The 448,938-nt window shown below is 65.7% G+C and carries 428 protein-coding genes, 13 tRNA genes, 1 pseudogene and 1 riboswitch (1 of these 443 cut by a window edge); of the genes and pseudogenes, 269 read left to right on the top strand and 173 right to left on the bottom strand.

The annotated features are described in order from the left end of the window. Positions 1–1,148, bottom strand: partial view of an MFS transporter gene (locus tag HTY51_RS10320; RefSeq protein ID WP_174252658.1) — the 5' portion only. It extends 73 nt beyond the left edge of the window; only the first 1,148 of its 1,221 coding nucleotides appear in the window; it begins with the start codon at positions 1,146–1,148; its stop codon lies beyond the left edge, outside the window. A 102-nt stretch (positions 1,149–1,250) separates the two neighbouring features. Between HTY51_RS10320 and HTY51_RS10315 the strand changes: the two genes are divergently transcribed. Genes HTY51_RS10315 through HTY51_RS10300 form a run of 4 tightly spaced genes read left to right on the top strand, consistent with a single transcriptional unit; the run spans position 1,251 to position 7,555 of the window. After that, positions 1,251–3,218 carry a DNA topoisomerase IV subunit B gene (locus HTY51_RS10315; protein ID WP_174252657.1) on the top strand — a complete coding sequence of 656 codons (1,968 nt, stop codon included), beginning with the start codon at positions 1,251–1,253 and terminating at the stop codon, positions 3,216–3,218. Further along, positions 3,218–3,994: a lytic transglycosylase domain-containing protein gene (locus HTY51_RS10310; RefSeq protein WP_174252656.1), complete on the top strand. Its 777-nt coding sequence runs from the start codon at positions 3,218–3,220 to the stop codon at positions 3,992–3,994. The genes HTY51_RS10315 and HTY51_RS10310 overlap by 1 nt, the downstream gene beginning before the upstream one ends. An 8-nt stretch (positions 3,995–4,002) precedes the next feature. After that, positions 4,003–6,342, top strand: a complete 2,340-nt coding sequence (gene parC, locus HTY51_RS10305; protein WP_174252655.1) for a DNA topoisomerase IV subunit A — start codon at positions 4,003–4,005, stop codon at positions 6,340–6,342. A 31-nt stretch (positions 6,343–6,373) separates the two neighbouring features. Beyond that, on the top strand, positions 6,374–7,555 hold the full coding sequence (locus HTY51_RS10300) for an FAD-dependent monooxygenase (RefSeq protein WP_174252654.1): 1,182 nt from the start codon (positions 6,374–6,376) through the stop codon (positions 7,553–7,555). Between the two features lie 3 nt (positions 7,556–7,558). Here HTY51_RS10300 and HTY51_RS10295 read toward each other — a convergent pair whose 3' ends face one another. The 3 genes from HTY51_RS10295 to HTY51_RS10285 form a co-directional block, all read right to left on the bottom strand. Then, positions 7,559–7,870 carry a YkgJ family cysteine cluster protein gene (locus tag HTY51_RS10295; RefSeq protein WP_174252653.1) on the bottom strand — a complete coding sequence of 104 codons (312 nt, stop codon included), beginning with the start codon at positions 7,868–7,870 and terminating at the stop codon, positions 7,559–7,561. Positions 7,871–7,958: 88 nt separating this feature from the next. Further along, entirely contained in the window at positions 7,959–8,873 is a 915-nt protein-coding gene (gene argF / locus HTY51_RS10290; RefSeq protein ID WP_174252652.1) for an ornithine carbamoyltransferase, read from the bottom strand. A 19-nt stretch (positions 8,874–8,892) separates the two neighbouring features. Beyond that, a complete protein-coding gene (locus HTY51_RS10285) occupies positions 8,893–10,104 on the bottom strand; it encodes an aspartate aminotransferase family protein (protein ID WP_174252651.1) in 1,212 nt (403 codons plus the stop codon). Positions 10,105–10,326: 222 nt separating this feature from the next. Between HTY51_RS10285 and HTY51_RS10280 the strand changes: the two genes are divergently transcribed. After that, complete coding sequence (locus tag HTY51_RS10280; protein ID WP_174252650.1) at positions 10,327–10,641, top strand: DUF3579 domain-containing protein; 315 nt, start codon at positions 10,327–10,329, stop codon at positions 10,639–10,641. Between the two features lie 113 nt (positions 10,642–10,754). On the opposite strand, the gene rpsT is transcribed toward HTY51_RS10280, so the two are convergent. Then, positions 10,755–11,051 (bottom strand): 30S ribosomal protein S20, encoded by a 297-nt coding sequence (gene rpsT / locus HTY51_RS10275; protein ID WP_174252649.1) that lies wholly within the window; start codon positions 11,049–11,051, stop codon positions 10,755–10,757. Between the two features lie 117 nt (positions 11,052–11,168). Between rpsT and murJ the strand changes: the two genes are divergently transcribed. Together murJ and HTY51_RS10265 are read left to right on the top strand one after the other, a co-directional pair. After that, positions 11,169–12,740, top strand: coding sequence for a murein biosynthesis integral membrane protein MurJ (gene murJ / locus HTY51_RS10270; protein WP_174252648.1), 1,572 nt, complete (start codon positions 11,169–11,171; stop codon positions 12,738–12,740). Between the two features lie 11 nt (positions 12,741–12,751). Further along, positions 12,752–13,603 (top strand): SirB1 family protein, encoded by an 852-nt coding sequence (locus HTY51_RS10265; protein ID WP_174252647.1) that lies wholly within the window; start codon positions 12,752–12,754, stop codon positions 13,601–13,603. A gap of 12 nt (positions 13,604–13,615) precedes the next feature. On the opposite strand, the gene HTY51_RS10260 is transcribed toward HTY51_RS10265, so the two are convergent. From HTY51_RS10260 to purM, 3 genes are all read right to left on the bottom strand, one after another. Beyond that, positions 13,616–14,656 (bottom strand): ParA family protein, encoded by a 1,041-nt coding sequence (locus tag HTY51_RS10260; RefSeq protein WP_174252646.1) that lies wholly within the window; start codon positions 14,654–14,656, stop codon positions 13,616–13,618. Between the two features lie 128 nt (positions 14,657–14,784). After that, on the bottom strand, positions 14,785–15,957 hold the full coding sequence (locus HTY51_RS10255) for an MFS transporter (protein WP_174254239.1): 1,173 nt from the start codon (positions 15,955–15,957) through the stop codon (positions 14,785–14,787). A 54-nt stretch (positions 15,958–16,011) separates the two neighbouring features. Continuing rightward, on the bottom strand, positions 16,012–17,085 hold the full coding sequence (gene purM, locus HTY51_RS10250; RefSeq protein ID WP_174252645.1) for a phosphoribosylformylglycinamidine cyclo-ligase: 1,074 nt from the start codon (positions 17,083–17,085) through the stop codon (positions 16,012–16,014). A 115-nt stretch (positions 17,086–17,200) separates the two neighbouring features. Here purM and HTY51_RS10245 point away from each other — a divergent pair, with 115 nt between their 5' ends. Genes HTY51_RS10245 through HTY51_RS10220 form a run of 6 tightly spaced genes read left to right on the top strand, consistent with a single transcriptional unit; the run spans position 17,201 to position 23,521 of the window. Further along, on the top strand, positions 17,201–18,271 hold the full coding sequence (locus tag HTY51_RS10245; RefSeq protein ID WP_174252644.1) for an AI-2E family transporter: 1,071 nt from the start codon (positions 17,201–17,203) through the stop codon (positions 18,269–18,271). A 16-nt stretch (positions 18,272–18,287) separates the two neighbouring features. Next, positions 18,288–18,974 (top strand): DnaA regulatory inactivator Hda, encoded by a 687-nt coding sequence (gene hda, locus HTY51_RS10240; RefSeq protein ID WP_174252643.1) that lies wholly within the window; start codon positions 18,288–18,290, stop codon positions 18,972–18,974. A 1-nt stretch (position 18,975) separates the two neighbouring features. Beyond that, a complete protein-coding gene (locus HTY51_RS10235) occupies positions 18,976–19,650 on the top strand; it encodes an HAD family phosphatase (RefSeq protein ID WP_174252642.1) in 675 nt (224 codons plus the stop codon). Between the two features lie 43 nt (positions 19,651–19,693). Continuing rightward, positions 19,694–21,235, top strand: coding sequence for a polynucleotide adenylyltransferase PcnB (gene pcnB / locus HTY51_RS10230; RefSeq protein ID WP_174252641.1), 1,542 nt, complete (start codon positions 19,694–19,696; stop codon positions 21,233–21,235). Positions 21,236–21,237: 2 nt separating this feature from the next. After that, complete coding sequence (gene folK, locus HTY51_RS10225; protein ID WP_174254238.1) at positions 21,238–21,717, top strand: 2-amino-4-hydroxy-6-hydroxymethyldihydropteridine diphosphokinase; 480 nt, start codon at positions 21,238–21,240, stop codon at positions 21,715–21,717. 52 nt (positions 21,718–21,769) lie between these two features. Further along, a complete protein-coding gene (locus tag HTY51_RS10220) occupies positions 21,770–23,521 on the top strand; it encodes a methyl-accepting chemotaxis protein (protein ID WP_174252640.1) in 1,752 nt (583 codons plus the stop codon). Between the two features lie 52 nt (positions 23,522–23,573). On the opposite strand, the gene HTY51_RS10215 is transcribed toward HTY51_RS10220, so the two are convergent. Continuing rightward, the gene (locus tag HTY51_RS10215; protein WP_174252639.1) at positions 23,574–24,029 is read right to left on the bottom strand and encodes a RidA family protein; all 456 of its coding nucleotides are present in this window, start codon (positions 24,027–24,029) and stop codon (positions 23,574–23,576) included. Positions 24,030–24,112: 83 nt separating this feature from the next. Here HTY51_RS10215 and HTY51_RS10210 point away from each other — a divergent pair, with 83 nt between their 5' ends. Next, positions 24,113–26,131 carry a DUF3488 and transglutaminase-like domain-containing protein gene (locus HTY51_RS10210; RefSeq protein ID WP_174252638.1) on the top strand — a complete coding sequence of 673 codons (2,019 nt, stop codon included), beginning with the start codon at positions 24,113–24,115 and terminating at the stop codon, positions 26,129–26,131. 14 nt (positions 26,132–26,145) lie between these two features. Further along, positions 26,146–27,333, top strand: coding sequence for a lytic murein transglycosylase B (gene mltB / locus HTY51_RS10205; RefSeq protein WP_254607061.1), 1,188 nt, complete (start codon positions 26,146–26,148; stop codon positions 27,331–27,333). On the opposite strand, the gene HTY51_RS10200 is transcribed toward mltB, so the two are convergent. The 4 genes from HTY51_RS10200 to HTY51_RS10185 all read right to left on the bottom strand — a co-directional run bounded on the left by HTY51_RS10200 (position 27,252) and on the right by HTY51_RS10185 (position 33,202). Next, positions 27,252–28,127 (bottom strand): HDOD domain-containing protein, encoded by an 876-nt coding sequence (locus HTY51_RS10200; protein WP_174252637.1) that lies wholly within the window; start codon positions 28,125–28,127, stop codon positions 27,252–27,254. The genes mltB and HTY51_RS10200 overlap by 82 nt on opposite strands. A gap of 72 nt (positions 28,128–28,199) precedes the next feature. After that, complete coding sequence (locus HTY51_RS10195; protein ID WP_174252636.1) at positions 28,200–30,647, bottom strand: DNA internalization-related competence protein ComEC/Rec2; 2,448 nt, start codon at positions 30,645–30,647, stop codon at positions 28,200–28,202. 624 nt (positions 30,648–31,271) lie between these two features. Continuing rightward, complete coding sequence (locus HTY51_RS10190) at positions 31,272–32,279, bottom strand: DUF58 domain-containing protein (RefSeq protein WP_254606853.1); 1,008 nt, start codon at positions 32,277–32,279, stop codon at positions 31,272–31,274. A gap of 2 nt (positions 32,280–32,281) precedes the next feature. After that, positions 32,282–33,202, bottom strand: a complete 921-nt coding sequence (locus HTY51_RS10185) for a MoxR family ATPase (RefSeq protein WP_174252635.1) — start codon at positions 33,200–33,202, stop codon at positions 32,282–32,284. Positions 33,203–33,243: 41 nt separating this feature from the next. Between HTY51_RS10185 and HTY51_RS10180 the strand changes: the two genes are divergently transcribed. Continuing rightward, positions 33,244–34,197 carry a histone deacetylase family protein gene (locus tag HTY51_RS10180; protein WP_174252634.1) on the top strand — a complete coding sequence of 318 codons (954 nt, stop codon included), beginning with the start codon at positions 33,244–33,246 and terminating at the stop codon, positions 34,195–34,197. Positions 34,198–34,283: 86 nt separating this feature from the next. Here the strand turns inward: HTY51_RS10180 and HTY51_RS10175 are convergent, their stop codons facing one another. Then, positions 34,284–34,769, bottom strand: coding sequence for a DsrE family protein (locus tag HTY51_RS10175; protein ID WP_174252633.1), 486 nt, complete (start codon positions 34,767–34,769; stop codon positions 34,284–34,286). An 83-nt stretch (positions 34,770–34,852) separates the two neighbouring features. On the opposite strand from HTY51_RS10175, the gene HTY51_RS10170 reads away from it, so the two are divergent. From HTY51_RS10170 to HTY51_RS10150, 5 genes are all read left to right on the top strand, one after another. Further along, complete coding sequence (locus tag HTY51_RS10170) at positions 34,853–36,088, top strand: mechanosensitive ion channel family protein (RefSeq protein ID WP_174252632.1); 1,236 nt, start codon at positions 34,853–34,855, stop codon at positions 36,086–36,088. Positions 36,089–36,248: 160 nt separating this feature from the next. Beyond that, positions 36,249–36,998, top strand: coding sequence for an electron transfer flavoprotein subunit beta/FixA family protein (locus HTY51_RS10165; RefSeq protein ID WP_174252631.1), 750 nt, complete (start codon positions 36,249–36,251; stop codon positions 36,996–36,998). Continuing rightward, the gene (locus HTY51_RS10160) at positions 36,999–37,931 is read left to right on the top strand and encodes an electron transfer flavoprotein subunit alpha/FixB family protein (RefSeq protein ID WP_174252630.1); all 933 of its coding nucleotides are present in this window, start codon (positions 36,999–37,001) and stop codon (positions 37,929–37,931) included. Positions 37,932–37,999: 68 nt separating this feature from the next. Next, positions 38,000–39,784, top strand: a complete 1,785-nt coding sequence (locus tag HTY51_RS10155) for an acyl-CoA dehydrogenase (RefSeq protein WP_174252629.1) — start codon at positions 38,000–38,002, stop codon at positions 39,782–39,784. 96 nt (positions 39,785–39,880) lie between these two features. Further along, positions 39,881–40,849: a nitronate monooxygenase family protein gene (locus tag HTY51_RS10150; RefSeq protein ID WP_174252628.1), complete on the top strand. Its 969-nt coding sequence runs from the start codon at positions 39,881–39,883 to the stop codon at positions 40,847–40,849. 15 nt (positions 40,850–40,864) lie between these two features. Here HTY51_RS10150 and HTY51_RS10145 read toward each other — a convergent pair whose 3' ends face one another. From HTY51_RS10145 to HTY51_RS10060, 18 genes and pseudogenes are all read right to left on the bottom strand, one after another. After that, the gene (locus HTY51_RS10145) at positions 40,865–41,821 is read right to left on the bottom strand and encodes a sensor domain-containing diguanylate cyclase (protein WP_174252627.1); all 957 of its coding nucleotides are present in this window, start codon (positions 41,819–41,821) and stop codon (positions 40,865–40,867) included. Between the two features lie 99 nt (positions 41,822–41,920). Then, positions 41,921–42,571: a phosphoethanolamine transferase domain-containing protein gene (locus HTY51_RS10140; RefSeq protein WP_174252626.1), complete on the bottom strand. Its 651-nt coding sequence runs from the start codon at positions 42,569–42,571 to the stop codon at positions 41,921–41,923. A gap of 149 nt (positions 42,572–42,720) precedes the next feature. Continuing rightward, the gene (locus tag HTY51_RS10135; RefSeq protein WP_174252625.1) at positions 42,721–44,085 is read right to left on the bottom strand and encodes an MBL fold metallo-hydrolase; all 1,365 of its coding nucleotides are present in this window, start codon (positions 44,083–44,085) and stop codon (positions 42,721–42,723) included. 102 nt (positions 44,086–44,187) lie between these two features. Then, on the bottom strand, positions 44,188–45,327 hold the full coding sequence (gene dnaJ / locus HTY51_RS10130) for a molecular chaperone DnaJ (protein ID WP_174252624.1): 1,140 nt from the start codon (positions 45,325–45,327) through the stop codon (positions 44,188–44,190). A gap of 93 nt (positions 45,328–45,420) precedes the next feature. Then, positions 45,421–47,355: a molecular chaperone DnaK gene (gene dnaK / locus HTY51_RS10125; protein WP_174252623.1), complete on the bottom strand. Its 1,935-nt coding sequence runs from the start codon at positions 47,353–47,355 to the stop codon at positions 45,421–45,423. 75 nt (positions 47,356–47,430) lie between these two features. Then, the gene (grpE, locus tag HTY51_RS10120; RefSeq protein WP_174252622.1) at positions 47,431–47,961 is read right to left on the bottom strand and encodes a nucleotide exchange factor GrpE; all 531 of its coding nucleotides are present in this window, start codon (positions 47,959–47,961) and stop codon (positions 47,431–47,433) included. Between the two features lie 109 nt (positions 47,962–48,070). Beyond that, positions 48,071–48,429, bottom strand: a pseudogene (locus HTY51_RS10115) (FKBP-type peptidyl-prolyl cis-trans isomerase). Positions 48,430–48,556: 127 nt separating this feature from the next. Then, positions 48,557–48,868, bottom strand: coding sequence for a helix-turn-helix domain-containing protein (locus HTY51_RS10110; protein WP_174252621.1), 312 nt, complete (start codon positions 48,866–48,868; stop codon positions 48,557–48,559). A 199-nt stretch (positions 48,869–49,067) separates the two neighbouring features. Further along, entirely contained in the window at positions 49,068–49,529 is a 462-nt protein-coding gene (locus tag HTY51_RS10105) for a MarR family winged helix-turn-helix transcriptional regulator (RefSeq protein ID WP_174252620.1), read from the bottom strand. A 5-nt stretch (positions 49,530–49,534) separates the two neighbouring features. Further along, on the bottom strand, positions 49,535–51,229 hold the full coding sequence (locus tag HTY51_RS10100) for an acyl-CoA dehydrogenase family protein (RefSeq protein WP_174252619.1): 1,695 nt from the start codon (positions 51,227–51,229) through the stop codon (positions 49,535–49,537). A gap of 5 nt (positions 51,230–51,234) precedes the next feature. Next, positions 51,235–52,956, bottom strand: coding sequence for a tannase/feruloyl esterase family alpha/beta hydrolase (locus HTY51_RS10095; RefSeq protein ID WP_371733771.1), 1,722 nt, complete (start codon positions 52,954–52,956; stop codon positions 51,235–51,237). 50 nt (positions 52,957–53,006) lie between these two features. After that, complete coding sequence (locus HTY51_RS10090; protein ID WP_174254234.1) at positions 53,007–53,741, bottom strand: ABC transporter ATP-binding protein; 735 nt, start codon at positions 53,739–53,741, stop codon at positions 53,007–53,009. A gap of 11 nt (positions 53,742–53,752) precedes the next feature. Next, positions 53,753–55,522, bottom strand: a complete 1,770-nt coding sequence (locus HTY51_RS10085; RefSeq protein ID WP_174252618.1) for an ATP-binding cassette domain-containing protein — start codon at positions 55,520–55,522, stop codon at positions 53,753–53,755. Between the two features lie 3 nt (positions 55,523–55,525). Then, on the bottom strand, positions 55,526–56,566 hold the full coding sequence (locus tag HTY51_RS10080; protein WP_174252617.1) for a branched-chain amino acid ABC transporter permease: 1,041 nt from the start codon (positions 56,564–56,566) through the stop codon (positions 55,526–55,528). Between the two features lie 109 nt (positions 56,567–56,675). Further along, complete coding sequence (locus HTY51_RS10075; RefSeq protein WP_174252616.1) at positions 56,676–57,809, bottom strand: ABC transporter substrate-binding protein; 1,134 nt, start codon at positions 57,807–57,809, stop codon at positions 56,676–56,678. A gap of 91 nt (positions 57,810–57,900) precedes the next feature. Further along, positions 57,901–58,665, bottom strand: coding sequence for an SDR family NAD(P)-dependent oxidoreductase (locus tag HTY51_RS10070; protein ID WP_174252615.1), 765 nt, complete (start codon positions 58,663–58,665; stop codon positions 57,901–57,903). Positions 58,666–58,675: 10 nt separating this feature from the next. After that, positions 58,676–60,541, bottom strand: a complete 1,866-nt coding sequence (locus tag HTY51_RS10065; protein WP_174252614.1) for a feruloyl-CoA synthase — start codon at positions 60,539–60,541, stop codon at positions 58,676–58,678. Between the two features lie 25 nt (positions 60,542–60,566). After that, the gene (locus HTY51_RS10060; RefSeq protein ID WP_174252613.1) at positions 60,567–61,349 is read right to left on the bottom strand and encodes a crotonase/enoyl-CoA hydratase family protein; all 783 of its coding nucleotides are present in this window, start codon (positions 61,347–61,349) and stop codon (positions 60,567–60,569) included. Between the two features lie 102 nt (positions 61,350–61,451). Between HTY51_RS10060 and HTY51_RS10055 the strand changes: the two genes are divergently transcribed. Continuing rightward, complete coding sequence (locus HTY51_RS10055) at positions 61,452–62,315, top strand: amidohydrolase family protein (RefSeq protein WP_174252612.1); 864 nt, start codon at positions 61,452–61,454, stop codon at positions 62,313–62,315. Between the two features lie 77 nt (positions 62,316–62,392). Beyond that, the gene (locus HTY51_RS10050) at positions 62,393–62,674 is read left to right on the top strand and encodes a late competence development ComFB family protein (protein ID WP_174252611.1); all 282 of its coding nucleotides are present in this window, start codon (positions 62,393–62,395) and stop codon (positions 62,672–62,674) included. A gap of 46 nt (positions 62,675–62,720) precedes the next feature. On the opposite strand, the gene HTY51_RS10045 is transcribed toward HTY51_RS10050, so the two are convergent. Next, complete coding sequence (locus HTY51_RS10045; RefSeq protein ID WP_174252610.1) at positions 62,721–63,848, bottom strand: 5-methyltetrahydropteroyltriglutamate--homocysteine S-methyltransferase; 1,128 nt, start codon at positions 63,846–63,848, stop codon at positions 62,721–62,723. 193 nt (positions 63,849–64,041) lie between these two features. Between HTY51_RS10045 and HTY51_RS10040 the strand changes: the two genes are divergently transcribed. The 7 genes from HTY51_RS10040 (at position 64,042) to HTY51_RS10010 (ending at position 71,207) form a co-directional block, all read left to right on the top strand. After that, positions 64,042–65,193 (top strand): ABC transporter substrate-binding protein, encoded by a 1,152-nt coding sequence (locus HTY51_RS10040; protein WP_174252609.1) that lies wholly within the window; start codon positions 64,042–64,044, stop codon positions 65,191–65,193. Positions 65,194–65,387: 194 nt separating this feature from the next. Next, entirely contained in the window at positions 65,388–66,563 is a 1,176-nt protein-coding gene (locus HTY51_RS10035) for an ABC transporter substrate-binding protein (RefSeq protein ID WP_174252608.1), read from the top strand. 339 nt (positions 66,564–66,902) lie between these two features. Then, complete coding sequence (locus HTY51_RS10030; RefSeq protein WP_174252607.1) at positions 66,903–67,778, top strand: branched-chain amino acid ABC transporter permease; 876 nt, start codon at positions 66,903–66,905, stop codon at positions 67,776–67,778. Beyond that, positions 67,775–68,737 carry a branched-chain amino acid ABC transporter permease gene (locus HTY51_RS10025; protein ID WP_174252606.1) on the top strand — a complete coding sequence of 321 codons (963 nt, stop codon included), beginning with the start codon at positions 67,775–67,777 and terminating at the stop codon, positions 68,735–68,737. The genes HTY51_RS10030 and HTY51_RS10025 overlap by 4 nt, the downstream gene beginning before the upstream one ends. Next, positions 68,734–69,504, top strand: coding sequence for an ABC transporter ATP-binding protein (locus HTY51_RS10020; protein ID WP_174252605.1), 771 nt, complete (start codon positions 68,734–68,736; stop codon positions 69,502–69,504). Before HTY51_RS10025 ends, HTY51_RS10020 begins: the two co-directional genes overlap by 4 nt. Beyond that, positions 69,497–70,201, top strand: coding sequence for an ABC transporter ATP-binding protein (locus HTY51_RS10015; RefSeq protein ID WP_174252604.1), 705 nt, complete (start codon positions 69,497–69,499; stop codon positions 70,199–70,201). Before HTY51_RS10020 ends, HTY51_RS10015 begins: the two co-directional genes overlap by 8 nt. A 37-nt stretch (positions 70,202–70,238) precedes the next feature. Continuing rightward, positions 70,239–71,207 (top strand): tripartite tricarboxylate transporter substrate binding protein, encoded by a 969-nt coding sequence (locus HTY51_RS10010; protein ID WP_174252603.1) that lies wholly within the window; start codon positions 70,239–70,241, stop codon positions 71,205–71,207. Positions 71,208–71,362: 155 nt separating this feature from the next. On the opposite strand, the gene HTY51_RS10005 is transcribed toward HTY51_RS10010, so the two are convergent. The 3 genes from HTY51_RS10005 to HTY51_RS09995 form a co-directional block, all read right to left on the bottom strand. Next, a complete protein-coding gene (locus tag HTY51_RS10005; RefSeq protein ID WP_174252602.1) occupies positions 71,363–72,217 on the bottom strand; it encodes a metal-dependent hydrolase in 855 nt (284 codons plus the stop codon). A gap of 141 nt (positions 72,218–72,358) precedes the next feature. Continuing rightward, on the bottom strand, positions 72,359–73,201 hold the full coding sequence (locus tag HTY51_RS10000; protein ID WP_174252601.1) for a shikimate dehydrogenase: 843 nt from the start codon (positions 73,199–73,201) through the stop codon (positions 72,359–72,361). 12 nt (positions 73,202–73,213) lie between these two features. After that, positions 73,214–74,131 (bottom strand): LysR substrate-binding domain-containing protein, encoded by a 918-nt coding sequence (locus HTY51_RS09995; protein WP_174252600.1) that lies wholly within the window; start codon positions 74,129–74,131, stop codon positions 73,214–73,216. 129 nt (positions 74,132–74,260) lie between these two features. Here HTY51_RS09995 and HTY51_RS09990 point away from each other — a divergent pair, with 129 nt between their 5' ends. The 16 genes from HTY51_RS09990 (at position 74,261) to HTY51_RS09915 (ending at position 89,536) form a co-directional block, all read left to right on the top strand. Further along, the gene (locus HTY51_RS09990; RefSeq protein ID WP_174252599.1) at positions 74,261–74,950 is read left to right on the top strand and encodes a substrate-binding domain-containing protein; all 690 of its coding nucleotides are present in this window, start codon (positions 74,261–74,263) and stop codon (positions 74,948–74,950) included. Positions 74,951–74,988: 38 nt separating this feature from the next. After that, positions 74,989–76,017: an amidohydrolase family protein gene (locus HTY51_RS09985; RefSeq protein WP_174254233.1), complete on the top strand. Its 1,029-nt coding sequence runs from the start codon at positions 74,989–74,991 to the stop codon at positions 76,015–76,017. A 48-nt stretch (positions 76,018–76,065) separates the two neighbouring features. Continuing rightward, positions 76,066–76,758 carry a 4-carboxy-4-hydroxy-2-oxoadipate aldolase/oxaloacetate decarboxylase gene (gene ligK / locus HTY51_RS09980; RefSeq protein ID WP_057675426.1) on the top strand — a complete coding sequence of 231 codons (693 nt, stop codon included), beginning with the start codon at positions 76,066–76,068 and terminating at the stop codon, positions 76,756–76,758. Positions 76,759–76,795: 37 nt separating this feature from the next. Then, positions 76,796–77,611 carry a transporter substrate-binding domain-containing protein gene (locus HTY51_RS09975; RefSeq protein WP_174252598.1) on the top strand — a complete coding sequence of 272 codons (816 nt, stop codon included), beginning with the start codon at positions 76,796–76,798 and terminating at the stop codon, positions 77,609–77,611. Between the two features lie 25 nt (positions 77,612–77,636). Next, entirely contained in the window at positions 77,637–78,569 is a 933-nt protein-coding gene (locus HTY51_RS09970) for an amidohydrolase family protein (RefSeq protein WP_174252597.1), read from the top strand. After that, positions 78,570–79,010, top strand: coding sequence for a protocatechuate 4,5-dioxygenase subunit alpha (ligA, locus tag HTY51_RS09965; RefSeq protein ID WP_174252596.1), 441 nt, complete (start codon positions 78,570–78,572; stop codon positions 79,008–79,010). A gap of 13 nt (positions 79,011–79,023) precedes the next feature. Next, positions 79,024–79,893 carry a class III extradiol dioxygenase subunit beta gene (locus HTY51_RS09960; protein WP_174252595.1) on the top strand — a complete coding sequence of 290 codons (870 nt, stop codon included), beginning with the start codon at positions 79,024–79,026 and terminating at the stop codon, positions 79,891–79,893. A 9-nt stretch (positions 79,894–79,902) separates the two neighbouring features. Continuing rightward, entirely contained in the window at positions 79,903–80,850 is a 948-nt protein-coding gene (locus HTY51_RS09955; RefSeq protein WP_174252594.1) for a Gfo/Idh/MocA family oxidoreductase, read from the top strand. 153 nt (positions 80,851–81,003) lie between these two features. After that, positions 81,004–82,008, top strand: coding sequence for an aldo/keto reductase (locus tag HTY51_RS09950; protein WP_174252593.1), 1,005 nt, complete (start codon positions 81,004–81,006; stop codon positions 82,006–82,008). Between the two features lies 1 nt (position 82,009). Next, positions 82,010–82,720: an alpha/beta fold hydrolase gene (locus tag HTY51_RS09945; protein ID WP_174252592.1), complete on the top strand. Its 711-nt coding sequence runs from the start codon at positions 82,010–82,012 to the stop codon at positions 82,718–82,720. A gap of 75 nt (positions 82,721–82,795) precedes the next feature. Next, entirely contained in the window at positions 82,796–85,591 is a 2,796-nt protein-coding gene (locus HTY51_RS09940) for a class I SAM-dependent DNA methyltransferase (RefSeq protein WP_174252591.1), read from the top strand. 114 nt (positions 85,592–85,705) lie between these two features. Continuing rightward, a complete protein-coding gene (locus HTY51_RS09935) occupies positions 85,706–86,593 on the top strand; it encodes a diguanylate cyclase (RefSeq protein WP_174252590.1) in 888 nt (295 codons plus the stop codon). Between the two features lie 155 nt (positions 86,594–86,748). Then, the gene (locus HTY51_RS09930; protein WP_174252589.1) at positions 86,749–87,219 is read left to right on the top strand and encodes a Spy/CpxP family protein refolding chaperone; all 471 of its coding nucleotides are present in this window, start codon (positions 86,749–86,751) and stop codon (positions 87,217–87,219) included. After that, entirely contained in the window at positions 87,212–87,502 is a 291-nt protein-coding gene (locus HTY51_RS09925; protein ID WP_254606852.1) for a hypothetical protein, read from the top strand. The genes HTY51_RS09930 and HTY51_RS09925 overlap by 8 nt, the downstream gene beginning before the upstream one ends. A gap of 4 nt (positions 87,503–87,506) precedes the next feature. Next, positions 87,507–88,208, top strand: a complete 702-nt coding sequence (locus HTY51_RS09920; RefSeq protein ID WP_174252587.1) for a response regulator transcription factor — start codon at positions 87,507–87,509, stop codon at positions 88,206–88,208. Then, entirely contained in the window at positions 88,205–89,536 is a 1,332-nt protein-coding gene (locus HTY51_RS09915) for a HAMP domain-containing sensor histidine kinase (RefSeq protein WP_174252586.1), read from the top strand. The genes HTY51_RS09920 and HTY51_RS09915 overlap by 4 nt, the downstream gene beginning before the upstream one ends. 8 nt (positions 89,537–89,544) lie before the next feature. Here HTY51_RS09915 and HTY51_RS09910 read toward each other — a convergent pair whose 3' ends face one another. Together HTY51_RS09910 and HTY51_RS09905 are read right to left on the bottom strand one after the other, a co-directional pair. Next, positions 89,545–90,780, bottom strand: coding sequence for an NAD(P)/FAD-dependent oxidoreductase (locus tag HTY51_RS09910; RefSeq protein WP_174252585.1), 1,236 nt, complete (start codon positions 90,778–90,780; stop codon positions 89,545–89,547). Between the two features lie 10 nt (positions 90,781–90,790). Further along, positions 90,791–91,696, bottom strand: a complete 906-nt coding sequence (locus HTY51_RS09905) for a LysR family transcriptional regulator (protein WP_174252584.1) — start codon at positions 91,694–91,696, stop codon at positions 90,791–90,793. Positions 91,697–91,789: 93 nt separating this feature from the next. Between HTY51_RS09905 and HTY51_RS09900 the strand changes: the two genes are divergently transcribed. Further along, on the top strand, positions 91,790–92,143 hold the full coding sequence (locus tag HTY51_RS09900; RefSeq protein WP_174252583.1) for a protocatechuate 4,5-dioxygenase subunit alpha: 354 nt from the start codon (positions 91,790–91,792) through the stop codon (positions 92,141–92,143). Positions 92,144–92,164: 21 nt separating this feature from the next. Continuing rightward, on the top strand, positions 92,165–93,016 hold the full coding sequence (locus HTY51_RS09895; RefSeq protein WP_174252582.1) for a class III extradiol dioxygenase family protein: 852 nt from the start codon (positions 92,165–92,167) through the stop codon (positions 93,014–93,016). 84 nt (positions 93,017–93,100) lie between these two features. On the opposite strand, the gene HTY51_RS09890 is transcribed toward HTY51_RS09895, so the two are convergent. Genes HTY51_RS09890 through ribD form a run of 11 tightly spaced genes read right to left on the bottom strand, consistent with a single transcriptional unit; the run spans position 93,101 to position 101,451 of the window. Then, entirely contained in the window at positions 93,101–93,952 is an 852-nt protein-coding gene (locus tag HTY51_RS09890; RefSeq protein ID WP_174252581.1) for a cell envelope integrity protein TolA, read from the bottom strand. A gap of 10 nt (positions 93,953–93,962) precedes the next feature. Continuing rightward, positions 93,963–94,391 (bottom strand): ExbD/TolR family protein, encoded by a 429-nt coding sequence (locus HTY51_RS09885; RefSeq protein ID WP_174252580.1) that lies wholly within the window; start codon positions 94,389–94,391, stop codon positions 93,963–93,965. A 10-nt stretch (positions 94,392–94,401) separates the two neighbouring features. Continuing rightward, a complete protein-coding gene (gene tolQ / locus HTY51_RS09880; protein WP_174252579.1) occupies positions 94,402–95,106 on the bottom strand; it encodes a protein TolQ in 705 nt (234 codons plus the stop codon). Beyond that, a complete protein-coding gene (ybgC, locus tag HTY51_RS09875; protein WP_174252578.1) occupies positions 95,103–95,507 on the bottom strand; it encodes a tol-pal system-associated acyl-CoA thioesterase in 405 nt (134 codons plus the stop codon). The genes tolQ and ybgC overlap by 4 nt, the downstream gene beginning before the upstream one ends. A 7-nt stretch (positions 95,508–95,514) precedes the next feature. After that, positions 95,515–96,699 carry a pyridoxal phosphate-dependent aminotransferase gene (locus HTY51_RS09870; protein WP_174252577.1) on the bottom strand — a complete coding sequence of 395 codons (1,185 nt, stop codon included), beginning with the start codon at positions 96,697–96,699 and terminating at the stop codon, positions 95,515–95,517. A 10-nt stretch (positions 96,700–96,709) separates the two neighbouring features. After that, positions 96,710–97,192 (bottom strand): transcription antitermination factor NusB, encoded by a 483-nt coding sequence (nusB, locus tag HTY51_RS09865; protein ID WP_174252576.1) that lies wholly within the window; start codon positions 97,190–97,192, stop codon positions 96,710–96,712. After that, positions 97,189–97,665 (bottom strand): 6,7-dimethyl-8-ribityllumazine synthase, encoded by a 477-nt coding sequence (gene ribH, locus HTY51_RS09860; RefSeq protein ID WP_174252575.1) that lies wholly within the window; start codon positions 97,663–97,665, stop codon positions 97,189–97,191. The genes nusB and ribH overlap by 4 nt, the downstream gene beginning before the upstream one ends. A 15-nt stretch (positions 97,666–97,680) precedes the next feature. Then, positions 97,681–98,811, bottom strand: a complete 1,131-nt coding sequence (gene ribBA / locus HTY51_RS09855) for a bifunctional 3,4-dihydroxy-2-butanone-4-phosphate synthase/GTP cyclohydrolase II (RefSeq protein WP_174252574.1) — start codon at positions 98,809–98,811, stop codon at positions 97,681–97,683. Positions 98,812–98,869: 58 nt separating this feature from the next. Next, positions 98,870–99,661 carry a transporter gene (locus tag HTY51_RS09850; RefSeq protein ID WP_174252573.1) on the bottom strand — a complete coding sequence of 264 codons (792 nt, stop codon included), beginning with the start codon at positions 99,659–99,661 and terminating at the stop codon, positions 98,870–98,872. Between the two features lie 23 nt (positions 99,662–99,684). Then, positions 99,685–100,326 (bottom strand): riboflavin synthase, encoded by a 642-nt coding sequence (locus HTY51_RS09845; RefSeq protein ID WP_174252572.1) that lies wholly within the window; start codon positions 100,324–100,326, stop codon positions 99,685–99,687. Between the two features lie 24 nt (positions 100,327–100,350). Further along, positions 100,351–101,451, bottom strand: coding sequence for a bifunctional diaminohydroxyphosphoribosylaminopyrimidine deaminase/5-amino-6-(5-phosphoribosylamino)uracil reductase RibD (gene ribD, locus HTY51_RS09840; RefSeq protein ID WP_174252571.1), 1,101 nt, complete (start codon positions 101,449–101,451; stop codon positions 100,351–100,353). A 121-nt stretch (positions 101,452–101,572) separates the two neighbouring features. On the opposite strand from ribD, the gene HTY51_RS09835 reads away from it, so the two are divergent. The 6 genes from HTY51_RS09835 (at position 101,573) to HTY51_RS09810 (ending at position 108,157) form a co-directional block, all read left to right on the top strand. Further along, entirely contained in the window at positions 101,573–102,091 is a 519-nt protein-coding gene (locus tag HTY51_RS09835; RefSeq protein WP_174254232.1) for a GspH/FimT family pseudopilin, read from the top strand. Continuing rightward, a complete protein-coding gene (gene pilV, locus HTY51_RS09830; RefSeq protein ID WP_174252570.1) occupies positions 102,082–102,492 on the top strand; it encodes a type IV pilus modification protein PilV in 411 nt (136 codons plus the stop codon). The genes HTY51_RS09835 and pilV overlap by 10 nt, the downstream gene beginning before the upstream one ends. A gap of 173 nt (positions 102,493–102,665) precedes the next feature. After that, positions 102,666–103,529 (top strand): PilW family protein, encoded by an 864-nt coding sequence (locus HTY51_RS09825; protein WP_174254231.1) that lies wholly within the window; start codon positions 102,666–102,668, stop codon positions 103,527–103,529. A 6-nt stretch (positions 103,530–103,535) separates the two neighbouring features. Next, positions 103,536–104,108, top strand: coding sequence for a hypothetical protein (locus HTY51_RS09820; protein ID WP_174252569.1), 573 nt, complete (start codon positions 103,536–103,538; stop codon positions 104,106–104,108). An 11-nt stretch (positions 104,109–104,119) separates the two neighbouring features. Further along, a complete protein-coding gene (locus HTY51_RS09815) occupies positions 104,120–107,680 on the top strand; it encodes a pilus assembly protein (protein ID WP_174252568.1) in 3,561 nt (1,186 codons plus the stop codon). Positions 107,681–107,707: 27 nt separating this feature from the next. Then, positions 107,708–108,157: a type IV pilin protein gene (locus HTY51_RS09810; RefSeq protein WP_305791367.1), complete on the top strand. Its 450-nt coding sequence runs from the start codon at positions 107,708–107,710 to the stop codon at positions 108,155–108,157. A 17-nt stretch (positions 108,158–108,174) separates the two neighbouring features. Here the strand turns inward: HTY51_RS09810 and nrdR are convergent, their stop codons facing one another. The 3 genes from nrdR to HTY51_RS09795 form a co-directional block, all read right to left on the bottom strand. Continuing rightward, positions 108,175–108,624, bottom strand: coding sequence for a transcriptional regulator NrdR (nrdR, locus tag HTY51_RS09805; protein WP_174252567.1), 450 nt, complete (start codon positions 108,622–108,624; stop codon positions 108,175–108,177). Between the two features lie 9 nt (positions 108,625–108,633). Further along, complete coding sequence (glyA, locus tag HTY51_RS09800) at positions 108,634–109,878, bottom strand: serine hydroxymethyltransferase (RefSeq protein WP_174252566.1); 1,245 nt, start codon at positions 109,876–109,878, stop codon at positions 108,634–108,636. Positions 109,879–109,912: 34 nt separating this feature from the next. Then, positions 109,913–110,057, bottom strand: a riboswitch (ZMP/ZTP riboswitch). 45 nt (positions 110,058–110,102) lie between these two features. After that, positions 110,103–110,906 carry a lytic transglycosylase domain-containing protein gene (locus HTY51_RS09795; RefSeq protein ID WP_174252565.1) on the bottom strand — a complete coding sequence of 268 codons (804 nt, stop codon included), beginning with the start codon at positions 110,904–110,906 and terminating at the stop codon, positions 110,103–110,105. A 744-nt stretch (positions 110,907–111,650) separates the two neighbouring features. Here HTY51_RS09795 and HTY51_RS09790 point away from each other — a divergent pair. After that, on the top strand, positions 111,651–114,263 hold the full coding sequence (locus HTY51_RS09790; protein ID WP_174252564.1) for a DUF349 domain-containing protein: 2,613 nt from the start codon (positions 111,651–111,653) through the stop codon (positions 114,261–114,263). Between the two features lie 21 nt (positions 114,264–114,284). Here the strand turns inward: HTY51_RS09790 and HTY51_RS09785 are convergent, their stop codons facing one another. The 8 genes from HTY51_RS09785 to HTY51_RS09755 form a co-directional block, all read right to left on the bottom strand. Then, the gene (locus tag HTY51_RS09785) at positions 114,285–115,091 is read right to left on the bottom strand and encodes a zinc-dependent peptidase (protein WP_174252563.1); all 807 of its coding nucleotides are present in this window, start codon (positions 115,089–115,091) and stop codon (positions 114,285–114,287) included. A gap of 2 nt (positions 115,092–115,093) precedes the next feature. Next, entirely contained in the window at positions 115,094–115,903 is an 810-nt protein-coding gene (locus HTY51_RS09780) for a UDP-2,3-diacylglucosamine diphosphatase (protein ID WP_174252562.1), read from the bottom strand. An 11-nt stretch (positions 115,904–115,914) separates the two neighbouring features. Then, positions 115,915–116,421, bottom strand: a complete 507-nt coding sequence (locus tag HTY51_RS09775) for a peptidylprolyl isomerase (RefSeq protein WP_174252561.1) — start codon at positions 116,419–116,421, stop codon at positions 115,915–115,917. Positions 116,422–116,431: 10 nt separating this feature from the next. Then, entirely contained in the window at positions 116,432–117,025 is a 594-nt protein-coding gene (locus HTY51_RS09770) for a peptidylprolyl isomerase (protein ID WP_174252560.1), read from the bottom strand. Continuing rightward, complete coding sequence (locus HTY51_RS09765; protein WP_371733871.1) at positions 117,022–118,188, bottom strand: L,D-transpeptidase family protein; 1,167 nt, start codon at positions 118,186–118,188, stop codon at positions 117,022–117,024. The genes HTY51_RS09770 and HTY51_RS09765 overlap by 4 nt, the downstream gene beginning before the upstream one ends. Before the next feature lie 178 nt (positions 118,189–118,366). Continuing rightward, positions 118,367–118,813, bottom strand: coding sequence for a nuclear transport factor 2 family protein (locus HTY51_RS18620; RefSeq protein WP_254606850.1), 447 nt, complete (start codon positions 118,811–118,813; stop codon positions 118,367–118,369). Next, entirely contained in the window at positions 118,735–119,415 is a 681-nt protein-coding gene (locus tag HTY51_RS18615) for a M48 family metallopeptidase (RefSeq protein ID WP_254606849.1), read from the bottom strand. Before HTY51_RS18615 ends, HTY51_RS18620 begins: the two co-directional genes overlap by 79 nt. A 79-nt stretch (positions 119,416–119,494) precedes the next feature. After that, positions 119,495–120,013 (bottom strand): tetratricopeptide repeat protein, encoded by a 519-nt coding sequence (locus HTY51_RS09755; protein ID WP_174252559.1) that lies wholly within the window; start codon positions 120,011–120,013, stop codon positions 119,495–119,497. A gap of 133 nt (positions 120,014–120,146) precedes the next feature. Here HTY51_RS09755 and cysS point away from each other — a divergent pair, with 133 nt between their 5' ends. The 6 genes from cysS (at position 120,147) to HTY51_RS09725 (ending at position 125,686) form a co-directional block, all read left to right on the top strand. Next, a complete protein-coding gene (gene cysS / locus HTY51_RS09750; RefSeq protein WP_174252558.1) occupies positions 120,147–121,523 on the top strand; it encodes a cysteine--tRNA ligase in 1,377 nt (458 codons plus the stop codon). After that, positions 121,520–122,164, top strand: coding sequence for a DNA-3-methyladenine glycosylase (locus tag HTY51_RS09745; RefSeq protein ID WP_254606848.1), 645 nt, complete (start codon positions 121,520–121,522; stop codon positions 122,162–122,164). The genes cysS and HTY51_RS09745 overlap by 4 nt, the downstream gene beginning before the upstream one ends. Before the next feature lie 51 nt (positions 122,165–122,215). Then, positions 122,216–123,193: an acetyl-CoA carboxylase carboxyltransferase subunit alpha gene (locus tag HTY51_RS09740; RefSeq protein WP_174252557.1), complete on the top strand. Its 978-nt coding sequence runs from the start codon at positions 122,216–122,218 to the stop codon at positions 123,191–123,193. Between the two features lie 36 nt (positions 123,194–123,229). After that, on the top strand, positions 123,230–124,174 hold the full coding sequence (gene tilS, locus HTY51_RS09735) for a tRNA lysidine(34) synthetase TilS (RefSeq protein ID WP_174252556.1): 945 nt from the start codon (positions 123,230–123,232) through the stop codon (positions 124,172–124,174). A gap of 100 nt (positions 124,175–124,274) precedes the next feature. Beyond that, positions 124,275–125,543, top strand: a complete 1,269-nt coding sequence (locus HTY51_RS09730; protein WP_174252555.1) for an aspartate kinase — start codon at positions 124,275–124,277, stop codon at positions 125,541–125,543. Between the two features lie 50 nt (positions 125,544–125,593). Continuing rightward, positions 125,594–125,686, top strand: a tRNA-Ser gene (locus HTY51_RS09725). A 198-nt stretch (positions 125,687–125,884) separates the two neighbouring features. Here HTY51_RS09725 and HTY51_RS09720 read toward each other — a convergent pair. Next, a complete protein-coding gene (locus HTY51_RS09720) occupies positions 125,885–126,292 on the bottom strand; it encodes an RNA-binding S4 domain-containing protein (RefSeq protein WP_174252554.1) in 408 nt (135 codons plus the stop codon). Positions 126,293–126,341: 49 nt separating this feature from the next. Here HTY51_RS09720 and HTY51_RS09715 point away from each other — a divergent pair, with 49 nt between their 5' ends. The 9 genes from HTY51_RS09715 (at position 126,342) to HTY51_RS09675 (ending at position 135,685) form a co-directional block, all read left to right on the top strand. After that, positions 126,342–127,817 (top strand): sigma-54-dependent Fis family transcriptional regulator, encoded by a 1,476-nt coding sequence (locus tag HTY51_RS09715; protein WP_174252553.1) that lies wholly within the window; start codon positions 126,342–126,344, stop codon positions 127,815–127,817. A gap of 148 nt (positions 127,818–127,965) precedes the next feature. Next, a complete protein-coding gene (locus HTY51_RS09710; RefSeq protein ID WP_174252552.1) occupies positions 127,966–129,162 on the top strand; it encodes a substrate-binding domain-containing protein in 1,197 nt (398 codons plus the stop codon). A 165-nt stretch (positions 129,163–129,327) separates the two neighbouring features. Next, a complete protein-coding gene (locus HTY51_RS09705) occupies positions 129,328–130,092 on the top strand; it encodes an ABC transporter ATP-binding protein (RefSeq protein WP_174252551.1) in 765 nt (254 codons plus the stop codon). Continuing rightward, positions 130,089–130,814: an ABC transporter ATP-binding protein gene (locus HTY51_RS09700; protein WP_174252550.1), complete on the top strand. Its 726-nt coding sequence runs from the start codon at positions 130,089–130,091 to the stop codon at positions 130,812–130,814. Before HTY51_RS09705 ends, HTY51_RS09700 begins: the two co-directional genes overlap by 4 nt. Then, positions 130,811–131,797: a branched-chain amino acid ABC transporter permease gene (locus HTY51_RS09695; protein ID WP_371733756.1), complete on the top strand. Its 987-nt coding sequence runs from the start codon at positions 130,811–130,813 to the stop codon at positions 131,795–131,797. The genes HTY51_RS09700 and HTY51_RS09695 overlap by 4 nt, the downstream gene beginning before the upstream one ends. A 12-nt stretch (positions 131,798–131,809) precedes the next feature. After that, positions 131,810–132,901, top strand: a complete 1,092-nt coding sequence (locus tag HTY51_RS09690; protein WP_174252548.1) for a branched-chain amino acid ABC transporter permease — start codon at positions 131,810–131,812, stop codon at positions 132,899–132,901. Between the two features lie 23 nt (positions 132,902–132,924). After that, positions 132,925–134,067, top strand: coding sequence for an ABC transporter substrate-binding protein (locus tag HTY51_RS09685; RefSeq protein WP_174254227.1), 1,143 nt, complete (start codon positions 132,925–132,927; stop codon positions 134,065–134,067). Between the two features lie 28 nt (positions 134,068–134,095). Continuing rightward, positions 134,096–134,965 (top strand): alpha/beta fold hydrolase, encoded by an 870-nt coding sequence (locus HTY51_RS09680; protein ID WP_174252547.1) that lies wholly within the window; start codon positions 134,096–134,098, stop codon positions 134,963–134,965. A gap of 63 nt (positions 134,966–135,028) precedes the next feature. Further along, positions 135,029–135,685: a glutathione S-transferase family protein gene (locus HTY51_RS09675; protein WP_174252546.1), complete on the top strand. Its 657-nt coding sequence runs from the start codon at positions 135,029–135,031 to the stop codon at positions 135,683–135,685. Positions 135,686–135,697: 12 nt separating this feature from the next. Here HTY51_RS09675 and hemH read toward each other — a convergent pair whose 3' ends face one another. Then, entirely contained in the window at positions 135,698–136,789 is a 1,092-nt protein-coding gene (gene hemH / locus HTY51_RS09670; RefSeq protein WP_174252545.1) for a ferrochelatase, read from the bottom strand. A gap of 19 nt (positions 136,790–136,808) precedes the next feature. Here hemH and HTY51_RS09665 point away from each other — a divergent pair, with 19 nt between their 5' ends. After that, positions 136,809–137,522 carry an HAD family hydrolase gene (locus HTY51_RS09665; RefSeq protein ID WP_174252544.1) on the top strand — a complete coding sequence of 238 codons (714 nt, stop codon included), beginning with the start codon at positions 136,809–136,811 and terminating at the stop codon, positions 137,520–137,522. Here the strand turns inward: HTY51_RS09665 and HTY51_RS09660 are convergent. Genes HTY51_RS09660 through hpnC form a run of 4 tightly spaced genes read right to left on the bottom strand, consistent with a single transcriptional unit; the run spans position 137,519 to position 142,997 of the window. Next, complete coding sequence (locus HTY51_RS09660; protein ID WP_305791366.1) at positions 137,519–139,945, bottom strand: penicillin acylase family protein; 2,427 nt, start codon at positions 139,943–139,945, stop codon at positions 137,519–137,521. The genes HTY51_RS09665 and HTY51_RS09660 overlap by 4 nt on opposite strands. 46 nt (positions 139,946–139,991) lie before the next feature. Continuing rightward, positions 139,992–141,248 carry a hydroxysqualene dehydroxylase HpnE gene (gene hpnE / locus HTY51_RS09655; RefSeq protein ID WP_174252543.1) on the bottom strand — a complete coding sequence of 419 codons (1,257 nt, stop codon included), beginning with the start codon at positions 141,246–141,248 and terminating at the stop codon, positions 139,992–139,994. After that, positions 141,245–142,084, bottom strand: a complete 840-nt coding sequence (hpnD, locus tag HTY51_RS09650; protein WP_174252542.1) for a presqualene diphosphate synthase HpnD — start codon at positions 142,082–142,084, stop codon at positions 141,245–141,247. Before hpnD ends, hpnE begins: the two co-directional genes overlap by 4 nt. Before the next feature lie 34 nt (positions 142,085–142,118). Next, positions 142,119–142,997, bottom strand: a complete 879-nt coding sequence (gene hpnC, locus HTY51_RS09645) for a squalene synthase HpnC (protein ID WP_174252541.1) — start codon at positions 142,995–142,997, stop codon at positions 142,119–142,121. Between the two features lie 68 nt (positions 142,998–143,065). Between hpnC and HTY51_RS09640 the strand changes: the two genes are divergently transcribed. The 23 genes from HTY51_RS09640 (at position 143,066) to HTY51_RS09530 (ending at position 166,927) form a co-directional block, all read left to right on the top strand. After that, positions 143,066–144,253, top strand: a complete 1,188-nt coding sequence (locus HTY51_RS09640) for an efflux RND transporter periplasmic adaptor subunit (protein ID WP_174252540.1) — start codon at positions 143,066–143,068, stop codon at positions 144,251–144,253. A gap of 7 nt (positions 144,254–144,260) precedes the next feature. Then, positions 144,261–147,419: an efflux RND transporter permease subunit gene (locus HTY51_RS09635; RefSeq protein ID WP_174252539.1), complete on the top strand. Its 3,159-nt coding sequence runs from the start codon at positions 144,261–144,263 to the stop codon at positions 147,417–147,419. A 247-nt stretch (positions 147,420–147,666) separates the two neighbouring features. Continuing rightward, positions 147,667–147,753: transfer RNA gene (locus tag HTY51_RS09630), tRNA-Leu, on the top strand. Positions 147,754–147,814: 61 nt separating this feature from the next. Further along, positions 147,815–149,125, top strand: a complete 1,311-nt coding sequence (tig, locus tag HTY51_RS09625) for a trigger factor (protein WP_174252538.1) — start codon at positions 147,815–147,817, stop codon at positions 149,123–149,125. A gap of 114 nt (positions 149,126–149,239) precedes the next feature. Further along, positions 149,240–149,872 (top strand): ATP-dependent Clp endopeptidase proteolytic subunit ClpP, encoded by a 633-nt coding sequence (clpP, locus tag HTY51_RS09620; protein ID WP_305791365.1) that lies wholly within the window; start codon positions 149,240–149,242, stop codon positions 149,870–149,872. A gap of 100 nt (positions 149,873–149,972) precedes the next feature. After that, the gene (gene clpX / locus HTY51_RS09615) at positions 149,973–151,238 is read left to right on the top strand and encodes an ATP-dependent Clp protease ATP-binding subunit ClpX (RefSeq protein WP_174252537.1); all 1,266 of its coding nucleotides are present in this window, start codon (positions 149,973–149,975) and stop codon (positions 151,236–151,238) included. 121 nt (positions 151,239–151,359) lie between these two features. Beyond that, the gene (lon, locus tag HTY51_RS09610) at positions 151,360–153,795 is read left to right on the top strand and encodes an endopeptidase La (protein ID WP_174252536.1); all 2,436 of its coding nucleotides are present in this window, start codon (positions 151,360–151,362) and stop codon (positions 153,793–153,795) included. A gap of 63 nt (positions 153,796–153,858) precedes the next feature. Continuing rightward, positions 153,859–153,934, top strand: a tRNA-Gly gene (locus HTY51_RS09605). Between the two features lie 78 nt (positions 153,935–154,012). Further along, a tRNA-Cys gene (locus HTY51_RS09600) sits at positions 154,013–154,086 on the top strand. Between the two features lie 8 nt (positions 154,087–154,094). Further along, positions 154,095–154,170 (top strand) — tRNA-Gly (locus tag HTY51_RS09595). Between the two features lie 91 nt (positions 154,171–154,261). Next, positions 154,262–154,353, top strand: a tRNA-Leu gene (locus HTY51_RS09590). 134 nt (positions 154,354–154,487) lie between these two features. After that, positions 154,488–155,120, top strand: coding sequence for a DUF6806 family protein (locus tag HTY51_RS09585; RefSeq protein ID WP_174252535.1), 633 nt, complete (start codon positions 154,488–154,490; stop codon positions 155,118–155,120). 89 nt (positions 155,121–155,209) lie between these two features. Then, positions 155,210–156,958, top strand: coding sequence for a GspE/PulE family protein (locus tag HTY51_RS09580; RefSeq protein ID WP_174252534.1), 1,749 nt, complete (start codon positions 155,210–155,212; stop codon positions 156,956–156,958). An 8-nt stretch (positions 156,959–156,966) separates the two neighbouring features. Further along, the gene (locus tag HTY51_RS09575) at positions 156,967–158,199 is read left to right on the top strand and encodes a type II secretion system F family protein (protein WP_174252533.1); all 1,233 of its coding nucleotides are present in this window, start codon (positions 156,967–156,969) and stop codon (positions 158,197–158,199) included. A gap of 154 nt (positions 158,200–158,353) precedes the next feature. Next, positions 158,354–158,728, top strand: a complete 375-nt coding sequence (locus tag HTY51_RS18790) for a type II secretion system protein (RefSeq protein WP_174252532.1) — start codon at positions 158,354–158,356, stop codon at positions 158,726–158,728. Between the two features lie 378 nt (positions 158,729–159,106). Continuing rightward, positions 159,107–160,132, top strand: a complete 1,026-nt coding sequence (locus tag HTY51_RS09565) for a hypothetical protein (protein WP_174252531.1) — start codon at positions 159,107–159,109, stop codon at positions 160,130–160,132. Positions 160,133–160,152: 20 nt separating this feature from the next. Then, a complete protein-coding gene (locus tag HTY51_RS09560; protein WP_174252530.1) occupies positions 160,153–160,818 on the top strand; it encodes a PilN domain-containing protein in 666 nt (221 codons plus the stop codon). Continuing rightward, on the top strand, positions 160,815–161,432 hold the full coding sequence (locus tag HTY51_RS09555) for a hypothetical protein (protein WP_174252529.1): 618 nt from the start codon (positions 160,815–160,817) through the stop codon (positions 161,430–161,432). Before HTY51_RS09560 ends, HTY51_RS09555 begins: the two co-directional genes overlap by 4 nt. Next, entirely contained in the window at positions 161,429–161,770 is a 342-nt protein-coding gene (locus HTY51_RS09550; RefSeq protein WP_174252528.1) for a hypothetical protein, read from the top strand. Before HTY51_RS09555 ends, HTY51_RS09550 begins: the two co-directional genes overlap by 4 nt. A 32-nt stretch (positions 161,771–161,802) precedes the next feature. Then, complete coding sequence (locus HTY51_RS09545; protein ID WP_174252527.1) at positions 161,803–163,608, top strand: secretin N-terminal domain-containing protein; 1,806 nt, start codon at positions 161,803–161,805, stop codon at positions 163,606–163,608. A gap of 3 nt (positions 163,609–163,611) precedes the next feature. After that, the gene (locus tag HTY51_RS09540; RefSeq protein ID WP_174252526.1) at positions 163,612–164,511 is read left to right on the top strand and encodes an ExeA family protein; all 900 of its coding nucleotides are present in this window, start codon (positions 163,612–163,614) and stop codon (positions 164,509–164,511) included. Next, positions 164,508–165,605, top strand: coding sequence for a tetratricopeptide repeat protein (locus tag HTY51_RS09535; protein ID WP_174252525.1), 1,098 nt, complete (start codon positions 164,508–164,510; stop codon positions 165,603–165,605). Before HTY51_RS09540 ends, HTY51_RS09535 begins: the two co-directional genes overlap by 4 nt. 83 nt (positions 165,606–165,688) lie before the next feature. Next, on the top strand, positions 165,689–166,927 hold the full coding sequence (locus HTY51_RS09530) for an HD-GYP domain-containing protein (RefSeq protein WP_174252524.1): 1,239 nt from the start codon (positions 165,689–165,691) through the stop codon (positions 166,925–166,927). A gap of 16 nt (positions 166,928–166,943) precedes the next feature. Here the strand turns inward: HTY51_RS09530 and HTY51_RS09525 are convergent, their stop codons facing one another. The 6 genes from HTY51_RS09525 to HTY51_RS09500 all read right to left on the bottom strand — a co-directional run bounded on the left by HTY51_RS09525 (position 166,944) and on the right by HTY51_RS09500 (position 173,289). Further along, positions 166,944–167,636 (bottom strand): glutathione S-transferase N-terminal domain-containing protein, encoded by a 693-nt coding sequence (locus HTY51_RS09525; RefSeq protein ID WP_174252523.1) that lies wholly within the window; start codon positions 167,634–167,636, stop codon positions 166,944–166,946. A 64-nt stretch (positions 167,637–167,700) separates the two neighbouring features. Next, complete coding sequence (locus tag HTY51_RS09520; RefSeq protein WP_174252522.1) at positions 167,701–168,975, bottom strand: acyl-CoA dehydrogenase family protein; 1,275 nt, start codon at positions 168,973–168,975, stop codon at positions 167,701–167,703. 36 nt (positions 168,976–169,011) lie between these two features. Next, positions 169,012–170,118 (bottom strand): phosphotransferase, encoded by a 1,107-nt coding sequence (locus tag HTY51_RS09515; protein ID WP_174252521.1) that lies wholly within the window; start codon positions 170,116–170,118, stop codon positions 169,012–169,014. A gap of 22 nt (positions 170,119–170,140) precedes the next feature. Further along, positions 170,141–170,860, bottom strand: coding sequence for a Crp/Fnr family transcriptional regulator (locus HTY51_RS09510; protein ID WP_174252520.1), 720 nt, complete (start codon positions 170,858–170,860; stop codon positions 170,141–170,143). A gap of 104 nt (positions 170,861–170,964) precedes the next feature. Next, the gene (locus HTY51_RS09505) at positions 170,965–171,744 is read right to left on the bottom strand and encodes an oxepin-CoA hydrolase, alternative type (protein ID WP_174252519.1); all 780 of its coding nucleotides are present in this window, start codon (positions 171,742–171,744) and stop codon (positions 170,965–170,967) included. 24 nt (positions 171,745–171,768) lie between these two features. Further along, on the bottom strand, positions 171,769–173,289 hold the full coding sequence (locus tag HTY51_RS09500; protein ID WP_174252518.1) for a 3-hydroxyacyl-CoA dehydrogenase: 1,521 nt from the start codon (positions 173,287–173,289) through the stop codon (positions 171,769–171,771). Positions 173,290–173,407: 118 nt separating this feature from the next. On the opposite strand from HTY51_RS09500, the gene HTY51_RS09495 reads away from it, so the two are divergent. Next, positions 173,408–174,073, top strand: coding sequence for a glutathione S-transferase (locus tag HTY51_RS09495; RefSeq protein ID WP_174252517.1), 666 nt, complete (start codon positions 173,408–173,410; stop codon positions 174,071–174,073). Between the two features lie 12 nt (positions 174,074–174,085). Here HTY51_RS09495 and HTY51_RS09490 read toward each other — a convergent pair whose 3' ends face one another. From HTY51_RS09490 to lexA, 3 genes are all read right to left on the bottom strand, one after another. After that, complete coding sequence (locus tag HTY51_RS09490) at positions 174,086–175,093, bottom strand: D-2-hydroxyacid dehydrogenase family protein (RefSeq protein ID WP_174252516.1); 1,008 nt, start codon at positions 175,091–175,093, stop codon at positions 174,086–174,088. Positions 175,094–175,162: 69 nt separating this feature from the next. Next, positions 175,163–175,468: a hypothetical protein gene (locus HTY51_RS09485; protein WP_174252515.1), complete on the bottom strand. Its 306-nt coding sequence runs from the start codon at positions 175,466–175,468 to the stop codon at positions 175,163–175,165. 31 nt (positions 175,469–175,499) lie between these two features. After that, positions 175,500–176,183 (bottom strand): transcriptional repressor LexA, encoded by a 684-nt coding sequence (lexA, locus tag HTY51_RS09480; RefSeq protein WP_174252514.1) that lies wholly within the window; start codon positions 176,181–176,183, stop codon positions 175,500–175,502. Between the two features lie 88 nt (positions 176,184–176,271). Between lexA and HTY51_RS09475 the strand changes: the two genes are divergently transcribed. Genes HTY51_RS09475 through HTY51_RS09465 form a run of 3 tightly spaced genes read left to right on the top strand, consistent with a single transcriptional unit; the run spans position 176,272 to position 178,161 of the window. Then, positions 176,272–177,237 carry an asparaginase gene (locus HTY51_RS09475; RefSeq protein ID WP_254606846.1) on the top strand — a complete coding sequence of 322 codons (966 nt, stop codon included), beginning with the start codon at positions 176,272–176,274 and terminating at the stop codon, positions 177,235–177,237. Between the two features lie 16 nt (positions 177,238–177,253). Further along, a complete protein-coding gene (locus tag HTY51_RS09470) occupies positions 177,254–177,673 on the top strand; it encodes a hypothetical protein (protein WP_174252512.1) in 420 nt (139 codons plus the stop codon). Positions 177,674–177,690: 17 nt separating this feature from the next. Continuing rightward, positions 177,691–178,161, top strand: a complete 471-nt coding sequence (locus HTY51_RS09465) for a DUF6152 family protein (RefSeq protein ID WP_174252511.1) — start codon at positions 177,691–177,693, stop codon at positions 178,159–178,161. Between the two features lie 54 nt (positions 178,162–178,215). On the opposite strand, the gene adk is transcribed toward HTY51_RS09465, so the two are convergent. The 6 genes from adk to HTY51_RS09435 all read right to left on the bottom strand — a co-directional run bounded on the left by adk (position 178,216) and on the right by HTY51_RS09435 (position 182,042). Beyond that, positions 178,216–178,872, bottom strand: coding sequence for an adenylate kinase (gene adk, locus HTY51_RS09460; protein ID WP_174252510.1), 657 nt, complete (start codon positions 178,870–178,872; stop codon positions 178,216–178,218). 138 nt (positions 178,873–179,010) lie between these two features. After that, the gene (gene kdsB, locus HTY51_RS09455; protein ID WP_174252509.1) at positions 179,011–179,772 is read right to left on the bottom strand and encodes a 3-deoxy-manno-octulosonate cytidylyltransferase; all 762 of its coding nucleotides are present in this window, start codon (positions 179,770–179,772) and stop codon (positions 179,011–179,013) included. A 4-nt stretch (positions 179,773–179,776) separates the two neighbouring features. Further along, positions 179,777–179,959: a Trm112 family protein gene (locus HTY51_RS09450; protein ID WP_174252508.1), complete on the bottom strand. Its 183-nt coding sequence runs from the start codon at positions 179,957–179,959 to the stop codon at positions 179,777–179,779. Continuing rightward, positions 179,940–180,971, bottom strand: coding sequence for a tetraacyldisaccharide 4'-kinase (lpxK, locus tag HTY51_RS09445; RefSeq protein WP_174252507.1), 1,032 nt, complete (start codon positions 180,969–180,971; stop codon positions 179,940–179,942). The genes HTY51_RS09450 and lpxK overlap by 20 nt, the downstream gene beginning before the upstream one ends. A 4-nt stretch (positions 180,972–180,975) precedes the next feature. Then, a complete protein-coding gene (locus tag HTY51_RS09440; RefSeq protein ID WP_174252506.1) occupies positions 180,976–181,410 on the bottom strand; it encodes a biopolymer transporter ExbD in 435 nt (144 codons plus the stop codon). Continuing rightward, positions 181,407–182,042 (bottom strand): MotA/TolQ/ExbB proton channel family protein, encoded by a 636-nt coding sequence (locus HTY51_RS09435; protein WP_174252505.1) that lies wholly within the window; start codon positions 182,040–182,042, stop codon positions 181,407–181,409. Before HTY51_RS09435 ends, HTY51_RS09440 begins: the two co-directional genes overlap by 4 nt. A 349-nt stretch (positions 182,043–182,391) precedes the next feature. On the opposite strand from HTY51_RS09435, the gene xseA reads away from it, so the two are divergent. The 3 genes from xseA (at position 182,392) to HTY51_RS09420 (ending at position 186,865) form a co-directional block, all read left to right on the top strand. Continuing rightward, positions 182,392–183,690 carry an exodeoxyribonuclease VII large subunit gene (xseA, locus tag HTY51_RS09430; RefSeq protein WP_174252504.1) on the top strand — a complete coding sequence of 433 codons (1,299 nt, stop codon included), beginning with the start codon at positions 182,392–182,394 and terminating at the stop codon, positions 183,688–183,690. A gap of 49 nt (positions 183,691–183,739) precedes the next feature. Beyond that, entirely contained in the window at positions 183,740–184,321 is a 582-nt protein-coding gene (locus HTY51_RS09425; RefSeq protein WP_174252503.1) for a superoxide dismutase, read from the top strand. Positions 184,322–184,627: 306 nt separating this feature from the next. Next, a complete protein-coding gene (locus HTY51_RS09420; protein ID WP_174252502.1) occupies positions 184,628–186,865 on the top strand; it encodes an NADP-dependent isocitrate dehydrogenase in 2,238 nt (745 codons plus the stop codon). Between the two features lie 80 nt (positions 186,866–186,945). Here the strand turns inward: HTY51_RS09420 and HTY51_RS09415 are convergent, their stop codons facing one another. Next, positions 186,946–187,401 (bottom strand): DUF192 domain-containing protein, encoded by a 456-nt coding sequence (locus HTY51_RS09415; protein ID WP_174252501.1) that lies wholly within the window; start codon positions 187,399–187,401, stop codon positions 186,946–186,948. Between the two features lie 238 nt (positions 187,402–187,639). Between HTY51_RS09415 and clpS the strand changes: the two genes are divergently transcribed. Together clpS and clpA are read left to right on the top strand one after the other, a co-directional pair. Continuing rightward, on the top strand, positions 187,640–187,999 hold the full coding sequence (gene clpS, locus HTY51_RS09410) for an ATP-dependent Clp protease adapter ClpS (protein WP_174252500.1): 360 nt from the start codon (positions 187,640–187,642) through the stop codon (positions 187,997–187,999). Between the two features lie 109 nt (positions 188,000–188,108). After that, positions 188,109–190,436: an ATP-dependent Clp protease ATP-binding subunit ClpA gene (gene clpA / locus HTY51_RS09405; protein WP_174252499.1), complete on the top strand. Its 2,328-nt coding sequence runs from the start codon at positions 188,109–188,111 to the stop codon at positions 190,434–190,436. A 63-nt stretch (positions 190,437–190,499) separates the two neighbouring features. On the opposite strand, the gene HTY51_RS09400 is transcribed toward clpA, so the two are convergent. Continuing rightward, positions 190,500–191,543: an extracellular solute-binding protein gene (locus tag HTY51_RS09400; RefSeq protein ID WP_174252498.1), complete on the bottom strand. Its 1,044-nt coding sequence runs from the start codon at positions 191,541–191,543 to the stop codon at positions 190,500–190,502. Between the two features lie 47 nt (positions 191,544–191,590). Between HTY51_RS09400 and HTY51_RS09395 the strand changes: the two genes are divergently transcribed. Then, positions 191,591–192,532 carry a patatin-like phospholipase family protein gene (locus HTY51_RS09395; RefSeq protein WP_254606845.1) on the top strand — a complete coding sequence of 314 codons (942 nt, stop codon included), beginning with the start codon at positions 191,591–191,593 and terminating at the stop codon, positions 192,530–192,532. A 194-nt stretch (positions 192,533–192,726) separates the two neighbouring features. Here HTY51_RS09395 and HTY51_RS09390 read toward each other — a convergent pair whose 3' ends face one another. After that, a complete protein-coding gene (locus HTY51_RS09390) occupies positions 192,727–193,269 on the bottom strand; it encodes a phasin family protein (protein ID WP_174252497.1) in 543 nt (180 codons plus the stop codon). Positions 193,270–193,486: 217 nt separating this feature from the next. On the opposite strand from HTY51_RS09390, the gene HTY51_RS09385 reads away from it, so the two are divergent. From HTY51_RS09385 to HTY51_RS09370, 4 genes are read left to right on the top strand one after another with little or no spacing between them, the layout of a single operon-like run. After that, a complete protein-coding gene (locus tag HTY51_RS09385; RefSeq protein ID WP_174252496.1) occupies positions 193,487–193,930 on the top strand; it encodes a thioesterase family protein in 444 nt (147 codons plus the stop codon). 5 nt (positions 193,931–193,935) lie between these two features. Then, positions 193,936–194,622: a nitroreductase gene (locus HTY51_RS09380; RefSeq protein WP_174252495.1), complete on the top strand. Its 687-nt coding sequence runs from the start codon at positions 193,936–193,938 to the stop codon at positions 194,620–194,622. A 14-nt stretch (positions 194,623–194,636) separates the two neighbouring features. Continuing rightward, positions 194,637–196,049, top strand: a complete 1,413-nt coding sequence (locus HTY51_RS09375) for a sodium:proton antiporter (RefSeq protein ID WP_174252494.1) — start codon at positions 194,637–194,639, stop codon at positions 196,047–196,049. A gap of 15 nt (positions 196,050–196,064) precedes the next feature. After that, complete coding sequence (locus HTY51_RS09370) at positions 196,065–197,048, top strand: D-glycerate dehydrogenase (RefSeq protein WP_174252493.1); 984 nt, start codon at positions 196,065–196,067, stop codon at positions 197,046–197,048. A 1-nt stretch (position 197,049) separates the two neighbouring features. On the opposite strand, the gene HTY51_RS09365 is transcribed toward HTY51_RS09370, so the two are convergent. The 3 genes from HTY51_RS09365 to HTY51_RS09355 form a co-directional block, all read right to left on the bottom strand. Then, positions 197,050–198,183, bottom strand: a complete 1,134-nt coding sequence (locus HTY51_RS09365) for a YbdK family carboxylate-amine ligase (protein WP_174252492.1) — start codon at positions 198,181–198,183, stop codon at positions 197,050–197,052. Further along, positions 198,173–199,432 carry a cation:proton antiporter gene (locus tag HTY51_RS09360; RefSeq protein WP_174252491.1) on the bottom strand — a complete coding sequence of 420 codons (1,260 nt, stop codon included), beginning with the start codon at positions 199,430–199,432 and terminating at the stop codon, positions 198,173–198,175. Before HTY51_RS09360 ends, HTY51_RS09365 begins: the two co-directional genes overlap by 11 nt. A gap of 61 nt (positions 199,433–199,493) precedes the next feature. Next, positions 199,494–200,030, bottom strand: a complete 537-nt coding sequence (locus tag HTY51_RS09355) for a MarR family winged helix-turn-helix transcriptional regulator (RefSeq protein WP_174252490.1) — start codon at positions 200,028–200,030, stop codon at positions 199,494–199,496. A 75-nt stretch (positions 200,031–200,105) separates the two neighbouring features. Between HTY51_RS09355 and rmuC the strand changes: the two genes are divergently transcribed. Both rmuC and HTY51_RS09345 read left to right on the top strand, forming a co-directional pair. Beyond that, positions 200,106–201,494 (top strand): DNA recombination protein RmuC, encoded by a 1,389-nt coding sequence (gene rmuC / locus HTY51_RS09350; RefSeq protein WP_174252489.1) that lies wholly within the window; start codon positions 200,106–200,108, stop codon positions 201,492–201,494. 71 nt (positions 201,495–201,565) lie between these two features. After that, positions 201,566–202,714: an MFS transporter gene (locus HTY51_RS09345; RefSeq protein ID WP_174254223.1), complete on the top strand. Its 1,149-nt coding sequence runs from the start codon at positions 201,566–201,568 to the stop codon at positions 202,712–202,714. Here HTY51_RS09345 and HTY51_RS09340 read toward each other — a convergent pair. The 5 genes from HTY51_RS09340 to earP all read right to left on the bottom strand — a co-directional run bounded on the left by HTY51_RS09340 (position 202,674) and on the right by earP (position 207,883). Beyond that, the gene (locus HTY51_RS09340; RefSeq protein ID WP_174252488.1) at positions 202,674–203,552 is read right to left on the bottom strand and encodes a TIGR00730 family Rossman fold protein; all 879 of its coding nucleotides are present in this window, start codon (positions 203,550–203,552) and stop codon (positions 202,674–202,676) included. The two genes, HTY51_RS09345 and HTY51_RS09340, sit on opposite strands and share 41 nt — an antisense overlap. 7 nt (positions 203,553–203,559) lie before the next feature. Continuing rightward, positions 203,560–204,435 carry a ribose-phosphate diphosphokinase gene (locus HTY51_RS09335; protein ID WP_174252487.1) on the bottom strand — a complete coding sequence of 292 codons (876 nt, stop codon included), beginning with the start codon at positions 204,433–204,435 and terminating at the stop codon, positions 203,560–203,562. Positions 204,436–204,437: 2 nt separating this feature from the next. Then, positions 204,438–206,030 carry a thymidine phosphorylase family protein gene (locus HTY51_RS09330; RefSeq protein WP_174252486.1) on the bottom strand — a complete coding sequence of 531 codons (1,593 nt, stop codon included), beginning with the start codon at positions 206,028–206,030 and terminating at the stop codon, positions 204,438–204,440. Positions 206,031–206,108: 78 nt separating this feature from the next. Continuing rightward, entirely contained in the window at positions 206,109–206,663 is a 555-nt protein-coding gene (gene efp, locus HTY51_RS09325) for an elongation factor P (protein ID WP_057675603.1), read from the bottom strand. A gap of 146 nt (positions 206,664–206,809) precedes the next feature. Continuing rightward, on the bottom strand, positions 206,810–207,883 hold the full coding sequence (earP, locus tag HTY51_RS09320; RefSeq protein WP_174252485.1) for an elongation factor P maturation arginine rhamnosyltransferase EarP: 1,074 nt from the start codon (positions 207,881–207,883) through the stop codon (positions 206,810–206,812). A 51-nt stretch (positions 207,884–207,934) separates the two neighbouring features. Between earP and sbcB the strand changes: the two genes are divergently transcribed. The 8 genes from sbcB to HTY51_RS09280 all read left to right on the top strand — a co-directional run bounded on the left by sbcB (position 207,935) and on the right by HTY51_RS09280 (position 215,667). Further along, positions 207,935–209,383 carry an exodeoxyribonuclease I gene (gene sbcB / locus HTY51_RS09315; RefSeq protein ID WP_174252484.1) on the top strand — a complete coding sequence of 483 codons (1,449 nt, stop codon included), beginning with the start codon at positions 207,935–207,937 and terminating at the stop codon, positions 209,381–209,383. Positions 209,384–209,390: 7 nt separating this feature from the next. Then, the gene (gene uvrC / locus HTY51_RS09310) at positions 209,391–211,337 is read left to right on the top strand and encodes an excinuclease ABC subunit UvrC (protein ID WP_174252483.1); all 1,947 of its coding nucleotides are present in this window, start codon (positions 209,391–209,393) and stop codon (positions 211,335–211,337) included. A gap of 50 nt (positions 211,338–211,387) precedes the next feature. Next, positions 211,388–211,954, top strand: coding sequence for a CDP-diacylglycerol--glycerol-3-phosphate 3-phosphatidyltransferase (gene pgsA, locus HTY51_RS09305; RefSeq protein ID WP_174252482.1), 567 nt, complete (start codon positions 211,388–211,390; stop codon positions 211,952–211,954). Positions 211,955–211,966: 12 nt separating this feature from the next. Continuing rightward, positions 211,967–212,869, top strand: a complete 903-nt coding sequence (locus tag HTY51_RS09300) for a DMT family transporter (RefSeq protein WP_174252481.1) — start codon at positions 211,967–211,969, stop codon at positions 212,867–212,869. Between the two features lie 332 nt (positions 212,870–213,201). Next, entirely contained in the window at positions 213,202–213,474 is a 273-nt protein-coding gene (locus HTY51_RS09295) for an HU family DNA-binding protein (RefSeq protein ID WP_057675617.1), read from the top strand. A 17-nt stretch (positions 213,475–213,491) separates the two neighbouring features. Then, a tRNA-Val gene (locus HTY51_RS09290) sits at positions 213,492–213,567 on the top strand. A 60-nt stretch (positions 213,568–213,627) separates the two neighbouring features. Further along, positions 213,628–215,559, top strand: coding sequence for a SurA N-terminal domain-containing protein (locus HTY51_RS09285; protein WP_174252480.1), 1,932 nt, complete (start codon positions 213,628–213,630; stop codon positions 215,557–215,559). Positions 215,560–215,591: 32 nt separating this feature from the next. Next, a tRNA-His gene (locus tag HTY51_RS09280) sits at positions 215,592–215,667 on the top strand. 55 nt (positions 215,668–215,722) lie between these two features. Here the strand turns inward: HTY51_RS09280 and HTY51_RS09275 are convergent. Then, positions 215,723–216,697: an NADPH:quinone oxidoreductase family protein gene (locus HTY51_RS09275; protein ID WP_174252479.1), complete on the bottom strand. Its 975-nt coding sequence runs from the start codon at positions 216,695–216,697 to the stop codon at positions 215,723–215,725. Between the two features lie 132 nt (positions 216,698–216,829). On the opposite strand from HTY51_RS09275, the gene surE reads away from it, so the two are divergent. Genes surE through HTY51_RS09255 form a run of 4 tightly spaced genes read left to right on the top strand, consistent with a single transcriptional unit; the run spans position 216,830 to position 220,313 of the window. Next, positions 216,830–217,600 (top strand): 5'/3'-nucleotidase SurE, encoded by a 771-nt coding sequence (gene surE, locus HTY51_RS09270; RefSeq protein WP_174252478.1) that lies wholly within the window; start codon positions 216,830–216,832, stop codon positions 217,598–217,600. Then, positions 217,597–218,418: a protein-L-isoaspartate(D-aspartate) O-methyltransferase gene (locus HTY51_RS09265; protein WP_174252477.1), complete on the top strand. Its 822-nt coding sequence runs from the start codon at positions 217,597–217,599 to the stop codon at positions 218,416–218,418. Before surE ends, HTY51_RS09265 begins: the two co-directional genes overlap by 4 nt. A gap of 11 nt (positions 218,419–218,429) precedes the next feature. Continuing rightward, positions 218,430–219,305, top strand: coding sequence for a peptidoglycan DD-metalloendopeptidase family protein (locus HTY51_RS09260; protein WP_174252476.1), 876 nt, complete (start codon positions 218,430–218,432; stop codon positions 219,303–219,305). A 27-nt stretch (positions 219,306–219,332) separates the two neighbouring features. After that, positions 219,333–220,313: a sigma-70 family RNA polymerase sigma factor gene (locus HTY51_RS09255; RefSeq protein ID WP_174252475.1), complete on the top strand. Its 981-nt coding sequence runs from the start codon at positions 219,333–219,335 to the stop codon at positions 220,311–220,313. A 53-nt stretch (positions 220,314–220,366) separates the two neighbouring features. Here HTY51_RS09255 and HTY51_RS09250 read toward each other — a convergent pair whose 3' ends face one another. From HTY51_RS09250 to HTY51_RS09215, 8 genes are all read right to left on the bottom strand, one after another. After that, the gene (locus HTY51_RS09250) at positions 220,367–221,662 is read right to left on the bottom strand and encodes an HD-GYP domain-containing protein (protein WP_174252474.1); all 1,296 of its coding nucleotides are present in this window, start codon (positions 221,660–221,662) and stop codon (positions 220,367–220,369) included. Positions 221,663–221,795: 133 nt separating this feature from the next. After that, complete coding sequence (locus HTY51_RS09245) at positions 221,796–223,568, bottom strand: methyl-accepting chemotaxis protein (RefSeq protein WP_174252473.1); 1,773 nt, start codon at positions 223,566–223,568, stop codon at positions 221,796–221,798. Beyond that, positions 223,565–224,236, bottom strand: a complete 672-nt coding sequence (locus HTY51_RS09240) for an EAL domain-containing protein (protein WP_174252472.1) — start codon at positions 224,234–224,236, stop codon at positions 223,565–223,567. The genes HTY51_RS09245 and HTY51_RS09240 overlap by 4 nt, the downstream gene beginning before the upstream one ends. A gap of 9 nt (positions 224,237–224,245) precedes the next feature. Continuing rightward, on the bottom strand, positions 224,246–226,105 hold the full coding sequence (locus HTY51_RS09235) for a diguanylate cyclase domain-containing protein (protein ID WP_174252471.1): 1,860 nt from the start codon (positions 226,103–226,105) through the stop codon (positions 224,246–224,248). Positions 226,106–226,127: 22 nt separating this feature from the next. Continuing rightward, on the bottom strand, positions 226,128–226,316 hold the full coding sequence (locus HTY51_RS09230) for a hypothetical protein (RefSeq protein WP_174252470.1): 189 nt from the start codon (positions 226,314–226,316) through the stop codon (positions 226,128–226,130). Between the two features lie 10 nt (positions 226,317–226,326). After that, positions 226,327–227,859: a PAS domain-containing methyl-accepting chemotaxis protein gene (locus HTY51_RS09225; protein ID WP_174252469.1), complete on the bottom strand. Its 1,533-nt coding sequence runs from the start codon at positions 227,857–227,859 to the stop codon at positions 226,327–226,329. A 191-nt stretch (positions 227,860–228,050) separates the two neighbouring features. Further along, positions 228,051–228,635, bottom strand: coding sequence for an ANTAR domain-containing response regulator (locus HTY51_RS09220; protein ID WP_174252468.1), 585 nt, complete (start codon positions 228,633–228,635; stop codon positions 228,051–228,053). Beyond that, positions 228,589–230,505, bottom strand: coding sequence for an MASE1 domain-containing protein (locus HTY51_RS09215; protein ID WP_174252467.1), 1,917 nt, complete (start codon positions 230,503–230,505; stop codon positions 228,589–228,591). Before HTY51_RS09215 ends, HTY51_RS09220 begins: the two co-directional genes overlap by 47 nt. A gap of 112 nt (positions 230,506–230,617) precedes the next feature. Here HTY51_RS09215 and rlmD point away from each other — a divergent pair, with 112 nt between their 5' ends. Further along, positions 230,618–232,054, top strand: coding sequence for a 23S rRNA (uracil(1939)-C(5))-methyltransferase RlmD (rlmD, locus tag HTY51_RS09210; protein ID WP_174252466.1), 1,437 nt, complete (start codon positions 230,618–230,620; stop codon positions 232,052–232,054). 14 nt (positions 232,055–232,068) lie between these two features. Here the strand turns inward: rlmD and HTY51_RS09205 are convergent, their stop codons facing one another. Beyond that, complete coding sequence (locus HTY51_RS09205; RefSeq protein WP_174252465.1) at positions 232,069–232,428, bottom strand: hypothetical protein; 360 nt, start codon at positions 232,426–232,428, stop codon at positions 232,069–232,071. A gap of 118 nt (positions 232,429–232,546) precedes the next feature. Beyond that, on the bottom strand, positions 232,547–233,245 hold the full coding sequence (locus HTY51_RS09200) for a Bax inhibitor-1/YccA family protein (protein ID WP_174252464.1): 699 nt from the start codon (positions 233,243–233,245) through the stop codon (positions 232,547–232,549). A gap of 192 nt (positions 233,246–233,437) precedes the next feature. Between HTY51_RS09200 and HTY51_RS09195 the strand changes: the two genes are divergently transcribed. Further along, positions 233,438–233,845, top strand: a complete 408-nt coding sequence (locus tag HTY51_RS09195; protein ID WP_174252463.1) for a heme-binding protein — start codon at positions 233,438–233,440, stop codon at positions 233,843–233,845. 44 nt (positions 233,846–233,889) lie between these two features. Here the strand turns inward: HTY51_RS09195 and HTY51_RS09190 are convergent, their stop codons facing one another. From HTY51_RS09190 to HTY51_RS09155, 8 genes are all read right to left on the bottom strand, one after another. Then, positions 233,890–234,108, bottom strand: a complete 219-nt coding sequence (locus HTY51_RS09190) for a hemin uptake protein HemP (RefSeq protein WP_174252462.1) — start codon at positions 234,106–234,108, stop codon at positions 233,890–233,892. A gap of 14 nt (positions 234,109–234,122) precedes the next feature. Then, positions 234,123–234,533, bottom strand: a complete 411-nt coding sequence (locus tag HTY51_RS09185; RefSeq protein WP_174252461.1) for a biopolymer transporter ExbD — start codon at positions 234,531–234,533, stop codon at positions 234,123–234,125. A 4-nt stretch (positions 234,534–234,537) separates the two neighbouring features. Then, positions 234,538–235,248 carry a MotA/TolQ/ExbB proton channel family protein gene (locus tag HTY51_RS09180; protein WP_174252460.1) on the bottom strand — a complete coding sequence of 237 codons (711 nt, stop codon included), beginning with the start codon at positions 235,246–235,248 and terminating at the stop codon, positions 234,538–234,540. Between the two features lie 21 nt (positions 235,249–235,269). Next, positions 235,270–235,953 carry an energy transducer TonB gene (locus tag HTY51_RS09175; protein ID WP_254606844.1) on the bottom strand — a complete coding sequence of 228 codons (684 nt, stop codon included), beginning with the start codon at positions 235,951–235,953 and terminating at the stop codon, positions 235,270–235,272. Positions 235,954–236,083: 130 nt separating this feature from the next. Further along, positions 236,084–237,241, bottom strand: a complete 1,158-nt coding sequence (locus HTY51_RS09170) for an alpha-hydroxy acid oxidase (RefSeq protein ID WP_174252459.1) — start codon at positions 237,239–237,241, stop codon at positions 236,084–236,086. Beyond that, positions 237,238–237,921 carry a Fe2+-dependent dioxygenase gene (locus tag HTY51_RS09165; RefSeq protein ID WP_174252458.1) on the bottom strand — a complete coding sequence of 228 codons (684 nt, stop codon included), beginning with the start codon at positions 237,919–237,921 and terminating at the stop codon, positions 237,238–237,240. The genes HTY51_RS09170 and HTY51_RS09165 overlap by 4 nt, the downstream gene beginning before the upstream one ends. Positions 237,922–237,971: 50 nt before the next feature. Further along, entirely contained in the window at positions 237,972–240,281 is a 2,310-nt protein-coding gene (locus HTY51_RS09160; RefSeq protein WP_174252457.1) for a TonB-dependent siderophore receptor, read from the bottom strand. Positions 240,282–240,471: 190 nt separating this feature from the next. Further along, positions 240,472–241,293, bottom strand: a complete 822-nt coding sequence (locus tag HTY51_RS09155; protein ID WP_174252456.1) for a pyruvate, water dikinase regulatory protein — start codon at positions 241,291–241,293, stop codon at positions 240,472–240,474. 223 nt (positions 241,294–241,516) lie between these two features. Here HTY51_RS09155 and ppsA point away from each other — a divergent pair, with 223 nt between their 5' ends. The 12 genes from ppsA (at position 241,517) to dnaB (ending at position 253,358) form a co-directional block, all read left to right on the top strand. Continuing rightward, the gene (gene ppsA, locus HTY51_RS09150) at positions 241,517–243,907 is read left to right on the top strand and encodes a phosphoenolpyruvate synthase (RefSeq protein ID WP_174252455.1); all 2,391 of its coding nucleotides are present in this window, start codon (positions 241,517–241,519) and stop codon (positions 243,905–243,907) included. 198 nt (positions 243,908–244,105) lie between these two features. Continuing rightward, positions 244,106–244,402 (top strand): hypothetical protein, encoded by a 297-nt coding sequence (locus HTY51_RS09145; RefSeq protein WP_174252454.1) that lies wholly within the window; start codon positions 244,106–244,108, stop codon positions 244,400–244,402. Then, positions 244,399–244,986 carry a tetratricopeptide repeat protein gene (locus HTY51_RS09140; protein WP_174252453.1) on the top strand — a complete coding sequence of 196 codons (588 nt, stop codon included), beginning with the start codon at positions 244,399–244,401 and terminating at the stop codon, positions 244,984–244,986. The genes HTY51_RS09145 and HTY51_RS09140 overlap by 4 nt, the downstream gene beginning before the upstream one ends. Positions 244,987–245,126: 140 nt before the next feature. Beyond that, positions 245,127–245,387 carry a DUF4212 domain-containing protein gene (locus HTY51_RS09135; protein ID WP_174252452.1) on the top strand — a complete coding sequence of 87 codons (261 nt, stop codon included), beginning with the start codon at positions 245,127–245,129 and terminating at the stop codon, positions 245,385–245,387. Positions 245,388–245,390: 3 nt separating this feature from the next. Then, entirely contained in the window at positions 245,391–247,508 is a 2,118-nt protein-coding gene (locus tag HTY51_RS09130) for a sodium:solute symporter family protein (protein ID WP_174252451.1), read from the top strand. 140 nt (positions 247,509–247,648) lie between these two features. Next, entirely contained in the window at positions 247,649–249,562 is a 1,914-nt protein-coding gene (locus tag HTY51_RS09125; RefSeq protein WP_174252450.1) for a DUF294 nucleotidyltransferase-like domain-containing protein, read from the top strand. Between the two features lies 1 nt (position 249,563). Further along, entirely contained in the window at positions 249,564–250,211 is a 648-nt protein-coding gene (locus tag HTY51_RS09120; protein ID WP_174252449.1) for a PolC-type DNA polymerase III, read from the top strand. Positions 250,212–250,326: 115 nt separating this feature from the next. Further along, on the top strand, positions 250,327–250,692 hold the full coding sequence (gene rpsF, locus HTY51_RS09115; protein ID WP_174252448.1) for a 30S ribosomal protein S6: 366 nt from the start codon (positions 250,327–250,329) through the stop codon (positions 250,690–250,692). A gap of 13 nt (positions 250,693–250,705) precedes the next feature. Next, a complete protein-coding gene (gene priB / locus HTY51_RS09110; protein WP_174252447.1) occupies positions 250,706–251,005 on the top strand; it encodes a primosomal replication protein N in 300 nt (99 codons plus the stop codon). Positions 251,006–251,017: 12 nt separating this feature from the next. Beyond that, positions 251,018–251,299, top strand: coding sequence for a 30S ribosomal protein S18 (gene rpsR, locus HTY51_RS09105; protein WP_174252446.1), 282 nt, complete (start codon positions 251,018–251,020; stop codon positions 251,297–251,299). Between the two features lie 11 nt (positions 251,300–251,310). After that, the gene (rplI, locus tag HTY51_RS09100) at positions 251,311–251,763 is read left to right on the top strand and encodes a 50S ribosomal protein L9 (protein ID WP_174252445.1); all 453 of its coding nucleotides are present in this window, start codon (positions 251,311–251,313) and stop codon (positions 251,761–251,763) included. Positions 251,764–251,948: 185 nt separating this feature from the next. Further along, positions 251,949–253,358, top strand: a complete 1,410-nt coding sequence (gene dnaB / locus HTY51_RS09095; RefSeq protein WP_174252444.1) for a replicative DNA helicase — start codon at positions 251,949–251,951, stop codon at positions 253,356–253,358. Between the two features lie 66 nt (positions 253,359–253,424). Here dnaB and HTY51_RS09090 read toward each other — a convergent pair whose 3' ends face one another. The 3 genes from HTY51_RS09090 to HTY51_RS09080 all read right to left on the bottom strand — a co-directional run bounded on the left by HTY51_RS09090 (position 253,425) and on the right by HTY51_RS09080 (position 256,285). After that, the gene (locus HTY51_RS09090) at positions 253,425–255,107 is read right to left on the bottom strand and encodes a PhoH family protein (protein WP_174252443.1); all 1,683 of its coding nucleotides are present in this window, start codon (positions 255,105–255,107) and stop codon (positions 253,425–253,427) included. 183 nt (positions 255,108–255,290) lie between these two features. Beyond that, entirely contained in the window at positions 255,291–255,782 is a 492-nt protein-coding gene (locus tag HTY51_RS09085) for a peroxiredoxin (RefSeq protein ID WP_174252442.1), read from the bottom strand. 128 nt (positions 255,783–255,910) lie between these two features. Continuing rightward, a complete protein-coding gene (locus HTY51_RS09080) occupies positions 255,911–256,285 on the bottom strand; it encodes an Mth938-like domain-containing protein (RefSeq protein ID WP_174252441.1) in 375 nt (124 codons plus the stop codon). 91 nt (positions 256,286–256,376) lie between these two features. Here HTY51_RS09080 and HTY51_RS09075 point away from each other — a divergent pair, with 91 nt between their 5' ends. From HTY51_RS09075 to moaE, 7 genes are all read left to right on the top strand, one after another. Then, on the top strand, positions 256,377–257,606 hold the full coding sequence (locus tag HTY51_RS09075) for a pyridoxal phosphate-dependent aminotransferase (protein WP_174252440.1): 1,230 nt from the start codon (positions 256,377–256,379) through the stop codon (positions 257,604–257,606). A gap of 42 nt (positions 257,607–257,648) precedes the next feature. Continuing rightward, positions 257,649–258,974, top strand: a complete 1,326-nt coding sequence (locus tag HTY51_RS09070) for a homoserine dehydrogenase (RefSeq protein ID WP_174252439.1) — start codon at positions 257,649–257,651, stop codon at positions 258,972–258,974. Beyond that, positions 258,971–260,386, top strand: a complete 1,416-nt coding sequence (thrC, locus tag HTY51_RS09065) for a threonine synthase (RefSeq protein ID WP_174252438.1) — start codon at positions 258,971–258,973, stop codon at positions 260,384–260,386. The genes HTY51_RS09070 and thrC overlap by 4 nt, the downstream gene beginning before the upstream one ends. A 66-nt stretch (positions 260,387–260,452) precedes the next feature. After that, positions 260,453–260,989, top strand: coding sequence for a molybdopterin-guanine dinucleotide biosynthesis protein B (mobB, locus tag HTY51_RS09060; protein WP_174252437.1), 537 nt, complete (start codon positions 260,453–260,455; stop codon positions 260,987–260,989). Further along, a complete protein-coding gene (gene glp, locus HTY51_RS09055; RefSeq protein WP_174252436.1) occupies positions 260,986–262,248 on the top strand; it encodes a gephyrin-like molybdotransferase Glp in 1,263 nt (420 codons plus the stop codon). Before mobB ends, glp begins: the two co-directional genes overlap by 4 nt. Further along, entirely contained in the window at positions 262,245–262,496 is a 252-nt protein-coding gene (gene moaD / locus HTY51_RS09050) for a molybdopterin converting factor subunit 1 (RefSeq protein ID WP_174252435.1), read from the top strand. Before glp ends, moaD begins: the two co-directional genes overlap by 4 nt. A gap of 4 nt (positions 262,497–262,500) precedes the next feature. Beyond that, entirely contained in the window at positions 262,501–262,980 is a 480-nt protein-coding gene (moaE, locus tag HTY51_RS09045) for a molybdopterin synthase catalytic subunit MoaE (RefSeq protein WP_174252434.1), read from the top strand. A 13-nt stretch (positions 262,981–262,993) separates the two neighbouring features. Here the strand turns inward: moaE and HTY51_RS09040 are convergent, their stop codons facing one another. Then, the gene (locus HTY51_RS09040; protein WP_174252433.1) at positions 262,994–263,914 is read right to left on the bottom strand and encodes a LysR family transcriptional regulator; all 921 of its coding nucleotides are present in this window, start codon (positions 263,912–263,914) and stop codon (positions 262,994–262,996) included. A gap of 109 nt (positions 263,915–264,023) precedes the next feature. Here HTY51_RS09040 and HTY51_RS09035 point away from each other — a divergent pair, with 109 nt between their 5' ends. From HTY51_RS09035 to clpB, 4 genes are all read left to right on the top strand, one after another. Next, a complete protein-coding gene (locus HTY51_RS09035) occupies positions 264,024–265,097 on the top strand; it encodes an amidohydrolase family protein (protein WP_174252432.1) in 1,074 nt (357 codons plus the stop codon). A gap of 33 nt (positions 265,098–265,130) precedes the next feature. Next, the gene (locus tag HTY51_RS09030) at positions 265,131–266,090 is read left to right on the top strand and encodes a tripartite tricarboxylate transporter substrate binding protein (protein ID WP_174252431.1); all 960 of its coding nucleotides are present in this window, start codon (positions 265,131–265,133) and stop codon (positions 266,088–266,090) included. Positions 266,091–266,094: 4 nt separating this feature from the next. Beyond that, complete coding sequence (locus HTY51_RS09025; protein ID WP_174252430.1) at positions 266,095–267,348, top strand: flavin-dependent oxidoreductase; 1,254 nt, start codon at positions 266,095–266,097, stop codon at positions 267,346–267,348. 372 nt (positions 267,349–267,720) lie between these two features. After that, the gene (gene clpB, locus HTY51_RS09020; RefSeq protein ID WP_174252429.1) at positions 267,721–270,315 is read left to right on the top strand and encodes an ATP-dependent chaperone ClpB; all 2,595 of its coding nucleotides are present in this window, start codon (positions 267,721–267,723) and stop codon (positions 270,313–270,315) included. Positions 270,316–270,393: 78 nt separating this feature from the next. On the opposite strand, the gene HTY51_RS09015 is transcribed toward clpB, so the two are convergent. Genes HTY51_RS09015 through HTY51_RS09005 form a run of 3 tightly spaced genes read right to left on the bottom strand, consistent with a single transcriptional unit; the run spans position 270,394 to position 272,102 of the window. Beyond that, entirely contained in the window at positions 270,394–271,143 is a 750-nt protein-coding gene (locus HTY51_RS09015) for a cytochrome b/b6 domain-containing protein (RefSeq protein ID WP_174252428.1), read from the bottom strand. A gap of 23 nt (positions 271,144–271,166) precedes the next feature. Continuing rightward, the gene (locus tag HTY51_RS09010; protein WP_174252427.1) at positions 271,167–271,691 is read right to left on the bottom strand and encodes a diheme cytochrome c; all 525 of its coding nucleotides are present in this window, start codon (positions 271,689–271,691) and stop codon (positions 271,167–271,169) included. An 18-nt stretch (positions 271,692–271,709) separates the two neighbouring features. Beyond that, positions 271,710–272,102, bottom strand: a complete 393-nt coding sequence (locus HTY51_RS09005) for a DUF1924 domain-containing protein (RefSeq protein ID WP_174254221.1) — start codon at positions 272,100–272,102, stop codon at positions 271,710–271,712. A gap of 166 nt (positions 272,103–272,268) precedes the next feature. Here HTY51_RS09005 and HTY51_RS09000 point away from each other — a divergent pair, with 166 nt between their 5' ends. The 4 genes from HTY51_RS09000 to HTY51_RS08985 all read left to right on the top strand — a co-directional run bounded on the left by HTY51_RS09000 (position 272,269) and on the right by HTY51_RS08985 (position 275,215). Beyond that, positions 272,269–272,577 (top strand): PepSY domain-containing protein, encoded by a 309-nt coding sequence (locus HTY51_RS09000; protein WP_174252426.1) that lies wholly within the window; start codon positions 272,269–272,271, stop codon positions 272,575–272,577. Next, positions 272,577–273,257, top strand: coding sequence for a response regulator transcription factor (locus HTY51_RS08995; protein ID WP_174252425.1), 681 nt, complete (start codon positions 272,577–272,579; stop codon positions 273,255–273,257). The genes HTY51_RS09000 and HTY51_RS08995 overlap by 1 nt, the downstream gene beginning before the upstream one ends. After that, complete coding sequence (locus tag HTY51_RS08990) at positions 273,254–274,690, top strand: sensor histidine kinase (RefSeq protein ID WP_174252424.1); 1,437 nt, start codon at positions 273,254–273,256, stop codon at positions 274,688–274,690. The genes HTY51_RS08995 and HTY51_RS08990 overlap by 4 nt, the downstream gene beginning before the upstream one ends. A gap of 165 nt (positions 274,691–274,855) precedes the next feature. Next, positions 274,856–275,215 (top strand): hypothetical protein, encoded by a 360-nt coding sequence (locus tag HTY51_RS08985; RefSeq protein WP_174252423.1) that lies wholly within the window; start codon positions 274,856–274,858, stop codon positions 275,213–275,215. A gap of 102 nt (positions 275,216–275,317) precedes the next feature. Here HTY51_RS08985 and HTY51_RS08980 read toward each other — a convergent pair whose 3' ends face one another. Then, positions 275,318–275,548 (bottom strand): hypothetical protein, encoded by a 231-nt coding sequence (locus tag HTY51_RS08980; protein WP_174252422.1) that lies wholly within the window; start codon positions 275,546–275,548, stop codon positions 275,318–275,320. A 270-nt stretch (positions 275,549–275,818) separates the two neighbouring features. On the opposite strand from HTY51_RS08980, the gene HTY51_RS08975 reads away from it, so the two are divergent. The 5 genes from HTY51_RS08975 (at position 275,819) to HTY51_RS08955 (ending at position 279,162) form a co-directional block, all read left to right on the top strand. Continuing rightward, positions 275,819–276,043: a hypothetical protein gene (locus tag HTY51_RS08975; protein ID WP_174252421.1), complete on the top strand. Its 225-nt coding sequence runs from the start codon at positions 275,819–275,821 to the stop codon at positions 276,041–276,043. 375 nt (positions 276,044–276,418) lie between these two features. After that, positions 276,419–276,718 (top strand): type II toxin-antitoxin system RelE/ParE family toxin, encoded by a 300-nt coding sequence (locus tag HTY51_RS08970; protein WP_174252420.1) that lies wholly within the window; start codon positions 276,419–276,421, stop codon positions 276,716–276,718. Positions 276,719–276,721: 3 nt separating this feature from the next. Beyond that, complete coding sequence (locus HTY51_RS08965) at positions 276,722–277,009, top strand: addiction module antidote protein (protein ID WP_174252419.1); 288 nt, start codon at positions 276,722–276,724, stop codon at positions 277,007–277,009. 23 nt (positions 277,010–277,032) lie between these two features. Then, positions 277,033–277,965, top strand: coding sequence for a histone deacetylase family protein (locus tag HTY51_RS08960; RefSeq protein WP_174252418.1), 933 nt, complete (start codon positions 277,033–277,035; stop codon positions 277,963–277,965). A 72-nt stretch (positions 277,966–278,037) separates the two neighbouring features. Beyond that, positions 278,038–279,162, top strand: coding sequence for an SMP-30/gluconolactonase/LRE family protein (locus HTY51_RS08955; protein ID WP_174252417.1), 1,125 nt, complete (start codon positions 278,038–278,040; stop codon positions 279,160–279,162). Positions 279,163–279,195: 33 nt separating this feature from the next. On the opposite strand, the gene HTY51_RS08950 is transcribed toward HTY51_RS08955, so the two are convergent. The 7 genes from HTY51_RS08950 to HTY51_RS08920 all read right to left on the bottom strand — a co-directional run bounded on the left by HTY51_RS08950 (position 279,196) and on the right by HTY51_RS08920 (position 284,985). Beyond that, the gene (locus HTY51_RS08950; protein ID WP_174252416.1) at positions 279,196–279,666 is read right to left on the bottom strand and encodes a RidA family protein; all 471 of its coding nucleotides are present in this window, start codon (positions 279,664–279,666) and stop codon (positions 279,196–279,198) included. Between the two features lie 13 nt (positions 279,667–279,679). Then, positions 279,680–280,384 (bottom strand): glutathione binding-like protein, encoded by a 705-nt coding sequence (locus HTY51_RS08945; RefSeq protein ID WP_174252415.1) that lies wholly within the window; start codon positions 280,382–280,384, stop codon positions 279,680–279,682. 111 nt (positions 280,385–280,495) lie between these two features. Next, positions 280,496–280,993 (bottom strand): CDP-archaeol synthase, encoded by a 498-nt coding sequence (locus tag HTY51_RS08940; protein WP_174252414.1) that lies wholly within the window; start codon positions 280,991–280,993, stop codon positions 280,496–280,498. Further along, a complete protein-coding gene (locus HTY51_RS08935) occupies positions 280,990–281,559 on the bottom strand; it encodes a CDP-alcohol phosphatidyltransferase family protein (protein ID WP_174252413.1) in 570 nt (189 codons plus the stop codon). The genes HTY51_RS08940 and HTY51_RS08935 overlap by 4 nt, the downstream gene beginning before the upstream one ends. Positions 281,560–281,601: 42 nt before the next feature. Next, positions 281,602–282,438 (bottom strand): hypothetical protein, encoded by an 837-nt coding sequence (locus HTY51_RS08930; protein ID WP_174252412.1) that lies wholly within the window; start codon positions 282,436–282,438, stop codon positions 281,602–281,604. Positions 282,439–282,568: 130 nt separating this feature from the next. Beyond that, a complete protein-coding gene (locus tag HTY51_RS08925; protein WP_174252411.1) occupies positions 282,569–284,242 on the bottom strand; it encodes a phosphoethanolamine transferase in 1,674 nt (557 codons plus the stop codon). A 56-nt stretch (positions 284,243–284,298) separates the two neighbouring features. Next, positions 284,299–284,985 (bottom strand): hypothetical protein, encoded by a 687-nt coding sequence (locus HTY51_RS08920; RefSeq protein ID WP_174252410.1) that lies wholly within the window; start codon positions 284,983–284,985, stop codon positions 284,299–284,301. 262 nt (positions 284,986–285,247) lie between these two features. On the opposite strand from HTY51_RS08920, the gene HTY51_RS08915 reads away from it, so the two are divergent. The 9 genes from HTY51_RS08915 to HTY51_RS08875 all read left to right on the top strand — a co-directional run bounded on the left by HTY51_RS08915 (position 285,248) and on the right by HTY51_RS08875 (position 294,371). Continuing rightward, positions 285,248–286,063 (top strand): LytTR family DNA-binding domain-containing protein, encoded by an 816-nt coding sequence (locus tag HTY51_RS08915; RefSeq protein WP_174252409.1) that lies wholly within the window; start codon positions 285,248–285,250, stop codon positions 286,061–286,063. A 204-nt stretch (positions 286,064–286,267) separates the two neighbouring features. Further along, entirely contained in the window at positions 286,268–287,131 is an 864-nt protein-coding gene (locus HTY51_RS08910) for a xanthine dehydrogenase family protein subunit M (RefSeq protein ID WP_174252408.1), read from the top strand. A gap of 21 nt (positions 287,132–287,152) precedes the next feature. After that, entirely contained in the window at positions 287,153–287,644 is a 492-nt protein-coding gene (locus tag HTY51_RS08905; protein WP_174252407.1) for a (2Fe-2S)-binding protein, read from the top strand. Positions 287,645–287,670: 26 nt separating this feature from the next. Further along, the gene (locus tag HTY51_RS08900; RefSeq protein ID WP_174252406.1) at positions 287,671–290,076 is read left to right on the top strand and encodes an aerobic carbon-monoxide dehydrogenase large subunit; all 2,406 of its coding nucleotides are present in this window, start codon (positions 287,671–287,673) and stop codon (positions 290,074–290,076) included. Positions 290,077–290,139: 63 nt separating this feature from the next. Beyond that, positions 290,140–290,739: a CoxG family protein gene (locus HTY51_RS08895; RefSeq protein WP_174252405.1), complete on the top strand. Its 600-nt coding sequence runs from the start codon at positions 290,140–290,142 to the stop codon at positions 290,737–290,739. A 12-nt stretch (positions 290,740–290,751) separates the two neighbouring features. Continuing rightward, positions 290,752–291,681 (top strand): MoxR family ATPase, encoded by a 930-nt coding sequence (locus tag HTY51_RS08890; protein ID WP_174252404.1) that lies wholly within the window; start codon positions 290,752–290,754, stop codon positions 291,679–291,681. Between the two features lie 135 nt (positions 291,682–291,816). Further along, positions 291,817–292,983 (top strand): VWA domain-containing protein, encoded by a 1,167-nt coding sequence (locus HTY51_RS08885; protein ID WP_174252403.1) that lies wholly within the window; start codon positions 291,817–291,819, stop codon positions 292,981–292,983. 27 nt (positions 292,984–293,010) lie between these two features. Next, entirely contained in the window at positions 293,011–293,685 is a 675-nt protein-coding gene (locus tag HTY51_RS08880) for an NTP transferase domain-containing protein (protein ID WP_174252402.1), read from the top strand. Continuing rightward, positions 293,682–294,371: a TIGR02466 family protein gene (locus tag HTY51_RS08875; protein ID WP_174252401.1), complete on the top strand. Its 690-nt coding sequence runs from the start codon at positions 293,682–293,684 to the stop codon at positions 294,369–294,371. Before HTY51_RS08880 ends, HTY51_RS08875 begins: the two co-directional genes overlap by 4 nt. 21 nt (positions 294,372–294,392) lie before the next feature. On the opposite strand, the gene HTY51_RS08870 is transcribed toward HTY51_RS08875, so the two are convergent. Both HTY51_RS08870 and HTY51_RS08865 read right to left on the bottom strand, forming a co-directional pair. Further along, positions 294,393–295,355: a cation diffusion facilitator family transporter gene (locus HTY51_RS08870; RefSeq protein ID WP_174252400.1), complete on the bottom strand. Its 963-nt coding sequence runs from the start codon at positions 295,353–295,355 to the stop codon at positions 294,393–294,395. A 61-nt stretch (positions 295,356–295,416) separates the two neighbouring features. Further along, positions 295,417–295,848, bottom strand: coding sequence for a hypothetical protein (locus HTY51_RS08865; RefSeq protein ID WP_174252399.1), 432 nt, complete (start codon positions 295,846–295,848; stop codon positions 295,417–295,419). Between the two features lie 217 nt (positions 295,849–296,065). On the opposite strand from HTY51_RS08865, the gene HTY51_RS08860 reads away from it, so the two are divergent. Beyond that, a complete protein-coding gene (locus HTY51_RS08860) occupies positions 296,066–297,283 on the top strand; it encodes an MFS transporter (protein WP_174252398.1) in 1,218 nt (405 codons plus the stop codon). 31 nt (positions 297,284–297,314) lie between these two features. Continuing rightward, complete coding sequence (locus HTY51_RS08855; RefSeq protein ID WP_174252397.1) at positions 297,315–299,012, top strand: thiamine pyrophosphate-binding protein; 1,698 nt, start codon at positions 297,315–297,317, stop codon at positions 299,010–299,012. Between the two features lie 87 nt (positions 299,013–299,099). On the opposite strand, the gene HTY51_RS08850 is transcribed toward HTY51_RS08855, so the two are convergent. Further along, the gene (locus HTY51_RS08850; RefSeq protein ID WP_174252396.1) at positions 299,100–299,582 is read right to left on the bottom strand and encodes an SWIB/MDM2 domain-containing protein; all 483 of its coding nucleotides are present in this window, start codon (positions 299,580–299,582) and stop codon (positions 299,100–299,102) included. Between the two features lie 428 nt (positions 299,583–300,010). Here HTY51_RS08850 and HTY51_RS08845 point away from each other — a divergent pair, with 428 nt between their 5' ends. From HTY51_RS08845 to HTY51_RS08750, 20 genes are all read left to right on the top strand, one after another. After that, complete coding sequence (locus HTY51_RS08845) at positions 300,011–300,436, top strand: gamma-glutamylcyclotransferase (protein WP_254607034.1); 426 nt, start codon at positions 300,011–300,013, stop codon at positions 300,434–300,436. Between the two features lie 336 nt (positions 300,437–300,772). Continuing rightward, complete coding sequence (aceA, locus tag HTY51_RS08840) at positions 300,773–302,092, top strand: isocitrate lyase (RefSeq protein ID WP_174252395.1); 1,320 nt, start codon at positions 300,773–300,775, stop codon at positions 302,090–302,092. 282 nt (positions 302,093–302,374) lie between these two features. After that, complete coding sequence (locus tag HTY51_RS08835; protein ID WP_174252394.1) at positions 302,375–303,475, top strand: ketopantoate reductase family protein; 1,101 nt, start codon at positions 302,375–302,377, stop codon at positions 303,473–303,475. Between the two features lie 269 nt (positions 303,476–303,744). Beyond that, the gene (thrS, locus tag HTY51_RS08830) at positions 303,745–305,679 is read left to right on the top strand and encodes a threonine--tRNA ligase (RefSeq protein ID WP_174252393.1); all 1,935 of its coding nucleotides are present in this window, start codon (positions 303,745–303,747) and stop codon (positions 305,677–305,679) included. Between the two features lie 145 nt (positions 305,680–305,824). Then, a complete protein-coding gene (gene infC, locus HTY51_RS08825) occupies positions 305,825–306,358 on the top strand; it encodes a translation initiation factor IF-3 (protein WP_254607033.1) in 534 nt (177 codons plus the stop codon). Between the two features lie 215 nt (positions 306,359–306,573). After that, positions 306,574–306,777 carry a 50S ribosomal protein L35 gene (gene rpmI, locus HTY51_RS08820; protein WP_057675808.1) on the top strand — a complete coding sequence of 68 codons (204 nt, stop codon included), beginning with the start codon at positions 306,574–306,576 and terminating at the stop codon, positions 306,775–306,777. 25 nt (positions 306,778–306,802) lie between these two features. Next, positions 306,803–307,162: a 50S ribosomal protein L20 gene (rplT, locus tag HTY51_RS08815; protein ID WP_174252392.1), complete on the top strand. Its 360-nt coding sequence runs from the start codon at positions 306,803–306,805 to the stop codon at positions 307,160–307,162. A 163-nt stretch (positions 307,163–307,325) separates the two neighbouring features. Next, the gene (locus HTY51_RS08810; RefSeq protein ID WP_174252391.1) at positions 307,326–308,462 is read left to right on the top strand and encodes a phenylalanine--tRNA ligase subunit alpha; all 1,137 of its coding nucleotides are present in this window, start codon (positions 307,326–307,328) and stop codon (positions 308,460–308,462) included. 42 nt (positions 308,463–308,504) lie between these two features. Beyond that, positions 308,505–310,937: a phenylalanine--tRNA ligase subunit beta gene (gene pheT / locus HTY51_RS08805; protein ID WP_174252390.1), complete on the top strand. Its 2,433-nt coding sequence runs from the start codon at positions 308,505–308,507 to the stop codon at positions 310,935–310,937. Between the two features lie 42 nt (positions 310,938–310,979). Further along, positions 310,980–311,324 (top strand): integration host factor subunit alpha, encoded by a 345-nt coding sequence (locus tag HTY51_RS08800; protein ID WP_174252389.1) that lies wholly within the window; start codon positions 310,980–310,982, stop codon positions 311,322–311,324. Between the two features lie 246 nt (positions 311,325–311,570). Next, positions 311,571–312,023: a MerR family transcriptional regulator gene (locus HTY51_RS08795; RefSeq protein ID WP_057675817.1), complete on the top strand. Its 453-nt coding sequence runs from the start codon at positions 311,571–311,573 to the stop codon at positions 312,021–312,023. Between the two features lie 55 nt (positions 312,024–312,078). Continuing rightward, a tRNA-Pro gene (locus HTY51_RS08790) sits at positions 312,079–312,155 on the top strand. A gap of 417 nt (positions 312,156–312,572) precedes the next feature. Next, a complete protein-coding gene (locus HTY51_RS08785; RefSeq protein ID WP_174252388.1) occupies positions 312,573–312,797 on the top strand; it encodes a hypothetical protein in 225 nt (74 codons plus the stop codon). A gap of 16 nt (positions 312,798–312,813) precedes the next feature. Next, positions 312,814–313,827 (top strand): DNA cytosine methyltransferase, encoded by a 1,014-nt coding sequence (locus HTY51_RS08780; RefSeq protein WP_174252387.1) that lies wholly within the window; start codon positions 312,814–312,816, stop codon positions 313,825–313,827. Then, positions 313,824–315,737 (top strand): hypothetical protein, encoded by a 1,914-nt coding sequence (locus HTY51_RS08775; protein ID WP_174252386.1) that lies wholly within the window; start codon positions 313,824–313,826, stop codon positions 315,735–315,737. Before HTY51_RS08780 ends, HTY51_RS08775 begins: the two co-directional genes overlap by 4 nt. After that, positions 315,727–316,557, top strand: coding sequence for a hypothetical protein (locus tag HTY51_RS08770; RefSeq protein ID WP_174252385.1), 831 nt, complete (start codon positions 315,727–315,729; stop codon positions 316,555–316,557). Before HTY51_RS08775 ends, HTY51_RS08770 begins: the two co-directional genes overlap by 11 nt. Then, on the top strand, positions 316,558–317,283 hold the full coding sequence (locus HTY51_RS08765; RefSeq protein WP_174252384.1) for a DUF6339 family protein: 726 nt from the start codon (positions 316,558–316,560) through the stop codon (positions 317,281–317,283). A gap of 549 nt (positions 317,284–317,832) precedes the next feature. Continuing rightward, positions 317,833–319,749: an FAD-dependent monooxygenase gene (locus HTY51_RS08760; RefSeq protein ID WP_174252383.1), complete on the top strand. Its 1,917-nt coding sequence runs from the start codon at positions 317,833–317,835 to the stop codon at positions 319,747–319,749. Positions 319,750–319,909: 160 nt separating this feature from the next. Further along, complete coding sequence (locus HTY51_RS08755; RefSeq protein ID WP_217448258.1) at positions 319,910–320,539, top strand: AbiEi antitoxin N-terminal domain-containing protein; 630 nt, start codon at positions 319,910–319,912, stop codon at positions 320,537–320,539. Further along, positions 320,536–321,411, top strand: coding sequence for a nucleotidyl transferase AbiEii/AbiGii toxin family protein (locus HTY51_RS08750; RefSeq protein ID WP_174252382.1), 876 nt, complete (start codon positions 320,536–320,538; stop codon positions 321,409–321,411). The genes HTY51_RS08755 and HTY51_RS08750 overlap by 4 nt, the downstream gene beginning before the upstream one ends. A gap of 6 nt (positions 321,412–321,417) precedes the next feature. On the opposite strand, the gene HTY51_RS08745 is transcribed toward HTY51_RS08750, so the two are convergent. After that, positions 321,418–321,588 (bottom strand): hypothetical protein, encoded by a 171-nt coding sequence (locus HTY51_RS08745; RefSeq protein WP_174252381.1) that lies wholly within the window; start codon positions 321,586–321,588, stop codon positions 321,418–321,420. A gap of 223 nt (positions 321,589–321,811) precedes the next feature. On the opposite strand from HTY51_RS08745, the gene HTY51_RS08740 reads away from it, so the two are divergent. Beyond that, a tRNA-Arg gene (locus tag HTY51_RS08740) sits at positions 321,812–321,888 on the top strand. A gap of 61 nt (positions 321,889–321,949) precedes the next feature. Here the strand turns inward: HTY51_RS08740 and HTY51_RS08735 are convergent. The 3 genes from HTY51_RS08735 to HTY51_RS08725 form a co-directional block, all read right to left on the bottom strand. Then, a complete protein-coding gene (locus HTY51_RS08735; RefSeq protein WP_174252380.1) occupies positions 321,950–322,216 on the bottom strand; it encodes a hypothetical protein in 267 nt (88 codons plus the stop codon). Between the two features lie 69 nt (positions 322,217–322,285). Beyond that, on the bottom strand, positions 322,286–322,462 hold the full coding sequence (locus HTY51_RS08730; RefSeq protein ID WP_156404540.1) for a hypothetical protein: 177 nt from the start codon (positions 322,460–322,462) through the stop codon (positions 322,286–322,288). Positions 322,463–322,598: 136 nt separating this feature from the next. Next, on the bottom strand, positions 322,599–323,144 hold the full coding sequence (locus HTY51_RS08725; protein WP_174252379.1) for an NUDIX hydrolase: 546 nt from the start codon (positions 323,142–323,144) through the stop codon (positions 322,599–322,601). Positions 323,145–323,209: 65 nt separating this feature from the next. Between HTY51_RS08725 and HTY51_RS08720 the strand changes: the two genes are divergently transcribed. The 8 genes from HTY51_RS08720 to HTY51_RS08685 all read left to right on the top strand — a co-directional run bounded on the left by HTY51_RS08720 (position 323,210) and on the right by HTY51_RS08685 (position 333,576). Further along, on the top strand, positions 323,210–323,632 hold the full coding sequence (locus tag HTY51_RS08720) for a DUF2784 domain-containing protein (protein WP_174252378.1): 423 nt from the start codon (positions 323,210–323,212) through the stop codon (positions 323,630–323,632). Between the two features lie 119 nt (positions 323,633–323,751). Then, entirely contained in the window at positions 323,752–325,659 is a 1,908-nt protein-coding gene (locus HTY51_RS08715) for a propionate--CoA ligase (RefSeq protein ID WP_254607032.1), read from the top strand. Positions 325,660–325,836: 177 nt separating this feature from the next. After that, entirely contained in the window at positions 325,837–328,731 is a 2,895-nt protein-coding gene (locus HTY51_RS08710; protein ID WP_174252377.1) for a 2-oxoglutarate dehydrogenase E1 component, read from the top strand. A gap of 82 nt (positions 328,732–328,813) precedes the next feature. Beyond that, entirely contained in the window at positions 328,814–330,067 is a 1,254-nt protein-coding gene (gene odhB / locus HTY51_RS08705) for a 2-oxoglutarate dehydrogenase complex dihydrolipoyllysine-residue succinyltransferase (RefSeq protein ID WP_174252376.1), read from the top strand. Positions 330,068–330,071: 4 nt separating this feature from the next. Next, positions 330,072–330,389, top strand: coding sequence for a multidrug efflux SMR transporter (locus HTY51_RS08700; RefSeq protein WP_174252375.1), 318 nt, complete (start codon positions 330,072–330,074; stop codon positions 330,387–330,389). A 25-nt stretch (positions 330,390–330,414) separates the two neighbouring features. Continuing rightward, on the top strand, positions 330,415–331,842 hold the full coding sequence (gene lpdA / locus HTY51_RS08695; protein ID WP_174252374.1) for a dihydrolipoyl dehydrogenase: 1,428 nt from the start codon (positions 330,415–330,417) through the stop codon (positions 331,840–331,842). Between the two features lie 19 nt (positions 331,843–331,861). Continuing rightward, positions 331,862–332,962 carry a cell division protein ZapE gene (gene zapE, locus HTY51_RS08690; RefSeq protein WP_174252373.1) on the top strand — a complete coding sequence of 367 codons (1,101 nt, stop codon included), beginning with the start codon at positions 331,862–331,864 and terminating at the stop codon, positions 332,960–332,962. Further along, positions 332,959–333,576, top strand: coding sequence for a hypothetical protein (locus HTY51_RS08685; RefSeq protein ID WP_174252372.1), 618 nt, complete (start codon positions 332,959–332,961; stop codon positions 333,574–333,576). The genes zapE and HTY51_RS08685 overlap by 4 nt, the downstream gene beginning before the upstream one ends. A gap of 153 nt (positions 333,577–333,729) precedes the next feature. Here HTY51_RS08685 and HTY51_RS08680 read toward each other — a convergent pair whose 3' ends face one another. After that, on the bottom strand, positions 333,730–334,497 hold the full coding sequence (locus HTY51_RS08680) for a PP2C family serine/threonine-protein phosphatase (protein WP_174252371.1): 768 nt from the start codon (positions 334,495–334,497) through the stop codon (positions 333,730–333,732). Between the two features lie 130 nt (positions 334,498–334,627). On the opposite strand from HTY51_RS08680, the gene HTY51_RS08675 reads away from it, so the two are divergent. Next, on the top strand, positions 334,628–334,831 hold the full coding sequence (locus HTY51_RS08675) for a YdcH family protein (protein ID WP_174252370.1): 204 nt from the start codon (positions 334,628–334,630) through the stop codon (positions 334,829–334,831). Continuing rightward, complete coding sequence (locus HTY51_RS08670; RefSeq protein WP_174252369.1) at positions 334,818–336,827, top strand: ATP-dependent DNA helicase; 2,010 nt, start codon at positions 334,818–334,820, stop codon at positions 336,825–336,827. Before HTY51_RS08675 ends, HTY51_RS08670 begins: the two co-directional genes overlap by 14 nt. Here the strand turns inward: HTY51_RS08670 and HTY51_RS08665 are convergent. After that, the gene (locus HTY51_RS08665; protein ID WP_174252368.1) at positions 336,796–337,611 is read right to left on the bottom strand and encodes an outer membrane protein assembly factor BamD; all 816 of its coding nucleotides are present in this window, start codon (positions 337,609–337,611) and stop codon (positions 336,796–336,798) included. The two genes, HTY51_RS08670 and HTY51_RS08665, sit on opposite strands and share 32 nt — an antisense overlap. A gap of 14 nt (positions 337,612–337,625) precedes the next feature. Between HTY51_RS08665 and HTY51_RS08660 the strand changes: the two genes are divergently transcribed. The 29 genes from HTY51_RS08660 to HTY51_RS08520 all read left to right on the top strand — a co-directional run bounded on the left by HTY51_RS08660 (position 337,626) and on the right by HTY51_RS08520 (position 363,940). Further along, entirely contained in the window at positions 337,626–338,648 is a 1,023-nt protein-coding gene (locus HTY51_RS08660; RefSeq protein ID WP_254607031.1) for an RluA family pseudouridine synthase, read from the top strand. 129 nt (positions 338,649–338,777) lie between these two features. Further along, the gene (gene scpB, locus HTY51_RS08655; RefSeq protein WP_174252366.1) at positions 338,778–339,428 is read left to right on the top strand and encodes an SMC-Scp complex subunit ScpB; all 651 of its coding nucleotides are present in this window, start codon (positions 338,778–338,780) and stop codon (positions 339,426–339,428) included. Beyond that, complete coding sequence (locus HTY51_RS08650) at positions 339,425–340,828, top strand: pseudouridine synthase (RefSeq protein ID WP_174252365.1); 1,404 nt, start codon at positions 339,425–339,427, stop codon at positions 340,826–340,828. The genes scpB and HTY51_RS08650 overlap by 4 nt, the downstream gene beginning before the upstream one ends. A gap of 125 nt (positions 340,829–340,953) precedes the next feature. Further along, positions 340,954–341,379: a nucleoside-diphosphate kinase gene (gene ndk / locus HTY51_RS08645; RefSeq protein WP_174252364.1), complete on the top strand. Its 426-nt coding sequence runs from the start codon at positions 340,954–340,956 to the stop codon at positions 341,377–341,379. Between the two features lie 19 nt (positions 341,380–341,398). Further along, positions 341,399–342,544, top strand: coding sequence for a 23S rRNA (adenine(2503)-C(2))-methyltransferase RlmN (gene rlmN, locus HTY51_RS08640; protein ID WP_174252363.1), 1,146 nt, complete (start codon positions 341,399–341,401; stop codon positions 342,542–342,544). Positions 342,545–342,547: 3 nt separating this feature from the next. Continuing rightward, positions 342,548–343,369 carry a type IV pilus biogenesis/stability protein PilW gene (pilW, locus tag HTY51_RS08635; RefSeq protein WP_254607030.1) on the top strand — a complete coding sequence of 274 codons (822 nt, stop codon included), beginning with the start codon at positions 342,548–342,550 and terminating at the stop codon, positions 343,367–343,369. Next, complete coding sequence (locus HTY51_RS08630) at positions 343,362–344,366, top strand: helix-turn-helix domain-containing protein (protein ID WP_174252362.1); 1,005 nt, start codon at positions 343,362–343,364, stop codon at positions 344,364–344,366. The genes pilW and HTY51_RS08630 overlap by 8 nt, the downstream gene beginning before the upstream one ends. After that, complete coding sequence (gene ispG / locus HTY51_RS08625; RefSeq protein WP_174252361.1) at positions 344,366–345,649, top strand: flavodoxin-dependent (E)-4-hydroxy-3-methylbut-2-enyl-diphosphate synthase; 1,284 nt, start codon at positions 344,366–344,368, stop codon at positions 345,647–345,649. The genes HTY51_RS08630 and ispG overlap by 1 nt, the downstream gene beginning before the upstream one ends. 24 nt (positions 345,650–345,673) lie before the next feature. Then, positions 345,674–346,972, top strand: coding sequence for a histidine--tRNA ligase (gene hisS, locus HTY51_RS08620; RefSeq protein WP_174254215.1), 1,299 nt, complete (start codon positions 345,674–345,676; stop codon positions 346,970–346,972). A gap of 14 nt (positions 346,973–346,986) precedes the next feature. Next, complete coding sequence (locus HTY51_RS08615) at positions 346,987–347,649, top strand: tetratricopeptide repeat protein (RefSeq protein ID WP_174252360.1); 663 nt, start codon at positions 346,987–346,989, stop codon at positions 347,647–347,649. Further along, positions 347,646–348,788, top strand: coding sequence for an outer membrane protein assembly factor BamB (gene bamB, locus HTY51_RS08610; protein WP_174252359.1), 1,143 nt, complete (start codon positions 347,646–347,648; stop codon positions 348,786–348,788). Before HTY51_RS08615 ends, bamB begins: the two co-directional genes overlap by 4 nt. An 18-nt stretch (positions 348,789–348,806) precedes the next feature. Next, positions 348,807–350,150: a ribosome biogenesis GTPase Der gene (gene der / locus HTY51_RS08605; protein ID WP_174252358.1), complete on the top strand. Its 1,344-nt coding sequence runs from the start codon at positions 348,807–348,809 to the stop codon at positions 350,148–350,150. 83 nt (positions 350,151–350,233) lie between these two features. Continuing rightward, positions 350,234–350,503, top strand: a complete 270-nt coding sequence (gene hfq, locus HTY51_RS08600) for an RNA chaperone Hfq (protein WP_174252357.1) — start codon at positions 350,234–350,236, stop codon at positions 350,501–350,503. A gap of 70 nt (positions 350,504–350,573) precedes the next feature. Continuing rightward, a complete protein-coding gene (gene hflX / locus HTY51_RS08595; RefSeq protein WP_254607029.1) occupies positions 350,574–351,758 on the top strand; it encodes a GTPase HflX in 1,185 nt (394 codons plus the stop codon). Positions 351,759–351,815: 57 nt separating this feature from the next. Beyond that, complete coding sequence (hflK, locus tag HTY51_RS08590) at positions 351,816–353,177, top strand: FtsH protease activity modulator HflK (RefSeq protein WP_174252356.1); 1,362 nt, start codon at positions 351,816–351,818, stop codon at positions 353,175–353,177. 10 nt (positions 353,178–353,187) lie between these two features. Then, a complete protein-coding gene (gene hflC, locus HTY51_RS08585) occupies positions 353,188–354,081 on the top strand; it encodes a protease modulator HflC (protein WP_174252355.1) in 894 nt (297 codons plus the stop codon). Between the two features lie 6 nt (positions 354,082–354,087). After that, a complete protein-coding gene (locus HTY51_RS08580) occupies positions 354,088–354,279 on the top strand; it encodes a DUF2065 family protein (RefSeq protein ID WP_174252354.1) in 192 nt (63 codons plus the stop codon). A gap of 68 nt (positions 354,280–354,347) precedes the next feature. Continuing rightward, the gene (locus HTY51_RS08575) at positions 354,348–355,496 is read left to right on the top strand and encodes an ATP phosphoribosyltransferase regulatory subunit (RefSeq protein WP_174252353.1); all 1,149 of its coding nucleotides are present in this window, start codon (positions 354,348–354,350) and stop codon (positions 355,494–355,496) included. Between the two features lie 42 nt (positions 355,497–355,538). Further along, entirely contained in the window at positions 355,539–356,912 is a 1,374-nt protein-coding gene (locus HTY51_RS08570; RefSeq protein WP_174252352.1) for an adenylosuccinate synthase, read from the top strand. A gap of 37 nt (positions 356,913–356,949) precedes the next feature. Next, positions 356,950–357,474, top strand: coding sequence for a phosphoribosyltransferase (locus HTY51_RS08565; RefSeq protein WP_174252351.1), 525 nt, complete (start codon positions 356,950–356,952; stop codon positions 357,472–357,474). Between the two features lie 27 nt (positions 357,475–357,501). Beyond that, a complete protein-coding gene (locus HTY51_RS08560; RefSeq protein WP_174252350.1) occupies positions 357,502–358,695 on the top strand; it encodes a PLP-dependent transferase in 1,194 nt (397 codons plus the stop codon). A 67-nt stretch (positions 358,696–358,762) separates the two neighbouring features. Beyond that, positions 358,763–359,584: a DUF2189 domain-containing protein gene (locus HTY51_RS08555; protein ID WP_174252349.1), complete on the top strand. Its 822-nt coding sequence runs from the start codon at positions 358,763–358,765 to the stop codon at positions 359,582–359,584. A 17-nt stretch (positions 359,585–359,601) separates the two neighbouring features. Beyond that, positions 359,602–360,525: an ATP-binding cassette domain-containing protein gene (locus HTY51_RS08550; RefSeq protein WP_174252348.1), complete on the top strand. Its 924-nt coding sequence runs from the start codon at positions 359,602–359,604 to the stop codon at positions 360,523–360,525. A gap of 160 nt (positions 360,526–360,685) precedes the next feature. Continuing rightward, complete coding sequence (locus tag HTY51_RS08545) at positions 360,686–361,459, top strand: ABC transporter permease (protein WP_174252347.1); 774 nt, start codon at positions 360,686–360,688, stop codon at positions 361,457–361,459. Positions 361,460–361,537: 78 nt separating this feature from the next. Beyond that, the gene (locus HTY51_RS08540) at positions 361,538–361,729 is read left to right on the top strand and encodes a hypothetical protein (protein WP_174252346.1); all 192 of its coding nucleotides are present in this window, start codon (positions 361,538–361,540) and stop codon (positions 361,727–361,729) included. A gap of 46 nt (positions 361,730–361,775) precedes the next feature. Then, positions 361,776–362,126 (top strand): DUF3147 family protein, encoded by a 351-nt coding sequence (locus HTY51_RS08535; RefSeq protein ID WP_174252345.1) that lies wholly within the window; start codon positions 361,776–361,778, stop codon positions 362,124–362,126. Between the two features lie 68 nt (positions 362,127–362,194). Then, a complete protein-coding gene (locus HTY51_RS08530; RefSeq protein WP_254607057.1) occupies positions 362,195–363,010 on the top strand; it encodes a DUF817 domain-containing protein in 816 nt (271 codons plus the stop codon). Continuing rightward, entirely contained in the window at positions 362,997–363,692 is a 696-nt protein-coding gene (locus tag HTY51_RS08525; RefSeq protein ID WP_174252343.1) for a hypothetical protein, read from the top strand. The genes HTY51_RS08530 and HTY51_RS08525 overlap by 14 nt, the downstream gene beginning before the upstream one ends. Then, positions 363,689–363,940, top strand: a complete 252-nt coding sequence (locus HTY51_RS08520; RefSeq protein ID WP_174252342.1) for a hypothetical protein — start codon at positions 363,689–363,691, stop codon at positions 363,938–363,940. The genes HTY51_RS08525 and HTY51_RS08520 overlap by 4 nt, the downstream gene beginning before the upstream one ends. Before the next feature lie 11 nt (positions 363,941–363,951). Here HTY51_RS08520 and mnmH read toward each other — a convergent pair whose 3' ends face one another. Together mnmH and HTY51_RS08510 are read right to left on the bottom strand one after the other, a co-directional pair. Next, a complete protein-coding gene (mnmH, locus tag HTY51_RS08515; protein WP_174252341.1) occupies positions 363,952–365,013 on the bottom strand; it encodes a tRNA 2-selenouridine(34) synthase MnmH in 1,062 nt (353 codons plus the stop codon). Continuing rightward, on the bottom strand, positions 365,013–365,648 hold the full coding sequence (locus tag HTY51_RS08510) for an arylesterase (RefSeq protein WP_174252340.1): 636 nt from the start codon (positions 365,646–365,648) through the stop codon (positions 365,013–365,015). Before HTY51_RS08510 ends, mnmH begins: the two co-directional genes overlap by 1 nt. Here HTY51_RS08510 and HTY51_RS08505 point away from each other — a divergent pair. Continuing rightward, complete coding sequence (locus HTY51_RS08505; RefSeq protein ID WP_174252339.1) at positions 365,647–366,318, top strand: ABC transporter ATP-binding protein; 672 nt, start codon at positions 365,647–365,649, stop codon at positions 366,316–366,318. The genes HTY51_RS08510 and HTY51_RS08505 overlap by 2 nt on opposite strands. 121 nt (positions 366,319–366,439) lie before the next feature. Here the strand turns inward: HTY51_RS08505 and HTY51_RS08500 are convergent, their stop codons facing one another. Further along, entirely contained in the window at positions 366,440–367,312 is an 873-nt protein-coding gene (locus tag HTY51_RS08500; protein ID WP_174252338.1) for a hypothetical protein, read from the bottom strand. Between the two features lie 136 nt (positions 367,313–367,448). On the opposite strand from HTY51_RS08500, the gene rlmB reads away from it, so the two are divergent. Next, entirely contained in the window at positions 367,449–368,183 is a 735-nt protein-coding gene (rlmB, locus tag HTY51_RS08495) for a 23S rRNA (guanosine(2251)-2'-O)-methyltransferase RlmB (RefSeq protein ID WP_174252337.1), read from the top strand. A 62-nt stretch (positions 368,184–368,245) separates the two neighbouring features. On the opposite strand, the gene HTY51_RS08490 is transcribed toward rlmB, so the two are convergent. After that, positions 368,246–368,539, bottom strand: a complete 294-nt coding sequence (locus tag HTY51_RS08490; protein ID WP_174252336.1) for a hypothetical protein — start codon at positions 368,537–368,539, stop codon at positions 368,246–368,248. Between the two features lie 10 nt (positions 368,540–368,549). Next, complete coding sequence (locus tag HTY51_RS08485; RefSeq protein ID WP_174252335.1) at positions 368,550–368,777, bottom strand: hypothetical protein; 228 nt, start codon at positions 368,775–368,777, stop codon at positions 368,550–368,552. A 140-nt stretch (positions 368,778–368,917) separates the two neighbouring features. Between HTY51_RS08485 and HTY51_RS08480 the strand changes: the two genes are divergently transcribed. Both HTY51_RS08480 and HTY51_RS08475 read left to right on the top strand, forming a co-directional pair. Further along, the gene (locus HTY51_RS08480) at positions 368,918–370,498 is read left to right on the top strand and encodes an alkaline phosphatase (protein ID WP_174252334.1); all 1,581 of its coding nucleotides are present in this window, start codon (positions 368,918–368,920) and stop codon (positions 370,496–370,498) included. 55 nt (positions 370,499–370,553) lie between these two features. Next, positions 370,554–371,531 (top strand): YdiY family protein, encoded by a 978-nt coding sequence (locus HTY51_RS08475; protein ID WP_174252333.1) that lies wholly within the window; start codon positions 370,554–370,556, stop codon positions 371,529–371,531. A gap of 13 nt (positions 371,532–371,544) precedes the next feature. Here HTY51_RS08475 and HTY51_RS08470 read toward each other — a convergent pair whose 3' ends face one another. Genes HTY51_RS08470 through mfd form a run of 4 tightly spaced genes read right to left on the bottom strand, consistent with a single transcriptional unit; the run spans position 371,545 to position 376,948 of the window. Continuing rightward, positions 371,545–372,102 carry a redoxin family protein gene (locus tag HTY51_RS08470; protein ID WP_174252332.1) on the bottom strand — a complete coding sequence of 186 codons (558 nt, stop codon included), beginning with the start codon at positions 372,100–372,102 and terminating at the stop codon, positions 371,545–371,547. Beyond that, positions 372,099–372,815, bottom strand: coding sequence for a phosphoserine phosphatase SerB (serB, locus tag HTY51_RS08465; protein WP_174252331.1), 717 nt, complete (start codon positions 372,813–372,815; stop codon positions 372,099–372,101). Before serB ends, HTY51_RS08470 begins: the two co-directional genes overlap by 4 nt. Before the next feature lie 9 nt (positions 372,816–372,824). After that, the gene (locus HTY51_RS08460; RefSeq protein ID WP_174252330.1) at positions 372,825–373,445 is read right to left on the bottom strand and encodes a hypothetical protein; all 621 of its coding nucleotides are present in this window, start codon (positions 373,443–373,445) and stop codon (positions 372,825–372,827) included. 2 nt (positions 373,446–373,447) lie between these two features. Next, on the bottom strand, positions 373,448–376,948 hold the full coding sequence (mfd, locus tag HTY51_RS08455) for a transcription-repair coupling factor (RefSeq protein WP_174252329.1): 3,501 nt from the start codon (positions 376,946–376,948) through the stop codon (positions 373,448–373,450). Positions 376,949–377,045: 97 nt separating this feature from the next. Between mfd and ispD the strand changes: the two genes are divergently transcribed. Beyond that, entirely contained in the window at positions 377,046–377,753 is a 708-nt protein-coding gene (gene ispD / locus HTY51_RS08450; RefSeq protein ID WP_174252328.1) for a 2-C-methyl-D-erythritol 4-phosphate cytidylyltransferase, read from the top strand. A 10-nt stretch (positions 377,754–377,763) separates the two neighbouring features. Next, positions 377,764–378,252 carry a 2-C-methyl-D-erythritol 2,4-cyclodiphosphate synthase gene (gene ispF, locus HTY51_RS08445; RefSeq protein ID WP_174252327.1) on the top strand — a complete coding sequence of 163 codons (489 nt, stop codon included), beginning with the start codon at positions 377,764–377,766 and terminating at the stop codon, positions 378,250–378,252. Between the two features lie 12 nt (positions 378,253–378,264). Here the strand turns inward: ispF and HTY51_RS08440 are convergent, their stop codons facing one another. Continuing rightward, on the bottom strand, positions 378,265–379,659 hold the full coding sequence (locus HTY51_RS08440; RefSeq protein WP_174254213.1) for a sensor histidine kinase: 1,395 nt from the start codon (positions 379,657–379,659) through the stop codon (positions 378,265–378,267). 71 nt (positions 379,660–379,730) lie between these two features. Then, positions 379,731–380,462, bottom strand: a complete 732-nt coding sequence (gene ompR / locus HTY51_RS08435) for a two-component system response regulator OmpR (protein ID WP_174252326.1) — start codon at positions 380,460–380,462, stop codon at positions 379,731–379,733. A 156-nt stretch (positions 380,463–380,618) separates the two neighbouring features. On the opposite strand from ompR, the gene HTY51_RS08430 reads away from it, so the two are divergent. Continuing rightward, entirely contained in the window at positions 380,619–381,338 is a 720-nt protein-coding gene (locus HTY51_RS08430) for an SIMPL domain-containing protein (protein WP_174252325.1), read from the top strand. A 66-nt stretch (positions 381,339–381,404) separates the two neighbouring features. After that, entirely contained in the window at positions 381,405–383,903 is a 2,499-nt protein-coding gene (locus tag HTY51_RS08425) for a serine/threonine protein kinase (RefSeq protein ID WP_174252324.1), read from the top strand. A 92-nt stretch (positions 383,904–383,995) separates the two neighbouring features. Here HTY51_RS08425 and HTY51_RS08420 read toward each other — a convergent pair whose 3' ends face one another. Further along, on the bottom strand, positions 383,996–384,766 hold the full coding sequence (locus HTY51_RS08420) for a 3-hydroxybutyrate dehydrogenase (RefSeq protein ID WP_174252323.1): 771 nt from the start codon (positions 384,764–384,766) through the stop codon (positions 383,996–383,998). A gap of 71 nt (positions 384,767–384,837) precedes the next feature. Here HTY51_RS08420 and HTY51_RS08415 point away from each other — a divergent pair, with 71 nt between their 5' ends. Both HTY51_RS08415 and HTY51_RS08410 read left to right on the top strand, forming a co-directional pair. Next, positions 384,838–385,734: an alpha/beta fold hydrolase gene (locus HTY51_RS08415; RefSeq protein WP_174252322.1), complete on the top strand. Its 897-nt coding sequence runs from the start codon at positions 384,838–384,840 to the stop codon at positions 385,732–385,734. A gap of 7 nt (positions 385,735–385,741) precedes the next feature. Then, entirely contained in the window at positions 385,742–387,970 is a 2,229-nt protein-coding gene (locus HTY51_RS08410; protein ID WP_174252321.1) for a bifunctional (p)ppGpp synthetase/guanosine-3',5'-bis(diphosphate) 3'-pyrophosphohydrolase, read from the top strand. A gap of 59 nt (positions 387,971–388,029) precedes the next feature. On the opposite strand, the gene HTY51_RS18605 is transcribed toward HTY51_RS08410, so the two are convergent. Then, positions 388,030–388,464, bottom strand: coding sequence for a TIR domain-containing protein (locus HTY51_RS18605; RefSeq protein WP_254607028.1), 435 nt, complete (start codon positions 388,462–388,464; stop codon positions 388,030–388,032). Positions 388,465–389,284: 820 nt separating this feature from the next. Then, positions 389,285–390,796: a helicase HerA-like domain-containing protein gene (locus HTY51_RS08400; protein WP_174252319.1), complete on the bottom strand. Its 1,512-nt coding sequence runs from the start codon at positions 390,794–390,796 to the stop codon at positions 389,285–389,287. 59 nt (positions 390,797–390,855) lie between these two features. Between HTY51_RS08400 and HTY51_RS08395 the strand changes: the two genes are divergently transcribed. From HTY51_RS08395 to HTY51_RS08335, 13 genes are all read left to right on the top strand, one after another. Then, positions 390,856–391,575, top strand: coding sequence for a YebC/PmpR family DNA-binding transcriptional regulator (locus HTY51_RS08395; protein WP_174252318.1), 720 nt, complete (start codon positions 390,856–390,858; stop codon positions 391,573–391,575). Between the two features lie 91 nt (positions 391,576–391,666). Beyond that, the gene (gene purD, locus HTY51_RS08390) at positions 391,667–392,947 is read left to right on the top strand and encodes a phosphoribosylamine--glycine ligase (RefSeq protein WP_174252317.1); all 1,281 of its coding nucleotides are present in this window, start codon (positions 391,667–391,669) and stop codon (positions 392,945–392,947) included. A gap of 15 nt (positions 392,948–392,962) precedes the next feature. After that, positions 392,963–393,610, top strand: coding sequence for a 1-acyl-sn-glycerol-3-phosphate acyltransferase (locus tag HTY51_RS08385; RefSeq protein ID WP_174252316.1), 648 nt, complete (start codon positions 392,963–392,965; stop codon positions 393,608–393,610). Positions 393,611–393,612: 2 nt separating this feature from the next. Beyond that, positions 393,613–394,542, top strand: coding sequence for an oxygen-dependent coproporphyrinogen oxidase (gene hemF, locus HTY51_RS08380; protein ID WP_174252315.1), 930 nt, complete (start codon positions 393,613–393,615; stop codon positions 394,540–394,542). Positions 394,543–394,559: 17 nt separating this feature from the next. Further along, the gene (nadD, locus tag HTY51_RS08375) at positions 394,560–395,141 is read left to right on the top strand and encodes a nicotinate (nicotinamide) nucleotide adenylyltransferase (protein WP_174254212.1); all 582 of its coding nucleotides are present in this window, start codon (positions 394,560–394,562) and stop codon (positions 395,139–395,141) included. Further along, the gene (gene rsfS, locus HTY51_RS08370; RefSeq protein WP_174252314.1) at positions 395,141–395,884 is read left to right on the top strand and encodes a ribosome silencing factor; all 744 of its coding nucleotides are present in this window, start codon (positions 395,141–395,143) and stop codon (positions 395,882–395,884) included. The genes nadD and rsfS overlap by 1 nt, the downstream gene beginning before the upstream one ends. Next, on the top strand, positions 395,881–396,348 hold the full coding sequence (rlmH, locus tag HTY51_RS08365) for a 23S rRNA (pseudouridine(1915)-N(3))-methyltransferase RlmH (protein ID WP_174252313.1): 468 nt from the start codon (positions 395,881–395,883) through the stop codon (positions 396,346–396,348). The genes rsfS and rlmH overlap by 4 nt, the downstream gene beginning before the upstream one ends. A 93-nt stretch (positions 396,349–396,441) precedes the next feature. After that, on the top strand, positions 396,442–397,044 hold the full coding sequence (locus HTY51_RS08360) for a nucleoside triphosphate pyrophosphatase (protein ID WP_174252312.1): 603 nt from the start codon (positions 396,442–396,444) through the stop codon (positions 397,042–397,044). Positions 397,045–397,057: 13 nt separating this feature from the next. Then, a complete protein-coding gene (gene rng / locus HTY51_RS08355; RefSeq protein WP_174250812.1) occupies positions 397,058–398,536 on the top strand; it encodes a ribonuclease G in 1,479 nt (492 codons plus the stop codon). Positions 398,537–398,548: 12 nt separating this feature from the next. After that, positions 398,549–399,685: a glycosyltransferase family 4 protein gene (locus tag HTY51_RS08350; RefSeq protein WP_174252311.1), complete on the top strand. Its 1,137-nt coding sequence runs from the start codon at positions 398,549–398,551 to the stop codon at positions 399,683–399,685. Then, complete coding sequence (locus HTY51_RS08345) at positions 399,682–401,025, top strand: glycosyltransferase (RefSeq protein WP_174252310.1); 1,344 nt, start codon at positions 399,682–399,684, stop codon at positions 401,023–401,025. Before HTY51_RS08350 ends, HTY51_RS08345 begins: the two co-directional genes overlap by 4 nt. After that, positions 401,022–401,954: a glycosyltransferase family 2 protein gene (locus HTY51_RS08340; RefSeq protein ID WP_174252309.1), complete on the top strand. Its 933-nt coding sequence runs from the start codon at positions 401,022–401,024 to the stop codon at positions 401,952–401,954. Before HTY51_RS08345 ends, HTY51_RS08340 begins: the two co-directional genes overlap by 4 nt. Before the next feature lie 55 nt (positions 401,955–402,009). Continuing rightward, entirely contained in the window at positions 402,010–403,512 is a 1,503-nt protein-coding gene (locus tag HTY51_RS08335) for a hypothetical protein (protein WP_174252308.1), read from the top strand. Here HTY51_RS08335 and HTY51_RS08330 read toward each other — a convergent pair. From HTY51_RS08330 to HTY51_RS18595, 6 genes are read right to left on the bottom strand one after another with little or no spacing between them, the layout of a single operon-like run. After that, positions 403,509–404,261 carry a hypothetical protein gene (locus HTY51_RS08330; RefSeq protein ID WP_174252307.1) on the bottom strand — a complete coding sequence of 251 codons (753 nt, stop codon included), beginning with the start codon at positions 404,259–404,261 and terminating at the stop codon, positions 403,509–403,511. The genes HTY51_RS08335 and HTY51_RS08330 overlap by 4 nt on opposite strands. A gap of 31 nt (positions 404,262–404,292) precedes the next feature. Further along, a complete protein-coding gene (locus HTY51_RS08325; protein WP_174252306.1) occupies positions 404,293–405,180 on the bottom strand; it encodes a DUF6492 family protein in 888 nt (295 codons plus the stop codon). Positions 405,181–405,187: 7 nt separating this feature from the next. Continuing rightward, entirely contained in the window at positions 405,188–405,868 is a 681-nt protein-coding gene (locus HTY51_RS08320) for a bifunctional 2-polyprenyl-6-hydroxyphenol methylase/3-demethylubiquinol 3-O-methyltransferase UbiG (RefSeq protein ID WP_174252305.1), read from the bottom strand. Beyond that, positions 405,861–406,577 carry a polysaccharide deacetylase family protein gene (locus HTY51_RS08315; RefSeq protein WP_174252304.1) on the bottom strand — a complete coding sequence of 239 codons (717 nt, stop codon included), beginning with the start codon at positions 406,575–406,577 and terminating at the stop codon, positions 405,861–405,863. Before HTY51_RS08315 ends, HTY51_RS08320 begins: the two co-directional genes overlap by 8 nt. Then, a complete protein-coding gene (locus HTY51_RS18600; protein ID WP_254607026.1) occupies positions 406,574–407,599 on the bottom strand; it encodes an ATP-binding cassette domain-containing protein in 1,026 nt (341 codons plus the stop codon). The genes HTY51_RS08315 and HTY51_RS18600 overlap by 4 nt, the downstream gene beginning before the upstream one ends. Then, a complete protein-coding gene (locus HTY51_RS18595) occupies positions 407,596–408,324 on the bottom strand; it encodes an ABC transporter transmembrane domain-containing protein (protein WP_254607025.1) in 729 nt (242 codons plus the stop codon). The genes HTY51_RS18600 and HTY51_RS18595 overlap by 4 nt, the downstream gene beginning before the upstream one ends. 268 nt (positions 408,325–408,592) lie before the next feature. Between HTY51_RS18595 and HTY51_RS08305 the strand changes: the two genes are divergently transcribed. From HTY51_RS08305 to HTY51_RS08270, 8 genes are all read left to right on the top strand, one after another. Next, the gene (locus HTY51_RS08305) at positions 408,593–409,384 is read left to right on the top strand and encodes a glycosyltransferase family 2 protein (protein WP_254607024.1); all 792 of its coding nucleotides are present in this window, start codon (positions 408,593–408,595) and stop codon (positions 409,382–409,384) included. A 40-nt stretch (positions 409,385–409,424) separates the two neighbouring features. Next, positions 409,425–410,663 carry a Tol-Pal system beta propeller repeat protein TolB gene (tolB, locus tag HTY51_RS08300; protein ID WP_254607055.1) on the top strand — a complete coding sequence of 413 codons (1,239 nt, stop codon included), beginning with the start codon at positions 409,425–409,427 and terminating at the stop codon, positions 410,661–410,663. A gap of 27 nt (positions 410,664–410,690) precedes the next feature. Beyond that, on the top strand, positions 410,691–411,209 hold the full coding sequence (pal, locus tag HTY51_RS08295) for a peptidoglycan-associated lipoprotein Pal (RefSeq protein ID WP_254607023.1): 519 nt from the start codon (positions 410,691–410,693) through the stop codon (positions 411,207–411,209). Between the two features lie 24 nt (positions 411,210–411,233). Next, positions 411,234–412,007: a tol-pal system protein YbgF gene (gene ybgF / locus HTY51_RS08290; RefSeq protein ID WP_174252301.1), complete on the top strand. Its 774-nt coding sequence runs from the start codon at positions 411,234–411,236 to the stop codon at positions 412,005–412,007. A gap of 33 nt (positions 412,008–412,040) precedes the next feature. Then, positions 412,041–413,156 (top strand): YeeE/YedE family protein, encoded by a 1,116-nt coding sequence (locus tag HTY51_RS08285; protein ID WP_174252300.1) that lies wholly within the window; start codon positions 412,041–412,043, stop codon positions 413,154–413,156. Between the two features lie 16 nt (positions 413,157–413,172). Further along, a complete protein-coding gene (locus tag HTY51_RS08280) occupies positions 413,173–413,922 on the top strand; it encodes a ThiF family adenylyltransferase (protein ID WP_174252299.1) in 750 nt (249 codons plus the stop codon). A gap of 66 nt (positions 413,923–413,988) precedes the next feature. Next, positions 413,989–414,064, top strand: a tRNA-Lys gene (locus HTY51_RS08275). Positions 414,065–414,086: 22 nt separating this feature from the next. Beyond that, positions 414,087–414,162 (top strand) — tRNA-Asn (locus tag HTY51_RS08270). 161 nt (positions 414,163–414,323) lie between these two features. On the opposite strand, the gene HTY51_RS08265 is transcribed toward HTY51_RS08270, so the two are convergent. Together HTY51_RS08265 and HTY51_RS08260 are read right to left on the bottom strand one after the other, a co-directional pair. Further along, positions 414,324–414,860, bottom strand: coding sequence for a hypothetical protein (locus HTY51_RS08265; RefSeq protein ID WP_174252298.1), 537 nt, complete (start codon positions 414,858–414,860; stop codon positions 414,324–414,326). 338 nt (positions 414,861–415,198) lie between these two features. Next, positions 415,199–415,274: transfer RNA gene (locus HTY51_RS08260), tRNA-Lys, on the bottom strand. A gap of 95 nt (positions 415,275–415,369) precedes the next feature. Here HTY51_RS08260 and HTY51_RS08255 point away from each other — a divergent pair. After that, complete coding sequence (locus HTY51_RS08255; RefSeq protein WP_174252297.1) at positions 415,370–415,570, top strand: hypothetical protein; 201 nt, start codon at positions 415,370–415,372, stop codon at positions 415,568–415,570. On the opposite strand, the gene HTY51_RS08250 is transcribed toward HTY51_RS08255, so the two are convergent. The 8 genes from HTY51_RS08250 to HTY51_RS08215 form a co-directional block, all read right to left on the bottom strand. Further along, positions 415,567–417,528 (bottom strand): ABC-F family ATP-binding cassette domain-containing protein, encoded by a 1,962-nt coding sequence (locus HTY51_RS08250; RefSeq protein ID WP_174252296.1) that lies wholly within the window; start codon positions 417,526–417,528, stop codon positions 415,567–415,569. The two genes, HTY51_RS08255 and HTY51_RS08250, sit on opposite strands and share 4 nt — an antisense overlap. After that, entirely contained in the window at positions 417,525–418,412 is an 888-nt protein-coding gene (prmB, locus tag HTY51_RS08245; RefSeq protein WP_174252295.1) for a 50S ribosomal protein L3 N(5)-glutamine methyltransferase, read from the bottom strand. Before prmB ends, HTY51_RS08250 begins: the two co-directional genes overlap by 4 nt. Beyond that, positions 418,409–419,554 (bottom strand): succinyl-diaminopimelate desuccinylase, encoded by a 1,146-nt coding sequence (gene dapE / locus HTY51_RS08240; protein WP_174252294.1) that lies wholly within the window; start codon positions 419,552–419,554, stop codon positions 418,409–418,411. The genes prmB and dapE overlap by 4 nt, the downstream gene beginning before the upstream one ends. A gap of 22 nt (positions 419,555–419,576) precedes the next feature. Then, positions 419,577–420,722 carry a PilT/PilU family type 4a pilus ATPase gene (locus HTY51_RS08235; protein WP_174254210.1) on the bottom strand — a complete coding sequence of 382 codons (1,146 nt, stop codon included), beginning with the start codon at positions 420,720–420,722 and terminating at the stop codon, positions 419,577–419,579. A gap of 60 nt (positions 420,723–420,782) precedes the next feature. Further along, positions 420,783–421,607 (bottom strand): 2,3,4,5-tetrahydropyridine-2,6-dicarboxylate N-succinyltransferase, encoded by an 825-nt coding sequence (gene dapD / locus HTY51_RS08230; protein WP_174252293.1) that lies wholly within the window; start codon positions 421,605–421,607, stop codon positions 420,783–420,785. 51 nt (positions 421,608–421,658) lie between these two features. Next, positions 421,659–422,852 (bottom strand): succinyldiaminopimelate transaminase, encoded by a 1,194-nt coding sequence (dapC, locus tag HTY51_RS08225; RefSeq protein ID WP_174252292.1) that lies wholly within the window; start codon positions 422,850–422,852, stop codon positions 421,659–421,661. 74 nt (positions 422,853–422,926) lie between these two features. Then, positions 422,927–423,679 carry an MHYT domain-containing protein gene (locus HTY51_RS08220; protein ID WP_174252291.1) on the bottom strand — a complete coding sequence of 251 codons (753 nt, stop codon included), beginning with the start codon at positions 423,677–423,679 and terminating at the stop codon, positions 422,927–422,929. Between the two features lie 109 nt (positions 423,680–423,788). Continuing rightward, positions 423,789–424,457, bottom strand: a complete 669-nt coding sequence (locus HTY51_RS08215; protein WP_174252290.1) for a flagellar brake protein — start codon at positions 424,455–424,457, stop codon at positions 423,789–423,791. Between the two features lie 208 nt (positions 424,458–424,665). On the opposite strand from HTY51_RS08215, the gene smc reads away from it, so the two are divergent. The 6 genes from smc to HTY51_RS18785 all read left to right on the top strand — a co-directional run bounded on the left by smc (position 424,666) and on the right by HTY51_RS18785 (position 434,322). Next, the gene (gene smc / locus HTY51_RS08210) at positions 424,666–428,181 is read left to right on the top strand and encodes a chromosome segregation protein SMC (RefSeq protein ID WP_174252289.1); all 3,516 of its coding nucleotides are present in this window, start codon (positions 424,666–424,668) and stop codon (positions 428,179–428,181) included. Between the two features lie 22 nt (positions 428,182–428,203). Next, positions 428,204–429,253: a cell division protein FtsZ gene (locus HTY51_RS08205; protein ID WP_174252288.1), complete on the top strand. Its 1,050-nt coding sequence runs from the start codon at positions 428,204–428,206 to the stop codon at positions 429,251–429,253. A 20-nt stretch (positions 429,254–429,273) separates the two neighbouring features. Continuing rightward, positions 429,274–431,307: an NAD-dependent DNA ligase LigA gene (gene ligA, locus HTY51_RS08200; protein ID WP_174252287.1), complete on the top strand. Its 2,034-nt coding sequence runs from the start codon at positions 429,274–429,276 to the stop codon at positions 431,305–431,307. An 85-nt stretch (positions 431,308–431,392) separates the two neighbouring features. Beyond that, a complete protein-coding gene (locus HTY51_RS08195) occupies positions 431,393–432,139 on the top strand; it encodes a hypothetical protein (RefSeq protein WP_174252286.1) in 747 nt (248 codons plus the stop codon). Positions 432,140–432,186: 47 nt separating this feature from the next. Continuing rightward, positions 432,187–432,534: a hypothetical protein gene (locus HTY51_RS08190; protein WP_174252285.1), complete on the top strand. Its 348-nt coding sequence runs from the start codon at positions 432,187–432,189 to the stop codon at positions 432,532–432,534. Positions 432,535–432,738: 204 nt separating this feature from the next. Beyond that, a complete protein-coding gene (locus tag HTY51_RS18785) occupies positions 432,739–434,322 on the top strand; it encodes a methyl-accepting chemotaxis protein (RefSeq protein WP_174252284.1) in 1,584 nt (527 codons plus the stop codon). An 8-nt stretch (positions 434,323–434,330) separates the two neighbouring features. On the opposite strand, the gene HTY51_RS08180 is transcribed toward HTY51_RS18785, so the two are convergent. Continuing rightward, positions 434,331–434,753, bottom strand: coding sequence for a YbaN family protein (locus HTY51_RS08180; protein WP_174252283.1), 423 nt, complete (start codon positions 434,751–434,753; stop codon positions 434,331–434,333). Positions 434,754–435,139: 386 nt separating this feature from the next. Here HTY51_RS08180 and def point away from each other — a divergent pair, with 386 nt between their 5' ends. Further along, positions 435,140–435,679, top strand: a complete 540-nt coding sequence (gene def / locus HTY51_RS08175) for a peptide deformylase (protein WP_174252282.1) — start codon at positions 435,140–435,142, stop codon at positions 435,677–435,679. 6 nt (positions 435,680–435,685) lie between these two features. Here def and HTY51_RS08170 read toward each other — a convergent pair whose 3' ends face one another. After that, a complete protein-coding gene (locus HTY51_RS08170; RefSeq protein WP_174252281.1) occupies positions 435,686–438,277 on the bottom strand; it encodes a [protein-PII] uridylyltransferase in 2,592 nt (863 codons plus the stop codon). Positions 438,278–438,296: 19 nt separating this feature from the next. Next, entirely contained in the window at positions 438,297–439,109 is an 813-nt protein-coding gene (map, locus tag HTY51_RS08165) for a type I methionyl aminopeptidase (protein ID WP_174252280.1), read from the bottom strand. A 115-nt stretch (positions 439,110–439,224) separates the two neighbouring features. Between map and purL the strand changes: the two genes are divergently transcribed. From purL to HTY51_RS08150, 3 genes are all read left to right on the top strand, one after another. Continuing rightward, complete coding sequence (purL, locus tag HTY51_RS08160; RefSeq protein WP_174252279.1) at positions 439,225–443,220, top strand: phosphoribosylformylglycinamidine synthase; 3,996 nt, start codon at positions 439,225–439,227, stop codon at positions 443,218–443,220. Between the two features lie 90 nt (positions 443,221–443,310). Next, a complete protein-coding gene (locus tag HTY51_RS08155) occupies positions 443,311–445,173 on the top strand; it encodes a diguanylate cyclase (protein ID WP_174252278.1) in 1,863 nt (620 codons plus the stop codon). An 81-nt stretch (positions 445,174–445,254) separates the two neighbouring features. Beyond that, positions 445,255–445,746: a Crp/Fnr family transcriptional regulator gene (locus tag HTY51_RS08150; RefSeq protein ID WP_174252277.1), complete on the top strand. Its 492-nt coding sequence runs from the start codon at positions 445,255–445,257 to the stop codon at positions 445,744–445,746. Positions 445,747–445,813: 67 nt separating this feature from the next. Here HTY51_RS08150 and HTY51_RS08145 read toward each other — a convergent pair whose 3' ends face one another. The 5 genes from HTY51_RS08145 to HTY51_RS08125 form a co-directional block, all read right to left on the bottom strand. Next, on the bottom strand, positions 445,814–446,254 hold the full coding sequence (locus HTY51_RS08145; RefSeq protein WP_174252276.1) for a hypothetical protein: 441 nt from the start codon (positions 446,252–446,254) through the stop codon (positions 445,814–445,816). An 85-nt stretch (positions 446,255–446,339) separates the two neighbouring features. Continuing rightward, entirely contained in the window at positions 446,340–446,927 is a 588-nt protein-coding gene (locus HTY51_RS08140) for an outer membrane beta-barrel protein (RefSeq protein ID WP_174252275.1), read from the bottom strand. Between the two features lie 49 nt (positions 446,928–446,976). After that, entirely contained in the window at positions 446,977–447,849 is an 873-nt protein-coding gene (locus HTY51_RS08135) for a penicillin-binding protein activator LpoB (protein ID WP_174252274.1), read from the bottom strand. A 58-nt stretch (positions 447,850–447,907) separates the two neighbouring features. Next, positions 447,908–448,504, bottom strand: a complete 597-nt coding sequence (gene lpoB, locus HTY51_RS08130) for a penicillin-binding protein activator LpoB (protein ID WP_174252273.1) — start codon at positions 448,502–448,504, stop codon at positions 447,908–447,910. A gap of 38 nt (positions 448,505–448,542) precedes the next feature. Next, positions 448,543–448,929, bottom strand: a complete 387-nt coding sequence (locus HTY51_RS08125; RefSeq protein WP_174252272.1) for a YcfL family protein — start codon at positions 448,927–448,929, stop codon at positions 448,543–448,545. Positions 448,930–448,938 lie beyond the last annotated feature (9 nt).

The following is a 448,938-nucleotide window of genomic DNA, read 5'->3' as shown; positions in this document are numbered from 1 at the left end:
ATGCCCAGGCCGATGGCGATGTACCAGACGATGTCGTAGCTGCCGGTCTTGTCGTAGAGGTAACCTCCCAGCCAGACGCCCATGAAGGAGCCGACCTGGTGGCTGAAGAAGACGAAACCGCCGAGCATGGAGAGGTGGGCCACCCCGAAGATCTGGGCCACGATGGCGTTGGTGGGTGGCACCGTGGACAGCCACAGCAGGCCCATGACGGCCGAGAAGATGTAGACGCTCAGGGGGGTGAGCGGCGCCAGCAGGAAGAGCGTGATGGCGATGGAGCGGGCGAAGTAGATGAAGGCCAGGATGTTCTTCTTCTGCAGGCGCTGGCCCAGGGTGCCGGCGATGTAGGTGCCGAAGACGTTGAACAGGCCGATCAGGGCCAGCGAGTAGCTGGCCACCTGCGGCGAGAGGCCATGGTCCTTCAGGTAGCTGGGCATGTGCACGCCGATGAAGACCACCTGGAAGCCGCACACGAAGTAGCCGGCCATCAGCAGCTGGAAGCTCGGGTAGGCGAAGGCCTCGCGCAGGGCCTGCAGGATGGACTGCTCGCGCTTCGGCGTCGTGCCCGCCGCAAAGCTCGGCTCGTGCAGGCCCCAGGCCAGCGGGATGATGAGCAGCGCGGCCATGCCCAGCGCCATCAGCGCCTGCTGCCAGCCCAGGCTGCTGATCAGCCAGCCTTCGACCGGCACCATCAGGAACTGGCCGAAGGAACCGGCGGCGGCGGCCACGCCCATGGCCCATGAGCGTTTCTCCAGGCTCACGTTGCGGCCGATCACGCCGTAGATCACGGCATAGGTGGTGCCGGCCTGGGCGATGCCGATCAGCACGCCGCAGCTCAGGGCGAAGAGCAGCGGCGTGGGCGCATTGGCCATGCCGATCAGGCCCAGGGCGTAGAGGATGGCGCCGCCGATGATGACCTTGAAGGCGCCGAACTTGTCGGCCAGCATGCCGGCAAAGATGCCGGCGAAGCCCCAGGTCAGGTTCTGGATGGCCATGGCGAAGGCGAAGTTCTCGCGCGTCCAGCCCTGGGTCTGGGTGACGGGCTGCAGCCACAGGCCGAAACCGTGGCGTATGCCCATGGAGAGGGTGACGATGGCGGCGCCGCAGATCAGCACCTGGGCTATCGAGAGTTGCTTATTGTGTGTGCTCATCGCTGAACTGTAGCCAATTCGCCCATGGCCTGCCGGCTGGGTTTGAGTTGTAACTGTATGTTTATCCAGCTGTCCGGGCGACTGGGTCTACAATTCCGCGCCATGGCTGTCAAACCCACCCCCGAATATTCCGAAGGCTCCATTCGCGTCCTCAAAGGGCTGGAGCCGGTCAAGCAGCGTCCGGGCATGTACACCCGGACGGACAACCCGCTGCACATCATCCAGGAAGTGCTGGACAACGCAGCGGACGAAGCCCTGGCCGGTCACGGCAAGAAGATCGCCGTGACCCTGCATGCCGATGGCTCGGTGAGCGTCGAGGACGACGGCCGCGGCATCCCCTTCGGCCTGCACCCGGAGGAAAAGGCGCCAGTGATCGAACTGGTCTTCACGCGCCTGCACGCCGGCGGCAAGTTCGACAAGGGCAAGGGCGGCGCCTACAGCTTCTCGGGCGGCCTGCACGGCGTGGGCGTTTCGGTGACCAACGCCTTGGGCAAAAGGCTGGAGGCCACCAGCTACCGCGAAGGCAAGGTGGCGCAGCTCGCCTTTGCCGGCGGTGACGTGGTGGAGCCGCTGAGCACGCGCGCGGCGGGGGCCGGCGACCGCAAGCAGGGCACCACGGTGCGGGTCTGGCCGGATGCCAAATATTTCGAATCGGCCGTCCTGCCCATGACCGAGCTGACCCACCTGCTGCGCAGCAAGGCCGTGCTCATGCCCGGCGTCACCGTCACGCTGACGGTCGAGAAGAGCAAGGAAACCCAGACCTGGCTTTACAAGGGCGGCCTGCGCGACTACCTGATGCAGACCCTGAGCGCTGACCCGGTGATCCCCCTGTTCGAAGGTGAGGGTTTTGCCGACAACAACGACACCTTCGCCGAGGGCGAGGGCGCGACCTGGGCGGTGGCCTTCACCGAAGACGGTGCGCCGGTACGCGAGAGCTACGTCAACCTGATTCCCACCAGCGCCGGCGGCACCCACGACAGTGGCCTGCGTGATGGCCTATTCACCGCCGTCAAGAGTTTCATCGAGCTGCACAGCCTGTTACCGAAGGGGGTGAAGCTGCTGCCGGAAGACGTGTTTGCCCGCGCCAGTTATGTGCTCAGCGCCAAGGTGTTGGACCCGCAGTTCCAGGGCCAGATCAAGGAGCGCCTGAATTCGCGCGACGCGGTGCGTCTGGTCTCCAGCTTCGTGCGTCCGACGCTGGAGCTCTGGCTGAACCAGCACGTCGAGTACGGCAAGAAGCTGGCCGAACTGGCCATCCGGGCGGCGCAGACGCGCCAGCGCGCCGGCCAGAAGGTCGAGAAGCGCAAGGGCTCGGGCGTGGCGGTGCTGCCGGGCAAGTTGACCGACTGCGAGAGCCGCGACCTTGCCCACAACGAACTTTTCCTCGTCGAAGGCGATTCGGCCGGCGGCAGCGCCAAGATGGGCCGCGACAAGGAAAGCCAGGCCATCCTGCCGCTGCGCGGCAAGGTGCTCAATACCTGGGAGGTCGAGCGCGACCGCCTGTTCGCCAACACCGAAATCCACGACATTTCGGTCGCCATCGGTGTCGATCCGCACGGCCCCAATGACACACCGGACCTGTCCGGCCTGCGCTACGGCAAGGTCTGCATCCTGAGTGATGCCGACGTGGACGGCTCGCACATCCAGGTGCTGCTGCTCACCCTCTTCTTCCGCCATTTCCCCAAGCTGATCGAGTCGGGCAATGTCTACGTGGCGCGCCCGCCGCTGTTCCGCGTGGATGTGCCGGCGCGTGGCAAGAAAGCCGCCAGCAAGGCCTATGCGCTGGACGAGGGCGAGCTCGTTGCCATCCTCGACAAATGCGCCAAGGAAGGCGTGGCCAAGGAGCGCTGCCAGATCAGCCGCTTCAAGGGCCTGGGCGAGATGAACGCCGAGCAGCTGTGGGAGACCACGCTGAACCCCGACACCCGCCGCCTGCTGCAGGTGCGCCTGGGAACGTTCGACAACCTGCAGACCGAGACCGAGATCACCAAGCTCATGGGCAAGGGCGAGGCCGCGGCGCGCCGTGAATTGATGGAACTGCACGGCGACTCGGTGGAGGTGGACATCTGATGTCCTCCCCGGCATACCGTCCTTTCGCGGTGCTCCTGGGCCTGCTGGTGCTGCTGTGGCAGCCGGCAGCGCAGGCCGACGTCTGGGCCTATGTCGACGACAAGGGTGTGCCGCACTTTGCGGCCGAGCAGCTGGACGAGCGCTACGCCCTCTATTTCACGGACCAGGCGCCCGAGGGCGCCACGCGTGCCGGTCCCGTGCCCATGGCGCCGACGCGCCTGCATGCCTTTTTCGAGATCTCGCCGGGCTACAAGTCGGTGCGCCATCTGCTGCGCGAGGCGGCTCGCGAGCACGGCATCGACTATGCGCTGCTGCAGGCCCTGATCGCCACCGAATCCGGTTTCGACGCCGCAGCCGTCTCGCCCAAGGGCGCGGTCGGTCTCATGCAGGTGATGCCGGCGACGGCGCGCGGCTACGGCCTGGAGGACCAGCGGCGCCGGCCGGTGGCGCGCCAGTTGGCCGATGCGCGCACCAACATCCAGGTCGGCAGCCGCCATTTGCGCCGGCTGCTGGCCAAATTCCCTGATCGGCCGGACCTGGCGCTGGCGGCCTACAACGCCGGCCTGAAGACCGTGCGCCGTGCCGGCAACCAGGTGCCACCCTACCGCGAGACGCAGAATTACGTGCGCACCGTGCTGGCGCTGTACGCCGTGCTCAAGCCGGCGGCCGACAAGGCCGCACCCCGTTTCCTTCCGCCGCCCGAGCGTGCCGAGTTCGCCCGCTTGGACGACCTGGCCGAGCCCGGCGCTGCCCTGAAACAAGACAAGAGTTACTGAAGAAACCGATGGATCAACCCACCCTCGATTTAGCCACCGATCCTGCGGGCGACGACGCCCTGACTCTGGCCCACTACGCGCAGCGCGCCTACCTGGAGTACGCCCTCAGCGTGGTCAAGGGCCGGGCCCTGCCCGATGTCTGCGACGGCCAGAAGCCGGTGCAGCGTCGCATCATGTACTCGATGGCGCGCATGGGCCTGGGTTACAGCGGGCCCAACAGCAACACGGCCGCCAGGCCGGTGAAAAGCGCCCGCGTGGTCGGTGACGTGCTGGGCCGTTTCCATCCGCATGGCGACCAGGCGGCCTATGACGCCCTGGTGCGCATGGCGCAGGATTTCGCGCAGCGTTACCCGCTGATCGACGGCCAGGGCAACTTCGGCAGCCGTGACGGTGACGGCGCCGCCGCCATGCGTTACACCGAGGCCCGGCTGGCGAAGATCAGCACCCTGCTGCTCGACGAGATCGACGAGGGCACGGTGGACTTCCAGCCCAATTACGACGGCTCCACCGAGGAGCCCAAGCAGTTGCCGGCGCGCCTGCCCTTCACCCTGCTCAATGGCGCCAGCGGCATTGCCGTGGGCCTGGCCACCGAGATCCCCAGCCATAACCTGGGCGAGGTCGCGGCGGCCTGCGTGGCGCTGATCAAGAACCCTAAGCTGGCGGACAGCGAGCTGGTCGAGCTGCTGCCCGGCCCGGACTATCCGGGAGGTGGCCAGATCATCAGCCCGACGGCAGACATTGCCGAGGCCTACCGCACGGGACGCGGCTCGCTCAAGGTGCGGGCCCGCTGGAAGATCGAGGAACTCGCGCGTGGCCAGTGGCAGCTGGTGGTGACCGAACTGCCGCCGGGCGTGAGCACGCAGAAGGTGCTCGAGGAAATCGAGGAGCTGACCAACCCCAAGGTCAAGGCCGGCAAGAAGGCGCTGACGTCCGAGCAGAACCTGCTCAAGGCCACGGTGCTGGCCGTGCTCGACGTGGTGCGCGACGAGTCCAGCAAGGACGCGCCGGTGCGTCTGGTCTGCGAGCCCAAGACCAGCCGCATCGAGCAGCAGGAACTCATCACCACCCTGCTGGCGCACACCAGCCTGGAGACCTCGGCACCGATCAACATGACGCTGGTGGGGCTGGATGGCCGGCCCACGCAGAAGACCCTGCGCCAGATGCTGGAGGAGTGGATAGCCTTCCGCCAGGGCACCATAGCCCGGCGCTCGCAGTTTCGCCTGGACAAGGTGCTGGCGCGCATCCACATCCTCGAAGGCCGGCAGCTGGTCCTGCTCAAGATCGACGAGGTCATCGCCCTCATCCGCAACTCGGACGAACCCAAGCCGGCGCTGATCGCGCGCTTCAGGCTGTCTGATCGGCAGGCCGAGGACATCCTCGAAATCCGCCTGCGTCAATTGGCCCGGCTCGAAGCCATCAAGATCGAGCAGGAGTTGAAAGAACTGCGCGAGGAGCAGAAGAAACTCGAAGACATCCTGGGCAGCCCGGCCGCGCTGCGCAAGCTGATGGTCAAGGAAATCGAGGCCGACGCCAAGGTCTTCGGCGATGCACGCCGCACCCTGATCCAGGCCGAGAAGAAGGCCGTGGCCGAAGTGAAGGTGGTGGACGAACCGGTGACCGTTATCGTCTCGCAAAAAGGCTGGGTGCGCGCGCGCCAGGGCCATGGCCATGACGCAGCGGGTTTCGCCTTCAAGGCCGGCGACGGCCTGTACAGCACTTTCGAATGCCGCACGGTGGACACGCTGCTGGCCTTCGGCAGCAAGGGCCGTGTCTATTCCGTGCCGGTGGCCAGCCTGCCCGGGGCGCGCGGTGACGGCCAGCCCGTGACGACCCTGGTCGAACTGGAGGCCGGGACCCAACTGGTGCATTACTTCGCCGGGGCGGCCTCGGCCTGGCTGCTGCTGTCCACCTCTTCGGGTTATGGTTTCCTGGCCACGGTGGAGAATATGAGCTCGCGTCAGAAGGGCGGCAAGTCCTTCATCAGCTGCGGCGAGGGCGACACCGTCTGCCGCCCCTCGCCGGCCAACGTGCCGCCGCAGCCGCCTGCCACCCACGTGGTCTGCGCCTCGACCGGCGGGCGCATCCTGAGCTTCGAGATCGGCGAGCTCAAGCCCATGCCCAACGGCGGCCGTGGCCTGATGCTGATCGACCTGGAACCCAAGGACACGCTGGCGGGTGCCGCGGCCTACACGCGCAGCGTGAAGATCGAGGGCCTGGGCCGTGGCGGCAAGGAGCGCGAGGAGCCGCTGGAGATCCGCAGTCTCAACAACGCACGCGCCGCGCGCGGTCGCAAGGGCAAGGCGGCCGACCTGGGCTTCAAGCCGACGTCGGTGGTCCGCGTCGAGTAAACCGACAGCCATCGGGCAGAATCAGACCCCGATGCATACCGACGTACTGATTGCTGGAGGTGGTATCGGCGGCCTGGCTGCCGGCCTGGCCTGTTCGCGCGCCGGCTGCCATGTCCGCCTGTATGAACGTGCCGAGGCCTTCGGCGAGGTGGGGGCGGGCATCCAGATGGGACCCAACGTCGTGCGCGTGCTGCAGAGCTGGGATCTGGACACGGCATTGCGGCAGGTGGCGGCTTTCCCCGACCGGCTGCAGGTGCGGCACGCCCTCAGCGGGGCCGATCTGGGTCTCTTGCGCCTGGGACAGACCACGGTGCAGCGTTACGGCGCACCCTATGCCACCATCCATCGGGCTGATCTGCAGCAACTGCTGCTGAAGGCCTTGCAGCAGCGCGACGCCGTCTGGCTGCACACCGGCAAGACGGTGAACCGTTATGTGGAGACGAATGGCGCCGTCGGCCTGAGCCTGGATGACGGTCTGGACGTGGAGGGGGATGTCCTGATCGCGGCCGACGGCCTGTGGAGCCGGATGCGGACCCAGCTCCTGAACGACGGTCCCCCGCGCGTGGCCGGGCATCTGGCCTACCGCGCCATGCTGCCGCAGGCCAGCCTGCCGGCCGCTTTACGCAGCCAGCAGGTGACGGCCTGGCTGGGGCCGCGTTTGCATGTGGTGCAGTACCCGGTGCGCGGCGGCGAGTGGCTCAACGTCGTGGCCATCGTGCACGGGCATGTCCACGGCGGGCTGGAGGACTGGGATCATGGTGCCAACGCCGCCGACTTGCAGGCTGCGCTGGTCCACACCTGTACGGCCCTGCGCGACCTGATTGCGGCTGTGCCCGAATGGCGCCTATGGGTGCTGTGCGATCGTCCGCCCGTGAGCGCAGCGGACCAGATGGCGCGCGGCCATGTGGCGCTGCTGGGGGACGCCGCACACCCCATGCGCCCCTATCTCGCCCAGGGCGCCGGCATGGCCATCGAGGACGCGGCCGAACTGGGGCGCCAGGTGGCGCTGGTCGATGGTGTGCTGGACGTGCCCACGCTGCTGCAGCGTTATGCCCTCAACCGCTGGCAGCGCAACGCGCGGGTGCAGGCGCGCTCCATCCGTAACGGCGAGATCTTTCACCTGGAGGGGCCCATGGCCTGGGCGCGCGATGCTTCGTTGCGTCTGCTGGGTGAGCGCCTGCTGGATGTGCCCTGGCTGTACCAGGGACCCTGAAGCTCAGGACGCGGGCAGGGGCGGCAGGCCCACCTTGGCGCGGGCGCGGTGGCAGCCCTCGCTGCCTTCCTCGAACTCGCGGCAGGGCGAGGGACGCCACTCGTAGATGCCGCAAGCTACTTTTTCACCCAGCTTGCCGGTCAGCGCCGCACAGCGTGGTGGCCAGTGGTCGGTGCCGCGCATGCGGGCGGTGTTGCCGTTGACCTCGACGGTCAGGCCCGCCGGCACGTGGCCGCCGTTTTCATCGAGTTCGTAGCTGGAAAAATCGACGCGGCACCAGGAACAGCAGGCGCCGCAGCTGGTGCAGGCGGACATCAGAGCCGACCCAGCAAAAGATATTGGCTACGGCCGCTGCGCTTAACTTCGCTGTGCGAAGTTAGCCTGCGCCGAAATCGCCTGCACATCACGTCAGGGCTCCCAGGAGCAGATACTCCATCAAGGCTTTCTGCACGTGCAGGCGATTTTCAGCCTCATCCCAGACCACGGATTGTGGGCCATCGATGACCTCGGCTTCGACTTCCTCGCCGCGGTGTGCCGGCAGGCAGTGCATGAAAAGCGCATCGGACCTGGCGGCGCGCATCATGTCGGCATCGACGCACCAGTCGGCGAAAGCCTTTTTGCGGGCCTCGTTCTCGGCTTCGTAGCCCATGCTGGTCCAGACGTCGGTCGTGACCAGGTCGGCGCCAGCGCAGGCCTGCATCGGGTCCTTGAATACCTTGTAGCAATCGCTTTGCACGCCGGCCACGGCCGGGTTGACCTCGTAGCCGCTGGGGGTGCTGATATGCACGGTGAAGCCCAGCAGCTCGGCCGCCTGCAGCCAGGTGCTGGCCATGTTGTTGCCGTCGCCGACCCAGGCCACCACCTTGCCGGCGATCGAGCCGCGGTGCTCGATGTAGGTGAAGATGTCGGCCAGGATCTGGCAGGGGTGGTACTCGTTGGTCAGGCCGTTGATGACCGGCACACGCGAGTACTCGGCGAAGCGTTCGATCTTGGTCTGCTCGTAGGTCCGGATCATGACCAGGTCGACCATGCGGCTGATCACACGGGCGCTGTCCTCGATGGGCTCGGCGCGGCCCAGCTGGCTGTCGCCCGTGGTCAGGTGCACGACGCTGCCGCCCAGCTGGTACATGCCGGCCTCGAAGCTCACGCGTGTGCGCGTGGAGGCTTTCTCGAAGATCATGGCCAGGGTACGGTCGGTGAGCGGCTGGTGCTTCTCGTAGGCCTTGAACTTCTTCTTGATCAGCGCGGCGCGCTCGAAGAGATAGGCGTACTCGTCAGCCCCCAGGTCGGTGAACTTCAGGTAATGCTTGAGATTCATCGTGGCTGCTCCAGGGCCTTCAGGCCTCGGCCAGGAAAGACTTCACCAGCGGGGCCAGCAGGCCCACCACCTCGTCGGCTTCGGCCGGGGTCATGATCAGCGCGGGCACCAAGCGGATCACGCTGTCGGCGGTCACGCTGATCAGCAGGCCGGCCTCGGCCGCGCGGTTGACCAGCACGCCGCAGGGCTTGGCCAGTTCGACGCCGATCATCAGGCCCTGGCCGCGGATGTCCTTCACCCCGGGGTTGCCGGCGAACTCGCGCGCCAGGGCAGCCTTCAGATGGGCGCCGACTTTCGCTGCGTTCTCCAGCAGACCGTCCTCTTCCATGATGCGTATGGTTTCCACACCGGCACGCATGGCCAGCGGGTTGCCGCCGAAGGTGGTGCCGTGGTTGCCGGGCTGGAAGATGTTGGCGGCTTTCGGGCCGGCCACCACCGCGCCGATCGGCACGCCCGAGCCCAGGCCCTTGGCCAGGGGCATGACATCGGGCTGGATGCCGGCCCACTGGTGGGCGAACCACTTGCCGGTACGGCCCATGCCGCACTGGACTTCGTCGATCATCAGCAGCCAGTCGTTCTGGTCGCAGAGCTGGCGCACCTGCCGGAGGTATTCGGCGCGCATGGCGTTGACACCGCCTTCGCCCTGGATGGTCTCGAAGAACACCGCCACCACGTCCGGGTTGCCGGCCGTGGCTTTCTTCAGGGCGTCGATATCGTTGAGCGGCACGCGGATGAAACCTTCGACCAGCGGACCGAAGCCCTTTTGCACCTTCTCGTTGCCGGTGGCACTGAGCGTGGCGATGGAGCGGCCGTGGAAGGCTTTTTCGTACACCACGATCTGCGGGCGGCTGATGCCCTTGTCGTGGCCGAACTTGCGTGCCAGCTTCAGAGCGGCTTCGTTCGCTTCCAGGCCGGTGGAGCAGAAGAACACATTCGTCATGCCTGACAGTTCCACCAGCTTTTTCGCCAGTTGTTCCTGGCCGGGCACATGGTAGTAGTTGCAGCTGTGGATGATCTTGCCCAGCTGGTCCTGCAGCGCGGGCACCAGCCGGGGGTGGTTGTGGCCCAGGGTGTTGACGGCGATGCCGGCCAGCGCATCCAGGTAGGGCTTGCCGTTGATGTCCCAGACGCGGCAGCCCTGGCCGTGCGACAGCGCGATCGGCACGCGGCCGTAGGTGTTCATCACGTGCGGGGAAGTCGCTTCGATCTGTTTTGGGGCGGCGGCGTTCATGGCTGGACACTCCGTAGTGGTCACAAAAACAAGGCGGCCCAACGCAGGTTGGGCCGTTGAGACGCGATTTTAGACCCAGACGGATACGGCATTGCCCGGGCGGCCGTGCGGCGGGCCGGCGCCTGCCCTTAAGTCTTATATAAGATAGAATACTGCCAACCCACCCGATGCCGGACCAGCCGCTGTACCCAGCGCCGCGTCCGGCGCCTGAGCCGTCCATCCATGGTCTCCAACGCCGCCAAAGAAGTCGTCATTCTCGGTCTCACCCGGACCGGCAAGACTTTTCGCCCCAGCGACTGGGCCGAGCGCCTGGCCGGCGTCATGAGCCAATTCCGCCCCGGCGGAACGCTGCCCGGCAGCCATCTGAGTTACTCCCCCTGGTGCGTGCCCAACTCGCTGGAGGGCATCAAGTGCGTGGTCGTGAACCGCGATCTGCGCGACGCCGAACCCATGGCCTGGGACTTCTGCATCAACTTCGCCCGCGACAACGATCTGCAGGTGCGTGAGCGCGATGCCCAGGGCCGGCCTCTGACCTGACGCCATCCGGTGCGCCCACAAAAAAGCCGCTCGAAGAGCGGCTTTTCTGCTTTGCTGACAGCGCACCCGTTACAAACGGCAGACCCCGGAGGGTCCGTGCGATTTGCCTGAATTCAGGCGGCGGCCAGGGCCTTGACCTTGGTCGACAGGCGGCTCTTGTCGCGAGCAGCCTTGTTCTTGTGGAAGATGCCCTTGTCGGCCACGGTGTCCACCACGGCCTGCATCTTGCCAAACAGCTCGGTGGCTTTGGCTTTGTCGCCAGCGAGAACGGCTTTTTCAACGTTCTTCACGGCGGTGCGGTATTTGGAGCGCAGGGACGTGTTGGCTGCATTCAGCTTGACGTCCTGACGTGCGCGTTTGCGGCCCGACGCCAGGCGCGGGTTCTTTTTCTTCGGCTTTCCAGATGCCATATCAATAGTTCCTTGTGTCTGTGGATGATGTCAGCAAAGCCGGCTATTGTAGCACTATGATGCGGCCGGGGTGAGTGGGCACTCCGGGGCGGGCGGTCCCGGCTACACTTCCCCTCGATGAGCCTTTTCAAAGCCGCCTCAACGGTCTCGCTGCTGACCCTGGCCTCGCGCATCACGGGCCTGGCACGCGAACTGCTGATCGCCACCACCTTTGGCGCCAGCGCCCTGACCGACGCCTTCAACGTCGCCTTCCGCATTCCCAACCTGTTCCGCCGGCTTTTTGCCGAAGGGGCCTTCAGCCAGGCCTTCGTGCCGGTGCTGGCCACGGTCAAGGCGCAGCAGGGCGAGGAGGCTACCCGCCACCTGGTCGACCGTGTCGCCACGGTGCTGGCCTGGGTGCTGCTGGGCGTGAGTGTGCTGGGCGTGCTGGCCTCGCCGCTGCTGGTCTGGCTGATGGCGGCCGGGCTGCGCAGGATGGAGGCGGGCAACGCCTTCGAAGCCGCCGTGGTCATGACACGCTGGATGTTCCCCTACATCGCCTGCATGTCGCTGGTGGCGCTGGCTGCCGGCGTACTCAACACCTGGAAGCGTTTTGCCGTGCCGGCGGCCACGCCGGTGCTGCTCAACGTGGCCATGATCGTCGCGGCCTGGCTGGGCGCGCCCTGGTTCCAGACACTGGGCATCGAGCCCATCTACGCGCTGGCAGCCGGTGTTCTGGCCGGCGGCCTGCTGCAGCTGGGGGTGCAGCTGCTGGCCCTGCGCCGCATCGGTTTGTTGCCCTCGCTGGGCTGGAGCCGTGCTGCCTTGCGTGCGGCCTGGGCCGACGAGGGGACACAGCGTGTGCTCAAGCTCATGGCGCCGGCCCTGCTGGGCGTGAGCGTGGCCCAGCTTTCGCTGCTGATCAATACGCAGATCGCCTCCCACCTGGCGCCGGGCAGCGTGAGCTGGCTCAGCTATGCCGATCGCCTGATGGAATTCCCGGTGGCCTTGCTGGGGGTGGCCCTGGGCGTGGTGCTGATGCCGCAGCTGGCGGCGGCCAAGGCAGCCGATGACGCGGACCGTTACTCGGCCATGCTGGACTGGGGCTTGCGCCTGGTGGTGCTGCTGGCCGTGCCCTGCGCCCTGGCGCTGCTGACCTTCTCGACGCCCCTGGTGGCTGTGCTCTACCACTACGGGGCCTTCAGCGCGCGCGATGTGCAGATGACGTCGCTGGCCCTGATGGGCTGGGGTGTGGGCCTGCTGGGCGTGGTGGCGATCAAGGTGCTGGCGCCGGCGTATTACGCCCGCCAGGACATCCGTACGCCGGTGCGCATCGCTGTCGTGGTGCTGGTCTTCACACAGCTGCTCAACATCGCGCTGGTGCCGCTCCTGCAACACGCCGCCCTGGCCCTGTCCATCGGCATCGGGGCCATGGTCAATGCCGCCTGGCTGCTGCTTGGCCTGTTGCGCCGCGGCAGTTACCAGCCGCGGCCGGGCTGGGGCGTGTTCGCGCTGCAGGTGCTGGCCGCCTCGGCCTTGCTGACGGTGTTCCTGATGTGGGCGGCCAGCGCCTGGGACTGGACGCGCCTGCAGTCGCAAGCCGGCCTGCGCATCGGCCTGCTGGCCCTGCTGGTGTCCGGGGCGGCCGCCCTTTACCTGGGCGCTGCCTGGGCCGCGGGCCTGCGTTTCCGGCAGTTCCTCAAGCGCTAGGCCTGTTGACCATGAACCTGTCCTTCAAGCTGCCCACGCCGCTGGACTACTTCGGCGCCCTGGTCCAGAGCGATGCGCAGTTCCACCTGCTGGAGGTCGCCGTGTGCCTGGGACAGGACGACTACCCGCGGCTGGACGTGCAGCAGGTGCTGGCCGAGGTGGATGTCCTGCTGGCCCGGCTGCGGCAGCGCCTGCCGGCGGATGCACCGGCCATGCACAAGCTGCGTTTGCTCAACCACTTCTTTTTCCACGACCTGCATTTCTGCGGCAACCTCAACCACTACCATGACCCGGACAACAGTTATCTGCACCGCGTGCTGGAGCGCCGCTGCGGCATTCCGGTCTCGCTGGCCGTGCTATGGCTGGAGCTGGCCCAGGGCCTGGGCCTGCCGGCGCACGGTGTGGGCTTCCCCGGGCATTTCCTGGTCAAGGTCAACCTGCCGCATGCGCAGGTGGTGATCGACCCCTTCAGCGGCCAGTCGCTCAGCCGTGAGGAACTGCAGGCGCGGCTGGAGGCCTGGCGCAGCAGCCATGCCCTGCCCGGAGCTTCCGAACTGCCGCTGGGGCATTATCTGCAGGCCATGCCGGCGCGCGAGATCATTGCGCGCATGCTGCGCAACCTCAAGGAAATCCATCGCACGCAGCAGGACTGGTCGCGCCTGGTCGCGGTGGAAGACCGGCTGCTGGTGCTCTTGCCCCAGGCCTGGGGCGAATACCGCGATCGCGGCCTGGCACAGGCCGAACTGGGACAGTTCGGCCCGGCGGTACGGGATCTGGAGACCTACCTCGGGCAGGCCGGGCAGGGCGAAGACGCCCAGGCCATCACCGAGCGCGTGGTCAGGCTGCGCCGCGCGCTGGGCTGAACTGAGCGGCGCTCAGCATTTCACCAGTTTCAGGAAGGACGGGATGTGAGGCGCTTCCTGCGCCTGGCTGGCCTCGGTGGCCTGCGTGGCCGCGGGCGTGTTGCGCAGGGCGTTGCTGCTGCTGACCCGGTCCAGGACGCGGGTGTTGGTGATGCGGGTGACGGCCGGCAACGGCCGCGAGGCCAGCATGCGCTGTGCGACCGGTGCGGTTTCGCGCACGAGCGGCGCTGGCGCAGGGCGGGCTGATGCCGGCGTGGCCAAGGCAGCAGCAGGGCGGGAGGGTGCTGGCGGCGGCGCATGGCGCGCGGCCAGCAGCCGGCTGGGCAGGGCCGCCGGCATCTGGGGCGGACGGGCAGCCTGGGGCGCGGGCGTTGTTGCGGGCGCCTGTGCCGCATGGCCGGCGCTGCCGGCAGCGGCGGGCGAGATGGCCAGCTGCGGTTCGAGCCAGCCCAGGATGGGTTGCCACTGGCGCAGGTCGGTGGGCACGCGGTCAGCCGGCAGATCGAACAGGGTCATGCCGCGTTCCAGGCACTGCACATAGGCCTGGCTTTCGCGCAGCACGCCCAGGAAGGGCATGCCCAGGCCGGTGGCCCAGTCCTTGAGGACCTGGGGGGTGCGGGTGCGGGTGTCGATGCGCATGCCGATGCAGGCCACCTTGCAGCGGCCGCTCGCGACCCGCGGCAGGGCCAGCAGCTCGGCATGGCAATCGGCGGCCGATTCGCGGTCAAAGGCCGAGCCGCAGACCGGCATGAGGATGATGTCGGCGAACATGACCATGCGCGCCAGGTCGAAGCCGTGCAGGCCGCCCGGGGTGTCCAGGATGACGTGGGTGATGCCGGCCGGTACACGCAGGATGTTCTGGTCCACGGTCCAGGGAGCGATGGCCGGCAGTGCCTCGTTGCGCTTGCGCAGCCAGGAGCGGGTGGATTGCTGCCGGTCCACGTCACCGAGCATGACCGCGCTGCCCTGATGGGCACACCAAGCCGCGAGGTGGGCCGCGAGCGTGCTTTTGCCGCTCCCTCCCTTGCGATTGACCACAGCGATCACAGGCATGAATGCTCCTGGCGGTGAACCAAAAACTGCAGTGTGACCGGAAATAATCTGAAAGTCCAGTACCCGCGGGTGTGGGTAGCTAGGGATTTTGTAGCGAAAAGCAACACTTGCCAGGACGTGCTGAACGCTCAGGCCGTGCGACCCGGAGGCGGGGCCGGTCGTCGCAGCGCCAGCAGCATGAGCGCGACGACGCAAAACGCGGCTCCGGCGGCGAAGGTGCTGGATGCGCCCCACTGGTCCCACAGCAGACCGGCCAGGGCGCTGGCCAGCAGCATGGACAGGCCGCAGACCAGGTTGAACATGCCGAAGGCCGTGCCGCGCAGATCGGCCGGTGCGGTGTCGGCCACCATGGTGGCCAGCAGGCCCTGGGTCATGGCCATGTGCAGGCCCCAGAGCAGCACGCCGCCCCACACGAAGAGGCCGCGGTCGCTCCAGGCCAGCAGCCCGTCGGCAGCGATCAGCAGGACCAGACCCCAGGCCAGCAGCTTGCGGTGGTCAACCCGGTCGGCCAGTCTGCCGAAAGGGTAGGCGCCCAGGGCATAGACCCCGTTCATGACGATCAGCACCAGCGGCACCCAGGCCAGCGGCAGCCCGCCCTGCTGGGCACGCAGCACCAGGAACGCTTCGGAAAAGCGCGCCAGCGTGAAGACCGCGCCTATGCCCACCACCCACCAGTAGGCGGGTGCCAGCCGGCGCAGGTTCTCGCGCCGGATCGGGTTGGTGCGAGGTGCGCCGGCCGGGCGCTCGGGTTCCTGCACACCGAAGATCAGCAGGGCGACGCAGAGGAAGGCCGGGATCACGGCCACCCAGAACACGGCGTGGAAGTCATTGGCCCAGACCAGCATCAGGCCCATGGCCAGCAGGGGGCCCAGGAAGGCGCCCACGGTGTCGAGCGACTGGCGCAGGCCGAAGGCGGCGCCACGCAAGGCGGGCGGGGCGATGTCGGCCACCAGCGCATCGCGCGGGGCGCCGCGGATGCCCTTGCCCACGCGGTCCAGCAGCCGGGCGATGACCACCGGCTCGACCGTGGTGGCCAGGGCGAACAGGGGTTTGCTCAGCGCGCCCAGGCTGTAGCCCAGCACGGCCAGCGGCTTGCGCCGGCCCCACCAGTCGCTCAGGGCGCCCGAGAAGACCTTGACGATCAGGGCCGTGGCTTCGGCGGCGCCTTCGAGCAGGCCCACCAGCAGCATGCTGGCGCCCAGCCCGGTGACGAGGAAGACCGGTAGCAGGCTGTGGATCAGCTCGGAGGAGATGTCCATCAGCAGGCTGACGAAACCCAGCGCCCAGATGCCGGCGGGCATGCGTGGGGGCGGGGCTTTTTGTTCAGGCACGGTGAACCTGAACGATCAGACAGATCAGGCGACTTCGACCGGCGCGCCTTTGCCGCGCTCGGCGATGACGCCGATCTCGTAGACCTGTTCACCCAGGCCGCGCAGGGTCTGGGCGGCAGCGGCGGCACTGGCCGCGTCGATCACCACGACCATGCCGATGCCGTTGTTGAAGGTGCGGTTCATCTCGAAATCGTCGATGCCGGCGGTCTTCTGCAGCCAGGCGAAGAGTTCGGTCTGCGGCCAGCTGCCTTTTTTCAGATGGGCCGCCGTGCCTTCCGGCAGCACGCGCGGGATGTTTTCCAGCAGGCCGCCACCGGTGATGTGGGCCAGGGCCTTGATGCCGCCGGGCGAGGCGGCATTTCCTGATGACAGGGGATGGGCCGCCAGGGCGGCCAGCACGTTTTTCACGTACAGCCGGGTCGGCTCCATGACGGCCTGCTTGAAGGGCTTGCCGTCCAGGGTGGCGGGGGTGTTGGCACCGGCGCGCTCGATGCACTTGCGCACCAGGGAGAAGCCGTTGGAATGCACACCGCTGGAGGCCAGGCCCAGCACCACGTCGCCGGGCTTGACGCTCTGGCCGGTCAGGATCTTGGATTTTTCGACCGCACCGACGCAGAAGCCCGCCAGGTCGTATTCGCCGTCCGGGTACATGCCGGGCATCTCGGCCGTTTCGCCGCCGATCAGGGCGCAGCCGGAGAGCTCGCAGCCCCTGGCAATGCCGCCGACCACGGCGGCGGCCGTGTCCACGTGCAGCTTGCCGCAGGCGAAGTAGTCCAGGAAAAAGAGGGGCTCGGCGCCTTGCACCAGCACGTCGTTGACGCTCATGGCCACCAGGTCGATGCCCACGGTGTCGTGCATATTCCACTCGAAGGCCAGCTTGAGCTTGGTGCCCACACCGTCGGTGCCGGAGACCAGTACCGGTTCCTTGTAGCGCTTGGGCACTTCGAACAGGGCGCCGAAGCCGCCGATGCCGGCCAGCACGCCCTCGCGCATGGTTTTCTTGGCCAGGGGCTTGATGCGCTCGACCAGCGCATCACCGGCGTCGATGTCGACGCCGGCGTCTTTGTAGCTCAGGGGAGAGGTGGAGGAATGGGTCATGTTGGGTGCTCTGGTAGGGCGGGTCGGCGGGCGGCTGTGTTTTAGTCCGGGCGCCAGCAGGCAAGCCCGATAGAATTCAGCCCTAGATTCTAAGGGTTCACCCCAGTCTGCCTTCATGTCATTGACGCCTACCCAAAAACGCACCCTGACCTGGTGCCTGATCGCCGTCCTGGCGATGCTGGCCCTGTGGCTGCTGGCGCCGGTGCTGACGCCTTTTGTGGTGGCGGCCGTGCTGGCCTATGTGCTGACGCCGGTGGTGGACAGACTGGATCACCTGGGCCGGGGCCGGATGCCGCGCGTGCTGGCCGTCCTGATCGTGGAAACCCTGTTCATCCTGATCCTGGTGTCCATCGTGCTGCTGGTGGTGCCGATCTTCGCCAAGGAACTGCCCCTGCTGCGTGAGCAACTGCCCTTGCTGGCCGACCGGGTCAACAGCGCGCTGAGCCCCTGGCTGGCCCAGTTCGGCATCAAGTTGTCGCTGGATGGAAAAAGTATCCAGGCCTTTGTGGTCAAGTACCTCAATGCCAATGCCGAAGAGACCTTTGGCTCGGTGATGGCCTCCCTGAAGCTGGGGGGCAGCGTGGCGCTGGCGATCATCGGCAATGCCGTGCTGATTCCCGTGGCCCTGTTCCTGCTGCTCAACGACTGGGAGCGTTTTGTGGCGCGTGTGGTCGCGCTGGTGCCGCCGCGGATGCGGGCTGCCTATGACAACTTCATGGCAGAAGCCGATGACGTGCTCGGCCAGTACCTGCGTGGCCAGTTGCTGGTGATGGGGGCGCTGACGGTCTATTTCAGTGTGGCGCTGGCCCTTTTCGGCTTTGACCTGGCCGTGCCGCTGGGGGTGTTCACCGGCCTCGCTTTTTTCATCCCCTACCTGGGTTTCGGCCTGGGGCTGATCCTGGCCTTGCTGGCCGGCATGCTGCAGTTCGGCGGCCTGTACGGTGTGCTGGTGGTGGCTGGGGTCTATGGTGTCGGCCAACTGGTCGAGAGTTTCTACCTGACGCCACGGCTGGTGGGCGAGCGCATCGGCCTGCATCCGCTGGCCGTGATTTTCGCCTTGATGGCCTTCGGGCAGGTCTTCGGTTTTGTCGGCCTGCTGATTGCCTTGCCGGCCAGTGCCGTGCTGCTGGTGGCCATCCGCCGTGTGCGGGCCAGTTACCTGGCCAGCAAGCTGTACCTGGGCTGACGATGGCAGCGCCGGCATGAAGCAGATTGCGCTGGACATCGGGCTGGGCAGTGGCCCGACCCTGGCCAATTTCATGGCAGGACCCAACGAGGCGGTGCTGCGTCATCTTCGGCTCTGGGTGGGTGACGGTTCCAGTGCGGCCAAACGCTCGCCGGTGCCAACCTACTTGTGGGGTCCTCCGGGTAGCGGCAAGACCCACTTGCTCAAGGCCGTGCGCGAGGCGCTGCGCGAGCAGGGGGCCACGGTGGGCTGGCTCGACGCCTCGGTGGCCGAGCCGCCGCCTTTCGACGAACGCTGGGCTGCCGTGCTGCTGGACGACGTGCAGCTCTATACCGCCGTGCAGCAGCATGCGGCCTTCAACTGGTTCGTGCACGCGCAGACAGGTCACCAGTGGGTGCTGGCCGCCGGCGAACTGGCACCAGCCGGGCTCAAGCTCAGGGAGGACCTGCGCACCCGCCTGGGCTGGGGCCATGTCTACGGCCTGCAGGTGCTGAGCGAGGCCGAGCGCCGCGCCGTGCTGCGCCAGGCCGCCGACGCGCGCGGCATCTTCCTGGGCGACGACATCATGGACTTCATGCTCACGCGTTTCAGCCGTGACCTGGGTAGCCTGATGCAACTGCTCGACCACCTGGACGGCTATGCCCTGCAGACCCAGCGCGCCATCACCATTCCGCTGATCAAGGCCATGCTGGAAGACCATTGAAATGACCGACAAGACCAAGCTGGCGCTGTTCGACCTGGACCACACCCTGCTGCCGATCGACTCCGATTACTCCTGGGGCACCTTCACCACCACCATCGGCTGGACCGACCCGGTGGAGTTCGCGCGGCGCAACGACGAGTTCTACGCCCATTACCAGGCCGGCACGCTGGACGTGCACGACTATGTGCGCTTCGCCACCGAGGCAGCCCGCCTGAAAGGCCCCGAGGAGGCGCTGGCGGCGCGCGAGCGTTTCATGCGCGAGGTGATCGCGCCGGTCATCCACCCGCAGGCGTTGGAGCTGGTGCGCCGGCACCAGGCAGCGGGCGACGAGGTGCTGATCATCACGGCCACCAACGAGTTCGTCACGCAGCCGATCGCCGAGGCCTTCGGTGTGCAGCAACTCATCGCCGTGGAGCTGGAACGCGATGCCGGTGGCTGGATCACCGGCGAGATCCGTGGCACACCGTCCTTCCGCGAAGGCAAGGTGCGGCGTTTTGGCGAGTGGCTGGCGGCCCGGGGCCTGCATCGCCGTGCGGCCGAGGTGACTTTCTATTCGGATTCGATCAACGACCTGCCGCTGATGGACAATGCAGACTATCCGGTGGCCACCAACCCCGACGACCGCCTGCGCGCCCTGGCTCTGGAGCGCGGCTGGCGCATTCTGGAACTCTTTTAGTCAGTTGAGGGCAGACAAAGGTCTGTCCCGCAAGAAATACCACATGATCAAGAAAATCATCAACCGGCTGCTGGGCAAGTCCAGTGCTTCCCAGCCCGCTTTCGGCAAACGACGTGAATTCAGCGCGGCTGAGCACGGCATCGATCCGGCGCTGGTCGACAAGCGCGCCCTGGACGTGGTCCAGACTCTGCAGGATGCCGGTTACGAGGCCTATATCGTGGGCGGCGCCGTGCGCGACCTGCTGCTGGGTCTGCAACCCAAGGACTTCGACGTGGCGACCGATGCCACCCCCGAGCAGGTCAAGAGCCTGTTCCGGCGTGCTTTCATCATCGGGCGGCGCTTCCGCATTGTGCACGTGGTCTACGGCCGCGGGCGCGAGCATGAGGTGATCGAGGTCTCCACCTTCCGCGCCTACATGGACAACGCGGCCGCCGAGCAGGTGGCTGGCAACGAACGCACCAGCAAAAGCGAGCTGGCCGGCATGAAACATGCCGTGGATTCGAGCGGCCGTGTGCTGCGCGACAACGTCTGGGGCCCGCAGGACGAGGACGCCGCGCGGCGCGACTTCACCATCAACGCCATGTACTACGACCCCGAGACGCAGGTGGTGGTCGATTACCACGGCGGCATCCAGGACGCGAAAAAGCGTGTGCTGCGCATGATCGGCGACCCGGCCACGCGTTACCGCGAAGACCCGGTGCGCATCATCCGCGCCGTGCGTTTTGCCGCCAAGCTCAGCGCGGTGGGCTTCAAGTTCGAGCCCAAGACCGCCAAGCCGCTCAAGGAGATGCGCGACCTGCTGGCGGATGTGCCGCAGAGCCGCCTGTTCGACGAGATGCTCAAGCTGCTGCAGACGGGCCACGCCCTGGCCACGGTGGAACAGCTCAAGAAGCTCGGCCTGGCACGCGGCATCTACCCCTTGCTGGACCTGGTGGTCGAACGTGCCGACCAGCCCTTCGTGAAGGCTGCGCTGGAGGATACCGACCGCCGCGTGGGCGAGGGCAAGCCGGTGGCGCCGAGTTTCCTGCTGGCCTGTGTGCTGTGGTCCGATGTCCGCGAAGGCTGGGCCGAACGCATCAAACAACGCCAGCACGCGAACCCGGCGCTGCAGGACGCGATCGACGACGTCTTCAACGCCCGCATCGGCGACGTCTCGGGCCGCGGCAAGCTGGCCGCCGACATGCGCGAGATCTGGATGATGCAGCCGCGCTTCGACAAGCGCGTGGGCAGTGCGCCTTTCGGCCTGGTCGAGCAGCCGCGTTTCCGCGCCGGCTTCGATTTCATGCGCCTGCGCGCCGACATCGGCGAGATCGACGTGGTGCTGGCCGACTGGTGGCAGGAGTTCAGTGTGGGTGACGACAACCTGCGCCAGGACCTGATCGACCAGGCACGCGAGGAGCAGGCCCGCCAGCGCGCGCAGTCGCCACGCCCGCAGCCGCGCACGGTGTCTGAGCGCCCCGCCGCGCCGCGCGCCGCGGAGCCGGAGGCATCCGCCGACGAAGGCGCGGCGCCCAAGAAACGCCGCCGCCGTCGCCGTTCCGGCGCCAAGAAATCCGGTGACGGTGCGCCGGACACGGCAGCGTGAACATGCCCCCCGGCATCCCGGTGACGGCTTACGTCGCCCTGGGGGCCAATCTGGGGGATGCGCCAGCTGCACTGCGCCAGGCCCTGCACGACCTGGGGACGCTGCCGCACACGCAACTGGTCCGCAGCTCTTCCTTCTATCGCAGCGCGCCGGTCGAGTCATCGGGGCCGGACTATGTCAACGCCGTGGCCGAGTTGCACACGGCGTTGGGGCCGTATGAACTGCTGACCGGGCTGCAAGGCCTGGAGCAGGCGGCCGGCCGCGAGCGCCCCTGGCGCAACGCCCCCCGTACGCTGGACCTGGACATCCTGCGCTACGGTGAACTCGAGCTCGACGACCCGGTCCTGACCCTGCCGCACCCCCGCATGCTGGAGCGTGCTTTTGTGCTGCAGCCCCTGGCGGAAATTGCCCCGACCCTCGTCAGCGCGGAGCAATTGCTAAAGGTCGAAAAGCAGGTGATTTCACGCATGACCGGCCTGTGACATGCTGGGGTTGCCGCACTAGAATGGGGCGATCATCCATCAGGATATCGCGATGAATTTCAGAAACATGCACGTGGCGACCAAGCTCTGGCTGGGTGTCGCCGTCATCATCATTTCCCTCACCGTCCTGATCGCTTTCGCGGCCGTGCGTTCGGCCCGTCTGCAAGCGGAGAGCGAAACCACCCTGCGCGCGCTCAACAGCCGGGTCAACCTGGCCAGCAGCTGGGCCGGCCTGACCGAGGCCAATGCAGCGCGCACGGTGGCCATGATCCTGACCTTCGACCCGGGCGTCGAAAGCCGCCTCGCCGAAGACATCAAGACCACCACGGCCCGCATCTCCAAGGTGCAGCAATCCATCGAAGCCATGGAACTGAGCGCCGAGGAAAAGGCGCAGATGGACAAGATCGCCGGCCACCGCAAGTCCATGATCGACGTGCGCAACCTGGCGCAGAAGGCCAAGGCCGGCGGCGACAGCGAAGGTGCCCAGAAAATCGTGAACGAGCAGTACACGCCGGCGGTCAACGCCTACGTGGGCACCCTGCGCGAACTGGTGGAACTGGAGGAGCGCGCCGAAAAGAGCTACACGGAAGAAGTTGCCCGCGCCCGGGGTCTCACCATCAGGATCGCGGGCATTGCCGTCGCCCTCATCCTGGCGGCCATCCTGGCCGGGGCGACGGTGCTGATCCGCTCCATCCGCGAGCCCCTGCGCGAGGCCAACGAGCTGGCCTCGCGTATCGCCCAGGGCGACCTGAGTGCCAGCATCGACACCACGCGCGGTGACGAGTTCGGCGACCTCATGAAATCCCTGGCGCGCATGAACGAGTCGCTGGCGCAGATGGTGCAGCAGGTGCGCCAGAGCACCGACAGCATCGCCACCGCCAGCGCCGAAATCGCCACCGGCAACCACGACCTCTCGGTGCGCACCGAACAGACCTCCAGCGACCTGCAGTCCACGGCCTCGGCCATGGAGCAGCTCACCAGCACGGTCTCCCACAGCGCGGACAACGCGCGCCAGGCCTCCCAGCTGGCCTCCAGCGCCTCCACCGTGGCCCAGAAGGGCGGCACCGTGGTGCAGGAGGTGGTGAGCACCATGGGCGAGATCAATGCCAGCAGCAAGAAGATTTCCGACATCATCGGCGTGATCGACGGCATCGCCTTCCAGACCAACATCCTGGCGCTCAACGCCGCAGTGGAAGCGGCGCGGGCCGGCGAGCAGGGTCGGGGTTTTGCCGTGGTGGCCGGCGAGGTGCGCTCGCTGGCCGGACGCAGCGCCGAAGCGGCCAAGGAGATCAAGGCGCTGATCAACACTTCGGTGCAGAAGGTGGACTCGGGCGCCCGGCTGGTCAGCCAGGCCGGCGACACCATGAACGAGATCGTGCAGTCGGTGCGTCGCGTGGCCGACGTGATCAGCGAGATCACCGCTGCCGCCGGCGAGCAGAGCACCGGCATCGCCCAGGTCAACACCTCGATCGCCAACCTCGACCAGATGACCCAGCAGAACGCAGCCCTGGTGGAGCAAAGCGCTGCCGCTGCCCAAAGCCTGCGCGAACAGGCCGACCAGCTGGCCCAGGCCGTGGCGGTGTTCAAGCTGGCGGGCCATGCGGCGATGCCTCCGCAGCGTGCCGCGCAGTACATGAGCGCGCCACCGCCAGTCGCCCTGTCGCGTCCTGCGCCCACGGCACCCAGGGCAACGCCAGCCCGCTTGGCACCCGCCAAGGCATCGGCGGCCTTGCCGCCTGCCCGGCCGGCAGCCTCTGCTGCCCCGGCCAAGGCGGGCAGCGACGAGGACTGGGAAACCTTCTGACTGTCGTCTGACCGTCCACCCCCGGGGCCTGCTAAACAGGCCCCTGGTGTTTTCAGTCCACCTCGGCGATCAGCTCGATCTCCACACAGGCACCCAGCGGAATCTGCGCCACGCCAAAGGCGCTGCGTGCGTGCGCGCCCTTGTCGCCGAAGACCTGGCCCAGCAGTTCGCTGGCGCCATTGGTCACCAGGTGCTGCTCGGTGTAGTCCGGTGTGGAATTGACCAGGGACATGAGCTTGACGATGCGCTTGACGCGCTGGAGATCACCCACGGCCGCCTGCAACGTGCCCATGAGGTCGATGGCCACGGCACGCGCCGCGGCCTTGCCTTCTTCGGTGCTCATGGTCTTGCCGAACTGGCCGACCCAGGGCTTGCCGTCTTTCTTGGCGATGTGGCCGCTCAGGAAGACCAGCTTGCCGGTCTGCACATAGGGAACATAGGCGGCAGCCGGTGTGGCCACCGGGGGCAGGGTGATGCCGAGCTGCTTGAGTTTGTCGTTGATGCTCATGGGGACTCCAGGGGGATGAAAGCAAAGCGCGTCATTGTCGGTTATTGTTGTTGCCGGGTCTGCCGCCCACATGAATTGCACGCATGACGAACCCGTTTGCCAATCTTCCGCGCGACAGCCGCGACACCCTGTTCCTGCTGGCCGTGATCGCCTGGGTGCTGCTGCCGCACGCCGCCCACCTGCCCTGGTGGTGCAGCGCCATGGCCGCGGGCATGCTGCTCTGGCGTGGCTGGCTGGCCTTCACCCTGCGTCCGCTGCCGGGCCGCTGGTGGCTGCTGGCGGCCCTGGTGCTCACCGTGGGCGCGACCTGGCTCACGCACCGCACCCTGCTGGGGCGTGACGCCGGGGTGACGCTGATCGTGGTGCTGCTGGCGCTCAAGACCCTGGAGCTGCGCGCGCGGCGCGATGCCTTCGTGGTCTTTTTCCTCGGCTTCTTCACGATGCTGACGAATTTCTTCTACTCGCAGTCCCTGCCCACGGCCGCGGCCATGCTGCTGGGGCTGATGGGCCTGCTGACCGCGCTGGTCAACAGCCACATGCCGGCGGGCCGGCCCTCGCTGTGGCAGTCGGCGCGCATGGCCACCCGCATGACGCTGCTGGGCGCACCCATCATGGTGCTGCTGTTCCTGCTCTTCCCGCGCCTGTCGCCGCTGTGGGGCACACCGGGCGACGCCCTGAGCGGGCGCAGCGGCCTGTCGCAGCGCATGCAGGTGGGCAACATCGCCAGCCTGGCGCTGGACGACAGCGTGGCCCTGCGCCTGCGCTTCGAAGACGGCACACCGCCGCCGCTGCAGGGCACGCTGTATTTCCGCGGGCCGGTGCTCTCCACCTTCGACGGGCGTGAATGGGCGCCCCTGCAGGCCAGCTTCCCGCCGTCCATGCAGCCACGCGCCGACCTGCAGGTGCGCGGTGCGCCGCTGCGCTACGAGGTCACGCTGGAGCCTCATAACCGTCCCTGGTTGCTCATGCTGGACGCTACCGCCGTTGCGCCCGAGCTGCCGGGCGATCTGGTGGCGCGCATGAGCGAGGAGTTGCAGTGGCGCGCCAGCAGCCCCGTCAACGACCTGCTGCGCTACCGGGCGCAGAGCCATACCGAATTCCGCCATGGCCCGCAGCGCATGCTGGCCAGCCTGCAGGACTACACGAGCTTGCCGCGCGGTTTCAACCCGCGCACCCTGCAGTGGGCGATGGAGCTCAGCCGTGAAACCGGCAACGACCCGGTGGCGCTGATCAACCGCGTCCTGAACCATCTGCGCACAGGGGGCTACACCTATACCCTGGAGCCTGGCGAATACGGCCAGCACACGGCAGACGAGTTCTGGTTCGACCGCAAGCTGGGTTTCTGCGAGCACCTGGCCTCGGCCTTCGTCGTGGTGATGCGCGCCGCGGGCATCCCGGCGCGCATCGTCACCGGCTACCAGGGCGGCGAGCGCAACACCGTTGATAATTTCTGGGTGGTACGCCAGAGCGATGCCCATGCCTGGACCGAAGTCTGGCTGGCCGGCCAGGGCTGGTTGCGGGTCGACCCGACGGCAGCGGTCTCGCCCGGGCGCATCGGTTCCCTGCAGCGCCTGGTGGCACCACGCGGGGCCATTGCCACAGCGGTGGGCACGGTGGTCAGCCCCAACCTGATGCAGGGCGTGCGAGCCCTGTGGGAGGCGGTCAACAATGCCTGGAACCAGCGGGTGCTGAACTACACGCAGAGCCGCCAGCTCAACCTCCTGCGCGCACTGGGTTTCGAGGCGCCGAGCTGGGAAGACCTGGGTTACCTGCTGCTGGGTGTCCTGGTCACGGCCAGCCTGGCCGGGGCGGCCTGGACACGCTGGGAGCGCCGGCGCCAGGACCCGTGGCAGCGCCTGTACGAGCGCGTGCGCAGCCGGCTGCTGCAGGCCGGCCTGCCCCTGGGTGCGGCAGTGACGCCACGCGAGATGGCGCAGCGACTGGCGCAAACCCACGATCCCAAGGACAATCGGGTGCAGGCCATCCAGGCCTGGTTGCAGCGTTATGAGCAACGACGTTATGCGTCGCGCGATGGGCGCAACGCAGCGGGTGACCTGGCGGCCTTGCGACGCGAACTGAAAGAACTGAGCTGGCCCAAGTGAGCAATCGACGTTTGATTTTCCCCCCGCTGCTGACGGCCCTGCTGTTCCTGCTGGCCTGCGCCTTGCCGGTACAGGCCACGGCGACCCAGAAGGCCCGCCTCAAGCGCGTGCAGAACACGGCTGTCGCCCTGATCGAAGGCAGCGGTCCGTCCTATGCCGCTCGTCCCGAGGCCATGGCGCTGGCGGACGAGATCGCCGAACGCCACGGCCTGGATCGCAAGTGGGTCCGTCGCACCCTGGGCAAGGCCCGCCACGTGCCGCAGGTGGTGAAACTGATCACGCCGCCGCCCGTCACCCTGCCCCGGAACTGGCAGCAGTACCGCAGCCGCTTTCTGGAAACCGAGCGCATCCAGGCGGGTGTCGCCTACTGGCAGGCCCATGGCGAACTGCTGGAACGCGCCAGCAGCACCTATGGTGTGCCGGCCGAGATCATCATCGGCATCATCGGCGTGGAGACCTACTACGGACGCCACCTCGGCCGTTACCGCGTGCTGGATGCCCTGGCGACCCTGGCCTTCGACTTCCCCGCCGAGCACCCCCGCGCGGCCCAGCGCACGGCCTTTTTCCGTGCCGAACTCGGGGCCTTCCTCCAACTGAGCCAGCAGGCCGGTACTGATCCTTTCAAGGCGCGCGGCAGTTATGCCGGGGCCATGGGCATTCCGCAGTTCATGCCCTCGAGCTGGGCCGCCTACGCCGTCGATTTCGATGGCGACGGCCGTGTCGACCTGGTCGACAGCGCGGCCGATGCCATCGGCTCGGTGGCCAGTTATTTCAAGGCGCATCGCTGGCAACCGGGCATGCCCACCCACTACCCGGTGGATTTCGACTACGAGCGCCTGGACATGCCGACCCTGCTGGCCCCTGACATCAAACCGACCTTCCCGGTCGAGCAGTTCAAGGCCAGGGGCATCATGCTGGGCGCCGGCGGCCGCCAGCATGCGGGGCCGCTGGCCCTGGTGGAGTTGCAGAACGGCGATTACTCGCCCAGTTACGTGGCCGGGACGGAAAATTTCTACGCCATCACACGCTACAACTGGAGCAGTTATTACGCGCTGGCGGTGATCGAACTGGGCCAGGCCGTGGCGGCGGCGCGCTCGCAGGGCCAGTCGTCGGCCGATGCTCAGGCCAGCACAACGGCCTCGAATACCGGGTGCAGCGTATCGACCCAGAGGTCCACCTCGGATTCGCCGATCTGCAGATAACTGAGGCAGGCCGGGCCAAAACGCTCCCATTCGCGTTGCTGCTGGACCCCTTCGAAATCGGCTACCAGGTGCTCGGCCACAGCGGCCAGCGCCACCAGCGTGCGCACCCCGGCCGGAATGGAGCTCACGCGCAGCACGCTGAAATCGTGGTGCAGGCGGATGGCAAAGGCAATCACCGGCGGCAGGAACCAGGTGCGCGCGACGATGGCGCCCACCACGGCGTGGTCGGTGCGGTGCACGGCGTTTTCGGTCTCGGTGAAACTGCGGTCCTGCCGCGCCATGGCTTCGGCCAGCGTGCCGGCGTAGCCGCGCACGCCCTGCAGCAGGATGGGGATGCCCACGTGCATGAAGAGGCCGCAGGTCTGCGCCACGTCGGCGTCCACGCCATAGAGCTGGCGGGCGATATAGGCCATGGCCAGCGAGCGGCGGGTCGAGGTTTCCCAGAAGTGTTCGACCAGCGGTGAGTTGACGCGGATGGTGCTGCGCGCCAGGAAACCGGTCAGGATGGAGGCGGCCTGGCCCAGGCCCAGCATGGTCACGGCTTCGGCCACGGTATTGGCGGGGCGGGCGCGGGAATACAGGGGGCTGTTGGCCATGCGCATCAGGGCCGCGGCCATGGCCACGTCACTGCCGGCTATGCGCGTGATCTCGGCCGGGTCGGGATCGGTCTGGCGCATCTCCAGCTGCAGGGCGGTGAGCAGCTCGGGGCAGGGCGGGATGACGATGTCGCGCACCGGTCCTTCCGATCTGGCCTGATCGAGTTCCCGGTCGATGTCCGTCACCTGCAAACCCATGCTGACTCCTGTCCCTGCCATTATCCGCAGAAAATACCTGACGGCCCCGGCTGTTTGCAAATGCCGGCTGTTTCAGGGCGTGACCGAGGCGCGATGCTGCCAGTAACGTGCCTGGACCTGACGTTCGCAACGGGTCGTCCGGGGCTGTTCCGAGTGCCAGCGGGCAGCACCACATTGCGCCGAACTGAGCAGCTGCACGTCGCGCTGCGCATAACGCGCCACCACCTCGGGGGCCGGGTGGCCGAAGCGGTTGCGGTAGCCGGCCTGCGCCAGCGCTGTCTGCGGGGCCACCGCGTCCAGAAACGCGGCCGTGCTCGAGGTCTTGCTGCCGTGGTGCGGCACCAGCAGCCAGTCGGCGCGCAGCGCGGCGCCATCCGCCAGCAGTCGGGCCTCCTGCGCCTTTTCGATATCCCCCGCCAGCAGCACGGTCTGCGTGCCATTGCCGATGCGCAGCACGCAGGACAGGGCATTGCTGCGCCTGGCCTTGCCGTAGTCCTCGGCCTGCGGGTGCAGGACTTCAAAGCGCACACCATCCCAGTCCCAGCCCTGGCCGGCCACGCAGCGCTGGCTGGGGCGCAGGGTGTGCAGTTCGTGCGCCTCCTCCAGCGAGCTCAGCAGGTCCGCCCCCGGCTGCGCCGCCAGCACGGCCGCAGCGCCCCCGGTGTGGTCGCTGTCGCGGTGGCTCAGTACCAGGCGGTCCAGCCGTACATCGAGGGTCCGCAGCAGCGGCACCAGCACACGCTGGCCGGCGTCGCTGTCGTTGGCGTGGCGCGGCCCGGCGTCGTAGAGCAGGGCGTGCGTGGTCGTGCGCACCAGCACGGCATTGCCCTGGCCGATGTCGGCCGCGAGCAGCTCGAACTGTCCCGGCGCCGGACGTGGCGGCTGCCACAGCAGCACGGGCAGCAGCAGCGGCAGGCCGGCCAGGCGCATGGTCCAGGGCAGGCGCAGCACCAGCAGCAGGCCACCCAGCACGCCGGCCATGCCGGCCCACAGCGGGGCCTGGGCCACCGAGAGCGTGGCCAGCGGCAGCGCCGCCAGGCCGCTCAGTACCCAGCCCAGCCACGACACGGCCTGCGCCGCCGCGTTCCACAGTGGCGACCACAGCAGGCCCAGCAGGGACAGCGGCGTGACCCCCAGCGTCACCCAGGGGATGGCCAGCGCATTGGCCAGCAGACCCACCAGCGAAACCTGGCCAAACAGCAGCAGGGTCAGCGGCGCCAGCGCCAGCGTGATCAGCCACTGTTCGCGTAGCAGGCCCCAGGCACGCTGCTTCAGCGTGCGCGGTGTATCCAGCGTCTCGTGGCCGGCGCCGGCAAACAGCACGCCCACGGCCACGAAGCTCAGCCAGAAGCCGGCTTGCAGCAAAGCCCAGGGGTCGGCGACCAGCACCACGACCGCGGTCAACAGCCACAGCTGCGGCCAGGGCCAGCGGCGGGCCGAGAGGTGCAGCAGCGTCACCGTGCCCAGCATCAGGATGGTGCGCTGCGCCGGCACGCCCCAGCCGCTGAACAGCGCATAAGCGGCGGCCAGCAGCAGTCCGCCCAGCAGACCGGCATGCTGGGCCGGAAAGGCCAGGCACAGGTGCGGCGAACTGCGCCAGAGTCCGCGCAGCAGCAGGGCCGCCAGCCAGGCAAACAGCGTGATGTGCAGGCCCGAGATGCTCATCAGATGGGCCACGCCGGTGGCGCGGAACACATCCCAGTCGCTGCGCGTGATGGCCTGCTGGTCGCCCGTCACCAGGGCGGCGACGATGCCCATGGCGCGGGCCTGCTGCTCTTCTTCCGGGCTGCCGGTGACGATGGGTGCGCGCTGCTGGATCGCATCACGCACCTGCTGGCGCGCCCACTCGACGGGATGCTGCCAGCTCTGTTCCAGCCGCTGCGGTGGCGGGTCCCGCGGGCCGGCGCGCACATAACCGGTGGCCTGCAGGCCCTGTTCCCAGAGCCAGAGTTCGAAGTCGAAGCCGTGCGGGTTGCGCGCCCCGTGTGGCGCACGCAGCCGCACCGTGAACGACCAGCGTTCGCCGGCCTGCAGCACCGGGGCCACCTGCAAGGGTTCCAGCAGCGCGCCGTCCTCGTTGCGGAAGCCGCCGTACCAGCTGAGGTAGAGCTGAGGTGGCAGCTGCACGGCCTGTCCGTTCTGTACGGCGCTTTCCACCTTGAAGCGAAAACGCGTGCTGTTCTCGCCGAACTGCGGCATGGCGCTGATGCGGCCGGTGATGTTGATGTCTTTGCCTTCCAGCGTCGGGTCCAGGGCCTGCTGCTGGAAGAGCGTGGCGCGCAGGCCCGTGCTGGCGTGGGCGAGCAAGGCCGCGCTGGTGAAGATCAACAGGAGCCTGGCAGCTTGTTGGCGCAGTCTTCCGAGCACAAGGAGCAGCGCGAGTGCGGTGGCGATCAGCAGACCGTACGGCGCAGCGGGCCAGAGTTCGCTTTGCTGCAGTTGCAGGGCCAGGCCGGTGATCCAGCCGAGGAGGGCGGGGGTCAGGAGTCTGGCTTGGCTCTGGGTTGGGCTTTGCGGCATGGCTCCATGCTAATGGGTGCCTTGTTGCTTTTGACGTTGCGTTGCAGCAAGCGTGGCTTTGCCGGGTCTCGCCCTGGCGGGCGAGGTACTTTTCTTTGCTTCGCCAAAGCAAAGTACCCAAAAGAAAGGCGAGCCGAAGTCAGGGCCCCTGCGGGGTACCTTGCGCTGCTCGCATCGGTCGGGGTCGGGCTAAACTCGCTGCGCTCAGACAACGCCCGCCCTGATCCGCCCGCTGCTGCGCTGCTCAGCCCTGCCACACGGCATGGGGGTCCAGACAGCCGGGAACCAACAGCCGAAGACATAACAGCCGAACAAGGACGCGCCATGGCGCGTCCTTGTGGGTTTTGGTTTTGGTATCTGGTTTCCCATTGCCGTGAGAGGAAGCGAGTAGCGCAGGCCGGGGCGGAAAAGGAAGCGCAGATGTTTGAGGCGCTAGCCGAGTTTCTGCGTGTCCCGCCCTGGCCGAGCAACGCAGCGTGCCCGCAGCGTAGCGGAGGGACGACGCACCCGGCTCGCCTTTTCTTTGGTGACTTTCTTTTGGCGAAGCAAAAGAAAGTTGCTGCCCTGCCGGGCGCACATCCCGGCAAAGCCTCGCCTGCCAGGCTATATGGCAGAACAGAAAAGTCAGTACAAAGCCAACGCTTCCAGACACTTCCGCTTGTGCATCTCCCCCTGCTCCGGCGGCAATTCCAGCCCGGGTAGACGCAAGCCGTAATCCAGCTCCTGCGCCTCCGACTGCAGGACCCAGGCACACAGCCGGGACAGGCGCTGTTCCAGTGAGGCGCCCTGGGTTTTCGAGAGGTCCAGCCAGAGCTGGAAGTGCTGGGCCTGCAGGCTGTCGCGGCTGACCAGCTCGTCGGTCTTGGCGGCTTTTTTCCAGACGATGCTCTTGAGCGGGTCGCCGCGGCGGTAGGGGCGCACGCCGTCGAATTCGCTGCTGGCCACATGGCGCGCGGCGTTGCCGCCGTGGCTGTGGGCCTGGCCCTCGGGCAGTGCGGGCGGCAAGGCTTCGGCCTGCGGGTAGACCAGCACGCTGGCGGCCGGGCGCCACAGCGTCCAGACGCGGAAGATGCCCAGGGGGAAACGCGTTTCGGCCGTGAGCATGGGCACGGCATGCCGGCCGCGCGCCAGGCCGGGCAACACCAGCTCGGTGTCGGTGCTGCCCTGGCCGGGCACGTCGCACCAGACCCAGGGCGCGTGCGGGTCTTCCCCGTAGATGCGCAGGCCGATGCCGTAGCGCGCTGCCGCGCGGTTGTTGTGCAGGCTGATGCGCAGCTTGCTGGGCGCGTCGGCGTGGTGGGCTTCGACCGGGTGCAGCACCAGCGTGAGACCGCGCAGCGTGCCGTGCGAGATGTAGGTGCTGACAATGGCGCTGCCGCCGAGCAGGAAGGTCAGCAGATAACCCAGGTTGAGCTGGTAGTTGATCGAGGCCACCAGCAGCAGCAGCAGCGTGCCGGCCAGCATGAAGCCGGCGCGCGTGGGCAGGATGTAGACGTTGCGCTGCGTCAGCGTGAGCGTATCGCTGCGGGGCAGACGGGCCTGCCACCAGCGTTGCCAGCGCCCGCGCACATGGGCCAGCGGCCGCAGCACGGGGTTGGGCAGGGGCTGCGCGTGATCTGTCACTGCGGGCACGCTCAGGGCAGGGGCACGGCTTCCAGCATGGCGCGCACCTGTTCCAGCGGGCCGCGGCCGGCGCTGGCCACGGGCACCAGGCGGTGGGCCGTGGTCTGCGGCAGGATGGCCTGCAGGTCGTCCGGGGCCACGTAGTCGCGTCCGCTCAGCAGGGCCTGGGCCTTGGCCGCGCGCAGCACGGCCAGGCCGGCGCGGGGCGAGAGGCCCTGCACGAACCAGCGGCCGTTGCGGGTGGCGGCGATCAGGTCCTGCAGATAGTCCAGCAGGGGCGGCGCGGCGTGCACGGCCTGCACCTGTTGCTGCAGGGTCTTCAGCTCCTGCGAGCTCAGGAGGCCGGGCAGACGGTCCACCATCTCGCGTCGGTCGCTGCCGGAGAGCAGCGCGCGTTCGGAAGCGCGGTCCGGGTAGCCCAGCGAAATGCGCATGAGGAAGCGGTCCAGCTGCGATTCGGGCAGCGGATGGGTGCCCAGCTGTTCCTGCGGGTTCTGCGTGGCGATGACGAAGAAGGGCGAGGGCAGGGGCCGCGTCTCGCCCTCGATGCTGACCTGCTTTTCCTCCATGGCTTCGAGCAGGGCACTCTGTGCCTTGGGGCTGGCACGGTTGATCTCGTCGGCCAGCAGCACCTGCGCGAAGATGGGGCCGGGGTGGAAGACGAAGGCGTTCTGGTTGCGGTCGTAGATGGAAACGCCCGACAGGTCGCTGGGCATCAGGTCGGCGGTGAACTGCACGCGCGAGAACTGCAGGCCGAAGCTGCGGGACAGGGCGTGCGCCAGCGTGGTCTTGCCCACGCCGGGCGCGTCCTCGATCAGCAGGTGGCCGCCGGCCAGCAGACAGGCCACGCCATCCTGCACCTGCGCCGGTTTCCCCACGATCACCGTGTTAAGCTGATCCAGCAATAATTTGAGTTTGGCTTGTGCATCCATGGCATGACCATAACTGAATTTTCCAGGAGACGGGTGCCGTCATGAGCAAGACCGGATATTTCACTCACCGTGATTGCCGCAAGCATGAGATGGGGTCGGGTCATCCCGAGTGCCCCGAGCGGCTCGATGCCATCGAGGACCGCCTGCTGGCGTCCGGTCTTGACTTTGCACTGACGCGCCTGGAGGCGCCGCTGGCCTCGGTCGAGGAGATGGAATTGGCCCACGGACGCATGCACATTGCTGCGCTGCGCGGCCTCAGCGCATCCTTGCGTGAAGAGGTGGAGGCAGGGGGGCCGAGTTACGCCCACGTCGATCCGGACACCGCCATGAACGTGAATTCCTGGAACGCCATCCTGCGCGGCGCCGGGGCCGCGATGGCAGCCACCGATGCTGTTGTGGCCGGTGAGCTGGAGAATGCTTTTTGCGCCATCCGACCGCCGGGCCACCATGCCTGCCGCGACAAGGCCATGGGTTTCTGTTTCATCAACAATGTGGCGCTGGCGGCCAAGTATGCGGTGGAGCGCCATGGCCTCAAGCGCGTGGCCATCGTGGACTTCGACGTGCACCACGGCAACGGCACCGAGGACATCGTGGCCGACGACGGGCGCATCCTGATGGTGAGCATCTACCAGCATCCTTTCTATCCGCACGGCGGCGCGCGGCCGGATACCGACAACATGGTGAATGTACCGGTGCCGGCCTATACCAAGGGCATGGAGGTGCGCGAGCTGATCGAGATGCTGTGGATGCCGCGTTTGGAAGCCTTCAAGCCCGAGATGATCTTCATCAGCGCCGGTTTCGATGCGCACCGCGAGGATGACCTGGGCCAGCTGGGCCTGGTGGAGGCGGATTACGCCTGGATCACCGAACGCATGAAGGACGTGGCGCGCCGTTACAGCAAGGGGCGCATCGTCTCCTGCCTGGAAGGCGGCTACAACCTCAGCGCCCTGGGGCGCAGCGTGGAAGCGCATTTGCGCGCACTGGCGGACGTCTGAAGAGGCAGGACAGGCGGAAGAGGCGTCGCGTCTCGCGGCGACACGTCCAGGGAGTTACACGCAGTGAGTGACCGTGGGGGCCACATTCACCAGGCGATATAGGCGTAACCCTTTTCCTGCAACTCCATGATGGCGGCCGCGCCGACCTCTTCGACCCTGGCGAAGTCCAGCATGTCTTCTTTCTCCCAGCCGATGGTGTGCATGGTGTTGCCGCAGGCAATGAACTCGATGCCATAGGACTCGCTCATGCCGCGCACGCGCTGCTGCAGGGTTTTGGGCACCGGGCGCTTGGGTTTTTTCGCCAGCAGGTGGATGCCCGGGCCCCAGACCACGACGACAATGGTGACGTCGTCCACGTACTTCTTCAGCATGGCACTGATCGAGTTCAGGATGGCTTCCTGGTACTCGGGTTCGTGCCGGTTGATCTGGTAGACGACCTTGTGCGGCGGGCCGTCAGCGGCGGCCGGGCCTGGGCTTGTGGCAGCCTGGACCGGGAGCGCGGCGCCGGCCGTGGCGGCTGCGGCCACGGCGCCGAGCAACTGGCGGCGGGCGAGGGGGGCGGAATGGGACATGGTGGGGATTCTCCGTGCGTTGGACCATAGATTAGCTGATGTGAGGCCGGGTTCCCGGCGCAATTCGGTGAAAATCCTTTCCCATGACCGAACTCCAAAATCTCCTGCACGATCTGGGCAGCGCACGCGTCTGGATCGAAGTGGTGGTGCTGCTGGCCTGCCTGGCCCTGGCCTATGTCGTGGCGCGTTATGTGCGCCGCGGGCACGGGACCGATTCGGTCTGGTTCGGCCGCCATGTCTTCGACGGCCTGTTGTTTCCGGTGCTGGCCCTGGTGCTGATCTATGCCGCGCGCTATGGCGTGGCCCTGTACCAGCCGGTGGCCGTGCTCAAGGTGGCCCTGCCCATCTTCACCTCGCTGGCGGCCATTCGCCTCTTCGTGCGCGTGCTGGGGGCTTCCTTTCCCGAGTCGTCCGCGGTCAAGCTGATCGAGAGCCTGGTGTCCTGGCTGGCCTGGGGTGCTGCCGTGCTCTGGATCACCGGCCTGCTGCCGGCCGTGCTGGCCGAGCTGGACTCGATCTCCTTCGCCTTCGGCAAATCGCGCATCAGTGTGCGCACCCTGCTCGAAGGCGTCCTGTCTTCGGGTCTGATGCTGGTGGTGGTGCTGTGGATCTCGGCCACCATCGAAAAGCGCATCCTGCGCGAGACCGTCGGCGACCTGTCCATGCGCAAGGTGGCGGCCAATGCCATTCGCGCCGCCCTGCTGCTGCTGGGCCTGCTCTTCGTGCTCTCGGCCGTGGGGGTGGATCTGACGGCCCTCTCGGTGCTTGGGGGCGCGCTGGGGGTGGGCCTGGGTTTCGGCTTGCAGAAGCTGGCGGCCAACTACGTCAGCGGTTTTGTCATCCTGCTGGAGCGCTCGCTGCGCATCGGCGACGTGGTGCGGGTCGACAACTTCGAGGGCGTGGTGACCGACATCAAGACACGCTACACCCTGATCCGCGCGCTCAACGGCCGCGAATCGGTGGTGCCCAATGAACTCATCATCACCCAGCGGGTGGAGAACCTGTCCACGGCCGATCCCAAGGTGCAGGTGGCGGTCAACGTCTCGGTCAGTTACGACAGCGATGTGCAGCAGGTGCAGGAAATCCTGGTGGCTGCCGCCCGTGCCAGCGCCCGGGTGCTGCCGGATCCTGCGCCGGCCGCGCACCTGGCCAATTTCGGCCCCGACGGCCTGGAGTTCACCCTTTCGGTCTGGATCAGCGATCCGGAGAATGGCCAGCTGGCCCTGCGGTCCGAGATCAACCAGGCCATCCTGCAGGGCCTGCGCGAGGCGGGGATAGAGATTCCGTATCCCCAGCGTGTCGTCCACATGAAAACCTGAAAGACGACATATTTCTCCGCGTATAATCACAAAAAAGCACGATCGTTCTTTTTTATGTCGCGCAAGCGCCCATCGTTGCAGGTGGGTGCGCCTAAAATCCTTCGATTGACGTGCACGTCAATCACCAGCAACGAATTTGCAACCAGCAGGAGTGGCTCCCATGAAAGTCCTCGTCCCCGTCAAACGCGTGGTCGACTACAACGTCAAGGTCCGTGTCAAGTCGGACAACACCGGTGTGGATATTGCGAACGTCAAGATGAGCATGAACCCCTTTGACGAGATCGCCGTCGAAGAGGCCGTGCGCCTGAAGGAGAAGGGTGTGGTGACCGAGGTCATCGCCGTCTCCTGCGGCGTCACCCAGTGCCAGGAAACCCTGCGCACGGCCATGGCCATCGGCGCCGACCGCGCCATCCTGGTCGAGACCAGCGAGGAACTGCAACCCCTGGCCGTGGCCAAGCTGCTCAAGGCCCTGGTCGACAAGGAACAGCCCGGCCTGATCATCCTGGGCAAGCAGGCCATCGACGACGATTGCAACCAGACCGGTCAGATGTTGGCCGCGCTGGCCGACCTGCCGCAAGCCACTTTCGCCTCCAAGGTCGAAGTTGCCGATGGCAAGGCCCAGGTCACGCGTGAAGTGGACGGCGGCCTGGAGACACTCTCCATTAGCCTGCCGGCCGTCATCACCACCGACCTGCGCCTGAACGAGCCGCGTTACGTCACGCTGCCCAACATCATGAAGGCCAAGAAGAAGCAGCTCGACATCCTCAAGCCTGAGGATCTGGGCGTCAACGTCGCCCCGCGCATCAAGACCCTCAAGGTCAGCGAGCCGCCCAAGCGCAGCGCCGGTATCAAGGTGCCCGACGTCGCCACCCTGGTCGCAAAACTCAAGAATGAAGCGAAGGTGATCTAAATGACCGCACTTGTTATTGCCGAACACGACAACGCGTCCATCAAGGGCGCCACCCTCAACACCGTGACCGCGGCGCTGGCCTGCGGTGGTGACGTCCACGTGCTGGTGGCCGGCCACAACGCCGCCGCCGCTGCCGCTGCCGCTGCGCAGATCGCCGGTGTGAGCAAGGTCATCCACGCAGACGGTGCCCAGCTCGCCCACGGCCTGGCCGAGAACGTGGCCGCCCAGGTTCTGGCCATTGCCGGCAACTACAGCCACATCCTGTTCCCGGCCACGGCCGCGGGCAAGAACGTGGCTCCGCGCGTAGCCGCCAAGCTGGACGTAGGCCAGATCTCCGACATCACCAAGGTGGACAGCGCCGATACCTTCGAGCGCCCCATCTACGCCGGCAACGCCATCGCCACCGTGCAGAGCACGGACGCCAAGAAGGTCATCACCGTGCGCACCACCGGTTTTGACGCTGCGGCCGCCACCGGCGGCAGCGCTGCGGTGGAAACCGCTGCGGCCGCCGCCGACAGCGGCAAGAGCAGTTTTGTCGGTTCCGAGATCGCCAAGAACGACCGCCCCGAACTGACCGCCGCCAAGATCATCGTCTCCGGCGGACGTGCCCTGGGCTCGAGCGAGAAGTTCAACGAGGTCATGACCCCGCTGGCCGACAAGCTGGGCGCCGCCATCGGCGCCAGCCGCGCCGCGGTGGACGCGGGTTACGCGCCCAACGACCTGCAGGTCGGCCAGACCGGCAAGATCGTCGCGCCGCAGCTCTACATCGCCGCCGGCATCTCGGGCGCCATCCAGCACCTGGCTGGCATGAAGGACAGCAAGGTCATCGTGGCCATCAACAAGGACCCCGAGGCCCCGATCTTCTCCGTCGCCGACTACGGCCTGGAAGCCGATCTGTTCACGGCCGTGCCCGAGCTGGTCAAGGCCCTTTGATCTGCTGAACCAAGGGCGTCACAGCGTGACGCCCTTTTTTTGTACCTGATTCGTCCCTGGAGTCTTCCATGAGCTACACCGCCCCCCTCAAGGACATGCTGTTCAACATCAAGCATCTCGCGCGCATCGACGAGATCGCGAAGCTGCCGGGCTTTGAGGACGCAGGCTACGACACGGCCCAGGCCGTGCTCGAAGAGGCGGCCAAGTTCAACGAGCAGGTGGTGGCTCCGCTGAACTGGGACGGGGACCAGAACCCTTCCAGCTGGAAGGACGGCAAGGTCACCACCACGCCGGGTTTCAAGGACGCCTTCCGTCAGTTTGGCGAAGGTGGCTGGCAGGGCCTGCAGCACCCGGCGGACTTCGGCGGCCAGGGCCTGCCCAAGACCATCGGTGCGGCCTGTATCGAGATGGTCAACAGCGCCAACCTGAGCTTTGCCCTGTGCCCGCTGCTGACCGACGGTGCCATCGAGGCGCTGCTGACCGCGGGCAGCGATGAACTCAAGGCTACCTACCTGGAAAAGCTGGTGAGCGGCGAGTGGACCGGCACCATGAACCTGACCGAACCGCAGGCCGGCTCGGATCTGGCCCTGGTGCGCAGCCGCGCCGAGCCGCAGCCCGACGGCAGCTACAAGGTCTTCGGCACCAAGATCTTCATCACCTACGGCGAGCACGACATGGCCGGCAATATCGTGCACCTGGTGCTGGCACGCGTGACCGGTGCGCCCGAGGGTATCAAAGGCATCAGCCTGTTTGTCGTGCCCAAGTTCATGGTGAACAAGGACGGCTCGCTGGGCGCGCGCAACGACGTGCATTGTGTGAGCATCGAGCACAAGCTGGGCATCAAGGCCAGCCCGACCGCCGTGCTGCAGTATGGCGACCATGGTGGTGCCGTGGGCTATCTCGTGGGCCAGGAGAACCGTGGTCTCGAGTACATGTTCATCATGATGAACGCCGCGCGCTACGCCGTGGGTATGCAGGGCATCGCCGTGGCCGAGCGCGCCTACCAGCAGGCCGTGGGCTACGCACGTGACCGTGTGCAGAGCCGTCCGGTCGACGGCTCGCTCAAGACCAGCGCGCCCATCATCCACCACCCCGATGTACGCCGCATGCTCATGACCATGCGTGCCTACATCGAGGGTTGCCGTTCCATGGCTTCCGTGGCTGCTGCGGCCTACGATGCTGCCCATCACCACCCCGATGCCGAGGCGCGCAAGACCCACCAGGCCTTCTACGAATTCATGGTGCCCCTGGTCAAGGGTTACAGCACCGAGATGAGTCTGGAAGTCACCAGCCTGGGCGTGCAGGTGCATGGCGGCATGGGTTTCATCGAGGAAACCGGCGCCGCCCAGCATTACCGCGACGCCAAGATCCTGACCATCTACGAAGGCACCACGGCCATCCAGGCCAATGACCTCGTGGGCCGCAAGACCCTGCGCGACGGTGGCCAGACCGCCAAGGCGATTGCGAAACAGATCGAAAGCACCGAAGCCGAACTGAAGAAGAACGGCAGCGCCGATGCGCTGGCCGTGGCCAAGCGCCTGACGGCGGCCCGGCTGGCTTTCATCGACGTGGTCGACTTCATGGCGACCCAGAAGGACCCCAACGCCGTCTACGCCGGCAGCGTGCCCTACCTGATGCTGGCGGGCAAGCTGATGGCGGGCTGGCAGCTGGCGCGCGCCTTACTGGTGGCGCAGGCCGAACTGGCCCGGGGCGAGGACGTGGCGTTCATGCAGTCCAAGATCACGGTGGCGCGTTTTTATGCCGATCACATCCTGAGCACGGTGCCGGGCATGCGCGACAGCATCGTGGAAGGCGCCGGCAGCGTGACCGCGCTGGCGCTCGAAGCCTTCTGATTTTGCTATTGAATTGATAGCTATCCGGCTGTCGCTCGATTGCCATCGACGGCAGCCGTTTTTCCTGAGAATGTCAGCATTCCCCCCGGAGACACGATGTCCAAGCTACCCGCCACTCTGCAAAACCTGCCTCTGCCCATCATCGGCTCGCCGCTGTTCATCATCAGCAACCCCAAGCTGGTGATTGCCCAGTGCATCGCGGGCGTGGTCGGCTCCATGCCCGCGCTCAACGCGCGCCCGGCCGCGCAGCTCGACGAGTGGCTGGCCGAGATCACCGAGGCGCTGGCCGCGCACAACAAGGCGCACCCGGATCGTCCGGCCGCGCCCTTTGCCATCAACCAGATCGTGCACAAGTCCAATGACCGGCTCGAGCACGACATGGCCCTGTGCGTGAAGTACAAGGTGCCGGTCATCATCACCTCGCTGGGTGCGCGCGAAGAGATCAACCAGGCCGCGCACAGCTACGGCGGCGTGGTGCTGCACGACATCATCAACAACAGGTTCGCGCACAAGGCCATCGAAAAGGGCGCCGACGGCCTGATCGCCGTCGCGGCCGGTGCCGGCGGCCACGCGGGCGTGAAGAGCCCCTTTGCCCTGGTGCAGGAAATCCGCCAGTGGTTCGACGGCCCGCTGGCGCTTAGCGGGTCGATAAGCACCGGCGCTTCCGTGCTGGCGGCGCAGGCCATGGGGGCGGACTTCGCCTACATGGGCACGGCCTTTATCGCCACCCACGAGGCCCGCGCGGTCGAGGCCTACAAACAGGCCATCGTCGAAGGCAGCTCGGACGACATCGTCTACAGCAACCTCTTCACCGGCGTGCACGGCAACTACCTGGCACCCAGCATCCGCGCCGCCGGCCTGGACCCGGACAAGCTGCCCGAGAGCGACCCCAGCACGATGAACTTTGGCGGTGATGCGAAGAAGGCCTGGAAGGACATCTGGGGTTCGGGCCAGGGCATAGGCGCCATCACCCAGGTGCAGGGTGCCGCTGAGTTCATCGAGCAGCTGCGGCGCGAGTACCGTGCCGCGCGTGAGCGCCTGCTGGCCGTCTCGGCCGGGGTTTGAAGCCGCCGTCGCCGCTCAGGCGCAGGCTTCGACGCGGTCGCGCCCGGCCTGTTTGGCCTTGTACATGGCTTCGTCGGCACGGCGCAGGCAGTCCTCGATGGACTGGTCCTGGGCCTTGAGCTGGGTGACGCCGGCGCTGAAGCGCAGGTGCAGCATCAACCCGGCCACCGGGCTGGCTTCCTCGGCGATGGTCATGCGCAGGCGCTCCGCCATCAGCGCCGCACCGGCCAGGCCGGTGCTGGGCATGAGGATGGCGAACTCCTCGCCGCCGATGCGCGCCAGCAGATCGCTTTCGCGCAGCAGCGCCGTTATCTTCTCGCTCAGCAGCTTGAGCACCTCGTCCCCGGTGGCGTGGCCGTACTGGTCGTTGATGTGCTTGAAGTGGTCCACGTCGATCAGGGCGATGGACAGCGGCGCCTGGTAACGGCGGCTGCGCATGAACTCCTGCTCGGCGCGCTCGAAGAAATAACGCCGGTTGGCCGTGCCGGTCAGCGGGTCGTGGCGGGCCAGCTGGATCAGTGCGGCTTCGTGCTTTTTCTGGGCCGTGATGTCGCGGAAGAACCAGACACGCCCGAGGTATTGCTCCTGCTCACCGCGCAGCACGGTGGAATGCCGCTCCAGCGTGCGCCCGTCCTTGAGTTCGATCTCGCAGTGGTCGTCCAGCTGCGGGTTGTCATAGAGCTCGCGCACCCGTTCCAGGAAGGCGGCCGGGTTCTGCACCCGGGCCACTACTTCGGCCAGCAGCGGCGCGTCCGACTCCCCGATGGCCGTACCGTCGGCCTTCATGTGCAACTGGCTGGTGGCGATGTCCCAGAGTTGCAGGAACTGGCGGTTGTGGGCCACCACCATGCCCTGCGCGTCGACGACCAGGATGCCGTCGGGCGAGGTGTCGTAGATGGCCTTGATCAGCCGGGACTGGAAATCAGCCGAGTCCTTGTTGCTGGACTTTGTGTCTTGTGTCGCGGGTTCCACGCTCGCCTCCTTCGCGACCGCTTGTGGCCACCGGTGCCAGGGCGCGCGGCCCATCATAACGAAAGCCCGCTTGCTGGCAAGAGCAGGCCGGCGGCGGTTTCAGCGGCGCAGGCTCAGCAGGGTGTTGAAGGGGCTTACCAGTTCGAGCCAGCGGGGCTGGTCCTGCAGCAGGGGCAGCAGGGCGTTGCGTCCGGCAAACCAGACAGCCGCCAGCAGGCCGGTGAAGAGCAGGGCCAGCAGCAGGTTCTGCGGCAGGCGGATGGGCGGGGCGATACGGCGCAGGCTGAGCTGCCAGAGCCAGAGCGAGGGCGCCAGGGCCAGTGCGGCAAACACCAGCCCCACCTGCCACAGCGGTGGGGCCCGCAGCTGGCCCAGCACGGCGGACAGGCCTTGCGGCACGGCGCTGGCACTCAGGTAGGCCTGGCCGGACCAGAGCAGCACGGAGTTGAGCGCGGCCAGCCAGAGCAGCACGGTGATGACGCCCTTGAGCAGCCAGGGCCAGTTCAGCAGGCTCAGCAGCAGGCCCAGCGCCGCCGTGATGAGCAGGGCAAAACACAGGGTGATCCAGACGAAGCTGCCGGCGTCCATGGGCAGCCGCGCCAGTTCGCGCCACAGCGGCGTATTGCCTGCCAGCGCCAGCCAGAGGCTGGCCAGCAAAAGCAATAGCGCCGGATGCCGGGCCTCACGCTGCTCGGCAGGCGTGAGCATGGAGTTGGCGAATTCGGTGATGTGGAAGAGCCGCAGACTCATGGAGCGCCATTCTGACCGATTGCTGTGCAGTGACGTAACAGGGGGTAACCCTGCGTGAACCGGGCAGTGTGGGGCGGGCTGGACGTCCCCTACGGGATGGTTTTGCCTGGATACGGGTGGCGCGATGCGATGACGGGGGCGGTCCGGCTTCAAACGGGCCACGTCGCCCCGTGCTCAGGCACCAGCGCCCGCCAGCCCAGCCCGTGTTCGACCTGCTGGCGCAGCGCATCCGAGGCGCCGCTCTCGCCATGCACGATATAGACCTGCGAGGGGGCGGTGGGCAGGGTGCCCAGCCAGGCCATGAGCTGCGGCGCATCGGCGTGCGCCGAGGCCGATTGCAGTTGCACGATCTCGGCGCCCACACTGACGTCCTTGCCGTGGATGCGTACCGAGGGTGCACCCGAGGCCAGGGTGGCACCGCGCGTGCCGGGCGACTGGAAGCCGGTGAGCACGATCATGTTGCGGTGGCTGCCGGCATACAGCGCCAGGTGGTGCAGCACGCGCCCGCCCGTGGCCATGCCGCTGGCGGCGAGGATCACCATGGGGCCGTGGCGGCGTGCCAGGGCCTTGGATTCGTCCGGTGTGTTGACCATGGTGGCGCAGCGCGTGAGGGCCTGGACCTGCTTGCTGCTGAGCCGGTGTTCGTCCATGTAGTTGTCGAAAAGGTCGGTGGTGTGGATGGCCATGGGGCTGTCCAGGAAGACCGGCAGGTTCTTGGGGATCTCGCCGCGCACCTTGAGCTCGTCAATGGCATGCAGGATTTCCTGCGCGCGGCCAACGGCGAAGACCGGGATCACCGCGACCCCGCCACGCCCGGCCAGGCGATGCAGGGCGGGCCCGAGTTCGGCCAGCACGTCTTCTTTCGGATGGGTGCGGTCGCCGTAGGTCGATTCGATCACCACCGTGTCCGCTGCCGGGGCGCGGTCCGGCGGGTTCATCAGGAAGTCATCGGTACGGCCCAGGTCGCCCGAGAAGAGGATGCGCCGCCCCGCCACTTCCAGCAGCAGGCTGGCGGCACCCAGGATGTGGCCGGCACGCAAGAAGGTGGCATGCCAGCCGGCGATGGGCTCGAAGCTGTGGCTGAAGTCATGCGCCTTGATCTGCTTCAGGCAGGCCAGCGCATCCTTGCGGGTGTACAGGGGCAGGGCCGGCGCGTGCTTGGAGAAACCGTGGCGGTTGGCAAAGGCCGCATCCTCTTCCTGGATGTGGCCGCTGTCGGGCAGCAGGATGGCGCACAGGTCGCGCGTGCCGCGCGTGGCGTGGACTTTGCCGCCGTAGCCTTCGCGCGCCAGCAGCGGCAGGTAGCCGCTGTGGTCCAGGTGGGCGTGCGTGAGGATGACGGCGTTGATCTGGTCGGGGGCGACGGGCAGCGGTGTCCAGTTGCGCAGGCGCAGTTGTTTGTAGCCCTGGAACAGTCCGCAGTCCACCAGCAGGGTTTGCGCGCCATGGCGCACCAGGTATTTGGAGCCGGTGACCGTGCTGGCACCGCCGAGGAAGGTGATGGAAACGCTCATGGGCGCATGTTAGTCCCGCGCCGAGGCCGCTTCTAGATGCAGATCAAAAAAAGCCGCAAGGGCTGAGGCCCTTGCGGCTTGGGATCGGACGGAAACCAGGCTTCAGCTGAAGAAGCTCTTGAGCCGGTCGGCCCAGCTGCCTTCACCCGGCGAATGCTTGGCGCCGCCCTTTTGCAGGGATTCGCCCAGCTCGCGCAGCAGCTTGCGCTGGTGCTCGGTGAGCTTGACCGGCGTCTCCACCGTGATGTGGCAGTACAGGTCGCCGGGGTAGCTGGCGCGCACGCCCTTGATGCCCTTGCCGCGCAGGCGGAACTGCTTGCCGGTCTGGGTGCCTTCGGGGATGTCGATGGCGGCCTTGCCCTGCAGGGTGGGCACCTCGATCTCGCCGCCCAGTGCCGCGGTGACAAAGCTGATGGGCACCGCGCAATGCAGGTCGTCGCCGTCGCGCTCGAAGATGTCGTGCTTGCGCAGGCGGATCTCGATGTAGAGGTCACCCGGCGGGCCGCCGTTCATGCCCGGCTCGCCGTTGCCGGCGCTGCGGATGCGCATGCCGTCGTCGATGCCGGCGGGGATCTTCACTTCCAGCGTCTTCTGGCGCTTGATGCGGCCCTGGCCCTGGCAGCTGGTGCAGGGCTCGGGGATGATCTTGCCGGTGCCGTGGCAGTGCGGGCAGGTCTGCTGCACGCTGAAGAAACCCTGGCGCATCTGCACCGAGCCCGAACCGTGGCAGGTGCTGCAGGCCTTGACCTGGGTACCCGGCTTGGCGCCGCTGCCCTGGCAGGTGCCGCAGTTGTCCCAACTGGGGATGCGGATCTGCGCGTCCTTGCCGCGCGCCGCTTCCTCCAGCGTGATCTCCATGGCGTAGCTCAGGTCGCTGCCGCGGTAGACCTGGCGGCCGCCGGCCCCGCGCCCACCGCGTTGCTGGCCGAACATGTCGCCGAAGATGTCGCCGAAGGCCTCGGCAAAGCCGCCGCCAAAGTCGCCACCCGCGCCGCCGCGCATATTGGGGTCGACGCCGGCATGGCCGTACTGGTCGTAGGCCGCGCGCTTCTGCGCATCGGAAAGCATCTCGTAGGCCTCCTTGGCCTCCTTGAATTTTTCCTCGGCCACCTTGGCGCTGTCCCCCTGGTTGCGGTCAGGGTGATGCTTCATCGCGAGCTTGCGATAGGCTTTCTTGATCTCTTCCTCGGAGGCGTTCTTGGGGACGCCGAGGATTTCGTAAAAGTCTCTTTTGGTGGCCATATTCGTTAAGTTCTAGAGCAGGAACGCCGCGTTGACCTTACCGCAGGGCAAGTGTCGAACGCGGCGAGTTGAGGCGGCGTTAGGCGTCCGAGATCAACCCTTCTTGACTTCCTTGACTTCGGCGTCCACCACATTGTCATCGGCGGCCGGCCGGCTGGTCTGCTGCTCGGCACCCGGGGCGGCACCGGCGGCGCCGGCCGCAGCCTGCTGCTCGGCGTAGAGCTTCTCGCCCAGCTTCTGGCTGGCCAGCATCAGGGCTTCGGTCTTGGCCTCGATATCAGCCTTGTCCTCGCCCTTGATGGCCTCTTCCAGTTCCTTGGCGGCAGCTTCGATCTTCTCCTTCTCGCCGGCATCGAGCTTGTCGCCGTGTTCGGCCAGGCTTTTGCGCACGCCGTGCACGGTGGCATCGGCCTGGTTGCGGGCCTGGACGATTTCGAGGCGCTTCTTGTCCTCGGCGGCGTTGAGCTCGGCGTCCTTCACCATCTTCTGGATTTCCTCCTCGGACAGACCCGAGTTGGCCTTGATGGTGATCTTGTTTTCCTTGCCCGTGGCCTTGTCCTTGGCGCCCACGTGCAGGATGCCGTTGGCGTCGATGTCGAAGGTCACCTCGATCTGCGGCAGGCCGCGCGGGGCCGGGGCAATGCCTTCCAGGTTGAACTCGCCCAGCGACTTGTTGCCGCTGGCCATCTCGCGCTCGCCCTGGTAGACCTTGATGGTCACGGCCGGCTGGTTGTCGTCGGCAGTGGAGAAGGTCTGCGCGAACTTGGTCGGGATGGTCGTGTTCTTGGCAATCATCTTGGTCATCACGCCGCCCAGGGTTTCGATGCCCAGGGAGAGCGGGGTGACGTCGAGCAGCAGCACGTCCTTGCGGTCACCCGAGAGCACCTGGCCCTGGATGGCGGCGCCGACGGCCACGGCCTCGTCCGGGTTCACGTCCTTGCGCGGCTCCTTGCCGAAGAATTCCTTGACCTTGTCCTGCACCTTGGGCATGCGGGTCATGCCGCCGACCAGGATCACGTCCTGGATGTCACCCACGGAAACGCCGGCATCCTTGATGGCGGTGCGGCAGGGAGCGATGGTGCGCTCGATCAGTTCCTCCACCAGACTTTCCAGCTTGGCGCGGGTCAGCTTGACGCTCAGGTGCTTGGGACCCGAGGCGTCGGCGGTGATGTAGGGCAGGTTGATGTCGGTGGCGGTCGAGCTGGACAGTTCGATCTTGGCCTTCTCGGCGGCTTCCTTCAGGCGCTGCAGGGCCAGCACGTCCTTGGTCAGGTCCACGCCCTGGTCCTTCTTGAACTCGCCGATGATGTAGTCGATGATGCGCTGGTCGAAGTCCTCGCCGCCCAGGAAGGTGTCGCCGTTGGTGGACAGCACCTCGAACTGCATCTCGCCGTCGACGTCGGCGATCTCGATGATGGAGATGTCGAAGGTACCGCCGCCCAGGTCGTACACGGCAATCTTGCGGTCACCCTTGCCGCCCTTGTCCAGGCCGAAGGCCAGGGCCGCGGCGGTGGGCTCGTTGATGATGCGCTTGACATCCAGGCCGGCAATGCGACCAGCGTCCTTGGTGGCCTGGCGCTGGGCGTCGTTGAAGTAGGCCGGCACGGTGATGACGGCTTCGGTCACGGGCTCGCCCAGGTAGTCCTCGGCAGTCTTCTTCATCTTGCGCAGGATGTCGGCGCTGACCTGCTGGGCCGAGATCTTCTTGCCGCGCACTTCGACCCAGGCGTCGCCGTTGTCGGCGGCCACGATGCTGTAGGGCATCAGGTCGATGTCCTTCTGCACTTCCTTCTCGGTGAACTTGCGGCCGATCAGGCGCTTGATCGCGTACAGCGTGTTCTTGGGGTTGGTGACGGCCTGGCGCTTGGCCGAGGCGCCGACCAGCACTTCACCGTCTTCCTGGTAGGCGACGATGGACGGGGTGGTGCGCGCGCCTTCCGCGTTCTCGATCACCTTGGTGGTGTTGCCTTCCATGATCGACACACAGCTGTTGGTGGTGCCGAGGTCGATGCCAATGATTTTGCCCATGTCTTACTCCTGAGATGCTTGGAAATTCGGATGCGCTGTACTTGTGGATAACTTCGCCGGTTTCAAGGCCAGTGCTTACTTGGGGGCGGTCACGGTCACCAGGGCCGGGCGCAGCACGCGCTCGGCGATGGTGTAGCCCTTTTGCAGCACGCTGACCACGGTATTGGCTTCCTGGTCGGCCGGCACCACGCTGATGGCCTGGTGCTGGTGCGGATCGAACCGGGTGCCCGGAGCCGGGTTGATGGCGATGACCTTGTTGCGCTCCAGTGCGGCCGTGAGCTGGCGCAGGGTGGCTTCGGCGCCTTCGCGGATCTGCTCGGGGCTGGCGTCCTTGATGGTCAGGCCGGCTTCCAGGCTGTCGGTCACCGGCAGCAGGCTGTCGGCAAAACTTTCCACGGCAAACTTGCGGGCCTTGCTGATGTCTTCCTCGGCGCGGCGGCGGGCGTTCTCGGCCTCGGCCTTGGCGCGCAGGAACTGGTCGGCCAGTTCGGCGCTTTTGGCCTTGAGTTCGGCCAGTTCGGCCTGGGTCTGGGCCAGCAGGTCGGCCAGAGGGGCGGTGCCGCCTTGCTCGTCGGCAGGGGCAGAGGTGGGTTGCGTGTCGGACATGCGTTTGAACGGAAGTGAAATGGGTGCCAGACGCCGAAATGGGGGCAGTGCCCGCCATTTCAAGGGCGACCTGGCGTCCGGGGGCGATGCCCGCCAGAGGCGGGGGGCTTCAGTCGGCCAGGGCCAGCAGCTCGACTTCGAACTTCAGGGTGGCGTTGGGGGGATCACGCCGCCGGCGCCACGGGCACCATAACCCAGGCTGGCGGGGATGATGAGGGTGCGGGTGCCGCCGATCTTCATGCCGGCCACGCCTTCGTCCCAGCCGCGGATCACCATGCCGGCGCCCAGGGAGAACTGGAAGGGGTCGTTGCGGTCCTTGCTGGAGTCGAACTTGGCGCCCTGCACGCCATTGGTGTAGAGCCAGCCGGTGTAGTGCACGGTCACGTCCTGGCCGCTTTTGGCTTCGGCGCCGGTGCCGGCAGCGGTGTCTTCGTACTGAAGGCCGGAGGGGGTGGTGGTCATGGCCATGGCGCTGTCCTTGTTGCTATTTATTTGATAGCTGACGGTGCCGGCCGCAGGCCCGCACGCCAGCAAGGCGAAGGGCGAATTATGCCAGTTGGGAACGATCCGGCCGCGCAGCCGCCGGTGCCGGGGCTCAGCGCGCTTTGCGGGCCTGGCTGGCCACCCATTTGCTGGCAAAGGCGGGCAGTTCACCCAGGCGGCGGGTCAGTTCGGTGCCGCTGCTGGTGAGCAGGTAGCCCTCACTGCCGTGGTTGAGCAGGCCGGCCTCGCGCAGTTCCTTGATGCGGGTGTTCAGGGTGTTGGGAGTGATACCGCCGACACTGTCCTGCAGCAGGCGGAAGGTCTGGGCATGGCCGTCGCGCAGGGCCCATAGCACGCGGATGGCGTAGCGCGACTCCAGCAGAGCCAGCAGCTGACCAATGGCGGCATTTTCCTTGTAGCTCATTCAACAGCACTCCTTGAAGCACCGGGTCCATGGCCCGGTGCACCCTCCCTGTGCCTGTCGCAGCCGGCAGACCGGCAAGCAGACGAGGCGAAGGCGGACTATATCGCAGAATCCGGACTGCTACAAGATTAATAGCTGATAGGGGCCCCCGTATCTACCCTGACGGCCGGTGCTCAGACGGCAAGTGTGAAAAATTGCGTCAAATGTAGATTTTTCTGAGCAGTTGCATGAGTTGCCTGCGCTCGACTGCACTCAACCTGGCCGTGGCGGCCTTCTCCAGTTCGGAGGCCGTGAGCTCGGCCTGCTTCATCAGCTTGTGGCCGGTCGCTGTCAGGTGCAAGCCCATGGCCCGGCCGTCGCTGGGATGCGGGCGGCGCGTGATGAGTTCGCGTTTTTCCAACTGGTTGATCATGCCCACCAGGTTGGGCGGCTGGATGCTCAGCGTCGTGCACAACTGGCGCGAGGTGACCCCCGGGTTGTGCGTGATCAGCGAGAGAACCGAGAAATCCGCGGGGCGCAGGCCGTAGTCCGCCATGTGGCGGAAGAAGGCGTCCATGATGACCAGCGTGGCGCGCCGCGCGTTGTAGCCGACCAGGCTTTCCAGGTAGCTGGTGTCGACCTGTTCGACGGCGGTATCGGGGGCGGCTGGACGGCTGGCCATGTGCTTCAGGCCGCCGCCGGCGTGGGCGCCGCGGTTTCGGTCTCGGCCAGTTGCTGCTCGATGATCTGCAGGTGCAAGGCGAAGGCCGGCAGCACCCAGGTGTGCAGTGCGCGCGCCGGGGCCTGCCAGTGCGGGGTTTCTGCGGCGATGCGCGTGCCGGCCCATTCCAGCAGGGTCAGGGCCACGGCTTGCAGGAAATCGTCGGCCACCCAGTAGGGCAGGTCGTTGCGATAACTGGCGGCCAGGGCCAGGCGCGCGGCCAGCTGGCGCAGCTGCGCGAAGCGCTGTGTCAGGCCCGCCGGCAGCGGGCCGTCGGCGGCGAGTTCGTCGAACAGCGTGCCTAGGGCCGCGCCGCCGTCGGGCAGCACCTTGCGCAGCAGCAGGTCGATGGCCTGGATCTCGTTGGTTCCTTCGTAGATCATGGTGATGCGCGCGTCACGCACGATCTGCTCGATACCCCATTCACGCACATAACCGTGGCCACCGAAGACCTGCAGGCACTCGCTCGCACCCAGGAAACCCTGGCGTGTCCAGGCGGCCTTGAGCACGGGGGTGACCAGGCTGCACCAACGCTGTGCGGCCTCGCGTCGTGTCGCGTCGGGGTGGTGCTTGATGACGTCGAGCTCGATGGCCGTGCGGTAGGCCAGCAGGCGCCCACCGTCCACCCAGGCACGCTGGGTGCTCAGGATGCGCTGGATGGCCGGATGCGCCTGGATCAGGCTGGTCTCGCTGGCACCGGGCGCCCGCATCTGGCGCCGTTCGGCCGCATAGGCGCTGGCCTTCTGCCAGGCGGCTTCCAGCAGGGCGATGCCCTGCAGGCCCACGTGCAGGCGGGCCGCGTTCATCATGACGAACATGGCGTTCAGGCCGCGGTGGGGTTCGCCCACCAGCCAGCCCATGGTGTCCTCGAAGCGCAGCACGCAGGTGGGGCTGCCGTGCAGGCCCATCTTTTCCTCGATGCGTTCGCAGAACACGCCGTTGCGACGGCCATCCGGCAGCAGCTTGGGTGCGAGAAAGAGGGACAGGCCTTTGGGCCCGGGCGGTGCATCGGGCAGGCGCGCCAGCACGAAATGCACGATGTTGTCGCTCAGGTCGTGTTCGCCGCCGGAGATGAAGATCTTGCCGCCACTCACACGGTAGCTGCCGTCGGCCTGCGGCAGGGCCTTGGTGCGCACCAGGCCCAGGTCGCTGCCGGCCTGTGGCTCGGTCAGGCACATGGTGGCCAGCCACTCGCCAGTGGCGATCTTCTGCAGGTAACGCGCTTTCAGTTCCTCGCTGCCGTGGTGCCTGAGGCATTCGTAGGCGCCGTGCAGCAGGCCCGGTGCCATGGTCCAGCCATGGTTGGCCGCGCTCAGCATCTCGTAGAGCACGGCTTCCAGCACGGCCGGCAGGCCCTGGCCACCGTCTTCGGGCGCGTTGGCCAGGGCGGGCCAACCCGCCTGCCAGAAGGCCTGGTAGGCCGCGCGAAAGCCCGGCGGCATGGTGACCTGGCCGGCTTCGAAGCGCGCACCGACCTCGTCACCCACGCGCTGCAGCGGTGCGATCTCGCTGGCAACGAACTTGCCGGCTTCCTCCAGCACCTGCTGCATCAGCGCCGCGTCCACCTCGGCAAAGGCGGGCAGGGCCTGCAGCTGCTGCGGAGCGTCGAGTACACCGAACAGCAGGCGGCCGATCTCGTCGAGGCGGGGCTGGTAGTCCATGGGTGTTACTGGCAGCTGAAGTTGCGGGCGTCTTCGGTCGAGCCCTGGCCGCGGTAGCGGGCCACCGTGGGATAGGCGCAGAGCGGACGGCTGCGATCGGCGGCCCAGTCCGCAGGCAGTTCGGTGTTGGCACCGCCGGGGTTGCCGGCGCCGCGCGCACGGGCCGTGACGGCCTGCGGTGCCACACCTTCCTCGACCCAGCGCACCAGCGGGCTCAGCAGGTCGAACTGGTCGGCCGCCGGGCCGCCGCTGCAATGGTTCATGCCGGGCACGGGGAAATAACGCGCGAAGTCGGCCGCGCGCCCGCCCTGGCTGGTGTCCAGGCGCTCGACCCACTGCCGTGTGTCTTCGGCCGAGAAGATGGCGTCGCTCACACCGTGGTACAGCACGATCCTGGCACCGCGTGCACGCAGGGCGCGCAGCTTGTCGGGACGCTCGTGGCCGGGTGGTGACATCAGCGCCAGGCCGGACTCGCGGTAGGTCTCATTGCTGGCGGCGATGGCCGGGAGCAGCGCGTCGATGTTGGCCGTCAGGGGGCTGGTCGGCATGGGCGGTGCCGTGAACACGGTGCTGATGGCCAGCGGATCCAGCGCCACGGCGTTGACGAACTTCCACTGCGCCCAGTTGCTGCCGGCGATGCCGGGATCGTAGGGGAAGGCGCTGTAGATGGTCTGGCCATTCGTGGTCTTGCCGCCGGCATGGACCTGGGCCAGCACGGTCTTTTGCGCCGGGGACAGGCAGCTGCCATCACGCACGCCGCTGCAGGCGGGCACGTCGCGCGCCACATCGAAGACGGCCTGGCAGGCCTGGGTGGCCTGCACCATGCCGTCGGACAGGCCGTCCAGCGCGTCGCAACGCTGCAGGATGGCGCGGGCCACGGTCTGGCGCTCCTGGGCCGTGAAGGCGCTGCCCAGGTCAGGAATGCTGGCGCTCGGGTTCATGGGGTGTTTGACGGTGGCACCCGGTGTGGCCAGCGGGCTCCAGCGTTGCGCGCCCCAGAGCTGGGCCAGCGCGGCATTGGGTAGACGGTAACCCGGCGCGCCGATGAGGTAGCCGTCGTATTGATCACCCAGGCGCGAGGCGGCCACCATGGCATGGCGCCCGCCGTTGGAGCAGCCACCGATGTAGGAGCGGTCCGGCCCTTTGCCGTAGGCGCTGCGGATCAGGTCCTTGGCCATGGGTGTGAGCTTGGCCACGGCCTGGTAGCCGTAGTCCAGCCGGGCCTGGGGCTCCAGCCCGAAGACCGTGGTCTGCGCGCCGCTGTGGCCGGCGTCCGAACTGATGACGGCAAAACCCTGAAACAACGCACCCGTGAGCGGGCCGCCGCCCAGCGCGCCTTCGGCCGGGCGCACCGCGCCGTCCAGGCCGCCGTTGCCCTGGTAGTAGAAGCGGCCGTTCCAGACCTCGGGCAGGCGCATCTCGAAGCCGATGGCGTAGTCACGGCCGTCGCTGCCCTTGCGCTGGTGCATGCTGCCCTTGACCAGGCAATGCGTCGCCACCGGGCTGCCGCCCTGCTTCAGCGTGCCGGCAGGCACCGGTGTGGCGGCGTCGATGCGGGTCTGTGCGTAGCTGAAGCTGTCCTTGAGCGCTGCACAGCTCTGCAGCGCGGCACCGGTGGCCGCGGGCAGCGCCGACGTGCGCGAGCCGGGTGCCTCGGGGGCGGTGCTGCAGGCCGACAGCCATGCTGCAGACAGTGCAAGGAGGTAAGCCGGGTGCATGCGTTTCATGGTTTCTCCAGAGGGACGTCTTCGGACAGCGGAGGGAACGGTTCCCGGGCTCAGCCCTTGTGCTTGGCGGCGCCCAGGTAGGTGTCGATCACGCGCGGGTCCTGGGCCAGCTGGGCGGCCGGGCCCTGCAGCGCGATCTCGCCCATTTCCAGCACATAACCGTGGTCGGCCACGGCCAGGGCGGCGCGCGCGTTCTGCTCCACCAGCACGATGGTCACGCCGGTCTGGCGCAGGGTCTCGATGATGGCGAAGATCTCGCGCACGATCAGCGGCGCCAGGCCCAGGCTGGGTTCGTCGAGCATGAGCAGCTTCGGGCCGGACATCAGCGAACGGCCCACGGCCAGCATCTGCCGCTCGCCACCTGACAGCGTGCCAGCCAGCTGGCTGCGGCGCTCCTGCAGGCGCGGGAACAGGGTGTAGACCTCGTCAAGCTTGTCGCGCCAGCGGGCATTGCCCAGGCGTTTCTGGCGGAAGCCGCCGAGGATCAGGTTGTCCTCGACTGGCATGCTGGAGAAGAGCTCGCGTTTTTCCGGCACCAGCGAGATGCCGCACATCACGCGCTCTTCCAGCGTCAGGCGGCCGATGTCCTGGCCGTCGAAGCTGACCTGGCCCTGGCCGGGCAGGATGCCCATCAGGGAGTTGAGCAGGGTGGACTTGCCGGCGCCGTTGGGGCCGATCACGGTGATCACACTGCCCTTGTCGGCCTGCAGGCTCAGGCCGTGCAGCACTTCGGCTCGGCCGTAGCCGGAACGCAGGTCCTGCACCTGCAGCAGGGGGGTCTTCATATTGGTCATGCTCAGTGCTCCGTGCCCAGGTAGGCGGCACGCACCTTGGGGTCCTGCTGGATCTGCGCCGGCGGGCCCTGGGTCAGCAGGGTGCCGAACTCCATCACGACCAGGTGGTCGCAGACCTCCATCACCAGGTCCATGTCGTGTTCCACCAGCAGGATGCTCATGCCTTCGCCCTGCAACTGGCGCAGCACGGCGATCAGGTCCTGTTTTTCCTTGTGGCGCAGGCCGGCGGCGGGCTCGTCGAGCAGCAGCAGGGTGGGGTCGCTGCACAGGGCGCGGGCGATCTCCATCAGGCGCTGCAGGCCCATGGCCAGGTTGCCGGCCTGTTCGTGCAGGTAGGCGCCCATGCCGATGCGCTCCAGCTGGCGCTGTGCTTCGCGGTAGAGCTGGCGCTCTTCGTCGCGGTTCAGGCGTGTCATGGCACTCACCACGCCCTTGCGGCCACGCAGGTGGGCGCCCAGCGCCACGTTCTCCAGCACGGTCATGTCCGGAATCATCTTCACGTGCTGGAAGGTGCGGCCCATGCCACGGCGCGCGATCTCGCGCGAGGGCAGGCCGTCGAGCTGTTCGCCGGCAAACACCACATGGCCGCGCGTCATGCCCAGCACGCCGGTGATCAGGTTGAAGGTGGTGGACTTGCCGGCGCCGTTGGGGCCGATCAGGCCGACGATCTGGCCGGCGCGGATCTGGAAGCTGATGTCGTTGACGGCCACCAGGCCGCCGAACTCCTTGCGGATGGCCTGCACGTCCAGCAGCAGCTCGCCGGTGGCGGGCTTGGCGCGTTCCGGCAGGGGCGCGGCATCGCTCCAGTCGTTCCTGCGCTGGCGCCGCGGCAGCTTCTTCTCGACCATGGACCACAGGCCGTCGGGCAGGTACTTCAGCACCAGCACCAGGGCGATGCCGAAGACGATGATCTCGTAGCTGCCGCTGGTGCCGATCAGGCGCGGCAGCAGGACCTGCAGCTGGTCGTCCAGCACCTTGATCAGGCCGGCGCCCACCAGCGCACCCCAGACGTGGCCGACGCCGCCGACCACGGCCATGAACAGGTACTCGATGCCCATCTTCAGGCCGAAAGCCGCCGGGCTGACCGAGCGCTGGAAGTGCGCGAACAGCCAGCCCGCCAGCGCGGCCAGCAGGGCGGCGAGCACGAAGATGGTGACCTTGTAGCGGAAGGTGTTGACGCCCATGGCCTCGGCCATCTGCGCGCCGTTTTTCAGGGCCCGGATGGCGCGGCCGGCGCGCGAGTCCAGCAGATTGAGCACGGCCACGGCCGCCAGCAGCACGATGGCCCAGAGCAGCACGAAGAAACTGCGGCCCTCGCCGAAATCGAAACCGGCCAGCCCCAGGGTCTTGATCCCGGTGATGCCGTCGTATTTGCCCAGCGCCTCGAGGTTGCCCATCAGGTAGTAGAGCGACAGGCCCCAGGCGATGGTGGCCAGGGGCAGGTAATGGCCCGACATGCGCAGCGTGATCAGTGCCAGCAGCAGCGCGCAGCCGGCCGTCAGCGCCAGGCCGATGGGCAGGGTCAGCCAGGGTGCGACGCCCAGCTGCACGGTCAGCACGGCCGTGGTGTAGGCGCCGATGCCGACAAAGGCTGCCTGGCCGAAGGAGGTCAGGCCGCCCACGCCAGTGAGCAGCACCAGGCCCAGGCAGGTCAGGCTGTAGATGCCGATGGTGTTGAGCTGGGTGAACCAGAAGTCCGGCAGCGGCAGCACGGTCAGCAGGGGGATGGCGATGGCAAAGGCCAGCAGGCCCAGGGTACGAGGCGACTTCATATCTCAGTGGTCCTCGTCGGAGTGGCCGCTGGTGAGCGAGCGCACCAGCAGGACGGGCAGGATGACGGTGAACACGATGACTTCCTTGAAGGCGCTGGCCCAGAAGGAGCCGAAGGATTCGATGACACCCACGAACATGGCGCCTACCAGTGCGCCCGGGTAGCTCGACAGGCCGGCCACGACGGCGGCCACGAAACCCTTGAGGCCGATGATGAAACCCGAGTCGTAGAAGATGGTGGTGGTGGGGCCGATCAGCAGGCCCGAGAGCGCACCGATCAGCGCCGCCATGGTGAAGCTCAACTGGCCGGCCGCGTGGCTGGAGATGCCCATCAGGCGCGCGCCCAGGCGGTTGACGGCCGTGGCGCGCAGCGCCTTGCCGAACAGCGAGCGCTCGAAGAACAGCCACAGCAGCACGATGAGTGCCAGCGAGGCGACGCCGATGATGATGGTCTGGCCCGACAGCATGACCGGGCCCAGGTTGAGGCGCAGGTCCCAGAAGGCCGGGTTGCGGAAACCCTCGGCACCGAAGAACAGCAGGCCCAGGCCGGTGAGGGCGAAGTGCACACCCACCGAGACGATCAGCAGCACCAGCGGCGTGGCCGATTCCAGCGACTGATAGGCCACGCGGTAGACCAGCGGACCGAAGGCGGTGACCACGGCCACCGACAGCAGGGCCTGCACCAGCAGGTGGAACTGCTGCGGCGCGGCCCACAGGGTCACCAGCGCAACGAGCACGGGCACGATCAGGGTCTTGAGCGCCGGTTTGAGGGCGGCGAGCAGGTCGCCGTGGTGGCGCCAGCGGGTGTAAAACTCCATGAGCGCAGCCATGCCGGCCAGCAACAGCAGCAGCCAGACCGTGCCGGGCACCTGGCCGGTCTGCAGGATGGCCAGGGTCAGGGCGCCGTAGGCAACGAACTCGCCTTGCGGGATGAAGATGACGCGCGTGACGGCGAACACCAGCACGGTGGCGATGCCCAGCAGCGCATAGATGGCGCCGTTGGTCAGGCCGTCGAGCAGCAGAATGCTCGCAATAGTCGAATCCATGGGCGGGGGTCCGGACGGTGAAAAAAAGAAGAAGAGGGGGCCGGTGCAGGCACAGCGCCTGCACCGGAGCCGTCACGCCCGCAGGGGCGTGACGGGAGCAGGCGGACGCTTATTGAACGACGACGAACTTGCCGTCCTTGACCTGCAGCAGCACGGCGGTTTCGTTGGTGTAGCCCCAGTGGTCGGTAGCGCTCCAGTTCATCACGCCGTGCGAGAACACGGTGCGGCCCATGGTTTCCATGGCGTCACGCAGCGCGGCGCGGAACTCGGCCGTGCCCGGCTTGGCCTTCTTCAGCGCCATCGGCACGATCTTCTGCAGCACGATGGCCGCGTCGTAGGAGTGGGCGGCAAACTGGTTGCGGCTGCCCGGGCCGTAGGCCTTCTCGTAGTTGGTGACGAAATCCACCGCGGCTTTCTTGGACGGGTGGTTGTCGGGCAACTGCTCGGCGACCACGGCCGGGCCGGAGGACACGTAACCGCCTTCGACGTCCTTGCCGCCGATGCGCATCAGGTCCGGCGTGGCGGCGGCGTGGGTCTGGTAGATCTTGCCCTTGTAGCCGCGCTCGACCAGGCCCTTGTGCGGCATGGCCGCGCCCGAGCCGGAGGCCACCACCAGGATGGCGTCCGGATTGGCCGAGGTCAGCTTGAGGGCCTGCGGGGTGACGCTGGTGTCGGTGCGCGCGAAGCGTTCGACGGCCACCTGCTTGATGCCGGCCTTCTCCAGCGCGGGTGTCATGGCCTTGAGCCAGATCTCGCCATAGGCGTCGGCATAACCGAGGAAGCCCACGGACTTGATGCCGGTCTTTTTCATGTGCTCGACGATGGGGTAGGCGATCACGTCGGCGCCCTGCGGCAGGCGGAACAGCCAGCGCTCCTGATCGGGCGGTCCGCCCACGGGAGAGACGGCGAGCTGCACGGTCTTGGCTTCGGCGGCCAGCGGAATCATAGCGGCCGACACCGGCGTGATGGACGAGCCGATGATCATGTCGACCTTGTCCTCGGTGATGAAACGGCGTGCGTTGTTCGCGCCCTTGCCCGGGTCCGAGGCGTCGTCGAGGATGATCAGGTTGACCTTCTCGCCGGCGATGGTCTTCGGGAACAGCTTGAACTGGTTGTTCACCGGGATGCCCAGGCCGGAGCCGGGGCCGGTCAGCGAGAGGCTGACGCCGATGTTGATGTCGGCCAGGGCAGTGCCGCAGGCCAGTGCGACCAGGGTGGCCAGCAGGGTAGAGCGTAGTTTCATGGTTGTCTCCTCTTTGGGGTTGAAAAACAGGTGGTAGGCAGTATCGAAGCTGGGTGGGCGGCTGTCTGCTTGGGGTTTACGCCAAGTTGCCTCAACGCGGCGCCATGCGCAGCGCGCCGTCCAGGCGGATCACCTCACCGTTGAGGTGGCCGTTGGTGACGATGTGGCAGGCCAGCTGGGCGAACTCTTCGGGGTGGCCCAGTCGTTTGGGAAAGGGGATGGAGGCGGCCAGGGTGGTCTGCACCTCCTCGGGCAGCTCTTTCATGAGGGGCGTGGCGAACAGGCCGGGCGCCACGGTGCAGACGCGGATGCCGTGCTGGGCCAGGTCGCGCGCCATGGGCAGGGTCATGCCGACCAGGCCGCCCTTGGAGGCGCTGTAGGCCTGCTGGCCGACCTGGCCGTCGAAGGCCGCGACCGAAGCGGTGAACATCATGACGCCTCGTTCGCCGTCATCCAGCGGTGCCAGCTTGACGCACTCCGCGGCAAACAGGCGGCTGATGTTGTAGCTGCCGATCAGGTTGACGCTGATCACGCGCGTGAAATCTTCCAGCGGCGCGGGTTTGCCATCCTTGCCGACGATGCGTTTGGCCGAGCCTATGCCGGCAATGTTCATGAGGATGCGTGCGGGGCCATGGGCAGCGGCAGCCTTGGCCAGTGCAGCCTGGACGCTGTCGGTGCTGGTGATGTCGCAGGCGCAGGCGACGCCGCCGATCTCCGCTGCCACCTTCTCGGCCAGCGCGGCGTTCACGTCGAGCACCGCGACTTTGGCGCCCAGGCGTGCCAGTTCACGCGCCGTGGCTTCACCGAGACCCGAGGCGCCGCCGGTGACCAATGCTGCTTGTCCTTCTATCTTCATACGGTCTTTCTCAGGCTTGTGGCAGGAGGATGCCGGGCGCACTGCCGTCGTGCAGAGCCTGCACCAGGGCGTCGCGGTGCTTGAGCACGGCGCGCTGGTTGATCGAGCCCTTGTCGGTGACCTCGCCCTTGTCGATGGACGGCGGCTGGTCCAGCAGCAGGGCGCGTGCGATGCGGTTGGCGCTGCCGGTGGCCTGGCGCGCCAGTTCATCGAGGACGGCCTGCATGCGCTGGCGCACCGGCGCGCTGGCCAGCACCTCGGACCAGGGGGCATCCGCCGGCAGGCCGCTGACCGCACGGCAGGCCGGTGAGGGGAAGATCAGCGCGCCGACTTCCTTCATGTTCAGGCCGGTGAGCACCGCATCCTGCACATAGGGCGCGCCGGTGACGATGAGCTTGGCGCGCATGGGGCCGACGCTGACGAAAGTGCCCGTGGAAAGCTTGAAGTCCTCGGCAATGCGGCCGTCGAACTTCAGGCCGCGATGGATGTCGTGCGGGTCGATCCACTGCACCGCGTCGCCGGTGCACAGATAACCTTCCTCGTCGAAGGCCTCGCGGGTGGCCTGCTCGGAGCGCCAGTAGCCCGGGGTGACGTTGGGGCCCTTGTAGCGCACCTCGGTCTTACCATCGACGTCGACCAGCTTGAGGGTCATGCCAGGCACGGGGGTGCCGATGTCACCGGCTTTCACATTGGGGCTGTTGGTGAACATGGCCGAGGGTGCCGACTCGGTCATGCCCAGGCCGGTGCTCATGACAATGCGCTCGCCCACTTCGGCCTCGGCGGTGGCGTGCAGGCTGTCCCACACGGGCTGGGCCAGGCCGGCGCCCGAGTAGAAGAACAGGCGCACCCGCGACAGCAGCTTGCGGCGCAGCTCGGTGTCGGTCTTCATGGCCAGCGCGATCATCTCGAAACCCGTGGGCACGTTGAAGTAGAGCGTGGGGGCGATCTCGCGCAGGTTGCGCAGGGTCTCGCCAATCAGGGCGGCGGTGGGCTTGCCGTCGTCGATGTAAAGCGTGCCGCCGTGCATCAGCGTCAGGCCCACGTTGTGGTTGCCGCCGAAGGTGTGGTTCCAGGGTAGCCAGTCCACGAAGACGGGCGGGGCTTCGGCGATCACCGGCATCGACAGCGTGATCTGCTGCAGGTTGGCGCACCACATGCGGTGGGTGTTAATCACCGGCTTGGGCATCTTGGTCGAGCCCGAGGTGAAGAGGAACTTGGCGATGGTGTCCGGGCGCACGGCGTGCATGGCGGCGTCCACGGCGGGTGTGGCCGTGGTGTGGCGCAAGGTGTCGAAAGGTGTGCTGCTGCGGCCTTCGATCTTGCCCTGGGCCAGCACCACTTCGACATCGCTGCCCACGGTGGCGGTGATGGCGCGGCCATAGCGCGCACCGTCGGCTGCAAACACCAGGCCTGGGGTCAATGTGCTCAGCACGTGCTTGAGCTTGTCATAGTCCTGGCTGATCGTGGCGTAGGCCGGCGAGACCGGGCAGTAGGGCACGCCGGCATAGATGCAGCCCAGCGACATGAGGGCATGTTCCAGCGTGTTCTCGCTCAGGATCACCACGGGACGTTCGGCCGAGAGCTTGCGGTCCAGCAGGGCTTGGCCGATGCGGCGCGCCGCGTCCAGCGCCTGGGCATAGCTGATGTGCTGCCACTCGCCGGTGCGGCCTTCGCTGAGTTGCTCGCGGCGGGCCATGAAGCTGCGCCCGGGCTCGGCTTCGGCCCAGTGCACCAGGAAGTCGCTCAGGCGGCGGGCATAGGCGCCCAGCGGCAGTTCGGCCTGCAGGTAACGCGTGCCGGGGGCGCCCTCGCGCACCGAAACGCGGGTCACGCCAAAGGGGACAGGGCGGTAGCGCGGGGTGTTGTTTGTGCTCATGGGTCGTTTCGTCTGCGCAGAGAGGTCAGCCCTTGCTGACCTTGGCGGCCTTGCCGTCGAGGAAGGCGCGCACGCGTTGTTTGGCTTCCGGGGCGCTCTGGGCGATGGCGGCCATCATGGCTTCGGTGAAGAAGCCCTGGTCGGCCGGCTGCTCGGCGATGCGCGGCAGGGCATGGATCAGGGCGTAGTTGGTCAGCGGGGCGTTTTGCGCCACGCGCACGGCCAGTTCAAAGGCCTTGTCGAAGGCCGTGCCCTGCGGCACCAGGTACTGCGCCATGCCGATCTTTTCGCCGTCCTGTGCGTTGTAGACACGGCCGGTCAGCATCATGTCGGCCATGCGCGAGGCGCCGATCAGGCGCGGGATGCGTACCGCACCGCCGCCGCCCACGAAGATGCCGCGCGAGCCCTCGGGCAGGGCGTAGAAGGTGGATTCGTCGGCCACGCGGATATGGCAGGCGCTGGCCAGCTCCAGCCCGCCGCCGACCACGGCGCCGTGCAGCGCGGCGATCACCGGCACCGGGCCGTACTGTACGCGCTCCAGTGCGGCGTGCCACATGCGCGAGTGGTACAGGCCCTGGCCGGCGTCGCGCTCTTTCAGCTCGCTCAGGTCCAGGCCGGCGCAGAAGTGCTCGCCTTCGCCATCGATGACGGCCGCGCGCACGCCTTCAGGCATGTTCTCAAACAGCTCGCGCAGGGCCAGAATGAGGCCGTCGTTGAGCGCGTTGCGCTTGGCCGGGCGTGTCAGGCGGATGACGGCAACTTCCTGCTGCTCGCCGCGGCGCTCGAAATGGATGGAGGGCTTGCTCATATTGCGTTTCTTTCTGGAATCGATTATGGTTATGAAATATAACCAGTTCAAGCAAGCGTTACACGCTTTTCATCGGTATTTACCCTAGGTCAGGAGACCGCCATGGACCACAAGAACCTCGTCGCCATCGACGTCCACACGCACGCCGAAGTGAGTTGCTGGAATCCCTTCGACAACTATGGCGAGGAATACGACCGCGCCGCCGACAAGTATTTCCGTTCCAACCGGCGCCCCACCATTGCCGAGACCATTGCCTACTACCGCGAGCGCAAGATCGGCCTGGTGATGTTCACGGTGGACAGCGAATCGCAACTGGGCCGCCGGCGCATCCCCAACGAGGAGATCGCCGAGGCTGCCAAGGCCAACAGCGACATGATGATGGCCTTTGCCAGTATCGACCCGCACAAGGGCAAGATGGGTGCGCGCGAGGCGCGCCGCCTGATCGAGGAGCACGGTATCAAGGGTTTCAAGTTCCACCCCACGGTGCAGGGCTACCACCCCTACGACAGGATGGCCTGGCCCATCTACGAGGTGATTGCCGAGCACAAGCTGCCGGCCATCTTCCACACCGGCCACAGCGGTATCGGCAGCGGCATGCGCTGCGGTGGCGGTCTGCGCCTGGAGTACAGCAACCCCATGCACCTGGACGATGTGGCGATCAGCTTCCCCGACATGCAGATCGTCATGGCCCACCCCAGCTTCCCCTGGCAGGACGAGGCGCTGAGCGTGGCCACGCACAAGCCCAATGTCTGGATCGACCTGTCGGGCTGGAGCCCCAAGTATTTCCCCAAGCAGCTGGTGCAGTACGCCAACACCCTGCTGAAAGACCGCATCCTCTTCGGCTCGGACTATCCGCTGATCACGCCCGAGCGCTGGATGAAAGACTTCGAGGAGGCCGGCTTCAAGCCGGAGGTGATGCCCGGCATCCTCAAGGGCAATGCGGTGCGCCTGCTGGGCCTTTCATAAAGAGGAAGGCCGGGCGTGCGGCCTTGTCAGGCCGCACGGGAACTGCTAAGGTCACCGGCAGTTCCCTGGAGACTTTCATGATCAGCAATTTCGAGCAGGTCCACAACTACTACGAACGCCTGGTGTTCGAGGAAGTGCTGCGCCGTGCCCCGCGCTGGGCCACCATGACGCCCGACATGCTGGCCGACGTGGCCTGCGTGGCCCTGAACCGCCTGCCCGCACGTTATGTGCGGCATGACGTGGACCTGATGTTCTACCTGACCGAGCACGAGCGCCATGCCATCGAACTCTCGCTCGAGGCAGCGCTGGACTTCGCCTACAACTTCGTCAAGGACCGCTCGGCCAAGGGCGGCGCATAAAAAAAGGCGGCCCCTTGGCCGCCCTTGTCCCGACACCGGTCTGGTGTCAGGCGCTGCCCCAGACCTCCTGGGCCGTTTCCACCACCAGGCGCAGCTTGGCGCGCTGGTCTTCCACCGCGATGTCATTGCCGTGCACCGTGCTGGAGAAGCCGCACTGCGGTGACAGGCAGAGCTGGTCCATCGCAACGTACTTGGCGGCCTCGTCGATGCGGCGCTTGAGCTCGTCCTTGGTTTCCAGCTTGCCGAACTTGGTGGTCACCAGGCCCAGCACCACGATCTTGCCCGGCGCGAGATAGCGCAGGGGGCGGAAGTCGCCGCTGCGTTCGTCGTCGTATTCCAGGAAATAGGCGTCCAGGTTCATTTCCTTGAGCAGGGCCTCGGCCACTGGCTCGTAATTGCCGGCGGCAGCGTGCGTGCTCTTGAAATTGCCGCGGCACAGGTGCATGGCCAGGGTCATGCCGGCGGGTTTCTGCGCCACCACCTTGTTGATGAACTTGGCGTAGCGGTGCGGCAGTTCGTTGGGGTCGTCACCGCGCTGGCGGGCAGCCTCGCGCATCTTGTCGTCGCACAGGTAGGCCAGGTTGGTGTCGTCCATCTGCACGTAGGTACAGCCGGCCGCGGCCAGCGAGTGCAGTTCATCGCCGTAGGCCTTGGCCACGTCGTCGTAGAACGCGGGTTCCAGCTCAGGGTAGTGCTCCTTGCTGATGCCGGCGCGGCCGCCACGGAAGTGCAGCATGGTGGGCGAGGGGATGGTGACCTTGGCCACGGAACCGCGGCCCGGGGCGATCTGGCTCTTGAGGTATTCGAAGTCGGCGCGCTGGATGTCCTTGAGATGGCGCACCTTGTCGATCACACGCATCACGGGCGGGGCCAGTTCCTTGACGCCATCGGGTCGGAGCACGGCGACCGGGATGTCGGTCTTGACGCCGCCGAGCTGCTCCAGGAAGTCAATGTGGAAATAGGTGCGACGGAACTCGCCGTCGGTGATGCTCTGCAGGCCGACGTCCTCCTGGAACTTCACGATCTCGGTGATGGCCTTGTCCTCGACCTTGCGCAACTGCTCGGCCGTGATCTCCCCCTTGGCTTTCTGCTCGCGCGCTTCCAGCAGGTACTTGGGGCGCAGGAAACTGCCGACGTGATCGGCGCGAAACGGGGGCGTGGTGCGTAGCGTCATGGGGTTCTCCTCGGTTGTTTATGGCTTGTGTGAGAATGCCGGCCGGTCATTCAGGATACGGATTATTGACCAGTTGTCAGACGAGTGAAGTGAAATTGCGTCACAAATTCACGACGTTTTTCCGTCAAACTTCCAGGTGGCCGGAAAATTGCTTTATCTTGGCCGGGTTCGGATGCGACAAAAAGGAAGACAAATGATGCGACTACACAAAGCGGCAGCCAGGCGTGCTGCCGTCCTGCTGTTGGGCTTCACGGCGCTGCTGGGCGGCCTGTCGGGGGCCTGGGCCCAGGACATCGTGATCGGCCAGATCGGTCCTTTCTCGGGCCTGCCGGCGCCCGATGCACCGCAACTCAACCAGGGTGCCAAGGCCTACTTTGCCCAGCTCAACAAGGCCGGCGGCATCAACGGGCGCAAGGTCGCCTTCTTCGAACTCGACGATACCTACAAGCCTGACGGTTTCGTGGCCGCGTTCGAGCAGGCCATGCAGCGCAAGCCGGTGGCGCTGATCTCTCCGGTCGGTTCGGCCTCGCTGCAGCGCATGTTCGCCGACAAGCTGCTCGACAAGCATGATGTCGTCATCATGAACGCCGTGCCGGGCGCGGAGCCCTTCCGCAGTCCCGGTCACCCGCGCCTGTTCCACGTGCGGGCCGGCGACAAGCAGCAGATCGAGAAGATCGTGAACCACGCCCGCACCCTGGGCATCGTCAAGCTGGCCGTCCTGCACCAGGACATCCCGATGGGAACGGGGGGCGTCAAGGTGGTGGCCGACGAGGCGGCCCGCCTCACGGGCATGGAGATCAAAGGCTACCAGTCCGTCTTCAAGCCGGAAGAGCAGGCCAAGGCGGCCGAGGAGGTCTTCAAATACAACCCCCAGGGTGTCATCGTGATCGGTGCGCCGCCCTTTTCCGCAGGCGGCGTGGCGGCCTTGCGCAAGGCCGGGGTCACGCAATCCGTCTTCATCCTGGCCGATACGGCGCCTGGCATGCTGGCCCGGGTGGCGGGCGTCGACCTGGCGCGCGGTGTCGGCATTTCCCAGATCTATCCCAACCCCAATGGCCGGACCAAGACCCTGGTGCGCGAGTTCCAGCTGGCCATGCAGGCGGCCTATCCGGACGTGAAGAGTTACGCGGCCTTCCATATGGAGGGTTATCTCTCGGCGCGCATCCTGGGCGAGGGCTTGAAGCGCGTCAAGGGCGAGATCACTTCGGCGGCGCTGGCCAAGAGCCTGCACGCCATGGGCGAGCTCGACTTCGACGGCTACCGCATCGATTTCTCCAAGGGCAATACGGGCAGCCGTTTTGTCGATATCGCCGTGATGGACCACGAAGGCCGGCTGCGTTATTAAGCTGTGCCGGGGGCCTGCACACGCGTGCATGCCTGTCGCCGAGATATTTCAAACTGTTATATCTATCAGTCTGAAATTTGACTTGCGCATGATCTGATTTGAGGCGAAAGTAGTGCACCTTCACGGGCATGGGTCGTGCCTGCGCGCAGCCGGACCGGGTGCGTGAAGTGACAACACCTATTAAGGAGTCTTTCATGAAAAAACGTGTGTTTCTGAGCGCATCCGTGCTGGCCATGGCAGCGGTTTCGTCCTCGGCCGTGCTGGCCCAGGACAACACCTTCAAGATCGGCCTGATCCTGCCCATGACCGGTCAGCAGGCTTCCACCGGCCGCCAGATCGAAGCGGCAGCCAAGCTCTACATGGCCCAGCATGGCGACACCGTCGGCGGCAAGAAGGTCCAGCTGATCGTCAAGGACGACACCAGCGTGCCCGACGTGACCAAGCGTCTGGCCCAGGAACTGGTGGTCAACGACAAGGTTAACGTGCTGGCCGGCTTCGGCATCACGCCCTCGGCCTTTGCCACCGCGCCCATCGCCACCCAGTCCAAGACCCCCATGGTGGTGATGGCCGCCGGTACGTCCAGCATCACCCAGTCCTCGCCCTACATCGTGCGCACCAGCTTCACGCTGGCACAGTCTTCGGTGGCCATGGCCGACTGGGCGGTTGCCAAGGGCGGCATCAAGAAGGTCGTGACCCTGGTCAGCGACTACGGCCCCGGCCACGATGCCGAGAAGTTCTTCAAGGACCGCTACCTCTTCAACGGTGGTACCGTCGTGGACACCCTGCGCGTGCCCATGCGCAACCCCGACTTCGCCCCTTTCCTGCAGAAGGTGCGTGACGCCAAGCCCGATGGCCTCTTCGTCTTCGTGCCCTCGGGCGCCGGTGCGGCCGTCATGAAGCAGTTCCTGGAGCGCGGCATGGACAAGGCCGGCATCAAGCTGATCGGCCCGGGCGACATCACCGATGACGACCAGCTCAACGACATGGGCGACGGCGCCCTGGGTGTGGTCACCTCGCACTTCTATTCGGCCCACCACCCCTCGGCCACCAACAAGAAGTTTGTCGAAGCCTTCAAGAAGGCCAACAAGGGCATGCGCCCGAACTTCATGGCCGTCGGCGGTTATGACGGCATGCGCGTGATCTACGAAGCGCTCAAGGCCACCAAGGGCCAGGGCGGCGGCGATGCCCTGCTGGCGGCCATGAAGGGCCAGGTCTGGGAAAGCCCGCGCGGCCCCATGTTCATCGACGCGCAGACCCGTGACGTCGTGCACAACATCTACCTGCGCAAGGTGGAGAAGGTGGGCGGCGAACTGCACAACGTGGAATTTGACGTGATCAAGGACGTCAAGGACCCGGGCAAGACCAAGTGATGCCCAGCCCGTGGACGCCTCCGGTCAGGGGGTGTCCATGGGTTTTTTTTTGTCCTGACCTGACGAAGGTCTGTTCACACTATTTTTGCAAGATGCGTTGCGGATCAAAAAGGCCATGCGCTAGGCGCGAAACGCCGCCGGAGTCTTCCTCCGGCAAGGCTTCGCAACGCCGCGCATGGCCTTTTTGGCCGCAACCCGAAGGGAACGGGGTGAAAACAGCGCCACTCGTTGTTGCACTCCTTGCCCAGACGGTTAGTCTGGGCGTCGTCGTGCGCCTAGATTGGCGCTGTTTTCACCACATTCGCACTTGTAAAAATAGTGTGAGCAGACCTTACATTCATGCTGACGATTCTGTTTGACGGCATTGCCTACGGCATGCTGCTGTTTATCCTGGCGGTCGGCCTGTCCGTGACCATGGGTCTGATGAACTTCATCAACCTGGCCCACGGCGCCTTCGCCATGGTGGGAGGCTACGCCACCGTGCTGCTGATGCAGCGCTATGACGTGCCCTTCCTCGTGTGTCTGCCGGTGGCCTTCGTGGGCGTGGCCCTGCTGGGCGCCGTGCTGGAGCGCACGCTCTACCGCCCCATGTACAGCCGGCCGCACCTGGACCAGGTGCTGTTCTCCATCGGGCTGACCTTCATGGCCGTGGCGTCCATGGACTTCTTCATGACCTCCAGCCAGCAGATCATCCATCTGCCCGAGTGGCTCAAGGGGCGCACCGAGATTGGTGAGGGCTCCTGGATGCTGGGCATGGGGCACTACCGTCTTTTCATCATCGCCATCTGTGCGGCGCTGACCATCGGCCTGCAGTACATCCTGGCGAAAACCCGTTTCGGCAGCCGCCTGCGCGCCTCGGTCGATGACCAGCGCGTGGCCGCCGGCCTGGGCATCAACGTCAACATCGTGTTCCTGCTGACCTTCGCAGTCGGTTCCGGCCTGGCCGGCCTGGGTGGCGCACTGGGCGCCGAGGTGCTGGGCATGGACCCGACCTTCCCGCTGAAGAACATGATCTATTTCCTGATCGTCGTGGCGGTCGGCGGCACGTCCTCCATCACCGGACCGCTGCTGGCAGCCCTGCTGCTGGGCATTGCCGACGTGGCCGGCAAGTACTACATTCCGCGCTTCGGCGCCTTCATCGTCTACTTCCTGATGATCGTCATCCTGATCTGGCGCCCGCAGGGCCTGTTCGTGCGCAAGGGGGGCAAGGCATGAAAAACGCAATGCAGTCCCTGTTTGACCTGCAGCGCTGGAAGCCATGGGAGCCCGTCCTGTGGCTGCTGGCCCTGGCCTCGCCCTGGCTCTTGTCCACCCATGCCCTCATCATCAATGAGATCGCCATCGTCGCGCTGTTCGCTGTTTCCCTGGACCTGATCCTGGGCTACGCGGGCATCGTGTCGCTCGGCCATGCGGCCTTCTTCGGCATGGGCGCCTACGCTGCGGCCCTCTTCGCCAAGCTGGTCATGCCCGACCCGCTGGTGGGCCTGCTCTTCGCCATCGCCGTGTCCACCCTGCTGGGCGCCGTGTGCTCGCTGACCATCATGCGTGGCACCGACCTCACGCGCCTCATGGTGACCATGGGCGTGGCCATGATCCTGATGGAGCTGGCCAACAAGCTGGACATCACCGGCGGCGCCGATGGCCTGCAAGGCGTGATCATGGGCCCGCTGCTCGGCCGCTTCGAATTCGACCTCCAGGGCCAGACGGCTGCCTGGTATTCCATCAGCGTGCTGCTGCTGCTGTTCGTGCTGGCACGCCGGCTGGTGCACTCGCCGCTGGGCGGCACACTCAAGGCCCTGCGTGACAATCGTTTGCGCGCCATGGCCATCGGCATTCCGGTGACCTCGCGCCTGGCCGTGATCTATACCATCGCCGCCGGCGTGGCCGGCGCGGCCGGTGGCCTGATGGCGCAGACCACGAGTTTTGCCTCGGTGGACCTGTTTGCTTTCGACCGCTCGGCCGACCTCATGCTGCTGGTGGTCATTGGCGGCACCGGCTGGCTGTATGGCGGCGTGGCCGGCGCCATCGTGTTCAAGGTCATGCAGGACTGGATCTCTTCCATCACCCCGCAGTACTGGACCTTCTGGATCGGCCTCTTCCTGGTGGTACTGATGCTGGTCGGTCGGGACCGCCTGATCCGTCCCCAAACCTGGTTCGGGGGCAAGAAATCATGAGTTCTCCTGAAATCGTTCTCTCCGCGCAGAACCTGGTCAAGCGCTTCGGCGGCATCACCGCCACCGGCAACGTCAGCCTGGACTTGCACAAGGGCGCGCGCCATGCGCTGATCGGCCCCAACGGCGCCGGCAAGACCACGCTGATCAACCTGCTGACCGGCGTGCTCGAGCCCACCGAAGGTCGCATCCTGCTCGAAGGGCAGGACATCACCGATCTGGCACCGCACCAGCGCGTGCGCCGCGGCATGGTGCGCACCTTCCAGATCAACCAGCTCTTCGACACGCTCACGCCGCTGGAGACGCTGGCACTGACCGTCTCGCAGCACAGCGGCCTGGGCACGCGCTGGTGGCAGCCTCTGGGCAAGCGCCCGCAGGTGGTGGAGCGTTGCGAGCAGCTGCTTGAGCAGTTCCACCTGACCGAGGTGATGAACCAGAAGACCAATGTGCTGGCCTACGGCAAGCGCCGCCTGCTGGAAATCGCCATCGCCCTGGCCTGCGAGCCGCGCGTGCTGCTGCTCGACGAGCCGGTGGCCGGCGTGCCCGCCGGCGAGCGCGAGGAACTGCTGCAGACCGTGGCAGCCCTGCCGGCCGATGTGTCGGTGCTCCTGATCGAACATGACATGGACCTCGTTTTCAGTTTTGCCAAGCGCATGACCGTGCTGGTCAACGGCACCGTGCTCACCGAGGGCGACCCCGACACCATTGCCAACGACCCGCAGGTCAAGGCCGTGTACCTGGGCCACGGCGAGGAGATGGCCCATGGCTGAACTGCTCAAGGTTGAACAACTGAGCGCGGGCTACGGCGAAGCCGTGGTGCTGCACGACGTTTCCGTCGCGCTGCCCCAGGGCCAGACCCTGGCGCTGCTGGGCCGCAACGGCACCGGCAAGACTACCTTCATGAACACCCTGGCCGGCGCCACGCGCCAGCACGGCGGCAGCATCACCTTCGACGGCGTGGCCCTGCACAAGGTGCCGCTGCACCTGCGCGCCAAGGCCGGCATCGGCTGGGTGCCGCAGGAACGCAATATCTTCAAGTCGCTCACGGTGGACGAGAACCTCACCGCCGTGGCCCGCCCCGGCCCGTGGACGCCGGCGCGCGCCTACGAGATGTTCCCGCGCCTGGCCGAACGCAAGACTAACCTGGGCACCCAGCTCTCGGGCGGCGAGCAGCAGATGCTGGCCGTGGCCCGTGCCCTGGTGCTCAATCCCAAGCTGCTGCTGCTGGACGAGCCGCTCGAAGGCCTGGCCCCCATCATCGTGCAGGAACTGCTGCGCGCCATCCGCCGCATCACCCGCGAGGAGGGCCTCTCGGCCATCATCGTGGAGCAGCATCCGCAGGCCATCCTGGCCATCTCGGACGTGGCGGCCGTGCTGGACCGCGGCACCGTGGTGCACTCGGGCACGGCGCAATCGCTGCTGGACCAGCCCGAGTTGCTCGATCGTCTGCTGGGCGTGGCGCGCTGACCACCCCCGCTCTTTTTTGTTCACAAGGAGATCACCCATGAACCTGCTGAATCGCCGCGCCCTCGTGGCCGTGCTGGCTGCCACCTTGGCCAGCGCTGGCTGGGCCCAGTCCTTCCCGAGCAAGCCCCTCAAGATCATCGTCCCCTTTGGCGCCGGTGGTGTGGCCGACCTGACGGCCCGCACCGTGGGCCAGAAGCTGAGCCAGACCCTGGGCCAGCCGGTCGTGATCGAGAACAAGCCGGGTGCCGGCGGCGTCGGCGCTGCCGACACCGTGGCCAAGTCGGCACCGGATGGCTACACGCTGCTGCTGATGTCCAACGCCAGCGCCGTCACCGCCACGCTGTTCAACAAGCTGCCCTATGACACGGTCAAGGACTTCACGCCCGTCAGCACCCTGGGTTTCTTCGACATCGCTGTCGTGACCGCCACCGAATCGAAGTTCAAGACCCTGGGTGAAGTGCTGGCCTACGCCAAGGCCAATCCCGGCAAGCTGAACGTGGGCAGCATCAACATCGGCAGCACCCAGAACCTGGCGGCCGAGCTGTTCAAGTCCAATTCAGGCATGGACATGCAGATCGTGCCCTTCAACGGCACGCCCGCGGTCGTCAATGCCCTGCGCGGCGGCCAGATTGACGTGGCCGTCGAGATCGTCTCGCCCATCATGGGCCAGATCAAGGGCGGCGCCCTGCGTGCCCTGGCCATCACCGACACCACGCGTTCGGCCCTGCTGCCTGACGTTCCGACCACCAAGGAAGCGGGCCTGCCCAACTACCAGGCCTCGTCCTGGAATGCGCTGGCTGTTCCCTCGGGCACCCCGAAGGACGTGGTCGCCCGCCTGCACCGCGAGATCGCGGCCGCAATCAGCGATCCCGAGGTCAGCAAGAAGCTGCGTGACCTGAACATCGAGCCCCGTGCCAGCACGCCCGAGCAGACCCAGGCTTTCCTGCAGAGCGAAATCAAGCGCTGGGGTGATGTGATCGTCAAGGCGAACATTCCGCGCCAGTAAGTCTCAAGACCGCGGCGCCGTTCGGTAGCCCACGGTCGGGCGCCTGAAGCGCCAAGGACTGAGCAGTCCCAAACATCAGGGCCCGTACCTGCGATCGGAAGATCGCGAGTACGGGCCCTGATGCGTCATGAGCCGGCGTGCCGGCTCCACGTCATTCAGAAACTGAACTTCTCGCCAGGCTGCAGCGGCACCACCTTGGTGTTTGTCTGACCCAGGGCCTGCATGTATTGCTCAGGCGTTCCGCGGTTCAGCGGATTGGTGCCGTAGTGCATGGGGATGGCAAAACGCGGCTTGAGGAATTCCCGCGTGGCGTAGGCGGCATCAACCGGCGCGGTGGTGAAGTTGCCGCCGATGGGGATCAGCAGCACGTCGGGCTTGTAGTACTCGCCGATGAACTTCATGTCGCCGAACAGGCCCGTGTCACCCATGTGGTAGATCTTCTGGCCGTTCTCCAGCTCGATGATGAAACCCACCGGCTCACCGCCGTAGTGCGATTCGATCTTGCCGGTGGCGGGGTTTTTCCAGGCAAAGAGCGAGGAGTGCTCGGCCTTGACCATGGTGATTTTCAGGCCCGGCACATCGGGGAAGGGCACGATCGTGCCGCTCTTGTTCATGCGCGGCGTCAGCTCGGGCGGCAGCACGCCCAGGGTGTTGAGCACCATGTTCAGGTCGCCCGGGGCGATGACCCGCGCCTTGTTCATCAGGGCCAGGTCCGGGGCGTCGGCGATGTGGTCGCCGTGGCCATGGGTGACGAGGATCAGGTCCACCTTGCCCAGCTTGGCCAGATCCTTGTACTCGGCCGGTGTCTTGGGGTTGGGGCGCAACCAGGGGTCGGTCACGATGACCTTGCCGCTGGGCGTGGTCAGGCGGAAGGTGGACTGGCCCAGCCAGAGCAGTTCGGCCTTGGCCTGGGCCGCACCAGGCGCGGCCGGCGGCGGGGTGAGGGCACAGGCGGCCAGCAGCAGGCCGCTGGCCAGCACGGTAAACAGACGGAGCAGGGGCGTGCGCATGGCTTGCCTTTCGGGTCGTTGAGGTGCGGGCCAGAATAGGCGCGCCAACCGGTCCGGGCAAGTAGGGCTAACGATGGAATGCGCAGCGATGTCACGATAGGCCCATCACAAATTGTGATGGGCCAAGCGCCTGACAGGCTCTCAGAGCGTGGCTTCGATCAAACGCCGCAGTTCCGGCGTCAGCTCGGGCGTGACCCCGAACCAGCGCTGGAAGGCCGGGCGGGCCTGGTTCAGCAGCATGCCCAGGCCGTTGACGGTGGCGTTGCCACGCTGGCGCGCGGCGGCCAGCAGCGGCGTTTCCAGCGGGATGTAGATGGCGTCGCACACCAGCGCGTGCCGGGGCAGCCGGTCGAGCGACAAGACCAGCGGGTCCTGTCCCTTCATGCCCAGGCTGGTGCTGTTCACCAGCAGGGCGCAGCCGTCCAGGGCGTCGTCGCGCTGGTCCCAGGGCAGGGCCCGGATGGGCGCGCCGAACTCGGCGGCCAGGGCCTGGGCCTTGTCCATGCTGCGGTTGCACAGGCGGATCTCCTTCGCCCCGCGTTCGGCCAGTGCCACCAGGATGGCGCGCGCTGCGCCGCCCGCGCCCAGCACGGTGACGGGGCCGGCATCGGCGCGCCAGTCCGGCTGCGCGTCCAGCAGGCTCTGGATGAAACCATAGGCGTCGTTGTTGTAGCCGGCGAGCGTGCCGTCGGCTTCGACGACGATGGTGTTGATGGCGCCAATGCGTGCGGCCAGCGGGTCGATGCGGTCCATCAGTGCCATGGCCGCCACCTTGTGCGGGATGGTGATGTTGCAGCCGGCAAAGCCCAGGGCGCGCAGGCCGCGCACGGCGTCGCCCAGGCGGTCCGGCTGGACGGGCAGCAGCACGTAGCTGCCGTTGAGGCCATGCTGGCGGATCCAGTGGTTGTGGATGGCGGGTGAGCGCGAATGCGCCACCGGCCAGCCCATCACGCCGGCCAGTGTGTAGGGTTTGTCAGTTGCCATGGGTAGGTATTTTCATGCGGGTGTCGCGACCGCGCCAAAGACTTCGCCGGCCACCTGCTGGATCAGTTCCAGCATGGCCTGCTGTGTCATGGTGGTGGTGCGGCCGGCGGCCGTGGCCAGTGCCAGGCGGCTGGCCAGGCGGGGGTTTTCGATGGCGCGCGCCTGGTAGGTCTCGGGCCGCTGCATGGTGGCCAGCGCGTACTTGGGCAGCACGGCATAACCGGCGCCGTCGGCCACCAGGTCCAGGATGGCGGCCACGCCGTCGATCTCCAGGCTGATGTCGGGTTTGCAGCCTATGCCGGCCATCTCGGTCTCCACCACCATGCGGATGGCGTTGGGCCGGCTGGGGATGACCAGGGGCAGGGCGCTGACCTCCTTCAGGCCGATGGACTGCGCCACGGCCTTGCTGCGTGGTGGGCGCGGCCCGATCAGGAACAGTTCCTCGTCCAGCAGCGGCAGGGTGTTGAGCTCGGGGCTGGCCGGCGGGTTGTAGAGCAGGGCGATGTCCAGGCGCCCGGTCAGCAGGCCTTCCTGCATGGAGATCGTCAGGCCCTCGCTGATGGACAGCGCAGCACTGGGCAGGCGTTTGCGGAAGGCGCGCGTGAGCGGAACTGTCATCATGCGGGCGATGCTGGGCGGCAGGCCCAGGGCCACGCGCCCGGCCAGGGCGCCGCGTACGCGGCCCAGGTCTTCGCGGGCGCGCTCCACCTGGTGCAGGATGCCGCGGCCATGCTCCAGCAGCAGCTTGCCGGCCTCGGTGGTGGTGACGCCGCGGCCATTGCGCAGCAGCAGGTTCTGCCGCAGCTCCACCTCCAGCAGCCGCACCTGGCGGCTCAGTGCCGGCTGGGCGATGTTCAGCACCCCGGCGGCGCGTGTGAAGCTGCCCAGTTCGGCCACGCGCACGAAATATTCGAGTTGTTTCAGGTCCATGGTTTGCGGGATAGCTTCGCCTTCATTATGCCGAAATGCGATACCTGCTAGAAACCGCTCCGCCTTGGCACCGGGGAGAAGGGTGGCCACAATCGCTGTTTACTCTTATCAATTTCAGCCCCCTCTCTTATGAGCGTTCCCATCCTGGGCATTTCCTCCATGGCCACCCGCCAGGTGCTGGCTGAGCTGGTGGACGTCTACCAGCAGCACTCGGGCCAGCGTGTGGCCATCGAATCGGTGGGCGGGGTGGATGCGGCCAAACGTGTGCAGGCCGGCGAGGCCTTTGATGTCGTGATCCTCGCCGCCGACGCGATCGACAAGCTCATCGCCTCCGGCCATGTGCTGGCCGGCAGCAAGGTGGACCTGGTGCGCTCGGGCGTGGCCGTGGCCGTGCGCGCCGGCGCTCCGAAGCCCGACATCTCCAGCGAAGACGCGGTACGCCAGGCCATCCTGGCGGCGCGCAACCTCAGCTACTCCACCGGCCCCAGCGGCGTGGCGCTGGCGAAACTGTTCGAGCGCTGGGGCATCGCTGAAACCATCAAGGACCGCATCGTGACGCCGCCGCCGGGCATTCCGGTGGGCTCGCTGGTGGCCAAGGGCGAGGTGGCGCTGGGTTTCCAGCAGCTCAGCGAGATGCTGAACCTCGAAGGCATCAGCGTGCTGGGGACGCTGCCGCCGGCCATCCAGATCATCACCACCTTTTCCGCCGGTGTCTGCGCGACCAGCACGCAGGCCGAGACCGTGCGCGCCATGCTGGCCTACATGGCCTCGCCCGCCGCGGCCGAGGCCAAGCGCCGCCAGGGCATGGACCCGGCCTGAATGAATTTGAACCCCAGGAGACCGATATGAAAAAACCCATGATCATCGACATCCACGGCCACTACACGACGGCCCCCAAGGCGCTGGAGAACTGGCGCAACCAGCAGATCGCCGGCATCAAGGACCCGGCCCTCATGCCCAAAGTGGCCGATCTGAAGATCAGCGACGACGAGCTGCGCGAGTCCATCGAGAGCAACCAGCTCAGGCTGATGAAGGAGCGCGGCTCCGACCTCACCATCTTCAGCCCGCGCGCCAGCTTCATGGCCCACCACATCGGCGACTTCAATGTCTCGTCCACCTGGGCCGCCATCTGCAACGAGCTCTGCTACCGCGTGTCGCAGCTCTTCCCGGACAGCTTCGTGCCCGCCGCCATGCTGCCGCAGTCGCCGGGTGTGGACCCCAAGACCTGCATCCCCGAGCTGGAGAAGTGCGTCAAACAATACGGCAACGTCGGCATCAACCTGAACCCGGACCCCAGTGGCGGCCATTGGACCAGCCCGCCTCTGACCGACAAGCAGTGGTACCCCATCTACGAGAAGATGGTCGAGTACGACATCCCGGCCATGATCCACGTGTCCACCAGCTGCAACGCCTGCTTCCACACCACCGGCGCGCACTACCTGAACGCCGACACCACGGCCGTCATGCAGCTGATCCAGGGCGACCTGTTCAAGGACTTCCCCACGCTGAAGTTCATCATCCCGCACGGCGGCGGCGCAGCGCCTTATCACTGGGGCCGTTTCCGCGGCCTGGCGCAGGAGATGAAAAAACCGCTGCTCAGCGAGCACCTGCTCAAGAACATCTACTTCGACACCTGCGTCTACCACCAGCCCGGCATCGACCTGCTGACCAAGGTGATCCCGGTGGACAACATCCTGTTCGCCTCCGAGATGATCGGCGCCGTGCGCGGCATCGACCCCGAGACCGGCGCCTACTACGACGATACCAAGCGTTACGTGCAGGCCACGCCGCACCTCAATGACGAGCAGCGTTTCAAGGTCTACGAGGGCAATGCCCGCCGCGTGTTCTCGCGCCTGGACGCCCAGCTGAAGGCCAAGGGCAAGTAAGCCCGCAAGTCCATCCCCACATAACAGCAACACACAGAGGAAACCATCATGAGCGTCAACGCACCCCTGGGCATCGTCAAGCGCAACATCGTGCGCGCCGATGCCGCCGCCGTCGAGAAAATGGGCCAGTACGGTGTGGCCACCGTGCACGAAGCCCAGGGCCGCATCGGCCTGATGCAGACCTATATGCGCCCCATCTATTCCGGCGCCAGGATCGCCGGCCCCGCCGTGACCGTGCTGCTGCATCCCGGTGACAACTGGATGCTGCACGTGGTGGCCGAGCAGATCAAGCCCGGCGACATCGTCGTGGCGGCCCTCTCTTCGCCCAACACCGACGGTTTCTTCGGCGACCTACTGGCCACCAGCTTCAAGGCCCGTGGTGCGCGCGGCCTGATCATCGATGGCGGTTGCCGCGACATCGCCGAGCTCAAGTCCATGGATTTCCCGGTCTGGAGCCGCGCCATCAGCGCCAAGGGCACCATCAAGGCCACGCTGGGTTCCGTCAACATTCCCGTGGTCTGCGCGGGCATGATCGTGAACCCGGGTGACGCCATCGTGGCCGACGACGACGGCGTGGTCGTCGTTAACGCCGCCGATGCACAGAAGGTGGCCGATGCCGCCGCCGCCCGCGAATCCTTCGAGGGCGAGAAGCGCGCCAAGCTGGCGTCCGGCGTGCTGGGCCTGGACATGTACAAATTCCGCGAACCCCTGGAAAAGCTGGGCCTGAAGTACATCGACTAAGCTGGCTGTCCGTTCACACCACAAGAGGGGACCCGTCATGAACATGCTGCGCCGAACCTGGTTCACGGGCCTGCTGGCCGCCGTCACGCTGCTGGCCGGTTGTGCCGTCACGCCGCCCCCGGCGTCCCCGCCCACGCCCCAGGCGCGCGCCGCGCTGGCCCCCGATGGCAAGCTGCGCGTCGGTGTCTACTCGGGCAGCCCGACCTCGATGGTGACGGACAAGAACGGCAAGTTGACCGGCGTGGCCTACGAGCTGGGGCGCGAACTGGCGCGCTGGCTGAACGTGCCGCTGGAGCTGGTGGAGTACAAGCGCATCGCCGAGGTGCTCGAAGCCATGAAAAACGGCGAGGTGGACTTCACCTTCACCAACGCCACCGAGGCGCGCGCGCGTGACATGAACTTCACGCTGCCCCTGGTCAGCCTGGAGCTGGGCTACCTGGTGCCGGCCGGCAGCCCGCTGCAAAGTGCCAGCGAGATCGACCGCGTCGGCATCAAGGTCGGTGTCAGCCAGGGCAGCACCTCCCAGGGCGTGCTCACGCGCACCTACAAGCAGGCCCAGGTGGTGCCCGTGCCCACGCTCAAGGCCGCCTCCGAGCAGCTGGCCGCGCGCAAGTTCGATGCCTTCGCTACCAACAAGGGCATCCTGTACGAGATGGCCGATGGCCTGCCCGGCGCGCGCGTGCTGGACGGCCGCTGGGGTCTGGAGAACCTGGCCATCGCCATCCCCAAGGGGCGCGAGGCCGGGCTGTCTTACCTGAGCAGCTTCGCGCTGACCGTGCGCCGTGACGGCACCCTGCAATCGGCCATCGATCGTGCCGGCCTGCGCGGCACGGCCGAACCGGCCATGCGTTGATTACAAAACAACATCCGAGAGAACCATGAGCAAACCCACCACGGGCCCCTTCGAAAAAACCGCCGGCTGGATGGACTGGTACACCGGCCCCAGCAAGCCGCGCTTCACGCTGCCGGCCGGCGCGGTGGACGCGCACTGCCACGTCTTCGGCCCCGGCGCCGAATTTCCCTATGCGCCCGAGCGCAAGTACACCCCCTGCGACGCCAGCAAGGCCCAGCTCTTCGCCCTGCGCGATCACCTGGGTTTTGCGCGCAACGTCATCGTGCAGGCCACCTGCCACGGCGCCGACAACCGCGCCCTGGTCGACGCCTGCCTGTCCAGCAACGGCAAGGCGCGCGGCGTGGCCACGGTCCGGCGCAGCGTGACGGACGAGGAGCTGCACAGGCTGCACGCCGCCGGCGTGCGCGGTGTGCGTTTCAACTTCGTCAAGCGTCTGGTGGACTTCACCCCCAAGGACGAGCTGCTGGAGATCGCCGGGCGCATCGCCAAACTGGGCTGGCATGTGGTGATCTACTTCGAGGCGGTCGACCTGCCCGAGCTGTGGGACTTCTTCACCGCCCTGCCCACCACCGTGGTGGTGGACCACATGGGCCGCCCCGATGTGAGCAAACCCGTGGACGGGCCCGAGTTCGCGCTGTTCCTGAAGTACATGCGCGAGCACCAGAACGTGTGGAGCAAGGTCAGCTGCCCCGAGCGCCTCTCGGTGACCGGCCCCAAGGCCCTCAATGGCGAGCAGGCCGCCTACAAGGATGTGGTGCCCTTTGCCAAGCGCATCGTGCAGGAATTCCCGGACCGTGTGCTCTGGGGCACCGACTGGCCGCACCCCAACCTGAAGGACCACATGCCCGACGACGGCCTGCTGGTGGATTTCATCCCCCACATCGCCCCCACCGCCGAACTGCAGAGAAAGCTGCTGGTGGACAATCCCATGCGCCTGTACTGGCCGGAGGAGAAATAAATGTCACTTGAAAAACCCTACCTGGACGTGCCCGGCACGACCATCTTCGACGCCGAGCAGAGCCGCAAGGGCTACTGGCTCAACCAGTTCTGCATGAGCCTGATGAAGGCCGAGAACCGCGAACGCTTCAAGGCCGACCAGCGCAAATACCTGGACGAATGGCCGATGACGGAAGAGCAGAAGCAGGCCGTGCTGGCTGCCGACCTCAACAAGGCCATCTCCCTGGGCGGCAACATCTACTTCCTGGCCAAGCTGGGCGCCACGCACGGCAAGAGCTTCCAGCAGATGGCGGGCTCCATGACCGGCATGACCGAGGAAGAGTACCGCGACATGATGCTCAAGGGCGGCCGCTCGGCCGAAGGCAACCGTGTGGTCGGTGAAGACGGCAGCGCCCAGGCCAAGAACCAGCCGCAAGGCCACGGCACCGGCAAGCTTCTCTGAAAGACATATCGACATGGCCAAGATCACCGCATCCGTCTACACCTCGCACGTGCCCGCCATCGGCGCGGCCATCGACCTGGGCAAGACCACCGAACCCTACTGGCAGCCCCTGTTCAAGGGCTACGAACCCACCAAGCAGTGGTTCAAGGACCACAAGCCCGACGTCATCTTCCTCGTCTACAACGACCACGCCACGGCTTTCAGCCTGGAGATGATCCCCACTTTCGCCATCGGCACGGCAGCGCAGTTCACGCCGGCCGACGAGGGCTGGGGCCCGCGCCCGGTGCCCGTGGTCCAGGGCCATCCGGACCTGGCCGCGCACATCGCGCAGTCCGTCATCCAGCAGGACTTCGACCTCACCATCGTCAACAAGATGGACGTGGACCACGGCCTGACCGTGCCCCTGTCCCTGGTCTGCGGCACGCCCGACCAGGCCAATTTCGAGTGGCCCTGCCCGGTGATCCCCTTCGCGGTCAACGTGGTGCAGTACCCGGTGCCCAGCGGCCGCCGCTGCTTCGAGCTGGGCAAGGCCATCCGCCGCGCCATCGAGAGCTACGACCAGCCGCTGAACGTGCAGATCTGGGGCACGGGCGGCATGAGCCACCAGCTGCAGGGTCCGCGCGCCGGTCTGATCAACAAGGAATGGGACAACGCCTTCCTCGACGAGATGATCGCCAGCCCCGATACCCTGGCCAGCAAGCCGCATATCGACTACGTGCGTGAAGCCGGCAGCGAGGGCATCGAGCTGGTGATGTGGCTCATCGCCCGCGGCGCCATGAGCGACGTGGCCGGCAAGGGTGCTGCGCCGAAGGTGGCGCACCGCTTCTACCATGTGCCCGCGTCCAACACCGCCGTGGGCCACCTCATTCTGGAAAATCAATAAGGAACCGCCATGACCATCAAAGTAGCCCTCGCCGGCGCCGGTGCCTTCGGCATCAAGCACCTGGACGGCATCAAGAACATCCAGGACGTGGAAGTCGTCTCGCTGATCAGCCGCGATATCGAAAAGACGAAAGAAGTGGCTGATAAATACGGCATCAAGCACGTCACCACCGACCTGGCCGACAGCCTCAAGCTCAAGGAAGTCGACGCCGTCATCCTGTGCACGCCCACGCAGATGCACGCGGCGCAGGCCAAGGCCTGCCTGCAGGCCGGCAAGCACGTGCAGGTGGAAATCCCCCTGTGCGACGTGCTCAAGGACGGCGAGGAAGTCGTCGCCCTGCAGAAGAAGGCCGGCCTGGTGGCCATGTGCGGCCACACCCGTCGTTTCAATCCCAGCCACCAGTACGTCAACAAGAAGATCAAGGCCGGCGAGTTCAACATCCAGCAGATGGACGTGCAGACCTACTTCTTCCGCCGCACCAACATGAACGCCTTGGGCCAGGCCCGCAGCTGGACCGACCACCTACTCTGGCACCACGCCGCTCACACCGTGGACCTGTTCGCCTACCAGGCCGGCAGCCCCATCGTGAAGGCCAACGCCGTCCAGGGGCCGATCCACCCGACGCTGGGCATCGCCATGGACATGAGCATCCAGCTCAAGGCCGCCAACGGCGCGATCTGCACCTTGTCGCTCTCGTTCAACAACGACGGCCCGCTGGGCACCTTCTTCCGCTACATCGGCGACACGGCCACCTACCTGGCCCGTTACGACGACCTGTTCAACGGCAAGGACGAGAAGATCGACGTGAGCAAGGTCGACGTCTCCATGAACGGCATCGAGCTGCAGGACCGCGAGTTCTTCGCCGCCATCCGCGAAGGCCGCGAGCCCAACGCCAGCGTGGCCCAGGTGCTGCCTTGTTACCAGGTGCTGCACCAGCTGGAGCAGCAGCTGAAATAGACTCACCCCCAGGCTGCGCGACACGATGTGTCGCTTCGCCACCCCCCTTGCAGGGGGCAACGCCAGTGGCCCGGCAAAGCCGGTTCCACGGCGTTCCCGGCTTAGATCGTTTTATGCGCTGCGGAGCGGGCGCGGTGCGGTGGAGACACTGACATGCAGCAACGACAAATCGGCCCCTTCAACGTCTCCGCCCTCGCCTTGGGCTGCATGAGCCTGAGTTATGCCTACGGTGTGCCGCCCGCTCCCGAGCACGGCGAGCGCGTGCTGCTCAGCGCGCTGGACGCCGGTGTCACGATGTTCGACACGGCAGCCCTCTATGGCTTCGGCGCCAACGAAACCCTGGTCGGCCGTGTGCTCAAGGCGCATCGCAGCCGCATCACCCTGGCCAGCAAGGGCGGTATGGCCGGCGTGGACCTGGCGGGTGACGGCAAGCTGGTGCGTGTGATCGACGGCCGGCCCGAGGCCATCCGCCGTGACTGCGAGGCCAGCCTGCGCCGCCTGGGCACGGACGTGATCGACCTGTATTACCTGCATCGCTGGGACAAGAAGGTGCCCGTCGAGGACAGCGTGGGCGAACTCTCGCGCCTGGTCGAGCGTGGCCATGTGCGCGCCATCGGCCTCTCAGAAGTCTCGGCTGCCACCGTGCGCAAGGCCCACGCCGTCCACCCCATCGCTGCCGTGCAGACCGAGTATTCACTCTGGACACGCAACCCCGAGATCGCCGTGCTCGACACCTGCAAGGAGATCGGCGCTGCCTTCGTCGCCTTCAGCCCGGTGGCGCGCGGCTTTCTCACGGGCAAACTGCGCGACGTGAAGGCCCTGGACGCCAAGGACATCCGCCACGGCATGCCGCGTTTCGAGCCGGCCAACTACGCGGGCAACCTCAAGCTGCTGCCGGCTTACGAAGCCGTGGCGCATGAAGCGGGTTGCACCCCGGCCCAGCTGGCCCTGGCCTGGCTGCTGCACAAGGCGCCGCACATCGCTCCGCTCTTCGGCACCACCAGCCTGGAGCATCTGGCCGAAAACCTGGCCGCCGCCGACATCAGGCTCAGCCCCGCCACCCTGGCGAAAGTGGAGAGTCTGATCAACCAGCAGACCGTGGTGGGTAACCGTTACAGCGAGCAGAGCAACCGCGAAGTCGATACGGAGGTGTTCTGAAATGGCTGCCACCCTCATGCTCCTGCCCGGCCTCAACTGCGACGCCGCCGTCTGGGCGCCGCAGGTCGCCGCACTCCAGGGCCAGGCCCGTTGCCTCATTCCCGCCTGGGGCCTGCGGGATTCCCTCACCGCCATGGCCCAGCAGGTGCTGGACGAGGCACCGACCGAACGCTTTTGCATAGCCGGCCACTCCATGGGCGGTCGTGTGGCGCTGGAAGTCATGCGCCTGGCGCCGCAGCGTGTGGAGCGCCTGGCCCTGCTGGACACGGGCACGCACCCGCTGGCGACAGGTGCGGCGGGTGAAAAGGAGCGGGCAGGGCGCCTGGCCCTGCTGAAGATCGCGCAGGAGCAGGGCATGCGTGTCATGGCCCAGGAGTGGGCCAAGGGCATGGTGCACCCGGATCGCATCGGTGGCCCCATCTTCGAAGAAGTGCTGGCCATGTTCGACCGCGGCAGCGCCGCACAGTACGCCGCGCAGATCAACGCACTGCTGAACCGCTTCGATGCCGCCCCGCTGTTGCCGGGCATCACCTGCCCCACGCTGGTCCTGACGGGCCGCCAGGACGCCTGGAGCGGCCCAGCCCAGCACGAGGCCATGGCCGCCGCCATCCCCGGCGCGCAGTTGGTCATCGTGGAAAACAGCGGCCACATGACGACCATGGAGCAGCCGCAGGCGGTGAGCACGGCGCTGGCGGACTGGCTGCGGCGCTGAGGGCTATCCCCGTGTTTGTGGTCCGTTCTGTTCCCCTAGAATGGCCGCAACAAGAACCCAGGGAGACCAGTCACCGTGCCTTTAAGCTGGAACGAGATCAAGTCCCGCGCGCTGAACTTCAGCCGCACCTGGGCCGACGCGGCCAATGAGGACAGCGAGGCTAAGCCCTTCTGGATCGCCTTCTTCGAAATCTTCGGCATCACCGACAAGCGCGTCGCCACCTTCGAGTTCAACGTCAAGAAGCACGGTGGCGGCCACGGTTTCGTCGACCTGTTCTGGCCCGGCATGCTGCTGGTGGAGCAGAAGTCGCGCGGCAAGAGTCTGGACGCGGCCTTCAAGCAGGCGCTGGATTACTTTCCAGGTATCGCCGAGCGCGACCTGCCGCAGATCATCATCGTCTGCGACTTCGCGCAGTTCCGCGTGCACAAGCTCGCCACCGGCGAGACCTTCGAATTCGCGCTGAAGGACCTGCACAAGCACATCCGCCTGTTCGGCTTCATCGCCGGCTACAAGGCGCAGGAGATCAAGGCCCAGGACCCGGTGAACATCAAGGCGGCCGAGCGCATGGGCCGCCTGCACGATGCGCTCAAGGCCAGCGGCTATGAAGGCCACCCGCTGGAAGTGCTGCTGGTGCGCGTGCTGTTCTGCCTGTTCGCCGACGACACCGGCATCTTTCAGCCGGCCCAGGCCTTCCGCAGTTTCATCGAGGAACGTACCGCCGCCGATGGTTCGGACCTGGGCTCGCGGCTGGCCCAGCTGTTCCAGGTGCTCAACACCCCGCCCGAGAAGCGCAGCAAGGCGCTGGACGAACAGTTGGCCATGTTCCCGTACATCAACGGCAAGTTGTTCGAAGAGTCGCTGCCCATGGCCGACTTCACAGCCCCCATGCGCGAGGCCCTGCTCGACGCCTGCGGGCTGGACTGGTCCGCCATCAGCCCGGCCATCTTCGGCGGCCTGTTCCAGAGCATCATGGACGAGAAGGCGCGCCGTAATCTGGGCGCGCACTACACCAGCGAGGAGAACATCCTCAAGCTCATCCAGCCGCTCTTCCTGGACGAGCTGCGCGCCGAGTTCGAGAAGGTCAAGGGCAACCGCAACAAGCTCTTCGAGTTCCACAAGAAGCTGCGGCTCTTGAAGTTCTTCGACCCGGCCTGCGGATGCGGCAACTTTCTGGTCATCAGCTATCGCGAACTGCGCGAACTGGAGCTGGACGTGCTGCGCGCCAGCCACCTGCTCAGCGGCATGGCCGGCCAGCAGAGCATGGACGTGCATACGCTCATCGGCATCGACGTAGACCAGTTCTACGGCATCGAGATCGAGGAATTTCCGGCCCAGATCGCCCAGGTGGCGCTCTGGCTCATGGACCACCAGATGAACCTGCGCGTGAGCGAGGAGTTTGGGCTGTACTTCGCGCGCATTCCGCTCAAGAGCACGCCGCATATCGTGCATGGCAACGCGCTGCGGCGGGACTGGAACGAGGTCTTGCCGGCGGAACGTTGCAGTTATGTGCTGGGGAATCCGCCGTTTGTGGGGAAGCAGCACCAGACCGCGGAGCAGAAGGCCGACGCTGCTCCGTACTTCGACAGGCTGGAGGGTGGCGGCGTACTCGATTTCGTGGCGGCGTGGTACATCAAGGCGTCCGACTACATCCGTAACGCAGATCTATCTTTGCAGCAGCCCCTGTGCGGCCTGGTTTCCACCAACAGCATTGTTCAAGGTGAGCAGGTCGGCGTGCTTTGGGGCTGGCTCCTGGCGCAAGGCGTGCACATCCACTTCGCCCACCGCACCTTCCGCTGGAGTAACGAGGCCAGTGGCAAGGCGGCGGTGCACTGCGTCATCATCGGCTTTGGGGCGTCCGTGTCGGAGCGGCGCGTGATCTACGAGTACGACGCAGTAGACAGCGAACCGCATGCCACGCTCGCGTCGAACATCAATCCCTATCTGGTTGATGGTCCTGACGTAGCCTTGCCGTCTCGCAGGACGAGTATTTGCTCTGTTCCTCCCATCGTTTTTGGTTCGATGGCCAACGACGGGGGGCATCTGTTCCTGGACGAAGCCGAAAGGGCGGAATTGCTGCGTGACTGCCCTACGGCTGCGAAATGGATACGCCCTTTTCTCGGCGCGGACGAGTTCATCAACAACATACCGCGTTGGTGCTTGTGGCTGAAAGACTGCCCTCCAGACGAACTTCGGGCGATGCCCGCAGTGATGGCGCGGGTGCAAAAGGTCAAACAGCACCGGTCGGCCAGCAACCGTGCCGCCACCCAGGCCTTGGCTGCGACGCCAGCCGTGTTCGGCGAAATTCGCCAGCCTGATCGGCCGTACCTTTTGATTCCATGTCACTCGTCAGAGCGGCGGGAGATCATCCCCATTGGATTCCTTGCGCCGGATGTGATCGTTGGCAATGCCAACCTCTGCATGCCTGATGCCACGTCTTTTCACTTTGGCATCATGACATCCCGCATGCATATGGCCTGGGTCAAGTATGTGTGCGGGAGACTCGAAAGTCGTTACCGCTACACCAGCCAGATTGTCTACAACAACTACCCTTGGCCCGACGCGCCGACCGAGGCCCAGCGGCAGGCCATCGAAGCCGCTGCCCAGACCGTGCTCGATGCCCGCGCCCAGTTCCCGGGTTCCTCGCTGGCCGACCTCTACGACCCGCTGACCATGCCGCCCGCGCTGTTCAAGGCGCACCAGAAACTCGACGCCGCAGTGGACAAGGCCTATGAGATCAGCGGCGGCAAAAAGAGCTACAAGAGCGACGCCGAGCGCGTGGCCTTCCTGTTCGAGCTGTACCAGAAATACACCAGCCTGCTACCGGTGGCCCCGGCGAAGAAGGTGCGCAAAACCAAATCGAACCTCGGTTGAACTCGACCGGGCCCAGGCAGGGGGGCGGCGGTTTCCCGGCTGGTCTGGCCGGGGGGGCTTCCAGGTCCACAGGGCGCTGGTTAAGATGTTCAGGACATACCGTCAATTTCCCGCATGATCCAGTCCACCCCGCCGCATTTCGAAAGCCTGCTCACCGGCATCGACCAGGGGCTGCAGGCCCATCTGGCCTGGAACCAGCGGCTCATGCGCTGTGCCTTGCTGCACGAGGGGCCCGGTGAGGACATGATGCAGCCCGACGCGCACCGGCGCTGCATCTTCGGCAAGTGGTTTCTCACGGAGCAATCCACGCTCGCCGGTTTCGACGCAGCTGCCACCGCCGAACTGGAGCGCCAGCACCAGGCCATGCACGATGCGGTGCGTGCGCTGTGTTCCCGGTCGTCGCAGGGCCAACCGGCCAATGAACAGGACTTCAAGGCCTACGAGGCCGGACAGACGGCCATGGTGGCCAGCCTGAATGCATTGCGCCAGAAGGTGGCCGAGTCGGTGCTGCAGCACGACGCGCTGACCGGCCTGCCCTTGCGGCATGGCCTGCACTACGCCTTTGACCTGCGCCAGCGCGACGCGGCGCGCAACGGGCTGCCGCTGTACCTGGCCATGGTGGACGTGGACCATTTCAAGAGCGTCAACGATACCTGGGGCCACCCGGTGGGCGACCTGGCCCTGCAGCACCTGGCACGGCTGATGGGCTCCTGCCTGCGCGAGAACGACGTGCTGATCCGCTTCGGGGGCGAGGAGTTTCTGCTGCTCCTGCTGGGCAACGGCGCCGAGGCGGTGGTGCGGCGCCTGCTGGACCTGGTGCGCACGACGCCCATGCCCATGCAGGATGCCTGGCCCCTGCGCATGACGGTGACGGCCGGCCTGACGCTGGTGGCGGCGGGCGACACGCTGGAGTCGGCCTTGACCCGCGCCGACCATGCCTTGCTGGAAGGCAAGTTGCACGGGCGCGACCGCTGCGTCATCGCCCAGGCGCCGGGCGGCTGAGCCGCCCCTGCCGAAGATGGGCCTGCAGCGCGTGCGTCGTCGGCTTGCACGCTGAAACAAAACGAAATAAACCGCGACCTCCCTGCAACCTTCCGCCGCGGACCTGCCGGCACCATGACGGTCATGTTCAACAACGCCCCGACAAGGAGCCCGTCATGAAACCCTGGATCAAACGCAGCCTGATTGCACTCACTTCCGCCACCGTCGTGATCGGCGGCCTCACCGCCTGCGGTTCGCGCGGCGACCATGCCCGCGGCTGGAGCGACGAACGCGTCACCGAGATGCGCGGCAAGGCGGTGGAGAAGATCAGCGACAAGCTGGAACTCAACGCCGGGCAGAAGGCCAAGCTGGAAGCACTGGCCGACGAGATGGTGGCCTCGCGCAAGGCGATGCGCGGCGAGTCGGTCGACGTACGCACGGATCTGCAGGCGCTGATCGCCGCCGACAAGTTCGACCGCAGCAAGGCCCAGCAGATGCTGGACCAGAAGACCCGGGCCCTGCAGGGCTCCGGGCCGAAGATCCTGGCCGCCTTCGGTGACTTCTACGACAGCCTGAACCCCGAACAGCAGAAGCAGGTGCGCGAGAAGCTGGAGCGCCGCGGCCATGGCTGGTGGGGCCGTGGCTGACACCATCCAGGCGATCGCCCGGCAGGGCCGCCCGCACACGGCAGCCCTGCTGGCCGACGCCGAGGACCCGCACGCCGAGTTGCTGGCCCTGTTCTGGGGGCCGCGCTTCGACCGGGAGCACGCGCTGGCCCTGTGGGCGCGGTTCTCCCGGCGCCAACCGGTGCAAGCTGTTCCCATGTTGCCCGAGCTGCTGTCCGTGGGCGAACGCTTCGACGCCCTGGAGCGGACCGAGAAGGACCGGCTGCGCCGCCTGATCGTCCGCCACCGGGCTCTGTCAGAATGAAACGATGAGCCGCATCCTGCTGATCGACGACGACGAGAACCTGGGGCCGCCGCTGGCCACCTACTTCCTGCGCTTCGAGTTGCAGCTGGTGCACGCCACCCGGCCCAGCGCCGGGCTGGCGCTGTTGCGGGCCGGGGGCTTCGATGCGGCGATTCTTGACGTCATGCTGCCCGAGATGGACGGCTTCGAACTCTGCCGCACCATCCGCAAGGAGAGCGACATTCCGATCGTCATGCTGACCGCGCGTGGCGAGGTGATGGACCGGGTGGTGGGCCTGGAGCTGGGGGCGGACGACTATCTGCCCAAGCCTTTCGAGCCGCGCGAGCTGGTGGCCCGTCTCCAGACCGTGCTGCGCCGGCGCAAGCCCAACGGCAACGGGCACGCCGCCGTACCCGGCGCCGCGTCCACGCTGAAGTTCGAGGGGCTGGAAGTCGACGTCGCGCGCCGCGCCGTGCGCCGCTCGGGGCAGGAGGTCGAGCTGACCGGTACCGAGTACGAACTGCTGTTGATGCTGGCACGTGAGCCGGGCCGCGTGTTCAGCCGCGACGACATCCTCAACCAGCTGCGCGGCCACGAGGCCGATCTCTATACCCGCGCAGTCGACATCGTGGTCAGCCGCCTGCGCAAGAAGCTGGAGCCGCTGGACTGCATCAAGACCCTGCGCAACGCGGGTTACTCGCTGGCGCTGGGGCGGGAGGGCGAATGAGCCAGCGCAAGCCATCGGCCTGGCGTCGCGCCAGGCACCGCGTCGCCCATTCGATCAAGCTGCGCATGGTGCTGGTGTTCCTGGCGCTGGCGCTGGCGCTGACCTTCGTGTTCATCACAGGCGCGCAGAAGGCCTTCACCATGGGCTGGCGCGAGGCGGCGCGGCCCATCCTGATGGACTACGTGGACCGTCTTGCCACAGAAGTGACCGCCAGCGGGCCGACGCCCAGCGTGGAACGCGCCAGGGCCATCACCGAGCGCCTGCCGCTGACCGTGCGCATCGAGGGGCCGCTCATCCACTGGGCTTCGCACCCCGATGCCGGTCCATCGAACAAGGAGTGGGGCGGCGGCAAGGACTGGCCCTCCCTTCTGCACCGCCAGACCGCTGACGGACACCGTATCGAGTTCGGCATCAACGGCGAGGCATTCGAGCGCAAGCCGCGCCTGATCGGCTACGCGCTGGGCGCCCTGCTGGCGCTCACCTTGCTGGCCTGGCTGTACGTGCGCCGCCTGCTCAAGCCGCTGGACGCCATCGGCGAAGGCGCGCGGCGTTTCGGCCGGGGTGACTTCAGCCAGCCGATTCCCGAGCGCTGTCTCCACGGTCCGGACGAACTGGGTGAGCTCGCACTGACCATCAACACCATGGGCCAGGACATCCACCAGATGCTCGAGGCCAAGCGCGCCCTGCTGCTGGCGATCAGCCACGAGCTGCGCAGCCCGATCACCCGCGCGCGGCTGAACACCGAACTGCTGCCGGAGACCGACGCGATCCGCCCGCAGCGCGAGGCGCTGCTGCGCGACCTGCAGAGCATGAGCGCGCTGATCAGCGACCTGCTGGAGAGCGAGCGCCTGTCGGGCAAGCACGTGGCCCTGCAGCGCGCGCCGACCGACGTAGCGGCGCTGGCGCGGGAGGTGGTGGGCGAACTGCAGGTTTCCCATGCGGGCGCGGCGCGCGTGACGGTGTCGGCGCCCGTTGGCATGCGGCCGGTGTCGGTGGATGCCTCGCGCGTGCGCCTGCTCTTGCGCAACCTGGTCGACAATGCGCTGCGACATGGTGGCGAGGCTGCCGTGGCGCCCGTGGTCACGCTGTCGGCAGGCGATGATGGACTGAGCATCGAAGTGCGCGACCATGGCCCCGGCGTGCCCGAGGAACAGCTGTCGCAACTGGCGCAGGCTTTCTACCGGCCCGACAGCGCCCGCACCCGCAGCGCCGGCGGTGTGGGCCTGGGCCTGTATCTGTGCCGGCTGATGGCACAGGCGCACGGCGGCACGTTCGCGGTGCGCAACGCGCAGCCGGGCCTGGCCGTGACGGTGACCTTGCCCGCCTGAGATCGACTTCAGCCGGGTAGCAGGCTGTTCAGATCAAACGTCACATCTCCCGCCTGCTGCGGTGTCGGCGAGATGCCCGCATCCATGAGCTTGCGTACCAGCAGGTGCTCCTTGGGATGGTTGACGTTGTCGATGGCGATCAGCTTGTCGCCCTGGTAGTGGAAGAGGCTGAAGCTGGCGCTGGCCATGTCGCCGCGCAGCACGTGCTGGTCGGCGCCTGCGGACAGGCCGGCCATCTGCAGCTTCTTGTCGTACTGGTCGCTCCAGAACCAGGGTGTGGCGGTGAAGGGGCGCTCCTGGCCCAGCAGGGCGGAGGCGGCGCTTTTGCCCAGCTCGGTGGCGTTCTGCACGGACTCCAGGCGGATGAGGCTGCCGTCGGGCAGACGTCGTGCGGTGCAGTCGCCGGCGGCGACGATGCTCGGGTCGCTGGTGCGGCCGCAGGCGTCCACCACGATGCCGCGATCACATTCGAGCCCGGCGGCGCGGGCCAGCTCATCGTTGGCGTTCACGCCTATGCCCACCAGCACCAGGCCGGCGGGGTAAACGGTGCCGTCATTCAAACGCACGCCGGTCACGTTGTTGCTCGTGTCGTGTTGGATGGCGGCGATCTGCGCGCCCAGCAGCAGCTGCACACCGTGGCTGCGGTGCAGTTCGGCATACCAGTCCGAGAGCAGGGGCTGCAGCACGCGGCCCAGCAGGCGCGGCGCGGCTTCCAGCACGGTGACGGCCAGGCCCTTTTTGCGTGCGGTGGCCGCCACTTCCAGGCCGATGAAGCCGCCGCCGATGACGACCAGGGGCAGGTTCTTTTCCAGGCAGACGGCCATGCGTTGGGCAATGGCGTCGGCGTCGTCGCGCGTGCGCAGGGCCAGCACGCCTTGCGCCGTGCTGCCGGGTAACGGCAGCGTGCGCGGTGTGGCGCCGGTGGCCAGCAGCAGGCCGCCATAGGGCAGGGTGCTGCCGTCGGCCAGTGTCACGGTCTTGGCGGCGCGGTTGATGGCGGTGACCTTGGTGCCGGTGCGCAGTTCGATGGTTTTGCCCGCCAGCATCTCGGGCGTGCGCATGGGCAGCCGTGAGGCGTCCATTTCGCCGGCCAGCCAGGCCTTGGAGAGCGGGGGGCGGTGGTAGGGGCCATGGGGTTCGTCGCCCAGGATGGTGAGGGGGCCGGTGTAGCCGGCGGTGCGCAGGGCTTCGGCGGCCATGATGGCGGCCTGGCCGGCGCCGATGATGAGGATGGGGGCGTTCATGCCCGCCATCTTAGTGGGCCAGCGCGGGCGCCACCACGGCCTCCAGCTGCGCGCGCAGCCAGCGGTGGGCGGCGTCCTGCTGGTAGCGCGCATGCCAGATGGCGTACATGGGCATGGTGGGGCAGGTGACCGGGGGAGCGCAGCTGGCCAGGCCCGTGAAGGTCTGGCGCACCAGCAGGCCGGGCACGGTGGCCAGCAGCGGCGTGCCGCGCAGAAAGGCGGGCAGGGCGCTGAAGGTGGGCACCATGACCGTGAAGCGCCGCTGCAGGCCCTTGGCCGCCAGGTGCTGGTCCAGGTCCAGGCTGCGGCGGGGTTCGTAGACCACGGTGGCGTGGTCGGCGGCCAGGTAGTCGGCCTCGTCACGCGGGGCGGCGCGCACCGAGGTGTCGTAGAAGACCCGGTACTGGTCTTCGAACAGGCGCTTTTGCACGATGTCTGCCCCGTCGGGCGGGCGTGGGCTGATGACGAGCTGGCACTCGTCGTTGCGCAGCATGTCCAGCCGCGGGATGGCCGAGGGGATGATGCGCAGCGCCACGCCCGGGGCGCTCAGGCGCAGGCGCGCGGCCAGGGCGGGCAGCAGCAGGTCACGCTGGAAGTCGTTGGCGGCGATGGTGAAGGTGGTCAAGCAGCGGGCGGGGTCGAAGTCGCCGCTGTGGGCGAAATGCTGCAGCTGGCGCAGCAGGCTGCGGGCCTCAGCGGCCAGTTCCTCGGCCCGGGCCGTGGCCACGATGCCGCGCCCGCTTTTGACGAAAAGCGGGTCGCCGGTGATGGTGCGCAGCTTGTCCAGCAGGTGGCTCACGGCGGACTGGGTCACGCCCAGGCGCTGGGCTGCGCCGGTGACCGAACCGGCCTCCACCACGGCCAGCAAAAGCCGCAGCAAATGGCCATCCAGATCCAAATGATCGAATTTGCTCATGAGTCATATCTTGATCCATGTATTTATCTTGGTCAATGGCTGCTGAATACTGGCCCCATACCGTTTTGACCCCCGTCAACCCAGGAGACCTGAATGAGCAGCTGCAGCCCAGAAAAGCCGATTCCCGGCACCACCCTGTTTGACGCGAATCAAGCCCGCAAGGGCTACGCGCTCAACAAGATGTGTTTTTCCTTCAACTCGGAGGAGAACCGCAAGGCCTTCGTGGCCGACGAAGAGGGCTATATGCGCAAGTACGGCCTGAACGAGCAGCAGGCCGCCGCCATCCGCGCGCGCAATGTGCTGCAGCTGATCGCGGCGGGCGGCAACGCCTACTACCTGGCCAAGTTCGCCGGGATCTTCAAGCTGGACATGCAGGACATCGGCGCGCAGCAGACCGGCATGACGAAAGAAGCCTTCCGGGCCAAGCTGGTCGCGGCCGGTCAGTAAGAAACCTCAGGAGAAACAGACATGGCAAAACTCATCGGTGGCCTCGGCACCTCGCACATACCCGCCATCGGCGGCGCCATCCACAAGGGCATCCAGCAGGAGCCCTACTGGAAACCCTTCTTCGACGGCTTTCCCCCCATTCGTGAATGGCTGGCGAAGAACAAGCCCGACGTGGTGGTGATGTTCTACAACGACCACGGCCTGAACTTCTTCCTGGACAAGATGCCTACCTTCGCCGTGGGCGCCGCGCCCGAGTACAACAACGCCGACGAGGGCTGGGGCATCCCCACGCTGCCGCCCTTCAAGGGCGAGCTGGACCTGTCCTGGCACCTCATCAACACCCTGGTGGAGAAGGAGTTCGACGTGGTGACCTGCCAGGAGATGCTGGTGGACCATGCCTGCACGCTGCCGCTCAAGCTCTTCTGGCCCGAGGGGGATTGCCCGGTGACGGTGGTGCCGGTCTGCATCAACACCGTGCAGTTCCCGCTGCCCAGTGCCAAACGCTGTTATGCCCTGGGCAAGGCCGTGGGCGAGGCCATCAAGTCCTGGGACAGCAGCAAGAAGGTTGCGGTGATCGCCTCCGGCGGCCTGAGCCACCAGCTTGACGGCGAGCGCGCCGGTTTCATCAACAAGGCTTTCGACCTGCAGTTCCTCGACAGCCTGGTCTCCAACCCCGAGTGGGCCACGCAGTTCAGCGTGCATGAGCTGGTGGAGAAGACTGGCACGCAGGGCGTGGAGCTGCTGATGTGGCTGGCCATGCGCGGCGCATTGGCTGCGGCCGGCGGCTCCAGCGTGCGCCGGGTCACGGGCAACTACCACATCCCGATTTCCAATACGGCTACTGCTGCGCTGGCGCTGGAGACGGTGGACTGAGCCGTAGCGATTGAGTGTCACCTCGTGCCGTCGAATGACGGCTTGTGCGCCCCGGCAGACTGCGGGGCGTTTTTTATTCCGGCCTCAGTCTTTCGGGCGGAAGATGATGGTCATGGGCGATGGCACCACGCCCTCTTCGTTGCGCGGCAGCGTATCGGTTTTGTCGATGGCCTTGAGCACCGCCTCGTCCCAGCTGGGGACGCCGCTGCTCTTGAGCAGCTTGCGCCCGACGATGGTGCCGTCGGGTGAGGTGCGCACTTCCACCTCGGCGCTGGGATTGGTGGCCAGTTCATTGGGGAAGACGATGTTGGGCTTGATGCGCGCGCGGATGCGGCCCGCGTAGCTGGACGAGATACCGGAAGACTTCTGGGCCGTGCCGGTGGCGTTGGGCGCGCCCGTGGCGCCGGCCAGGCCGGCCATGCGCTTGAGGTTTTCCTGGCGCAGTTTTTCCCTTTGCTCGGTTTCCTTCTGCTCCTTGAGCCTGGCCTGTTTTTCTTCGAGTTCTTTGCGCTTCTTTTCCTCGGCCAGCTTTTTCTCGCGCTCCAGCTTCTCGCGTTCCTGTTTTTCGCGGGCGAGCTTCTCCCGTTCCAGCCGCGCCTGTTCCAGTTTTTCCTTGGCCTGGCGCTCCTTCTCGCGGGCCAGGGCGATGTCGGCCTCGCTCTGGCGCGGCTCCTCGACCTTGGGCGGTGGTGGCGGAGGCGTGGGCTCCGGGGCCGGCTCGGGTTCCGGCTCGACCAGTCTGGGGGCGGCCTGCTGCGGCACGGCGGACCAGAGTTCGGCCTCGACGGAGAGGCTGGTGTCGCTGCTGCGCCAGTTCACGCCCCAGGTCAATGCGGCCGCCAGCAGGCCGTGGATGAGCAGGGCCAGGCCGTAGGCGCGCAGCAGGCCCTGGCGGGGCTGGGGCGTATCGAATTCAAAGCGGCTGGCGGTGTGCATGGCCCTGGTGTCAATTCACCATCTGCACCGACAGGCCCACGCGTTGCACACCGGCACGCTGCAGCGTGTCCATGACCCTGACCACGGTCTCGTACTTGACGCTCTTGTCGGCGCTGATGACCACGGCGCTGCTGGCATCCTTGCCAGCGGCGGACTGCACGCGCTTGACGTTGGCGGCCAGTTCGCCGAGCTTGATGCGGGTGCTGTTGTCCTGCGTCCGGAGGGTAAGGGCCTCGTCCTTGCCGACGATGATCTCGATCACCTGGTCGGGCTTGCGCGCGGCCTTGCCCACGCTGGGCAGGTCCACCACGCTGGGAGTGATGAGCGGGGCCGTGACCATGAAGATGATGAGCAGCACCAGCATCACGTCGATGAAGGGCACCATATTGATTTCGTTGATGGTGCGCCGTCCGCGCCCGCGACTGACCATGGTGGGCATGATGCGGTCCTCAGAAGGTGGAGGCCTGCGCCGCAGCCGGCTGCGCGCCGATGTTGCGCTGCAGGATGTTGGAGAACTCCTCGATGAAGGTCTCCAGCATGATGGCCACGCGGTCGATCTCGCGGGCGAAGCGGTTGTAGGCCACCACGGCGGGGATGGCGGCAAACAGGCCGATGGCCGTGGCCACCAGGGCCTCGGCGATGCCGGGCGCCACGGTGGCCAGCGTCACCTGCTGCAAGGAGGCCAGGCCCGTGAAGGCGTGCATGATGCCCCAGACCGTGCCGAACAGGCCCACATAGGGCGAGACCGAGCCGACCGAAGCCAGGAAGGAGAGATTGGTTTCCACCACGTCCATCTCGCGCTGGAAGTTGGCGCGCATGGCGCGGCGTGCGCCGTCGAGCAGGGTGCCGGCATCGGTGATGCGGCGCTCGCGCAGCTTCTGGTATTCGCGCAGGCCGCTGACGAAGATGCGTTCCATCGGGCCGCTGGCATGGCCCTTCTGGGCCGCCGTGGCGTAGAGGGTGTTGAGGTTGGCGCCGGACCAGAAGTCGCGCTCGAATTTCTCATTGAGTTCGCGCACGCGCCGCAGCGAGAACAGCTTGCTGAAGATGGCGGCCCAGCTGGTGATGGACACCAGCACCAGCAGCAGCATGACGGCCTGCACGACCCAGCTCGCGTGCAGGACCAGTTGGATGATGGAAAGGTCTTGGCTCATTGAAGTGTTTCCAGAATGCTGCCGGGAATTCTTTCAGGTTTCATGCTCGCTGCGGACACCCAGCCGATGCGGATGCGGCCTTCGCACAACAGTTCAGGCTCGCCTCCCGTCTTGCGCCAAGCCTGTTGCGCAATTGTGAGGGATGCGCGGCCGCTTTCCTGCAGCCGGGCTGTAACCAATAGTTCGTCGTCCAGGCGGGCCGGGCGGTGGTATTTGACGGCGGTTTCGCTGACCACGAACATGCCGCCGGTCTGCTCGCGCAGGGCCTGCTGGCCGATGCCCAGCGAGCGCAGCCACTCGGTGCGCGCGCGCTCGAAGAACTTGAGGTAGTTGGCGTAGAACACGATGCCGCCGGCATCGGTGTCTTCCCAGTAGATGCGGATCGGCAGTTCGTAAGGCATACGATTTTTAGCGTAGAAGTTTTTGCAGCCGCTCCACCGCGGCCTGCAGCTGGGGCAGGGCGCTGGCAGTGGAGAAACGGATGTACTTGTGGGTCTCGGCCGTACCGAAGTCGCGCCCCGGCGTGACGGCCACATGGGCCTGCTGCATGAGGGCGAAGCTCAACTCCCAGCTGTCCTTCACCCCCAGCTTCTGGCAAGCCTGTGTGCAGTCGGCCCAGGCGTAGAAGGCGCCGTCGGGCATCACGGGCACTTTCAGACCGAGTTCGTTCAGGGCCGGGATGAAGAAGTCGCGCCGGGCCTTGAACTCGGCACGGCGGCGTTCGTATTCGGCCAGGCTCTCGGCCTCGAAGCAGGCCAGCGCGGCGTGCTGCGCGATGGTGCTGGGGCAGATGTAGAGGTTCTGCGCCAGGCGCTCGACCACGGGCACCAGTTCCTCGGGCAGCACCAGCCAGCCCAGGCGCCAGCCCGTCATGCTGAAGTACTTGGAGAAGCTGTTGATGCTGATGATGTTGTCGTCGATCGCCAGCGCGCTGTGGCCAAAACGTTCTTCGTAGCTCAGGCCCAGATAGATCTCGTCGACCAGGGTGATGCCGTCGTGTTCTTTCACCACTGCATGGATGCGGCGCAACTCGGCCGGGTCTATCGAGGTGCCGGTGGGGTTGGAAGGCGAGGCCAGCAGCACACCGCGCGTGCGCGGCCCCCAGGCGGCGCGCACCTTGTCGGCACTGAGCTGGAAGCGTTCTGCCGGGCCGCAAGGTATGAGCCGGGCTGTGCCTTCGGCGGCGCTCACGAAATGCCGGTTGCAGGGGTAGCTCGGGTCCGGCATCAGGATCTCGTCACCGGCCTCGATCAGGGCCAGGCAGGCCAGCTGCAGGGCGGCCGAGGCGCCGGCCGTGACCACGATGCGGCTGGCCGGTACCTGCAGCCCGAAGCGCTGCGCATACCAGGCACTGATGCGCTCGCGCAGCGCAGGCAGGCCGGTGGCGTCGGTGTACTGGCTGCGACCGGCACGCACGGCGCGTTCGGCGGCTTCCTGCACCAGCGGCGGGGCGGTGAAGTCGGGCTCGCCGATGTTCAGGAAGATCATGGGCGCGCTGCCCTGGGCGGCTTCGCGCGCCAGGGCCGAGGCGGCCTTGGCCACCTCCATCACGTAGAAGGGCTCGATCTTCTGCGCGCGGGCCGCGATTTTCATGCGCGCCGTGTCAAGCCCGGGTCTTGCCGGCCGCGCGGTCGGCGGCGACCTCGGGCGCGCGCAGGGTGGGCGCCAGGCCGTTGAGCACGCCATTGACGTACTTGTGACCATCGGTGCCGCCAAAGGATTTGGCCAGCTCGATGCATTCGTTGAGCACCACGCGCCAGGGCACGTCCAGGCAGTGCTGCATCTCGTAGGCGCCGATCCACATGACGGCGTGTTCGATGGGCGAGAGTTCGGCCAGCTTGCGGTCCAGCAGCGGGGTGATCAGGCGGTCCAGCGCGTCGGCCTGGGCCACGCAACCGTGCAGCAGGGCGTCGTAGTGCGCGGCGTCGGCCTTGGAGAAGCCGGAGAGGTCGCGGGTGAAGAGGTCGATGTCGCTGGTCTCGTTGCGGCCGACCAGGTGCTGGTACAGGGCCTGCAGCGCGAACTCGCGGGCGCGGCTGCGGCCGGACTTGGTGGCCGACTTGCGCGGGGCGGTGGGCGTGTTCATTCGATGTCTTCCATCAGGTTGGCCATTTCCACGGCCACGCGGGCGGCGTCGCGGCCCTTGTCGGTCTGGCGGGCGATGGCCTGCTCCATGGTTTCCACGGTCAGGATGGCGTTGGCGATGGGCAGCTGGTAGTCCAGCGCGACGCGGGTGACGCCGGCGCCCGACTCGTTGGCCACCAGTTCGAAGTGGTAGGTCTCGCCGCGGATGATGCAGCCCAGCGCGATCAGCGCGTCGTAGCTGTTCTTCTCGGCCAGGGTCTGCAGGGCCAGCGGCACTTCCAGCGCGCCCGGCACCATGACGTGGTCGATGTTCTTGGTCTGGACACCCAGTGCGGCCAGCTCGGCGCGGCAGGCGACGGCCAGGGCATTGGTGACGCTTTCGTTGAAACGGGCCTGCACGATGGCGATGGCCAGCTTGCGGCCGTCCAAGCGTGCGTCGGTGGGTTCGAGATTGCCTTTGTCGGCGCCAAACATGGTGGGTTCCTTGGTTTATTTTTGAAAATAGCCGGTGACTTCGAGTCCGTAGCCGACCATGCTGGGCAGCCGGCGAGGGTTGCCCATGAGGTTCATCTTGTGCACGCCACAGTCGCGCAGGATCTGCGCGCCCACGCCGTAGGTGCGCAGGTCCATGCGGCCGCGCTCGGGCGCGTGGCTGGCGCGCGCCGTGCCTTCGAACTGGGCCAGCAGCTGGTTGGCACTCTCGCCGCAGTTCAGCAGCACCACGACGCCACGGCCCTCTGCGGCGATGCGCGTGAGGCAAGCATCCAGGCTCCAGGAGTGCATGGCGCGGCCGACTTCGAGTGCGTCCAGCACCGAGAGCGGTTCGTGCACACGGGCCGGCACCGTGTCTTGCGGTCCCCACTGGCCGCGCACCAGGGCCAGGTGCAGGCCCTGGCTGGGCTTGTCGCGGTAGGCATGGGCGGTGAAGTCGCCGAAGGCGGTCTGGATGGGGCGGCTGCCGATCTTCTCGATCAGCGATTCGTGGCGGCTGCGATGTTCGATCAGGTCGGCGATGGTGCCGATCTTCAGGCCGTGTTCCGCAGCAAAGGCCTGGAGGTCGGGCAGGCGGGCCATGGTGCCGTCGTCCTTCATGATCTCGCAGATCACGGCGGCCGGCGTGCAGCCGGCCATGGCGGACAGGTCGCAGCCGGCTTCAGTATGGCCGGCGCGCATGAGCACGCCGCCGTCCACCGCCTGCAGCGGGAAGATGTGGCCGGGCTGCACCAGGTCTTCGGGTTTGGCGGTTGGGGCCACGGCGGCCTGCACGGTGCGGGCGCGGTCGGCCGCCGAGATGCCGGTGGTGACACCGCTGGCCGCTTCGATGGAGACCGTGAAGGCGGTGCTGTAGACGGTGCCGTTGCGCGCAGCCATGGGTGGCAGGCGCAGGTAGTCGCAGCGCTCGCGCGTGAGCGTCAGGCAGATCAGGCCGCGGCCGAAGCGGGCCATGAAGTTGATGGCTTCCGGCGTGACGTGGTCGGCCGCCAGCACCAGGTCACCTTCGTTCTCGCGGTCTTCCTCGTCCACCAGGATGACCATGCGACCGGCGCGCATCTCGGCCACGATGTCTTCGACCGGGGAAATCGGGACAGCCGCGGGTTGGCTGGAAGAGGTGGTTTTCATGGTGTCGGTTTCAGGCGCCGGTTTGTCGGGGAAGGGGCAAGGACAGTGTGATGGCGCTTCACCACAGGCGCGCGCTCAGTAGCGAGACGCCGAAGAAGGCGCTCCAGTCCGGCGTGGCGGCGGTGAGGCCGCGCGCCATGCCGAAGTCCAGCACCACGCGCTTGCTCATGTTGTAGGTGCCGCCCAGCATGTACTGGCGGGTGGTATCGCCCCCAGTGTTGCGGGTGCCGCTGAGTTCGCCGAAAACGCCCCAGCTGTCGTTCAGCGGACGCGACAGTGAGGTGGCCCAGCCGTACTGCATGCGCTCCTGGCCGGGGTCGACGGCACCCAGCCGGGTGGCACCGGCATTGACGTCCAGCCGGTTGCCCAGGGCGTCCAGGCTGTAGATCAGCGTCAGCAGGTAATCGGTCCGGCCGCTGCCCAGATTTTCCGAGGCAGTGGGCGACTTGGCGCCGGCTTCCACGCCCCAGGCGCCGTTCTGGCCGGGATCGCCGCCGATCAGGTGCTTGACGATCAGCGTGGTATCGCCGGTGCCGCTGTAGCGATTGTTGTCCAGGTCGGTGCTGCGCAGGCCGAGTTCCGTGCCCAGCAGCACGCCCCAGTGCTCGCTGAAGGCCAGCTTGGCGGTGACGGGCAGGCTGTCGCGTCGGCGGTCGCTGCCACCCTGTTGCCGCTGCCAGCCGGCTTCCAGTTCCAGCCAGCCCGGTGCGGGAAGTTCGGCCGGATTGGCCACGGTCGGCCGGTAGGGCGTGACGCTGGGTTCCTGGCCCTGGGCCCGGGCGATCGGAGCGGTGGCAACCAAGGCTGCGACCAGCAGGGGCAGTGCAAGGGCGTAAGTGGAGGTGGTCATGTTTTTCTTGAGGGGTCTGGTGATCAGGGCCGGGGTGATGTGCCGGGTCCGGTCGCGCCCAGCATACGCTCCACGTAGCGGGCGACCGTATCGATTTCGAGGTTGACGCCCGAGCCGGCCTTGAGCGTGCCCAGGCTGGTATTCTGGACGGTGTGCGGGATCAGGTTGATGCTGATCTCACACCCGCTCGCGTTGTCGCTCACCCGGTTGACGGTCAGGCTTACGCCGTTGACGGTGATGGAGCCCTTGTAGGCCAGGTACTTCGCGAGTTCGGCCGGAGCCTGGATGCGCAACTCCCAGCTTTCGCCGACTTGGGCAAAAAGACTGACGGTACCGACACCGTCCACATGGCCGGACACGATGTGGCCGCCCAGGCGATCGCCGGCGCGCAGGGCTTTTTCCAGGTTGACCCGCGCGTCCAGGGCCAGGCCGGTGGTGCGGGCCAGCGATTCGGCCGAGATGTCGATGGTGAACTGCTGGAGGGGCAGGTCCAGGCTGGTGACCGTCATGCAGGCGCCATTGAGGGCGATGCTGTCACCCAGGCCGACGTCGTCAAGATACGCGGGCGGGCAGGTTATCGCGAGGCGCTTGCCGTGCTGTAAAGAGCTTCCCAGGTCGTGGCTGGCGACGATGCGCCCCACGCCGGTGATGATTCCGGTGAACATCCCGCTATTTTCGCAGGTAATCCCCTAAAAACTGTCGCGTCCGGGAATTCGGGCCAACAAACGCAGGTCGGGGCCGATCAGGGTGGTGTCGCGGAATTCGAGTGCCACGGCCTGCGCCAGCGCCGTGAAGGGCCCGATGTTGACCATGCCCTGGCCCGCCCCCAGCAGCTTGGGCGCGAGATAGACCAGGAATTCGTCCACCAGGCCTTCGCGCACCAGGGATCCGTTGAGCTTGTGGCCGGCTTCCACATGCACTTCGTTAATTTCGCGCCTGGCCAGGTCCTGCAACATGGCCGCCAGATCGACCTTGTTTTCCGTGCCGGGCTGGCGGCCCGGGCAATGGATCACCGTAGCGCCCTTGGCTTGCAGGGCGGTTTTTTTCGCCTCGTTTATCACGGCTGCATAAATAAAGAGTTGGCGCCCGGGGATGAACAGCTTGGCGTCCAGCGGCGTGTCCAGCCGGCTGTCCACCACCACCAGCTGTGGCTGGCGCGGCGTTTCGACCAGGCGCACGTCCAGCCGCGGATCGTCTTCCAGCACGGTGCCGATACCGGTCAGCACGGCGCAGGCCCGGGCCCGCCAGGCGTGGCCGTCGGTCCGGGCCGCCTCCGAGGTGATCCACTGGCTGGTGCCATTCTCCAGTGCGGTCTGGCCGTCCAGCGAGGCGGCGATCTTCATGCGCACCCAGGGGGTCTGGCGAACCATACGGTTGAAGAAGCCGATGTTGAGTTCGCGTGACTCGGCCGCACCCGGGCCGATCTCGACCTCGATGCCGGCTGCCCGCAGGCGCGCGAAACCCTGGCCGGCCACCTTGGGGTTGGGGTCCTGGATCGATGCGACGACCCTGGCGATGCCGGCGGCCACCAGCGCGTCACAACAGGGCCCGGTGCGGCCCTGGTGGGCGCAGGGCTCCAGCGTGACGTAGGCGGTGGCGCCTCGGACGGCGTGGCCCTTGGCGGCGGCGTCCTGCAGCGCCACGATCTCCGCATGCGGCCCGCCGGCGCGCTGGGTGTGGCCCTGGCCCAGCAGCTGGCCATCGGCGGCCACGATGACGCAGCCCACGCGCGGGTTGGGGGAGGTCAGGCGCAGGGCCTGGGTGGCGAGCGCAAGCGCACGGTCCATCATGGTTGGGAATGTGTGAAAAAGTAACGCGCCATGCCAACCAGTCTACCGCCTGGCGTCCCGGCTGAGCCACTCATCGGAACAGGGGAGACATCGGCAAGTGGCCGGCAGTAAGCTGACCTGCATGAAAAGCCGTCTATCTGGTTTTACCCTGATCGAGTTGCTGGTGGTCGTTGCGGTCGCCTCGATACTGCTATCGCTGGCTGTTCCGAGTTTCCGCACGATGCTGGTCAAGCGCAGTGTTCAGTCTGCGGTCGATGCCATGGTCATCGATCTGCGTTTTGCGCGCTCCGAAGCCATCAAGCGGACCACCCGCGTCAGCATATGCAGTTCCGTCAATGGAACATCCTGTGCGACGACCGCCAGCTGGAAGGATGGCTGGATCGTGTTCATTGACGATGATGGCGACGGAACTGTTGATCCCTCGGATGTCGTCCTGCGAGTCCAGGATGCGCAGTCGAACCTGGCCTCCCTGACCACATCGGTTTCAACATTGGCCATCGTGTACCAGCCCGCAGGGTGGGCACGCGCTTCGGCCCAGACTTTCACATTCACGCCTGCGGATGGCTCGGCCCGCCTGGTCTGTGTTTCCAATCAGGGGCGGGCTACGATCAGGGCAGAGGGGGTGACATCGTGCAGCTGAAAACCATCTCCCGACGCCTGCCTCTGCGCATGGCGGGCGCTTCCTTGATCGAGGTGCTGGTTTCCATCGTGCTGGCGTCCTTTGCCTTGCTGGCACTGGCGGGGGTCAACGCCTCGTCCGTCCGGTACACCAAGATGTCGCAGTACCGCGCCACCGCGGCTCAACTGGCCAACGATATGGGGGAGAGGATCCGGGCCAACAAGGGCGTGGCGGCGCCGACGGCAACAGGTTTCTTTGCTGGCGACTACGACTACGTGGAGGATTTTTCTGCGCAGTCCTCGGCAACGACACTTCCGTCTCCTCTTTGCAATACGGCTGCCAGCAGCTGTACCCCTGCCCAGATTGCCGCACTGGATTTGGCACAGTGGCGCATGATGGTACGTAACCAGCTGCCTGAATGATCTGTTTTCCTGCGCCGTCAGAGCACGGAGGTGGCAATGGATGTCTGGGTGGTCTGGCGCGATCCAGCGGTTGCGAATACCGACGAGGCACCCGCTTTGGTGAGCGAGTGCCCCAACAGCCTTAACACTGGCAGCGACCTCAGCATCCGCTGCAGCTATTTCCGGATCAATCTATGAAACAGCGCGTCCTTCGCTCCCGGATGCAGGGCCTGTCCCTGATCGAAGTTCTGGTCTCGCTGGTCATCGGGCTGATCGTGGTTGGGGCGGTACTTGTAAGTTACCTGGGTTCGGGCAAGACCGGCAAGGTCCAGGCTGCTTATGCGGAAATGAATGAAAACGCGCAGATCGCGATGACCATCATGAACCGCGACCTTCTTCTGGCCGGTTATGCGCAGCCCACTGGTGTCTCCGGTACAACGTTTACGCGTAGCTATTCTGATCGCCCGATTTTTGGCTGTGACAAGGGGCTCGATAACGTGATTCGGCGCAACCAGACGGCCCCTTGGGATAACACGGTTTGTGCAGTTGCAGGTGCCGACGATCATGTGATCGAGGTGGTGTACGAGGCGGACCTGACCAATACCGTGCCGACAGCAGCGAATGTGCCGTCCGACTGCATCGGTAACACGCTGCCCACGACCGTCGTCGGAACGGCGACTTATTACATCGCGCACAACCGGTTCTATCTGTCCTCTGGTGCAAGCGGCAAGTCTGAACTCTACTGTGCCAGCCAGCAAGGTGCGGCGGGACAGCCGCTGGTCGACAACGTTGAGGCCATGAGAATCTGGTACGGGGAGGCCAATGCAGCCAATCCTCGCCAGATCGTCAAGTACGTGAGCGCTTCCAGCGTCTCCGACTGGGGGCGCGTTCTGAGCGTGCGGGTTTGCCTGCTGATGAAGAGCAGCGAGGCCGTTCTGAACTCTGAAGACCCGCTGACTTACCTGGATTGTGATGGGGTGGAGCGCACATCCGCTGATTTCTTTGTACGCCGTGCCTACTTCACGACGACAACACTGCGCAACAAGATGGCCTTTTGAGGTTCCATGATGTCAACGATTCCTGTTACAGCCAAACTGCATCACGGTGCACGCCGTCAGGCGGGTGTGTCGCTGATCATCGTCATGATGATGCTGGTCATCATCGGCATCACGTCGGCGGCAACCATACGCAATGCCACTTCCAGTGAGAAGCTGACCAACAACATTCGCGTTCAATACCTGGCGCAACAGTATGCGGAAGCTGCCTTGCGTTACTGCGAGTCGGAACTGACCAAGCCTGAAGCCAGCCGTGTGGCCACGTTGGCGGAGGTCAACTTGGTCCAGACCACATTTGGCGGTACGCCAGCCTGGAGCCAGACGGGCACCTGGACCGGCGCGGGGGGGGCTTCTGCCTCCAAGACGGTGCTGCCTGAGAACCGTATCAAATCGACCGACAGCGCTTTCCGGCCGGCGACCTTGCCCGAATGCGTCGTCGAGAAGCAGGCGATGGCTGACGGCAATGTGGCTTACGTCATCACGGCCCGGGGCTTTAGTACGGACTACCGTGCCGCTTCAGGCACTGGACTCACGACCAATGGATCCGTGATCTGGTTGCAGTCCACGGTCATGCTGAATTGATGGAGAACGAGATGAAAAATCAGTTTGCTACTCCCATAGCCAAGTCTGTGCTTGGTGCGTTCATGGCGGTGTGGTTGTTGGCATTGACCATCTCCGTGAGCGCGCAGCCTGCGCAATACCCATTGATGAGCCGCGACGGGGGCGGGGTCAAGCCCAACATCATGCTGACCATGGACGATTCAGGTTCCATGACGTGGTCGCACATGCCCGAAGTGACAATTTATGTCGGGGCCTACACCATTGCCAGTCCGCTGGGAAGTAACGGCGCCAGGATGGATCCGGGAGAGGATTCGAATGATTATGTGAACTATCAGGGCACAGTGGCGGCCCAACCCGGTTCGACCAATCACCGGCAGAAACTGATGCGCTCGCCGGATACCAATACCGTTTATTACAACCCTGAGGTTCGTTACCAGCCTTGGCCGCTGGCAGCGGGTGGGCGCATGCCTGATGTAAGTGTGTCAGCCGCGCCGCGCGATCCGATGGATCAGACGAACAACCAGATCAATCTCACCAACAAGCGCACCTTCACGAGCAGCCGAACCTGGTGCTGGAGTGGGGCTGATACAGGGTGCAATAACCGCAGCAATATTGAGTACGACCCCGGGCTTTACTACCGCTTGAATAAAACGGCAGGGGCCTATACGGATCCTGCCGTTGCCAGCAATTACACCGAATACAGCATCAACGCCGCTGATGGCACGACGTTCACCAAATATGCGGCCCGTACCGACTGCTCGGGTTCGGTGTGCACGAAGGCCGAAGAACGGCAGAATTTTGCCAACTGGTTCACCTACTACCGGACCCGCAACCTGCTGGCGCGCGGGTCGGTTGCCGAGGCCTTCAGTGAGTCCGGCGATACCTTCCGCTTGGGTTGGGGGCGGATCAACCAAGGCTCGGACGTCAGCATCGACGGCGTGACGACCAAGGTGATCCAGGCGGGTGTGCGCGATTTCACGAGTACGATCAAAGCCGATCTCTTCACTTGGCTGTATGCTTTGCCAGCCGATGGGGGGACGCCCTTGCCGCGCGCCGTGTATACCGTCGGCCAGTATTACAAACGTGCTGATGTGCGCGGTCCCTGGTCGGACAATCCTGGCCAAGTCAACACGACGACGGACAAAGCTTGTCGCCGTTCCTATAACCTTCTGGTGACGGATGGTTACTGGTCCGGAACGACGACTTCCGTGGGCAATTCAGATAACACGAACGGTACGGTGATCACCGGACCCGGGCGTAACTATCAGTACTTGGCGGATCGTCCTTTTAATGACAGCAACTCCGATACCCTGGCCGATTACGGCATGGAATTCTGGAAGACTGATTTACGGCCGGATCTCTCGAATATCGTTGAGCCTTCGGCCGAAAACCCGGCCTTCTGGCAGCACATGGTGAATTTGACCGTGGGCCTCGGGGTGCGTGGCACCCTGGATCCTGCAACGGACCTTGTCGCTTTGACAAGTGGGTCCAAGGTTTGGGGCACAGACCGTATCGATGATCTCTGGCACACCGCACTGAACAGCCGCGGGAACTACATCAGCGCCAAGGACCCCAAGGAGTTGGCTGAGGCCATCCGTAATTCCGTCGGGCAGGCCCTGACCCGTGAATTGCGTGAGGCCGGTGTGGCGACGGCGTCCACGGTTCTGCAGGCGGGTAACCGCAAATATGTTCCTCTGTACAAGAGCGGCGACTGGAATGGTGACATCCAGGCCTTCACGCTCGATGAGCTGGGCCAGGCTGGCGCACAGAGCTGGAACGCGGAAGCCAAGGTTCCCGCCGCAGCCAGCCGTAATATCTATACGTGGCGCACCGACACCTCACCCCCATCCGCCGTGGCCTTCACCTGGGCAGCGATGGGAGCGGACAATCAGGCGGCCTTGGGTACCGTGGCGGCGACGCACACCACGGATTTTGTTGATTTCCTGCGAGGCAATCGCAGCAAGGAAGGGGATAGCCAGCCTTTCCGCACGCGCAAGGGGCTGTTGGGTGACTTCATCAACTCCAATCCGGTGCTGGTCAAGGATGCGGTCAATCTGGGCTACATCAGCCTTCCGCCCGCTCAAGGCGGCGGCACCCCTTACTCGAACTTCCTGACGCAGAAGGCGTCTCGTGCCGCCGTCCTTTTCGTGGGAGGCAATGACGGCATGCTGCATGCATTCAAGGACACGCTGGGCACGGTGGGCGGTGGGGCCGATGACGGCCGGGAGATCTTTGCCTACGTACCCCGCTCTGTATACCCCAACCTTTACAAGCTGAGTGACAAGACCTATGGCACCACCGCGATGTACCACCAGTACTACGTGGACGGACCGCTCAATGAAACCGACGCCTATGTGCCCGCTCCTGGTGAAACGTCCGCTAGCTGGCGCAACTACATGTTGGGTACTCTGGGCGCAGGTGGGCGTGCAGTCTTTGCTCTCGACATCACGAACAGCAGCAGTCTGGATGGCTCCAGCATCCGCTGGGAGATTTCCCATCTGAACTATCCCGACATGGGTTACATCACCGCCCCCGTCCAGGCGGGTGTCCTGCCCAACGGGGAGTGGGTGGCTATTTTCGGGAATGGCCGTTTCAGTGATGCGGGCAATGCCGTGCTGTTTGTGGTGAATCTGGCGACGGGGGTAGCCCAGACGCTCACATTGGATTCAACCGGTTCGAACGGCTTGGGCGGGGTCGGTGTGGTGCGCAACAGCAGTGGCCAGATCACCACGATCTATTCAGGCGATCTGAAGGGCAATCTCTGGAAGATGGATTATTCTGCGACGGAAAGCAGCCGCTTCCTGGTCTCTGGTGGGGCAGCCTTCTTCCGGGCTACGGATTCCGCGCTGAATCCCCAGCCGATCACCCAAGCGCCCGTGATCTTCGACACAAGCCGGGGCGGCCGGATGGTGCTGTTCGGAACCGGCGTCCTGGACGTGGAAGCGGAAGCCAACTCGGTAGCTTTGCAGTCGATCTACAGTGTCTGGGACAAGGAAGCCGACACGCTGCCCCGCCCCATGGACAGGTCGATTCTTTCGCTGCGGACCATGGTTTCCACAACTGGAGCCGGTGGAGCCACGTTCTATTCCATTGGTGGTACCAGTGTGAACTGGACTTCAGAGCGTGGCTGGGTGCTTGACATGGATGCCATTGCTGGCTTGCGGCTGATATATCCCCCTCAGAAGGCAACATCCAAAGTCGCATTGTTGAGCACGATTTCGCCAGCGCGTAATCTGGTGGTGTGCGAGGCGTCCGTCGGCTCGGGGGTGAACTTCTTCTTTGACGCCGACAATGGTGTCAACCCGAACACACCCATGTATGACACGAACGGCGATGGTGTGGTGAATACTTCAGATACGTCCGTGGTGGGCTACGCCACCAATGCCGACGGTATCGATGCCATTGTGCGGGGGCAGATGGGAACAGGTACCGGCGTTGGCATCCCCGGCAAGTGCCCGCCTGGAACTCGACTGATCAGTACCCAGAACACGACTGGTCAGATGATGGTCTGTGTCCCGGATGATGATCCGACCGCCACGCGGTCTATCCAGGATCGAGTCTGGCGCCGTATCATCAATCCGCCGATTCGCTGATCAAGAACATTCTTTGAGGTTGTTTCCATGCTCAAATTCATGAACGAAGAACGCGGCGGCAGGTCCCGCATCCAGTCGGGTTTCACCTTGATCGAGGTGATGATTGTGGTTGCCATCGTCGGGATCCTGTCCGCCGTGGTCTACCCGAACTACGTGGAATACGTGAAGCGGGGTTACCGTTCCGAAGCCAGGACGGCCTTGCTGGAGGCGCAACAGTTCATGGAGCGCTATTACGCGGCCAACAGTCGTTACACATCCGATGCGGCGGGCGCAACCAGTCCGGCCCTGCCAGCCAGGCTCCAGAATATCCCGGCGAGTGCGCCGCGTTACACGCTGAGCGTGGCGGCAACTTTGAATTCGTACACACTCACAGCAACCCTGTTGGGAGAGGACAAGTGCGGCAACCTGACGCTGACGAACACCGGGGTCAAAGGCCGGAGCGCAACAGGGCCCACGGTCCAGGACTGCTGGAAGTGAGGTAAGTCAGGCGCTAATCAGCGCCTGACCTCATCCACCAGCGTCTTGAATTCGTCGATGTCCTCGAAGCTGCGGTAGACGCTGGCAAAACGCACGTAGGCGATCTTGTCGAGTTTTTTAAGTTCACGCATCACCAACTCGCCGATGCGGTTGGAGGGCACCTCGCGCAGGCCGAGGTTGAGCAGTTTTTCCTCGATGCGTTCGATCGCGCTGTCGATCTGCTCGGTGCTGACCGGACGCTTGCGCAGGGCCAGCTTCATGGAGGCGATGAGCTTGCCGCGCTCGTACTCGATGCGCCGGCCGTCTTTCTTGACGATGTTCGGGAAATTGACGTCCGGCCGCTCGTAGGTGGTGAAGCGTTTTTCGCAGGCGCCACATTGACGGCGCCTGCGGATGAAATCCCCGTCCTCTGAAATCCGGGTCTCGACGACCTGGGTTTCAGAGTTTCCGCAGAACGGGCATTTCATTGATCGGGCTTACTTGTACACCGGAAAGCGGGCCGTCAGGGCATTGACCTTGGCGCGCACGGCGGCGATGTTGGCTTCGTCACGCGGATTGTCCAGCACGTCGGCGATCAGGTTGGCCGTCATGCGCGCTTCTTCGTCCTTGAAACCTCGGGTGGTCATGGCTGGGGTGCCGACGCGCACACCGCTGGTGACCATGGGCTTCTCGGGGTCGTTGGGGATGGCGTTCTTGTTGATGGTCATGTGGGCGGCGCCCAGCACGGCCTCGGCTTCCTTGCCAGTGATACCCTTGGAGCGCAGGTCGACCAGCATGACGTGGCTCTGCGTGCCGCCGCTGACGATGCGCAGCCCGCGTTTCGTCAGCGTCTCGGCCACGATCTGGGCGTTTTTCACGACCTGCTGCTGGTAGGTCTTGAAGCCCGGGTCCATGGCTTCCTTGAAGGCCACGGCCTTGGCTGCAATCACGTGCATCAGCGGGCCGCCCTGCAGGCCGGGGAAGATGGCGCTGTTGATGGCTTTCTCGTGCTGGGCCTTCATCAGGATGATGCCGCCGCGCGGGCCGCGCAGGCTTTTGTGCGTGGTGGAGGTCACCACGTCGGCGTGCGGCACCGGGTTGGGGTAGACGCCGGCGGCGATCAGGCCGGCGTAGTGCGCCATGTCCACCATGAAGATGGCGCCCACGTCTTTCGCCACCTTGGCGAAGCGCGCGAAGTCGATGTGCAGGCTGTAGGCCGACGCACCGGCGATGATCAGCTTGGGCTTGGATTCGTGGGCCTTGCGCTCCATGGCCTCGTAGTCAATCTCTTCCTTGGCGTTCAGGCCATAGGACACGACGTTGAACCATTTGCCGCTCATATTGAGCGCCATGCCGTGGGTCAGGTGACCGCCTTCGGCCAGGCTCATGCCCATGATGGTGTCGCCGGGCTTGAGGAAGGCCAGGAAAACGGCTTCGTTGGCCGAGGCGCCGCAATGCGGCTGCACGTTGGCGGCATCTGCGCCGAAGATGGCCTTGACGCGGTCGATGGCCAGTTGCTCGGCCACGTCCACATGCTCGCAGCCACCGTAGTAACGCTTGCCGGGGTAACCCTCGGCATATTTGTTGGTGAGCTGGGTGCCCTGGGCAGCCATGACGGCGGGCGAGGCGTAGTTCTCGCTGGCGATCAGCTCGATATGGTGTTCCTGGCGGGCGTTCTCGGCCTGGATGGCGGCCCAGAGTTCGGGATCGGTTTGTTCGACGAGGATGTTGCGGTTGTACATGGCAGTCGGAAAAAACAGGGGTCCCCCGGAAGGCGGGGGCTGCCCAGGCGAACGGCTGAACACAGGACGGCTGGCCTTGTGCGGCGCTGACCCGTGGCACGTTTCCCGGTGGTCTGTCCACGTCAGCAACACCCGGCCCGAAGGCTCAGGCGTACCTATCGCCAGTTGCGTGCCCGGCTAGTGTAGCGGAGAGTGCTGGCCCGCCCGGCCTGGCGGGCGCAAATTCAGGAGTTGAGCAGCACCAGGGTCTCAGCGGGGGCCGGCTTGGCCGGGGCTGTCACCGGGATGGGCTGGGCGGTCTGGGTCGGTACAGCCCGTCCCGAGGCCACTTGGACCAAGCGGGCGTGCTCGGCCAGTACCTTGGCGGCATAACCGCCATCGTCGGGCAGGTTGGCGGCGCCCACGTAGTAGCGCAAGCCACCTTCTACCGTTCCGGTGCGCCGGATGTATTCCTGCAGCACCAGAGCACCGACGCGCAGGTTGGCGACCGGGTCGAAGGCGGCCAGCTTGCCGCCGAAGGCTTCGTATTTGTCGCTATGTACCCGGGTCATCACTTGCATCAAACCCTGGGCTCCGACCGGACTCTGGGCGAAAGGGTTGAAGCTGGATTCGATGGCCATGACTGACAGCAGCAGCAACGGATCGATGTCGGTGCGGCGACCCACTTCATAGGCTTCGACGACCAGTGCCGACAACGGCTCCGGAGCGACGCGGTACTTCTTGCTCAGCCAGTAGGCTACCGCAGCTTGCTGCTTGGGCAATTGGTGGGGGTGGGCTGCCGTGGCGCGCTCCACGGCCACCGGTTCGGCTTCGATGCCTACCGTTTCGATTTGACGGCCTTGCAGCCAGCCCATCAGCTGGGCTTCGCCGGCTTGTCGCAGGTCAGGTCGGGCCACCAGGGTGATGGTGGCAAACAATACGGCCAGCCCCAGCAGCGCAAAGCTGTTGTGGATGGTGGCGAAGAAGACTTGGGAAATCTGGCTTGCGACGGATCGCAGGCTCTGGCCCATTTCTTGAAACGCTGTCATAGCACTTCCTCATCTCGCGTGGCGCCGGGTCTGGGGCTGTGACTTGTTCACAGAACCAGACCGCAGTCAGCACGTCTGGGTTGGTACGCCATCTAGACCGGCCTGGCGACGTGTTGCCTGCAGGTGATCCGATGTAGCCGGGGTCGGCAGCGGCTTGGGGTAATCCCTGATTCAGGGTGAAACGAATTGTAAGACCCGTCATATAACCAGTCAATAATATCAAATCAATTTAACATCACCAATAAGAATTATGAGTGCCGACGGAAGTGATGTTGTCATAAAAATATTTATATAAATCAATGACTTACAAAATCAATGTCAAACTCAGCCTTAGCTCTACTGTATTTTGTAACAGTGCCATCCCTGTTTGTTTCATGGCGCCTCGAATCGACGCATCCGGCCTCAATCAAAGGCACGGGTTTCATTGAGACGCTGATTTGAATCCAGCGGCAGCAAGGCTAGACTGAATCAGCCTGTCACATCAGGCATTTCTGCTGGAAGTAGCCGGCACACACCTTCAGGGTGCAGGTGCCAGCGCCAAACTGGCAATCATGGGGGCAATCTCTTGCCTCCTTCGCATTGCGGGACCCGACTCTCCCCTTTGCGATACCCAGACGGCATGGGCTTTCAGCTCGCCGTCAGGCCCGGCGGGCTGGTCATGTGCCACCCGGCCGGGCTTTCTTTTTGTTCCGGTTCTTCTCCGCGTTTACGGCGCTGCGCCAAAAATCCGCAAGATCGGTGTAAATGACGGCGACAATCAGCCTTTTATTTGCCAGCCGAGTTCGCGACGTGTCCCCTTCGACCCCATCTTCCCAACGCATCGATACCCAAGCCCTGGACGAACTGACGGGTGGCGCCTTCTCTGCGCATACGGCCGGCGAGCGTGCCGCTTGTGTCCGCGCCTGGTTGCAGACCGCGCCTGCTGTGGAGCAGATGCAACAGGTTTATCGCGAACTGAGTGTCAAGGACAAGGGGGCCGCCAAGCTCCTGCGCGAAAAGCTGGACGAGTTCAAGCGCCTGCGTGAGCAGGAAGGCATGGCAGCTGACTGGGCACAGAAGGCCCAGGCCTTGCTGGATGCAGCCAAGCTGAATGTGGCTGATGCCATGGCCTGGCAGCGCGATGCAGCCAAGGCTGGGGCCCCCTTGAGCCGGGAGCCGCTGGCCACCCTGAAGACCCGCTTGGCTGATCGCGTCAAGGCCATAGAAGATGTACAGCACCGCGCCCAGGTGCAGCGTGAGGCCGCCGTACTGCTGGCCCAGCGCATCGAGGTGCTGTCCACCAAGTCCTGGCTGGATGCGCAGACAGCCTTCGAGAGCCTGGCCGGCGATGTGAGCCGCTGGCAGGCAGAAGCCGCTGCCCTGCCGGGAGACCCGCATTGGAGCAGCATCGACCTTCGCTTTGCCCCGCAATTGGAGGCCTCGCGCGCCCAGCTGTCCTTGGTCTGGGAGGCGTTCAGCGCCGCCCTGGCCCAGGCGCGAGCGGCGGCGGCCGATCCGGCGGCGCCCTTGCCCCAGGTCCCGGTCTGGGCCGATGAGTTGCGCAGGGCGCGCGGCTTGCCGGTCGAGGCTGCGCCGTCGCCTTCCAAGCCCAGGGTGGACCCTGAAACCCGGGCCCATGCCACGACGGCCGTGCGCGAGGTGCTGGGCCGGCTGGAGGCCGAAGTGGCGCAGGGCCACGGCAAGGCCAGCACCGGAGCTGCCAATGCGCTGCGCCTGGCCCTCAAGGAACATGGCCGTCATATAGATAGTCAGCTGGATCGCCAGGCCCATGCGGCGCTGGCTGCCGCCGGTGAACTGGAAGGCTGGCAGCGCTGGCGTGCCGACCAGTTGCGCGAGGAACTGGTGGCCAAGGCCGAGGCGCTGCTCAAGCGGCCGGAAGGTCAGGCCCTGGGCGGGCGCAAGATGCAGGAATCGCTACGCGAACTGCGCGAGCTCTGGAAACAGACCGACCAGGGGGGCGTACCCAACCATGCCCTCTGGAAGCGCTTTGACGAGGCCTGCAACCAGGCTTACAAGGTGGTCGAGGCCTGGCTGGAGAAGGTCCGGGCCGAATCGGCCGAACATCGGGCCAAGCGTCTGGCCCTGATCGAGGAACTCAAGGCCTGGACGGCTGCCCATGCGACGGCTTCAGGCGCAGACCTGAAAGCGATCAACCGCGACTTGCACCAGTTTGCCGAGCGCTGGCGTGAGGCCGGGCATCTGAGTGAAAAAGCGTTTGCCGAGATGCAGCCGCAGTGGAAGGCCGCGATGCAGGCCGCCGCCGCTCCGCTGGAGGTAGCCCAGAAACTCAGCCTGCAGAGCCGACAGGCCATGATCGAGGAGGCCACAGCATTGGGGGGGGCGCCCGTCTTGCGCATCGATGCCGTCAAGGCCTTGCAGCAGCGCTGGCAGGCCGAGGCCCATGCCGTTCCCCTGGATCGGCGCCAGGAGCAGAAGCTCTGGGACGCCTTCCGCAAGCCGATCGACGAAGCCTTTGCGCGCAAGAGTGCGTCCCGCGAACAGGCGAGTGCCGCCATGAGCGAGCACGACAAGGCGGTGTTGCAGGCGTCCCAGGCGCTGGATGCGGCCAATGCCAGCGGTGACGCACAGGCCATCCGTGCCGCTATGAGCGCATTGGAGGCCGTGCTCAAGGGGGCCGGGCAGGCGCCGGCGGTACCCGCGCCCGCCGCGCCGGAGCAGCTTGCGGCAGCAAGCGATGAAGCGGCGCCGGTCGCGACGCCGGCGCAGCCGCGCAAGCCCGTGGTGGCGGTCCGTGGCGATGACCGACCGGGCATGAAGCGCAGCGAGCCGGCCGCCCCGGCCGGGCGGGCCCGACCCGGGGAGCGGCGCGATGCACCGCGCCGCGACGAACGCCGGCCCGAGCGCGAAGGCCGCGATTTCGGGCGTGAGCGCGAGGGCCCGCGCCTGGGCGATGCCGCCTTCCGCGCCCAGCGCGATGCGCTGGACCATGCGCAGGCCGTCCTGAAGAAGCTGGCGGTGCAGGCCCATGGCGAGGCGCTGACGCAATTGCTGGCGGCCTGGGAGCAGCGCGATGCAGGCAGGCTGCCCACGGCCGCCGAGATCGGCGGGCGTGTGACGCCGGCGGTGCGCAGCTTGTGGACCCAGGCCCTGGCGGCCGCACCCTCGGCCACGGCGGACGACACCCTGCTGCGCCTGGAGATCGCCGCCGAGGTGCCGACGCCGGCCGAGCAGCTGGACGCGCGTCGCGCGCTGCAGCTGCAACTGCTGACGCGACGCAATGATCCGGCCCCGGCGCAGACCTGGGGGCAGGATGTGGCGCGTGTGCTGGCGGCTGCTTATGACGCCGGCCAGGCACGTCGCCTGCAGCAGGCGCTCAAGGCCTTGCTCAAGCGCTGACGAAGGGCCGGGGCCCGACGCTCAGTGTCCGGGCCGGTAATAAGCGTCGAAGAGCGGCAGCAGGGTACCGAATTCACGCCCGAAGCGTTCGCGGTTGACAAAATAGGCTTCGCTGGTCACGGCGAAGAATTCGTCGATGGCTTCGGCGCCATAGGGATCGAGCCAGGTGGGTTCTGTGCCGAAGCGCTCGGCCTTGATGACGGCCTCTCTGAATGCGTCGTAAGCTGGCTGCAGTGTGCTCAGCCAGTGGCTGCGCGCCGCACGGGCCGTCGGCAGGCCCATGAAACCCGTCGGCAGGGGCGGGCAGCCGTCAGCCTGGCCGTCCCGCAAATCCAGCTTGTGGACGAACTCGTGGATCACCACGTTGTAGCCGCTCTCGCTGGACGCCGATGTCACGTCGCGCCAGCTCAGCATCACCGGCCCCTGATGCATGGCTTCACCCGCCAGGGTTTCTTCATACTGGTGCACCACCCCGTGTTCGTCCACCACCTCGCGCTGCGCCACGACTTCGTCGGGGTGCACGACGATGCCGACGAAGTCGTCGTAGCTGCGCAGCGGCTGGTCCCCGGGGCCGAAGTGCAGCACCGGCAGGCAGGCTTGCGCGGCGATGGTGAGCGCCATGGCATCGGTGATCACCAGGCCCTGGGCACCATGAAATTCCTTGTCTTCGAGGAAGAGGGCGCTGAGTTCGCGCAGCCTGGTCAGTTCGGGGGCAGAGCACGCCTGCAGGAAATGGCAGTCCGCCAGGGTCTGCTGCCAGAGGGCGTCAGGGAGATGCTGGCGTGGCCGGCGCTCACGCCTGCGGAAGCGGGCAAGCCAGGCCCACATGCTCAGGTGACGTCGCTGGCAGGCAGGCGCAGAACCCGGACGGCACCCGTCTGATCGGACCGTTGCAGACGCAGCACTTCGGCGCGTGGCGGCCGGGCGGCAGCGTCCCAGTCGCTGAGCACATGGCGAAGCTGGCCTTGTCCCAGATCATGATCGGCCGGCTGGTGCGTGTGTCCATGGATCATGGTGTCCGCGCTGGCGGTCCGCAGCCAGTCGCGCGTCATCGTGGCATCGACGTCGGCGTAGGCCATGCCGCTTTGCTTGCGGTCCTCACTTTGCTGGCGCAGGCCGCGTGCGATGGCCCGGCGTTCGGCCAGCGGCCTGGCCAGGAAGGCCTGCTGCCAGTCGGCGGTGCGTACCTGGGCGCGGAAGCGCAGGTAGTCGGCATCGTCCAGGCACAGCGCATCACCGTGGGTCAGCAGCCAGCGCTGTCCGCCAAACACCAGCACGCAAGGATCGTCCAGCAGGGTGCAGCCGGCGGCGCGGGCGCCGGCGGACCCGAGCAGGAAATCGCGGTTGCCATGCATGAAGTGCACGGCGCATCGGCTGGCGGTTGCTTTCATCACCTCGACGCAGTGTTGCTCGAAGCGGGCCTCTTCGTCCCTGGCCTGCAGCCCGTCATCACCGACCCACACTTCGAACAGATCGCCCAGGATGAAAACCGCATCGGCCTGGGTCCGCGCCATATAGCGCTCCCAGGCCAGGGCGGTACGAGGTTCAGTCGCCTGCAGGTGCAGGTCGGAAATGAAATCGACCACCCGCCAGTGCGCCGGGGCATGCAGCTCGGCGAACCGGGGGGCGGTCGATGGCATGGGCGGACAGGTCAGAGCGCCACGGCCTTTTCGATCACCACGTCCTCCTTGGGCACATCGCCGTGGAAACCCTTCTGGCCGGTTTTCACGGCGGCGATCTTGTCCACCACGTCGGTGCCGGCCACGACCTTGCCAAACACGGCGTAGCCCCAGCCCTGGGCCGAGGGAGCGGTGTGGTTCAGGAAGCCGTTGTCGGCGATGTTGATGAAGAACTGTGCCGTGGCCGAGTGCGGGTCGTTCGTGCGTGCCATGGCCAGGGTGTACTTGTCGTTCTTCAGGCCGTTGTTGGCCTCATTGTTGATGGGCTTGTCGGTGGGTTTCTGGTTCATGCCGGCTTCGAAGCCGCCGCCCTGGATCATGAAGCCGGGGATGACGCGGTGGAAGACGGTGCCGTCATAGTGGCCCTTGTTCACGTAGGCCAGGAAGTTGGCCACGCTGTTCGGTGCCTTGGCAGCGTCGAGTTCGATCTTGATGGTGCCGAGGCCGGTGATGTGGAGTTCGACGTGGGGATTGCTCATGGTGGCTTTCTCAGGGCAGCACGGTGGCCGCGTTGATGGTGATGGGGGTCTGGGGCACGTTCTGGTGCATCCCTTTGTCGCCGGTGGGCACGGCGCTGATCTTGTCGACGATTTCCATGCCTTCGACGACCTTGCCGAACACGGCATAGCCCCAGCCTTGCTGGGTGGGCGCCGTGTGGTTGAGGAAGGCGTTGTCAGCGACGTTGATGAAGAACTGCGCGGAAGCCGAATGCGGATGCGGCGTGCGCGCCATGGCGAGCGTGTATTTGTCGTTCTTCAGGCCATTGTTGGCTTCGTTTTCGATCGGTTTCTCGGTGGGCTTCTGCGCCATGGCAGCATCAAAGCCGCCGCCCTGGATCATGAAACCCGGGATGACCCGGTGGAAAACCGTGCCCTGGTAGTGGCCCTTGCGCACGTAGGCCAGGAAGTTCTCGACGGTCTTGGGGGCCTTGGCGGCCTCCAGTTCGATCACGATGTCACCAGCGCTGGTGGCCAGCTTGACACGCGGCGATTTGGCCTGTGCCTGCACGGCACCGGTGAACAGCAGGCAGGCGCCGGCCAGCAGCAGGCCGCGACGCAGCCCGGAGTAGAGAGACAGACTCATCCAATGATTCCTTCAAAGAAAATTTTCCATTCGCTGCCCTGGCGCACCCAGTACTGGCGTTTGGTCGGCCCGCTGCGCTCGCCGTCGGCCACTTCGCCGAAGGTCACGACCATGGTGTCGGTGGCATCGGTCCAGCGAAGATAGGACAGGTCCTTGAGCTGGATGGGCTTGCCGCGTGCCTTGTCGACTTCGCTGCGCAGGGCCGGAACCCACTCGGCCAGCGACTTGCCGTAGCTGTTGAAATCGGGGGTGTAGAAGCGCAGCAGCTGGTCCACGTCACCGCGCGACTTGGCGCTGCGCCAGGCAGCCAGCGCGTCTTCAAAGGGCTTGCGCTGGGCCTGAACGCTGTGGGGCGCGACCCACTCCAGCCGCGGCGAGATGACGACCGGCGTGGTACGGATCTCGACCGTGCGGCTGAGAAACGCCAGGTCGGGGTTGGACAGGACCACGCAGCCGTCGGAGGCCAGAGGGGCGCGGGAAAACTGGTTGGGTGGCGTGCCGTGCAGCCAGATGCCACGGCCGGTCTTGCCGCGCTTGCTGTCGAGCACGTTGGGGTAGTTGATGGGCAGCGCCCCGGAGCCGTAGAAGTCGCTGAGGGATTTCGGGTCGAGGTTGCTGACGATGAAATACACGCCCAGCGGCGTGCGTGCATCGCCCTCGACCATTTTTTCGATCCCCGATTTGCCGACCGAGATGTAGAAGTCGGCCACCAGCCTGAGCTGCTGCGGTGTGTTCTCGAACAGGTACAGGCGCGAGCGCGAGGCGTCGATGGCGATGGCGTGGCGGTTGCGTGGCGACAGTGCCAGGAACTGCGAGGGGATGGCGCCGACCGGCGGGCGTTCACGCAGGGCCTTGAGGCGCATCTGCGATTCGTGGCGCAACTCGCCCAGGATGGTGCCGGCGTTGCCCGTGGCCAGCGCCGGCGGCACGTCGCCGAAATCGCGCACCGGACGGACCTGGGTGGTCAGCAGGTCGCCATAGACCAGCTGGGCCAGCTGGAAATGGGGGAAGTCGCGCACCAGGGTTTCGGCCCGCTGCAGCGCCTCGCGTGTGCGGCCCTCGCCGGTCAGGCGATAAACCTCGATCAGGCGTGCCTCGGCAGCCCCATTGACCTGAGGAGCCCCAGCCGCAAGCGCAGGTGACTGCACGAGCGCTGCTTGCATCGGCATCTGCGGAGCGACCATCGCCACGGTCTCGCCACGCGGCTGGTCGCCACGGTCGCTGGCAAGCGCCACGAGGACGATGGTGGTACCCAGGAGCAGCAGCAGAGGGCGAGAACCTAGTTTCATGTCGATACGGAATGTGTCCAGCGCAGTGACGCAAGGCCTGCACGCCAGGTTCTCAGCCGCCGCTGGATTCCTTGACGATCAGCCAGCGATCCCCCGTCTTGACCAGCTCCAGTGTCTTGCGGCTCAGGATGGCCAGGGCGTCAGCCTTGTAGTCCTGGCGGAATTTTGCCACGGCACGGTTACCCTTGGCGCTGACTTGCAGTTCCAGCAGGTCGACGGAGATGCGCGATTTGCCCACGATGCGCAGCCTGCGGTCCTGTTCCCAGGCGCTACGGCTTTGCTGGCCCGGTGTTTCGAAGTTCTTGTCGTAGGCCGCCAGGTACTGCGCCATGTTCTTTTCGGACCAGGCGCGGGCCCAGGCGCGCACGGCCAGTTCCACCTCACGGCTGCCATCGGCGATGACGGCCGGGGGTGGCGGCGTCACGGGGGGCACGGCGACGGCGGGCTTGGACGGGGCCGGTGCGGCGGCCACGATGACCGGCTTGGCGGGTGTCGGCATCGGCGCGGCAGGCTTGGCGGCCGGTGCGCTGGATGCTGCGGCCAGCACCGGGCGCGCCTGGTTGCCGGGGGGGTGGAGAGTTCGCGGATCAGGGCCAGGCGGGCGGGGGTGGCAGCTTGCTGGGGGGCGCCGTCGAGCTGCAGCGCCTTGCTGTAGGCCTGGCTGGCCAGGCGGGCATAGACATCGGCCAGGTTGTCGTGTGCCGTGGCGTAGCTGGGGTTGGTGCGCAAGGCCTTTTCCAGAGCGATACGGGCCTTGTCGTATTGACCCTGGGCGGCGTGGATGACGGCCAGGTTGTTATAGGGCTCGGGCAGCTCGGGGTGGTCTTCGCTGAGGCGGGTGAAGGTGGCGATGGCCTCGGCCGGGCGGCCCGTCTCACGCTGGATCACCCCCCTGAACAGGCGCATCTGGGGGTCGCGCGGCTTGGCGGCGAGGTGGCGCTCCACCCGGACCTTGGCCTCGGACCATTTGCCCTCGCGCAGCAGCTGGGCCACGTCGCTGTACTCGTCGGCATGGGCGGCATTCAGGGTCAGGCAGGCGGCCAGGGCCAGCAGGCGAACCGGCAGCAGCGAGAGAAAGGAAGAGAGGCGGCCTTGCTTCATGAACGGAAGTCATTGTAGGGGGACAGGTCCCGGCAAAAGACGGGAGGCAAGGGGCTTGGTCGCACCCGAACGATGGCCATCACGGACAGCTGGCGCCCAAGGCCGTCAGCTTGGACTGCAGGCCGCTGTTGCTGGCATCGAGCTGCAGGGCCTTGCAGTAGGCCTGGCGGGCGAGCCGCGCATGGAGGTCGCCCAGGTTCTCGTGCGCGGTCGCATAAGTCGGGTTGGCACGGAGGGCCATTTCCAGGGCGACGCGTGCCTTGTCGAAGTCGCCTTGCGCGGCGTGGATGACGGCCAGGCTGTTGTAGGGTTCGGGCAACTCCGGGTAGTCCTCGGTCAGCTTGGTGAAGGTGGCCAGCGCCTCGGCCGATTGGCCCGATTCACGCTGGATCACACCCTTGAAATAGCGCATCTGCGGGTCGCGCGGCTTGCTGGCCAGGTGGCGGTCGACCCGTGCCAGGGCCTCGGCCAGTCGACCGGCGCGCAGCATCTGGCTGACGTCTGTGTATTCATCGGCCAGAGCCAGGCCGGCATGCAGGCTCGCCGCCAGCGTGAGCAGGCGTGCCAGGGCTAGGAGAGGGGCGCGACCGGGCTTCATGGGGACTGTACGTGGGGTGGGGCATACCCGGTCCAAGGACGCTGGACGGGGCTTTATACTGCGTTCGATTGTAGCCCCCGTCCTAGTTCCCTGCCGGCGCCTCAGCCCCTGAGCGCCGGTTTCTGATTGATCCATGAGTCTGCGCATATACAACACGCTGTCGCGTGCGCTGGAGCCCTTTACCCCGCTCGAAACCGGCCATGTCCGCATGTACGTCTGCGGCATGACGGTCTACGACCTGTGCCACCTGGGCCATGCCCGTGCCATGGTGGCCTTCGACGTGGTGCAACGCTGGCTCAAGGCCAGTGACCTGCGCGTGACCTATGTCCGCAACGTCACCGACATCGACGACAAGATCATCAAGCGCGCGCTGGACAACGGCGAGACCATCCGCTCCCTGACCGATCGTATGGTCGAGGCCCTGCACCAGGACGCCGACGCCCTGGGCATCGAGCGCCCCACGCACGAGCCGCGCGCCACCGAGTACGTGCCGCAGATGCTGAGCCTGATCGGCACCCTGGAGCAAAAAGGCCTGGCCTATCGCGCCGGCAGCGGCGACGTGAACTACGCGGTGCGCAAGTTCGCGGGCTACGGCAAGCTGTCGGGCAAGTCGCTGGACGAGTTGCGCGCCGGTGAGCGCGTGGCCGTGCTCGATGGCAAGGACGATCCGCTGGACTTCGTGCTGTGGAAATCGGCCAAACCGAGCGAACCTGCCGAGGCCAAGTGGGACAGCGCCTATGGTCCCGGCCGCCCGGGCTGGCACATCGAGTGTTCGGCCATGAGCTGCGAGATGCTGGGCGAGACCTTTGACATCCATGGCGGTGGCGCCGACCTGCAGTTCCCGCACCACGAGAACGAGATCGCCCAGAGCGAGGGTGCGACCGGCCAGCCCCTGGCCAGGTTCTGGATGCACAACGGTTTCGTGCGCGTGGACAACGAGAAGATGTCCAAGTCCCTGGGCAACTTCTTCACCATCCGCGAGATCCTAGCCAGGTACGACCCGGAGACGGTGCGCTTCTTCATCATCCGCGCACATTACCGCAGCCCGCTGAACTACAGCGATGCACACCTGGACGATGCGCGCGGCGCGCTCAAGCGTCTCTACACCGCCTTGCACGCTGTCAAGCCGGCGACCGTGGCGATCGACTGGCTGGATGCCCACGCGGCGCGTTTCAAGACGGCGATGGATGAGGACTTCGGCACGCCCGAGGCGGTGGCCGTGCTGTTCGAACTGGCGACCGAGGTCAACAAGACGGGCTCGGCGCAACTCGCCGGCCTGCTCAAGGCCCTGGGCGCTTGCCTGGGCCTGCTGCAGGATGATCCCGAGGCCTTCCTGAAGGCCGGCACCACACTGGACGAGGTCGCCATCCAGACCCTGATCGGACAACGCGCGGCGGCCAAGCAGGCGAAAGACTTTGCCGAGGCCGACCGCATCCGCAAGGCGCTGCTGGAGCAGGGCATCGTGCTCAAGGACTCGCCTGTCGGCACCACCTGGGAGGCCGCGTCGTGAGCCCGGCCCTGGCCCCCAAGGTGTATACGCCCGACTACTGGGAAGAGGCGTGCAAGCACCTGATGAAGAAAGACCGCGTGATGAAGCGGCTCATCCCTCTGCATGGTGATGCCTGCCTGCAGACCCGGGGCGATGCCTTCACCACGCTGGCGCGCAGCATCGTGGGCCAGCAGATCTCGGTCAAGGCGGCGCAAACGGTGTGGGACCGCTTCACCCAGCTGCCCAAGCGCATGACGGCGGCCAATGTGCTCAAGCTCAAGGTGGACGACATGCGCGCCGCCGGCCTGAGCGCGCGCAAGGTCGAGTACCTGGTGGACCTGGCCCTGCATTTCGACAGCGGTGCCATCCGGGCGCCGGCCTGGAAGGACATGGACGACGAGGCCATCATCACCGAACTGGTGGGGATCCGCGGCATCGGCCGCTGGACGGCCGAGATGTTCCTGATCTTCCACCTGATGCGGCCCAATGTGCTGCCGCTGGACGACGTCGGCCTGATCAACGGCATCAGCCGCAGCTACTTCTCCGGCGAGTCCGTGAGCCGCAGCGACGCCCGCGAGGTGGCCGCCGCCTGGGCACCGTTTTGCAGCGTCGCAACTTGGTATATTTGGCGCTCGCTCGATCCGATACCGGTCGAGTATTGACGTTTGGGGCCCGGGCTTCGGGAGCGGGCACACAGAATAAGGAGTTTCTCCATGGCCAAGAAGACATTTCTCGATTTCGAACAGCCGATCGCCGAGCTCGAGGCCAAGATCGAAGAGCTGCGTTATGTGCAGACCGAATCCGCCGTCGACATCAGCGAAGAGATCGATCAGCTCAGCAAGAAGAGCCAGCAGCTGACCAAGGACGTCTACAGCGACCTCAATCCCTGGCAGATCACCAAGATCGCCCGTCATCCCGAGCGCCCCTACACGCTCGATTACGTCAATGAGCTGTTCACCGACTTTGTCGAGATGCACGGCGACCGCCATTTCGCTGACGACCTGAGCATTGTGGGTGGCCTGGCGCGCTTCAACGGCACCGCCTGCATGGTGATCGGCCAGCAAAAGGGCCGCGACACCAAGGAGCGCGGCCTGCGCAACTTCGGCATGAGCAAGCCCGAGGGTTACCGCAAGGCCCTGCGCCTGATGAAGACGGCCGAGAAGTTCGGCCTGCCGGTCTTCACCTTCGTCGACACACCCGGCGCCTACCCCGGCATCGATGCTGAGGAGCGCGGCCAGTCCGAGGCCATCGGCCGCAACATCTTCGAGATGGCGCAGCTGGAAGTGCCCATCATCACCACCATCATCGGCGAGGGCGGCTCCGGTGGCGCGCTGGCCATCTCGGTGGGGGACCAGGTGCTGATGCTGCAGTACTCGGTCTACTCGGTGATCAGCCCCGAGGGCTGCGCCTCCATCCTTTGGAAGACCGCCGAGCGCGCGCAGGATGCGGCCGAGGCGCTGGGCATCACGGCACATCGCCTCAAGGCCCTGGGTCTGGTCGACAAGATCGTCAACGAGCCCGTGGGCGGCGCGCACCGTGATCCCAAGCAGATGGCGGCCTTCCTCAAGCGCGCCCTGGTCGATGCCTACCGACAGGTGGCCGACCTCAAGGTCAAGGAGCTGCTGGAGCGCCGTTACGAGCGCCTGCAGAGCTATGGCCGCTACACCGACACCAAGACCAGCGGCAGGTAAGCCCCTGTCCTGCGCTGCCCGACGGCAGGTGCGCGCATGACGCGCAGCCTGGTCCAGGCGTTGCAGGATTTCCAGCCCGGCCTGCCCCTGGCGGTGGCCTACAGCGGCGGCGCCGATTCCATGGCCCTGTTGCTGGCCTGTGCCGAGAAGTGGCCAGGCCAGGTCAGCGCCATCCACATCCATCACGGCCTGCAGGCCGCCGCCGACGATTTCGAGTCGCATTGCCGTGAGGTCTGTGCCCGTCTGGGTGTGCCGCTGCAGGTGTTAAGGGTCGATGCGCGTCACGCACCCGGCCAGAGTCCGGAAGAGGCGGCGCGCAGCGCACGCTACGCCGCCCTGCGCCAGGGTGCCGAGGCAGCGCAGCCGCCGATCCGGCACATCGCCCTGGCCCAGCATGCCGACGACCAGGCCGAGACGCTGCTGCTGGCCCTGAGCCGCGGTGCCGGCCTGCCGGGCCTGAGCGCCATGCCGGCGCAGTGGGAGCGTGACGGCATCCACTATTACCGCCCCCTGCTGGAGGTGAGTGGGGCAGCGCTGCGCGAGAGTCTGCGTGCGCGTGGTATTTCCTGGATCGAGGATCCGAGCAACGCGGATGAACAGTACACACGCAATCGCATCCGCGCCCGCCTGTTGCCAGCGCTGGAGGCGGCCTTCCCGCACTTTCGTGACACCTTTGCCCGCAGTGCGGCCCATGCGGCCCAGGCGCAGCGTCTGCTGGATGAACTGGCGGCCGAAGACCTGGTCCGTGTCGGGGTGCCACCGCAAATCGCTCGGCTGCAGGAGCTGAGCCGCGCACGCCTGGCCAATGTCCTGCGCCACTGGCTGCGCAGCACCCATGCCACGGCGCCCAGCGCAGCCCAGCTGGAAGAACTGCTGGACCAGCTGGCCGCTTGCACCACCCGTGGCCATCGCATCCACCTCAAGGTGGGTGCGGGCCATGTCGAGCGACAGGGGCAAGTACTGACTTGGTACAATCCCTAGGTTTTGCACGCCTGAAAACCAGGCCAGAGCAAGGCCTTCCCCCCGTAGACACCGGTCACTGCGGCACGCGCATGCAGAGGCCAACTATCCAACAATTTCAATGGCACTGATCGTTCACAAGTACGGCGGCACGTCCATGGGCTCGACCGAGCGCATCCGCAATGTCGCCAAGCGCGTCGCCAAATGGGCCCGCGCCGGCCACCAGATGGTGGTGGTGCCCTCGGCCATGAGCGGCGAGACCAATCGCCTGCTCGGCTTGGCCAAGGAGCTGGCGCCCGTGAAATCCAATGAGGCGACCAACCGCGAGCTCGATATGCTGGCCGCCACCGGCGAGCAGGCCTCCAGCGCGCTGCTGGCCATCGCCCTGCAGGCCGAAGGCATGCAGTCGGTCAGCTACGCTGGCTGGCAGGTGCCGATCAAGACCAACAGCGCCTATACCAAGGCCCGCATCGAATCCATCGACGACCAGCGTGTGCGCGCCGATCTGGCCCAAGGCAAAGTGGTCATCGTGACCGGCTTCCAGGGCATCGACGAGCAGGGCCATATCACTACCCTGGGCCGTGGCGGTTCCGACACCTCGGCCGTGGCCGTGGCGGCGGCGATGAAGGCCGACGAGTGCCTGATCTACACCGACGTCGATGGTGTCTACACCACCGACCCGCGTGTGGTGCCGGAAGCGCGTCGCCTGCACACCGTGAGTTTCGAGGAGATGCTGGAGATGGCCTCCATGGGCTCCAAGGTGCTGCAGATCCGCTCCGTGGAATTCGCCGGCAAGTACAAGGTGCCGCTGCGCGTGCTCTCGAGCTTCACGCCCTGGGATATCGACATCAACGAGGAAGCCAAGTCCGGCACCCTGATCACCTTTGAGGAAGACGAGAAAATGGAACAAGCCATTGTTTCCGGCATTGCATTCAACCGCGACGAGGCCAAGATTTCCGTGGTCGGCGTGCCCGACAAGCCCGGCATCGCCTACCAGATCCTGGGTGCCGTGGCCGAGGCCAACATCGAAGTCGACATGATCATCCAGAACATCAGCAAGGATGGCAAGACGGACTTCAGCTTCACCGTGAACCGCAACGAGTTCGCGCGTGCCATGGACCTGCTCAAGGACAAGGTCGTCCCGGCGCTGGGCGCCACGGAGGTGGTGGGCGACACCAAGATCTGCAAGGTCAGCATCGTGGGCATCGGCATGCGCAGCCACGTGGGCATCGCCAGCAAGATGTTCCGCGCGCTGAGCGAGGAGGGCATCAACATCCAGATGATCTCCACCAGTGAGATCAAGACCTCCGTCGTCATCGACGAGAAATACATGGAACTGGCCGTGCGCGCCCTGCACAAGGCCTTCGACCTGGACCAGCCCGCCGCCTGAAATTCTGCAGATCAGGTGCGGGATTCATGCGATAATCCCGCTGACCTTTTGGAGACGTGACCGAGTGGCCGAAGGTGCTCCCCTGCTAAGGGAGTATGGGGTGTAGAGCCTCATCGAGGGTTCGAATCCCTCCGTCTCCGCCAAAAGAAAAGCCCCGCCTAGTGCGGGGCTTTGCTTTTGGCAGAGTTGGGAGGGTGAGAACTCTCTGGTTCGCTCGAAAACAGTCCGGGGACTGTTTTCGGACGCGCACAGCGCGGGGGCGAAGCCCCCGAGAAATTCGCGTCAGACGAATTTCGAGTTATCCCTCCGCGTCTCGAGCGCTATAGAAGCGTGCGAACGGGTCACGACTCCGCCGACGCACTCCACCGCTCGTTCCACCCGGCCTTCTCGATCTGCCGCCGATCCCGCTTGGTCGGCCGCCCCTGTTCGATGCTCAGCGCCGGCTCAGCGGCAAGACGGCGTTGCTCGGCCGCAGCTTCGCGCGCCAGCCGGCTGGCCTCGGTTTCCTCATAGAGTTGCTGCGCGACCGGTGCCGGCCCACGCTGGCCACTCAAGCCGCGCACGACGACGGTGCGGATAACAGTACCCTGGCGCAGAGTGACCAGATCGCCGGACCGTACCTCGCGCGCCGGCTTGACCGCCTGCGCGTTGACCAGCACCCGGCCCTTGCCGATCTCCTCCACGGCCAGCGAGCGTGTCTTGTAGAAACGCGCCGCCCACAGCCATTTGTCGATGCGCAGGGCGTCCATCAGGGAAAGCGGGGAGGGCGAAACATGCGAGTCACTGTACCATCGCCGCATGGAAAAAACGGACGTCCTGCCGCGCGATGCCCAGAGCATCCTGGAGCTGGCCGCCCGCTCCATGTTCGACCTGTTTGCCAATGCCAGCGAAGGCATGCTGCTGGTGGACCGCCAGGGCAAGGTGGTCTGGATCAACGAGCAGTACAAGCGCTTCCTGCCGGCGCTGGGGTTTGAGCGGGTCGAGGATTTCGTCGGACATCCGGTGGCCAGCGTGGTGCACAACACGCAGCTGCATCATGTGCTGGAAACCGGCAAGCCCATCCTGATCGACCTGCTGAGCAACCGGGCCGGCACCTTCGGGGTCAGCCGCATACCGCTGCGCGACAGCTCGGGCGAGGTCATTGGTGCGCTGGGCATCGTGCTCTTCGACCATCCCGAGACCAATCTGCAGCCGCTGATCAACAAGTTCGCCGCCCTGCAGCGTGAACTGGACGACGCACGGCGCGAACTGGCCAGCCAGCGCAGCAACGGCCAGCGCCGCGCCAAGTACACCTTTGCCAGCTTCGTGGGGGGCAGCCCGGCCGTGGTGGAGCTCAAGCGTCTGGCGCGCCGCGCCGCGCAGTCGGGCAGCCCTGTGCTGCTGCTGGGCGAGACCGGCAGCGGCAAGGAACTGCTGGCGCATGCCATCCATGCCGTTTCTTCGCGTCCCAATGGTCCCTTCGTCACCGTCAACATTGCCGCCGTGCCCGACACCCTGCTGGAGGCCGAGTTCTTCGGCGTGGCACCCGGCGCCTACACCGGGGCCGAGCGCAAGGGCCGCGACGGCAAGCTCAAGCTGGCCGACGGCGGCACGCTGTTCCTGGACGAGATCGGCGACATGCCCCCGGGCCTGCAGGCCAAGCTGCTGCGTGCCCTGCAGGAGGGCGAATTCGAGCCCCTGGGATCCAACCGCCTGCTGCGTTTCGAGGCCAAGGTGATCGCCGCCACCTCGCGAGACCTGGTGCGTCTGGTGCGCGAAGGCAAGTTCCGCGAAGACCTGTATTACCGCCTCAATGTGCTGCCCATCCGCGTGCCGCCTCTGCGCGAGCGGCGCTCCGACATCCCGGCGCTGGTCGAGGCCTTGGGCGAGGAACTGGCCCAGCGTAGCGGGCTGCCGCAGCCCGAGTACACGCCCGAGGCCATGGACCTGCTGGCGGCCCAGCTCTGGCGCGGCAATGTGCGCGAGCTGCGCAATGTGCTGGAACAGGCGGCCTTGCTGGGAGACTCCAGCCGCATCGACGGCGAACGGATCACACGGGTGCTGCGCGAAACCGGCATTGAGCAGCTGGAAGCGCCCCTGCCCGCGGCGCTACCGGTCCGTGCCGCGCCGGAGGGCGGGGTGCGGCCCCTGGCGGAGCAGGTGGCAGAACTCGAGCGCTTGGCCATCGCCGCCGCCCTGACGGCCTGTGGCGGCAACAAGGTTGCCGCGGCCAGGATGCTGGGCATCTCGCGAGCCACGCTTTATGAGCGGCTGGATGCAGGTGTCTTGAATTAAGGCAAGTGTATTTATTTCATACATTTATTTGTATGAAATTCAGTCAATTCATTAATGCCTGAAAATAAAGTCATTTGAAATCAATGACTTGCGATGTGGCACGGTATCTGCAAACATGACTCCATAACATTTACATGAGGAGACCTGTATGCAACGTCGTTTCTGGATCATTCGCGGCGGCCTGATCGGCACCGCCCTGGCCACTGCCGTCCTGGCGGCTGGCGTCCACGCTCAGGGCAAGGACATCCGCATCGCCCACATCTACAGCAAGACCGGTCCGCTGGAAGCCTATGGCAAGCAGACCCAGACCGGTTTCATGATGGGGCTGGACTACGCCACTGGCGGCACCATGCAGGTGGCCGGCCGCAAGATCGTCGTGATGGAGAAGGATGACCAGGGCAAGCCCGACCTGGGCAAGAGCCTGCTGGCCGCCGCCTACGGCGACGACAAGGTGGACCTGGCCGTCGGCCCCACCGCTTCGCCCGTGGCCTTGGCCATGCTGCCCGTGGCCGAGGAATACAAGAAGATCCTGCTGGTCGAGCCGGCCGTGGCCGACTCCATCACCGGTGACAAGTGGAACAAGTACATCTTCCGCACCGGCCGCAACAGCAGCCAGGATGCCATCGCCAACGCCGTGGCCATGGACAAGGAAGGCATCAGCATCGTGACCATGGCGCAGGACTCGGCCTTCGGCAAGGACGGCGTCAAGGCCTTCAAGGAAGCGCTCAAGAAGGCCAAGCTGGTGCATGAGGAGTACCTGCCCCCGGCCACCACCGACTTCACCGCCGGCGGCCAGCGCATGATCGACAAGCTCAAGGGCCTGCCGGGCCGCAAGGTGATCTTCATCATCTGGGCTGGCGGCAACCCCTTCAAGATCGCCGACATGGACCTCAAGCGCCATGGCATCGAGATCGCCACTGGCGGCAACATCCTGCCGGCCATGGTGGCCTACAAGCAGTTCCCGGGCATGGAGGGGGCGGCCTATTACTACTTCGGCATGCCCAAGAATCCGATCAACGAGGCCATGGTCTCGCGCCACTACAGCCAGTTCAAGGCCCCGCCGGACTTCTTCACCGCCGGTGGTTTCAGCGCGGCCATGGCCGTTGTCACGGCGCTCAAGCAGACCAACGGCGACACCACGACCAACACGCTGATCAAGACCATGGAAGGCATGAGCTTCGACACGCCCAAGGGCAAGATGACCTTCCGCAAGGAAGACCACCAGGCCATGCAGAGCATGTACCACTTCAAGATCAAGGTGGACCCGGCGTTCAACTGGGGCGTGCCCGAGCTGGTGCGTGAGATCAAGCCGGAAGAGATGGCCGTTCCGATCCGGAACCGTTGAATGGGTGCTCGGCTACTGCGCGGCCGCCCGGCGTCGTTGGGCGGTGCTCGCAATCCTCACGTACCGCAAGTACGTTCCGGTTGCTGCGCTCCGTCCGCCTAGCCGGGCAACCGCTCGCTACGCCGCTCCCCCATTCAAGAGCCCCATCGTCGGGGTACTGACTTCATGCTGGAAACCAGAAATCTCACGATCCGCTTCGGCGGCCACGTGGCGGTCAACGCCGTCTCGTGCCGTTTCGAGCCGGGCACGCTCACGGCCATCGTCGGTCCCAACGGGGCCGGCAAGACCACCTATTTCAACCTGATCTCGGGGCAGCTGACGGCGTCCGAGGGGTCGGTGCTGCTGGGTGGGCGGGACCTGTCGGCCCTTTCGGCTTCGGCACGCACGCGCGCCGGTCTGGGCCGTGCCTTCCAGCTGACCAACCTGTTTCCCAATCTCAGCGTGCTGGAGAACGTGCGCCTGGCGGTGCAGGCCACGCTGGAGGGGCCGCATCGCCGTGGCCTCAACCTCTGGAGCATCTGGAGCGACCACGCGCGCCTGACCGCGAGGGCGCACGAGATTCTGGTATCGGTGGCCATGGCACAGCAGCAGGACGCCCCGGTGGCCAGCCTGCCGCATGGGGATCAGCGCAAGCTGGAAGTGGCGTTGCTGATGGCGCTCGACCCGCAGGTCTACATGTTCGACGAGCCCACGGCCGGCATGAGCCATGACGAGGCGCCGGTGATCCTCAACCTGATCCGTCAGCTCAAGCGGGACAAGACGAAAACCATACTTCTGGTGGAGCACAAGATGGACGTGGTGCGTGAACTGGCCGACCGCATCATCGTGTTGCACAACGGCAGCCTGGTGGCCGATGGCGAGCCGGCGGCAGTGATTGCCTCGCCGGTCGTGCAAGAGGCTTACCTCGGTGTCGCAAAGGAGCCCGCATGAGCGACATCCTTCTGAAGCTTGAAGGGGTGCACACCCACATCGGGGCCTATCACATCCTGCACGGCGTGGACCTGCAGGTGCCACGCGGCCAGCTGACCCTGCTGCTGGGGCGCAACGGCGCCGGCAAGACCACCACGCTGCGCACCATCATGGGCCTGTGGTCTGCTTCGCAAGGCTGCATTACTTTCGACGGCCAGGACATCGCCGCGCTGCACACGCCGGCCATCGCCGCGCGCGACATCGCCTACGTGCCGGAGAACATGGGCATCTTCGCAGACCTCACGGTCAAGGAAAACATGTTGCTGGCTGCGCGCCAGGCGCGCCGCGCCGGTGACATGGACGAGGCGCGACTGCAATGGATCTTCCAGCTGTTTCCCGCGGTGGAGAAGTTCTGGAACCACCCGGCGGGCAAGCTTTCGGGCGGGCAGAAACAGATGCTGGCGGTCTCGCGCGCCATCGTCGAACCGCGTCGCCTGCTCATCGTCGACGAGCCCAGCAAGGGTCTGGCGCCCGTGATGATTGCCAACATGATCGCCGCCTTCCAGCAGCTCAAGGCCAGCGGCGTGACCATCCTGCTGGTGGAGCAGAACATCAATTTCGCCAAACAGCTGGGTGACAGCGTGGCCGTGATGGACAACGGCCGTGTGGTCCATGCCGGCACCATGCAGGCCCTGGCCGGCGACGAGGAACTGCAGCAGTCGCTGCTGGGGCTGGCGCTATGAGCATGAACAAGGATTTTGATTACAAGCCCCTGCTGCTGGTGCCCGTGCTGGCGCTGGCCGCGCTGCCGCTGATCGGCTCGGGTTCGACCTGGCTCACGCTGACCGTGGCCGGCCTGGCCATGGGCATGATCATCTTCATCATCGCCTCGGGCCTGACGCTGGTCTTCGGCCTGATGGACGTGCTCAACTTCGGACACGGTGTTTTCATTGCCCTGGGCGCCTTCGTCGCCACCAGCGTGCTGGGGATGATGGGTGACTGGACCGGTTCGCAGGAGCTCTGGCGCAACCTGCTGGCGGTGTTGCCGGCCATGGTGGTGGCCATGCTCGTGGCTGGTGCCATCGGCCTGGCTTTCGAGCGTTTCATCGTGCGCCCGGTCTACGGCCAGCACCTCAAGCAGATCCTCATCACCATGGGCGGCATGATCATCGGCGAGGAGCTGATCAAGGTGATCTGGGGGCCGCTGCAGATCGCGCTGCCGCTGCCCGAAGGCATGCGTGGCGCGGTGCTGCTCGGCGACGCTTCCGTCGAGAAATACCGCCTGATCGCCGTGGTGGTCGGCCTGGCCGTGTTCGCCGCCCAGGCCTGGACACTCTCGCGCACCAAGATCGGCCTGCTGATCCGTGCCGGTGTGCAGGATCGCGAGATGGTCGAGGCCCTGGGTTACCGCATCCGCCGGCTGTTCGTGGGGGTCTTTGTCATGGGCAGCGCCCTGGCCGGCCTGGGCGGCGTGATGTGGGGCCTGTACCAGCAGAACGTGGTGCCGCAGATGGGGGCACAGGTCAATGTGCTGATCTTCATCGTCATCATCATCGGCGGCCTGGGCTCGACCACCGGTGCCCTGATCGGCGCGCTGCTGGTGGGCCTGATGGCCAACTACACCGGTTTCCTGGTGCCCAAGGTGGCGCTGTTTTCCAACATCGCGCTGATGGTGGCCATCCTGCTGTGGCGGCCGCAGGGAGTCTATCCCGTGGCTAACCGTTAAGCGGAGCGAAGCATGTTTGCCCGTCTCATCTCCAACGATCTCCCTCGCAGCCGGATTCTGGCAGTCGTGCTGGTCCTGCTCCTGCTCGCACTCGCTGTCGCGCCCTTCATCGTGCCTGGCGTCAAGGCGCTCAACGTGGCGGCCAAGATCCTGATCTTCCTGGTGCTGGTGGCCAGCTTCGACCTGCTACTGGGCTACACCGGCATCGTCAGTTTCGCGCACACCATGTTCTTCGGCATCGGCGCCTACGGCATCGCCATCGCCACCACGCACCTGGGGCCGACCTGGACGGCACTGGCCGTGGGGCTGGCGGCCGCCCTGGCGCTGTCGCTGCTGCTGGCGCTGGCCATCGGCCTGTTTTCGCTGCGGGTGCGGGCCATCTTCTTCGCCATGATCACGCTGGCCGTGGCCTCGGCCTTCCAGACCCTGGCCTCGCAGCTCTCGGAGTTCACCGGCGGCGAGGACGGCCTGAGCTTCAAGCTGCCGGCACTGCTCTCACCCAGCTTCGAGCTGTTCGAGGAACCGGTGCTGGGCACCATGATCGACGGCCGTTTGATCAACTACTACCTGCTCTTCGTGGTGGCCCTGGTGTTGTTGCTGGCCTTGCTGCGCATCGTCAATTCGCCCTTTGGCCGCGTGCTGCAGGCCATCCGCGAGAACGAGTTCCGGGCCGAGGCCCTGGGCTACCGCGTGGTGGTCTATCGCACGCTGTCCAGCGTGTTCTCGGCCCTGTTCGCCTGCCTAGCCGGCGCCATGCTGGCGCTCTGGTTGCGCTACAACGGGCCCGACACCTCACTCTCCTTCGAAATCATGATGGACGTGCTGCTGATCGTGGTCATCGGCGGCATGGGCACGATCTACGGCTCGGCCATCGGGGCGGCGCTGTTCGTGGTGGCGCAGAGTTATCTGCAGGATCTGCTGCGTCTGGGCAGCGAGGCCGCCGCCGGCCTGCCGTTGCTGGCCGCACTGCTTTCACCCGACCGCTGGTTGCTCTGGCTCGGTCTGCTTTTTGTCTTGTCGGTTTACTACTTCCCTACCGGGGTGGTGGGACGTTTGCGGGCACGCAGCCTGCGCAAAACCAAAGCGGGCCCCGAGCCTGCATAAAAAAGGAGACAAGCATGTTGGGAATGTTCTATGGAGTCGCACGTCTGCGACGCGGGCTGGCCTGCCTGTGCTTCGCACTGATGGCCGCGTCAGCGGCGCAGGCTGCCGAGCTGACGGTGGTGCAGATAGCGCCCCTGAGCGGGGTGTTGGCCAGCACGGGCCAGCAGATGGTGCTGGGTGGCAAGATCTATTTCGACTGGGTCAATGACAACGGCGGCATCCATGGCGCGAAGATCCGCCATGTGGTGCAGGATGACGGCTACAAGGTGGACGAGACCGTGCGCCTGACGCGCGAGGCGCTGCAAAAGCCCGAGGTCATCGCGCTCTTCGGTTTCGCCGGGACCGCCAATGTCGCCAAGCTGCTGAGTGATGGCGTGCTGGAGACCGGCGGTGCACCGCTGGTGGCGCCCTATACCGGGGGCGAGGCGCTGCGCAAGCCCTTCAATCCCTACATCTTCCACGTGCGTGCGGGTTATGCCGACGAGGCCGAGCACATGGTGAATCAGGTCGTCACGCTGGGCATGACGCGCATCGCCGTGATGTACCAGGACGACGCCTTCGGCAAGGCCGGTCTGGCCGGCGTGGAGGAGGCGACGGCCCGGCGCGGCTTGAAGCTGGTGGCCGCCGCGCCCTATGAGCGCAATACCGACCAGGTGCATGGGGCTGTTCGTTCCATCGCGACGGCCGATGCGCAGGCGGTCATCATGATCTCGGTCAACCGTTCCACGGCGGCCTTTGCCAAACAGTACCGGGCAGCGGGCGGTGGGGCCCAGCTCTTCAACATCTCGGTGGTCGATCCGGCCGAACTGGTGAAGCTCGCCGGCGTGCAGGCCGTGCACGGCCTGGGCATCTCGCAGGTGGTGCCCTATCCCTATATGGCCAACAAACCGGCCGTGCGCGAATACCAGACGCTCTTGCAGAAGTACGGCCAGGGCCAGGCGCCCAACTACACCAGCTTCGAGGAATTCCTGGGTGCCAAGGTGCTGGTGGAGGGCTTGCGCCGGGCCGGGCCGAACCCGACACGGGCCCGGTTGATCCAGGCGCTGGAGACCCTCAACAACTTTGACCTCGGTGGCACGCGGGTGAGCTTTTCTCCTGCCAACCGGGTCGGTTCGCGTTATGTCGAGGTGACTGTGATCGGCGCCTCGGGCAAGCTGCTGCGCTGACGGACATCCAGACACGGGGAGATTTCGCATGACACCGGCATCCCATTACGTCCGCTGTGCCGGGCGTGAGATCCACTACACCGAATGGGGTGCCGGGCAGGCGCGCACCGTGATCGCCTGGCATGGCCTGGCACGCACCGGGCGCGACATGGACGAGCTGGCCGGGCACCTGAGCGCCCAGGGTTATCGCGTGATCTGCCCCGACACCCTGGGCCGTGGCCTGAGCCAGTGGAGCCCGCAACCGCAGCAGGAATACAAGCTGGCCTTCTACGCGCGCCTGGCGGCCGACCTGTTCGATCAGCTGGGCATTGCCTCGGCGCACTGGGTGGGCACCTCCATGGGCGGGGCCATCGGCACGGTGTGTGCCGCTGGGCTCTTGCAGCCGCAACTCAAGACCCGCATCCGCAGCCTGGTGCTCAACGACAATGCGCCGCAGCTGGCCGATGCCGCCATCGCACGCATCCGCGCTTACGCCGGCAACCCGCCGGCTTTCGAGACGGTGTGCGAACTGGAAGCGTTTTTTCGCCAGGCCTACAAGCCCTTTGGCTGGCTCAGCGACGCGCAATGGCGGCGCCTGACCGAGACCTCGACGCGCCGCCTGCCCGACGGCCGCGTGACCCCGCACTACGACCCGGCGATGGTGCAGCAGTTCGTCCACCACCCGGATGACTACCTGTTGTGGGAACACTACGACCAGATCGACACCCCGATGCTCTTGCTGCGCGGGGCCGAATCGGATCTCGTGCTGCCCGAGACGGTGGAGCACATGTGTACACGGGGCCCGGGCCGCGCAGGCCGCTTGCAGGTGATCGAGGTGCCGGGCTGCGGCCATGCGCCGGCGCTCAATGTGCCCGAGCAGTTGGATGCCGTGTTGGACTTCATACGCCGCAGTGACTGAGATGCATAATTCCCGGGCCCACGGGCTTGGGCACAATGCCGGTTGTTTCAATGAGGAGACTTCATGGCATTGACGATCTACGGCATCCAGGCATCGCGGGCGGTGCGCCCGCTCTGGGTGGCGACCGAACTGGGCCTGGCGTTCGAACACGTGCAGACGGACTACAAGGCCGGCACCACGCGCACGCCGGATTTCCTGGCGCTCAATCCGAACGGCCATATCCCGGTCGTCGTGGACCACCGGCCTGAGGGCGATGTGACGGTCTGGGAGAGCATGGCCTGCGCGCTCTACATCGCGCGCCAGCACGGCCAGCCCGATGGCGTGAACCTGGTGCCCGCCACGCCGCGCGAGGATGCCGAGGCCCTGCGCTGGAGCTTCTGGACCGTCACCGAAGTGGAGAAGGACGCACTTACCGTCCTGATGCACCGGCTCGCCATGCCGGAAGACCAGCGCAAGCCCGAACTCGCCGAAGCGGCCGAGCAGCGCCTCAAGGTGCCGCTGCGCGTGCTGGAGCAGCACCTGACGCAGCAGAAGGCGCGTGGTGAGGCACACATCGCTGCCGCCCGGTTCACCGTGGCCGATCTCTGCGTGGCCAGCGTGCTGCTGTGGGTGCGTGCGGCGCGCGACGTGATGGCGCAGTACCCCTTGGTCAGCGAGTGGCTGGCCCAGTGCCTGGCACGGCCGGCCTACACCTCCTTGCGCCACCCCAAGAAGACCTGAAGCGCCGCTGATTCAGCGCGGGGCTCCCAGGGCCAGGGCAGCGGCACGCGAAGCCGCCAGCGCTGTTGCATCCGGCGCCTGACGGGTCGGCCAGCCGGCCAGGTGCTGTGCGCTGAGCTGGCCCATGGCCTCGATCCACGCCGCACTGTCGTTCAGGCAGGGGATGTAGTGGAAGGCCTGGCCGCCGGCGTGCAGGAAAGCCTCGCGCGCTTCCTGCGCGATCTCCTCCAGCGTTTCCAGGCAGTCGCTGGTGAAACCGGGGCAGACCACGTCCACGCGTTTGACGCCGGCCTGCGCCAGCTGGATCAGCGTGGGCTCGGTATAGGGCTCCAGCCATTTGGCCTTGCCGAAGCGCGACTGGAAGGTGAGCTTGTATTGCGACTGGCTCAGCCCCAGTTCCTGCGCCAGCAGGCGCGCGGTCTTGTGGCACTCGCAGTGGTAGGGGTCGCCCAGGTGCAGGGTGCGCTCGGGCACGCCGTGGAAGCTCATGACCAGTTGGTCCGGGCGGCCGTGTTCCTGCCAGTAGGCGCGGATGCGCTGTGCCAGTGCGCCGATGTAGCCGGCGTCGTCGTGGTAGCGGTTGATGAAGCGCAGCTCGGGGATGGTGCGCACGCGGTCGGCCCAGTGGTAGACCGCGTCGAACACGCTGGCCGTGGTCGTGCCCGAGTACTGCGGGTAGGCCGGCAGCACCAGCACGCGTGTGGCGCCCTCGGCCTTGAGCGCATCGAGTTGTGCCGGCATGGACGGGTTGCCGTAGCGCATGGCGTAGCGCACGGTGACGTGGTGGCCCTGAGCTTGCAGCCAGTCCTGCAGGCGCTGCGCCTGCTTCTCGGTCCAGACCTTGAGCGGCGAGCCTTCGGGTGTCCAGATCGTGGCGTATTTGGCCGCCGACTTGGCCGGGCGCAGGCGCAGGATGAAACCGTGCAGGATCAGCCACCAGATCGGCCTGGGGATCTCCACCACGCGGTGGTCGCCCAGGAACTCGGCCAGGTAACGGCGCAGTGCGGCGGGTGTGGGGGCGTCGGGGGTGCCCAGGTTGCACAGCAGGATGGCCGTGGTCGGCGCCTGGCCATGGGTGTGTGCGGGTTCTTTTTTGAAAGCCATGCGGTATTCTCGCCCACCTATGCAAGCCACGCTCGACGCTTCCCGGATCAAGGCCATTTCCCTCGACCTCGACGACACCCTGTGGCCGATCTGGCCGGTGATCGCCCGCGCCGAACTGGCCCTGCAGGACTGGCTGCGCCCGCATGCGCCGGCCACTGCTGAATTTCTGACCGATGGCGAACGGCGCCTGACCCTGCGCCGCGAGGTACAGGCCAGCCGGCCCGAGATCGGGCACGACCTGCGTACCCTGCGCCAGGAGCTGATCCGCCGTGCCCTGCAACGCCATGACGAGGACACCATGCTGGTGGAGCCGGCCTACGAGGTCTTCATCGCCGAGCGCATGCGCGTGGAACTCTACGAAGATGCGCGCCCGGCGCTGGCCTGGCTGGCGCAGCGCTACCCGGTGGTGGCCCTGTCCAATGGCAATGCCGATGTACAGCGCATCGGACTGGGCGAGTTTTTCCATGCGGGCTTCAGCGCGCAGGAGTTCGGCGTGGGCAAGCCTGATGCGCGTTTCTTCCATGCCGCGGCCCAGGCCGCTGGTGTGTTGCCGCAGGAGGTGCTGCACGTGGGCGACGATGCGGCGCTGGACGTCGTGGGCGCGCTGGATGCGGGCCTGCAAACGGTCTGGGTCAACCGGGCCGGCCACGACTGGGCGCACGACAGCCATAGACCGCACGCCACCGTGGGCGACATGCAGGCCCTTTGCGCATTGCTGGGCGCGGGTAGCTAAGGCGCTGGCTGCAGCAGCAGCGTGCTGCGGGTGGCCGCTTTCACGTCGGCCGGGTTCAGGTGCATGGGCTGGTAGCGGCCGGCGATGAAGTCCTGTGCCTGGTCGGCGTAGTGGGGGTCGAGCAGCACGCCGCTCTGGCCCACGGGGTTGATGCCCAGGGCCTTGCCGGCATCGGCGAAGTCGATCAGGCGCCGGGTCGAGGGGCCGTAGTTCACGCTCCAGGGGGCCGGTCCCAGGGACTGCGCCAGGTTGTTGGGGATTTCGCGCCCGCCCGGGGCCTCCAGCGGACCGACGTTGAAGAGCTGGTCCAGCGGCTTGATGCGCCCCAGCGGATGGCCGTGGGTCAGGGTGTGGTTGTAGCCCCAGGTCCAGCCGGGCAGGGAGATGCCGCGCACCTCCTTCAGGTGGTCAAGGCTGGCACGCCAGGCCAGCTTCACGATGTCGTTGCGGTTTTCCCTGGGCTCGGTGCGGCGGTTGTCCCACCAGGGTGAGCGCGGGTCGGCCACCAGGCGCGGCAGGGCGTGGTCGATGGCACGCGTGCGCAAGAGGTTGTTGAACTGCTGCTCGCCCAGTTCATCGGCCATGCTCGCCTTGAGCAGCTCGTAGATGAACTGGTTGAAAACCGTGGGGGCGATGCTGGCGCTGTTGTGGCGGCCATCCCATTCGGCCACCTGGTCGATCAGCGCGCGCTCGATGGAGTCGGTGGACATCTCGCGCAGCAGCGGCAGCAGCGGGCGCAGCACACGCGCTGCATAGTCGGTCTGTTCATCGAGCTGCAGGGCCTGGCTGTTCTGCAGGTTCCACACGGTGCCGGGGGTACGCAGCAGCTGGTCCAGGCGCCGTGCGCGCTCGGGCAGGTTGTAGTACCCCGGCACAGGCACGCCGCTGCGCGGCACGGGCTGGTGGTTGGCCGAGACGATGTAACCGCGTGCCGGGTTTTCTTCCTGCGGGTTGTCGGCGAAGCGGTAAAAACCTGGCTTGTTCGCCTGCTCGCTGCCGCCATCGAGGATGAAACTCGGGTTCACGCTGAGCGGGCGCTGTACCAGCCTGGCGGCGGCCCACCAGCCGATGTCACCGGCTGCACTGGCCCACACCACATTCAGGCCCGGTGCGTGGATCTTGCTGGCCGCCACACGCGCCTTGGGCAGGGTGTCGGCGCGGTTGAGTTCATAGAAGGCGTCGAGGATGGGGTTCTCGGTTTCCAGAAAGGTCCACCACATGGCGATCGGGTCCTGGCCCAGGCTGTCGGGAAAGGCTCGGTTGATGAGGGGGCCGTGCGGTGAGCGCGTCAGCGTGATGCTGACCGGATCCGCCCCTTTCACTAGGATGGTTTCGGTGCGGTTTTGCAGCGCGACCCACTGCCCCTGGTGCCAGACCTGCCTGGGGTTGTCCGGATTCACCTTCAGGGCCACCAGGTCCATGTCGTCGTTCTGGAACATGGTCAGGCTCCAGCCGAAAGCCTGGTTGTGGCCCAGCAGCGCAAAAGGGTTCAGGGCCTGGTGATGGCCGTAGAGCTCGAAACCGGGTGCGCTCAGGTGGGCCTCGTACCAGACTGCGGGCAAGGAGTAGGCGATATGCGGGTCACCGGCCAGCAGTGGCTTGCCGCTGGCGGTGCGCCGCCCGGAAAGGGCCCAGGCATTGCTGCCTTCGAAGAGCGGGACTCCGGCCAGTTCCAGGGCCTGCTGGCTGACTTCGGACATCCGCGCCAGGGCTTGCCAGTCGGCCTGGGCCAGGCCGGGCCGGGGCCGTCGCTGCGCCATGGGGCCGACCACACCCAGCGGCTGCCATTCGAGATCGAAGATCTGCAGGTGTTCCGGGCCCAGCTGGTCCCGCACATAGGTCAGCACAGGTTCGGTGCGCAGTGCGGCGGCAAAGCTGTAGGCCAGGTAACCGGCCACGGCCAGCGTGTCGGCCGGTGTGTAGTGCTGGGGCTGGATGCGTAGCAGGTCGAACTCGACCGGCAGGGGGCGCGTGTCCTGGAACTCGTTGATGCCGTCCAGGTAGGCCAGCAGGCCTTGCCAGGCGGGGCTGTTGCGGTCGATGCTCTTGATCCTTTGCTCGGCGTGGGCACGGAGCTCCAGGGTACGGAACAGGCGATCGGTGTCGAGCAGCTTGGGCCCCAGGATCTCGGCCAGTTCGCCGCGTGCCAGGCGGCGCACCATTTCCATCTGGAACAGCCGGTCCTGGGCGTGCAGGAAACCGAGGGCACGGTAGAGGTCAATCTCGTTCTGTGCCTGCAGGTGCGGCACGCCACGTTCGTCCCAGCTCACCTGCACCGGGGCCTTGAGCTGGCTCAGTTCGATGGTGCCGCTGCGTTGAGGCAGCTTGCTGCGGGCATGCCAGACACCGGCGGCGACGGCGATGGCCAGCACGGTGAGCAACACGATCATCAGGACGAACAGGACTTTGAACAGACGTTTCATCGTGAGCGGCTCCCCGGGTTCATGAGTGATGTGACTGGTGTTTGTATCACCTTGCGAGCGCCAGGGCCGCGGCCAGGCCGCTGCGCACCGCGCCTTCGAGTGTGGCGGGGTAGGGGCCAGCCACGTAGTCGCCGCAGGCCAGCAGGCCGGGGGCGATGCCTTGAGGCGGTCGTTGCAGGCCCGGTGTGCAAGCGAAGGTGGCTCGTTTTTCCACCACGGTCTGCAGCGCTTGCAGTTGCAGACCCAGTTGTGCCTGCGACTGGGACAGCACCTGGGCCTGCAGCGTTTCGCGTTCACCCCGGCTGGCGCTGACCACAAAAGCCAGCAGGCCCGCCGGGCCGCCGAGTTGGCCGCGGTCGAAGACGAACTGCGCGGGTTGCTGCGTGTCGTGGCGCAGGGCCAGCATGGGCGCGGCGAGGCGGGCTTGGGGGGCCCAGGCATAGACCGTGGTGATGGCCTCGAAGTGCAGGGCTTCGGCCGTGCTGGCCCAGGCGGCATTCAGCGGTGCGGCCAGCCGCGCCGCCTCGGCCGGGGAGCAGGCCAGCAGCACGGCATCAAAAGTCTGGCCGTCGAGTTGCCAGTGGGCGGCGCCCTGCGGCAAGGTCGTGATGCGTGCGCCTGTGCGCACCGTGGCGCCGTGCGCCTGCAGCCAGCTGACGGCTGCCTGCGGGAACAGGGCCGACAGATCGACGCGCGGCAGCAGCAGTTGCGAACCGCCGGGCACGGCGAACAAGGCATCGTGCAGCACACGCAGGAAGACCCGGGCGCTGGCCTGGTTTGCCGGTGTGTTGAGTGCCGAGACACACAAGGGTTCAATCAGCTCGGTCAACACGCGTGGCCCAAGTTCTGAGCAGAGCGCGGCCACACTCAGCGTGTCCTCGCATTCAAAACCCGCCAGCTTCCAGCCCAGGGCGGCACGCAGCAGGCCCAGGCGTTCGCGCAGCGGCCAGGCGCGGTTGCGCAGGATCCCGGCCAGCACATCCAGGGGCACGGGCAGATCGGGCAGGCGCAGGCCGGCACCGTCCGGGAACTGCAGGGTCAGGGGCAGGCGCTGCAGGGCCGTGTCGGGGTTCACGCCCACCCTGCGCATGAGTTTCAGCGTTTCGGTGTAGGCGCCGATCAGGATGTGCTGGCCGTTGTCCACCGTCACGGCCTGGCCATCGGGCAGCGTGATGTCCAGGCCGCGGGCGCGGCCGCCGGGGGTGCGGGCCGCTTCGAAGACGGTGACCTGATGGCTGTCTTGCACAGCCTGCACGGCCGCGGCCAGCCCAGCCCAGCCGGCACCAACGACGGCAAGCCTCACATCTTCCCCAAGGCCTGCACGCGCCAGGCCAGCCAGAGCTTGCGCAGGGGCGTGAGGCTGATGCGCTGGTGCAGCACCTGGAAGTTGTCGCGCTCGATCTCGCGCAGCAGGGTGCGGTAGATGCTGGCCATCATCAGCCCCGGCTTTTGCGTGCGGCGGTCGGCCTCGGGCAGCAGGGCCAGGGCTTCGTCGTAGAGCTTGTGGGCGCGCTCGGTCTGGAACTTCATCAAGGCCACGAAACGCTCCGAGTGCTGGCGCTTGAGCAGTTCGTGCGCCTTGACGTCGAACTGTTGCAGTTCGTTGACCGGCAGGTAGATGCGCCCGCGCAAGGCGTCTTCGCCGACGTCGCGGATGATGTTGGTCAGCTGGAAGGCCAGGCCCAGGGTATGAGCGTAGCGCGTGGTCTGTTCCTGGGTCTGGCCGAAGATGCGCGCCGCCACTTCACCCACCACGCCGGCGACCAGGTGGCAGTAGCGCTGCAGGGCCGGGTAGTCCAGGTAACGGGTCTGCTGCAGGTCCATCTGGCAGCCTTCGATCACGGCCAGCAGGTGGCGCGCCTCGATGCCGTAGACGGCGGTATGCGGCATCAGGGCCTGCAGCACCGGGTGCGTGGGCTGACCCGCATAGGCGCGGCTCACTTCAGCTTCCCACCAGGCCAGCTTGGTCTGGGCCACGCCGGGGTCGGACACCTCGTCCACCACGTCGTCGACCTCACGGCAGTAGGCGTAGAAGGCCGTGATGGCCGCGCGGCGCGGCTTGGGCAGGAAGAGGAAGGCGTAGTAGAAGCTGCTGCCGGAGGCGGCGGCTTTTTGCTGGACGTAGGTCTCGGGCGTCATGGGTTGGATTGTCGCTGCATCAGTGGCCATTGCTTCACATCCACAGGCTGCGCCACAGCAGCAGCGGGGCGTCGGCGGCGCCGACCGTGGGGCGCTGCTGCAGGCTGTTGAAGCCCAGGGCCTCGATCCTGTCCAGGATGCGCAGGCCGCCTTGCACCACCAGGCGCAGTTCCCAGCCGGCGCGGCCCGGGATACGGTGCACCAGCGGTGTGCCTTGCTGCATGAGGGCGCGTGCAGTGCGCACCTGCGCTGCGATCAGGGCCAGGATGCCGGGCGTCGGCCTGAGGGTGGCCAGTTCAGCGCGCAGCACGCCATGGGCGGCGCAGTCGGCATCCGTCAGGTAGTGGCGGCCGCGCGGGATGTCGCGGCTCAGGTCCTGCCAGAAGTTGATCAGCTGCAGGGCGCTGCAGACGGCATCGCTCTCGCGCAGTGCGGTCTCGTCGTGCACGCCGTAGAGGTGCAGCAGCAGGCGGCCCACCGGGTTGGCCGAGCGGCGGCAGTAGTCCAGCAACTCGGCCGGGTCGGCATAACTCGCCTGGTCGCGGGTCTTGCGCACGTCCTGGGCAAAGGCGTCGAGCAGGTCGTCCAGCAGCGGCACGGGCAGGTGGAATTCCCACAGCATGGCTGCCAGCGGGTCGAAGACCTGGGGCCAGCGGCCGCTGTGGGGCTGGCCCTGGGCGACAGCAAGCAGGTCCTGCCGGTAGGCGCCCAGATCGTCCAGGCGTTGCGCGGCCGAGGCCTCGCCTTCGTCGGCGATGTCGTCCGCCGTGCGGGCGTAGTGGTAGATGGCGGCGATCGGTGGCCGCAGCCGCGGCGGGCAGAGCCAGGAGGCAACCGGGAAGTTCTCGTAATGCGTAATCGGCTGGGGCGGGATGGGCTTGTTCACGTCGGGGATTTTCGCCCGGCTTGACATAGATCGGGTTTTTACCTAGATTACTGACCAATCGGTTATTAATTAAACCCCATCCGGAACCCCCAGCCATGTCCGATACACGCCCTTTCTGGCCCAGGCGCACAGCCTTGGCGGCTTTGCTGCCGTTGGCGGCTTTCACCTTGATGGCCTGCTCCCCGGCGGCTCCGCCCGAGGAGCCGGTACGGTCCGTCAAGGTCATGACCGTGCGCGCGGCCAGCCTGAACGCCACGCAGGAGTTTTCAGGTGAGGTGCGCCCGCGCATCGAATCACGCCTGGGTTTCCGGGTGGCCGGCAAGCTGGTGCGCCGGGAGGTCGAACTGGGCCAGCGTGTGAAAGCGGGCCAGGTGCTGGCCCGGCTCGATCCGCAGGATTACCGGCTGGCGGCCGATGCCGCCCAGGCGCAATTCGGTGCCGCCGTGACCAACCGGGACCTGGCGGCCGCCGACTTCAAGCGTTTCAAGGAGTTGCGTGAGCAGAACTTCATCAGCGGTGCCGAGTTGGAGCGGCGCGACGCGGCGCTCAAGGCCGCACAGGCCCAGGTCGACCAGGCCCAGGCGCAGCTGGCTTCCCAGCGCAACCAGGGCAGTTACACGACCCTGGTGGCCGATGCCGCAGGCGTGGTGACGGCCGTCGAGGCCGAGCCGGGCCAGGTGGTCAGCGCCGGCCAGCCCGTGGTACGCGTGGCCCAGGACGGCCCGCGCGATGCGGTCTTTGCCGTGCCCGAGGACAAGCTGGCCATCATGCGCCAGGGCAGCGCGGTGGCGGTGCGGGTCTGGCCCGGCCAGACCCAGCTCGATGGTCGTGTGCGTGAGGTCTCGGCCAGTGCCGACCCGGTGACGCGCACCTACCAGGTCAAGGTGGCGCTGGAAGGCCGGCAGGCGCCGCCGCTGGGCGCGACCGTCACGGTCTTCCCCAAAGTCCGCAGCGAGCAGCGTGTGGCAGCCATCAAGCTGCCGACCAGCGCCTTGCGCCAGGACGGCCAGGCCACGGCGGTCTGGGTGCTGGACCCGACCAGCATGACGATTTCCTCGCAAGCGGTGCAGATTGCGACCGCCGACGGCAACGAGGCCGTGGTGGCCGGCGGCCTGCAGGAGGGGCAGCTGGTGGTGTCGGCGGGGGTGCACGTGCTCTCGCCCGGTCAGAAGGTGACGCTCTATCGCGAGAAGACGGCCACGTCCCTGAGCAGTGCGCCGCAGACCGCCGTGGATGCCACGCTAGGCACTGCCGCAGCCGCGCCCTTGGCGGCCAGCAAGTGAGGCGCGCATGAGTTCTACCGAACAAGCGTCGACTCGCTTCAATCTCTCCCGCTGGGCCATCGAGCACCCAGCCCTCACGCGCTACCTGCTGGTGGTGCTCATGGTGCTGGGCTTCGCTGCGTATTTCCAGCTGGGCCAGGACGAGGACCCGCCCTTCACCTTCCGGGCCATGGTGGTGCGCACCTACTGGCCCGGTGCCACGGCACAGCAGGTGGCCGAGCAGGTGACGGACAAGATCGAGCGCACCCTGCAGGAGGTGCCCGGCGCCGACAAGATCCGCAGCTACTCCAAACCCGGCGAGTCGCAGATCATTTTCCAGCTCAAGGACTCGACCCAGGCGGCCGTGGTGGCCAACACCTGGTACACGGTGCGCAAGAAGATCGGCGACGTGCGGGGCACGCTGCCCGGCGGCATCCAGGGGCCCTTCTTCAACGACGAATTCGGTGATGTCTATGGCGTGATCTATGCGCTGCAGGCCGATGGCTTCAGCAACGCCGAGGTGAAGGTCTTTGCCGACGATGTGCGCCAGCAACTGCTGCGTGTGCCCGACGTGGCCAAGGTCGAACTCTTCGGTGTGCAGGACGAGAAGCTCTACATCGAGATCTCGCAGAAGCGCCTGTCACAGCTCGGCCTGGACCTGAACCAGGTGCTGGCCCAGCTGGGCCAGCAGAACGCGGTGGAGAGCGCCGGGGCGGTGCAGACGCCGCTGGATGTGGTGCAGGTGCGGGTGGCCGGCCAGTTTGAGGCGGTGAGCCAGCTGCGCGCCATGCCCATCCGTGGCAGCACGGGTAACCAGCTGCGCCTGGGTGACATAGCCGAGATCCGCCGCGGTTATGTGGACCCGGCCAGCATCAAGGTGCGACACCAGGGCCAGCAGGTCATCGCCCTGGGCATCTCCATGGCCAAGGGCGGCGACATCATCGCGCTGGGCAAATCGCTGCAGCAGGTGACCGACCGTCTCAGGAAGACCCTGCCGGCCGGCATCGAACTGGTGCAGTTGCAGGACCAGCCGCGTGCGGTCTCCACCTCGGTCAATGAGTTTGTCGGCGTGCTGATCGAGGCGGTGCTCATCGTGCTGGCGGTCAGCTTCATCAGCCTGGGGCTGCACAAGCACCAGGGGGCCGCCCATCTGCCGATCTGGAAGCGTTATTACGTGGACATGCGGCCCGGCCTGGTGGTGGGCATCACCATTCCCCTGGTGCTGGCGCTGACCTTCCTGGGCATGCAGTACTGGGGTATCGGCCTGCACAAGATCTCGCTGGGTTCACTGATCATCGCCCTGGGCCTGCTGGTGGACGACGCCATCATCGCCGTGGAGATGATGGTGCGCAAGATGGAGGAGGGCTACGACAAGGTGCGCGCGGCCACCTTCGCCTACGAGATCACGGCCATGCCCATGCTGACCGGCACGCTGATCACCGCAGCCGGTTTTCTGCCCATCGGCATGGCCAAGTCGGCCGTGGGCGAGTACACCTTTGCCATCTTCGGCGTGACCGCGCTGGCCCTGGTGCTGAGCTGGATCGTCTCGGTCTATTTCGTGCCCTACCTCGGCACGCTGCTGCTCAAGGCCAAACCGCATGCTGCAGCCGACCAGCCGCACGAACTGTTCGACAGCCCCTTCTACAGCCGCTTCCGCAAGACCGTGGACTGGTGCGTCGAGCACCGCTGGCTCACGATCGGTGCCACGGTGCTGACCTTTGCGCTCGGCATCGTCGGCATGGGCAAGGTGCAGCAGCAGTTCTTTCCCGATTCGAGCCGGCCCGAGATCCTGGTCGATCTCTGGTTCCCGGAAGGCACGTCCTTTGCCGCCAACGAGGAGGTGACGCAGCGCGTGGAAAAGCGCCTGCTGGGACAGGCCGGCGTGACTGCGGTGAGCACCTGGGTCGGTTCGGGCGTGCCGCGTTTTTACCTGCCGCTGGACCAGGTTTTCCCGCAGACCAACGTCTCGCAGCTGATCGTGCTGCCCAAAGACCTCAAGACGCGTGAAACGCTGCGGGTCCAGCTGCCGACCCTGCTGGCCCAGGAGTTCCCGGAGGCGCGTGGCCGTGTCAAGCTGCTGCCCAACGGGCCGCCGGTGCCCTATCCGGTGCAGTTCCGCGTGGTCGGCGCCGACCCCGGCCTGCTGCGCGAGCGTGCCGACGAGGTCAAGGCCCTGATGCGCGAGAGCGCCAACACGCGCGGTGTCAATGACAACTGGAATGAGTCGGTCAAGGTGCTGCGCCTGGAGATCGACCAGGCCAAGGCGCGCGCGCTGGGCGTGAGCAGCCAGTCCATCGCCCAGGCTTCACGCACCATGCTGGCCGGCCAGAACGTGGGGCAGTACCGCGAGGGCGACAAGCTGATCGACATCGTGCTGCGCCAGCCCCATGACGAACGCAATGCCCTGACCGACCTGGCCAATGCCTACCTGCCGACCGCCAGCGGCCGCTCCATACCGATGACGCAGATCGCCAAACCGGTTTTCACCTGGGAACCCGGGGTGATGTGGCGCGAGAACCGCGAGTTCGGCATCACCGTGCAGTCCGACGCCGTGGAGGGCATGCAGGGCGCCACCGTGACGGCCGAGTTGCTGCCTTCGCTGCGGGCCCTGGAGTCCAAGTGGCATGCGACCGGCCTCAACGGCTACCGCATCGAAGTGGCTGGCGCGGTGGAGGAGAGCAGCAAGGGGCAGGGCTCGATCGCCGCTGGCGTTCCCCTGATGCTTTTTCTCACCTTCACGCTGCTGATGCTGCAGTTGCAGAGTTTCAGCCGTGCCATGCTGGTGTTCCTGACAGGTCCGCTGGGCCTGGCCGGCGTGGCCGGGGCCTTGCTGTTGCTCAACCGTCCCTTCGGCTTCGTGGCCCTGCTGGGGGTGATCGCCCTGATGGGCATGATCCAGCGCAACTCGGTGATCCTGATCGACCAGATCGAGCAGGACCGCGCCGCCGGCGTGCCGGCCTGGGACGCCATCGTGGAGTCCGCGGTACGCCGGCTGCGCCCCATCGTGCTGACCGCCGCCGCCGCCGTGCTGGCCATGATCCCGTTGTCACGCTCCGTGTTCTGGGGCCCCATGGCCGTGGCCATCATGGGCGGCCTGATCGTCGCCACCGTGCTGACCTTGCTGGCCCTGCCGGCGATGTATGCCGCATGGTTCCGCGTGAAACGCGGAACACCGGCATCTCCATGAGTCCGCCCGCGGGGCTGGCGCAAAGCGCCGGACCCGCATGGTTTCGCGTGAAGCGCGAAACACCGGCGTTACCTTGAGGCCGCAAAGCGGGTCGCACGCAGTGCGAGACCCGCGTGGTTCCGTGTGAAACGCGAGGCACCGGTGTTGCCTGGTATGAGATGAAACGGCGGTCTCCTGGCCGGGTTAAAATGCCCGGTTGACCGATTTCATGGGGAGGTCTGTCGGACCTCCCCTTTTGTTTGGACCCGCGCGGGTGGCGAAATTGGTAGACGCACCAGGTTTAGGTCCTGACGCCAGCAATGGTGTGGGGGTTCGAGTCCCCCCCCGCGCACCAGTCCGGCCGCAGCCCAGCCTGTGGGCCGACCCCGTTTTTGAATTGATTGGAGTGAGTCATCATGGCCGTTACCGTTGAAACCCTCGAAAAGCTCGAGCGCAAGATCACCCTGAGCCTGCCGCTGGCAGTCATCCAGTCCGAAGTCGAGACGCGCCTCAAGAAGCTGGCCCGTACCGTCAAGATGGACGGTTTCCGCCCCGGCAAGGTGCCGATGAACGTGGTGACCCAGCGCTACGGCTATTCCGTGCACTACGAAGTGCTGAACGACAAGGTCGGCGAAGCCTTTGCCCTGGCCGCCAATGAAGCCAAGCTGCGCGTGGCTGGCCAGCCCAGCATCACCGAGAAGGAAGGCGCACCGGCCGGCGAGGTGAGCTTCGATGCCGTGTTCGAGGTCTACCCGGAAGTCAAGATGGGTGACCTGGCCGGGGCCGAGATCGAGAAGCTGAGCTCCGAGGTCAGCGAGGGCGCCATCCAGAAGACCCTGGATATCCTGCGCAAGCAGCGTCGCACCTTCGCCCAGCGTGCTGCCGATGCATCCGCCCAGGATGGTGACCGCGTGACGGTGGACTTCGAAGGCAAGATCGACGGTGAACCCTTTGCCGGCGGCAAGGCCGACGACTTCCAGTTCCTGGTCGGCGAAGGCCAGATGCTCAAGGAATTCGAGGAGGCCGTGCGCGGCATGAAGTCGGGCGAGAGCAAGACCTTCCCGCTGGCCTTCCCGGCCGATTACCACGGTCAGGATGTGGCCGGCAAGACTGCCGACTTCCTGGTGACCATCAAGAAGATCGAAGCCGCCCACCTGCCCGAAGTCAACGATGCGCTGGCCAAGTCCCTGGGCGTGGCCGAAGGCACCGTGGCGGCCCTGAACGCCGACATCAAGAAGAACCTGGAGCGCGAGGTCAAGTCGCGCCTGGCCGCCCGCAACAAGCAGGCCGTCATGGACGCCCTGGTGGCCAAGGCCGAACTCGATCTGCCCAAGTCCATCGTGCAGGCCGAGATCGACCGCATGGTCGAGGGCGCCCGTGCCGACCTCAAGCAGCGCGGCATCAAGGATGCCGACAAGGCCCCGATTCCCGGTGAGATGTTCCAGCAGCAGGCCGAGCGCCGTGTGCGCCTGGGCCTGGTGGTGGCTGAGCTGGTGCGCGTCAACAACCTGCACGCCACGCCCGATCAGATCAAGGCCCACGTGGACGAACTGGCTGCCAGCTACGAGCGGCCGGAAGACGTGAAGCGCTGGTACCTGGGTGACAACCGCCGCATGGCCGAAGTCGAAGCCGTGGTGATCGAGAACAACGTCACCGACTTCGTGCTGTCCAAGGCCAAGGTGAGCGTGAAGGCTATTTCCTTCGACGAACTGATGGGCCAGGCCTGATTCAGGCACCGTGGCAAGTGGGGCTAGGCGTTCGGGCTTGTGGTCCGGGCGGCAGGCCCCATTTGCATTGGGGACCGATATTTTCGGTAAAGTAGACCCATATTTGGAGAGAACATGAACTTGCGCAACCCTGCCTACAACGGCGCCCTGGACACCCAGGCCCTCGGCATGATCCCGATGGTGATCGAACAGTCCGGTCGCGGTGAGCGTTCCTACGACATCTACTCGCGCCTGCTGAAAGAGCGAGTGGTCTTCCTGGTCGGTCCGGTTAACGACCAGACCGCCAACCTGGTGGTGGCCCAGCTGCTGTTCCTGGAAAGCGAGAACCCGGACAAGGACATCTCCTTCTACATCAACTCGCCCGGCGGCTCGGTGAGTGCCGGCATGGCGATCTTCGACACCATGAATTTCATCAAGCCCGATGTGTCCACGCTCTGCGTGGGCATGGCCGCCAGCATGGGCGCTTTCCTGCTGGCCGCGGGCGCCAAGGGCAAGCGTTTCTCGCTGCCCAATTCCAAGGTCATGATCCACCAGCCCCTGGGCGGGACCCAGGGCCAGGCCACCGAGATCGAGATCCATGCCCGCGAGATCCTCAAGACCCGCGAGCAGCTCAACAAGATTCTGGCCGAGCGTACCGGCCAGCCGTTGGACAAGATTGAGCGCGACACCGAGCGGGACTATTACCTCTCGGCGGACGAGGCCAAGGACTACGGCCTGGTCGACCAGGTCATCGCCAAGCGGCCCTGAGAGGGCAGGGCCCTGTTGTTTTCTGGCGCCAGTCCCATGGTCGGGGCCGGCGCCGCTTGGTTATCATAGATTCGGTAAATCCCGAAAAGGCGTTCCTCCCATGGCCGACAAAAAAGGCACGACCAGCGAAAAAACCCTGTACTGCTCTTTCTGCGGCAAGAGCCAGCACGAGGTCAAGAAGCTGATTGCCGGCCCCTCGGTCTTCGTCTGTGACGAATGCATCGAACTGTGCAACGAGATCATTCGCGACGAACTGCCAGCCAGCACCGAGACGACCGAAGGGCGCGGTAACCTGCCCGCACCCGCCGAGATCAAGCTCAACCTGGACAACTACGTGATCGGCCAGGAAGCCGCCAAGCGCACGCTGGCGGTAGCGGTCTACAACCACTACAAACGTCTCCAGCACAAGGAATCTGCGCGCAAGGACGATGTCGAACTGGCCAAGAGCAATATCCTGCTGATCGGCCCCACGGGCTCGGGCAAGACCCTGCTGGCCCAGACCCTGGCGCGCCAGCTCAACGTGCCCTTCGTGATGGCCGATGCCACCACGCTGACCGAGGCCGGTTACGTGGGCGAGGACGTCGAGAACATCATCGCCAAGCTCTTGCAGAGCTGCAATTACGAGGTCGATCGTGCCCAGCGCGGCATCGTCTACATCGACGAAATCGACAAGATCTCGCGCAAGTCGGACAACCCCTCCATCACGCGTGATGTGTCGGGCGAAGGTGTGCAGCAGGCCCTGCTCAAGCTGATCGAAGGCACCATGGCCAGCGTGCCGCCGCAGGGCGGACGCAAGCACCCGAACCAGGACTTCATCCAGATCGACACCACCAACATCCTTTTCATCTGTGGCGGTGCGTTCGCCGGCCTGGAGAAGGTGATCGAGAACCGCACCGAATCCTCGGGCATCGGCTTTGGCGCCGCCGTCAAGAGCAAGCAGCAGCGCAGCCTGACCGAGGTGTTCAAGGATGTCGAACCCGAGGATCTGATCAAGTTCGGCCTGATTCCGGAACTGGTGGGCCGCATGCCGGTGGTCGCGACCCTGGCCGAGCTCTCTGAAGACGCGATGGTGCAGATCCTGACCGAGCCGAAGAACGCCCTGGTCAAACAGTACGCCAAGCTCTTCGCCATGGAAGGCGCGGATCTGGAGATTCGCCCTGCCGCCCTCAAGGCCATTGCACGCAAGGCCCTGGTCCGCAAGACCGGTGCCCGTGGCTTGCGTTCCATTCTGGAGCAGTCCCTGATCGACACCATGTTCGAGCTGCCCAGCATGAACAATGTGGAGCGGGTGGTGGTGGATGAGTCCACCATCGAAGAAAACAAGCCCCCCCTGCTGGTGTATCGCGAGGCCGCCAAAAAGGCCTGAACCAGCGGGTTTTCCTGCCCCACCTTCATGGATTTGACCTAACAGCCCGTCTCATAATCGAAGCCGGGTTGAAAATTTCCATTCGCCATCCATATTCAACAGGTCAATTAAAGGTTCACCCATGTCCGGTCATACCCCTCTGCCTGCCACCCCCATCGAGTTGCCGCTGCTGCCGCTGCGCGATGTCGTGATCTTCCCGCACATGGTGATCCCGCTCTTCGTGGGTCGCCCCAAGAGCATCAAGGCGCTCGAATCGGCCATGGAGGCCGAGCGCCGCATCATGCTGGTCGCACAGAAAGCGGCGGCCAAGGATGAGCCGCAGGTCTCCGACATGTTCGAGGTCGGCTGCGTGTCCACCATCCTGCAGATGCTCAAGCTGCCCGACGGTACCGTCAAGGTGCTGGTCGAGGGCCAGCAGCGTGCCCTGGTCGACAAGATCATCGAAGGCGAGACGCACTTCACGGCCACCGTGATGCCAGTCCAGGCGCCGGAAGAAGCGGGTGCCGGCGAGCACAAGCAGACCAGCGAGATCGAAGCCCTGCGTCGCGCCGTGATGCAGCAGTTCGACCAGTACGTCAAGCTCAACAAGAAGATCCCGCCCGAGATCCTGACCTCGATCTCCAGCATCGACGATCCGGGCCGGCTGGCCGACACCATTGCCGCCCATCTTCCGCTCAAGCTGGAGAACAAGCAGGCGGTGCTGGGCCTGTCCGACATCAAGGCCCGCCTGGAGAACCTGTTCGAGCAGATCGAGCGTGAGGTCGACATCCTCAACGTCGACAAGCGCATCCGTGGCCGCGTCAAGCGTCAGATGGAGAAGAACCAGCGCGACTTCTATCTCAACGAACAGGTCAAGGCCATCCAGAAGGAACTGGGCGAGGGCGAGGACGGCGCCGACATCGAAGAGATCGAGAAGAAGATCAAGGCCGCCAAGATGCCCGCTGAGGCCCGGAAAAAGGCCGAGAACGAGCTCAAGAAACTCAAGCTCATGTCGCCCATGTCGGCCGAGGCTACCGTGGTGCGCAACTACATCGACACCCTGGTCGGCCTGCCCTGGAGCAAGAAGACCAAGATCAAGCACGACCTGGCCAATGCCGAGGACGTGCTGAACGAGGACCATTTCGGCCTGGAAAAGGTCAAGGACCGCATCCTGGAATACCTCGCTGTGCAGCAGCGTGTGGACAAGGTCAAGGCGCCCATCCTGTGCCTGGTGGGGCCCCCGGGCGTGGGCAAGACCTCGCTGGGGCAGTCGGTGGCCAAGGCCACCGGTCGCAAGTACGTGCGCATGGCCCTGGGTGGCATGCGCGACGAAGCCGAGATCCGTGGCCACCGCCGTACCTACATCGGTGCCATGCCGGGCAAGGTGCTGCAGAGCCTGACCAAGGCCGGCACGCGCAATCCGCTGTTCCTGCTGGACGAGATCGACAAGCTGGGTACGGACTTCCGCGGTGATCCGTCGAGCGCCTTGCTGGAGGTGCTGGACCCCGAGCAGAACAACAAATTCGGCGACCACTACGTGGAGGTCGACTTCGACCTGAGCGATGTCATGTTCGTGGCCACCTCCAATTCCATGAACATCCCGCCGGCTCTGCTGGACCGAATGGAAGTGATCCGCCTGTCGGGTTACACCGAGGACGAGAAGGTCAACATCGCCCAGCGTTACCTGCTGCCCAAGCAGCTGAAGAACAATGGCGTCAAGGAAGAAGAGCTGCTGATCGCCGAGGACGCCCTGCGCGACATCGTGCGTTATTACACGCGGGAGGCCGGCGTGCGCTCACTGGAGCGCGAGATCTCCAAGATCTGCCGCAAGGTGGTGAAGGGCCTGCAGCTCAAGAAATTGCAGCCTCTGGTCAAGGTTTCGGCCGAGAACCTCAACGACTATCTGGGCGTGCGCAAGTACAGCTATGGCCGTGCCGAAGAGCAGAACCAGGTGGGGCAGGTCGTGGGCCTAGCCTGGACCGAGGTCGGTGGCGATCTGCTCACCATCGAGACGGCGCTGATGCCGGGCAAGGGCGTGATCACCCGCACCGGATCGCTGGGCGACGTGATGAAGGAGTCGGTCGAGGCCGCCCGCACCGTGGTGCGCAGCCGCTCCCGCCAGCTTGGCATCCCGGACGCGTACTTCGAGAAGCGCGACATGCACATCCACGTGCCCGACGGCGCCACGCCCAAGGACGGCCCGAGCGCCGGTGCGGCCATGACGACCTCCATGGTGTCGGCTCTCACGGGGATTCCCGTGCGTGGTGATGTGGCCATGACCGGCGAGATCACCTTGCGCGGCGAGGTCACGGCCATTGGTGGCTTGAAGGAAAAGCTGCTGGCGGCCCTGCGCGGTGGCATCAAGACGGTGCTGATCCCGGAGGAGAACGTGAAGGATCTGCAGGAGATCCCGGACAACGTCAAGAGCGGTCTGGACATCGTGCCGGTCCGCTGGATCGACAAGGTGCTGGACATCGCCCTGGAGCGCAAACCGACGCCCTTGCCGGACGAGGAGCCGGCCGTCGCCGCGCCGGTGGCACCGGCTGCGGCACCGGTCCAGGACGCCATCAAGCATTGAGTGAAAATTTTCGCGGTGTTTTGCAAAAGTAAAAAAATACCGCTATAATCTGAGGCTTGAAACGCGGGAATAGCTCAGTTGGTAGAGCGCAACCTTGCCAAGGTTGAGGTCGAGAGTTCGAGACTCTTTTCCCGCTCCAGATTCCGAAAAGGGAAGCAAAAGCTTCCCTTTTTTATTGAAGGAATGGCCGGTTCACTGATCGGTCGTGCAGATTTCTGGCGCGGTAGCAAAGCGGTTATGCACCGGATTGCAAATCCGTGTAGGTCGGTTCGACTCCGGCCCGCGCCTCCAGACTCCATGCGGGAGTAGCTCAGTTGGTAGAGCGCAACCTTGCCAAGGTTGAGGTCGAGAGTTCGAGACTCTTCTCCCGCTCCATTTCACGTGTCCTGTGGACTGGCCGTATGCGCAGCTGTTGCGTCCGGCTGGGTCGCTCACGTCTTTTGCAGGACAATGCAAGAGCGGCATCGCCTCGATGGTGAAATTGGTAGACACAGCGGACTTAAAATCCGCCGCTTCCAGAAATGGGGCGTGCCGGTTCGATCCCGGCTCGAGGCACCAGATTTCAGGATATTGTTTGGTTGGTATTCGCGAACCGGCACGCCCAAGGGCGATCATGACGAAGCGCGCTGCGCGCGCGGGTTCGATCCCGGCGCTTGTGGGGCGACACGGTAACGCAGCACTGAGAGAACAACATGGCAAGCTACAACACCCCTTTTGAAATCCATGTGCATGGCCAGGTGCTCCTGCGTCCGGAGGTCGGTTTCGACCAGCTGCAGGAAGCGCTCAAGCCCTTGTGGAAATACGCCGGAGCCCGTTCATTGGCCGATGGCTCCCACAGCCACTACGAGGATGAGCCCGGTATACGCTTCGACGCGCAGGAGCAGCTGCTGCAGCTGTGCTGGACGGTGATCGGGGGCGAGGACTTCCGCCAGTCGCTCGACGAGATGTGCATGAATCTCAATGAGCTGTCCCAGGCCGGTGCCGCCATCGAGGTCACTTTCTACGACACCGAGTTTGACGAGGACGAGGCCGAGCCCGATGCGCAGTCACGCGACGATTTCATGATGCTTTTTGTCGGTCCCAATCCGGCGGCCATCATGCAGGTGCAGCGCGACCTGCTGGTGCAGGACATGATCAGCCTGATGGAGCGACACTTCGATGCCTCCGAACTGGCTGGTGTGGTGGGTGAGATCGATCGCCTGTTCAGCCAGCGTTTCGACTCGCTGGTCAACTCGCTGGAACTGGGCAAGCCACCCCGCGGTTCCGGTGGTGGGCATGGCGGCGGGGGCCACGGGGGTGGTCGCAAACCGCGACATTTGCACTGATTTCCCGCATCTCTGCGCTGGCGGGCGACTCAAATCGGGTCGCACATGCTACTATTTTCATAGTTATGGTGCCACGCAAGGATTGACGCATGAACACGGCTGCCGCAGCAACCGCCAAGCCGGCTGGCGCACGCCCGACGACCGGGCGTCCGGAGAAGCTGCGCCTGGGGGATGTGCTGGTGCAGCAGCGCCTGATCTCCCAGGACCAGTTGCAGCAGACCCTGGAATTGCAGCAGCAGACCGGCAAGAAGGTCGGCCGCCTGCTGATCGAAACCGGCGTCATCACCGAAGAGTTGCTGGCCGATGCACTGGCCCGGCAGCTGCGTGTCCCATTCATCAATCTCAAGACCTTCCCTTTCCGCGGTGAGGTGGTCAAGCTGCTGCCGGAGTCGGCAGCCCGGCGCTTTCGTGTCCTCGCACTGGAAGACAAAGGTGACAGCCTGCTGGTGGCCATGGCCGATCCGCTGGACCTGTTCGCCTACGACGAAATCACGCGCCTGCTCAAGCGCAACATCAGCATCGCGGCCGTACCCGAAAGTCAGTTGGCCCTGGCCTGTGACCGCCTGTACCGCCGCACCGAGGAGATCAGTGGCCTGGCGCGTGCGCTCGAGAAGGACCTGGGTGATGCCGTCGATTTCGGCGAGCTGACGGCCTCGGCCGGTGCCGAAGGCGCGCCGGTGGTGCGTCTGCTGCAGTCCCTGTTCGAGGATGCGACGCAGGTGGGTGCTTCGGACATCCATATCGAGCCGATGGAATCCGGCCTGCAGATCCGCGTACGCGTCGATGGCGTGCTGCAGACCCAGACGCAGGCGGAGAAGCGCATCGGGGCAGCGCTGGCCCAGCGCATCAAGCTCATGGCCGGTCTGGACATCTCCGAAAAGCGCCTGCCGCAGGACGGCCGCTTCAGCGTGCGCCTGAAGGAGCAGACCATCGACGTGCGCCTGTCCACCATGCCCAGTACCTACGGCGAGTCGGTGGTCATGCGATTGTTGAGCCTGGATGGTGGTGTGCGCCGGCTGGACAACATTGGCATGCCACCGGCCATGCTTCAGCGTTTTCGCCAACTGCTGGGACGCACCTCGGGGCTGGTCCTGGTCACCGGCCCCACCGGTTCCGGCAAGAGCACCACCCTCTACGCCGCCCTGGCCGAGCTCAACTCCACCGAACTCAAGATGATCACGGTCGAGGACCCGGTCGAGTACCGCCTCCCGGGCATCACCCAGGTGCAGGTCAACGACAAGATCGAACTCTCCTTCTCCAAGGTCCTGCGCGCGACCCTGCGCCAGGACCCGGACGTCATCCTCGTCGGTGAGATGCGCGACACCGAGACGGCCGAGATCGGCCTGCGTGCGGCCATTACCGGCCACTTGGTTCTCTCCACCCTGCACACGCGCGATGCGGCCAGCACACCCTTCCGTCTGCTGGACATGGGGGTGCCGCCCTATATGGTGGCCACTTCCTTGCAGGCCGTGGTGGCCCAGCGCCTGGTGCGCGTGAATTGCGAAGTCTGCAGCGAAGAGAGGGAGCCCGATGCACAGGAATCGGCATGGCTGTCCGGTTTGCTGACCCCGGGGCAGACGATCCGCGCCAAGCGTGGTCGCGGCTGCTCGACCTGCAACGGTACGGGCTATGCCGGGCGCCAGGGTGTCTATGAGATGCTGGAGATGGACGCCGAGCTGACGCAGTCGGCCAGCCGCTCCGATCCGGCGGCTTTCCTGCGGGCAGCCCGGGCCCGGATGGCCGGGCAGACGCTGACTCACCATGCGCTCGAACTCGTGCGCCAGGGTCGTACCTCGCTGGCTGAGGCCATGCGGGTCGGCTACGACCTCGAAGACTAGACGAGAGCATGGCGATCTACGCGTGGCGGGGCCGCAACACCCAAGGTGAACTGCTGCAGGGTGAACTGGAGGCAGTGTCCGAGGACGCCGTGGCCGACCAGTTGCTCAGTCTGGGCCTGGCCCCGGTGCAGATCCAGGTGGCGACCGCGCCGAAGGCGTCCGAAAACTGGTGGGAGCACCTCAAGCGGCGCGCCATCGCCATCGAGGACGTGCTGATCTTCTCGCGCCAGATGTACACCCTGAACAAGGCGGGCATACCCATCCTGCGCGCCTTTGCCGGCCTGGAGTCCTCGGCGGAGAAGCCGGCCATGGTCGAGGTGCTCAAGGACGTGCGTGCAAGCCTGGACCAGGGGCGCGACATGGCTACCTCGCTGGCCCGCCACCCCAAGGTCTTTGGCCCTTTCTACGTGGCCATGGTGCGGGTCGGCGAGATGACCGGCAGGCTGACCGAGGTCTTTCTGCGGCTGGCCGAACATCTGGAGTTCGAGCGTGACGTGCGAGCCCGCATCAAGCAGGCCCTGCGCTACCCGACCTTCGTCATCATCGCCATGCTGATCGCGATGGTCATCATCAACCTCTTCGTGCTGCCGGTTTTTGCCAAGGTCTTTGCCGGTTTCAACACCCAGCTGCCGCTGATCACGCGCGGCCTGCTGGGCTTTTCCAACTGGACGATCACCTGGTGGCCGGTGGTGGCGGCCCTGATCGCCGCGGCCGTGGTCCTGGTGCGCGCCTACCTCAACACCCCGCAGGGGCGTTACAACTGGGACCGGCGCAAGCTCAACCTGCCCATCGTCGGCTCCATCATCCTCAAGTCCACCCTGGCGCGGTTTGCGCGCAGTTTCGCCCTGTCCAGCCAGAGCGGGGTGCCGCTGGTGCAGGCGCTGACGGTGGTGGCGCAGACAGTGGACAACGCCTACATCGGCGCACGCATCGAACAGATGCGCGACGGCATCGAGCGCGGCGAGAGCATCTCGCGCTGTGCTGCGGCCACCGGCGTGTTCACCCCGGTGGTGCTGCAGATGATGAGCGTGGGCGAGGAAACGGGCGAACTCGACGCCCTCCTGTTCGAGATCGCCGAGATGTACGAACGCGATACTGACTACGCCATCAAGGGCCTGTCCACGGCCATCGAACCCGTGCTGCTGGTCTTCATTGGTGTGCTGGTATTGATGCTGGCGCTGGGCGTTTTCCTGCCCCTGTGGAACCTGGGCCAGGCGGCCATGGGGCGCGGTGGCGGCTGAGTCTCTTGTAAACGGGGCGTTTGTTGTGATCTTTTCCACACGAACCGGCCCGACCCGAGGTGCTGATTTCCCGCTTCCGGCCTATACTATGAAACTGATAGCGGACCATCTGGGTGCCGCATGCTTGTCAAATACTTACTGATTGGAGCCTGAGATGAAACAGCAACGTGGTTTTACCCTGATTGAACTGGTGATGGTGATCGTGATTCTCGGCATCCTGGCTGCCGTGGCGATTCCGCGTTTCATCAACCTGCAGGCTGACGCCGCCCAGGCAGCGACTGAAGGTGTGGCCGGCGGTCTGTCTTCTGCTTCGGCGGTCAACTTTGCGGCCCGTAGCGCACGTGCTACGAACGGCGCTCAGATACTTGATTGCAATCAGGTGTGGGGTGCAATGCAGGGTGGTCAAATCCCTGGCTACAACATCACCGCTGCCGCTGTGACGGCTGGTAATACTGTGACTTGTACTCTGACCAATACTAATGTGACCCCGAACACGACGGCGTCGTTCACTGCCATCGGTATCAACTGAGACGGTGAACAAGCAGCGGCTGTCTGCGAGGCGATTGTCCTCGAGGCGAGCAGGCTAAGACTGGGCGCGAGGGTTTCCGAAAGGAGTCCTCGCGTTTTTCATGAGGCTGCCGTTTTCTGCGCTTCGGGATAGGGGCGCGAGGGCGAACGAGCGGTGCACAGTGCTGACGTCCGGCGGTTTGTGCTGCATGCAGCGGTCCTATGATCTGCAATTTGGTAGACAATTCGCCAAATAGTACGCAAACGCATCTCCGTGTCGTCCCGTCTGTGCGATCAGCTATGAAAAGCAGAGCAAAATGACGGCTGTGCAAGTATCTACGAGATGGTCCTGCCAGATGATGCCGGTGAATCAAGATTTCCTGTCCGTGATGATGTGTGCGTGGGGGCTGCTCCGGTGGCTCTGACCCTGCCGCGTTTCGGCCGGCGTACCCGGCAGACCGAACAGCTGGTGCTGGCCTGGGATGGCCAGACCCTGGCCTACGTGCAGGCGCGCGAGGAAAAGGCCGATCTCTTCCGTGTCCAGCGTTTTGGCGTCCTGCGTGCCAGTGGCGACAGCCCGGCCGATCTGGCGCGCCAGCTGGCGGCGCTGGGACTGCGCGGCAAGGCCGTGCGGGCCATGCTGAGGCCGGCGCAATACCAGATGCTGCAGATCGACGCCCCGGCCGTTCCTCCCGAGGAGTTGCGCACGGCGGCACGCTGGCAGATCCGCGAACTGGTCAACCAGCACGTGGACGATCTCACGCTCGACGTGCTCAAGGTCGGGGACGAGCGGGTGCGCGCCACCGGCAGCATCTTCGTGGTGGCGGCAGCGAATGCCGTCATCCGCGAGCTGATGCAGACGGCGCAGGCCGCGCGTTGCAGTGTGGACGTCATCGATATCCAGGACCTGGCGCAGCGCAACCTGCAATCGGCCCTGGCCCGGCGCCTGGGCACCTCCGAACGTGCGCATGCAGCCATCGTGATGATCGATGACAGCCAGGCCTTGCTGACCATCTGTGCCCATGACGAGCTGTTCTACACCCGTCGTATCGATCTGGGGCCGGGTTTTCTGCAGGCCCCCTGGGGGGCGGCTGCCAGGTCGGATGCGACAGGGGCGGCTGATCTGACACTGGCGCCTGCGGGCCAGGAGAGTGATCGTGCCCAGCGCCTGGTCGTGGAGATCCAGCGTTCGCTGGACCTGTGGGATCGGACCTGGCCCATGCTGGTGCTGGACCGCATCAGCGTGCAGGCCGGTGCACGTACGGCCGAGCTGGCCGGCCTGCTGGCGCAGGAGCTGGGGCAGGTGGTGGTGCCGCTGGACGTGTCGGGCCTGTTCCCCGGTTTCGAAGGGGGTAACGAGGCGGACCGCCAGCTGTGCTGGCCGCTGCTGGGGGTGCTGTTGCGTCACGAGGTCCGCAAGCTCTGAGCTGCAGGAAAAACGAAGCCATGGCCCAGCAAATCAATCTCTGCAATCCGATCTTCCTGACGCAGAAGCGCTATTTCTCGGCGTCCACCATGGCGCGTTCGCTGGGTGTGTTCGTGCTGCTGGGGGGGCTGCTGTCGGGCTACTGGTCCTGGACCCTGCAATCCCTGAGTGCGGGTTACCAGCTGTCGGTGAACAACAACCAGCGCGAAATCACACGGCTGCAGGCCGCCATCCAGGCCAACCGCGTCAACGCCGCGCCGGCCGATGCGGCCCAGGTCCGGGATTTGCAGGCCCGGCAGGCCGAACTGCAGCAGCGTGAGCTGCTGCTGCTCGAACTCAAGCGTGGCCTGCTGCGCGAGGGCTACGGTCATGCGGCCCGCCTGCAACTGGTGGCACGCAGCATTCCGCCGCAGGCCTGGGTGACAGAAATCCGGGCCGACGACCTGCGGCTGGAGCTCAGCGGTTACACCCAGGAACCAGCCGCACTCAATGGCTGGGTGGCGCGACTGGCGGACAGTCCCTTGCTGGAGGGGCAGCAGTTGTCCGTCGTCAAGGTCGAGCGCGTGGTCAACGATGCCCGCAGCGGCACCCCGGCCGTGGTCGCGGCCCAGGCGGGTGCCGGCCCCCTGTGGTCCTATACCCTGGTGACGGCGGTTGCCCCTGTCGCCGCTGGAGCACGGCCATGAAGCGCTGGTGGACCCTGCTGGCGGCCCGCATTGACGCACTGAGCCTGCGCGAGCGCGTGTTTCTTTTCCTCACCCTGATCGTCCTGGCCATGCTGCTGGCCAATGTGCTCTGGCTGGCGCCGGCCCAGGCGCTGCACCAGCAGATCACCCAGCGCTTTGCCGCGCAGGATGCCGAGTTGCAGCGCCTGCGTGATGAGCTGAAAAACAGCAGCGGCGAGACCGGCCCCGGGCAGCAGGTGCGCGAGGAGCTGCAGCAGGTGAGCGAGCGCCTGGCAACGGTCAACCAGGAAATCGCACAGATGCCGCTGGTGAAAGCGGACGAGACACCCCTGACCAAGGTGCTGGTGCATTTCCTGCGCCGGCACGAGGGGCTGGTGCTGGTACGCACCGCCACGCTGGCGCCTGACACCCGTGCGGCGCAGGGCGCGACGGCGGGCGTGACACGCCAGGGCCTGGAGCTGACCGTGGCCGGGCCCTATCACGAACTCACGCGTTATGTGCAGACACTCGAACGTGCGCTGCCGGCCTTGCGCTGGGGCACGATGCGGATGAACAGCGAGCGCCAGCCGGCCGAGCTGACGCTGCAGGTCTGGTTGCTGGGAGCCGCGCCATGAGCCGCTTGCGCCTTTTGGGCCTGCTGTGCCTCACCCTTGCCGTGTTGCCCCTGGGCGCCCAGTCCCTGCGTGATCCCACCCTGCCGCCGGGCAGCGGCATGGGCGGCGGAGCGGCACCAGCCCGTTCCAGCCCGGGCGGCTGGACCGTGATCGTGGTGGATGGCCGGCGCCATGTGGCGGTCGGCACCCGGCTCTACGCCGAAGGCCAGATGCTGGGCCGCGCCCGCATCGAGCGCATCAACGAGACCGAGGTCTGGTTGCGTGAAGGGCGCGAGCTGCGCAAGGTTCCCTTTTTTGCCGGTGTTGTGCGCCGCAGTGTGCCGCCCACACAACCCTGAGTTCCACCTTTATGCATGAAAATGGCATCAACATGACTGCAACGACGAGCCCCCGACTCCACCGCCAGCCTGCGAGGCCCGGGCTGATCACCGGCTTTGTGCTGTGCCTGGGCCTGCTGGCTGCCGGTTGTGCCGAGCGCCCGCGCCGCACGCCTGACGTGGCCGAAGCGATCCGCACCGAGCTGGCGCCGACCCCGGCGGGGGCGGCCAGTGGTGCGGTGCCGGCCGGCGTCAGCGATGCATTGGCCGAGCCGGCCCCGCCGGCGGTGCCGGTGCCGCCCGAGCCGCGCCTGGACCTGCTGGTCAACAATGCCAATGCGCGCGAGGTGTTCCTGGCCCTGGTGGCCGACACGCGTTACAGCATGCTGATGCACCCCGAAGTGACGGGCAGCATTTCCGTGACCCTGCGCGGGGTGACGGTGAAGGAGGCCCTGGAATCGATCCGTGATGTCTATGGCTACGACTTCCGCATGGAGGGACGCCGCATCACCATCTATGCCCCCACGCTGCAGACGCGCATCTTTACGCTCAATTACCCGCATGCCCAGCGCGTCGGACGCAGTGAGGTGAGGGTCTCGTCCGGTTCGGCCCCGGTCAACTCTGCGACCGGCGGCGTTGCGAACACGGCCTCCACGGCCCAGGGCGCAGCGAGCGGGACGACGCAGACTGGCCAGCGCCAGGGTGACAGCAGCCGGGTTTCGACGAACTCGAGCTCGGACTTCTGGACCGAGCTGTCGGATGCGGTGCGCGGACTCGTGGGCAAGGGTGAGGGCCGCAATGTGGTGATCAGCCCGCAGGCCGGCATCATGGCCGTGCGCGCCATGCCTGAGGAACTGCGCCAGGTGGAGCGCTTCCTCAAGGCAACCCAGGTGGCGGTGGAGCGCCAGGTCATGCTGGAAGCCAAGATCGTTGAAGTCGAACTGCGCGAGGGCCAGCAAAGCGGTATCAACTGGGGTGCCTTCGGCAACCCTTCCAGCGGTCGGGCCGCCATCGGTGTGCTGGGCAGTGGCGTCACCACGACCAATCCGCTCCTGCAGTCCGGTGCAGTCGCCGCCGGCGTGACGCCGGTTGCCGTGCCTTCGGTGGCGGCGGGCGGCGGCCTGTTCGGCCTGGCGCTGGCGACCAGCCAGTTTGGTGCCGTGCTGGGTTTCCTGGAAACCCAGGGTGATGTGCAGACCCTCTCCAGCCCGCGTCTGGCCACGCTGAACAACCAGAAGGCCGTGCTCAAGGTCGGTGCGGACGATTATTTCGTGACCAACGTCACCGGCGGCACCACGACCAGCAGCGGTGTGGTCGGGGTGGCCGGCAGCACCACGCTGCCTACCCTGACGCTGACGCCTTTCTTTTCCGGTATCGCGCTGGACGTGACACCGCAGATCGATGACGGCAACAGCATCATGCTGCACATCCATCCCTCGGTGACGACCGTGACCGAGAAGACCAAGGACGTGGACCTGGGCAGTGTCGGCCTCTACCGCTTGCCGCTGGCGTCCAGCAGCGTCAACGAGACCGATACCATGGTCCGCCTCCAGGACGGCAACATTGCGGCCATCGGTGGCCTGATGCAGCTGTCCTCGACCCGCAATGCTTCGGGCGTGCCGGGTTCCACGGGCCAGGGCAACCCCTTTGGCTTCCTCATGGGCAATCGCGCCAATGCCGCCAGCAAGAAGGAAGTCGTGGTGCTGATCAAGCCCACCATCATCCGGACGTCGCAGGACTGGGAGGCCCTGACCGAGCGTTCGCGCGCCGCGCTGGAGGACATCGACGCCAGCCGCCGCCGTGTGATCAAACTCGACGGCTCGGTGCAGGAAGCGCCCGCGAAACCCGCGGTCCGGTAAGCGATGTACCTGCGGCATTTTTCGCTGCGTGAGCTGCCGTTCTCCATCACGCCGGACCCGGCCTTCTTCTATCCGCATGAAGGAGCGCAGGCGGCGCTCAACACGCTGCTGATCGCCCTGCGCAGCGGCGAGGGTTTTCTCAAGATCGTGGGCGAGGTCGGCTGCGGCAAGACCCTGCTGTGCCGCCAGCTGCTGCGCAGCCTGCAGGACGAGTTCGTCATGGCCTACATCCCCAACCCGGACATGGGGCCGGACGACCTGCTCATGGCCCTGGCGCGGGAGCTCGCCATCGAACTGGTGCCGCCATTGAGCCGGCACCAGGTGCTGTCCAGCCTGCAGGAAGGCCTGCTCAGGCATGCCGAGTCGGGGCGTCCGGTGCTGGTCTGCATCGACGAGGCGCAGGCCACACGCATGGCCACCCTGGAGAGCCTGCGGCTCCTGTCCAATCTGGAAACCGAGAAACGCAAGCTGCTGCAGATCGTGCTGTTCGGCCAGCCGGAACTCGACGAGGTGCTGGCACGTCCGCAGATACGCCAGTTGCTGCAGCGCATCACTTTCAGCGAATACCTGGGCGGCATGCAGCCCGAGCGGGTGGGGGCCTACCTGGCCCACCGGCTGGCAGTGGCCGCCGAGGACGCGCTGACCGACATCCGGGTCTTCGAGCCGGCGGCGGCGGCCTTGCTGGCGCAGCACAGCCGTGGCGTGCCACGGCTGGTGAACGTGCTGGCCCACAAGTGCCTCTTGCTCGCCTTTGGCGAGAACACGCATCGGGTCCAGGTGCACCATGTCGAATTGGCCGCCGCCGACACACCGGGGGTGCAGATGCCGCGGCCCCGCTGGTGGCGCCGTCTGCTGGGGCGACGTGCCGTCCAGCGCAAACCGCAAGCAGGGGAAATGTCGTGAGTGTCATCAACAAGATGCTGCGGGATCTGGATGCACGTCGGGCAGATGGTGCCGGCTCGGGGCAGCCACGCCAGGCCAGCCTGTCCGGGATGCACGGGACGGCGAGCGTTCCCTCGTCGGCGCAGCGCCCGGTCGTGCAGTTCGGACGCTGGCTGTTGCTGATCCTCTTGCTGCTGGCCGCTGGCATCGCGGCGGCCTGGTACCTGGGCCTGGGCATGTTTTCCCCGCCGCCGGCACCGCCGGTGGCCGTCATCGAGTCCACGGCAGCCGCGCCCGTGCCGGCTGCCTCGGCGCCAGAGTCCGTTGCCAGTGCACCGTCAGACACATCAGCGGTGATGGCCGAAGCACCTGCGCGCGCCGAGTCCGAACCACCGACTGCCGCCGAGTCGTTGGTTGTTCAAAAGAAGAAACGACGCTCCGAGGCGGCCAGCCCCGAGGCCGCTGTGGCCCTGGCACCCGAGCGGCCGGAAAAGAAGGACAGGAAACGCCCGGCAGCAGCGCCTGCGAACATCCTTGCGCCTGCCCCCGACCAGCCGGTCAGTCCTCCCGCCGCGCAGGCCGCGGGGGCCAGTTCCCCGGCTGTGAATCCGCCGCCCCAGCGCGGACAGACGGCAGCCCGGGAAACGCTGGCCCAGGCCCAGGCGCTGTGGAATGCGGGTTCGCGTGAAGCGGCCCTGGATCTGGTGCGTGAGGCGGTGGGCGTGCTGGAGCGCATCCAGCCGGTGGATGTGGCCTCGCTGACCCAGCTGGTGCGTGAGCAGGTGCGCATGGAGCTGGCGCTGGGCCGCCCTGGCGCTGTGCTGGCGCTGCTGAGCCGGCTCGAGCCCTTGCTTTCGGGGCAGGCCGACCTGTGGGCGGTGCGCGGCAACGCGGCCCAGCGGCTGGGACGCCATGAGGAATCGGTGCAGGCCTACCTGGCGGCACTGCAATTGCGCCCTGGCGAAGCGCGCTGGATGCTCGGGGCCGCCGTATCGCTGGCGGCGCTGGGCAAGACGGAGGCCGCCGCGCAGCAGGCCGAGCAGGCACGCGCGCTGGGGCCGATCAGTCCGGAGGTCTTGACCTACCTGCGTCAGGCGGGGGTGCCCTTGCCTTGAGTCCGTCCGCTCTGCCAGGTTCTGGCAAGGTGCCTCGTTAGAATGAACCGTATCCTGCATGCCGCAGGGATGAATTTCAGTACATGCTCAAGCGTATCCGTGTCGACCAGTTGATCCTGGGGATGCACATCAAGGAGTTTTGCGGTTCCTGGATGGAGCATCCCTTCTGGCGCAGCGGCTTTGTGCTCAAGGACCCCAAGGACCTGGAGCGTATTCTCTCCAGCAGCATCCAGGACGTCTGGATCGACAGCGACAAGGGCCTGGACGTGCCGGCAGGGCAGAGCGCCGTGTCGGAGGCACAGTCCGAAGCCCAGGTCGAGCAGGAACTGCATGCGGTAGCCCAGGCCCAGCGCCGGACCGAGCCGGTTTCGGTGGCGGTCGAGTTCAAGCGGGCGGCCGAGATCTGCCGCCAGTCCAAGAAGGCCGTGGTCTCCATGTTCCAGGAAGCCCGCATGGGCAAGACGGTGGACGCTGCCGGTGCCCAGCGTCTGGTCGACGAGATTGCCGACTCTGTCGCGCGCAATGCCAGCGCGTTGATCAGCCTGGCGCGGCTGAAGACGGCCGACGACTACACCTATATGCATTCGGTGGCCGTGTGCGCCATGATGATTGCGTTGGCGCGCCAGCTGGGCATGGACGAGGCAAAAATCCGCTCGGCCGGCCTGGCCGGCCTGCTGCATGACTTGGGCAAGGCGGTCATGCCCATGAAGGTGTTGAACAAGCCCGGCAAACTCACCGAAGCAGAATTTGGCGTGATGAAAAGCCACCCGGTCGAAGGGCACAAGATGCTGCTTACCGTGGGCAATGTGGATCCGATCGCGCTGGATGTCTGCCTGCATCACCACGAGAAGACCGATGGTTCGGGGTATCCCAAGGGGCTGAAGGACGAGCAGATCAGCATCTACGCCAAGATGGGGGCCGTGTGCGATGTGTATGACGCCATCACCTCGAACCGGCCCTACAAGAGTGGCTGGGATCCGGCCGAATCGCTGCGCAAGATGGCCGAGTGGACCAACGGCCATTTCGACCAGAAGGTGTTCCAGGCTTTTGTGAAGAGCCTGGGCATCTACCCGATCGGCTCGCTGGTGCGCCTGGCCTCGGGGCGCCTGGGGGTGGTGGTGGAACAGTCGGCCAAGTCGCTGACCACGCCGCTGGTCAAGGTGTTCTACTCCACCAAATCCGAGCTACGGATTCCGCCGGAGCTGATCGACCTGTCGGGACCGGACTGCCACGACAAGATTGCCGGGCGCGAGGATCCTGCCAAGTGGAAATTCCCCGACCTGGATGAACTCTGGTCAGGCTTGCCGGACCAGGCTTGGTAAAGGCCGGGCAGCCGCCTCAGCGTTTCTGGTACTGGGTCGCGCCGAACATCATCTCGCGCGCCTTGTCGTCGACCAGGGGCTTGCGCAGATCCGCCAGCACCTGCACACCACGCATCACGGCCGGCCGCACGCTGATCTCGTCGAACCATTTCTTCAGGTGCGGGTAGTCGGCCCAGTCTATGCCCTGGTTCTGCCAGCTGCGCAGCCAGGGGAAGATGGCGATATCCGCTATCGTGTACGCGGCACCGGCGATGTAGCGGTGCGTGGCCAGCTGCTTGTCCATCACGCCATACAGGCGCTTGGTCTCGTTGGTGTAACGGTTGACGGCATATTCGATTTTCTCGGGGGCGTAGATGCGGAAATGGTGGGTCTGGCCCAGCATGGGGCCGACGCCGCCCATCTGGAACATCAGCCATTGCAGCACCTCGAACTTCTGGCGATCGGTCCGGGGCAGGAACTTGCCCGTCTTGGCGGCCAGGTAGAGCAGGATGGCGCCGGACTCGAACAGCGAGATCGGCTGGCCATCCGGCCCTTTGTCGTCGACGATGGCCGGGATCTTGTTGTTCGGGCTGATCTTCAGGAACTCAGGTCTGAACTGGTCGCCGGCACCGATGTTGATGGGGTGCACGCGGTAGGGCAGACCGCACTCCTCCAGCATGATGTGGACCTTGTGGCCGTTGGGTGTGGCCCAGGAGTAGACGTCGATCATGGGTGCTCCATTGTCATGAAAAAAGGGGCCAGGAATTCCCGGCCCCTTTTATTCTGCGCGGTTTTCAGCAACCGCGTGTGACCGGCATTTCCACGGGTTTGGGGTTGGCCGCGTACTTGCCCAGTTCCAGCTTGGCGATGGCGTTGCGGTGCACCTCGTCCGGGCCGTCGGCGAAGCGCAGCGTGCGGGCATGGGCATAGCTGTAGGCCAGCGGAAAGTCCTGGCACATGCCGCCGCCGCCGTGCACCTGCATGGCCCAGTCGATCACCTGGCAGGCCATGCTGGGGGCGACCACCTTGATCATGGCGATCTCGTTCTTGGCGAACTTGTTGCCGGCCACGTCCATCATCCAGGCGGCCTTGAGCGTGAGCAGGCGTGCCATGTCGATCTTGCAACGCGCCTCGGCGATGCGTTCCTGCGTCACGGTCTGCGCGGCCACCGGCTTGCCGAAGGCCACGCGCGAGGAGGCGCGCTTGCACATGTATTCCAGCGCGCGCTCGGCCTGGCCGATCAGGCGCATGCAGTGGTGGATGCGTCCCGGGCCGAGACGGCCCTGGGCGATCTCGAAGCCGCGGCCTTCGCCCAGCAGGATGTTGGAAGCGGGCACGCGCACGTTCTTGAACTCCACCTCCATGTGGCCGTGCGGCGCGTCGTCGTAGCCCATCACGTTCAGCGGACGCAGGATCTTGACGCCGGGCGTGTTGGCCGGCACCAGGATCATGCTCTGCTGTGAATGACGCGGCGCCTCAGGGTCGGTCTTGCCCATCAGGATGTAGATGGCGCAGCGCGGGTCACCGGCGCCCGAGGTCCACCACTTGAGGCCGTTGATCACGTAGTCATCCCCCTGGCGCTCGATGCGGGTGGCGATGTTGGTGGCGTCGCTGGAGGCGACCTCAGGCTCGGTCATGGCGAAAGCCGAGCGCATCTTGCCGGCCAGCAGGGGTTGCAGCCATTCCTTGCGATGCTGGTCGTTGCCGTAGCGCGCGATGGTCTCCATATTGCCGGTGTCGGGCGCCGAGCAGTTGAAGACCTCGGACGCCCAGTGCACGCGGCCCATGATCTCGGCCAGCGGCGCGTATTCCTGGTTGGTCAGGCCGGCGGCCTGCACGCCGGCGATCTCGGCACTGTCCTTGGGGAGGAAGAGGTTCCACAGGCCGTCCTGCTGCGCCTTCAGCTTCAGCTTCTCGATCAGCTGCAGCGGGGTCCAGCGCTTGCCGGCGGCCGTATTTGCTTCGATCTCGGTGTGGAAGGCGTGCTCGTTGGGGTAGATGTGCTCGTCCATGAACTTGAGCAGGCGGGCCTGGAAGTCTTTGGTTTTAGGCGAGTAGTCGAAGTCCATGCTTAGCTCCTTGGGGTGATTCGTTGCGATGTGTGTTCAGGCCTGCTGGGCAAACTGCCAGGCCATGGCGGCCATGGGGCGCGCGCCGGCAGCGGATTTCTGGGCCTGCGCACTGGAGGCTGTGCCGTTCTCCACCCGCTTGGCGATGCCTTGCAGGATGGCGGCGATGCGGAACATGTTGTAGGCCATGTAGAAGTTCCAGTCGGCTTTCAGCGCCTGGGGCGTGGCCAGGCCGGTGCGCTCGCAGTAGAGGCGGATGTACTCGTCTTCGGACGGTATGCCCAGCGCCGCCAGGTCCAGCCCGCCGATGCCGCGGAAGGCGCCGGGCGGGATGTGCCAGGCCATGCAGTGGTAGGCGAAGTCGGCCAGCGGGTGGCCCAGGGTCGAGAGCTCCCAGTCCAGCACGGCGATGACGCGCGGTTCGCTGGCGTGGAACATCAGGTTGTCGAGCCGGTAGTCGCCATGCACGATGCTCACCAGGCTCTCGTCCTTCGCGCTGGCGGGCAGGTGGGCGGGCAGCCATGCGATCAGCTTTTCCATCTCGGGGATAGGCTGCGACAGAGCACCCGCACCGTCGGCCGAGGCACGGTACTGCTTGCTCCAGCGGCCGATCTGGCGCTCGACGTAGTTGCCCGGCTTGCCGTAGCCGGCCAGGCCGCGCTCGGTGAAATTGACCTTGTGCAGGGCGGCAATGACGCGATTCATCTCCAGATACATGGCACGCCGGCCGGTCGGATCGAAGTCGGGCAGGGACTGTTCCCACAGGATGCGCCCGGGCATGAACTCCATGATGTAGAAGGCACGCCCGATCACGGACTCGTCCTCGCACAGGCAGTACATGCGCGGCACCGGCACCTCGGTGCCGTGCAGGCCATGCATCACGGTGTACTCGCGTTCGATGGCATGGGCCGAGGGCAGCAGCTTGGCCACCGGGCCGGGCTTGGCACGCATCACGTAACTGCGTGCCGGGGTGATGAGCTTGTAGGTCGGGTTGGACTGGCCACCCTTGAAGGCTTCCACCGTCAGCGGGCCGGCGAAACCCGGCAGATTTTTCTGCAGCCAGGCTTCGAGGGCGACCACGTCGAAGGCGTGGGCGGCGGAGACGGGGCGGGTGCCGACGTATTGCTGTTCGAGTTCGCTCATGGGTGGGGACGGTGGGCCGTGTTCAATGGTCGGATTCCACGATGTGCATCAGCGCATCGCGGTTGCGCACGACCAGGCCGCCCGGTTCGATGCGGATGACTTCCTCGCGCTCCATGGCCTTGAGTTCCTGGTTCACGCGCTGGCGCGAAGCCCCCAGCAACTGGGCCAGTTCTTCCTGCGCCAGCTGCAGGCCGATGCGCATCTCGCGGCTGTCGCTCAGCGAGGAGACGCCGTAGCTGCGCAGCAGGTGCAGCAGCTGCTTGGCCAGGCGCGCGCGCAGGGGCAGGGTGTTGAGGTCTTCCACCAGGCCGTAGAGCTGGCGGATGCGGCGTGCGTGCAGGCGCAGCAGGGCCTCGTAGAGCTCGACATGGCTGGCGAGGATTTTCTTGAAATCGGCCTTGGCCACGCACAGGGTGGTGGTGTCGCCGTGGGCATAAGCGTCGTGCGTGCGCCGGTCGCCGTCGAAGATGGCCACATCGCCGAACCAGACGCCAGGCTCCACATAGGTCAGCGTGACCTGCTTGCCCGAGATCGAGGTCGAACTCACACGCACGGCGCCCCGGGCGCAGGCGATCCACTCCTCGGGCGGCTCGCCGCGGGCGGCCAGCAGTTCGCCGTCCTTGTAGCGTTTGACGTAGGCACATCGCAGGATGTCGTGTCTCAATGAGGGTGACAGGGTCGAAAACCAGCGCCCGGCGTTGATCGCCGTGCGTTCCTCGATGGTAAGTATGGGGTCGTCCATGGTCTGTCTTGTGAGTGACTGGCTATCGACTCATTGTCGCGCGCGGGACCGGTGGCGCGTCTTGGGGTTGTCACCTGTGCGTCTGTGGCACAGGTGGGGCCCTCTCACTCGTAGCTGGGCTTCTGTTTGGCCAGAAAAGCGGCGATACCGCTGCCGGCGTTCGGGTGGTGCAGGTTGCGCACGAAGTGGTTGCGCTCCTGCGCCAACTGCTGGTTCAGGCTGGCCTGGGGTGCTTCGTTGAGCAGTTCCTTGATGCTGGCCAGCACATTGGGGGCGCGAGCATTCAGGTTCTCGGCCAGCGCCAGGGCCTCGTTCATGGCCTGGCCCGGTTCGCAGACCCGGTTCACCACACCCAGGGTATGCAGGCGCTGGGCCGTCATGCGTTCGCCACCCATCAGCAACTCGCTGGCCAGCTGGCGCGGTAGGGCCTGCGCCAGGCTCCAACTGGCGCCGCCGTCGGGGGAGAGGGCCACATTGCTGTAGGCCATCACGAACACGGCGTCGCTGGCCGCGACGATGAAGTCGCAGGCCAGGGCCAGCGAGAAGCCGGCGCCGGCGGCCGCGCCTTCGACGGCGGCGATCACCGGCTTGGGGAAGGTGCGGATGGCCTCGATCCAGTTGTGCAGGCCCTCGATGCTCTCGGCCTGCACGGCCGGGTCGAGCTGGCGGTTGGCCTGCAGGCGGTGCAGGTCACCACCGGCGCAGAACAGCGCGCCCTCGCCGGTGATGAGCACGCTGCGCACCTCGGGGTTGGTCTCGGCGACGCTCAGGGCCTCAACGCCGGCGGCATACATCCCGGGGTCCAGGGCATTGCGGTGGCCCGGATTGGAGAGGGTCAGCACCATGGTGCGGCCCTGGCTGGTGCTCAGCAGTTGTGCGCTCATGCCCGCGAGTGTCTCATGGCGGCTTCAATCTTCCTCGTGCAGCAGCGACAGGCCGATGGCGCCGCGCCGGCGCAGCCAGGGGCTGGGGCGATAGCGCGGGTCGCCATAGACGGTCTGCAGATTGACCAGCACCTCCAGCACATTGGTCGGGCCGTAGCGGTTGCCCATGGCCAGCGGCCCCATGGGATAGCCCAGGCCCAGGACGACTGCGGTCTCCAGATCAGCGGGCGAGCAGATGCGCTGCTGGCAGATGTCGGCGGCGATGTTGACGATGTTCGCAACGACGCGCTGGGTGATGAAACCGCCGCTGTCGCGGATCACGCTGACCGCCTTGCCGTCGCGCGCGAACAGGGCGTGGGCGGCGTCGCGCATGTCAGCGCGGGTGGCCGGGTTGGTGGCCAGCACGCGGCGCTTCGTTGCGGCGTCCTCGATCAGCAGGTCGATGCCCACGGTGCGCGCCGGGTCCAGGCGCTCGACCACGGCCACCGTGGTGACGTCGAAGCCCAGCGGTGCCACCAGCGTGAGCGCGTGGGCCGAGGGCGACGGGCCGGTCTCGATCTTCGCGCCCAGGTCCTTGAGCAGCTGGTAGAGCTCGGCGCGGCGCGTGGCGCGCGTCGAAACCCAGACCGGGGGCATCTCGCTGACTTGCGGTACGGGGGCTTCGGGCGCCACCTGGGCCACGTTCTTGTCGTAGCGGTAGAAACCCTCGCCTGTCTTGCGGCCCAGCACACCTCCGGCCAGGCGCTGCGCCGTGATGACGCTGGGGCGGTAGCGCGGTTCCTCGTAGTACTGGTGGTAGATGGATTCCATCACCGGGTGCGAGACGTCCAGCGCGGTCAGGTCCATCAGCTCGAAGGGGCCGAGCTTGAAGCCGGCCTGGTCGCGCAGGATGCGGTCGATGGTGGCGTAGTCGGCCACGCCCTCGCCGGCGATGCGTAGCGCCTCGGTGCCATAACCGCGGCCGGCGTGGTTGACGATGAAACCCGGCGTGTCCTGCGCCGTCACCGGGGTGTGGCCCATCTGACGGGCGTAGTCGCAGAGCGCGGTGCAGATGGCCGGATCGGTCTTGAGGCCGGCGATGACTTCGACCACTTTCATGACCGGCACCGGGTTGAAGAAGTGGTAACCGGCCACGCGCTGCGGTGACTTCAGCCGGGCGGCGATGGCCGTGATCGAGAGCGAAGAGGTGTTGCTCGCCAGCACCGTGCTGGCGCCGACGATGCCTTCGAGTTCGGCGAACAGGGCCGCTTTGACGTCGAGCCGCTCGACGATGGCTTCCACCACCAGGTCGCAAGTGGCCAGGTCCTGCAGGCTGGCGGCCGTCTTCAGGCGGGTTTTGCAGGCTGCAGCCGCGGCCGCATCCAAACGGCCCTTGTCCACCAGCTTGTCCCACTGCTCGCAGATCGACTGCTGCGCTGCCGCCATGGCCGCAGCCTGCTGGTCATGGAGGAGGACGGTGCTGCCGGCCTGGGCCGCGATCTGGGCGATGCCGCGGCCCATGGCGCCGGTGCCGACGACGGCAATGTGTGCATGGACGGGTTTCATGGCCGGAATTATCACTCTGTCGTCTGCCGGTCCGGAGTCGCCTGCCGGACTGCTCCGTGCCTCATCCTCTGCCAGACTCCAGGGTGACCATCGGCCAACAACCACCTGAGGTGACACCATGACCCTGAAACTTTGCGGATTCTCTGCCAGCAACTACTACAACAAGATCAAGCTGCAGTTGATGGAAAAGGACGTCCCTTTTGTGGAGGAACTGGTCTGGACCGGCCATACCGACAGCCTGCTGGTGGACCGCTCCCCCATGGGCAAGGTGCCCTTCCTGGACACGCCGCAGGGCCCGGTCTCCGAGTCCGGCGCCTGCGCCGAGTACATCGAGGCGACCTATCCGCAAAAACCGCTGTTGCCGGCCGACCCCTATGCCGCAGCCAAGGTGCGCGAGATCATCATCTACAGTGAACTGCACCTCGAACTGGTGGCGCGCAACCTCTACCCGGAAGCCTTTTTTGGCGGCAAGGTCTCGGACAACGTGAAGGAGCGCACCCGCAAGTTGCTGGAGCGTGGCGTGCACGGCTTAACCAAGCTGGTGAAGTTCTCGCCCTACGTGGCCGGGCCGGAGTTCACGCTGGCCGATTGCGCTGCCGTGGCGCACCTGCCTCTGGTATCGAGTGCCAGCAGGATCATCTATGGCGACGATGTGCTGGCGGGCCTGCCCGTGCGCGAGTACGTCAAGATGATGGGCGAGCGACCTTCTTTGCAGAAGGTCAACGCCGACCGCAAGAGCAGCACCGAGCAGATGCTGGCGCTGCGTGCGAAAAAGTCGGCCTGAGCCGGGGCACGCTTAGCGCCGTACCTTCAGCGCATCCGGGTTGGCGATGTTGCTCGGCTTGCCCTGGATGAAGTTCACGATGTTGTCGAAGGCGGTGCCGAAGTAGAGTTCGTAGCTCTCCTGCTCGACATAACCGATGTGTGGCGTGCAGATGCAGTTTTCCAGGCGCAGCAGGGCATGGCCCTGCAGGATGGGCTCGGACTCGAACACATCGATCGCGGCCATGCCGGGGCGGCCGTGATTGAGCGCACTGATCAAGGCCTCGGGCTCGATCAGTTCGGCGCGTGAGGTGTTGACCAGCAGCGAGGTGGGTTTCATCTGCGCCAGATCGGCGGCCGTGACGATGCCGCGCGTGGCCTCGTTCAGGCGCAGGTGCAGGCTGATCACGTCGCTTTGCTGGAAGAATTCCTCGCGGCTGCTGGCGGCCTCATAGCCGTCCTGCACGGCTTTTTCGCGCGAGGGATCACGGCCCCAGACCAGCACACGCATGCCGAACACGCGGCCGTAGCCGGCGAGCAGCTGGCCGATCTTGCCGTAGCCCCAGATGCCCAGGGTCTTGCCGCGCAGCACCGTGCCCAGGGCGAAATTGGGCGGCATGGCGGCAGACTTCAGGCCGGACTGTTGCCAGACGCCGTGCTTGAGGTTGCCTATGTATTGCGGCAGGCGGCGCATGGCGGCCATGATGAGCGCCCAGGTCAGCTCGGCCGGAGCGACCGGTGAACCGCTGCCCTCGGCCACGGCGATGCCACGCTCGGTACAGGCTTCGATATCGATGTGGCTGCCCATGCGGCCGGTCTGGGAGATGAGCTTGAGACGCGGCAGCTTTTCCACCAGTTGGCGGGTGATAGGCGTGCGTTCCCGGATCAGCACCAGCACGTCGGCGTCGCGCAATCGGACCGAGAGCTGGCCCAGTCCCTTGACGGTGTTGGTATAGACCTTGGGCGGGTAGTCGGCCAGTTTGCTGGCGCAGGCTAGCTTGCGTACGACGTCCTGGTAGTCGTCCAGAATCACGATGTTCATGCCGCTATTGTGCCTTGGCCTCGCATGCGGATTAACCCGGATGCGGAGCCGCGCAGCGGCGCAGGAGGCTCAGGTACGGGCGGCTTCGCAGGCGGCCAGGCGATCGAGTTCGGCGCAGACATCGGCCATGCGGCCGGAGATCACCATGCGGCCCACCTGCGAGCGGGGCTGGCCGGCTTCCATGACGCGTACCACGCGCAGCGGGCGACGGACCGGCGCAACGCAGGCGCGGGCCATGGCGGCTTGCATGCGGACGGAAGACCGCTGCACAGGCGTGGCGGTGGCAGGGCGCGAGGGAGCAGCGGGGGCCAGCCAGCGCAGCAGGCCTTGCAAGGGAGTCCAGAGGGCGTAGGTGGCGGACCAGGCGGTATTCATCGTTGACCTTTCGGGGGCGGACGCAGCGCGTTCACATGAGCATGGTGTTGCGGATCAGGCCGACGGCCAGGCCTTCGATTTCGAAGGGGTCGCCCGGCTCGACCACGATGGTCTGGTAGTCAGGGTTTTCCGGCAGCAGTTCGATCAGGTGCTTGTTGCGGCGGAAGCGCTTGACCGTGACTTCCTCGCCTAGGCGCGCCACGACGATCTGGCCGTTCTTGGCGTCCTTGGTGGACTGCACGGCCAGCAGGTCGCCGTCCATGATGCCGGCGTCGCGCATGGACATGCCGCGCACCTTGAGCAGGTAGTCGGGCTTGCGCTGGAACAGCGAGCTCTCCACGTAATAGGTCTGGTCCACGTGTTCCTGCGCGAGAATGGGCGAACCGGCAGCGACACGCCCGATCAGGGGCAGGGCGATCTGGGACAGGTCTGGCATGGGCAGGGAGAATTGCTTGATGCGAGATTCGTTGATGGAGCGCAGCGCCTCGCCTTGCAGGCGGATGCCGCGCGAGGTGCCGCTGACCAGTTCGATCACGCCCTTGCGTGCCAGCGCCTGCAGATGTTCCTCGGCGGCATTGGCCGACTTGAAACCGAGTTCGGTCGCGATCTCGGCGCGGGTGGGCGGGGCGCCGGTGCGTGCGATGGCGCTCTGGATCAGGTCCAGAATCTGCTGCTGGCGGGCGGTCAGCTTGATCGGGTACTGCGGCAGGTCCATGGTGGTGACTCCTGTGGGCGGGATGAAGACAAGGTACTGTCTCGATATCCAGTAACTGTATTTTTAACCAGTTTTCAGGGAATTGCAAGTGGGCTTGAAAAAAATCGTGGTTTTGGGCACCGGCGGCACCATTGCCGGCCTGGCCGCCCCCCATGCCGCCGACAGCCGTGACTACGTGGCCGCGCAGCAGCCGGTGGGTGAGCTGCTGGCCGGTCTGCCGACCCCGGCTGGCTGCACGCTGCTTTGTGAGCAGGTGGCCCAGATCGACAGCAAGGACATGGATCTGGTCGTGTGGCAGAAGCTGCTGCAGCGCTGCGTGCACTGGCTGGCGCAGGACGATGTGCAAGGCCTGCTCATCACCCACGGGACCGATACGCTGGAGGAGACCGCCTTTCTGCTGCAGACCGTGCTGGCACCGCGCAAGCCCGTGGTGCTGACCTGTGCCATGCGCCCGGCCAACGCGGCGGACACCGACGGCCCGCAGAACCTGCGCGATGCCCTGGCGGTGGCTGCCACGGCGGGGGCACAAGGCGTACTGGCAGTCTGCGCCGGCCGCATCCTTGGCGCACAGGACGTGCAGAAGGTCCACAGCTCGCGGCTCGATGCCTTCAGCGCGGGGGAGGCCGGTGATATCGGGCGGGTGCAGCAGGGGCGTGTGGATCGCCAGCGTGACTGGCCTGGGCCGCGTGTGCCGCAGGAGATGTTGCTCGAAGTTCTGCTGACGGCGTCTGCGCTGCCGCGCGTCGAGATCGTGCTCAGCCATGCTGCGGCTTGCGGCGCCACGGTGGACGCGCTGGTGGATCCGGCCGTCGCCACGCGTTACGGGGCCCAGCCGGTGCGTGGCCTGGTGCTGGCCGGCACCGGGGGCGGCACCGTGCATCATGAACTGGAAGCCGCCTTGTGGCGCGCCCGGGGCGCCGGTGTGCGCGTGCTGCGCAGCACGCGCTGTGTCGACGGGTTTCTGCAGCCCCGGCCGTCCGACGAGTTTCCCGTGGCGCCCGGCCTGAGTCCCGTCAAGGCGCGACTGGCGCTGATGCTCGAACTCCTGCGCTGAGAGGCGGCCCCGCGTCATGTTCACCGCCTTGCTCTCCAGTGCCTGGGCCTACCCGGCCCTCGAAGTCGTGCATCTGAGCGGCATCGCCTTGCTGGTCGGCAATCTCGTGCTGCTGGAACTGCGGGTTTTCGGCCTGGGCGCTGCGCTGCCGGTGCGCGAGCTGGCCCGCCTGAGCCTGAGCCTGGCCCTAGCGGGTTTCAGCCTCGCCGCGGCTTCGGGCCTGCTGATGTTTGCCAGCCAGCCGGTCGAACTGCTGGCCAACCGCGCTTTCACCCTCAAGATGCTGCTGTTATTGGCGGCGGCGTGTAATGCAGGCTGGTTCCACGGACGGGGCTCCCTGCACAAGCTCGACACCCTGGCGCGCGTGCAGATGCTGCTGTCCACCCTGATCTGGCTGGCCGTGCTGGTCTGTGGCCGCTGGATTGCCTACCTCTGAGACCACCGGAGTCACGCATGAAACGACGTACCGCGATCAGTCTTGCCTTGCTGCCCGGCCTGCTGCCGCTGGCGCGAGCCCACCATGGCTGGAGCAGCTTCGACCAGGAACGGCCCATTTTCCTGCAGGGGCGCGTGCACAGCGTGCGCTGGCAGAACCCCCATGCCGAACTGGTGCTGGAACTGCAGTCCCCGCTCACCCTGCCACCCGATCTGGCGCAGCGCGCCTTGCCAGCGCAGACCGCACCGGTCGACGGCAAGGCCCTGCTGGCCCGGGCCCAGCTGCCGCGTCGCAAGGACAGCCGCTGGGAAATCGAGCTGGCGCCGCTCACCCGCATGCAGGCCTGGAACGTGACGCCGCTCAAGGTGGGCGACGCGATGGGTGTGCTGGGCTTCACCTTCCACGACGAAAAGGGCGAGGCCATCCTGCGTGCCGAGTACCTGTTTGTGGGGGCCCGCATCTACGGACTGCGGTCCAGCCCGGCTTGAGGCGGAAATGACAACGCCCTGCAAGGCAGGGCGTTGGCGTGGCGCGCGGGCGTTTCAGCCGGCCAGGGACTGGAGGGCGCGCGCGGTGATCTCTTCCACGCTGCCCATGCCGCTGATGGCGCGGTATTTGGGCGCGGCAGCCGGATCCTTTTTGGCCCAGCTGCTGTAGTAGTCGACCAGCGGACGGGTCTGGGCGCTGTAGACGTCCAGGCGCTTCTTGACGGTCTCTTCCTTGTCATCGTCACGCTGTACCAGCGGCTCGCCGGTCATGTCGTCCTGTCCGGCCACCTTGGGCGGGTTGAACTTGACGTGGTAGGTGCGGCCCGAGGCCGGGTGTGAGCGGCGGCCGCTCATGCGCTCGATGATGGCCTCGAAAGGCACGTCGATTTCCAGCACATAGTCCAGCTTCACGCCCGCGGCCTTCATGGCATCGGCTTGCGGGATGGTGCGCGGAAAGCCGTCGAACAGGAAACCCTGGGCGCAGTCCGGCTGGGCGATGCGCTCCTTGACCAGGTTGATGATCAGGTCGTCACTGACCAGCGCGCCCGACTCCATCACGGCCTTGGCCTGCAGGCCCAGCGGCGTGCCGGCCTTCACGGCGGCGCGCAGCATGTCGCCGGTGGAGATTTGCGGGATGCCGTATTTCTGGCAGATGTACGCGGCTTGCGTGCCCTTGCCGGCGCCGGGTGCGCCCAACAGGATCAGTCTCATGGATACCCTCGGATGTTTTGCTGTTCTTAGCCAGCGACAGCACCATGGCGGTGCATGTCAGCTGCATGACTGAGGCGAGGATAGCATGCCGTAACTGGGATGAAACTTACAGCCCCAGGGGCTATCGCCCGGCGCGCTTCAGGCCGCAAACAGCCGGCGCACCCGCGCCAGGTCTTCGGGCGTGTCCACGCCCGCCCCCGGGGCCTGCTGCGTCACGTGCACGGCGATGCGGTGGCCGTGCCACATGGCACGCAGCTGTTCCAGGGCCTCGGTCACCTCGATCGGCGCCTGGGCCAGCTTCGGGAACTGGCGCAGAAAGCCGGCGCGGTAGCCGTAGATGCCGATGTGGCGCAGCGGCGCCGGATCCGGCAGTGTCTTGACCCCCTGGGCAAAACCGTCACGCCACCAGGCGATGGGTGCACGGCTGAAGTACAGGGCCAGGTCACGCGCGTCCAGCACCACCTTGACCACGTTGGGGTTCACGAAGTCGGCCACCTCATGGATGGGATGGGCGGCCGTGCTCATGCTGGCCTCGGGGCGCTGGCGCAGCAGCTCGGCCACGGCCGAGACCAGCGCGGGGTCGATCAGCGGCTCGTCGCCCTGCACGTTGACCACCAGCGCCTCATCGGGCAGCTTGAGCAGATCGCAGGCTTCGGCCAGGCGGTCGCTGCCGCTGGGGTGGTCGACCCGCGTGAGCACCACCTCGACACCATGCTGCTGGCAGGCCTGCACGATCCCGGGGCTGTCGCCGGCCACCACCACGCGGGTGCCGGCGCCCAGGCCGCTGCTGACGCGCTGGGCCACACGCACGATCATGGGCAGGCCGGCGATGTCGGCCAGGGGTTTGTTGGGCAGGCGGGTCGAGGCCAGCCGCGCCGGGATCAGGACGGTGAGGCTCATCGATTCAAAGCCCCAGTTCTTCGTCGCTCAGCGTGCGCGCCTCGTTTTCCAGCAGCACCGGGATGCCGTCGCGGATGGGGTAGGCCAGGCGGGCGCTGCGCGAGACCAGTTCCTGCTTCTCGCGGTTGTATTCCAGCGGGCCCTTGGTCACGGGGCAGACCAGCAGTTCAAGGAGTCGGGTGTCCATGGGGTGATGATAGCTGCGCCTCGTCGAGCAGCCGGTCCAGCGCGGCGAAAAAGGCAGGCTCCGGCGCGAAGTTCAGGGGCACGGCCAGTGCATCGGGATGGTGGGCCCAGAGCTTGAGCGCATCCTTCTCGGTGCACAGCAGGGTGTAGTCGCGATCGAGCGGCCGCTGCCAGCTGGCATAGTCGTCATGGTCGGGACGCGCCACCGTGAGGGTCAGCGGCAGGCCCAGCGCCTGCAGCATGTCGAAGAAGGCCTGGGGCCGGGCCGTGCCGGCGACTGCCAGCAGCGGCCGGCCGTCCTGCGCCAGGGCTACCAGGTCGACCCGGCTGCCATCGATGCGCTCCGCCTGGGCGGCCAGCGCACGGCGTGCCGTGTAGCCGGTGAAGGCGGGGCGGTTGCCGGTGTGCAGCACCAGGTCCACATAACGCGGCCAGGGTTCGCGCAGGGGGCCGGCCGGCAACAGGAAACCGTTGCCCACGCCCCGGTCGTCGAAGACGCAGATCTCGATGTCGCGCGCCAGGGCGTAGTGCTGCAAACCGTCGTCGCTCACCAGCACATTGGTTTGCGGATGGGCCTGCAGCAGGGCGCGCGCAGCCTCGATGCGGCGCGTGGCCACGAAGACCGGCACACCGGTGTTGCGGCGGATCAGGGCCGGTTCGTCACCGACGTCGTGCACGGGGCTGTCGTCCTGCACCTCGCGGCAGTCCTGCGTGCGGCGGCCGTAACCACGCGAGACCACGCCGGGGTGCAGGCCGCGTGCCTGCAGGTGCTTGACCAGGGTCATCACCACCGGTGTCTTGCCGGCGCCGCCCGCCACGACATTGCCGACCACGATCACGGGCACCGGCAGCACGTGCCGGCGCAGCAAACCACTGAGGTACAGGCCCTGGCGCAGGCGCACCAGCCCGCCCATCAGCAGGGAGAGCGGCCACAGGCTCCAGGCCAGGGGACCGCGCCGCTGCCAGTTGTCGGCGAGGGTGCGTTGCCAGGCTGGCTGGGAGGGGCTGGCCATGGGCTCAGCGCCCGCCCGCCTGCGCCGAGGACTGGGTGGCGAAGGTGATCTGCGTCAGGCCGGCACGGCGCGCCGCTTCCATCACGGTGACGACGGACTGGTGGCGCGCGCTGGCGTCGGCGCTGATGATGACCACGGTGTCCTTGCCGGCCTTGGCCGCCTGCAGCAGGGCGGCAACCACGGCCTCCACGCTGCGCCCCTCGACGCTAGAGCGGTTGACCGAGTAGTTTCCGTCACTGCTGACGGCGACGATGACTTCCCTGGGATAGTCGCGCTGGGCGTCGGCGTCGGCCACCGGCAGGCGCAGCTGCATCTCGGTGAACTTGCTGTAGGTGGTCGACAGCATCAGGAAGATCAGGATCACCAGCAGCACGTCGATGAAGGCGATCAGGTTGATCTCCGGTTCCTCGCGGGCGGGGCGGCGCAAGTGCAGTCTCATGACGGGGTGCGCAGCGTGGCCAGGTGTTGCAGCAGCCGTTCACCGGCCAGCTCCAGCGTCAGCAGGTACTCGTCGACGCGGGCGCGGAAATAGCGCCAGAAGATCAGGGCCGGGATGGCGATGATCAGGCCGAAGGCGGTGTTGTAAAGCGCAATCGAGATGCCGTGCGCCAGCTGGGCGGGGTTGCCGCCACCGGTACCGCCCGTCGGCGATTGCGAACCGAAGATCTCGATCATGCCGACCACGGTGCCAAACAGGCCCATGAGCGGTGCCACCGAGGCGATGGTGGCCAGGGCGCTGAGGTAACGCTCCAGTCGATGGGTCACAAGGCGGCCGCTGCTTTCCAGGGCGTTGCGCAACTCCTCGTCACTGCTGGTCGGCTTGGCCTGCAGGGCACGCAGGCCGCTGGCGAGCACTTCGCCCATGGCCGAGTTCTTCTCGAGCTGGGCGATGACTTCGGGCGCGGGCAGCGCCGTGCTGGAGGCTTTCAGCACCTCGTCCAGCAGTTGCGGTGGGGCGACCTTGGCGGTCTTGAGGCTCAGGAAACGTTCGATGACCAGGGCCAGTCCGAGGATGGAACAGACGATCAGGGGCCAGATCGGCCAGCCAGCGGCTTGTATGATGGAAAACAAAGGGATCCTCCGCGCAAATGTGCCGTGTGATTATGACCGAGGCGCTTGCACGGTCGTCTTCTGGCGCGACTTGCCTTTGCGTCTGCCGTCTGTTTGGGGATGGCGGCAAGGTAGCCCACAGTTCATGTGGATAACTTTGTGCAGAACTGTTGGGTAGCTGCTCCAGGGCACGTATCCATGCGTGTTTGCGACAGAACGATGACAAAAAAGGCAGATAAAAAATCAATGAAATCAATGACTTGCACGGGAAAATCTGGCTTGGGGGCGATGGTTGACCCTGGCTGTCAACTGTCGGGTCATTGTGGAGTAGTCCGCTTCGGCAAGCCCGGCGCAAGCCGCATGGTTGCTCATGTCCGGGTTTGAAAACACTGCTGCCGCGCCACGTATCTGGCCGGTTGGGGCTTTATGCCGCGCCATTGCTGATGCGCTGGAGGCCCGCTTCAATCCGGTCGCGGTGCGCGGCGAGATTTCGGGCTTCAACCGCGCATCCAGCGGGCATTGTTACTTTGCGCTGAAGGATGAAAGCGGCCAGATCCGCTGTGCCATGTTCCGCCGTGCCGCTGGCCTGCTGGACTTCACGCCCCGCGATGGGGAACTGGTGGAACTGCGCGGGCGCCTGGCCGTCTACGAGCCGCGCGGCGACCTGCAGCTCGTTGTCGAATCGATGTCGCGTGCCGGTCAGGGCGCCCTGTTCGAACAGTTCCTCAAGCTCAAGGCCAGGCTGGAGGCGGAGGGCTTGTTCGATGCCGCGCGCAAGCGCGAACTGCCGGCCATGCCGCGCGCCATCGGCCTGGTGACCTCGTTGGGCGCTGCCGCCCTGCACGATGTGGTCACGGCCCTGCAGCGGCGGGTGCCGCACATCCCGGTCATCGTTGCACCCGCGTCGGTGCAGGGTGCGGCGGCGCCGGCCGAACTGGTGGGCGCCCTGCAGCAACTTTATGCCCTGGTGGGGCAGGGCCGTCTGGCGCCGGACGTCATCCTGCTGGTGCGCGGTGGTGGTTCCATGGAGGACCTCTGGGCCTTCAATGACGAGCGCCTGGCCCGTACCCTGGTGCAAAGCCCGGTGCCGGTGGTCTGTGGTGTCGGACACGAAACCGACTTTACGATCGCCGATTTTGTGGCCGACTTGCGCGCGCCGACGCCGACGGCGGCGGCCGAACTGGTGGCCGAATCCCGGGCGGTCTGGCTCGGGGCCCTGGCGCTGCTGCAGGATCGCCTGCAGGGCGCGCTGGAGCAGCAGCTGGACCGTCAGAGCCAGCGGCTGGACCTGGCGGCCAGCCGCCTGGGCCGGCCCTCCGGTCTGGTCACGCGACAGCGGTTGGCCCTGGCGGCACAGGGCCAGCGCCTGCACTATGCCGCCACCCATGCGCTGGTGCAGCGCCGGCGTGAGCTGCAGCAGGCAGGCAGTGCCTGGCCCCAGGCGGTGCAGCGCGGGCTCCAGACCCAGCAGCAGCGCCTGGAGCGTGCCGGCCGGCATTTGCAACTGCTGGACCCCTCGCTCGTGCTGCAGCGTGGTTACGCCTGGCTCTCGGATGGGCAAGGGCGCACCATCACCCGCGTGGCCCAGACGCATCCCGGGCAGGCCCTGCAGGCCACCCTTGCCGATGGCAAGGTTGATCTGACCGTGTCACCCCGGGCGGAAAATTAATTCCTACAATCAGCGCTTTCGCCGACAACAAACCATCGAGGACAACACCATGGAACACACCCTTCCCCCCCTGCCGTACGCCATTGACGCCCTGGCACCGCACTACTCCAAGGAGACGTTGGAGTTCCACCATGGCAAGCACCACAACGCCTATGTGGTGAACCTGAACAACCTGCAAAAGGGCACCGAATTCGAAAGCATGGACCTGGAGTCCATCATCAAGAAGTCCAGCGGCGGTATCTACAACAACTCCGCCCAGATCTGGAACCACACTTTCTTCTGGAACTGCATGAAGCCCAATGGCGGCGGCGAGCCCACCGGTGCCTTGGCTACGGCCATCAACGCCAAGTGGGGCAGCTACGCTGCCTTCCGCGAAGCCTTCGTCAAGTCGGCCGTGGGCAACTTCGGCTCCGGCTGGACCTGGCTGGTGAAGAAGGCCGACGGTTCCGTGGACATCGTCAACACCGGGGCAGCGGGCACGCCCCTGACCACCGCCGACAAGGCCCTGCTGACGGTGGACGTGTGGGAGCACGCCTACTACATCGATTACCGCAACCTGCGCCAGAAGTTTGTCGAGACCTTCCTGGACAAGCTGGTGAACTGGGATTTCGCGGCCAAGAACTACGCCTGATTCCCGCGCTTTGCTGAAGAGGGGCTCGAAGGTTGGACCTTCGGGCCCTTTTTGTTTTCGGTCGTGGCGCCAAGGCTGACGGGTCGTCATCTCACCCCTGACAGTCAGTCATGTGTCTTTTATAAGACTTGGAGTGAAAATTTCCGGCTTTTTTTGATGAATATTTTGTATTGCGGGATTTCGATTCAAAAAAAGGGGGCGCGGGCTGAGCCCAGAAAGCAAAATCTCTCATCGTTGAATGACTGAAGCAGTTCAGGGTCAGCAAACGACCTGTGGCATCACGACTCGTATTTCTGGAGATAAGACATGAGCACTCAGCAACCCACCATCATCTACACCCTGACCGACGAGGCGCCGCTGCTGGCGACCAGTGCCTTCCTCCCCATCATCCGCACCTTCGCTGCCCCGGCTGGCGTCAACGTGGCCACCAGCGACATCTCGGTGGCGGCACGTGTTCTGGGCGCCTTCCCGGAATACCTGAGCGAGGAACAGCGCGTGCCGGACAACCTGGCCGAGCTGGGCCGCCTGACCCTGCTGCCTGACACCAACATCATCAAGCTGCCCAACATCAGTGCCTCGGTGGCGCAGCTGGTGGCCTGCATCAAGGAACTGCAGTCCAAGGGCTACAAGATCCCCGACTATCCGGAAAATCCGAAGACCGAGGAGGAAAAGGCGCTCCGCGCACGTTATGCCAAGTGCACGGGCAGCGCCGTCAACCCGGTGCTGCGCGAGGGCAACTCCGACCGCCGCGCCCCGGCCGCCGTGAAGAACTACGCGCGCAAGAACCCGCATTCCATGGCCGAGTGGAGCCAGGCGTCGCGCACCCACGTCTCGCACATGCACCATGGCGACTTCTACCATGGCGAGAAGTCGATGACGCTGGACAAGGCGCGCGACGTGAAGATGGAACTGATTACGAAGAGCGGCAAGACCATCGTGCTCAAGCCCAAGATTCCCCTGCTCGACCGGGAAGTGATCGACAGCATGTTCATGAGCAAGAAGGCGCTGCTCGAGTTCTACGAAAAGGAGATCGAGGACGCGCACAAGACCGGCGTGATGTTCTCGCTGCACGTGAAAGCCACCATGATGAAGGTCTCGCACCCCATCGTGTTCGGCCACTGCGTCAAGATCTTCTACAAGGACGCCTTCGAGAAACACGGCAAGCTGTTCGATGAGCTGGGCATCAACGTCAACAACGGCATGGTCGACCTCTACAACAAGATCGCCACGCTGCCCCAGTCCAAGCAGGAGGAGATCAAGCGTGACCTGCACGCCTGCCATGAGCATCGTCCGGAGCTGGCCATGGTCGATTCCGCCAAGGGCATCACCAACTTCCATTCGCCCAATGACGTGATCGTGGATGCCTCCATGCCGGCCATGATCCGCGCCGGCGGCAAGATGTACGGCGCCGATGGCCGGCTCAAGGACGTCAAGGCCGTGATGCCCGAGTCGACCTTCGCCCGCATCTACCAGGAAATCATCAACTTCTGCAAATGGCACGGCAACTTCGACCCGCGCACCATGGGCACCGTGCCCAACGTGGGCCTGATGGCCCAGCAGGCCGAGGAATACGGCTCGCACGACAAGACCTTCGAGATTTCCGAGGACGGCGTGGCCAACATCACCGACCTGGCCACGGGTGAGGTCCTGATGAGCCAGGACGTGGAGCAGGGTGACATCTGGCGCATGTGCCAGGTCAAGGACGCCGCGATCCGCGACTGGGTCAAGCTGGCCGTCACACGCGCGCGCAACTCGGGCATGCCGGTGGTGTTCTGGCTCGATCAGTACCGTCCGCACGAGGCCCAGCTGATCACCAAGGTCAAGATGTACCTGCACGAGCACGACACAGCGGGCCTGGACATCCAGATCATGTCGCAGGTGCGTGCCATGCGCTACACGCTGGAGCGCGTGATCCGCGGCCTGGACACCATCTCGGCCACCGGCAACATCCTGCGCGACTACCTGACCGACCTGTTTCCCATCATGGAGCTGGGCACCAGCGCCAAGATGCTGTCCATCGTGCCGCTGATGGCCGGTGGCGGCATGTACGAGACCGGCGCGGGTGGTTCGGCGCCCAAGCACGTGCAGCAGCTGGTGGAGGAAAACCACCTACGCTGGGATTCCCTGGGTGAGTTCCTGGCCCTCGCCGTTTCGCTCGAGGAGCTCGGCATCAAGAGCGGAAACAAGCGGGCCAAGATCCTGGCCACGACGCTGGATGCAGCGACCGGCAAGCTGCTCGACAACAACAAGAATCCCTCGCCCAAGACCGGCCAGCTCGACAACCGCGGCAGCCAGTTCTACCTGGCTCTCTACTGGGCCCAGGAGCTGGCCGCACAGAAGGACGACGCGGCCCTGGCGGCCCAGTTCGCCCCCCTGGCCAAGCAGCTGGCGGAGAACGAGAAGGCCATCGTGGCCGAACTGGCGGCCGTGCAGGGCAAGCCGGCCGATATCGGCGGTTACTACAAGCCGGATTTCGCCAAGCTCGATACCGTGATGCGGCCGAGCAAGACACTGAACGCGGCGCTCGCGTCGGTCAAGGTCTGAAGCCGTACGCCAGGATTTGAGGCAAGCAGGTGACCCCGGCGGGTTCCGTCGGGGTCACCTTTGTTTTTTGGCGCTTGCCCTTATCGGCGCATCTCGAAGGGCCGGCCTCCCAGCTTGCTGCCGGCCTTGATCCCCCGCTTGGCAAACCAGCCCTGGTTCATCTCCAGCACATACCGCACCGGCTTGGCCGAACAGTGGGACTGGAGGGTCTGCGGCTTCATGTCGGCCAGGTTGACGATGGTGCCGTCGTCGGCCACGAAGGCGGCCGTCAGAGGCAGCAGGGTGTTTTTCATCCAGAAACACTGGCTGGACGGCTGTTCGAAGACAAAGAGCATGCCTTCGCTGGTGGGCATTTCCTTGCGGAACATGAGCCCGATGGCGCGCTGCTCATTCGTGGCGGCCACCTGGGCGTTGATCAGATGCATGCCGGCCGAGAGCGTGATGCGCGACAGATGCAGCTGGGGCGTGTTCTGCGCCCAAGCCATTGCCGGCAAGGCCAGGAGCAGGACAAACAGGCGGGCGAGCAGACGGTTCATGGGTCGATGGCGTGAGTCACAGGCTGATGCATTGTCCGCCATTCCGGCCGGCGTGATGACGCGTTCAAACGGGACGTGCTGCCACGGCTGGCCCGAGGTGCGATACCCTTGGATTCGCACCAGGCCTGCGGCCGGTTTTTTTCATGGCCTACAGGAAACAGCCTTGAAGACTGCTCGGTTCGCCTCCAATTCAACCCCATGCGGGGCGCGCCTGATGCGCGCTCGATAGAATCGATCCATGGCCACCAAACCTCCCGCCAAAGCGCCCCTTCCGCCCGTCCAGCAGCCCAGCCGGGACGAGGGTGGATCGGTGGTGCTGGAGCGACGGACCCAGAAAGTCAAGCCGCCCCAGATGTATCAGGTGGTGATGTTGAACGATGACTACACCCCTATGGAGTTCGTGGTGGTCGTGATCCAGGAGTTTTTCAGCAAGGACCTGGAAACGGCCACCCAGATCATGCTCAAGATCCATCTGGACGGCAAAGGCGTATGTGGTGTCTACACCAAGGATGTGGCCGCCACCAAGGTGGACCAGGTGCTCGATGCGGCGCACAAGGCGGGGCATCCGCTGCAGTGCCTGAGCGAGCCGGTGGAGTGAGTATTTTGAGTAGACGGGTAAAAGTTACTTTACTTTCACGGCTGGAACTGTTGGACAGTCAGGTGAATCGGATTACAGTAGGTTCGTAAGCAAGGCAAAAGGAAGTCACATGATTGCCCAGGAATTGGAAGTCAGCCTCCACATGGCGTTTGTCGAGGCGCGTCAGCAGCGCCATGAGTTCATCACGGTGGAGCATCTGCTGCTGGCCTTGCTCGACAACCCCAGTGCGGCCGAGGTGCTGCGCGCCTGCGCGGCGAATATCGATGACCTGCGCAAGTCGCTGGCGAACTTCATCAAGGACAACACCCCCCAGGTGGCCGGTACCGACGACGTCGACACCCAGCCCACGCTGGGTTTCCAGCGGGTGATCCAGCGCGCCATCATGCACGTGCAGTCCACCGGCAGCGGCAAGAAGGAAGTGACCGGTGCCAACGTGCTGGTGGCCATCTTCGGCGAGAAAGACTCACACGCCGTCTACTACCTGCACCAGCAGGGCGTGACGCGGCTGGATGTGGTCAATTTCATTGCCCACGGCATCAAGAAGAGTGATCCGCCCGAAGCCGGCAAGTCCAGCGAGAGTTCGGGCGAGGCTGAGGAGGGGGCCGCCGCCGAGAAGGGCGACAGCAAGGCGTCCCCGCTGGAGCAGTACACCCTGAACCTGAACCAGGCTGCCAAGGAAGGCAAGATCGATCCGCTGATCGGCCGCGAGTACGAGGTCGAGCGCGTGATCCAGATCCTGTGCCGTCGCCGCAAGAACAACCCGCTGCTGGTGGGTGAAGCCGGCGTGGGCAAGACGGCCATTGCCGAAGGCCTGGCCTGGCGCATCGTCCAGAAAGACGTGCCCGAGATCCTGGCCGAAGCCAATGTCTATTCGCTGGACATGGGGGCCTTGCTGGCCGGCACCAAGTACCGCGGTGATTTCGAGCAGCGCCTCAAGGGCGTGCTCAAGTCCCTGAAGGACAAACCCAACGCCATCCTCTTCATCGACGAGATCCACACCCTGATCGGGGCCGGTGCGGCCTCGGGCGGCACGCTGGACGCCTCCAACCTGCTCAAACCGGCGCTCTCCAGCGGCCAGCTCAAGTGCATCGGTGCCACAACCTTCACCGAGTACCGCGGCATCTTCGAGAAGGATGCGGCGTTGTCGCGTCGTTTCCAGAAGGTCGACGTGGTCGAGCCCAGCGTGCAGGAGACCATCGACATCCTCAAGGGCCTGAAGTCGCGCTTCGAGGAGCACCACAACGTCAAGTACGCCAATGCGGCGCTGCAGGCGGCGGCCGAACTGTCGGCCAAGTACATCAACGACCGCCACCTGCCCGACAAGGCCATCGACGTGATCGACGAGGCGGGCGCCGCCCAGCGCATCCTGGCACCGTCCAAGCGCAAGAAGACCATTGGCAAGACCGAGGTCGAGGAAATCGTGGCCAAGATTGCCCGTATTCCCCCGGCCAACGTGTCCAACGACGACCGCAGCAAGCTGCAGACCATCGAACGTGACTTGAAGAGCGTGGTCTTCGGCCAGGACAAGGCGCTGGAAGTGCTGGCCGCGGCCGTCAAGATGGCGCGCTCCGGTCTGGGGCGTGCCGACAAGCCGATCGGCTCCTTCCTCTTCAGCGGCCCCACCGGTGTGGGCAAGACCGAAGCGGCCAAGCAGCTCGCCTACATCATGGGCATCGAGTTGATCCGCTTCGACATGTCGGAGTACATGGAGCGCCACGCCGTGAGCCGCCTGATCGGTGCGCCTCCGGGGTATGTCGGTTTCGACCAGGGCGGCCTGCTGACCGAGGCCGTGACCAAGAAGCCGCATGCCGTGCTGCTGCTCGACGAGATCGAGAAGGCGCATCCGGACATCTTCAACGTGCTGCTGCAGGTCATGGACCATGGCACGCTGACCGACAACAACGGGCGTAAGGCCGACTTCCGCAACATCATCATCATCATGACGACGAATGCGGGTGCCGAGACCATGAACAAGTCGACCATCGGCTTCACCAACCCGCGTCAGGCCGGTGACGAGATGGGCGACATCAAGCGCCTGTTCACACCGGAGTTCCGCAACCGTCTGGATGCCATGGTCAGCTTCAAGGCGCTGGACGAGAACATCATCCTGCGCGTGGTCGACAAGTTCCTGCTGCAGCTCGAAACCCAACTGGCCGAGAAGAAGGTGGACGTCACCTTCACCGACAAGCTGCGCAAGCACCTGGCCAAGAAGGGTTTCGACCCGCTCATGGGCGCACGCCCCATGCAGCGGCTCATCCAGGACACGATCCGTCGCGCGCTGGCCGACGAACTGCTCTTCGGTCGTCTGACCGAGGGCGGTCGCCTGACGGTGGACCTGGACGACAAGGACGAGAGCAAGACCGAGGTCACGCTCGACATCCAGCCCCTGCCCAAGAAGGAAGGCAAGGCCAAGCCTGAAGAGGCCACGGCCGACTGATCGTCAGTTGGAAAAAGAAAAAGCCGGCGGAATCCGCCGGCTTTTTTCATGGATGCGGGAGGGTCAACGGAAGCCTGCGCGGTCCAGCATCTGCTGCACCTTGACCGAGTTCTTGCCGACCACGCTGATCGGGATGGTCTCGCTCTTGAAACTGTTGCCGCCCATGGTCTTGAGGGCCGGGTTGTCCAGCTTCACGCCCTTGGCCGTCGGCCATTCATTGTTGCCATTGGCGAAATGTTCCTGCGCCTGGGCGCTGGCCAGGTATTCCAGGAATTTCACGGCGTTGGCCTGGTTCTTGGCATGTTTGGCCACGGCACCGCCGGCGATGTTCACGTGGGTACCCCAGCTGGACTGGTTGGGGAAGACCACACCGATGCGCTCCACCACGGACTGGTCTTCGGGCTTGCTGGAGCGCATCAGGCGCGCCAGGTAGTAGCTGTTGGTCACGGCCACGGCGCATTCACCCGAAGCCACGGCGCGGATCTGGTCGGTGTCGCCGCCCTTGGGCGCGCGTGCCATGTTGTCGACCATGCCCTTGAGCCAGGTTTCGGTCTGGGCTTCGCCCAAGTGCTCGTAAACCGAACCGAAGAGCGAGAGGTTGTAGGGGTGCGAACCGGAGCGGATGCACAGGCGGCCCTTGTTCTTGGCATCCCCCAGTTCCTCATAGGTGTCGACGTCTTCGCGCTTGACCTTGATCTTGTCGTAGACGATGACACGGGCCCGGGTCGAGAAGCCGTACCAGGCCGAGGCCCCCTCGGCATTGGCCGCTCCGCGCAATTGGGCCGGAATGGCAGCGTCCAATACGGCCGACTTGACGGGCTGGAACAGGCCTTCGGTTTCACCGCGCCACAGGCGCGCGGCGTCCACCAGCAGAATCACGTCGGCCGGGGAAGCGGCCCCTTCGGCGCGCAGGCGGGCCAGAATGCCGGCATCATCGGCATCCACGCGATGGATGCGGATCCCGGTGGTGCGGCTGAACTGGCTGTAGAGGGCCTCGTCGCTCGGGTAATGGCGGGCGGAATAGATGTTGACGACCTGCTCCTGGGCCAGCGCCTGGGTGCTGCTCAACAGGGTGAAGAGGGTGAGGGTGAAAATTCGCTTGAACATGATGTCTTAGGCTCGGATCAGAATTCGGAACCCAGATGATATACAAAATGCAAATCATTCTCAATACTTTAATGATCGTGATGCGATATCGGGGCCGGTACCTGCTGTGGCCCGCCCTGTGCCTCGTGCTGGCAGGCTGCGCCATGGCGCCGCCGGAACCGGGGCCGGACTTGTCTACGCCGGTCGAACTCAAGCGTGCCCCGCGTGTCGGCCTGGCTTTGGGGGGCGGCGCGGCGCGTGGTTTTGCCCATGTGGGTGTGATCCAGGTGCTTGAAGAGGCCGGCATACGGCCCGATCTGGTGGCCGGCACCTCGGCCGGCAGCATGGTGGCGGCGCTTTATGCCAGCGGACGCAATGGCAGTCAGTTGCAACGCACCGCCGAGACCATGGACGAGGCCACCTTCACCGACTGGACGCTGCCCTTGTTCAGCCGTGGCATGCTGCGCGGGGATGCCCTGGCCCGCTACGTTCACCAGCAGGTGGGAGGGCGCCGCATCGAGGATCTCCCCATGCCGCTGGGCATCCTGGCCACAGATCTGCAAAGCGGCCAGGGGGTACTGTTCGAGCGCGGCGACATCGCCACCGCGGTGCGGGCCTCAAGCGCCGTGCCCGGATTGTTCCAGCCGGTGAGCATCACCGGGCGGGAGTATGTGGATGGCGGCCTGGTGGCGCCGGTACCGGTGCGCCAGGCTCGCCAGATGGGGGCGGAACTGGTGATTGCCGTGGATATCTCGCAGCAGCCCGAGGCCAATGCGCCGGGTGATGTGTTCCAGATCCTGCTGCAGACCTTCAGCATCATGAGCAAGAGCATCAACAGCCTGGAACTGCTCGGCAGCAATCTGGTGGTGGTGCGTCCGGCGCTGAACGGGGTATCGGGGGCAGACTTCGCCGCACGCAACCGTGCCATTCAGGCCGGGCGGGCTGCCATGCAACAGGCCCTGCCGCAGCTGCGGCAGGCGATCGAAGCCGGAATGCGCCCCGTGAGGTAAAAAAAAAGCCCCGTCAGGGACGGGGCTTTGAAGGGATCCCTGAACCTGATGGTTACGAAAGGACCCGAGGAGACAACCAACTGGAAAACAAAAAATATTCTGTTTTCCGATAAATGAATTATGTCAGGGTTTTCCCTTGTTGTAAAGGCTCTTCGGTAAAGCCTCTACAAGCTGGGTCTATCCCGCGTTAAAAATCAACGCTTTTTGCTAGCCGTTTTGCCGGCTTCGACGGTGCTGACGGTCGCCGCCTTGAAATTCGACTCAGCCAGGGCAGCTGCCTGCTTGGCCGATTTCTGGGCGCTTTCCAGCACGTTGTTGGCCGCAGCCACGGCGCTCTTCATCAGGGCGACGGCGGTTTCGGAACCGGCCGGGGCGTTCTGGGCCGTGCTATCGACCACGTCCAGGAATTTCTTCTGGGCTTCGGCGACCTGGGCTTCGAAGGTTTTGCCGAATTCGGCGCTGGTCACGGCGGCGATGTCATAGATTTCGCGACTGTAGCTGGCGGCCTTTTCGCTCAGCGGCTGCAGCAGGCCGGATTGCAGGGCCAGCAGTTCTTGCGGGTCCTTGGCATTCAGAACGGTCTGCGTCTGGCTGGCGGACTCGGCCAGCAGGGCACGGGAGGCGGCCAGATTGAGTTCAACCAGCTTTTCCACGCCTTCGAAGGCTTTGCCGGTCAGACCAAAGAGGGTTTCAACGTTGGCCTTGTTGGCGGCCAGGACTTGTTCGACGGTCAGCATAGAAAACTCCTTGAAGGAAGGGTTGGGGAACCATGTTTGCTGCATTGCAGCATGAGGCCAATTTTAGGCAGCCCCACTCCGAATGCAAGAGGTTTTTGCTGCTTTGCAGCAATTTAGGTCCGGCAGCCTAGAAACCCTGAAGGGTGGGGCGGGCGCAATGGCGGCATGGGCAGCACCTGAAAGGCCGAGGCTGGGGACTGGCAAAATCAGGGGCAGCATGAACAACCCCAACGAGAAACCACGGCCGCTCCCGCGCAGCGCTTACCGGGTCTTCCGCCCCATCACCACCCGCTGGATGGACAACGATGTGTATGGTCATGTCAACAACGTCGTCTACTACAGCTGGTTTGACACCGCCGTCAACGCTTGGCTGATCGAGCAGGGCGTGCTGGACATCCACGGTGGCGACACCATCGGCCTGGTGATCGAGACCCAGTGCAACTACTTTGCCTCGCTGGCTTTTCCCCAGACTGTCGAGGCCGGCATACGCGTGGCGCGGCTGGGTCATTCCAGTGTGCGTTATGAGGTCGGCCTCTATGCCCAGGGCGAGGAATTCGCGGCCGCCCAGGGCCATTTCGTGCATGTCTACGTGGACCGGTTGTCCCGCCGGCCGGCACCCCTTCCGGCGCCCCTGCGAACGGCGCTTGAAACCCTGACCTGAATACCATGACCGTAGACGAAGCCATCCAGACGCGCATGTCCGTGCGCGCCTTCACGCCGCAGGCCGTGGCGCCTGAAACCATCCAGGACATCCTGCAACTGGCCAGCCGCGCGCCTTCGGGTACCAATACCCAGCCCTGGAAGGTCTACGTGCTGCGGGGTGCCAGCCGCGACAGCCTGGTGGAGAAAGTGTGTGCCGCGCATGAGGCACTGCGCGCCGATCCGGCGCTGGCCGCCGAATACCGCGAGGAATACGACTACTACCCGGAGCAATGGGTCAGTCCCTATATCGACCGACGGCGCGAGAATGGCTGGGGACTCTACGGCCTGCTGGGCATAGGTAAGGGCGACAAGGACAGGATGCACGCCCAGCACCAGCGCAACTTCCGTTTCTTCGATGCCCCCGTGGGCCTGATGTTCACGCTGGACCGTGTCATGGGGCGTGGCTCGCTGGTGGACTACGGCATGTTCCTGCAGAACATCATGCTGGCGGCGCGCGCGCGCGGCCTGCACACCTGCCCGCAGGCGGCCTGGAACGGTTTTGCGAAGATCATCCTGCCGCACATCGGCGCAGGTCCCGAGGAGATGCTGGTCTGCGGCATGGCGCTGGGTCATGCCGATGCGTCCAACGTCGTCAACAGCTTTCATACGCCGCGTGTGCCGGCCGAACAATTCACCCACTGGCTGGAATAACAAGAGGAACGACAATGAAACGATACCGTTGGGGCCTGGCCCTGGGATGGCTGGCCCTGTGCCCCGGCCTGGCGATGGCGGCCGAATTCGACGGCAGCCAGCTCTCGGCCATCTGGGGTGTGCCCTTTGCCGGCATCCTGCTGTCCATCGCCGTCATGCCACTGCTGGCGCCGACCTTCTGGCACCATCATTTCGGCAAGGTGGCAGCGGCCTGGTCCCTGGCCTTCCTGCTGCCCTTTGCGCTGGCCTTCGGCCCCGGCACGGCGCTGGTGAACTTTGTCCATGCCCTGCTGGCCGAGTACATCCCTTTCATCATCCTGCTGACGGCGCTGTTCACAGTGGCCGGCGGCATCCATATCCGCGGCAACCTGCACGGCAGCCCGGGCCTCAACACCGCCATCCTGGCCATCGGGGCCGTGCTGGCCAGTTTCATGGGCACCACCGGGGCCTCGATGCTGATGATCCGCCCGCTGATCCGAGCCAATGACAATCGCAGGCACAAGGCGCATGTGGTGGTGTTTTTCATCTTCATCGTCTCCAACGCCGGTGGTTCGCTGACGCCGCTGGGCGACCCGCCCCTGTTCCTGGGTTTCCTCAAGGGGGTGGACTTCTTCTGGACCCTGAGCCACATCTTCCCGGAGACGCTGTTCCTGGTGGGCGTGCTGCTGGCACTGTTCTATGCCATGGACAGCTGGTACTACCACCGGCGCGAGGAGATCCTGCCGGTCGACCCCACACCCGACAGCAAACGCATCGGCTTCGAGGGGGCCAGCAACTTCTGGCTGCTGGGGGCCATCGTGGGCCTGGTGCTGCTCAGTGGTTTCTGGAAGTCGGGCGTCGTCTTCGACATCCTGGGCACCGAGGTCGGCCTGCCGGGGCTGGTGCGCGATGTCGGCCTGCTCATCGTCACCCTGGTGTCGCTGAAGATCACGCCCCTGGACGCCCACGTCAACAACCAGTTTTCCTGGGCCCCGATGCAGGAGGTGGCCAAGCTGTTTGCCGGCATCTTCCTGACCATCATTCCCGTGATTGCCATGCTCAAGGCCGGCGTGAACGGCCCTTTCGGCGCCGTGGTGGCCGCCGTGACGCGCCCGGACGGCTCGCCTGATCCCGCCATGTATTTCTGGGCGGCCGGCGCCTTGAGCTCCTTCCTGGACAACGCGCCGACCTACCTGGTGTTCTTCAACACCGCCGGTGGCGATCCGGCGATCCTGATGACCACGCTGGCACCGACCCTGGCCGCCATCTCGGCGGGGGCGGTGTTCATGGGGGCCAACACCTACATCGGCAACGCGCCCAATCTGATGGTCAAGGCCATTGCCGAGGACCGCGGCGTGAAGATGCCGAGTTTCTTCGGTTACATGCTGTGGTCGGGCGCCATCCTGCTGCCCCTCTTCGTCGTCATGACCTTCATCTGGTTCCGTTAATTGAAAGCCTCTGCCATGAGCAAACCCCGCATCCTCGTCACCCGCGCCGTCTTTCCCGAAACCATTGCGCACCTGTCGCAGCATTTCGACGTCGAGTCCAACCAGGCTGATGAGGCCTGGACCGGCGCCCAGCTGATCGAGAAGCTGCGCGACAAGGATGGCGCTTTCACCACGGGCAGCGTGCGCATCGACACCGATGTGCTCGCCGCCTGTCCGAAGCTCAAGATCTGCGCCAACATGGCCGTGGGTTACAACAACTTCGACCTCGACGCCATGACGGCGCACGGTGTGCTGGGCACCAACACGCCCGACGTGCTGACCGAGACCACGGCCGACTTCGGCTTTGCGCTGATGATGGCCACGGCCCGCCGCATCACCGAGAGCGAGATCTACCTGCGCGAAGGCAAATGGACCAAGTGGAGTTACGACATGTTCGCCGGCTCCGACATCCATGGCGCGACGCTGGGCATCCTGGGCATGGGCCGAATCGGGCAAGGCATTGCCCGCCGCGGGGCGCATGGCTTCGGCATGAATGTGATCTATCACAACCGCTCGCGTCTCGATGCGGCGACCGAAGCCGAATGCAAGGCGCGTTATGTCAGCAAGGAAGAACTGCTCAAGACGGCCGATCACCTGGTGCTGGTGCTGCCCTACTCGGCCGCCTCGCACCATGCCATCGGCGCGGCCGAACTGGCGCAGATGAAGTCCACGGCCACGCTGGTCAACATCGCCCGTGGCGGCATCGTCGACGACGCGGCCCTGGCCCAGGCGCTGCGCGACAAGCGCATCGCCGCGGCCGGCCTGGACGTGTTCGAGGGCGAACCCAATGTGCATCCGGACCTGCTGACCGTGCCCAACGTGGTGCTGACGCCGCACATTGCCAGTTCCAGTGTGCCCACGCGCAAGGCCATGGCCAAGCTGGCGGCCGACAACCTGATCGAGTTCTTCAGCAAGGGCAAGGGCCTGACGCCCTTGAACCCCCAGGTTCTGAAGACCTGAGTCAGGCCTCGGGTGCCCTGGCCTTGCGGAACTGCAGGCCGGCCTGGCGTGTGACCTCACCCAGCAACTGCTCGTTGGCTTGCGCATCGCGCAGCCAGCGCGCATCGTTGAGACCGCGCTCGGTGCTGTTGCGCAGCAGCTCCAGCGCGGCACCCGAGCCCGGCGTGATGGCGTAGGGCTGCACCCGGTCCAGCGTGGCCAGGATGTGCTCCTTGAGCGGCAGGTGGGTGCCGCTGGCCGGGTCCACGTAGACCGCGTCTAGCCCGAAGCGACAGGCCTGGAAGCGGTTGTAGGTGTAGACGAGGTAATCGTCCTCCACCGGTTCGAACGGGGCTTCCTTCAGGAACCAGGCGGCCAGCGCCTGCACGTAGCCGGCCAGCGCGGCCGCGCGCTCGATGCTCAGGGGTGTGTCGAAGACGCGGATCTCGACGGTGCCGTACTCCGGCTTGGGCCGGATGTCCCAGTAGAAGTCCTTCATGCTCTTCACGACACCGGTGCGTGTCATCTTGTCGAAGTAGGCGTTGAAGTCGTCCCAGTTCAGCACGAAAGGCGCACGCCCTGAGAGCGGGAAGGCGAATACCGAGTTCAGCCGCGCCGAGTCGAAGGCCGTGTCGTGCCCCTGCACGTAGGGTGAGGAGGCCGAGAGCGCAATGAAGTGCGGGATGTAGCGCGACATGCGGTGCAGCATGAGCAGGGCGCTGTCGGCATCCGGGCAGCCCACATGCACGTGCTGGCCGAAGATGGTGAACTGCTTGGACAGGTAGCCGTAGAGTTCGGACAGCTGGCGGAAGCGCGGTTTGTCGTAGATGCGCCGCTCGTGCCATTGCTGGAAAGGGTGGGTGCCGCCGCCGACCACCGCGATGTTGAGCTTGTCGGCGCACTGCACCAGTGCGTCGCGGATCTGGCCCAGCTCTTCCTGCACGTGTGAGGGCGAGTGGCAGATGCCGGTGGAGATCTCGATCATGCTCGAGGTCATCTCCGGCACCACGCTGCCAGGCAGCTTGCGCTTGGCCATCAGGCGCAGCATGTCGTCGGCATAGGGCGCGAGGTCGTAGTCGTGCGTGTTGACGAGCTGCAGTTCCAGCTCCACACCCAGGGTCAGGGCCTCGGAATGGTTGAAGGCTTCAAGCGGCATCGGTATTTTCTCCCTCGGGTTTGACGCGCCGGATGGCCGGCGGGCGTCCGGCTTCGCCGGCGCGCTGCAGGGCCAGCATGGCCATGAGCGCGCCCAGCACTTCCATGAACAGGATCAGCGGCAGGGCGATGGCGGCCACCGGTTGCCCGATGGCGGGTGCAAATTCGGCAAACTGCGAGACCAGCAGCAGGGCCACGGCCGACAGGGGCCACAGCGCACCGGCCGTCCACAAGGCCTGTTTCGGGCTGGCACCGCTGCCAAAACCCGCCAGCGCGATGGCGCCCAGCTTGGCCAGGGCGCGCGCCAGCACCAGGGCGGCGATCAGGCTCCAGGCTTCCCAGTCCCAGGGGGCCTGGGCGGCGGCCATGGAGACCAGCACGAACATCAGGATGGTCAGGATGGCCGAGGCCGTGCCGAACTGGCGCGGCCAGGACCAGGGGCGCGGGTGCAGGGTCTTGAGCAGGATGCCGGCCAGCAGGGCAGCCAACGGTGCCGAGCCGCCGAAGTGCGCGGCCAGGGCCGTGCCGGCGGCGATCAGCGAGAGCTGCAGCACGGCGGTGTTCTCGCTGGTCGGACTCATGATCTCCAGCGCCTTGCGCAGGGCGTAGGCCAGCAAGGCACCCACCAGCACCGAGGCCACGACCAGCAGGATCACCGGGTAGATGGCATCAGCCAGGGTGGCCTGCGAGCGGCCCAGCAGGCGGGCCATGACACCGCCCAGGGCCAGCACATAAAAGGTGTTGAGGGCCGCCAGGGTGATGACGCGGTCGGTCACGGGGCCGCTGGCGCGCAGGTCGCTGGCCACACGCATCAGCACGGTCGGCGAAGTGGCGACCATCAGCAGTGCCAGCGGGACATGCAGGGCGCCGTCCACGCCGAACAGCTGCAGCACCCACCAGGCCGCCAGGTAGGTGGCCAGCGCTTCGCCCAGGCTCTGGGCCAGCAGCATGGGGTTGTGACGCAACCAGCGCAGTGACAGCCGCCCACCAGCTTCGAACAGCACGATGGACAGGCCAAGCTCCACCATGAACTGCGCGATGCCGTCCAGCGGCCAGCTGGCCGTCGTGTAGCCGGAGAAACCGGCCAGGGCGCCCACAGCCGAATAGCCCAGCACCTTGGGCAGGCCCAGGTAACGCTGCAGCAGGTGGCCGGCGGCCGCGGCCAGGGCCAGCAGCAGGGCCCACTGCACGGTGGGCAGACCGGCCGAGGGTTTGATCCACTCGGACCAGTTGAGCATCAGATCGATCATCGTTACTCCTAGATAGTAGGGGCCGTCCTTTGCCCTGCACAGGCAGGGCGGCGGCCCGGAATCAGAGCGAAGCCAGCGGCGAGCGGGCGGCCGCGCTGTCCGCCTGCATGGCGGACAGCAGCAGGTCGAGGTCGGCGTTCATGCGCTTGAGCACGCGTGGGGGCAGGGTCTGCAGGGCCTGGGGCAGCACGCCGATGTAGTGCTGTCCCTGCAGGCGCTGCAGTACCTTCTCGCCGGCCGGTTGCAGGTTCAGGTGCAGCACACGGGCATCCTGGCCGCTACGCAAACCACTGACCAGCTTGCGGTCGACCAGGGTCTTGACCAGGTTGCTGGCAGTCGACTGGTGGATGTCCATGGCCTGCGCCAGCTCGCTGATGCGCAGCCCCGGGCGCTCGCGCAGCAGGCTCAGGGCGCGCAGCTGCGCGGCACCCGTGCCCGTGATCTGCTCGACCTGGCGGAAATGCGTGCGCACGGCTGCAAAGATCTGCCGGAAACGCCGCAAGGATTCGACCGCCGGATCCTGGCTGGCCTCAGGTGAGGGCCTCGCACTGGCACGGGCCGCGGCATGAACGGCGGCGGGGGAACGGACGGCCTTCATGTCGGTGATTATATTTGTACAAATGTAATGAGGTTCTTTGTCCCCGCGGTGTGCGGGTCTTCATGACGCCCGCGCATGAATCACAATAGCGGCCTGGAGGAAAACGGTGTGAACCCTGTTGTGGTCTGGGCCCTGCTGGCGCTGGGCGTCTTGAATCTGGTGCTGTTGCTGGCCCTCGTGCTGCGTCGCGAGGACACGAAGTCGGCGCAGGCGGGCGAGTTGCTGCGCGCCGAGTTGCAGGCCGGCAGCGAACGGCTGGCGCGCGACTTGCGCCAGGAGATCAGCGAGTCGGCCCGCAGCAGCCGGCTGGAGCTGACGCAAAACCTGGCCACCTTCCAGCAGACCCTGGTGCAACAGGGGGCCGAGGCCACGCGCACGCAGAACACGCAGATCGATGCCTTCGGCCAGCAACTGGCCCTGTTGCAGAAGACCCTCTCCGACACGCTGACGCTGCAGCTCTCCAACCTGAGCGAATCGAACGCGCGGCGCATGTCCGAGGTGCGCGCCACGCTGGAGGCCCAGCTGGCCCAGCTGCAGCAGACCAATATCGCCAAGCTCGACGAGATGCGCGCCACGGTGGACGAGAAATTGCAGACCACCTTGCACGCGCGCCTGGGCGAGAGCTTCAAGCAGGTGGCCGAGCGCCTGGAGCAGGTGCACAAGGGCCTGGGCGAGATGCAGACCCTGGCGGCCGGCGTGGGCGACCTCAAGCACCTGCTGACCAACGTCAAGACCCGTGGCATGTTCGGCGAGGCCCAGCTAGCCGGCCTGCTGGAGCAGGTCTTCGTGCCCGATCAATACGCCGCCCAGATCGCCACGCGCCCGGGCAGCAAGAACGTGGTGGACTTTGCCATCAAGCTGCCGGGCAAGTCCGACGATGGCTCGCCCTTGTGGCTGCCCATCGATGCCAAGTTCCCGAACGAGGACTACGAACGCCTGCTCGACGCCCAGCAGCGCGCCGATGTGCTGGCCGCAGAAGCAGCTGCCAAGGCGCTGGAAGCGCGCATCCGGCTGGAGGCCAAGTCCATCGCAGAGAAGTACATCGAGCCGCCCTACACCACGGACTTTGCCATCCTCTTCCTGCCGACCGAAGGCCTGTACGCCGAGGTGTTGCGCCGCCCCGGCCTGATGGAGGCACTGCAGCGCGAGCACCGTATCACCCTGGCCGGCCCGACCACGCTGCTGGCCATGCTCAGTTCCCTGCAGATGGGTTTTCGCACGCTGGCGCTGGAGAAGCGCTCCAGCGAGGTCTGGCAGGTGCTGGGTGCGGTCAAGACCGAGTTCGGCAAGTTCGGCGACGTGCTGGCCAAGGTGAAGTCGCAGACCGAGACCGTGCTCAATACCCTGAACAGCGCCGAGACGCGCAGCCGGGCCATGGGGCGCGCACTGCGCCAGGTCGAGGCCCTGCCGGAAGCGCAGGCGCAGGCCCTGCTGCCGGTGGACAAAGAGGCTGACGAGGGGTGAACGCCACGAGTGCTGCGCCACGCTTTGTCCTGGCGCGCCTGATTGCCGGCCACATCTGCCTGCACGCCTGCATGGCGGGCCTGCGCATGGCCGCGCCGCTGCTGGCGCTCAAGCAGGGCTACAGCGCGATGGCGGTGGGTGTGCTGATGGCCCTGTTCGCCCTGACCCAGGTTTTTCTGGCCCTGCCGGCGGGGCGGTATGCCGACCGCCACGGCCTGCGCCGGCCCATCGCCTTCAGCGTGATCGCCGCGACGACGGGTACGGCACTCGCCGCCCTGTTTCCCGTGTTTCCCATGCTTTGCCTGGCGGCGTTGCTCAGCGGCGGCGCCACGGGTGCGGCATCGATTGCGCTGCAGCGCCACGTGGGCAGCGCGGCGCGTGACGCCACAGAGCTCAAGCAGATGTTCAGCTGGCTGTCCATCGGGCCGGCCACGTCCAACTTCCTGGGGCCGCTGACCGCCGGCCTGCTGATCGACCATGCCGGCGTCTGGCTGGGTGGTGAGGCGGGCGACCTGAACGGCTACCGCATCGCTTTCCTGCTGATGGCCTTGCTGCCGCTGCTGACCTGGTGGTGGGTGCGGCGCACGCCGGACCTGCCATCGCCTGCCACACCGGCCGAGCAGGGCAAACGCCGTGCCTGGGACCTGCTGCGCGACCCCATGATGCGTCGCCTGCTGCTGGTGAACTGGTTTCTCTCGTCCTGCTGGGACGTGCACACCTTTGTGTTGCCGGTGCTGGGTCACGAGCGCGGCTACAGCGCGTCCACCATCGGCATGCTGCTGGGTTCCTTTGCGCTGGCCGCCACGCTGGTGCGCCTGGCCATGCCCTGGCTGGCTGAGCATCTGCGCGAGTGGCTGGTCATCAGCGGGGCCATGCTGGCCACGGCCCTGCTGTTCGGTATCTACCCCTTCATGCCCAACGCCCTGGGCATGGGCGTGTGCTCGGTGCTGCTGGGTCTGGTGCTGGGGTCCGTGCAGCCCATGATCATGAGCACCCTGCACCAGATCACACCGGCCGACCGGCATGGCGAGGCGCTGGGCCTGCGCCTGATGTCGCTCAACGGTTCCAGCGTGGCCATGCCGCTGCTCTTCGGCAGCATCGGGGCCGTGGTGGGGGTGTCGCTGGTGTTCTGGGTGGTGGGCGCGGTCGTAGGCGGCGGCAGCCGCCTGGCCTGGTCGCTCAGGCCGCCCCTTCCTCCAGCCGATAAAACGACTGGATAGCCTCCCAGGCATCCTCAGGCGTATCGACGAAGCTGAACAGTTCGGTGTCCTCGGGCGAGATCACGCCTTCCTCGATCAGCAGGTCGAAGTTGATCAGCCGCTTCCAGAAATTGCTGCCATGGAGCACCACGGGCACCGGCTCGGACTTGCCGGTCTGCACCAGCGTGAGGATCTCGAACAGTTCATCGAGCGTGCCGAAACCTCCGGGAAAGGCCACCAGCGCCTTGGCGCGCATCATGAAGTGCATCTTGCGCAGGGCGAAGTAGTGAAACTTGAAGCACAGGCTGGGCGAGATGTAGGGGTTGCCCGACTGCTCGTGCGGCAGGGCGATGTTCAGGCCCACGTTGAGGGCGCCGGCCTCGTGCGCGCCACGGTTGGCCGCTTCCATGATGCCGGGGCCGCCGCCGGTGCAGATATAGAGCCGCTCCTCCTGCGGCAGCCGGGCGCTGTGTTCGGCCACCAGGCGGCCGAACTGGCGGGCCTGGTCGTAGTGCCGGGCATTGCGCACATCGCGTTCGGCACGCGCCAGGGCCTGGGCATCGCCGCTCTGTCGCGCCGCCGCCTGCCGCCGCTGGGCTTCTTCGGGCGAGGCAAAACGGGCGCTGCCGAACACCACGATGGTGTTGGTCACGCCCTGCTCCTGCTGCTCCAGGTCGGGCTTGAGCATTTCGAGCTGGAAACGGATGCCGCGGGTCTCGCGGCGCAGCAGGAATTCGGGGTCGGCAAAAGCCAGGCGGTAGGCGTCGGCCTGCAGGGGAATGCCGGCGTCGGCATGGGCCTTGAGGTCGGCCCAGGCATCGGCCAGGGTGCGGGTGCTGAGATCGTGCGGGGTTTTCATGGCTTGCTCACTGGAGGGAGGCGGCGATGGCCGGGGCCATGCTCACCGCATTGCTGGGGTGGCTGATGCAGTCCGTGCTCCAGACCTGGCGGATGCCGGCGTCCCAGAGCAGGGGTCCGGCATCGCCGGCGAAGAGAGCATGGGTGACGGCTACGTCGACCGAGGCGGCACCGGCGGCCAGCAGGCCGCGCGCGGCCTGGGCCAGGGTGTGGCCGCTGCTGGCCACGTCGTCGAGCAGCACTACCTGGCGCTGGCGTACGTCGATATCGGGCAGGACGATCTCCACATGGCGGTCACCATGGCGTACCTTGCGGCAGACCGCATGCGTGAAGCCATGGCGCGTGGCGGCCTGCGCCACCCACTGGGCCGATTCCTCGTCGGGGCCGATCAGCAACGCGCCCGGGCGCTCCCGCGCAATCAGGTCGGCCAGCAGGGGGGCGCCACTGAGCACCACAGTGCGTGGCACCGGCACGGCTTCTTCGAGGGTGGCGACGCGGTGCAGGTGCGGGTCCACTGTGACGACGGCGTCGAACAGGTCGGCCAGGAAGCGGCCGACGATGCGCTGGCTCACGGCTTCGCCGGGCGTGAAGGCGATGTCCTGCCGCATATAGGCCAGATAGGGGGCGACCAGAGTCAGTCGTGTGGCGCCCAGCGTGCGGGCCGTCCGCGCGGCCAGCAGCAGCTCGACCAGTTTTTCATTGGGCTGGGCCAGCGTACGCAAGAGCACCACGTGCGCTGGCAACGTGGCCGGCAGGCGCAGCTTGAGTTCGCCATCGGGAAAACGGTGGCGAGCGATGCCGGCATACGGGATGCCGGCTGCGGCGGCGATGCGCGCGGCGCTCTCAGTCTCATCTTCAAAGTGCAGCAGCAGGGCAGGAAGCATGCTCAGAACTCCACGAACACGTGCGGCACGTCCTCGGCCCGGCCGATGCGGTAGCCACTGGAGCGTGCGCAGGCCTGGCGCGCGAACTCCAGGTCGGCCGGGTAGCTGGCGTGCACGCGGTAGAGCACGTCGCCGTCCTGCACCTCGTCACCGAGTTTGGCGCAAAGGTCGACGCCGGCTTCCTTCACTTTCGGTGCGCCGGCAAAGCGGGCGATGCGGGCCAGCTGCAGGTTGTCGATGCCGCTGACCACACCGGTGCCATGCGCGCGGATCTCGAAGCTGAGCCGGCCCAGCTGCGGGTGGCCATGGTCGAAATGGCGGCTGCCCTGGGCTTCGATGAGGTCGTTCATCTTCTTCAGGGCACGGCCCGAGTCCAGGATGTCGCGGGCGATGGCAAAACCGTCGCCGCCGCGCACGTCGGGGTCGGCCTCCAGCATGCGGCCGGCCAGGCGCAAGGCCTTCTGACGCAGGTCCATGGGGGCGCGCGGGTCGTTCTGCAGCACACGCATCACGTCGCGCGCTTCCAGCACCGGACCGATGCCAAAGCCGATGGGCTGGCGGCCGTCGGTGATGACCACGTCCAGCGAGAGTTTCATGCGCCGTGCCACGTACTCGAAGAGGCGGCGCAGGCGCTGCGCCTCGGGCATGGAACGCACCTTGGCCGTGGGGCCGATGGGGATGTCCAGCACCAGATGGCTGGAGCCGGCAGCGATCTTCTTGGACAGGATGGAAGCCACCATCTGTCCCGGCGAGTCCAGCGCCAGCGGCCGCTCGACCGAGATCAGCACGTCGTCGGCCGGCGACAGGTTGGCCGTGCCGCCCCAGGCCAGGCAGCCGCGGTGCTGGTGCACGATCTGCTGCAATTGCTCGACCGGCAGTTCCACCTCGGCCAGCACCTCCATGGTGTCGGCGGTGCCGGCTGGCGAGGTGATGGCGCGCGAGGAGGTCTTGGGGCAGAGCATGCCGTGCGCCGCCACGATGGGCACCACCAGCATGGAGGTGCGGTTGCCCGGAATGCCGCCGATGCAGTGCTTGTCCACCACCAGCGGCTCCTGCCAGTCGAGCCGGTGCCCGGCTTCGACCATGGCCTCGGTCAGGAAAAGCACCTCCTCGCGGTCGAGCTCGTCGCGGTTGGCGGCGACGACAAAGGCCGTGAGTTCGATCTTGGAGTAATGGTGCTCGGTGATGTCGCGCACGATGGCGCGGAAGTCATCCAGCCCCAGGCGTTCGCCGGCCAGCTTGCGGTGCAGGGCGCCGATGGATTCCGGTGGTTCGGCCTGGGCGACCGTGACGGTGTGCCCGTTCAGTACGGCGAGTTGTTCGAACGCCGCCTTGGACAGGCCGAGTTCGCCGCAGGCCACGATGGATGCGTCGTCGACCACATTGAGCGTGGCCAGGATGCTGTGGCCGTTGGTGCGCACCTCGACCTTGGACAGGGCCTTGAAACCCTCGGCCCGGTAGACCTCGCAGTCGCGGTGCATATAGGCCACGTTCTCGTGGTAGGTGTCGATCAGCACGCGGCGCAGGGCCAGGCGCGATGGTTCGCCGCCGGTACCCGGGCCGATGGCGCTGGTCGTGGTCTCAACTTCGTTCATGCAGATAGCCTACACCGAATCGGGCACCAAAAACAAAAGGCTCCCGAGGGAGCCTTGTGAGGTCAGAGACAAAAAGACTCAGACGCGCTTGCGGTATTCGCCGGTGCGGGTGTCGATTTCCACCTTGTCGCCCTGGCTCACGAACAGCGGCACGGGCACTTCGAAACCGGTGGCGATCTTGGCCGGCTTGAGCACCTTGCCCGAGGTGTCGCCCTTGACGGCGGGTTCGGTCCAGGTGATTTCGCGCTCGACGCTGGTGGGCAGTTCCACCGAGATGGCCTTGCCGTCGTAGAACACCACTTCGACCGCCATGCCGTCTTCCAGGTAGTTCAGGGCGTCGCCCATGTTCTCGGCTTCGACTTCGTACTGGTTGTAGTCGGCATCCATGCAGACGTACATCGGGTCGGCGAAGTAGGAATAGGTGCAGTCTTTCTTGTCCAGGATGACCTGGTCCATCTTGTCGTCGGCCTTGAACACGACTTCGGTGCCGAAGTTGGCGATCAGGCTCTTGAGCTTCATGCGCACGGTGGCGGAATTGCGGCCACCACGGCTGTATTCGGTCTTGAGCACGACCATCGGGTCCTTGCCGTGCATGATGACGTTGCCGGCGCGAATTTCCTGAGCGATCTTCATAGTGTTTCCGTAATGCTGATTCGGTTGGCCGCTTGTTGCCCCGAGTAAACCGGTGTTCGTGCGGCAGGGAAGGGAAATCCGTCAGGTCGAACCGAAGCGGTTTCCGCAAAGCCTTGAATTTTAACGTTTTTTCAGGCCGTTGCAGGCTATCTGTGGACGTGTGCCACAAATTCAAGCAGTTGGACGAGCAAGTCGCGTTCGGCGAGCAGCAACTGGCGCGCCTGGAGGGTCCTGGCGCTCCAGTCCTCCAGCTCCGGTACCGGCAGCGGGCCGGTGTCCACGCCGTTCCAGGTGTGGTGGAAGGCGCGCAGCGAGGCCGGCGCCTCCAGCCAGTCCAGCCAGGCTTCCAGCTTGGCGTGGTGGGCGTCGTCGTGCTGCGGGTAGATGTGCCAGACCAGGGGTTTGCCGGCCCACAGGGCCCGCACGAGCGAATCCTCGCCGCGCACGAAGTTCAGGTCGCAGGCCCACAGCAGGTGATCGTAGTCGTCCTGCGTCAGGTAAGGCAGGAAATGCAGCGCCAGGCCGGCCGGGCGCGCGCAGGCCTGTACCGCGGCCGTGGCGCGGCCGGCGGTGACCAGCAACTGCACCGGCTGCCCGGCCAGCTGGGCCAGCAAGTCGGGCAGGGCGGCGGGTTCGTAGCAGAACAGCGAGACCTGTCGGGTGCCTGGCTGCAGGCGAATGCCGTGCCGGGCCAGCCAGGCAGCGCGGTCGAAGCGGGCCTGGCGTTGCAGCAGGTCGGGCTCGCGCAGCAGGCCACCGGTGCGCGGCGTGAAGCCGGGATAGAAAAAACGCCTGGTGAGGCCCCGGCCCGGGCCGTGCATGATGGGGGAGGGCAGGCCATGGCTGCGCTCCACATAGTCCTCGGCCGAGAGGTATTCCAGGTTGACCCAGCGGGCGGGCCGGTCATCGGCGGCGCGCCATTGCACGTACAGCGCGACGAAGGCCTCCGGGATGTCGCAGCCGAAGGCCTCGATCAGCACGTCGCCCGGCACCAGCTGGGCCAAGTCCAGCGGCTCGGCCCAGGGGCGCACTTCGACACCAGGGCAGCCTTGCGGCGCCATCCACGTCAGCGCGCCGGCATCGTCCACCCACAGGCGTACGGCATGGCCGCAGCCCGCGAGTTGGCGGGCCAGCCGCCAGCAGACGCCGAGATCGCCATGGTTGTCGATGACCTTGCAGAAAATGTCCCAGCGCAGGGTAGATGCGGGCGGGGGCGTCATGTCCGGGATTGTGCCTCGGCTGGCGCCCGGAGCGCGGGGCACAATCACGCGATGAGCCCGAATCACACTTTTCTCTGGCACGACTACGAGACCTTCGGCCTGAGCCCGCGCCGTGACCGGCCGGCGCAGTTTGCCGGCATCCGCACCGATGCCGAGCTGAACGAAGTGGGCGAGCCGGTGATGATCTACTGCCAGCCCGCCAACGACTATCTGCCCGACCCCGCCTCGTGCCTGATCACCGGCATTACCCCCCAGCAGTGCCTGGCGCGCGGCCTGCCCGAGCACGCCTTTGCTGCGCAAATCGAGCAGCTGCTGGCCCAGCCGGGCACCATCGGTGTGGGCTACAACACCATCCGGTTCGACGACGAGGTCACGCGCTTCATGCTCTGGCGCAACCTGATGGACCCCTATGCACGCGAATGGCAGAACGATTGCGGCCGCTGGGACCTGCTCGACGTCGTACGCATGGCCTACGCGCTGCGGCCCCAGGGCATCCAGTGGCCTTTGAAAGAAGACGGCAAGCCCAGCTTCAAGCTCGAAGACCTGGCGCGCGCCAATGGCCTGCTGCACGAGTCCGCGCACGATGCCTTGTCGGACGTGCGCGCCACCATCGCCCTGGCGCGGCTGATACGCGCCGCGCAGCCCAAGCTGTTCGATTTCTGCCTGGGCCTGCACAAGAAGGACCGGGTGGCGGCCGAGCTGGGTCTGCCCACCAGCGCGCAGGCGGCCCAGCCCTTCTTGCATGTGTCGGGCATGTTCCCGCCCGAACGCGGCTGCCTCGCCATCATGTGGCCGCTGGCGACCCACCCGAGCAACAAGAACGAACTGCTGGCCTGGGACCTGGCGCATGACCCCGGCGAACTGGCCGAGCTCGACGTGGCGACGCTGCGCCTGCGGCTGTTCAGCAAGACAGCCGAGCTGCCCGAAGGCGTGCAGCGCCTGCCGCTCAAGTCGGTGCACCTCAACAAATCGCCCATGGTGGTGCGCAATCTGAAAACCCTGAGCGATGAGATGGCCGCCAGGTGGGGGGTGGACATGGATGCGGCGCTGCGCAACGCTGAGCGCGCGCGCGACCTGCCCGATATGAGCGCCATCTGGCCGCAGGTGTATCAGCGCCCCGAGGAAGCGGCTCCCGACGTGGACGAAGACCTCTATGGCGGCTTCGTCGGCAATGCGGATCGGCGGCGGCTGAACCAGCTGCGCGCGCTCGATCCCGCCGAGCTGGCCCAGCGACGCACCGGCTTTGACGACCACCGGCTCGGCGAACTGCTGTTCCGCTACCGTGCACGCAATTTTGCCGAGACCCTGAGCGCCGAAGAGGTGCAGCGCTGGCAGGCGCACCGGGCGGCGCGCCTGCTCGAAGGCGAGAACGGCGCCCGCTCGGTGGATGAGTTCCTGGCCGCGCTGGACACCTGCGCGCAGACGGCGGATGCGCGCGGCGAGCAGATCCTGGCCGATTTGTCCGACTACGCGCAGGCGATCACGCCTGAGCCCCTGTAGGCCCCTCATGACGGACGTTCATTCGGAATCCCTGCTGAACGAGGTGGCGGCACTGCCTTCGCTGCCAGGTGTCTACCGCTATTTCGACGCCGAGGGTGGCCTGCTCTATGTGGGCAAGGCGCGCAACCTGAAGAAGCGCGTGTCCAGCTACTTTCAGAAGAGCCATGACGGCACGCGCATCGGCCACATGGTGGGCAAGATCGTGCGCCTGGAGACCACGGTGGTGCGTTCCGAGGCCGAGGCCCTGCTGCTGGAAAACAACCTGATCAAGACCCAGCACCCGCGTTACAACATCCTGTTCCGCGACGACAAGAGCTACCCCTATCTCAAGATCACCGTTCCAGATAAGGTCGCAGACCAGGCAGCCGCACGCAGCGCGGCTGCCTGGTCGCGCGTGGCCTATTACCGCGGCGCGGTGGAGAAAAAGAACCACTACTTCGGGCCCTACCCGAGCGCCTGGGCCGTGAAGGAGGGCATCCTCCTGCTGCAGAAGGTGTTCCGCCTGCGCACCTGCGAGGACACGGTGTTTGCCAACCGCACCCGGCCCTGTCTGCTGTACCAGATCAAGCGCTGCTCCGGCCCCTGCGTGGGCCTGGTCAGCCCCGAGGCCTATGCGCAGGATGTGGCGCATGCAGAAGGCTTTCTGCGTGGCGAGACGCAGCAGGTGCTGCAGCAACTCGAGGGCCGCATGCAGGCGCATTCCGAACGCCTGGAGTTCGAGCAGGCGGCCGAGCTGCGCGACCAGGTGGCCGCCCTCTCCAATGTGCTGCACCAGCAATCCATGGACAACGTGGACGACCGCGATGTCGACATCCTGGCCGTCAAGGTGCAGGGCGGGCGCGCCTGCGTGAACCTGGCCATGGTGCGCGGCGGCCGCCACCTGGGCGACCGTGCCTATTTCCCAGTGCACGTGGAGGACGCCGCCCTGCTGGCCAGCGAGGAGGACAGCGCCACCGTGCCGGTCGAGGTGCAGGTGCTGGAGGCCTTCATCGCGCAGCACTATGTTGAGGTGCCGGCCGTGCCCACGCTGATCACCAGCGAGCCGGTGGGCAAGGGCCTGATCGATGCCCTGTCGGAGCAGGCCGGCATCCGGATCCGGGCCGTGCACCAGCCGCGCGAGTTGCGCCGCAGCTGGCTGGAGATGGCGCAGACCAATGCCGCCCTGCAGTTGGCGCGATTGCTGGCCGAGGAAGGCTCGCAACAGGCGCGCACGCGCGCCCTGGCCGAGGCACTGGCCCTGCCGCAGGACAGCCTGGACGAATTGCGCATTGAATGCTTCGACATCTCGCACACGGCGGGCGAGTCCACCCAGGCCTCCTGCGTGGTGTTCCACCACCACAAGATGCAGAACAGCGAGTACCGGCGCTACAAGATCGACGGCATCACCCCGGGCGACGACTACGCCGCCATGCGCCAGGTGCTGACGCGCCGTTACGCGCGCCTGGCCCAGGCCCTGCGTGAAGGCGGTGCAGGCGAGGGGGGCATGGCCACCGAGGGCACCGACCGCCTGCCCGACCTGGTGCTGGTCGACGGCGGCAAGGGCCAGGTGGCGATGGCGCGCGAGGTCTTCGAGCAGCTGGGCCTGGACCTCGGGCTCATTGTCGGTGTGGAAAAGGGCGAGGGCCGCAAGGTCGGCCTGGAGGAGCTGGTGTTTGCCGACGGGCGCGAGAAGGTCTGGCTGGGCAAGGACTCGGCGGCGCTGATGCTGGTGGCGCAGATCCGCGATGAGGCGCACCGTTTTGCCATCACCGGCATGCGTGCGGCACGTGCCAAGGTTCGCACCGGTGGCAGCAAGATCGAGGAGATCCCGGGTGTCGGTCCGAAGCGTCGCGCCAGGCTGCTGCAGCGCTTTGGCGGTGTGCGCGGCGTGGCCTCCGCCAGTGTCGAGGACCTGGCTTCCGTGGACGGCATTTCGCACGAACTGGCCGAGGCCATCTACCGCGCCTTGCACTGAGGCGCCGAGCGATCGCGGGCGGGTCTGCAGGCCATGCCACAATCAGGTCCATGTTTTTCACCATCCCCACCCTCATGACCTGGACGCGCATCGTCGCGATTCCCCTGATCGTGGGGGTGTTCTACCTGCCGCTGGAGCCGGTCACGCGCAACCTGATCGCCACCGTGATGTTCGTGGTGTTCGCCCTGACCGACTGGCTCGACGGTTATCTCGCGCGCAAGCTCAACCAGATTTCCTCCTTTGGCGCCTTTCTCGACCCGGTGGCCGACAAGTTCCTGGTCTGCGCCAGCCTGCTGGTGCTGGTGCATCTGCAACGCGCTGATGTCTTTGTGGGGCTCATCATCATCGGCCGCGAGATCGCCATCTCGGCCCTGCGCGAATGGATGGCGCAGATCGGCGCCTCGCGCAGCGTGGCCGTGCACATGCTGGGCAAGGTCAAGACCACGGTGCAGATGGTGGCCATTCCCTTCCTGCTGTTCGATGGCTCGCTGTTCGGCCTGATCGACACCCATCTGTGGGGTACCGGCCTGATCTGGATCGCCGCCGTGCTGACGGTCTGGTCCATGGTCTATTACCTGCAGAAAGCCCTGCCGGAAATCCGTGCCCGCGTGAAATGAAGGCTGGATGCGATGAGTCACCGCAGCGACAGTGAGGCCCTGCTGCGGGCCATGCCCCTGGTCTTCGTGCTGATCTGGAGCACGGGTTTCATCGTGGCGCGTTACGGCATGCCCCATGCACCGCCGCTGGGTTTCCTGTCCTGGCGCTACGTGCTGTCCATCCTCTGTTTCCTGCCCTGGATCCTGCTGGCTGGCGTGGCCTGGCCCGCCACGCGCCAGCAGTGGCTGCACCTGTCGGTGTCGGGGGTGCTCATGCATGCGGGTTATCTCGGGGGGGTCTGGGCTGCCGTGAAGGCCGGCATGGGCTCGGGCCTGGTGGCCCTGGTCGTCGGCCTGCAACCCGTGCTCACCGCCATCTGGCTGTCGGCGCGCGGCTCCTCGGTCACGGGGCGCCAGTGGGCAGGCCTGATGCTGGGTTTCGCCGGGCTGGCGCTGGTTGTGGCGCGCAAGTTCGGGCAGGGCGGCGAAGCCGACCTGCTCAACCTCTCGCTGGCCGTGCTGGCCCTGTTGAGCATCACCATCGGCACGCTGTACCAGAAACACTTTGTTGCGCCTTGTGATGTGCGCAGCGCCAATGCCGTGCAACTGATCGCGGCACTCGTGGTCACGCTGCCGCTGGCCCTGTTCGAAACCGAAACCCTGTACTGGACGGCGACCACGGGTGGCGTGAACTGGGAACTGGTGGCCGCCATGGCCTGGTCGGTGCTGGGGCTGACGCTGGGGGGCAGCTCGCTCCTGTACCTTTTGATACAACGCGGCGCGGCCACCAGCGTGACGAGCCTGCTGTACCTGGTTCCCCCGACCACGGCCCTGATGGCCTGGCTGCTGTTTGCCGAGCCGATCACCTTGCTCACCATCACCGGCACGGTGCTCACCGCGGTGGGGGTCAGTCTGGTGGTGCGGCCGGCGCGCTGATGTGGGGCACTGCGTTTGTGCGGGTGAGCAACAATTACAGTCTGTCGTGTGAATTTTTTTCGCCTGGACGAAAAATCGCACGGGACGGACTGGAAAAATTTATTTATGAAACCCGGTGGGCGGCAGCGTGAAAAATGTGTCTAGAATTCGCCCCCGCGCTGTTGTAATGCCGCATGCCATGTTGACACGGGTAACATCCCTCGCTCTAATCGCATGCAGCAGTGCAAGCTGCAGGCCCAGCCACCCGAGTCCGGTGTACCCGACCGGACCGGCAAGCCAAAATTTCTGACAAGACACACTGACCAACGCAGTTTCCATACAAGGGGATATTTGTGAACAAAACCGAACTGATCGAGCACATCGCCAAGCATGCCGACATTTCCAAGGCCGCCGCTACCCGCGCACTGGAGTCCACCATTGGTGCCGTCAAGACCACGCTGAAAAAGGGTGGTTCTGTTTCTCTCGTGGGTTTTGGCACTTTCGCCGTCGGCAAGCGTGCTGCCCGTACCGGTCGCAATCCCCGCACCGGCGCAGCGATTAAAATCAAGGCCGCCAAGGTGCCGAAGTTCCGTCCGGGCAAAGCCCTGAAGGACGCACTGAACTGACCTGACCTGTTTCGGTGGGGTGCTTAGCTCAGTTGGCAGAGCGGCTCCTTTACACGGAGTAGGTCGGCGGTTCGACCCCGTCAGCACCCACCAACCCAGGCAAAGGCGAACGATGTGTTCGCCTTTTTGTTTTTTTAGCCGGAGAGCGTTTTCATGTTTGATAGCGTACGCAAGCACAAAAATATTCTGATGCTGGTCCTGGTCCTCCTGATCGTGCCGTCATTTGTGCTGGTCGGGGTCGAAGGCTACAACCAGTTCCTCGAGAAGGACCGGACCGTGGCCCGGGTCGGCAGCGCCGAGATCACGCGTGGCGAATGGGACGCGGCGCACCGCGACGAAGCCGAGCGCGTGCGTCAGCTCATGCCCACCATCGATGCCAAGCTGCTCGATTCCGATCAGGCACGCTACGCCACGCTGGAGCGCCTGGTACGCGAGCGTGTGCTGGTGCAGGCCGCGCAGGCGGCCCACCTGGGCACCAGCGACGCGCGCCTGGCGCGCGAACTGCAAGCCATTCCCGCCATTGCCGAGCTGCGTCGCCCCGATGGCACGCTGGACATGGAACGCTATCGCCAACTGCTCGCACGCCAGGGCATGAGCCCCGAGATGTTCGAAGCCCGCATGCGCAGCGATCTGGCGGCACGCCAGGTGCAGGCTGGCGTGGCCCAGACCGCCTTCATCCAGGCCGTGCCGGCGGATCTGGCGCTGAATGCCTATTTCGAGCGGCGCGAAGTGCAGCTGGCACGTTTTGCCACCGCGGATTTCGCGGCACGCGTCAAGCCCACGGACGCCGAGCTCGAAGCTTTCTACCAGGCCAACCAGGCCCTGTTCCAGGCGCCCGAGCAGGCCAGCATCGAATACATCGTGCTCGACATCGATGCCGTGCGCAAGACGATCAAGCTCAACGAGCAGGACGTGCGCAGCTATTACGAGCAGAACGCCACGCGCCTGAGCGGCCCCGAGGAGCGCCGTGCCAGCCACATCCTGATCTCCGTGGCCAAGGATGCGCCGGCGGCCGAGCGTCAGAAGGCGCGCGAGCTCGCGCAGGAGCTGCTGGCCCAGGCGCGCAAGGCGCCCGACAGCTTTGCCCAGCTGGCGCGCAAACACTCGCAGGACCCGGGTTCGGCCCCCAACGGCGGCGACCTCGACTTCTTCTCGCGCGGCGCCATGGTCAAGCCTTTCGAGGACGCGGCCTTTGCCCTGAAGAAGGGCGAGATCAGCGACGTGGTCGAATCCGACTTCGGCTTCCACGTCATCCGCGTCACCGACATCAAGGCGTCCAAGCAGAAGAGTTTTGCCGAGTTGCGGACCAGCCTGGAGGAAGACCTGAAGAACCAGCAGGCGCGTGCCCGTTATGCCGAAGCCGCCGAAGTCTTCACCAACGGCGTCTACGAGCAGTCCGACAGCCTCAAGCCCGTGGCCGACAAGCTCAAGATCGAGATCCAGACCGCCAGCGGCCTGGGTCGCCAGCCGCTGCCCGGCGCCCGGGGCGTGCTGGCCAGCCCCAAGTTGCTGGAGGCCGTTTTCAGCGACGACAGCGTGAACAACAAGCGCAACACCGAAGCGGTGGAGATCGCCCCCAGCCAGCTGGCGGCGGCACGCATCACCCGCCACACGCCGGCGCGCACCCTGCCGCTGGCCGAGGTGCGCCAGGTCGTGCGCGAACGTGTCGTGCAGGCGCGTGCCGCCGAACTGGCCCGCCTGGAAGGCCAGCAGAAACTGGCGGCCTGGAAGGCCAGCCCGGCGACTGCCAGCGTCGGCGCTGCCCAGATCGTCTCGCGCGACCAGACGCAGAACCAGGCGGCTGCCGTGGTCGATGCCGTGCTGCGTGCCGATACGGCCCAGTTGCCGGCATGGGTCGGTGTGGACCTCGGTGCCCAGGGGTATGTCGTGGCCCGCATCAACAAGCGGGTGGAGCGTGCTGCCCCCGCCGCCGATGCGCAGCGCCAGGACCGCGCCCAGTACGCCCAGTGGTGGATGCAGGCCGAGGGCCAGGCCTATTACGAGCTGCTGCAGCAACGCCTCAAGGTGCAGATCAAGGTGCCGCGTCCGGCCGCCACGGCGCCTGGCGCCGGCGGCGCGTCCTGACCGACGACTCGGGGTATAATTTCGGACTCACGGTGGCTGTAGCTCAGTTGGTAGAGTCCAGGATTGTGATTCCTGTCGTCGTGGGTTCGAGTCCCATCAGCCACCCCAGATAAAAAAATGCCCGCATCAGCGGGCATTTTTGTTTTCGGGCCGTTCCTGGGGCTCAGTTCACCATGACCAGCTTGCCCTTGACGTCACGCGCCCCCATGCGCGCGTAGGCGGCCTTGAGCTGGGCCATGGGCAGGGTGCTGTCAAGCACGGGCTTGATCTTCCCCTGGCCGTACCACTGGGCCAGGGCCATCATCATGGTCGCGTTGGCCTGTGGCTCGCGCTTGGCGAAGTCGCCCCAGAACACGCCCACGATGGAAGCGCCCTTGAGCAGGGGCAGGTTGAAGGGCAGGGCCGGGATGGGGCCGGCCGCAAAACCCACTACGAGGTAACGGCCGCGCCAGGCGATGGAGCGCAGGGCCGGCTCGGCCAGGTCGCCGCCCACGGGGTCGTAGATCACGTCGGGGCCCTTGCCGCCGGTCAGGGCCTTGAGCTGTTCGCGCAGGTCCTGCGTGCTGTAGTTGATGGTCGCGTCGGCACCGATGGTCTTGCACAAGGCGCACTTGTCATCGCTGGAGGCCGCCGCGATCACCCGCGCACCCATGGCCTTGGCGATCTGGATGGCGGCCGTGCCCACGCCGCCGGCCGCGCCCAGCACCAGCACCGTCTCGCCGGCTTTCAACTGGGCCCGGTCGACCAGCGCATGGTGCGAGGTGGCGTAGGTCATGATGAAAGCCGCAGCATCGGTGAAGGGGAAGCCGGCGGGCAGCGGCAGGCACAGGGCGGCCGGCGCCAGGGTGTGGGTGCCGAAGCCGCCGGTGCCCGAGAGGCAGGCCACGTGCTGGCCGACCTGCAGGTTCGTGACGCCTACGCCCAGGGCTTCGACCACGCCCGCATATTCGGCACCCGGCACGAAGGGCAGGGGCGGCTTGATCTGGTACTTGTTGTGCACGATGAGCAGGTCGGGGAAGTTCAGGCTGGCGGCCTGGATGGCGATCAGCACCTGTCCGGGACCGGGCTGCGGCGTGGGGAGCTCCTTCCATTCGAGGGCGTCGACCCCGCTGGGGTCCGTGCATAACCATGCGTGCATACAGTGTCTCCTGTGAAGTGCTCAAACGCGTCGGGCATGATACGTGCAAGGTGGTTTTCCCTCTTGTCCCACGCGTGACGCAAGTCAAGACGGACAGGCCGGCCACCTACAATGGGCGCAGACATGCCAACCATGAAAATCCTGATCTCCAACGACGATGGCTACCAGGCGCCCGGCATCGTGGCGCTCTACGAGGCGCTGAAAGACGTGGCCGACGTCGAGGTGGTGGCGCCCGAGCACAACAACAGTGCCAAATCCAATGCGCTCACCCTGCATTCGCCGCTGTACGTGCACCGCGCGGCCAATGGTTTCCGCTACGTCAACGGCACACCCGCCGACTGCGTGCACATCGCGCTGACCGGCCTGCTGGGCTACCGGCCCGACCTGGTGGTCTCGGGCATCAACAACGGCGCCAATATGGGCGACGACACCATCTACTCGGGCACCGTGGGCGCGGCCATGGAGGGTTACCTCTTCGGCATTCCGGCCATCGCCTTCTCCCAGACCGAGAAGGGCTGGAAGCATCTGGACGCCGCCGCGGCGCGGGCGCGTGAACTGGTGCAGCAGATGCTGGCCCAGAAGATGGTGGGCACCCAGCCCTGGCTGCTCAACGTCAACATCCCCTGCTTGCCGCTGGAGGCGCTCAAGCCTGCCAAGGTCTGCCGCCTGGGGCGGCGCCATGCGGCTGAAGCCGTCATCACCCAGACCAGTCCGCGTGGCGAGACCATGTACTGGATCGGCGCGGCCGGGCCGGCCCTGGACGAGAGCGAGGGCACCGACTTCCACGCCACCGCCCTGGGCCATGTCACGGTGACACCGCTCAAGGTCGACCTCTGCGACCACGAGCGCCTGGGTTACTGGGCGCAGTCCATGGCGCAACTCGCCACCAAGGGGCGTGCATGAACCCGCGTCCGCGCCCAGGTTTTCCGGCGCGGCTGGACCGGCCGGCCGAGACCCCGGCGCGTGCCGCACGCACGGTGGCGCCGGTCGCGCCGCGCAGTGGCGCGATGTTGGCCCCCGCGGCGGGGGAACGGCCCCGCCCGCAGCCCGCGGCCCTCACCCCCCAGGGCCTGGGCCTGGATTCGCAGGCGGTGCGCCTGGCCATGGTGCAGAAGCTGGCGGCCCAGGGCATCAAGGATGTGCGCGTGCTCGAGGCCATGGGGCGTGTGGAGCGGCATCGTTTCGTCGACACGGCGCTGGCCACCCAGGCCTACGAGGACACCAGCCTGCCCATCGGACTGGGCCAGACCATCTCCAAGCCCAATGTGGTGGCGCGCATGGCAGAACTGCTGCTGGCCGGCCGCACCGCGACCATGGGCCGCGTGCTGGAGATCGGCACCGGCTGCGGCTACCAGGCCGCCGTGCTGAGCCTGCTGGTGAAAGAGGTCTACAGCATCGAGCGCCTGCGCGGTCTGCACGAGAAGGCGCGCGAGAACCTGCGGACCCTGCGATTGCCCAATGTGCACCTGCTCTTCGGAGACGGCATGGCCGGTTTTGCCCAGGGCGCGCCTTATGCCGGCATCATCGCGGCGGCGGGCGGCGAGGCCGTGCCACCGGCCTGGATCGAGCAGCTCGCCGTGGGCGGTCGCCTGGTGGCGCCGGTGGCCCGTGCTGCAGGCGCAGGCCAGGCCTTGCTGGTCCTGGACAAGACCGCCAGCGGCGTGCAACACACCTTGCTTGAGGCGGTGCACTTTGTCCCCCTAAAATCGGGCATCGCATGAAGGAATCATCTATGACGGTTAATTCTCGACGAGCCGGGCTCTTGGGTTTGCTGCTGGCGGGCACGTTCGTGCTGGCAGCCTGCGGCACTGGCCCGAGCAGCGCCCCCGTGGAGGAGCGGCGCACCTCCGTGTCCCGGCCGGTGATGGACCCCAACACCGTGGCGGTCAAGCAGCCGCCGGGTTTCGAGAACGCGGGCAAGGTCGGTTACTACACCGTCAAGCCCGGCGAGACGCTGATCCGCATCGGGCTGGAAACCGGGCAGAACTGGAAAGACATCGCTGCCTGGAACAACCTGGCGCAGCCCAACCAGATCGAGGTCGGTCAGGTGCTGCGGGTCACCGCGCCCGTCGTGGCGGGCGCCGTGGCGGCGACCGAAAACGGCGGGGTCGTGACCCGGCCCATCGGATCGTCCAGCATCGCGTCCACCCAGGTGCAGCCTGGCCAGGCATCGAGTGCAGCGGCCCGGCCGGCGGCAACGGCGGCGGCCGAGCCCGCGGCGGCCGCCGCCGCGGCAGAATCCGGCCTGAGCTGGATCTGGCCGGTGCCCGGCCCGGTGCTGGCCGGTTTCGACGAGGTGAAGAACAAGGGCCTGGACCTGGGCGGTGCGGCGGGTGAACCGGTGCTGGCCGCGGCTGATGGCCGTGTCGTGTATGTCGGGGCCGGCCTGCGGGGTTATGGCAACCTCATCATCCTCAAGCACAACAACACCTACCTGACGGCCTATGCCCACAACAAGTCGCTGCTGGTCAAGGAAGACCAGGCCGTGCGCAAGGGGCAGAAGATCGCCGAAATGGGCAACAGCGATGCCGACCGCGTGAAGCTGCACTTCGAGGTGCGGCGCCAGGGCAAGCCGGTCGATCCGCTCAAATACCTGCCGCCGCGTTAGGCAGCGTGGACGCCGTGAGGACCCGCCATGCCCAGACGCTCCCCCTACGGCCAGCCAACCACGCGCCCTGAACCACAGTTGCTGGACGATGGCGCACCGCTGCCCGTCGCGCCTGAAGCCGACGCTGCCCCGGCCGTTGCAGCCGAGTTCGCAGGCGAGTCCGGCGATGCGCTGACCTCCTACCTGCGCCAGGTACGGCGCACCGAGCTCTTCACGCCCCAGCAGGAATACGAGACCGCCATGCGCGCGCGCGCTGGTGACTTTGCCGCGCGCCAGAGCATGATCGAGCACAACCTGCGCCTGGTGGTCAGCATCGCCAAGCTCTACCTGGGGCGCGGTGTGCCGCTGTCGGACCTGATCGAGGAAGGCAACCTCGGCCTGATGCACGCGATCGAGAAGTTCGAACCCGAGCGCGGTTTCCGCTTCTCCACCTATGCCACCTGGTGGATACGCCAGGCGGTGGAACGCGCGCTGATGCAGCAGGGGCGGGTGATCCGCCTGCCGGTCAATGTGGTGCGTGAACTGCAGCAGGTGCTGCGCGCACGCCGCGAACTCGAGAACGATCCCGTGTTCGTGGCGCGTCGCCCGGACGGCGTGCGGGTCGAGGATGTGGCGGACTTCCTGGGGCGCGATATCCACGAGGTGGCCGAACTGCTGGCCCTGGCCGAGACACCACGTTCGCTCGACGCCACGCTGGAGCGCAACGAGGGCGAGCAGACGCTGGGGGATACCGTGGTCGACGAACTGGCCATCGATCCCAGCGGCATCACCCAGGCGCACGAGGTGGAGCGCCTGCTCGAAGACTGGCTGCTGAGCCTGTCCGAGCGCGAGCGCGAGGTGCTGGAAGGGCGCTACGGCCTGCACGACCGCGAACCCGAGACCCTGGACGTGCTGAGCCAGCGCCTGGGCCTGACACGCGAACGCGTGCGCCAGGTACAGAACGAGGCCCTGTTCAAGCTCAAGCGCCACCTGGCGCGTCGCGGCATCACGCGCGAAGCGCTGCTCTGATACAGAAAGGCCTGTTCACACTGATTTCTCAAGTGCGAACAGGCCGTGGCTGCTCAGGCATCGTCGCTGCTGTATTCCCGGGTCGTGCGTGAGACGGCGGCATCCACGCTGGCCAGCCAGTCGTGCAGCTTCTGCTCGGTGGCGTCATCCGCTTCGGTGCGCCAGTGGCGCCTGACCTGCCGGGCCAGGGCGCGCAGTTGCCAGGCGGCCTCGCTGGCCAGCAGGGTCAGTTCGGCCTGCAGATGCTGATCCAGGGCATCCTTGCCCAGTTGCTCGAGCTGTTCCGGGGCCGCGCCGGCACGGGCCAGCGTGCGGCTGAGCTGCGCAGCCTGCGCGGCGATCGGGATCAGTATCTTCTTGTGCTCCTCGACCAGTTGGGAGGATGCAATCCTGTCTTCGGGCCAGGCGGTCAGTACCGCTTGTATTTCCAGCAGGCAGCGGATCGGGTCCTCCAGCAGGGTGATCGATTCAACCGATTCGTTCTGCGGCCTGAGCAGGGCGATGATCTTTTCCGACAGGCCTGCGTCATAACGATGCGTGTTCATGCGCAGCAGGATGGACAGACGCAGTTCCGGAACTTCGCGGCCGGGCGCAAAAGCGCCGGTCACCAGTTCGGTCAGGGCCATGAGCTTGCCGCAAGGGCTGATGCCGTCTTCGCGCAGGTTGCGCGGATAACCTGAACCGTCCAGGAATTCATGGTGTTCCAGCACGGCCTGGACCACCTCCCTGGGGTATTCCTTGTGCCGCTCGATCAGCGCACTGGACACCATCGGGTGGGAAACGAGTTGCCGGTGCTGGCTGCGGTCGATGCCGACCTTGTACTCCAGCAGGCGGGGGTCCAGATGCAGCATGCCGATATCGTGCAGCAGCCCCGCCGTGGCCGCGACCCGGAGCTGCAGGCGGGACATGCCGCTGGCGGCCGCCAGCCAGCACGCCGTGAGCGTGGTGCTCAGCAGATGCTGGTACAGCGAGGGGCGTATCTCGCAGGCCATCGTGAGCTGGAAAGCGATGGGATCCGGCAGATGGATGCGCTCGACGATATCGAACAGGACGTTTCGGGTGTCGCTGTCCTCCAGCATCCGGGCGAAAAATGGCGTTTGCGCAGCCATCTCCTCCATGCCTTTGCGCAGGACATGGCCATTCACCGTGGGCAGGCTCGAGACGGAGTCCTCGATGGGCGCCGACAAGCGGTGTTCCATCAGGCGGTCGTACAGACCCGGGTTGATGGCCACACCCTGTTCGATGATCTTGATGCCCTTGGCGTTGTAGATGGGCTGCGTGGTGACGACGGGCCGTACCCTGCCCAGTTCGGTGACAGCCTTGGTGAAGTACTGGGTATCGGTATGCAAGGCGGGTGTCCAAGGTATGCATGCATATGATATCGCCAGGGGCGGATGCCGGGAGCAAGGCTCGTGAACCCTGCGGAAATGGTTCACAACATCGAGAGAAATTGCGCACCCTGGCGGCCCTGCCGCAGCTGGCTCAGAAGGACTCCCAGTCGTCCTGGCCTGGGTGGACAGGCTTCCGGGGGGCTGTTGCGGCCGGGGCGGTGGTTTCGATTTTCATCACCCCGGTTTTCGTCGCGGTGGAGAAGGAGGGCAGGGGCCGCGGGGATGGTCGGGTGTCCACTGCCCTGGTGTTGCCCCGGGCGGGATTGGGGGCAAGGGCCACTGGCGCATGGGAAGGCCGGGTGCCCTGGAGTGCCACCGGACCTTGCGCCAGCTGGAACACGGCCACGGTCTGCACCAGTTCCTGGGCCTGGCTGTTCAGGCTGCCTGCGGCGGCGGCCATCTCCTCCACCAGCGCGGCGTTCTGCTGCGTGGCCTGGTCCATCTGCACCACGGCCTCGCCGATCTGGGCCACGCCTGCGCTCTGCTCGGTGCTGGCGGCGCTGATCTCACCCATGATGTCGGTCACGCGGCGGATGCTGCTCACCACTTCCTGCATGGTGGCACCGGCCTGGTCTACCAGGGCCGTGCCCTGTTCCACCCGCTCCACGCTATCGGTGATGAGGGTCTTGATCTCCTTGGCGGCATCGGCACTGCGGCCCGCCAGGCTGCGCACCTCGCTGGCCACCACGGCAAACCCGCGGCCCTGTTCACCGGCCCGCGCGGCTTCCACCGCGGCGTTCAAGGCCAGGATGTTGGTCTGGAAGGCGATGCCGTCGATCACGCTGATGATGTCGGCGATCTTCTTGCTCGAATCGTTGATGCCCTTCATGGTGTCCACCACCTGGGCCACCACCTCGCCACCCTTGACGGCCACGGTGCTGGCGCTCTGGGCCAGCTGGTTGGCCTGGCGCGCGTTGTCGGCGTTCTGCTTGACGGTGGAGCCCAGCTCTTCCATCGAGGCAGCAGTCTCTTCCAGCGCGCTGGCCTGGCTCTCGGTGCGCGCGCTCAGGTCCTGGTTGCCCTGGGCGATCTGGGCGCTGGCGGTGGCCACGGATTCCGAACCGGAGCGCACGGTGCTGACCACCTTGACCAGGCTGTCCTGCATGGCCGAGAGCGCTCTCAGCAGTTTCGCTACTTCGTCCTGGCCCCGTACCTGGAAGCGGTGGCCCAGGTTGCCTTGCGACACAGCGTCGGCCGCGGCAATGGCCTCGTCCAGTGCGCGCGAGATGCCGCGCACCAGGACCATGCCGAACAGCACGGAGAACAGGAGACCGGCCGTGATGGCGCTGATCGACACGATGCGGATCATCTGGTAGCGCGCATCTGCGGTAGCGTATTCCGCCTGGGCGACGTCGAGTTGCAGTTTTTTCAGGGCCGCGATGCCGGCCCCGACCGGTTCGTACAGCGGACGGATCTTGTCGGTCACGATCTGCTTGACGCCTTCGACGTCGTTGGCGTGCAGCGCGGCCACGGCCGGCCGCAGGCCTTCCCGCACGAACCGGCCACGATCATCGGCAAATTGCCTGGCGATTTTTCCCTCTTCGGCCGTCAGGGTCGTTGCCATAAAGTCATCCCAGGTCTTGGTGATGGCTGCAATATTGGCTTCGATCTCGGCCGTGTTGGCCTGGATGGTTTCGGGCGTCGGGGTCACGATCGAAACCGCAATGGCCAGCCGATTGCGCAGCAGCAAGCGCTCGATGTCTGCGACCTGTCCCAGGGGGATGGTGCGATCCTCATACACCGTCTTGAGCCCCGCATTGGATTGGCTGATGCCGAACAGGCCCAGCAGTCCGATGCCGATCAATATGAGCGACATCAGGCCGATGAGCAGCGTCAGCCGGGTGGATATCTTGAACTGGTTCATGGTCTTGTCTCCTGGTGACTGGCTTGTTCTGGTGTCTGGAAATGCCGCTGCAGCAACGACTCGAACGCCGGCAATGGCATGGGGCGGTGAAAGAGGTAGCCCTGGCAGGTGGTGCAGCCATAAAGCGCCAGGCGGTCGCGCTGGGCTTCTGTCTCGACACCTTCGGCGATGACAGCCAGCCCGAGGTTGTGCGCCATGCCGATGATGGTCTGCACGATGACGTCGTCGTCCGGGTCGTCGGTGATGTCCTGCACGAAGCTCTGGTCGATCTTGATCTTGCTCACCGGCAGGGCCTTGAGGTAGGCGAGCGAGGAGTAGCCTGTGCCGAAGTCGTCCAGCGAGATGCTGCAGCCCAGTTCCACCAGGGCCAGCAGCTGATCCAGGGCCTGGCGCGGCTGGGTCATGGCCACGGTCTCGGTGATTTCAAGTTCCAGCCAGCGGGCGTGCGCGCCATGCCGGGCCAGCGCGCTGCGCACCTTGTCGGTAAGCTGACCCTGGTGCAACTGATGGGCCGAAACGTTGATGGACAGGCGCATGGGCGTACCGGCATGCTGCCAGGTGGCGATCTGGCGGCACGCGGTTTCCAGCACCCAGTCAGACAGCGGCAGGATCAGCCCGGTGGCCTCGGCGATCGGGATGAAGCGGTCCGGTCCGACGCGACCCAGCACCGGATCCTGTCAGCGCAGCAGGGCTTCGGCACCCTCCAGCCGGCCATCGCGCAGATTGACCTGGGGCTGGAAATGCAGGCTCAGCAACTGCTCGCTCAGGGCGGTCTTGAGCCGCGAGTGCAGCAGCATGTCCTCATGCGTGCGGCGGTCCATGTCCAGCGAATAGCAGGCGTAGTCCCCGCGCCCGGCCTGTTTGGCCTGGTACATGGCCATGTCGGCATAACGCAGCAGCGTGTCGCTGTCGCGTGCATCGTCCGGGTAGTAGGCCAGCCCGATGCTGGCCCCGCTGTAGACCTGCTGGTCCGGCAAGTCAAAGGCGTCCTGCAGGCAGGCGAGGATCTTGAGGGCCACGCTGACGGCTTCGTCGGCATGGTTGAGGTCGGGCAGCAGGATGGAAAATTCATCCCCGCCCATGCGTGCCAGTGTGTCGCTGGTTCGCAACTGGCTGTGGATGCGCCGGCTGGCCTGCACCAGCAGGGCATCCCCGACGGCGTGGCCAAAGGTGTCGTTGATCGTCTTGAAGTGGTCCAGGTCCATGAAGAGCACCGCCACCCGGTGGTGGCTGCGTTCGGCCCGTGACAGCGCCTGCCGGAGCTGCAATTGGAAGAGCCAACGGTTGGGCAGGCCGGTGAGCTCGTCGTGCGTGGCCTGGTAGCGCAGCGATTCCTCGAGCTTCTTGCGCTCGGTCAGGTCGCGCAGGTAGGCAATCGCATGCGGCTTGCCGTCCACCTCCCAGTAGCCCAGGGAGATATCCACCGGCTGCAGGGAACCATCGCGCCGGTAGAGCCTGAGGTCCATGATGCCCATGGCGCGGCTGTGTGGCGCATGGAAAAAGTCGCGCATGGATTGCGCGTGCCGTTCGCGCAGGTGGGGCGGCAGGAAGATGGACACGTTCTGACCGATGAGCTCCTTGGGGAGATAGGCGCTGAGTACCTGCATGGCCGGATTGGCCAGCACGATGGTGCCTTCCTGATCGACCCAGATCACGCCGTCCGGGGCGGCCGTGAGCGTGGCATTCTCCCGCTGGTACAACATCTCCAGTCGCTGCATCGGGCGGCTCAGGGCTTCGTTGAAGGTCGCATGGAACAGGTAGAGATAAGCCGCCACCTGGTAGGCATTTCCTGCGGAATGCAGGCTGGTGTGCGACAGGCCGATGGAAAGGCTGAAGAACAGCCCTGCGACGGCGGACAGGGCCGCCGCAAAGATCAGGGCCATCAGGCACTCCTGTTCCAGCATCGAACGACGTTGCCAGAAGACGAACAGGGTGCTCAGGTGCAGGATGACGATGGCGACCTGCAGACTCCAGTAGAGGGCGGTCGGCCGGTCCTGCCCGTCGAGCAGGACCGGCGGCAGGGCCGACTGCGTCAGCACCAGGTAGCCGGGAAGGAGGACACCCGCCAGCACGATCCCGACCGCCATGCGCTTGCGGGTGCGGCTCACGTCGGGCACGGCGGGTAGTGCGGCGTAGACCAGCAGGACGACTGCGGCCACCAGCCGGGCAGCCAGGCCGAAGCCGAGCGAGGCTTGCCTGGCCGCGGGCTCGAGGTCTTCGGCCAGATCGGCATGGCTGGCCACGTTCAGGAACCCGAGCAATGCGACGCCGAGGAAACCGACGCCCAGCCAGACCACGGCGCCCTTGCGGGGAGACAGGATGGCGCGGTAGCCGGTGATGAAGATCAACAGGGCGACCAGCACCGTGATCAGGTCGGCCGCGATATGCCAATGCGGCAACCAGGTGCTGGCAAGTGTTGCCGAAACATCCTGACGCAGCAAGACCAGCATCAGCGGTATCGAAAGAGCCAGCAGGCCGATGCCGGCACCGAATTGATAGGGGTGCCGATGAGGGTGCAGGGCGACGCTGGCGGTCATCTGATGAGGGGGTATGGTGATTTCAGTTGTTCCTGGATTGCGCTATCAGTGCCTCTGCGATGCGGCGGGCCTGTTCCCGGCCCGCTTCATCCGTTTCGTCCAGGTGGTCACGCAGCAGCAGGGACGCCTTGATCAGCTCGTCGCGCGCCATCTGCATGGCCTCGATCATTTCGGCCAGCTTCTGCGGCGGAATGGAGGAGGGGGTGTCCACGGCGCGCGGTTCAGACGGAGAAGACGCGGATGGCTTCCATCAGGCGCTGGGCCTGTTCGCGCATGCTGCCGGCCGCGGCACTGCTTTGTTCCACCATGGCGGCGTTCTGCTGCGTCATCTCGTCCAGCTGTGATACGGCCTGTCCCACCTGCGCGATGCCGATGGCCTGTTCCTTGGACGCCGAGGTGATTTCCGCGATCAGGTCGTTGACGCGCCGTACCTGGCTCACCACTTCCGTCATGGTCTGACCGGCCTGGGCCACCTGGCGCGAGCCCGTGTCGACCTTGCCGACCGAGTCGGCGATCAGGCCCTTGATCTCCTTGGCGGCCTCGGCGCTGCGCCCGGCCAGCGATCGCACCTCGCTGGCCACGACGGCAAAGCCGCGCCCCTGTTCCCCGGCGCGTGCCGCTTCCACCGCAGCGTTCAGTGCGAGGATGTTGGTCTGGAAGGCAATGCCGTCGATGACGCCGATGATGTCGGCGATGCGGCGGCTCGAATCCGAGATGAGCGACATGGTGGAGACGATGTTGGCCACCGCCTCGCCGCCACGGCTGGCGGCCTCGCTGGTGGCGCCGGCGAGCTGGCTGGCCTGCTGGGCGGTGTCCGAGTTCTGTCGCACGGTGGCGGTCTGCTCTTCCATGGCCGCGGCCGTCTCTTCCAGGCTGGAAGCGGTTTGTTCGGTGCGACTGGACAGGTCGTTGTTGGCGGTGGCGATTTCCTGGCTGGCCACATGCAGGCCGGAGACCTGCTCGTTGACGTCGGACACCAGCGACTGCAGGTTCAGCCCGGCCTGGGTGATGGCGCGCGCCAGCAGGCCGATATCGTCACAGCGGTCCAGGCTCAGGTCGCTGGCCGCCTCCCCGCTGGCCACCTGCTGGGCCGTGCAGCGCACGCGCGCCAGCGGGCCGGTGACCTGCGCCTCGATGAACAGATCGGCCAGCAGCAGGCCCACGGCGAGGATGCCGGCCAGGCCGGGCTGGCCGCTTGCCGCCAGGCCAGCTCCCAAGAGGGCGGCCAGCACCAGCAGCGGCAGGCGCACGCGCCAGGCGGTTGGCAGCAGTTGCAAGGTGCTCATCCAGCGCAGCCAGCCGGTGCGCACCACCAGGCCGCGATGGAAGGCCAGACCGGCGGCCTTGCCCTCGCGAAAGCGCCGGTACAAGTCCTCGGCGGCCTGTATCTCCTCCCGACCTGGCTTGGTGCGTACCGACAGGTAGCCCACCACCTCGCCGTTGCGGCGCATGGGCGCGGCGTTGGCACGGACCCAGTAGTGGTCGCCATCCTTGCGCCGGTTCTTGACCAGGGCGGTCCAGGACTGGCCTTCCTTGAGGGTGCGCCACATGTCGGCGAAAGCCGCAGCCGGCATATCGGGATGACGAACCAGGTTGTGGGGCTGGCCGATCAGCTCATCGACGCGGTAGCCGCTGGTGCGGATGAAGGCCGCGTTGGCGTACTTGATGTGGCTGGAGGTGTCGGTGGCGGACAGCAGCGTTTCACTGCTGGAGAATTCATATTCCCGCTGGGTAACCGGTAGGTTCGTGCGCATGAGGTCCCTCGAACTGATTCCTGGGAGCTGAAACGCCATTGCGCGCTGGGCGCCGGTGGCGTTTCAACAAGGCAGGGTCAGGGCCTCATGAAGGGACGGCCATTCGCATGGCCAGTCCTGACAGTTTTTATAACACGATACCTTGATCGGTATCAATCAGAAACGATGTCAGCGCCCCGATTCCGTGTTTATTAACCACGGATGATCTCGGCCGCCAGATCGGCCAGCTTGCGGCGCTGGGTGCGTGCCATCTTGCGCAGCAGCTCGAAGGCGTCCTGGCGATTGAGATGGTGCTGCACCATGGTGATGCCGGTCGCCACGCTGATGTCGCGCTCGGCGTCCAATGCGGCCTGCAACTGGGCCCGCGTTTCCCGCAGGCCCTGCAGTTCATTGGCGCGCGCGAGTGCCGCCTCGATCGCCGGCACGAGCTGCGACGTGTCCAGCGGCTTCACCAGGTAGGCCAGGGCGCCGTGCTGGCTGGCCTGGCCGATCATGTGCTGCTCGCTGTAGGCGCTGAGCATGAGGAAGGGAATGTGGTCGAGCTCGCTCAGGCGCCGGGCCAGGTGCAGGCCGTCCTGACCGCTCATGCGGATGTCCACAATGGCCAGGTCGGGGCGCACGCCGCTGGCCAGCAGCACTTCGGCTTCTTCGGAGGATTCAGCCGTGCTGACGCGGTAGCCCGCATGCTGCAGGCCTGTGCTCAGCGTTGCAATCACGAGCCGGTCATCGTCAACCAGCAGGAGATGGATAGGCGCTGGCTTGTCCGGTGTCTTCATGCCGGAGCCTTTTCCAGGTGCAGTACCGGGGGGAGATCTCCAGCCGGGTGAGAACCTCGTTGTCCCGCTGTTCCCGGGTCAACCTGGCGCCCTCGCGCGGCATCAGCGAGGCCACCAGTTGCAGGCCGTTGTGTTGTGCGGTCGGGCGATCGGTGTTGGTCCGCAAGTGGCCTGAGTTGCGGATGCTGACCTGGATAGTCTCCGGATCTTCGCCTTTTCGCAGCGTCACGCTGACGTGGCCATGGGCCTTGCCACCATGCTTGACAGCGTTGACCAGCAGTTCGTTGAGCACCAGGGCGATCGGGACGGCCTCTTTTTCGGCAATGATGCCGGGCGTCCAGAGGGCAGGGATGTCCACGGCAATGGGGGTTTGCCAGACGGACTGGACATCGGTGGCGATGGCGCTGGTCAATTCGCACAGGCGCACGGTGTCCAGGGAGGCGTGGCCCTGCAGGCCATGCAGCACGGCGATGCTGCGGATCTGGCTCATGACCTGGTTGATGGCTTCGGTTGTCTGCGGGTTTTCCTGCGCAAACAGGCGCAGCAAGCCGGAAATGCCCTGCAGGTTGTTCTTGATGCGATGGTGAACTTCGCGCACCAGCGCGTTGCGGTGGGCGGTTTCATCGGCCAGGCGTTTGGCCTCCTGCTGCTTCTGGAGGGTGATGTCCGTGTGGGTGACGACGTAGTTGGTGATGACCCCGTCTTCGTTCTTCACGGCTGTACAGGTCAGCCATTGGGGGAAAACCTCGCCGTTCTTGCGTCGGTGCCAGACCTCGTCATTCCAGACCCCGTGGTCTCGCCCGGTGCGCCATGCATTCTCGTAAAAGCTGGCCGGATGGCGGTCGGAGCGCATGAAAGTGGTGGGCTGGCCCACCACCTCCTCGTTGGTATAGCCCATGATTTGCGTGAAGCTCTTGTTGGTGCGCAGGATGCGCATCTGGGCGTCGGTGACGATCATGCCCTCCTGGCATTCGAAGGCGGTGGCGGCGATGCGCAGGTCGGCTTCTGCGTTCCGGTAGCCCTTGATGCGCAAGGCCAGAAACATGATCATCAGCCAGCTCAGGGTGACAAAGAACCAGCCGTCGAGCAGGCGGGTCTCGACGTTCGGATGGGCCATGAAGCCGGTGTTGTCATGGATGCCGTGCATCGTTTGTGCGGCGATGATGCACAGGACGATGATCGCCCCATGCGGGCCCAGGCGGGTGGCGGCCCAGAAGGCCAAGGGTAGCAGCCAGTAGCCCTTGGGCATATAACCGGCCAGCGCTTCCGACAGCCATCCCTGGAGCACGATCTGACCTATGAGCAGGGTCAGGCCGAGGATGAGGGCCGCTTCGGTCCAGCGCTGGCGATCCTTCAGCTGCTCGGGCACCTGTCGCCAGATGAGGATCAGGGAGGTGATCAAAAGGATGCCCAGCGCATCCCCGATCACCCACTGCACCATGTTCCTGCCGAAGTCGTCTGAGGCCAGGCCGCCAGTGAGCGTCAGGCTGCCGACGCCCACGAGGGCGCTGAGCAGGCCGGCCGGAATGGCGGCCCAGAGGATCAGACGGGAAAAATCACCAATGCTCTGCAGCCCCGGGTTGAATCTGGCATCGCGCGATAGCAGCCAGTGGGCCAGCAGCGCACCCGCCGTTGCGCCGCCGGCGGTGGTCAGGGCAGCAGGTACGGTCAGGCCCAGCAGGAATTCGGAAAGCAGGGCACCGGCAAAAATGCCCCAGGCCAGGCGACGCCCGCCCAGCAACAGGGATGCCAGCGCCCAGCCGCTGGCAGGCCAGAAGACGCCGATGACACCCGCGGGCGAAAAGAGGTTCAGTGCCAGCCATGCCAGCAGGGCGTAGAGCAAGGCCACACCCAGCAGCTGATAAACCAAGGGAAGTTTCTGGATGCTTTTCAACCTTGCTCCGCGGCCATGTCCGGTGATAAACAAACGAGGCAGTCTTAGGCTGCCGATCCGGCAGTCTAACCTCGGGGACAATAGGGGCATGACTGAAGAAAGCAATAAAAACGCAACTTTTCCACCGGACAGCCTCCGTATCGAATCGCTCGACATCGAGGCCCAGGGCATCGCCCACCGGGCCGACGGCAAGGTGGTGTTTGTCGAAGGCGCACTGCCCTTCGAGGTGGTCAGTGCCAGCGTCAACCGCAGGAAGAACAACTGGGAGCAGGCCACGGTCACGGCCATCCACCAGGAGTCGTCCCAGCGCGTGCGGCCCGGCTGCCCGCATTTCGGCCTGCATGCCGGTGCCTGCGGTGGCTGCAAGATGCAGCATCTGCATCCGGCGGCCCAGGTGGCGGTGAAGCAGCGTGTGCTGGAGGACAACCTCTGGCATCTGGGCAAGGTGCGTGCCGAGACCGTGCTGCGCCCGATCGAGGGGCCGGCCTGGGGTTACCGTTACCGCGCGCGCCTGTCGGTGCGCCATGTGCGCAAGAAGGGCACGGTGCTAGTGGGTTTCCACGAGCGCAAGAGCCGTTACGTGGCCGACATGGAGGTCTGCCCGGTGCTGCCGCCCCATGTGAGCGCCATGCTGATGCCGCTGCGCGCCCTGATCGGTTCGCTCGACGCCATCGAGACCTGTCCGCAGATCGAGCTGGCCTGCGGTGATGCGGTGACGGCCCTGGTGCTGCGGCACCTGGAGCCCCTGAGCGCCGGGGATCTCGCGAAACTGCGTGCCTTTGCGGTCCTGAACCCGGAGGTGCAGTGGTGGTTGCAGCCCAAGGGGCCGGATACCGTGCACCTGCTGGATGACACGCCGGATGCCCTGCCGCTGAGCTACGCGCTGCCCGAGTTCGGCATCACCATGCCCTTCAAGCCGACCGATTTCACCCAGGTCAATCCGCACATCAACCGCGTGCTGGTCTCGCGCGCGCTGCGCCTGCTGGATGCGCAGAAGGACGAGCGGGTGATCGACTGGTTCTGTGGCCTGGGCAACTTCACCCTGCCCATCGCCACCCAGGCGCGCGAGGTGCTGGGCATCGAAGGCAGCGAGACCCTGGTGGCGCGCTCACGCGAGAACCTGCGCGGCAACCAGGTGACTCGCCCCGCCGGACAGGCCCTGGCGCCGACCGCTTTTGTGGCGCGCAACCTTTTCGAGATGACGCCCGAGTTGTTGATTCAGGACGGTGTGGCCGACAAGTGGCTGGTCGATCCGCCGCGCGAGGGCGCTTTCGCCCTGGCCAAGACCCTGGCCGACCTGCACCAGCAGCAGGTGGATCCCGCCAACCACCCGGCTACGCCGGGGGCGCAGGGCTGGACGCCGCCGCGGCGCATCGTCTACGTGAGCTGCAACCCGGCCACGCTGGCGCGCGACGCCGGTCTGCTGGTGCACCAGGCGGGGTATCGCTGCACGCAGGCGGGGGTGGTCAACATGTTCCCGCACACCGCGCACGTCGAGAGCATGGCGGTGTTCGAACGGGCCTGAGGAGCCCGTGCGGATCAGGAGGTTTTCTTGTCGGCCGGGGCGGGCTTGGCTGCCGGGGCCGGTTTTTTCTCGGCCGCAGCCGGTTTCTGCGCTTCGGCCGCTTCCCTGGCCTCAGGCGTGGGCTGGCCTTCGAGCTTGTTGTCCCGCATGTACTGGTCCATCTCGCGCCAGCCATCGAAGACGGCGGTCTTCAGGGCCTTGGGATTGAGCTGGTAGCACTCCTCGATGCCGCGTTGGGCGTAACGACAGGCGCCGCCGATGGCCCTGGCCTCGGCCTCGCGCTGGGCGATGCGCGGGTCCGGGCCCAGCCCGGGGATGTCGCAGGCGGCCAGCAGCAGGGCAAGGGCGGGGATGAGCAGGAGGCGCAGCGTCATGGGTAGGCAGGAGGGCGTTATTGACCTTATCGGCATCTCAGGGGACAGGTTGAGTGTCGCATAGCCCGCGGGATGAAAAAAAGGCCCCGCAGGGCCTTTTTCCCGGGCAGTTCTGCCCTTATTCGCGCTCGCCGCCGAAGATGCCCAGCAGGGCCAGCAGGCTCTGGAACACGTTGACGATGTCCAGGTACAGGGCCAGGGTGGCGCTGATGTAGTTGGTCTCGCCGCCGTCGATGATGCGCTTGATGTCGTAGAGCATGAAAGCGCTGAAGATGCCGATGGCCAGCATGGAGATCACGATCATGCCGGTGCTGGAACCCACGAAGACGTTGATGACCGAGCCGACCAGCAGCACGATGGCACCAACCATCAGCCACTTGCCCATGCCCGAGAGGTCACGCTTGATCACCGTGGCCAGGCTGGCCATGACGAAAAACACGCCGGCGGTGCCTGCGAAGGCGGTCATCACCAGGTCGGAGCCGTTCTTGAAGCCCAGCACCATGGCGATCAGGCGCGAGAGCATCAGGCCCATGAAGAAGGTGAAACCCAGCAGCACCGGCACACCGGCGGCCGAGTTCTTGGTCTTCTCGATGGCGTAGATGAAGCCGAAGGCGCCGCCCAGGAAGACGATCAGGCCGACGAAGCCGGTCAGGGAGGCGGTGATGCCGGTGGCCACGCCGATCCAGGCGCCCAGCACGGTGGGCAGCAGGCTCAGGGCCAGCAGCCAGTAGGTATTGCGCAGCACCTTGTTGCGCTCGGTGGCGGACAACACCTGGCCATAGCCGGTCTGCCCGTAGGTTTGAACTTGTTCGCTCATGTCTTCATCTCCTTATCAAGCTGAGAACAGCTGTTGCCCAGTTGCGGTCATTCTAGGCGGATTCAAGCCACCGGCTGCAATCCACCACACACCCTGTGTATTTGTCATGGCAGTTTTGCAGGGCCGCAGGGCGGCTGCGGGGAGAACTGAGGCTATGCTTGCACGTTGTCATTTTTTAGCCACTTTCCCACCATGCAAACCAAATCCATCCTCCAGCTCGCCGACATCAAGCAGATCGCCGCTGCCGCCGAGGCCGAAGCCCTCAAGAACAGCTGGGCTGTCAGCATCTCCATCGTCGATGACGGCGGCCACCTGCTGTGGCTGCAGCGCCTGGACGGTGCCGCCCCCATCTCCGCCCAGATCGCCCCGGCCAAGGCCCGCACCGCGGCCATGGGCCGGCGTGAAAGCCGCATCTACGAAGAGATGATCAACGGGGGCCGTGTGTCCTTCCTCAGCGCCCCGGGCCTGGACGGCCTGCTGGAAGGCGGTGTGCCGATCATGAAGGACGGCCAGTGCCTGGGCGCCGTGGGCGTCAGCGGCGTGAAGTCGGTGGAAGACGCGCAGATCGCGCGTGCCGGTATTGCCGCCATCGGCCTGTAAACGGCGCTCGCCATCAATCACAAGGGGCCCATCGGGCCCCTTGTTCATTTGGTCAGGATCAGCTTGCCCTGGCGCGTGGCCTGCAGGCGGTAGAACTCGCCGTTGTGGTGGATCGTGACGGCCTTGCCCCCCCGCAGCAGGGCGGCGCTGTCCAGCTGCGTGTCGGGTGCCAGCCGTGCTGCCGGGGCGCCGGGGCCGTCCGTGACCTGGCTGGCGGACACGTCGGGTGCGCCGGGACGGGGGGCGTTGACGGTTGCACTCATGCCGCTTGCCGGGTTCAGCGTTTGGGCTCGGACACGAAGCCGATCTTGCGCAGCCCGGCCTGGTGCGCCATGGCCATGGCCTGGGCCACGCGTTCATAGCGCACGGCCTTGTCGCCATTGATGTGCAGGTCGGGTTGGGGGCTACGCGCGCCCTCGGCCTGCAGCAGGGCCGGCAGGGCTTCGTCGCTGACCGGGTTGCCGTTGAGATAGTAGGCGCCGGCGGCATCGACCGACAGGCGCAGCGTCTCGGGCTTGATCTCCTCGCGCTGGCTCGAGGCCTGCGGCAGGTCCACGTTGACCGCGTGTTTCATCACCGGCACGGTGATGATGAAGATGATGAGCAGCACCAGCATGACGTCGACCAGCGGCGTCATGTTGATCTCGTTCATCACCTCGTCGGTGTCGTCCTGGGTTCCGAAGGCCATGGTTTCAGGCTTTCTTCATGGGCACGACCTTGGCTTCGCTGCCACCCACGCGCGCGCCGGTGACGAAGTAGGCGTGCAGGTCATGGGCGAAGCTGCCCAGCGTGCCCAGGATGGCCTTGTTGCCGCGCACCAGGGCGTTGTAGCCCAGCACGGCGGGGATGGCCACCGCCAGGCCCAGCGCCGTCATGATCAGCGCCTCGCCGATCGGGCCGGCCACCTTGTCGATGGTGGCCTGGCCGGCCACGCCGATGCTCAGCAGGGCGTGGTAGATACCCCAGACAGTGCCGAACAGGCCGACGAAGGGAGCGGTGGAGCCCACCGAGGCCAGGATGGCCAGGCCGCCCTGCAGGCGTGCCGTGGCGTGGTCCATGCTGTTGCGCAGGCAGCGCGTGACCCAGTCGCTCACGTCCAGGCTGTCGTGCAGGTGCGCCTTGGTGTTGCGATGGTGCGCCACGGCCTCGCGTCCCTCCTCGGCGAGATTGCGGAAGGGGTTGTCTTCCTGCGGGCCGAGCCTGGTCAGGCCTTCGGCGAAGTCGGCGCTGTGCCAGAAGGTCTCGGCCTGGCGGGCCAGCTTCTTGTAGCGCACGATGTCCAAGGCCTTGAGCACGATCACCATCCACGAAGCCAGGGACATGCCCAGCAGCAGCAGGGCGACGCCGCGTGTGACCCAGTCACCCTGGGCCCAGACGTTGTACAGACCGAATTGCGATTCCATAAAAGACTCCGGAAGAAAAAATTATTCGAGCACGAAATTGATGGGCACGTTGAACCACATGGCCTCGGCCATGCCGTTGCGTTTGCCCGGCACGTAGCGCCAGCTGCGCACCGTGGCCAGGGCCGCCTGGTCCAGCCGGCCGTAACCGCTGGAGCTGCGGATCTCGGCCTGCTGGGCGGTGCCGTCGACGCCGATCAGCACGCGCACCACCACCTTGCCCTGTTCGCCCAGACGCCGGCTCAGCGCCGGGTAGGCCGGCTTGGGATTGTTCAGGTAGGCCGCATCGCTGGAGGGCAGCTCGATGCGTGCCGGTGCCGGCGGGGCGGCGGGCGCGGGGGCCACGGTGGTGGCAGCGATGGCCTCCGGGGCTGCTGGCGCCGGGACCGGTGCCGCGGGGGCCATGACGGGCGCCGGCTCGGGGCTGGGTGTGGGCAGTGGTGGCGTTGGCGCCACCTTGAGCTCGGGCCTGGCCTCCTGCTTCAGCGGCTTGGGGGCGACCGGTGTCTGCGGCTGCGGCGCCGGCGGGGCGGGCTGGCTGATGAACTCGCTGAGGATCTCGCCCGGGATGATGATCTCCACCGCGCGGCGCATCAGGCCCGACTGCAGCGCCCACAGCACGGCGACGTGCAGCAGGACCACGCTGGTGGCAATGAGCAGGCGGCGGTTCATGTAGGCAGCGGGCGGGTGGGGCAGGGTCAGGCTCATATTGTCGGGGGCGGCCGATGGGCCGGCGTCTCTATTTCCGGAAGATCCAGCAACTGGCCAGTGTCACCAGCACCAGGCTGCCCAGAAGGATCATCAGGAAGGACATGATGGGAAAGATTATAAATGAGAATTATTCGTATTGATGTGACGCTGTCGAATTCTTTGACAAAGTGGGATCCCACAGCACATCCCGGCTGATCTGCGCCAGTTCGCGGCAGCCACACAGGGCCATGGCGATTTCGAGTTCGTCGCGCAGCAGGCGCAGCACATGGGCCACACCCATGGCGCCGGCGTTGGCCAGGCCGTAGACATAGGGTCGCCCGACCAGCACGGCCGAGGCACCCAGGGCCAGGGCCTTGAGCACATCGGTGCCGCGCCGGATGCCACCATCCACCAGCAGGGGCAGGGCTCCGCCCAGCGCGTCAGCGATCCGGGGCAGCACGGCCGCGGTGGCCGGCGTGGTGTCCAGCGTGCGGCCACCATGGTTCGAAATCACGAGACCGGCGACGTTCAGGCCAGCCGCCTGGCGCGCGTCTTCGGGGTGCAGCACGCCCTTGAGCAGGATGGGCAGGCGTGTCTGTGTCTGCAGCCAGCTCACATCGTCCCAGGTCGGGGCCCGGCGCAGCAAGCCGTCGAAGAGGGCGCTCTGTCCGGGCTGGAGTTTGGGCAAGAAGGCCGGCGGCCAGCCCTCCAGGTTGACGGCCCGCACCCCCACCGGCAGGGTGAAGCCGGCGCGCCGTTCGCGGTCACGCGCGCCGTGGACGGGCGCATCCACGGTGAGGACCAGTGCCTCGTAGCCTGCCGCCTCGGCGCGCTGTACCAGATCGAGCGTGCAAGCCCGGTCCTCCTGCAGGTAAAGCTGGAACCACAAGGGGCCGCGCCCCGGCTCGTCCAGCACCGCCTGGGCCACGGTTTCCAGCGCGATGCTGGATTGCGTGCTGAGCACCAGGCCTGCACCGAGTGCGGCCGCCGCATGGGCCGTGGCGAGTTCGCCATCCGGATGCGCCATGCGCTGGAAGGCCACCGGTGCCAGCAGGATGGGGTGGGCCAGGTTGCGGCCCAGCAGTTGCACGCGGGTGTGGCCACCGCTCAGGGGCTGCAGCACGCGCGGCAGCAACTGCAGCGTATCCCAGCCGTGGCGGTTGGCCGCCAGTGTGAGTTCGTCGGCGGCACCGCCGCTGAAATAGGCCCAGGCGTTCCCGTCCAGCCGCGTGCGGGCCTGTGCCTCGTGGTCGGCCAGGTTGACCAGGCCCGCGGGCACGCTGGCCAGTGCAGGAAGGGCGCTCATGTGTCGGACCACATGCGCAGGAGGTTGTGATAGGTGCCGGTCAGCGCCGTGGTCTCGGCGTTCTCACCGTGCTGCTGGCGCAGGCGCAGCAGGTTCATGTCCAGTTCGTAGAGCAGGCGTCGCTGCTCGTCGCTGCGCACCATGCTCTCGATCCAGAAAAAACAGGCCAGGCGCTGGCCACGCGTGACGGGCCGCACCTCGTGCAGGCTGGTGCCGGGGTAGAGCACCATGTGCCCGGCTGGCAGCTTGACGGCCTGGTCACCAAAGGTGTCGCTGATGCACAGTTCGCCGCCTTCGTACTCGTCGGGCTCGGCGAGGAAGACCGTGCAGGAAATGTCGGTGCGCACGCGCTGGCCGCTGTCGGGCAGCGCGCGGATGGCGTTGTCGATGTGCCGGCCGTAGTGGTTGCTGCTGCCGCCATAGCGGTTGATGCGTGGCGTGAACACCTTTTTGGGCAGCGCAGCCGAGAAGAAGGCCGGGCTGCGGTCCAGCCCGCGCAGCACCAGGGTGCGGATCTCGCGAGCCGCCTCGCAGTCGTGCGGGAGCTGCTCGTTGTTTTTAACTTGCGCTGCCTGCACACCGGCACTCTGCTTGCCGTCGTCCCAGGCCGCGCCGGCCAGCAGTTCGCGGGCGCGCCGCAGTTCCTGGGTGTTGAGGATGTCGGGGATGTGCAGCAGCATGGTGGGTGGTGGAATGCGGCCGGCCTTGCCAGGGCCGGCCGGGGTTCGTGTCAGATCTTGATGGACAGCGTGAGCTGGAGGGTCCGGGCGGCCCCGGGGATGTAGTGGCCGCTGTAGAGCTGGTCGGCATAACGCACATCGGTGGCGTTGTTGATGTTGCCTTTCAGCGTGTAGCGCTCGCTGAACCGGTACTCGGCCATCAGATCCAGGGTTTCATAGCCCGGGACTTTCCAGCCCGGGTTGCGGTTGGGGGTCTGCTCGCCGCGGAAGTTGATGCCGGCGCCCAGGCGCAGCGGCTGGGTCAGCTGGTAGGTGTTCCACAGCGTGCCGGAGTAGAGCGGGGTGAGCGAGGGCCGGGCGCCCGCCAGTTCGCCGGACTGGGTGCATCCGCCCGTGGCGGGGCAGGGCGCCGCTTCATCCACATTGGCATCCGGCAGCCACATGAAAGAGCCGAACACTTCCCACTTCGGGCTAAGGCGGCCGCTCACGTCGATCTCCAGGCCCGTGACGTGGCGCCGGCCCGACAGGGCAACCACACCCGTCACCAGCGGGTCGGTGTTGCGCTCCAGCAGCTTGACGGTGTGGAAGGCGGCCAGCCGGGTGGTGAAGCGTTTGTCGGCTGAATCCAGCCTGGCGCCGACCTCGAAGTTGTAGCTCTCCTCGGGTGGCAGCTCGGTATTGCCGGGGCTCAGCGAGTAGGCTTCGCCGGACACGTTGTAGGAATTGCCGGCGGAGACGTGGTAGGAGCTCAGCGCATCGGGCTGGAAGAGGGCGCCCAGGCGCGCGCTCCAGGCGGAGACGGTCATCTGGTAGCTGCTTTTCGTTTCCGGTCCGGCCGCGTTGTTGGGAATGCTGTAGGCGTCGTAGTTGCCCACCAGATGGTCGTAGCGCAGACCGGCCAGGGCCTTCCACTTCGGGGCGACCTGGACCAGGTCCTGCACATAGGCGCCCCAGCCGGTGGCTTCGTACCGGTTGGTCTTGCGCAGGATGCGCGAACCCTCGTCCACGCTGGCGCCGTCATCCGGCGTGCCCACGGTGGTGTTGGGCTTGGTCAGGGTGACACCCCCCTGGGCCGCAGTGCGGGCGCCGTACACGCTGCGGTTCTCCACCGCCACATCGACGCCCGTGACCAGCTCATGCCGGTAACCCAGCGCTTCGAACTTGGTGCTGTAGTCGCTCTGCGCGTGCAGGTTGTTCATGTCCTGGATCTTGAGCTGGGTGCCGCGGGTCAGGACGGTGTTCGGTCCGAAGGTGTCCAGGCTGACGGCAACGCCGGTCGGCTGGCTGGCGGCATTGGCAAAGCGGACCGTGCCGGCACGCTGATCGCGGGTGTAGGCACCCTTGCGCACTTGCGTCTTGAGTTCGCTGTCGTCGTCGAAGCGATGCAGGTGCGTGAGGGTGGCGTAGCTGGCCGTGCCCTTGTTGTAGTCGCTCGCCATGCCGTAGTAGCGGTCGGAGGGAATGGGCAGCATGGTGGTATCCGAGGCCGGGGAGCTGGCTGAGGGGCGGATCCAGGGCATGCCGTAGTTCATGCCGTTGTTGTTGTCCAGGTGGTAGAAACCGGCCGAGAATTCGTCACGCTCACCGATGCCCCAGCGGTAGGTGCCGGCGATGCCCTGCTTGTCGATGCTGCTGCCCGCCCCGTTGTTGTCGGCCTGGGTGTCCATGACGTTCAGGCGCAGGGCGGCGCTGTCGTCGGTCTTGAGGTTGAAGTCGCCGACGACGCGCCGGTAGTTGTAATTGCCGACGGTGACGTCAACCTGGTGTTCATCGATCAGGCGCGGCACCTTGTTGACCTGGTTGACGGCGCCGCCGGTGGAGCCGCGACCGAACAGCATGGAGGCCGAGCCGCGCAGCACTTCCAGGCGGTCGAGGTTGAAGGTGTCGCGGTCGTAGAAAGCCGGATCGCGCAGGCCGTCGACGAAGACGTCGCCCGTGCCCTGCAGCGAGAAGCCGCGCAGGCGGATGTCTTCCTCGCCCCCCTCGGCCGCCAGGAAGCTGATGCCGGCGGTGTTTTTCAGGGCCTCCTTGACGGTGTCGAGGTTGCGGTCGTCGATCAGTTTTTCCGTCACGACGGTGACCGACTGCGGGATATCGCGCAATTGCTGGCGCCCCTTGCCGATGCCGGTTTCCGAGGCGCGATACGCATCCTTGCCCTCGGGCGCTTCGGCCTTTTCCTTGACGACCACCGTGCCCAGCGTCTTGCTGTCCGGTTCGCCCGTCTGGGCCATGGCGCTCATGGAGCCGGCCAGCAGCATGGCGCCCAGGGGCAGCAGGGCGGCGCAGGCCAGCGGCTGGGGGGCGGTGCGCTTCAGGCGCACGGGGATGGTTTTCTTGTTGCGGGGTTGCCGTTGGGACATGGTGGTAGCGCCTCTTGTGGGTGGTGAAGATGGCTGGCTACTACCGGTTCCGGACCTGGCGGGTCGGCGGCGTGGCTTGCTGGAAAGGATTTACAAATTATACATAAATGCGAATCATTATTATTGTCATCTGTATAAAGACGCAAAAAAACCGACCGCTGTGGCCGGTCTGGGTGTCCTGTCCAGAGACTCAGTAGCTCAGCCGCTCGGGCCGGATCTCCTGCAGGATGGTGGTGGCGATCTCCTCGATCGACTTGGTCGTCGTCGAGAGCCAGCGGATGCCGGCGCGCCGCATCATGGATTCGGCGGCCGCCACTTCCATGCGGCAGTTCTCCAGCGAGGCGTACTTGGAGTTGGGTCGGCGCTCGTTGCGAATCTCGCTCAGGCGATCCGGGTTGATGGTCAGGCCGAAGATCTTGGCCTTGTGCGGGGCCAGGGCGGGCGGCAGGTGCTGGCGCTCGAAATCTTCCGGGATCAGCGGGTAGTTGGAGGCCTTCAGGCCGTACTGCATGGCCAGGTAAAGCGAAGTCGGTGTCTTGCCGCTACGGCTCACGCCGACCAGGATCACGTCGGAGCTGGCCAGGTCGCGGTTGGACTGGCCGTCGTCGTGCGCCAGCGAGAAGTTGATGGCCTCGATGCGGTCGTGGTAGGCCTGGCTCTTGCTCACGTCGCTGAAGCGGCCGATGCGGTGGTGCGACTTGATGCCCAGCTCGTCTTCCAGCGGGTTCACGAAGGTGCCGAACATGTCCAGCAACATGCCCTGGCAGCCCTCATTGATGATCTGGTGCACCTCCTCGTTGGCCAGGGTGGTGAAGACGATGGGTTTTTTGCCTTCGACTTCGGCCGTGTGGTTGATCTGGCGCACCGCCTGGTGGGCCTTGTCCACGGTATCGATGAAGGGCAGGCGCACGTGGTGCAGGTCGACCTCGAACTGGGCCAGGATGGCATTGCCAAAGGTCTCGGCCGTGATGCCGGTGCCATCGGAAATGAAGAAAACGGTGCGATTGGGCATGGTGTAGAGGCTGGCGCCAGGAAATTGTTATCGAGTTACATGCAAAAACAGCATGATTTACGTCGGAGGGGAATAAAATCGCGCATCCACCCATAGATTCTTCCATGCAACGCAGCGCCCCACCAGAAAAAGAGCAAAGGCTGGCCGTTGGCATGGGCGCAGTCAGCACATCTCATGTGCTGATCTCGGGCGCAAACCGGTTTTTAAACTCTGGAGCTTTCCCATGTCTGCACTTTTCAGCCCGACCGCCCTGGTCGTACCGTTTGAAAACCTGAGAATGACCGATGTCGAGGCGGTAGGCGGCAAGAACGCCAGCCTCGGCGAAATGATCTCGCAGCTGCCCCAGGGCGTGCGCGTGCCCACCGGCTTTGCCACCACGGCCCACGCCTTCCGCGAGTTTCTCAAGCACGGCGGCCTGGCCGACCGCATCAACGCCAAGCTCGACACCCTGGACACCGAGGACGTGCGCGCCCTGGCCACGGTCGGCGCCGAGATCCGCGCCATGGTCGAGGCCCAGCCTTTCCCGGCCGACCTGGAAAAGGCCATCCGCGAGGACTACGCCAAGCTGTCCGCCGGCAACCCGCAGGCTACCTTCGCCGTGCGTTCCTCGGCCACCGCCGAAGACCTGCCTGACGCCTCCTTTGCCGGCCAGCAGGAGACCTTCCTGAACGTGCACGGCATCGATGAAGTGCTGCACAAGATGAAGGAGGTCTTCGCCTCCCTCTACAACGACCGCGCCATCAGCTACCGCGTGCACAAGGGTTTTGCCCACGCCGATGTGGCCCTGTCGGCCGGCGTGCAGCGCATGGTGCGCTCGGATCTCGGCGCCGCCGGCGTGATGTTCACCATCGACACGGAGTCCGGTTTCGAGGACGTGGTCTTCATCACCGCCAGTTACGGCCTGGGCGAGACCGTGGTGCAGGGCGCCGTGAACCCCGACGAGTTCTACGTGCACAAGCCCATGCTCAAGGCCGGCAAGCGCGCCGTGGTGCGTCGCAACCTGGGCTCCAAGCTGATCCAGATGGTCTTCTCCACCCCGGAGGAAAAGAAGGCCGGCGGCAAACTGGTCAAGACCATCGACGTGCCCACCGAGCAGCGCAACCGCTACTCCCTGAGCGACGCCGACGTCGAGCAGCTGGCCAAATACGCCCTGGTGATCGAGCAGCACTACGGCCGCCCCATGGACATCGAGTGGGGCAAGGACGGCACCGACGGCCAGCTCTATATCCTGCAGGCCCGCCCCGAGACCGTGAAGAGCCAGGCCGCTGGCACCGCCGAGATGCGTTACAAGCTCAAGGGCCAGAGTGCCGTGCTGGCCGAAGGCCGCGCCATCGGCCAGAAGATCGGCACCGGCCCGGTGCGCCTGGTGCACAACATCAGCGAGATGGACAAGGTCCAGCCCGGCGACGTGCTGGTGACCGACATGACCGACCCCAACTGGGAGCCGGTGATGAAGCGCGCCAGCGCCATCGTCACCAACCGCGGTGGCCGCACCTGCCACGCGGCCATCATCGCGCGCGAACTGGGCATCCCGGCCGTGGTCGGCTGCGGCGATGCCACCGAGACGCTCAAGGACGGCACCCTGGTGACGGTCAGCTGCGCCGAGGGCGACACCGGCCATATCTACGACGGCCTGCTCGAGATGGAAGTGACCGAAGTCCAGCGCGGCACCATGCCCGAGATCGACGTCAAGATCACCATGAACATCGGCAACCCGCAGCTGGCCTTCGACTTCGCCCAGCTGCCCAACCATGGCGTGGGCCTGGCGCGCCTGGAGTTCATCATCAACAACAACATCGGCGTGCACCCCAAGGCCATTCTGGAGTACCCGAACATCGACGCCGACCTCAAGAAGGCCGTCGAGTCCGTGGCCCGTGGCCACGCCTCGCCGCGCGCTTTCTACGTGGACAAGGTCGCCGAGGGCGTGGCCACCATTGCCGCGGCCTTCTGGCCCAAGCCGGTGATCGTGCGCCTGTCGGACTTCAAGAGCAACGAGTACCGCAAGCTCATCGGCGGCAGCCGCTACGAACCCGAGGAAGAGAACCCCATGCTGGGCTTCCGCGGTGCGGCGCGTTACCTGAGCGCCGACTTTGCCGGCGCCTTCGCCATGGAATGCGAAGCCATGAAGCGTGTGCGCGAGGAGATGGGCCTGACCAACGTCGAACTCATGGTGCCCTTCGTGCGCACCCTGGGCCAGGCCAAGAAGGTGATCGACCTGCTGGGCAAGCATGGGCTCAAGCGCGGCGAGAACGGCCTGAAGATCGTCATGATGTGCGAGGTGCCGAGCAACGCCATCCTGGCCGACGAGTTCCTCGAGTTCTTCGACGGCTTCTCCATCGGCTCCAACGACCTGACCCAGCTCACCCTGGGCCTGGACCGCGACTCCGGCATGGAACTGCTGGCCGCCGATTTCGACGAGCGCGACCCCGCCGTGGAAGCCATGGTGGCGCGCGCCATCACGGCCTGCCGCAAGCAGAACAAGTACGTGGGCATCTGTGGCCAGGGCCCCAGCGACCACCCCGACTTCGCCAAGTGGCTGGTCGAGCAGGGCATCACCTCGCTCTCGCTCAACCCCGATTCCGTGGTCGAGACCTGGAAGAAACTGGCCGAGTAACTCATCAGCGCTGACGGGGCCAGGCATCAGCTGGCACCCCGCGAAACGGGCCGTTCCTCCTCGGGGCGGCCCGTTTTTTCATGCGCCTCGGGAAAACCCTGACAGGGTTTGCCAGCGCAGATGCGTGTTTCTACGTGCCTTGTAAGAAACAGGTAAGTGCCAACCACACAATGCGCTCAACCGTACGAATAGGTCTACATGCTCGCTGTCGCTTCCACCATCAAACTGATTGCCGAAATCGCCCTCCTGGCCCTGCTGGGCCAGTGGCTGCTGGGCCTGCTGGCCGGCGCCAAGAAGCAGCAAAACCTGTTCTATCAAATCCTGCAGATCATGACCCGGCCCTTCGTGTCCGCAGCCCGGCTGCTGACCCCCAAGCTGGTGCTGGACCGCCACGTGCCGCTGGTGGCCTTTTTCCTGCTGCTCTTCATCTGGCTGGGTGCCACGATCTACAAGATCCAGACCTGCATCCAGATCGGCGTGGAGCTGTGCAAATGAACGCCACCCTGTCTTTCTTCTTCCTCAAGCTGCAGGCCATGGCGCTGCTGGTGTTCAACCAGAAGCTGCAGGCACTGGCCTGCTTCGAGCAGATGCTGGTCCAGCGCCCCGACAATTTCTACGCCCTGGCCAGCCGGGCCCACGTGCTGGCCCAGCTGGGCCGCAAGGCCGAGGCCCTGGCCGCCCAGGAGCAGCTGGCGGCACGCCACGCCGACAACCTGGCCGCCTGGTTCAACCTGGGCTACATGCTCGAGGAAGCCGGTGAGCATGCGCGCGCCGAAGAGGCCTTTCGCCGCGTCATCGGGATCGACCCCAAGATGGACCGCGCCTGGTACGGCCTGGCCCTGGTCCTGATCCAGACCCGCCGCTTTGACGAAGCCGTCGCGGCCCTCAAGAAGAACACGGAACTGCAGCCCATGAGCCCGTTCGGCTGGTATCAGCTGGCGCGGGTTCATGTCGACCGGCAAGAGCCCGACGAGGCGGTGAAGATCATTCGCCATCTCAAGGGGTTCGAGCCCAAAGTGGCCGCCCAGCTGGAACGCGAGACGGGCTTGCTTGCAAGCCCGGCCACGCCGACCAGCTGAGCGGGTACTTGATGGGCCCGGTGCAAGCCGGGACCAGATAACGATAAGCCGCGATCCGGCAGCAGGCCACCAGGAGACAGGTGGTGATCGCGAAATGCCCGCGAGGGTGACTTTGTTGGAGGTAGGTAAACATGGGAAACATGGAGTTGACCGATAACCACCGCCGTTATTGGCGCAAGAACCTCAATATCACCGGCATCCTGCTGGCGATATGGTTCGTCGTAACCTTTGTCGTGAGCTTCTTTGCCCGCGAACTGAGCTTTAAATTCTTTGGCTGGCCTTTCAGCTTCTGGATGGGTGCTCAAGGGTCCTTGGTCGTGTACTGCCTGATCATCTGGTACTACGCGCGTTACATGAACAAGCTGGACATCGAGCACGGTGTCCAGGAAACCGAGGAGTAAATCATGGCTGGAATGTTTGGATCTGATGCGGGCCCCACGGGTGCCGCAGCCAACAAGGCTTTTAAGCAGAACCTGAACAAGGTTTACAAGTGGTACACCGGTGGCTTCCTGGTGTTCGTGGTGGCCCTGGCCATCCTCGAGCAGCTCGGCCTGCCCCGCCAGTGGATCGGCTTCATCTTCCTGCTGGCCACCATCGGCCTGTATGCCGGCATCGGCATCATGAGCCGCACCACCGACGCCGCTGAATACTATGTGGCCGGCCGTCGCGTGCCTGCCATCTACAACGGCATGGCCACGGGTGCTGACTGGATGTCGGCCGCCTCCTTCATCGGCATGGCGGGTACCCTGTACCTGACCGGTTATGCAGGTCTGGCCTTCATCATGGGCTGGACGGGCGGTTACTGCCTGGTGGCCCTGTTCCTCGCGCCCTATATGCGCAAGTTCGGCCAGTTCACCGTGCCGGACTTCCTGGGTGAGCGCTACGGCGGCAACATCCCGCGTTTCCTGGGCATCGTCGCCGCCATCCTGTGCTCCTTCACCTATGTGGTGGCACAGATCTACGGCGTGGGCCTGATCACCGCCCGCCTGACCGGCGTGGCTTTCGAGATCGGTATTTTCCTGGGTCTCGGCGGTATCCTGGTGTGTTCCTTCCTCGGCGGCATGCGCGCCGTGACCTGGACCCAGGTGGCGCAGTACATCATCCTGATCGTGGCCTACATGATCCCGGTGGTGTGGCTGTCCGTGAAGCAGACCAATGTGCCGGTGCCGCAAGTCATCTACGGCTTCCAGCTGGAGAAGGTCACCGCCAAGGAAAAGCTGCTGTCGACCGACGCCAAGGAACTTGAAGTTCGCGAGATCTTCAAGCAGCGCTCCGCTGCCCTGGCCGAGAAGCTCAAGGATCCCGCCGCTGCCCTGGCTGCCGACAAGGCCGCCGCCGAGCAGAAGCTGACCGAGCTGAAGGCCGCCAACGCGCCGGGTGCCGACATCGCCGCCGCCGAGAAGGCTCTGACTGCCTTGCCCAAGGACGCTGAGTCCGCCAAGAAGGCCTGGACGGCTGCCAAGGCCGGCGCCGACGTCAAGTCCAAGCCGCTCAATGGCATGACTCCGCACGCCGCCCAGTTCGCGGGTGATCCGAACGGCGATGCTGCCGCCCAGAAGGCCTACGACGTGTCGCGTCGCAACTTCCTGGCGCTGATCTTCTGCCTGATGGTGGGTACCGCCGCGCTGCCGCACATCCTGATGCGCTACTACACGGTGCCCAGCGTGAAGGAAGCCCGTGAGTCGGTGAGCTGGTCGCTGTTCTTCATCTTCCTGCTGTACTTCACGGCCCCGGCCCTGGCCGTGCTGGTGAAGTACGAGGTCTTCCACGTGCTGATCGGCACGCCGTTTGACCAGTTGCCGCAGTGGGTGCAGTCCTGGAACCGTGTTGATCCGACGCTGCTGTCCGTGGTGGACATCAACAAGGACAACATCCTGCAGCTCAATGAGATGAGCATCGGTGGTGACATCGTGGTGCTGGCCACGCCGGAAATCGGCGGTCTGCCCTACGTGATCTCCGGCCTGGTGGCCGCTGGCGGTCTGGCCGCTGCGCTCTCCACGGCTGACGGCCTGCTGCTGACCATCGCCAACGCGCTGTCGCACGACCTGTACTACAAGATGATCGACCCGAACGCCTCGACCGCCCGCCGCGTGACCATTTCCAAGGTCCTGCTGCTGGTTGTGGCCCTGGCTGCTGCCTACGTGGCGGCACAGAAGCCGGCCGACATCCTGTTCCTGGTCTCTGCCGCGTTCTCCTTCGCTGCTGCCGCCTTCTTCCCGGCCCTGACCCTGGGCATCTTCTGGAAGCGCGCCACCGGCATCGGTGCTTCGCTGGGCATGATCGCCGGCCTGGGCACGACCGTGTACTACATGGTCATGACCCAGCCCTGGCTGCGCGGCATGTTCGGCATCACCTCGCCGGTGCAACTCTGGTGGGACATCCAGCCGATCTCGGCTGGCATGTTCGGCGTGCCGGTCGGTTTTGCCGTGATCATCCTGGTCAGCCTGGTGACGCCTGCCCCGAGCAAGAAGATCCAGGACCTGGTGGACCACGTGCGCTACCCCAACCTCAAGAGCGCATGAAAACCATCGCGATCTGAAGTTGATGGACATCTGATACAGATCAGATGACCGAAGCCCGGCAACGCAAGTTGCCGGGCTTTTTTCATGGCGATTGCGCTAAGCTAGACACAACCCCGCGGCACATGGCAGGACATCAGTACATGACACAAGCCACCTCAGCACCCGTCACCACGATGGTCGCCCAGATGCCCTCGGGCAGCCTGCTGGCCAACCTGCGCCAGGAACTGGCGCGCTACACGCCGTTTTCCCAGATGGAGGCGACCGACCTCGACTTCTTTCTCAGCCACGTGCAGCAGCTCTATTTCGCGCCGGGTGAGACCCTGATCGAGCCCGACAGCGGCGAGGTGAAAGAGCTTTTTTTCATACGCCAGGGGGCGGTCAGCGGCAAGCGCGGGCTGGCCGATCTATCGGGGGGGGCCTTCCAGTACGAGACCGGCGATCTCTTCCCCATCAGCGCGGCCCTGGCCGCACGCGCCGTGACGGCCAGCTACGAGGCCACCACCGATACCTTTGTGCTGGCGCTGCCTGTCAGCACCATGCAGGCCCTGGCGCAAAAAAGCGTGGCCTTTGCCGATTTCCTGAACCGGCGCGTGCTCAAGTTCCTGGACCTGTCGCGCCAGGCCCTGCAGGTGGCCTATTCCTCGCGCACCCTGGCCGAGCAGTCGCTGGAAACGCGCCTGGGGGACCTGACGCCGCGTTTGCCGGTGGCCTGCCGGCCCGGCACGCCGCTGCGTGTCGCGCTGACCGAGATGCACCAGCGCCGCATCGGCTCCATGCTGGTGACCAGCGAGCGCGGCGAACCGCTGGGCATCCTCTCGCGCGACGACATCCTCGGGCGCATCACGCTGCAGGAGGTGCCGCTGGACACGCCGATCGGCGAGGTCATGGTGCAGCCAGTGCACCACCTGACGCACGAGCACACGGCCGAGGACGCGGCCCTGCTGATGAGCCGCCACACCATCCGCCACGTGCCCATCACGCGCGACGGGGTGGTGGTGGGCATCGTCTCCGAGCGCGACCTGTTTGCCATGCAGCGCCTGAGCCTCAAGCACGTCAGCACCTCGATCCGCGGCGCAGCCGACGTGGACACGCTCAAGCTGGTGGCGCAGGACATCCGCCGTTTCGCGCTCAGCCTGCTCAGCCAGGGCGTGCAGGCACGCCAGCTGACGGCGCTGATCAGCCACCTCAACGACGTGCTGACCGAGCGCCTGCTGGAGCTCAAGGCGGCCGAGCACGGCATCACGCTGGACCGCCTGTGCTGGCTGGCGCTGGGCTCGGAGGGACGCAGCGAGCAGACCATCGCCACCGACCAGGACAATGCCCTGATCCTGCCGGATGACATCACGCCGGCGCAACGTGAGCAGATCCTGGTTTTTGCGCGCGACGTCAACCAGGCCCTGGACGCCTGCGGTTACCCGCTGTGCAAGGGCGGCATCATGGCCGGCAACCCGGAGTGCTGCCTGACGCTGCGCCAGTGGCGCGAACGTTTTGCGCACTGGATCGAGCATGGCGCCCCGCAGGACCTGCTCAACGCCAGCATCTATTTCGATTTCCGGTCGCTGGCGGGTGACGCCGAGCTGGCCCATGGCCTGCGGGAGGAGGTCAACCGTTCGGCTGAACGGGTGCCGCGTTTCCTCAAGCAGATGGCGCTCAACGCGCTCACGCGCGAGCCCCCCCTGAACTGGGTCGGCGGCATTGCCACCGACGAGCAGGGCCGCATCGATCTCAAGCTGCAGGGCACGGCCCTGTTCGTCGACGCGGCCCGCCTGTATGCCCTGGCCCAGGGCCTGGCAGCCACCGGCACACGCGAGCGCCTCAAGGCGGTCGGTCCGATCCTGGGCGTGCTGGCCCATGAATACGAGGCCTGGGTGAGCGGCTTCGAATTCCTGCAGATGCTGCGCCTGCAGATCCAGCTGCAGGGCGGGGCGTCGACCGATTGGCCCAACCATGTCGAGTTGCTTAAGCTGAATGACATCGACCGGCGCATCCTCAAGGAGACCTTCCGCGTGGCGCGCAACCTGCAGCAGCGCATCCAGCTGGACTACGAGCGCTGATATGGCCTGGCTCGACTGGCTCAAGGGGCGGGGCGACTTCGTCGTGGACGAGAAGCGCTGGGTCATGCTGGACGTGGAAACCAGCGGCCTGGACCCGCATGGTGACCGCCTGCTGGCCATCGCCGCCATCGCCATGCGCGTGGACTGGGCGCGCGGGCGCCTGAGCGTGGACCTGGGCGACAGCTTCGAGGTGGTGCTGCGCCAGGAGCAGGTGACGGAGGCCAAGGACAACATCCTGCTGCACGGCATCGGCGTGCAGCGCCAGCGCGAGGGCATGGCGCCCGACGCCGCCCTGGAGGCCTTTGCCGGTTTTGTCTGGCAGTCGCCCCTGCTGGCCTTCCATGCGGCTTTCGACCAGGCCATGATCACCCGCCACATGCGCCACTACCTCGGGCGCACGCTGCCCAACCCCTGGGTGGACATCGAGCAGCTCTGTGCCGTCACGCACGAAAAGGTGCGGGCCCGTTCCCTGGACGAATGGATGCAGCACTTCGGCATCGAGTGTGCGGTGCGTCACCAGGCCGCGGCCGATACCCTGGCCGAATGCGAGTTGCTGCTGCGGGTCTGGCCCCGGGTGGCGGCCCAGTGCGAGAACTGGCGCGGAGTGCAGCGCCTGGCCCGCCAGCAGGGCTGGATTGCCCGCGCCTGAGCCCCTCCCCGGGTTCCGGATGGCCCGGGGCGGAGCTTTGGGCTATAATGCTTGGTTCCCACCTTGCCGCACCCCAGTAGACGCCGGGGGCGGCTTCCATCCACAAGGAGTTTCAATGCGTCATTACGAAATCGTCCTCATGATCCATCCGGATCAGAGCGAGCAGGTCCCCGCCATGCTCGAGCGCTACAAGGGCATGATCACCGCCGGTGGTGGCAAGATCCACCGTGTTGAAGACTGGGGCCGTCGCCAGATGGTCTACATGATCAACAAACTGGCCAAGGCCCACTACCTGTGCCTGAACATCGAGGCTGACCAGGCCGTGATGGCTGAACTGGAGCATGCCTTCAAGTTCAACGACGCCGTGCTGCGTCACCTGACGGTTCTGAAGAAGAAGGCCGAGACCGGTCCGTCTTCCATGATGAAGACCGTCGAGCGTGAAGACGCCCGCAAGGCCCAGCAGGCTGAATTCCAGGCCTGATCGTTAGCGAGGAGTGAACCCCGGCGCCAACCAGCTGGTTCTGACTGCTTCCATCGCCGAGCTCAGTGCTCTGCGCTACACGCCGGCCGGTTTGCCGGCCCTGGATCTGAGGCTCGAACACGAGTCGCTGCTTCAGGAAGCGGGACAGGACAGGCGGGTCTTGGCCAGCGCCAAGGCAGTTGCCTTTGGCGCGCTGGCCGAGCGGCTTGTCAAGCAGGCCGTCGGCAGCAACTGGAGGTTCCAAGGCTTTGTCGCCACTCCCCGCAACGGCAAGAACCTGGTGTTTCACATCCAAGATTTCAGTCAAGATTAAACAGGAGGCCCCATGGCCACGTTCAAGAAATTCAACAAAGACAAGCGCCCCAAGCGCAACACCCAGTCGCTGCTGTTCAAGCGCAAGCGCTTCTGCCGCTTCACCGTCGCTGGCGTCGAGGAAATCGACTACAAGGACATCGACACGCTGCGTGATTTCGTTGCCGAAAACGGCAAGATCATCCCGGCCCGTCTGACCGGCACCCGCGCCATCTACCAGCGCCAGCTCAACACCGCCATCAAGCGCGCTCGCTTCCTGGCGATGCTGCCCTACAGCGACCAGCACAAGATCTAAGGAGTCCGACCATGCAAATCATTCTGCTCGACAAGGTCGTGAACCTGGGTAACCTCGGCGAAATCGTCAAGGTGAAAGACGGTTACGCCCGCAACTTCCTGATCCCCTCCGGCCGCGCCCGTCGCGCCACCGAAGCGGCCAAGAAGGACTTCGAAGCCCGCCGCGCCGAACTGGAAAAGGTCGCTGCCGCCAAGCTGGCCGAGTGCCAGGCCCTGGGCGAGAAGCTCGCCGGTACCACCCTCAAGCTGACCCAGAAGGCCGGCGTGGATGGTCGTCTGTTCGGCTCCGTCACCAACTTCGACATTGCCGAAGAACTGGGCAAGACCGGCTACAAGGTGAGCAAGGCCCAGGTGCGCATGCCCAACGGCCCGATCAAGCTGGTCGGCGACAGCACGGTCAGCGTGGCCCTGCACACCGACGTGGTGGTCGAGATCACCGTGTCCGTGTACGGCGAAACCGCCTGATCCGGTCCTCCCCAGAGAAGCCGCCGGGCCCCGGGCCCTGGCGGCTTTTTTCATGGCCGATCGGCATTACTTATCCTTGCAAGTGCACAGGCTGCCCACAGTTATTCACCGGCTTGTCCACAGCATTTCACTCGACGCTGGGCCCGCCGCGTCGTAGGATCGGGCATCACAAGGAACACCACTGAATGTCAGCTGTATTGACCGCCGTAGACGAGGGCTACAGCCCCGACCGCCAGATTGCGCAGCTGCGCGTGCCGCCGCACTCCATCGAGGCCGAATCCAGCGTGCTGGGCGGCCTGCTGCTGGACAACGGCGCCTGGGACCGTGTCAGCGACCTGCTCGGTGATGGCGATTTCTACCGCTATGAACACCGCCTGATCTACGGCGCCATCAGCCAGCTGGTCAATGCCAGCCGCCCGGCCGACGTGATCACCGTCTTCGAGCAGTTGCAAAGCCAGGGCAAGGCCGAGGAAACCGGCGGCCTGGCCTATCTCAACGGGCTGGCGCAGTATGTGCCCAGCGCCGGCAACATCCGCCGCTACGCCGAGATCGTGCGCGAGCGCGCCATCCTGCGCAAGCTGGTGGCGGCCAGCGACGAGATCGCCACCAACGCTTTCAACCCCCAGGGCCGGCCGGTGGCCACCATCCTGGACGAGTCCGAGCAGAAGATCTTCAACATCGGCGAGGAGGGCTCGCGCATGAAGCGCGGCTTCCAGTCCATGGACACCCTGGTGGTGGACCTGCTGGACCGCGTGCAGGAGATGGCGGACAACCCCAACGACATCACAGGCGTGCCTACGGGTTTTTATGACCTGGACCGCATGACCTCCGGCCTGCAGCCGGGCGACATGGTGGTGCTGGCAGCGCGCCCCTCCATGGGCAAGACCGCCTTCGCCATCAACATCGCCGAGCACGTGGCGCTCAACGAAGGCCTGCCGGTGGCCGTGTTTTCCATGGAAATGGGTGCGGCCCAGCTGGCGGTGCGTATCGTGGGCTCCATCGGCCGCATCGACCAGGGCCACCTGCGCACCGGCAAGCTGACCGACGACGAGTGGCCGCGCCTGACCGAGGCCATCGAAAAGCTGCGCACCATCTCCCTGCACATCGACGAGACCGCCGGCCTGACCGCCAGCGAGCTGCGCGCCAATGCGCGCCGGCTGGCACGCCAGTGCGGCAAGCTCGGCCTCATCGTGGTCGACTACCTGCAGCTGATGAGCGGTTCGAGTGGCGACAACGAGAACCGCGCCACCGAGCTGGGGGAGATCTCGCGCGGCATGAAGATGCTGGCCAAGGAACTGGGCTGCCCCCTGATCGCGCTCTCGCAGCTCAACCGCAGCGTGGAAACCCGTCCCGACAAGCGCCCCATGATGAGCGACCTGCGCGAATCCGGCGCCATCGAGCAGGACGCCGACATCATCATGTTCATCTACCGCGACGAGTACTACACCAAGGACGCCTGCAAGGAGCCCGGTGTGGCCGAGATCATCATCGCCAAGCAGCGTAACGGCCCCACCGGCGTTGTCAAGCTGGCCTTCCTCAACAAGCTGACGCGCTTCGAGAACCTGGCGGCCGGGTACGGCAGCGGCGATTTCTGATCCGTCACGACCATGAAAAAGGGGCCTGACGGCCCCTTTTTTGTTGGGGTGTCTGCCCCGAGAAGTTCAGAGAACCTCACTGGCGAAATCCGCCAGCCGCGAGCGTTCGCCGCGGGCCAGCGTGATGTGCCCGCCGTGCGGCCAGCCCTTGAACTTGTCGACCGCAAAGGTCAGGCCCGAGGAGCCTTCGGTCAGGTAGGGCGTGTCGATCTGCGCCAAGTTGCCCATGCAGATGATCTTGGTGCCGGGGCCGGCGCGTGTGATCAGGGTCTTCATCTGCTTCGGGGTCAGGTTCTGCGCCTCGTCGATGATGACGTACTTGTTGAGAAAGGTGCGCCCGCGCATGAAGTTCATGCTCTTGATCTTGATGCGGCTGCGGATCAGCTCGCTGGTGGCCGCGCGGCCCCATTCGCCGGCACCGGTGTCGGTCTTGGACAGCACTTCCAGGTTGTCGTCCAGCGCGCCCATCCAGGGGCCCATCTTTTCCTCTTCGGTGCCGGGCAGGAAGCCGATGTCCTCGCCCACGCTCACGGTGGCCCGGGTCACGATGATCTCGGTGTAGCGGCGCTCGTCCAGCACCTGGGTCAGGCCGGAGGCCAGGGCCATCAGGGTCTTGCCGGTGCCGGCGGTGCCGGTCAGGGTGACGAAGTCCACCTCCGGGTCCATCAGCAGGTTCATGGCGAAGTTCTGCTCGCGGTTGCGCGTGGCCACGCCCCAGACGGCGTGCTTGAGGTGGGTGTAGTCCTTGAGCGTCTTGAGCACGGCGCTTTTGCCGCGGATCTCGGTCACGCGTGCGTAGAAGCTCGGTTCACCCGGCGCCTCGAAGTAGACAAACTGGTTGATCAGCAGGTTGGGCACGATGGGCCCGGTGATGCGGTAGAAGGTGTGCTGGCCCTGCTGCCAGCTCTCCACGCTCTGGCCCTCGGTGGTCCAGAAGTCGGGCGGCAGCGCCAGCGAGCCGGAGTAGAGCAGGTCGCCGTCTTCCAGCGTCTTGTCGTTCTGGTAGTCGTCGGTGGCCAGGCCCAGGGCGCGCGCCTTGACGCGCATGTTGATGTCCTTGGACACCAGTACCACCTCGCGCGGCGCGTACTGCACACGCAGCGCTTCCACCACGCCCAGGATCTGGTTGTCGGCCTTGCCCTGGGGCAGGCTGGTGGGCAGCTTGTAGTCCAGCGGCTGGGTCTGGAAGAAGAGCTTGCCGCCGGCTTCGCGGTGGCCGGTGCTGTCGAGCTTCAGCCCGGTGGTCATGTCGGCGCCCTGGGCGCCGGCCAGGGCGTCCAGCGTCCGGCTGGTCTGGCGGGCGTTGCGCGCCACCTCGGTCATGCCCTTCTTGTGGCCGTCGAGTTCCTCCAGCACGATCATGGGCAGGAAGATGTCGTGCTCCTCGAAGCGGAACAGGCACATGGGGTCGTGCATCAGCACATTGGTGTCGAGCACGAACAGCTTGGCCGGGCCCGTCCGGGCTGTCTTTTTCGAACGCGGCCGGTCCTGCTGCTTTTCCTGGACGCTGGGGGCGGGACGGGCTGGCGTGCGCCGTGTTTCTACCTGGATGGCGGGTCCCGCGGAGTCGCTTCCCAGGCTGCCGCCATGTTCGAACAGATCCCGGGCCTGCGGTTTGTCCCGGGTTTCAGGGCTGTCGAACGAAGCTGGCGACTTGCGCCCGCTGCGCGGCTTGCCGCGAGCCGGGGCTTCGAAAGCATCAGGGGAGAGCAGGGCGGCGCGTTTGGTGGGGGCGGGGGGCAGGGGCATGTGGGTAGGTGCTGGAGGAGAGTGGGGCGGATGCCGTGTGCAAAACAAAAAAGCCGCCCGGTAAACCTGGGCGGCTTTGTTTGGCGAGAGCAGTTGCAAACCTCAACGGCATGAATTCATTATGCATGAGCCGTCTGAAAGTACAGTCCCCTGTTGCTCAAAAGCATCAGGGCGGAGAAAGGCTCATGCCGCGGCAGCGGCGGCGGCTTTCTTCAGGGTCTTGACGGCCTTGAGCACTTCGTCCACGTGGCCGGGGACCTTGAGGCCGCGCCATTCCTGCTTGAGGACGCCGTCGGCGCCGATCAGGAAGGTGCTGCGCTCGATGCCCTTGACCTTCTTGCCGTACATGATCTTGTTCTTGACCACGCCGAACATGTGGCACATCTTCTCTTCGGTGTCGGCGATCAGCTCGAAGGGCAGTTCCAGCTTGGACTTGAATTCGTCATGTGACTTCATGTTGTCGCGCGAGACGCCGAATACCATGGCGCCTGCTTTCACGAAGTCCTTGTACTTGTCACGGAACTGCATGGCTTCCGTGGTGCAGCCCGGGGTGTTGTCCTTGGGATAGAAATACAGGACCAGGGTCTGACCGAGATGGGAGGTGTTGGAAACCCGGATGCCACTGGTGGCGTTGGCTTCGAATTCCGGTATCGGTTTGTTGACAACAATCGCCATATGACTCAAATCTTGTGTGACAGCAGCTGTCGGAGAAGGGTCGGGATGCTGGCCGTGACAGCGGGGCGTGGGACCCGACTCGATCTGTAGATTTTACCCTGAAAACCATGTCCCGTCGCCTGGCAAGGCTAGGGAGTTTCCAGTAACAGGGCGGCCACCACGTGCCGGCCCTCTGCGGCGAGGATGTTGTAGGTGCGGCAGGCCGCTGCTGTGTCCATGGTTTCCAGGCCGATGCCCAGGGCCACCAGGGCCTGCAGCCATTCCGGGCGGGGGAAACGCAGGCGTGTGCCACTGCCGAAGAGCACCAGTTCCGGGCGCAGTTCGGCCAGCGGGGTGAAGTGCGCGGTGCCCAGGTCTTCGTAACGCGAGCAGTCCCAGACGAGTCGTTCGCCGCGCGAACCGAGCACGAGACTTGTGCTGAATTTTTCAGCATCGATGGCGATCCAGCCCGGACCATAGCCGTTGATGGTCTGGACACTGGGTTTGTCGGGCTGGAGTTTCATGAAACCTGCTTAATCTGTGGTCAAATTATAGGTTTCGCCTTGCAACAAGGATGGACTTTTGCACGCCATCCTGCCGTACCCCGGAGGGATTTTGAAAAACATACGCAAATCGGACAAGCTGGCCAACGTCTGCTACGACATCCGCGGCCCCATCATGGAGCGCGCCAAGCAGATGGAGGAGGAGGGCCACAGCATCATCAAGCTCAACATCGGCAACCTGGCGGTGTTCGGCTTCGAGGCGCCCGAGGAAATCCGCCAGGACATGATCCGCAACCTGCCCAATGCGGCAGCGTACTCCGACAGCAAGGGCATCTTCGTCGCACGCAAGGCGGTGATGCAGTACACGCAGGAGCAGGGCATCAAGGGCGTGACGCTCGATGACATCTACCTGGGCAATGGCGCCAGCGAACTGATCGTCATGGCCACCAATGGCCTGCTCAATGACGGCGACGAGATGCTGCTGCCCGCGCCGGACTACCCGCTGTGGACGGCGGCGGTCAGCCTGTCGGGCGGCACACCCGTGCACTACCAGTGCGACGAGTCCAATGGCTGGATGCCCAACCTGGCCGACATCCGCTCCAAGATCACCCCGCGCACCAAGGGCATCGTGGTCATCAACCCGAACAACCCGACCGGCGCGCTGTATTCCGACGAACTGCTCAAGGGCATCGTCGCGATCGCGCGCGAGCACAATCTGGTCATCATGGCCGACGAGGTCTACGACAAGGTGCTGTACGACGGTGTCACGCACACAGCCCTGGGCAGCCTGTCGGACGACGTGCTCACGCTGACCTTCAATTCCCTGTCCAAGAGCTACCGTTCCTGCGGCTACCGCGCCGGCTGGCTGGTGGTCTCGGGTGACAAGAAGTCGGCCAGGGACTATATCGAAGGGCTGAACATGCTGTCCTCGATGCGTCTGTGCGCCAACGTGCCCGGGCAGTCCGCCATCCAGACCGCGCTGGGCGGCTACCAGACCATCAACGACCTGGTGCACGAGGGCGGCCGCCTGCGCCGCCAGCGCGACATCGCCTATGAGCTGATCACCGCCATCCCCGGTGTCTCCTGCGTCAAGCCGCAGGCCGCGCTGTACATGTTCCCCCGGCTCGACCCCAAGGTCTACCCGATCCAGGACGACAAGCAGTTCATCCTGGAACTGCTGGAGGAGACGCGGGTGCTGCTGGTGCAGGGTTCGGGCTTCAACTACCCGGACAACCAGCATTTCCGCATCGTGTTCCTGCCGCACGAGGACGATCTGCGCGAGGCCATCGGTCGCATCGCCAAGTTCCTCGAGAGCTACCGCAAGCGCCTGGCACAGGCCTGACATTTGAAAGACGGCGCCGCGGCGCCATGGACTGAATCAAAGATGAAAGCTATACAAGTAGGCCTGCTGGGCATCGGCACCGTCGGTTCGGGCACGTACAACGTGCTCAAGCGCAACCAGGAAGAGATCAAGCGCCGCGCCGGCCGCGGCATCGAGATCACCATGGTGGCCGACCTCGACGTGGCGCGCGCCCAGTCCCTCGTGGGCCCGGGTGTCAAGGTGGTGAACGACGCGCGTGCTGTCATCGCCAACCCCGAGATCGACATCGTCATCGAGCTCATCGGTGGTTATGGCATCGCCAAACAGCTGGTGCTCGAAGCCATCGCGGCCGGCAAGCACGTGGTCACGGCCAACAAGGCCCTGCTGGCCGTGCATGGCACCGAGATCTTCGCGGCGGCCTCTGCCAAGGGCGTGATGGTGGCCTTCGAGGCCGCTGTCGCTGGTGGCATCCCCATCATCAAGGCCCTGCGCGAAGGCCTCACGGCCAACCGCATCCAGTGGATCGCCGGCATCATCAACGGCACCACCAACTTCATCCTGTCCGAGATGCGCGACAAGGGCCTGGACTTCGACGTCGTGCTGAAAGAAGCGCAGCGCCTGGGTTACGCCGAAGCCGACCCCACCTTCGATATCGAAGGCGTGGACGCGGGCCACAAGGTCACGCTCATGTCGGCCATTGCCTACGGCATCCCGGTGCAGTTCGACAAGGCCCATGTGGAAGGCATCACCAAGCTTGGTGCGGCCGACATCAAGTACGCCGAGCAACTGGGCTACCGCATCAAGCTGCTGGGCATCACCAAGCGCACGGCCAAGGGCATTGAGCTGCGCGTGCACCCCAGCCTGGTGCCGAGCAAACGCCTGCTGGCCAATGTGGAAGGCGCGATGAACGCCGTGGTCGTCAACGGCGACGCCGTCGGCACCACGCTCTACTACGGCAAGGGCGCGGGCTCCGAGCCCACGGCCAGCGCCGTGATCGCCGACCTGGTGGACATCGCCCGCCTGCACACGGCCGATCCGCTGCACCGTGTGCCGCACCTGGCTTTCCAGCCCGATGCCATGAGCAACCTGCCCGTGCTGCCCATGAGCGAGGTGGTGACCAGTTATTACCTGCGCCTGCGCGTGGCCGACCAGGCCGGCGTGCTGGCCAAGGTCACCGGCATCCTGGCCGAGTCCGGCATCAGCATCGACGCCGTGTTGCAGCGTGAGGCCGACGAGGTGGGCGGCGAAGGCTCTACCCAGACCGACGTCATCATCCTCACGCACGACGCGCGCGAGGGCACCATGGACGAGGCCCTGGTCAAGCTGCAGGCCCTGCCTACCGTGCTGGCGCCCATCGTGCGCATCCGCAAGGAAGAGCTGGCCGGATGAAGTACGTCTCAACACGCGGCCACGCCGACCGCAAGCGCTTCTGCGAAATCCTGCTCGAAGGCCTGGCACCCGACGGCGGCCTCTACCTGCCCGAGTCCTATCCGCAGGTGAACGAGGCCACGCTCGCCAACTGGCGCGCCTTGCCCTACGCCGATCTGGCTTTCGAGATCCTCTCGCTCTACATCGACGACATCCCGGCCGACGATCTGCGCGCCATCTGCCGCAAGACCTATACCGAAGCCGTGTTCGGCACGAAGGAGATCGTGCCGCTGAAGAAGCTGGAGAACGGCGTCCATCTCGAAGCCCTGTCCAACGGCCCCACGCTGGCCTTCAAGGACATGGCCATGCAGCTGCTGGGTAACCTGTTCGAGTACGAGCTGGCCCGCCGCGGCGAAGAACTCAACATCCTGGGCGCCACCAGCGGCGACACCGGCAGCGCGGCCGAATACGCCATGCGCGGCAAGCAGGGCGTGCGCGTCTTCATGACCAGCCCGCACGGCCGCATGAGCCCCTTCCAGCAGGCGCAGATGTTCAGCCTGCAGGACGCCAACATCCACAACCTGGCGGTCAAGGGAGTGTTCGACGACTGCCAGGACATCGTCAAGGCCGTCTCCAACGACCTGGACTTCAAGCGCCAGTACAAGATCGGCACCGTCAACTCCATCAACTGGGCCCGTCTGGTGGCCCAGGTGGTGTATTACTTCGCCGGTTACTTTCAAGCCACGAAGAACAATGCGGAGAAGGTCAGCTTCACCGTGCCCTCGGGCAACTTCGGCAACGTCTGCGCCGGCCATGTGGCCCGCATGATGGGCCTGCCGATCGAGCGCCTGGTGGTGGCCACCAACGAGAACGACGTGCTCGACGAGTTCTTCCGCACCGGCGTCTACCGTGTGCGCGGCAGCGCCGACACGCACGAGACCTCCAGCCCGTCCATGGACATCTCCAAGGCCAGCAACTTCGAGCGTTTCGTGTTCGACCTGCTGGGCCGCGACGGCGCCAAGGTCAAGTCCCTGTTCGGCGAGCAGCTCTCCAAGGCCGGCAAGTTTGACCTGAGCGCCGCTCCGGCGTTTGCACAGGCCCGCAGCCGGTATGGTTTTGTCAGCGGCAAGAGCACGCATGCCAACCGGCTCGCTACCATCCGTGACACTTGGGAGCGTTTCGGCGTGATGATCGACACGCACACCGCCGACGGCGTCAAGGTGGCGCGCGAGCACTTGCAGCCGGGTGTGCCCATGATCGTGCTGGAAACGGCGCTGCCCATCAAGTTCGCGTCGACCATCGTCGAGGCGCTGGGGCGCGAGCCGGACCGCCCGGCCAAGTTCGAAGGCATCGAGCAACTGCCCAAACGCGTGGTCGTGATCGCGGCCGATGTGCAGGTGGTCAAGGACTACATCGTGCGGCACTGTGCCTGAGTTGTCGTTTCGCTCCGGGGTATCCGTCATGTGCTATCAAATTCGTAGCTTTGGAGTGATCGTTTCATGAAAGTGGTGGGTTTCGCCGGTTACTCTGGTTCGGGCAAGACCACCCTGGTCGAGCAGCTCATCCCTGCGCTCAAGCTGCGCGGCCTGCGGGTGTCCGTGGTCAAGCACGCCCACCACAAGTTCGACATCGACCACCCGGGCAAGGACAGCTGGCGCCACCGAGAGGCCGGCGCCTTCGAGGTGGTCATCGCCTCCAACCGCCGCCTGGCCATGATGCGCGAGTTCGAGCAGCTGCACGAGCCCACGGTGCATGAATTGATCGCCGAGTTGTATGACGGCGTGGACTGGGTGCTGGTCGAAGGTTTCAAGAACAGCGACCTGCTCAAGGTCGAGGTCTGGCGAGCCGCCAACGGCAAACCCGTGCGTTACCCCGATGACGACTTCATCGCCGCCGTGGCCACCGACGACGCGAGCCAGCTGCCGGTGCCCACGGGTCTGGACGTGCTGGACCTCAACAACCCCGATGCGGTGGCCGGCTGGCTGGTGGCCCACGGCGAGCGCTTCGACTACGACCCCGAGGTGTACCTCGCATGAACGCGCCCCGTGCCCCCCTGAAGTCGCTGGACCAGGCGCTGGCCGAGCTGCTGGTCCAGGCCCTGCCGCTGGCAGGCACCGAGACCCTCAGCACCTTTGAGGCCGACGGCCGTGTGCTCGCGCAGGACCTGGTCTCGGCACTGCACGTGCCGCCGCAGGACAACAGCGCCATGGACGGTTACGCCCTGCGCTGCGCCGACGTGCCCGCTGTGGGCAAGGTGCTGCGCGTGACCCAGCGCATCCCCGCAGGCCACCACGGCCAGCCGCTGGGCCCGGGCGAGGCCGCACGCATCTTCACCGGCGCACCCGTGCCGCCCGGGGCCGACGCCATCGTCATGCAGGAAGACTGCGAGGTGGTGGAAGAGGGCAGCGTTCGCGTGAAAACCGTGCCCTCCAGCGGGCAGTGGATCCGACGCGCCGGCGAGGACGTGACGCGTGGTGCCGTGGTGCTGGCGCGCGGCCAGCGTCTGGGCCCCGCTGCGCTAGGCATGGCCGCCGGCATCGGCCTGGCACAACTGACCGTGGTGCGCCGCCCGCGCGTGGCCCTGTTCTCCACCGGCGACGAGCTGGTCATGCCGGGTGATGTGTCGCCCGAGCAGATGCCGCCTGGCGCCATCTACAACTCCAACCGCTTTTTCCTGCGCGCCTTGCTGCAACGCCTGGGCTGCGAGGTCACCGACTACGGCATCGTGCCCGACCAGCGCGAGGCCACTCTCCAGGCCCTGCAGGGCGCGGCCGAGAACCACGACCTGGTGCTGACCAGCGGCGGTGTGTCGGTGGGCGAGGAAGACCACATCAAGCCCTCGGTGCAGCAGCTCGGCGAGCTCGACCTCTGGCAAATTTCGATGAAGCCTGGCAAACCCTTTGCGTACGGCAAGCTCTACCGCGGCGAAGGCGCTACGCGCGGCCCGCAGGACGCCTGCCACTTCGCCGGCCTGCCGGGCAACCCGGTCTCCAGCTACGTCACCTTCATGCTGCTGGTGCGGCCTTTCCTGCTGCGCCTGTTGGGCGTGGCCGATGTGACGCCGGTGCGCATGGCCCTGCCCGCGCACTTCGAGCTGACGCGCGGCGACAAGCGCCGCGAGTTCCTGCGCGTGCGCCGCAACGCCGCCGGCGGCCTGGACCTGTTCCCCAACCAGAGCTCGGGTGTGCTGACCTCGGCCGCCTGGGGCGATGGCCTGGTCGACAACCCGGCCAACACGACGATCGCCCAAGGCGATATCGTCCATTTCCTGGCTTTTGCAGAATTGATGGCATGAAAGTCCACGTCAAATATTTCGCCTCCATCCGCGAGAGCCTGGGCACGGGCAGCGAGACGCTGCAGACCACGGCGACCACGCTGGGTGCGCTGCGCGACGAATTGATCGCCCGCGGCGGCGCCCATGCCCAGAGCCTGGCGCGCGGCCGTGCCGTACGTGTGGCGTTGAACCAAGTCATGAGTGGCGAGGACGCGGCGCTGACCGAAGGCTGCGAAGTGGCGTTTTTCCCGCCGGTGACGGGGGGCTGATCTCATGACCGCCCGCGTTTCGATCCAGACCCAGGACTTCGACGTCGGCGCCGAGATCGCGGCGCTGCGCGCGCAGGACAAACGTGTGGGGGCCGTGTGCTCTTTCATCGGTACCGTGCGGGACCGCAACGACGGCCAGTCGGTGAGCACCATGGAGCTCGAGCACTACCCGGGCATGACTGAGAACTCCATCGAGCAGATGATCGACGAAGCCTTCAAGCGTTTCGACATCTACGCTGCGCGTGTCATCCACCGTGTCGGCCCGCTGTTGCCGCTGGACCAGATCGTGCTGGTGGTGGTCACCTCGGCGCATCGCGGCGAGAGTTTCCAGGCCTGCGAGTTCCTGATGGACTACCTCAAGACCCAGGCGCCGTTCTGGAAGAAGGAACAGACGCCCGAAGGCGCGCGCTGGGTCGATGCCCGCGTCAGCGATGACCAGGCGCTGGCCAAGTGGGGCATCGCCTCCGGCAATTCGGCCATCTGAGGCCGCGGCGGCCTCAGGCGCCGGCCGAGACCTCCACCTGCCCATCCCACAGCGGTGTTTGCCGCAACTGCTCCGTCAGCCATTGCAGCAGGGCGCGGATGCGCGGCAGGTCGATGCGGTTGGACGGCACCAGGGCCTTGAGCCAGATGTCCTGCAACTGCATGCCGGGCAGCACCTCCTGCAACGTGCCTGCGCGCAGCGCTGGTGCCACCAGGTAATCGGCCAGCAGGGCAATGCCCTGGCCATCCAGGGTTGCCGCGCACAGGGCCGTGCCGTCATTGCTCCTGAGCTTGGGCCGCACGTCCACGCCCACCAGACCCTGCGGGCCATGCAGCTCCCAGCGGCTGCCGGTGGTGGTCAGCACCAGGCAGTCGTGCTCCAGCAGGTCGGCGGGCGTGGCCGGTGTGCCCTTGCGCGCCAGATAGGACGGCGCGGCGCACAGGCGGCGGCGGATCGGGCACAGCGGGTGGTCCAGGACCTGGCCGTAGGACTCCGGCCGCGCGCCGATGGCCATGTCGAAACCTTCCTCGATCGGGTTGACCGAGCGGTCGGCCAGTACCACCTCCATGCTGATCAGGGGCTGGCTCTGCAGGAAGCGGTTGAGCAGCTTGCTCAGGTACAGCACCCCCAGCGTGGTCGGGATCTTCACGCGGATATGCCCTTCCAGCGCGCCGCTGGCCTGCGCCATGCCGTCGAGTGTGTCGTCCATCTGCCGCACCATGGCGCGTACGGTGGGCAGGTAACGCTCGCCCACATCGGTCAGCGTCAGCTTGCGTGTGCTGCGCGTGAACAGCGGGGCCCGGATGCGCCACTCCAGCTGGTTGATCCGTTTGGCGATCACCGAGGTGGCCAGCCCGGCCTGGCGGGCCGCCTCGGAAAAGCTGCCGGTTTCCGCCGTCATCACGAAAGCCTTCAGATTGGCCAGGGTGTCCATGATTTAACTCGATTCGATTAAGGTCAATAGACGAATTGGTCTATTGTTGATGATATCGAGGTTAATTAAGATGACTCAAGTCAATTTGAGCATCCCCTGGAGACAAGACATGGAGTTGAAACTCCCCAATCTGGCCAACCCGGCCGCCCCGCAAAAAGTGCCCTACCGGCGCATCGCCACCGAAGAGGCCTTTGCCACGCAGGAGATGCTCGACATCTACGGGAAGATCCTGGCGCGCGGCGACGCCGACCCCGGTTTCCGCGGCCTGATGGGCTTCTACATGAGCAGCCCCAGCGAGCGCGCGCAGCACATCATGCGCGGCCTGCTGGACCTGGACCAGTTGCGCCTGCAGCACATGGACGCGGCGGGTGTGGACATGGCCGTGCTGGCGCTGACCTCGCCGGCCGCGCAGGTGATGGACAAGGCCACCGCTGTGTCCTTCGTGCAGGGTGCCAATGACGAACTGGCCGCCGCCATCCGCCGCCATCCCACGCGCCTAGCCGGCATGATCGCCATCGCCCCGCAGGACCCGGTCGCTGCCGCGAAGGAGATCGAGCGCGGTGTCAGCAAGCTGGGCATGCACTCGGTCATCATCAACTCGCACACCCAGGGCGAGTACCTGTCCGACCCCAAGTTCTGGGACATCTTTGCCGCCGCCGAGGCCAACGACGCACCCATCTACCTGCACCCCAATGCGCTGCCGCCCGGCATGCTGCAGCCCTTCCAGGAATGCGGCCTGGACGGCGCCATCTACGGCTTCGGCGTGGAGACAGGCCTGCACGCCATGCGCATCATCACGGCTGGCGTGTTCGACCGTTTCCCGAAGCTGCGCATGATCCTGGGCCACATGGGCGAGGCGCTGCCCTTCTGGGCCTACCGCCTGGACTACATGCACCAGGCCACGGTCAAGTCGCAGCGGTACCCGAGCATCCAGCCGATCAAAAAACGCCCCAGCGAGTACCTGCGCGAGCATTTCTACATCACCAACAGCGGCGTGGCCTGGGAACAGGCCATCAAGTTCACCCAGGACTTCATGGGCACCGACCGCGTGATGTACGCCATGGACTATCCCTACCAGTACGCGCCCGATGAGGTGAACATGCTGGACGCCATGGCCATGCCGCTGGAGCACAAGCGCCAGTTTTTCCAGACCAATGCCGAGACGGTTTTCAAGATCCGCTGAAGTTCACCCTGACCACACCAAGAGGAGACCGAGATGAAGACGATCAAGCATCTGTTCGCAGGCTTGCTCCTGCTGGCCGGCGCTGCCGGCGCCCAGACCTGGCCCGCGCAGACCGTGCGCATCATCGTGCCCTTCACGCCGGGCACCGGCATGGACACCATCGCCCGCTCGGTGGCGCCGCGCCTGTCCGAGCGCCTGGGCCAGCCCGTGGTGGTGAGCAATGTGCCGGGCGCCAGCGGCAACATCGGCGCCGACCAAGTGGCCAAGAGCAACTCCGACGGCTACACCGTGCTCATGGGCGCCAACACCATGCTCATGGCCTCGCAGCTCTACAAGAACGTGCCCTTCGACCCGGTGAAGGACTTCGCGCCCGTCTCCATGGCGGCCTGGGGCACGCTGATGCTGGTGGCCAACCCCAAGACCGGCATCAAGTCCCTGCAGGACCTGCTGGCCCAGGCCCGCGCCAAACCCGGCAGCATCAGCTACGGCTCGCCCGGTGTCGGCACGCCGCACCACATGGCCATGGAGCTCTTCAAGGTGCAGACGCAGACCTTCATGCTGCACGTGCCCTACCGCGGCTCGGCCGGCTACACCACCGACCTGCTCTCGGGTGAACTCAACGTGGGTTTCCTGCCGGTGCACGTGGCCCAGGGCTTCGTGAATTCGGGCCGTCTGACCGCGCTGGCTGTTGGCAGCCCCAAGCGCCACCCGGTGTCGCCGAATGTCGCCACCTTCGAGGAGCTGGGCGCCAAGGGCGTGGACGTCGACCTCTGGTACGCCTTCTTCGTGCCGGCCAAGACCAACGCCGCCGTGGTCCAGCGCCTGAATACCGAACTCGCCGCCATCCTGAAACTGCCAGAAATCTCCAACGCCTTGGGCAAGGCCGGCCTGCTGGCCGAATCGTCCAGCTCGGCCGAGCTGGGCAACATCGTGAACCGGGACTACCCGCGCTGGGGCGCCGTCATCCGGCGCAACAACATCCAGGCAGAGTAAGCCCATGGGTGAGCTGCATCAGGACACCCGCATCGCCATCGTGGGCGGCGGTGTGGCCGGTCTGGGCCTGGCCCTGTCCCTGCACCAGCGCGGCATCGCCTGCGAGGTGTACGAGGCTGTGCCCGAGGTGAAGGAACTGGGTGTGGGCATCACCCTGCTGCCGCACGCCATGCGCGAGCTGGCCGCGTTGGGCGTGCAAAGCAAGCTGGAGGCCGTGGGCATCGAGAACCTGGAGAGCGTGTTCTTCAACCGCTACGGCCAGTACATCTACCGGGAGCCGCGCGGACGGCATGCCGGTTATCCTTTTCCGGAGGTGGGCATCCACCGCGGCAAGCTGCACCGCATCCTGTTCGAGGAGGCGCTGGCCCGCATCGGCCCGGCCCGCATCCACACCGACCACCGCTGCACCGGCGTCGAGCAGGACGCCATGGGCGCCACCGTGCACTTCGTCGATACCAAAGGGAACAAGCGCCCCAGCGTGCGCGCCGACATCGTCATCGCCTGCGACGGCGTGAACTCCACCATCCGCCGCCAGTTCTACCCGGACGAGAAAGTGGCCTTCGCCGGCATCAACACCTGGCGCGGTGTCACCGTGCACAAGCCCATCCTGACGGGCAAGAGTTATATGCGCGTGGGGTCGATTCACACCGGCAAGCTGGTGATCTACCCCATCGTCGACAACGTGGACGGGCAGGGTAATCAGCTCATCAACTGGATGGCCGAGATCCAGCACGAGGGCGAGGCCATGAACGACTGGAACCGCCCGGGCAACAAGGCCGACTTCGAGGCCATCTACGCCGACTGGAAGTTCGACTGGCTCGATGTGCCCGCCCTCATCGCCAATGCCCAGCACATCCTCGAGTACCCCATGGTCGACAAGGACCCGGTGGCCCGCTGGACTTTCGGCCGCGTCACCTTCATGGGCGACGCCGCCCACCCCATGTACCCGCGCGGCTCCAATGGCGCGGCCCAGGGCCTGATCGACGCGCGCACCCTGGCCGAGCTGCTGGCCGTCACCCCCGATGCGCAGGCCGCCCTGCAGATCTACGACCAGGCCCGGGTGGAACCCACCGCGCGTGTGGTGCGCACCAACCGCAGCACGCCGCCGGACTTCATCAACATCAAGGTCGATGAACTCAGCGGCGGCAAGCCCTTCCGCCATATCGATGACCTGATCAGCCAGGAAGAGCTGCGCCAGATCTCCGAGAACTACAAGCGCGTGGCCGGGTTCTCGCAGGAGGCTGTCAAGCCGTCCTGAGTTTCTACTTTAGGCTGGCGCCACGCCGGCCTGGTTGGCACGCCGGGGGTACGGGGAGATCCGTACTCCGGCGCACGCTCGCGGACGTCGCAGGTCTGGGTGCTGACATCTTTTCGTCAACACCGTGCGGGTCCGCCGCCGCGAGGGCGACCGCGAATGGCGCCTGCGTCCGGACGTCCCCGCACCCCCGACTCCTTCCTGAGCGGCTGGCGCACCTGGGAAGTCCGCATTTCGCCGACGTGCCAACCCAGCCGGCATGGCACCGAAGCCTGCCGGGCCAACACATATTTGATGCCGGTCAAGAAAGAAATCGCTCCCATGACTTGAAATCTCTACCATGCACCCAAAGCTGGGCTGCAACCGGAGGATTTCATGCGGATCGACAAACTCACCACCAAATTCCAGGAAGCCTTGGGCGAAGCGCAGACGCTGGCCCTGGGCAATGACCACGCCTATATCGAACCGGCCCACCTGCTGGTGGCCATGCTGCAGCAGCAGGACGGCCCCAAGGCCCTGCTGGCCCGTGCCGGCGTCAACGTGCAGGGCCTGCAGGCCGCCGCCGAGGCGGCCATGAAGAAGCTGCCGCAAGTGGAAGGCCAGGAGCAGGTGCAGGTCGGCCGCGACATGGTCAGCCTGCTGCAGGCGGCCGAGAAAGAGGCCATCAAGCGTGGCGACCAGTACGTCGCCAGCGAACTCTTCCTGCTGGCCGTGGCAGACAACAAGGGCGACATCGGCCACCTGGCCAAGGCCAACGGCCTGACCCGCAAGAGCCTTGAGAGCGCCATCGAAGCCGTGCGCGGCGGCCAGTCCGTGGACAACCCGGAGGCCGAAGGCCAGCGCGAAGCCCTGAAGAAATACACCCTGGACCTGACCGAGCGCGCCCGTTCCGGCAAGCTGGATCCGGTGATCGGCCGCGACGACGAGATCCGCCGCGCCATCCAGGTGCTGCAACGCCGCAGCAAGAACAACCCCGTGCTGATCGGCGAGCCCGGCGTGGGCAAGACCGCCATCGTCGAAGGCCTGGCCCAGCGCATCGTCAACGGCGAAGTACCCGAGACCCTGCGCGACAAGCGCGTGCTGGTGCTGGACATGGCGGGCCTCTTGGCCGGCGCCAAGTACCGCGGCGAGTTCGAGGAGCGCCTGAAAGCCGTGCTCAAGGAAGTGGCGCAGGACGAAGGCCGCATCATCCTTTTCATCGACGAGCTGCACACCATGGTGGGTGCGGGCAAGGCCGAAGGCGCCATGGACGCCGGCAACATGCTCAAGCCCGCGCTGGCGCGGGGTGAACTGCACTGCATCGGCGCCACCACGCTGGACGAATACCGCAAGTACATCGAGAAGGACGCCGCGCTGGAGCGTCGTTTCCAGAAGGTGCTGGTGGGCGAGCCCACGGTGGAGCAGACCATCGCCATCCTGCGCGGCCTGCAGGAGAAATACGAGGTGCACCACGGCGTCGACATCACCGACCCGGCCATCGTGGCCGCGGCCGAGCTGAGCCACCGCTACATCACCGATCGCTTCCTGCCCGACAAGGCCATCGACCTGATCGACGAGGCTGCCGCCAAGATCAAGATCGAGATCGACTCCAAGCCCGAAGTCATGGACAAGCTCGACCGCCGCCTGATCCAGTTGCAGATCGAGCGCGAGGCCATGAAAAAGGAAAAGGACGAGGCCTCGCAAAAGCGCCTGGAACTGATCCAGGAAGAGATCGGCAAGCTGCAGAAGGAGATCGCCGACTACGACGAGATCTGGAAAGCCGAGAAGGCCCAGGCCCAGGGCAGCCAGCATGTGCGCGAAGAGATCGAGAAGGTCAAGGTCCAGATCACCGAGTTGACCCGCAAGGGCGACCTGGCCAAGGTCTCCGAGCTGCAGTACGGCAAGCTGCCCGAGCTGGAGAAGCTGCTCAAGGAAGCCCAGGCCCGCGAACAGGCCCAGGGCGAGGGCAGCGTGCCGCGCCTGCTGCGCACCCAGGTGGGTGCCGAGGAGATTGCCGAGGTGGTGTCCCGCGCCACCGGCATCCCCGTGGCCAAGATGATGCAGGGCGAGAAGGACAAGCTGCTGCAGATGGAAACCAAGCTGCACGAGCGCGTGGTGGGCCAGGACGAAGCCATCTCGGCCGTGGCCAACGCCATCCGTCGTTCACGCTCGGGTCTGAGCGACCCGAACCGTCCGACCGGTTCCTTCCTCTTCCTCGGCCCCACCGGCGTGGGCAAGACCGAACTCTGCAAGGCCCTGGCCGGTTTCCTCTTCGACAGCGTGGACCATCTGGTGCGCATCGACATGAGCGAGTTCATGGAGAAACACTCCGTGGCCCGCCTGATCGGCGCGCCGCCCGGCTACGTGGGTTACGAGGAGGGTGGTTACCTGACCGAAGCCGTGCGCCGCAAGCCCTACAGCGTGCTGCTGCTTGACGAGGTCGAGAAGGCCCACCCCGACGTGTTCAACGTGCTGCTGCAGGTGCTGGACGACGGCCGCCTGACCGACGGCCAGGGCCGCACCGTGGACTTCAAGAACACCGTCATCGTGATGACCAGCAACATCGGCTCGCACCTGATCCAGGCCATGGTGGGCGAACCGTATGAAGACGTGAAGGACGCCGTCTGGGGCGAGCTGAAGAACCACTTCCGCCCCGAGTTCCTCAACCGCATCGACGAGACCGTGGTCTTCCACGCCCTCGACGCCGAGCACATCACCAGCATCGCCGGCATCCAGCTGCAGGCCCTGCAGGACCGCCTGGGCAAGATGGAACTGGCGCTCCAGGTGTCGGACAAGGCCCTGGCCGAACTGGCCAAGGTGGGTTTCGATCCGGTGTTCGGCGCCCGGCCCTTGAAGCGCGCGATCCAGCAGCGCATCGAGAACCCGCTCTCGAAATTGCTGCTGGAAGGCAAGTTCGCGCCCAAGGACGTCATCGCCGTGGACGTGGACCCCATCAAGAACCCGGGCCAGTTCAGCTTCGACAAGGTCTGAGTCCCCCGGCGCTGCGCGCCAAAGAAAACCCGCCTCGGTGCAAGCCGGGGCGGGTTTTTACGTCTGGGGTCTCAGCTCTCAGCAGTCATCCGCGTGGCGATCCTTGCTGCAGCTGATCTGGGTCGGTGCGGTGCTGGGCGCCTGCTGCCATTCCCAGGCCCAGTAGGAGAGCATGGCCGCCAGCAGCAGCATGGCGAGCCCCGCGTGGTTGCGCTTGGCCAGGTCCGGCCCCGCGCCCTCCATGCGGCCGGTGAGCATGGGCGTGGCCTGGTTCCGGCGCCGTAGCAGGCTCAGGGCCAGCAGGAAGGCCAGGTGGCCCAGCACCAGCCACAGCATGAATTCACCCGCTGCTTCATGGACCTCTTCGAGCCACTCGCCGCCCCATTCGTGAAAGGCCGCGTAGCCGCTCAGGGTCAGCGGCAGCACCACGGCCAGAAGGGCGAGCACGGTCATCGCCATGGCCAGGTACTGGCCCTGGCGCCAGTTCACCGGCGCCGTTGCCTGGCCCGTGCCGGACCAGGCCGCCTTCACGCTGCGCAGCCAGGCCGGCGCGTTCGCCACCTTGCCCCAGAGCAGGGACAGGCGCGCCTGCCGCGGGCCGAACAGGCCGTAGAGCACGCGAAAGACCAGCAGGCCGGCCATGCTGTAACCCAGCACGACGTGCACCAGGCGCAGGCGCTCGCCATCGGCGGTGAGGTAGGCCCCCACGAAGCTCAGGGCAAACAGCCAGTGGAACATGCGGGTGGGCGCGTCGATGACGCGGCGGGTCGCCGCGGCCTGGCGCGGCGCGGTTCCGGCCAAGGTGGTGTGGGGGGAGGTGGTGTTCATGGGGTCGCTCCGGTTCGGGTTCATCAGTCCTGGAAGGCGCGGCGGTAGCGCGCGTCCAGGCCGCGGGGAAATTGAAGTTCGCGCTCATCGAAGCTGCCCTGTTCGGCACGGGTGTGGCAGGCCGCACAGTTGGCTGCGCTCTTCACGCTGGCGTGTTGCCACACGGGCGCGTCCAGCTTGCGGTGCTTGCGTAGGAACCAGGCCGATTCGGTGATGCGGTCCTGCGGCGGCGGTGCGCTCACGCGCTTGTAGGTGCCCGCGTTGGCCTGCAGCCACTGGCCGATCTGCTGCACGGTGGCCGCGTCGAGCGAGGCGTCGGTGCCGTAGTGTTTGTCCAGGCCGCTCATGATGCGGTCCCAGGAACGCGCCGGCAGCAGGCCCGCCGGGTAGGCCAGGTGGCAGGCCGCGCATTCCTGCTGGTAGCCGGGCAGCATCTGGCGCGGGTTCAGGTTGCCGCTGTCGGCCAAGGCGGCGGTGGTGAGGCCCAGCAGCAGGGCCAGGGCCGGCAGGGTCCGCTTGAGAGTTCGGGTTTGCGTTGGGGCTTGCATGGTGTTGCTCCAGCGGGTTCAGGGTTTCAGGCTGGCCAGGTAGGCCAGCACGTCGGCTTTCTCGGCGGCCGTGCACTCGCGGCTCAGCACGTCCTTGCAATTGCGGCGCAGCCACTTGTCCACCTTGGCGCTGTCGGTGAACGCCTGGGGGTTGAAGGCCGGCGCCAGCGGGGCGATGGTCTTGCCCGTGCTCGCGTGTTTGCCCTGGCCGGTGGGCGGTGTGCCGTGGCAGGAGGCGCAAGACCAGTCGCCGCCGTGCTTGCTGCCAAAAAAGACCTGGCCTTTTGCCGCGTTGCCGGGTGAGCCGGCTGCCGCATTCCAGCGGGCCAGCTGTTCGGCCATGCTGGTGTCCGCGGCCTGGGCTGGCTGCAGCATCAGCAGCAGCATGGCCAGCCCGGCGGTGGCCGACATCCACTTGATCTTCTTCATGAACGACTCCTGTTGTTGGGGTGGGGTTTCGGGATGGCGTTCATGGTGCGCCCCGCTGCCTGTACCCAGGCTGAAGCCGCCGTTCATCTGCCGTTCAGCTTCGCTGCGCAGAATGAGGGGCATAAGATCCCACCCTGGAAGCCCCCCCATGCGCACAACCCTCGCCATCGCCACCCTGCTTGTCGCTGCGGCCCTGACGCCGCTGGCCAGCCTGGCCGACGGCGACCACGACCGCGCCCGCGCCGCCCTGCAGGCCGGTGAAGTGCTGCCGCTGCACGTGGTGCTCGAGCGCGTGTCCCGGGACCACCCCGGCAACGTGCTGGAAGTGGAGCTGGAGCGCGAGAAGGGCCTGTGGATTTACGAACTCAAGATCCTGCAAAGCGGTGGTGGCCTGCTCAAGCTCAAGGTCGACGCCAAGACCGCCGCGATCATCCGGCAGCGCGAGGTTCAACGCTGATGCGCGTGCTGCTGGTCGAAGACGAAGCCACGCTGGCCGCGCAATTGCGCCAGGTGCTGCTGGATGCCGGTTACGCTGTCGACCAGGCCGACAACGGCCGCGACGCCTGGGTCCAGGGCGGCGTGCAGGCCTATGACGCCGTGGTGCTGGATCTGGGTCTGCCCGTGCTCGACGGCCTGAGCGTGCTCAAGCGCTGGCGCAGCGAAGGCATGAGCGCGCCGGTGCTCATCCTCACCGCACGCGACCAGTGGCACGAGAAGGTGGCCGGCATCGACGCCGGCGCCGACGACTACCTCACCAAACCTTTCCACACCGAAGAGCTGCTGGCCCGGGTGCGCGCCCTGATCCGCCGCGCCAGCGGCCTGGCCTCGGCGCTGCTGGCCTGCGGCCCGCTGGCGCTGGACACCCGCAGCGGCAAGGTCACGCTGGACGGCCAGCCGGTCAACCTGACCGCGCAGGAGTTCAAGCTGCTGTCCTACCTCATGCACCATCCCAACGAACTGGTCTCGCGCACGGTGCTCACCGAACATCTCTATGCGCAGGACTTCGAGCGCGATTCCAACACCATCGAAGTCTTCGTCGCGCGCCTGCGCAAGAAGCTACCCGCCGCCATGATCGAAACCGTGCGCGGCCTGGGCTACCGCCTCAACGTGCCGGCGGGCCCGGCCGCAGCCGCATGAGGGCCTGGGCACGCACCCTGCGCTGGCGCCTGCTGGGCCTGACCCTGGTGGCCGTGGCCCTGGCGCTGCTGGGCGCCGGTTTCCTGATCGCCAGCCTGTTCCGCACGCATGTCACCGCGCAGTTTGACACCCAGCTGCTGCGCCAGCTGGACCAGCTCACCGCAGCGCTGGAGCCCGATGCGCAGCAACGCCCGCAACTCAAGGCGCCCCTGAGCGATCCGCGCTGGCACACGCCGTACTCGGGCCTGTACTGGCAGGTCGAGGCCCTGGCCCCGGCCGGCGCCACTCCGTCAGCGGCCCGGCCGCTGCTGCGCTCGCGTTCCCTGTGGGACACCGAGCTGGCCTTGCCCCCTGATGCGCTGGGCCGCGCCGAGCTGCACCGCCATCCGATCCCGGGGCCGGACGGGCAGGCCCTGCTGGCGCTGGAACGCCGCGTGCAGTTCGTCCCCGCAGATCAGGGCAGCGCCGTTCAGGCCGCACCGGGCTGGCGCCTCACCGTGGCCGCCGATAGGGCCGAGCTGGAGAGCGCCGTGGCCAGCTTCTCGCGCCAGCTCGCGCTCTCACTCACGGTGCTGGGCCTGGCCTTGCTGGCAGCCGCCTGGGCGCAGGTGAGCCTGGGCCTGCTGCCGCTGCGCAAGCTGCAGGCGGCCGTGCTGTCCATCCGCCAGGGCCGCGCGCAGCGCCTGAGCGGTGCCTTCCCCGCCGAGGTCGATCCCCTGGTGCAGGACTTCAACCACGTGCTCGACCAGAACGAACAGGTCGTCAAGCGCGCGCGCCAGATGGCGGGCAACCTGGCCCATGCCATCAAGACCCCGCTGGCCGTTTTGGGCAACCTGGCCACGGATCAGACTTCGGAGCGCAGCGCCTGGGCCGGCCAGCTGCAGGAGCAGGTGGCCAGCATCCGCCACCAGGTGGACTGGCACCTGGGGCGCGCCCGTGCGTCCAGCGCCGGTATCGCCGGCCTGCGCACCGACGTGGCGCCGGTGGTGGAAGGGCTGGTGCGTGTCATGCGCAAGGTCCACGCCCGGCGCGAAGATCGGCCCGAACTGCTCATCACCGTGGCGCCGCTACCGGCCGGCCTGCAGTTCGCCGGCGAGTCGCAGGACCTGCAGGAAATGCTGGGCAACCTGCTGGACAACGCCTGCAAGTGGGCGCGTTGCCAGGTGCAGATCACCGCCAGCCATGCCAATGGCCAGCTGCGCATCACCATCGAAGACGACGGCCCCGGCCTGAGCGAGGCCGAGCGCAGCCGGGTCTTCGAGCGCGGCGTGCGGGCCGACGAGCGCACCCCCGGCACCGGCCTGGGTCTGGACATCGCGCGGGAACTGGCCGGTCTCTACCAGGGCGAGGTGCGGCTGGGTGTGGCCGGCCTGGGCGGGCTCAGGGCGGAGCTGACGTTGCCCGGTTACTGCGCCCAAGGGCTGGACAGCTGAGGCGGGCAAAGAGCAAGCCGCCCCGTGCGTGCGCAGGCGGCGGGTTGTGCCCCGTTTGCCCCTGTTCATGCCTGGCCATTCGCCTGGTGCACCAGCAAGAAGGCCCAGCCGCTGTACAGTGGGTCCAAACAGTCCGCGCTGCGCGGGTTGATATGAGAGTCATCCATGGATCCCCACTTCTCTGATGCCACAGCGTCGAGCCTCAGAATCGCCGGTGCTGCCGCACTGCGGCTCGATCTGCTGCAGGAGGCCGAGGAAGACCGCCTGGCTGCCAAGGGCCGGCCACGGCTTTGGCCCCTGGTCGTGGCCATCCTTGCGCTGGTGGCCCTGCTGCCGGTTTTTTACTATGTCGTGCGCGGCTCCATGCAGCAAAGCGAATGGCGGCAGGAGGCAGAGGCCCAACACGCTGAGGCCCTCTGGCGCTGCAACAGCCTGCAGGGGCGCGAAGCGAGCGACAGTTGCCAGTTGCGGGTCAACGCCGAGGCGCGCGAGGCGGCCCAATCGCGCTTGCCGGATACACCTTAAGACGACAGGGCCCTGCTTCTGCTTCGGTGACCGAAGCGCCAACAGAAAACCCGCCGCTTGCGTACGCAGGGGCGGGTTTTGTTTGGGGCGGGCTTGGTCTGGTCAGCTGTTCAAGGTCGCTTCCACCGCCGTCTTGGCTTCCTCCACGCCGGTGAAAAAACGCGTGGGCTGGGGTGCCGCCTTGGGCATATGGCTGGGCGGTGCCCAGAGGCGCCCGTCCAGCCAGCTGGCGGCGCAACCACCGATGTCCTTGCATTTCAGGGTGCAGACCGGCACATCGTCCAGCAGCGCTGTCCAGGTGGCAGGCGCCTCTTTCCACGTGATGTTGGCCATAAGCCCCCCGGGAGGTACAGGTGCCGGGATTCTAGGCCTGGCCCCGGATCCGGGCAAGACCGCAGGCTGCCATGCGCCCGGGGGCGGGTTGGGTGCTGCCGTCTTGCATCCAGGTGTAAGGCCGCAGGTGTCAGCACCATGACGGGCGATAGGCAATTCGTCTCAGGACTTACATCTCGATGAGAAGTTTTTGGGCTTTTCCCATACGCTTGTAAAACTCCCATGGGAAGCTATCTTTTCCGAGCGTCACTCCATCCATGAGAGCTTGTCATGACCACCTTGCCCTACAAGATCGAAAGCTCCTCCCCCATCGTGGCATCGCTGCCCCGCACCAACGTGCGCGACGGCGCCCGGCTGGCCAGCCGGGAACTGGCCGTGTCCCTGGCCGCCAAGAGCATCACGGACCCGCCGGGGGGGGTGGTGCGTGTGGTTCATGTGCCCACCGGCGAGGTTCTGTTCAGCAAGGTCAGTGGGTGGGGTGAGTTGAACGAATGAGGCGCAAGGACCCGAAACGGCTGGGGCGGGCTTTGGGGGGAGTTCCGGAGGGGATGGCGCGCTGTTCCATAGCCCGTGGCAGTTCGGCATCGAGAGGGTTTGACGATCAGTGAGCAACTGATTGATCTTGGCGAAAACGAGAAACATGCCCCTTGCGTGAGCTGGAGGCGGACTGTATGACTGGTGGCTTGACGAGTGGTCACCTACGATGGCGAGGATCGGTGAAATCGATGCCCACCACCGTGATGCCATCAACGCCTACCTACCTGCCCTCCAGCTGGGTGCACTTCATTTATACGGTGCTGACAGACTGCGGCACGCTCATCGCGTAATGTCGCCATTGCGCATCAGTATCCATTCGGATACAATCATCAGGTGAACACGTTTCTGCGAACCGAGGAGTTCGACGCTTGGCTCTCCGCCATGAAAGACAAGGTCGGCCGTGCCCGTATCGCGCTGCGCATCCGGTCTGCCGAGCACGGCAATTTTGGCGACTGTGAGCCTGTGGGTGAGGGCGTTTCGGAAATGCGCGTGCATGCCGGGCCGGGCTATCGCGTCTATTACACGCGTCGCGGAAAAGTGGTCTATCTGCTTCTGCTGGGGGGCGACAAGTCTTCCCAGAAGCGCGACATCAAGCGTGCCATCGAGATGGCGCGGACCTTGGACAAGGAGTGAACCATGGCCAGACTTGCACCCTTCGATGCGGCGGACTACCTGGACGATGAGGAAACCATCGCGGAGTATCTGACCGCAGCCCTGGAAGACCCTAACCCGGATGTCCTGCTTGCCGCCGTGCGCGATGTGGCACGCGTGCGTGGCATGGCGCAACTCGCCATGGATGCCGGCCTGGGCCGTGAAAGCCTCTACAAGGCGCTGGCACCCGGCGCCAAACCACGCTACGACACCATGCTCAAACTGCTCCACGCCCTGGGCGTGAAGCTCTCCGCCACGCCGGTGCATTCGTGAAACCCTTGCGAGAAAGACCATCCATGAGCACCCTGATCTACACCCACGAAGCCTGCTTCGAACACCGCCCCGGCCCGCACCACCCCGAGTCCCCCGAGCGCCTGGAAGCCGTGCTGGCCGCCCTGAAGACCACGGCCTTCGCCGACGCCGTCTGGCGCGACGCGCCGCTGGGCACCTTCGAGCAGGTGCTGCACATCCACACGCCCGACTACGTGGAAGCCGTGAAGGAGATGGCGCCCGAGCAGGGTTACCGCGCGCTGGACGCGGGCGACACCATCATGTCGCCGGGCACGCTGGAGGCAGTGATGCGCTGCGTGGGCGCGGCCTGCGCGGGCGTGGACGACGTGGTGAAACAGCAGGCCAAAAACGTCTTCTGCGCCACGCGCCCCTGCGGCCACCATGCGGAGGCGGGTGAGGCCATGGGCTTCTGTGTGTTCAACCAAGCGGCCATTGCGGCCCTGCACGCGCGCGAGCAGCATGGCCTGCAGCGCGTGGCGGTGGTGGACTTCGACGTGCACCACGGCAACGGCACGCAGAACAGTTTCTACGACGACCCGGACCTGTTCTACGGCTCCTGCCACCAGGGGCAGTTCTACCCGGGCACGGGGGCGAAGAACGAGACCGGTGTGGCCCACAACATCGTCAACGTGCCCTTCCCCCGCGGCACGGGTTCGGCCGCCTTCCGCGCGGCCATGACGGATGTGCTGCTGCCCGCGCTGCGCGAGTTCGCGCCCGAGCTGCTCATCATCTCGGCCGGTTTCGACGCCCACCACCTGGACCCGCTGGGCGGCCTGAAGTTCACCGACGAGGACTACCACTGGATCACCCGCGAGCTCATGAAGGTGGCCGACGAGACGGCCCAGGGCCGCGTGGTCTCGGTGCTCGAAGGCGGCTACAGCCTCGAAGGCCTGGCCAGCGGCACGGCCGCGCACGTGCTGGCGCTGATGGGCCGCTGAGCCCGCGGCGGGCGCCGGCTGCGCTGGGGCGGCCGGGCGCTGTAGAAAAATCAAGACAAGAGGAGGAGCCCCATGAAGACATCCAGAATCAAGAAGATCGGTCTGGCTGCGGCACTGCTGCTGGGCGCCGCGGTGCTTTACCTGCTGGCCTGGCCGGTGCCCATCCGGCCCGTGGCCTGGGACGCGCCGCCGGAGCCGGGGTATGCCGGGCCGCATACCGTCAACACCCGGCTGGCCAAGCTGCAGATGATCGACCTGAAGGGCGAGGTAGGGCCCGAGCACATCGTGTTCGGCAAGGACGGCAAGCTCTACACCACCGTGGCGAGCGGCAACATCCTGCGCATGGACGCAGACGGCAGCCAGCAGCAGGTGTTTGCCAACACCGGCGGGCGGGTGCTGGGTTTTGATTTCGATGCGTCCGGCAACCTGATCGCGGCCGACGCCATGAAGGGCCTGTTGTCCATCGCGCCCGATGGCAAGATCACCCTGCTCACCGACCAGGCCGGCGGCGCGCCCATCCTCTACGCCAACTCGGTGGTGGTCGCGAAGAGCGGCAAGATCTACTTCAGTGATGCCTCGGGGCGTTTTGCCCCCAGGGACTGGGGCGGCACCTTCGAGGCCAGCGTGCTCGACATCCTGGAGCAGGCGAGCACCGGCCGTGTGCTGGAATACGACCCCGCCACCAAGGCCACCCGCGTCGTGGCCCGTGGTTTGAGTTTTGCGAACGGCGTGGCGCTGAGTGCGGACGAGCGCACGCTCTTCGTGGGCGAAACGGGCCAGTACCGCATCTGGAAGGTGGCCGTTGCTGCGCAGAATCTGGACCTGGCGACCTTGCCGAAGGCCGGCAACGCCGAGGCCGGTGTGCTGTTCGACAACCTGCCCGGTTATCCCGACAACCTGATGCGCGGCCTGGACGGCCGCATCTGGGTGGGCCTGGTCAAGCCGCGCAATCCCAAGGTCGACCAGCTGGCGCAAAAGCCCTGGCTGCGCAGCCTGACGTTGCGCCTGCCGCGGGCCTTGTGGCCCATCCCCAAGGCCTACGGCCATGTGTTCGCCTTCAACGAGGCAGGGCAGGTGGTGACGGACCTGCAGGACCCCAGCGGGGCCTACCCCGAGGTGACGAGCCTCACGGAAACCAGGGACCGCCTCTATGTGCAGAGCCTGCACGCGCATGGGCTGGGTCTGCTGGCGCGTTGATCTGATATCAGGGCAGGCAACATCGCCGGGGCATCAATCCACCGCGGCAATCAGGTCCAGCTCGACAGCCGCATTTTTGGGCAGCTGGGCCACCCCGACCGAGGTGCGCGTGTGCACGCCGGCTTCGCCGAGCACGCGGAACAGCACTTCAGAGGCGCCGTCCGCCACTTCGCTGAGTTGCGAGAAACCGTCGACCGCCTGCACGAACACCGTCACGCGCAGCACGCGGCTGACCGCGTCGAGCGCGCCGGGGGACTGGCGCAGCAGGGCCAGCGCGCGCATGACGCAAATTCTGGCGGCCAGCTGGGCGCGCTCCAGCGTCACCTCGCTGCCCACGCGCCCCGTCACCACGATCTCGCTGCCGACCCGCGGCACCTGGCCGCTGACGAAGACCTGGCCGCCGTGGCGCACGAACGGGGTGTAGTTGCCACCCTTCTGGAGTTCGCCATTGAAGTCGTAACCCAGCTCGCGGGCCACGGCCTGGAATTCGCTCTCGCGGGACATGTGCCGATCCCGCTCAGGGGCGCTTGGGTATGTCCAGCCCGCGCCGCACGGCCGGGCGCGCGACGAAGGCCTCCAGCACGCGCGTGACTTCCGGGAAGTCCTCGATGAAAACCAGCTCGCCGGCCTTGTAGCGCACGAGCAGGTTACGCACCCAGGGGAAGACGGCGATGTCGGCGATCGAGTACTCGTTGCCCATGATCCATTTGCGGCCCTTGAGGCGCTCGTTGAGCACGCCCAGCAGGCGGCGCGATTCGGCCACGTAGCGCTCGCGCGGGCGCTGGTCCTCGTAGTCCTTGCCGGCAAAGATCGTGAAGAAGCCGAGCTGGCCAAACATGGGGCCCACGCCACCCATCTGCCACATGAGCCATTGCAGGGTTTCGTATCTGGCCGCGTCGTCTTTCGGCAGCAGCTGGCCGGTCTTGCCGGCGAGATACACCAGGATGGCGCCGGACTCGGCCAGCGCCAGCGGTTTGCCGCCGGGGCCATTGGGGTCCAGGATGGCCGGGATCTTGTTGTTGGGGTTCAGGCTGAGGAACTCGGGCGAGAACTGGTCTTGCTTCTCGAAGTCCACCAGATGCACTTCGTAGGGCAGGCCGGTCTCTTCCAGCATGATGGAAACCTTCACGCCATTGGGCGTGGGCAGGGAATAGAGCTGCAGGCGCTCGGGGTGCCGGGCAGGCCACTTGCGGGTGATGGGGAAGTCGGCGAGTGTGTTCATGGCGTGGGCAGATGAGTTGAACGTGCCGCTCACTGTAGCCCAGGCCGGCGGTGCCTGCAGGCCGCGCCTTGCGGGCCGAGGCAGGGGCCGTGCGCGCCCGGCGGTGCGTCCTCAGTAGGGCTGGTCGCGCAGCCCCAGCCGATGGGCCAGCCAGGCCAGCGGGATCTCGAGCACGAAAAAGGTCAGGGTGACGGCCGCGATCTGCAGCAGGCCCAGATCCAGCGTGGCCTGCAGCAGCAGGAGGGGCAGCAGCGCCTCGGGGATCTGGTCGAGCCCGGTGGCGCGCCCGCTGGGCGGGGTGCCCAGGCGGCGCTTGGTGAAGCTGGCCAGGGCGTCGCCCAGCATGGCACCGACGCCGAGTACCGCGCCGATGGCCGCGGGCAGGCCCAGCAGGGGCGCGGCCAGTGCGCTGGCCAGGGTGGCCGCCACCAGGCCGCGCACCGTCTTGGAGGCGCCGAGCAGGGGCCGGCCGTCCAGGAAGCCCAGGCCACCGTCGAGCGGTGTGCTCCAGCGCGCGCCGAACAGGCGCTTGGCGACCAGGGGCGCGGTGTTGGCCACCGCCAGCAGCAACAGCAGGCGCAGGGCCGTCCAGAGTTCGTCCAGGCTCATGCGCTTGCGTCCCCGGGCGTAGGGGGCTGGCGCGCCGCGCTCGCCTTGCGGCCCCAGGTGTAGATGTAGTGCCCGCCCGACAGCACGATGGTGCCCAGCGTGGCGGCCAGCAGCGCGCTGCGCCAGGGGCCGTCGGGCAGGTAGTCGGCGCGGATCGCGAGCAGCGTGACCAGCAGCAGGAATTCGAGCGCGGTGTTGAGCTTGGAGAGGCGGCTGGGCGACATCTCCACCGGCCGGATCAGCAGGTGGAAGGCCAGGGCGCCCGCGACGATCACGGCGTCGCGCAGGACGACGGCCAGGGCGAACCACCAGGGCAGGGCCTGCTGGAAGGCCAGCAGCAGGGTGACGGTCAGCATGGTGAGCTTGTCCGCCAGCGGGTCGGCCACGGCGCCGAAGCGGGTGCGCTGGTTCCAGTGGCGGGCGATCACGCCGTCGGCCCAGTCGGACACGGCCGACACGAGGAACAGCGCGCAGGCCAGCCCGTGGTTGCCGCGCAGCAGTTGCAGCCCGATGACCGGCACCAGGGCAAAGCGCAGCAGGGTCAGCGCATTGGGGAGGTTGAGCATGGCAGCAGCTTAGCCGAGGCGTGTGTCAGCCGGGACCGGGAACTACACCGCCCGGGCGTCGCCGCGCGGGCTGTCGGTCCGCAGGTCCGGCGCGTGGACCATGGCAATGCTGAGCCACACCGCGACGCTGAAGTAGAGCGTCATCCAGGCGATCTCGGCCCGCCAGTCTTCCCAGCGCCAGGACAGCACACAAGGCCGGGCCGCATCGAGCAGGCCCTGGGCCAGGCTCAGGTAGGGCTGGCCGCTGGCCTCGTCCGCGAGCCAGCGCGTCCAGTACATGGGCACGTCCACGTGCAGCATGAACAGGATATAGGCCGCGCCGGCGGCCGCCAGCGCGGCCAGGCGCCTGCGGTTGGCAGCGGCGCAGCGCGGCCACAGCACCACCAGGCTGGCGACCACGAAGCCTGCGGCCAGGGTCCAGAGCGATTCTTCGATCACATGGCCGAGGTGGGCCCGCGTCAGCACCGCGTACCAGGAGCAGAGCTCGGCCAGCACGATGGTCGGCAGCAGCGCTCTTGCGGTGGTCCGGGCCACGGCGCTGTCGTGGACGCGGGCCATCTCCCCAAGCAGGAGGGCCCACTGGGCGGCGAAGCTCAGTTCGGCGAGGGTGGCCACCGATCGCCCGAGCAGCACGTTGGACAGCCAGCTGTCGACCACGCAGTGGCGCGCGATGTCGTGCACCGGCAGGACTGAACGGTAGGCGCAGCCGAGGACGAAGACGGCGGACAGCATGAGCTGCAGGCGCCGGGCGGCGTAGAGCCCGGCCGGCATCAGGGGGCGGCGCCGCTGCAGGGCTCTGGCCGAGAGCAGCCACAGCAGCAGGTTGAGCCCGCCGAGCGTGCAGAGCACAATCCACCAGGCCAGGACAGGGTTGGACATGGGGCGTGGCGTTGCGGGTGGGCGTGGGGTGGCGGGCCGGTCGGCCATAAGCGGCCATGTTACGCCGCGCGGCTGAAAACTTTGTGACGGTCGCCTCGCCGCGCGCCGCAGCGAGGGGCCGGCGCCTGCCTCAGCCCTGAGGATGGGCGCCGGGGCGGCAGCCGGCCAGCACGTCCAGCGCGGGCTTGTGCACGGTCGTGCGCACCTGGGCCAGGTCCAGCACGGTGTGGAAGAGGTTGTCGTGCGAGAGCGGGCGCGCGGCGCTGGCGCGCAGGCAGTCCGGCTTCAGGTCCAGGCGCTGTTGCAGCGGGGCCGAGAGCCAGAGCGCCATGGGCACGCGGGTCTGTTCCTCGGGGGCCATGCGGTAGGGCATGCCGTGCAGGTACAAGCCTTTTTCACCCAGCGATTCGCCGTGGTCGGACACATACAGCAGGGCCGTGGGCCGGCGCTGGGCCTGCAGCCATGCCACGAGCTCGCCCAGCAGATGGTCGGTGTAGCGGATGCTGTTGTCGTAGGCGTTGACGATCTGCTCGCTGGGGCAGGCCTGCAGGGCGGCCCCCGTGCACTCGGGCTGGTAGCTCTTGCGTGCCGCGGGCGAGCGCTTGTGATAGGCCGGGCCATGGCTGCCCATCTGGTGCAGCACCACCACCGTGCCGCGGGCGCGGCGCGCGGGCTCCAGCTGGGCCAGCTGCGCGGGCAGCTCGCGCAGCATCACTTCGTCCAGGCAGCCGTCGCCATCGCACAGGCCGGGCCGGGCCAGGGCGCTGGTGTCCATGTGGGGCACACGATCGCACACGCCCTTGCAGCCGGACTGGTTGTCGAGCCAGAGCACGGCCAGGCCGGCGCGCTGCAGCACGTCGAGCAGGTTCTCGTGGGGGGCGTTCGCGTCGAAGTAGGCCTCGCGCCCCAGGTGCGAGAACATGCAGGGCACGGAGTCCTGGGTGTTGGTGCCGCAGGAGCTCACCTGCGGGTAATAGACCAGATTGCCCTGGGCCTGCAGCGCGCGCAGGCGCGGCGTGGTGTCGCGCGCGTAGCCGCCGATGCCGAAGTTGGCGGCGCGGGCAGTCTCGCCCACCACGAGCACGATGAGCGGGGCGTTGTCAGCGCTGTCGTGCGTGAGAGAGGCCAGGGTGGCGTCCGCGCCGATGGCCTGCAGGGGCAGCTGCGCGTGCGCGGCGCGGCCCACGGCGTTGCGGCCGACGGCGTAGAGGCTGTTGTAGGGGTTGACCATGTAGCGCAGGGGCTTGTGGTTGCGCGTGAGCGAAGCCAGGTCCTGGAAGCTGGCCCAGCCCAGTAGCAGCACGACCATCATGGCCAGCGTGGCCGCGCCCAGCTGCTGGACCAGCAGCCGGCGCGCGGGCAGGGCCCGCACGGGCTGGCGCCACCACCACCAGCCGGGCAAGACCACGCCCAGCAGCAGGGCGCCCAGCATGCCCCAGGAGAGCAGGTCGCGCACCTCGCGCACGTCGGTGTGGGCGGCGTTGGCCAGCATGCTGGCGTCGATCACCACGCCGTAGGCCTGCATGAAGTAGCTGGCCGAGGCGGCCATGAGCAGCAGCAGCAGGCCTGCCGGTTTGCGCCAGCGCGGCCAGACCGCCACGCTGAGCAGGGCCAGGGTCAGCGCGAACAGCAGCAGACCCAAGTTGACCGTGGTGGCCAGGGCGTGCCGGCCATGGGTTTCAGGCAGGCGCCAGACCGCGCCCCACAGCGGCAGATTGCCCAGCGTGGTCAGCCACAGGGCCAGCACGGCCAGCAGGGCCAGCGGGTGCCAGGGCGTACGGGGGGCGAGGGCTGAGGTGGTCATGCTTCAAGAACCGGGAGTGAACCCGGTGATTCTTGAAGCCTTGCCTTAAGCGGGCATTAAGACGGGCGGGCGCGCTGGCGCCAGGCGAAGAAAGCGCGGTACAGCGCCACGCTGAGCACCATGCCCCAGGTCATGCCCACGAACATGCCGCCCAGCATGCCGGGCAGGGTGCTGCTGCCGCTGCCGATCTGCCAGCGCGCCAGCCAGACGGCGCCGGCCGTCATGCCGATCAGCATCCAACCCGAGCACATCAGGTTCTGCGCGAATAGCGAGCAAAGGTAACGGCCGCAGTGCGGGCGCAGCACGCGCAGGCTGGGGATGGCGGCGAGGCCGCCGGCCAGCATGCCCGCATGCATGCCGGGCAGGAATTCGATATGCAGCAGCAGGCTGTCGACGAAGCCCAGGCCGCTGGACTGCACGCACAGGCTGTCCAGCCGGGCCGGGCCGGACTGCAGCACGTCCCACAGCAGGCCCAGCAGCATGCCGCCGAAGCCCAGCGAGAGCATGACGTGTGGCGGCGAGAGGCCGGCGCGCTGCGGGCGGATGAAGGCGAGCGCGGCGCAGCCGATGGCCACAGCCAGCAGCGTGAGCGCAATGAGCAGAGGCTGCGCGCTGCCGGGCAGGGCCGAGCTGCGGCCCAGGAACCAGAGCGTGAACGCCACCAGCGCCACCAGCAGGGCGGGCGTGAGGGTGGCCGAGCCGATGCTGCGGGCCAGCCAGTGGGGTTGCGGGGACGGGTTCATCGAGGGACGGGAGCTATCCAGATTTTGTCTACCAGGTATTTAGCCGGAAGCTGCCGGAGGCGCGGGTTAACACTATGGTGAGTGCGGGGCGACTCCATAACACTCCACTTCTTGCTGATAATTGCACTGTAACTGGCCTTGTGGGGCGACAGCCGACTGGATGAATGAAGCGCAGCGACGCTGCATGATTGTCCGCCTAGCCTGCACGAGAGGCGGGCCGGCCGTATCGACCACCCTGCCACCGATACTGGAATACGACGCGATGAAGACCTGCCCCGTGGCCCACAACACCGCCACCAGCGCCAATTCCAACTCCAACTCCTGGCTCTATCTGCTGGAGCGCTTCGACGTGGGCGTGATCCACCTGGACAAGAACCTGCACGTGGCGGGCATGAACGACTTCGCCCGGCGCAGCCTGCCGGTGCAGGACAAGCTGCCCTTCGACAAGTACGTGCTGGACTTCCACCCCGACGCGGCCAAGAACAAGGTGAAGTTCCTGCTGGATCAGGCCGAGTGCCCCGTGAACAACGCACCGCCCATGGCGATGATGATCAACATCCCGGACCGCATGCTGCTCATCAAGGTGTCCAAGATGGGTGACGCGCAGGGCGCCACCACCGGCTACACCCTGGTGTTCTACGACATCACCGACGTGGTGAGCCACGAGCACGAGGGCGGCGCGCGCGGCAACCGCGACAACGAGGAGACGACAGAGCGCCGCCTGCTGCGCAAGATCCCCACCATCAAACAGAACCGCGTGCTGCTGGTGGACGTGCCCTCGGTGTCCTTCATCCGATCCGAGGGGCACTACACCTGGGTGCACACCGGGCAGGGCAGTCAGTTCTGCAACCTCAACATCGGCGACCTGGAAGGGCGGCTGGACCCGCAGCTCTTCCTGCGCGTGCACCGCAGCTACATCGTGAACCTGTCGCATGTGGACGAGATCGTGCGCGACGACGGCCGCATGACGCTGCGCATGATGGGCTCGACTCCGGTGGAGATTCCGGTCTCGCGAGCCAGCGCGCCGCGCCTGCTGGAGCAGCTGGGGCTGGCGAATCCGGTACCCGAAAAAAGTTGAGGCGCATCGCCGCATCGCATCAGTGCCTGCTTATGTGGTGATATTTAGACCCCTGATCGTTCGTGCGGCTGAATTGCCGTTCGTGCAGCGTGTCCAGCGGTTGATTGTTTTGTGCTCCGTACATAAGAAGCAAGAGTTAGATTCCACAACTTGTGTTTGTGTTCGATAAGCCCTTCAAGGCCATACTGACAAAGAGGAGACACCGTGATTCCACCCGAATTTGCCTACCATGCGCCCCGCACCGTGCCGGAGGCCATCAAGCTGCTGTCCACCCTGGGCGGTGACGCCAAGCTGCTGGCCGGCGGCCACAGCCTGCTGCCCATGATGAAGTTGCGCTTTGCCGAGCCCGGCGCGCTGATCGACATCAACCGCATTCCAGAGCTGCGCGGCATCACGGAAGCCGGCGGCATGGTCCGCATCGGCGCCATGACGACCGAGAACGAACTCATCGCTTCCACGCTGCTGCAGCAAAAGCTGCCCTTGCTGGCCGAAGCGGCACTGCTGATCGCCGACCCGCAGGTGCGCAACCGTGGCACCATTGGCGGCGACATTGCCCATGGTGACCCCGGCAACGACCACCCGGCCATCACCATGGCGCTGGACGCTACCTTCGTGCTGCAGGGCCCCAAGGGCGAGCGTCAGGTCAAGGCCGTGGACTTCTTCCTGGGAACCTACATGACGGCCCTGGCCGAGGACGAGATTCTCACCGCCATCCTGGCCGCGCCTTTCGCGGCCGGCACCGGCTATGCCTACCAGAAGCTCAAGCGCAAGACGGGTGACTTCGCCACGGCCGGCGCGGCCGTCATCCTCAACATGAAGGGTGGCAAGGTGACCCAGGCGCGCATCGCTCTGACCAATGTGGCGCCGACTGCGTTGCGCGCCAGCGAGGCTGAAGCGGCTCTGGTGGGCAAGGCGATCGACGACGCATCGCTGAACGCCGCCGCGGCTGCTGTGCGCGCCGTGTGCGACCCGGCCGAAGACCTGCGTGGTGACGCCGAATACAAGACCGCCATGGCCGGCGAGATGGCCAAGCGTGCCATCCGGGCAGCCGCGGCGCGCTGCAAGTAAAAGAACAAGAGGAGATTCCCCATGAGCAAGCACATCGTTTCCATGAACCTCAACGGCCGCAAGGTCGAGGAGGCCGTCGAGCCGCGCACCCTGCTGATCCACTTTCTGCGCGAGAAGATGAACCTGACCGGCGCGCACATCGGCTGCGATACCAGCCACTGCGGCAGCTGCACGGTCGATATCGACGGCCAGTCGGTCAAGAGTTGCACGCATCTGGCGGTGCAGTGCGAGGGCAGCGAGGTCAAGACGGTCGAGGGCCTGGCCAATGCCGGCGTGCTGCATGCCGTGCAGGATGCCTTCTACAAGGAGCATGGCCTGCAGTGCGGCTTCTGCACCCCGGGCATGCTGATGCGCGCCTACCGTTTCCTGCAGGACAACCCCAACCCCACTGAAGAGCAGGTGCGTATCGGTATGGCCGGCAACCTGTGCCGCTGCACCGGTTACCAGAACATCGTCAAGGCCGTGCTGCTCGCCGCCAAAACCCTACAACAACCCCAAAAAGTGGCCGCCTGAGCGCCGCCACGATCAAGGAGACAAGCATGAACGCACCGATCACTGATCGCGAAAAAGCCCTGATGGGCATGGGCGAGTCCCGCCTTCGCAAGGAAGATGCCCGATTCATCCAGGGCAAGGGCAATTATGTCGACGACATCAAGCTCCCGGGCATGGTGCACATGGACATCGTGCGCTCGCCGCTGGCCCACGCCCGCATCAAGAAGATCAACAAGGAAGCCGCGCTGAAGGTGCCCGGCGTCATCGCCGTGCTGACCGCCGAGGATCTCAAGCCGCTCAAGCTGCACTGGATGCCCACACTGGCCGGTGACGTGGCGGCCGTGCTGGCCGATGGGAAGGTGCATTTCCAGATGCAGGAAGTGGCCGTGGTGATCGCCGAGGACCGCTATGCCGCCGCCGACGGCGTGGAAGCGGTGGAAGTCGAGTACGAGGAGCTGCCCGTGGTGGTGGACCCTTTCGAGGCGCTCAAGCCCGGCGCCCCCGTGATACGGGAAGACCTGGCCGGCAAGACCGAAGGCGCACACGGCAAGCGCAACCACCACAACCACATCTTCAGCTGGGACGCCGGTGACAAGGAAGCCACCGACGCGGCCTTCGCCAGCGCCCCGGTGACGGTGACGCAGGACATGTACTACCCGCGCGTGCACCCCTGCCCGCTGGAGACCTGCGGCTCGGTCGCCTCGTTCGATCCGGTGCGCGGCGAGCTCACCACCTACATCACCAGCCAGGCGCCGCACGTGGTGCGCACGGTGGTGTCCCTGCTCTCGGGCATCCCCGAGTCCAAGGTGCGCATCATCTCGCCCGACATCGGTGGCGGCTTCGGCAACAAGGTCGGCGTCTACCCGGGCTATGTCTGCTCCATCGTCGCCTCCATCGTGCTGGGCCGTCCGGTCAAGTGGGTCGAGGACCGCATCGAGAACTTGTCGTCCACCGCGTTCGCCCGCGACTACCACATGACGGGTGAACTGGCGGCCACGGCCGACGGCAAGATCCTGGCGCTGCGCACCAACGTCGTTGCCGACCACGGCGCCTTCGACGCCTGCGCCGACCCGACCAAGTTCCCCGCCGGCCTGTTCCACATCTGTTCGGGCTCCTACGACATCAAGGCGGCCTATTGCAAGGTCGACGGCGTCTACACCAACAAGGCGCCCGGTGGCGTGGCCTACCGCTGCTCCTTCCGCGTGACCGAGGCCGTGTACCTGATCGAACGCATGGTCGACGTGCTGGCGCAGAAGCTGAACATGGACAAGGCCGAGATCCGCGCCAAGAACTTCATCAAGAAGGAACAGTTCCCCTACACCAGCGCCTTCGGTTTTGAATACGACTCGGGCGACTACCAGACCGCGATGGACAAGGTGCTCAAGGCCGTGGACTACAAGGGTCTGCGCGCCGAACAGGCGAAGAAGCGTGCCGACCCGAACTGTCCGACACTCATGGGCATCGGCCTGGTGACCTTTACCGAGATCGTCGGCGCTGGCCCCAGCAAGATCTGCGACATCCTGGGTATCGGCATGTTCGATTCCTGCGAGATCCGCGTGCACCCCACCGGCAGCGCAATTGCGCGCATGGGCACCATCTCGCAGGGCCAGGGGCACCAGACCACCTACGCACAGATCATCGCGACCGAATTGGGCCTGCCTTCCGAGGTGATCCAGGTCGAGGAGGGTGATACCAGCACCGCGCCCTACGGCCTGGGCACCTACGGCTCGCGTTCCACGCCGGTGGCCGGTGCGGCCATCGCGCTGGCGGCGCGCAAGATTCACGCCAAGGCCAAGAAGATCGCCGCCCATCTGCTGGAGGTCAGCGAGGCCGACCTTGAGTGGGAGATCGACCGCTTCAAGGTCAAGGGCAACGACGGCAAGTTCAAGACCATGAAGGACATCGCCTGGGCTGCCTACAACCAGGCGCCACCCGGGCTGGAGCCCGGCCTGGAAGCGGTGCATTACTACGACCCGCCGAACTTCACCTTCCCCTTCGGTATCTACCTGTGTGTGGTCGACATCGACAAGGGCACGGGTGAGACCAAGATCCGTCGCTTCTACGCGCTTGACGATTGCGGCACGCGTATCAACCCGATGATCATCGACGGCCAGATCCACGGCGGTCTGACCGAAGGCTATGCGGTGGCCATGGGGCAGCTCCTGTCTTTCGACAAGCAGGGCAACATCCAGGGCAACTCGCTGATGGACTATTTCCTGCCGACCGCGGTCGAGACGCCGAAGTGGGAGACGGACTACACGGTGACGCCTTCGCCGCATCACCCGATTGGCGCCAAGGGTGTGGCCGAGTCGCCGCACGTGGGCAGCATCCCGACTTTCACCAGCGCCATGGTCGACGCCTTTGCCCACCTGGGTGTGACCCACTTCAACATGCCGCACACGGCTTACCGCGTGTGGCAGGAGTTGAAGAAGAACGGGGTCGTCACCAACTGATCCCTGTCATATCGGGGCGGATGCGCCGTGGCGCATCCGCCCTATGTTTTTTAGGATTTAGCTATGCAAGTCACGCTCGATAAACAGTACCCCGTGGCCGCCGGCATCGATGCCGCCTGGGCCATTCTCTCCAATCTCAACGAGCTGGCTACCTGCATGCCCGGTGCGTCAATCACCGAACAGGTGGACGCCAGCAATTACAAGGGTGCCGTGCGCGTGAAGGTCGGCCCCGCGGTGGCCGCCTTTGCCGGCACCATCGAGGTGCTGGAGCTCGATGCGGCCAGCCACACGCTCAAGATGATGGGCAAGGGTGCCGACAAGAGCGGCTCTTCGGCCTCCATGGAACTCACGGCCAGCTTGCTGCCGGCAGAGGGCGGCCACTGCACGCTGCGGGGACACTCCGAAGTCATCGTCAACGGCAAGTTCGCCCAGTTCGGGGGCCGCATGATGACTTCCGTCTCTGACATGATCCTGGCCCAGTTTGCCGAGGTGTTCTCGCAAAAGGCGCAGGCCGTGCAAAGCGCTGCTGCGCCCGGCGCCGAAGCGGGTGTCGGGCCGGCGGTCGTTGCAGCCCCGGTGGTCGCCAAGGAATTCAATGCGCTCGGGTTCATGTGGGCCATGATCAAGAGCTGGTTTGCCGGCCTGTTTGGCCGCAAATCCTGACGCATCGCCACCATGTCGCTGACTGACGCGCTCGCCACGCCGCAGGGTTTGCGCGAACGCCTGTTCCAGGCCGGCTACATCGCCGACGAAGACTTGGCCAGCCTGGTCTGGATGGGCTTGTCGCTGGAGCGTCCGCTGCTGCTCGAAGGCGAGGCCGGCGTCGGCAAGACCGCCATCGCGGCAGCCTGTGCCCGTGCGCTGGGACGTCCCCTGTTGCGCCTGCAGTGCTACGAGGGGCTGGATCTGAACCAGGCCGTCTACGAGTGGAACTACAGCCGCCAGCTGCTGGAGATCCGTCTGGCCGAGGCCGGACAGGGTGACAAGTCGGCACTGCGCGACAACCTGTTTTCCGAAGCCTTTCTGCTGGAGCGTCCGCTGCTGCAGGCCATTCGCTCGCCCGAACCCTGCGTGCTGCTGATCGACGAGATCGACCGTGCCGACGAGGCTTTCGAGGCCTTCCTGCTGGAGATGCTGTCCGAGTACCAGGTCACGGTGCCGGAGATAGGCACGCTCAAGGCGATTACCAAGCCACTGGTCATCCTCACCAGCAACGGCACGCGCGACCTGTCCGACGCCTTGCGCCGGCGCTGCCTGTTTCATTACGTCGACTTTCCCTCGCTGGCGCGCGAGATCCAGATCGTGCGTACCCTCGTGCCCGAAGCCGCGCAGCGCCTGGTAGAGGAGGCGGTGGCTTTCGTGCAGCGCCTGCGCAAGGAAGACCTGGACAAGACGCCCGGTGTGGCCGAAACACTGGACTGGGTGCGGGTACTGTTCAAGATGGGCATGAACGAGCTGCCGGTGGAGCCGCAACTGCTGCTGCCGACGCTTGCGGCGCTGCTCAAGACACGCAACGACAGCTGGCAGATCACGGCCGAACGTGTCGGCAAACTCATCGACGGCCCGCGCATCGCACAGGACGTGGGTGTCGCGGGAGTGAAATGACCCTCCTGTGTCGGCTGTCACCGCCTTCGCCCCAAGGGGGGACAACGCCAGCGGCCCGGCAAAGCCGGTTCCACGGCGTTCCCCGGTTTGGATTGCTCACGCCAACGGCATTGGTGTCACGCAGTGGTAGCCCTCATGCAAGCGATTGACCCACGCCAGCAACTGGGCGAATTTGCCCATTACCTGCGCGAGCACGGCTTCATCCTGGGCTATGCCGAGGTCGAGTTGATGATGCGTGCCGCCGCCGCCCTGCCGCTGGCGCAGTGGCCGCGCATCGAGTCGCTGTGGCGCGGCATCGCCTGTGGCAGCCGCAAGCAATGGCTCAAGTACCCCGAGCTTCACCAGGCCTTCTGGTTTCCGCACAAGGTCAAGGGCACGACGCGCAGCTCCGGCCTGACACGCAAGGGGCGAACCTTGCCCGAACTGGTGCAACAGATGCACAGCGAACTGGGGCAAACGCCGCCGGATAGCAAACAGGCTGCCAAGCCCACGCTGGGCCTGGCCGACCAGGCTGGCAGCGGCGAACTCGAAGAGGCTTCGGGGCCGCCGCGCGCACAGGGCGGTGCCAGCCGCACCGCGCCGCTGGAGCAGCGCGATTTCTCCGAATGGCAGCCCGGTGACATGGACCGCTTCGAACCCCTGGTCGAGGCGCTCAAACGCCGGCTGCGCACGCAACTGCTGCGCCGCCTGCAACACCATCAAAGCAGCGGGCAGATCCACCTGCGCCGTTCGCTGCGCCAGGCGCTGGCGACCGGTGGTGAGCTGGTGCAGCTGCACCATGTGCGGCGTCAGCGCCGCCAGCCCCGCGTGGTGGTTCTGGTGGACGTGAGCCGCTCCATGGAAGTGCATGCGCAGTTCTTCCTGCGCCTGAGCCGTGCTTTCGTCGAGGTCATGGACGCTCGCGCCTTCATCTTCCATACCAAGCTGGCCGAGGTCACCCCGCTGATGAAACGGCGCAGCGACCGTGTGCAGGAAAAGATCAACGCCGTGACCTTCGGTTTCGGTGGCGGCACGCGCATCGCCAGCAGTCTGCACGAGGCGCTGCACACGCACCTGGGTCGCGGCCTGCACCGGGGCGACCTGTTTCTGGTGTTCAGCGACGGCTACGACACAGACGAACCCGAGGCCTTGGCTGCGGTGCTGGCGCAGGTGCGCGCGCGCGGCGCTCGCGTGGGCTGGCTGCATCCCACGGTGGAGGTGCCGGCGTCGGCCGCCATGGTCCTGGCGGCCCCGCATGTGAATCGCTTCCTGCCGGCGCACAATCTGGCCAGTCTGGCAAGATTGCCGGAACTGCTGAATTGAACATCTGAAGAGACAAGGAAGACAAACATGGGATGCCTGCTCAAACAAGGTGGCGGACTCTATGCCCGCCTGCGTATCGGTGCCGTGCTCCTGGCCGCCGGTGAAGGCCGGCGCATGGGCGGTGTGGCCAAACCGCTGATCCGCTTGCAGGGCGTGCCGCTGATCAAGCGCCAGTTGATTGCCCTGAGTGGCGCCGGGGTGGATGAAGTGGTGGTGGTCACTGGCTTTGAACGAGATGCCGTCGAGGCGCAGGTGCAGGATTTTCCTGTGACCCTGGCGCACAACGCCAATTACGAACAGGGTCAGCAGGGTTCGGTGCGCACCGGGCTGAGTGCCCTGCGTGGCAATTTCGATGCGGTGTTCGTGCTCCTGGTTGACCAGCCCCTCATCAGCGCAGACGATCTGACCGAGCTGATCGCCGCGTTCAAGAAGAAGCCGGCCGGCCATGTGGTGGTGCCGGTGGTGAACGGCCAGCGCGGCAACCCAGTCCTGATGGATGCCGAAGTGCTGGCCAAGGTGCTGGCCAGCGAGGCCAATCTGGGTTGCCGTCAGTTGCTCGACAAGCAACCCGAGCTGGTGCATGTGCATGAGACCAGCAACACCCGTTTCGTCACCGATCTGGACACGCTCGAAGATGTGGCCAAGCTCACACAGCGCACCGGCTGGAAGCTGGAGCTCCCGACGCGCGAGCCCTCCGCGTGAGCGCAGACGGCGCTTTGCAGCGGCACTGGCCGGTACCGTTGGCGGTGCACTGTTTCGAGCGCGCTGCAGAGATCAATCCCCTGCTGGTGCGTGTCTTTTCGGCCATCCGGGCCACGGATCCAGGCGCAGCGAGAGGGAATTTCTATGCCAGCCCGGATGATCTTCTGCGCCGCATCGAGCTGCCTGAGTTCCATGAACTGCTGCGTTTCATCGCAGGAGCCATTCAGACCACTGCGCAGCAGGCCAATGCCGGTCTGTGGCCGCCGGGGCGCCATGACCTGCAACTGGAGTTGATGGGTGTCTGGTTCCAGATCCAGAACGGTGCCACTTTTCATGATGTGCACACGCACGGCAATTGCTCGTGGTCAGGGGTGTACTACGTGCAGATCGACCCGGTTGCGCAGAGGGAGAAGCACCCGGACTTCGGTGCACTCAATGGCGCCACGCGCTTTTACAGCCCCATGTTCCCGTTGCTGGGCGGCGCGCACATCGACATGGGCAACGCCTATCTGCAGCAGGCCACGCTGGACGTGACGCCGCAAGAGGGCGAGCTGGTGCTGTTCCCCTCCTTCCTGCCGCACAAGGCCATGCCCTACGTGGGCGAGCGCGACCGCATCATCGTGTCCTTCAACGCGCAGATCCGCGCCCCCGGGGGTGACCAGCTGTTCCGCTACGCCGGCACCTGATTTGCTATCGAATCGATAGCGTCAACCTGAATGCTGGTGATCGACCGGCTGCAGTTCATGGCAGGGCTGCAGCATCGGCTCGGTCACGGTCTGCAGCGTCGTATGGGTGATGCCGAAACGCTGCTGCAGGCCGTCGCTCACCTCGCGCAAGAAATCATCCCCCGGGTGGCCCTGCGGCATCACCAGGTGCGCCGTCAGCGCCACCCGCGTGGTGCTCATGGCCCAGACATGCAGGTCGTCCACGCGCGCCACGCCCGGTCGTGCGGCCAGCCAGGCCTGCACGGCCGGCAGGTCCACATGTTCGGGCACGCCGTCGAACAGCAGGTGCAGGGACTGGCGCAGCAGGCTCCAGGTGCCGGCCACGATGACGGCGGCGATCCCCAGGCTCATGACCGGGTCCAGCCAGGCCCAGCCCTGCCAGAGGTAGAGCGCGCCGCCGATGACCACACCCAGCGAGACCAGGGCGTCGGCCGCCATGTGCAGGAAGGCGCCGCGCACGTTCAGGTCGTGCTCGCCGCCGCGCAGGAAGAGCAGGGCGGTGGCGGTGTTGACCACGATGCCGATGGCCGCCACCGTGATGATGGTCCAGCCCTGGGTGGGCTCGGGCGAGCCCAGGCGCTGGAAGGCCTCCCAGCCCAGCGAGCCCATGGCCACCAGCAGGAGCACGGCGTTGGTGAAGGCCGCCAGGATGGACGCACGTTGCCAGCCATAGGTGTGGCGTGCGTCGGGGCGCAGGCGTGCGGCCAGGGCAGCCATCCAGGCCAGCAGCAGGCCGGCCACGTCGCTCAGGTTGTGGGCGGCGTCGGCCAGCAGGGCCAGGGAGTTGATCTGCCAGCCGTACCAGGCTTCCACCGCGACGAAACCGGTGTTGAGCGCGATGCCGATGGCAAAGGCGCGGTTGAAATTGGCCGGTGCGGGGTGGTGGTGACCACTGTGACTCTGCGTGTGGCCGTGTGCGTGATCGTGGTGATGTTCGTGCGCCATCACCGCAGTATGCCCGCGCCGGGACATCCGGGACGCGGTCAGGGCTGTTGGGCTTGCGGCCTTAGAAAGTGCTCAGCGGCTGGCGCGAGCTGTGCGGTGCTTCGTGGCCCATCGCCTGCAACAGCAGGGTGGGCAGGCTCGGCCACTGGACGGGGCGTTGCAGGTGCGTTGCGCCGGTCAGGGCTTGCGGGCCGTCGACCTGGACCAGGGTCTTGCCGGTCGGCAGGCCGCCGCGGCTGACCCATTTCATGACCTTGGCATCCGCGCCGTCGAAGAGGATGACGTCGGCGGTCTCCGGGTCGGCGCCGCCGATCAGCTGCAGGCGCAGTGAGCGGCGCTGTGACAGGGCCACGATGCCCTGGATCAGTTCGCGTTCGGCTGGCGAGAAGCCGAAGACCAGCAGGCGTACCGTGCTCTGCAGCGGCGCCGGCCGGGAGGAGGCGGGCTGCAGGGGCGCCGGGACACTATCTTCGCCGATGGGCAGGATGATCATTTTTTTCCCTGATTTGTGAGCTGACTGTTTGGACTTCTGTGAGTCGATGGTTGCATTCTGTAACGATCTGCGTTTTTGGCGAGGGACTAGTTCACGAATCCAGCCCGTCCCTGCGGCGGTGGCGGCCACGACGGGCCCGGATGTGCAATAGTTCACGCTGCGCCACCTGCGGTGGCTTGCCAGGCAGCGTGCAGGGGGCCTGCATTACCATGGCGTCATGAACACTGCCACCCTTGCTTCCGGCGCGGCCGGGGTCCCCCTGCGCCAGGACGCCGCCATCATCGGCCTCGTCGGTCTGGCCCATGCCAGTTCGCATTTTTCGCACCTGCTGCTGCCCCTGCTGTTCCCGGTTTTCATGCGCGAGTTCGGCCTGAGTTACTCCGAACTGGGCCTGCTGATGTCGGTCTTTTTCGTCGTCTCCGGTCTGGGCCAGGCCGGTGCCGGCTTCGTGGTGGACCGCTTCGGGGCGCGCCGTGTGCTGTTCGCCGCCGAGGCGCTGTTCATCACGGCCTGCCTCATGGCCTCGATGGTCCAGGGCTACACCGGCTTGCTGGCCGTGGCCGTGCTGGCCGGCCTGGGCAATGCGCCTTTCCACCCGGTGGACTTCACCATCCTGAACCAGCGCGTTTCGGCGCCGCGCCTGGGCCATGCCTTCAGCGCGCACGGTCTGACGGGCAACCTGGGCTGGGCCGTGGCGCCCGTGTTCCTGGTGGGTATCGGCAGCGTGGCGGGCTGGCGCAGTGCCTACGTGGCCGCCGCCCTGCTGTACGCAGCCATCCTCGTCCTGCTGGTATGGCAGCGCGACAAGCTGCGCACCGAGGTCATGGTGCGCCAGCCCCAGCACGCGGGGGATGGTGACCTGGCCTTTCTCAAGCTGCCGGTGGTCTGGTGGTGCTTCGGGTTTTTCATGCTCTCGACCATGACACTGGCCCTGGTGCAGAACTACGCCGTGTCCCTGCTGCAGGCCTTGCATGGTGTCAGCATGGAGGCGGCCACGCTGACGCTGACGGCCTACATGCTGTGCGCGGCAACGGGCATCTTCGTCGGCGGTTTCGTGGCAGCCCGCCAGGCGGCCCACAGTGACCGCGTGGTGGCCTGGTGCATGGGGGGCGGGGCCCTGCTCATTGCGCTGTGCGGCAGCGGCTGGCTGGGCGCCACGGGCACCATGGTCGTGCTCGCTGCCACGGGGTTTGCGATCGGCATCGGCAACCCCTCGCGCGACATGATGGTCAAGAAAGCCACGCCCAAGGGCGCCACCGGCCGCGTCTACGGCACCGTGTACTCGGGCTTCGACGTCGGCTTTGCCGTGGCGCCGCTGATGTTCGGCGCCCTGATGGACCGCGGCCATTTCAGCACGACCTTTTTCGTCGCGGCTGCGATCCTGCTGCTGAGCGTGTTCACTGCGGTCGGGGTGGGGCGTCTCGTGCGGCACTGAACAGCTGCGCGGCGCCGGGCAAAATGGCGGCATGAAACCCCAAATTGCCGGCCATCTCCTCGTTGAATGCCTCGTGGCCCAGGGCGTCACTCACGCCTTCGGCGTGCCGGGCGAAAGCTTCCTGGCCGTGCTCGACGGCTTCCACGCCTGGCGCGAGCAGATCCGGTTCGTCATCAACCGGCAGGAGGGCGGGGCCGCCTTCATGGCCGAGGCGCACGGCAAGCTCACGGGCCGCCCGGGCGTGTGTTTCGTCACCCGCGGACCTGGTGCCACCAATGCCTCCATCGGCGTGCACACGGCCTTCCAGGATTCCACGCCCATGGTGCTCTTCGTTGGCGACGTGGCCAGCGACATGCGCGACCGCGAGGCCTTCCAGGAGGTCAACTACGAATCCTTCTTCGGCCCCAGCACCAAGGGCTTCGCCAAGCGGGTCGAGCGCATCGACGACGCGCGCCGCATCCCCGAGTACATCGCCCGCGCCTTCGCCACCGCCATGAACGGCCGCCCCGGCCCCGTGGTGCTGGTGCTGCCCGAGGACATGCTGGTGCAGATGGTGGAGGCGGTGCCCCTGCCGCGCGTGGAGGCCGTGCAGGCCTGGAGCGATCCCGGTTCCCTGCGCAGTCTGCGCGAGATGCTGCTGCAGGCGCAGCGCCCTCTGGTCGTGGCCGGCGGCGGCGGCTGGACGCCGCAGGCCGCGCAGGCCCTGCAGCGTTTTGCCGAGAACTGGAAGCTGCCCGTGAGCAATGCCTTCCGTTTCCAGGACACCTTCGACAACCGGCACCCGCAGTACGCGGGCGACATGGGCATCGCGCCCAACCCCAGGCTGGCCCAGCGCATCCGCGAGAGCGACCTCATCCTCGCCATCGGCCCGCGCCTGGGCGAGATGACCACGGGCGGCTACACCCTGCTGGAGGCACCGAAACCGAAGCAGAAGCTGGTGCACATCCACAGCAGCGCGGAAGAGCTTAATCGCGTCTACCAGGCCGATCTGGCCATCCACGCCACCATGAACGCCGCTGCGCGCTCGCTGGAGGTGCTCACGGCCCCGCCCAGCCTGCCCTGGGAGGCCTGGACCCAGGCCGCCAACGCCGATTACCTGGCCAATCTGCAGCCGCAGTCCCTGCCCGGTGACATCGACATGCCGGCCATCGTCGCCATGGTGCAAAAGCATCTGCCGGCCGACACGGTGGTTACCAATGGCGCCGGCAACTTCGCCAGCTGGGTGCACCGCTACTGGCGCTACCGCGGTCTGGCCCATGGGGGCAAGACCCAGCTGGCGCCGACCAGCGGCGCCATGGGCTATGGCGTGCCGGCCGGCATCGCGGCGGCCATCACCACCGGCCGCATGGCCTTCACGATTGCCGGTGACGGGGATTTCCTCATGAACGGGCAGGAGCTGGCCACGGCCGTGCAGCACGGCGCCAAGACCCTCATCGTGCTGCTCAACAACGGCATGTACGGCACCATCCGCATGCACCAGGAGCGCGAGTACCCGCAGCACGTTTGCGGCTCGCAGCTGCAGAACCCGGACTTCGTGGCCCTGGCGCGCGCCTACGGCTACGCCGGCGTGCGCATCACGCGCACCGCCGAATTCGAGGCGGAACTGAAAGCCGCCGTGGCCCGGCCCGAAGGCACCCTGATCGAGGTCATGCTCGACCCCGAGGTCATCACCACGCGTGGCACCCTGGGCGCCATCACGCAGGCGGCGCTGGATCGTCAGAAGAAGTGAGGGTGGGGCAGGCCGCGGCGAGCGCCGCAGCCAGGCATAAAAAAAGCCGGCTTCGCAGCCGGCTTTTTCGTAAGCGGGGTGAACCGATTACTTGAGGTGCTTGCCGATCAGGGCAGCCATCTCGAACATCGAGACTTGTGCCTTGCCGAAGATGGCCTTCAGCTTGTCGTCAGCGTTGATGTTGCGCTTGTTGACGCTGTCCTGCAGCTTGTTCTTCTTGATGTAAGCCCACAGCTTGCTCACGACTTCCGTACGCGGCAGGCCAGCGGAACCCACCACTGCGGCCAGGGCCGGGCTCGGGGTCAGCGGCTTCATGAAAGCTGCGTTGGGAGTGCGCTTCTTGGCCGGAGCCTTTTTCTTCGCAGCGGCTTTCTTCGCGGGAGCCTTCTTGGCAGCGGCTTTCTTCGCCGGAGCCTTCTTCGCAGCCGGCTTCTTGGCCGGAGCCTTCTTCGCAGCGGCTTTCTTCGCCGGAGCCTTCTTCGCTACCGCCTTTTTAGCGGGAGCCTTCTTCGCAGCGGCCTTTTTGGCCGGAGCTTTCTTGGCCGGAGCCTTCTTTTTCGCAGTTGCCATGATTGAATTTCCTCTTCTAGAAGTTGATTAATCACCAGAGGGAACTGCTTCCTCTCTGGTATTGCGGATGCTATAGGAGAAAAAACGCATCTCCAAGCGAAAAGTGCGTTTCCTCCCTCGGAGATGTTGTTTTTTTCATCGCGATTTTCAGGCGGCGCCCCTCTGAAAATCGCTTTTCTCTCCTCTGGGAGCGCTGTTCGGGGGCGCAGATCACGCTCTGCCGCGAGAGGGAAAACGCCATGCACACGCCTCTGCGCACCCCTGTTTTCCCTCTGGGAGTGGCACTTTTCCGCTGCTGATCCTCGGGGCAGCACAGGGCGGACGGCGGCGGTAACCTGCCCGTGCTACCTGCGCTGTTCCGGCCGCCCGTACCGTGCACACCCCCTGCGGTCCGCTACCCTCTCGTCTGAAGAGGCTCGCCGAGCCGCTTGAACACCCTCAGGAGCCGCCCCGGGGCGCTGCCCATGACCACCCAGCCCGACCGCCATGTTTTCGTCTACGGCACGCTGCGCCGCGGCGAGGCCAATGACATCAATCGCCTGCAACCTGCGCCGCTCTACCTGGGACCGGCCCGCATCAGCGGTGCGCTCTACGACCTGGGGCCTTATCCCGGCCTGGTCCTGGGTGGCGCGGACCAGGTGCAGGGTGAGGTCTACGCGATCGCCCCTGAACTGGAACGGCAGCTCGATGTGATCGAGGAGGTTGCGCCCGTGCCCAGCGGCGAGTACGTGCGCCGCCACGTCGAGCTCGAATTCGACGGCCGGCTGCTGCGCTGCCTGGTCTACGAAATCGCTGCGCAGCGTGTGCAGGGCAGGGCACGCATCCGCACCGGCGATTGGTTGCGGCGTCGCTGACGCTGCGTTCGCACAGCGCTTGCCAATGTTTTGTGCTGCGGCCGCACGATGTGGCCTGTGCCTGTGGCATGGCATTTCAAAACCGACCCGTCTCGTTTCATGATTTGAAATGCGCGGCTGACGCATCGCAGCAAATTTTCTCAATACGAGATATTGAATTCCACATTGCGAATCAATGTGTCTAAGTGATTGATTTTTAATGAAATAAAAAATGTCTTGTATAAGACACAAGATGATCTTTAAGTCTTCTATAAGACTTAAAGTAGACCCATCGAACCAGGCCGCACCGCAGCCCCGGGATCGAAAGGTTTCATTCACCGCTCTAGGAGTTACACCATGCCGCAAACCCTGACCGAACAGCTCAGCCGTGAGCAACAAATCGCCGCCCTGGAAAAAGACTGGGCCACCAACCCGCGCTGGAAGGGCATCGAGCGCGGCTACAGCGCGGCCGACGTGGTGCGCCTGCGTGGCTCCTTCCCCATCGAGCACACCATCGCCCGCCGCACCTCCGAGAAGCTGTGGGACATGCTGCACAGCGAGCCCTACGTCAACTGCCTGGGTGCGCTCACCGGTGGCCAGGCCATGCAGCAGGTCAAGGCCGGCGTGAAGGCCATCTACCTGTCGGGCTGGCAGGTCGCCGCCGACAACAACACCTACTCGTCCATGTACCCGGACCAGTCCCTCTACCCGGTGGACTCGGTGCCCAAGGTCGTGGAGACCATCAACAACACCTTCCGCCGCGCTGACGAGATCCAGCACTCCAAGGGCATCGACGCCGGCCACAAGGACTACATCGACTACTTCGCGCCCATCGTGGCCGACGCTGAAGCCGGTTTCGGCGGCGTGCTCAACGCCTTCGAGCTGATGAAGGCCATGATCAAGGCCGGCGCCGGTGGCGTGCATTGGGAAGACCAGCTGGCTTCCGTCAAGAAGTGCGGCCACATGGGCGGCAAGGTGCTGCTGCCCACCCGCGAGTCCTGCCAGAAGCTGATCGCCGCGCGCATGGCCGCCGACGTCATGGGCGTGCCCACCCTGGTGATCGCCCGTACCGACGCCGAGGCTGCCGACCTGCTGACCTCCGACTACGACGAGATCGACAAGCCCTTCCTGACCGGTGAGCGCACCGCCGAAGGCTTCTACAAGACCCGCAAGGGCCTGGACCAGGCCGTCGCCCGCGCCAATGCCTATGCCCGCTACGCCGACCTGGTGTGGTGCGAGACCGGCACGCCCGACTTGGACTTCGCCAAGAAGTTCGCCGACGCCGTGCACAAGGCGCACCCGGGCAAGATGCTGGCCTACAACTGCTCGCCGTCCTTCAACTGGAAGAAGAACCTGGACGACGCCACCATCGCCAAGTTCCAGCGCGAACTCGGCGCCATGGGCTACAAGTACCAGTTCATCACGCTCGCCGGCATCCACTCCATGTGGTACAACATGTTCGACCTCTCGCAGGACTACGTGAAGCGCGGCATGACCGCCTACGTCGAGCGCGTGCAGGAACCCGAATTCGCCGCCCGCGACCGTGGTTACACCTTCGTGTCCCACCAGCAGGAAGTCGGCACCGGCTACTTCGACGACGTCACCACCGTCATCCAGGGCGGCAAGTCCAGCGTCACCGCGCTGACCGGCTCCACCGAAGAAGAGCAGTTCCACTAAGCATCTGACACCCAGCCAGCCACGGGGCTGACGCGCCTGCGTTCTTCGCAGGTCCGTCGGCCCCGTGCAATTTCCGGGACGATTTTGATTACTTTCGGAAATGTAGTCATTCAATAAAATTAATAAAAAGTTTTATTCGGTGACAGCATAAGAAATGAATTTACCTTATTAGTGGCTGTTTATATATTTGCGCCATACCTAGCCGGTTGCCTGGTTCTCCTCTCGGGCAGCCCCTGCTGAAACGATTTCTAAAACTACGGACCCGCAAGGGCATCAATCATCATGAGCAAGAAATACAACATCCTGATCCTCGGGGCTTCTTATGGCTCCTTGCTCGCCAGCAAGCTGCTCATGGCGGGCCACTCGGTCAGCCTGGTGTGCCGCCGCGACACCGCCAACCTGATCAACAGCGAAGGCACCCGCGTGCGCATGCCGGTCAAGGGCCGTGAAGGCCTGGTCGAGATCGATTCGCGCCAGCTGCCGGGCAAGCTCACCGCCGTCATCCCCACCGACGTGAAGCCCGAGCAGTACGACCTGGTCTGCCTGGCCATGCAGGAGCCGCAGTACAGCGCCAGCGGCGTGCGTGAACTGATGAAGGCCATTGCCCTGGCCAAGGTGCCCTGCATGTCCATCATGAACATGCCCCCGCTGCCCTACCTGGCCCGCATCCCCGGCCTGGACGCCAGCGCCCTGCGTGCCTGCTTCCATGACGCCAGCGTCTGGGAGCACTTCGAGCCCGGCCTCATGACCCTGTGCAGCCCCGACCCGCAAGCCTTCCGCCCGCCGGAAGAGCAGCCCAATGTGCTGCAGGTCGGCCTGCCCACCAACTTCAAGGTGGCCGCCTTCGACAACCCCGCGCACACCGCCATGCTCGAGCAGATGGAGGCCGACATCATTGCCGCCCGCCTGACCGTGAACGGCGAAGCCCTCGACCTGCCGGTCAAGCTCAAGGTGCATGACTCCATCTTCGTGCCGCTGGCCAAGTGGGCCATGCTGCTCACCGGCAACTACCGCTGCGTGCAGGCCGACGGCATGCGCGCCATCAAGGACGCCGTGCACGGCAACCTGGAGCAGTCGCGCCAGGTGTATGAGTGGGTGGTGGACCTGTGCGTGCAGCTGGGGGCTTCGCGCGACGACATGGTGCCTTTCGAGAAATACGCCGCCGCCGGCCAGGGACTGCTCAAGCCGTCCTCGGGTGCCCGCGCCCTGGCGGCCGGCGCCACCGACATCGAACGCATCGACCTGCTGGTCAAGCTGGTGGCCGAGCAGCAGGGCCTGAGCAACGACTCCGTCAACGAGACCGTCAAGGTGGTCAACGGCTGGCTGGACCGCAACCGCAAGGCGGCCGCAGCAAAAAAAGCGGCTGAGGCCGTCGCTGCCTGAGCGGCGCGCCTCCCGACTGTCGCAACAACGCCAAGGGCCAGCCCCTTGGCGTTTTTGTTGGTGGCCCTCGGGTTAGAATGGCCGCCTTGGACGCTGTGTCCGTTCACAAGAGCGAGAAAGGCACCCCGGTTATGACACCGCGAACTACCACCGCCAGCGAGAAACGCCTCAGGGGTTGCTAGTCCGCGCGCCCCCGGGCGCAGGTGCTACACATTCAAGACAAGGCGCGGTTTCTACCGCGCCTTTTTCATTTTCTGCGAGTGAGAGATATGGTTCAGATCACGCTACCCGACGGTTCCAAACGCGATTTCCCCGGCCCGGTCACCGTGGCCGAAGTGGCCGCCTCCATCGGCGCCGGCCTGGCCAAGGCCGCACTGGGCGGCAAGGTGGGCGGCAAGCTGGTCGACACCAGCTACCAGATCACCACTGACAGCCCCCTGTCCATCGTCACCGCCAAGGACGCCGACGGCCTGGAGATGATCCGCCACTCCACCGCCCACCTGCTGGCCTATGCCGTCAAGGAACTGTTTCCCGACGCGCAGGTCACCATCGGCCCGGTCATCGAGCACGGCTTCTATTACGACTTCTCCTACAAGCGCCCCTTCACCCCCGAAGACCTGGCCGCCATCGAGAAGAAGATGGCCGAACTGGCCGCCAAGGACGAACCCGTGCAACGCCGTGTGCTGCCGCGCGACGAGGCCGTGGCCCACTTCAAGGGCATCGGCGAGCACTACAAGGCCGAGATCATCGCCAGCATCCCGGCCAATGAAGACGTCAGCCTGTATCGCGAAGGCAAGTTCGAAGACCTGTGCCGCGGCCCCCACGTGCCCAGCACCGGCAAGCTCAAGCACTTCAAGCTCATGAAGGTGGCCGGCGCCTACTGGCGCGGCGACCACCGCAACGAGATGCTGCAACGCGTCTACGGCACGGCCTGGGCCAGCAAGGAAGAGCTGCAGCAGTACCTCACCATGCTGGAAGAGGCCGAGAAGCGCGACCACCGCAAGCTCGGCCGCGAGCTCGACCTGTTCCACCTCGACGAACATTCCCCCGGCACCGTCTTCTGGCACCCCAAGGGCTGGACCGTCTGGCAGGAGGTGGAGCAGTACATGCGCCACGTCTACCGCGACAACGGCTACCAGGAGGTCAAGGGCCCGCAGATCCTGGACAAGGCCCTGTGGGAGAAGACCGGCCACTGGGACAAGTACCGCGACAACATGTTCACCACCGAGAGTGAAAAGCGCGACTACGCCCTCAAGCCCATGAACTGCCCGGGCCACATCCTGATCTTCAAGCAGGGCATCAAGAGCTACCGCGAACTGCCCCTGCGCTTCGGCGAGTTCGGCCAGTGCCACCGCAACGAGCCCACCGGCGGCCTGCACGGCATCATGCGCGTGCGTGGTTTCACGCAGGACGACGGCCACATCTTCTGTACCGAAGACCAGATCCTGGCCGAGTGCGTCAACTTCACGGCCCTGCTGCAGAAGGTCTACAAGGACTTCGGCTTCACCGACATCATCTACAAGGTCGCCACCCGCCCGGCCCAGCGCATCGGCTCCGACGCACTGTGGGACAAGGCCGAAGCCGCCCTGATGGCAAGCCTGAAGGCCGCCAACTGCGAATTCGAGATCTCCCCGGGTGACGGTGCCTTCTACGGCCCCAAGATCGAATACACCCTGAAGGACGCCATTGGCCGCCACTGGCAGTGCGGCACCATCCAGGTCGATTTCTCCATGCCCGAGCGCCTGGACGCCGAGTACGTGGGCGAGGACGGCAACCGCCACCGCCCCGTCATGCTGCACCGGGCCATCCTGGGCAGCCTGGAGCGTTTCATCGGGATTTTGATCGAGGAACATGCCGGCGCGCTGCCCACCTGGCTGGCCCCGGTGCAGGTCTCGGTGCTCAATATCACCGACGCCCAGGCCGATTACTGCCTGGAAATTGCCCAAAAACTGAAGAAATCGTTGCCAAATCAAGAACTTAGGGTCCAGACCGACCTGCGCAACGAGAAAATTACGTATAAAATACGCGAGCATTCGATGCAGAAGCTGCCTTACATCCTTGTCGCAGGCGACAAGGAAAAGGCAGCCGGCGCCGTCGCAGTGCGTGCCCGGGGTAACAAAGACCTCGGTGTGATGTCCCTCGAAGCCTTTGTGCAAATCATCGCGGCAGACATCGCTCACAAGTCAGTCGAGCAGGCTCCCTGAGAGTCATCCGGCAGGTTTTTGGCGCGTTACAAGGCGGCTTCAGCCACCCATGGGTGGCAAAGTTTTAAGGAATTGAACCATCGCTACTGAATTTCGTGATCGCCGCCAGCGCGAAGAACGCAAGCACCGCTTGAACCGTGAAATCATGGCCCCTGAAGTCCGCATCTCCGGTCCGGAGAATGAGCCGATGGGGGTGGTGAGTCTGGCAGAGGCCCTGCGATTGGCAGGCGAGATGGATGTGGACCTCATTGAAACCGTGGCCACCGCAAATCCTCCCGTCTGCCGCCTGATGGACTACGGCAAGTTCAAGTTCCAGGAGCAGAAGAAGGCCGCCGAGGCGAAATCGAAGCAGAAGGTCATCGAGGTCAAGGAAATCAAGTTCCGGCCCGGTACCGACGATGGTGACTACAACATCAAGTTGCGCAACATCAAGCGCTTCTTGGAAGAGGGTGACAAGTGCAAGATTACCTTGCGCTTCCGTGGTCGAGAGATCACGCACCAGGAGCTCGGCATGGCCATGCTGGACCGCATGCGTGCCGATCTCGGGGATCTGATCGTAGTCGAGCAGTACCCCAAGCTGGAAGGCCGGCAGATGATCATGATGATCGCGCCGGGCAAGAAAAAGGCCGGTGGCGCTGCGGCGCCCAAGGCCGCCGCTGAAACAGCGGCACAGGGTTAAGTTTTTTCCTGCAGGTTGCAGAACCGGCAGGAAATGCCGGGAAGGTGTAAGCCTTCCCGAAACGCCGCGGGGTGAAACCCGCAGCGGTGGCGGTGGGGTAACCCGCTGCCCAGGTGGTGGGTGTCAAAACTCACTACCTAACAAGTGGCTCGGGGCCTACAAGTCTGGAAAAGGTTTTCAGACGCCTCGCGAGCACAAGTAATAGGAGCATGAATATGCCCAAAATGAAGACCAAGAGCGCGGCGAAGAAACGCTTCCGCGTCCGTCCCGGTGGTACCGTCAAGCGCGGCCAAGCCTTCAAGCGTCACATCCTGACCAAGAAGACCACCAAGAACAAACGCCACCTGCGGGGTTCCACCGCTGTGCATGCGACCAATATGGGTCACATGGCACAGATGCTGCCCGGCCAGGGCATTTAATTAACGACGTACAAGGAGTAATCAAATGCCTCGCGTCAAACGTGGTGTAACGGCCCGCGCCCGTCACAAAAAAGTTCTCGCCCTTGCCAAGGGCTTCCGCGGTCGCCGCGGTAATGTCTTCCGCATCGCCAAAGAAGCGGTGATGAAGGCTGGGCAATATGCCTACCGTGACCGCCGTACCAAGAAGCGTGTCTTCCGTCAGCTGTGGATTGCCCGTATCAACGCGGCAGCCCGTCAGTGCGGCATGACCTACAGCCAGTTCGCCAACGGCCTGAAGAAGGCCCAGATCGAAATCGACCGCAAGGTGCTGGCTGACATCGCTGTGCACGACATGACGGCTTTCGCCGGCATCGTGGAGAAGGTCAAGGCCAAGCTGGCTGCTTGATCTTCACGCCAGAAGGGTGGCTGCAAGGCCGCCTTTCATGCACAAGAAACAAGGGCTGGAGCTTGAACAAAGCTTTGGCCCTTTTTCATTGCGCAGGGCGATCCGGAGAGCGCAGCCCGTGCTGCGCTGCCCCGATCACTTTGTACCCAACGGACAAGAACACATGAACGAGTTGGACGCCATCGTCGCCAGCGCACAGAGCGCCTTTGCCCAGGCCGCCACCCCGGCCGACCTGGAAAACGCCAAGGCGCGTTTCCTGGGCAAGACCGGCAGCATCACCGAGCTGATGAAGGGCATGGCCGCCCTCAGCGTGGAAGAGAAAAAGAGCCGCGGCGCCGCCATCAACGTGGCCAAGCAGGCCGTCGAAGCCGCGCTCAATGCCCGCCGCCAGGCCCTGGCCGACGCCGAGCTGCAGCAGCAATTGCAGGCCGAGGCGCTGGACGTCACGCTGCCCGGGCGCGCGCGCGGCACCGGCGGCCTGCATCCCGTGAGCCTGACGATGGAACGCCTGGAGGCCATCTTCGGCTCCATGGGTTTCGAAGTGGCCCAGGGCCCCGAGATCGAGGCCGACTGGTACAACTTCACCGCGCTCAACACGCCCGAAGACCATCCCGCGCGCTCCATGCACGACACCTTTTACGTCGAAGGCGGCAGCGCCAAGGCACCCAACCTGCTGCGCACGCACACCAGCCCGGTGCAGGTGCGCCACGCCCTGCAGCACGTCAAGGCATACAAGGCCAAGATGGAGAAGGGCGTGAGCCCCGCCGGGCCGTCCCAAGGGGCGAGGGCCCCCTCGGGGGGCAGCGACCCACGCGCAGTGGGGGAGCGTGGGGGCCTCGATGGCATGCCCGAGATCCGTGTCATCGCCCCCGGCCGCACCTACCGCGTGGACAGCGACGCCACCCACTCGCCCATGTTCCACCAGTGCGAAGGCCTGTGGATCGGCGAGAACGTGAGCTTCAAGGACCTCAAGTACCTCTTCACCGAGTTCTGCCGCACCTTCTTCGAGCGCGACGACCTGGTGCTGCGATTCCGCCCCAGCTTCTTCCCCTTCACCGAGCCCAGCGCCGAGATCGACATCCAGTTCCAGAGCGGTCCGCTGGCCGGCCGCTGGCTGGAAGTGGCCGGCTCCGGCCAGGTGCACCCGAACGTGGTGCGCAACATGGGCCTGGACCCCGAGAAACACATCGGCTTCGCCTTCGGCATGGGGCTGGACCGCTTCACCATGCTGCGCTACGGCGTCAACGACCTGCGCCTGTTCTTCGACGGCGACATCCGCTTCCTCTCGCAGTTCCGCTAATCGTCCGTTGCTCGCCCGCTGACCCAACAAGAAGACTAGACCATGCAATTCCCCGAGTCCTGGCTGCGCGAATTCTGCAACCCGCCGCTCTCCACCCAGCAACTGGCCGACACGCTCACCATGGCCGGCCTGGAGGTGGAAGAGCTGCGCCCCGTGGCCCCGCCTTTCACAAAAATCGTCGTCGGCGAAATCAAAGAGGCTGTGCAACACCCCAACGCCGACCGCCTGCGCGTGTGCCAGGTGGACGTGGGGCAGGGCAGTCTGCTGAATATCGTCTGCGGTGCGCCTAATGCGCGCGTGGGCATCCGCGTGCCCTGTGCCCTGGTGGGCGCCGAGCTGCCGCCCGGTGAAGACGGCAAACCCTTCCTCATCAAGCTGGGCAAGCTGCGCGGCGTGGAAAGCCAGGGCATGCTGTGCTCGGCCCGCGAGCTAAAGCTGTCTGAAGACCACGGCGGCCTGCTGGAACTGGCCGCGGATGCGCCCATCGGTCAGGACATCCGCCAGGTGCTGAAGCTGGACGACACGCTCTTTACCCTGAAGCTCACGCCGAATCTCGCGCACTGCCTGTCCGTCTACGGCGTGGCGCGTGAAGTGGCCGCGCTGACCGGCGCGCCGCTGAAGGCCCCGAGCTTCCCGCCCGTGGCCGTGAAAAGCCAGGACAAGCAGCCTGTGAAGATCAGCGCGCCCGACCTGTGCGGCCGTTTCTCCGGCCGTGTCGTGCTCAACGTCAACACGAAAGCCGCCACCCCGCAGTGGATGGTGGACCGCCTGGCCCGCTGCGGCCAGCGCAGCGTGACCGCGCTGGTGGACATCTCCAATTACGTGATGTTCGAGTTCGGCCGCCCGAGCCACATCTTCGACCTGGACAAGATCCACGGCACGCTGGACGTGCGCTGGGGCAAGCCCGGTGAACAGCTCAAGCTGCTCAACGGCAACACCGTCACCGTCGATGCCGAAGTCGGCGTCATCGCCGACGACCAGCAGGTCGAATCCCTGGCCGGCATCATGGGCGGCGACGCCACCGCCGTGTCCGACGACACGAAACACGTCTACGTCGAGGCTGCCTTCTGGTGGCCCAAGGCCATTGCCGGCCGTTCGCGTCGCTACAACTTTGCCACCGATGCCGGCCACCGCTTCGAGCGCGGTGTGGACCCGGTGCTGACCGTGGAGCACATCGAGCGCATCACCCAGCTCATTGTGGACATCTGCGGCACACCCGCCACCGCCTGTGGCCCCATCGACGACCATCAGGTCAAGATGCCGGTGGCCCAGCCCGTCACCCTGCGTGTGGCGCGTGCCGCCAAGATCATCGGCATGCCGCTCACGCAGGCGCAGTGCGCCGACGCGCTCAAGCGCCTGGGTCTGCCTCTGACCGAAGGGCAGGGCACCATCACGGTCACCCCGCCGCTCTACCGCTTCGACCTGCAGATCGAGGAAGACCTTATCGAAGAGGTGGCGCGCCTGGTGGGTTACGACCACCTGCCGCACACCCCGCCGCTGGCGCCCGTGGTGCCCAAGACGCGCCTGGAATCGCAGCGCAGCGCCTTTGCCGTGCGCCGCCAGCTGGCCGCCCTGGGTTACCAGGAAACCATCAACTACAGCTTCGTGGACGAGCGCTGGGAGCACGAGCTGGCCGGCAACCCGACCCCCATCAAGCTCATGAACCCCATCGCCAGCCAGATGGGCGTGATGCGCTCCACGCTGCTGGGCTCGCTGTTGCAGGTGCTCAAGTTCAACCTGGACCGCAAGACCGAACGCGTGCGCGTGTTCGAGCTGGGCCGCGTCTTCCTGCGTGATGCCAGCGTGCCCGACAGCGACACCAGCGTGGCCGGTTTTGCCCAGCCCATGCGCGTGGCCGGCCTGGCCGTGGGCGGGGTGGACACCATGCAGTGGGCGACCAAGGAACGCGCCGTGGATTTCTATGACGCCAAGGGCGACGTCGAAGCCCTGCTGGCCCCGCGCAAACCCGTCTTCGAAGCTGCCGAGCACCCGGCCATGCACCCCGGCCGCTGCGCCCGCGTGCTGCTGGACGGCAAGGCCATCGGCTACGTGGGCGAGCTGCACCCGCGCTGGCGCCAGGGCTACGAGCTGGCCCAGACGCCCGTGATGTTCGAGCTGGAGTTGGATGCCGTGCTGGCCCGCGAGGTGCCGGCCCTGAAGGCCATGAGCAAGTTCCAGGCAGTGGAGCGCGACCTGGCCGTCATCGTGGCCGAGAGCGTGAGCCACGCCGCGCTGATGGGTGCCATAGTGTCTGCACCTACTGCGGGCCTGCTGCGCCATGCGATACTGTTCGACGTCTACCGCGCCAAGCCGGGGGCAGCCTCGGCCGGCCTGGCCGAAGGCGAGAAGAGCCTGGCGGTGCGCCTGACGCTCAACAGCGACGAAGCCACGCTGACCGAAGAGCAGATCGAGTCCAGCGTGCAGGCCGTGCTGGCCACGCTGCAGCAGCAGGTGGGCGCGCGTCTGCGGGCCTGAGCGGGAACGAGCAAGAACAACACGAGACGAGACGGGATCACCATGGAAATCACGGTCGAAAGTCTGGAAACCCCCGCGCTGACCAAGGCGCAGCTGGCCGAACTGCTGTTTGAGCAGATCGGGCTGAACAAGCGCGAGTCCAAGGACATGATCGACGCCTTCTTCGACCTGATCGCCGACAGCCTGGTCAACGGCAACGACGTCAAGATCTCGGGCTTCGGCAACTTCCAGATCCGCACCAAGGCCCCGCGCCCCGGCCGCAACCCGCGCACCGGCGAGGCCATCCCCATCGAAGCGCGCCGTGTGGTCACCTTCCACGCCAGCCACAAGCTCAAGGAACAGATCCAGGAGCAGGGCAACGGCCAGCCGACCCGCGCCGCCGCCTGATCCCTGTTTTTTCCGTTCGGGCTGAGCCTGTCGAAGCCTGTCCAGAGCAGATCAGGCACCATACCGCCCCCGGTTTAAAGCGGCCCTGAACCGCTGCCCTTGCCCTGTTGCGGTGCACAAACCGCAGCTTTCCTGCACGCCGAAACCCCGAAAAGCGCTGTTTTTCGAAAAAACAGGCGCCAGGCTTTGCATCTGTCCACCACTTAGAGTAACCTTGCAGCTTTCTCTCGTATCACATTGATTTCAATGGAGAAAGCGCTCCCTCCCATCCCCGCCAAACGCTACTTCACCATCGGTGAGGTCGGCGACCTGTGTGGCGTCAAGCCTCACGTGCTACGGTATTGGGAGCAGGAGTTCACCCAGCTGCGTCCCATGAAGCGGCGCGGCAACCGGCGTTATTACCAGCACCACGAGGTGCTGATGATCCGCCGCATCCGTGACCTGCTCTACGACCAGGGTTTCACCATCAGCGGCGCGCGCAACAAGATGCAGGAGCTGCTGCACGCCGAGCGCGACAAGAAGCGCGCCGGCGAGGTCATGCTCGACGGCGTGGAAGTGCTGGAGATGAACGAACCGGCCGACCTGGACGACTTCAGCGAGAGCCAGCTGGTGGACGACGACGAGCTGCACGCCGACAAGCTGCACCTGGTCAAACGCGAACTCACCGAAATCCGCGACCTGCTCGCCGGCAGCTTCTGATCTGCGGGACCCCTGGGGAAGGGGCCAATTCCTCGGCTATAATTCAAGGCTCGATCGGTGTGTGGCGCAGCCTGGTAGCGCACTTGCATGGGGTGCAAGGGGTCGAAGGTTCGAATCCTTTCACACCGACCAATTCACAGGGGCTAGTAGCTTTGCGGCTACTAGCCCTTTCGTCTTTCTAGGCCCCATTTGCAAAGACGCTGTACGCGCTACTCAGGCGATGGCTGTGTCCCAGCGTCTTTGGTTCAAGGGCGACAGCTGAGGTCAACTAGTCAACATTGACTCGCCGATACGAAAGTGCCATCGACACAAAATAAATGCATCCTCGGATGCAAGTACAACGCTGTCTTCGTTGGTCGCTGACTTCGATCTTCGGAGAAATAATTTATACGTTGCTGATTCGTGGTGAGCTCGATTAAGATTGCTACAAAACAAAAATCTATAGCTACAAATAAAAAATGTAGTGATTTAGGTGATGTGGAGCTTCGTAAATGTAGTTGATCCCTTGCCTGCTATGGTGGCTAGATTGGCCAAGCCTAGGAGAGACTTGTGAATAGAGACAAGACAGCCAAGTTCGTGGAATTAGCTAATCGACGCGTCAATCGAGCGATCAAGGATATCCGCTTGATCGCGAATCTGGCGAATCGACAGAACTATGAGTACACGGATGAGCAGGCCAAAAAGATTGTGAAAGTTATGCAACAGGAAGTGGATGGGCTGAAGCAAAGCTTCCTAACGCACGATCAAGATCGACAGCAGGCATTCAAGCTATAGACCGGTATTCGAATCAATGACACAGCAACTAAAGGCGGGGGCCCTATTCGCAGGAATTGGGGGCTTCTGTCTCGGCTTCGAGAGCGTAGGCATTAAAACTGCATGGGCGATAGAAAATGACTCCGCCGCCGTAGCAACATATCAGCGGAATCTGCACGATGTACGCATGATTTCATCCGACGGGGCGCCTGCGGATATTCGCCAGGTTAGCGTAGTCGGTAGCGGCCTCGAGCCTGTCGATATCTTGCACGCAGGATTTCCATGCCAGAGCTTCTCTGCTGCAGGAGAGCGGCGCGGATTTGACGACCCAAGAGGACAGCTCTTTTATGAGATTATTCGTTTGCTAAAAGAGTTTGGCGATAACCGGCCATCAGTTCTTGTTCTAGAGAACTCACCTCATATCCGGGTAGGTGAGGGCGGGTCTTGGTTTGTTGAGCTTGCGCGTGAAATAAAGAAGGCTGGCTACTGGTTCAGAGAGGCCAATTGCTTCGAAATGGATCCATACGCCCTGACAGCCTTGCCACAAAAGAGAAATCGGCTATTCATGGTCGCATTCTCAACCAAAGCATTCAAAAATGGAAATATTGATCTCATGCTGTCTAGGTCAACCGAGCCGAAAAGGCTTGAAGACTATATTGATTTCGAGGGCAAGGTCGAGGATGCGAGCTATTACCTAGACGAGGAAAACCGTTATCACAAAATGATTTCGAACAAGCTGGAAGATCCTTATTGCATCTATCAGCTTAGAAAATTCTTGGTTCGTGTCAAAGAGCCTGGCGTGTGCCCAACATTGACGGCAAATATGGGTTTGGGTGGGCACAATGTGCCCTTCATTTTTGATAAAAAGGGGTTACGAAAGCTAACCGAGAGGGAGTGTTTGAACCTCCAAGGTTACCCGCAACTGTTCCAGTTTCCGGATGAGGTCCCTCGCGCCAAGCGATATATGCAAGTTGGAAATTCTGTCGTTCCGCTTATATCAAGGTTGCTCGCAAACGCGGTTAAAGAAAAAATCGAAAAGGAGAGGATATGACGACAAAGAAACTTGGATGGAGTCATCCGATAGATGAGTCCGATCAATGGGATGGATTCAACGAACCTGGAATTGAACATTTCGCAGGTAACCCAGTGCGCCATTTGGCTCGTGAAGTTAATCAGAACTCATTGGATTCGGCTGACGATGGGACTGTTCGAGTTGAGATGAAGCTTTCATATGCAGAAGTGAAAAGCATTCCGGATTTCGAACAGCTTAAGAAGACTATCAAACTGTGCAAGGACGCTGCGTCTAAAGAAAGCTCGAAAGCACAGCAGTTCTTCCAGGGTGCGCACGAAGAACTAGCCAAGTCAAAAATTTATGTGCTTGAAATCTCAGATTTCAATACCCGAGGAATGCGTGGTCCTTGTGAAAATGGAACACCGTATTACGCCTTCATGAAGGCCAAAGGACAGAGCAAAAAAGAAAGTGCAACAGCTACCGGTTCATTCGGCATTGGAAAATTTGCACCTTATTCTGTTTCTAAGCTGAGAACTGTATTCGTCTCAACTGTGTATGAGGAGACGTCGGGGGCTTACCGTCAGCTAACGCAGGGTAAGTCTATTCTTATGTCTCATGACGATGGAAAAAAACGTCGTCAAGGAACAGGTTTTTGGGGGAACACAGAAAAGTGCCAGCCAGTTGAAGGTGTGAGTAAAGAGATGCCTGCTTGGCTGCAGCGCGCACGAACTGAGGCCGCGCTAAAGAAGAGCAAAGGGACACAGCTATCCATTTTGGGCTTCGATAACGTCGCTGGATGGAGGGAAAATCTGGCTACTTCAGTTGCTGAGAATTTCTTCGGAGCGATCCATGAAGGAAAGCTAGAGGTCAACATTGACGGGCGGTACTCGTTAGACAAGACGACTATTAGTGCTTTCCTGAGGAACAAGACGATTCGGGAGGCTGTCGAAAAGCACAAAAATGAGCCTGAGCAGTTTGACAACTGTGGCTATTACCTTGAGGCGCTCCAGGACAATCCCGAAGTGATCGTTGAGGAAAGCGAAGTTCTCCATCTTGGCCTATGTCAGATACGCATTCTGTTGCGAGAAGGCCTGCCGAAGAAGGTCTGTATGTTGCGCAACGGAATGTTCATTTCAGATTCATTGGCGCTTCCAGGGTTGAAAAATTTCTCGGACTTCAAGGAATTCATTGCAGTTGTCGAGTGCAAGAATAAAAAGGGAATTGAATTGTTGCGGTCTATGGAGCCGCCACGTCATGACGATTTCGAGCCAGAGAGATTGGCGACAAAGGACGAGCAAAACAAAGGTGGCATGGCGCTGAACAAGCTCGCAGCATGGATTCGAAATATGCTGAAACGCCATGCGAAAAATCCCGTTACGGAGACAACATCGCTTGATGAGTTAAAGGAGTACTTCGCTGACGAGGAGGGCGAAGGTGGAGGCAAGGGCACAGCAGAAGTAGATCCGTCTGGCAAGATCATTATTCGGGCAAAACGAATTGTTCCAAAAAAAGAGGCCATCCAAGGAGAAGAGGCCGAGTCAGCGATTGGTAACGATGGTGAAGAGGCTGAAGGCGGCGGGGGTAATGATGGGGGTGGAGGAGGAGATGGTTCTGGCGGCAAAGGCGCTGGGGCCGGTGGCGTTGGTGGTGCGGATGATGCTCGCAAGCCATCTCCGATCGCGGCATTCGACAATGTGCGTGCGATTGTGAAGTCGCCAACAACGAGACGGATTTTCTTGACTCCCATGGCGAGGGGCAAGATATCCGTGGCATTGCTTGAAGTTGGCGCGGATAGCGACTATCACATTGCAGTAAAGACCTCCAGTCTGGGAGAGGTCGCGGATGGAAAGATAACAATTGACGTCAAGCCGAAGGAGCGAATTGACTTTGAGGTCACGCTCTCCGAAGCGTTCAATGGAGCTATCAAGGTGCTTGCTCATGAAGTTTGATCGAAATAAGGCCTTCCCCTATCCGGTGCTTCGTCCACATTGCAATGATTACATCGATGTCGAGTTTCAGACGACAGTCGAATTTGTGATCGAAAAAGAGAGTGTCACTGTCGAAGTGTCTTTTGCCACGTCCTCAGATGAGCTGATCAATGAGGTTGTCGCCGGCCGCGCGAAGTACGTGGCGATTGTTTCGTGTCGCGATACGTATTTAAGAGCTGTCATTTCCTCTGCTGAACCCCATGTCTCTCAAGAGTTGGGGGCAGGAGTTTTGAGGGGGGAGGTCAAGGTTGATACCTATATCGTTGCGACTGTTGCAATTAGCGGATTCAAGTCCTCCGATATCAACCCGGAATTTGGCAAGACGGAATTTGATTTTTCCCCGGGCGATGTTCTCGCCCAAGATGAGCCGCAGTCTTTCTTCATAGATCGAGATCTATTCAAACCGGTCACTTCAATTTTTGATCTCGTTAAGAACGACGCACTCAGTGGGGGAGAGTGGCGCGTCGGGTTTGAGGAGAATCACATACAGATCGAAGTTAGCGGCCAGATGAAAGATGCCGTTGATAGTGCCCGAAACAGCAAGAACAACCAAGTTATTCTTTTGAATTCGATTTACGCAGCCGCTGTAACCCAGGCTTTGCAGAAGTTGAAAGAGAGCTCGTCAGATTACGAGGACAAGAGATGGTCAGCTGTTCTGCGTGGGCAACTCCATAACGCCGGGTGGGATCTGAATGCAACCGAGCCATATATCTTGGCCCAGCGTTTAATGAAATACCCTATGACACTGCTTCAAACGTACGTTTTTAAAGGGGAGCAGTAAATGCAGAAGATGCGCTTGCTTCGAGCAAAGACTGTAGATTTTCTGACAAAAGAAATTGAATCGAACCTTGGGCGTTACCGTTCTGGCGACTTCGATTTTTTAACGAATGATCCAGCCAACTACTTTGAAATCGATACAAATTTTGAACCGGATGCTCTTAAGGATGTTTATTGCGTCGATGGTGACCTAAGAGAGGTTGATTGTTGTGAGGCAATTTATACGGTGCTTGGGCATGTGCCTCCATACGTGGCGCGTGATCCTCGACTTTGGGTTTACATGTCTCACGTGCATCTTCTTCACTATACAAGGTCGCGCTGGCCGATACCTGAAGACGATGTGGAGGCACTGGTGCACGTTAAGAAGCACTTCTTTGCTGAAGGAACGCGTGGGATCGAGCGCGACAATGCTGCATCTCGTCTCTGGTGGATGGCTGCTTTGTGTGACCGCGTCGAAGAGCTCGATTTGAAGAGTGCCCTGACAGCCTTTTTGCATCAATCTGACGTTCGGGCCAACATCATCGAGCGCCCAACAACGTCGCAAACTGTCCCAGTGTTCTCAGCCGTAATCCAGAAGTTACATGAATCTTATTTGGGGGATAAGTCACTCTTTGAGCGCGACAGATTCAGGGCTGTCATGAAGAGCCTCAACCTTAAGGGGGGGACCAAGCTTCTTGAGGTTATGGAGGCGAGTGACGTTAAGTCTATTGTTGATTCTTGTGCTAAGTAGCTGTGCTACGGATCCGCTGATAGGCGCCTATCCCCGATCTTTAAGAATACACAGTGAAAGCGCTGGTACAGCGCGTATCGGTTTTTGAGTCCAGTCTTACTTGCACGGGGCCATGGCGATGTTGGCCACGCGCCTCAGCAAGCGCTTAGGCTCGTCCGCAACCACCAGTAGCATGGCGAAAAAGCCTTAGGCCTGCGCATTGGTGGTCGGGGTCAGCTCGAATGCGTCCGAGAATCCAGTTTTATCAACGATCGCAATCGCCTTGGCAGTTTGGTGTTGACGAGCGGATTAATAATAAGTATGCTTATTATTGTTGAGTCCGGGGCTTGACCTTTCCCCAACTTGGCGCCGGACCCGGAGCAGGGCGCCCTAGTTGTGGCGTCCAGATCTAAGCAAGACGAGGAGCCCAGCCATGCAGTTTTACCTAGACGGCGTCCGCGGACGCGCTCCCTACAGTGCCGAGCCTATGCACTTGGGCCAAGCCGACGGCATTGCCCGCCGCATGCCAGCCGAATCGTCGGTGCTTTTTTTCAGTCTTTGGAGATAACGATGCAGTTCTACAAACATGGCTTCAGGGGTGGCAACCCCGATGTCAAGCAAGCAGCGCCGAACCGGCGTAACCGGGGCATCAACGAGCCGCTGCCGGAAAAGGTGGATGTGCTGATTGCCGGCACCGGCCCGGCGGGCCTGTGCCTGGCGGCTCAGCTGGCGCAGTTCCCGGAGATCGAGACGATGATTGTCGAGCGCATGCCCAGCAACATCATCAAGGGCAAGGCCGACGGCATCAACACGCGCTCCATGGAGATGTTCCAGGCCTTCGGCTTTGCCGACAAGGTCAAGCGCGAGACCTACTGGGTCAACCAGACCAATTTCTGGATGCCGGACCCCAAGAACCCCGCCCACATCAAGCGCGCGGGCCGGGTGCAAGACGTGGCCGACGACAGCTCGGAGATGCCGCACATCCTGATCAACCAGGCGCGGCTGCACGAGCTGTTCCTGGAAGTCATGCGCAATTCTCCGTCGCGGCTCGAGCCCGACTACAGCTGGGAAATCGTGGGCCTGACGGTGGACAGCACGACCGACGATCACCCCGTCACCGTGACCCTGAAAGACGCCAGCGGCCTGAACTGGGGGGGCACCCGCACCGTGCGGGCCAACTACGTGGTGGGTTGCGACGGGGCGCATTCGGCCGTGCGCAAGGCGATCGGTGGTGAGCTGAAGGGGGATGCCGCGCACCAGGCCTGGGGCGTGATGGACATCCTGGCCAACACCGATTTCCCGGACGTGCGGCAGAAGTGCCTGATCTCTTCCGCCAACGAAGGCAATCTGCTGATCCTGCCGCGTGAGGGGGGGTACCTGTTCCGCATGTATGTGGAGATGGACAAGCTGCGGCCCGACGAGAAGGCGGCGCAGCGCAAGCTCACGCAGCACGACATGATTGCTGCGGCGAACCGCATCATCAAGCCCTACAGCCTGGACGTGCAGGAGATCGTCTGGTGGTCCATCTACGACATTGGGCACGCCATCAGCGACAAGTTTGATGACGCTCCCGAGGGCTCTGGCCGCAACCCGCGCGTGTTCACCGCGGGCGACGCCTGCCACACCCATTCGCCCAAGGCAGGGCAGGGCATGAATGTCTCGATGCAGGACACCTTCAATCTGGGCTGGAAGCTGGTGCACGTGCTGCAGGGCCGCTCCGATGCGAGCCTTCTGCGCAGCTATTCCAAAGAGCGACTGACCGAGGCCAAACGCCTGGTGGAGACGGACCACAAATGGGCGCGCGTCATGTCGGCCCCCACCACCCAGGCCGAGCGGGAGGGGATTGAGGAGCCGCGCATCATTCGCCAGTTCAAGGAAAACCTGGAGTTCACGGGCGGCCTGGCCGTCCACTACGACCCGTCCGCGCTCATCGGCCCGGCGACCTGGCAGGCGCTGGCCACCGGCCAGACCATCGGCCGCCGCTTCCACTCCGCGCCCGTGGTGCGTGTCTCGGACGCCATGCAGATGCAGCTGGGCCATGTGGCCGAGGCCGATGCGCGCTGGCGCATCTACGCCTTCGCCGGCAAGGCCGACGGCACCGACGCGGTCTCGGCCATCCACCAGCTCGCGGATTGGCTGGAAACCGACGCGAACTCCCCGGTCGTCAAGCACACGCGCAAGGGCGAAGACATCGACGCGGTGATCGACGTCCGCGCCGTGTTCCAGCAAACCTTCGACCAGCTGGCCTACGAGAAGATGCCGTCGCTGCTCAAGCCCAAGACCGGCAAACTGGGCCTGCAAGACCATGAAAAGGCCTTCTGCGTCGACCACAAGGGGCTCGGCGATATCTTCGACATGCGCGGCATCAACCGCGACCAGGGATGTTTGGTGGTGGTGCGCCCCGATCAGTACGTGGCCCACGTGCTGCCGCTGGACGCGCACCAGGCGCTGGCGGATTTTTTTGCGGGGTTTCTGCTGCCGGCCTGAGGCCTGGCTCCGGTCGCCCTGAGTTGGTCGAAGGGCTCTCCGTTGGACGGAGCCCAGCCAAACCCTCTGCAAGTCGTTGATTTGCAGAGGGTTTTTTATTGTTCCAATATCCCGTCAAAAATTTGCATTTGACGAAAAAATGGAACATACTGCGCCTGTCATGAAAACCAAGGCAGGCCGCAGCATTCACGCCGATACCCATCCGCAGCGCGTTCTCGATCTGGCGCGTCGCAGGGGTGTGCTGCGCCCCGGTGATCTGGAGGACGTGGGTGCGGCGCGTGTGGTGCTGACGCGTCTGATGGCCAGCGGGCAGCTGGAGCGCGTCGGGCGCGGGCTGTACCGGCTGCCGGGCGCGCAGGTTTCGGCGCATGAGACGCTGGCCACGGTGGCGGCCCGGGTGCCGCAGGCGGTGTTCTGTCTGCTCACGGCCCTGCAGTTTCACGGGCTGACGACCCAGCTGCCGCGGCAGGTGTGGATCGCCATGCCGCGCGGCAGCCATGTGCCCCGGCTGGACTATCCGCCGCTGAAGATGGTGCAGTCTTCCGGCGAGGCCTTTGACGAGGGGATCGAGCTGCACACGCGTGACCAGGTGCCCCTGCGTGTGTATGGCGTGGCCAAGACCGTGGCCGACTGCTTCAAGCACCGCAACAAGGTCGGCCTGGACGTGGCGCTAGAGGCGCTGCGCGAGGCGCGTGCGCAGAACAAGGCCACGGTGGATGAGATCTGGCACTACGCGGGGATCTGCCGTGTGGCCCAGGTGATGCGGCCCTACCTGGAGGCCCTGGCATGAGCGAGGGCAATGGCAAGAATCTGGCCGCTTCGGTGCGGGCGCGGCTGCTCAACCTGGCCAAGGCCGAGAGATCAGATTTCAATGGTGTGCTGCTGCGCTACACGCTGGAGCGCCTGCTGTACCGGCTGGGGCAGTCGGACCATGCCGAGCGCTTTCTGCTCAAGGGGGCGATGCTGTTCACGGTCTGGTACGACATGCCGCACCGGCCGACCCGCGATGTCGATTTGCTGGGGTACGGCCCCAGTGATCTGCCTTCCGTGGCCCAGACCTTTCGCGAGGTGGCGGCCATTGCGGTGGCGGACGGTGTGGTGTTTGACCCGTCCAGCGTCAGCGCCGAGGACATCCGCAAGGAGGCAGGTTACCCCGGTGCCCGCATCTTCATCAACGCCGAACTCGCGGGCGCACGTTTGCGGGCTCAGGTGGACATCGGTTTTGGCGATGCGGTCGTTCCCGGCCCGGTGGCGGTGAAGTATCCGGTGCTGTTGCCAGACTTTCCGGCGCCGCAACTGCGTGCCTATCCGGTCCATACCGTGGTGGCCGAGAAGTTGCACGCCATTGCACTGTTGGGCATGGCCAATACCCGCATGAAGGACTATCTGGATTTGATGGTCATCTTCGAACGCGAGTCCCTGGAACTGGAAACCCTGGCCCAGGCGATTGCCGCCACCTTTGCGCGGCGCGGCATGCCGGTTCCATCGACCTTGCCGCTGGGCCTGACGGATGCGTTCGCGGAAGACGACACGCGCCGGACCCACTGGCAGGCTTTCCTGAAGAAGAACGACCTTGCGCCGGTGCCCTTGCCGGAGGTACTGGTGCGGCTGCGCCAGCATCTACAGCCCGCTTTGATGCAGGCGGCAAGGTTGCAGGGCTGAGTCAACTCAGGCGGCGGCCTTGCTGCGGTTGCCGGCCACCACCTCGCGCACGCGCTGGGCCAGGCTGCCGTTCTCTTCCACGGCCATGAAGTGGGCGAGCAGGGTATTTGCCTGACTTGCCTTGCGCTTGGCGGTGGGGCGTTTGGTGGGGGGAGAGCCGGTGGCGTGGGCGGGCATGGCGTCACTCCTGATGGGTGCATTAAGCGCCAATTTGGCTCTTGGCGTTTGAGGTCACAAAATGTGACCTCAAGTTGCCTCAGTTGAGCCTGGAGGGGTTCACCAACTTGATATCGCAAACTGCGACTTCAAGTTGGGACGGCCAGCCCAGCGACTCAGAGGGCTGGCAACAGCAGCAGGGTGCGCCAGGGCGGTATGATCCGCCACCCACATTTCTTCTCGTCAGCCCGTAGCTCAGTTGGATAGAGCAACAGCCTTCTAAGCTGTGGGTCGGGGGTTCGATCCCCTCCGGGCTGACCAATCCCAAACGCAGATTTCAGCCGCCAGACCGCCGCCAGCGAGGCAGCGGAGCCGTGCGCGCTCAGCTGCGCTGCAGCACCAGGCGGGTGGGGGCGAGTTGCACTTTTTCAGCGGGCACCGAACTGCCCAGTTCCTGTAGGTAGACCTGCAGCTCGCTGCGGTTGATGACCACGTGGCCCACGGTGTAGTCGCGGCCCTGGTAGCTCACGCGCGTGCCGGCACGGTACAGGGGCAGGAGCACGATGGTGGGGTCGGCGGCGGCCGGCGTTTCGGCCTCGCCGGCGGGCAGGTCCTGCGTGGCTTGCAGGTAGGCGGACTCGTTTTTCACTTGGGGTGGCTCTTACACGGGGAACGGGCGGGCCGCCGTGCAAGTGTCAGGGCGCCACCGCCTCAGGGTTTACCAGGAAATACGGGGGAAGCCAGCAAGATACCACAGCACGAAGATCGAGATGAGCACGGGCAGGCCGATGCCGATGAAAGTCAGCAAAGTCAGGAAAAAAGTCCAGAGCTGGGAGAGCCATTCCCTGAAGACTTCCCGTAGGTCGACGTTCCAAAAATGCTCTTGCCGTTTCATGTCTCTGCCGTCGTGTTGTCGTGGGGTGTGTGAAGTAGTTCACACTTTGCGCATGCTCAGGACGAATGTACCCCCAATTCCGGCCTTCTGAAAGCGGGAAAAGCGGGGAGATGTAAGGGTATATGTCGGGGGCCGCTCAGACCAGGTCGACGTCGTGCACCTGGTAGCGGCCGGCCTTGCGGTCGGCGAAGTAGCGCTCCAGTGTTTCCTTGACGGTGCGAAAGGCGATTTCGTCCCAGGGGATCTCGTGCTCGGCGTAGAGCTGGGCTTCCATGGTTTCGGTGCCGGGGGCGAACTGGTCGCTCAGCAGTTTGGCGCGATAGAACAGGTGCACCTGGCCCACGCGCGCCACGCTGATGATGGTGAACAGGCCTTCCAGCTCGATCTGGGCGCCGGCTTCCTCGTCGGTTTCGCGGGCCGCGCCCTGGGCCGTGCTTTCACCCAGCTCCAGGAAACCGGCCGGCAGCGTCCACTTGCCCTTGCGCGGCTCGATATTGCGTTTGCACAGCAGCACCTTGTCGCCCCAGTAGGGTACGGTGCCCACCACGTTCAGCGGGTTTTCGTAGTGGATGGTGCTGCAGGATGGGCAGACGGCGCGTTCGCGGGTGTCGCCGTCGTCGGGGATGCGGTAGACCACGGCCACGCCGCAGTTCTTGCAGTGTTTGATGGGGCTGTGCAGCATGCCAGCGAGTGTAGGGGAAACCGGCAGTGGGCCGCACCGCCTGCGCCCCGTAATATGCGGCCATCATGGACACCCTGCAGCTCTGGCGCTTGCTGGCCGATGCGGTGCTCGCCCTGCATGCCGCGGTGGTGGCCTTCGTGCTGGGCGGGGCGCTGGTGGTGCTGCTGGGCGGGCCGGCGGGCTGGGCCTGGGTACGCGCGCCGCTGCTGCGCTGGGCACATCTGGGGGCCATCAGCTTCGTGGTGCTGCAGACCTGGCTGGGCGCGCATTGCCCGCTGACGGTGCTGGAGATCTGGTTGCGGCGGCAGGCGCGCAACGCGGGCTACGAGAAAAGCTTCATCGAACACTGGGTGCAGCGCCTGCTGTATTACGACGCGCCGCCCTGGGTCTTCGGGCTGGTCTACACCTTGTTCGGCCTGGGTGTGCTGTGGCTGTGGCGGCGCTGGCCGCCGCGGCCCTGGCGCCGGCCGGCCAGGCGCAAGCCTTGAAAGGCTTGATTTAGTTCATTTTGCGGCCCCGGGATGGCCGCCGAGCGTCAGTTTGCAGCAAGATCGATGCTCATAATTATGAATTCAGTTCCAAGACAGATAAACCGAGGAGAGCCTGGATGAGTCGTTACGCCGAGTTTCACCGCCGTTCCATCACCGACCGCGAGGCCTTCTGGGCCGAACAGGCCCAGTTGATCGACTGGCAGAAGGCCCCCCAGCAGATTTGCGACTACAGCAACCCGCCGTTTGCGCGCTGGTACGTGGGCGGCCAGACCAACCTCTGCCACAACGCGGTGGACCGGCACCTGAAAGAGCGCGGTGACCAAGCCGCGCTGATCTACGTCAGCACCGAGACCGGGCAGGAAAAGACCTACAGCTTCCGCGAACTGCACGCCGAGGTGCAGCGCATGGCGGCCAGCCTGCGCGAACTGGGTGTGCAAAAGGGCGACCGTGTGCTGATCTACATGCCCATGATTGCCGAGGCAGCTTTTGCCATGCTGGCCTGCGCGCGCATAGGCGCCATCCACTCGGTGGTGTTCGGCGGTTTTGCCTCGGGTTCGCTGGCCTCGCGTATCGAGGACGCCGAGCCCAAGGTGGTGGTCAGCGCCGACGCGGGCTCGCGTGGCGGCAAGGTGGTGGCCTACAAGCCGCTGCTGGACGAGGCCATCCGCCTGTCCAAACACAAACCCGCTGCCGTGCTGCTGGTGGACCGCGGGCTGCCGCCCATGGAGCTGACGGCCGGGCGCGACCACCTGTGGGGCCCGCTGCGCGAAAAACACCTGGACACCAAGGTGCCTTGCGAGTGGGTGGACGCCACCCATATCAGCTACACGCTCTACACCAGTGGCACCACCGGCAAGCCGAAGGGCGTGCAGCGCGACACCGGCGGTTATGCCGTGGCGCTGGCGGCCAGCATGAAGTACATCTTCGAGGGCAAGCCGGGCGAGACCTATTTCTCCACCAGCGACATCGGCTGGGTGGTGGGGCACAGCTACATCGTCTACGGCCCGCTGATCGCCGGCATGGCCACCATCATGTACGAGGGCCTGCCCATCCGGCCGGACGCCGGCATCTGGTGGCAGCTGGTGGAGAAGTACAAGGTCTCGCGCATGTTCTCGGCACCCACGGCGGTGCGTGTGCTCAAGAAGCAGGACCCGGCCTTCCTCAAGAAGTACGACCTCTCCAGCCTCAAGGCCCTGTACCTGGCGGGCGAGCCGCTGGACGAGCCCACGGCGCAGTGGATCAGCCAGGGCCTGGGTGTGCCCATCATCGACAACTACTGGCAGACCGAGACCGGCTGGCCCATCCTGACCATTGCCAACGGCGTGGAAAAGGCGCCCAGCAAGTTCGGCAGCCCGGGTGTGCCCATGTACGGCTACGACGTCAAGCTGATCAGCGAGAGCACGGGCGAGGAGTTGACCGGGCCCGACCAGAAGGGCGTGGTGGCCATCGAAGGCCCGCTGCCGCCGGGCTGCATGCAGACCGTGTGGCGCGACGACGCGCGTTTCGTCAACACCTACTGGAAGAGCATCCCGGGCAAGCTGGTCTACAGCACCTTTGACTGGGGCATCCGCGACAAGGACGGTTATTTCTTCATCCTGGGCCGCACCGACGACGTGATCAACGTGGCCGGCCACCGCCTGGGCACGCGCGAGATCGAGGAATGCATCTCCGGCCACCCCAATGTGGCCGAGGTGGCCGTGGTGGGCGTGGCCGACCAGCTCAAGGGCCAGGTGGCCATGGCCTTTGCCGTAGCCAAGGACGCCAGCGGGCTGACCGGCGATGCGGCGCGCCTGAAGCTGGAGGGCGAGGTGATGAAGCTGGTGGACAGCCAGCTGGGCGCGGTGGCGCGGCCTTCGCGCGTGTTCTTCGTGAACCTGCTGCCCAAGACGCGCAGCGGCAAGCTGCTGCGCCGCGCGCTGCAGGCCGTGGCCGAGGGCCGCGACCCGGGTGACCTGACCACCATGGACGACCCGGCAGCGCTGCAGCAGGTGCGCGAGCTGGTGGGGGCCGTGGCGAAACCATAAGAAAAAACGCTTGGAATCATAAGTTGCATGGCGCCGCCGGGGATTCGGTGGCACAATCGCCTCCGTACTAAGGCTCCTTCCTGCCACAGTCGCATCCGCCAACCGGTCTAGCCGTGTCGCGGAAGGTTTTTCCAACCAGTTCAAAGTTTCCTTCAGGGAAACGGAGGTCAGCGCAATATGAGCGAATCCCAATCTCAGGGTTCCAAGACCGCGTCCGTCTATCAGACGTACAGCGACAACACCTATCTGTTCGGGGGCAATGCTCCGTACGTCGAAGAGATGTACGAGAACTACCTCGCCAACCCCGGCAGCGTTCCCGACAACTGGCGCGATTATTTCGACGCCCTGCAGCACGTGCCTGCCGTTGACGGCACGAACGCCAAGGACATTCCCCACCTGCCGGTCGTCAACGCCTTTGCCGAGCGTGCCAAGCAGGGCGTGACCCAGGTGGTCATGGCCACCGGCGCCGACTCCGAGATGGGTCGCAAGCGCGTGGCCACCCAGCAGCTGATTGCCGCCTACCGCAACGTGGGCCAGCGCTGGGCCGACCTGGACCCGCTCAAGCGCACCGAGCGCCCCGCCATTCCCGAGCTGGAGCCGTCCTTCTACGGTTTCAGCGATGCCGACCAGGAAACGGTGTTCAACACCAGCAACACCTTCTTCGGCAAGGACAGCATGTCTCTGCGCGAGCTGCTCAACGCGCTGCGCGAGACCTACTGCGGCACCCTGGGTGCCGAGTTCATGCACACCACCGACCAGACCGAGAAGCGCTGGTGGCAGCAGAAGCTGGAGAGCATCCGCAGCAAGCCGAACTACGGCGCTGAAAAGAAAAAGCAGATCCTGGACCGCCTGACCGCGGCCGAGGGTCTGGAGCGTTACCTGCACACCAAGTACGTCGGCCAGAAGCGTTTCTCGCTCGAAGGCGGCGAGAGCTTCATTGCCGCCATGGACGAGCTGATCCAGCAGGCTGGCAGCAAGGGCGTGCAGGAGATCGTGATCGGTATGGCCCACCGCGGCCGCCTGAACGTGCTGGTGAACTCCATGGGCAAGATGCCGGCGGACCTGTTCGCCGAGTTCGACCACACCGCGCCGGAAGACCTGCCGGCCGGTGACGTGAAATACCACCAGGGTTTCAGCTCCGACGTGTCCACCGCGGGTGGCCCGGTGCACCTGAGCCTGGCTTTCAACCCCTCGCACCTGGAAATCGTGAACCCGGTGGTGGAGGGCTCGGTGCGCGCCCGCATGGACCGCCGCGGCGACCCGCAGGGCAAGCAGGTGCTGCCGGTGCTGGTGCACGGTGATGCCGCCTTCGGCGGCCAGGGCGTGAACCAGGAAACCCTGGCGCTGGCCCAGACCCGTGGTTACACCACGGGCGGCACGGTGCACATCATCATCAACAACCAGATCGGTTTCACCACCTCCGACCCGCGTGACATGCGCTCCACCGTGTATTGCACCGACATCGTCAAGATGGTCGAGGCGCCGGTGCTGCACGTCAACGGCGACGACCCCGAGGCCGTGGTGCTGGCCACCCAGCTGGCGCTGGAATACCGCATGGAGTTCGCCCAGGACGTGGTGGTGGACATCACCTGCTTCCGCAAGTTGGGCCACAACGAGCAGGACACCCCCAGCCTGACTCAGCCGCTGATGTACAAGAAGATCAGCGCCCACCCCGGCACGCGCAAGCTCTACGGTGACAAGCTCATCACGCAGGGCGTGCTGACGGCCGAGGGCCCGGACGAGATGGTCAAGGCCTACCGCGCCGCCATGGACGCCGGCCGCCACACGGTGGACCCGGTGCTGACCAACTTCAAGAGCAAGTTCGCGGTGGACTGGTCGCCCTACCTGGGCAAGAAGTGGACCGACGCCGCCGAGACCGCCATTCCGCTGACCGAGTGGAAGCGCCTGGCCGAGAAGATCACCACCATCCCCCCGACGGTGGCGCCGCACCAGCTGGTGAAGAAGGTCTACGACGACCGCGCCGCCATGGGCCGCGGCGAGATTCCGGTGGACTGGGGCATGGGCGAGCACATGGCCTTCGCCTCCCTGGTCGCCAGCGGCTACCCGGTGCGCCTGTCGGGCGAGGATTCGGGCCGCGGCACCTTCACCCACCGCCACGCCGTCATCCACGACCAGAACCGCGAGAAGTGGGACGTGGGCACCTATGTGCCGCTGCAGAACGTGGGCGAGGGCCAGGCCCCGTTTGTCGTGATCGACTCCATCCTGTCGGAAGAGGCGGTGCTGGCCTTTGACTACGGCTACGCCTCCAACGACCCCAACACCCTGGTGGTCTGGGAAGCGCAGTTCGGCGACTTCGCCAACGGCGCCCAGGTGGTGATCGACCAGTTCATCGCCTCGGGCGAGGTGAAGTGGGGCCGTGTCAACGGCATCACGCTGATGCTGCCGCACGGCTACGAAGGCCAGGGCCCCGAGCACAGCTCGGCGCGCGTGGAGCGTTTCATGCAGCTGGCCGCCGACACCAACATGCAGATCGTGCAGCCGACCACGGCCAGCCAGATCTTCCACGTGCTGCGCCGCCAGATGATCCGCGGCCTGCGCAAGCCGCTGATCATCTTCACCCCGAAGTCCCTGCTGCGCAACAAGGACGCCACCTCGCCGGTGTCCGAGTTCACCAAGGGCGGCTTCCAGACGGTGATCCCCGAGCAGAAGGACATCAAGGCCGAGAAGGTCAAGCGCGTGGTCGCCTGTTCCGGCAAGGTCTATTACGACCTGGTCAAGAAGCGCGAGGAGAAGGGCCTGGACGACGTGGCCATCATCCGCGTCGAGCAGCTCTATCCCTTCCCGCACAAGGTCTTCGCTGCCGAGCTCAAGAAGTACCCGAACGCCACCGACATCGTGTGGTGCCAGGACGAGCCGCAGAACCAGGGCGCCTGGTTCTTCATCCAGCACAACATCCACGAGAACATGCTCGAAGGCCAGAAGCTGGGTTATGCCGGCCGCGCGGCCTCGGCCTCGCCGGCGGTGGGTTATGCCCACCTGCACCAGGAGCAGCAGAAGGCCCTGGTGGAAGCGGCCTTCGCCAAGCTCAAGGGCTTCGTGCTGACCAAATAAGGGCAGATCGTTTTTTCAAGAAATGCGGGGCGCCGCTGAAGGCGCGCCCCGCAACACTCAAAAAGATACGGAAAGAATTCAAATGGCTATCGTAGAAGTCAAGGTCCCGCAGCTGTCCGAATCGGTGGCGGAAGCCACCATGCTGCAATGGAAGAAAAAGGCCGGCGAGGCAGTGGCCGCCGACGAGATCCTGATCGACATCGAGACCGACAAGGTGGTGCTGGAAGTGCCGGCCCCGTCCGGCGGCGTGCTGGCCGAGATCCTGGTGGCCGATGGCGGCACCGTGGTGGCCGGCCAGGTCATCGCCCGCATCGACACCGAAGGCAAGGCCGGTGCCGCGGCACCTGCTGCAGCTGCCGCGCCCGCCGCCGCTGCGGCCGCAGCGCCTGCTGTGGCGACGGCCGCGGTCTCCGCCTCCAAGGCCGGCGTGGCCATGCCTGCTGCCGCCAAGCTGATGGCCGACAACGCACTTGCCGCCGGCTCCGTGCCCGGCACGGGCAAGGACGGCCGCGTGACCAAGGGTGACGTGCTGGCCGCTGTGGCCGGTGGCGGCGCCAAGCCCGCTGCCATCCCCACCGGTGCGCCGGCCACGGCCCTGCCGCAGGTGGCGGCCCCGCGTCCGCAGAACCTCGGCGAGCGCCCCGAGCAGCGCGTGCCCATGACGCGCCTGCGCGCCCGCGTGGCCGAGCGCCTGCTGCAGTCGCAGTCCACCAACGCCATCCTGACCACCTTCAACGAGGTCAACATGGCCCCGGTGATGGAGATGCGCAAGCGCTTCCAGGAGAAGTTCGAGAAGGAACACGGCGTCAAGATCGGCTTCATGTCCTTCTTCGTCAAGGCCGCCGTGCACGCCCTGAAGAAGTACCCGGTGCTCAACGCCTCGGTGGACGGCAACGACATCGTCTACCACGGCTACTTCGACATCGGCATCGCTGTGGGTTCGCCGCGCGGCCTGGTGGTGCCCATCCTGCGCAACGCCGACCAGATGAGCTTTGCCGACATCGAGAAGAAGATCGCCGAGTACGGCGCCAAGGCGCGTGACGGCAAGCTGGGCATCGAAGAGATGACCGGCGGCACCTTCTCGATTTCCAACGGCGGTGTGTTCGGCTCCATGCTGTCCACCCCCATCATCAACCCGCCGCAGTCGGCCATCCTGGGCGTGCATGCCACCAAGGACCGCGCGGTGGTGGAGAACGGGCAGATCGTGATCCGCCCGATCAACTACCTGGCCATGAGCTACGACCACCGCATCATCGACGGCCGCGAGGCCGTGCTGGGCCTGGTGGCCATGAAGGAAGCGCTGGAAGACCCGGCCCGTCTGCTGTTCGACATCTGATCGAATGGCCTGGGTCTACCTGCTGCTGGCAGGCCTGTTCGAGATCGGCTGGCCCCTGGGCTTCAAGCTGTCTCAGCAGGCCGAATACCGTGTGAGCGGTATCGTGGGTGCCATCGTTTCGATGGGCATCAGCGGCTGGCTGCTGTGGATGGCGCAGCGCGAGATCCCGATCGGCACCGCCTATGCGGTGTGGACCGGGATCGGCGGCGCCGGTACTTTTTTGATCGGGGTGATGTTCTTCGGCGATGCCGCCACGCTGGCCAGGTTCCTGGGCGTGGCGCTGATCGTCGGCGGGGTGGTCACCCTCAAGCTTGCGCACTGATGCTTGTGCGCGCAGGAGTAAATACATGAGCAAACAATTCGACGTGGTCGTCATTGGCGGCGGCCCCGGCGGCTACATCGCCGCCATCCGTGCAGCCCAGCTGGGCATGAACGTGGCCTGCATCGACGAATGGAAGAACGAGAAGGGTGGCCCGGCCCCCGGCGGCACCTGCACGAACGTGGGCTGCATCCCGTCCAAGGCCTTGCTGCAGTCGTCCGAGCATTTCGAGCACGCCAACAAGCACTTTGCCGAGCACGGCATCACGGCCAGCGACGTCAAGATCGACGTGGCCAGGATGATCGGCCGCAAGGACACGGTGGTGAAGCAGAACAACGACGGCATCCTCTACCTGTTCAAGAAGAACAAGGTGTCCTTCTTCCATGGCCGAGGCTCCTTCGTGAAAGCGGTGGAGGGCGGTTACGAGATCAAGGTGGCGGGTGCGGCCGAAGAGACCCTGGTGGCCAAGCAGGTCATCGTGGCGACCGGCTCCAACGCCCGGGCCCTGCCGGGCACGCCCTTCGACGAGGTCAACGTCCTGTCCAACGACGGCGCGCTGCGCCTGGGCGCCACCCCGAAGAAGCTGGGCCTGATCGGCTCGGGCGTGATCGGCCTGGAGATGGGTTCGGTCTGGCGCCGCCTCGGTGCCGAGGTCACCATCCTCGAAGGTCTGCCGACCTTCCTGGGCGCGGTGGACGAGCAGATTGCCAAGGAGGCCAAGAAGGCCTTCGACAAGCAGGGCCTGAAAATCGAGCTGGGCGTGAAGGTTGGCGAGATCAAGAATAGCAAGAAGGGTGTGAGCATCGCCTACACCAATGCCAAGGGCGAGGCCCAGACGCTGGACGTGGACAAGCTGATCGTCTCGATCGGCCGTGTGCCGAATACGATCGGCCTCGGGGCCGAGACCATCGGCTTGAAATTGGACGAGCGCGGCGCCATCGTGGTCGACGGCGACTGCAAGACTAGCCTGCCGGGCGTGTGGGCCGTGGGTGACGTGGTGCGCGGCCCCATGCTGGCGCACAAGGCGGAAGAAGAGGGCGTGGCCGTGGCCGAGCGCATTGCCGGCCAGCACGGGCATGTGAACTTCAACACCATCCCCTGGGTCATCTACACCAGCCCCGAGATTGCCTGGGTCGGCCGTACCGAGCAGCAGCTCAAGGCGGACGGCGTGGCCTACAAGGCCGGCACCTTCCCCTTCCTGGCCAACGGCCGCGCGCGCGCGCTGGGCGACACGACCGGCATGGTGAAGTTCCTGGCCGACGCCAAGACCGACGAGATCCTGGGTGTGCACATTGTCGGCCCCATGGCCAGCGAGCTGATCTCCGAGGCCGTGGTGGCCATGGAGTTCAAGGCCAGCGCCGAGGACATCGCGCGCATCTGCCACGCGCACCCGTCGCTCAGCGAGGCGACCAAGGAAGCCGCGCTGGCGGTGGACAAGCGCACGCTGAACTTCTGACGCGCACGGGTACCACGGCTTGGCATCGGTACTCGAGGCCTACGAGGCGGAGCTCAAAACGCGGGGTTACGCGAGTGACCCCGCGCAGCTGCACGCCGTCCATTCGCTGGAGCGCTGCGCAGCGGAGTGGTTCCGCTACAAGGAGAAGCGCGCCAATGCGCTGAAGAAGCTGATCAACCACCCCGACATCCCCAAAGGCGTGTACCTGTATGGCGGGGTGGGGCGGGGCAAGAGCTTCCTGATGGACTGCTTCTTCAACGCCGTGCCCCTGGTGCGCAAGACGCGCCTGCACTTCCACGAGTTCATGCGCGAGGTGCACCGCGAACTGGCCGAGCTGCAGGGCACGGTCAATCCGCTGGACGCGCTGGCCGAACGCATGGCCGACAAGTACAAGCTGATCTGCTTCGACGAGTTCCACGTTGCCGACATCACCGATGCCATGATCCTGCACCGCCTGCTGGCGGCGCTGTTCAGGAACGGCGTGGGCCTGGTGGCGACCTCCAATTTCAAGCCCGACGATCTTTACCCCAACGGTCTGCACCGCGACCGCATCCTGCCCGCCATCGCCCTGCTGAACCAGACCATGGAAGTGGTGAACGTGGACAACGGCACCGACTATCGCCGGCGCACCATGGAGCAGGTGCGGACCTACCACACGCCGCTCGGGCCTGAGGCCGATGCCGCCATGGCGCAGGCTTTCGATCGCCTGGCCGAGGCGCGCGACGAGGACCCGGTGCTGCATATCGAATCGCGCCAGATCCATGCCCGGCGCAAGGCCGGTGGTGTGGTGTGGTTCGATTTCCGCACGCTCTGCGGTGGCCCGCGTTCGCAGAACGACTACCTGGAAATCGCCACCCAGTTCCACACCGTCTTCCTCAGCGATGTGCCGCACATGCCGGTGCGCATGGCGTCCGAGGCGCGGCGTTTCACCTGGCTGGTGGACGTGCTGTACGACCGGCGCGTCAAGCTCATCATGTCGGCCGCCGTGCCGCCCGAGGAGCTCTACACCGACGGGCCCCTGGTGCACGAATTTCCGCGTACAGTGTCACGACTCAATGAAATGCAGTCGCGCGAGTTCCTGGAGCAGGAACGCCGCGTGGTCGATACCCGCCTGACATGAAACGTTTCCTGATCCTGCTGACCGGCCTGCTTGTCCTGGGGCCGGCCTGGGCCCAGCAGCCCGCTTCCTATGACCCCGAGGTCCAGCTGCGCGAGCGCGCCCGCATCGACGCCGAGCGCAGCCAGGCCCTGGCGCGTTATGGCGAGGAGGAGGCCGACTGTTACCAGCGTTTCGCGGTCAACGACTGCCTGCGCGAGGTGCGCAAGCGCCGCCGCGTGACCCTGGAGGAGCTGCGCCGGCAGGAGATCATCCTCAACGACGAGCGCCGCGCCGCCGCGGCGGCCGAGCAGTTGCGCCGCACCGAGGAGCGTGCCGCCCAGCGCGCCAGCGAGGAGGCGGTCGAGCAGCGTGAAACGGCGCGCAAGGAATACGAGGCGCGGCAGGCGCGCGCCCGGCAGAAGCAGGCGACGGCGCAGGGTGCACCGGTGCCGGCGGCGTCTGCCTCGGCGCCGGCAGGAGCGGCTTCGGCACCCGTCAGTGCTGCGGAGCGTGCCCGGCTGCAGAAGGCCTACGAGGCCAGGCAGAAGGAAGCCGAAGACCGTCGCCTGCAGCGTGAACGCGCCCAGCCGGGACAGGTGCCACGGACGAGCCGGCCCCTGCCGGTGCCGCCCTGAAAATGTGCGAATAAATCTACTGCGCGGGCCGATGGCGGCGTTGCGCGGTGCTCGCTCTCTCGCCTATCGTCTTGATATGTCTCGGTCGCTGCGCTCCGCACGCCTTGCCCTCGACTCGCTCGCGACGATTTATTCACACAGTTCGAGGCGCTATCAGCGCTTGTCGCTCAGTGCTTCGAGCTTGACGATGACCAGCGAGAGGTTGTCGCCGCCGCCATTGGCGCGGGTGCGCGCCTTCTCGATCAGGAACTCGGAGGCCTCGCGTGCCGACAGGCTGGAGAGCACCGAACCCAGTTCATCATTGCTGAAGTAGTGCCAGACGCCGTCGCTGCAGGCCATGAGCGTGTCGCCCGGGCGCAGTTGCGGGATGAAGTGGGTCTCCTGCGGCGGGTCGCTCTCGGTGCCCAGGCAGCCCATCAGGATGTTGGACTGCGGGTGCACGGCGGCTTCCTCTTCGGTCAGTTCCCCGCGGTTGACCAGGGTCTGCACATAGGAGTGGTCCAGCGTGCGACGCACCATCTGGTTGGCGTGGAAGTGGTAGATGCGCGAATCGCCGGCATGGATCCAGTGGCAGTCGCCGCCCGGGTTGATCAGGAAGGCGGCCAGGGTGCTGTGCGGTTCCTGCTCGGCCGAGATGGCGGTCAGCTTGATGACGATGTGCGCCTCCTGCACCAACTGGGACAGCATGGCCGAGGCATCGTCGGTCTCGGGGGCGTAGCGCTCGAACAGCTGCTTGGCGGTGAGCATGACCTGGTCGGAGGCCTTGCGCCCGCCGCTGCGCCCGCCCATGCCGTCGGCCACCACGGCCAGCATGCAGCCGATGTGGCGCGGATGGGTGAACACGGCCACCTGGTCCTGCTGGTATTCGCGATCGCCCTTGTGGATGCCGGTGGCCGCGGTGAGTCGGTAGCCTTTGCTCATGCTTCTGTTTCCACTGTGTCCCCTGGATCCGGCCCGTGAAGGCTGGATGAAAGTCGTATTATCAAACCATTCCTGAAAGCATAGCTGACAAGTATTCCCGCTTTGGCTGTTTTCCCACCGGGCCTGATTTTTGGATTCCAACCTGCATTCGCCGCAGCGCCGGCTGATCGAGCTGCGCATCGAGCATGCCGACCTCGACGCCCTGATCGACCGCCTGGGCCACGAGGTCGTGATCGACGAGCTGATGATCCGCCGGCTCAAGAAGCGCCGGCTGGTCCTGCGAGACGAGATCGCCCGCCTCGCACACGAACTCACGCCCGATGAACCTGCTTGAAGCCGTGCGCGCGGCTTTCGCGCCCGACGGCGTGCTGGCGCGCACCGTCGACGAATTCCATCCGCGCAGCGGGCAGACCGACATGGCGCTGGCCGTGGCCGAGGCCATCGAGCAGCGCAGCGTGTTGGTGGCCGAGGCCGGCACCGGCGTGGGCAAGACCTACGCCTACCTGGTGCCGGCCCTGCTTAGCGGCGAACGCGTGCTGCTGTCCACCGCCACCAAGACCCTGCAGGACCAGCTCTACGCCCGCGACCTGCCGCGCCTGATCGAGGCGCTGGGCCTGCCCCTGCGCATGGCCCTGCTCAAGGGGCGCGCGAGTTACCTCTGCCTGCACCGCATGGAGCTGGCCCGCCAGGAAGGCGCCATGGCCGCGCCGCAGGCTGCCTACGCCCTGGCCCGGGTGGAGCGCTGGGCCCAGCAGACCCGCAGCGGCGACCTGTCCGAGCTGCCGGGCCTGGACGAGCGCTCGCCCGTGATCCCGCTGGTGACCTCCACGCGCGACAACTGCCTGGGCAGCAACTGCCCGCGTTACCGCGACTGCCACGTGAACCTGGCGCGGCGCGAGGCACTGGCGGCCGATGTGGTGGTCATCAACCACCATCTCTTCTTCGCCGACCTGGCCGTGCGCGAGTCGGGCATGGCCGAGCTGCTGCCCAGCGTGCGCACCGTGATCTTCGATGAGGCGCACACGCTCAACGAGACCGGCGTGCAGTTCCTGGGCCGCCAGCTCTCCACCGCGCAGGTGCTGGACTTCTGCCGCGACCTGCTGGCCTGCGGCCTGCAGCAGGCGCGCGGCCTGGCCGACTGGCAGCAGCTGACCGCCGAGGTGGAGCGCGCCGCGCGCGACCTGCGCCTGTGTGCCGGTCGGGCGCCGGCCGGCGGCAGCCGCCACGCCTGGGACGGCGCCGCGCCCGAACGCATAGCCGCCGACGCCTGGGGCCTGGCCCTGGCGGCGCTGCAGCGCGCCTGCGGCGAGGCCCGCGCCGCGCTGGAGCACATGGACGAACTGGGGCCTGATTTCATGCGCCTGGCCGAGCGCGCCCGGGCGCTGGCGGCGCTGGCGGAATTCTTCCAGGCCGAACGCGCGCCCGAGGCGGTGCGCTGGCTGGAGGTGAGCCAGCAGCTGCGCCTGGTGGAGTCGCCGCTGGACATCGCCGAGGCGGTGCAGACCCGGCTGCTGGCGCCGCGCGAGGGCGAGGCCGCCTCCCGCAGCTGGATCTTCACCTCAGCCACGCTGGGCGACGACGAGCGCCTGAGCTGGTTCACCGAGCCCTGCGGCCTGGGTGAGGCCCGCGTGTTAAGAGTGGACAGCCCTTTCGACTACGCGCGCCAGGCCGCCGTCTACGTGCCGCGCCAGCTGTCCAAGCCCAACGATGCACGACACAGCGAGGAGGTGGCCGCCCTGGTGGCGCGCCTGTCGCCGGTGCTGGGCGGGCGCACCCTGGTGCTGACCACCACGCTGCGGGCCCTGCGCACCATCAGCGAACGCCTGCCGCAGCTGCTGCCGCCGGATTGCGGGCTGCAGGTGCTGAGCCAGGGGCAGTTGCCCAAGCGCGAGCTGCTGGAGCGTTTCCGCGAGGGGGTGCTGCCCGGCCAGCCCGGTTGTGTGCTGGTGGCCTCGGCCTCCTTCTGGGAGGGGGTGGACATCCCCGGCGAGGCGCTGCAGCTGGTGGTGATCGACAAGCTGCCCTTTCCGCCGCCGGGGGACCCGCTGGTGCAGGCGCGCAGCCGCCGGCTCGAAGCGGCCGGGCGCAGCCCTTTCAACGATTACCACGTGCCCGAGGCGGCGGTGGCGCTCAAACAGGGGGCGGGGCGGCTGATCCGGCGGGTCTCGGACCAGGGCGTGCTGGTGATCTGCGACACGCGCCTGGCCAGCATGGGCTACGGCCGCCGCCTGATGGCGGCACTGCCGCCGATGCGGCGCCTGGCCAGCGAGGCCGAGCTGGATCAGCGGCTGCTGGAACTCACCACAGCTTCCACCACGGACCCTGTCTGACCGTGGTGGTGTCGCCACCGCTGCCGCCGATGTAGCGGCTCTGCGGGTAGTTGGACTGCAGCACACGGCGCGCGTCGTCGCGCAGCTGGGGCATCTGCAGGGCGTCGTAGGACTGCACCATGAGGTAGAGGGCTTCTTCCAGTGCGGGGGCGTCGCGGTAGTCGGCGATGGCCTGCTGGGCGCGGTTGATGGTCGCCAGGTAGGCGCCGCGGCTGTAGTAATAACGCGCGACGTGGACCTCGTACTTGGCCAGCGAGTTGACGATATAGGTCATGCGCGCACTCGCATCGGCGGCGTAGCGGGAATGGGGGAAACGCGTGACCAGTTCCTTGAAGGCGGCGAAGGATTCCTTGGCTGCCTGCTGGTCGCGTTCGGAAAGATCCTGCTGCGTGATGCGGGAGAACAGGCCCAGGTCCTCGTTGAAACTGACCATGCCCTTGAGGTAAAGCGCGTAGTCGATGGCGGGGCTGGCCGGGTGCAGGCGGATGAAACGGTCCAGCGTGGCCACGGCCTGGGCCGGTTCCTCGTTCTTGTAGTGAGCGTGGGCCTTTTCGAGCTGGGCCTGCTGCGCCAGCGGCGTGCCGGCGGCGCGGCCTTCGAGTTTTTCCAGCAGTTCGATGCCCTTGGCGTACTGGAGATTGAAGATCTCCTCGCGGGCCATCTCGTGGATCTGTTCCGGCGTCATCTTGGCGGTCGGATCGACCGGTTTGGTGGAGCAGCCGGCCAGCAATGCAGCGGCGGCCAGGAGCAGGGCAGAGACGACCGATAATTTGGCGCTGGGCATCAGGGGCAATCGCGTTGAATCAACAGGCATCAATTATATCGGCCGACCCCGTCATCGAGGACTTCGAGGACGCGGCGGAGGAGGCGTCCGAGGTCGAACTGAGGGCCTGGACCATCGGCACGGAGCAGCACGGCCTGCGCCTGGACCGCGCCCTGAGCGCGTTGGTGCCCGAGTTTTCGCGCAGTTACCTGCAGCAGCTGATCGAGGCCGGCGCCGTGACCCAGGGGGCGCTGACCCTGCGCAAGCCGGCGCACAAGGTGCGGGCCGGTGAGCGGGGGCAGATCGAGCTGCGTCCCACGCCGCAGAGCCAGGCCTTCCTGCCGGAGGCCATGGCGCTGGACATCGTCCACGAAGACGAGCACCTGCTGGTGCTCAACAAACCGGCCGGCCTGGTGGTGCACCCTGCGCCGGGCAACTGGCGCGGCACCCTGCTCAACGGCCTGCTGGCGCACGACGCCAAGGCGGCGCAGCTGCCACGCGCAGGCATCGTGCACCGCCTGGACAAGGACACCAGCGGCCTGATGGTGGTGGCACGCACACGCACCACCATGGACGCGCTGGTCAAGCTGATTGCGGCGCGCGAGGTCAGCCGCCAGTACCTGGCGCTGGCGCACCAGCCCTGGAGCGGCCCGGCGCGGCGTGAGGTGGAGGGCGCCATCGGGCGCGACCCGCGCAACCGCCTGCGCATGGCCGTGGTGGACCTGTTGCGCCAGCCCGGCAAGCCCGCCAAAACCACCTTCGAGCTGCTGTACAACGCCGAACAGGGCTGCTGGCTGCGCTGCACCCTGCACACCGGGCGCACACACCAGATCCGCGTGCATGCGGCCTCCATCGGCCATGCGCTGCTGGCCGATGCGCTGTACGGCGGCGCGCCGGCGGCCGGCATGTCGCGCCAGGCCCTGCATGCCTGGCGCCTGGCCTTCACCCACCCCGTGAGCGGGCGCGAACTGGTCTTCAAGGCCGACCTGCCCCAGGATATGCGCGAGGCGCTGGCCAGCTGGGGTGTGGGCTACAATGCCCAGCAGGACGTTCTGTGAAGAACGGTCCCTGGCCCCGGTCGACATCCGGGTGCCCATGGTCGGGATCGTGATGATCCGCAGGCCCACTCTCCTACCGACCCCTCTCATCCTGCGTCGTGAAGACGCATAGCCCGGATTCGAAGAGACATGAATACGACGGAAGCCAAGCGTATCCTGGAAACAGCGCTGATCTGCGCACAGCAGCCGCTGCAGGTGCGCGACATGCGCGTGCTGTTTGACGACAGCCTCGGCGTGGACACGATCAAGCAGTTGCTCGAAGAGTTGCAGCAGGAATGGACCGGACGCGGCGTCGAGCTGGTCTGCGTGGCCACCGGCTGGCGTTTCCAGAGCCGGCCCGAGATGCGCGAGTACCTGGACCGACTGCACCCTGAAAAGCCGCCGCGCTATTCGCGCGCCACGCTGGAGACCCTGGCCATCATCGCCTACCGCCAGCCGGTCACGCGCGGCGACATGGAAGACATCCGCGGTGTCACCATCAGCTCGCTCATCATCAAGCAGCTCGAGGACCGCGGCTGGATCGAGGTCATCGGCCACCGCGAGGCGCCGGGCCGCCCGGGGCTGTACGCCACCACCAAGCATTTCCTGGACGACCTGGGCCTGGCCTCGCTCGACCAGCTGCCCCTGATGGAAGGCCCGGCCCAGCAGGCCGGCCTGCTGGAGGTGCTCAACGAACTGCCCCTGCCGGCCGACGGCGGCACGTCCGAACTGCCGCTGGACGTGCCCGCTGCCGATGCCGGCCCCGAGGAAACCTTTGCCCTGACGGGAAACCAGCCATGACCGAACCGACGCCTGGCGTGATGCCGCCCGAGAACGACAGCGACAGCAGCGCTCGCGCGCCGGTCCGGATGGCCGAGGCGCCCGAGCCGGGCCAGGAAGGCACGCCGGATGCCGCCGCCGAAGAGTCGCCCCGCAAGCCCGCGGCCACGCCCAAGGCGCCTGCGCAACCGCCCGAGGCCGTCGATGCCGGCCAGCGCTTCGCCGCCGTCGTGTCCGGCGAGTTCGACGCCGACGAGGAGGCGCCCGAGCTGCCGGTGCCGGGCAAGCGCGTGCTGGCCCCGCAGGCCGAGACGCCCAAGCTGCACAAGGTGCTGGCCCAGGCCGGCATGGGCTCGCGCCTGGAGATGGAACAGCTCATCATGGAAGGGCGCATCTCGGTCAACAACGAGCCGGCCCACATCGGCCAGCGCATCCAGTACGGCGACCAGATCAAGGTCAACGGCAAGCTGATCCGCGTGCGCATCGACCCGCCGCCGCCGCGGGTCATTGCCTACCACAAGCCGGTGGGCGAGGTGGTCACGCACGACGACCCGCAGAACCGTCCCACCGTCTTCCGCCGGCTGCCCAAGCTGCAGCAGGGCAAGTGGCAGTCGGTCGGCCGCCTGGACCTCAACACCGAGGGGCTGCTGCTGTTCACCAGCTCGGGCGACCTGGCCAACAAGCTCATGCACCCGCGTTTCGGCCTGGAGCGCGAGTACGCGGTGCGCGTGCTGGGCGCGCTGAGCAGCGAGGAAAAGAAGCGCCTGCTCGAAGGCGTGCAGCTGGACGACGGCATGGCCGCCTTCGGCTCGATCGAGGAGGGTGGCGGCGAAGGCAGCAACTGCTGGTACCGCGTCACGATTTCCGAAGGCCGTAACCGCGAGGTGCGCCGCATGCTCGAAGCCGTCGGCCATGCCGTCAGTCGGCTGATCCGCATCCGCTACGGCGCCATGGTGCTGCCGCGCGGCCTCAAGCGCGGCGCCTGGATGGAGCTGGACGAAGCCGATATCCGTGGCCTGATGCGCGCGGCCGAGCGCCGCCCCGCTGGCGCGGCCGACGCAGACGCTGGCGAGGGTGGCGAACGCCCCCCGGCCCAGGGCAAGCCTGGCGGCGGGCGCAACAAGCGCCGCGGCGGGCAACAGGGCCAGGGGCCGCGTCCGGCGGGCCCCTCGGGCGGCGGTCAGCGCAGGGGTGGCTCGGGCCAGGGTGGCCAAGGCGGCGGCCAGGGCCAGCAGGGCCGTGGCAAGGACCGCAATCCGCGCCAGGGTGGCGGTGACGGCCAGCCCGACCCGATGAAAACCTCCTTTGGTTACATCGGCGCCGACAGTTTCACGCGCCAGCGCCAGGAGCCGCGCCGCGGTAACGGCGGCGGTGGCGGCACCGGCGGACCGCGACGCGGCGGCCGGGGTGGCGGGCGCTGAAAAGCGCCCGGCCCGCTTTCTCCAGCCGGGGCGGATCGCACTGGCGTCACGGACACCGGTTAAAATAACGGGCTTTGCCCATGGTGGGGCAAAAACCCATTTCATAAACAGACTCAGGAATTCACATGGCCATCCAGCGCACCTTCTCCATCATCAAGCCCGACGCCGTTGCCAAGAACGTCATCGGCCAGATCTACGCCCGTTTCGAAGGCGCCGGCCTGAAGGTCATCGCCGCCCGCATGGCCCAGCTGTCGCGTGCCGAAGCCGAAGCTTTTTACGCCGTGCACAAGGCCCGTCCCTTCTTCAAGGACCTGGTCGACTTCATGATCTCCGGCCCCGTGATGCTCCAGGTGCTCGAAGGCGAGAACGCCATCCAGAAGAACCGTGACCTGATGGGTGCTACCGATCCCAAGAAGGCCGACAAGGGCACCATCCGCGCCGACTTCGCCGACAGCATCGACGCCAACGCCGTGCACGGCTCCGACGCCCCCGAAACCGCCGCCGTGGAGATCGCCTTCTTCTTCGCCGGCATGAATATCCACAGCCGCTGAAAGGCGCTGTAGCGATGCAATGACGGCCAATCTGCTCGACTTCGACCTCGACGGTTTGGCCGCCTTTTGCGAGCGGCTGGGTGAAAAGCGCTTTCGCGCCACCCAGCTGTTTCGCTGGATCCACCAGAAGGGTGCTTCCGGCTTCGACCAGATGAGCGATCTGGCCAAGTCCCTGCGCGAGAAGCTCGCCACCACGGCGCGCATCCAGGGCTTGCAGGTCATCTCCCAGCAGATCTCCGCCGACGGCACCATCAAGTGGCTGTTCGACGTCGGTGACGGCAACGCCGTCGAATCCGTCTACATCCCCGAGGACGACCGTGGCACGCTGTGCGTGTCCTCCCAGGCCGGCTGCGCCGTGGGCTGCCGTTTCTGCTCCACCGGCCACCAGGGCTTCAGCCGCAACCTGAGTACCGGCGAGATCGTCGCCCAGCTCTGGTTTGCCGAGCACTTTCTGCGCCAGCATCTGAAGCGCAGCGACCGGGTCATCACCAACGTGGTGATGATGGGCATGGGTGAACCGCTGCAGAACTACAACGAACTGATCCCGGCACTGCGCGTGATGCTGGACGACCACGGCTACGGCCTGTCGCGCCGCCGCCTTACCGTTTCCACCTCGGGCGTGGTCCCCATGATGGACCGCCTGGCTCAGGACTGCCCGGTGGCGCTGGCGGTCTCGCTGCACGCGCCCAACGACGAGTTGCGCGACAACCTGGTGCCGCTGAATCGCAAGTACCCCATCGCCGAGCTGATGGACGCCTGCAACCGCTACCTGGCGCACGCGCCGCGCGACTTCATCACCTTCGAGTACTGCATGCTCGACGGCGTCAACGACCAGCCCGAGCACGCGCGCCAGCTGGTCGAGCTGGTGCGCCGGCACGCCACCGGCGGTGTCTGGTGCAAGTTCAACCTCATTCCTTTCAACCCCTTCCCGGCCTCGGGCCTGAAGCGTTCGCCCAACGAGCGCGTGCAGGCCTTTGCCAAAATCCTGCTGGATGCTGGTATCGTCACGACTGTGCGCAAGACGCGCGGGGACGACATCGACGCCGCCTGCGGCCAGCTGGCCGGCGACGTCAAGGACCGCACCGGCGTGGAGGAACGCATGGCGCGCCAGCGCAAGCTGCTGCAGCCCATGCAGTCCCTGCAGAGTCAATCCAAGGAGGTTTGAGGCATGAATGTGACTGATGCGATGTGCGGCCCGGGCCGTCGGTGGCTGCTCGCGGCCTGCCTGGTCCTGGTCGCGCTGACCGGCCTGCCCGGCTGTGCGGGCGGTCCGACGGGCAGCGGCGAGGACTTCATCACCGACTCCGATGAACCCTTGATCCGCAAGCGCGCCCGCACCCGGCTGCAGCTGGCTAGTGGTTATTTCGAGCAGGGCCAGACCACCGTGGCCCTGGACGAGGTGAAGCAGGCCCTCATCATCGACCCCGACTTCCCGGATGCCTACAACCTGCGCGGCCTGATCTACATGCGCCTGAACGACCTGCGCCTGGCTGAAGAGAGCTTCCGCCGCGCCTTGTCCATCAATCCGAACGATGCCTATGTGCTGCACAACTACGGCTGGTTGCAGTGCGAGCTGGGCAAATACACCGAGGCGGTGGAAACCTTCACCCGGGCCCTGGCCAATCCGACCTATGGCGGCCGCGCCAAGACCTGGCTGTCCAAGGGGGTGTGCCAGATCAGGGCCCGCAAGCCCAACGATGCCGAGGTCAGCCTGAGCAAATCCTACGAGCTCGATGCCGGCAACCCCGTGACCGGCTACAACCTGGCCCAGCTGCTGTACCAGCGCGGCGACGCGGCACGCGCCCAGTTCTACATCCGGCGCATCAACAACAGCGAACTGGCCAATGCCGAGACGCTCTGGCTGGGCATCAAGGTCGAGCAGCGCATGGGCAACCGCGTGGCGCGCGACCAGCTGGTGACCCAGCTGCGCAGCCGTTATCCGAAATCGCGTGAACTGAGTTCTTTTGAGCGGGGAGCATTCAATGAGTGACGAGGCAGCCGGCAGCAGCGCGCCTGGGGCAGACACACCATCGGTCGAGCCGGCCACGACGGCGCCGGCCAGCGCCGGCCAGCTCCTGCGCCAGGCGCGTGAGGCCGCCGGCGTCGAGTTGTCGGCCCTGGCGCTGGCGCTGAAGGTGTCGGTGAAGAAGCTGGAGGCCCTGGAGGCCGACCGCTACGCCGAATTGCCCGATGCCGTGTTCGTGCGGGCCCTGGCCTCCAGCGTCTGCCGCGCGCTCAAGGTCAACGCCGCCCCCGTGCTGGCGCAACTGCCCCAGTCGTCGGCGCCGCGCCTGGATTACGACGAGTCCGGCCTGAACACGCCCTTCCACACGCCGGGTGACGTGGCCAAGACGCCCTTCCTCGACCGTCTTTCGCGTCCCATGGTGCTGGCTGCGCTGGCCGTGCTGATGGGGGCGCTGGTCCTGATCTTCTTCCCCTCGACCGAGCAGCGTGCCGAGATCGGCGCCATCGTGGCGCAAGTCCCCGCGGCACCGTCCACGCCAGCGGCCGTGCCGGTCACGGCGGCGGTGGTGGCGCCGGCCGTGAATGCACCGGCTCCGACCCCGGCCAAGGCGCCGGTTGCGGCGGTGCGTGAAACGGCTCCCGTGCCGGCCAAGCCGCAGGCGACGCCTGTGGCAGCGCCTGAAGCCGCACCCGCTGCGCGGCCCGCGCCCGCCCTGGCCGCAGCGGCGCCCCAGGCCGAGCCTGGCGTTGCCGAGCCGCCGGCCCCGCGCAAGAAACTGGCCAGCACCGGTGTGGTCGTCTTCAAGACCAGCAGTCCGTCCTGGATCGAGGTGACCGACGGCCGGGGCAACATCCAGCTCAGCCGCATGGTGGAGCCGGGCGAGCCGGTCGGCGCTTCCGGGCCGCTGCCGCTGAACGTGACCATCGGCCGCGCCGACGTGACCGAGGTGCAGGTGCGTGGCAAACCCTTCCCGCTGGACGAGGTGACCCGCGGTGGCGTAGCCCGTTTCGAGGTGAAATAGTGCAACAAACGGGTGCTGCTATCGATCAGGCTGCGCCGCGTGCGCGGCGTTCCCGCCAGGCCCGCGTGGCCTGGGGCGGCCACGTCGTTACCGTGGGCGGCGACGCGCCGGTGCGCGTGCAGTCCATGACCAACACCGACACGGTGGACGTCATCGGCACTGCCATCCAGGTCAAGGAACTGGCCCAGGCCGGCTCCGAGCTGGTGCGCATCACGGTCAACACGCCCGAGGCCGCCCAGGCCGTGCCGCACATCCGCGAGCAGCTCGACCGCATGGGCATCACGGTGCCGCTGATCGGCGACTTTCATTACAACGGCCACACCCTGCTGAGCCAGTACCCGGCCTGCGCCGAGACCTTGTCCAAGTACCGCATCAACCCCGGCAACGTGGGCAAGGGCGACAAGCGCGACCGCCAGTTCGGCCAGATGATCGAAGCCGCACTCAAGTGGAACAAGCCGGTGCGCATCGGTGTGAACTGGGGCAGCCTGGACCAGGAGCTGCTGGCCGGCCTGATGGACGAGAACAGCCGCCGCGCCCAACCCTGGGACGCCAAGGCCGTGATGTACGAGGCACTCATCACCTCGGCCATCGACTCCGCGCGTTTTGCCCAGGAGCTGGGCATGCCCCCCGAGCAGATCCTGCTGTCCTGCAAGGTCAGCGGCGTGCAGGACCTGATTTCCGTCTACCGTGAACTCGCGAAGCGTTGCGACTACCCCCTGCACCTGGGCCTGACCGAAGCCGGCATGGGCACCAAGGGCACGGTGGCCTCGGCTGCGGCCCTGTCCATCCTGCTGCAGGAAGGCATCGGCGACACCATCCGCGTCTCGCTGACCCCGCAGCCGGGTGAGTCGCGCACGCAGGAGGTGGTGATCGCCAACGAGATCCTGCAGGCCCTGGGTCTGCGCATCTTCGTGCCCAGCGTCACGGCCTGCCCCGGCTGCGGCCGCACCACCAGCACCACCTTCCAGGAGCTGGCCAAGCAGATCGACGATTTCCTGCGTTTGCAGATGCCGGTGTGGCGCAAGCAGTACCCGGGCGTGGAAGCGCTCAAGGTGGCGGTCATGGGCTGCATCGTCAACGGCCCGGGCGAGAGCAAACATGCCGACATCGGCATCAGCCTGCCGGGCACGGGCGAGGCACCGGCCGCGCCCGTCTTCATCGATGGTGAGAAGCGCCTGACGCTGCGCGGCGAGGGCATTGCCCAGGAATTCCAGAAGATCGTCGAGACCTATATCGAGAACCGTTTCGGCGCGAAAAACCAGACCGTCGCCGAGACGGCCTGAAACCCTTCCATGAGTGACAAGAAGATGGCATCCAAGCCAGAGAAACTGCTTGCCGTCAAAGGCATGAACGACATCCTGCCGCCGGACTCGGCGCGCTGGGAGTGGTTCGAGCAGGAGGTGCGCGCGCTGATGGCGCGTTTTGCCTACCGCAACATCCGCACGCCCATCGTCGAGCCCACGCCCCTGTTCGTGCGTGGCCTGGGTGAGGTGACCGACATCGTCGAGAAGGAGATGTACTCCTTCGAGGACCGCCTCAACGGCGAACAGCTGACGTTGCGCCCCGAGTGCACCGCTGGTGTGGTGCGCGCCGTGGTCGAGCACAACCTGCTGTACGAGGGCGGCAAGCGCCTGTATTACATGGGCCCCATGTTCCGCCATGAGCGCCCGCAGCGCGGCCGCTACCGCCAGTTCCACCAGATCGGCGCCGAGGCCCTGGGTTTTGCCGGTGCCGAGGTCGATTCCGAGATGATCCTGCTGGCCGACGCCTTGTGGAAGGTGCTGGGCCTGAATGATGTGCGCCTGGAACTCAACAGCCTGGGCCAGCCCGAGGAGCGCAAGTTGCACCGCGCGGCGCTGATCGCCTATTTCGAGCAGCACACCGGGCAATTGGACGAAGACGCCAAGCGTCGCCTGCACAGCAACCCGCTGCGCATCCTGGACACCAAGAACCCGGCCATGCAGGCCCTGGTGGAGGCGGCGCCCAGGCTGATCGATTTCCTGGGCGAGGCCTCGCTGGCCCACTTCAACCAGGTGCGTGCCATTCTGGATGCCGCCGGCGTGGCCTACAGCATCAACCCGCGCCTGGTGCGCGGCATGGACTACTACAACCTCACGGTCTTCGAGTTCATCACCACCCGCCTGGGCTCGCAGGGCACCATCTGCGGCGGCGGCCGTTACGATTACCTGATCGAGCAGATCGGCGGCAAGCCGGCACCGGCCGTGGGCTGGGCCCTGGGCGTGGAGCGTGTGCTGGAGCTGCTCAAGGAGCAGGGCGCCGAGACGGCGCAACCCGTGCCCGATGCCTACGCCATCATTCCCGACGTGGCGGCCCTGCCGCAGGCCATCACCGTGCTGCAGGCCGTGCGCGCCGCCGGTGTCAGTGTGTTGATGCATGCTGGCACGGGGGAGGGCATGGGCAGCATGAAATCGCAGTTCAAGAAGGCCGACGCCAGTGGCGCGCGCCATGCGCTGATCTTCGGCGCCGACGAACTGGCCCGTGGTGAAGTCACCGTCAAGGCGCTGCGTGACGGCGCCGGCGCACAGACCAGCCATCCCCTGGCGCAGGTGGCCGAATGGGCCTCACGCCTACAATCCCGCACCTGATCTGAAGAAACCACATGGCACACCTCGACCTCGAAGAACAAGAGCAGCTTGACCAGTTCAAGCATTTCTGGAAGCAGTACGGCGGCCTCATCAGCTGGGGGCTGATCGTGCTGCTGGCCATCTACGCCGGCTGGAACGGCTGGCAGTACTGGCAGCGCAAGCAGGCCGTGCAGGCCACGGCCCTGTACGAAGAAGTCGAGCGCATTGCCGCCAGCGGGGACGCCACTCGCCTGGACCGCGCCCTCTCCGACATGAAGGACAAGTTCGCCGGCACCGCGCAAGCACAACAGGCGGGCCTGTTGGCCGCCGCCGTGCATGCCTCGGCCGGCCGTAATGACGCAGCGCGCGCTGCCCTGGCGTGGGTGGCCGAGCAGTCCGGCGACGAAGGCTACAAGGCCGTGGCGCGCCTGCGCCTGGCCGGCCTGTTGCTCGACGCCAAGTCCTATGACGAGGCGCTCAAGCAACTGGAGGCTGCGTTCCCGGCCGAGTTCGCCCCCCTGGCGGCGGACCGTCGCGGCGATGTCTACCTGGCCCAGGGCAAAAAGGCCGAGGCCGGTACCGAGTACCAGAAGGCCTGGGCGGGCCTGGCCGCCGGCAGCAGCTACCGCAACGTGGTCGATGTCAAGCTGGCGTCCCTGGGCCTGGCCCCCGCTGCGGCGGCCGGGGAGAAGAAGTGACCCAGTGCCCCGCGGTCCTGCGGCGTGCCTGGCGTGGTGCAGGGGCCCTGGCCCTGAGCGCCTTGCTGCTGGCCTGTTCCAGCACGTCCGGCCGTCCCGATCCGGCCCCCTTGCCGCCTGATCCCAAGCTGCTGGGCCTGCGCCAGGCCTGGAGCGTCGAGATCGGCAAGGTGGCTTTCCCGCTGGTGGTCCAGGCGGTTGGCAACACGGTGGGCGTGGCGTCGGCCGCCGGGCAGGTCAGCCTGCTCGATGCGCGCACCGGCGAGACGTTGTGGCAGATCGCGGTGGGTACCTCGCTGAATGCCGGTGTCGGGCACGACGGCCGCGTGGCTGCGATGGTGACAACCGAGAATGAACTGGTGGTCCTGCAGGAAGGGCGCGAGCTCTGGCGCCAGCGCCTGGGTGCGCCGTCCTACACGGCGCCGCTGGTGGCGGGCGGGCGTGTTTTTGTGTTGGGTGCCGATCGCAGCGTGTCCGCCTACGACGGCCAGAGCGGCCGGCGCCTGTGGAACCAGACCCGCAGCGGCGAAGCGCTGGTGCTGCGCCAGCCCGGCGTGCTGACGGCCGTGGGGGACACCCTGGTCGCAGGCCTGTCGGGTCGCCTGGTCGGGATGAATCCCCTCAACGGCAGTTCGCGCTGGGAAGTGCCCATCACCACGCCCCGCGGCACCAATGACGTGGAACGCCTGGTCGACCTGGTGGCCGGCGTGGCACGGCAGGGGTCGGTGCTCTGCACGCGCGCCTTCCAGGCCGCGCTGGGTTGCGTGGACGCGACGCGCGGCGCCTTGCTGTGGAGCAAGCCGGCGGCCGGCGCTTCCGGCCTGAGCGGCGACGCCACCCTGGTTTACGGGGTCGAATTCGACGGCACCGTGGTCGCCTGGCGGCGCAGCGACGGCGAACGTGCCTGGAGCATGAACCAGCTGCGTTACCGCAGGCTGGGCTCGCCGCTGCTGCTGGGGCCGGCGCTGGTGGTCGGTGACGACGAAGGCCGGCTGCACTTCCTGGCGCGCCAGGATGGCGCCCTGCAGGCCCGCATCGAGACCGATGGCTCGCCCATCGTCGCCACGCCCGTCATGGCGGGCAGCACCCTGGTGGTGGTGACGCGCGATGGCCGCGTACTGGGCCTGCGCCCCGAGTAATCAAAGAGAAAGTCCGACATGAAACCCGTTCTGGCCCTGGTGGGCCGCCCCAATGTCGGCAAGTCCACGCTGTTCAACCGGCTGACCAAAACGCGCGACGCCATCGTGGCCGACTACGCCGGTCTCACGCGCGACCGCCACTACGGCAAGGGCAAGCAGGGCAAGCACGAGTACATCGTCATCGACACCGGCGGCTTCGAGCCCACGGCCGAGGACGGCATCTACAAGGAGATGGCCAAGCAGACGCGCCAGGCCGTGGCCGAGGCCGATGTGGTCATCTTCGTGGTCGATGCGCGCGGCGGCCTGTCGGCGCAGGACCACGATATCGCCAACTACCTGCGTCGCCTGGGCAAGCCCTGCGTGCTGGTGGCCAACAAGGCCGAAGGCATGACCGACGGCACCCGGCTGGCCGAGTTCTACGAACTGGGCCTGGGCGAGGTGTACCCGGTGTCGGCCGCGCACGGGCAGGGCATACGCTCGCTGGTCGAGCTGGCGCTGGAGCCGCTGCACCTGCCGGACGAGGACGAGACCGAGGAAGAAGAAACGCCCGGTGTCATCAAGCTGGCCGTGGCCGGCCGCCCCAATGTGGGCAAGTCGACGCTCATCAACACCTGGCTGGGCGAGGAGCGCCTGGTGGCTTTCGACCTGCCAGGCACCACGCGGGATGCCATCAGCGTGCCCTTCGAGCGCAATGGCCAGAAGTTCGAGCTGATCGACACGGCCGGCCTGCGCCGCAAGGGCAAGGTGTTCGAGGCCATCGAGAAGTTCTCGGTGGTCAAGACCCTGCAGGCCATCGAGTCGGCCAACGTCGTGCTGCTGCTGCTCGACGCCACCCAGGGCGTGACCGACCAGGACGCCCACATCGCCGGCTACATCCTCGAGAGCGGCCGTGCCGTGGTGCTGGCCATCAACAAGTGGGACGCGGTGGACGAGTACCAGCGCCAGCAGCTGCAGCGCTCGATCGAGACGCGGCTGGCCTTCCTGAAGTTCGCCAACATGCACTTCATCTCGGCCAAGAAGCGCCAGGGCCTGGGCCCGCTGTGGACCTCCATCGCCCAGGCCTACAAGGCCGCTGCCTGCAAGATGTCTACGCCCGTGCTGACCCGACTGCTGCTGCAGGCCGTGCAGTTCCAGAGCCCCCAGCGCGCCGGCATGTTCCGCCCCAAGATGCGTTATGCGCACCAGGGCGGCATGAATCCGCCCGTGATCGTGATCCACGGCAACTCGCTGGAACACGTGCCGGATTCCTACAAGCGTTTCCTCGAAGGCTGGTTCCGCAAGGAGTTCGACCTGGTCGGCACGCCCATGCGCATCGAGTTCAAGACCTCGACCAATCCTTACGCCGACAAGGACCCGGACTAGTCCGGACGCGATACTGGGGATACCCCCAGCTTGTCAAGCATGTGCCAGCCTGCTGTGGTATCGTGACGACTTCCTTACTACTCTTGAACACGGAGAATATCGTGAGCAATAACAAAGGTCAGCTTTTGCAAGACCCCTTCCTCAATACCCTGCGTCGCGAGCACGTGCCGGTGTCCATCTATCTCGTCAATGGCATCAAGCTGCAGGGCCAGATCGAATCTTTCGATCAGTACGTTGTGCTGCTGCGCAACACCGTGACCCAGATGGTCTACAAGCACGCCATCTCCACCATCGTGCCGGGCCGTGCCGTGAATTTTGCGGTCGGCGAGGGCGAAGCCCCCAGCGCTTCCTGATGTTTCGGGGGGCGCTTGCCGGGCCCGGGGCCTGTGGATCCACATTGTTCTCCTTCCGGCAGCCTCCTCCTTGACCGCCTTGTCAGATCAGACCCCAGCATCGACCATCCTGGTCGGGGTGGACTTCGGTCTGCCGCATTTCGACGGTGAACTGGAAGAGCTCGGCCTGCTGGCCGAGACCGCCGGCCTGCACCCGGTCGGCCGCGTCACCTGCAAACGCAAGGCGCCCGACGCGGCGCTGTTTGTCGGCAGCGGCAAGGCCGAGGAAATCAAGCTGCTGGCCCAGCAGCTCGGCGCCAGCGAAATCCTCTTCGACCAGAGCCTGAGTCCGGCCCAGCAGCGCAACCTGGAGCGCACGCTGGAATTGCCGGTCAACGACCGCACCCTGCTGATCCTGGAAATCTTTGCCCAGCGTGCGCGCAGCCACGAGGGCAAGCTGCAGGTCGAGCTGGCCCGCCTGCAGTACCTGAGCACCCGCCTGGTGCGGCGCTGGTCCCACCTGGAACGCCAGACCGGCGGTGCCGGTGTGCGCGGTGGCCCGGGCGAGAAGCAGATCGAGCTGGACCGCCGCATGATCGCCGAGTCCATCAAGCGCACCAAGGAGCGCCTGCACAAGGTCAAGCGCCAGCGCCAGACCCAGCGCCGCCAGCGCGAGCGCCGCGACGCTTTCAACATCTCCCTGGTCGGCTACACCAACGCCGGCAAATCCACGCTGTTCAATGCCCTGGTCAAGGCGCGCGCCTATGCGGCCGACCAGCTGTTTGCCACCCTGGACACCACCACGCGCCAGCTCTACCTGGGCGAGGCAGGTCGTTCCGTGTCCCTGTCCGACACCGTGGGTTTCATCCGGGACCTGCCGCACGGCCTGATCGACGCCTTCCAGGCCACCTTGCAGGAGGCCGTGGACGCCGACCTGTTGCTGCACGTGGTCGACGCCGCCAACCCGAATTTCCCCGAGCAGATCGCCGAGGTGCAGCGTGTGCTGGCCGAGATCGGCGCCGAGCACATCCCGCAGGTGCTGGTCTTCAACAAGCTCGACGCCCTGGTACCGGAGCGCCGGCCCGCAAGGGTGCAGGACAGCTACGAATTGGACGGCCAGGCCGTGCCGCGCATCTTCGTCAGTGCCCATGACGGAGAGGGCCTGCCCGCGCTGCGCCAACTGTTGGCCCAGCGCGTCATAGCCAGCGCCGCGACCGCCCCGGAAACGGCCGAAATCGCCGCCGATTTCCCGGACAATCACGCAAGCCCATTCTGATTGGGCACAATGCATGCGTCCGAGGCCCTGAGCCGAGATTACTGAGAGAAGCCAAGAATGAAACTCCATGCAAGAGCCTTCCGCTGGGCCAGTCCGCTGAGCTGGCCTGGCCGCCTGCGCGGCATGTTCAACCTGAACGACCCGCGCTGGGGCCGGGGCGATGACAAGCCGTCCGAGGGCAGGCCCGAACCGGGCCGCCCTGACAACGACGTGCCGCCCCCGCAGGGCCATGGTCGCGGTGCCCGTCCCGGCAACACCCAGGGGCCGCCCGATCTGGATGAACTCTGGCGTGACTTCAACCGCAAGCTCTCCGGCCTGTTCGGCGGTGGGCGTGGCGGCCAGGGTGGCAATGGCGGCACGCCGCCCGACATGAAGAGTGCGGGTTTCGGCATCGGCCTGATCTTGGCCATCGTGGTCCTGATCTGGCTGGGCACAGGTTTTTTCATCGTGCAGGAAGGCCAGCAGGCCGTCATCACCCAGTTCGGCAAGTACAAGTCCACCGTGGGCGCCGGCTTCAACTGGCGCCTGCCGTACCCCATCCAGCGCCATGAGCTGGTCTTCGTGACGCAGATCCGTTCGGTCGACGTCGGCCGCGACGTGGTGATCAAGGCCACCGGCCTGCGCGAGTCGGCCATGCTGACCGAGGACGAGAACATCGTCGAGATCAAGTTCGCCGTGCAGTACCGCCTGAACGACGCGCGCGCCTACCTGTTCGAAAGCCGCAATCCGGCCGATGCCGTGGTGCAGGCCGCCGAAACGGCGGTGCGTGAGGTGGTGGGCAAGATGAAGATGGACTCGGCCCTGTCCGAGGAACGCGACCAGATCGCCCCGCGCGTGCGCAAGCTCATGCAGGACATCCTGGACCGCTACAAGGTCGGTATCGAGGTGGTGGGCATCAACCTGCAGCAGGGCGGCGTGCGTCCGCCCGAGCAGGTGCAGGCCGCCTTCGACGACGTGCTCAAGGCCGGCCAGGAGCGCGAGCGCCTGAAGAACGAGGCCCAGGCCTATGCCAACGACGTGGTGCCGCGTGCCATCGGTACCGCCTCGCGCCTGAAGGAAGAGGCCGAAGGTTACAAGTCCCGCATCGTGGCCCAGGCCCAGGGTGACGGACAGCGCTTCCGCTCGGTGCTCACCGAGTACCAGAAGGCACCCCAGGTCACGCGCGACCGCCTCTACCTGGAATCCATGCAGCTGATCTACGGCAACGTGACCAAGGTGCTGGTCGATTCGAAGCAAGGCTCCAACCTGCTGTACCTGCCGCTGGACAAGATCATGCAGCTCAGTGGCGACGCGACGGCCGCGCCGCTCATGCAGGGCGTAGCGCCCGGCCTTGCAACGCCGACGCCCCCGTCGTCCGCCGCCGCTGCCGATGCGCGCTCGCGCGAGAACCTGCGTTCGCGTGAACGCGAAACCCGATAAGGAGACCCCCATGAACCGTATCGGATTCATCCTTTCCTCCCTGCTGGTGCTGCTGGCACTGGCCAGTTCCATGCTGTTCGTGGTCGACCAGCGCCAGTTCGGCGTGGTCTATGCTCTGGGCCAGATCAAGGAAGTCATCACCGAGCCCGGCCTCAACGTCAAGCTGCCGCCGCCCTTCCAGAACGTGAGCTACATCGACAAGCGCCTGCTCACGCTGGACAGCAGCGACACCGAGCCCATGCTGACTGCCGAGAAGCAGCGTGTGGTGATCGACTGGTATGTGCGCTGGCGCATCAGCGAGCCCACCGAATACATCCGCAACGTGGGCCTCAACGAGGCCGCCGGCGCGAGCCAGCTCAACCGCGTGGTGCGCAATGCCTTCCAGGAAGAGATCAACAAGCGCACCGTCAAGGAATTGCTCTCGCTCAAGCGCGAGGCCCTGATGTCCGACGTCAAGGACGAAGTGCTCAAGGCTGTGCGCGGCGAGAAGCCCTGGGGCATCGACGTGGTGGACGTGCGCATCACCCGCGTGGACTATGTGGAAGCCATCACCGAGTCGGTCTACCGCCGCATGCAGGCCGAACGCACCCGCGTGGCCAACGAGCTGCGCTCCACCGGTGCGGCCGAGGGCGAGAAGATCCGTGCCGACGCCGACCGCCAGCGCGAGGTGACGGTGGCCAATGCCTACCGTGACGCGCAGAAGGTCAAGGGCCAGGGCGACGCCGAGGCCGCGCGCATCTACGCCGAGGCCTTCGGCCGCGACCCGCAATTTGCCCAGTTCTACCGCAGCCTGGAGGCCTACAAGGCCAGTTTTGCCAGCAAGAGCGACGTGATGGTGCTCGACCCCAGCAGCTCGGAGTTCTTCAAGGTCTTCCGCGGCCAGGGCGTAGCGCCCAAGAAATAAGAGGGCGTGGACAGCGACGCCTTCTGGCTGGCCATGGCCCTCGTCCTGGTGATCGAGGGCCTGTTCCCTTTTCTCTCCCCGGGGGGCTGGCGTCGTATGTTTGCCCAGATCCTGCAGCTGGGCGACGGCCAGATCCGGTTTTTCGGCCTGTGCAGCATCCTGGCCGGCCTGTTGTGGCTGGTCTGGTTGCTGTTCTAAAAAACGCGCCTGATTTTTACCGGTCGTAACACCGGTAAAATCACGTTTTTAACAGCTCCCCCTTTCCCATGTCCGCCTGGCTCCTGCCGGATCACATTGCCGATGTCCTGCCTTCCGAGGCCCGCCACATCGAGGAACTGCGCCGCGACCTGCTCGACATGGCGCGTTGTTATGGCTATGAACTGGTCATGCCGCCGCTGCTCGAGCACCTCGAGTCGCTGCTGACCGGCACCGGCCAGGCGCTCAACCTGCAGACCTTCAAGCTGGTCGACCAGCTCTCGGGCCGTTCCATGGGACTGCGCGCCGACACCACGCCGCAGGTGGCTCGTATCGACGCGCACCTGCTGAACCGCCGCGGTGTGGCCCGCCTGTGCTACTGCGGCCCGGTGGTGCACACGCGCCCGGCCAGCCCGCACGCCACGCGCGAGCCGCTGCAGTTCGGCGCCGAGATCTACGGCCATGCCGGCCCCGAGGCCGACCTGGAAGCGCTGCAACTGGCGCTGGACTGCCTCAAGGCGGCCCGTCTGCCGGGCTACACCGTGGACCTGGCCGACGTGCGCATCGTCAGTGCCTTGCTCGAAGGCGTACCGGCCGATGCCGAGACCCTGACCGCGATCCACGCGGCCCTGGCGGCCAAGGATGTGTCGTCGCTGACCCAACTCACCCGTGATTTTCCTGCCGCTTCCCGCCAGGGCCTGCTGGCCCTGCCGCGCCTCTACGGCGATGCGACCGTTCTGGATGAGGCCCGCAAGGTCCTGCCGGCGCTGACCGCGATACACCAGGCGCTGGACGGCCTGAAGTGGCTGGCCAGCCAGCTGGAGGGCACGCCCCTGGGCTTCGACCTGGCCGATCTGCGTGGTTACGCCTACTACAGCGGCATGCGCTTCGCCGTGTATGCCGAAGGTGTGAGCGATGCGCTGCTGCGCGGCGGCCGTTATGACGAGGTGGGGGCCGTGTTCGGGCGCAAGCGCCCGGCCGTGGGTTTCAGCCTGGACCTCAAGACCCTGGTGGGGGCCGTGCCGGCGCGCGCGCTGCGCGCAGCCATCCGGGCGCCCTGGAGCGAATCGGCTTCCCTGCGCACGGCCATCGCACGCCTGCGCAAAGAGGGCGAAACCGTGGTCTGCGTGCTTCCCGGCCACGAAAGTGAAATCGACGAATTCCATTGCGACCGCGAGCTGACCGATGTGGCAGGTCGCTGGGTCGTCAGCGCCATCTGAGCGCTCCCCATCCATTCAAGCGCTTCTTCGAGTACATCTGAAATGAATACAACCAAAGGTCGTAACGTCGTCGTCGTGGGCACCCAGTGGGGTGACGAAGGCAAGGGCAAGCTGGTCGACTGGCTCACCGAGTTTGCCCAGGGCGTGGTGCGTTTCCAGGGGGGGCACAATGCCGGCCACACCCTGGTCATCAACGGCGTCAAGACCGCCTTGCATCTGATCCCCAGCGGCATCATGCGCGCCGGCGTCAAGTGCTACATCGGCAACGGCGTGGTGCTGTCGGCCGCCAAGCTGTTCGAGGAAATCGAAGGCCTGGAGAAGGCAGGGGTCGAGGTGCGCTCACGCCTGCGCATCAGCGAGGCCTGCCCCCTGATCCTGCCTTTCCACGTGGCGCTGGACGTGGCCCGTGAAGCCGCGCGCGAGCAGGGCGGCTCCGAGAAGATCGGCACCACCGGCCGCGGCATCGGCCCGGCCTACGAAGACAAGATCGCCCGCCGCGCCCTGCGCGTGCAGGACCTGAAATACCCCGAGCGTTTCGCTGCCAAGCTCAAGGAGCTGCTGGCCCTGCACAACCATGTGCTGGGCACCTTCCTGGGTTCGAAGAAGTTCACCTTCGGTGATGCGCTCAAGCCCTACATGAAGGACGGCGAGGTGCAGTTCGAGCCGGTCTATGCCGAGGCCATGCGCCACGCCGAACTGCTCAAGCCCATGATGGCCGACGTCTCGCGCGAGCTCAACGATGCCAACCGCAACGGCGCCAACCTGCTGTTCGAAGGCGCGCAGGGCACGCTGTTGGACGTGGACCACGGCACCTACCCCTACGTCACCTCCAGCAACTGCGTGGCTGGCAATGCCGCCGCCGGTGCCGGCGTGGGCCCGGGCCTGCTGCACTACATCCTGGGCATCACCAAGGCCTACTGCACCCGCGTGGGCGGAGGTCCCTTCCCGACCGAGCTGGACTGGGAAACCCCCGGCACCCCGGGTTACCACATGAGCACCGTTGGCGCCGAAAAGGGCGTGACCACCGGCCGCTCGCGCCGCTGCGGCTGGTTCGACGCCGCGCTGCTCAAGCGCAGCGCCCAGGTCAACGGCCTGACCGGCATGTGCCTGACCAAGCTGGACGTGCTCGACGGTCTCAAGGAGCTGCTGCTGTGCACCGGCTACGAGCTGGACGGCGAGATCACCGACATCCTGCCCATGGGTGCCGAGGAGATCGCGCGCTGTAAGCCCATCTACGAAACCCTGCCCGGCTGGACCGAGAGCACGGTGGGCGTGACCCAGTACGACAAGCTGCCGATCAATGCGCGCCTGTATCTGCAGCGCATCGAGCAGGTCACCGGTGTGCCCATCCACATCATCTCGACCAGCCCGGACCGTGATCACACCATCATGATGCGCCACCCTTACGTGGCTTGAATCTGGCAGTAACAGCTATTAAAAGAGGAGCAACCGGATGTTGACGGAAGATGGCAAGCACCTGTACGTGAGCTACGGCGAGTACCACAACCTGGTCGAGAAGCTGGCCATCAAGATCCACCAGTCGGGCTGGGAGTTCGATACCATCCTGTGCCTGGCGCGCGGCGGCATGCGCCCCGGCGACATCCTCTCGCGCATCTTCGAGAAGCCCCTGGCCATCATGTCCACCAGCTCCTACCGGGCCAACGCCGGCACCGAGCAGGGCCACCTGGACATCGCCAAGTACATCACCACGCCCCAGGGCGAGATCGCCGGCCGTGTGCTGCTGGTGGATGACCTGGCCGATTCCGGCCACACCCTGCAGTCCGTGGTGCGCATGCTGCGCGACAACTATCCTCCGATCACCGATCTGCGCACGGCCGTGATCTGGACCAAGGGCGTGTCGTCCTTCCAGCCCGATTACTCGGTGGATTACCTGCCCACCAATCCCTGGATCCACCAGCCTTTTGAGGTCTACGACCGCATGCATATCGCCGATGTGCTGGCGAAGTGGAAAGTCTGACGACAGGGGCCTGAGCAGGAGTGGACCATGCAGGACAAACGCACCGGCCTGATCCACCATCCCTACACGCCCCCCGAGGGTTTTGCCGCGCCGCAGCCCGGCGTGTACAAGGCCTCCACCGTCTTTTTCCCCAGCGTGGCCGCCATGCGCAGCCGCGAGTGGAAGGACAAGACCGGTTACACCTACGGCCTGCACGGCACGCCCACCAGCTACCTGCTGGAAGAGCGCATCGCCACGCTGGAGGGTGGCGCCCAGTGCCTGCTGGTGCCCAGCGGCCTGGCGGCCATCGCCACGGTGGCCCTGTCCCTGCTCAAGAGCGGCGACGAAGTGCTGATCCCCGACAACGCCTACGGCCCCAGCAAGGCGCTGGCCAACGGTGAACTGAAAGACTGGGGCATCACCCACCAGTGCTACGACCCGATGGACCCGCAGGACCTGGCGCGCCGCATCGGCCCCAGGACCAAACTGGTGTGGCTCGAAGCGGCCGGTTCGGTCACGCTGGAGTTTCCCGACCTGCGCGAGCAGCTGCGCATCTGTCGTGCCGCCGGCGTCCTGTGCGCACTGGACAACACCTGGGGCGCTGGCCTGGCCTTCAATGCCTTTGAACTCGGGCAGGGGCAGGGCGTGGACATCTCGATCCACGCGCTCACCAAATACCCCAGCGGTGGTGGCGACGTGCTCATGGGCTCCATCGTCACGCGCGACCCCCAGCTGCACATCCGCCTCAAGCTCACCCACATGCGCCTGGGTCTGGGCGTGGGCATGAACGATGTGGAGGCCGTGCTGCGCGCGCTGCCCAGCCTGGTCTTGCGCTACCGCGAACACGACCGCACGGCGCGCGCGCTGGCACGCTGGTGCCAGGGCCGCCCCGAAGTGGCGCAGGTGCTGCACCCGGCGCTGCCGGGCTCGCCCGGGCATGCGCACTGGCAGGCGCTGTGCGGGACAGAGGAGGGTAAAGCCGCCGGCCTCTTCAGCGTGATCTTCCATGAACGCTACAGCGCCGCGCAGGTGGACGCCTTTTGCGACGCCTTGCGCCTGTTCAAGCTGGGCTACAGCTGGGGCGGACCGACCAGCCTGGTCGTGCCCTACGAGCTGGCCGGCATGCGCCAGGGCTGGCCGGCCCATCTGGCGCGCGGCACCCTGGTGCGTTTCTCCACCGGCCTGGAGGCGGTCGAGGACCTGCAGGCCGACCTGGCGCAGGCGCTGGCCGCCTTGAACTGATACCCCTCACGGCATTGGTGTTTTCCTGACTAGGCAGTCAGGGAGCGGCTCGTTAGTCTTGCTCCCCATGAGCGAGAACAGCCACAACGCCGACCACAGCCTGCCCGTCACCCCCGCGCCCTATGTGCCGCCACCCCCGGTGGGGCCCCGGCGCGAGATCCTGCCCCTGGGTTTCGCCGACCCCTTCCGCTGGCTGGCACGCGGCTGGCGCGACCTGACGGCCGAGATGGGCATTGCGCTGTTCTACGGCATGTGTTTCTGGGCCATGGCGCTGACGCTGGGCGCGGTCTTCCGCTACAAACCCGAATACGCCATGTCCATCGTCTCGGGCTGCCTGCTGGTCGGCCCCTTCCTGGCCCTGGGCCTGTACGAGGTGAGCCGGCGGCGCGAGTTGGGCCTGTCGCCCGACCTGGGCGCCTCGCTGACCTGCTGGGACGCGCGCATCGGCAGCATGGGCCTGCTGGTGCTGGTGCTGGTCGTGCTGGAGCTGCTCTGGGGCCGCGCCTCGCTGGTGGTGTTCGCGGTCTTCTTCAACACCGGCATGCCGTCCACGGCCGGCGTGCTGCAGGCCATCTTCAATCCCGAGAACTGGGAATTCGTCGCGGTCTACCTGGTGGTGGGCGGTGTCTTCGCCGGCCTGGTCTTTGCCACCTCGGTCGTGTCCATCCCCATGATCCTGGACCGCGACACCGACGCCATCTCGGCCTCGCTCACCAGCATCCAGGTCTTTTTCACCCACCTGCCGGTGCTGTTGCTCTGGGGGGCGCTGATCACCGGGCTGGTCACCATCGCCCTGATCCCCTGGGGTCTGGGCCTGCTGCTGATCGGGCCCTGGCTGGGGCATGCGAGCTGGCATGCGTATCGCGGGTCAGTGCGCTGGCTCGATTGATTCACTAAGATGCGGGAATGCCCGACGCCTTCCTCGAATGCCACAACCTCGTCAAACGCTACGGCGAGGCCACGGTCGTCAATGACCTGAGTTTTGCCATCCGCCCCGGCGAGTGCCTGGGCGTCATCGGCCCCAACGGCGCCGGCAAGACCACCACCCTGCGCATGTGCCTGGGCCTGAGCACGCCGGACAGCGGCCGTGTCGAGGCCTTCGGCCTGCGCATGCCGGCCGACGCGCACGCCATCAAGGCCCAGCTGGGCGTGGTGACCCAGTTCGACTCGCTCGACCCCGACTTCAGCTGCGCCGAGAACCTGCTGGTCTTCGGCCGTTATTTCGGCATGAAGACGGCGGACATCCGTGCGCGCATTCCCGGCCTGCTGGAGTTCGCCGCGCTCTCGCACAAGGCCGACGCCAAACCCGGCCAGCTCTCGGGTGGCATGCGCCGCCGGCTCAGCCTGGCGCGTGCCCTGGTGAACGACCCGCGCCTGCTGCTGCTCGACGAGCCCACTACCGGCCTGGACCCGCAGGCCCGCCACCTGATGTGGGAACGCCTGCAGCAGTTGATGCAGCAGGGCAAGTCCATCCTGCTGACCACCCACTTCATGGACGAGGCCGAGCGCCTGTGCGACCGCCTGCTGGTCATCGACCACGGCCGCAAGATCGCCGAGGGCACGCCGCGGGATCTCATCGCCGCGCACCTGGAGCCCGACGTGGTCGAGGTTTATGGTGGTGACGCCTCTGCGCTGAGCACGGGGCCGCTGCGGGCCATGGCCAGCCGGGTCGAAGTCAGTGGTGAGACCGTGTTTTTCTACACGCAGGATGCGGCGCCGCTGATGCAGGCGCTGGCGCACGACCACAGCGTGCGCAGCCTGCACCGGCCTGCGAACCTGGAGGATCTGTTCCTCAAAATGACCGGGCGCCAGATCCGGGAGGAGGCATGAACATGTTGCACACCCCCAGGCTGCGCGCACTGCGTGTCGCTACGCCACCCCCCTTGCAGGGGGCAACGCCAGTGGCCCGGCAAAGCCGGTTCCACGGCGTTCCGCGGTTTGCGTTTCTTCAGGCGTGGTGGTCTTGCATCTGCGCTGTGGAGTCTGTGCGATGAACAATCTCATGCGTTGGTGGCCCGTTTTCCTGCGCAACCTGCTGGTCTGGCGCAAGCTCGCCATCCCCAGCCTGGTGGGCAACATCGCCGAGCCGCTGATGTGGCTCGTAGCCTTCGGTTACGGCCTGGGCGCGCTCGTGGGCAGCGTGCCCCTGGACGGGCAGCAGGTGCCCTACATCCTCTTCCTGGCCAGCGGCTCGATCTGCATGAGCGCCATGAACGCGGCCTCCTTCGAGGCGCTGTACTCGGCCTTCTCGCGCATGCACGTGCAGAAGACCTGGGACAGCATCATGAACGCGCCCATCGCCCTGCGCGACGTGCTGCTGGCCGAGATGCTGTGGGCCGGCTTCAAGTCCCTGTTCTCCGTCACCGCCATCCTGGGCGTGATGCTGGCGCTGGACATCAGCCGCAGCCCCATGCTGCTGCTGGCCTGGCCCATCCTGCTGCTGGCGGGCATCACCTTCAGCTGCCTGGCGCTGATCTTCAATGCCCTGGCCAAGGGCTATGACTTCTTTACCTACTACTTCACGCTGTTCCTCACGCCCATGATGTTTTTGAGCGGCGTGTTCTTCCCGCGCGATAACCTGCCACCCCTGCTGCAGCACGTCTCGGCCTGGCTGCCGTTGACCCAGGCGGTGGAACTGGTGCGCCCGCTTTTCCTGGGGCAGTGGCCGCAGGACGTGCTGCTGCACCTGGGCGTGCTGGTCCTCTACGCGCTGGTGGCCTGGTCCATCGCCCTGGCCCTTACCCGGCGCCGTTTCCGGGGTTGAGCACACCGTTTTCCTAGCCGGCGTAGCCTTGGGCGCCACGAACTGCTAGAGTGCCCCCATACGACTGGAAGGAAGAACGTGGTCACACCCAATTACGGATACGAAAAGCGACAGAAAGAACTGGCCAAAAAGCGCAAGAAGGAAGAAAAGCTCAAGGAAAAAGCCCAACGCAAGCTGACCGGGCAGCCGGAGGACGGCAGCCCGGCCGAGGACGATGCCGAACCGACGTCGTCCGACGCGCCGGACGCCGGCCAGGGCACCCAAGCCTGAGGCCCGGGGCGCGAACCCTCTGCTGTCGCGGGGCGCTGCACGCATCATGGGCTGGCTCATCACCAAATACCTGCTGACCGCCGCCGTGGTGGTGGGGGTGTCCGAAATGGCCCGGCGCAGCGACCGGCTGGGCGGCCTGCTGGCCGCGCTGCCCCTGGTCACGGTCCTGACGCTGATCTGGCTCTACGTCGAGAAACAGCCGGCCCAGAAGATCGCCAACCACGCCTGGTACACCTTCTGGTACGTGTTGCCCACCCTGCCCATGTTCCTGGCCTTCCCGGCGCTGCTGTCGCGCCTGGGCTTCTGGCCCACGCTGCTGGCGTGCGTGCTCATCTCCCTGGTCTGCTTCGGCCTGCTGGCGCTGCTGCTGCGGCCTTACGGCATCGAACTGTTCTAGCCGAGGATGGAGTCGTTGCCATGAGCGGACGGGTGGCCTGGCGCCTTGGCGCGCTGGATGAGCATCTGATGCGACCGCTGCCCAGCCAGGCGCTGCGGGGCTGGCGCCGTTACCTCACTGAATTCGTCTATTTCGGCATCAAGGAAGCCCGCGCCTGCCTCTTCGTCGGGCTCTTTTTTGCGGCCGTGTTCCTGGTGCCGCGCCAGGGTTTCCTGGGCCTGCCGCGTTACGACGTGCTGCTGGTCGTGGCACTGCTGATCCAGGCCTGGATGGTCTGGGCGCGGCTGGAGACGCTGGACGAGCTCAAGGCCATTTCGGTGTTCCACCTGGTCGGCTTCGCGCTGGAAGTCTTCAAGACCTCGGGCGGCATCCAGTCCTGGTCCTACCCCGATGCCGCCTACACCAAGCTCTGGGGCGTGCCGCTCTTCGCGGGCTTCATGTATGCCGCGGTCGGCAGCTACATCATCCAGGCCTGGCGCCTGCTGGACCTGCGGGTCGAACACCATCCGCCTTACTGGATGGCGGCGCTGGTGGCCGCGGCCATCTATGCCAATTTCTTCACCCATCACTACATCGGCGACTACCGCTGGTACCTGGCCGCTTGCGCGCTGGGCCTGTACGCGCGGTCCAGCGTGGTGTTCCGGCCGCTGGACCGCGAGCGGCGCATGCCCTTGCTGCTGTCCTTCGTGCTGATCGGCTTTTTCATCTGGCTGGCCGAGAACATCAGCACCTTCTTCGGGGTCTGGCGATACCCCAACCAGCTGGGGGCCTGGTCGGCCGTCCATGTGGGCAAGTGGAGCTCCTGGTCGCTGCTGGTGGTCATGACCTTCACCATCGTGGCCCATCTCAAGCACATCAAGCAACGCATCCATGTTCCCCTTTGAGTCTCGCCCCCATCCTGGCCGGCGTATCGCCCTGGTCGTGTGCCTGGCCTGCAGCGCCTGGCTGCTGGCCGCCTGTGCCGCGCCACCCGCCGCGCCCGCCAGCGAGACAGCGCCGGAGCAGGGCAGCGCGCCGGCCGCCACCGCCGCTCCTGCTGCCAAGCCCGATCTCATCGCGCAGTCCGGCGTGGTGCAGACCGCCAGCCAGCCGCTGAACGACCTGAACCTCATGAAGAGCCGCATTCCAGCCGTTCTGACGGCGGCGCAGCAAGGCCCTTATGCCGTGCCGGCCGACAGCAGCTGCGCGGCGCTGCAGCTCGAGCTGCTGGCGCTGGATGCGGCCCTGGGCCCGGACATCGACGCCAGCGGCCCAGCGGGCAGCGATCCGGGCCTGATGGGCAAGGCGGTGGATTTTGTCGGTGATGCGGCCATGGACTCGGTGCGGGGCACGGTCAACTCGGTGGTCGACGGGGTCATCCCTTTCCGCAGCTGGGTGCGCAAGCTCAGCGGCGCCGAGCGTTATTCCAAGGCCGTGGCGGCCGCCATCCGGGCCGGCACGCTGCGCCGGCCCTACCTCAAGGGCTGGGCCCGGGCCTCGGGCTGCGTGGAAGGCCCGCCCGCACCCCCCAAGCCCAAGGTCGAAGCCAAGCCCGACGAGAAAGTCGAAGTGAAAGCCGAACCATGAACCATGACGCCGAGATCCTGACCACGCTGCGCGAGATCCGCGACGACCAGCGCCAGTTGCTGGAGCAGATCAAGGGCCAGCGCGCCCTGGCCGAGTTGCAGATGACGCAGTCACGCCAGCGTATTGACGAATCGATGGGCCTGCAACGCGAGGCGCTACGACGCCAGCGAACCATCACCGTGGTCGCCCTGCCGGCCCTGCTGGCCTGCATTGCGGCCATTGCCTGGCTGGTGCTGCGTTATTTCTGAGGGGCTGGCGCTCAGGCCGCGCCCTGCAGCATCTGCGCGGCCAGCGCCTGCATGGCCGGCACCGAGCGGTCCCTGGGCTGGATGTCCTGTGCGCTGCCGAACTGTTTGAAGTTGCGCGCCATCGACTGCAGGTAGACCGGGTCGTAGTGCGTGAGCAGCAGGTCGCGCACCACGTCGTCGATGTGGCCGCTGCGTACCTTGGTCTTCCAGCCTTCCACCACCTGCTTGCCCTTGAGCTCGGTCAGCGCGTCCAGGCGCTCGCAGAAGGCCTCGCGGTTCTGCACGAAAAAGTCGTAGTCCTCCAGCAGCAGTGCCACGCGTTCCTCGTCGGGCAGTTGCAGGTTCAGGCAGGGGCCGGCGCGCATGGCCTCGATCAGCGCGGCCGGCACGGCCACGTTGCCCACCTTCTTGCTTTCGCTCTCCACGTAGACCGGGCGCTTGGGGTCGAAACGGCGCAGCGCATCCCAGATGCGGGTGTCGAACTCCTTCTGCGTGGGCTGGGCTACGCCGGGTATGGCGCCCAGCACCGAGCTGCGGTGGTTGGCCAGGGCCTCCAGGTCCAGCACCTGGGCGCCTGCCGCCTGCAGGGCCTGCAGCAGCCGCGTCTTGCCCGAGCCCGTGGTGCCGCAGACCACGCGCCAGTCGAACAGAGGGGCCAGGCGCGGAATGTCCAGCAGCAGCGCGGCACGGAAAGCCTTGTAGCCGCCCTCGATGATCGTCACGCGAAAACCGATCTCGCTGAGGATCAGGCTCAGGGAGCCGCTGCGCTTGCCGCCGCGCCAGCAGTAGGTGAGCGGTTTCCAGTCCTTCGGCTTGTCGATCACCTCGCGCTCGATGTGCGCCGCGATGTTGCGCGCGGCCAGGGCGCCACCACGTTTCTTGGCCTCGAAGGCGTTGACCTGCTTGTAGAGCGTGCCGATGTCGTGGCGCTGCTGGTTGTCCAGCGTGGGCCAGTTCACGGCGCCGGGCAGGTGGTCTTCGGCGTATTCGTTTTCGCTGCGGGCGTCGATGACGGTGTCGAAGGTGTCGAACTGGCGCAGGGCCTCTTCGGCGCTGATCGTGAACAAAGGCATCAGAGCAGTTTCTTGAGTTCGGGCCAGACGTTGTCCAGCATCCGGGGCTGGGCCTCGGCGGTGGGGTGGATGCGGTCGGGCTGGAACAGCCGCGTCGGGTCGGCGCCGTCGGCCACGCCTTTCAGGAAGAAGGGCACCAGGCTTGCCTTCTCGCTGCGCGCCACCTGCTGGTAGAGCCCGGCAAAACGGCGCCCGTAGTCGGCGCCGTAGTTGGGCGGCATCTGCATGCCCAGCAGCAGCACGCGTGCGCCGGCCTTTTTCGATTGCTGGGTCATCCACGCCAGGTTGGCGCGCGTGGCGTCCAGCGCCAGGCCGCGCAGCGCGTCGTTGCCGCCCAGTTCGATGATCACGTGCGTGGGCTGGTGCTGGGCCAGCAGGGCGGCCAGGCGCGAGCGCCCGCCAAAGGTGGTCTCGCCGCTGATGCTGGCGTTGACCACGCGCACCGCCTGCTTCTCCGCGGCCAGGCGCTGCTCCAGCAGGGCCACCCAGCCGCTGCCGCGCGGCAGGCCGTATTCGGCGCTCAGCGAGTCACCGAGCACCAGCACCGTGCGGGCCGTGGCCGCCTGGGATAACCCCAGGAAACCGCCCAGCAGGGCGAGCACGATACAGTAGCGACGCAAGAAAGAAAACTTCATGTCCGAACCCATCATTTCCGTGGAACACGTGCTCAAGTCGGTCACCGACTCGACTGGCACGCTCGATATTTTGCGCGATATCCATTTCAGCGTCCCGCCGCGCCAGACCCTGGCCATCGTCGGCGCCTCGGGGTCCGGCAAAAGCACGCTGCTGTCCATCATGGCCGGGCTGGACACACCCTCAAGCGGCACCGTGCGCCTGGACGGGCAGGACCTGTTTGCGCTGGACGAAGACGAGCGTGCCGCCCTGCGTGCGCAGAAAGTGGGTTTCGTCTTCCAGAGCTTCCAGCTGCTGGGCCACCTGACCGCACTGGAAAACGTGATGCTGCCGCTGGAACTGGCCGGCCGCAAGGACGCCCGCAAGGCCGCCACCGAGATGCTGGACCGCGTGGGCCTGGGCCAGCGCCTGGGGCACTACCCCAAGGTCTTGAGCGGCGGTGAACAGCAGCGCGTGGCCCTGGCGCGCGCCTTCGTGGTGCAGCCCGCCGTGCTGCTGGCCGACGAGCCCACGGGCAGCCTGGACTACGCGACGGGTGAGACCGTGATGGAACTGATGTTCGCGCTGAACCGCGAGCAGGGCACGACCCTGGTGCTGGTGACGCATGACACGGGGATTGCACAGAGGTGCGAGCGGCGGATCACGATCGAGGCGGGGCGGGCGAGTGGTTAAGTTTTGGCTCCCCTCCGACTAAAAAAGCCCGGCATGCCGGGCTTTTTTTATATGTCATCTAGGGCAAGTGGTCTTATACAGATCCAAGCTGAGGTGATTGACCGAGCGTTTCGCCGTGTCACTAGAACATCTTCTCTTGTGGGTCTCCGCAATCCAGTACGTGAAAACCAATAGCCTCATTGTCTAGGCGCTTGTGATCAATAACTGGACGGACTTTAAACAAGATACCTTCAACATCAGCGATCTTTTGCATCTTGGGGCGGATGTGCTCTTCCCATGTCACGCTGAATCGCTCATTGTCAGAAATTATGCTTCCCCTGTGTGATGTAAAGGCGACCATATCCAAACGACCGACGATGGTCAGAGTCGTTGGCAGTTCTTCTTTGTGTTGCCCAATGATCTCTCGATCCTCTGCCGTGAGTCGGAGCTCATTTTCTCGGGAACTCATATCAATGTATTCAACTGCTTTCCCATCGACATTGGCCAATATCTCATTAATTGGGGTGCGTGTTGTCTGAGCTGCCCACAAGATTTTTGGATCATTAATCAAAATGGATCCAGCTGTTTGATCAAATGCGACATTCCGGCTGTTGATGTTTGACCCAACATTGAAGCTATTGGAAATTCGTATATTGACCGTTATGCCTTTCTTGATCAGTTCTGATGCTTTTTTTCGAAGATCTATCGCATCACGCAGAAGTCGAACAATTATTTCAGACAGTGTGTAGCCATCAGTAGCAGCAAAGACAACTAAAAGCTCTTTGTGCTCAAGCAAGAATTTAACGAGCAACTCAATGGAGCCAGAGTTGATTTGTACTTGATACCCAAGTTGAGATCGCAAGTCCTTCGGGACCTGACGTTTCCCAAGCTGAATCGAGATCAAACGATCCAGAATTTTTCGATAGTTTGAGATTACGGTTTCAAGGGTTCGCAGGTCATAGACGCCATCCGAAAAAGCTAAGCCTTTGGCATAGATGCGGAGATCTTGTTCCATATTGCGGCTCACTGTAAAAGTAGCTAACGTGGTACGGGACTCTAGGGAAGGGGTTATGTTTCGCCTATCCCCCGAAAGAGGGATATCACCACACTTTCTGACTTGCTGCTCCGCAACATGCTGGGATAATCCCCCCATGTCCTCCCCCAAAGTCCTGTTCGGCTTCCACGCCGTGGGCGTGCGCCTGAAGACGGCGCCGCAATCCATCATCGAGATCTATTTCGAGCCGACCCGGCGCGACGCGCGCATGCGCCAGTTCCTGGAGAAGGCCAAGGAAGCCAACGTCCGCCTGATCGAGGCCGACGGCATGCGCCTGGCCAAGCTGGCCGGCAGCCATGGTCACCAGGGCGTGGCGGCACGCGTGGAGCCGCTGGCCCAGGTGCATTCGCTGGACGACCTGCTGGACGCGCTGAGCGAGCCGCCCCTGTTGCTGGTGCTGGACGGGGTGACCGACCCGCACAACCTGGGCGCCTGCCTGCGCGTGGCCGACGGGGCCGGGGCGCACGCGGTGATCGCCCCCAAGGACCATGCGGTGGGCGTCAACGCCACGGTGGCCAAGGTGGCCAGCGGCGCAGCCGAGACCGTTCCGTACTTCATGGTGACCAACCTGGCGCGCACCCTGGGTGAGCTGAAGGAACGCAATATCTGGTGCATAGGCACCAGCGACGACGCGCCCAAGACCATCTACCAGGTGGACCTGAAGGGCCCCACGGCCCTGGTGCTGGGGGCCGAAGGCGAGGGCATGCGGCAGCTCACGCGCAAGACCTGCGACGAGTTGGTGGGCATCCCGATGAAGGGCGCGGTGGAAAGCCTGAACGTCTCGGTGGCCAGCGGCGTCTGCCTGTACGAAGCCCTGCGGCAACGAGGGTAATCGCTAGGCACCTACCAAACAAAACGGCCCTCACGAGGGCCGTTGTTGTTGGTGGGGGCGGATCAGGCCGTGACGTCGAGCACCGTGCCGCTGAGCTGGCTCAGGGTGTTGATGCGCTTGCGGGTGCCGCTGTTGCCGCTGTCACTGCGCGGGGGCTGGTTTTCCAGGCCACGCACCTTGTCGTCGGCCCGGGCCGATTCCTGGCGTGCCACGGCCGCCTGCTGCTCCAGCTGGCTCACCCGGTTGGCGGCCTGGGCAGCCTCGCGCCGGGCCATCTGCAACTGGGCCTGGTACTGGCTCAGTTGCGCCCGCGCACCGGGCGTGCTGCCGTTGATGGACTGCATGGCCATGACCACGATGGTCTCCTCAGGCCTTTTCGTTGACCAGGCGACCGGTGGTCTGGCCCTGGGTGTTGACCACGGGTTCGCGCTGGCGGGCTTCGCGTTCGGCGGCCTGGCTTGCCTGGCTCTCGCGCTGCGCCTGCTCGTTCTGCACGCGCTGCTGTTCGGCGCGGAATTCCTGCGCGCGGTTGGCCGTGTTGGCGCGGGGCGGGGCAGAGACGGGCGTGCTGGAGGAAATGCCTTCGGTTGCCATGGTGGACTCCGGGGTGAACTTGCTGAAATTTTAGTCAGACCCGGGGGGCTGTCAACCTTGGTCCGCCGGGCGGTAGGGCTGGCATACGTGAGTGTCACCAGCGCATGGCATCATCCCGGCGAACCCCACCACCCCCTGCCATGCCCATTCACCCCACCGACCGCCGCCAGCTGCTGCGCCTGGCGGCCGCCACCGCCAGCACACTCTGGCTGCCACGCAGCGCCTGGAGCCTGGGCCGCCTGCAGCACGACCCCTTTGCCCTGGGCGTGGCCAGCGGTGCCCCAACGCCCGACGGCGTGGTGCTCTGGACGCGCCTGCTGTTCCGGCAGCCGCAGCGCGAGGCCTACACCCTGCGCTGGGAGGTGGCGCACGACGAGGCTTTCACGCGCATCGCCCGCAGCGGCCAGGTGCAGGCCGAACCCGCGCTGGGCCACGCCGTGCATGCCGAGGTGGCGGGCCTGGAGGCCGACCGCTGGTATTTCTACCGTTTCATGCTGGGCGAGGCCGTGAGCCCGGTGGGGCGCACGCGCACCTTTCCGCGGCCCGATGCCATGCCGGCGCGTCTGCGCCTGGGTTATGCCTCCTGCCAGCGCTGGGAACACGGTTATTACGCGGCCTGGCGGCATATGCGCGCCGAGCAGCTGGACGCCGTGATGTTCCTGGGCGACTACATCTACGAATACCCGGGGGCCACCAATGCCGTGCGCGCCGTGACCGGCGGCTGGGTGCTGACGCTGGACGACTACCGCGCCCGTTATGCCCTGCACCGCAGCGACGCCGACCTGCAGGCCATGCACGCGGCCTGCCCCTGGCTGCTGACCTGGGACGACCACGAGGTGCAGAACGACTACGCGGCCCAGCACGAAGGCACGGGTGTGCCGCTGCTGGGTACGGTGGACGACTTTGCCGCGCGCCGCGCCGCCGCCTACCAAGCCTGGTACGAGCACATGCCGGTGCGCGCCTCCATGCTGACGAAGGGCCTTGCCGGCCTGGCGCGTGGTGCCGAGCTGCGCATCTACCAGCAACTGCCCTTTGGCCGGCTGGCCACGCTGCACCTGCTCGACGGCCGCCAGTACCGCGACCGCCAGCCCTGCCTGAAGGACGGCCAGCCCGGTAGCCGGCTGGTTGACCCGGCCCAGTGCCCGGAGTGGGCCGATCCGCAGCGCAGCTACCTGGGTGCGGCGCAGGAGCAGTGGCTGGATGGCGCGCTGGCCCGCTCCGGCGGGCGCTGGAACGTGATCGGGCAGCAGACCCTGTTCGGCCCGCGCGATGGGCGGCCCGGCCCGGGCCAGCGCCTGTGGAACGACGGCTGGGACGGTTATGCGGGCAACCGTGCGCGCCTGACCGATGCGCTGCAGCGGCACGCGGTGAGCAACCCGGTGCTGCTGGGCGGTGACGTGCACGAGAACTGGGTGGGCCACGTCAAGGCCGATTACGCCGACGCCGGCAGCCCGGCGGTGGGCGTGGAGTTCTGCGGCACCAGCATTTCTTCGCGCGCCAGTGCCAGCGCGGTGGAGAAGACGCCCGAGCGCCTGGCCGAGAACCCGCATTTCGTGTTTGGTGACGCCCAGTACCGCGGCTACGGCGTGGCCGAGTTCACACCGGGCCAGTTGCGCACCACCCTGCGCGCGGTGGAGGACGCGACCCGTGCCGATGCCGCCGCCTTCACGCTGGCCGCTTTCGAGGTGCGCGAGGGGCGCGCACGCATCGAGCGGAGATAATCCAGGGCGTGGGCGGCTGCCGTCCACGCATCTGTTCCTGTTTTCCTGCTCCCCGATGAACCACTTTTTATGGCTGCCGCTGCTGCTGGCCGGCAGCACTGTCCTGGCCCAGGACAACCCGCCGCCTGCGGCCGCCCCATCCCCCGAACCTTTGCCCATCTCGGAGCCGGCCGCCGTGACCCTCACGACGCCGGTGGTGATGCCCGTGGCCGTGCCCGAAGCGGCGCCCGAGCCGGCCCCTCCGGCGCCCGCCACCGAGGCGCCAACGGTGCCCGCACCGCCGCCGCAGCGCGTGCCGCCAGTGGCACCCCTGCAGCTGGAGACCGCGGGCCGCTGGGCGGGTGACTTCAACGCCGGCTTTTCGCTGTCGGCAGGCAATACCGACGGGCACAGCCTCAACTTCAGCCTGGACAGCACCTACACCCGGCCCGAGGACAAGCTCTCGCTGTTTGCCCATTACCTCGAGCGCCGCACGCGCAGCGAGACCAACGGCGTGGTCACGACCGGCATCACCGACCTGCAGTGGCGCCTGGGCAGCCGTTACGACCGCAACCTCAGCGAGACCGAATTCGGTTTCGTGGGGGCCGAGTTCAGCCATGACCGTGTGCTCGACCTCAATCTGCGCAGCGTGCTGAGCACGGGCCTGGGCTGGCACCTGGTGAAGGAGCGCGACGACCTGTGGGACGTCTACGCCGGTCTGTCCTGGCGCGAGGACTATTACGCAGGCGACGGGGTGGAGGTGGACGGGGCCGTGCGCCAGCGTTATTCCACCGGCGAGATGCTGTTCGGCGAGGAGTCCACCCACGAGCTGGCCCGCGGCACGCGCTTCAAGCAGAAGTTCGTGCTGTACCCGGGTCTGCTGGTGGGCAAGGGCACCCGCGCCATGCTGGACGCCGGCCTGCTGGTGGATATCAACCAGACGCTGAGTCTGAGCGTCAAGCTGCAGGGGCGTTACGACAGCCTGGCCCAGGCCCCGGCCGAAAAATACGACCTCTACCTCATCACCGGCCTGAGCGTGAAGTTCGGCCGCTGAGACAAGCCGAAGATCAGAAGTGCTGCGCCAGCCACAGGCGTACCCGCATGCCGAGTTCGGGCGTGTAGCCCACGCTGGCATGGCGGATGCGGCCCTGGGCGTCGAGCACGACAAAGGCCGGCACGGCCTTGAGGCCGTAACGCGCCGAGAGGCTGCCGTCTTCATCCACGGCGGCCAGCCAGGGCAGCTGGCGCTGCTGCAGCACGCGCGTGACCTTGGCGGTGTTGCCCGAACGCATGGCGATGGTCAGCACGGGCCAATCCTGCTGCACGTCGCTCACGCTGCCTTCCTCGGCGCGGCAGATCGGGCACCAGTCGGCCCAGAAGTGCAGGGCCACGGCGCGGCCCGGGTGCTGGGCGCGCCAGGCTTCGAGCGTGATCCGTTCGGCGCCCAGGGCTCCCACGAGTTCGGCGTCGAACGCCGGAGCCGGGCCGGTGGGCAGGTCGCGGGTCTGCCAGGCATTGACGGCCAGCACCACCACGGTGAGGACCAGCAGTGTGAGCGCATGGGAGCGCCAGTTGAAGAGCCAGTCCTTGAAGCCCGAGGCCAGCCGCTGCAGCCGCGCGTTCATCGCAGCACCTCCAGCAGGCGGTCCAGGCCGCCGCTGTTGATGGCCACCATGGCCTGCTCGCGCACCTTCGGTTTGGCGTGGTAGGCCACCGAGAGGCCGGCCTCGCCCATCATGGGCAGGTCGTTGGCGCCGTCGCCCACGGCGATGGCCTGTTGCGTTGAGATGCCCAGCTGCGCGCAGGTCTGCTGCAGCATGCGGCGTTTTTCGGCGCCGTCGCAGATGTCACCCCAGGGCTGGTCGACCATACGACCGGTCAGCACACCATCCTGCAGCTCCAGCACGTTGGAGCGGGTGTAGTCGATGGCCAGCAGATCGCGCACGCGGTCGGTGAAGAAGGTGAAACCGCCGCTGACCAGCAGCACTTTCAAACCGGCCGCCTTGCAGGCGGTCACCAGCTCGGCGGCGCCCGGGTTCAGGCGCAGGCGCTCATCAAAGACGCGTTGCATGTCGGCTTGTGTCACGCCCTTGAGCAGGGCCACACGACGGCGCAGGCTTTCCTTGAAGTCGCTGATCTCGCCGCGCATGGCGGCTTCGGTGATGGCCGCCACTTCGGCCTTGCGGCCCACGGCGTCGGCGATCTCGTCCACGCACTCGATGTTGATCAGCGTGGAGTCCATGTCGAAGGCGATCAGCTTGAAATCGCGCAGATGCAGGGGCGGCGTGAAACCCTGCAGGACGAGGCCGGGAGCGTGTTCGGTGGCGGGAGCAGTCATGGGAAGGGCTCAGGATTTCAGGTAAAGCGTGTCGGACCAGGTGGCCAGCCACTCGGGGCGGTAGGCCACGAAGATGGCCGCCATCATGCCGGTGATGAAGGCGTCGCCCCAGGCCATGAGCCAGAGCGCCACCCAGGAGAGTTCGCTGCCGATATTGGGCAGGGTGTGGCCGGCCCATTGCGCCAGCAGGCTGGCAGAGAAGAGGCACAGCACGGTGCCGAAGAAACCGCGGCCCAGCACGTAGACAAAAGGGTGGTGTGGCACGAAACGGCGCAGCAGGGCGCCCAGGCCCAGCGCCAGCGTCGCCGGCACCAGGCCTTGCCAGAGCAGCAGGGCCAGGGCCTGTTCACCGGTGGCAGGGGTGATGAGCCAGGTGATGGCGCCCACCAGCGTGAGCACCGGGACCGCCAGCGGCCAGCCCAGGCTCAGCGTGACCAGGCAGGCGCCGGACCATTGCAGGTGCAGCGGCATGGCATGCCAGTAGGGCAGGGCCCAGAGCAGGGGCAGCAGGGCCAGGGTGGCCAGCAACGGGGTCTGCAGGCCGGTGTGGGCCAGCAGGCGCCAGGGCCGTAGCCACAGGGCCGGCAGCAGGATGAGCAGCGCGAGCAGGGGTTCGAACAAAACGTTCATGGTCAGGCCGGCGCCCCTTCGGTGCGTGGCGCGCCGAGCGAGCGCAGCACGTCGCGCACCAGGTGGGCGCGCGCCTTGGGGTCGGGCAGTTCGCGTTCGATGCGCAGCTTCTCGTTGCCGGCCAACTTGATGTGGCGGTTCTTCTGCACCAGTTCGATCACCTTCATCGGGTCCACCGGCGCGTCCTTGCGGAAGGTGATGTTGATCAGGTGCGGCGCCGCGTCCACCTTGACCACGCCGTAGGGCTGGCTGATGACACGCAGGCGGTGCACGTCGATCAGGGTCTGGGCCTGGGGCGGCAGTTTGCCGAAACGGTCGACGATCTCTTCCATCAGCGCGTCGATCTGCTCGGTCTTCTTGGCCGTGGCGAGTTTCTTGTAGAAGGACAGGCGCATGTGCACGTCGCCGCAGTAGTCGTCGGGCAAGAGCGCCGGGGCGTGCAGGTTGATGTCGGTGGTGGCGCTCATGGGCGAGAGCAGGTCGGGCTCCTTGCCTTCCTTCAGGCTGCGTACCGCTTCGGACAGCATCTCGTTGTAGAGCTGGAAACCCACCTCCAGCATATTGCCGCTCTGGTTCTCGCCCAGCACCTCGCCGGCGCCGCGGATTTCCAGGTCGTGCATGGCGAGGTAGAAACCCGAGCCCAGCTCTTCCATGGCCTGGATGGCGTCCAGGCGCTGGCTGGCCTGCTTGGTCAGGCTCTCCTTGTCGGGCACCATGAGGTAGGCATAGGCCTGGTGGTGGCTGCGGCCCACGCGCCCGCGCAGCTGGTGCAGCTGGGCCAGGCCGAACTTGTCGGCGCGGGAAATCACGATGGTGTTGGCCGAGGGCACGTCGATGCCGGTCTCGATGATGGTGGAGCACAGCAGCAGGTTGCTGCGCTGGGCCACGAAGTCGCGCATCACGGCTTCGAGCTGGCGCTCGGGCATCTGGCCGTGGGCCACGGCGATGCGCGCCTCGGGCAAGAGCTCTTCGAGCCGCGCGCGGCGGTTCTCGATGGTCTCGACCTCGTTGTGCAGGAAATAGACCTGGCCGCCGCGCTTGAGTTCGCGCAGCACGGCCTCGCGGATCACGCCCTTGTCCTCGTTGCGCACAAAGGTCTTGATGGCCAGGCGGCGCTGCGGCGCGGTGGCGATCACGGACAGATCGCGCAGGCCTTCGAGCGCCATGCCCAGCGTGCGGGGGATGGGGGTGGCGGTCAGCGTGAGCACGTCCACCTCGGCGCGCAGGGCCTTGACGGCTTCCTTGTGGCGCACGCCGAAGCGGTGTTCCTCGTCGATGATGAGCAGGCCCAGGTTCTTGAACTTGGTGTCCTGGCTCAGCAGCTTGTGGGTGCCGACTACGATGTCCACGCTGCCGTCGGCAATGCCCTTGAGCGCGGCCGTGATCTCCTTGCCGGAGCGGAAGCGGCTCATCTCGGCGATCTTCACCGGCCACTTGGCGAAACGGTCCACCAGGGTCTGGTAATGCTGCTCGGCCAGCAGGGTGGTGGGCGCGAGGAAGGCCACCTGGCGCCCGCCGGTGACGGCGACGAAGGCCGCACGCAGAGCGACTTCGGTCTTGCCGAAACCCACATCGCCGCAGACCAGGCGGTCCATGGGGCGCGGGCTGACCATGTCCTGCACCACGGCGTGGATGGCGGCGCGCTGGTCGGCGGTTTCCTCGAAGCCGAAATCGTTGGCGAACTGTTCGTAGTCGCGCGGCGAGAAGCGGAAGGCGTGGCCTTCGCGCGCGGCACGCCGGGCGTAGATGTTGAGCAGCTCGGCCGCGGCATCGCGGATCTGCTGGGCGGCGCGGCGCTTGGCCTTGTCCCACTGGCCCGAACCGAGTTTGTGCAGCGGCGCTTCGTCGGCGCTGACGCCGGTGTAACGACTGATGAGCTGCAGCTGGCTGACCGGTACGTAGAGCACGGCGTTGTCGGCGTATTCGAGGTGAAGGAACTCCTGCATCTCGGGCGTACCGTCGTCCTGCAGCTGGCCGCCGATGTTCATGTTGACCAGGCCGCGGTAACGGCCGATGCCATGGCTGGCGTGCACCACCGGGTCGCCGACCTTGAGTTCGGACAGGTCCTTGATCAGCGACTCGACGTCGCTGGTCTGTTCCTGCTTCTTGCGCCGGCGCGTGCTGGGGCCGGCGGCAAAGAGTTCGGTTTCGGTGACGAAGTCCAGGCCCTCTTCGGTCCAGGCAAAACCGGTGTTGAGCGCGGCGGTGGCGATGCCCAGTTTCTCCTCGCTGGCCTGGAACTCTGCGAGCGAGTCGAAGGCCGGCGGAATGACGCTGCTGGCGCGCAGGAAGTCCAGCAGGCTTTCGCGCCGGCCGTCGCTTTCGGCCAGCAGCAGCACGCGGTGCTGGGTGTTGCGGACGTGGTCTTTCAGCTTGGCCAGCGGGTCCTCGGCGCCGCGCACCACGGTCAGCTCGGGCAGGGTGTCGAACTCGGCCACGCCTTCGGCGTAACCGGGGCGGATGGCCAGTTGCGCGTGTGCGTTGGCCAGGCCGAAGAATTGCTCGATGCCCAGGAAGAGCGACTCGGGCGGCAGCGGCGGACGATCGGGTTCGCCCTGGGCCAGGCGGTAGCGTTCTTTCGTGTCCTGCCAGAAGCGCTGCAGCGCGGGCTCCAGCTCGCCGTGCAGCACCACGGTGGCGGCCTGCTCGGTGCCGGCCCCGAGGTAGTCGAACACCGAGGCGGTCTCTTCGAAGAACAGGGGCAGGTAGTACTCGATGCCGGCGGTGGCCACGCCGTTGCCGATGTCCTTGTACAGGCGGCTCTTGGTCGGGTCGCCTTCGAGCAGTTCGCGCCAGCGCTGGCGGAACAGTTTGCGCGAGTCCTCGTCCATGGGGAACTCGCGCCCGGGCAGCAGGCGCACCTCGGGCACGGGGTAGAGGCTGCGCTGGCTGTCGGGGTCGAAGGTGCGGATGGAGTCGACCTCGTTGTCGAAGAGGTCGACGCGGAAGGGCACGGGCGAACCCATGGGGAAGAGGTCGATCAGGCCGCCGCGTACCGCGTACTCACCCGGGCTGACCACCTGGGTCACGTGGTTGTAGCCGGCCAGCGTGAGCTGGCTGCGGAACTGCGCCTCGTCCAGCTTCTGGTTGACCTTGAAGGAGAAGGTGTGGGCGGCCAGGAAGGCGGGCGGCGCCAGGCGGTACAGCGCGGTGGTGGCCGGGATCAGCACGATATCGGTCGTGTCCTCGGGCTTGCCCTTGCCGTGGTTGTACAGGCGCCAGAGCGTGGCCAGGCGCTCGCTGATCAGGTCCTGGTGCGGCGAGAAGGTGTCGTAGGGCAGGGTTTCCCAGTCGGGAAACATGGCGCAGCGCAGCTCGGGCTTGAAGAAGGCGATCTCGTCGATCAGGCGCTGGGCATCGGTGGCGTCGGCGCAGACGATGGCCAGCAGGCGACCGGCCGCCTGCTCGCGCTCGGCCAGGCGGGCCAGCAGCAGCGCGTCGGACGAGCCCGTGGGGCGGGGCAGGGTGTAGCGCTTGCCGGGCTGGAGTTTGGGGAGATCCATGAATCAGGTATGCAAAACACAAAAACCCCCCGCGCGAATGGCGGGGGGTGTGCAGCCCTCATTCTAGTGGAGCAGGCCCTAGAATGACGGCTCCCCCATGAGCGCCCATCCCCATCCTTCGACCACCCGTTACTGGGCCCTGATTCCCTGCGCCGGCAGCGGTACACGCGCCGGCGGTGCCGGTCCCAAGCAATACCAGCCGGTGGCCGGCCTGCCCATGGTGCGGCACACGCTGGCGGCTTTTTCCGCCGTGCCCCAGTTGCAGCGCACCCTGGTGGTGGTGGCCCCGGGCGACCGTTTCCTGCAGCCAGAGGCTTCGGCCGGCTGGGTGGTGGCCGACTGCGGCGGCGACAGCCGCGCGGCCAGCGTCACGAACGGCCTGGCCGTGCTGCGCAGCCTGGGCGCCACCGACGATGACTGGGTGCTGGTGCACGATGCCGCGCGCTGCCTGGTGACGCCAGCGCAGATCGGCCGGCTGATCGACAGCTGCGCGCTGGACGAGGTCGGCGGCCTGCTGGCGCTGAAACTGCCGGACACGCTCAAGCAGGAACAGGGGGGGCGCGTGGCGGCCACGCTGTCGCGCAGCGACAAATGGCTGGCGCAGACGCCGCAGATGTTCCGCCTGGGCCTGCTGCAGCGCGCCCTGTTGCAGACCGACGTGGACGTGACTGACGAGTCCTCGGCCATCGAGGCACTGGGTCTGGCGCCTCGCCTGGTGAACGGCAGCGCCCAGAATTTCAAGGTGACCTACCCCGAGGACTTCGCGCTGGCCGAGGCCGTGCTGCGGGCCCGGGGGGCGCTGTGAGGAACACGACATGAGCATTCTTTTTTCCATGCGGGTCGGCGAGGGCTGGGACGTGCACGCCCTGGTCGAGGGGCGTCCGCTCATCCTGGGCGGCATCACCATCCCCTACGAGCGCGGCCTGCTGGGCCATTCGGACGCCGATGCCCTGCTGCACGCCATCACCGACGCGCTGTTCGGCGCGGCCGGCCTGGGTGACATCGGCCACCACTTTCCGGATACCGATGCCCGCTTCAAGGGGGCGGACTCCGGCGTGCTGCTGACCGAGGCGGCGGCGCGCGTGCGTGCCCAGGGCTGGCAGATCGGCAATGTGGACAGCACCATCATCGCGCAGGCGCCCAAGATGGCACCGCACATTGCGGCCATGCGCGAGCGCATTGCTGCCCTGCTGGGCCTGGGGGTCGACCAGGTCAACGTCAAGGCCAAGACGGCGGAGAAGCTGGGGCCCGTGGGCCAGGGGCTCAGCATCGAGGCACGTGCCGTCGTGCTGCTGGCGCGGTAGTCCCGCGCAGGTCTAACGATGGGCCTGCTTGAGCTGGATGCGCAGGGTCAGGCCGCCGGTGCTGCTGTTGCCCAGGCCGAACTTGCCGCCCATGCGGCGTACCGTTTTCTCCACGATGGACAGGCCCAGGCCGGCCCCGGTGGCGGCCGTGCGCGCTTCATCGCCGCGGAAGAAGGGTTTGGTCAGGTTGGGCAGGTGCTCGGGGGCCACGCCGGGGCCGTGGTCGCGCACGCGGATCTGCACCCACTGGTCGCGCGCGCGGGTGGTGATGTCCACGGTGGCGATGCCGGTCTCGGGGGTCTTGCCGTAGCGGCGTGAGTTTTCCACCAGGTTGGAGATGACCCGGCCGAGTTCCACGGTGTCGGCCAGCACCGAGACGTTGTCCTGCAGGTCCAGGTTGAACTGCATGTCGGGCCGGTCCTTGAAGGCGAACAGGCTGGCGCGGATGACTTCGTTGATGTTGACCGGGGTCAGGCGCACGTGGTCGGGGCGTGCGTAGTCGAGGAACTTGTCGATGATGGCGTCGAGCTGTTCCAGGTCGGCCACCATGTGGGCCTGGGCGTCGGGGTCGGCCACGCTCATCTCGGTTTCCAGGCGCAGGCGCGACAGCGGCGTGCGCAGGTCGTGCGAGATGCCGGCCAGCATGACGGCGCGGTCCTGTTCGATCTTGGCCAGGCGCTGGGCCATGCGGTTGAAGCCGATGTTGACCTGCCGGATCTCGGTGGTCGGCACGCGTTCGTTGAGGCGGCTGGCGGCGAAGTCGCCTTCGCGGATGCGGCTGGCGGCAAAGGACAGCTGCTTGAGCGGGCGATTGATCAGGCGCGCGATGATGGCCGCGCCGGCCAGCGAGAGCAGGGCGCCGGTGGAGAGCCAGATCAGCCAGGTCTTGCTGGCGGTCTGGTTGAAGCGCGAGCGGTCGGTGTGCAGCCAGTAGTTGTCACGGTCGATCACGAAACCGACCCACAGCCCCGGCTTGCCGTTCACGCTGTTGGCCACCACGGTGCCCGGGCCCAGGCGGGCGGTCAGCTCCTGGTTGATGCGCCGGTTCACGCTGTCGGTGTCGAAAGGCTCGTACTGGTCGCGCGGTTCGCGCGGCAGCACGCGCACGCCTTCCTTCTCGGTCATGGTCTTGATCAGCGAGACCCGCTGGATGGCATCGGAGTGCATCAGGGCGGCGCGGCTGAGGTTGACCAGGGAAGCGATCTGCTGCGCGGTCTGGATGGCGCGCGGCTCGAACTCCAGGGCGCGCAGGGTCTGCAGCCAGGCCAGGATGCTGCCGAAGAGCAGCAGGGCCAGCAGGAAGAAGGTGCGCCAGAACAGGCTCAGGCCGGTGGTGTCGCGCACCTCGCCGTCGAGTTCAGCCGGTGTGGTCTCCTGGACGGCGCCGCCGCGATGCTCCTCGGTCAGCCAGGATTGCCAGCGCGACGGATCCAGCAGCGAGGGACGCAGCGCAGCGGGTGAACGGGGGCCGCGTAAGGTCAACCTGCACCGTCCGGTACGAAGACATAACCCACGCCCCAGACCGTCTGGATGTAACGCGGCACGGCCGGGTCGATCTCGATGAGCTTGCGCAGGCGCGAAACCTGCACGTCCAGGCTGCGGTCGAAGGGCTCGAATTCACGCCCGCGGGCCTGCTGGGCTAGCTTCTCGCGCGACATGGGCTGGCGCGGATGGCGCACCAGGGCCTTGAGCATGGCGAATTCGCCGGTGGTCAGGGGCAGTTCCTCGCCTTCCTTGCGCAGGGTGCGCGCGCCCATGTCGAAGGTGTAGGGGCCGAAACTCACCACCTCCTGGTCGCTCGAGGGGGCGCCCGGTGCTTCCTGCGCCGGGCGCCGGCGCAGCACGGCGTTGATGCGCGCCAGCAGTTCGCGCGGGTTGAAGGGCTTGCCCAGGTAGTCGTCGGCGCCGACTTCCAGGCCGACGATGCGGTCCACGTCCTCGACCTTGGCCGTCAGCATGATGATGGGGGTCTTGTCGTTGGCCGCGCGCAGGCGGCGGCAGATGGACAGGCCGTCTTCGCCGGGCATCATGAGGTCGAGCACGATCAGGTCCACCGTCTCGCGCAGCAGGATGCGCGTGAGGGACTTGCCGTCCTCGGCCTGGAAGACCTCGAAGCCCTCCTGGCTCAGGTAACGGCGCAGCAGGTCGCGGATGCGTGCGTCGTCATCGACCACGAGGATCTTGTCGGTACGGCTGGAAATGGAAGTCATGGTCAGTGTCGGGCCCTGGAAGGTACACCTTGCGAATTCTGCCGGTCGCCGCGGATGGTCGGCCCCTGCAGGGCCTGACTTTGACATACTGTTACAAATCTTGGCGTCGTGCGCAAGTGCGCACCGCAAGAATCTCTGCAACCCGGAGGAAAGACCATGAAATCGAGCCCTACCCGTCGCCTGGCCTGTGGCCTGGTGGCCAGCCTGTGCTGGGCCCTGCCGGCCCTGGCCCAGCCGCTGTCAGCCGTTCCGCGTGACGTCGTGCAGTTTTCGGCCACGGCCACCCTGGAGGCGCGCCAGGATCAGCTCAGCGTGACGCTGCGCGCCACGCGTGAGGGCAGCGACCCGGCCGTGGTGCAGCAACAGCTCAAGGCCGTGCTGGATGCGGCCCTGGCCGAGGCGCGCCCCGCCGCCCAGCCCGGCGGCCTGGAGGTGCGCAGTGGCCAATTCAGCCTGGTCCCGCGCAGCGGCCGCGACGGCCGTATCAGTGCCTGGCAGGGGTCGGCCGAGCTGCTGCTCAGCGGGACGGACCTGGAGCGCATTGCCGCCCTGGCCGGCCGCATCCAGGGCATGGCGGTGGCGCAGCTGGTCTTCGGTTTGAGCCGCGAGCAGCGCGAGCGCCTGGAGCAGCAGGCCCAGGCCCAGGCCATCGAGCGTTTCCGTGCCCGGGCCACCGAGATCGCGCGGGGGTTCGGTTTCAGCGGCTACAGCCTGCGCGAGATCCACATCAACAGCCAGGAGACGGGCGCGCAGATCCGTCCGCGCTTCATGGCCATGGAGGCCAAGGCCAGCATGGCGTCCGACGCACCGCTGCCGGTCGAGGCCGGCCAGGCCCAGGTGCAGGTCACCGTCAGCGGGTCGGTTCAACTCAAATAAAAACAGGTCCGGGTAAGTCCCGGGCTTGCGCGGCTCTGGAGCCGGCCTACACTGACTGGAACAGCCATGTTGCCCCTGCCCACCTTTCAGAATCCCCGGCGTCCCGCTGCGGCCTTGCCTGAACCCAAGGTGGGCGACAGCATCGGGCGTTTCAAGCTGCAGCGCCTGATCGGTCAGGGCGGGCAGGCCACGGTCTGGCTGGCGTTTGATCCGCGCCTGGAGCGTGAGGTGGCCATCAAGCTGCTGCGGCCCGAGCAGGGCGCCGATGCGGCGCTGGTGGCCCAGTGGCTGCAGGAGGCACGCAGTGTCAGCCGCCTGACGCATCCCAACATCATCCCGGTCTTCGAAGCCGATGTGGAGGACCAGCAGCCCTACCTGGTCTTCGAGTACGTGCCCGGCCAGACCTTGGCGGCGATCCTGCACCAGCGCGGTGCGCTGCCGCCGGCCGAGGCCGTGGGCCTGATGGTGGATGTGCTGGAAGCGCTGGCGGCCGCGCATGCTGCCGGTATCGTGCACCGCGACCTCAAGCCGTCCAATGTGCTGGTGGATGCCAGTGGACGCGCCCGCGTCATGGATTTCGGCATCGCCGTGCGCGTGCACGACAGCGAGGCCCCGGCGGCCCGGGCCGCGGGCCCGCAGGCGACCGGTGGCACCCCGGGGTATATGTCGCCGGAGGCGGCCACCGGTGCGCCGCCCACGCCGGCCATGGATCTTTTTTCCGCTGCCGTGGTCCTGACCGAGATGCTCAGCGGGCGCCGCCTGATCGACGAGCGCGATCCCTGGCGCGCCATGCAGCGCGTGGCGCTGGAGGACCTGCAGCTGCCGGCTGATCTGGGCAGCGAGGCCGACGACGGGCTGCGCGCCATCCTGTTGCGCGGGCTGATGCGCGATCCGCGCCAGCGCCACCCGTCGGCCCAGGTGTTTCGCGACGAGCTGAAGAAGTGGCAACGGCCGGTCACCACGCCCCTGGCCGATGTCGGCAAGGACAGTCACAGCGGCACGGTGGAGTTCCTGTTACGCCGCATGCGCCACAAGAGCGATTTTCCGGCCATGTCGGGCTCCATCATGCGCATCCAGAGCATTTCCAGCTCGGACCGCGAGAGCGTGGCCACTCTGACCAACGAGATCCTGAAAGACGTGGCGCTGACCAACAAGCTGCTGCGCCTGGTCAACACCGCGCAATACGCGCGGGGCGGCCCCATCAGCACGGTGTCACGCGCCGTCACGCTGGTGGGTTTCAACGGCATCCGCAACATGGCGCTGAGCCTGGTGCTGCTGGAGCACATGCAGGACAAGGCACACGCCAACCTGCTCAAGGAAGAGTTCCTGCGCTCGCTGATGGCCGGCGCGATCGCCATCGAACTCAGCCCGGTGCGCAGCGAAGGCGAAGAGGCCTTCCTGGGCGCCATGTTCCAGAACCTGGGGCGCTTGCTGACCGAATACTATTTTCCGGAAGAGGCCCGTGCCGTGCGTGCCCTGACCGGCGGCAAGGAACCCATCCCCGAGGACAGCGCCGCCATCACCGTGCTGGGCATCAGCTATGAGCAGCTGGGGGTGGGCATCAGCAAGGCCTGGCACCTGCCCGAGAGCATCCAGCATTGCATACGCAAGCCCACGGGGCCGGCGCCGGCTACACCGCCCAAGGAACTCGAGGACAGGCTACGCTGGATCGCCCTGGCGTCCAACGAGATGGCCGATGCCCTCTTGCACACCGAGCCCCGGGCCGCACAGGCCAGGCTGACGCAGCTGGGCCAGCGCTACGCGCGCGGCATCGGCATCGACAGCAAGGCCATGGAGGTCGCGACCCAGCGCGCACGCGAGAAGCTGGCCGAACTGGCACGCGCCATGGATTTCAAGGTGGCGCCCGACTCGCCGGCGGCGCGTCTGTTGCAGACAGGCGGCAACGGTGGCGCGACGCCGCAGACGGTGACCCTGCACGATCCGGTTCCGGGAGAAGACGGATTCCACGACTCGGTGGGCTCCTTCGAGTTGCATGCCACCCAGCCGGTGACGCCCGAGCAGATCGCCGCCCTGGCCCAGGAGTCGCAGCGCGTGGCCGAGATGCTGGCCGCGGGCATCCAGGACATCACCAATGCCATGGTCGAGGACTTCAAGCTCAGCGACATCCTGCGCATGATCCTGGAGACCATGTTCCGTGCCATGGGTTTTCGCCAGATCGTGTTCTGCATGCGCGATGCCAAGCGGGATGCGCTGACCGGCCGCTTCGGCCTGGGGCCGGGCGTGGAGCGCATCGTCAAGTCCTTCCACATTCCGCTGCATCCCGAGAAGAGCAACCTGTTTTCCGCGGTCTGCAGCAAGGGTGTCGACACCATGATCAGCGATGCCGGCGCCACGCGTGTGGCCGAGCGCCTGCCCGACTGGTACCGCGATGGGGTCCATGCCTCGTCTTTCCTGCTGCTGCCGCTGATGCTCAAGGGCGCGCCCTTCGGCCTGATCTATGCCGACAAGGGGGAGCTGGGGGAGTTGCAGCTGGGGGAGAAGGAGCTGGCGCTGTTGCGGACCTTGCGCAATCAGGCGGTGATGGCGTTTCGGCAGTCGTCCTGATTTTCTTCGTTGCTTGATGGCTTGCGTGGCAGGCCGGGGCGAGACCCGGCTTGTCACGACAGAAAAAATCTAACAAGAAGACAGGATGCTCATCACTGCGCCACCCAACCCCCATCCATATTCCAAGCCACCCCCCGCACATTGTTGCCCGCAGCCGAGCAGAAGAACACGGCGAGTTCGCCCAGTTCGTCGGGGGTCGTGAACTGCATGGAAGGCTCCTTCTCGCCCAGCAGCAGCTTCTTGGCTTCCTCGTTGGAGACCTTCAGCGCGGTCGCCTTGGCGTCCACCTGTTTCTGCACCAGCGGGGTCAGCACCCAGCCCGGGCAGATGGCGTTGCAGGTCACGCCCGTGGTGGCGTTCTCCAGGGCGGTCACCTTGGTCAGGCCCACGATGCCGTGCTTGGCCGCCACATAGGCAGACTTCTCGGCCGAAGCCACCAGGCCGTGCACCGAGGCCACGTTGATGATGCGGCCCCAGTTGGCGGCGCGCATGGCGGGCAAAGCCAGGCGCGTGGCGTGAAAGGCGCTGGTCAGGTTGATGGCGATGATGGCATCCCAGCGTTCGGTGGGGAAATCCTCGATGCGCGCCACGTGCTGGATGCCGGCGTTGTTGACCAGGATGTCGACGCGGCCGAACTGGGCGGCGGCCTGTTTCATCATGTCCTCGATCTCGGCCGGCTTGCTCATGTCGGCCCCGTGGTAGGCCACCTTCACACCCAGCGCGGCGATCTCGGCCTTCGGGCCTTCGACATCACCGAAGCCGTTGAGCACGATGTTGGCACCCTGGCGGGCCAGGGCCTTGGCCACGCCCAGGCCGATGCCGCTGGTGGAGCCGGTGACGAGAGCAGTTTTGCCTTTGAGCATGGGTTTCTCCGATGAGCGGGTCACGATTGAATTAGGATGACACTGAACGCCTGCGATTATCTGATTTCACCATGACCGAGCCTACGCTGAACTACGTAACCTGTCCCGACGCCGCTGGCGGCCACCGCATGGCCTGGTGGCAGTGGGGTAACCCGACAGCGAGCCATGTGGTGGTCTGCGTGCACGGCCTGTCGCGCCAGGGGCGCGATTTCGATGTGCTGGCCCAGGCCCTGTGCGATCGCGCCGGCGGCCGGCTGCGCGTGGTCTGCCCTGACGTCGCGGGCCGCGGCCAGAGTGATTGGCTCAAGGACCCCATGGGCTACCAGATCCCGGCCTACGCCGCCGACATGCTGGTGCTGCTGGGCGAATTGAAGCCCGTCACGCTGGACTGGGTCGGCACCAGCATGGGCGGCCTGATCGGCCTGGTGCTGGCGGGCCAGCCGCAGCTGCCGTACAAGATCCGCAAGCTGGTGCTCAATGACGTGGGTCCGGCCATCTCCTGGCAGGCCATCCAGCGCATCGGCGAATACCTGGGTGCACCGGTACGCTTCACGTCCATCGAGCAGGCGGCCGAGGCGCTGCGCCTGATCTCCGTGGGTTTCGGCCCGCACACACGCGAGCAGTGGCTGGCGCTGACGCGGCCCATGCTCAAGCCCGCCAGCGATGGCAGCGGTCTCATGCTGCACTACGACCCGGCCATTGCCGTGCCCTATGGCACGCTCACGCGGGAAAGCTCCGAACAAGGCGAAGCGACACTCTGGCAACTTTACGACGGCATCCAGGCGGAAACACTGCTGCTGCGCGGCGCCAACTCCGATCTGCTGTCACCCGAGACGGCCCTGGCCATGACCCAACGCGGCCCGCGCGCGCAACTCGTCGAATTCCCTGGCGTCGGCCACGCGCCCACCCTGGTCGCGGCCGACCAGGTGCAAGCGGTCTGTGATTTCCTGCTCGGCTCGGGCGCATGAGTTCCGCATGAAAAGCCACGCATCCGAATTGCCCGGTGGCGAGCCGCGCTCGCCGCTGATTGCCGCCACCGCCCACAGCCTGCCCGAGCAGGCCCATGCCCTGGCGCGCGCGCGCGCCTTTGCCGAACCCCTGCTGGCCAACGAGCTGCTGGACACCGGTGAAAACACCCTGGTCCATGCCGATGCGGTGGCCGCCATCCTGCGGTCCATCGGCGGTTCCGAGGCCATGCAGGCGGCCTGTTATCTGGTCTACGCCTGCACCCACCTGAACAAGCCGCAGGAGACCATAGCCAAGGCCTTCGGCGAGAGTTATGCCGAGCTGGCCGTGGAGACCACCAAGCTGGTGCAGGTGCAGCGCCAGGCCAGCGCCGCCCAGCAGGCCGCACTGCGTGCCGGCACGCCGGTGCCGATGGCGCAGACCTCGGCAGCCCAGACCGAGAACGTGCGCAAGATGCTGCTGGCTTTCTCCCGCGACCTGCGGGTGGTGCTGCTGCGCCTGGCCTCGCGCCTGCAGACGCTGCGGTTTTTTGCGGCCACCAAGCTGCCGCTGCCGCCCGGACTGGCGGCCGAATCGCTGCACGTGTTCGCCCCCCTGGCCAACCGCCTGGGCATCTGGGAGATCAAGTGGGAAATGGAGGACCTGTCCTTCCGTTTCCTGGAGCCCGACACCTACCGGCAGATTGCGCGCCTGCTGGATGAAAAACGTATCGAGCGCGAGGACTACGTGCTGCGCTTGCGCGAACGGCTGGAGACCGAACTGCGCACGCAAGGCATCCCGGCCCAGGTGCAGGGCAGACCGAAGCACATCTACAGCATCGTCAAGAAGATGCGCGGCAAGTCGCTGGACTTCGACCACGTCTACGACGTACGTGCGCTGCGCATCGTGGTGCCCTCCGTGCCGGACTGCTACGCCGCTTTAAGCTGGGTGCACAGCCAGTTCACGCCGGTGACCGAGGAGTTCGACGACTACATCGCGAAACCGAAGGCCAACGGCTACCAGTCGCTGCACACCATCGTGCGCGACGCCGAGGGTCGCCCCATCGAGATTCAGATCCGGACCCAGGCCATGCACGAGCACGCCGAGCACGGCGTGGCTGCGCACTGGGCCTACAAGGAAGCCGGCGCCAAGGGCTATTCAGGCGTGACGGCCGACAGCGCCTACGACGCCAAGATCGCCGTGCTACGCCAGCTGCTGGCCTGGGAACGCGACCTGTCGGGCCCGCAGCAGGACCAGGCCGTATTCGACGACCGCATCTACGTGCTCACGCCCGATGCCGCCATCGTCGAACTGCCGCAAGGCGCCACCGCGGTGGACTTTGCCTACAGCGTGCACACCAACCTGGGTCATCGCTGCCGCGGTGCGCGCGTGGACGGTGCCATGGTGCCGCTGAACACGCCGCTGAAAAACGGCCAGACGGTGGAGATCGTCGCCACCAAGGAAGGCGGCCCCTCGCGCGACTGGCTCAACACCGAACTCGGTTTCATGGTGAGCCCGCGTGCGCGCAGCAAGGTGCGCGCCTGGTTCAACGCCCAGGCCACGCACGAGACCATCGCGCGCGGCCGCGAAGCGGTGGAAAAGCTGCTGCAGCGCGAAGGCCGCACCGCCATCAAGCTCGACGACCTGGCCTCGCAACTGGGTTTTTCCTCGGCCGACGCCCTGTTCGAGGTGGTGGGCAAGGACGAGTTCTCGCTGCGCAGCATCGAGGCCGTGCTGCGCCCGGCCGAACCGGTCGTTTCCCAGGAGGACCAGCCCCAGCTCCGCAAGAGCCGCAGCGAGGGCGGATCGCGCGGCAGCGTGCTGGTGGTGGGCGTCGATTCACTGCTCACGCAGCTGGCCAAATGCTGCAAGCCGGCGCCGCCGGACGAGATCCGCGGTTTCGTCACGCGCGGCAAGGGCGTCAGCGTGCACCGCACCGACTGCTCCAACCTGCAGCAGCTGGTGGCCAGGCATGGTGAACGCGTGATCGAGGTCGAATGGGGTGTGCCCAAGGGTGGCGAAGCGCCGCTCTATCCGGTGGACGTCACCATCGAGGCGACCGACCGCCAGGGCCTGCTGCGCGACATCCTGGAAATCTTCTCCAAGGAAAAGCTCAACGTCATCGGCGCGCAGACGCAGACGGTCAAGGGCGTGGCCTGGATGACGCTGACGGTGGAGATTTCGGATTCGGGTCGACTGGGGAAGGTGCTGGCGAGCGTGGCGGGCTTGTCGGGGGTGAGGACGGCGCGGCGCCGCTGACTCCTCCAGGCCGCATCAAGCCAGGCTTCGAAGCCAAAGCGCTCCTCGGCCGGCGAGGTTCAGAGCGCGCGGTTCAGGTCCACGTCCAGCCCGGCCTGTTTCATGGCACGGGCCAGTAGCAGGCGCCACAGGCCGGTGTCATCCATGGGCACGCTCGCGATCCCGTCCCAGGGCAGGGGTTTGGCCGCAGGGCCTGGCACCAGGAAAAAGACCCGATCCTTGCCCACGGTTCCCAGCAGGAAGCCGAGCTCCATCAACAGCCCGGGTGACAGGGCCTTGAGTCCGCCGGCAGCCGCGTCCAGGGCGTTGGCCGGCAGCAGGACGATGGCGTATTGCAGATCGGCCAGATGCTCCAGTCGATTGAAGAAGGCGCCGCCGCTCGGGTTCGAGAGTTCGGGCAGGAACACGGGCTGCAACCCCAGCTGCTTGACGAGGCCCAGCGTGGCATCGCGGACCTGCGCATCGTGGCTGACGACCGTGACGCGGATGTTCACAGGGGATGCCGGGACGGCGGGACGGGATTCGACCGCTGGCGCCTTGACGGGCACAGGGGCTGGCGCGGGAGCAGGCGTAGGCATGGGCACAGGTTCCGGTGCAGGTGTAGGCGTGGGGGCGGGCGCAGGCGGCACGGAAGCCGGAGCGGGCGTAGGCACAGGAGCAGGAGCAGGAGCAGGAGCAGGAGCAGGAGCAGGAGCAGGAGCAGGAGCAGGAGCAGGAGCAGGAGCAGGAGCAGGAGCAGGAGCAGGAGCAGGAGCAGGAGCAGGAGCAGGAGCAGGAGCAGGAGCAGGAGCAGGAGCAGGAGCAGGAGCAGGAGCAGGAGCAGGAGCAGGAGCAGGAGCAGGAGCAGGAGCAGGAGCAGGAGCAGGAGCAGGAGCAGGAGCAGGAGCAGGAGCAGGAGCGGGAGGCTGTAACCGGGCACGCTCCGTCAGCAGGACTTTCACGCGTTTGAGGGTGACCATGGCCTTCTCCAGGCCTTCCTGGACCGCCTGCTGCAATTCTTCGGTGGAATAGCGTCCGCTGAAATCCGAGGGCAGCGTTGCATCGAATGCTTCGATCTCGAATTTTTTATAGTCCGGCGTGTTGTTTCCCAGGACCTCGGCCAGGGCGTCGTTGATGCTTTTTTTCAGGCTTTCAAGACTCGGGTCCCAGCGATCGTTGATGCGGGATGCATCGAACGCGCGCAGTTCCTTGATGCGCCAGTCGATGGTGTCCTGGGGGCTGACGACGGCAGCCTTTTTTGCATTGCCGGATGTTCGCGGGTTGGGAGGCGAGGTGGCCACGTTGTAGTCTCCTTAAGACCAGTCCATGCAGCGCTTAGCGGCGCCTGGAGCCGCCCAGTATGCTCCCCAGCACACCGCGGATGATCTGTCGGCCGACTTCACGGCCGATGGAACTGGCCGCGCTCTTGATCAGCTGTTCTCCGGCGCTGGCGCGGGTGCGTTTGGCACCACCACCCAGGATGCCGCCCAGGCTGTCGAGCAGGCCGCCGCCTCCGGCTTTCTCGGCCGCCGCGGCGTCGCCCTGGGCCTTTTCCTGGGCCTGTTTCTGCTGGGTGCGGCTGGCCAGATGTTCGAAGGCCGATTCGCGGTCCAGCGTCTTCTCGTAGACACCGGCCACGACGGAGTTGGCCAGCAGGGCCTGGCGCTGCTCGGGGCTCACCGGGCCGATCTGGCTGCCCGGGGGCAGCACGTAGACCCGTTCGGTCAGGCTGGGCCGGCCTTTTTCGTCCAGGAAGCTCACCAGGGCCTCGCCGACCCCCAGTTCGGTGATGGCTGCGGCGATGTCCAGGCCCGGTTTCGGGCGCATGGTCTCGGCCGCCGATTTCACGGCCTTCTGGTCGCGCGGGGTGAAGGCGCGCAGCGCATGCTGCACGCGGTTGCCCAGCTGGCCCAGCACGGTGTCGGGGATGTCCAGCGGGTTCTGGGTGACGAAATAGACCCCCACGCCCTTGGATCGCACCAGGCGCACCACCAGTTCGATGCGCTCCAGCAGGGCCTTGGGCGAGTCGTTGAAGAGCAGGTGGGCCTCGTCGAAGAAGAAGACCAGCTTGGGTTTGTCCAGGTCACCGACCTCGGGCAGCTGCTCGAACAGTTCGCTGAGCAGCCACAACAGGAAGGTGGCGTACAGGCGCGGCGAATTCATCAGCTTGTCGGCCGCCAGGATGTTGACCACACCGTGGCCCTTGCCGTCGGTCTGCATGAAGTCGGCGATGTTGAGCATGGGCTCACCGAAGAACTTGTCGCCCCCCTGGCTCTCGATCTGCAGCAGGCCGCGCTGGATGGCGCCGATGCTGGCGGCGCTGATGTTGCCGTATTCGGTGGTGAACTGCGAGGCGTTGTCGCCCACGTGCTGGCACATGGCGCGCAGGTCCTTGAGGTCCAGCAGCAGCAGGCCCTGGTCGTCGGCGATCTTGAAGACCAGTTGCAGCACGCCTTCCTGCGTCTCGTTCAAGTTCAGCATGCGGCCCAGCAGCAGCGGCCCCAGGTCGCTCACCGTTGCGCGTACCGGGTGGCCCTGGGCACCGAACACGTCCCACAGGGTGGTGGGACAGGACTGGGAGGTGGGCGTGGGCAGGCCGCGCTCGGCGATGACCTTGGCCAGCTTGTCGCCGATCTTGCCGGCCTGGGAGATACCGGTCAGATCGCCCTTGATGTCGGCCAGGAAGACCGGCACGCCGATACGCGAGAAGCCTTCGGCCAGGGTTTGCAGGGTAATGGTCTTGCCGGTGCCGGTGGCACCGGTGATGAGGCCGTGGCGGTTGGCCTTGTCGGGGCGCAGGAAGCATTGCACGTCGCCGTGCTGCGCAATCAGGATGGGGTCGGCCATGGATATCCCTAAAAGTACAATCTCAAGGTTTATAGCCTAACAAAATCAGAGGACATCTCGTGGCTGGACACAGTAAATGGGCCAATATCCAACACCGCAAGGGGCGGCAGGACGAGAAGCGCGGCAAGATCTGGACCCGCATCGTCCGTGAAATCACCGTGGCGGCACGCGCCGGTGGCGGCGACCCGGCCGCCAACCCGCGCCTGCGCCTGGCCATCGACAAGGCCAGGGCCGCCAATATGCCGGCCGACCGCGTCAAGTACAACATCGACAAGGCCACCGGCAACCAGGAAGGCGTGAGCTACGAGGAAATCCGCTACGAGGGTTACGGCATCGCCGGTGCGGCCATCATCGTCGACACCATGACCGACAACCGCGTGCGCACCGTGGCCGAGGTGCGTCACGCCTTTTCCAAGCACGGCGGCAACATGGGCACCGAGGGCTCGGTGGCCTTCCAGTTCAAGCACTGCGGCCAGCTGATCTATGCGCCGGGTACGAGTGAGGACAAGGTGATGGAAGTGGCGCTGGAAGCCGGCGCCGAGGACGTGGTCAGCGACGACGACGGCGCCATCGAGGTGCTGACCAGCCCTCACGATTTCGAGGCCGTGAAGAATGCGCTGGAAGCCGCCGGGTTGAAGGCCGAGGTGGCCGGCGTGACCATGCGCCCGGAGAACACGATCGAACTCGGCGGCGACGACGCCGCCAAGATGCAGAAGCTGCTGGACGTGCTTGAGGATCTCGACGACGTGCAGGACGTTTATCACAACGCAGCGCTGTAGAAATATTTGCCGTTCGGGCTGAGCTTGTCGAAGCCCTCGACGCGCTCCAGGGCCCTTCAACAGGCTCAGGGCGAACGGGTAAGAGAGAAATATGAAAGTTCTAGTGATTGGTGGCGGCGGCCGGGAACACGCGCTGGCCTGGAAACTGGCCCAGTCCCCCAAGGTGCAGACGATCTACGTGGCGCCGGGCAACGGAGGCACCGCGCGTGACAAGCGCCTGGAAAACGTGCCCATCACCGATGTGCAGGAATTGCGCGCCTGGGCCCTGACCGAGAAGATCGGCCTGACCGTGGTCGGCCCCGAGGCCCCGCTGGCTGCCGGGGTGGTGGACGAGTTCCGTGCCCACGGCCTGCGTGTCTTCGGCCCCACCCATGCGGCGGCGCAACTGGAAAGTTCCAAGGCCTTCTCCAAGGCCTTCATGAAACGCCATGGCATCCCCACGGCCGAGTACGACACCTTTTCCGACCCGGTGGCGGCCCACGCCTACGTGGACAAGATGGGCGCGCCCATCGTGGTCAAGGCCGATGGCCTGGCCGCAGGCAAGGGCGTGGTGGTGGCCATGACGGCGGCCGAGGCGCACGAGGCCATCGACTTCATGCTGCTGGACAACAAATTGGGCGTCAGCCACAACGCGGGCGGCGCGCGGGTGGTCATCGAGGAGTTCCTCCAGGGCGAGGAAGCCAGCTTCATCGTGCTGTGCGACGGCAAGAACGTGGTGGCGCTGGCCACCAGCCAGGACCACAAGCGCCTGCTCGATGCCGACCAGGGCCCCAACACCGGCGGCATGGGCGCCTATTCGCCCGCGCCCGTGGTGACGCCCGCTGTGCATGCCCGCGCCATGCGCGAGATCATCCTGCCCACCATCAAGGGCATGGAGAAGGACGGCATCCCCTACACCGGCTTCCTCTACGCCGGTCTGATGATCGATGCCACGGGTGCCCCCAAGACGCTGGAGTTCAACTGCCGCATGGGCGACCCCGAAACCCAGCCCATCATGATGCGCCTCAAGACCGACCTGGTCGACGTGATGCTCGCCGCCACCGATGGCAAGCTGGACCAGGTCGAACTGGACTGGGATCGCCGCATCGCGCTGGGCGTGGTCATGGCCGCGCACGGCTACCCCATGAACCCGCGCAAGGGTGACGTCATCACCGGCCTGCCGGCCGATACCGACGAAGGCGTGGTCTTCCATGCCGGTACCACCCTGAAGGACGGCCAGGTGCTGGTGACCGGCGGCCGTGTGCTCTGCGTAACCGCGCTGGGGGACACCACCAGGCAGGCGCAGCAGCGTGCCTACGAGCTGGCCCAGGGCATACGCTTTGATGGCATGCAGTACCGTCGCGATATCGGCTACCGCGCCATCAAAGGCTGATCCCGGCCTGTCCTGATGACCCCGAACGATTTTCCCTTGCCTCATCCGGTGCAGTTCCGTGGCAGCGCCCTGGCGCGCTGGCTGCTGCGTCGCATGGGCTGGCGAGTGCATTTCGATGGCCTGCCCGGCCTTCAGGGCGTGCTGGCGGTCTATCCGCACACCAGCAACTGGGACTTCGTGGTCCTGCTGCTCGTCAAATGGGCCATCGGCATTCCGGTGCGGTTCTGGGGCAAGGACAGTCTCTTCCGTTTCCCCGTTTTCGGGCACTGGATGCGTTATCTCGGTGGCGTGCCGGTGGAGCGAACCAGCGCCAAGGGCATGGTGGGCGATACCGCAGCTCGCATGCAGACGGCACGGGCGCGTGGTGAATATTTCTGGCTGGCGCTGGCCCCGGAAGGCACGCGCAAGTACATTCCGGGCTGGCGCAGCGGCTTCTACCGCACGGCGGTGCAGGCCGGTGTGCCGCTGGCGCTGGTGAAAGTCAATTACACCGGGCGTGAAGTGACGGTGCGCAGTTTCCTGCGCCTGAGCGGCGACGAGGCCGCCGACTTTGCGCGCATCGCGACGGCCCTGGAGGGGGCCGTCGGCTGCCGGCCCGAAAATGCCGCGCCCATCCGCCTGCTCGACGCCAGCGTGCCGCGCAGCGAAACCATCGTGAAATGAACATGAGCACCGATTCCACGCCCGTCCATATCGTCAGCGACTACCTGCGGGGACTGCAGCAACGCATCACCGATGCCATCGCCGCGATCGACGGCAGCAGCTTCCTGGCCGACGCCTGGCGCAAGGACCCCGGTGAGCCGCTGCAGGGGCAGGGCCTGACCAAGATCCTGGAAAACGGCCCGGTGTTCGAGCGCGCCGGCTGCGGTTTTTCGCAGGTGCAGGGCCCCAGGCTGCCGCCTTCGGCCACCCAGCATCGGCCGGAGCTGGCAGGTGCGCCGTTCGAGGCCATGGGGGTCTCGCTGGTCTTCCACCCGCGCAACCCTTACGTGCCCACCGTGCACATGAATGTGCGCATGCTGGCGGCCAGGGGCAAGGATGGCCAGGAGGTCTGCTGGTTCGGCGGCGGCATGGACCTGACACCCTATTACGGCTTCGAGGAGGACGCGGTGCATTTCCACACCGTCTGCCGCGACGCGCTGCAGCCGTTTGGGGATGACAAGTACCCGCGTTTCAAGACCTGGTGCGACGAGTACTTCTTCCTCAAGCACCGCAACGAACAGCGCGGCATCGGCGGGGTGTTCTTCGACGACTTCTCGGAGCTGGGATTCGAAGGCAGCTTTGCCATGCTGCGTGCCGTGGGGGATGCCTTCCTGGCGGCCTACCTGCCCATCGTCGAAAAGCGCCAGCACCTCGAGCACGGCGAGCGTGAGCGCGCTTTCCAGCTCTACCGCCGCGGCCGTTACGTGGAATTCAACCTGGTCTGGGACCGTGGCACGCATTTCGGCCTGCAGTCGGGTGGCCGCACCGAGTCCATCCTGCTGTCCATGCCGCCGCTGGTGAGCTGGGCCTACCAGCAGCAGCCCGAGCCCGGCACCCCCGAGGCTGAGCTCTACACCCGCTTTTTGCCGCGGCGTGACTGGATCACGCCTTGAGCCTTCACAAAATCGGCATGTTCGGCGGCGCCTTCGACCCGCCGCATCTGGCGCACCGCGCCCTGGCCCAGGCCGCCATCGAACAACTCCAGCTGGATGCGCTGTGCGTGCTGCCCACCGGCCAGGCCTGGCACAAGAGCCGGCCGCTCACGGCGGCCACACACCGCCTGGCCATGAGCCGGCTGGCGTTTGACGGCCTGCCGCAGGTACAGCTGGACGACCGGGAAATCCGCCGTGCCGGCCCGTCCTACACCCTGGACACCCTGCGTGAACTGCACGCCGAAAACCCGCAGGCCCAACTCTATCTGGTCATGGGCAAGGACCAGGCCGATGTGCTGCCGACCTGGCGCCATTGGGAGGAGATTGTCCGTCTTGCTATAATTTGTGTAGCTGACCGGGATCTTTTGACCGGCCAGGAAACCCGTTTTGTCCCCCCGCCCGAGATGGCGGGCCGTTTCTGCAAGCTGCAGATGCCGGCCATGGACATCAGCGCCACCGGCATCCGCGCCCGCGTCGCCAGCCGGCAGGGCATCGCCCCACTGGTCAGCCCCGCCGTTGCGCGCTATATTGAAGACAATCACCTCTACCAAAGCACCTGATGACCACCGAAACCGCCGCCAAAAAAGACATCCAGAAACTCCAGCGCGCCATCATCGATGGCCTGGAGGACGTGAAGGCCCAGGACATCCAGGTGTTCAATACCGAGAAGCTCTCGGCGTTGTTCGAGCGTGTGATGGTGGCCTCCGGTACATCCAATCGCCAGACCAAGGCGCTGGCGGCCAGCGTGCGTGACGCCGTGCGCGATGCCGGTTTTGCCAAACCGCGCATGGAAGGTGAAGAGAACGGCGAGTGGATCATCGTGGACTGCGGCGCCGCCGTGGTGCACATCATGCAGCCGGCCATCCGCCAGTACTACCACCTGGAAGACCTGTGGGGCGAGACCCCGGTGCGCCTGAAGTTCGGTGCCGACAAGCCGGCCGCCAAGGTGGTCGACAAGGCACCCGCCAAGGCCGCCGCCCCCGCCAAGACCGGCAGCCTGCGCCGCGCCAGCGCGGCCAAGCAGGGCGTGGCCGAGGCCTATCCCTCACGCGCCCAGCTGAAGAAGGCCGAGGAGAAGAAGGCGGCCGATCGCAAGAAGGCGGCGGGCAAGCCGGCGGCCAGGAAGACGGTCGCGGCCAAGGCCCCCGCCGCCAAGACCACGGCCAAGGCCCCGATCAAGACCGTGAAGGTGAATGCGGCCAAGGCGCCGGCCAAAAAGACGGCGGCCAAGACCGCCGCCAAGCCGGCCAGCAAGGCGGCTAAGGCCCCGGCGAAGAAGACGGCGACCCGCAAGGCGCGGTGAAGCTGCTGATCGTCGCGGTCGGCCAGCGTGTGCCCGACTGGGCGCAGACGGCCTGGGACGACTACGCCAAGCGTTTCCCGCCGGAGTTGCGGGTCGAGCTCAAGGCCGTCAAGACCGAGCCACGGGGCTCCAGGACCGTGGAGCAGCTGATGGCGGCCGAGCGCAAGCGCATCGAGGAAGCGATTCCCAAGGGCACCCGCATCGTCGCTCTGGACGAGCGGGGCACTACGCTGAGCACCATGGCGCTGGCGGGAAAACTCAAGGACTGGCAGCTGGGCGGGGGCGACGTGGCCCTGGTCATCGGCGGGCCCGACGGGCTGGAGACGGCCTTCCGCCAGGCCGCGCACGAACGCATCCGCCTCTCGGACCTGACCCTGCCGCACGCCATGGTGCGTGTGCTGCTGGTCGAGCAGCTTTATCGGGCCTGGTCCATCAACGCCAACCATCCCTATCACCGCGAATGAATATGGCCCCCACGCTTGTCACTTCGTGTACTGCGCTGCCCCCCGAGGGGGCCCTCGCGCCTTGGGGCGGCCCGGCGGCGCTCAAGGTCTTTTATGGCTGACTTTATTTATCTCGCTTCCCAGAGCCCACGCCGTCGTCAGCTGCTGGAGCAACTGGGCGTGCGACACGAACTGCTGCTGCCGGACCCCGACGAGGACGCCGAGGCACTGGAAGCCTTTAAGCCAGGCGAGGCCCCGGCGGCCTACGTGCAGCGCGTCACCCAGCTCAAGCTGGACGCCGCCCTGGCACGCCTCAAGCGCCGTGGCCTGCCGGCAGCGCCCGTGCTGTGCTCGGACACCACGGTGGCCTTGGGGCGCACCATTTACGGCAAGCCCGAAGATGCGGCCGATGCCCGGCGCATGCTGGCAGAACTGTCCGGCCAGAGCCACCGCGTGCTGACGGCCGTGGCCATCGGGACTGCACGCCGGCGCGTGCAGGCCCTCAGCACTTCGCGCGTCACCTTTGCCGCGCTGAGCCGCCAGCAGATCGCCGCCTACGTGACCAGCGGCGAGCCCATGGGCAAGGCCGGTGCCTATGCGGTGCAGGGCAGGGCGGCGGCCTTCATTTCGCATATCTCGGGCAGCTACTCTGGCATCATGGGACTGCCCATGCACGAGACGGCACAATTGCTGCAAGCATTCGGTTTCAAAATCTAGATTGCGACTCAAAGTGTCACAAGAAGACATCCTGATCAACTGGTCGCCGCAGGAGACGCGGGTGGCCGTGGTGGAAAACGCCGCCGTGCAGGAACTGCATGTGGAGCGCGCCAGCGAGCGCGGCCTGGTGGGCAATATCTACCTGGGCAAGGTCTCGCGTGTGCTGCCCGGCATGCAGTCGGCCTTCATCGACATCGGCCTGGACAAGGCCGCCTTCCTGCACGTCGCGGACGTCTGGCACCCGCCAGCCGAAGGCGAGTCGCTCAGTGCCTCGCGCGCCTCGCAGCCCCAGGTGCCGATCGAGAAGCAGGTCTTCGAGGGCCAGGCCCTGATGGTGCAGGTCATCAAGGACCCGATCGGCACCAAGGGCGCGCGCCTGTCCACCCAGGTCAGCATCGCCGGGCGCCTGCTGGTCTTCCTGCCGCAGGATGACCACATCGGCGTGTCGCAGAAGATCCCGCTGGCCCAGCGCGACGAGCTGCGCACGCGGCTGCAGAAACTGGTGGGCGAGCCCGGCGGTGGTTTCATCCTGCGTACCAATGGCGAAGACTCCAGCGACGCCGAACTGGGCGAGGACATCGCCTACCTGCGCAAGACCTGGGCCCGCATCAAGGACGCATCGATGCGCCTGCCCCCGAAATCCCTGTTGCACCAGGACCTGAACCTGCTGCAGCGTGTGCTGCGCGACCTGGTCAGCGAGCACACGGTGACGATCAAGGTCGATTCGCGCGAGCAGTTCGAGGCCCTGCACGCCTTCGGCATGGAATTCATGCCGGCGGCAGCGGGCAAACTGCAGCACTACAAGGGCGAGCGGCCGATCTTCGACCTGTTCGGGATCGACGAGGAGATTGCCAAGGCCCTGGGCCGGCGCGTGGAACTGAAGTCCGGCGGTTACCTGATCGTGGACCAGACCGAGGCGCTGACCACCGTGGATGTAAACACCGGCGGTTTTGTGGGTGCCCGCAATTTCGACGACACCATCTTCAAGACCAACCTGGAGGCGGCTGGTGCCATTGCCCGCCAGCTGCGCCTGCGCAACCTGGGTGGCATCATCATTGCCGACTTCATCGACATGACGCGCGAGGACCACCGCGAGGCGGTGCTGGCCGAGTTCCGCAAACAGCTCGCGCGCGACCGGGTCAAGACCATGCTGGGCGGCTTCTCGCAACTGGGCCTGCTGGAGATGACCCGCAAGCGCACGCGCGAGTCGCTGGCCCACATGCTTTGCGAACCCTGCCCGAGCTGCACCGGCAAGGGCATCGTCAAGACCGCGCGCAGTGTGGCCTACGACATCCTGCGCGAGATCCTGCGCGAGGCGCGCCAGTTCAACCCGCGCGAGTTCCGCGTGGTGGCCGCACCGCAGGTGATAGAGCTGCTGCTGGACGAGGAAAGCCAGCACATGGCCGGCCTCTCCGACTTCATCGGCAAACCGATCTCGCTGCAAAGCGAGGCCTCGATGTGGCAGGAGCAGTACGACATCGTGCTGCTGTGAGCGTCCTGATCCATGCGCATCGCCATCATCAACCGCATCTTCTCCCGCACCGCCGGCGGCGCCGAAAGCTACGCGGTGTCGATTGCCGAAGAGTTGGCCGGTCGGCACGAGCTTCACGTTTTTGCCCAGGAAAGCAATGAGCCCGTGCCGGGCGTGACCTACCACCGGGTGTTCTGCCTGGGGCAGAAACCACGCTGGCTCAACCAGCTGCTCTTTGCCCTGTCCAGCTGGTGGTTGACCCGCAAGGGCTTTGACGTGGTGCACTCCCATGAGAACACCTGGCATGGCCAGGTGCAGACCATCCACGTGCGGCCCTTGCGCTACAACCTGCTGCAGGGCAAGCGCGGCTGGCAGCGGGCCTGGGCCTGGCTCAAGGTGTGGACCAGCCCGCGGCTGGCCACCTATGTCTGGCTGGAAGGCGCGAGGTTCCGGCGTGCCCGTGAGCGGCGCATCGTGGCCACGTCCACCCTGCTGCGCCAGGAATGCGAGCTGGCCTACCCCGCTTGCCGCAAGCACCTGAGCGTCATCACGCCGGGCACCCAGCTGCAGCAGGACACGATGACACGCACGGTGGCCCGTCGCAAGCTCGACCTGCCGTTCGACGTGCCGCTGCTGCTCTTCGTTGCCAACGACTACAAGCGCAAGGGCCTGGATGCGCTGCTCAAGGCCCTGGCCCTGCTGCCGGCCGAGGTGCAGTTGGCCGTGGCCGGCAAGCCGGCCTCCATTCCGCGGTATGAGCAGCAGGCCCGGGAGCTCGGGCTGGCCTCGCGTGTGCATTTCCTGGGTTCCCTGGACGACCTGGTGCCGGCCTACCGCGCGGCTGACTGCCTGGTGCACCCGACCCTGGAAGACAGCTTTGCCATGGTGGTGCTGGAAGCCATGTCGCATGGCCTGCCCGTGGTGGTCAGCGGCCCGGTGCACTGTGGCATCTCGCGCGAGCTGCAGGATGGGCGCGAAGCCCTGCTGCTGCATGACCCGCGCAACAGTGCAGACCTGGCCCGGCTGCTGCGTTCCGTCCTTGACACATCCGAGCTGGCCGACCATCTGCGCCAGCACGGCCTGGCGTTCGCGCAGGCCCATACATGGGAGAGGGCCGCGATAGAATACGAAGCGCTCTACCAGCAGGTTCTTTCCCCCGATTCCCCATGACCGATCAACCGCGGCAACGCTGGCTCGTCCTCTCGCACGCCTTCAACATGGACGGCCGCGCGGCCAGCCACACCATCACCGACAAGCTGCCGCACCTGCGCGCGGCCGGCATCGAGGTGGTGGTCCTCAGCGGGGTGTCCGGCGAAAAGGACAAGGAACTGGAGCACTACCAACTCTGGCCTGCCGGCCCCGCCGGCCTGCGTTTCGACCTGCGCCATGTGCTGCGCAAGCATGTGGGCAAGGGCATCGTCTACCGTATCCTGATGACGCTGGCTTCGCTGCTGCTGCTGCCGGGCCTGGTCATCGAGAAACTGTTTCGTCCGCTGGAGAGCTCCTGGTCCTGGTGGTTCACGGCCTATCTCAAGGGCCGTGCGCTCGCACGCCAGCAGCCTTTCGACCTGATCTACTCCACCGGCGGCGCCTATGCCGCCCATGTGGCCGGGCGGGCGCTCAAGTTCGCCACCGGCACCCCCTGGCTGGCCGAGGTGCACGACCCGCTGGTGGTGCCGGGCACCACGCCCACGACGACGCACCAGAAGAAACAGGCCGAGATCGAGCGCCAGATCTGTACCGACGCCGACCTCGCCGTCTGGTTCACCGACCAGGCCCTGGCCAGCGCCCGCGCCCGGCATCCGCAACTTGGCGAGCGCGGCAAGATGATGCTGCCCGGCATCGACCGCCCCTTTGAATCGTTGCCGCCCTACCTGCCGGGGGCGACGTTTGTGGTCGGCCATTTTGGTTCGCTCTCCGCCTCGCGCAGCATGCTGCCTTTCATCGAGGCGCTGGAGCTGCTCCATATCCGCCGCCCGGACCTGCTGGCTGCCACGGAACTGCACATCTACGGTGGTGCCATCGATGCCCCGGCGGCCCAGAAGCTGGAAACCTCCCCGGTACGCGAGCGGGTGCGCCAGTTCGGCCGCATCGAGACCGATCCCGTCACGGGCCTGAGCGGCCGCGACCAGATCCTGCATCGCATGCGCGGCGCGGACATCCTGCTGCTGCTGCACGGCGAAGACCCGCTGTGCGAGGAATATATTCCCTCCAAGCTCTACGAATACCTGTGGATGCAGCGCCCCATCCTTTCCATCGTGCACCGCAACCCGCAGATGGCGGCCATGATCCGCGGCGAAGGGCACACGGTGGTGCAGACCGGACTGGCCGCAGGTGACAGCGTCCCCACCGCCGTGGCCCAGCCCCTGGCCGCCGCGCTGGAGCAGCTCTACGAGCGCTGGCGCAGCCCGGGTCTGCCCGACAGCGGGCGGGAGAGCCCGTACACGACGCAGGCATCGTCCATGCAGCTGGTAGGCTGGGTGCGACAGGTACGTAAGAGGCCAGTTTGAAGCAGCCTTTGTTGTCATTGCTGGTGCTCGGATTCCGGAACTTCGATGTCACCACACGGACTTGTCTGGATTCTCTGCACCCATGGCTGCAAGATCCCGACATCGAGTTGCTGGTGATGGACAATGGCTCGCCGGACGACTCTGCGGAAAAAACGGAAGCCTGGTGTGAAAACCATCCGACAGTCCGTTGTCTTGTGAGTTCAAGCAACCTCGGGTTTGCGGGGGGTATGAATTGGGGCGGTGTCCAAGCGCATGGAGATTGGTTGCTGCTGGTGAACAATGACACCTTGTTCCCAGCTCAAGCGCTGGACGCACTCAAGAGAGTGATACGCAACGCTCCTCCCGATGTCGCCATGCTGGGGCCGGTAACGAATTCCGCGGGTAACGGGCAGCGTCTCTGGAAACCAGATGCGACTCAGCAGGATTGGCTCGAGATCGGTGCCTGGATCAACCAGAATCCGACAGGGCATCTGATGCCCACCTACCGAAGTGACTTTTTCTGCATAGCGATCCGCCGTGATGTCTGGGAGAAGCTGGGAGGTCTCGATCAGACGTTTGGTCTCGGTTATTACGAGGATTTCGATTTCAGCCTGCGCCTGGCAAAGGCGGGCTACCGACAGATGATCACCGAGGATGTTTTCGTCCTGCATACCGGCAGCGCAACCTTCAAGGGTAATACTGCTGCGCGCGCGTTGATGAAGCGCAACAAGAAGCTGTTGCGGGGCAAGCATCCGGATGCACGATTCGAACATGTGCGCCAGGGTAATCTGGCCGTTTTGCTTGCGTATCAGGCGCTCAGACAGTCCGGCGACTGGACGCCCGAACTCGAATATCGCAGGGTTTTGCGGCACAGTGCGTTGCTGGGAGATGCCCCGCGCAGTCCATTGAAAAAATGGCTATGGAAATGCAAGATCAGGCACTTGCTTTGAAAAAACGAGGAGGAGCGATGCCAACACTGTTGCGTTGTCTCCCCGAGGAGGGTGAATGGAAAACAACAAGAGCCTGAAATTGGATGGGATTCAACGGTCGTATGCATTCCTGTTGCTCGCATATCTGGCCATTCTTCCCGTAGCCAATACCACCGCTTTGCGTAACCTGCTGCTGCTGGGGTTGCTGGTCCTGCTGTTGGTCTTCATGGTGAGGCGCTCATCGAGACCAGCACATGCCGTGATGGATTTCCTGAGCACACCGTACTGGCCCCTGTGGACCTGGTTCGTTTTTCTCTGTCTCTTCCCGCTCTGGGCGCGGCAACCGGAGGTGGCTTGGAGCAACCTGGGAGCGCAATGGGGGACGTCGATTGCGGCCTGGTTGCTTGGACTGGGTGCGGTTTGGATGTTGGGGCGGCGTGGCCCCGGTCTGTGGGCCCTTGCCGGCGCCTCGGCCTTCCTGGTGGTGCTGCATCTGCTTTTGACCCTGATGGCCTGGGCCGGCCTGTTTGGCGAGTCTCCTCCAACCGATTTGCCGGTTCGTGCGATGTGGCGTGTTCTGGTCGAAATCCTCGATCCCCAGTCTGCCGCATCCTGGAGCTGGCAGGGCTTCCCTTGGGGGTTTCGCGGCTTTGACCCAATGCATGGCAATCTTGGGTACACGGGGACGCAGGCGATGATTTTGTTGTCGGTCTGCCTGTTATGGGCCTGGCAGGCACAACGTCCGAAGATGATGGCTTGGTCGGCTCTAGGCATCGCCCTGTGTTTTCTCAGTGTGGTGGTTGCTTATTCCCGGGGTTCGGTCTTGTACCAACTGCTGATGCTGCTGGTGGGTCTGGCAGTGTTCATGTTCAAACTGCGTCGTGAAAAAACGGCAGTACCACAACCCCAAGATTGGGGGCGTCATCGGCTTCCCATGTTCCTGCTGGTGCTGTTGATGGTGCTGGCTTTGTTCTTGACCCAGTACCTGCGTAAGGACATGCGCTGGGGGCTGATGTTTGACAAGGTGAAAGTGGCCTTCCTGGTCCAAGACCCTGTCGAATTCATGTGCGAAGGGGTGACGCCCGAGCTCAGGGCCCAGATCCATAGGCATCTTGAATCACAGGATCCTCAATACATGGACGCACTGGTGGATGGGTTGAATGGTGATGGTGGTCGCATCATGCTCATGCGCGTCGGTTGGCAGCTGGCGCTGGAACAGCTGCGGGGCCTGGACGGATCGCGCGATAGTTACAGGAAGCTGATCGAGGAACGCTGTGGCCACCCTCCAGTCATGCTGTTCTTCCACACACACCAGGGCTGGCTGGATACCGTCCTGGCGCTGGGATGGGGGGGCAGTCTGCTTTGGGCGTTTCTCTTGAGCTATCTGGCCTGGACAGGATGGCGCGCTCTGGATGACGAGAAACGCTGGCCCTGGGCATTGGCGCTTTTCCTCATCGCTGTGTTCTGGGCCCTGCGTGGCTTGGCGGACTCGGTCTATCGCGAGCACAATCTCCAAATGCAGGCAGTTCTGCTGGGTTATCTTTTCGCTCGCCTGCGACTGGAGTCCGGTCTCCGTTAGAAAAGGTGCGCGTGATCCCGGCTTGCTCGTACAAGCTGGAGGCGCAGCTTTTCCTTCAGACGGCGTTTGAGGGGATTCCTGTAATGAGTGCCGGTCCCGCCACCTATGCCAGCAATCACGGGTGGGATGGGCAGCAGAATGTGGGCCAACGCCTTTTCACGGACGACATCCCTGAAGCATTCCTCCAGGCCGTGGCCCTGCTCCTTGCGGATATGCAGATGGGCATCTTCAAAATATCGGCGATAGCTATCGCAGCTGACCATGTAGAACCGGGTGTCGATATAGGCGAATTCTGTTTTTTTCCAGGGAGAGAAGACATCCAGGAAAACGCCCTTGAACCGCATATTCCCGTTCCAGTGTTTCAGGCATTCGGCATAGTTTTCTACCCAAAGCTTGGAAGTGCATTTTGCAAAGCAGCCGGCTTGTGCGATGAAGCGGGAGTGTTTTGTTGCATACCGGACGATTTCACCCTCACCATAGCCGCGCCCGAATTGCCGGACACGCTCTGCATCGTTGTGGAATGGCAGACATTCGATGTCAGCTTGGGGGAAGCGGTCAGCAACAAGTTCCGAGAAATCGAAACCCGAACCGTCGCACAAGACGATGCGCAGCCCCGGGTCAATGCGCAGCCATTCCCGTACGGATTCCAGTGCCAGTTGCGTACGTTCCTGCGTATCGCTCAGTGCAACACCGGTATCGTGGGCAACAACGCTGGAGGTCAGCAGAATCGGGGGGTGAGTGGAGTTCATTCGTCTGCAATCAGGTCTTGGGCGAGGCCGGTTAGATGCGCCCCAGTTTGCGCCGCAGCCGGCGGCCCAAACGCGACATCCAGTGGCCGCCCTCACTGGGCCAATCCATGTCGCGTTCCCAGGCAGACTGATAGATCACGCCAGAATACAACTGACTCAGATCGGCATTGCCGATGCCCTTGCGCTTGTCGCGATCATATTGCCAGGCATAGTGGTAGACCTTGAAAAAGGATTGGCAGGGAAGCAAGCGGATCGCCTGGTAACGCAACAGAGCCTCTCCATACCAGCGTGCTTCGCTGGGAGCTTCCCGGATCGCATCGGCAAAGTTGATCCCACGCGGGAGCAGATAATTTTCGTACAGGCTTTCCCATACTTTGCGATGCCAGACGACAGGCAGCGGTCCGAAGTTGTAGAGGCGTCCTGCACGGCCGAGCAGCTGTTGTACCTTGAGCGCGTCGGTTTGATAGGCAGCCAAAACCTGTGGCTTGCGGTGGTGGATGGCATCTTCGAGGATCTCATGCCCCTCGTCCATGACGGTATAGGGTGTTCCATCGGGCGCAAGGAAGTCCTCTTTGCCAAAGGGCTTGATGAAAAAGGCGTCCGAATCCAGACAAAGATATGCATTTGCCAGGCCCAGGCGCCAGAACTCGGATTTGACGATCTGCTGGGACAGACTCCCAGGTAAAGAAGAGAGGGCCTCAGGCGAAAGCCCCGGGGATGCGCGCCAAATTTCCTCGTCTGTGTGGAGCGTGACATCCAATGTGCCGAGATGGTGCTGGAAAAGCGCCAGATCGGCTATGGGGACCGAGACGTGGAAGGGCAGGTGTTCCCGGTTGTGTTGCCGGATCGAGGCGGCCAGACGCAGGACACGTTTGAGATCGGTGTGATAGCTTTTGCAGTAAAGAACAAGATCTTCCATCGTGACCTCAATCGACCAGGTCCGGTTGTGAGGGTTTGACGGCTTGGAGTATCAGTTGTTTGGCTATCAGATCACCCAGACCGATGCGGGCGAGCAACCTCTTTTGCCAGCGCTGTGTGTCAGGGATCAGAACCTGCTGCACTCTGGCACCGGTGGTTTCTGTCAGTTGAATGGCCGAAGAGCGCGTGAAGAAACGCAAGTGCGTACGATCCAGGATGCCGTCATCGGAGTAGTTGAAGCGCCCCTTGAAAGCCAGATCTGACAGGATGCGGTAGTTCCGGATGTTGGGGACGCTGATGATCCACATGCCGCCCGGTTTCAGAAATGCATCGAGGCGGCGCAGGGTTTTCCACGGGTCGACCAAGTGTTCCAGTACATCGAGGCACAGGATCAGGTCGACCGATGCAGACGGCAGATCCGGCAAGGCTTCTTCAATATCCAGCTTGAAAAATCGATCGACGGATCCAGGGGTTGCGCGGAGTTCCGCGTAGGGTTCGACGCCCGCAGCCCAGGCACAGCGGCCAATGTTTTTAAGCCATTCAAGGGTGTGACCCTCTGAACAGCCAATTTCCAGCACACGCAAGGGTTGAGCCTCGGTGCGCGGCAGCAATGGTTCAATTTCAGTGCGGGCCTTGGCGAAATAGTTGCCCGTCTTGTCTGCGTACATATGGGGAGAGATGTCAGCCACGGCGATCCTCATAGGTGGTGAGCAGTTTTAGGGCAAGTTGGGGCAGGCTGGTGGCCTGGGCCACCAGCACCCGGCGCAGTTGCATGGGGTCATCGCCTTCCTGCACGCGCCCGCGACGTGTTGTGGTTGCCGTGGCATAACCCGCCTGTGCGGCCATCTGCGCGTGCTCGGGGCGAAAGAGCCCATAGGGGTAGCAGAAATGGCGCACCACGCAGCCCAGTGCCTTCTCGAGTTCTTGTCGGGAGCCGGTGATCTGGTCGCGCGCTTGTGTCGCATCCAACTGGTTAAGGTCGGCATGCGTGCGTGTGTGTGAGCCGATGTCCATGCCTGCAGCTAGCCAGGCCTGCCAGTCAGCATGGCTCATCAGGGGCTTTTCCTCGACCATTCCATGATCCCAGCTGTTGGTGCCACCAATCATGTCGCTGACTGCATAGACGGTCGCGGTGAATCCGTGTTTCAACAAAACGGGCAGCGCATTGTGCAGGTTGTTCTGGTAACCGTCGTCAAAGGTGATGCCAACGACCTTGCCCTGTCTTTCACCCTTCAGATAGGGTTCCAGATCCCGCATGGAAAGACCACGGTAGCCCAGGAGTTTGATCAGTCGCATCTGCCGGGCAAAGGCGCCGGGCGAGACCACAAGACCGCGCAGTGGCGTGCCGCGTGGCGGCGGTTCGTCGATCTGGTGGTACATGAGAATGGGAATCGTCATGTCTGCATTCTGCTCAGGTTGGCGTAATAACCACCTGCGGCCAGCAGCTCGGCGTGGGAGCCCCGCTCGACGATGCGGCCCTGGTCGAGCACCAGGATCTGGTCGGCATGTTCGATGGTGCTGAGTCGATGCGCGATGACCAGGGTGGTACGGTTCTTCATCAAGGTGGCCAAGGCGGCCTGTACCTGCCGTTCACTTTCCGTGTCCAGAGCAGAAGTGGCTTCATCGAGGATCAGGATCGGGGCATTCTTGAGCAGGGCGCGGGCGATGGCAATACGCTGGCGCTGGCCTCCCGAGAGCTTGGCGCCGTCTTCACCGATGGACGTGTCCAGCCCCTCTGGCAATTGCTGGATGAAGTCCCAGGCATTGGCGGCCTTGGCTGCGGCGGTCACGTCGTCGCGTGTTGCCGACTCGCGCGAGCCGAAGGCGATATTGGCTTCCACCGTGTCGTTGAAGAGCACGATGTCCTGGCTGACCAGCGCGATGTTGTGCCGCAGGCTGGCCAGCGTGAGTTCGTTGATGTCGATCCCGTCAATCAGGATGCGGCCAGTCGAGGGGCGGTAAAAGCGCGGGATTAGGGCGCTGATGGTGGTCTTGCCGCCACCGGATGCGCCAACCAAGGCAATGGTCTGGCCGGCATCGGCATGGAACGACACCTCATCAAGTGCCTGCCGCTCCGAGCCGGGGTAGCTGAAACTCACGCCATCAAACTCAAGGTGACCACGGGCATGGGACAGCTCGCGCCGACCCGGGTCGAGCTCATCTGGCATGTCGAGAAGATAAAAAATGCTTTCACAGGCAGACAAACCGCGTTGCAGGATGGGATTGATGGCCGTCAGCTGTTTGATGGGGGAGATCATCAGCAGCATGGCAGCAATAAATGAAATAAAACCGCCAGCGGACGCACTGGCCTGGCCGGTGGTCTGGCTCAGGGCCAGGAATGTGATGGCAGCTACGGCAATCGAGGCGACCAGGTGCGTAATCGGGGTGAGAGCCGAGGCCGGCACGGCCTCGCGCATCATCGAGCGGCGGAAGCGTTCGGTATCCTGGAAAAAACGTTCGCGTTGCTGGCGCTCCCCCCGAAGATACGGATCACCTTGTGTGCAGCGGTGCTCTCCTCGATGGTGTGGGACATGGCGCGCAGGGCTTCAAAACTGGAGCGGCTGGCGGCCCGGATACGACGACTGAGTTGTTTGATGATGAAGGCGATCAAAGGCCCGATGGTCAGGGTGATCACCGTGAGCTTCCAGTCCAGGTAGAGCAGATAACCGAGCAAGGCCACAACGGTGAGCGATTCGCGCACGGCGATCACCAGTACATTGGTGGCCGCCTGATTCACATTGTCCGTGTCATAGATCAGACGTGAGATCAGCTTGCCAGCGGACTGTTCATGAAAAACTTGCGTAGGCAGGGTCAGAATTTTGTCGAACAGTTCACGTCGCAGATCGAGAACCAACCGCGTCGAAATCCACGTCATGACGTAATTGGTGCAGAAGGACAGGACGCCACGCAACGTGAACAGAGCGACGATGCCCAGTGGAATGGCCCAGACCAGACGGCTGTCCGGCGTTTTGAAGCCGTTGTCCAGCAGGTACTTCATGATGGCCGGGAATACCGGCTCGGTGGCCGCCGTGCTCATCATGCCCAGCATGGCCAGGGCAAATGGTTTCCAGTACGGCTTGACATAGTCCAGCAAGCGGAAATAGAGCGCGCGATTGCTGGGGATGGCGGTGCTGGTTTGTGTCATGGCTTTTCGTTCATGCCATGGCGCAGTGGGAGTCGGTTCGTCGGGTGCGACAGGGGCGCACAGGCATCCGGCATGGATCCGGCAAGTCTACCTGAATTGTCCCGTGAGACCGGTCTGTTCCAAGAGGGACTGTATCGGGTTGTCCTGGTCGATTCGGGCTGCACGGGCAGGTATGATCCCGCCTGAGTCACGAATGGCTCAAAACACTTGTTTTCAGCGGAGAGGGCTGTATCTTGGCCTGGTCTGCTGTTGTTCAGTCGGGCTGAAATTGACCCATCTCTCCGTCATCCTCATTACCAAAAACGAGGCCGCCAACATCGAGGCCTGTCTGCGCTCGGTCGCCTTTGCCGACGAGGTCGTGGTGGTGGATTCGGGCAGCACGGATGACACGGTGGCCATTGCGCGGCGCATGGGTGCCGTGGTGCATATCACGCCCGACTGGCCGGGTTTCGGGCCGCAGAAGAACCGGGCCTTGGCCCTGGCCAGCCACCCCTGGGTGCTGTCGCTAGACGCGGACGAGCGGGTGCCGCCGGAGCTGCAGGCCGAGATCGCCCGGGTGGTGCAAGGGCAGGGCGGTGCGGCCGTGGCCTGGGAGATTCCGCGCCTGACGCAGTTCTGCGGCCAGTGGATCCATCACTGCGGCTGGACACCCGACCTCGTGCTGCGCCTGTTCCGGCGCGAGGCCGCCCGTTTCAGCGACGACCTGGTACACGAGCGTGTGCTTGTGGCGCAGGGTGCGGTCGGCCGGCTCAAGACTTCCCTGCTGCACTACAGCTACCCGACACCGTCACATTACTGGCGCAAACTGGAGCAGTACAGCCAGGCCTGGGCCCAGCAGCGCCATCGCGCGGGCCAGAAGACCAGCATGGCCCGGGCCGCAGCCGCTGGTGTGGTGGCCTTCATCCGCAGCTATTTTTTCCGCCTGGGCCTGCTGGACGGTGCCATGGGCTTCGCAGTGTGTACCATGCAGGCCCAGGCTGCTTTCGGCAAATATTTCGCCCTGTATTGTTTGAACCAGACCCATGACACATCGTCCGTACCGCCTCCCCCGTCTGTTTGAGATAGGTTGCCTCGTGCTGTGCGCCTGGCTGGGCCTGGCCATGCCGGCCCTGGCGCAGTTCCGAGTCGAAGTCTCCGGCGTGGGGCTGACCCAGCTGCCGATCGCCTTTGCGCCTTTCCGTGGCGAGGACGCCGCACCGCAGAAGATCAGCGCCATAGTGCAGGCCGATCTGGAGCGCAGTGGCCAGTTCCGCGGTGTGGCGGCCCGCTCGGGCCCGCTGGACGAAAACGCCCGCCCGGATCTGGCCCTGTGGCGCCAGAGCGGCGCCGACTCCCTGGTGGCTGGCAGCGTCGTGCGCCTGGCCGACGGCCGTTACGACGTGCGCTTCCGCCTCTGGGACGTGGTGGCCGGGCGTGACTTGGGGGGCCAGAGTTATGCCGTCACCCAGGCCGACCTGCGCCTGGCCGCGCATCGCATCGCCGACTTCGTCTATGAGAAGCTGACCGGCGACAAGGGCGTCTTCTCCACCCGCATCGCCTACGTCACCAAGGCCGACCAGCGCTACAGCCTGTGGGTGGCCGATGCCGACGGCGAGGGTGCCCAGCCGGCCCTGACCAGTCCCGAGCCCATCATTTCGCCCAGCTGGTCGCCCGAAGGCCGGCAACTGGCCTACGTGTCCTTTGAGTCGCGCAAGCCGGTGGTTTATGTCCACGACGTGGCCAGCGGCAAGCGCCGCCTGGTGGCCAACTTCCGTGGCTCCAACAGTGCGCCCGCCTGGTCACCCGATGGGCGCAGCCTGGCGGTGACACTGAGCCGTGACGGGGGTTCCCAGCTCTACACCCTGGATGTCACCACCGTCGGCGCCGAACCGCGCCGCCTGACCCAGTCTTCCAGCATCGACACCGAACCGGTCTTCTCGCACGACGGCAAGTTCATCTATTTCGTCAGCGACCGGGGCGGCAGCCCCCAGATCTACCGCATGCCGGCCGCCGCCGGCGGCAGTCCGGAGCGCGTGACGTTTACCGGCACTTACAACATTTCCCCCGCCCTGAGCGCCGACGGTCGCTGGCTGGCTTATATTTCCCGGGTCAGCGGCGCCTTCAAGCTGCACGTGATGGAGTTGCCCACCGGCAATGTGACGGCGCTGACCGAAACCAGCGCCGACGAAAACCCGAGTTTTGCCCCCAACAGCCGCCTGCTTCTTTATGCGACCAAGCAACAGGAACGCGAAGCCCTGATGACGACCACCCTGGACGGGAAAATCAAGGCCAGACTGGCCGGGCAGGGCGGCGACATCCGCGAGCCCGACTGGGGCCCCTTCCAGAAACCATCCAATTAACCCCTTATCGATTCCTCAGGAGTAAAAATGTCGATGAAAAAACTGGCACTGATCGGTGCCCTGGCCTTGCTGATGGCGGGCTGCTCTTCGGTCAATCTGGACAACCCGCCGGTCGAAGACCGTTCCAGCGGCGCCGGCACCGGCTCCAGCAGCACGGTGGCGCAAACCTCGGTGACCCCGGTGGGTGACGGCAAGTCCGCCCAGGGGGCCATCGCCAACGTTTCCCGCCTGGTCTACTTCGATTACGACAGCTACGTCATCAAGCCCGAGTTCCAGGCCCTGATCGACGCCCACGCCCGCCACATCAAGGCCGATCGCAGCCGCAAGGTCGTGATCGAGGGCCACACCGACGAGCGCGGTGGCCGTGAATACAACCTGGCCCTGGGCCAGCGCCGTGCCGAGGCCGTGCGTCGTTCCCTGGGCCTGCTGGGCGTGGCCGACAGCCAGGTCGAGGCCGTGAGCTTCGGCAAGGAAAAGCCGGCCGTGCAAGGCAGTGCCGAGGCGGCCTGGTCCAAGAACCGTCGTGCCGAAATCAGCTACCGCTGATCGGCGCCCGCTGGTACCTTCCCGATGAAGCCCTCCCTCCGCCTTCTTGCACTGCTGCTGTGCGTCTGCGGTGCTCCCAGTGCCCATGCGCTGTTCAACGATGACGAGGCACGCCGCGCCATCATCGAATTGCGCCAGCGCGTGGAGAGCAGCCGTAGCGAGGCGGAGCAGCGCGCGGCCGAGCAGGCCACCCGCAGCACGGAAGAAAACGCCCAGCTGCGCCGCAGCCTGCTGGAACTCCAGAGCCAGATCGAGACCTTGCGTGCCGAGATGGCGCGCCTGGTCGGGCAGAACGAGCAACTGACGCGCGACGTGGCCGAGCTGCAGCGCCAGCAGAAGGATCTGCTGGGCGGCTTCGACGAGCGCCTGCGCAAGTTCGAACCGATCAAGGTCACGGTGGATGGCCAGGAGTTCCTGGCCGAGCAGGCCGAGAAGCGCGATTACGACGCGGCCCTGGGCGTTTTCCGCAAGGGCGATTTTGCCGGTGCGCAGAGTGCCTTTGTCGATCTGCTCAAGCGCTACCCCGGCAGCGGTTACGTGCCTGCGGCCTTCTTCTGGCTGGGCAATGCCCAGTACGCCACGCGTGACTACAAGGAAGCCATCCAGAACTTCCGCAACCTGCTGACGCAGGCGCCGGACCATATGCGCGCGCCCGAGGCGGTGCTCTCCATCGCCAACTGCCAGGTCGAGCTCAAGGACACCAAGGCCGCGCGCAAGACGCTGGAAGACCTGATCAAGGCCTATCCCCAGTCCGAGGCCGCCGCAGCCGCCAAGCAGCGCCTCACGCGTCTCAAGTAGGGGTTGCCGCGTCCTGGCTTTAGAATCCGGGGCATGCAAACCGCCGACATCTCGGCGCTCAACACCCTGGTGTTGAGCGCTTCTTTTCTTCTTTCCCTGCTCTTCGGTGCGCTCGTGCAGCGCACCCATTTCTGCACCATGGGCGCCGTCAGCGACGTGGTCAACATGGGCGACTGGACGCGCATGCGCCAGTGGGGCCTGGCCATCGGTGTGGCCATGGCCGGTTTTGCCCTGCTGGCCTATGCGGGGCTGATCGATCCGGCCAAGACCCTGCACGGCGGCAAACGCTGGCTCTGGCTGTCGGCCATCGTCGGTGGCCTGCTGTTCGGCTTTGGCATGGTGCTGTCCTCGGGCTGCGGCAGCAAGACCCTGGTGCGGGTCGGGTCCGGCAACCTCAAATCCCTGGTGGTCCTGCTGGTCATGGGCATGACGGGTTTCGCCACCATGAAGGGCATCACTGCGGTATGGCGCGTGGCCACCGTGGATCAGGTGGGCGTGGACTTTGCCGTCACGGCCAATCTACCGCATCTGGCCGCCACGGCCCTGGGCCTCACGCCCTCCCTGGCCGCCTTGCTGCTGGGCCTGGGCCTGGGTGCGGCGCTCATCGTCTGGGCCCTGCGCGGTCAGCAGTTCATGCAGGGTGAAAACCTGCTGGCCGGCCTGGGCGTGGGCGGCCTCATTGTGGCCATGTGGTGGGTCAGCGGCTCCCTGGGGCATGTGGCCGAGCACCCCGATACCCTGGAAGAGGTCTTCCTGGCCACCAACTCGGGCCGCTCCGAAGCCATGAGTTTCGTTGCCCCGGTGGCCTACGCACTGGACTGGCTGATGTTCTACAGCGACAAGAGCAAGGTACTCACGCTGGGCATCGTCTCGGTCTTCGGCGTCATTGCCGGTTCCGCCATCATGGCCTTGTGGACGCGCAGCTTCCGCTGGGAAGGTTTTGGCGGCACCGAGGACGTGGCCAACCATCTGGTGGGGGCCGTGCTGATGGGCGTGGGAGGCGTGACCGCCATGGGCTGCACCATCGGCCAGGGTCTGACCGGCCTGTCCACCCTGGGCCTCAACAGCTTGGTGGCTTTTGTCGCCATCCTGGCCGGCTCGGTTGCCGGCTTCAAGTACCAGATGTGGCGCCTGGAGCGTATGACTTGACGTGACAGTTGCCGCCATGGACCCAGAGCGTCGCTTCGGCGGCTTGGCCCGCCTGTACGGCGTGGCCGGTGCCCAGCGCATCCGTGCCGCCCATGTGGTCGTGGTGGGTGTCGGGGGGGTCGGCTCCTGGGCCGTGGAAGCCCTGGCCCGCAGCGGCGTCGGTCGGCTCACGCTGATCGATCTGGACCATGTGGCCGAATCCAATATCAACCGCCAGGTCCATGCGCTGGAGTCCACGCTGGGCCAGGCCAAGGTGCTGGCCATGCGCGAGCGCATCGCCCAGATCCATCCCGGCTGCCAGGTGCAATGCATCGAGGAGTTTGTGGCGCCGGACAACTGGCCGGCCCTGCTGCCGGCTGGCGTGGACGCCGTCATCGATGCCTGCGACCAGGTCCGCGCCAAGACCGCCATGGCCGCCTGGGCCATCAGCAGCAAGACGTTTTTCATCACGGCCGGTGCGGCCGGTGGCAAGCGTCTGGCGCATGAGGTCGCCATTGAGGACCTGGGCCGTGTTACCCACGACCCTTTGCTGGCCCAGTTGCGCTACCGCCTGCGCAAGGAGCATGGCGCCGCTCGTGAGGGGCGCAAGATGGGCGTGGCCTGCGTGTTCAGCCGCGAAGCCGTCAGCGGCCCCGATGCCTCCTGCGCCGTCGAGGGCGATGGCAGCCTCAACTGCAGCGGGTATGGGTCCCTGGTGTCCGTCACCGCCACCTTCGGCCAGTGCGCGGCGGGCTGGGTACTCAACGAAATCGTGAAGCGAGCTTGAAGAGAGCGCAAAAATAACGCTATAATTTAAGGCTTGTCGGGGTTAGCGTTGAGCGTCCCGCTGTGGGGGACGTTAGCTCAGTCGGTAGAGCAGCGGACTTTTAATCCGTTGGTCGCGTGTTCGAGTCACGCACGTCCCACCAGTACAATATAGGTACCGAATATTCCTCGATAGCTCAGTCGGTAGAGCGCCGGACTGTTAATCCGTAGGTCCCTGGTTCGAGCCCAGGTCGAGGAGCCAGATGAGAACCCCGTGCAGCGCATCCGCCGCACGGGGTTTTTTGTTGTCTGGCCTGAATGCGCGCCAGCATCAGACACCTTGCGGATGCGATTTCCGAAAGGGCCAGTCGCTATATTTTTAGTAGCGACCGGTCTTGAAGGGAAGGCTGGCGATGCCGTCAGTTATTCAGCCTTGAGCTGATCCCTCGTCTTCAACTGGATCTGCTCCTGTTCCTTGAGCTGATCTCTCGTCCTCAACTGGATCTGTTCTTGTTCTTTCAACAACTCAAGGGTGCGGACATGTGCTTTCTCCTGGGTCTGTAACTGATCACGCGTCTGCGTCTTCAACTGATCCTGGGTCTTGAGCTGGTCGCGGGTGCGGGTCAGCAGTTGATCCTGGGTCTTCAACTGGTCGCGGGTGCGGGTCAGTAACTGATCCTGGGTCTTGAGCTGGTCACGGGTGCGGGTCAGCAACTGATCCTGGGTCTTCAATTGGTCACGGATCTGTGTTTTTGTTTGTGCCTGTTGCTGTGCCTGTTGCTGTGCCTGTTGCTGTGTCTGCTGCTGAGACTGGGACATCGTGCCAGCTGCGCCGGCGCCGCTCCCGCCACCACTCCCGCCGCTTCCGCCACCGGAACCACTCCCACCACCTGCGGCGAAGGCCGCGCCCCCGAAGGCCAATACACAGGCCACGGCCATAGGAACAATGATCTTGCTCATGAGAACCCCCTAAGTTGAATGTGAAAAAGCCGCATTGATGAATTCCGCTCACCGACTCCTAGCCGGAATTTAGATTTCAGTATGAAATCCTTGGGACGGGTCGGCTTTGACATGCATCAACGCTGGGTTCAAATGGTGTTTCCAGGCGTAACGCACAAGGCAATCCGCCGTGCCCGGGATGACGGGGTGTGGATTGGCTGAAGGCAGCTTTTCCCGAGTGGCCGGTTCTGGTCGATGCGGACGGTGGCATTCGGGGTGTGCCATGTTGCCGGCATGCCCCCCATGCGCGAGGTGACAAAAAAAGCGACCTGGCCGCAAGGCCAGGTCGCTTTATGGTCTGGTGGGTCCTGAGTGACTCGAACACTCGACCTACGGATTAAGAGTCCGCTGCTCTACCAACTGAGCTAAGAACCCAGACCTTAATTATTGCATAAAAATCAGCCTCTTCGAGGTGGCGCAGGAGACAAAATGCGCTGTAACCGCGTCGGCGTCACACAGGAGAAACGACCATGATCAAACCATCCATCCTTGCCCTGTCCACGCTCCTGCTGACGGGCTGTGGTGCCGAAACGGCGACCACGGCGGCCACCGTGGGCGCGGCGAAGAAGCTGGAACTGGAGCAGGGCAAGCAGACCATGGAGCAGGTGCAGCAGAAGGTCGGCGAATCCATGCAGCAGATGCAGCAGGCGCCTGCACGCGCGGCCGACTAGTCGCCCAGCTCGCCGCTCAGTTCGAGCCAGCGCGCTTCCAGCTGGTCCAGTTCGTCCTGCAGGGCGCCCAGGCGCTTGCCGAGTTCATTGATCTCGTCCATGCCGGGCTGGCCGGTGAGGCGCTCTTCGAGCACGGCTTTCTCCTGCGCCAGTTCGGCCATGCGGGCCTCGCACTGCTCGAATTCCTTGCGTAACTGACGCGTGCGATTGTCCTCGCGGCGTGGGCGTGCGGGCTCGGGCGTGGCCACCGGGGGCGGGGGTGGGGCGCTCGCGGCCGTGGTGGCGGCCGCAGCATTGGCTTCCTTGAGCGCTTCGCGCTGGCGTTTGGCTTCGTCCAGCAGGTAACGCTGGTAGTCGTCGAGGTCGCCGTCGAAGGGGCTGATGCCGCCGCGCGAGACCAGCCAGAACTCGTCGCAGACGGCGCGCAGCAGGGCACGGTCGTGGCTGACCAGCATCACCGTTCCTTCGAATTCGTTCAGCGCCATGCCCAGGGCCTCGCGCGTGGCCAGGTCCAGGTGGTTGGTGGGCTCGTCCAGCAGCAGCAGGTTGGGGCGCTGCCAGACCAGCATGCACAGCACCAGGCGTGCCTTCTCGCCGCCGCTCATGGTGCCCACGGCCTGCTTGACCTGGTCGCCCGTGAAGTTGAAACCGCCCAGGAAACTGCGCAGGTCCTGCTCGCGCGTGGGCTGGCCGCTGAGTGCGCCGCGGGCCGTGGTGTCCTTGACCAGCCAGATCATGTGTTCCAGCGGCGTGTCCTGCGGGCGCAGCACGTCGAGTTCCTGCTGGGCAAAGTAGCCGATGGACAGGCCCTTGCCTTCGATGATCTCGCCGGCCAGGGGGGCCAGGTCGCGGGCGATGGTCTTGACCACGGTGGACTTGCCCTGGCCGTTGGCGCCCAGGATGCCGATGCGTTGTCCGGCCAGCACCGACTTGCTGACGTTCTTCACAATCACCGTCGGAGGTGTGCCGGCCGGTGCGCCTTCGGGGGGCGGGTAGCCGAAGTCGATGCCCTGCATGGACAGCATGGGGTTGGGCAGGCTGGCCGGCTCCTTGAATTCGAAGGTGAATTCGGCCTCGGCCAGCAGCGGGCCGATCTTCTCCATGCGGTCCAGGGCCTTGACCCGGCTTTGTGCCTGTTTTGCCTTGCTGGCCTGGGCCTTGAAGCGGTCGATGAACTTCTTCAGGTGGGCGATCTTCTCCTGCTGCTTGGCGTAGGAGGCCTGCTGCTGCTCCATCTTCTCGGCCCGCATGTCCTCGAACTTGGTGTAGTTGCCACCGTAGCGGTTCAGCTTGGCGCTCTCGATGTGCACCGTCACGCCGGTCACGGCGTCCAGGAATTCGCGATCGTGGCTGATGACCAGCATGGTGCCGGGGTAGCGCTGCAGCCAGGCCTCCAGCCAGACCAGGGCGTCCAGGTCCAGGTGGTTGGTCGGCTCGTCCAGTAGCAGCAGGTCGGAGGGGCACATCAACGCTCGCGCCAATTGCAGGCGCATGCGCCAGCCGCCGGAGAAGCTGTTGACGGGTTTGTCGAGTTCCGTCGTCCTGAAGCCCAGGCCCAGGATCAGCGCCTGCGCGCGGGCTGAAGCATCGTGGGCGCCGGCATCGTGCAGCTCCATATACGCGTGCCCCATGCGCTCGCCGTCGTCGGTGGCCTCGGCGGCCAGGACCTCGGCCTGCGCGGCGACCAGGCGTGTGTCACCGGCGATCACGAAGTCGGTGGCGGACTCGCTCGTCTCCGGCATGTCCTGGGCCACCTGGGCCAGGCGCCACTGCGCGGGGATGGTGCAGTCGCCGCTGTCCTCGTGCAGGGTGCCGTTGAGCAGGGCAAACAGGGTGGACTTGCCGGCGCCATTGCGGCCCACGAGGCCTACTTTTTCACCGGGGTTGACGGTGACGGAGGCAGCATCCAGCAACACCCTGGCGCCGCGGCGCAGGGTGACATTTTTCAGGGTGATCATTTCAGAAGCGCTTCACGCGTAATCAGGAGAACTTGTTCGTCGCCGGCACTGGTTTCCAGCCAGGCGACTTCCAGGCGGGGAAAGGCCGCTTCGAAGTGCTCACGCTCGTTGCCGATTTCCAGCACCAGCACGGCGTGTTCGTTCATCTGTGCGGGGGCCTCGCGCAGCAGTTTGCGGATGAAGTCCATGCCGTCCGTTCCCCCGGCCAGGGCGAGTTCGGGTTCGGCGCGGTACTCGGCGGGCAGGGCGGCCATGCTCTGCGCATTGACGTAGGGCGGGTTGCACAGGATCAGGTCGTAGGGGCCGCGCACGCTGGCCAGCCCGTCGGAGGTCAGCAGCGTGATGCGGTCCTGCAGGCCATGTTTCTCGACGTTGATGAGGGCCACGGCCAGTGCTTCGGCCGAGAGGTCGGCCGCGTCCACCGTGACTTCCGGCCAGGCCAGGGCCGCCAGCACGGCCAGGCTGCCGTTGCCGGTGCACAGGTCCAGCACGCGTTTCGTGTGCTCGCCCAGCCAGGCATCGATGGTGCCGTCGGCCAGCAGTTCGGCGATGAAACTGCGCGGCACGATGGCGCGTTCGTCCACATAAAAGGGCACGCCCTGCAGCCAGGCTTCGCGGGTCAGGTAGGCGGCCGGCTTGCGGGTGCGGATGCGTTCTTGCAGCAGGGCGGCGACCTTGGCGGCTTCCTCGGCATGCACCTGGTGGGGGGCCACGGTATCGAGTTCGTCCAGTGGCAGACCCAGCTGCCACAGCACCAGCCAGGCGGCCTCGTCGAAGGCGTTGTGGGTGCCATGGCCGTAGGCCACGCCGGCAGACTCGAACTGTTTCGCTCCGGCCTCGATCAGTTCGATCACGGTCGGCAGCTTCGTGGTGACGCTGCTCATAGCGCGAGCTTTTCCAGCACGCGCCGGTAGATGTTCTTCAGCGGCTCGATGTCGGCCAGCGGAACATACTCGTCGATCTTGTGGATGGTGGCGTTGGTGGGGCCGAGCTCGATGACCTGTGGGCAGACTTGGGCGATGAAACGACCGTCACTGGTGCCGCCGCTGGTGGAAAGCTCGGTCTCGATGCCGGCTTCGGCGCGGATGGCCTCGCGCACCGCGTTGACCAAGGTGCCCGGTGTCGTGAGGAAGGGCAGGCCGCCGATGGTCCACGTGATGTCGTATTCCAGCTCGTGCTTGTTCAGTACGGTGGTGAGTCGCTGCTGCAGGCTTTGCGGCGTGGACTCGGTGCAGAAGCGGAAGTTGAAGTCCACCACGACGTTGCCGGGAATGATGTTGCTGGCGCCGGTGCCACCATGGATGTTGCTGACCTGCCAGGTCGTGGGCGGGAAGAAGTCGTTGCCTCTGTCCCATTCGATGGCCGTCAGTTCGGTCAGCGCGGGCGCGAACAGGTGGATGGGGTTGCGGGCCAGGTGCGGGTAGGCGATATGGCCCTGCACGCCCTTGACCGTGAGCTTGCCGCTCATGGTGCCGCGCCGGCCGTTCTTGATCATGTCGCCGGTGCGCTGCAGCGAGGTGGGTTCGCCGACGATGCAGTAGTCCAGCTTTTCGCCGCGCGCCTGCAGGGCCTCGCAGACCTTGACGGTGCCGTCCACGGCCGGGCCTTCCTCGTCGCTGGTCAGCAGCAGGGCAATGTTCAGCGGTGCCTGGGGTTGCGCGGCGACAAACTCCTCCACCGCCACCACAAAGGCGGCGATCGAGGTTTTCATGTCACTGGCGCCGCGGCCATAGAGCTTGCCGTCGCGGTGTGTGGGCGTGAAGGGGTCCTGGCTCCACTGGGCCACCGGGCCGGTGGGCACCACGTCGGTGTGGCCGGCAAAGACCAGCAGCGGGGCGCCGGCCTGGGCTACGCGTTTGGCCCACAGGTTGCTGACGCGGAAATCGGCCGGGCCGCTGGTGATGGTTTCACAGGCAAAACCCAGCGGCTGGAGGCGCTCGGCCAGCAGGGCCTGGCAGCCGGCGTCGTCGGGGGTGACGGAGGCGCGCGCGATCAGTTGCTCGGTCAGTTGCAGGGTACGGCTCATGGATGGCGTTCTCTTGGGCCGTTCAGTGCTTCACGTCCAGCGTGATTTCGGTGAAGGACGGTTCGTCGTCGTGATGGTCGTCGGCCGCCTGGGCCTGGGCCGGTTTCTGGAAGTCGTTCTGCAGGCGCCACATGAGGTTGGTGGGCGAATCGGAGTTGGCCAGGCCTTCCTTGCGGTCGATCACGCCCTCGGTGATGAGGCGCGCGATGTCCTGCTCGAAATTCTGCGAGCCTTCGGCCATGGCTTTTTCCAGCGCTTCCTTGATGCTGGAGAAGTCGCCTTTCTCGATCAGGTCCGAGATCAGCTTGGTGTTGAGCATGATTTCCACCGCCGGGGTGCGGCTGCCCGTGGTGGTGCGCAGCAGGCGTTGCGAAACGATGGCCTTGAGCGCGCTGGAGAGGTCGCCCAGCATGGTCTGGCGTACTTCCACCGGATAGAAACTCAGGATACGGTTGAGCGCCTGGTAGCTGTTGTTGGCGTGCATGGTGGCCAGGCAGAGGTGGCCGGACTGGGCGTAGGCGATGGCCGCGGACATGGTTTCGCGGTCGCGGATCTCGCCGATCATGATCACGTCGGGTGCCTGGCGCAAGGCGTTCTGCAGGGCCGTGCCCAGGTTCTTGGTGTCGGCGCCGATCTCGCGCTGGTTGACCACGGAACGCTTGTTCTTGAACAGGTACTCGATCGGATCCTCGATGGTCAGGATGTGGCCCGAGGCGTTTTCGTTGCGGTAGTCGATCATGGCCGCCAGCGTGGTGCTCTTGCCCATGCCGGTGGCGCCCACCATCAGGATCAGGCCGCGTTTTTCCATGATGAGGTCGCCCAGGATGGGGGGCAGCGAGAGCGAGCCCAGGGAGGGGATCTCACCCGAGACGAAGCGGATCACCGCCGCCACCGAGCCACGCTGGCGCATGGCGCTCAGGCGGAAGCGCCCGACCCCGGCCAGTGGAAAACCCATGTTGAGCTCACTGTAGGCATCGAGCTCGGCCAGGCGTTCCTCCGGGATGATCTCGGCCAGCAGATTGCGTGGCGCATCCGGCGGCAGGGCCTGGTTGTTGATGGGTACACATTGCCCGTTGATGCGGATCAGCGCCGGCGAGTGGGCCGAGAGATAGATGTCCGAGGCTTTTTTCTCGGACATCAGTCGAAGGATCCGTTCCATCGTGCCCATCGTGCTGCTCATGTCTGCTCTCCCGGTGTCGTGTGTCGAGGTCGTCCGCTGCCAGCGCGATCAGTCGCGCAGCAGGTCGTTGAGGCTGGTCTTGGAGCGGGTCTGCGCGTCCACGCGCTTGACGATCACGGCGCAGTACAGGCTGTACTTGCCGTCGGCGCTGGGCAGGTTGCCCGAGACCACCACCGAGCCGGCCGGCACGCGGCCGTAATGGACTTCGCCGGTGGCGCGGTCATAGATCTTGGTGCTCTGGCCGATGTACACGCCCATGGAGATGACCGAGTTCTCCTCGACCACCACGCCCTCGACGATCTCGGAGCGCGCGCCGATGAAGCAGTTGTCCTCGATGATGGTCGGGCCGGCCTGCACGGGCTCCAGCACGCCGCCGATGCCGACGCCGCCCGAGAGGTGCACGTTCTTGCCGATCTGGGCGCAGGAACCCACGGTGGCCCAGGTGTCGACCATGGTGTTCTCGTCCACGTAGGCGCCGATGTTCACGTAGCTGGGCATCAGGATGGCGCCCTTGGCAATAAAGCTGCCGCGGCGCGCCACGGCCGGCGGCACCACACGCACGCCGGTGGCGGCCATCTCTTCGGCCGAGAGGTGGGCGAACTTGGTCTGCACCTTGTCGTAGAAGCCCAGGTCACCGGCCCTGATGACCTCGTTGTCCTTGAGGCGGAAGGACAGCAGCACGGCCTTCTTGATCCACTGATGCACCGTCCATTTGCCCACGGACTCGCGCGTGGCCACGCGCAGGCGGCCCTTGTTCATCTCGGAGATCACGTGCTCGACGGCGTCCACCACTTCCTTGGGGGCGGACTTGACCGAGATGTTGGCGCGGTTGTCCCAGGCGGCTTCGATGATCTGCTGCAGTTGTTGGCTCATTGGTTTTCCTAGTCAGTCGGGGGCAGGGCTGAAGTTCTGTCCCGCAAGGTTTCAAGTTTTGGATTGGATGAACTGGACGATGCGCTCGGCAGCTTCCACGCATTCGGCGGTCTCGGCCACCAGCGCCATGCGCACGCGCCCGGCGCCGGGGTTGGATCCGCGGGCTTCGCGCGCCAGATAGCTGCCGGGCAAAACAACCACATTGTAAAGAGCGTAGAGATCACGGGCGAAATCGGTGTCGCTGCCCTGCACGCCGGCCCAGAGGTAGAAGGCGGCGTCTGGCAGGGCCACGTCCATCACGGCGCTGAGCATGGGCGTGACCTGCGCGAACTTGGCGCGGTACAGGTTGCGGTTCTCGATGACGTGCTGCTCGTCGTTCCAGGCCGCGATGCTGGCGGCCTGCACCACATGGCTCATGGCGCTGCCATGGTAGGTGCGGTAGAGCAGGAAGGCCTTCATGATGGCCGCGTCGCCGGCCACGAAGCCGCTGCGCATGCCCGGCACATTGCTGCGTTTGGACAGGCTGGTCAGGGCGATCAGGTTCCTGAAGTCGCTGCGGCCCAGTTGCACGGCCGCTTCCAGCCCGCCCAGCGGCGCTTCGTCGCGGAAGTAGATCTCGCTGTAGCACTCGTCGGAGGCGATCACGAAACCGTAGCGCTCGCTCAGCTCGAACAGCTTTTTCCATTCGGACAGCGGCATCACGGCCCCGGTGGGGTTGCCGGGCGAGCAGGTGAAGATCAGCTGGGTGCGGGCCCAGACCTCGGCAGGCACGCTGTCCCAGTCGACGGCAAAGTTGCGGGCCGGATCGCTGGGCACGTAATAGGGCTCGGCGCCGGCCAGCAGCGCGGCCCCTTCGTAGATCTGATAGAAGGGATTGGGGCAAAGCACCACGGCGCCCGGTCGGCTGCCATCCACCACGGTCTGCGTCAGCGCGAACAGGGCTTCGCGCGAGCCGTTGACCGGCAGGATCTGGCTGGCCGGGTTGACCGTGACGCTGTAACGGCGCTGCAGCCAGCCGGCCATGGCTTCCCTGAGCGCCGGCTCGCCGGCGGTCGGGGGGTAGCCGGTCAGGCCGGTGTCCAGTGCGTCGGTCAGGGCACGCTTGATGAAGTCGGGGGTGGCGTGCTTGGGCTCACCGATGCCCAGGCTGATGGGGCGGTAGGCCGGGTTGGGAGTGATACCGGCAAAAAGCTGCCGCAGCCGCTCGAAAGGATAGGGCTGCAGTCGTTGGAGCAGGGGGTTCATGAGGGGGAATTATCCCGGAACTCCCCGGCCGAACGGGCGCGGGTGCAGCACGGCCGCCTCCGCACCCGGGACGATCAGCGTTTTTTGGTGGCGCCCAGCACTTTTTGTGTCAGCAGGTCGATGGACAGCACCAGGGCGATGCCGATGGACATGACCATCACGACCTCGGGCAGGTCGGTCGAGGTGATGATGCCGAAACCGCGCGGCAGGGCCTGCCGGTCAGCCGTGGTGCAGACAAAATCGGCCGCAGCCATGCCGGTGTAATGCATGGCGCAGACGGCGACGGCCATGATCACCGCGGCCAGCAGGCGCAGCGCCAGCGGTTTGGTGTTGAAGGCCAGCCAGAGCGCAGCAGTGGCCGCCACAACGGCGATGAGGATGGAGACGGCCACCAGCAGGAAGGACCAGTTGATGTAGCCACCAAAGCGCATGCCGTACATGCCCAGGTAGTGCATGACCGCCACGCCCAGTCCCAGGGCGGCGCCGGCCGTCAGCAGGCGGGACTTGTTGGACGGGTCGCGGGCCACATAGGTCAGGCCGAAACCGGTGGCCAGGCAGACCACCACCAGCGAGATGACGGTTTCGGTCATGGAGTAACCCACGCGCAGGTCCATCTTCAAGGCGGCCATGCCGATGAAGTGCATGGTCCATACGCCGATGCCGCCCAGGGCCAGCGTGGCGGCCAGCAGATCGAAATGGTTGATGCGTCCGCCCGGGCCGATGATGCGGCGGGCGGCGGTCAGCGCGACGAAGGATCCGAGGAAGGCAATGGCAAAGGAGAGGATGACGTAGGTGCTGTCATAACTCGAAACGACTTCTGGGTTCATGCAGGGGCTCCAAATAAGGCAGCCCGATGCTAGCGAGTTTGTCGATGTTCTGCCTTGCGGGGGATGGATTTCCCTTAGGGAACCATGAAGTAGTGCACAGCCGGCAGGCTCAGCCTTGCGGTGTCTTCGTCAGGTAGTGCAGCACCAGCTTGTCCTGCTGGCTCAGCCCGTAGAAAGCCATACCCGTGAAATGGGTATGACCGTCCGTGGCCTTGTGGGCATGGCAGACCGTGGCCTTGAGGGCGAGGGTGGTGGGCTCGCCTTCGACCACGGCGCCGATGCTGAGGTCGATGGTCTTGCCCACCGCCGTGGTGAGCGCAGGCGTGCTGATCATGGCGCCCTGCATGCTGATGTCCAGTAACTGGCCGTCCAGCTTGCGTTCACCCAGTTGCACGGTGACGGGCCAGCTGGTCTTGGTGCGCAGGGACTGGCGAACCTGGCGGGCATCGACCTGGGTGGGGTAGGCCAGCAGGGCATACACGAAAGGCTTCTCGTAGGTCTGCAGCACCTTGCTGATGAAGGAGAACTCATGCTGGCCGGTAAAACCGCGCACGATGCAGACATCGCCCTCGGTCAGGCCGGTGTCTTCGCCCTCCGATCCCTGGGGGCCGACCATGACCCCCCGGCTTTCGATGGCGCCGAAGAGCTGTGCTTCCTTCTTGCTGGCGCCTTCCACCAGCCGGCGCACCTGCAGGGCGATGCCGGAGCGCAGGCCGAGTTCCTTGAGGGTGATCTGCTGGACGTTGTTCTGGGGCGTGTCGCTGGTGGCCTGGTTCATGGTGGCGATCTTTTTTATGGCGGACAGGTCAAATCCGGTGAATCTACACGGTCTGTTCCCTGGCTGCCATGACGATGCGCATGGCAATGTATATAAATGCAACGTCCCGGGTTTTCCCGTAGCACAGATTGCGCCGGGTGCAAGTGATTTTCGGGCGGGCCGGGACGGTATGATTTCAGGCTGTTCCCGCCATCAGACTGTTCTCACCGTGCGTCTCACCTCCATCAAGCTTTCCGGGTTCAAGTCCTTTGCCGAGCCGACCAATTTCATGCTGCCCGGGCAACTGGTCGGTGTGGTCGGCCCCAACGGTTGCGGCAAGTCCAACATCATGGATGCCGTGCGCTGGGTGCTGGGCGAGAGCCGCGCCAGCGAGCTGCGCGGCGAGTCCATGCAGGACGTGATCTTCAACGGCACCACCACGCGCAAGCCGGCCAGCCGCTCCAGCGTGGAGCTGGTGTTCGACAACGCCGACCACCGCGCCGGCGGCCAGTGGAGCCAGTACGCCGAGATTGCCGTCAAACGCGTGCTGACGCGCGACGGCACCAGCAGCTACTACATCAACAACCAGCCGGTGCGCCGCCGTGACATCCAGGACGTGTTCCTGGGCACGGGCCTGGGCCCGCGCGCCTACGCCATCATCGGCCAGGGCACGATCAGCCGCATCATCGAATCCAAGCCCGAGGAACTGCGCCTCTTCCTCGAAGAAGCCGCCGGTGTTTCCAAGTACAAGGAGCGCCGTCGCGAAACGGAAAACCGCCTCTCGGACACGCGCGAGAACCTGACCCGCGTGGAAGACATTCTGCGCGAGCTCAACGCCAACCTGGAGAAGCTGGAGCGCCAGGCCGAAGTCGCGCAGAAGTACAACACCCTGCAGTCCGACGTCACGCTCAAGCAGCAGCAGCTCTGGTACCTGAGGCGCTCCGAAGCCGAAGCCGACCAGAGCAAGATCAAGCAGGAGGGCGAGAAGGCCGTCATCGAGCTCGAATCCCGCGTGGCCGACCTGCGCCACATCGAGGCCGACCTGGAAACCATACGCCAGGCCCACTATGCCGCTGGCGACCAGGTCAACCAGGCCCAGGGCCTGCTCTACGAGGCCAGCACCGAGGTGGGCCGGCTGGAGGCCGAGATCCGCTTCGTGGTCGAGGGCCGCCAGCGTGTCGAGGAACGCCTGGTCACCCTGAAGGAGCAGACAGCCCAGTGGGCCACGCGCAAGCAGGATGCCCAGACCGAGATCGAGAACCTGGCCGAGCTGGCCCTGGTCGGTGAAGAGAAGACCACCGAACTGGCTGCCCAGCTGGAAGAGCAGGCCCAGGCCCTGCCCGATATGGAAGAGGCCCTGCGCCAGGCCCAGAGCCGTGCCAACGAGCAGCGCGGCAGCGTGAGCCAGGTGCAGCAGCAGATCCAGGTGCTGGCCGCCGAGCAGCGCAGCATCGAGGAGCAGTCGCGCCAGCTGAACCAGCGTCGCGAACGCCTGGACACCGACCGCAAGGCCCTGGCCGCCCCCGACGAGGCGCGCCTGCAGAGCCTGCAGACCCAATTGGCCCAGGCCAGCGAGGCCGCCGCCGTGGCCGATGCCCGCCTGCACGAACTGCAGGACAGCGTGCCGCAGCTGGACGAGGCGCGCCGCGCCCAGCAGGACACGGTCAACACCGAATCGGCCCGCCAGGCCGATCTGTCGGCGCGCATGGAGGCGCTCAAGGCTTTGCAGGAGAAGGTCAAGACCGACGGCAAGCTGCAACCCTGGCTGGCCAAACACGGCCTGGCAGACCTGCAGGCCCTGTGGACCAAACTGCACATCGAGCAGGGCTGGGAAAGCGCCCTGGAAGCCGCGCTGCGCGAGCGCATGGGCGCGCTGGAAGTCAGCCGCATCGACATGGTCAAGGCCTTCGGCAACGATGCGCCGCCGGCCAAGCTGGCTTTCTACAGCGCGCCGTCCGCCGGCGCGCCCGAGAAGAGCGGTGGTTTGCCGCGCCTGGCCGACCTGCTGCGCGTCAACGACGCCGGCCTCAAGGCCGTGCTGGTGGACTGGCTGCAGGGCTGCTATGTGGCCCAGAGTTTCGAGGACGCCCTGGCCCAGCGGGCCCAGTTGCAGCCTGGTGAAACCCTCTATGTGAAGAGCGGCCACGCCGTCACAGCCCACAGCGTGAGCTTCTACGCCCAGGACTCCGAGCAGGCCGGCCTGCTGGCCCGCGCCCAGGAGATCGAGAACCTGGAAAAACAGCTGCGTGCCCAGTCGCTCATCAACGAAGAGGCACGCAGCGCCCTGGTGCGCGCCGAGGCCGCCTACGCCGACGCCTCGCAGCGCCTGGTCACCGCCCGCCGCGAGGCCAGCGAAACGCAGAGCCGTGCGCACGAGCTGCAGGTCGAGACCCTGCGGCTTACCCAGCTGGCCGAACAGACCCGCGCCCGCAGCGAGCAGATCGCCGGCGACCTGGCCGAAGTCGATGCCCTGCTGGAAGAACTGCAGGAACGCCGTGTGGCCGCCGAAGGCCGCTTCGAGGAACTGGACATGCAGCTGGCCGACAGCCAGGAACGCCATGCCCAGCTCGATGAGCGCGTGCTGGAGGCCGAGCGCAAACTGAACGCCTGCCGCGAACAGCAACGCAGCCTGGAGCGCCAGGCGCAGGAGGCCACCTTCTCGCTGCGCACGCTGGACGCACGCAAGGCCGAGCTGGCCCGCGCCATCGACACCGCAGATCAGCAGGCTGCCACCATCACCACCGAGGAACAGCGTGCCCGTGACGAACTGGCGCGCCTGACCGATGCCGCCGCCCAGGCCGGGCTGCAGAACGCGCTGGCCCTCAAGCTCGAACGCGAGCAGGCCCTGGGCGCCAAGCGCAGCGAATACGACGACCTGACCGCCAAGCTGCGCGCCAGCGACGAGCGCCGCATCAAGCTCGAGCGCGAGCTCGATCCCCTGAGAATGCGCATCCAGGACATGCAGCTCAAGGAGCAGGCCGCGCGCCTGGGTTTCGAGCAGTACGCCCAGTTGCTGGCCGATGCCCAGGCCGACCTGGAGGCCGTGGCCCAGTCCATCGAGCAAGGCAATGTGCGCCTGACCGGTCTGCAGGGCGAGATCGATCGCCTGAACCGCGAGATCGCGGCCCTGGGGGCGGTCAACCTGGCGGCCCTGGAAGAGCTGGCCCATGCCAGCGAGCGCAAGCAGTTTCTCGACGCGCAGTCGGCTGACCTGAACGACGCCATGAACACGCTGGAAGACGCCATCCGCAAGATCGACGGCGAGACCCGCGAGCTGCTGGCCGGCACCTTCAAGACCGTCAACGAGCACTTCGGCAAGATGTTCCCCGAACTCTTCGGCGGTGGCCAGGCGCGCCTGATCATGACCGGCGACGAGATCCTGGACGCCGGCGTGCAGGTCATGGCCCAGCCGCCGGGCAAGAAGAACCAGACCATCCACCTGCTCTCGGGCGGCGAGAAGGCGCTGACCGCCATCGCCCTGGTGTTTGCCATCTTCCAGCTCAACCCCGCGCCTTTCTGTCTGCTGGACGAGGTGGACGCGCCGCTGGACGACGCCAACACCGAGCGTTACGCCAAGCTGGTGAGCAGCATGAGCAAGGGCACGCAGTTCCTTTTCATCAGCCACAACAAGATCGCCATGGAGATGGCCGAGCAGCTGATCGGCGTGACCATGCAGGAGCAGGGCGTCTCGCGCATCGTGGCGGTTGACATGGAATCCGCCGTGTCCATGGCCGAGGCGGCTTGAGCCGCGACGGGACCTGCTACCGATGAGCAAGCTGCAAATCGGACTGGCCATCGCCGGCGTCCTGCTGCTGGCGGGCCTGGTGGTGCATGGCGCCTGGACAGCGCGGCGCAACCAGCCGCGCCTGGCCGAGCCCGAGGCGCCGCCCATCGAGCCGCATGGCCTGGGCGAGTTCCCGCACGAGCCCGCGGCCTCGGCGCTGGCGGGTCGTGCTGATGAGGACGGCTTGCTGCTGCCCGCCCTGCAGGACAGGAAGGCCCAGCTCGATCCGCTGATCGACGTCAGCGCGGCCATCGAGCTGGAACACCCGGTCAGCGGTGAGGCCCTGCTGCAGCATCTGCCGGCCACGCGCCGCGTGGGCAGCAAGCCCTACGCGATCGAGGGCCTGGACGAGGCCACCGGTACCTGGGAGCCGCCCCAGCCCGGCCGGCGTTACAGCGCGCTGCAGGCCGGTGTGCAACTGGCCAACCGCGCCGGTGCGCTCAACGAGATCGAATACTCCGAGTTCGTCGTGAAAACCCAGTCCCTGGCCGATGCCGTGGGCGGCACGCCGGAATTCCCCGACATGCGCGACGCCGTGGCGCGCGCGCGCGAACTCGACGCCTTTGCCAGCGAGCACGATGCCCAGCTCAGCGTCACCCTGCGGGCCCGCCAGACGGCCTGGAGTGCCGGTTACGTGCAGCAGAACGCGGCACGCCTGGGCTTCGTGGCCGGTGTGCTGCCCGGGCGCATGGTGCTGCCGGCCAGTGTCGGCGGGCAGCCGCCCGTGCTGGGCCTGCAGTACGACGCGCAGGCCGCGCTGGCGGAAGACCCGGCCCAGACCGCCATCCGCGACATGACGCTGAGCCTGGACGTGGCCCAGGTGGCACGCTCCGAGCAGCCTTATGTGCGCCTGCGCGAGGCGGCCAAGCGTCTGGCCGAGGTGATGGATGGCCTGATCACCGACGACAACGGCCAGCCGCTGAGTTCCGACGCCATGGACCTGATCGGCGCCGAGCTGGAGAACCTCTACGACCGGCTGGACGAGCACGAGCTGTCGGCCGGCTCGCCGCTGGCGCGCCGCCTGTTTTCCTGACTTCCTTCTCTTGATTGCCGATGAGCAGCACGCCTGATCTGAACCGTGTGCAGGAACTGCATCGCCTCCTGCACCACCACGCCCACCGTTATTACGTGCTCGATGCCCCGGAAATTCCGGATGCCGAGTACGACCGCCTGTTTCGTGAGCTGCAGACCATCGAGGCCGCCCATCCGGAGCTGCTGACGCCGGATTCGCCGACTCAGCGCGTGGGCGGCAGGCCGCTGGACCATTTCGAAAGCGTGCGCCATGCCGTGCCCATGCTCAGCATCCGCACCGAGACCGATACCGAGGCCAGCGGGGCGCAGAACTTCGACGCGCGTGTGCGGCGCGAGCTGGGGCTGGGCGAGGCGGACCCGCCCGTCGAGTACGCGGCCGAACCCAAGTTCGACGGCCTGGCCCTGAACCTGCGTTACGAGCAGGGCGTGCTGGTGCAGGCTGCCACGCGCGGTGACGGTGAGGTGGGTGAGGACGTGACACAGAACATACGCACCATCGGGCAGATCCCTTTGCGTTTGCCTGTGGGGGTGCCCCCGGTGCTGGAGGTGCGCGGCGAGGTCTACCTGCGTCGGGATGACTTCGAGTCCCTGAACGAGAAACAGCGCGAGAAAGGCGAAAAGACCTTCGTCAACCCGCGCAATGCCGCCGCGGGCGCCGTGCGCCAGCTCGACCCGGCCATCGCGGCCCAGCGCCCGCTGAGTTTTTTCGCCTACGGCCTGGGTGAGGTCACGCCCGGTGCGCTGCAGTTCCAGAGCCACTATGACCTGATGCAGGGCCTCAAGGCCTGGGGTTTCCCGGTCTGCGAGCATGTCGCCTTGGCACGGGGCGCGGAAGAACTCGTGGCCTACCACCAGCGCATCGGTGCGCTGCGCGACAGCCTGCCCTATGACATCGATGGTGTGGTCTACAAGGTCAACAGTCTGGCGCTGCAGGAGCAGATGGGCTTCGTGACACGCGAGCCGCGCTGGGCGGTGGCGCACAAATACCCGGCGCAGGAGATGCTGACCACGGTGTTGGCTATCGAAGTGCAGGTGGGTCGCACTGGCAAGCTCACGCCGGTGGCCAAGCTGGCACCGGTGTTCGTGGGCGGTGTCACGGTGACCAATGCCACCCTGCACAACGAGGACGAGGCGCGTCGCAAGGACGTGCGGGTGGGCGACACCGTCATCGTGCGCCGCGCCGGCGACGTGATCCCCGAGGTGGTGGCTGTGCTGCCCGAGAAGCGCCAGCCCGGCGCCGAGATCTTCACCATGCCCCGCATCTGTCCGGTCTGCGGCTCGGCCGCCGTGCGCGAGGAGGACGAGGCCGATTACCGCTGTACCGGTGGCCTGTACTGCAGCGCCCAGCGCAAGCAGGCCATCCTGCACTTTGCGCAGCGCCGTGCGGTCGAGGTCGAGGGCCTGGGCGAGAAGCTGGTGGACCAGCTGGTCGATGCCGGTGTGGTCAAGACCCTGCCGGACCTGTATCGCCTGGGCCTCACCGCGCTGGCCAGCCTGGAGCGCATGGCCGACAAGTCTGCGCAGAACATCGTCGATGCGCTGGAGCAGTCCAAACAGACCACGCTGCCGCGTTTCATCTTCGGCTTAGGGATACGTCATGTGGGCGAGGCCACGGCCAAGGCCCTGGCGCGGCATTTCGGAAAACTCGACGCCATCATGGACGCCAGCGAGGAAGCTTTGCTGCAGGTGCCCGACGTCGGCCCCGTAGTGGCGCAGAGTATCCGCACCTTCTTCGAGCAGCCGCACAACCGCGAGGTGGTGGAGCAGCTGCGCGCCTGTGGCCTGCGCTGGGAGGAGGGCGAGCCCAGCCCGGCGGCCCAGCTGCCGCTGGCCGGCAAGACCTTTGTGCTGACCGGCACGCTGCCCACGCTGAGCCGCGAGGAAGCGAAGGAGATGCTGGAAGCGGCCGGCGCCAAGGTGGCCGGCTCGGTCAGCAAGAAGACCGATTACGTGGTCGCTGGTGAGGAAGCGGGCAGCAAGCTGGACAAGGCGCGCGAGCTGGGCATCAAGGTGCTGGATGAGGCGGGATTGCAGGCCCTGCTGCTCGGAGACTGACGGTCACTGCGGGCCGTGCACTGGCCTGCGACAAGAACAGGGCTGTCGTCGCATGGAGCGATCAGCAGCACGAGGGAGGAAAGTCATGTGGTTCGTGTTCGGTCTGATTACGCTGGCCAGTTTCAGCATTTACTTTGGCGTCAAGCGCTTTGGCGCAAGGTGGAAGGGCGAGCGCGCCTTTGTCCACAACCAGCCCGCTCATGAATATGAGTTTGTCCTCAAGAAGGACACCATCAAAAAAATGCGGGTTGGACTGGATGCGCCTAAGCATTTCGATTTCACGCTCAAGCGGGAAAGCGCCGTCGACCGTTTCTGCAAGTTCCTGGGGCTTTCGGTGGAACACCAGATCGGGAATCATTCGGTGGACCGGCTGGTTTACATTGTCTCGAATGACCAGCACTTGCTCGATCAGTGCATGAAGGATATGGCCATGGTCGAGGATGTCCAGGGCTTGTTCAATACCCAGCATCTGGATTCCCGCATCACGCATGTGCACTGCCGCAACGGACGAATCTGGGCAGAATTCAAGGTAGGTAGTCTTTTCAATGACCGGTCCAATCAGATTCGGCTGAGCCAGATCTTCCCCAAAGTCGCGACGCGACTTCAGAGGATGACGCGACAGCTTGGGGCCCACCCACCCTCGAATGAGGCGGTCCAGCGAGATCCCTTCATCCTGCGGGCCGTCCTGGTGCTGGCTATCAGCACGGGCCTGTTGGTCAACGGGTTGGCACATGCCTTTCGTCAGCTGGCGTTTTCATACGCCATCACTGTGGATACCGTCGAGCTGTGGACTTACGCGGCGTTCGGGGGGCGGCAATCGTCGCAGCCTTGATTGTCCTGGCTATTTTCTTGTTAGGGCGCACGGCCCGTACGCATTTGGTGCTGATTGAAATCGTTCTGGTCGGTGCACTTGGCGCCCTGCTGACCGCCTTTACCGAGATCCGTGATCTCAATATGGATCTCGACACTTCGTCCGCGCATCGCTACGAAGCGAGGGTTGTGGACAAGACGATCAGCAAGTCCAGAAAAAGCGGTACGCGTTACTACCTGCACGTGCCGGGATGGACCGGGCAGGACTGGACGTCGCTGAACGATACGGAGCGACTGCAAGTCTCCGGTGATTTCTACCAACGGATGCAAAAGGGCGAGCGCATCGAGATTTGGCAGCGCAGCGGCTTCCTGGGCATACGCTGGGTGGAGAGCGTCGGCCGCGCACCCAAGCCATGAGAAACCCGATGGTGCAGTGCAATCCGATCAGCCTCCTTAGGGAAACAGAAGTCCGAAGAGGCGCAGTCTGCAGGGCTGAGTTGGTTTCAGATCTTTGCATTTTTTGCCGAAAACCGAAAGGTGCGCTAGGCTCTGCGCATGGTGTCGGACAGCTCACACCTTATGGCCCACTCGCGGCAGGACAATAAAAAGGAAATGCCCCCTATGAATTCACGGCTGGCTTCGTGGCAATTCAAGCGCATCGGCGCCCGTCTGGGTGCCGGTTTCGGTGTCATCCTGGCGCTCATGGTCCTGATGCTGGTGGCCACCGTGCTGCAGCTCTGGCGCATCCAGTCCCACAACGCCGACAACGAACGCCATACCGAGCGGCTGGTGCTGGTGCAGGAGTGGTCGGCCCTGGTGCGTACCAATCTGGACCGGGCCCTGACCGCCACCCGCCTCGATGCCGCCATCGGCGACGACGAGGCCGTGCGTGGCCGCATGGAAGGCGTGCTGAGCCAGCTGAATGCCGAGATGTCCGCCACGGCAACAGCGACGGTGGAGCTGCAGAAAAAGGTGGTGGCCATTTCGGATGAGCCTGCGGTGGCGGCCCTGATCACGAAGGTCAACGATGCGCGCAACCGGTTCGTGGCCTTGCGCGCGAACATCCGCGACGACATCCAGATGGGCGAAGGCGGCAAGCGTGTGGAGGCCGAGCTGGTGCCGCTGGCGCTGTCGATGATCAAGACCCTGGACGAACTGACGGTCCACCTGAAGGCGGCCAGCACCACGGCCACGCATGAGCTGGCGGACAACGTGCGCCAGGCGCAGGTGCTGCTGCTCGTCATCTGCGCCATTGCCCTGGCTGCCGGCGTGCTGATTGCCTGGCTGACCACACGTGCCATCACCCGACCCATGCACGATGCAGTGCAGATCGCCGACAAGATCGCCCAGGGTGATCTCACGCACAGCTTCCAGAGCACGCGCGAGGACGAGATCGGCTCCATGCTGCGTCGCCTGTCCCTGATGCAGCAGAAGCTGCGCCAGGCCTTTACCGACATCAGCGAGGCCACGACCCAGATCAGCCATGCCAGCGGCGAAGTGGCCAGCGGCAACGCCGACCTGGCGCAACGCACGGAGCAGGCGGCCAGCAGCCTGCAGGAGACGGCGTCTTCCATGGAGCAGCTCACCGGCACGGTGCAGCAATCGGCCGAGTCGGCACGCACGGCCAGCCAGCTGGCCACCACGTCGACCGAGGTGGCGCAGCGCGGCGGCGCGGTGGTGGCGCAGGTGGTGACGACCATGGACGAGATCAACCACAGCTCCAGCCAGATCGCCAGCATCATCAGCGTGATCGACGGCATCGCCTTCCAGACCAATATCCTGGCGCTCAATGCTGCGGTGGAAGCCGCGCGCGCGGGGGAACAGGGGCGCGGTTTTGCCGTGGTGGCGTCCGAGGTGCGCAGCCTGGCCCAGCGCTCGGCCGAAGCGGCACGCGAGATCAAGACCCTGATCGACGCGAGCGTGGGCAAGGTCGGGGCCGGTGCGCGGCTGGTGCACGATGCCGGCAACACCATGAGCGACATCGTGGCCAGTGTGCAGCGGGTCACCGACATGATTGCCGGCATCAGTGCGGCGTCTGCGGAACAGAATCAGGGCATCGCCAAGATGAACCAGGCCGTCGGTCAGCTCGACGAGATGACGCAGCAGAACGCCGCGCTGGTGGAGCAGTCCACCGCCGCGGCCGAGAGCCTGAAGGATCAGGCGCAGCGCCTGGCCGGCATTGTGGCGACGTTCCGGCTGAACTGAGTCTGCGCTCAGTTGCCCGACGGCGGCTCGTCGGCAAAACGTTCCGGACGCCGCCACAGCCACTGCAGCACGGTGGCCATGCAGGCGATGGCCAGCCCCGAGGCCCACAGGGGGCGCACGGCCAGCAGCAGGTAGAGGGCACTGGCGCCCATGACCACGGTGGCGGCCCATTTGGCGTGGCGCCGCACCACGCCCCCGCGGCGCCAGTCGCGGATCATGGGGCCGAAAGCCGTGTGGTTTTCCAGCCAGGCCAGCAGGCGTGGTGAACTGCGGGCCGCCGCCCAGGCCGAGAGCAGGATGAAGGGCGTGGTCGGCAGCACGGGCAGGAAGATGCCGATCACCCCCAGCGCCAGGCACAGCAGGGCCAGGCTGAGGTAGAGCCAGCGGACCAGGGGCAGGCGGCGGGGAGCAGGCGGAGGTGGCAGGGGCATGCCCGATTGTGCCGTGGCCTTATGCTGAGAGCCTGTTTATGATCCCGCAGGGGTCGCGTTGGGGCGCAATCGGGATGAGTTGACCGCCAAGATCACGCTGCATGGGCTCATGCCCATGCAAGGGATTTGGTGGGCAAATCGCCCGCTGGCACAGCCGGCCGGCTGTGCCTCGGGCATTTGCCCTGGGCAGGACGCAAACGCGACCGCGTTTGCGGCGCCCCAACCCGAAGGGCAAGCACCTTGCCGGGCGGTCTGCGGCGTTGCAAAGCCTCGCTGGGCGTCAGCCCAGCTTCGTTTTGCGCCTTGCATCCCATCCCGGCAAGGTGCTTGCGCGGCCCCTGCGGGATCGTAAATAGGCTCTTAGGGCTTCAATTCCTGTTTGCACCATGACCGTCCGTGACATCCTCAAGATGGGCGACCCGCGCCTGCTGCGTGTGGCCCAGCCCGTGACCGACTTCGACAGCGATGCCCTGCACCTGCTGGTCACCGACCTGCTCGACACTATGGCGGCGGCCAACGGCGCTGGCCTGGCGGCGCCGCAGATCGGTGTGGACCTGCAGCTGGTGATCTTCGGCAGCGGGGCGTTCAACCCGCGTTATCCCGACGCACCCGTGGTGCCACGCACCGTGCTGTGCAATCCGGTCATCACGCCGCTGGGCGAGGAGGAGCAACTGGGCTGGGAGGGCTGCCTGTCGGTGCCGGGCCTGCGGGGTTTGGTGCCGCGCTACGCAAGAATCCGCTACACGGGCTTCGACCCCTATGGGGACCCTATCGATCGCACGGTGGAGGGCTTCCACGCCCGTGTGGTGCAGCACGAGTGCGACCACCTGATCGGCAAGCTCTACCCCATGCGGGTGCGGGATTTCACGCAGTTCGGTTTTACCGAGGTGCTGTTTCCGGGGCTGGACGCCGGGCAGGACGACTGAGCCCGGTCAGGACGCCAGCACGTCCAGCAGCTCGGTCTCGATGGCGATCTGGGCGCGGTTGTTCTGCAAGGCGTCGCCGCTGATCAGGAAGGTGTCGTCCACACGCTCGCCCAGGGTGTTGACCTTGGCCAGCTGCAGGTTGATGCGGTATCGCGCCAGCACACGCGCCACCTTGTAGAGCAGGCCGGTCTGGTCGCTGGCCGAGATGCTGAGCAGCCAGCGTTGTGCCTTCTCGTCGGGCTTGAGGCTGACACGCGGCGTGACGGGGAAACTCTTGACGCGGCGCGAGAGGCGGCCGCGGCTGGGTTCGGGCAGGGGGGAGGCCTCGGCGATGGCGCGCGCCAGTTCGGACTCGACCATGCTGCTCATCTCGCGGTAATGGTCGTGCAGGCCGGGCGAGACCACCTGGAAGGTGTCGAGCGCGTAGCCGTTGCGTGCCGTGTGGATGCGCGCGTCCAGGATGCTGAAGCCGCCCTGGTCGAAATAACCGCAGATGCGCGCGAACAGATCGGGCTGGTCCGGGGTGTAGACCAGCACCTGCAGGCCCTCGCCCGCGGGCGAGCGGCGCGCACGCACGATGGGCTGGTCGGTGCCGACAAAGCGGGAGATGTGACGGGTGTGCCAGGCGATGTCGTCGGCATCGTGGCGCATGAAATAACTCACGTCCAGCGTGTCCCACAGCTTTTTGTGCGCCTCAAACGGCAGGCTGTGCAGGGCCAGCTGGACCAGGGCCTCGCGCTTGTGCGCCTCGACCTCGGCGTCCGGCGAAGGCGCGTGGCCGCCCAGGGTGCGCAGGGTGTAGCGGTACAGGTCTTCCAGCAGCTTGCCTTTCCAGGCGTTCCAGACCTTTGGGCTGGTGCCGCGGATGTCGGCCACCGTCAGCAGGTACAGGGCGGTCAGGTAACGCTCGTTGCCGACCTGTCTGGCAAAGGCGGCAATGACGTCGGGGTCGCTCAGGTCGGACTTCTGCGCGATGCGACTCATGGACAGGTGCTCGCGCACCAGGAACTCGATCAGGCGCGCGTCCTCGCGGCTGATGCCGTGCTGGCTGGCAAAGCGCCGCACTTCGGCAGCGCCCAGGTCGGAGTGGTCGCCGCCGCGGCCCTTGGCGATGTCGTGGAAAAGCGCGGCCGCGTAGAGGATCCAGGGCTTGTCCCAGCCGGCGCCCAGCTGCGAGCAGAAGGGGTATTCGTGCGCGTGCTCGGCCAGGAAGAAGCGCCGCACATTGCGCAGCACCATCAGGATGTGCTGGTCCACCGTGTAGACGTGGAACAGGTCGTGCTGCATCTGGCCGACGATGCGCCGGAAGATCCAGAGGTAGCGCCCCAGCACCGAGGTCTGGTTCATCAGGCGCATGGCGTGCGTGATGCCGTGCGGCTGCTGCAGGATGTCCATGAAGGTCCGCCGGTTCACCGGGTCCCGCCGGAATTTGGCCGTCATCAGGCCGCGCGCGTTGTACAGCGCGCGCAGGGTGCGCGCCGACAGGCCCTTGGCACCCTCGGTGGTCTGGTAGACCAGGAAAGTCTCCAGGATGGCGTGCGGTTCGCGCTGGTAGAGGTCGTCGCTGGCGACTTCGATCAGGCCGCCCTTGTCCAGGAAACGCTCGTTGATGGCGCGCGGCGCCTGGGTGCGCGGGTTGAGCCGCTCCTCGATGTTGAGCAGCAGGATCTGGTTGAGCTGGGTGACGGCCTTGGCGGCCCAGTAGTAGTGGCGCATCAGCGCTTCGCTGGCGCGCACCCGGGTCTTGACCTCCATCTGGTCCGAGCTGTAGCCGAAGCTGTTGGCCACGGCGGTCTGCAGGTCGAACACCAGGCGGTCTTCGCGCCGGCCGGCCACCAGGTGCAGGCGCAGGCGGATGAGCTCCAGCATGGCCTCGTTGCGCTTGAGCTGGCGCACCTCGAAGGGCGTGGCCAGGCCGGTGCGGGCCAGCTCGTCCCAGGACTTGCCGTAGCCGGCCGCCTGCGCCACCCAGAGGATGATCTGCAGGTCGCGCAGGCCGCCGGGGGATTCCTTGCAGTTGGGCTCCAGCGCGTAGGGCGTGTCCTCGAACTTGCTGTGGCGCTGCTGCATCTCCAGCGTCTTGGCGACGAAGAAGGCGCGCGCGTCCAGCGCCTGGCGAAAGCGCCAGCGGAAATCCTTGAACAGGGCCGCGTTGCCGCAGATCAGGCGCGACTCCAGCAGCGCCGTCTGCACCGTGACGTCCTTGGCCGCCTCGGCCAGGCAGTCGTCGACCGTGCGCACGCTGGAGCCGATTTCCAGGCCGGCGTCCCAGCAGCTGCTGATGAAGGTCTCGATGCGCTGGCGCAGTGCCTCGTCGCTGTCGGGTGACTGACCTTCGGGCAGCAGCAGCAATACGTCGATGTCCGAGTAGGGGAACAGCTCACCGCGGCCGAAGCCGCCGACAGCGACCAGCGCCGGACCGGGGCCGTAGCCCGCCTGTTGCCAGAGGGTCTTGAGCGTGTCGTCGGCCAGGCGCGTGAGCTGGCGCAGGGCGGCGTGCACGCCACGGGTGGATGCACCGCTGTCGCTGACGTTGCGCAGCAGTTCGGCCTTGCGGGAGCGGTACTGCTCCCTGAGCATTTGGGGGGTCGCTAGCATGGCGACGAGGATGCAGGAATCAGGCCAGGGCTGCGGTTTTCACGAAGGCCGGCGGCGGCGGGCTGCCGGCTGACAGCGTCAGCACCTCGTAGCCGGTGGGCGTGACCAGCACCGTGTGTTCCCACTGGGCCGAGAGCGAGTGGTCCTTGGTGACGATGGTCCAGCCGTCGCCCAGCTCCTTGATGTCGCGGCGGCCGGCATTGATCATGGGCTCGATGGTGAAGGTCATGCCGGGGACGAGTTCGTCCAGCGTGCCGGGCTTGCCGTAGTGCAGCACCTGCGGCTCCTCGTGGAAGACCTGGCCGATGCCATGGCCGCAGAACTCGCGCACCACGGAAAAACCGTTGCTTTCGGCAAATTTCTGGATGGCCCAGCCGATGTCGCCCAGGTGGGCGCCGGGCTTGACCTGCTCGATGCCGTGCCACATGGCCTCGTAGGTGAAGGAGCACAGGCGTTTGGCGGCAATGGAAGCGTCGCCGACGATGAACATGCGGCTGGTGTCGCCGAACCAGCCATCCTTGATGACGGTGACGTCGATGTTGACGATGTCGCCTTTCTTGAGCACCTTGTCGCCGGGGATGCCGTGGCAGACCACATGGTTGATCGAGGTGCACAGCGAGGCCGGGAAGGGCGGATAACCCGGGGGCTGGTAACCCAGGGTGGCGGAGGTCGTGCCCTGGGCTTTCATGCATTCGGCCGCCAGGCGGTCGATCTCGCCGGTGGTGATGCCGGGTTTCACGTGGGGGGTCAGGTAGTCCAGCACTTCGGCCGCCAGCCGGCAGGCCAGGCGCATGCCGGCGATTCCGGCTTCGTCTTTGTAGGTGATCGTCATGGGGCGGAATTATCCCATCCGCGGCGGTTTCATGCCGGTTACGGCCTGATCCGGGCTGGGGTGGAAGTAAAATTTGGCCTTTCCCCCCGGATCTTCCTCCCTCTAGGCCACCCCCGTGACCCTGCACATCTCCTCTTTCGAAGGCGGCAGCGCCCTCAGCCCCTTTCGCGTCCAGCAGCTCCTGCCCCGTCTGCAGGCCATCCACGACAGGATCAGCGGCATCGCCGCGCGTTATGTGCATCTGGTGGCCTGTGATGCCGAGCCGGCGGCCGAACTGAAGCAGCAACTGGCCGCCCTGCTGAGCTACGGCGACCCCTACGCCGGCCCGGTCGAGGGCCCGCTGGTGGTGGTGGCGCCGCGCCTGGGCACGGTCTCGCCCTGGGCCTCCAAGGCCACCGACATCGCCCACAACTGCGGCCTGGCCGTGCACCGCGTGGAGCGCGTGGTCGAGTACCGCCTGACGCTCAAACCCGGCCTGCTGGGCAAGCCGGCCCTGACGCCGGAACAGCTGGGCCAGGTCGCCGCGCTGCTGCACGACCGCATGACCGAAAGCGCCGTGGCCACCCGTGCCGAGGCCTGCGCCCTGTTCACCGAACTGCACCCGGCCCCCATGGAACACGTGGACGTCCTGGGCGGGGGCCGTGCCGCGCTGGAGCAGGCCAATGTGCAGTTCGGCCTGGCCCTGGCCGAGGACGAGATCGAGTACCTGGAGAAGGCCTTCAAGGACCTGAAGCGCAACCCGACCGACGTCGAGCTCATGATGTTCGCCCAGGCCAACAGCGAACATTGCCGCCACAAAATCTTCAACGCCGATTTCAGCATCGATGGCGTGCGCCAGACGCGCAGCATGTTCGGCATGATCCGCAACACGCACCAGCTCGCCCCTCAGCACACGGTGGTGGCCTATTCGGACAATGCCTCCATCATGGAAGGCAATAGCGTCGAGCGCTTCGTGGCCCGCATGGGGCCAGGCGCGGCGCCGAATTACCAGAAGACCGACGCCGTGAATCACGTGCTGATGAAGGTCGAGACGCACAACCACCCGACCGCCATTTCTCCCTTCCCCGGCGCTTCCACCGGTGCCGGCGGCGAGATCCGGGACGAGGGCGCCACCGGCCGTGGCTCCAAGCCCAAGGCCGGCCTGACCGGCTTCACCGTCTCCAAGTTGTGGGGCGGCTGGTCGGACCAGCCGGGCGGCAAGCCCGAGCACATCGCCAGCCCGCTACAGATCATGACCGAGGGCCCGCTGGGGGGTGCGGCCTTCAACAACGAGTTCGGCCGTCCCAACCTGGCCGGTTATTTCCGCGAGTACGAGCAGACCGTCGCCAGCAACGTGGACACGGTGCAGCGCGCCTACCACAAGCCCATCATGATCGCCGGCGGTGTCGGTGTCATCGACGCGGACCAGACGAAGAAGATCGAATTCCCTGCCGGCACCCTGCTGATCCAGCTGGGCGGACCGGGCATGCGCATCGGCATGGGCGGCGGTGCGGCCAGTTCCATGGCCACCGGCGCCAACGCGGCCGAGCTGGACTTTGATTCGGTGCAGCGCGGCAACCCCGAGATCGAGCGCCGCGCCCAGGAGGTCATCAACCACTGCTGGGCCCAGGGTGACAAAAACCCCATCCTGGCCATCCACGACGTGGGTGCCGGCGGCCTGTCCAACGCCTTCCCCGAACTGAGCAACGATGCCGGCCGTGGTGCGCGTTTCGACCTGCGTGCCGTGCCGCTCGAAGAGTCGGGCCTGGCACCGAAGGAAATCTGGAGCAACGAGAGCCAGGAACGTTATGTAATGGCCATTGCGCCCGAGTCGCTGGAACAGTTCAGGTCTTTCTGCGAACGCGAGCGTTGCCCCTTTGCCGTGGTCGGCGTGGCCACCGAAGAGCGCCAGCTGGTGCTGGCCGACGCGGGCGCTGAATCCCCCGTCGACATGCCCATGAACGTGCTGCTGGGCAAACCGCCCAGGATGCACCGCGACGTCAAGACGATTGCGCGCAGCTTCAAGGCGCTGGACCTCACGGGCGTGGAGTTGCAAAAAGCCGTGATCGACGTGCTGAGCCACCCCACCGTGGCCTCCAAGCGCTTTCTGATCACCATCGGCGACCGCACCGTGGGTGGCCTCACGCACCGCGACCAGATGGTCGGCCCCTGGCAGGTGCCGGTGGCCGACGTGGCCGTGACCCTGGCCGACTACGCCGGCTTCAAGGGCGAGGCCATGAGCATGGGCGAACGCACTCCGCTGGCCGCGCTCGATGCACCCGCCTCGGGCCGCATGGCCGTGGCCGAGGCCATCACCAACCTGCTGGCCGCACCCATCGAACTGTCGCGCGTCAAGCTCTCGGCCAACTGGATGGCCGCCTGTGGCGAGCCTGGTGAGGACGCCGCGCTGTATGCCACCGTGCAGGCCGTGGGCATGGAGCTGTGCCCGGCGCTGGGCATCTCCATCCCCGTGGGCAAGGACAGCCTGTCCATGCGCACGCAGTGGAGCGATGGCAACGAGAAGAAAAAGGTCACCTCGCCGGTTTCGCTGATCGTCAGTGCCTTTGCCACGCTGGGCGACGTGCGCGGCACACTGACCCCGCAGCTGGACAACACGGCCGACACCACGCTGCTGCTGGTCGATCTGGGCAAGGGCCAGAACCGCATGGCCGGCTCCATCCTGGCGCAGACCCTGAACCAGAGCGGTGACACCGTGCCGGACCTGGACGACCCGCAGGACCTGATCCAGCTGATCAAAGCCGTCAACATCCTGCGTGCCCAGGGCAGGATCCTGGCCTACCACGACCGCAGCGACGGCGGCCTGCTGGCCGCGGCGGCCGAGATGGCCTTTGCCGGCCACGTGGGTGTGGCCCTGAATGTGGACATGCTGGTCACCGAAGGCGATGGCATTTCCGACAGCCGCATGGACACCGGCGACAGCAAGAACTGGGCGGCCCAGGTCGGCGCGCGCCGCGAGGAACTCACGCTCAAGGCCCTGTTCAACGAGGAACTGGGCGTGCTGCTGCAGGTGAAGAGCGAAGACCGCGACGCCGTGATGCAGGTGCTGCGCGAACACGGTCTGTCCAGACACAGCCACGTGATCGGCAAGACCCGGCCAGCCGGTGGAACGGTTGCCGCGGGTGTGGGCGAACTGCAGGTCTGGCGCGATGCCAAGGCCGTGTTCTCTGCCAAACTTTTCGACCTGCACCAGGTCTGGGACAGCGTGAGCTGGAAGATCAACCAGCAGCGTGACAACACGGCCTGCGCCGACCAGGAACACGCCGCCGCCGGTGCGCCCAACGATCCGGGCCTGCACGTGCATTTGAGCTTTGATCCGGCACAAGGTCTCGCACCAGCGTTGCTCACCAGCCGGCCGAAAGTGGCCGTGCTGCGCGAGCAGGGCGTGAACTCGCACGTGGAGATGGCCTACGCCTTCACCGAGGCCGGCTTCGATGCCTATGACGTGCACATGACCGACCTGCAGAGCGGACGTGCGAACCTGAAAGACTTCAAGGGCGTGGTGGCCTGTGGCGGCTTCAGCTATGGCGACACGCTGGGGGCCGGCATCGGCTGGGCGCGTTCCATCACCTTCAACAAGGGGCTGTCCGAGCAGTTCCAGGCCTTCTTTGCCCGTACCGACACCTTCGGCCTGGGCGTGTGCAATGGCTGCCAGATGTTTGCCGAACTGGCCGACATCATTCCCGGTGCGCAGGACTGGCCGCGTTTCACCACCAACCGCAGCGAGCGCTTCGAGGCGCGCCTGTCCCTGGTGGAGGTGCTCGATTCGCCCAGCCTGTTCCTGCAGGGCATGGCCGGCAGCCGCCTGCCGATCGCCGTGGCACACGGCGAGGGTTACGCCAACTTCGCCTATCGCGGTGATGCCGGCAAGGCCATCGCCGCCATGCGTTTCGTCGACAACAGCGGCGCGGCTACCGATACCTACCCGTTCAACCCGAACGGCAGTGCCGGCGGCCTGACCGCGGTGACCACGGCCGACGGCCGTTTCACGGCCATGATGCCGCACCCCGAGCGGGTGTTCCGCAACATCCAGATGAGCTGGACGCCGCTGGACCAGAGTCAGCCCAGCCCCTGGATGCAGATCTGGCGCAACGCGCGGCGCTGGGTGGGCTGAGAGCCGCCTGGCGGCGGCGTCCGGGCCTATGCCCTCAGGGGTTTATCAGTTAAGCTTGCCACAGGACGTCGTTCGAAGCCCCGCACCACCATGAATCATCGATCCCTGCTACGGATCCTGGTCTCAGGCGTGCTCGTGCTTGCCCTGATGCTGGGCTGGTTGCTGTACCAGAGTCATGGCGCGGCGGTCAACCGCGCCATCGACAATGCCGACAACCTGGCCGGGGCGCTTCATGGCCAGTTCACGGCCACCTTGCGGCGCATCGATGCCAATCTGTACAGCATCGCGGCCCAACTGCCAGCGGCAGCGCTGAACCGGCAGGCCGTACCGCGTTACCGCGCACAACTCGAAGCCACCCTGCAGTCGTATACCCGCAATTTCCCCGAAGTTGGGGCCTATTTCGTCTGGGATGGCGAGGGTGACTTTCTCTACGACACAACGTCGATGACGCCAGCCTCACAGCGCCGCAGCATCGCCATGCGGGCCGGGTTCCAGTTGCTCAAGCGCGACCCGCAGGCGACCATCGCCTTTTCCGACTCGATACGCGGCATCGTCACCGGCCAGCAATCGGTCGCGGTTTATGTGCCCGTGCGCGATGCCGGCGGACGGCTGCAGGCGGTGCTGACCGCCACCCTGAACCTGGAACAGATTGCCCGGGGCTTCGGGCAGTTGCAGATCCCGGTCGGCAGCGTGATTTTCATGCGACGCAGCGACGACCACAAGCTGGTCATCCGTCATCCGAACATCGAAGGCGAGCTCAACAAGCCCGTGCGCAATGTCATCCAGCAGCGCATCGACGCCGGCGAGGTGGGCGGTCGCGACCGTTTCCGGGCCGTGACCGACGGCGAGTACCGCCTCTATGGTTTTCGCAAGCTCGACAGCTACCCCTTCTATCTGGTGGTCGGGCTGGCCGAGCGCGGCGCCCTGGCCGACTGGCGCCGCAACGCCGTGATCGTGGTGTCCGGCCTGCTGCTCATGACGCTGGCGCTGGGGTTTGCGCTGTGGCGGGTGAACCGCATCGAACGCCTGCGGCTGGACGCGCAGCGGGAGGCCCTGCAGGCGCATGAATTGCTCCAGGAAGCGATCGACAGCCTGTCGGCGGGGATCATCATCTATGACGCGAACGACCGGCTGGTGATGCGTAACCAGGCGGTGCTGAACCTCTACAGCACTCTCCAGGACGTGATCGTTCCTGGCAAGACCTTCGAAGAGATCACCCGGGCTGGTGTCGAGCGCGGCATCTTCGTGGAGGCGAAGGGAAGGGAAGAACAATGGGTGGCAGAGCGGACACTGCGGCACAGGTTTCCCGACGGCAAGTCGCATGAACTGCCACTGGACAACGGTCATTGGCTGCTGTTCAGTGAACATCGCACGCCGGGCGGTTATATCGTCGGCAGCCGCATCGATATCACCGAGCGCAAGAAGATGGAGGCGGACCTGCGTGAGCAGGCCAGTACCGATGCCCTCACCGGCTTGCCCAACCGGCGCCATTTCCTGCATCGGCTGGAGGATGAACTGGAGCGGGTGCGCCGCCGCACCACGCGCGAAGCCTGCGTGCTGATGCTGGACCTCGACCATTTCAAGCGCGTCAACGACCAGTACGGCCATGCCGCCGGCGACAGCCTGCTGCGCCATTTTGCCAACCTGCTGCGTCACGAACTGCGTGCCACCGACACCGCCGGCCGCATGGGCGGTGAGGAATTTGCCGTCATCCTGCCAGGCAGCGGTCTGCAGGCCGCCCAGGGTTTTGCCGAGCGTATCTGCGACAAGCTGGCCGAGCATCCCATGAGTTTCGGACGCCAGGAGGTCGGTATCACGGTCAGCATCGGCATTGCCTCCATCATGGACGAGGACCTGTCGGCCGACGCCGTGCTGTCGCGTGCCGACCTGGCGCTCTACCAGGCCAAGGATGGCGGCCGCAACCGCGTCGAGTTCGCGGACAAGCCCGCTTGACAGCCCCGTAGCGGGCCCGACATACTGCAGCGCAGGAGACAGGTCTGCCGGGGGGCTGACCCGACCTCGAAAGGGCGCCCGATGAATACCTTCAATCCGCTAGCGCAGAACAGTGCTGTCAACGGCCTCATCACGGCCATCGCGCGCAATACCGAGGATGGCGTGCTCGCCAAGCATCTGGGGGCGCAGTCCTGGTACATCGTGGCGGATCACCTGCGCCCGCACCAGTACGAGCGAGGCCACCTGCTGATCTCGCAGGGCGCGCAGGACCGCAACCTCTACTTCCTGGAGTCCGGCAACCTCAAGGTGGACGTCAAGACCGCCAGCGGCCTGATGCAACTGGCCATCCTGGGGCCGGGTACCGTGGTGGGCGAGGGCAGCTTCTTCTCGCGCCTGCCGCGCAGCGCCACGGTGGTCGCCTACAGCAGTTGCAAGGTCTGGGCCATGAGCCCGGAGGATTTCGAGGCCCTGGGCAAGAAGCACCCCACGGTGGCGCTTTCACTCGCCATGGCGCTGGGTGCCATCGTGGCCTTGCGCATGGTCGACGTCAGCCGGCGTATCACCGTGACCTGAAACCCGGACGCTCAGGCGACGGATCTGCCGGTCACCCAAATCACCGGCGCATCCGTGTGCTGCTCAGTCAGAACAGATCCGGCTTGGCCTTGGCGCCACCACAGAGCTGGATCAGGTGGGCCACCGCGCGCGCCACCTTGTCCGCCTTGTTGATGTCCTTGGCTTCGATGGTGATCTCGCCCTGCAGCGTGCCGGAGTTGCGCGGATCGATGCACTTTTTGGCCTGTGTGCATTTGAACAGGGCCCCCCATCCATTGACGACCGGGATGGGGTTCAATTCCCTGGCTGAAAACCTGAAGTTGTCCCGGTACATGAATTCGCAGCGGCGATCACGTTCCACCAGCGGGTAACGGGCGTTGCCTTCGATAAAGACCAGCGTGTCCTCGTAAGTCGGTTCTTTGGCGCTGGCCTGAAGCGGCGAGAGCATCAACAAGGACACGGCAAGCAGAAGACAGGCAGGCCCCAGGGGCAGGCGGCTGAAATGGACGGACCTATCGTCGTGTGGCATGGCTCGATCCAGGTGTTTGCATGCGGAGCCCCGAGTCACCCGCAAGCGACTCGGGGGGGGCGATTCCTGCCGGCTGTGCGGCGCCTCAGAAGCGGAACGCGGCGGCCAGGGACAGGACCTGGGCATTGCCTGTCGCCGGATCGTCCGAACCGACGAAATAACGATCGTAGGACAACCGTAGTTCGGTGTTCCTGGCAACGTCGAACATCAGGCCGGTGCCGACCAGCAGGCCCGTCTTTTTCTGCGATGTGGCAACACCCGCAGCAGGTGCTGCCGACCAGCTGGTCTTGGTTTGTGCCACGCCAAACTTGCCGAAGACGGACGTGCTGTTGCTCATGGCCAGCGAACCGAGACCGGCGATGCTGACGCTGTCCGTCGTGCCCTTGACAGTTCCGTTGGTGGAGACCTCGCCCAGGTCGACATAGGCCACTTCGGCGGAGAAGTTCCGGTTGAATCGGTAGCCGGCCATCAGACCGTAGGCCAGGTCATTGTTGCTGCTGAGTGTGGTCGTCAGCTTGGAGCGGCTCTGGCCGAGGCTGAAGCCGATGTACACGTTGGACGGCTCACTGGAGGCGCCGGGTGTGTAGACCTTGCGGGTGCTCTCATCCGCTGCGGCTGCGATCGAGGCCACGCCCAGACTCAGGCAGGTGATCAGAAGTTTGGTTTTATTCATGGTGAATCTCGTCTGGTTTTAAAAAATGGGGTGCAGGCCAGCCATCGCCTCAGCGGAAGTTGATGACTTTTTCCTCTTGCTCTTCTTTGCGGACCGTCGCCTTGGTTTCCGTAGCGTCGGGCTGATCCAGCTGGGAGACCAGTTCGGCCGCCGCCGCCTGGCCCAGGGAGCGCGACATCTCGCCCAGGGCCTTGCTGCGGCTCAGGGTGTAGGAGCCGCCGCCGTGGCCGCTGACCAGCCGGGCGTCCGAGCCCTCGCCACGCGCAGAGAAGGCGGCGATGATTTCATAGGTCTTGGTGTTGATCACCGAAAACTCGACCAGCAGTTCAAACGCGAGGACATGGTTGACGGCGCTGGAGCCCTGGATCGGGCTGGCTTCCTTGCGGGCATCAACCGATGTGACCGTGCCGAACATGACGTAATCCGCGTTGGGATAGTAGCCATCCTTGATGCGCGCGATGATGTCGTACAGGGTGTCGGTATCCTTCTTGAGCCAGGGGCGGCCCTGCGTCAGGCGAAACTTGCGCGACTTGATGATCTCGCCCTTGACGTCGCCGGTGAACTTGCGCAGTTCGCCGCGATCGATCAGGGTTTCCGTTCCTGTTTCCAGCCGCTCATTGGTCTGGGCCTGCATCTGGCTGTTGCCGGAATAGCCGCCGGGCCCGCCGCTGGCACCCTGCGAGGCAGAGCTGCTGCTGCTGCGGTCGTACTTGATGAAATGCTGCGAGACCTTTTCCTCGTAGGAGAGGTCGGTGACGGCCACCCTGGGCAGGTTTTGCGTGCTGGACTTGCTGGCCGTCGCCCGGCTCTCGACTCGCCTGCTGCTGTCCTGGGCCCAAACGGGTTGGGTCGCCAGAAGAAGAGAGAGGCCAGCCAGACAGGTCGTTCTGAGCAGGTTCTGTTGAATACGTGGAATCATCATGGGCAACCTTGACGGTAAGTGTTCTTCTCTGCTGCAAGGCAGGCAACGCTGCCGGCGCTCAGCGCTGCGCCACCTTGCGGATTTCCTTCTCGTCCATCCAGACCACTTCGCCCGACTCGACGTCGGTCATCTGCAGGGTGAACTTGTAATAGACGTCCTTCAGGCTGCTGTTGCGCTTGACGATGGAGGTCAGCGTGCCCTCGACACGGTATTTGGCGGCCTGCATCTGGCCCACCCTGGCGGTGGAAGAGCGCTTGTACAGCCCGCTGTTGTTCTGGCGGGTCAGTTCGTCGGTCTGGTTCTGCATGTCGGCAATGTCAACGGCAAAACGCAGTGCGCGGCTCTTCAGGATCTGGGTCTTGATGGAGTCGGTGATCGAACGCGTGTCGATGTACTCGTTGGTCTTGTTCTTGACGTTGGCCACGGTCACCAGCGGCTTGTCCTTATAACTCTCGGCCGAGAATTCAGACAGCGAGCGGGCCATCTTTTCGGCCATCAGCTGCAGATCGGTCGATCCGAAATCACTGGTCACCTGTTCGACGTCGGTCGCGTTGCCGTAGGAGACGGAACCTCCAACGGTCGGGGTCGTTGCAGCACAACCGAAGAGCAGTGCGGCGAAAAACAGGGAACTGACAAGCTTGAAAATCCGGTTCATGGGAGACCTCGTGTCTTGGGGTAATACAGTGGAGAAAATCAGTTTCGGCGGTTTGCTTCGGCGCTGAACTCGATCATGAAGTCCTTGGCCTTGGTGGTCGGCGCCACGGCACGGACCTGGACATTCTGGTTGCCGTGGAACAGCATCGGCTTCCAGGGCTCATCGTCCCAGACACGATCGCCGGACTCGTCCAGCCAGCGCACGCGGTAGTAGGCGTTGTTGTCGCGATCGTCCGTATTCCTGATGGTGAAATTCAGGACGAGCTGCTTGTTCCTGGTGCGGGCGCTCAAGGCCGTGACCTTGAGGTACTTGGGTGTCCCCATCTGCTCGATCTTGGACTCGATGGTGTCGGCCTGCTGGGCCTGGCTCATCAGGCTGGCACTCGCCAGCACTGCGCCAGCGATCATGAGAATGAATTTTTTCATCGTCGTTTC

Source organism: Rhodoferax sp. BAB1, from assembly GCF_013334205.1.
GTDB lineage: Bacteria > Pseudomonadota > Gammaproteobacteria > Burkholderiales > Burkholderiaceae_C > Hylemonella.
This window is presented reverse-complemented; position numbering and strand designations above follow the sequence as displayed.

Excerpts from the sequence above, each read along its gene's own strand:
- HTY51_RS09795 (WP_174252565.1), bottom strand. The coding sequence starts at position 110,906 with ATGACAGCGTTTCAAGAAATGGGCCAGAGCCTGCGATCCGTCGCAAGC.
- HTY51_RS10245 (WP_174252644.1), top strand. The coding sequence starts at position 17,201 with ATGTCATTGACGCCTACCCAAAAACGCACCCTGACCTGGTGCCTGATC.
- HTY51_RS08835 (WP_174252394.1), top strand. The coding sequence starts at position 302,375 with ATGAGCAAGAAATACAACATCCTGATCCTCGGGGCTTCTTATGGCTCC.
- ribD (WP_174252571.1), bottom strand. The coding sequence starts at position 101,451 with ATGATGGACCGTGCGCTTGCGCTCGCCACCCAGGCCCTGCGCCTGACC.
- ligA (WP_174252596.1), top strand. The coding sequence starts at position 78,570 with ATGTCACTTGAAAAACCCTACCTGGACGTGCCCGGCACGACCATCTTC.
- lexA (WP_174252514.1), bottom strand. The coding sequence starts at position 176,183 with ATGGACCTGCCGCAGTACCCGATCAAGCTGACCGCCCGCCAGCAGCAG.
- HTY51_RS08715 (WP_254607032.1), top strand. The coding sequence starts at position 323,752 with ATGAGTCGTTACGCCGAGTTTCACCGCCGTTCCATCACCGACCGCGAG.
- dapC (WP_174252292.1), bottom strand. The coding sequence starts at position 422,852 with ATGAACCCCCTGCTCCAACGACTGCAGCCCTATCCTTTCGAGCGGCTG.
- HTY51_RS09485 (WP_174252515.1), bottom strand. The coding sequence starts at position 175,468 with ATGAATACCGCCTGGTCCGCCACCTACGCCCTCTGGACTCCCTTGCAA.
- murJ (WP_174252648.1), top strand. The coding sequence starts at position 11,169 with ATGAGCCTTTTCAAAGCCGCCTCAACGGTCTCGCTGCTGACCCTGGCC.
- HTY51_RS08730 (WP_156404540.1), bottom strand. The coding sequence starts at position 322,462 with ATGAAACGGCAAGAGCATTTTTGGAACGTCGACCTACGGGAAGTCTTC.
- HTY51_RS08575 (WP_174252353.1), top strand. The coding sequence starts at position 354,348 with ATGTCCGCCTGGCTCCTGCCGGATCACATTGCCGATGTCCTGCCTTCC.
- HTY51_RS08350 (WP_174252311.1), top strand. The coding sequence starts at position 398,549 with ATGCGCATCGCCATCATCAACCGCATCTTCTCCCGCACCGCCGGCGGC.
- HTY51_RS08280 (WP_174252299.1), top strand. The coding sequence starts at position 413,173 with ATGGACCCAGAGCGTCGCTTCGGCGGCTTGGCCCGCCTGTACGGCGTG.
- HTY51_RS08150 (WP_174252277.1), top strand. The coding sequence starts at position 445,255 with ATGAATACCTTCAATCCGCTAGCGCAGAACAGTGCTGTCAACGGCCTC.
- HTY51_RS09915 (WP_174252586.1), top strand. The coding sequence starts at position 88,205 with ATGAGCCAGCGCAAGCCATCGGCCTGGCGTCGCGCCAGGCACCGCGTC.
- HTY51_RS10280 (WP_174252650.1), top strand. The coding sequence starts at position 10,327 with ATGGTCTCCAACGCCGCCAAAGAAGTCGTCATTCTCGGTCTCACCCGG.
- HTY51_RS10135 (WP_174252625.1), bottom strand. The coding sequence starts at position 44,085 with ATGAGCGTTTCCATCACCTTCCTCGGCGGTGCCAGCACGGTCACCGGC.
- HTY51_RS08410 (WP_174252321.1), top strand. The coding sequence starts at position 385,742 with ATGAAAAGCCACGCATCCGAATTGCCCGGTGGCGAGCCGCGCTCGCCG.
- ybgC (WP_174252578.1), bottom strand. The coding sequence starts at position 95,507 with ATGCCTTACGAACTGCCGATCCGCATCTACTGGGAAGACACCGATGCC.
- HTY51_RS09025 (WP_174252430.1), top strand. The coding sequence starts at position 266,095 with ATGGGTGAGCTGCATCAGGACACCCGCATCGCCATCGTGGGCGGCGGT.
- thrC (WP_174252438.1), top strand. The coding sequence starts at position 258,971 with ATGAAGTACGTCTCAACACGCGGCCACGCCGACCGCAAGCGCTTCTGC.
- HTY51_RS09585 (WP_174252535.1), top strand. The coding sequence starts at position 154,488 with ATGGCAAGCTACAACACCCCTTTTGAAATCCATGTGCATGGCCAGGTG.
- HTY51_RS10110 (WP_174252621.1), bottom strand. The coding sequence starts at position 48,868 with ATGAGCTACAAGGAAAATGCCGCCATTGGTCAGCTGCTGGCTCTGCTG.
- HTY51_RS08415 (WP_174252322.1), top strand. The coding sequence starts at position 384,838 with ATGACCGAGCCTACGCTGAACTACGTAACCTGTCCCGACGCCGCTGGC.
- HTY51_RS09815 (WP_174252568.1), top strand. The coding sequence starts at position 104,120 with ATGAAAAATCAGTTTGCTACTCCCATAGCCAAGTCTGTGCTTGGTGCG.
- earP (WP_174252485.1), bottom strand. The coding sequence starts at position 207,883 with ATGACGCCCCCGCCCGCATCTACCCTGCGCTGGGACATTTTCTGCAAG.
- HTY51_RS09085 (WP_174252442.1), bottom strand. The coding sequence starts at position 255,782 with ATGGCGATTGTTGTCAACAAACCGATACCGGAATTCGAAGCCAACGCC.
- HTY51_RS09695 (WP_371733756.1), top strand. The coding sequence starts at position 130,811 with ATGAGCATGAACAAGGATTTTGATTACAAGCCCCTGCTGCTGGTGCCC.
- HTY51_RS08485 (WP_174252335.1), bottom strand. The coding sequence starts at position 368,777 with ATGGCAACCGAAGGCATTTCCTCCAGCACGCCCGTCTCTGCCCCGCCC.
- HTY51_RS09420 (WP_174252502.1), top strand. The coding sequence starts at position 184,628 with ATGAGCACTCAGCAACCCACCATCATCTACACCCTGACCGACGAGGCG.
- HTY51_RS08155 (WP_174252278.1), top strand. The coding sequence starts at position 443,311 with ATGAATCATCGATCCCTGCTACGGATCCTGGTCTCAGGCGTGCTCGTG.
- HTY51_RS08480 (WP_174252334.1), top strand. The coding sequence starts at position 368,918 with ATGCCCATTCACCCCACCGACCGCCGCCAGCTGCTGCGCCTGGCGGCC.
- clpB (WP_174252429.1), top strand. The coding sequence starts at position 267,721 with ATGCGGATCGACAAACTCACCACCAAATTCCAGGAAGCCTTGGGCGAA.
- HTY51_RS09285 (WP_174252480.1), top strand. The coding sequence starts at position 213,628 with ATGTTTGATAGCGTACGCAAGCACAAAAATATTCTGATGCTGGTCCTG.
- HTY51_RS09450 (WP_174252508.1), bottom strand. The coding sequence starts at position 179,959 with ATGGACACCCGACTCCTTGAACTGCTGGTCTGCCCCGTGACCAAGGGC.
- mnmH (WP_174252341.1), bottom strand. The coding sequence starts at position 365,013 with ATGCCTTTGTTCACGATCAGCGCCGAAGAGGCCCTGCGCCAGTTCGAC.
- HTY51_RS09700 (WP_174252550.1), top strand. The coding sequence starts at position 130,089 with ATGAGCGACATCCTTCTGAAGCTTGAAGGGGTGCACACCCACATCGGG.
- HTY51_RS08710 (WP_174252377.1), top strand. The coding sequence starts at position 325,837 with ATGAGCGAATCCCAATCTCAGGGTTCCAAGACCGCGTCCGTCTATCAG.
- HTY51_RS09195 (WP_174252463.1), top strand. The coding sequence starts at position 233,438 with ATGCAAACCAAATCCATCCTCCAGCTCGCCGACATCAAGCAGATCGCC.
- HTY51_RS09190 (WP_174252462.1), bottom strand. The coding sequence starts at position 234,108 with ATGAGTGCAACCGTCAACGCCCCCCGTCCCGGCGCACCCGACGTGTCC.
- HTY51_RS08520 (WP_174252342.1), top strand. The coding sequence starts at position 363,689 with ATGAACCATGACGCCGAGATCCTGACCACGCTGCGCGAGATCCGCGAC.
- HTY51_RS09400 (WP_174252498.1), bottom strand. The coding sequence starts at position 191,543 with ATGTTCAAGCGAATTTTCACCCTCACCCTCTTCACCCTGTTGAGCAGC.
- grpE (WP_174252622.1), bottom strand. The coding sequence starts at position 47,961 with ATGTCCGACACGCAACCCACCTCTGCCCCTGCCGACGAGCAAGGCGGC.
- HTY51_RS09200 (WP_174252464.1), bottom strand. The coding sequence starts at position 233,245 with ATGAGCGAACAAGTTCAAACCTACGGGCAGACCGGCTATGGCCAGGTG.
- HTY51_RS09850 (WP_174252573.1), bottom strand. The coding sequence starts at position 99,661 with ATGACCACCTCCACTTACGCCCTTGCACTGCCCCTGCTGGTCGCAGCC.
- HTY51_RS08670 (WP_174252369.1), top strand. The coding sequence starts at position 334,818 with ATGAACCTGCTTGAAGCCGTGCGCGCGGCTTTCGCGCCCGACGGCGTG.
- HTY51_RS10140 (WP_174252626.1), bottom strand. The coding sequence starts at position 42,571 with ATGAGTCTGCGGCTCTTCCACATCACCGAATTCGCCAACTCCATGCTC.
- HTY51_RS08985 (WP_174252423.1), top strand. The coding sequence starts at position 274,856 with ATGGATCCCCACTTCTCTGATGCCACAGCGTCGAGCCTCAGAATCGCC.
- pcnB (WP_174252641.1), top strand. The coding sequence starts at position 19,694 with ATGATCAAGAAAATCATCAACCGGCTGCTGGGCAAGTCCAGTGCTTCC.
- HTY51_RS09715 (WP_174252553.1), top strand. The coding sequence starts at position 126,342 with ATGGAAAAAACGGACGTCCTGCCGCGCGATGCCCAGAGCATCCTGGAG.
- HTY51_RS09040 (WP_174252433.1), bottom strand. The coding sequence starts at position 263,914 with ATGGACACCCTGGCCAATCTGAAGGCTTTCGTGATGACGGCGGAAACC.
- HTY51_RS08265 (WP_174252298.1), bottom strand. The coding sequence starts at position 414,860 with ATGAGCAAGATCATTGTTCCTATGGCCGTGGCCTGTGTATTGGCCTTC.
- HTY51_RS09510 (WP_174252520.1), bottom strand. The coding sequence starts at position 170,860 with ATGGACGACCCCATACTTACCATCGAGGAACGCACGGCGATCAACGCC.
- HTY51_RS08800 (WP_174252389.1), top strand. The coding sequence starts at position 310,980 with ATGGAAATCACGGTCGAAAGTCTGGAAACCCCCGCGCTGACCAAGGCG.
- HTY51_RS08470 (WP_174252332.1), bottom strand. The coding sequence starts at position 372,102 with ATGAACGCGCGGCTGCAGCGGCTGGCCTCGGGCTTCAAGGACTGGCTC.
- HTY51_RS08680 (WP_174252371.1), bottom strand. The coding sequence starts at position 334,497 with ATGAGCAAAGGCTACCGACTCACCGCGGCCACCGGCATCCACAAGGGC.
- HTY51_RS10025 (WP_174252606.1), top strand. The coding sequence starts at position 67,775 with ATGAAAAACGCAATGCAGTCCCTGTTTGACCTGCAGCGCTGGAAGCCA.
- HTY51_RS09335 (WP_174252487.1), bottom strand. The coding sequence starts at position 204,435 with ATGCTTCCTGCCCTGCTGCTGCACTTTGAAGATGAGACTGAGAGCGCC.
- uvrC (WP_174252483.1), top strand. The coding sequence starts at position 209,391 with ATGACGGACGTTCATTCGGAATCCCTGCTGAACGAGGTGGCGGCACTG.
- dnaJ (WP_174252624.1), bottom strand. The coding sequence starts at position 45,327 with ATGGCCACCAAAAGAGACTTTTACGAAATCCTCGGCGTCCCCAAGAAC.
- clpS (WP_174252500.1), top strand. The coding sequence starts at position 187,640 with ATGGCCACCAAACCTCCCGCCAAAGCGCCCCTTCCGCCCGTCCAGCAG.
- HTY51_RS09640 (WP_174252540.1), top strand. The coding sequence starts at position 143,066 with ATGTCCGATACACGCCCTTTCTGGCCCAGGCGCACAGCCTTGGCGGCT.
- nrdR (WP_174252567.1), bottom strand. The coding sequence starts at position 108,624 with ATGAAATGCCCGTTCTGCGGAAACTCTGAAACCCAGGTCGTCGAGACC.
- HTY51_RS09710 (WP_174252552.1), top strand. The coding sequence starts at position 127,966 with ATGCAACGTCGTTTCTGGATCATTCGCGGCGGCCTGATCGGCACCGCC.
- purD (WP_174252317.1), top strand. The coding sequence starts at position 391,667 with ATGAAAGTTCTAGTGATTGGTGGCGGCGGCCGGGAACACGCGCTGGCC.
- HTY51_RS09845 (WP_174252572.1), bottom strand. The coding sequence starts at position 100,326 with ATGTTCACCGGAATCATCACCGGCGTGGGGCGCATCGTCGCCAGCCAC.
- HTY51_RS09820 (WP_174252569.1), top strand. The coding sequence starts at position 103,536 with ATGATGTCAACGATTCCTGTTACAGCCAAACTGCATCACGGTGCACGC.
- HTY51_RS10045 (WP_174252610.1), bottom strand. The coding sequence starts at position 63,848 with ATGACGCTACGCACCACGCCCCCGTTTCGCGCCGATCACGTCGGCAGT.
- HTY51_RS09895 (WP_174252582.1), top strand. The coding sequence starts at position 92,165 with ATGGCAAAACTCATCGGTGGCCTCGGCACCTCGCACATACCCGCCATC.
- hda (WP_174252643.1), top strand. The coding sequence starts at position 18,288 with ATGAAGCAGATTGCGCTGGACATCGGGCTGGGCAGTGGCCCGACCCTG.
- dnaB (WP_174252444.1), top strand. The coding sequence starts at position 251,949 with ATGTCAGCTGTATTGACCGCCGTAGACGAGGGCTACAGCCCCGACCGC.
- HTY51_RS09835 (WP_174254232.1), top strand. The coding sequence starts at position 101,573 with ATGAAAAGCCGTCTATCTGGTTTTACCCTGATCGAGTTGCTGGTGGTC.
- HTY51_RS08895 (WP_174252405.1), top strand. The coding sequence starts at position 290,140 with ATGCAAGTCACGCTCGATAAACAGTACCCCGTGGCCGCCGGCATCGAT.
- HTY51_RS10080 (WP_174252617.1), bottom strand. The coding sequence starts at position 56,566 with ATGGATTCGACTATTGCGAGCATTCTGCTGCTCGACGGCCTGACCAAC.
- HTY51_RS18595 (WP_254607025.1), bottom strand. The coding sequence starts at position 408,324 with ATGACACAAACCAGCACCGCCATCCCCAGCAATCGCGCGCTCTATTTC.
- HTY51_RS09140 (WP_174252453.1), top strand. The coding sequence starts at position 244,399 with ATGAACGCCACCCTGTCTTTCTTCTTCCTCAAGCTGCAGGCCATGGCG.
- HTY51_RS09395 (WP_254606845.1), top strand. The coding sequence starts at position 191,591 with ATGCAAATCATTCTCAATACTTTAATGATCGTGATGCGATATCGGGGC.
- pheT (WP_174252390.1), top strand. The coding sequence starts at position 308,505 with ATGCAATTCCCCGAGTCCTGGCTGCGCGAATTCTGCAACCCGCCGCTC.
- rlmN (WP_174252363.1), top strand. The coding sequence starts at position 341,399 with ATGACGGCCAATCTGCTCGACTTCGACCTCGACGGTTTGGCCGCCTTT.
- adk (WP_174252510.1), bottom strand. The coding sequence starts at position 178,872 with ATGAGACTGATCCTGTTGGGCGCACCCGGCGCCGGCAAGGGCACGCAA.
- parC (WP_174252655.1), top strand. The coding sequence starts at position 4,003 with ATGGATCAACCCACCCTCGATTTAGCCACCGATCCTGCGGGCGACGAC.
- HTY51_RS09955 (WP_174252594.1), top strand. The coding sequence starts at position 79,903 with ATGACCATCAAAGTAGCCCTCGCCGGCGCCGGTGCCTTCGGCATCAAG.
- HTY51_RS08235 (WP_174254210.1), bottom strand. The coding sequence starts at position 420,722 with ATGGGCACGATGGAACGGATCCTTCGACTGATGTCCGAGAAAAAAGCC.
- HTY51_RS08925 (WP_174252411.1), bottom strand. The coding sequence starts at position 284,242 with ATGACCACCTCAGCCCTCGCCCCCCGTACGCCCTGGCACCCGCTGGCC.
- HTY51_RS10020 (WP_174252605.1), top strand. The coding sequence starts at position 68,734 with ATGAGTTCTCCTGAAATCGTTCTCTCCGCGCAGAACCTGGTCAAGCGC.
- HTY51_RS09885 (WP_174252580.1), bottom strand. The coding sequence starts at position 94,391 with ATGCCCACCATGGTCAGTCGCGGGCGCGGACGGCGCACCATCAACGAA.
- HTY51_RS08760 (WP_174252383.1), top strand. The coding sequence starts at position 317,833 with ATGCAGTTCTACAAACATGGCTTCAGGGGTGGCAACCCCGATGTCAAG.
- HTY51_RS08220 (WP_174252291.1), bottom strand. The coding sequence starts at position 423,679 with ATGAACCCAGAAGTCGTTTCGAGTTATGACAGCACCTACGTCATCCTC.
- HTY51_RS08855 (WP_174252397.1), top strand. The coding sequence starts at position 297,315 with ATGAAACCCCAAATTGCCGGCCATCTCCTCGTTGAATGCCTCGTGGCC.
- HTY51_RS09675 (WP_174252546.1), top strand. The coding sequence starts at position 135,029 with ATGGCATTGACGATCTACGGCATCCAGGCATCGCGGGCGGTGCGCCCG.
- HTY51_RS09385 (WP_174252496.1), top strand. The coding sequence starts at position 193,487 with ATGAACAACCCCAACGAGAAACCACGGCCGCTCCCGCGCAGCGCTTAC.
- HTY51_RS09755 (WP_174252559.1), bottom strand. The coding sequence starts at position 120,013 with ATGAAGCCCGGTCGCGCCCCTCTCCTAGCCCTGGCACGCCTGCTCACG.
- HTY51_RS09785 (WP_174252563.1), bottom strand. The coding sequence starts at position 115,091 with ATGTGGGCCTGGCTTGCCCGCTTCCGCAGGCGTGAGCGCCGGCCACGC.
- HTY51_RS08720 (WP_174252378.1), top strand. The coding sequence starts at position 323,210 with ATGGACACCCTGCAGCTCTGGCGCTTGCTGGCCGATGCGGTGCTCGCC.
- HTY51_RS09180 (WP_174252460.1), bottom strand. The coding sequence starts at position 235,248 with ATGGAATCGCAATTCGGTCTGTACAACGTCTGGGCCCAGGGTGACTGG.
- odhB (WP_174252376.1), top strand. The coding sequence starts at position 328,814 with ATGGCTATCGTAGAAGTCAAGGTCCCGCAGCTGTCCGAATCGGTGGCG.
- HTY51_RS09705 (WP_174252551.1), top strand. The coding sequence starts at position 129,328 with ATGCTGGAAACCAGAAATCTCACGATCCGCTTCGGCGGCCACGTGGCG.
- HTY51_RS09665 (WP_174252544.1), top strand. The coding sequence starts at position 136,809 with ATGCAAGCCACGCTCGACGCTTCCCGGATCAAGGCCATTTCCCTCGAC.
- HTY51_RS09545 (WP_174252527.1), top strand. The coding sequence starts at position 161,803 with ATGACTGCAACGACGAGCCCCCGACTCCACCGCCAGCCTGCGAGGCCC.
- folK (WP_174254238.1), top strand. The coding sequence starts at position 21,238 with ATGCCCCCCGGCATCCCGGTGACGGCTTACGTCGCCCTGGGGGCCAAT.
- cysS (WP_174252558.1), top strand. The coding sequence starts at position 120,147 with ATGAGTCTGCGCATATACAACACGCTGTCGCGTGCGCTGGAGCCCTTT.
- HTY51_RS08865 (WP_174252399.1), bottom strand. The coding sequence starts at position 295,848 with ATGATCATCCTGCCCATCGGCGAAGATAGTGTCCCGGCGCCCCTGCAG.
- HTY51_RS09340 (WP_174252488.1), bottom strand. The coding sequence starts at position 203,552 with ATGAAAACCCCGCACGATCTCAGCACCCGCACCCTGGCCGATGCCTGG.
- HTY51_RS09685 (WP_174254227.1), top strand. The coding sequence starts at position 132,925 with ATGTTCTATGGAGTCGCACGTCTGCGACGCGGGCTGGCCTGCCTGTGC.
- HTY51_RS09990 (WP_174252599.1), top strand. The coding sequence starts at position 74,261 with ATGAGCGTTCCCATCCTGGGCATTTCCTCCATGGCCACCCGCCAGGTG.
- HTY51_RS09935 (WP_174252590.1), top strand. The coding sequence starts at position 85,706 with ATGATCCAGTCCACCCCGCCGCATTTCGAAAGCCTGCTCACCGGCATC.
- HTY51_RS08930 (WP_174252412.1), bottom strand. The coding sequence starts at position 282,438 with ATGTCCAACCCTGTCCTGGCCTGGTGGATTGTGCTCTGCACGCTCGGC.
- HTY51_RS08905 (WP_174252407.1), top strand. The coding sequence starts at position 287,153 with ATGAGCAAGCACATCGTTTCCATGAACCTCAACGGCCGCAAGGTCGAG.
- HTY51_RS08195 (WP_174252286.1), top strand. The coding sequence starts at position 431,393 with ATGTGGTTCGTGTTCGGTCTGATTACGCTGGCCAGTTTCAGCATTTAC.
- lpoB (WP_174252273.1), bottom strand. The coding sequence starts at position 448,504 with ATGAACCGGATTTTCAAGCTTGTCAGTTCCCTGTTTTTCGCCGCACTG.
- HTY51_RS10055 (WP_174252612.1), top strand. The coding sequence starts at position 61,452 with ATGGACCACAAGAACCTCGTCGCCATCGACGTCCACACGCACGCCGAA.
- argF (WP_174252652.1), bottom strand. The coding sequence starts at position 8,873 with ATGAATCTCAAGCATTACCTGAAGTTCACCGACCTGGGGGCTGACGAG.
- HTY51_RS09900 (WP_174252583.1), top strand. The coding sequence starts at position 91,790 with ATGAGCAGCTGCAGCCCAGAAAAGCCGATTCCCGGCACCACCCTGTTT.
- HTY51_RS08955 (WP_174252417.1), top strand. The coding sequence starts at position 278,038 with ATGAAGACATCCAGAATCAAGAAGATCGGTCTGGCTGCGGCACTGCTG.
- mobB (WP_174252437.1), top strand. The coding sequence starts at position 260,453 with ATGAAAGTGGTGGGTTTCGCCGGTTACTCTGGTTCGGGCAAGACCACC.
- surE (WP_174252478.1), top strand. The coding sequence starts at position 216,830 with ATGAAAATCCTGATCTCCAACGACGATGGCTACCAGGCGCCCGGCATC.
- lpdA (WP_174252374.1), top strand. The coding sequence starts at position 330,415 with ATGAGCAAACAATTCGACGTGGTCGTCATTGGCGGCGGCCCCGGCGGC.
- HTY51_RS09770 (WP_174252560.1), bottom strand. The coding sequence starts at position 117,025 with ATGAGTCTGTCTCTCTACTCCGGGCTGCGTCGCGGCCTGCTGCTGGCC.
- HTY51_RS08860 (WP_174252398.1), top strand. The coding sequence starts at position 296,066 with ATGAACACTGCCACCCTTGCTTCCGGCGCGGCCGGGGTCCCCCTGCGC.
- HTY51_RS10005 (WP_174252602.1), bottom strand. The coding sequence starts at position 72,217 with ATGCGCACGCCCCTGCTCCGTCTGTTTACCGTGCTGGCCAGCGGCCTG.
- HTY51_RS18790 (WP_174252532.1), top strand. The coding sequence starts at position 158,354 with ATGAAACAGCAACGTGGTTTTACCCTGATTGAACTGGTGATGGTGATC.
- HTY51_RS08335 (WP_174252308.1), top strand. The coding sequence starts at position 402,010 with ATGGAAAACAACAAGAGCCTGAAATTGGATGGGATTCAACGGTCGTAT.
- HTY51_RS08770 (WP_174252385.1), top strand. The coding sequence starts at position 315,727 with ATGAAGTTTGATCGAAATAAGGCCTTCCCCTATCCGGTGCTTCGTCCA.
- HTY51_RS10260 (WP_174252646.1), bottom strand. The coding sequence starts at position 14,656 with ATGCCTGTGATCGCTGTGGTCAATCGCAAGGGAGGGAGCGGCAAAAGC.
- HTY51_RS09930 (WP_174252589.1), top strand. The coding sequence starts at position 86,749 with ATGAAACCCTGGATCAAACGCAGCCTGATTGCACTCACTTCCGCCACC.
- HTY51_RS10060 (WP_174252613.1), bottom strand. The coding sequence starts at position 61,349 with ATGAGCAAGCCCTCCATCCATTTCGAGCGCCGCGGCGAGCAGCAGGAA.
- HTY51_RS08285 (WP_174252300.1), top strand. The coding sequence starts at position 412,041 with ATGCAAACCGCCGACATCTCGGCGCTCAACACCCTGGTGTTGAGCGCT.
- HTY51_RS08745 (WP_174252381.1), bottom strand. The coding sequence starts at position 321,588 with ATGCCCGCCCACGCCACCGGCTCTCCCCCCACCAAACGCCCCACCGCC.
- HTY51_RS08510 (WP_174252340.1), bottom strand. The coding sequence starts at position 365,648 with ATGAAGTTTTCTTTCTTGCGTCGCTACTGTATCGTGCTCGCCCTGCTG.
- HTY51_RS10300 (WP_174252654.1), top strand. The coding sequence starts at position 6,374 with ATGCATACCGACGTACTGATTGCTGGAGGTGGTATCGGCGGCCTGGCT.
- HTY51_RS09125 (WP_174252450.1), top strand. The coding sequence starts at position 247,649 with ATGACACAAGCCACCTCAGCACCCGTCACCACGATGGTCGCCCAGATG.
- HTY51_RS10180 (WP_174252634.1), top strand. The coding sequence starts at position 33,244 with ATGAGCAAGACCGGATATTTCACTCACCGTGATTGCCGCAAGCATGAG.
- HTY51_RS10195 (WP_174252636.1), bottom strand. The coding sequence starts at position 30,647 with ATGCCGCAAAGCCCAACCCAGAGCCAAGCCAGACTCCTGACCCCCGCC.
- HTY51_RS09495 (WP_174252517.1), top strand. The coding sequence starts at position 173,408 with ATGACCCTGAAACTTTGCGGATTCTCTGCCAGCAACTACTACAACAAG.
- HTY51_RS08755 (WP_217448258.1), top strand. The coding sequence starts at position 319,910 with ATGAAAACCAAGGCAGGCCGCAGCATTCACGCCGATACCCATCCGCAG.
- HTY51_RS08870 (WP_174252400.1), bottom strand. The coding sequence starts at position 295,355 with ATGGCGCACGAACATCACCACGATCACGCACACGGCCACACGCAGAGT.
- HTY51_RS09015 (WP_174252428.1), bottom strand. The coding sequence starts at position 271,143 with ATGAACACCACCTCCCCCCACACCACCTTGGCCGGAACCGCGCCGCGC.
- ispD (WP_174252328.1), top strand. The coding sequence starts at position 377,046 with ATGAGCGCCCATCCCCATCCTTCGACCACCCGTTACTGGGCCCTGATT.
- HTY51_RS09960 (WP_174252595.1), top strand. The coding sequence starts at position 79,024 with ATGGCCAAGATCACCGCATCCGTCTACACCTCGCACGTGCCCGCCATC.
- lon (WP_174252536.1), top strand. The coding sequence starts at position 151,360 with ATGTCCGGTCATACCCCTCTGCCTGCCACCCCCATCGAGTTGCCGCTG.
- HTY51_RS09660 (WP_305791366.1), bottom strand. The coding sequence starts at position 139,945 with ATGAAACGTCTGTTCAAAGTCCTGTTCGTCCTGATGATCGTGTTGCTC.
- HTY51_RS08685 (WP_174252372.1), top strand. The coding sequence starts at position 332,959 with ATGAAACGTTTCCTGATCCTGCTGACCGGCCTGCTTGTCCTGGGGCCG.
- HTY51_RS09950 (WP_174252593.1), top strand. The coding sequence starts at position 81,004 with ATGCAGCAACGACAAATCGGCCCCTTCAACGTCTCCGCCCTCGCCTTG.
- hemF (WP_174252315.1), top strand. The coding sequence starts at position 393,613 with ATGAGCACCGATTCCACGCCCGTCCATATCGTCAGCGACTACCTGCGG.
- HTY51_RS10165 (WP_174252631.1), top strand. The coding sequence starts at position 36,249 with ATGAAAGTCCTCGTCCCCGTCAAACGCGTGGTCGACTACAACGTCAAG.
- HTY51_RS10000 (WP_174252601.1), bottom strand. The coding sequence starts at position 73,201 with ATGGCAACTGACAAACCCTACACACTGGCCGGCGTGATGGGCTGGCCG.
- HTY51_RS09010 (WP_174252427.1), bottom strand. The coding sequence starts at position 271,691 with ATGCAAGCCCCAACGCAAACCCGAACTCTCAAGCGGACCCTGCCGGCC.
- HTY51_RS08965 (WP_174252419.1), top strand. The coding sequence starts at position 276,722 with ATGGCCAGACTTGCACCCTTCGATGCGGCGGACTACCTGGACGATGAG.
- sbcB (WP_174252484.1), top strand. The coding sequence starts at position 207,935 with ATGAGCCCGAATCACACTTTTCTCTGGCACGACTACGAGACCTTCGGC.
- HTY51_RS08810 (WP_174252391.1), top strand. The coding sequence starts at position 307,326 with ATGAACGAGTTGGACGCCATCGTCGCCAGCGCACAGAGCGCCTTTGCC.
- nadD (WP_174254212.1), top strand. The coding sequence starts at position 394,560 with ATGTTCGGCGGCGCCTTCGACCCGCCGCATCTGGCGCACCGCGCCCTG.
- HTY51_RS08990 (WP_174252424.1), top strand. The coding sequence starts at position 273,254 with ATGAGGGCCTGGGCACGCACCCTGCGCTGGCGCCTGCTGGGCCTGACC.
- HTY51_RS10175 (WP_174252633.1), bottom strand. The coding sequence starts at position 34,769 with ATGTCCCATTCCGCCCCCCTCGCCCGCCGCCAGTTGCTCGGCGCCGTG.
- HTY51_RS08420 (WP_174252323.1), bottom strand. The coding sequence starts at position 384,766 with ATGCTCAAAGGCAAAACTGCTCTCGTCACCGGCTCCACCAGCGGCATC.
- HTY51_RS09515 (WP_174252521.1), bottom strand. The coding sequence starts at position 170,118 with ATGAGCGAACTCGAACAGCAATACGTCGGCACCCGCCCCGTCTCCGCC.
- HTY51_RS08900 (WP_174252406.1), top strand. The coding sequence starts at position 287,671 with ATGAACGCACCGATCACTGATCGCGAAAAAGCCCTGATGGGCATGGGC.
- ybgF (WP_174252301.1), top strand. The coding sequence starts at position 411,234 with ATGAAGCCCTCCCTCCGCCTTCTTGCACTGCTGCTGTGCGTCTGCGGT.
- HTY51_RS10220 (WP_174252640.1), top strand. The coding sequence starts at position 21,770 with ATGAATTTCAGAAACATGCACGTGGCGACCAAGCTCTGGCTGGGTGTC.
- xseA (WP_174252504.1), top strand. The coding sequence starts at position 182,392 with ATGTCCGGGTTTGAAAACACTGCTGCCGCGCCACGTATCTGGCCGGTT.
- HTY51_RS08945 (WP_174252415.1), bottom strand. The coding sequence starts at position 280,384 with ATGAACACACTCGCCGACTTCCCCATCACCCGCAAGTGGCCTGCCCGG.
- map (WP_174252280.1), bottom strand. The coding sequence starts at position 439,109 with ATGACGATCACCTACAAAGACGAAGCCGGAATCGCCGGCATGCGCCTG.
- HTY51_RS08935 (WP_174252413.1), bottom strand. The coding sequence starts at position 281,559 with ATGCTCAACCTCCCCAATGCGCTGACCCTGCTGCGCTTTGCCCTGGTG.
- purM (WP_174252645.1), bottom strand. The coding sequence starts at position 17,085 with ATGACCCATTCCTCCACCTCTCCCCTGAGCTACAAAGACGCCGGCGTC.
- serB (WP_174252331.1), bottom strand. The coding sequence starts at position 372,815 with ATGACTGCTCCCGCCACCGAACACGCTCCCGGCCTCGTCCTGCAGGGT.
- rmuC (WP_174252489.1), top strand. The coding sequence starts at position 200,106 with ATGAATCACAATAGCGGCCTGGAGGAAAACGGTGTGAACCCTGTTGTG.
- HTY51_RS10155 (WP_174252629.1), top strand. The coding sequence starts at position 38,000 with ATGAGCTACACCGCCCCCCTCAAGGACATGCTGTTCAACATCAAGCAT.
- HTY51_RS09360 (WP_174252491.1), bottom strand. The coding sequence starts at position 199,432 with ATGATCGATCTGATGCTCAACTGGTCCGAGTGGATCAAACCCTCGGCC.
- HTY51_RS08795 (WP_057675817.1), top strand. The coding sequence starts at position 311,571 with ATGGAGAAAGCGCTCCCTCCCATCCCCGCCAAACGCTACTTCACCATC.
- tolQ (WP_174252579.1), bottom strand. The coding sequence starts at position 95,106 with ATGAGCCAAGACCTTTCCATCATCCAACTGGTCCTGCACGCGAGCTGG.
- thrS (WP_174252393.1), top strand. The coding sequence starts at position 303,745 with ATGGTTCAGATCACGCTACCCGACGGTTCCAAACGCGATTTCCCCGGC.
- HTY51_RS09975 (WP_174252598.1), top strand. The coding sequence starts at position 76,796 with ATGAACATGCTGCGCCGAACCTGGTTCACGGGCCTGCTGGCCGCCGTC.
- HTY51_RS10090 (WP_174254234.1), bottom strand. The coding sequence starts at position 53,741 with ATGAAGACCCCCCTGCTGCAGGTGCAGGACCTGCGTTCCGGCTACGGC.
- scpB (WP_174252366.1), top strand. The coding sequence starts at position 338,778 with ATGAATACGACGGAAGCCAAGCGTATCCTGGAAACAGCGCTGATCTGC.
- hpnD (WP_174252542.1), bottom strand. The coding sequence starts at position 142,084 with ATGACGCCCGAGACCTACGTCCAGCAAAAAGCCGCCGCCTCCGGCAGC.
- HTY51_RS08950 (WP_174252416.1), bottom strand. The coding sequence starts at position 279,666 with ATGTCCCGCGAGAGCGAATTCCAGGCCGTGGCCCGCGAGCTGGGTTAC.
- HTY51_RS09235 (WP_174252471.1), bottom strand. The coding sequence starts at position 226,105 with ATGACCGCCAGCGTCGCCCTGCACCCTCATCGGCACCCCTATCAATTC.
- HTY51_RS09910 (WP_174252585.1), bottom strand. The coding sequence starts at position 90,780 with ATGAACGCCCCCATCCTCATCATCGGCGCCGGCCAGGCCGCCATCATG.
- HTY51_RS08765 (WP_174252384.1), top strand. The coding sequence starts at position 316,558 with ATGCAGAAGATGCGCTTGCTTCGAGCAAAGACTGTAGATTTTCTGACA.
- HTY51_RS09945 (WP_174252592.1), top strand. The coding sequence starts at position 82,010 with ATGGCTGCCACCCTCATGCTCCTGCCCGGCCTCAACTGCGACGCCGCC.
- HTY51_RS08630 (WP_174252362.1), top strand. The coding sequence starts at position 343,362 with ATGAGTGACGAGGCAGCCGGCAGCAGCGCGCCTGGGGCAGACACACCA.
- HTY51_RS08525 (WP_174252343.1), top strand. The coding sequence starts at position 362,997 with ATGTTCCCCTTTGAGTCTCGCCCCCATCCTGGCCGGCGTATCGCCCTG.
- HTY51_RS08140 (WP_174252275.1), bottom strand. The coding sequence starts at position 446,927 with ATGAATAAAACCAAACTTCTGATCACCTGCCTGAGTCTGGGCGTGGCC.
- HTY51_RS10065 (WP_174252614.1), bottom strand. The coding sequence starts at position 60,541 with ATGAGCACAAACAACACCCCGCGCTACCGCCCTGTCCCCTTTGGCGTG.
- HTY51_RS09870 (WP_174252577.1), bottom strand. The coding sequence starts at position 96,699 with ATGAAAATCGCGGCCCGCGCGCAGAAGATCGAGCCCTTCTACGTGATG.
- HTY51_RS08615 (WP_174252360.1), top strand. The coding sequence starts at position 346,987 with ATGGCACACCTCGACCTCGAAGAACAAGAGCAGCTTGACCAGTTCAAG.
- HTY51_RS10210 (WP_174252638.1), top strand. The coding sequence starts at position 24,113 with ATGACGAACCCGTTTGCCAATCTTCCGCGCGACAGCCGCGACACCCTG.
- HTY51_RS10185 (WP_174252635.1), bottom strand. The coding sequence starts at position 33,202 with ATGGATGCACAAGCCAAACTCAAATTATTGCTGGATCAGCTTAACACG.
- HTY51_RS10160 (WP_174252630.1), top strand. The coding sequence starts at position 36,999 with ATGACCGCACTTGTTATTGCCGAACACGACAACGCGTCCATCAAGGGC.
- HTY51_RS08505 (WP_174252339.1), top strand. The coding sequence starts at position 365,647 with ATGTCCGAACCCATCATTTCCGTGGAACACGTGCTCAAGTCGGTCACC.
- HTY51_RS09560 (WP_174252530.1), top strand. The coding sequence starts at position 160,153 with ATGGCCCAGCAAATCAATCTCTGCAATCCGATCTTCCTGACGCAGAAG.
- HTY51_RS09300 (WP_174252481.1), top strand. The coding sequence starts at position 211,967 with ATGAGTCACCGCAGCGACAGTGAGGCCCTGCTGCGGGCCATGCCCCTG.
- HTY51_RS09465 (WP_174252511.1), top strand. The coding sequence starts at position 177,691 with ATGAAACGACGTACCGCGATCAGTCTTGCCTTGCTGCCCGGCCTGCTG.
- rplT (WP_174252392.1), top strand. The coding sequence starts at position 306,803 with ATGCCTCGCGTCAAACGTGGTGTAACGGCCCGCGCCCGTCACAAAAAA.
- HTY51_RS08430 (WP_174252325.1), top strand. The coding sequence starts at position 380,619 with ATGAAATCGAGCCCTACCCGTCGCCTGGCCTGTGGCCTGGTGGCCAGC.
- HTY51_RS09690 (WP_174252548.1), top strand. The coding sequence starts at position 131,810 with ATGTTTGCCCGTCTCATCTCCAACGATCTCCCTCGCAGCCGGATTCTG.
- HTY51_RS08215 (WP_174252290.1), bottom strand. The coding sequence starts at position 424,457 with ATGAACCAGGCCACCAGCGACACGCCCCAGAACAACGTCCAGCAGATC.
- HTY51_RS08530 (WP_254607057.1), top strand. The coding sequence starts at position 362,195 with ATGCGACCGCTGCCCAGCCAGGCGCTGCGGGGCTGGCGCCGTTACCTC.
- HTY51_RS09985 (WP_174254233.1), top strand. The coding sequence starts at position 74,989 with ATGATCATCGACATCCACGGCCACTACACGACGGCCCCCAAGGCGCTG.
- HTY51_RS10235 (WP_174252642.1), top strand. The coding sequence starts at position 18,976 with ATGACCGACAAGACCAAGCTGGCGCTGTTCGACCTGGACCACACCCTG.
- lpxK (WP_174252507.1), bottom strand. The coding sequence starts at position 180,971 with ATGGCCAGCCCCTCCCAGCCAGCCTGGCAACGCACCCTCGCCGACAAC.
- HTY51_RS09245 (WP_174252473.1), bottom strand. The coding sequence starts at position 223,568 with ATGAACCAGTTCAAGATATCCACCCGGCTGACGCTGCTCATCGGCCTG.
- HTY51_RS09030 (WP_174252431.1), top strand. The coding sequence starts at position 265,131 with ATGAAGACGATCAAGCATCTGTTCGCAGGCTTGCTCCTGCTGGCCGGC.
- HTY51_RS08995 (WP_174252425.1), top strand. The coding sequence starts at position 272,577 with ATGCGCGTGCTGCTGGTCGAAGACGAAGCCACGCTGGCCGCGCAATTG.
- HTY51_RS08915 (WP_174252409.1), top strand. The coding sequence starts at position 285,248 with ATGAAGACCTGCCCCGTGGCCCACAACACCGCCACCAGCGCCAATTCC.
- HTY51_RS09135 (WP_174252452.1), top strand. The coding sequence starts at position 245,127 with ATGGAGTTGACCGATAACCACCGCCGTTATTGGCGCAAGAACCTCAAT.
- HTY51_RS09330 (WP_174252486.1), bottom strand. The coding sequence starts at position 206,030 with ATGAACGAAGTTGAGACCACGACCAGCGCCATCGGCCCGGGTACCGGC.
- HTY51_RS09345 (WP_174254223.1), top strand. The coding sequence starts at position 201,566 with ATGGCGGGCCTGCGCATGGCCGCGCCGCTGCTGGCGCTCAAGCAGGGC.
- tig (WP_174252538.1), top strand. The coding sequence starts at position 147,815 with ATGGCCGTTACCGTTGAAACCCTCGAAAAGCTCGAGCGCAAGATCACC.
- tilS (WP_174252556.1), top strand. The coding sequence starts at position 123,230 with ATGACGCGCAGCCTGGTCCAGGCGTTGCAGGATTTCCAGCCCGGCCTG.
- HTY51_RS08330 (WP_174252307.1), bottom strand. The coding sequence starts at position 404,261 with ATGAACTCCACTCACCCCCCGATTCTGCTGACCTCCAGCGTTGTTGCC.
- HTY51_RS08360 (WP_174252312.1), top strand. The coding sequence starts at position 396,442 with ATGGCTGACTTTATTTATCTCGCTTCCCAGAGCCCACGCCGTCGTCAG.
- HTY51_RS09070 (WP_174252439.1), top strand. The coding sequence starts at position 257,649 with ATGAAAGCTATACAAGTAGGCCTGCTGGGCATCGGCACCGTCGGTTCG.
- HTY51_RS09145 (WP_174252454.1), top strand. The coding sequence starts at position 244,106 with ATGCTCGCTGTCGCTTCCACCATCAAACTGATTGCCGAAATCGCCCTC.
- HTY51_RS08325 (WP_174252306.1), bottom strand. The coding sequence starts at position 405,180 with ATGGAAGATCTTGTTCTTTACTGCAAAAGCTATCACACCGATCTCAAA.
- HTY51_RS09160 (WP_174252457.1), bottom strand. The coding sequence starts at position 240,281 with ATGTCCCAACGGCAACCCCGCAACAAGAAAACCATCCCCGTGCGCCTG.
- HTY51_RS10040 (WP_174252609.1), top strand. The coding sequence starts at position 64,042 with ATGATGCGACTACACAAAGCGGCAGCCAGGCGTGCTGCCGTCCTGCTG.
- rlmB (WP_174252337.1), top strand. The coding sequence starts at position 367,449 with ATGTCCTCCCCCAAAGTCCTGTTCGGCTTCCACGCCGTGGGCGTGCGC.
- glp (WP_174252436.1), top strand. The coding sequence starts at position 260,986 with ATGAACGCGCCCCGTGCCCCCCTGAAGTCGCTGGACCAGGCGCTGGCC.
- rpsR (WP_174252446.1), top strand. The coding sequence starts at position 251,018 with ATGGCCACGTTCAAGAAATTCAACAAAGACAAGCGCCCCAAGCGCAAC.
- rplI (WP_174252445.1), top strand. The coding sequence starts at position 251,311 with ATGCAAATCATTCTGCTCGACAAGGTCGTGAACCTGGGTAACCTCGGC.
- HTY51_RS10215 (WP_174252639.1), bottom strand. The coding sequence starts at position 24,029 with ATGAGCATCAACGACAAACTCAAGCAGCTCGGCATCACCCTGCCCCCG.
- mfd (WP_174252329.1), bottom strand. The coding sequence starts at position 376,948 with ATGGATCTCCCCAAACTCCAGCCCGGCAAGCGCTACACCCTGCCCCGC.
- hisS (WP_174254215.1), top strand. The coding sequence starts at position 345,674 with ATGGCATCCAAGCCAGAGAAACTGCTTGCCGTCAAAGGCATGAACGAC.
- HTY51_RS09905 (WP_174252584.1), bottom strand. The coding sequence starts at position 91,696 with ATGAGCAAATTCGATCATTTGGATCTGGATGGCCATTTGCTGCGGCTT.
- HTY51_RS08920 (WP_174252410.1), bottom strand. The coding sequence starts at position 284,985 with ATGAACCCGTCCCCGCAACCCCACTGGCTGGCCCGCAGCATCGGCTCG.
- ribBA (WP_174252574.1), bottom strand. The coding sequence starts at position 98,811 with ATGAAAACCACCTCTTCCAGCCAACCCGCGGCTGTCCCGATTTCCCCG.
- HTY51_RS10095 (WP_371733771.1), bottom strand. The coding sequence starts at position 52,956 with ATGAAACGCATGCACCCGGCTTACCTCCTTGCACTGTCTGCAGCATGG.
- dnaK (WP_174252623.1), bottom strand. The coding sequence starts at position 47,355 with ATGGGCAAAATCATTGGCATCGACCTCGGCACCACCAACAGCTGTGTG.
- HTY51_RS09170 (WP_174252459.1), bottom strand. The coding sequence starts at position 237,241 with ATGAGCGCCCTTCCTGCACTGGCCAGCGTGCCCGCGGGCCTGGTCAAC.
- HTY51_RS09155 (WP_174252456.1), bottom strand. The coding sequence starts at position 241,293 with ATGCCCAATCGCACCGTTTTCTTCATTTCCGATGGCACCGGCATCACG.
- HTY51_RS10010 (WP_174252603.1), top strand. The coding sequence starts at position 70,239 with ATGAACCTGCTGAATCGCCGCGCCCTCGTGGCCGTGCTGGCTGCCACC.
- clpA (WP_174252499.1), top strand. The coding sequence starts at position 188,109 with ATGATTGCCCAGGAATTGGAAGTCAGCCTCCACATGGCGTTTGTCGAG.
- moaE (WP_174252434.1), top strand. The coding sequence starts at position 262,501 with ATGACCGCCCGCGTTTCGATCCAGACCCAGGACTTCGACGTCGGCGCC.
- HTY51_RS10295 (WP_174252653.1), bottom strand. The coding sequence starts at position 7,870 with ATGTCCGCCTGCACCAGCTGCGGCGCCTGCTGTTCCTGGTGCCGCGTC.
- HTY51_RS08665 (WP_174252368.1), bottom strand. The coding sequence starts at position 337,611 with ATGCCCAGCGCCAAATTATCGGTCGTCTCTGCCCTGCTCCTGGCCGCC.
- HTY51_RS10310 (WP_174252656.1), top strand. The coding sequence starts at position 3,218 with ATGTCCTCCCCGGCATACCGTCCTTTCGCGGTGCTCCTGGGCCTGCTG.
- HTY51_RS08135 (WP_174252274.1), bottom strand. The coding sequence starts at position 447,849 with ATGATGATTCCACGTATTCAACAGAACCTGCTCAGAACGACCTGTCTG.
- HTY51_RS18600 (WP_254607026.1), bottom strand. The coding sequence starts at position 407,599 with ATGATGCGCGAGGCCGTGCCGGCCTCGGCTCTCACCCCGATTACGCAC.
- HTY51_RS09810 (WP_305791367.1), top strand. The coding sequence starts at position 107,708 with ATGCTCAAATTCATGAACGAAGAACGCGGCGGCAGGTCCCGCATCCAG.
- HTY51_RS09390 (WP_174252497.1), bottom strand. The coding sequence starts at position 193,269 with ATGCTGACCGTCGAACAAGTCCTGGCCGCCAACAAGGCCAACGTTGAA.
- rpsT (WP_174252649.1), bottom strand. The coding sequence starts at position 11,051 with ATGGCATCTGGAAAGCCGAAGAAAAAGAACCCGCGCCTGGCGTCGGGC.
- HTY51_RS09425 (WP_174252503.1), top strand. The coding sequence starts at position 183,740 with ATGGAACACACCCTTCCCCCCCTGCCGTACGCCATTGACGCCCTGGCA.
- HTY51_RS10075 (WP_174252616.1), bottom strand. The coding sequence starts at position 57,809 with ATGAAACTACGCTCTACCCTGCTGGCCACCCTGGTCGCACTGGCCTGC.
- HTY51_RS08535 (WP_174252345.1), top strand. The coding sequence starts at position 361,776 with ATGGGCTGGCTCATCACCAAATACCTGCTGACCGCCGCCGTGGTGGTG.
- HTY51_RS10085 (WP_174252618.1), bottom strand. The coding sequence starts at position 55,522 with ATGAAGTCGCCTCGTACCCTGGGCCTGCTGGCCTTTGCCATCGCCATC.
- ompR (WP_174252326.1), bottom strand. The coding sequence starts at position 380,462 with ATGACTTCCATTTCCAGCCGTACCGACAAGATCCTCGTGGTCGATGAC.
- HTY51_RS10105 (WP_174252620.1), bottom strand. The coding sequence starts at position 49,529 with ATGGCCAGCCGTCCAGCCGCCCCCGATACCGCCGTCGAACAGGTCGAC.
- HTY51_RS08385 (WP_174252316.1), top strand. The coding sequence starts at position 392,963 with ATGACCCCGAACGATTTTCCCTTGCCTCATCCGGTGCAGTTCCGTGGC.
- rpmI (WP_057675808.1), top strand. The coding sequence starts at position 306,574 with ATGCCCAAAATGAAGACCAAGAGCGCGGCGAAGAAACGCTTCCGCGTC.
- HTY51_RS09265 (WP_174252477.1), top strand. The coding sequence starts at position 217,597 with ATGAACCCGCGTCCGCGCCCAGGTTTTCCGGCGCGGCTGGACCGGCCG.
- HTY51_RS08500 (WP_174252338.1), bottom strand. The coding sequence starts at position 367,312 with ATGGAACAAGATCTCCGCATCTATGCCAAAGGCTTAGCTTTTTCGGAT.
- HTY51_RS09970 (WP_174252597.1), top strand. The coding sequence starts at position 77,637 with ATGAGCAAACCCACCACGGGCCCCTTCGAAAAAACCGCCGGCTGGATG.
- HTY51_RS09260 (WP_174252476.1), top strand. The coding sequence starts at position 218,430 with ATGACGGTTAATTCTCGACGAGCCGGGCTCTTGGGTTTGCTGCTGGCG.
- HTY51_RS18785 (WP_174252284.1), top strand. The coding sequence starts at position 432,739 with ATGAATTCACGGCTGGCTTCGTGGCAATTCAAGCGCATCGGCGCCCGT.
- HTY51_RS10015 (WP_174252604.1), top strand. The coding sequence starts at position 69,497 with ATGGCTGAACTGCTCAAGGTTGAACAACTGAGCGCGGGCTACGGCGAA.
- HTY51_RS08885 (WP_174252403.1), top strand. The coding sequence starts at position 291,817 with ATGCAAGCGATTGACCCACGCCAGCAACTGGGCGAATTTGCCCATTAC.
- HTY51_RS08960 (WP_174252418.1), top strand. The coding sequence starts at position 277,033 with ATGAGCACCCTGATCTACACCCACGAAGCCTGCTTCGAACACCGCCCC.
- HTY51_RS10050 (WP_174252611.1), top strand. The coding sequence starts at position 62,393 with ATGATCAGCAATTTCGAGCAGGTCCACAACTACTACGAACGCCTGGTG.
- HTY51_RS09375 (WP_174252494.1), top strand. The coding sequence starts at position 194,637 with ATGAAACGATACCGTTGGGGCCTGGCCCTGGGATGGCTGGCCCTGTGC.
- nusB (WP_174252576.1), bottom strand. The coding sequence starts at position 97,192 with ATGAACACGCCCACCGCCCCGCGCAAGTCGGCCACCAAGTCCGGCCGC.
- HTY51_RS08570 (WP_174252352.1), top strand. The coding sequence starts at position 355,539 with ATGAATACAACCAAAGGTCGTAACGTCGTCGTCGTGGGCACCCAGTGG.
- HTY51_RS09555 (WP_174252529.1), top strand. The coding sequence starts at position 160,815 with ATGAAGCGCTGGTGGACCCTGCTGGCGGCCCGCATTGACGCACTGAGC.
- pal (WP_254607023.1), top strand. The coding sequence starts at position 410,691 with ATGTCGATGAAAAAACTGGCACTGATCGGTGCCCTGGCCTTGCTGATG.
- HTY51_RS08650 (WP_174252365.1), top strand. The coding sequence starts at position 339,425 with ATGACCGAACCGACGCCTGGCGTGATGCCGCCCGAGAACGACAGCGAC.
- HTY51_RS08545 (WP_174252347.1), top strand. The coding sequence starts at position 360,686 with ATGAACAATCTCATGCGTTGGTGGCCCGTTTTCCTGCGCAACCTGCTG.
- infC (WP_254607033.1), top strand. The coding sequence starts at position 305,825 with ATGGCCCCTGAAGTCCGCATCTCCGGTCCGGAGAATGAGCCGATGGGG.
- ppsA (WP_174252455.1), top strand. The coding sequence starts at position 241,517 with ATGTCTGCACTTTTCAGCCCGACCGCCCTGGTCGTACCGTTTGAAAAC.
- HTY51_RS08560 (WP_174252350.1), top strand. The coding sequence starts at position 357,502 with ATGCAGGACAAACGCACCGGCCTGATCCACCATCCCTACACGCCCCCC.
- HTY51_RS08205 (WP_174252288.1), top strand. The coding sequence starts at position 428,204 with ATGAGCAAGCTGCAAATCGGACTGGCCATCGCCGGCGTCCTGCTGCTG.
- HTY51_RS08565 (WP_174252351.1), top strand. The coding sequence starts at position 356,950 with ATGTTGACGGAAGATGGCAAGCACCTGTACGTGAGCTACGGCGAGTAC.
- clpX (WP_174252537.1), top strand. The coding sequence starts at position 149,973 with ATGGCCGACAAAAAAGGCACGACCAGCGAAAAAACCCTGTACTGCTCT.
- HTY51_RS09720 (WP_174252554.1), bottom strand. The coding sequence starts at position 126,292 with ATGGACGCCCTGCGCATCGACAAATGGCTGTGGGCGGCGCGTTTCTAC.
- HTY51_RS10200 (WP_174252637.1), bottom strand. The coding sequence starts at position 28,127 with ATGGGTTTGCAGGTGACGGACATCGACCGGGAACTCGATCAGGCCAGA.
- moaD (WP_174252435.1), top strand. The coding sequence starts at position 262,245 with ATGAAAGTCCACGTCAAATATTTCGCCTCCATCCGCGAGAGCCTGGGC.
- HTY51_RS08780 (WP_174252387.1), top strand. The coding sequence starts at position 312,814 with ATGACACAGCAACTAAAGGCGGGGGCCCTATTCGCAGGAATTGGGGGC.
- HTY51_RS09440 (WP_174252506.1), bottom strand. The coding sequence starts at position 181,410 with ATGAGACTGCACTTGCGCCGCCCCGCCCGCGAGGAACCGGAGATCAAC.
- HTY51_RS10100 (WP_174252619.1), bottom strand. The coding sequence starts at position 51,229 with ATGGACTACCAGCCCCGCCTCGACGAGATCGGCCGCCTGCTGTTCGGT.
- clpP (WP_305791365.1), top strand. The coding sequence starts at position 149,240 with ATGAACTTGCGCAACCCTGCCTACAACGGCGCCCTGGACACCCAGGCC.
- HTY51_RS08255 (WP_174252297.1), top strand. The coding sequence starts at position 415,370 with ATGATCAAACCATCCATCCTTGCCCTGTCCACGCTCCTGCTGACGGGC.
- HTY51_RS09575 (WP_174252533.1), top strand. The coding sequence starts at position 156,967 with ATGGCGATCTACGCGTGGCGGGGCCGCAACACCCAAGGTGAACTGCTG.
- HTY51_RS08400 (WP_174252319.1), bottom strand. The coding sequence starts at position 390,796 with ATGGCCGACCCCATCCTGATTGCGCAGCACGGCGACGTGCAATGCTTC.
- HTY51_RS09765 (WP_371733871.1), bottom strand. The coding sequence starts at position 118,188 with ATGCAAGCAGCGCTCGTGCAGTCACCTGCGCTTGCGGCTGGGGCTCCT.
- hflC (WP_174252355.1), top strand. The coding sequence starts at position 353,188 with ATGAACCGTATCGGATTCATCCTTTCCTCCCTGCTGGTGCTGCTGGCA.
- rsfS (WP_174252314.1), top strand. The coding sequence starts at position 395,141 with ATGACCACCGAAACCGCCGCCAAAAAAGACATCCAGAAACTCCAGCGC.
- HTY51_RS10315 (WP_174252657.1), top strand. The coding sequence starts at position 1,251 with ATGGCTGTCAAACCCACCCCCGAATATTCCGAAGGCTCCATTCGCGTC.
- HTY51_RS09520 (WP_174252522.1), bottom strand. The coding sequence starts at position 168,975 with ATGGACTTCGACTACTCGCCTAAAACCAAAGACTTCCAGGCCCGCCTG.
- HTY51_RS09205 (WP_174252465.1), bottom strand. The coding sequence starts at position 232,428 with ATGACGCTGCGCCTCCTGCTCATCCCCGCCCTTGCCCTGCTGCTGGCC.
- HTY51_RS08940 (WP_174252414.1), bottom strand. The coding sequence starts at position 280,993 with ATGAGCCTGGACGAACTCTGGACGGCCCTGCGCCTGCTGTTGCTGCTG.
- HTY51_RS09365 (WP_174252492.1), bottom strand. The coding sequence starts at position 198,183 with ATGCCGCTTGAAGCCTTCAACCATTCCGAGGCCCTGACCCTGGGTGTG.
- HTY51_RS09790 (WP_174252564.1), top strand. The coding sequence starts at position 111,651 with ATGACGGCGACAATCAGCCTTTTATTTGCCAGCCGAGTTCGCGACGTG.
- hemH (WP_174252545.1), bottom strand. The coding sequence starts at position 136,789 with ATGGCTTTCAAAAAAGAACCCGCACACACCCATGGCCAGGCGCCGACC.
- pgsA (WP_174252482.1), top strand. The coding sequence starts at position 211,388 with ATGTTTTTCACCATCCCCACCCTCATGACCTGGACGCGCATCGTCGCG.
- HTY51_RS10170 (WP_174252632.1), top strand. The coding sequence starts at position 34,853 with ATGACCGAACTCCAAAATCTCCTGCACGATCTGGGCAGCGCACGCGTC.
- HTY51_RS09530 (WP_174252524.1), top strand. The coding sequence starts at position 165,689 with ATGCTCAAGCGTATCCGTGTCGACCAGTTGATCCTGGGGATGCACATC.
- HTY51_RS09035 (WP_174252432.1), top strand. The coding sequence starts at position 264,024 with ATGGAGTTGAAACTCCCCAATCTGGCCAACCCGGCCGCCCCGCAAAAA.
- HTY51_RS09525 (WP_174252523.1), bottom strand. The coding sequence starts at position 167,636 with ATGATCGACGTCTACTCCTGGGCCACACCCAACGGCCACAAGGTCCAC.
- HTY51_RS09680 (WP_174252547.1), top strand. The coding sequence starts at position 134,096 with ATGACACCGGCATCCCATTACGTCCGCTGTGCCGGGCGTGAGATCCAC.
- HTY51_RS08345 (WP_174252310.1), top strand. The coding sequence starts at position 399,682 with ATGACCGATCAACCGCGGCAACGCTGGCTCGTCCTCTCGCACGCCTTC.
- HTY51_RS09890 (WP_174252581.1), bottom strand. The coding sequence starts at position 93,952 with ATGCACACCGCCAGCCGCTTTGAATTCGATACGCCCCAGCCCCGCCAG.
- HTY51_RS09470 (WP_174252512.1), top strand. The coding sequence starts at position 177,254 with ATGTTCACCGCCTTGCTCTCCAGTGCCTGGGCCTACCCGGCCCTCGAA.
- efp (WP_057675603.1), bottom strand. The coding sequence starts at position 206,663 with ATGAAGATCGCTCAGGAAATTCGCGCCGGCAACGTCATCATGCACGGC.
- HTY51_RS09185 (WP_174252461.1), bottom strand. The coding sequence starts at position 234,533 with ATGGCCTTCGGAACCCAGGACGACACCGACGAGGTGATGAACGAGATC.
- HTY51_RS08880 (WP_174252402.1), top strand. The coding sequence starts at position 293,011 with ATGGGATGCCTGCTCAAACAAGGTGGCGGACTCTATGCCCGCCTGCGT.
- HTY51_RS18620 (WP_254606850.1), bottom strand. The coding sequence starts at position 118,813 with ATGCCGACACCCGCCAAGCCGGTCATCGTGGCCGCCGCACCGGCCCCG.
- HTY51_RS08170 (WP_174252281.1), bottom strand. The coding sequence starts at position 438,277 with ATGCTAGCGACCCCCCAAATGCTCAGGGAGCAGTACCGCTCCCGCAAG.
- HTY51_RS10285 (WP_174252651.1), bottom strand. The coding sequence starts at position 10,104 with ATGAACGCCGCCGCCCCAAAACAGATCGAAGCGACTTCCCCGCACGTG.
- HTY51_RS08250 (WP_174252296.1), bottom strand. The coding sequence starts at position 417,528 with ATGATCACCCTGAAAAATGTCACCCTGCGCCGCGGCGCCAGGGTGTTG.
- HTY51_RS09090 (WP_174252443.1), bottom strand. The coding sequence starts at position 255,107 with ATGCCCCTGCCCCCCGCCCCCACCAAACGCGCCGCCCTGCTCTCCCCT.
- hflK (WP_174252356.1), top strand. The coding sequence starts at position 351,816 with ATGAAACTCCATGCAAGAGCCTTCCGCTGGGCCAGTCCGCTGAGCTGG.
- rpsF (WP_174252448.1), top strand. The coding sequence starts at position 250,327 with ATGCGTCATTACGAAATCGTCCTCATGATCCATCCGGATCAGAGCGAG.
- HTY51_RS08180 (WP_174252283.1), bottom strand. The coding sequence starts at position 434,753 with ATGCCCCTGCCACCTCCGCCTGCTCCCCGCCGCCTGCCCCTGGTCCGC.
- HTY51_RS09370 (WP_174252493.1), top strand. The coding sequence starts at position 196,065 with ATGAGCAAACCCCGCATCCTCGTCACCCGCGCCGTCTTTCCCGAAACC.
- HTY51_RS10255 (WP_174254239.1), bottom strand. The coding sequence starts at position 15,957 with ATGCCCGCCGGCATCTGGGCGCTGGGTTTCGTCAGCCTGCTGATGGAC.
- HTY51_RS08890 (WP_174252404.1), top strand. The coding sequence starts at position 290,752 with ATGTCGCTGACTGACGCGCTCGCCACGCCGCAGGGTTTGCGCGAACGC.
- HTY51_RS09225 (WP_174252469.1), bottom strand. The coding sequence starts at position 227,859 with ATGCGCACGAACCTACCGGTTACCCAGCGGGAATATGAATTCTCCAGC.
- HTY51_RS18615 (WP_254606849.1), bottom strand. The coding sequence starts at position 119,415 with ATGAAGCAAGGCCGCCTCTCTTCCTTTCTCTCGCTGCTGCCGGTTCGC.
- HTY51_RS09275 (WP_174252479.1), bottom strand. The coding sequence starts at position 216,697 with ATGCACGCATGGTTATGCACGGACCCCAGCGGGGTCGACGCCCTCGAA.
- dapE (WP_174252294.1), bottom strand. The coding sequence starts at position 419,554 with ATGAGCCGTACCCTGCAACTGACCGAGCAACTGATCGCGCGCGCCTCC.
- HTY51_RS09080 (WP_174252441.1), bottom strand. The coding sequence starts at position 256,285 with ATGAAACTCCAGCCCGACAAACCCAGTGTCCAGACCATCAACGGCTAT.
- HTY51_RS09580 (WP_174252534.1), top strand. The coding sequence starts at position 155,210 with ATGAACACGGCTGCCGCAGCAACCGCCAAGCCGGCTGGCGCACGCCCG.
- HTY51_RS08425 (WP_174252324.1), top strand. The coding sequence starts at position 381,405 with ATGTTGCCCCTGCCCACCTTTCAGAATCCCCGGCGTCCCGCTGCGGCC.
- HTY51_RS09540 (WP_174252526.1), top strand. The coding sequence starts at position 163,612 with ATGTACCTGCGGCATTTTTCGCTGCGTGAGCTGCCGTTCTCCATCACG.
- HTY51_RS09005 (WP_174254221.1), bottom strand. The coding sequence starts at position 272,102 with ATGTCGGCCACCGCCGGGCTGGCCATGCTGCTGCTGATGCTGCAGCCA.
- prmB (WP_174252295.1), bottom strand. The coding sequence starts at position 418,412 with ATGAGCAGCGTCACCACGAAGCTGCCGACCGTGATCGAACTGATCGAG.
- HTY51_RS08700 (WP_174252375.1), top strand. The coding sequence starts at position 330,072 with ATGGCCTGGGTCTACCTGCTGCTGGCAGGCCTGTTCGAGATCGGCTGG.
- HTY51_RS09415 (WP_174252501.1), bottom strand. The coding sequence starts at position 187,401 with ATGAACCGTCTGCTCGCCCGCCTGTTTGTCCTGCTCCTGGCCTTGCCG.
- HTY51_RS09175 (WP_254606844.1), bottom strand. The coding sequence starts at position 235,953 with ATGAGCCTGACCCTGCCCCACCCGCCCGCTGCCTACATGAACCGCCGC.
- tolB (WP_254607055.1), top strand. The coding sequence starts at position 409,425 with ATGCCGGCCCTGGCGCAGTTCCGAGTCGAAGTCTCCGGCGTGGGGCTG.
- HTY51_RS08315 (WP_174252304.1), bottom strand. The coding sequence starts at position 406,577 with ATGACGATTCCCATTCTCATGTACCACCAGATCGACGAACCGCCGCCA.
- HTY51_RS09165 (WP_174252458.1), bottom strand. The coding sequence starts at position 237,921 with ATGCTGCTGCACATCCCCGACATCCTCAACACCCAGGAACTGCGGCGC.
- HTY51_RS09120 (WP_174252449.1), top strand. The coding sequence starts at position 249,564 with ATGGCCTGGCTCGACTGGCTCAAGGGGCGGGGCGACTTCGTCGTGGAC.
- HTY51_RS08750 (WP_174252382.1), top strand. The coding sequence starts at position 320,536 with ATGAGCGAGGGCAATGGCAAGAATCTGGCCGCTTCGGTGCGGGCGCGG.
- HTY51_RS09730 (WP_174252555.1), top strand. The coding sequence starts at position 124,275 with ATGGCACTGATCGTTCACAAGTACGGCGGCACGTCCATGGGCTCGACC.
- aceA (WP_174252395.1), top strand. The coding sequence starts at position 300,773 with ATGCCGCAAACCCTGACCGAACAGCTCAGCCGTGAGCAACAAATCGCC.
- HTY51_RS09550 (WP_174252528.1), top strand. The coding sequence starts at position 161,429 with ATGAGCCGCTTGCGCCTTTTGGGCCTGCTGTGCCTCACCCTTGCCGTG.
- HTY51_RS08475 (WP_174252333.1), top strand. The coding sequence starts at position 370,554 with ATGAACCACTTTTTATGGCTGCCGCTGCTGCTGGCCGGCAGCACTGTC.
- HTY51_RS10265 (WP_174252647.1), top strand. The coding sequence starts at position 12,752 with ATGAACCTGTCCTTCAAGCTGCCCACGCCGCTGGACTACTTCGGCGCC.
- HTY51_RS08975 (WP_174252421.1), top strand. The coding sequence starts at position 275,819 with ATGACCACCTTGCCCTACAAGATCGAAAGCTCCTCCCCCATCGTGGCA.
- HTY51_RS09920 (WP_174252587.1), top strand. The coding sequence starts at position 87,507 with ATGAGCCGCATCCTGCTGATCGACGACGACGAGAACCTGGGGCCGCCG.
- HTY51_RS08725 (WP_174252379.1), bottom strand. The coding sequence starts at position 323,144 with ATGCTGCACAGCCCCATCAAACACTGCAAGAACTGCGGCGTGGCCGTG.
- HTY51_RS09505 (WP_174252519.1), bottom strand. The coding sequence starts at position 171,744 with ATGAGCGCACAACTGCTGAGCACCAGCCAGGGCCGCACCATGGTGCTG.
- ispF (WP_174252327.1), top strand. The coding sequence starts at position 377,764 with ATGAGCATTCTTTTTTCCATGCGGGTCGGCGAGGGCTGGGACGTGCAC.
- HTY51_RS09490 (WP_174252516.1), bottom strand. The coding sequence starts at position 175,093 with ATGAACATCGTGATTCTGGACGACTACCAGGACGTCGTACGCAAGCTA.
- HTY51_RS09740 (WP_174252557.1), top strand. The coding sequence starts at position 122,216 with ATGGCCAAGAAGACATTTCTCGATTTCGAACAGCCGATCGCCGAGCTC.
- pilW (WP_254607030.1), top strand. The coding sequence starts at position 342,548 with ATGAATGTGACTGATGCGATGTGCGGCCCGGGCCGTCGGTGGCTGCTC.
- rlmD (WP_174252466.1), top strand. The coding sequence starts at position 230,618 with ATGACTGAAGAAAGCAATAAAAACGCAACTTTTCCACCGGACAGCCTC.
- HTY51_RS08460 (WP_174252330.1), bottom strand. The coding sequence starts at position 373,445 with ATGAACGTTTTGTTCGAACCCCTGCTCGCGCTGCTCATCCTGCTGCCG.
- HTY51_RS08550 (WP_174252348.1), top strand. The coding sequence starts at position 359,602 with ATGCCCGACGCCTTCCTCGAATGCCACAACCTCGTCAAACGCTACGGC.
- ligA (WP_174252287.1), top strand. The coding sequence starts at position 429,274 with ATGAGCAGCACGCCTGATCTGAACCGTGTGCAGGAACTGCATCGCCTC.
- HTY51_RS09130 (WP_174252451.1), top strand. The coding sequence starts at position 245,391 with ATGGCTGGAATGTTTGGATCTGATGCGGGCCCCACGGGTGCCGCAGCC.
- HTY51_RS09500 (WP_174252518.1), bottom strand. The coding sequence starts at position 173,289 with ATGAAACCCGTCCATGCACACATTGCCGTCGTCGGCACCGGCGCCATG.
- HTY51_RS09255 (WP_174252475.1), top strand. The coding sequence starts at position 219,333 with ATGCCCAGACGCTCCCCCTACGGCCAGCCAACCACGCGCCCTGAACCA.
- HTY51_RS09000 (WP_174252426.1), top strand. The coding sequence starts at position 272,269 with ATGCGCACAACCCTCGCCATCGCCACCCTGCTTGTCGCTGCGGCCCTG.
- HTY51_RS08980 (WP_174252422.1), bottom strand. The coding sequence starts at position 275,548 with ATGGCCAACATCACGTGGAAAGAGGCGCCTGCCACCTGGACAGCGCTG.
- HTY51_RS08125 (WP_174252272.1), bottom strand. The coding sequence starts at position 448,929 with ATGAAAAAATTCATTCTCATGATCGCTGGCGCAGTGCTGGCGAGTGCC.
- HTY51_RS08555 (WP_174252349.1), top strand. The coding sequence starts at position 358,763 with ATGAGCGAGAACAGCCACAACGCCGACCACAGCCTGCCCGTCACCCCC.
- def (WP_174252282.1), top strand. The coding sequence starts at position 435,140 with ATGACCGTCCGTGACATCCTCAAGATGGGCGACCCGCGCCTGCTGCGT.
- HTY51_RS09995 (WP_174252600.1), bottom strand. The coding sequence starts at position 74,131 with ATGGACCTGAAACAACTCGAATATTTCGTGCGCGTGGCCGAACTGGGC.
- HTY51_RS09635 (WP_174252539.1), top strand. The coding sequence starts at position 144,261 with ATGAGTTCTACCGAACAAGCGTCGACTCGCTTCAATCTCTCCCGCTGG.
- hpnC (WP_174252541.1), bottom strand. The coding sequence starts at position 142,997 with ATGTCAAGCCGGGCGAAAATCCCCGACGTGAACAAGCCCATCCCGCCC.
- HTY51_RS09825 (WP_174254231.1), top strand. The coding sequence starts at position 102,666 with ATGAAACAGCGCGTCCTTCGCTCCCGGATGCAGGGCCTGTCCCTGATC.
- HTY51_RS08145 (WP_174252276.1), bottom strand. The coding sequence starts at position 446,254 with ATGCCACACGACGATAGGTCCGTCCATTTCAGCCGCCTGCCCCTGGGG.
- ligK (WP_057675426.1), top strand. The coding sequence starts at position 76,066 with ATGAGCGTCAACGCACCCCTGGGCATCGTCAAGCGCAACATCGTGCGC.
- HTY51_RS08850 (WP_174252396.1), bottom strand. The coding sequence starts at position 299,582 with ATGGCAACTGCGAAAAAGAAGGCTCCGGCCAAGAAAGCTCCGGCCAAA.
- der (WP_174252358.1), top strand. The coding sequence starts at position 348,807 with ATGAAACCCGTTCTGGCCCTGGTGGGCCGCCCCAATGTCGGCAAGTCC.
- kdsB (WP_174252509.1), bottom strand. The coding sequence starts at position 179,772 with ATGAGCCTCACCGTCCTGATCCCGGCGCGGCTGGCCTCGACCCGCCTG.
- ndk (WP_174252364.1), top strand. The coding sequence starts at position 340,954 with ATGGCCATCCAGCGCACCTTCTCCATCATCAAGCCCGACGCCGTTGCC.
- HTY51_RS10030 (WP_174252607.1), top strand. The coding sequence starts at position 66,903 with ATGCTGACGATTCTGTTTGACGGCATTGCCTACGGCATGCTGCTGTTT.
- HTY51_RS09775 (WP_174252561.1), bottom strand. The coding sequence starts at position 116,421 with ATGAGCAATCCCCACGTCGAACTCCACATCACCGGCCTCGGCACCATC.
- HTY51_RS10150 (WP_174252628.1), top strand. The coding sequence starts at position 39,881 with ATGTCCAAGCTACCCGCCACTCTGCAAAACCTGCCTCTGCCCATCATC.
- HTY51_RS09780 (WP_174252562.1), bottom strand. The coding sequence starts at position 115,903 with ATGCCATCGACCGCCCCCCGGTTCGCCGAGCTGCATGCCCCGGCGCAC.
- HTY51_RS08775 (WP_174252386.1), top strand. The coding sequence starts at position 313,824 with ATGACGACAAAGAAACTTGGATGGAGTCATCCGATAGATGAGTCCGAT.
- HTY51_RS10035 (WP_174252608.1), top strand. The coding sequence starts at position 65,388 with ATGAAAAAACGTGTGTTTCTGAGCGCATCCGTGCTGGCCATGGCAGCG.
- HTY51_RS09380 (WP_174252495.1), top strand. The coding sequence starts at position 193,936 with ATGACCGTAGACGAAGCCATCCAGACGCGCATGTCCGTGCGCGCCTTC.
- ribH (WP_174252575.1), bottom strand. The coding sequence starts at position 97,665 with ATGTTTGGCGCCGACAAAGGCAATCTCGAACCCACCGACGCACGCTTG.
- dapD (WP_174252293.1), bottom strand. The coding sequence starts at position 421,607 with ATGAGCCAACAACTGCAGCAGATCATCGAAGCCGCCTGGGACAACCGC.
- HTY51_RS09220 (WP_174252468.1), bottom strand. The coding sequence starts at position 228,635 with ATGAAGACACCGGACAAGCCAGCGCCTATCCATCTCCTGCTGGTTGAC.
- HTY51_RS10070 (WP_174252615.1), bottom strand. The coding sequence starts at position 58,665 with ATGAAGATAGAAGGACAAGCAGCATTGGTCACCGGCGGCGCCTCGGGT.
- glyA (WP_174252566.1), bottom strand. The coding sequence starts at position 109,878 with ATGTACAACCGCAACATCCTCGTCGAACAAACCGATCCCGAACTCTGG.
- HTY51_RS09355 (WP_174252490.1), bottom strand. The coding sequence starts at position 200,030 with ATGAAGGCCGTCCGTTCCCCCGCCGCCGTTCATGCCGCGGCCCGTGCC.